The 437,220-nt window shown below is 71.7% G+C and carries 471 protein-coding genes, 9 tRNA genes and 1 pseudogene (2 of these 481 running past the window's edge); 246 read left to right on the forward strand and 235 right to left on the reverse strand.

The window, feature by feature from the left end; genetic code table 11:
* From DK419_RS11840 to DK419_RS11860, 5 genes are all read left to right on the forward strand, one after another.
* Positions 1–1,563, forward strand: the 3' portion of a protein-coding gene (locus tag DK419_RS11840) for a PAS domain-containing sensor histidine kinase (protein WP_162561196.1). 6 nt of this gene lie to the left of the window's left edge; only the last 1,563 of its 1,569 coding nucleotides appear in the window; the start codon falls outside the window, past its left edge; its stop codon occupies positions 1,561–1,563.
* Between the two features lie 45 nt (positions 1,564–1,608).
* Entirely contained in the window at positions 1,609–2,349 is a 741-nt protein-coding gene (gene recO, locus DK419_RS11845) for a DNA repair protein RecO (RefSeq protein ID WP_109959257.1), read from the forward strand.
* A 140-nt stretch (positions 2,350–2,489) separates the two neighbouring features.
* Positions 2,490–4,736, forward strand: a complete 2,247-nt coding sequence (gene parC, locus DK419_RS11850) for a DNA topoisomerase IV subunit A (RefSeq protein ID WP_109959258.1) — start codon at positions 2,490–2,492, stop codon at positions 4,734–4,736.
* A gap of 18 nt (positions 4,737–4,754) precedes the next feature.
* Positions 4,755–5,051: a hypothetical protein gene (locus tag DK419_RS11855; protein WP_109959259.1), complete on the forward strand. Its 297-nt coding sequence runs from the start codon at positions 4,755–4,757 to the stop codon at positions 5,049–5,051.
* Positions 5,048–5,242, forward strand: coding sequence for a hypothetical protein (locus DK419_RS11860; RefSeq protein ID WP_109959260.1), 195 nt, complete (start codon positions 5,048–5,050; stop codon positions 5,240–5,242). The genes DK419_RS11855 and DK419_RS11860 overlap by 4 nt, the downstream gene beginning before the upstream one ends.
* Positions 5,243–5,357: 115 nt before the next feature.
* On the opposite strand, the gene DK419_RS11865 is transcribed toward DK419_RS11860, so the two are convergent.
* Complete coding sequence (locus DK419_RS11865; RefSeq protein WP_162561197.1) at positions 5,358–6,053, reverse strand: DUF2268 domain-containing putative Zn-dependent protease; 696 nt, start codon at positions 6,051–6,053, stop codon at positions 5,358–5,360.
* Positions 6,054–6,377: 324 nt separating this feature from the next.
* Here DK419_RS11865 and DK419_RS11870 point away from each other — a divergent pair, with 324 nt between their 5' ends.
* A complete protein-coding gene (locus tag DK419_RS11870) occupies positions 6,378–7,649 on the forward strand; it encodes a methyl-accepting chemotaxis protein (protein ID WP_162561198.1) in 1,272 nt (423 codons plus the stop codon).
* A 420-nt stretch (positions 7,650–8,069) separates the two neighbouring features.
* Here the strand turns inward: DK419_RS11870 and rpe are convergent, their stop codons facing one another.
* From rpe to DK419_RS11910, 8 genes are all read right to left on the reverse strand, one after another.
* Positions 8,070–8,753: a ribulose-phosphate 3-epimerase gene (rpe, locus tag DK419_RS11875; protein WP_109959262.1), complete on the reverse strand. Its 684-nt coding sequence runs from the start codon at positions 8,751–8,753 to the stop codon at positions 8,070–8,072.
* Between the two features lie 100 nt (positions 8,754–8,853).
* On the reverse strand, positions 8,854–9,132 hold the full coding sequence (gene infA / locus DK419_RS11880) for a translation initiation factor IF-1 (protein WP_048429304.1): 279 nt from the start codon (positions 9,130–9,132) through the stop codon (positions 8,854–8,856).
* Positions 9,133–9,385: 253 nt separating this feature from the next.
* Complete coding sequence (locus DK419_RS11885; protein WP_109959263.1) at positions 9,386–10,513, reverse strand: branched-chain amino acid ABC transporter substrate-binding protein; 1,128 nt, start codon at positions 10,511–10,513, stop codon at positions 9,386–9,388.
* 162 nt (positions 10,514–10,675) lie between these two features.
* Positions 10,676–11,023 carry a DUF6867 family protein gene (locus DK419_RS11890; protein WP_109959264.1) on the reverse strand — a complete coding sequence of 116 codons (348 nt, stop codon included), beginning with the start codon at positions 11,021–11,023 and terminating at the stop codon, positions 10,676–10,678.
* On the reverse strand, positions 11,023–11,805 hold the full coding sequence (locus DK419_RS11895) for an ABC transporter ATP-binding protein (RefSeq protein ID WP_109959265.1): 783 nt from the start codon (positions 11,803–11,805) through the stop codon (positions 11,023–11,025). Before DK419_RS11895 ends, DK419_RS11890 begins: the two co-directional genes overlap by 1 nt.
* Positions 11,802–12,677, reverse strand: a complete 876-nt coding sequence (locus DK419_RS11900; protein WP_425352650.1) for an ABC transporter ATP-binding protein — start codon at positions 12,675–12,677, stop codon at positions 11,802–11,804. The genes DK419_RS11895 and DK419_RS11900 overlap by 4 nt, the downstream gene beginning before the upstream one ends.
* Complete coding sequence (gene livM, locus DK419_RS11905) at positions 12,677–14,095, reverse strand: high-affinity branched-chain amino acid ABC transporter permease LivM (protein ID WP_109959266.1); 1,419 nt, start codon at positions 14,093–14,095, stop codon at positions 12,677–12,679. The genes DK419_RS11900 and livM overlap by 1 nt, the downstream gene beginning before the upstream one ends.
* Entirely contained in the window at positions 14,095–15,015 is a 921-nt protein-coding gene (locus tag DK419_RS11910) for a branched-chain amino acid ABC transporter permease (RefSeq protein WP_109959267.1), read from the reverse strand. Before DK419_RS11910 ends, livM begins: the two co-directional genes overlap by 1 nt.
* A gap of 221 nt (positions 15,016–15,236) precedes the next feature.
* Here DK419_RS11910 and DK419_RS11915 point away from each other — a divergent pair, with 221 nt between their 5' ends.
* The 10 genes from DK419_RS11915 to DK419_RS11960 all read left to right on the forward strand — a co-directional run bounded on the left by DK419_RS11915 (position 15,237) and on the right by DK419_RS11960 (position 25,077).
* On the forward strand, positions 15,237–15,716 hold the full coding sequence (locus DK419_RS11915) for an SRPBCC family protein (RefSeq protein ID WP_109959268.1): 480 nt from the start codon (positions 15,237–15,239) through the stop codon (positions 15,714–15,716).
* A gap of 265 nt (positions 15,717–15,981) precedes the next feature.
* Positions 15,982–16,476 (forward strand): (2Fe-2S)-binding protein, encoded by a 495-nt coding sequence (locus tag DK419_RS11920; protein WP_109959269.1) that lies wholly within the window; start codon positions 15,982–15,984, stop codon positions 16,474–16,476.
* Positions 16,477–16,800: 324 nt separating this feature from the next.
* Positions 16,801–19,170 carry a xanthine dehydrogenase family protein molybdopterin-binding subunit gene (locus DK419_RS11925; protein WP_109959270.1) on the forward strand — a complete coding sequence of 790 codons (2,370 nt, stop codon included), beginning with the start codon at positions 16,801–16,803 and terminating at the stop codon, positions 19,168–19,170.
* Positions 19,171–19,185: 15 nt separating this feature from the next.
* Complete coding sequence (locus DK419_RS11930; protein ID WP_109959271.1) at positions 19,186–19,986, forward strand: FAD binding domain-containing protein; 801 nt, start codon at positions 19,186–19,188, stop codon at positions 19,984–19,986.
* Between the two features lie 290 nt (positions 19,987–20,276).
* A complete protein-coding gene (locus DK419_RS11935; protein ID WP_109959272.1) occupies positions 20,277–21,179 on the forward strand; it encodes an AAA family ATPase in 903 nt (300 codons plus the stop codon).
* Entirely contained in the window at positions 21,176–22,384 is a 1,209-nt protein-coding gene (locus DK419_RS11940) for a vWA domain-containing protein (protein WP_109959273.1), read from the forward strand. Before DK419_RS11935 ends, DK419_RS11940 begins: the two co-directional genes overlap by 4 nt.
* Positions 22,385–22,429: 45 nt before the next feature.
* Positions 22,430–22,753 (forward strand): XdhC family protein, encoded by a 324-nt coding sequence (locus DK419_RS11945; RefSeq protein ID WP_091888635.1) that lies wholly within the window; start codon positions 22,430–22,432, stop codon positions 22,751–22,753.
* On the forward strand, positions 22,750–23,448 hold the full coding sequence (locus tag DK419_RS11950; RefSeq protein WP_109959274.1) for an XdhC family protein: 699 nt from the start codon (positions 22,750–22,752) through the stop codon (positions 23,446–23,448). The genes DK419_RS11945 and DK419_RS11950 overlap by 4 nt, the downstream gene beginning before the upstream one ends.
* Positions 23,445–24,479, forward strand: coding sequence for a molybdopterin-binding protein (locus DK419_RS11955; RefSeq protein ID WP_109959275.1), 1,035 nt, complete (start codon positions 23,445–23,447; stop codon positions 24,477–24,479). The genes DK419_RS11950 and DK419_RS11955 overlap by 4 nt, the downstream gene beginning before the upstream one ends.
* On the forward strand, positions 24,472–25,077 hold the full coding sequence (locus tag DK419_RS11960) for a nucleotidyltransferase family protein (protein WP_109959276.1): 606 nt from the start codon (positions 24,472–24,474) through the stop codon (positions 25,075–25,077). The genes DK419_RS11955 and DK419_RS11960 overlap by 8 nt, the downstream gene beginning before the upstream one ends.
* Positions 25,078–25,167: 90 nt before the next feature.
* On the opposite strand, the gene DK419_RS11965 is transcribed toward DK419_RS11960, so the two are convergent.
* Together DK419_RS11965 and DK419_RS11970 are read right to left on the reverse strand one after the other, a co-directional pair.
* Entirely contained in the window at positions 25,168–25,791 is a 624-nt protein-coding gene (locus DK419_RS11965) for an exopolysaccharide biosynthesis protein (RefSeq protein WP_109959277.1), read from the reverse strand.
* A 361-nt stretch (positions 25,792–26,152) separates the two neighbouring features.
* Positions 26,153–26,422: an usg protein gene (locus tag DK419_RS11970; RefSeq protein WP_093569550.1), complete on the reverse strand. Its 270-nt coding sequence runs from the start codon at positions 26,420–26,422 to the stop codon at positions 26,153–26,155.
* Positions 26,423–26,820: 398 nt separating this feature from the next.
* On the opposite strand from DK419_RS11970, the gene bcsS reads away from it, so the two are divergent.
* A complete protein-coding gene (gene bcsS, locus DK419_RS11975; protein ID WP_109959278.1) occupies positions 26,821–27,603 on the forward strand; it encodes a cellulose biosynthesis protein BcsS in 783 nt (260 codons plus the stop codon).
* Here bcsS and DK419_RS11980 read toward each other — a convergent pair.
* On the reverse strand, positions 27,526–29,142 hold the full coding sequence (locus DK419_RS11980; RefSeq protein WP_109959279.1) for a cryptochrome/photolyase family protein: 1,617 nt from the start codon (positions 29,140–29,142) through the stop codon (positions 27,526–27,528). The two genes, bcsS and DK419_RS11980, sit on opposite strands and share 78 nt — an antisense overlap.
* 179 nt (positions 29,143–29,321) lie before the next feature.
* On the opposite strand from DK419_RS11980, the gene DK419_RS11985 reads away from it, so the two are divergent.
* Positions 29,322–30,188, forward strand: a complete 867-nt coding sequence (locus DK419_RS11985; protein WP_109959280.1) for a methionyl-tRNA formyltransferase — start codon at positions 29,322–29,324, stop codon at positions 30,186–30,188.
* A gap of 3 nt (positions 30,189–30,191) precedes the next feature.
* Positions 30,192–30,377 carry a DUF2256 domain-containing protein gene (locus DK419_RS11990; RefSeq protein ID WP_109959281.1) on the forward strand — a complete coding sequence of 62 codons (186 nt, stop codon included), beginning with the start codon at positions 30,192–30,194 and terminating at the stop codon, positions 30,375–30,377.
* On the opposite strand, the gene DK419_RS11995 is transcribed toward DK419_RS11990, so the two are convergent.
* Genes DK419_RS11995 through DK419_RS29425 form a run of 3 tightly spaced genes read right to left on the reverse strand, consistent with a single transcriptional unit; the run spans position 30,362 to position 32,306 of the window.
* A complete protein-coding gene (locus tag DK419_RS11995; RefSeq protein ID WP_109959282.1) occupies positions 30,362–31,228 on the reverse strand; it encodes a metal ABC transporter permease in 867 nt (288 codons plus the stop codon). The genes DK419_RS11990 and DK419_RS11995 overlap by 16 nt on opposite strands.
* Positions 31,225–32,148 carry a zinc ABC transporter ATP-binding protein AztA gene (gene aztA, locus DK419_RS12000; RefSeq protein ID WP_245442920.1) on the reverse strand — a complete coding sequence of 308 codons (924 nt, stop codon included), beginning with the start codon at positions 32,146–32,148 and terminating at the stop codon, positions 31,225–31,227. The genes DK419_RS11995 and aztA overlap by 4 nt, the downstream gene beginning before the upstream one ends.
* Positions 32,145–32,306, reverse strand: a complete 162-nt coding sequence (locus DK419_RS29425) for a hypothetical protein (protein WP_245442921.1) — start codon at positions 32,304–32,306, stop codon at positions 32,145–32,147. Before DK419_RS29425 ends, aztA begins: the two co-directional genes overlap by 4 nt.
* A 174-nt stretch (positions 32,307–32,480) precedes the next feature.
* Here DK419_RS29425 and DK419_RS12005 point away from each other — a divergent pair, with 174 nt between their 5' ends.
* Positions 32,481–32,993, forward strand: coding sequence for a Fur family transcriptional regulator (locus DK419_RS12005; protein WP_109959284.1), 513 nt, complete (start codon positions 32,481–32,483; stop codon positions 32,991–32,993).
* Between the two features lie 119 nt (positions 32,994–33,112).
* Complete coding sequence (locus DK419_RS12010; protein ID WP_109959285.1) at positions 33,113–33,565, forward strand: BLUF domain-containing protein; 453 nt, start codon at positions 33,113–33,115, stop codon at positions 33,563–33,565.
* A gap of 77 nt (positions 33,566–33,642) precedes the next feature.
* Here DK419_RS12010 and DK419_RS12015 read toward each other — a convergent pair whose 3' ends face one another.
* Positions 33,643–35,139 (reverse strand): undecaprenyl-phosphate glucose phosphotransferase, encoded by a 1,497-nt coding sequence (locus DK419_RS12015; RefSeq protein WP_109959286.1) that lies wholly within the window; start codon positions 35,137–35,139, stop codon positions 33,643–33,645.
* A gap of 277 nt (positions 35,140–35,416) precedes the next feature.
* On the opposite strand from DK419_RS12015, the gene DK419_RS12020 reads away from it, so the two are divergent.
* Complete coding sequence (locus DK419_RS12020; protein WP_109959287.1) at positions 35,417–36,688, forward strand: MFS transporter; 1,272 nt, start codon at positions 35,417–35,419, stop codon at positions 36,686–36,688.
* 57 nt (positions 36,689–36,745) lie between these two features.
* Here the strand turns inward: DK419_RS12020 and hmuQ are convergent, their stop codons facing one another.
* Positions 36,746–37,066 carry a heme-degrading protein HmuQ gene (hmuQ, locus tag DK419_RS12025; protein ID WP_109959288.1) on the reverse strand — a complete coding sequence of 107 codons (321 nt, stop codon included), beginning with the start codon at positions 37,064–37,066 and terminating at the stop codon, positions 36,746–36,748.
* 437 nt (positions 37,067–37,503) lie between these two features.
* Between hmuQ and DK419_RS12030 the strand changes: the two genes are divergently transcribed.
* Entirely contained in the window at positions 37,504–37,932 is a 429-nt protein-coding gene (locus DK419_RS12030) for a helix-turn-helix domain-containing protein (protein WP_109959289.1), read from the forward strand.
* Between the two features lie 28 nt (positions 37,933–37,960).
* On the opposite strand, the gene DK419_RS12035 is transcribed toward DK419_RS12030, so the two are convergent.
* On the reverse strand, positions 37,961–39,307 hold the full coding sequence (locus tag DK419_RS12035) for a cobyrinic acid a,c-diamide synthase CobB (RefSeq protein WP_109959290.1): 1,347 nt from the start codon (positions 39,305–39,307) through the stop codon (positions 37,961–37,963).
* A gap of 64 nt (positions 39,308–39,371) precedes the next feature.
* On the opposite strand from DK419_RS12035, the gene DK419_RS12040 reads away from it, so the two are divergent.
* Complete coding sequence (locus DK419_RS12040; RefSeq protein ID WP_109959291.1) at positions 39,372–40,475, forward strand: cobalt-precorrin-5B (C(1))-methyltransferase; 1,104 nt, start codon at positions 39,372–39,374, stop codon at positions 40,473–40,475.
* 63 nt (positions 40,476–40,538) lie between these two features.
* Entirely contained in the window at positions 40,539–40,937 is a 399-nt protein-coding gene (locus DK419_RS28560; protein WP_162561199.1) for a hypothetical protein, read from the forward strand.
* Between the two features lie 274 nt (positions 40,938–41,211).
* On the opposite strand, the gene DK419_RS12045 is transcribed toward DK419_RS28560, so the two are convergent.
* Both DK419_RS12045 and DK419_RS12050 read right to left on the reverse strand, forming a co-directional pair.
* Positions 41,212–42,096 (reverse strand): HpcH/HpaI aldolase/citrate lyase family protein, encoded by an 885-nt coding sequence (locus DK419_RS12045; RefSeq protein ID WP_109959292.1) that lies wholly within the window; start codon positions 42,094–42,096, stop codon positions 41,212–41,214.
* Positions 42,097–42,217: 121 nt separating this feature from the next.
* Positions 42,218–43,108, reverse strand: coding sequence for an N-formylglutamate amidohydrolase (locus tag DK419_RS12050; protein WP_109959293.1), 891 nt, complete (start codon positions 43,106–43,108; stop codon positions 42,218–42,220).
* A gap of 237 nt (positions 43,109–43,345) precedes the next feature.
* On the opposite strand from DK419_RS12050, the gene cpdR reads away from it, so the two are divergent.
* The 4 genes from cpdR to DK419_RS12070 all read left to right on the forward strand — a co-directional run bounded on the left by cpdR (position 43,346) and on the right by DK419_RS12070 (position 45,584).
* Complete coding sequence (gene cpdR / locus DK419_RS12055; RefSeq protein WP_048427828.1) at positions 43,346–43,702, forward strand: cell cycle two-component system response regulator CpdR; 357 nt, start codon at positions 43,346–43,348, stop codon at positions 43,700–43,702.
* Between the two features lie 71 nt (positions 43,703–43,773).
* Positions 43,774–44,031 (forward strand): glutaredoxin 3, encoded by a 258-nt coding sequence (gene grxC, locus DK419_RS12060; protein ID WP_109959294.1) that lies wholly within the window; start codon positions 43,774–43,776, stop codon positions 44,029–44,031.
* Positions 44,032–44,141: 110 nt separating this feature from the next.
* On the forward strand, positions 44,142–44,981 hold the full coding sequence (locus tag DK419_RS12065; RefSeq protein ID WP_109959295.1) for a carbon-nitrogen hydrolase family protein: 840 nt from the start codon (positions 44,142–44,144) through the stop codon (positions 44,979–44,981).
* A 96-nt stretch (positions 44,982–45,077) separates the two neighbouring features.
* Positions 45,078–45,584 (forward strand): DUF1178 family protein, encoded by a 507-nt coding sequence (locus tag DK419_RS12070; RefSeq protein WP_109959296.1) that lies wholly within the window; start codon positions 45,078–45,080, stop codon positions 45,582–45,584.
* A gap of 3 nt (positions 45,585–45,587) precedes the next feature.
* On the opposite strand, the gene DK419_RS12075 is transcribed toward DK419_RS12070, so the two are convergent.
* Positions 45,588–47,678, reverse strand: coding sequence for a cation:proton antiporter domain-containing protein (locus DK419_RS12075; protein WP_245442922.1), 2,091 nt, complete (start codon positions 47,676–47,678; stop codon positions 45,588–45,590).
* A gap of 204 nt (positions 47,679–47,882) precedes the next feature.
* On the reverse strand, positions 47,883–48,164 hold the full coding sequence (locus tag DK419_RS12080; RefSeq protein ID WP_109959298.1) for a hypothetical protein: 282 nt from the start codon (positions 48,162–48,164) through the stop codon (positions 47,883–47,885).
* A 170-nt stretch (positions 48,165–48,334) separates the two neighbouring features.
* Between DK419_RS12080 and DK419_RS12085 the strand changes: the two genes are divergently transcribed.
* A complete protein-coding gene (locus DK419_RS12085) occupies positions 48,335–48,667 on the forward strand; it encodes a hypothetical protein (protein WP_109959299.1) in 333 nt (110 codons plus the stop codon).
* Between the two features lie 4 nt (positions 48,668–48,671).
* Here DK419_RS12085 and DK419_RS12090 read toward each other — a convergent pair whose 3' ends face one another.
* Together DK419_RS12090 and DK419_RS12095 are read right to left on the reverse strand one after the other, a co-directional pair.
* A complete protein-coding gene (locus DK419_RS12090) occupies positions 48,672–49,196 on the reverse strand; it encodes a disulfide bond formation protein B (protein ID WP_109959300.1) in 525 nt (174 codons plus the stop codon).
* Between the two features lie 10 nt (positions 49,197–49,206).
* Positions 49,207–49,788 carry a YqaA family protein gene (locus DK419_RS12095; protein ID WP_109959301.1) on the reverse strand — a complete coding sequence of 194 codons (582 nt, stop codon included), beginning with the start codon at positions 49,786–49,788 and terminating at the stop codon, positions 49,207–49,209.
* A 344-nt stretch (positions 49,789–50,132) separates the two neighbouring features.
* Here DK419_RS12095 and DK419_RS12100 point away from each other — a divergent pair, with 344 nt between their 5' ends.
* Complete coding sequence (locus tag DK419_RS12100; protein WP_109959302.1) at positions 50,133–50,429, forward strand: hypothetical protein; 297 nt, start codon at positions 50,133–50,135, stop codon at positions 50,427–50,429.
* Between the two features lie 147 nt (positions 50,430–50,576).
* Here DK419_RS12100 and tyrS read toward each other — a convergent pair whose 3' ends face one another.
* Complete coding sequence (tyrS, locus tag DK419_RS12105) at positions 50,577–51,851, reverse strand: tyrosine--tRNA ligase (RefSeq protein ID WP_109959303.1); 1,275 nt, start codon at positions 51,849–51,851, stop codon at positions 50,577–50,579.
* Positions 51,852–51,992: 141 nt separating this feature from the next.
* On the opposite strand from tyrS, the gene DK419_RS12110 reads away from it, so the two are divergent.
* The 3 genes from DK419_RS12110 to trhA all read left to right on the forward strand — a co-directional run bounded on the left by DK419_RS12110 (position 51,993) and on the right by trhA (position 55,235).
* Positions 51,993–53,132 carry an anhydro-N-acetylmuramic acid kinase gene (locus DK419_RS12110; protein WP_208642307.1) on the forward strand — a complete coding sequence of 380 codons (1,140 nt, stop codon included), beginning with the start codon at positions 51,993–51,995 and terminating at the stop codon, positions 53,130–53,132.
* Positions 53,133–53,298: 166 nt separating this feature from the next.
* Positions 53,299–54,417: a COX15/CtaA family protein gene (locus DK419_RS12115; RefSeq protein ID WP_109959304.1), complete on the forward strand. Its 1,119-nt coding sequence runs from the start codon at positions 53,299–53,301 to the stop codon at positions 54,415–54,417.
* Positions 54,418–54,509: 92 nt separating this feature from the next.
* Positions 54,510–55,235, forward strand: a complete 726-nt coding sequence (trhA, locus tag DK419_RS12120; RefSeq protein ID WP_109959305.1) for a PAQR family membrane homeostasis protein TrhA — start codon at positions 54,510–54,512, stop codon at positions 55,233–55,235.
* A gap of 114 nt (positions 55,236–55,349) precedes the next feature.
* Here the strand turns inward: trhA and DK419_RS12125 are convergent, their stop codons facing one another.
* Both DK419_RS12125 and DK419_RS12130 read right to left on the reverse strand, forming a co-directional pair.
* On the reverse strand, positions 55,350–55,652 hold the full coding sequence (locus DK419_RS12125; RefSeq protein WP_280953935.1) for a hypothetical protein: 303 nt from the start codon (positions 55,650–55,652) through the stop codon (positions 55,350–55,352).
* Entirely contained in the window at positions 55,627–55,875 is a 249-nt protein-coding gene (locus DK419_RS12130; RefSeq protein WP_109959306.1) for a hypothetical protein, read from the reverse strand. Before DK419_RS12130 ends, DK419_RS12125 begins: the two co-directional genes overlap by 26 nt.
* Before the next feature lie 200 nt (positions 55,876–56,075).
* On the opposite strand from DK419_RS12130, the gene DK419_RS12135 reads away from it, so the two are divergent.
* A complete protein-coding gene (locus DK419_RS12135) occupies positions 56,076–56,291 on the forward strand; it encodes a hypothetical protein (RefSeq protein WP_109959307.1) in 216 nt (71 codons plus the stop codon).
* Between the two features lie 34 nt (positions 56,292–56,325).
* Here DK419_RS12135 and DK419_RS12140 read toward each other — a convergent pair whose 3' ends face one another.
* Positions 56,326–56,817 (reverse strand): DUF192 domain-containing protein, encoded by a 492-nt coding sequence (locus DK419_RS12140; RefSeq protein WP_109959308.1) that lies wholly within the window; start codon positions 56,815–56,817, stop codon positions 56,326–56,328.
* Between the two features lie 119 nt (positions 56,818–56,936).
* The gene (locus DK419_RS12145; protein ID WP_109959309.1) at positions 56,937–57,575 is read right to left on the reverse strand and encodes a cold-shock protein; all 639 of its coding nucleotides are present in this window, start codon (positions 57,573–57,575) and stop codon (positions 56,937–56,939) included.
* Positions 57,576–57,834: 259 nt separating this feature from the next.
* Here DK419_RS12145 and DK419_RS12150 point away from each other — a divergent pair, with 259 nt between their 5' ends.
* Positions 57,835–58,839 carry an acetyltransferase domain-containing protein gene (locus DK419_RS12150; protein ID WP_109959310.1) on the forward strand — a complete coding sequence of 335 codons (1,005 nt, stop codon included), beginning with the start codon at positions 57,835–57,837 and terminating at the stop codon, positions 58,837–58,839.
* Between the two features lie 12 nt (positions 58,840–58,851).
* Here DK419_RS12150 and efp read toward each other — a convergent pair whose 3' ends face one another.
* Positions 58,852–59,421 carry an elongation factor P gene (gene efp, locus DK419_RS12155; protein ID WP_109959311.1) on the reverse strand — a complete coding sequence of 190 codons (570 nt, stop codon included), beginning with the start codon at positions 59,419–59,421 and terminating at the stop codon, positions 58,852–58,854.
* Between the two features lie 157 nt (positions 59,422–59,578).
* Here efp and epmA point away from each other — a divergent pair, with 157 nt between their 5' ends.
* From epmA to DK419_RS12180, 5 genes are all read left to right on the forward strand, one after another.
* Complete coding sequence (gene epmA, locus DK419_RS12160; protein ID WP_109959312.1) at positions 59,579–60,646, forward strand: EF-P lysine aminoacylase EpmA; 1,068 nt, start codon at positions 59,579–59,581, stop codon at positions 60,644–60,646.
* Positions 60,643–61,716 (forward strand): lysine-2,3-aminomutase-like protein, encoded by a 1,074-nt coding sequence (locus tag DK419_RS12165; protein ID WP_109959313.1) that lies wholly within the window; start codon positions 60,643–60,645, stop codon positions 61,714–61,716. The genes epmA and DK419_RS12165 overlap by 4 nt, the downstream gene beginning before the upstream one ends.
* Entirely contained in the window at positions 61,692–62,309 is a 618-nt protein-coding gene (locus DK419_RS12170; protein ID WP_109959314.1) for a glutathione S-transferase family protein, read from the forward strand. Before DK419_RS12165 ends, DK419_RS12170 begins: the two co-directional genes overlap by 25 nt.
* A gap of 408 nt (positions 62,310–62,717) precedes the next feature.
* The gene (locus tag DK419_RS12175; RefSeq protein WP_109959315.1) at positions 62,718–63,422 is read left to right on the forward strand and encodes a ribonuclease activity regulator RraA; all 705 of its coding nucleotides are present in this window, start codon (positions 62,718–62,720) and stop codon (positions 63,420–63,422) included.
* Positions 63,423–63,448: 26 nt separating this feature from the next.
* On the forward strand, positions 63,449–64,237 hold the full coding sequence (locus tag DK419_RS12180; protein WP_109959316.1) for a YdcF family protein: 789 nt from the start codon (positions 63,449–63,451) through the stop codon (positions 64,235–64,237).
* 595 nt (positions 64,238–64,832) lie between these two features.
* Here the strand turns inward: DK419_RS12180 and DK419_RS12185 are convergent.
* From DK419_RS12185 to DK419_RS12200, 4 genes are all read right to left on the reverse strand, one after another.
* Positions 64,833–65,096, reverse strand: coding sequence for a DUF3253 domain-containing protein (locus DK419_RS12185; RefSeq protein WP_109959317.1), 264 nt, complete (start codon positions 65,094–65,096; stop codon positions 64,833–64,835).
* Complete coding sequence (locus DK419_RS12190) at positions 65,086–65,793, reverse strand: DUF599 domain-containing protein (RefSeq protein WP_109959318.1); 708 nt, start codon at positions 65,791–65,793, stop codon at positions 65,086–65,088. Before DK419_RS12190 ends, DK419_RS12185 begins: the two co-directional genes overlap by 11 nt.
* Positions 65,794–65,805: 12 nt before the next feature.
* On the reverse strand, positions 65,806–66,102 hold the full coding sequence (locus tag DK419_RS12195; protein ID WP_109959319.1) for an acylphosphatase: 297 nt from the start codon (positions 66,100–66,102) through the stop codon (positions 65,806–65,808).
* 76 nt (positions 66,103–66,178) lie between these two features.
* Positions 66,179–66,589 carry a hypothetical protein gene (locus DK419_RS12200; RefSeq protein ID WP_109959320.1) on the reverse strand — a complete coding sequence of 137 codons (411 nt, stop codon included), beginning with the start codon at positions 66,587–66,589 and terminating at the stop codon, positions 66,179–66,181.
* 192 nt (positions 66,590–66,781) lie between these two features.
* On the opposite strand from DK419_RS12200, the gene DK419_RS12205 reads away from it, so the two are divergent.
* Genes DK419_RS12205 through DK419_RS12215 form a run of 4 tightly spaced genes read left to right on the forward strand, consistent with a single transcriptional unit; the run spans position 66,782 to position 70,069 of the window.
* Complete coding sequence (locus tag DK419_RS12205; RefSeq protein WP_245442923.1) at positions 66,782–67,123, forward strand: hypothetical protein; 342 nt, start codon at positions 66,782–66,784, stop codon at positions 67,121–67,123.
* A gap of 8 nt (positions 67,124–67,131) precedes the next feature.
* On the forward strand, positions 67,132–68,757 hold the full coding sequence (locus DK419_RS12210) for an AAA family ATPase (protein WP_245442924.1): 1,626 nt from the start codon (positions 67,132–67,134) through the stop codon (positions 68,755–68,757).
* A gap of 47 nt (positions 68,758–68,804) precedes the next feature.
* Positions 68,805–69,071, forward strand: coding sequence for a hypothetical protein (locus DK419_RS29430; protein ID WP_245442925.1), 267 nt, complete (start codon positions 68,805–68,807; stop codon positions 69,069–69,071).
* A complete protein-coding gene (locus DK419_RS12215) occupies positions 69,068–70,069 on the forward strand; it encodes a hypothetical protein (RefSeq protein WP_109959321.1) in 1,002 nt (333 codons plus the stop codon). Before DK419_RS29430 ends, DK419_RS12215 begins: the two co-directional genes overlap by 4 nt.
* Before the next feature lie 144 nt (positions 70,070–70,213).
* Here the strand turns inward: DK419_RS12215 and DK419_RS12220 are convergent, their stop codons facing one another.
* Positions 70,214–70,894: a hypothetical protein gene (locus DK419_RS12220; RefSeq protein WP_109959322.1), complete on the reverse strand. Its 681-nt coding sequence runs from the start codon at positions 70,892–70,894 to the stop codon at positions 70,214–70,216.
* Positions 70,895–71,230: 336 nt separating this feature from the next.
* On the opposite strand from DK419_RS12220, the gene DK419_RS12225 reads away from it, so the two are divergent.
* The 3 genes from DK419_RS12225 (at position 71,231) to DK419_RS12235 (ending at position 73,630) form a co-directional block, all read left to right on the forward strand.
* Entirely contained in the window at positions 71,231–72,022 is a 792-nt protein-coding gene (locus DK419_RS12225) for a trna delta -isopentenylpyrophosphate transferase (protein WP_109959323.1), read from the forward strand.
* A 194-nt stretch (positions 72,023–72,216) separates the two neighbouring features.
* Positions 72,217–73,110 (forward strand): dienelactone hydrolase family protein, encoded by an 894-nt coding sequence (locus DK419_RS12230; RefSeq protein ID WP_162561458.1) that lies wholly within the window; start codon positions 72,217–72,219, stop codon positions 73,108–73,110.
* A 109-nt stretch (positions 73,111–73,219) separates the two neighbouring features.
* Positions 73,220–73,630, forward strand: coding sequence for a response regulator (locus DK419_RS12235; RefSeq protein ID WP_048432507.1), 411 nt, complete (start codon positions 73,220–73,222; stop codon positions 73,628–73,630).
* Between the two features lie 118 nt (positions 73,631–73,748).
* On the opposite strand, the gene DK419_RS12240 is transcribed toward DK419_RS12235, so the two are convergent.
* Genes DK419_RS12240 through DK419_RS12250 form a run of 3 tightly spaced genes read right to left on the reverse strand, consistent with a single transcriptional unit; the run spans position 73,749 to position 75,829 of the window.
* Positions 73,749–74,225, reverse strand: a complete 477-nt coding sequence (locus tag DK419_RS12240; protein ID WP_109959324.1) for a RidA family protein — start codon at positions 74,223–74,225, stop codon at positions 73,749–73,751.
* Positions 74,226–74,252: 27 nt separating this feature from the next.
* Positions 74,253–74,690, reverse strand: a complete 438-nt coding sequence (locus DK419_RS12245) for a hypothetical protein (RefSeq protein WP_109959325.1) — start codon at positions 74,688–74,690, stop codon at positions 74,253–74,255.
* A gap of 29 nt (positions 74,691–74,719) precedes the next feature.
* A complete protein-coding gene (locus tag DK419_RS12250) occupies positions 74,720–75,829 on the reverse strand; it encodes an AI-2E family transporter (RefSeq protein WP_109962267.1) in 1,110 nt (369 codons plus the stop codon).
* Between the two features lie 262 nt (positions 75,830–76,091).
* Between DK419_RS12250 and DK419_RS12255 the strand changes: the two genes are divergently transcribed.
* From DK419_RS12255 to DK419_RS12300, 10 genes are all read left to right on the forward strand, one after another.
* Entirely contained in the window at positions 76,092–76,379 is a 288-nt protein-coding gene (locus tag DK419_RS12255) for an acyl carrier protein (RefSeq protein ID WP_048462449.1), read from the forward strand.
* A gap of 23 nt (positions 76,380–76,402) precedes the next feature.
* The gene (locus tag DK419_RS12260; protein ID WP_109959326.1) at positions 76,403–76,867 is read left to right on the forward strand and encodes a 3-hydroxyacyl-ACP dehydratase FabZ family protein; all 465 of its coding nucleotides are present in this window, start codon (positions 76,403–76,405) and stop codon (positions 76,865–76,867) included.
* Entirely contained in the window at positions 76,864–78,003 is a 1,140-nt protein-coding gene (locus DK419_RS12265) for a beta-ketoacyl-ACP synthase (RefSeq protein ID WP_109959327.1), read from the forward strand. Before DK419_RS12260 ends, DK419_RS12265 begins: the two co-directional genes overlap by 4 nt.
* A complete protein-coding gene (locus DK419_RS12270) occupies positions 78,000–79,271 on the forward strand; it encodes a beta-ketoacyl-ACP synthase (protein WP_109959328.1) in 1,272 nt (423 codons plus the stop codon). The genes DK419_RS12265 and DK419_RS12270 overlap by 4 nt, the downstream gene beginning before the upstream one ends.
* Positions 79,268–80,035, forward strand: coding sequence for an SDR family oxidoreductase (locus DK419_RS12275; protein ID WP_109959329.1), 768 nt, complete (start codon positions 79,268–79,270; stop codon positions 80,033–80,035). The genes DK419_RS12270 and DK419_RS12275 overlap by 4 nt, the downstream gene beginning before the upstream one ends.
* A gap of 12 nt (positions 80,036–80,047) precedes the next feature.
* The gene (locus DK419_RS12280) at positions 80,048–80,365 is read left to right on the forward strand and encodes an SH3 domain-containing protein (protein ID WP_109959330.1); all 318 of its coding nucleotides are present in this window, start codon (positions 80,048–80,050) and stop codon (positions 80,363–80,365) included.
* 300 nt (positions 80,366–80,665) lie between these two features.
* Positions 80,666–81,688 carry a zinc-binding dehydrogenase gene (locus DK419_RS12285; protein ID WP_109959331.1) on the forward strand — a complete coding sequence of 341 codons (1,023 nt, stop codon included), beginning with the start codon at positions 80,666–80,668 and terminating at the stop codon, positions 81,686–81,688.
* 213 nt (positions 81,689–81,901) lie between these two features.
* Complete coding sequence (locus tag DK419_RS12290) at positions 81,902–82,813, forward strand: lipid A biosynthesis lauroyl acyltransferase (protein WP_245443004.1); 912 nt, start codon at positions 81,902–81,904, stop codon at positions 82,811–82,813.
* Positions 82,814–82,854: 41 nt separating this feature from the next.
* On the forward strand, positions 82,855–83,601 hold the full coding sequence (locus DK419_RS12295) for a DUF1223 domain-containing protein (RefSeq protein WP_109959333.1): 747 nt from the start codon (positions 82,855–82,857) through the stop codon (positions 83,599–83,601).
* A 110-nt stretch (positions 83,602–83,711) separates the two neighbouring features.
* Entirely contained in the window at positions 83,712–84,749 is a 1,038-nt protein-coding gene (locus DK419_RS12300; RefSeq protein ID WP_208642308.1) for an NADP-dependent oxidoreductase, read from the forward strand.
* A 19-nt stretch (positions 84,750–84,768) separates the two neighbouring features.
* Here DK419_RS12300 and DK419_RS12305 read toward each other — a convergent pair whose 3' ends face one another.
* The 3 genes from DK419_RS12305 to DK419_RS12315 all read right to left on the reverse strand — a co-directional run bounded on the left by DK419_RS12305 (position 84,769) and on the right by DK419_RS12315 (position 88,850).
* The gene (locus DK419_RS12305) at positions 84,769–86,013 is read right to left on the reverse strand and encodes an aminopeptidase (protein ID WP_109959334.1); all 1,245 of its coding nucleotides are present in this window, start codon (positions 86,011–86,013) and stop codon (positions 84,769–84,771) included.
* A 171-nt stretch (positions 86,014–86,184) separates the two neighbouring features.
* Entirely contained in the window at positions 86,185–86,496 is a 312-nt protein-coding gene (locus DK419_RS12310; RefSeq protein WP_109959335.1) for a DUF2218 domain-containing protein, read from the reverse strand.
* A complete protein-coding gene (locus DK419_RS12315) occupies positions 86,493–88,850 on the reverse strand; it encodes a xanthine dehydrogenase family protein molybdopterin-binding subunit (protein ID WP_109959336.1) in 2,358 nt (785 codons plus the stop codon). The genes DK419_RS12310 and DK419_RS12315 overlap by 4 nt, the downstream gene beginning before the upstream one ends.
* Before the next feature lie 244 nt (positions 88,851–89,094).
* On the opposite strand from DK419_RS12315, the gene DK419_RS12320 reads away from it, so the two are divergent.
* Genes DK419_RS12320 through DK419_RS12330 form a run of 3 tightly spaced genes read left to right on the forward strand, consistent with a single transcriptional unit; the run spans position 89,095 to position 91,863 of the window.
* Positions 89,095–89,748: a LysE family translocator gene (locus DK419_RS12320; protein WP_109959337.1), complete on the forward strand. Its 654-nt coding sequence runs from the start codon at positions 89,095–89,097 to the stop codon at positions 89,746–89,748.
* A gap of 14 nt (positions 89,749–89,762) precedes the next feature.
* Entirely contained in the window at positions 89,763–89,987 is a 225-nt protein-coding gene (locus DK419_RS12325; protein WP_109959338.1) for an acyl carrier protein, read from the forward strand.
* 10 nt (positions 89,988–89,997) lie between these two features.
* On the forward strand, positions 89,998–91,863 hold the full coding sequence (locus tag DK419_RS12330) for an HAD-IIIC family phosphatase (RefSeq protein ID WP_109959339.1): 1,866 nt from the start codon (positions 89,998–90,000) through the stop codon (positions 91,861–91,863).
* Positions 91,864–92,045: 182 nt separating this feature from the next.
* Here the strand turns inward: DK419_RS12330 and DK419_RS12335 are convergent, their stop codons facing one another.
* Together DK419_RS12335 and DK419_RS12340 are read right to left on the reverse strand one after the other, a co-directional pair.
* Entirely contained in the window at positions 92,046–93,116 is a 1,071-nt protein-coding gene (locus DK419_RS12335) for a hypothetical protein (RefSeq protein ID WP_109959340.1), read from the reverse strand.
* Positions 93,113–94,585, reverse strand: coding sequence for an FAD-binding oxidoreductase (locus DK419_RS12340; RefSeq protein WP_109962269.1), 1,473 nt, complete (start codon positions 94,583–94,585; stop codon positions 93,113–93,115). Before DK419_RS12340 ends, DK419_RS12335 begins: the two co-directional genes overlap by 4 nt.
* 165 nt (positions 94,586–94,750) lie before the next feature.
* On the opposite strand from DK419_RS12340, the gene DK419_RS12345 reads away from it, so the two are divergent.
* The 5 genes from DK419_RS12345 (at position 94,751) to DK419_RS12365 (ending at position 96,315) form a co-directional block, all read left to right on the forward strand.
* Positions 94,751–95,449 carry a fumarylacetoacetate hydrolase family protein gene (locus DK419_RS12345; RefSeq protein ID WP_109959341.1) on the forward strand — a complete coding sequence of 233 codons (699 nt, stop codon included), beginning with the start codon at positions 94,751–94,753 and terminating at the stop codon, positions 95,447–95,449.
* A gap of 13 nt (positions 95,450–95,462) precedes the next feature.
* On the forward strand, positions 95,463–95,933 hold the full coding sequence (locus tag DK419_RS12350) for an NUDIX domain-containing protein (protein WP_109959342.1): 471 nt from the start codon (positions 95,463–95,465) through the stop codon (positions 95,931–95,933).
* A 102-nt stretch (positions 95,934–96,035) separates the two neighbouring features.
* A tRNA-Gly gene (locus DK419_RS12355) sits at positions 96,036–96,110 on the forward strand.
* 30 nt (positions 96,111–96,140) lie between these two features.
* Positions 96,141–96,215, forward strand: a tRNA-Gly gene (locus DK419_RS12360).
* Positions 96,216–96,240: 25 nt separating this feature from the next.
* Positions 96,241–96,315 (forward strand) — tRNA-Gly (locus DK419_RS12365).
* 332 nt (positions 96,316–96,647) lie between these two features.
* Here the strand turns inward: DK419_RS12365 and DK419_RS12370 are convergent.
* The 7 genes from DK419_RS12370 to DK419_RS12400 all read right to left on the reverse strand — a co-directional run bounded on the left by DK419_RS12370 (position 96,648) and on the right by DK419_RS12400 (position 102,380).
* Positions 96,648–97,358, reverse strand: coding sequence for a Bax inhibitor-1/YccA family protein (locus DK419_RS12370; RefSeq protein WP_109959343.1), 711 nt, complete (start codon positions 97,356–97,358; stop codon positions 96,648–96,650).
* A gap of 38 nt (positions 97,359–97,396) precedes the next feature.
* On the reverse strand, positions 97,397–98,176 hold the full coding sequence (locus DK419_RS12375; RefSeq protein ID WP_208642309.1) for an anti-sigma factor family protein: 780 nt from the start codon (positions 98,174–98,176) through the stop codon (positions 97,397–97,399).
* A gap of 29 nt (positions 98,177–98,205) precedes the next feature.
* Positions 98,206–98,781: a sigma-70 family RNA polymerase sigma factor gene (locus DK419_RS12380; RefSeq protein WP_208642349.1), complete on the reverse strand. Its 576-nt coding sequence runs from the start codon at positions 98,779–98,781 to the stop codon at positions 98,206–98,208.
* A gap of 226 nt (positions 98,782–99,007) precedes the next feature.
* Positions 99,008–99,736 (reverse strand): amino acid ABC transporter ATP-binding protein, encoded by a 729-nt coding sequence (locus tag DK419_RS12385; protein ID WP_109962270.1) that lies wholly within the window; start codon positions 99,734–99,736, stop codon positions 99,008–99,010.
* Positions 99,737–99,879: 143 nt separating this feature from the next.
* Positions 99,880–100,572: an amino acid ABC transporter permease gene (locus DK419_RS12390; protein WP_109959346.1), complete on the reverse strand. Its 693-nt coding sequence runs from the start codon at positions 100,570–100,572 to the stop codon at positions 99,880–99,882.
* A 30-nt stretch (positions 100,573–100,602) separates the two neighbouring features.
* Complete coding sequence (locus DK419_RS12395; protein WP_109959347.1) at positions 100,603–101,322, reverse strand: amino acid ABC transporter permease; 720 nt, start codon at positions 101,320–101,322, stop codon at positions 100,603–100,605.
* Positions 101,323–101,468: 146 nt separating this feature from the next.
* Positions 101,469–102,380 carry an amino acid ABC transporter substrate-binding protein gene (locus tag DK419_RS12400; protein ID WP_109959348.1) on the reverse strand — a complete coding sequence of 304 codons (912 nt, stop codon included), beginning with the start codon at positions 102,378–102,380 and terminating at the stop codon, positions 101,469–101,471.
* A 315-nt stretch (positions 102,381–102,695) separates the two neighbouring features.
* Here DK419_RS12400 and dgcN point away from each other — a divergent pair, with 315 nt between their 5' ends.
* The 4 genes from dgcN to DK419_RS12420 all read left to right on the forward strand — a co-directional run bounded on the left by dgcN (position 102,696) and on the right by DK419_RS12420 (position 105,398).
* Positions 102,696–103,706, forward strand: coding sequence for an N-acetyltransferase DgcN (gene dgcN / locus DK419_RS12405; protein WP_109959349.1), 1,011 nt, complete (start codon positions 102,696–102,698; stop codon positions 103,704–103,706).
* Positions 103,703–104,683 (forward strand): N-acetyl-D-Glu racemase DgcA, encoded by a 981-nt coding sequence (dgcA, locus tag DK419_RS12410; protein ID WP_109959350.1) that lies wholly within the window; start codon positions 103,703–103,705, stop codon positions 104,681–104,683. The genes dgcN and dgcA overlap by 4 nt, the downstream gene beginning before the upstream one ends.
* A 104-nt stretch (positions 104,684–104,787) precedes the next feature.
* Entirely contained in the window at positions 104,788–105,105 is a 318-nt protein-coding gene (locus DK419_RS12415) for an EthD family reductase (protein ID WP_109959351.1), read from the forward strand.
* A gap of 11 nt (positions 105,106–105,116) precedes the next feature.
* Entirely contained in the window at positions 105,117–105,398 is a 282-nt protein-coding gene (locus DK419_RS12420) for a hypothetical protein (protein WP_109959352.1), read from the forward strand.
* A 4-nt stretch (positions 105,399–105,402) separates the two neighbouring features.
* Here DK419_RS12420 and DK419_RS12425 read toward each other — a convergent pair whose 3' ends face one another.
* The 3 genes from DK419_RS12425 to DK419_RS12435 form a co-directional block, all read right to left on the reverse strand.
* Complete coding sequence (locus tag DK419_RS12425; protein WP_109959353.1) at positions 105,403–105,981, reverse strand: hypothetical protein; 579 nt, start codon at positions 105,979–105,981, stop codon at positions 105,403–105,405.
* Between the two features lie 170 nt (positions 105,982–106,151).
* Entirely contained in the window at positions 106,152–106,376 is a 225-nt protein-coding gene (locus tag DK419_RS12430; protein WP_109959354.1) for a DUF6894 family protein, read from the reverse strand.
* 331 nt (positions 106,377–106,707) lie between these two features.
* Entirely contained in the window at positions 106,708–107,049 is a 342-nt protein-coding gene (locus tag DK419_RS12435) for a hypothetical protein (RefSeq protein WP_109959355.1), read from the reverse strand.
* Between the two features lie 274 nt (positions 107,050–107,323).
* Between DK419_RS12435 and DK419_RS12440 the strand changes: the two genes are divergently transcribed.
* A complete protein-coding gene (locus DK419_RS12440; RefSeq protein WP_109959356.1) occupies positions 107,324–109,000 on the forward strand; it encodes a formate--tetrahydrofolate ligase in 1,677 nt (558 codons plus the stop codon).
* 24 nt (positions 109,001–109,024) lie between these two features.
* Here DK419_RS12440 and DK419_RS12445 read toward each other — a convergent pair whose 3' ends face one another.
* From DK419_RS12445 to tsaD, 3 genes are read right to left on the reverse strand one after another with little or no spacing between them, the layout of a single operon-like run.
* Positions 109,025–110,020, reverse strand: coding sequence for an NAD(P)H-dependent glycerol-3-phosphate dehydrogenase (locus tag DK419_RS12445; protein WP_109959357.1), 996 nt, complete (start codon positions 110,018–110,020; stop codon positions 109,025–109,027).
* Positions 110,020–110,901, reverse strand: coding sequence for a GNAT family N-acetyltransferase (locus tag DK419_RS12450; RefSeq protein WP_109959358.1), 882 nt, complete (start codon positions 110,899–110,901; stop codon positions 110,020–110,022). Before DK419_RS12450 ends, DK419_RS12445 begins: the two co-directional genes overlap by 1 nt.
* Positions 110,898–111,977, reverse strand: a complete 1,080-nt coding sequence (tsaD, locus tag DK419_RS12455; protein WP_109959359.1) for a tRNA (adenosine(37)-N6)-threonylcarbamoyltransferase complex transferase subunit TsaD — start codon at positions 111,975–111,977, stop codon at positions 110,898–110,900. Before tsaD ends, DK419_RS12450 begins: the two co-directional genes overlap by 4 nt.
* A gap of 151 nt (positions 111,978–112,128) precedes the next feature.
* Between tsaD and DK419_RS12460 the strand changes: the two genes are divergently transcribed.
* The 3 genes from DK419_RS12460 (at position 112,129) to DK419_RS12470 (ending at position 116,991) form a co-directional block, all read left to right on the forward strand.
* On the forward strand, positions 112,129–112,884 hold the full coding sequence (locus DK419_RS12460) for a uroporphyrinogen-III synthase (protein ID WP_208642350.1): 756 nt from the start codon (positions 112,129–112,131) through the stop codon (positions 112,882–112,884).
* Between the two features lie 124 nt (positions 112,885–113,008).
* Positions 113,009–115,405, forward strand: coding sequence for a COG4223 family protein (locus DK419_RS12465; protein WP_109959361.1), 2,397 nt, complete (start codon positions 113,009–113,011; stop codon positions 115,403–115,405).
* Positions 115,406–115,518: 113 nt separating this feature from the next.
* Positions 115,519–116,991: a heme biosynthesis protein HemY gene (locus DK419_RS12470; protein WP_109959362.1), complete on the forward strand. Its 1,473-nt coding sequence runs from the start codon at positions 115,519–115,521 to the stop codon at positions 116,989–116,991.
* Between the two features lie 217 nt (positions 116,992–117,208).
* Here the strand turns inward: DK419_RS12470 and DK419_RS12475 are convergent, their stop codons facing one another.
* The 4 genes from DK419_RS12475 to DK419_RS12490 are packed head-to-tail and all read right to left on the reverse strand — an operon-like array spanning position 117,209 to position 122,743.
* Positions 117,209–119,074: an ABC transporter ATP-binding protein gene (locus DK419_RS12475; RefSeq protein WP_109959363.1), complete on the reverse strand. Its 1,866-nt coding sequence runs from the start codon at positions 119,072–119,074 to the stop codon at positions 117,209–117,211.
* Between the two features lie 10 nt (positions 119,075–119,084).
* The gene (locus DK419_RS12480) at positions 119,085–120,014 is read right to left on the reverse strand and encodes an ABC transporter permease (protein WP_109959364.1); all 930 of its coding nucleotides are present in this window, start codon (positions 120,012–120,014) and stop codon (positions 119,085–119,087) included.
* Positions 119,980–120,939, reverse strand: coding sequence for an ABC transporter permease (locus tag DK419_RS12485; RefSeq protein ID WP_109959365.1), 960 nt, complete (start codon positions 120,937–120,939; stop codon positions 119,980–119,982). The genes DK419_RS12480 and DK419_RS12485 overlap by 35 nt, the downstream gene beginning before the upstream one ends.
* Before the next feature lie 10 nt (positions 120,940–120,949).
* Entirely contained in the window at positions 120,950–122,743 is a 1,794-nt protein-coding gene (locus DK419_RS12490; protein WP_109962271.1) for a peptide ABC transporter substrate-binding protein, read from the reverse strand.
* Between the two features lie 308 nt (positions 122,744–123,051).
* On the opposite strand from DK419_RS12490, the gene DK419_RS12495 reads away from it, so the two are divergent.
* On the forward strand, positions 123,052–124,470 hold the full coding sequence (locus tag DK419_RS12495; RefSeq protein ID WP_109959366.1) for a M20 family metallopeptidase: 1,419 nt from the start codon (positions 123,052–123,054) through the stop codon (positions 124,468–124,470).
* Between the two features lie 46 nt (positions 124,471–124,516).
* Here DK419_RS12495 and DK419_RS12500 read toward each other — a convergent pair whose 3' ends face one another.
* Both DK419_RS12500 and DK419_RS12505 read right to left on the reverse strand, forming a co-directional pair.
* The gene (locus tag DK419_RS12500; RefSeq protein ID WP_109962272.1) at positions 124,517–125,371 is read right to left on the reverse strand and encodes a prephenate dehydratase; all 855 of its coding nucleotides are present in this window, start codon (positions 125,369–125,371) and stop codon (positions 124,517–124,519) included.
* A 20-nt stretch (positions 125,372–125,391) separates the two neighbouring features.
* Complete coding sequence (locus DK419_RS12505; protein ID WP_109959367.1) at positions 125,392–126,135, reverse strand: 3-deoxy-manno-octulosonate cytidylyltransferase; 744 nt, start codon at positions 126,133–126,135, stop codon at positions 125,392–125,394.
* 345 nt (positions 126,136–126,480) lie between these two features.
* Between DK419_RS12505 and DK419_RS12510 the strand changes: the two genes are divergently transcribed.
* The 4 genes from DK419_RS12510 (at position 126,481) to DK419_RS12525 (ending at position 132,254) form a co-directional block, all read left to right on the forward strand.
* Positions 126,481–127,020 (forward strand): c-type cytochrome, encoded by a 540-nt coding sequence (locus DK419_RS12510; RefSeq protein ID WP_109959368.1) that lies wholly within the window; start codon positions 126,481–126,483, stop codon positions 127,018–127,020.
* A 267-nt stretch (positions 127,021–127,287) separates the two neighbouring features.
* A complete protein-coding gene (locus DK419_RS12515; protein ID WP_208642310.1) occupies positions 127,288–129,204 on the forward strand; it encodes an extracellular solute-binding protein in 1,917 nt (638 codons plus the stop codon).
* Positions 129,204–131,045: an extracellular solute-binding protein gene (locus tag DK419_RS12520; protein WP_109959369.1), complete on the forward strand. Its 1,842-nt coding sequence runs from the start codon at positions 129,204–129,206 to the stop codon at positions 131,043–131,045. The genes DK419_RS12515 and DK419_RS12520 overlap by 1 nt, the downstream gene beginning before the upstream one ends.
* A gap of 102 nt (positions 131,046–131,147) precedes the next feature.
* Positions 131,148–132,254 carry a microcin C ABC transporter permease YejB gene (locus tag DK419_RS12525; RefSeq protein WP_109959370.1) on the forward strand — a complete coding sequence of 369 codons (1,107 nt, stop codon included), beginning with the start codon at positions 131,148–131,150 and terminating at the stop codon, positions 132,252–132,254.
* Positions 132,255–132,349: 95 nt separating this feature from the next.
* On the opposite strand, the gene DK419_RS12530 is transcribed toward DK419_RS12525, so the two are convergent.
* From DK419_RS12530 to DK419_RS12560, 8 genes are all read right to left on the reverse strand, one after another.
* Positions 132,350–133,276 (reverse strand): DMT family transporter, encoded by a 927-nt coding sequence (locus DK419_RS12530; RefSeq protein ID WP_245442927.1) that lies wholly within the window; start codon positions 133,274–133,276, stop codon positions 132,350–132,352.
* A gap of 33 nt (positions 133,277–133,309) precedes the next feature.
* Positions 133,310–134,581, reverse strand: a complete 1,272-nt coding sequence (locus DK419_RS12535; RefSeq protein ID WP_109959371.1) for an arsenic transporter — start codon at positions 134,579–134,581, stop codon at positions 133,310–133,312.
* Positions 134,582–134,828: 247 nt separating this feature from the next.
* Positions 134,829–135,920 carry a metallophosphoesterase family protein gene (locus tag DK419_RS12540; protein ID WP_245442928.1) on the reverse strand — a complete coding sequence of 364 codons (1,092 nt, stop codon included), beginning with the start codon at positions 135,918–135,920 and terminating at the stop codon, positions 134,829–134,831.
* A 10-nt stretch (positions 135,921–135,930) separates the two neighbouring features.
* The gene (locus DK419_RS12545; RefSeq protein ID WP_109959373.1) at positions 135,931–137,256 is read right to left on the reverse strand and encodes an MFS transporter; all 1,326 of its coding nucleotides are present in this window, start codon (positions 137,254–137,256) and stop codon (positions 135,931–135,933) included.
* A 112-nt stretch (positions 137,257–137,368) separates the two neighbouring features.
* Positions 137,369–138,139 carry a hypothetical protein gene (locus DK419_RS12550; protein ID WP_245442929.1) on the reverse strand — a complete coding sequence of 257 codons (771 nt, stop codon included), beginning with the start codon at positions 138,137–138,139 and terminating at the stop codon, positions 137,369–137,371.
* Between the two features lie 111 nt (positions 138,140–138,250).
* Positions 138,251–139,657, reverse strand: a complete 1,407-nt coding sequence (locus DK419_RS12555) for a sigma-54-dependent transcriptional regulator (RefSeq protein WP_109962276.1) — start codon at positions 139,655–139,657, stop codon at positions 138,251–138,253.
* Positions 139,642–139,974, reverse strand: a complete 333-nt coding sequence (locus tag DK419_RS29435; RefSeq protein ID WP_245443005.1) for a sensor histidine kinase — start codon at positions 139,972–139,974, stop codon at positions 139,642–139,644. The genes DK419_RS12555 and DK419_RS29435 overlap by 16 nt, the downstream gene beginning before the upstream one ends.
* Entirely contained in the window at positions 139,863–141,128 is a 1,266-nt protein-coding gene (locus tag DK419_RS12560) for a histidine kinase dimerization/phospho-acceptor domain-containing protein (protein WP_245442930.1), read from the reverse strand. The genes DK419_RS29435 and DK419_RS12560 overlap by 112 nt, the downstream gene beginning before the upstream one ends.
* A 231-nt stretch (positions 141,129–141,359) precedes the next feature.
* Between DK419_RS12560 and DK419_RS12565 the strand changes: the two genes are divergently transcribed.
* Together DK419_RS12565 and DK419_RS12570 are read left to right on the forward strand one after the other, a co-directional pair.
* Complete coding sequence (locus DK419_RS12565; RefSeq protein WP_109959374.1) at positions 141,360–141,590, forward strand: hypothetical protein; 231 nt, start codon at positions 141,360–141,362, stop codon at positions 141,588–141,590.
* 488 nt (positions 141,591–142,078) lie between these two features.
* Positions 142,079–143,779, forward strand: a complete 1,701-nt coding sequence (locus DK419_RS12570; protein ID WP_109959375.1) for a methyl-accepting chemotaxis protein — start codon at positions 142,079–142,081, stop codon at positions 143,777–143,779.
* Positions 143,780–143,797: 18 nt separating this feature from the next.
* Here the strand turns inward: DK419_RS12570 and DK419_RS12575 are convergent, their stop codons facing one another.
* From DK419_RS12575 to DK419_RS12585, 3 genes are read right to left on the reverse strand one after another with little or no spacing between them, the layout of a single operon-like run.
* Entirely contained in the window at positions 143,798–145,984 is a 2,187-nt protein-coding gene (locus tag DK419_RS12575; protein WP_109959376.1) for a xanthine dehydrogenase family protein molybdopterin-binding subunit, read from the reverse strand.
* A complete protein-coding gene (locus DK419_RS12580) occupies positions 145,981–146,484 on the reverse strand; it encodes a (2Fe-2S)-binding protein (RefSeq protein ID WP_109959377.1) in 504 nt (167 codons plus the stop codon). Before DK419_RS12580 ends, DK419_RS12575 begins: the two co-directional genes overlap by 4 nt.
* 13 nt (positions 146,485–146,497) lie before the next feature.
* Positions 146,498–147,823, reverse strand: coding sequence for a cytochrome c (locus DK419_RS12585; RefSeq protein WP_245442931.1), 1,326 nt, complete (start codon positions 147,821–147,823; stop codon positions 146,498–146,500).
* A 403-nt stretch (positions 147,824–148,226) separates the two neighbouring features.
* Between DK419_RS12585 and DK419_RS12590 the strand changes: the two genes are divergently transcribed.
* Together DK419_RS12590 and DK419_RS12595 are read left to right on the forward strand one after the other, a co-directional pair.
* Positions 148,227–148,475 (forward strand): hypothetical protein, encoded by a 249-nt coding sequence (locus tag DK419_RS12590; protein ID WP_245442932.1) that lies wholly within the window; start codon positions 148,227–148,229, stop codon positions 148,473–148,475.
* 57 nt (positions 148,476–148,532) lie between these two features.
* Positions 148,533–148,997, forward strand: coding sequence for a GNAT family N-acetyltransferase (locus DK419_RS12595; protein WP_109959378.1), 465 nt, complete (start codon positions 148,533–148,535; stop codon positions 148,995–148,997).
* A gap of 120 nt (positions 148,998–149,117) precedes the next feature.
* Here the strand turns inward: DK419_RS12595 and DK419_RS12600 are convergent, their stop codons facing one another.
* The 3 genes from DK419_RS12600 to DK419_RS12610 all read right to left on the reverse strand — a co-directional run bounded on the left by DK419_RS12600 (position 149,118) and on the right by DK419_RS12610 (position 152,432).
* Complete coding sequence (locus DK419_RS12600) at positions 149,118–150,440, reverse strand: MFS transporter (RefSeq protein WP_109962279.1); 1,323 nt, start codon at positions 150,438–150,440, stop codon at positions 149,118–149,120.
* Positions 150,441–150,805: 365 nt separating this feature from the next.
* The gene (locus DK419_RS12605; protein WP_109959379.1) at positions 150,806–151,555 is read right to left on the reverse strand and encodes an SDR family NAD(P)-dependent oxidoreductase; all 750 of its coding nucleotides are present in this window, start codon (positions 151,553–151,555) and stop codon (positions 150,806–150,808) included.
* A 4-nt stretch (positions 151,556–151,559) separates the two neighbouring features.
* Positions 151,560–152,432 carry a 2,4-didehydro-3-deoxy-L-rhamnonate hydrolase gene (locus tag DK419_RS12610; RefSeq protein ID WP_109959380.1) on the reverse strand — a complete coding sequence of 291 codons (873 nt, stop codon included), beginning with the start codon at positions 152,430–152,432 and terminating at the stop codon, positions 151,560–151,562.
* A gap of 170 nt (positions 152,433–152,602) precedes the next feature.
* Between DK419_RS12610 and DK419_RS12615 the strand changes: the two genes are divergently transcribed.
* The 10 genes from DK419_RS12615 (at position 152,603) to DK419_RS12660 (ending at position 164,690) form a co-directional block, all read left to right on the forward strand.
* A complete protein-coding gene (locus tag DK419_RS12615; protein WP_109959381.1) occupies positions 152,603–153,379 on the forward strand; it encodes an IclR family transcriptional regulator in 777 nt (258 codons plus the stop codon).
* A gap of 93 nt (positions 153,380–153,472) precedes the next feature.
* On the forward strand, positions 153,473–155,416 hold the full coding sequence (locus tag DK419_RS29810) for a methyl-accepting chemotaxis protein (protein ID WP_109959382.1): 1,944 nt from the start codon (positions 153,473–153,475) through the stop codon (positions 155,414–155,416).
* Positions 155,409–156,701, forward strand: coding sequence for a chemotaxis protein CheW (locus tag DK419_RS12625; RefSeq protein ID WP_109959383.1), 1,293 nt, complete (start codon positions 155,409–155,411; stop codon positions 156,699–156,701). The genes DK419_RS29810 and DK419_RS12625 overlap by 8 nt, the downstream gene beginning before the upstream one ends.
* Positions 156,698–157,819 (forward strand): chemotaxis-specific protein-glutamate methyltransferase CheB, encoded by a 1,122-nt coding sequence (cheB, locus tag DK419_RS12630; protein WP_109959384.1) that lies wholly within the window; start codon positions 156,698–156,700, stop codon positions 157,817–157,819. The genes DK419_RS12625 and cheB overlap by 4 nt, the downstream gene beginning before the upstream one ends.
* Entirely contained in the window at positions 157,816–158,706 is an 891-nt protein-coding gene (locus tag DK419_RS12635; protein ID WP_109959385.1) for a CheR family methyltransferase, read from the forward strand. Before cheB ends, DK419_RS12635 begins: the two co-directional genes overlap by 4 nt.
* Complete coding sequence (locus DK419_RS12640; protein ID WP_109959386.1) at positions 158,699–160,729, forward strand: chemotaxis protein CheA; 2,031 nt, start codon at positions 158,699–158,701, stop codon at positions 160,727–160,729. Before DK419_RS12635 ends, DK419_RS12640 begins: the two co-directional genes overlap by 8 nt.
* A complete protein-coding gene (locus DK419_RS12645; protein WP_109959387.1) occupies positions 160,726–160,974 on the forward strand; it encodes a hypothetical protein in 249 nt (82 codons plus the stop codon). The genes DK419_RS12640 and DK419_RS12645 overlap by 4 nt, the downstream gene beginning before the upstream one ends.
* A 143-nt stretch (positions 160,975–161,117) precedes the next feature.
* Positions 161,118–161,528 carry a response regulator transcription factor gene (locus tag DK419_RS12650; protein ID WP_245442934.1) on the forward strand — a complete coding sequence of 137 codons (411 nt, stop codon included), beginning with the start codon at positions 161,118–161,120 and terminating at the stop codon, positions 161,526–161,528.
* Positions 161,525–162,175: a chemotaxis protein CheX gene (locus DK419_RS12655; RefSeq protein ID WP_109959389.1), complete on the forward strand. Its 651-nt coding sequence runs from the start codon at positions 161,525–161,527 to the stop codon at positions 162,173–162,175. Before DK419_RS12650 ends, DK419_RS12655 begins: the two co-directional genes overlap by 4 nt.
* A 52-nt stretch (positions 162,176–162,227) precedes the next feature.
* Positions 162,228–164,690 (forward strand): PAS domain S-box protein, encoded by a 2,463-nt coding sequence (locus DK419_RS12660; protein ID WP_109959390.1) that lies wholly within the window; start codon positions 162,228–162,230, stop codon positions 164,688–164,690.
* 102 nt (positions 164,691–164,792) lie between these two features.
* Here the strand turns inward: DK419_RS12660 and DK419_RS12665 are convergent, their stop codons facing one another.
* The gene (locus DK419_RS12665; protein WP_425352651.1) at positions 164,793–166,331 is read right to left on the reverse strand and encodes a peptidoglycan L,D-endopeptidase MepK; all 1,539 of its coding nucleotides are present in this window, start codon (positions 166,329–166,331) and stop codon (positions 164,793–164,795) included.
* Between the two features lie 456 nt (positions 166,332–166,787).
* Between DK419_RS12665 and DK419_RS12670 the strand changes: the two genes are divergently transcribed.
* Positions 166,788–167,876, forward strand: coding sequence for an extracellular catalytic domain type 2 short-chain-length polyhydroxyalkanoate depolymerase (locus DK419_RS12670; RefSeq protein WP_245442935.1), 1,089 nt, complete (start codon positions 166,788–166,790; stop codon positions 167,874–167,876).
* 23 nt (positions 167,877–167,899) lie between these two features.
* Entirely contained in the window at positions 167,900–168,412 is a 513-nt protein-coding gene (locus DK419_RS12675; RefSeq protein WP_109959393.1) for a hypothetical protein, read from the forward strand.
* A 120-nt stretch (positions 168,413–168,532) separates the two neighbouring features.
* Here the strand turns inward: DK419_RS12675 and DK419_RS12680 are convergent, their stop codons facing one another.
* A complete protein-coding gene (locus DK419_RS12680) occupies positions 168,533–170,578 on the reverse strand; it encodes a L,D-transpeptidase family protein (RefSeq protein ID WP_109959394.1) in 2,046 nt (681 codons plus the stop codon).
* 290 nt (positions 170,579–170,868) lie between these two features.
* The gene (locus DK419_RS12685) at positions 170,869–172,356 is read right to left on the reverse strand and encodes a sigma-54-dependent transcriptional regulator (protein ID WP_109959395.1); all 1,488 of its coding nucleotides are present in this window, start codon (positions 172,354–172,356) and stop codon (positions 170,869–170,871) included.
* A 276-nt stretch (positions 172,357–172,632) separates the two neighbouring features.
* On the opposite strand from DK419_RS12685, the gene DK419_RS12690 reads away from it, so the two are divergent.
* Complete coding sequence (locus DK419_RS12690; RefSeq protein ID WP_109959396.1) at positions 172,633–174,501, forward strand: M3 family oligoendopeptidase; 1,869 nt, start codon at positions 172,633–172,635, stop codon at positions 174,499–174,501.
* Positions 174,502–174,604: 103 nt separating this feature from the next.
* Positions 174,605–175,624 carry a CorA family divalent cation transporter gene (locus DK419_RS12695; protein WP_245442936.1) on the forward strand — a complete coding sequence of 340 codons (1,020 nt, stop codon included), beginning with the start codon at positions 174,605–174,607 and terminating at the stop codon, positions 175,622–175,624.
* A gap of 4 nt (positions 175,625–175,628) precedes the next feature.
* Here DK419_RS12695 and DK419_RS12700 read toward each other — a convergent pair whose 3' ends face one another.
* Both DK419_RS12700 and DK419_RS12705 read right to left on the reverse strand, forming a co-directional pair.
* Positions 175,629–176,531 (reverse strand): DMT family transporter, encoded by a 903-nt coding sequence (locus DK419_RS12700; protein ID WP_109959397.1) that lies wholly within the window; start codon positions 176,529–176,531, stop codon positions 175,629–175,631.
* Positions 176,528–177,478 carry an alpha/beta hydrolase gene (locus DK419_RS12705; RefSeq protein ID WP_109959398.1) on the reverse strand — a complete coding sequence of 317 codons (951 nt, stop codon included), beginning with the start codon at positions 177,476–177,478 and terminating at the stop codon, positions 176,528–176,530. Before DK419_RS12705 ends, DK419_RS12700 begins: the two co-directional genes overlap by 4 nt.
* 267 nt (positions 177,479–177,745) lie before the next feature.
* Here DK419_RS12705 and DK419_RS12710 point away from each other — a divergent pair, with 267 nt between their 5' ends.
* Genes DK419_RS12710 through DK419_RS12725 form a run of 4 tightly spaced genes read left to right on the forward strand, consistent with a single transcriptional unit; the run spans position 177,746 to position 180,775 of the window.
* Positions 177,746–178,123 carry a DUF6460 domain-containing protein gene (locus DK419_RS12710; protein ID WP_109959399.1) on the forward strand — a complete coding sequence of 126 codons (378 nt, stop codon included), beginning with the start codon at positions 177,746–177,748 and terminating at the stop codon, positions 178,121–178,123.
* 14 nt (positions 178,124–178,137) lie between these two features.
* Positions 178,138–179,511, forward strand: a complete 1,374-nt coding sequence (locus DK419_RS12715; protein WP_109959400.1) for an MATE family efflux transporter — start codon at positions 178,138–178,140, stop codon at positions 179,509–179,511.
* On the forward strand, positions 179,508–179,906 hold the full coding sequence (locus DK419_RS12720; RefSeq protein WP_109959401.1) for a GFA family protein: 399 nt from the start codon (positions 179,508–179,510) through the stop codon (positions 179,904–179,906). Before DK419_RS12715 ends, DK419_RS12720 begins: the two co-directional genes overlap by 4 nt.
* Positions 179,907–179,956: 50 nt before the next feature.
* The gene (locus DK419_RS12725; protein ID WP_109959402.1) at positions 179,957–180,775 is read left to right on the forward strand and encodes a class I SAM-dependent methyltransferase; all 819 of its coding nucleotides are present in this window, start codon (positions 179,957–179,959) and stop codon (positions 180,773–180,775) included.
* A 34-nt stretch (positions 180,776–180,809) separates the two neighbouring features.
* Here the strand turns inward: DK419_RS12725 and DK419_RS12730 are convergent, their stop codons facing one another.
* Both DK419_RS12730 and DK419_RS12735 read right to left on the reverse strand, forming a co-directional pair.
* Complete coding sequence (locus tag DK419_RS12730) at positions 180,810–181,883, reverse strand: quinone-dependent dihydroorotate dehydrogenase (protein ID WP_109962281.1); 1,074 nt, start codon at positions 181,881–181,883, stop codon at positions 180,810–180,812.
* 2 nt (positions 181,884–181,885) lie between these two features.
* The gene (locus tag DK419_RS12735) at positions 181,886–182,233 is read right to left on the reverse strand and encodes a DUF952 domain-containing protein (protein ID WP_109959403.1); all 348 of its coding nucleotides are present in this window, start codon (positions 182,231–182,233) and stop codon (positions 181,886–181,888) included.
* 148 nt (positions 182,234–182,381) lie between these two features.
* Here DK419_RS12735 and DK419_RS12740 point away from each other — a divergent pair, with 148 nt between their 5' ends.
* Complete coding sequence (locus DK419_RS12740; protein ID WP_109959404.1) at positions 182,382–183,008, forward strand: LexA family transcriptional regulator; 627 nt, start codon at positions 182,382–182,384, stop codon at positions 183,006–183,008.
* 3 nt (positions 183,009–183,011) lie between these two features.
* Here DK419_RS12740 and DK419_RS12745 read toward each other — a convergent pair whose 3' ends face one another.
* The 7 genes from DK419_RS12745 to DK419_RS12775 all read right to left on the reverse strand — a co-directional run bounded on the left by DK419_RS12745 (position 183,012) and on the right by DK419_RS12775 (position 191,449).
* On the reverse strand, positions 183,012–186,548 hold the full coding sequence (locus DK419_RS12745; protein WP_109959405.1) for a hybrid sensor histidine kinase/response regulator: 3,537 nt from the start codon (positions 186,546–186,548) through the stop codon (positions 183,012–183,014).
* A gap of 98 nt (positions 186,549–186,646) precedes the next feature.
* Entirely contained in the window at positions 186,647–186,820 is a 174-nt protein-coding gene (locus DK419_RS12750; RefSeq protein ID WP_109959406.1) for a metallothionein, read from the reverse strand.
* Positions 186,817–187,155, reverse strand: coding sequence for an ArsR/SmtB family transcription factor (locus tag DK419_RS12755; protein ID WP_208642311.1), 339 nt, complete (start codon positions 187,153–187,155; stop codon positions 186,817–186,819). Before DK419_RS12755 ends, DK419_RS12750 begins: the two co-directional genes overlap by 4 nt.
* 98 nt (positions 187,156–187,253) lie before the next feature.
* Entirely contained in the window at positions 187,254–188,543 is a 1,290-nt protein-coding gene (locus DK419_RS12760) for an amidase (protein ID WP_109959407.1), read from the reverse strand.
* Positions 188,543–189,412, reverse strand: a complete 870-nt coding sequence (locus tag DK419_RS12765) for a hypothetical protein (protein ID WP_109959408.1) — start codon at positions 189,410–189,412, stop codon at positions 188,543–188,545. The genes DK419_RS12760 and DK419_RS12765 overlap by 1 nt, the downstream gene beginning before the upstream one ends.
* A gap of 7 nt (positions 189,413–189,419) precedes the next feature.
* The gene (locus DK419_RS12770) at positions 189,420–190,100 is read right to left on the reverse strand and encodes a DUF2848 domain-containing protein (protein WP_109959409.1); all 681 of its coding nucleotides are present in this window, start codon (positions 190,098–190,100) and stop codon (positions 189,420–189,422) included.
* Positions 190,101–190,117: 17 nt separating this feature from the next.
* On the reverse strand, positions 190,118–191,449 hold the full coding sequence (locus DK419_RS12775; RefSeq protein ID WP_109959410.1) for an MFS transporter: 1,332 nt from the start codon (positions 191,447–191,449) through the stop codon (positions 190,118–190,120).
* A 170-nt stretch (positions 191,450–191,619) separates the two neighbouring features.
* Here DK419_RS12775 and DK419_RS12780 point away from each other — a divergent pair, with 170 nt between their 5' ends.
* The 5 genes from DK419_RS12780 to DK419_RS12800 all read left to right on the forward strand — a co-directional run bounded on the left by DK419_RS12780 (position 191,620) and on the right by DK419_RS12800 (position 195,388).
* A complete protein-coding gene (locus tag DK419_RS12780) occupies positions 191,620–192,234 on the forward strand; it encodes a GntR family transcriptional regulator (RefSeq protein WP_245442937.1) in 615 nt (204 codons plus the stop codon).
* Positions 192,235–192,289: 55 nt separating this feature from the next.
* The gene (locus DK419_RS12785; RefSeq protein ID WP_109959411.1) at positions 192,290–193,159 is read left to right on the forward strand and encodes an aldolase/citrate lyase family protein; all 870 of its coding nucleotides are present in this window, start codon (positions 192,290–192,292) and stop codon (positions 193,157–193,159) included.
* Positions 193,156–193,650, forward strand: a complete 495-nt coding sequence (dut, locus tag DK419_RS12790) for a dUTP diphosphatase (protein ID WP_208642312.1) — start codon at positions 193,156–193,158, stop codon at positions 193,648–193,650. The genes DK419_RS12785 and dut overlap by 4 nt, the downstream gene beginning before the upstream one ends.
* An 8-nt stretch (positions 193,651–193,658) precedes the next feature.
* Positions 193,659–194,165 (forward strand): RrF2 family transcriptional regulator, encoded by a 507-nt coding sequence (locus tag DK419_RS12795; RefSeq protein WP_425352652.1) that lies wholly within the window; start codon positions 193,659–193,661, stop codon positions 194,163–194,165.
* Positions 194,166–194,338: 173 nt separating this feature from the next.
* Positions 194,339–195,388, forward strand: coding sequence for an HD-GYP domain-containing protein (locus DK419_RS12800; RefSeq protein ID WP_109959412.1), 1,050 nt, complete (start codon positions 194,339–194,341; stop codon positions 195,386–195,388).
* A gap of 12 nt (positions 195,389–195,400) precedes the next feature.
* On the opposite strand, the gene DK419_RS29450 is transcribed toward DK419_RS12800, so the two are convergent.
* The 6 genes from DK419_RS29450 to fabA all read right to left on the reverse strand — a co-directional run bounded on the left by DK419_RS29450 (position 195,401) and on the right by fabA (position 200,817).
* Positions 195,401–195,628, reverse strand: a complete 228-nt coding sequence (locus DK419_RS29450) for a hypothetical protein (protein ID WP_245442938.1) — start codon at positions 195,626–195,628, stop codon at positions 195,401–195,403.
* Positions 195,625–196,041: a DUF427 domain-containing protein gene (locus DK419_RS12805; protein WP_245442939.1), complete on the reverse strand. Its 417-nt coding sequence runs from the start codon at positions 196,039–196,041 to the stop codon at positions 195,625–195,627. Before DK419_RS12805 ends, DK419_RS29450 begins: the two co-directional genes overlap by 4 nt.
* Positions 196,042–196,089: 48 nt before the next feature.
* A complete protein-coding gene (locus DK419_RS12810) occupies positions 196,090–197,151 on the reverse strand; it encodes an FRG domain-containing protein (RefSeq protein ID WP_245442940.1) in 1,062 nt (353 codons plus the stop codon).
* 792 nt (positions 197,152–197,943) lie between these two features.
* Positions 197,944–198,771: an enoyl-ACP reductase FabI gene (gene fabI / locus DK419_RS12815; RefSeq protein ID WP_109959414.1), complete on the reverse strand. Its 828-nt coding sequence runs from the start codon at positions 198,769–198,771 to the stop codon at positions 197,944–197,946.
* 77 nt (positions 198,772–198,848) lie between these two features.
* The gene (gene fabB, locus DK419_RS12820) at positions 198,849–200,075 is read right to left on the reverse strand and encodes a beta-ketoacyl-ACP synthase I (protein ID WP_109959415.1); all 1,227 of its coding nucleotides are present in this window, start codon (positions 200,073–200,075) and stop codon (positions 198,849–198,851) included.
* 187 nt (positions 200,076–200,262) lie between these two features.
* Positions 200,263–200,817 carry a 3-hydroxyacyl-[acyl-carrier-protein] dehydratase FabA gene (gene fabA / locus DK419_RS12825; RefSeq protein ID WP_109959416.1) on the reverse strand — a complete coding sequence of 185 codons (555 nt, stop codon included), beginning with the start codon at positions 200,815–200,817 and terminating at the stop codon, positions 200,263–200,265.
* 234 nt (positions 200,818–201,051) lie between these two features.
* Between fabA and irrA the strand changes: the two genes are divergently transcribed.
* Positions 201,052–201,552: an iron response transcriptional regulator IrrA gene (irrA, locus tag DK419_RS12830; protein ID WP_048430708.1), complete on the forward strand. Its 501-nt coding sequence runs from the start codon at positions 201,052–201,054 to the stop codon at positions 201,550–201,552.
* Between the two features lie 123 nt (positions 201,553–201,675).
* Here the strand turns inward: irrA and DK419_RS12835 are convergent, their stop codons facing one another.
* A complete protein-coding gene (locus tag DK419_RS12835) occupies positions 201,676–202,302 on the reverse strand; it encodes an SH3 domain-containing protein (RefSeq protein ID WP_109959417.1) in 627 nt (208 codons plus the stop codon).
* A 286-nt stretch (positions 202,303–202,588) separates the two neighbouring features.
* On the opposite strand from DK419_RS12835, the gene DK419_RS12840 reads away from it, so the two are divergent.
* Entirely contained in the window at positions 202,589–203,590 is a 1,002-nt protein-coding gene (locus tag DK419_RS12840) for a 2-hydroxyacid dehydrogenase (RefSeq protein WP_109959418.1), read from the forward strand.
* Between the two features lie 42 nt (positions 203,591–203,632).
* Here DK419_RS12840 and DK419_RS12845 read toward each other — a convergent pair whose 3' ends face one another.
* Both DK419_RS12845 and DK419_RS12850 read right to left on the reverse strand, forming a co-directional pair.
* Complete coding sequence (locus tag DK419_RS12845; protein WP_109959419.1) at positions 203,633–204,058, reverse strand: OsmC family protein; 426 nt, start codon at positions 204,056–204,058, stop codon at positions 203,633–203,635.
* Between the two features lie 82 nt (positions 204,059–204,140).
* Positions 204,141–204,710: a regulatory protein RecX gene (locus DK419_RS12850; RefSeq protein ID WP_425352669.1), complete on the reverse strand. Its 570-nt coding sequence runs from the start codon at positions 204,708–204,710 to the stop codon at positions 204,141–204,143.
* A 48-nt stretch (positions 204,711–204,758) separates the two neighbouring features.
* Between DK419_RS12850 and DK419_RS12855 the strand changes: the two genes are divergently transcribed.
* The 5 genes from DK419_RS12855 (at position 204,759) to DK419_RS12875 (ending at position 208,177) form a co-directional block, all read left to right on the forward strand.
* A complete protein-coding gene (locus DK419_RS12855; RefSeq protein ID WP_109959420.1) occupies positions 204,759–206,180 on the forward strand; it encodes a TAXI family TRAP transporter solute-binding subunit in 1,422 nt (473 codons plus the stop codon).
* Positions 206,181–206,504: 324 nt separating this feature from the next.
* Entirely contained in the window at positions 206,505–206,819 is a 315-nt protein-coding gene (locus tag DK419_RS12860) for an ArsR/SmtB family transcription factor (protein ID WP_109959421.1), read from the forward strand.
* Positions 206,816–207,172, forward strand: a complete 357-nt coding sequence (locus tag DK419_RS12865) for an SRPBCC family protein (protein ID WP_109959422.1) — start codon at positions 206,816–206,818, stop codon at positions 207,170–207,172. The genes DK419_RS12860 and DK419_RS12865 overlap by 4 nt, the downstream gene beginning before the upstream one ends.
* A gap of 46 nt (positions 207,173–207,218) precedes the next feature.
* Positions 207,219–207,830, forward strand: coding sequence for an ATP-dependent Clp protease proteolytic subunit (locus DK419_RS12870; protein ID WP_109959423.1), 612 nt, complete (start codon positions 207,219–207,221; stop codon positions 207,828–207,830).
* A 107-nt stretch (positions 207,831–207,937) separates the two neighbouring features.
* The gene (locus DK419_RS12875; RefSeq protein ID WP_109959424.1) at positions 207,938–208,177 is read left to right on the forward strand and encodes a hypothetical protein; all 240 of its coding nucleotides are present in this window, start codon (positions 207,938–207,940) and stop codon (positions 208,175–208,177) included.
* Here the strand turns inward: DK419_RS12875 and DK419_RS12880 are convergent.
* The 4 genes from DK419_RS12880 to DK419_RS12895 all read right to left on the reverse strand — a co-directional run bounded on the left by DK419_RS12880 (position 208,170) and on the right by DK419_RS12895 (position 212,080).
* A complete protein-coding gene (locus DK419_RS12880) occupies positions 208,170–209,396 on the reverse strand; it encodes an MFS transporter (protein ID WP_109959425.1) in 1,227 nt (408 codons plus the stop codon). The two genes, DK419_RS12875 and DK419_RS12880, sit on opposite strands and share 8 nt — an antisense overlap.
* Before the next feature lie 66 nt (positions 209,397–209,462).
* Entirely contained in the window at positions 209,463–210,704 is a 1,242-nt protein-coding gene (locus DK419_RS12885; RefSeq protein WP_109959426.1) for a KpsE/RkpR family capsule polysaccharide export protein, read from the reverse strand.
* A 103-nt stretch (positions 210,705–210,807) separates the two neighbouring features.
* Positions 210,808–211,461 (reverse strand): ABC transporter ATP-binding protein, encoded by a 654-nt coding sequence (locus DK419_RS12890; RefSeq protein ID WP_109959427.1) that lies wholly within the window; start codon positions 211,459–211,461, stop codon positions 210,808–210,810.
* 439 nt (positions 211,462–211,900) lie between these two features.
* On the reverse strand, positions 211,901–212,080 hold the full coding sequence (locus DK419_RS12895) for a hypothetical protein (RefSeq protein ID WP_109959428.1): 180 nt from the start codon (positions 212,078–212,080) through the stop codon (positions 211,901–211,903).
* Positions 212,081–212,218: 138 nt separating this feature from the next.
* On the opposite strand from DK419_RS12895, the gene DK419_RS12900 reads away from it, so the two are divergent.
* The 4 genes from DK419_RS12900 to DK419_RS12915 all read left to right on the forward strand — a co-directional run bounded on the left by DK419_RS12900 (position 212,219) and on the right by DK419_RS12915 (position 217,749).
* Positions 212,219–212,887 carry a TetR/AcrR family transcriptional regulator gene (locus DK419_RS12900; RefSeq protein WP_245442941.1) on the forward strand — a complete coding sequence of 223 codons (669 nt, stop codon included), beginning with the start codon at positions 212,219–212,221 and terminating at the stop codon, positions 212,885–212,887.
* Entirely contained in the window at positions 212,884–214,098 is a 1,215-nt protein-coding gene (locus tag DK419_RS12905) for an efflux RND transporter periplasmic adaptor subunit (RefSeq protein WP_109959430.1), read from the forward strand. The genes DK419_RS12900 and DK419_RS12905 overlap by 4 nt, the downstream gene beginning before the upstream one ends.
* 105 nt (positions 214,099–214,203) lie before the next feature.
* A complete protein-coding gene (locus tag DK419_RS12910) occupies positions 214,204–217,305 on the forward strand; it encodes an efflux RND transporter permease subunit (protein ID WP_109959431.1) in 3,102 nt (1,033 codons plus the stop codon).
* 240 nt (positions 217,306–217,545) lie between these two features.
* Positions 217,546–217,749: a hypothetical protein gene (locus DK419_RS12915; RefSeq protein WP_109959432.1), complete on the forward strand. Its 204-nt coding sequence runs from the start codon at positions 217,546–217,548 to the stop codon at positions 217,747–217,749.
* Between the two features lie 204 nt (positions 217,750–217,953).
* On the opposite strand, the gene trpE is transcribed toward DK419_RS12915, so the two are convergent.
* Both trpE and DK419_RS12925 read right to left on the reverse strand, forming a co-directional pair.
* A complete protein-coding gene (trpE, locus tag DK419_RS12920; protein ID WP_109959433.1) occupies positions 217,954–219,468 on the reverse strand; it encodes an anthranilate synthase component I in 1,515 nt (504 codons plus the stop codon).
* Complete coding sequence (locus tag DK419_RS12925; protein ID WP_109959434.1) at positions 219,468–221,372, reverse strand: peptidylprolyl isomerase; 1,905 nt, start codon at positions 221,370–221,372, stop codon at positions 219,468–219,470. The genes trpE and DK419_RS12925 overlap by 1 nt, the downstream gene beginning before the upstream one ends.
* Positions 221,373–221,566: 194 nt before the next feature.
* On the opposite strand from DK419_RS12925, the gene tpiA reads away from it, so the two are divergent.
* The 7 genes from tpiA to DK419_RS29815 all read left to right on the forward strand — a co-directional run bounded on the left by tpiA (position 221,567) and on the right by DK419_RS29815 (position 226,505).
* The gene (tpiA, locus tag DK419_RS12930; RefSeq protein WP_109959435.1) at positions 221,567–222,328 is read left to right on the forward strand and encodes a triose-phosphate isomerase; all 762 of its coding nucleotides are present in this window, start codon (positions 221,567–221,569) and stop codon (positions 222,326–222,328) included.
* Between the two features lie 716 nt (positions 222,329–223,044).
* Entirely contained in the window at positions 223,045–223,635 is a 591-nt protein-coding gene (locus tag DK419_RS12935) for a hypothetical protein (protein WP_109959436.1), read from the forward strand.
* 7 nt (positions 223,636–223,642) lie between these two features.
* Complete coding sequence (locus DK419_RS12940) at positions 223,643–224,683, forward strand: hypothetical protein (protein ID WP_109959437.1); 1,041 nt, start codon at positions 223,643–223,645, stop codon at positions 224,681–224,683.
* A complete protein-coding gene (locus tag DK419_RS12945) occupies positions 224,680–225,447 on the forward strand; it encodes a hypothetical protein (protein WP_109959438.1) in 768 nt (255 codons plus the stop codon). Before DK419_RS12940 ends, DK419_RS12945 begins: the two co-directional genes overlap by 4 nt.
* Complete coding sequence (locus tag DK419_RS12950) at positions 225,444–225,689, forward strand: hypothetical protein (protein WP_109959439.1); 246 nt, start codon at positions 225,444–225,446, stop codon at positions 225,687–225,689. The genes DK419_RS12945 and DK419_RS12950 overlap by 4 nt, the downstream gene beginning before the upstream one ends.
* Positions 225,686–226,354: an SGNH/GDSL hydrolase family protein gene (locus DK419_RS12955; protein WP_245442942.1), complete on the forward strand. Its 669-nt coding sequence runs from the start codon at positions 225,686–225,688 to the stop codon at positions 226,352–226,354. Before DK419_RS12950 ends, DK419_RS12955 begins: the two co-directional genes overlap by 4 nt.
* A 22-nt stretch (positions 226,355–226,376) precedes the next feature.
* The gene (locus tag DK419_RS29815) at positions 226,377–226,505 is read left to right on the forward strand and encodes a hypothetical protein (RefSeq protein ID WP_280953936.1); all 129 of its coding nucleotides are present in this window, start codon (positions 226,377–226,379) and stop codon (positions 226,503–226,505) included.
* Between the two features lie 144 nt (positions 226,506–226,649).
* Here the strand turns inward: DK419_RS29815 and DK419_RS12960 are convergent, their stop codons facing one another.
* Positions 226,650–226,967, reverse strand: coding sequence for a DUF6894 family protein (locus tag DK419_RS12960; protein WP_208642313.1), 318 nt, complete (start codon positions 226,965–226,967; stop codon positions 226,650–226,652).
* 229 nt (positions 226,968–227,196) lie between these two features.
* Positions 227,197–227,727, reverse strand: a pseudogene (locus DK419_RS12965) (DUF4113 domain-containing protein); the annotation flags it as partial.
* Here DK419_RS12965 and DK419_RS29455 point away from each other — a divergent pair.
* Positions 227,683–227,883, forward strand: a complete 201-nt coding sequence (locus DK419_RS29455; RefSeq protein ID WP_245443008.1) for a hypothetical protein — start codon at positions 227,683–227,685, stop codon at positions 227,881–227,883. The pseudogene DK419_RS12965 and the gene DK419_RS29455 sit on opposite strands and share 45 nt — an antisense overlap.
* Before the next feature lie 806 nt (positions 227,884–228,689).
* Entirely contained in the window at positions 228,690–229,367 is a 678-nt protein-coding gene (locus DK419_RS29460; protein WP_245442943.1) for a Hint domain-containing protein, read from the forward strand.
* Between the two features lie 110 nt (positions 229,368–229,477).
* Here DK419_RS29460 and DK419_RS12975 read toward each other — a convergent pair whose 3' ends face one another.
* The 18 genes from DK419_RS12975 to DK419_RS13060 all read right to left on the reverse strand — a co-directional run bounded on the left by DK419_RS12975 (position 229,478) and on the right by DK419_RS13060 (position 246,314).
* The gene (locus tag DK419_RS12975) at positions 229,478–230,002 is read right to left on the reverse strand and encodes a hypothetical protein (protein WP_109959443.1); all 525 of its coding nucleotides are present in this window, start codon (positions 230,000–230,002) and stop codon (positions 229,478–229,480) included.
* Positions 229,999–230,226 carry a hypothetical protein gene (locus DK419_RS12980; protein WP_162561200.1) on the reverse strand — a complete coding sequence of 76 codons (228 nt, stop codon included), beginning with the start codon at positions 230,224–230,226 and terminating at the stop codon, positions 229,999–230,001. The genes DK419_RS12975 and DK419_RS12980 overlap by 4 nt, the downstream gene beginning before the upstream one ends.
* Positions 230,227–230,246: 20 nt before the next feature.
* Positions 230,247–230,585 (reverse strand): hypothetical protein, encoded by a 339-nt coding sequence (locus tag DK419_RS12985; protein ID WP_109959445.1) that lies wholly within the window; start codon positions 230,583–230,585, stop codon positions 230,247–230,249.
* A complete protein-coding gene (locus DK419_RS12990) occupies positions 230,586–230,780 on the reverse strand; it encodes a hypothetical protein (protein ID WP_109959446.1) in 195 nt (64 codons plus the stop codon).
* Positions 230,777–231,007 carry a peptidoglycan-binding protein gene (locus tag DK419_RS12995; RefSeq protein WP_109959447.1) on the reverse strand — a complete coding sequence of 77 codons (231 nt, stop codon included), beginning with the start codon at positions 231,005–231,007 and terminating at the stop codon, positions 230,777–230,779. The genes DK419_RS12990 and DK419_RS12995 overlap by 4 nt, the downstream gene beginning before the upstream one ends.
* On the reverse strand, positions 231,007–231,273 hold the full coding sequence (locus DK419_RS13000; RefSeq protein ID WP_245442944.1) for a Pam3-gp28 family putative phage holin: 267 nt from the start codon (positions 231,271–231,273) through the stop codon (positions 231,007–231,009). Before DK419_RS13000 ends, DK419_RS12995 begins: the two co-directional genes overlap by 1 nt.
* A gap of 167 nt (positions 231,274–231,440) precedes the next feature.
* Positions 231,441–231,662: a hypothetical protein gene (locus tag DK419_RS13005; protein ID WP_162561201.1), complete on the reverse strand. Its 222-nt coding sequence runs from the start codon at positions 231,660–231,662 to the stop codon at positions 231,441–231,443.
* Positions 231,663–231,700: 38 nt separating this feature from the next.
* Positions 231,701–232,273 carry a glycoside hydrolase family 108 protein gene (locus tag DK419_RS13010; protein ID WP_109959449.1) on the reverse strand — a complete coding sequence of 191 codons (573 nt, stop codon included), beginning with the start codon at positions 232,271–232,273 and terminating at the stop codon, positions 231,701–231,703.
* Positions 232,274–232,299: 26 nt separating this feature from the next.
* A complete protein-coding gene (locus DK419_RS13015; protein WP_109959450.1) occupies positions 232,300–232,608 on the reverse strand; it encodes a hypothetical protein in 309 nt (102 codons plus the stop codon).
* Entirely contained in the window at positions 232,605–232,898 is a 294-nt protein-coding gene (locus DK419_RS13020) for a hypothetical protein (protein WP_109959451.1), read from the reverse strand. Before DK419_RS13020 ends, DK419_RS13015 begins: the two co-directional genes overlap by 4 nt.
* Positions 232,899–232,929: 31 nt before the next feature.
* Entirely contained in the window at positions 232,930–233,535 is a 606-nt protein-coding gene (locus DK419_RS28565; protein WP_162561202.1) for a hypothetical protein, read from the reverse strand.
* A 7-nt stretch (positions 233,536–233,542) separates the two neighbouring features.
* Positions 233,543–234,991, reverse strand: coding sequence for a hypothetical protein (locus tag DK419_RS13030; protein WP_162561203.1), 1,449 nt, complete (start codon positions 234,989–234,991; stop codon positions 233,543–233,545).
* 37 nt (positions 234,992–235,028) lie between these two features.
* The gene (locus tag DK419_RS29195; RefSeq protein ID WP_208642314.1) at positions 235,029–241,271 is read right to left on the reverse strand and encodes a host specificity factor TipJ family phage tail protein; all 6,243 of its coding nucleotides are present in this window, start codon (positions 241,269–241,271) and stop codon (positions 235,029–235,031) included.
* Entirely contained in the window at positions 241,268–241,522 is a 255-nt protein-coding gene (locus DK419_RS13040) for a hypothetical protein (protein WP_109959453.1), read from the reverse strand. Before DK419_RS13040 ends, DK419_RS29195 begins: the two co-directional genes overlap by 4 nt.
* Complete coding sequence (locus tag DK419_RS13045) at positions 241,519–241,923, reverse strand: glycoside hydrolase (protein ID WP_109959454.1); 405 nt, start codon at positions 241,921–241,923, stop codon at positions 241,519–241,521. Before DK419_RS13045 ends, DK419_RS13040 begins: the two co-directional genes overlap by 4 nt.
* On the reverse strand, positions 241,920–242,471 hold the full coding sequence (locus tag DK419_RS13050; RefSeq protein ID WP_109959455.1) for a DUF1833 family protein: 552 nt from the start codon (positions 242,469–242,471) through the stop codon (positions 241,920–241,922). Before DK419_RS13050 ends, DK419_RS13045 begins: the two co-directional genes overlap by 4 nt.
* Positions 242,472–242,475: 4 nt before the next feature.
* A complete protein-coding gene (locus DK419_RS13055) occupies positions 242,476–242,853 on the reverse strand; it encodes a hypothetical protein (RefSeq protein ID WP_109959456.1) in 378 nt (125 codons plus the stop codon).
* Positions 242,853–246,314 (reverse strand): phage tail length tape measure family protein, encoded by a 3,462-nt coding sequence (locus tag DK419_RS13060; protein WP_162561204.1) that lies wholly within the window; start codon positions 246,312–246,314, stop codon positions 242,853–242,855. The genes DK419_RS13055 and DK419_RS13060 overlap by 1 nt, the downstream gene beginning before the upstream one ends.
* On the opposite strand from DK419_RS13060, the gene DK419_RS13065 reads away from it, so the two are divergent.
* Positions 246,313–246,783 (forward strand): lysozyme inhibitor LprI family protein, encoded by a 471-nt coding sequence (locus DK419_RS13065; RefSeq protein ID WP_162561205.1) that lies wholly within the window; start codon positions 246,313–246,315, stop codon positions 246,781–246,783. The genes DK419_RS13060 and DK419_RS13065 overlap by 2 nt on opposite strands.
* A gap of 48 nt (positions 246,784–246,831) precedes the next feature.
* Here DK419_RS13065 and DK419_RS13070 read toward each other — a convergent pair whose 3' ends face one another.
* The 20 genes from DK419_RS13070 to DK419_RS13165 form a co-directional block, all read right to left on the reverse strand.
* Positions 246,832–247,566: an antA/AntB antirepressor family protein gene (locus DK419_RS13070; RefSeq protein WP_109959458.1), complete on the reverse strand. Its 735-nt coding sequence runs from the start codon at positions 247,564–247,566 to the stop codon at positions 246,832–246,834.
* A 290-nt stretch (positions 247,567–247,856) separates the two neighbouring features.
* The gene (locus DK419_RS13075) at positions 247,857–248,192 is read right to left on the reverse strand and encodes a phage tail assembly chaperone (protein WP_162561206.1); all 336 of its coding nucleotides are present in this window, start codon (positions 248,190–248,192) and stop codon (positions 247,857–247,859) included.
* Between the two features lie 59 nt (positions 248,193–248,251).
* A complete protein-coding gene (locus DK419_RS13080) occupies positions 248,252–248,641 on the reverse strand; it encodes a hypothetical protein (protein ID WP_109959460.1) in 390 nt (129 codons plus the stop codon).
* A gap of 29 nt (positions 248,642–248,670) precedes the next feature.
* Positions 248,671–249,156 carry a hypothetical protein gene (locus tag DK419_RS13085; RefSeq protein ID WP_109959461.1) on the reverse strand — a complete coding sequence of 162 codons (486 nt, stop codon included), beginning with the start codon at positions 249,154–249,156 and terminating at the stop codon, positions 248,671–248,673.
* 75 nt (positions 249,157–249,231) lie between these two features.
* The gene (locus DK419_RS13090) at positions 249,232–249,642 is read right to left on the reverse strand and encodes a DUF4128 domain-containing protein (RefSeq protein WP_245442945.1); all 411 of its coding nucleotides are present in this window, start codon (positions 249,640–249,642) and stop codon (positions 249,232–249,234) included.
* Positions 249,643–249,668: 26 nt separating this feature from the next.
* On the reverse strand, positions 249,669–250,118 hold the full coding sequence (locus DK419_RS13095; RefSeq protein WP_109959463.1) for an HK97 gp10 family phage protein: 450 nt from the start codon (positions 250,116–250,118) through the stop codon (positions 249,669–249,671).
* Positions 250,119–250,124: 6 nt separating this feature from the next.
* Positions 250,125–250,340 carry a hypothetical protein gene (locus DK419_RS13100; protein ID WP_109959464.1) on the reverse strand — a complete coding sequence of 72 codons (216 nt, stop codon included), beginning with the start codon at positions 250,338–250,340 and terminating at the stop codon, positions 250,125–250,127.
* 25 nt (positions 250,341–250,365) lie between these two features.
* Entirely contained in the window at positions 250,366–251,379 is a 1,014-nt protein-coding gene (locus DK419_RS13105; RefSeq protein ID WP_109959465.1) for a phage minor head protein, read from the reverse strand.
* 12 nt (positions 251,380–251,391) lie between these two features.
* Entirely contained in the window at positions 251,392–251,616 is a 225-nt protein-coding gene (locus DK419_RS13110) for a hypothetical protein (protein WP_109959466.1), read from the reverse strand.
* Entirely contained in the window at positions 251,613–251,990 is a 378-nt protein-coding gene (locus DK419_RS13115; protein WP_109959467.1) for a hypothetical protein, read from the reverse strand. Before DK419_RS13115 ends, DK419_RS13110 begins: the two co-directional genes overlap by 4 nt.
* Positions 251,990–252,562 carry a DnaT-like ssDNA-binding protein gene (locus DK419_RS13120; protein WP_162561207.1) on the reverse strand — a complete coding sequence of 191 codons (573 nt, stop codon included), beginning with the start codon at positions 252,560–252,562 and terminating at the stop codon, positions 251,990–251,992. Before DK419_RS13120 ends, DK419_RS13115 begins: the two co-directional genes overlap by 1 nt.
* A 34-nt stretch (positions 252,563–252,596) precedes the next feature.
* Positions 252,597–253,268 carry a hypothetical protein gene (locus tag DK419_RS13125; protein WP_109959469.1) on the reverse strand — a complete coding sequence of 224 codons (672 nt, stop codon included), beginning with the start codon at positions 253,266–253,268 and terminating at the stop codon, positions 252,597–252,599.
* A gap of 69 nt (positions 253,269–253,337) precedes the next feature.
* A complete protein-coding gene (locus tag DK419_RS13130) occupies positions 253,338–253,793 on the reverse strand; it encodes a hypothetical protein (protein WP_109959470.1) in 456 nt (151 codons plus the stop codon).
* 79 nt (positions 253,794–253,872) lie between these two features.
* Positions 253,873–254,661, reverse strand: coding sequence for a major capsid protein (locus tag DK419_RS13135; RefSeq protein WP_162561208.1), 789 nt, complete (start codon positions 254,659–254,661; stop codon positions 253,873–253,875).
* Positions 254,662–254,779: 118 nt separating this feature from the next.
* The gene (locus DK419_RS13140) at positions 254,780–255,973 is read right to left on the reverse strand and encodes a tyrosine-type recombinase/integrase (protein ID WP_109959472.1); all 1,194 of its coding nucleotides are present in this window, start codon (positions 255,971–255,973) and stop codon (positions 254,780–254,782) included.
* Between the two features lie 48 nt (positions 255,974–256,021).
* The gene (locus DK419_RS13145; protein WP_109959473.1) at positions 256,022–256,579 is read right to left on the reverse strand and encodes a phage antirepressor N-terminal domain-containing protein; all 558 of its coding nucleotides are present in this window, start codon (positions 256,577–256,579) and stop codon (positions 256,022–256,024) included.
* A gap of 81 nt (positions 256,580–256,660) precedes the next feature.
* Positions 256,661–256,840 (reverse strand): hypothetical protein, encoded by a 180-nt coding sequence (locus DK419_RS13150; RefSeq protein WP_109959474.1) that lies wholly within the window; start codon positions 256,838–256,840, stop codon positions 256,661–256,663.
* Positions 256,837–257,313 carry a hypothetical protein gene (locus DK419_RS13155; RefSeq protein ID WP_109959475.1) on the reverse strand — a complete coding sequence of 159 codons (477 nt, stop codon included), beginning with the start codon at positions 257,311–257,313 and terminating at the stop codon, positions 256,837–256,839. Before DK419_RS13155 ends, DK419_RS13150 begins: the two co-directional genes overlap by 4 nt.
* A complete protein-coding gene (locus DK419_RS13160) occupies positions 257,310–257,675 on the reverse strand; it encodes a hypothetical protein (RefSeq protein WP_109959476.1) in 366 nt (121 codons plus the stop codon). Before DK419_RS13160 ends, DK419_RS13155 begins: the two co-directional genes overlap by 4 nt.
* Positions 257,672–258,130 carry a hypothetical protein gene (locus DK419_RS13165; RefSeq protein WP_162561209.1) on the reverse strand — a complete coding sequence of 153 codons (459 nt, stop codon included), beginning with the start codon at positions 258,128–258,130 and terminating at the stop codon, positions 257,672–257,674. Before DK419_RS13165 ends, DK419_RS13160 begins: the two co-directional genes overlap by 4 nt.
* A 586-nt stretch (positions 258,131–258,716) precedes the next feature.
* On the opposite strand from DK419_RS13165, the gene DK419_RS13170 reads away from it, so the two are divergent.
* The 3 genes from DK419_RS13170 to DK419_RS13180 are packed head-to-tail and all read left to right on the forward strand — an operon-like array spanning position 258,717 to position 259,672.
* A complete protein-coding gene (locus DK419_RS13170; protein ID WP_109959478.1) occupies positions 258,717–258,998 on the forward strand; it encodes a hypothetical protein in 282 nt (93 codons plus the stop codon).
* The gene (locus tag DK419_RS13175) at positions 258,991–259,470 is read left to right on the forward strand and encodes a hypothetical protein (RefSeq protein WP_109959479.1); all 480 of its coding nucleotides are present in this window, start codon (positions 258,991–258,993) and stop codon (positions 259,468–259,470) included. Before DK419_RS13170 ends, DK419_RS13175 begins: the two co-directional genes overlap by 8 nt.
* Positions 259,471–259,474: 4 nt before the next feature.
* A complete protein-coding gene (locus DK419_RS13180) occupies positions 259,475–259,672 on the forward strand; it encodes a hypothetical protein (protein WP_109959480.1) in 198 nt (65 codons plus the stop codon).
* Here the strand turns inward: DK419_RS13180 and DK419_RS13185 are convergent.
* The 9 genes from DK419_RS13185 to DK419_RS13225 all read right to left on the reverse strand — a co-directional run bounded on the left by DK419_RS13185 (position 259,669) and on the right by DK419_RS13225 (position 268,180).
* Positions 259,669–259,956, reverse strand: a complete 288-nt coding sequence (locus tag DK419_RS13185; RefSeq protein WP_109959481.1) for a hypothetical protein — start codon at positions 259,954–259,956, stop codon at positions 259,669–259,671. The two genes, DK419_RS13180 and DK419_RS13185, sit on opposite strands and share 4 nt — an antisense overlap.
* A complete protein-coding gene (locus tag DK419_RS13190; protein ID WP_109959482.1) occupies positions 259,956–262,694 on the reverse strand; it encodes a phage tail length tape measure family protein in 2,739 nt (912 codons plus the stop codon). The genes DK419_RS13185 and DK419_RS13190 overlap by 1 nt, the downstream gene beginning before the upstream one ends.
* Before the next feature lie 11 nt (positions 262,695–262,705).
* Positions 262,706–263,353, reverse strand: a complete 648-nt coding sequence (locus DK419_RS13195) for a hypothetical protein (protein ID WP_109959483.1) — start codon at positions 263,351–263,353, stop codon at positions 262,706–262,708.
* Positions 263,354–263,382: 29 nt separating this feature from the next.
* Entirely contained in the window at positions 263,383–264,924 is a 1,542-nt protein-coding gene (locus tag DK419_RS13200) for a DNA-packaging protein (RefSeq protein WP_109959484.1), read from the reverse strand.
* The gene (locus DK419_RS13205) at positions 264,911–265,525 is read right to left on the reverse strand and encodes a hypothetical protein (RefSeq protein WP_109959485.1); all 615 of its coding nucleotides are present in this window, start codon (positions 265,523–265,525) and stop codon (positions 264,911–264,913) included. The genes DK419_RS13200 and DK419_RS13205 overlap by 14 nt, the downstream gene beginning before the upstream one ends.
* A gap of 3 nt (positions 265,526–265,528) precedes the next feature.
* On the reverse strand, positions 265,529–265,744 hold the full coding sequence (locus tag DK419_RS13210) for a hypothetical protein (RefSeq protein ID WP_109959486.1): 216 nt from the start codon (positions 265,742–265,744) through the stop codon (positions 265,529–265,531).
* 109 nt (positions 265,745–265,853) lie between these two features.
* Positions 265,854–266,498, reverse strand: a complete 645-nt coding sequence (locus DK419_RS13215) for a recombinase family protein (protein ID WP_109959487.1) — start codon at positions 266,496–266,498, stop codon at positions 265,854–265,856.
* Between the two features lie 264 nt (positions 266,499–266,762).
* Positions 266,763–267,872 carry an AAA family ATPase gene (locus tag DK419_RS13220; protein ID WP_109959488.1) on the reverse strand — a complete coding sequence of 370 codons (1,110 nt, stop codon included), beginning with the start codon at positions 267,870–267,872 and terminating at the stop codon, positions 266,763–266,765.
* Entirely contained in the window at positions 267,869–268,180 is a 312-nt protein-coding gene (locus DK419_RS13225; protein WP_162561210.1) for a hypothetical protein, read from the reverse strand. Before DK419_RS13225 ends, DK419_RS13220 begins: the two co-directional genes overlap by 4 nt.
* A 142-nt stretch (positions 268,181–268,322) precedes the next feature.
* Here DK419_RS13225 and DK419_RS28570 point away from each other — a divergent pair, with 142 nt between their 5' ends.
* Positions 268,323–268,622, forward strand: a complete 300-nt coding sequence (locus tag DK419_RS28570; RefSeq protein WP_162561211.1) for a hypothetical protein — start codon at positions 268,323–268,325, stop codon at positions 268,620–268,622.
* Here DK419_RS28570 and DK419_RS13230 read toward each other — a convergent pair.
* From DK419_RS13230 to DK419_RS28580, 28 genes are all read right to left on the reverse strand, one after another.
* Positions 268,615–268,887 (reverse strand): hypothetical protein, encoded by a 273-nt coding sequence (locus DK419_RS13230; RefSeq protein ID WP_109959490.1) that lies wholly within the window; start codon positions 268,885–268,887, stop codon positions 268,615–268,617. The genes DK419_RS28570 and DK419_RS13230 overlap by 8 nt on opposite strands.
* Positions 268,862–269,131, reverse strand: a complete 270-nt coding sequence (locus tag DK419_RS13235; protein WP_109959491.1) for a PC4/YdbC family ssDNA-binding protein — start codon at positions 269,129–269,131, stop codon at positions 268,862–268,864. Before DK419_RS13235 ends, DK419_RS13230 begins: the two co-directional genes overlap by 26 nt.
* A 90-nt stretch (positions 269,132–269,221) precedes the next feature.
* A complete protein-coding gene (locus tag DK419_RS13240; RefSeq protein ID WP_109959492.1) occupies positions 269,222–269,437 on the reverse strand; it encodes a hypothetical protein in 216 nt (71 codons plus the stop codon).
* Positions 269,430–269,651, reverse strand: a complete 222-nt coding sequence (locus tag DK419_RS13245) for a DNA-binding protein (protein WP_109959493.1) — start codon at positions 269,649–269,651, stop codon at positions 269,430–269,432. Before DK419_RS13245 ends, DK419_RS13240 begins: the two co-directional genes overlap by 8 nt.
* Positions 269,652–269,759: 108 nt before the next feature.
* Positions 269,760–270,098 carry a hypothetical protein gene (locus DK419_RS13250; RefSeq protein WP_109959494.1) on the reverse strand — a complete coding sequence of 113 codons (339 nt, stop codon included), beginning with the start codon at positions 270,096–270,098 and terminating at the stop codon, positions 269,760–269,762.
* 154 nt (positions 270,099–270,252) lie between these two features.
* Positions 270,253–271,053, reverse strand: a complete 801-nt coding sequence (locus DK419_RS13255) for a DUF6651 domain-containing protein (RefSeq protein WP_109959495.1) — start codon at positions 271,051–271,053, stop codon at positions 270,253–270,255.
* 105 nt (positions 271,054–271,158) lie between these two features.
* The gene (locus DK419_RS29820; protein WP_280953937.1) at positions 271,159–271,293 is read right to left on the reverse strand and encodes a hypothetical protein; all 135 of its coding nucleotides are present in this window, start codon (positions 271,291–271,293) and stop codon (positions 271,159–271,161) included.
* Complete coding sequence (locus DK419_RS13260) at positions 271,290–271,691, reverse strand: hypothetical protein (protein WP_109959496.1); 402 nt, start codon at positions 271,689–271,691, stop codon at positions 271,290–271,292. The genes DK419_RS29820 and DK419_RS13260 overlap by 4 nt, the downstream gene beginning before the upstream one ends.
* Positions 271,691–271,912: a hypothetical protein gene (locus DK419_RS13265; RefSeq protein ID WP_109959497.1), complete on the reverse strand. Its 222-nt coding sequence runs from the start codon at positions 271,910–271,912 to the stop codon at positions 271,691–271,693. The genes DK419_RS13260 and DK419_RS13265 overlap by 1 nt, the downstream gene beginning before the upstream one ends.
* Before the next feature lie 117 nt (positions 271,913–272,029).
* Positions 272,030–273,046: a hypothetical protein gene (locus DK419_RS13270; RefSeq protein ID WP_109959498.1), complete on the reverse strand. Its 1,017-nt coding sequence runs from the start codon at positions 273,044–273,046 to the stop codon at positions 272,030–272,032.
* Positions 273,043–274,620, reverse strand: coding sequence for a DUF4055 domain-containing protein (locus tag DK419_RS13275; RefSeq protein ID WP_109959499.1), 1,578 nt, complete (start codon positions 274,618–274,620; stop codon positions 273,043–273,045). Before DK419_RS13275 ends, DK419_RS13270 begins: the two co-directional genes overlap by 4 nt.
* Before the next feature lie 2 nt (positions 274,621–274,622).
* Positions 274,623–276,104 (reverse strand): phage terminase large subunit, encoded by a 1,482-nt coding sequence (gene terL / locus DK419_RS13280; protein WP_208642353.1) that lies wholly within the window; start codon positions 276,102–276,104, stop codon positions 274,623–274,625.
* On the reverse strand, positions 276,061–276,450 hold the full coding sequence (locus DK419_RS13285) for a hypothetical protein (RefSeq protein WP_109959500.1): 390 nt from the start codon (positions 276,448–276,450) through the stop codon (positions 276,061–276,063). The genes terL and DK419_RS13285 overlap by 44 nt, the downstream gene beginning before the upstream one ends.
* A gap of 18 nt (positions 276,451–276,468) precedes the next feature.
* Entirely contained in the window at positions 276,469–276,789 is a 321-nt protein-coding gene (locus DK419_RS13290) for a hypothetical protein (RefSeq protein WP_162561212.1), read from the reverse strand.
* Positions 276,790–277,372: 583 nt separating this feature from the next.
* Complete coding sequence (gene nusG, locus DK419_RS13295) at positions 277,373–278,074, reverse strand: transcription termination/antitermination protein NusG (protein ID WP_109959502.1); 702 nt, start codon at positions 278,072–278,074, stop codon at positions 277,373–277,375.
* Complete coding sequence (locus DK419_RS13300) at positions 278,074–278,337, reverse strand: hypothetical protein (RefSeq protein WP_109959503.1); 264 nt, start codon at positions 278,335–278,337, stop codon at positions 278,074–278,076. The genes nusG and DK419_RS13300 overlap by 1 nt, the downstream gene beginning before the upstream one ends.
* Before the next feature lie 137 nt (positions 278,338–278,474).
* Positions 278,475–278,900 carry a Ros/MucR family transcriptional regulator gene (locus tag DK419_RS13305; protein WP_109959504.1) on the reverse strand — a complete coding sequence of 142 codons (426 nt, stop codon included), beginning with the start codon at positions 278,898–278,900 and terminating at the stop codon, positions 278,475–278,477.
* A 547-nt stretch (positions 278,901–279,447) separates the two neighbouring features.
* Positions 279,448–281,427 carry an AAA family ATPase gene (locus tag DK419_RS13310; RefSeq protein ID WP_162561213.1) on the reverse strand — a complete coding sequence of 660 codons (1,980 nt, stop codon included), beginning with the start codon at positions 281,425–281,427 and terminating at the stop codon, positions 279,448–279,450.
* A gap of 5 nt (positions 281,428–281,432) precedes the next feature.
* A complete protein-coding gene (locus DK419_RS13315; RefSeq protein ID WP_109962290.1) occupies positions 281,433–282,020 on the reverse strand; it encodes an MT-A70 family methyltransferase in 588 nt (195 codons plus the stop codon).
* Positions 282,017–282,217, reverse strand: a complete 201-nt coding sequence (locus tag DK419_RS13320; protein WP_109959506.1) for a hypothetical protein — start codon at positions 282,215–282,217, stop codon at positions 282,017–282,019. Before DK419_RS13320 ends, DK419_RS13315 begins: the two co-directional genes overlap by 4 nt.
* Entirely contained in the window at positions 282,214–282,771 is a 558-nt protein-coding gene (locus tag DK419_RS13325; protein WP_109959507.1) for a hypothetical protein, read from the reverse strand. The genes DK419_RS13320 and DK419_RS13325 overlap by 4 nt, the downstream gene beginning before the upstream one ends.
* Positions 282,772–282,781: 10 nt before the next feature.
* A complete protein-coding gene (locus DK419_RS13330; RefSeq protein ID WP_109959508.1) occupies positions 282,782–283,261 on the reverse strand; it encodes a hypothetical protein in 480 nt (159 codons plus the stop codon).
* A 13-nt stretch (positions 283,262–283,274) separates the two neighbouring features.
* Positions 283,275–283,520, reverse strand: a complete 246-nt coding sequence (locus DK419_RS13335) for a hypothetical protein (protein WP_109959509.1) — start codon at positions 283,518–283,520, stop codon at positions 283,275–283,277.
* A gap of 6 nt (positions 283,521–283,526) precedes the next feature.
* Entirely contained in the window at positions 283,527–283,763 is a 237-nt protein-coding gene (locus tag DK419_RS13340) for a hypothetical protein (protein ID WP_109959510.1), read from the reverse strand.
* Complete coding sequence (locus tag DK419_RS13345; protein WP_109959511.1) at positions 283,756–284,211, reverse strand: hypothetical protein; 456 nt, start codon at positions 284,209–284,211, stop codon at positions 283,756–283,758. Before DK419_RS13345 ends, DK419_RS13340 begins: the two co-directional genes overlap by 8 nt.
* A 262-nt stretch (positions 284,212–284,473) precedes the next feature.
* Entirely contained in the window at positions 284,474–284,947 is a 474-nt protein-coding gene (locus DK419_RS13350) for a hypothetical protein (RefSeq protein ID WP_109959512.1), read from the reverse strand.
* Entirely contained in the window at positions 284,944–285,081 is a 138-nt protein-coding gene (locus tag DK419_RS28575; RefSeq protein ID WP_162561214.1) for a hypothetical protein, read from the reverse strand. Before DK419_RS28575 ends, DK419_RS13350 begins: the two co-directional genes overlap by 4 nt.
* Before the next feature lies 1 nt (position 285,082).
* Positions 285,083–285,583: a hypothetical protein gene (locus DK419_RS28580; RefSeq protein WP_162561215.1), complete on the reverse strand. Its 501-nt coding sequence runs from the start codon at positions 285,581–285,583 to the stop codon at positions 285,083–285,085.
* A 66-nt stretch (positions 285,584–285,649) separates the two neighbouring features.
* On the opposite strand from DK419_RS28580, the gene DK419_RS13355 reads away from it, so the two are divergent.
* The gene (locus DK419_RS13355; RefSeq protein ID WP_109959513.1) at positions 285,650–285,973 is read left to right on the forward strand and encodes a hypothetical protein; all 324 of its coding nucleotides are present in this window, start codon (positions 285,650–285,652) and stop codon (positions 285,971–285,973) included.
* On the opposite strand, the gene DK419_RS29470 is transcribed toward DK419_RS13355, so the two are convergent.
* A complete protein-coding gene (locus DK419_RS29470) occupies positions 285,951–286,256 on the reverse strand; it encodes a helix-turn-helix domain-containing protein (protein ID WP_245442946.1) in 306 nt (101 codons plus the stop codon). The two genes, DK419_RS13355 and DK419_RS29470, sit on opposite strands and share 23 nt — an antisense overlap.
* Before the next feature lie 96 nt (positions 286,257–286,352).
* Here DK419_RS29470 and DK419_RS13365 point away from each other — a divergent pair, with 96 nt between their 5' ends.
* The 36 genes from DK419_RS13365 (at position 286,353) to DK419_RS13520 (ending at position 303,626) form a co-directional block, all read left to right on the forward strand.
* On the forward strand, positions 286,353–286,952 hold the full coding sequence (locus tag DK419_RS13365) for a LexA family transcriptional regulator (protein ID WP_162561216.1): 600 nt from the start codon (positions 286,353–286,355) through the stop codon (positions 286,950–286,952).
* A gap of 19 nt (positions 286,953–286,971) precedes the next feature.
* A complete protein-coding gene (locus DK419_RS28585) occupies positions 286,972–287,388 on the forward strand; it encodes a hypothetical protein (RefSeq protein ID WP_162561217.1) in 417 nt (138 codons plus the stop codon).
* Positions 287,389–287,632: 244 nt separating this feature from the next.
* The gene (locus tag DK419_RS13370) at positions 287,633–288,094 is read left to right on the forward strand and encodes a hypothetical protein (RefSeq protein ID WP_109959515.1); all 462 of its coding nucleotides are present in this window, start codon (positions 287,633–287,635) and stop codon (positions 288,092–288,094) included.
* Complete coding sequence (locus DK419_RS13375; protein ID WP_109959516.1) at positions 288,094–288,312, forward strand: hypothetical protein; 219 nt, start codon at positions 288,094–288,096, stop codon at positions 288,310–288,312. The genes DK419_RS13370 and DK419_RS13375 overlap by 1 nt, the downstream gene beginning before the upstream one ends.
* A complete protein-coding gene (locus tag DK419_RS13380; RefSeq protein WP_109959517.1) occupies positions 288,312–288,581 on the forward strand; it encodes a hypothetical protein in 270 nt (89 codons plus the stop codon). The genes DK419_RS13375 and DK419_RS13380 overlap by 1 nt, the downstream gene beginning before the upstream one ends.
* Positions 288,581–288,976: a hypothetical protein gene (locus tag DK419_RS13385; protein ID WP_109959518.1), complete on the forward strand. Its 396-nt coding sequence runs from the start codon at positions 288,581–288,583 to the stop codon at positions 288,974–288,976. Before DK419_RS13380 ends, DK419_RS13385 begins: the two co-directional genes overlap by 1 nt.
* Complete coding sequence (locus tag DK419_RS28590; protein WP_162561218.1) at positions 288,976–289,194, forward strand: hypothetical protein; 219 nt, start codon at positions 288,976–288,978, stop codon at positions 289,192–289,194. The genes DK419_RS13385 and DK419_RS28590 overlap by 1 nt, the downstream gene beginning before the upstream one ends.
* Positions 289,195–289,224: 30 nt before the next feature.
* Positions 289,225–289,410, forward strand: a complete 186-nt coding sequence (locus DK419_RS13390) for a hypothetical protein (RefSeq protein WP_109959519.1) — start codon at positions 289,225–289,227, stop codon at positions 289,408–289,410.
* A gap of 9 nt (positions 289,411–289,419) precedes the next feature.
* Positions 289,420–289,632, forward strand: coding sequence for a hypothetical protein (locus DK419_RS13395; protein ID WP_109959520.1), 213 nt, complete (start codon positions 289,420–289,422; stop codon positions 289,630–289,632).
* Positions 289,629–289,961 carry a hypothetical protein gene (locus DK419_RS13400; protein ID WP_109959521.1) on the forward strand — a complete coding sequence of 111 codons (333 nt, stop codon included), beginning with the start codon at positions 289,629–289,631 and terminating at the stop codon, positions 289,959–289,961. Before DK419_RS13395 ends, DK419_RS13400 begins: the two co-directional genes overlap by 4 nt.
* Complete coding sequence (locus tag DK419_RS13405; protein WP_109959522.1) at positions 289,958–290,275, forward strand: hypothetical protein; 318 nt, start codon at positions 289,958–289,960, stop codon at positions 290,273–290,275. Before DK419_RS13400 ends, DK419_RS13405 begins: the two co-directional genes overlap by 4 nt.
* Positions 290,272–290,688: a hypothetical protein gene (locus DK419_RS13410; RefSeq protein WP_162561219.1), complete on the forward strand. Its 417-nt coding sequence runs from the start codon at positions 290,272–290,274 to the stop codon at positions 290,686–290,688. The genes DK419_RS13405 and DK419_RS13410 overlap by 4 nt, the downstream gene beginning before the upstream one ends.
* Positions 290,685–291,620, forward strand: coding sequence for a YqaJ viral recombinase family protein (locus DK419_RS13415; RefSeq protein WP_109959524.1), 936 nt, complete (start codon positions 290,685–290,687; stop codon positions 291,618–291,620). The genes DK419_RS13410 and DK419_RS13415 overlap by 4 nt, the downstream gene beginning before the upstream one ends.
* The gene (locus tag DK419_RS13420) at positions 291,617–292,558 is read left to right on the forward strand and encodes a recombinase RecT (protein ID WP_245442947.1); all 942 of its coding nucleotides are present in this window, start codon (positions 291,617–291,619) and stop codon (positions 292,556–292,558) included. The genes DK419_RS13415 and DK419_RS13420 overlap by 4 nt, the downstream gene beginning before the upstream one ends.
* 6 nt (positions 292,559–292,564) lie before the next feature.
* Positions 292,565–293,026, forward strand: coding sequence for a hypothetical protein (locus DK419_RS13425; protein WP_109959525.1), 462 nt, complete (start codon positions 292,565–292,567; stop codon positions 293,024–293,026).
* The gene (locus DK419_RS13430; RefSeq protein WP_109959526.1) at positions 293,023–293,451 is read left to right on the forward strand and encodes a hypothetical protein; all 429 of its coding nucleotides are present in this window, start codon (positions 293,023–293,025) and stop codon (positions 293,449–293,451) included. The genes DK419_RS13425 and DK419_RS13430 overlap by 4 nt, the downstream gene beginning before the upstream one ends.
* Positions 293,448–293,663 carry a hypothetical protein gene (locus tag DK419_RS13435; RefSeq protein ID WP_109959527.1) on the forward strand — a complete coding sequence of 72 codons (216 nt, stop codon included), beginning with the start codon at positions 293,448–293,450 and terminating at the stop codon, positions 293,661–293,663. Before DK419_RS13430 ends, DK419_RS13435 begins: the two co-directional genes overlap by 4 nt.
* Positions 293,663–293,860, forward strand: a complete 198-nt coding sequence (locus DK419_RS13440) for a hypothetical protein (protein ID WP_109959528.1) — start codon at positions 293,663–293,665, stop codon at positions 293,858–293,860. The genes DK419_RS13435 and DK419_RS13440 overlap by 1 nt, the downstream gene beginning before the upstream one ends.
* Positions 293,857–294,276, forward strand: a complete 420-nt coding sequence (locus tag DK419_RS13445; RefSeq protein WP_109959529.1) for an HNH endonuclease signature motif containing protein — start codon at positions 293,857–293,859, stop codon at positions 294,274–294,276. Before DK419_RS13440 ends, DK419_RS13445 begins: the two co-directional genes overlap by 4 nt.
* On the forward strand, positions 294,273–294,503 hold the full coding sequence (locus DK419_RS28595; RefSeq protein ID WP_162561220.1) for a hypothetical protein: 231 nt from the start codon (positions 294,273–294,275) through the stop codon (positions 294,501–294,503). Before DK419_RS13445 ends, DK419_RS28595 begins: the two co-directional genes overlap by 4 nt.
* Positions 294,500–294,793: a hypothetical protein gene (locus DK419_RS13450; protein WP_162561221.1), complete on the forward strand. Its 294-nt coding sequence runs from the start codon at positions 294,500–294,502 to the stop codon at positions 294,791–294,793. Before DK419_RS28595 ends, DK419_RS13450 begins: the two co-directional genes overlap by 4 nt.
* A 53-nt stretch (positions 294,794–294,846) precedes the next feature.
* Positions 294,847–295,611: a DNA cytosine methyltransferase gene (locus DK419_RS13455; RefSeq protein ID WP_245442948.1), complete on the forward strand. Its 765-nt coding sequence runs from the start codon at positions 294,847–294,849 to the stop codon at positions 295,609–295,611.
* Positions 295,608–296,477: a phosphoadenosine phosphosulfate reductase domain-containing protein gene (locus DK419_RS13460; protein ID WP_208642315.1), complete on the forward strand. Its 870-nt coding sequence runs from the start codon at positions 295,608–295,610 to the stop codon at positions 296,475–296,477. Before DK419_RS13455 ends, DK419_RS13460 begins: the two co-directional genes overlap by 4 nt.
* Positions 296,455–296,670 carry a hypothetical protein gene (locus tag DK419_RS13465; RefSeq protein WP_109959532.1) on the forward strand — a complete coding sequence of 72 codons (216 nt, stop codon included), beginning with the start codon at positions 296,455–296,457 and terminating at the stop codon, positions 296,668–296,670. The genes DK419_RS13460 and DK419_RS13465 overlap by 23 nt, the downstream gene beginning before the upstream one ends.
* On the forward strand, positions 296,667–297,218 hold the full coding sequence (locus tag DK419_RS13470) for a hypothetical protein (RefSeq protein ID WP_109959533.1): 552 nt from the start codon (positions 296,667–296,669) through the stop codon (positions 297,216–297,218). The genes DK419_RS13465 and DK419_RS13470 overlap by 4 nt, the downstream gene beginning before the upstream one ends.
* On the forward strand, positions 297,215–297,658 hold the full coding sequence (locus DK419_RS13475) for a hypothetical protein (protein ID WP_109959534.1): 444 nt from the start codon (positions 297,215–297,217) through the stop codon (positions 297,656–297,658). Before DK419_RS13470 ends, DK419_RS13475 begins: the two co-directional genes overlap by 4 nt.
* 35 nt (positions 297,659–297,693) lie before the next feature.
* Entirely contained in the window at positions 297,694–298,446 is a 753-nt protein-coding gene (locus DK419_RS13480; protein ID WP_162561222.1) for a hypothetical protein, read from the forward strand.
* A gap of 2 nt (positions 298,447–298,448) precedes the next feature.
* The gene (locus DK419_RS13485; RefSeq protein WP_109959536.1) at positions 298,449–299,528 is read left to right on the forward strand and encodes a DUF3850 domain-containing protein; all 1,080 of its coding nucleotides are present in this window, start codon (positions 298,449–298,451) and stop codon (positions 299,526–299,528) included.
* On the forward strand, positions 299,528–299,716 hold the full coding sequence (locus tag DK419_RS13490) for a hypothetical protein (RefSeq protein ID WP_109959537.1): 189 nt from the start codon (positions 299,528–299,530) through the stop codon (positions 299,714–299,716). Before DK419_RS13485 ends, DK419_RS13490 begins: the two co-directional genes overlap by 1 nt.
* The gene (locus DK419_RS28600) at positions 299,713–300,003 is read left to right on the forward strand and encodes a hypothetical protein (RefSeq protein WP_162561223.1); all 291 of its coding nucleotides are present in this window, start codon (positions 299,713–299,715) and stop codon (positions 300,001–300,003) included. Before DK419_RS13490 ends, DK419_RS28600 begins: the two co-directional genes overlap by 4 nt.
* Positions 299,996–300,493, forward strand: coding sequence for a hypothetical protein (locus DK419_RS13495; RefSeq protein WP_109959538.1), 498 nt, complete (start codon positions 299,996–299,998; stop codon positions 300,491–300,493). The genes DK419_RS28600 and DK419_RS13495 overlap by 8 nt, the downstream gene beginning before the upstream one ends.
* Positions 300,480–300,884 carry a hypothetical protein gene (locus DK419_RS13500; protein WP_109959539.1) on the forward strand — a complete coding sequence of 135 codons (405 nt, stop codon included), beginning with the start codon at positions 300,480–300,482 and terminating at the stop codon, positions 300,882–300,884. Before DK419_RS13495 ends, DK419_RS13500 begins: the two co-directional genes overlap by 14 nt.
* Before the next feature lie 144 nt (positions 300,885–301,028).
* Positions 301,029–301,529 carry a DUF1643 domain-containing protein gene (locus DK419_RS13505; protein WP_109959540.1) on the forward strand — a complete coding sequence of 167 codons (501 nt, stop codon included), beginning with the start codon at positions 301,029–301,031 and terminating at the stop codon, positions 301,527–301,529.
* Entirely contained in the window at positions 301,519–301,914 is a 396-nt protein-coding gene (locus DK419_RS13510; protein WP_109959541.1) for an SLOG family protein, read from the forward strand. The genes DK419_RS13505 and DK419_RS13510 overlap by 11 nt, the downstream gene beginning before the upstream one ends.
* Positions 301,904–302,263, forward strand: coding sequence for a hypothetical protein (locus DK419_RS28605; RefSeq protein ID WP_162561224.1), 360 nt, complete (start codon positions 301,904–301,906; stop codon positions 302,261–302,263). The genes DK419_RS13510 and DK419_RS28605 overlap by 11 nt, the downstream gene beginning before the upstream one ends.
* Positions 302,264–302,471: 208 nt before the next feature.
* Positions 302,472–303,626 (forward strand): site-specific integrase, encoded by a 1,155-nt coding sequence (locus DK419_RS13520; protein ID WP_109959542.1) that lies wholly within the window; start codon positions 302,472–302,474, stop codon positions 303,624–303,626.
* 124 nt (positions 303,627–303,750) lie between these two features.
* On the opposite strand, the gene DK419_RS13525 is transcribed toward DK419_RS13520, so the two are convergent.
* A tRNA-Val gene (locus tag DK419_RS13525) sits at positions 303,751–303,826 on the reverse strand.
* A gap of 195 nt (positions 303,827–304,021) precedes the next feature.
* Here DK419_RS13525 and DK419_RS13530 point away from each other — a divergent pair.
* From DK419_RS13530 to greA, 32 genes are all read left to right on the forward strand, one after another.
* Positions 304,022–304,098: transfer RNA gene (locus DK419_RS13530), tRNA-Asp, on the forward strand.
* A 45-nt stretch (positions 304,099–304,143) separates the two neighbouring features.
* Positions 304,144–304,220, forward strand: a tRNA-Asp gene (locus DK419_RS13535).
* A gap of 60 nt (positions 304,221–304,280) precedes the next feature.
* Positions 304,281–304,357 (forward strand) — tRNA-Asp (locus tag DK419_RS13540).
* A 119-nt stretch (positions 304,358–304,476) separates the two neighbouring features.
* A complete protein-coding gene (locus tag DK419_RS13545; RefSeq protein WP_162561225.1) occupies positions 304,477–304,785 on the forward strand; it encodes a methyl-accepting chemotaxis protein in 309 nt (102 codons plus the stop codon).
* A gap of 105 nt (positions 304,786–304,890) precedes the next feature.
* Positions 304,891–305,454 (forward strand): CAP domain-containing protein, encoded by a 564-nt coding sequence (locus DK419_RS13550; protein ID WP_109959544.1) that lies wholly within the window; start codon positions 304,891–304,893, stop codon positions 305,452–305,454.
* 323 nt (positions 305,455–305,777) lie between these two features.
* Positions 305,778–306,143: an NADH-quinone oxidoreductase subunit A gene (locus tag DK419_RS13555; protein ID WP_048453080.1), complete on the forward strand. Its 366-nt coding sequence runs from the start codon at positions 305,778–305,780 to the stop codon at positions 306,141–306,143.
* A gap of 48 nt (positions 306,144–306,191) precedes the next feature.
* Positions 306,192–306,773, forward strand: coding sequence for a NuoB/complex I 20 kDa subunit family protein (locus DK419_RS13560; protein WP_109959545.1), 582 nt, complete (start codon positions 306,192–306,194; stop codon positions 306,771–306,773).
* A 9-nt stretch (positions 306,774–306,782) separates the two neighbouring features.
* Positions 306,783–307,445 (forward strand): NADH-quinone oxidoreductase subunit C, encoded by a 663-nt coding sequence (locus tag DK419_RS13565; RefSeq protein WP_109959546.1) that lies wholly within the window; start codon positions 306,783–306,785, stop codon positions 307,443–307,445.
* A 6-nt stretch (positions 307,446–307,451) separates the two neighbouring features.
* A complete protein-coding gene (locus DK419_RS13570; RefSeq protein ID WP_109959547.1) occupies positions 307,452–308,642 on the forward strand; it encodes an NADH-quinone oxidoreductase subunit D in 1,191 nt (396 codons plus the stop codon).
* A 60-nt stretch (positions 308,643–308,702) separates the two neighbouring features.
* Complete coding sequence (gene nuoE / locus DK419_RS13575) at positions 308,703–309,824, forward strand: NADH-quinone oxidoreductase subunit NuoE (protein WP_109959548.1); 1,122 nt, start codon at positions 308,703–308,705, stop codon at positions 309,822–309,824.
* A gap of 49 nt (positions 309,825–309,873) precedes the next feature.
* On the forward strand, positions 309,874–311,175 hold the full coding sequence (gene nuoF, locus DK419_RS13580; RefSeq protein WP_109959549.1) for an NADH-quinone oxidoreductase subunit NuoF: 1,302 nt from the start codon (positions 309,874–309,876) through the stop codon (positions 311,173–311,175).
* A gap of 99 nt (positions 311,176–311,274) precedes the next feature.
* Positions 311,275–313,356: an NADH-quinone oxidoreductase subunit NuoG gene (gene nuoG / locus DK419_RS13585; RefSeq protein ID WP_109959550.1), complete on the forward strand. Its 2,082-nt coding sequence runs from the start codon at positions 311,275–311,277 to the stop codon at positions 313,354–313,356.
* Between the two features lie 13 nt (positions 313,357–313,369).
* Positions 313,370–314,392, forward strand: a complete 1,023-nt coding sequence (gene nuoH / locus DK419_RS13590) for an NADH-quinone oxidoreductase subunit NuoH (RefSeq protein WP_109959551.1) — start codon at positions 313,370–313,372, stop codon at positions 314,390–314,392.
* Between the two features lie 22 nt (positions 314,393–314,414).
* Positions 314,415–314,903: an NADH-quinone oxidoreductase subunit NuoI gene (gene nuoI, locus DK419_RS13595; RefSeq protein ID WP_048431985.1), complete on the forward strand. Its 489-nt coding sequence runs from the start codon at positions 314,415–314,417 to the stop codon at positions 314,901–314,903.
* Positions 314,904–315,057: 154 nt separating this feature from the next.
* Positions 315,058–315,678, forward strand: coding sequence for an NADH-quinone oxidoreductase subunit J (locus DK419_RS13600; protein WP_109959552.1), 621 nt, complete (start codon positions 315,058–315,060; stop codon positions 315,676–315,678).
* Between the two features lie 142 nt (positions 315,679–315,820).
* Positions 315,821–316,126: an NADH-quinone oxidoreductase subunit NuoK gene (gene nuoK / locus DK419_RS13605; protein ID WP_048425446.1), complete on the forward strand. Its 306-nt coding sequence runs from the start codon at positions 315,821–315,823 to the stop codon at positions 316,124–316,126.
* Positions 316,127–316,207: 81 nt separating this feature from the next.
* The gene (gene nuoL / locus DK419_RS13610; RefSeq protein ID WP_109959553.1) at positions 316,208–318,331 is read left to right on the forward strand and encodes an NADH-quinone oxidoreductase subunit L; all 2,124 of its coding nucleotides are present in this window, start codon (positions 316,208–316,210) and stop codon (positions 318,329–318,331) included.
* Between the two features lie 22 nt (positions 318,332–318,353).
* Positions 318,354–319,874 (forward strand): NADH-quinone oxidoreductase subunit M, encoded by a 1,521-nt coding sequence (locus DK419_RS13615; RefSeq protein ID WP_109959554.1) that lies wholly within the window; start codon positions 318,354–318,356, stop codon positions 319,872–319,874.
* A gap of 10 nt (positions 319,875–319,884) precedes the next feature.
* The gene (nuoN, locus tag DK419_RS13620; RefSeq protein WP_109959555.1) at positions 319,885–321,330 is read left to right on the forward strand and encodes an NADH-quinone oxidoreductase subunit NuoN; all 1,446 of its coding nucleotides are present in this window, start codon (positions 319,885–319,887) and stop codon (positions 321,328–321,330) included.
* 4 nt (positions 321,331–321,334) lie between these two features.
* Positions 321,335–322,135: a biotin--[acetyl-CoA-carboxylase] ligase gene (locus DK419_RS13625; protein ID WP_109959556.1), complete on the forward strand. Its 801-nt coding sequence runs from the start codon at positions 321,335–321,337 to the stop codon at positions 322,133–322,135.
* A 203-nt stretch (positions 322,136–322,338) separates the two neighbouring features.
* The gene (locus tag DK419_RS13630) at positions 322,339–324,012 is read left to right on the forward strand and encodes a ribonuclease J (protein WP_109959557.1); all 1,674 of its coding nucleotides are present in this window, start codon (positions 322,339–322,341) and stop codon (positions 324,010–324,012) included.
* 193 nt (positions 324,013–324,205) lie between these two features.
* Positions 324,206–324,610, forward strand: coding sequence for a methylmalonyl-CoA epimerase (gene mce / locus DK419_RS13635; RefSeq protein WP_109959558.1), 405 nt, complete (start codon positions 324,206–324,208; stop codon positions 324,608–324,610).
* Entirely contained in the window at positions 324,607–324,945 is a 339-nt protein-coding gene (locus DK419_RS13640) for a DUF1467 family protein (RefSeq protein ID WP_245442949.1), read from the forward strand. The genes mce and DK419_RS13640 overlap by 4 nt, the downstream gene beginning before the upstream one ends.
* 457 nt (positions 324,946–325,402) lie before the next feature.
* A complete protein-coding gene (gene proS, locus DK419_RS13645; RefSeq protein ID WP_109959559.1) occupies positions 325,403–326,737 on the forward strand; it encodes a proline--tRNA ligase in 1,335 nt (444 codons plus the stop codon).
* A gap of 4 nt (positions 326,738–326,741) precedes the next feature.
* Entirely contained in the window at positions 326,742–328,046 is a 1,305-nt protein-coding gene (locus DK419_RS13650) for a lipoprotein-releasing ABC transporter permease subunit (protein ID WP_109959560.1), read from the forward strand.
* Positions 328,047–328,157: 111 nt separating this feature from the next.
* The gene (locus DK419_RS13655; RefSeq protein ID WP_109959561.1) at positions 328,158–328,859 is read left to right on the forward strand and encodes an ABC transporter ATP-binding protein; all 702 of its coding nucleotides are present in this window, start codon (positions 328,158–328,160) and stop codon (positions 328,857–328,859) included.
* Between the two features lie 201 nt (positions 328,860–329,060).
* Entirely contained in the window at positions 329,061–331,739 is a 2,679-nt protein-coding gene (ppdK, locus tag DK419_RS13660; RefSeq protein WP_109959562.1) for a pyruvate, phosphate dikinase, read from the forward strand.
* Between the two features lie 59 nt (positions 331,740–331,798).
* A complete protein-coding gene (locus tag DK419_RS13665; protein WP_109959563.1) occupies positions 331,799–333,535 on the forward strand; it encodes an adenylate/guanylate cyclase domain-containing protein in 1,737 nt (578 codons plus the stop codon).
* Positions 333,536–333,688: 153 nt separating this feature from the next.
* Positions 333,689–334,921 (forward strand): cell wall hydrolase, encoded by a 1,233-nt coding sequence (locus DK419_RS13670; RefSeq protein WP_109959564.1) that lies wholly within the window; start codon positions 333,689–333,691, stop codon positions 334,919–334,921.
* A gap of 586 nt (positions 334,922–335,507) precedes the next feature.
* The gene (locus DK419_RS13675) at positions 335,508–336,113 is read left to right on the forward strand and encodes a hypothetical protein (RefSeq protein WP_109959565.1); all 606 of its coding nucleotides are present in this window, start codon (positions 335,508–335,510) and stop codon (positions 336,111–336,113) included.
* 115 nt (positions 336,114–336,228) lie between these two features.
* Positions 336,229–337,218: an acrylyl-CoA reductase (NADPH) gene (gene acuI / locus DK419_RS13680; protein ID WP_109959566.1), complete on the forward strand. Its 990-nt coding sequence runs from the start codon at positions 336,229–336,231 to the stop codon at positions 337,216–337,218.
* Positions 337,219–337,265: 47 nt separating this feature from the next.
* Complete coding sequence (greA, locus tag DK419_RS13685) at positions 337,266–337,727, forward strand: transcription elongation factor GreA (RefSeq protein WP_109959567.1); 462 nt, start codon at positions 337,266–337,268, stop codon at positions 337,725–337,727.
* Here greA and DK419_RS13690 read toward each other — a convergent pair.
* A complete protein-coding gene (locus tag DK419_RS13690) occupies positions 337,697–338,614 on the reverse strand; it encodes a LysR family transcriptional regulator (RefSeq protein WP_109962293.1) in 918 nt (305 codons plus the stop codon). The two genes, greA and DK419_RS13690, sit on opposite strands and share 31 nt — an antisense overlap.
* A gap of 112 nt (positions 338,615–338,726) precedes the next feature.
* On the opposite strand from DK419_RS13690, the gene wrbA reads away from it, so the two are divergent.
* On the forward strand, positions 338,727–339,326 hold the full coding sequence (gene wrbA / locus DK419_RS13695; protein WP_109959568.1) for an NAD(P)H:quinone oxidoreductase: 600 nt from the start codon (positions 338,727–338,729) through the stop codon (positions 339,324–339,326).
* 265 nt (positions 339,327–339,591) lie between these two features.
* Here the strand turns inward: wrbA and DK419_RS13700 are convergent, their stop codons facing one another.
* The 7 genes from DK419_RS13700 to DK419_RS13730 all read right to left on the reverse strand — a co-directional run bounded on the left by DK419_RS13700 (position 339,592) and on the right by DK419_RS13730 (position 346,895).
* Positions 339,592–340,581, reverse strand: a complete 990-nt coding sequence (locus DK419_RS13700; RefSeq protein WP_109959569.1) for a branched-chain amino acid ABC transporter permease — start codon at positions 340,579–340,581, stop codon at positions 339,592–339,594.
* Between the two features lie 28 nt (positions 340,582–340,609).
* Positions 340,610–341,497 carry a branched-chain amino acid ABC transporter permease gene (locus DK419_RS13705; RefSeq protein WP_109959570.1) on the reverse strand — a complete coding sequence of 296 codons (888 nt, stop codon included), beginning with the start codon at positions 341,495–341,497 and terminating at the stop codon, positions 340,610–340,612.
* 85 nt (positions 341,498–341,582) lie between these two features.
* Positions 341,583–342,788 (reverse strand): ABC transporter substrate-binding protein, encoded by a 1,206-nt coding sequence (locus tag DK419_RS13710; RefSeq protein WP_109959571.1) that lies wholly within the window; start codon positions 342,786–342,788, stop codon positions 341,583–341,585.
* A 97-nt stretch (positions 342,789–342,885) separates the two neighbouring features.
* The gene (locus DK419_RS13715) at positions 342,886–344,097 is read right to left on the reverse strand and encodes an ABC transporter substrate-binding protein (protein ID WP_245443010.1); all 1,212 of its coding nucleotides are present in this window, start codon (positions 344,095–344,097) and stop codon (positions 342,886–342,888) included.
* A 50-nt stretch (positions 344,098–344,147) separates the two neighbouring features.
* Positions 344,148–344,897 carry an ABC transporter ATP-binding protein gene (locus DK419_RS13720; RefSeq protein ID WP_109959573.1) on the reverse strand — a complete coding sequence of 250 codons (750 nt, stop codon included), beginning with the start codon at positions 344,895–344,897 and terminating at the stop codon, positions 344,148–344,150.
* Positions 344,890–345,696: an ABC transporter ATP-binding protein gene (locus DK419_RS13725; protein WP_109959574.1), complete on the reverse strand. Its 807-nt coding sequence runs from the start codon at positions 345,694–345,696 to the stop codon at positions 344,890–344,892. Before DK419_RS13725 ends, DK419_RS13720 begins: the two co-directional genes overlap by 8 nt.
* Before the next feature lie 131 nt (positions 345,697–345,827).
* Positions 345,828–346,895 (reverse strand): acyltransferase family protein, encoded by a 1,068-nt coding sequence (locus tag DK419_RS13730; protein WP_245442950.1) that lies wholly within the window; start codon positions 346,893–346,895, stop codon positions 345,828–345,830.
* A 241-nt stretch (positions 346,896–347,136) separates the two neighbouring features.
* On the opposite strand from DK419_RS13730, the gene DK419_RS13735 reads away from it, so the two are divergent.
* Complete coding sequence (locus tag DK419_RS13735; protein WP_109959575.1) at positions 347,137–347,853, forward strand: DUF4142 domain-containing protein; 717 nt, start codon at positions 347,137–347,139, stop codon at positions 347,851–347,853.
* A gap of 206 nt (positions 347,854–348,059) precedes the next feature.
* Positions 348,060–348,215 carry a hypothetical protein gene (locus DK419_RS29200; protein WP_208642316.1) on the forward strand — a complete coding sequence of 52 codons (156 nt, stop codon included), beginning with the start codon at positions 348,060–348,062 and terminating at the stop codon, positions 348,213–348,215.
* A 115-nt stretch (positions 348,216–348,330) separates the two neighbouring features.
* On the opposite strand, the gene modC is transcribed toward DK419_RS29200, so the two are convergent.
* Positions 348,331–349,425 carry a molybdenum ABC transporter ATP-binding protein gene (gene modC, locus DK419_RS13740; RefSeq protein WP_109959576.1) on the reverse strand — a complete coding sequence of 365 codons (1,095 nt, stop codon included), beginning with the start codon at positions 349,423–349,425 and terminating at the stop codon, positions 348,331–348,333.
* 13 nt (positions 349,426–349,438) lie between these two features.
* Entirely contained in the window at positions 349,439–350,137 is a 699-nt protein-coding gene (modB, locus tag DK419_RS13745; RefSeq protein WP_109959577.1) for a molybdate ABC transporter permease subunit, read from the reverse strand.
* Positions 350,138–350,276: 139 nt separating this feature from the next.
* Here modB and DK419_RS13750 point away from each other — a divergent pair, with 139 nt between their 5' ends.
* The 4 genes from DK419_RS13750 to DK419_RS13765 all read left to right on the forward strand — a co-directional run bounded on the left by DK419_RS13750 (position 350,277) and on the right by DK419_RS13765 (position 353,558).
* Positions 350,277–350,954 (forward strand): glutathione S-transferase family protein, encoded by a 678-nt coding sequence (locus DK419_RS13750; protein WP_109959578.1) that lies wholly within the window; start codon positions 350,277–350,279, stop codon positions 350,952–350,954.
* 30 nt (positions 350,955–350,984) lie between these two features.
* On the forward strand, positions 350,985–351,749 hold the full coding sequence (locus tag DK419_RS13755; RefSeq protein WP_109959579.1) for an HpcH/HpaI aldolase family protein: 765 nt from the start codon (positions 350,985–350,987) through the stop codon (positions 351,747–351,749).
* 18 nt (positions 351,750–351,767) lie between these two features.
* Positions 351,768–352,382: an alpha/beta hydrolase gene (locus tag DK419_RS13760; protein ID WP_109959580.1), complete on the forward strand. Its 615-nt coding sequence runs from the start codon at positions 351,768–351,770 to the stop codon at positions 352,380–352,382.
* Between the two features lie 93 nt (positions 352,383–352,475).
* Positions 352,476–353,558 carry a catalase family protein gene (locus DK419_RS13765; RefSeq protein ID WP_109959581.1) on the forward strand — a complete coding sequence of 361 codons (1,083 nt, stop codon included), beginning with the start codon at positions 352,476–352,478 and terminating at the stop codon, positions 353,556–353,558.
* A gap of 248 nt (positions 353,559–353,806) precedes the next feature.
* On the opposite strand, the gene DK419_RS13770 is transcribed toward DK419_RS13765, so the two are convergent.
* The 12 genes from DK419_RS13770 to DK419_RS13825 form a co-directional block, all read right to left on the reverse strand.
* Complete coding sequence (locus DK419_RS13770; RefSeq protein WP_245442951.1) at positions 353,807–354,322, reverse strand: hypothetical protein; 516 nt, start codon at positions 354,320–354,322, stop codon at positions 353,807–353,809.
* Entirely contained in the window at positions 354,319–354,531 is a 213-nt protein-coding gene (locus DK419_RS13775; protein WP_109959583.1) for a hypothetical protein, read from the reverse strand. The genes DK419_RS13770 and DK419_RS13775 overlap by 4 nt, the downstream gene beginning before the upstream one ends.
* A gap of 17 nt (positions 354,532–354,548) precedes the next feature.
* A complete protein-coding gene (locus tag DK419_RS13780; RefSeq protein ID WP_109959584.1) occupies positions 354,549–355,547 on the reverse strand; it encodes a formate dehydrogenase subunit gamma in 999 nt (332 codons plus the stop codon).
* Between the two features lie 10 nt (positions 355,548–355,557).
* Complete coding sequence (gene fdh3B / locus DK419_RS13785) at positions 355,558–356,154, reverse strand: formate dehydrogenase FDH3 subunit beta (RefSeq protein ID WP_048442646.1); 597 nt, start codon at positions 356,152–356,154, stop codon at positions 355,558–355,560.
* A 13-nt stretch (positions 356,155–356,167) separates the two neighbouring features.
* Entirely contained in the window at positions 356,168–359,110 is a 2,943-nt protein-coding gene (locus DK419_RS13790) for a formate dehydrogenase subunit alpha (protein WP_109959585.1), read from the reverse strand.
* An 8-nt stretch (positions 359,111–359,118) separates the two neighbouring features.
* Entirely contained in the window at positions 359,119–359,358 is a 240-nt protein-coding gene (locus DK419_RS13795; RefSeq protein ID WP_109959586.1) for a formate dehydrogenase, read from the reverse strand.
* A 37-nt stretch (positions 359,359–359,395) separates the two neighbouring features.
* On the reverse strand, positions 359,396–360,034 hold the full coding sequence (locus DK419_RS13800; RefSeq protein ID WP_425352653.1) for a TorD/DmsD family molecular chaperone: 639 nt from the start codon (positions 360,032–360,034) through the stop codon (positions 359,396–359,398).
* Positions 360,035–360,122: 88 nt separating this feature from the next.
* Positions 360,123–360,959 (reverse strand): DUF3306 domain-containing protein, encoded by an 837-nt coding sequence (locus tag DK419_RS29475; RefSeq protein WP_109959587.1) that lies wholly within the window; start codon positions 360,957–360,959, stop codon positions 360,123–360,125.
* Complete coding sequence (locus tag DK419_RS13810; protein WP_109959588.1) at positions 360,956–361,465, reverse strand: DUF3305 domain-containing protein; 510 nt, start codon at positions 361,463–361,465, stop codon at positions 360,956–360,958. Before DK419_RS13810 ends, DK419_RS29475 begins: the two co-directional genes overlap by 4 nt.
* Positions 361,465–362,472 (reverse strand): DUF6352 family protein, encoded by a 1,008-nt coding sequence (locus tag DK419_RS13815; RefSeq protein WP_109959589.1) that lies wholly within the window; start codon positions 362,470–362,472, stop codon positions 361,465–361,467. Before DK419_RS13815 ends, DK419_RS13810 begins: the two co-directional genes overlap by 1 nt.
* Positions 362,473–362,481: 9 nt before the next feature.
* Positions 362,482–363,042 (reverse strand): DUF6505 family protein, encoded by a 561-nt coding sequence (locus tag DK419_RS13820; RefSeq protein ID WP_109959590.1) that lies wholly within the window; start codon positions 363,040–363,042, stop codon positions 362,482–362,484.
* Complete coding sequence (locus tag DK419_RS13825) at positions 363,039–363,743, reverse strand: biotin/lipoate--protein ligase family protein (protein WP_245442952.1); 705 nt, start codon at positions 363,741–363,743, stop codon at positions 363,039–363,041. The genes DK419_RS13820 and DK419_RS13825 overlap by 4 nt, the downstream gene beginning before the upstream one ends.
* 180 nt (positions 363,744–363,923) lie before the next feature.
* Between DK419_RS13825 and DK419_RS13830 the strand changes: the two genes are divergently transcribed.
* Genes DK419_RS13830 through DK419_RS13840 form a run of 3 tightly spaced genes read left to right on the forward strand, consistent with a single transcriptional unit; the run spans position 363,924 to position 367,180 of the window.
* Positions 363,924–365,903: a 4Fe-4S binding protein gene (locus DK419_RS13830; protein WP_109962296.1), complete on the forward strand. Its 1,980-nt coding sequence runs from the start codon at positions 363,924–363,926 to the stop codon at positions 365,901–365,903.
* 12 nt (positions 365,904–365,915) lie between these two features.
* Positions 365,916–366,719 (forward strand): hypothetical protein, encoded by an 804-nt coding sequence (locus tag DK419_RS13835; RefSeq protein WP_162561227.1) that lies wholly within the window; start codon positions 365,916–365,918, stop codon positions 366,717–366,719.
* Positions 366,716–367,180 carry a hypothetical protein gene (locus DK419_RS13840; protein ID WP_109959593.1) on the forward strand — a complete coding sequence of 155 codons (465 nt, stop codon included), beginning with the start codon at positions 366,716–366,718 and terminating at the stop codon, positions 367,178–367,180. Before DK419_RS13835 ends, DK419_RS13840 begins: the two co-directional genes overlap by 4 nt.
* A 30-nt stretch (positions 367,181–367,210) precedes the next feature.
* On the opposite strand, the gene DK419_RS13845 is transcribed toward DK419_RS13840, so the two are convergent.
* Positions 367,211–368,485, reverse strand: coding sequence for a c-type cytochrome (locus DK419_RS13845; protein ID WP_109959594.1), 1,275 nt, complete (start codon positions 368,483–368,485; stop codon positions 367,211–367,213).
* 134 nt (positions 368,486–368,619) lie between these two features.
* Between DK419_RS13845 and DK419_RS13850 the strand changes: the two genes are divergently transcribed.
* Both DK419_RS13850 and DK419_RS13855 read left to right on the forward strand, forming a co-directional pair.
* Positions 368,620–369,861 (forward strand): GTP-binding protein, encoded by a 1,242-nt coding sequence (locus DK419_RS13850; protein WP_109959595.1) that lies wholly within the window; start codon positions 368,620–368,622, stop codon positions 369,859–369,861.
* Between the two features lie 7 nt (positions 369,862–369,868).
* On the forward strand, positions 369,869–370,156 hold the full coding sequence (locus DK419_RS13855; RefSeq protein WP_245442953.1) for a hypothetical protein: 288 nt from the start codon (positions 369,869–369,871) through the stop codon (positions 370,154–370,156).
* 19 nt (positions 370,157–370,175) lie between these two features.
* Here DK419_RS13855 and DK419_RS13860 read toward each other — a convergent pair whose 3' ends face one another.
* Positions 370,176–370,643, reverse strand: coding sequence for a hypothetical protein (locus DK419_RS13860; RefSeq protein ID WP_245442954.1), 468 nt, complete (start codon positions 370,641–370,643; stop codon positions 370,176–370,178).
* Positions 370,644–370,900: 257 nt separating this feature from the next.
* Here DK419_RS13860 and DK419_RS13865 point away from each other — a divergent pair, with 257 nt between their 5' ends.
* From DK419_RS13865 to DK419_RS13885, 5 genes are all read left to right on the forward strand, one after another.
* Complete coding sequence (locus DK419_RS13865; protein ID WP_109959596.1) at positions 370,901–371,995, forward strand: molybdopterin-binding protein; 1,095 nt, start codon at positions 370,901–370,903, stop codon at positions 371,993–371,995.
* Complete coding sequence (locus tag DK419_RS13870; RefSeq protein ID WP_245442955.1) at positions 371,992–373,968, forward strand: molybdopterin biosynthesis protein; 1,977 nt, start codon at positions 371,992–371,994, stop codon at positions 373,966–373,968. The genes DK419_RS13865 and DK419_RS13870 overlap by 4 nt, the downstream gene beginning before the upstream one ends.
* Positions 373,968–374,516 (forward strand): molybdopterin-guanine dinucleotide biosynthesis protein B, encoded by a 549-nt coding sequence (mobB, locus tag DK419_RS13875; protein WP_109962300.1) that lies wholly within the window; start codon positions 373,968–373,970, stop codon positions 374,514–374,516. Before DK419_RS13870 ends, mobB begins: the two co-directional genes overlap by 1 nt.
* Positions 374,500–375,753, forward strand: a complete 1,254-nt coding sequence (locus DK419_RS13880) for a molybdopterin molybdotransferase MoeA (RefSeq protein ID WP_109959597.1) — start codon at positions 374,500–374,502, stop codon at positions 375,751–375,753. The genes mobB and DK419_RS13880 overlap by 17 nt, the downstream gene beginning before the upstream one ends.
* 118 nt (positions 375,754–375,871) lie before the next feature.
* Complete coding sequence (locus DK419_RS13885) at positions 375,872–376,657, forward strand: transporter substrate-binding domain-containing protein (RefSeq protein WP_245442956.1); 786 nt, start codon at positions 375,872–375,874, stop codon at positions 376,655–376,657.
* 226 nt (positions 376,658–376,883) lie between these two features.
* Here DK419_RS13885 and DK419_RS13890 read toward each other — a convergent pair whose 3' ends face one another.
* The 4 genes from DK419_RS13890 to DK419_RS13905 all read right to left on the reverse strand — a co-directional run bounded on the left by DK419_RS13890 (position 376,884) and on the right by DK419_RS13905 (position 382,981).
* Positions 376,884–377,690, reverse strand: a complete 807-nt coding sequence (locus tag DK419_RS13890) for a pentapeptide repeat-containing protein (RefSeq protein WP_109959599.1) — start codon at positions 377,688–377,690, stop codon at positions 376,884–376,886.
* Positions 377,691–377,909: 219 nt separating this feature from the next.
* Positions 377,910–381,083 carry an efflux RND transporter permease subunit gene (locus DK419_RS13895; protein WP_109959600.1) on the reverse strand — a complete coding sequence of 1,058 codons (3,174 nt, stop codon included), beginning with the start codon at positions 381,081–381,083 and terminating at the stop codon, positions 377,910–377,912.
* Positions 381,084–381,096: 13 nt separating this feature from the next.
* The gene (locus DK419_RS13900) at positions 381,097–382,299 is read right to left on the reverse strand and encodes an efflux RND transporter periplasmic adaptor subunit (protein ID WP_245442957.1); all 1,203 of its coding nucleotides are present in this window, start codon (positions 382,297–382,299) and stop codon (positions 381,097–381,099) included.
* A 307-nt stretch (positions 382,300–382,606) separates the two neighbouring features.
* Positions 382,607–382,981, reverse strand: a complete 375-nt coding sequence (locus DK419_RS13905) for a hypothetical protein (protein WP_109959601.1) — start codon at positions 382,979–382,981, stop codon at positions 382,607–382,609.
* 153 nt (positions 382,982–383,134) lie between these two features.
* Between DK419_RS13905 and pcaF the strand changes: the two genes are divergently transcribed.
* The 3 genes from pcaF to DK419_RS13920 all read left to right on the forward strand — a co-directional run bounded on the left by pcaF (position 383,135) and on the right by DK419_RS13920 (position 386,865).
* Positions 383,135–384,349, forward strand: a complete 1,215-nt coding sequence (pcaF, locus tag DK419_RS13910; protein WP_109959602.1) for a 3-oxoadipyl-CoA thiolase — start codon at positions 383,135–383,137, stop codon at positions 384,347–384,349.
* Between the two features lie 346 nt (positions 384,350–384,695).
* Positions 384,696–385,655 (forward strand): helix-turn-helix transcriptional regulator, encoded by a 960-nt coding sequence (locus DK419_RS13915; protein WP_109959603.1) that lies wholly within the window; start codon positions 384,696–384,698, stop codon positions 385,653–385,655.
* A gap of 172 nt (positions 385,656–385,827) precedes the next feature.
* Positions 385,828–386,865 (forward strand): KpsF/GutQ family sugar-phosphate isomerase, encoded by a 1,038-nt coding sequence (locus tag DK419_RS13920; protein WP_109959604.1) that lies wholly within the window; start codon positions 385,828–385,830, stop codon positions 386,863–386,865.
* 27 nt (positions 386,866–386,892) lie between these two features.
* Here DK419_RS13920 and DK419_RS13925 read toward each other — a convergent pair whose 3' ends face one another.
* The 7 genes from DK419_RS13925 to DK419_RS13955 all read right to left on the reverse strand — a co-directional run bounded on the left by DK419_RS13925 (position 386,893) and on the right by DK419_RS13955 (position 392,889).
* Entirely contained in the window at positions 386,893–387,309 is a 417-nt protein-coding gene (locus tag DK419_RS13925) for a YybH family protein (RefSeq protein WP_109959605.1), read from the reverse strand.
* A gap of 86 nt (positions 387,310–387,395) precedes the next feature.
* Positions 387,396–387,974 (reverse strand): NADPH-dependent FMN reductase, encoded by a 579-nt coding sequence (locus DK419_RS13930; RefSeq protein WP_109959606.1) that lies wholly within the window; start codon positions 387,972–387,974, stop codon positions 387,396–387,398.
* A gap of 83 nt (positions 387,975–388,057) precedes the next feature.
* Positions 388,058–389,518 (reverse strand): methyl-accepting chemotaxis protein, encoded by a 1,461-nt coding sequence (locus DK419_RS13935; RefSeq protein ID WP_109959607.1) that lies wholly within the window; start codon positions 389,516–389,518, stop codon positions 388,058–388,060.
* Positions 389,515–389,859: a hypothetical protein gene (locus DK419_RS13940; protein ID WP_109959608.1), complete on the reverse strand. Its 345-nt coding sequence runs from the start codon at positions 389,857–389,859 to the stop codon at positions 389,515–389,517. Before DK419_RS13940 ends, DK419_RS13935 begins: the two co-directional genes overlap by 4 nt.
* A gap of 240 nt (positions 389,860–390,099) precedes the next feature.
* Positions 390,100–391,425, reverse strand: coding sequence for a TRAP transporter large permease (locus tag DK419_RS13945; protein WP_109959609.1), 1,326 nt, complete (start codon positions 391,423–391,425; stop codon positions 390,100–390,102).
* Entirely contained in the window at positions 391,422–392,033 is a 612-nt protein-coding gene (locus DK419_RS13950; RefSeq protein ID WP_109959610.1) for a TRAP transporter small permease, read from the reverse strand. The genes DK419_RS13945 and DK419_RS13950 overlap by 4 nt, the downstream gene beginning before the upstream one ends.
* Before the next feature lie 46 nt (positions 392,034–392,079).
* Complete coding sequence (locus DK419_RS13955) at positions 392,080–392,889, reverse strand: glutathione S-transferase family protein (RefSeq protein ID WP_109959611.1); 810 nt, start codon at positions 392,887–392,889, stop codon at positions 392,080–392,082.
* A gap of 198 nt (positions 392,890–393,087) precedes the next feature.
* Between DK419_RS13955 and modA the strand changes: the two genes are divergently transcribed.
* Complete coding sequence (modA, locus tag DK419_RS13960; protein WP_109959612.1) at positions 393,088–393,867, forward strand: molybdate ABC transporter substrate-binding protein; 780 nt, start codon at positions 393,088–393,090, stop codon at positions 393,865–393,867.
* Positions 393,868–393,884: 17 nt separating this feature from the next.
* Here the strand turns inward: modA and DK419_RS13965 are convergent, their stop codons facing one another.
* A complete protein-coding gene (locus tag DK419_RS13965; protein ID WP_109959613.1) occupies positions 393,885–394,886 on the reverse strand; it encodes a 4-hydroxyproline epimerase in 1,002 nt (333 codons plus the stop codon).
* A 265-nt stretch (positions 394,887–395,151) separates the two neighbouring features.
* Between DK419_RS13965 and DK419_RS13970 the strand changes: the two genes are divergently transcribed.
* Together DK419_RS13970 and DK419_RS13975 are read left to right on the forward strand one after the other, a co-directional pair.
* Positions 395,152–395,862: a carbonic anhydrase gene (locus tag DK419_RS13970; protein ID WP_109962302.1), complete on the forward strand. Its 711-nt coding sequence runs from the start codon at positions 395,152–395,154 to the stop codon at positions 395,860–395,862.
* A gap of 41 nt (positions 395,863–395,903) precedes the next feature.
* A complete protein-coding gene (locus DK419_RS13975; RefSeq protein ID WP_109959614.1) occupies positions 395,904–396,182 on the forward strand; it encodes a hypothetical protein in 279 nt (92 codons plus the stop codon).
* A gap of 100 nt (positions 396,183–396,282) precedes the next feature.
* Here the strand turns inward: DK419_RS13975 and DK419_RS13980 are convergent, their stop codons facing one another.
* The gene (locus DK419_RS13980) at positions 396,283–397,518 is read right to left on the reverse strand and encodes a GGDEF domain-containing protein (protein ID WP_109959615.1); all 1,236 of its coding nucleotides are present in this window, start codon (positions 397,516–397,518) and stop codon (positions 396,283–396,285) included.
* 365 nt (positions 397,519–397,883) lie between these two features.
* Positions 397,884–399,086 (reverse strand): GGDEF domain-containing protein, encoded by a 1,203-nt coding sequence (locus tag DK419_RS13985; protein ID WP_109959616.1) that lies wholly within the window; start codon positions 399,084–399,086, stop codon positions 397,884–397,886.
* Between the two features lie 421 nt (positions 399,087–399,507).
* Between DK419_RS13985 and DK419_RS13990 the strand changes: the two genes are divergently transcribed.
* Complete coding sequence (locus tag DK419_RS13990) at positions 399,508–400,683, forward strand: multidrug effflux MFS transporter (RefSeq protein WP_245443012.1); 1,176 nt, start codon at positions 399,508–399,510, stop codon at positions 400,681–400,683.
* Between the two features lie 59 nt (positions 400,684–400,742).
* The gene (locus DK419_RS13995) at positions 400,743–401,279 is read left to right on the forward strand and encodes a DoxX family membrane protein (protein WP_109959618.1); all 537 of its coding nucleotides are present in this window, start codon (positions 400,743–400,745) and stop codon (positions 401,277–401,279) included.
* A gap of 44 nt (positions 401,280–401,323) precedes the next feature.
* Here the strand turns inward: DK419_RS13995 and DK419_RS14000 are convergent, their stop codons facing one another.
* Both DK419_RS14000 and DK419_RS14005 read right to left on the reverse strand, forming a co-directional pair.
* Positions 401,324–402,490, reverse strand: a complete 1,167-nt coding sequence (locus DK419_RS14000) for a PAS domain-containing protein (RefSeq protein ID WP_109959619.1) — start codon at positions 402,488–402,490, stop codon at positions 401,324–401,326.
* 370 nt (positions 402,491–402,860) lie between these two features.
* Positions 402,861–403,538 carry a response regulator gene (locus tag DK419_RS14005; protein WP_109959620.1) on the reverse strand — a complete coding sequence of 226 codons (678 nt, stop codon included), beginning with the start codon at positions 403,536–403,538 and terminating at the stop codon, positions 402,861–402,863.
* Between the two features lie 278 nt (positions 403,539–403,816).
* Here DK419_RS14005 and DK419_RS14010 point away from each other — a divergent pair, with 278 nt between their 5' ends.
* The 4 genes from DK419_RS14010 (at position 403,817) to DK419_RS14025 (ending at position 407,847) form a co-directional block, all read left to right on the forward strand.
* Positions 403,817–404,896 carry an extracellular solute-binding protein gene (locus DK419_RS14010; protein ID WP_109959621.1) on the forward strand — a complete coding sequence of 360 codons (1,080 nt, stop codon included), beginning with the start codon at positions 403,817–403,819 and terminating at the stop codon, positions 404,894–404,896.
* 82 nt (positions 404,897–404,978) lie between these two features.
* The gene (locus DK419_RS14015; protein ID WP_109959622.1) at positions 404,979–405,899 is read left to right on the forward strand and encodes an alginate O-acetyltransferase AlgX-related protein; all 921 of its coding nucleotides are present in this window, start codon (positions 404,979–404,981) and stop codon (positions 405,897–405,899) included.
* Between the two features lie 110 nt (positions 405,900–406,009).
* Entirely contained in the window at positions 406,010–407,401 is a 1,392-nt protein-coding gene (locus DK419_RS14020) for an MATE family efflux transporter (protein ID WP_109959623.1), read from the forward strand.
* Positions 407,398–407,847 (forward strand): MaoC family dehydratase, encoded by a 450-nt coding sequence (locus tag DK419_RS14025; RefSeq protein ID WP_109959624.1) that lies wholly within the window; start codon positions 407,398–407,400, stop codon positions 407,845–407,847. Before DK419_RS14020 ends, DK419_RS14025 begins: the two co-directional genes overlap by 4 nt.
* A 250-nt stretch (positions 407,848–408,097) precedes the next feature.
* On the opposite strand, the gene DK419_RS14030 is transcribed toward DK419_RS14025, so the two are convergent.
* Complete coding sequence (locus tag DK419_RS14030; RefSeq protein ID WP_109959625.1) at positions 408,098–408,652, reverse strand: sugar O-acetyltransferase; 555 nt, start codon at positions 408,650–408,652, stop codon at positions 408,098–408,100.
* A 125-nt stretch (positions 408,653–408,777) separates the two neighbouring features.
* On the opposite strand from DK419_RS14030, the gene DK419_RS14035 reads away from it, so the two are divergent.
* The 3 genes from DK419_RS14035 to DK419_RS14045 all read left to right on the forward strand — a co-directional run bounded on the left by DK419_RS14035 (position 408,778) and on the right by DK419_RS14045 (position 412,336).
* On the forward strand, positions 408,778–409,341 hold the full coding sequence (locus DK419_RS14035) for a TetR/AcrR family transcriptional regulator (RefSeq protein WP_109959626.1): 564 nt from the start codon (positions 408,778–408,780) through the stop codon (positions 409,339–409,341).
* Between the two features lie 62 nt (positions 409,342–409,403).
* Positions 409,404–411,272: a molecular chaperone HtpG gene (htpG, locus tag DK419_RS14040; protein ID WP_109959627.1), complete on the forward strand. Its 1,869-nt coding sequence runs from the start codon at positions 409,404–409,406 to the stop codon at positions 411,270–411,272.
* Between the two features lie 326 nt (positions 411,273–411,598).
* Positions 411,599–412,336 (forward strand): Crp/Fnr family transcriptional regulator, encoded by a 738-nt coding sequence (locus DK419_RS14045; protein WP_109959628.1) that lies wholly within the window; start codon positions 411,599–411,601, stop codon positions 412,334–412,336.
* A 740-nt stretch (positions 412,337–413,076) separates the two neighbouring features.
* Here DK419_RS14045 and DK419_RS14050 read toward each other — a convergent pair.
* Complete coding sequence (locus tag DK419_RS14050) at positions 413,077–414,459, reverse strand: class II 3-deoxy-7-phosphoheptulonate synthase (protein ID WP_109959629.1); 1,383 nt, start codon at positions 414,457–414,459, stop codon at positions 413,077–413,079.
* A 287-nt stretch (positions 414,460–414,746) separates the two neighbouring features.
* Here DK419_RS14050 and DK419_RS14055 point away from each other — a divergent pair, with 287 nt between their 5' ends.
* Genes DK419_RS14055 through DK419_RS14065 form a run of 3 tightly spaced genes read left to right on the forward strand, consistent with a single transcriptional unit; the run spans position 414,747 to position 418,629 of the window.
* Positions 414,747–416,567, forward strand: a complete 1,821-nt coding sequence (locus DK419_RS14055) for an adenylate/guanylate cyclase domain-containing protein (protein WP_109959630.1) — start codon at positions 414,747–414,749, stop codon at positions 416,565–416,567.
* A gap of 28 nt (positions 416,568–416,595) precedes the next feature.
* The gene (locus tag DK419_RS28610) at positions 416,596–417,624 is read left to right on the forward strand and encodes a phosphatase PAP2 family protein (RefSeq protein WP_162561228.1); all 1,029 of its coding nucleotides are present in this window, start codon (positions 416,596–416,598) and stop codon (positions 417,622–417,624) included.
* Positions 417,625–417,642: 18 nt separating this feature from the next.
* Positions 417,643–418,629 (forward strand): G1 family glutamic endopeptidase, encoded by a 987-nt coding sequence (locus tag DK419_RS14065; RefSeq protein ID WP_109959631.1) that lies wholly within the window; start codon positions 417,643–417,645, stop codon positions 418,627–418,629.
* A 3-nt stretch (positions 418,630–418,632) separates the two neighbouring features.
* Here DK419_RS14065 and gor read toward each other — a convergent pair whose 3' ends face one another.
* The 5 genes from gor to DK419_RS14090 form a co-directional block, all read right to left on the reverse strand.
* Positions 418,633–420,045, reverse strand: a complete 1,413-nt coding sequence (gene gor, locus DK419_RS14070; protein ID WP_109959632.1) for a glutathione-disulfide reductase — start codon at positions 420,043–420,045, stop codon at positions 418,633–418,635.
* A 19-nt stretch (positions 420,046–420,064) separates the two neighbouring features.
* Positions 420,065–421,324 carry an O-antigen ligase family protein gene (locus DK419_RS14075; protein ID WP_245442958.1) on the reverse strand — a complete coding sequence of 420 codons (1,260 nt, stop codon included), beginning with the start codon at positions 421,322–421,324 and terminating at the stop codon, positions 420,065–420,067.
* A complete protein-coding gene (locus tag DK419_RS14080) occupies positions 421,321–421,860 on the reverse strand; it encodes a DUF2059 domain-containing protein (protein ID WP_109959633.1) in 540 nt (179 codons plus the stop codon). The genes DK419_RS14075 and DK419_RS14080 overlap by 4 nt, the downstream gene beginning before the upstream one ends.
* A 98-nt stretch (positions 421,861–421,958) precedes the next feature.
* Positions 421,959–422,669 (reverse strand): ribose-5-phosphate isomerase RpiA, encoded by a 711-nt coding sequence (gene rpiA, locus DK419_RS14085; RefSeq protein WP_109959634.1) that lies wholly within the window; start codon positions 422,667–422,669, stop codon positions 421,959–421,961.
* A 258-nt stretch (positions 422,670–422,927) separates the two neighbouring features.
* Positions 422,928–423,335 (reverse strand): hypothetical protein, encoded by a 408-nt coding sequence (locus tag DK419_RS14090; protein ID WP_109959635.1) that lies wholly within the window; start codon positions 423,333–423,335, stop codon positions 422,928–422,930.
* Between the two features lie 214 nt (positions 423,336–423,549).
* On the opposite strand from DK419_RS14090, the gene gph reads away from it, so the two are divergent.
* A complete protein-coding gene (gph, locus tag DK419_RS14095; protein WP_245442959.1) occupies positions 423,550–424,254 on the forward strand; it encodes a phosphoglycolate phosphatase in 705 nt (234 codons plus the stop codon).
* A gap of 185 nt (positions 424,255–424,439) precedes the next feature.
* Here the strand turns inward: gph and DK419_RS14100 are convergent.
* From DK419_RS14100 to DK419_RS14110, 3 genes are all read right to left on the reverse strand, one after another.
* Positions 424,440–424,514: transfer RNA gene (locus DK419_RS14100), tRNA-Val, on the reverse strand.
* A gap of 129 nt (positions 424,515–424,643) precedes the next feature.
* Positions 424,644–424,718, reverse strand: a tRNA-Val gene (locus DK419_RS14105).
* A 98-nt stretch (positions 424,719–424,816) separates the two neighbouring features.
* Positions 424,817–426,607, reverse strand: coding sequence for an ABC transporter ATP-binding protein/permease (locus DK419_RS14110; RefSeq protein ID WP_109959636.1), 1,791 nt, complete (start codon positions 426,605–426,607; stop codon positions 424,817–424,819).
* Positions 426,608–426,996: 389 nt separating this feature from the next.
* Here DK419_RS14110 and DK419_RS14115 point away from each other — a divergent pair, with 389 nt between their 5' ends.
* The 7 genes from DK419_RS14115 to DK419_RS14145 all read left to right on the forward strand — a co-directional run bounded on the left by DK419_RS14115 (position 426,997) and on the right by DK419_RS14145 (position 434,456).
* Positions 426,997–427,644, forward strand: coding sequence for a 2OG-Fe(II) oxygenase (locus DK419_RS14115; protein ID WP_245442960.1), 648 nt, complete (start codon positions 426,997–426,999; stop codon positions 427,642–427,644).
* Positions 427,645–427,769: 125 nt separating this feature from the next.
* The gene (locus DK419_RS14120; protein ID WP_109959637.1) at positions 427,770–428,582 is read left to right on the forward strand and encodes a flagellar biosynthesis protein FlhF; all 813 of its coding nucleotides are present in this window, start codon (positions 427,770–427,772) and stop codon (positions 428,580–428,582) included.
* Between the two features lie 160 nt (positions 428,583–428,742).
* Complete coding sequence (locus DK419_RS14125; protein WP_109959638.1) at positions 428,743–429,687, forward strand: ParA family protein; 945 nt, start codon at positions 428,743–428,745, stop codon at positions 429,685–429,687.
* Positions 429,677–430,276, forward strand: a complete 600-nt coding sequence (locus DK419_RS14130) for a hypothetical protein (RefSeq protein WP_109959639.1) — start codon at positions 429,677–429,679, stop codon at positions 430,274–430,276. Before DK419_RS14125 ends, DK419_RS14130 begins: the two co-directional genes overlap by 11 nt.
* Positions 430,277–430,455: 179 nt before the next feature.
* Positions 430,456–432,111: an acetolactate synthase large subunit gene (locus DK419_RS14135; RefSeq protein WP_109959640.1), complete on the forward strand. Its 1,656-nt coding sequence runs from the start codon at positions 430,456–430,458 to the stop codon at positions 432,109–432,111.
* Between the two features lie 3 nt (positions 432,112–432,114).
* On the forward strand, positions 432,115–433,230 hold the full coding sequence (locus tag DK419_RS14140) for a hypothetical protein (protein ID WP_109959641.1): 1,116 nt from the start codon (positions 432,115–432,117) through the stop codon (positions 433,228–433,230).
* A 569-nt stretch (positions 433,231–433,799) separates the two neighbouring features.
* On the forward strand, positions 433,800–434,456 hold the full coding sequence (locus DK419_RS14145) for a helix-turn-helix transcriptional regulator (RefSeq protein WP_109959642.1): 657 nt from the start codon (positions 433,800–433,802) through the stop codon (positions 434,454–434,456).
* On the opposite strand, the gene DK419_RS14150 is transcribed toward DK419_RS14145, so the two are convergent.
* Complete coding sequence (locus tag DK419_RS14150) at positions 434,432–435,211, reverse strand: GntR family transcriptional regulator (protein ID WP_109959643.1); 780 nt, start codon at positions 435,209–435,211, stop codon at positions 434,432–434,434. The two genes, DK419_RS14145 and DK419_RS14150, sit on opposite strands and share 25 nt — an antisense overlap.
* 65 nt (positions 435,212–435,276) lie before the next feature.
* On the opposite strand from DK419_RS14150, the gene DK419_RS14155 reads away from it, so the two are divergent.
* Positions 435,277–436,248, forward strand: a complete 972-nt coding sequence (locus DK419_RS14155; protein ID WP_245442961.1) for a PfkB family carbohydrate kinase — start codon at positions 435,277–435,279, stop codon at positions 436,246–436,248.
* A 626-nt stretch (positions 436,249–436,874) separates the two neighbouring features.
* On the forward strand, positions 436,875–437,220 hold the 5' portion of the coding sequence (locus tag DK419_RS14160) for an alpha/beta fold hydrolase (protein ID WP_109959644.1). The gene runs 548 nt beyond the window's last position; only the first 346 of its 894 coding nucleotides appear in the window; the start codon lies at positions 436,875–436,877; its stop codon lies off the right edge, out of view.

A 437,220-nucleotide genomic window follows, 5' to 3' on the forward strand; every position in this document is an offset into this window, starting at 1 on the left:
GCGCGGATCGCGCACCTGTTCGATGGCATCCCGGTCGACGGACCGGGCCGTGCCGTCGACCGTGCGCCGCCGGTGGGCGAGCCCGGGATGAGCGGGCTGCCCTCCCGCGTGATCCTCGACGCGCTGCCGCAGAAGATCTGGATGCTCGACCGCGACGGCGCGGTGCACTTCGCCAACCGGGCGGCGCGGGAGATCGGTGCGGGCCAGGGCGAGCCCGACGGCTGGGACGGGGCGGTGCACCCGAAGGACCGCGCCCGGGCGGCGGCGGCGCGCGCCTCGGCGCGCGAAACGGGCCAGCCCTACGACCTGACGATCCGCCTGCGCGACGCCAGCGGGCGCTGGCACTGGCACCAGACCGACCTGGTGCCGATCCGCGACGGCGCCGCGATCACCGGCTGGATGATGACGGCCGCCGACGTCGACGACGTCGTGGCCGACAACCAGGCGCTCGAGGCCACGACCAACCTTCTGCTCCTCACCCACAAGGCCGCCGGCGTCGGACTGTGGGACTGGAACATGCGCAGCGGCGCCCTCTCCCTCTCGGCGGAGGGCGCACGCCTGCACGGCCTGTCGGCGCAGGCCTGCATCATCACCTCGTCGGCCTGGACCGGCCTCGTCCATGCCGACGACCGCTCCACGTTGTGGGACGCGGTGACCAAGGCCGTCACCACCCGCACGCCGTTCTCGGTCGATGTCCGGGTGACGGCCGAGACCGGCGGCATCCGCTGGATCCAGAGCCTCGGGCGCGTCCTCGACGACGCGCACGGCCTGAGCGGGCGCATCGTCGGCCTCACCCTCGACATCACCGCCCGCAAGCGGGCCGAGCAGGCGCTGGCCAACGCCAAGGACGGGGCCGAGCAGGCGAACCGGGCGAAGTCGGACTTCCTGGCGATGATGAGCCACGAGATCCGCAACCCCCTCAACGCGGTGCTCGGCTACACCGAGCACATGCTCAGCCGCTCGCGCGAGCCGGAGACCCTGCGCCACCTCGCCGCCGTGCAGGAGGCGGGCGAGATCCTGATCCGGGTCGTCGACGACGTCCTCGACGTGGCGCAGATCGAGGCCGGCCAGGTCGCCCTCGATCCCGAGGCGTTCCTGCTCGCCGATCTCCTCGAGGGCACCGCGGCCGTGGCACGGGGCGCGGCATCCCGCAAGGACGTGGCGGTCGAGGTCGTGCGCGATCCCGCGACCCCGACCCTGGTGCTCGGCGATGTCGGGCGCCTGCGCCAGGTGCTGCTCAACCTCCTCACCAACGCGGTGAAGTTCACGCCGTCGGGCCGGGTCGTGCTGGCGGTGAGCCCCGAGAGCGGCCGGGGCGGCGAGGGGAGGCTGCGCTTCTCGGTGAGCGACACCGGCATCGGCATGTCGGCGGCGCAGCAGGAGCGGCTGTTCGTGCCGTTCGGCCAGGGCGACGAATCGATCCGGCGCCGCTTCGGCGGCAGCGGCCTCGGCCTGGTGATCTGCCGCCACCTCGTCGAGCTGATGGGCGGGCAGATCGGCGTCTCGAGCGAGCCGGGGCGCGGCACGCGGATCTGGTTCTCCGTGCTGCTGCCGCCGGCCTGAGGCAGCCGGTTCGGTTTCCCGCCGCGAGACACTATCTAGCCTCCCATGCAGTGGACGGATGACGGGCTGGTCCTCGGGGCGCGGCGGCACGGCGAGGCCGGGGTCGTCCTCGAACTGATGACGGCCGAGCACGGCCGGCATCTCGGCCTCGTGCATGGCGGACGCTCGCGCCGGATGCAGCCGGTGCTCCAGCCCGGCAACCTGGTGCGGGCGGTGTGGCGGGCGCGGCTCGACGAGGGGCTCGGCGCCTACGCGGTCGAGCCGATCGAGAGCGCCAGCGCCCGGCTGATCGGCTCGCGCCTCGCCCTCTACGGCATCGGCTACGCCGCCGGGCTGATGCGGCTCCTGCCCGAGCGCGATCCCCATCCGGCGCTGTTCGCCGCCGCGAAGGTGCTGATCGCCCACCTGCACGAGCCCGAGGTGGCGCCGGCCCTGATGGTGCGATTCGAGCTCGCGATGCTGTCCGAGCTCGGCTTCGGCCTCGACCTCTCGGCCTGCGCCGCCACCGGCACCAACGAGTACCTCGCCTACGTCTCGCCGAAGAGCGGGCGGGCCGTCAGCGCCGCCGCCGGCGAGCCCTGGCGCGACCGGCTGCTCGCGCTGCCCGACTTCCTGGTCGACCGACCCGACCGGCGCGGCCTCAACGTGCCGACCGAGCGGGAGGTCAAGCAAGGCTTTACCTTAACGGGTTATTTCCTCGATCAGCACATCTGGGGCCCGCGCGACACGCCCGAGCCGGAGGAGCGGGTGCGGTTCGTCGCGCTCGGCACCGCCGGGGCCGGGTGAGCCCGGTCGGGGCCTGTGCGCGGTCCGGGGAGCCTCAGGCCGGTTGCGCGGACGGGTTGTCTCCCGTTCCTGGCAATCGGCGAATGTTCGTGTTATGTTCTGGTCTTGAGACCGCCGAAATCGTGAGTTGACGTCCGCCCATGGGAAAGCCCTTCGAGCCACCCTCCGACCGCGACGGGATCGAGAACGTCGACCTGAAGGCGGCGCTGGAGGAGCGCTACCTCGCCTACGCGCTCTCGACCATCATGCACCGGGCGCTGCCCGATGCCCGCGACGGCCTGAAGCCCGTGCACCGGCGCATCCTGCACGCGATGCGGCTCCTGCGCCTCGATCCCGGCAGCGCCTACAAGAAATGCGCCCGCGTCGTCGGCGACGTCATCGGCAAGTACCATCCCCACGGCGACGTCGCGGTCTACGACGCGCTGGTACGCCTCGCCCAGGACTTCGCCCAGCGCTATCCGCTCGTCGACGGCCAGGGCAATTTCGGCAACATCGACGGCGACAACCCGGCGGCGCAGCGGTACACTGAGTGCCGGATGACCGAGGTCGCCCGCCTGCTGCTCGCGGGGATGGACGAGGACGCGGTCGACTTCCGCCCGAACTACGACGGGCAGGAGGAGGAGCCGGTCGTGCTGCCGGCGGCCTTCCCGAACCTGCTCGCCAACGGCTCGCAGGGCATCGCGGTCGGCATGGCGACCTCGATCCCGCCGCACAACGCGGCGGAGCTGTGCGACGCGGCGCTCTACCTCATCACCCATCCGTCGGCGACCTCGGAGCAGCTCACCACCTTCGTCAAGGGACCCGATTTCCCGACCGGCGGCATCGTCATCGATTCGGCCGCCTCGATCGCCGAGGCCTACCGCACCGGGCGCGGCGGATTCCGGGTGCGGGCGCGCTGGCAGAAGGAGGATCTCGGCCGCGGCACCTGGGCGGTCGTCGTCACCGAGATCCCCTACGGCGTGCCGAAGGCGCGGCTGATCGAGAAGATGGCCGAGCTTCTCCAGGAGAAGAAGCTGCCGCTGCTCGCCGACGTGCGCGACGAATCGGCCGAGGACGTGCGGGTGGTGCTCGAGCCGCGCTCGCGCACCGTCGATCCCGTGGTGCTGATGGAATCGCTGTTCCGGCTCACCGAGCTCGAGAGCCGCATCTCCCTCAACATGAACGTGCTCGTCGGCGGGACGGTGCCGCGGGTGATCGGCCTCGCCGAGGCGTTGCGCGAGTGGCTCGACCATCGCCGGGTCGTGCTGCAGCGCCGCTCGCGCCACCGCCTCGCCCAGATTGAGCGCCGGCTCGAGATCCTCGGCGGCCTGCTCATCGTCTATCTCGACCTCGACCGGGTGATCCAGATCATCCGCGAGGAGGACGAGCCGAAGGCCGAGCTGATGCGGGTCTTCGAGCTGACCGAGCTGCAGGCCAACGCCATCCTCGACACGCGCCTGCGCTCCTTGCGCAAGCTCGAGGAGATGGAGCTGAAGCGCGAGCACGAGGCGCTGACGAAGGAGAAGGGCGAGCTCGACGGCCTGCTCGGCTCCGACGACCTGCAGTGGAAGGCGATCACCAAGCAGATCCGCGAGGTGCGCAAGACCTACGGCCCCGAGACCCCGCTCGGCCGCCGCCGCACGACGCTCGAGAACCCACCCGACACCACCGGTATCGACTTCTCGGAAGCGATGGTCGAGCGCGAGCCGATCACCGTGATCGTGTCGCAGAAGGGCTGGATCCGGGCGCTGAAGGGCCACGTCGCCGACCTCTCGACGGTACAGTTCAAGGGCGACGACGCCCTCAAGATCGGCTTCCCGACCGAGACCACCGCCAAGATCCTGGTGCTGGCCTCGAACGGCAAGGTCTTCACCCTCGACGCCGCCAAGCTCCCGGGCGGCCGCGGCTTCGGCGATCCGATCCGCCTGATGGTCGACATGGACGAGGGTTCGGAGATCGTCACCGTCTGGGCGCACAGGCCCGGCGTGAAGCTCCTGCTCGCCACCACCGACGGGCGCGGCTTCGTCACCCCGGCCGACGGGCTCGTCGCCAATACCCGCAAGGGCAAGCAGGTGATCGGCCTCGACGATCCGGCGACGGCGAGCCTCGTCGTCGAGGTGGGGGAGGGCGACCACGTCGCGGTCTGCGGCACCAACCGCCTCATGACCGTGTTCCCGCTCGCGGAAGTTCCCGAGATGGTCCGCGGCAAGGGCGTGCGGCTGCAGAAGTACCGCGACGGCGCCCTCGATTCCGTGACGCTCTTCCGCCTCGCCGACGGGCTGACCTGGCCCGACAGCGCCGGGCGCATCCGCACGGTCGCCGGCGAGGAGCTGGCGAAGTGGGTCGGCCACCGCGGTACCGCCGGCGCGATGGCGCCGCGGGGCTACCCCAAATCCGGCCGTGCCTGACCGGGGCCCGGATCGCGCATGGCGAGCGGGCTGCAACCTCGAGGGGACGGTGAGGAGGAGGGAGACGAGGAGCGCGAGCGGGTCCGGCTCGCCCGCGACATCCTCGTCCACAACGAGCAGGTGAAGCTGACCGCGAACCTGATGAATATCGGGGCGGCCGGCTTCACCATCACGGGCATCGTCGCTCCCCTGACGGCCGCCATGGCGACGACGGGCCGCGTCACTGCGCCCGCCCTCGTGCTGATGGTCGTTTGGTTCGTGCTCGGCGTTGGTCTACACTTCGGTGCGAGGCTGACGTTGACCAATCTGCGATGATGAGCCTGACGACCTACGCCCTGGTCCTTGTGCCCTGCCTCGTCGGCGCGGCTGCCCTCGTCGGGGTGACGGCCTCGCGTCGGTCGGCCGCCCGGCTCGACCGGCGAGCGGCGCGGATCGCCGCGGAGGCGTCCCCGCCGCGCAGGCCGCGGGCGCATCCGGGGGCGGTGCGGCGGGTCGCCGGGCGCTGAGCGGCTGCCTCGGTTCAGGCGGCTTGCACGCACCGGGTCGATCCGGCGGACAGATGGCCTGAGCCGATGTTCACCCGGTCGTGGAAGGGAAAAGCGGGCCAGCCCGTACCTGATTTTATTGCAAGTCCCGCTGCTCCAGCTCCAAAGCTTCCAGAATCGGCAGGATCGTCGGCCACGCACCCTCCGCCGACAGCGCCGCGTCGTCCGACGCGGTCGTGCCCCGCCGCACGAGGGCGCGCCGGACCAGCTCGTAGCCCAGAGAATAGCCGCCGCTCCACGGCCAGGCCGGATCGGCGCGGTCGCCGTAGAACCAGCGGCCGTGGTCGTACCGGGTCTCGGCCCACGCCTCCCGGGCGAGCCCGGCCAGCACCGCCAGCCGCATTCCGCGAACGGCGAGGGCGTAGTTCGGCGTCGGGCATCCGACCTGTTCCTGGAAGCACTGCGCCAATCCTTCGGCCAGCAGATTGGCGCCGAGCGTGTCGTGCGGGCCCGGCCCGCGGAACCGGCGCAGGTGATGCAGTTCGTGGGCGAGGGTCGTCCTCAGCTGCTCCGCATAGGACGGAGTCCAGGTCTCCAGTTCTGTCGTATCGACGCCGATCGTCAGGCGGGCGATCCCATGCGCGTAGGCGTTCAGGTTCCAGCCCGGGATGAGCCAGCGCGCCGGGGTCGGCGCCACCACGACGTCGACCCGGTCGAGGCCGAGATGCGGCACGATCTCGGCGGAGGCCGCTTCCAGGCAGGCGACGATCCGGTCGAGCTGGCCGGGCGGGCACTCCGCCATGGCGTCGAGCGCGATGAAGCGGATCGTCATGCGGGCCTCCGAGACCGGTGGATCGGGCGATCACTCTCGCCGGGCGGGCGCTCGACCGCAAGCCGGGCGTGGATCCGCCGTCCTACGATGCCTTCCGCCGCCGAACGGGTCGCCGCGATGGGGCTTCACGGAGCGCATGACCCGGATACGAGACAGGAATTGTCTCATGTACCGCCGATCTCGAGCCGCGAGGCCTGACGCAGAGGTATCTATTCCATTAAAACTTTATCAACCGTCCGGTGATGTAACAAATTAGATTTAGAGCGATCCATTTGCGTTTCGGCGCTCATGATCGCGTGCGGAGACTTGACCGTGCTACCATTCTTGCGCAAGCGGAAGCGTTCCGTCGCGAATGGGCTCGCGCCCTCGCTGAGTCTGCACGTCTTGCAGCATATGCCCTGTGCGGTGTTCGTCGTCGATCTGCGGACCGACCATTACGGCGTTGTCTTCACGAACGAGGCCTTCGCGAAGAGCATGGGCGTCGCTTCCCCTCGGGACCTGCTTGGCCGGTCCGTCGATTCCTTCTTTCATCGCCAGCAGCCGGACGGCAAGACCAACCACGACGTGTCGCCGGAATTCGTCGGCGGCATGCAGGAGCGGGGATGGCACAAGGCAACCGTCAACTTCACGCGCCACGACGGCTCCGCGTTCGAGGTCGACGTCCATGCCGTCGTGACGACGCATGACGGCGTGCCCTACGCGGTCGCGTTCGTGGACGATTCCGACCGTGTCGAGCAGGAGGCCGAGAAGAAGCGGGAGATGACCCGTCTCGCCGCGCAGTTCGAGGCGAGCGTCGGGCAAGTCGTGGAGGCGGTGAAGACCTCTTCCTCGCAGCTCGCAGGCTTGGCGTCGACATTGTCCTCGGCCTCGCAGCACGCGTCGCACCGCTCGGACGCGACCGCCGACGCGGCCGAGGAGGCGCGGCGAAACATCACCACGATGTCGTCCGCGACGGAGGAGCTCGGAAGCGCGATCCAGGAGATCCTGCGCCAGGTCGACGGGTCGTCCTCCTTCGCCCGGAACGCCGTGGACGAAGCGGCCCGGACGCTGACCCTCGTCGACCGCCTGAAGGCGGCGGCGACGCGGATCGGCGACATGGTCAGCATGATCGCCAAGATCGCGAGCCAGACCAACCTCCTGGCCTTGAACGCCACGATCGAGGCGGCGCGGGCCGGCGAGGCGGGACGCGGCTTCGCGGTGGTGGCCGCGGAGGTCAAGGCGCTCGCGAGCGAGACAGACAAGGCGACGGCGGAGATCACGGCGCAGATTGCCTTGATCCAGGACGTCACCCAATCGACCGCGGAGGCGATCGAGCAGACGACGAAGCAGATCCGCGAGATCGCCGGGATGAGCACGACGGCGACGGAAGCGGTGATGCAGCAGGACGCGGCGACGGGCGAGATCACGGCGAACATGAGCCAGGTCGCGTCACATGCCGGCAAGGTCAGCGCCGGGATCTCGGACGTTGCCGCCACGGTCCGGGAGGTCGATGCGGTGGCCTCCCGAGTTCTGGGCCTGGCCTCGGAGATGTCCTTCCACTCCGAATCCCTGTCCGCCGAGGCGACGAGCTTCATCGAAACCGTCAAGGCGGCATGAGGCGTTGCCGCCCGCGCGAGGCAACGCTGCGGGCGGCGCGACTCCGCTCTCTCGGGGGCACCCGCATCATCCTGGCAGCCGTCGTCATGCTGGCAGCGGCCCCGGCCCTGGCCGCGATCTCCGACAAGGTCGAGGAGGCGCGGGCGAACCACGGGATCGTCACCGGTGCCCTTCTCGTGCTCACGGTACTCGCGGCCGCGAGCGGATGGCGGCGGGCGTTGCTGCTGTGGCCGGTAACGCTGGTCTGGGGATCGGTCGCGTTCGGGACGGTCTGGGAGTGGCGTGAAGAACGGCAGCGGGAAGGGGCGTCGGCCCTGCTGTGGCAGGGCGGAGCGATGGCCGGAGCCATGCTGCTCGGTCCGCCCGGCTTGGCCTGGCTCGCCCGGCAATGGATGCGTCGGGCCTGGGATCGGAAGGGCGCTAGACCCACTGCCCCGTCGCGCCCTCCGCCGCCCGGCGGATCGCCGCGATGTTCGTCGCATAGGCCTCGCGCCCGCCCTTGAAGGTGGCGGAACCGGCAACCAGGGCGTTCGCTCCCGCCCGCACCACCGCCGGCGCCGTCTCCGGCGTCACGCCGCCGTCGACCTCGATGTCGATGTCGCGGCCGGCGGTCATGGCGCGCACCCGCGAGACCGTCTCGCAGACCGAGCCGATGAAGCTCTGGCCGCCGAAGCCCGGGTTAACGGTCATGCAGAGCACGAGGTCGACCATGTCGAGAACCGGCTCGACCAAGCTCGCCGGCGAGCCCGGGTTGATCGCCACGCCCGCCCGCTTGCCGAGCGCCCGGATGGTCTGGAGCGAACGGTGCAGGTGCGGGCCCGCCTCGGCATGGACCGTGATGATGTCGGCGCCCGCCTCGGCGAAGGCCTCGAGATAGGGATCGGCCGGCGCGATCATCAGGTGGACGTCGAACACGGCCGTCGTGTGCGGGCGCAACGCCTTCATTACGACCGGGCCGAAGGTGATGTTCGGCACGAAATGGCCGTCCATCACGTCGATATGGACCCAGTCGGCCCCGGCCGCGACCACGTCGCGGACCTCCTCGCCGAGCCGCGCGAAATCGGCCGACAGGATCGAGGGGGCGATCACCAGGGGACGGGTCATGGCAAGTCTCGCAGCAGGTCTCGCAAGGTCACGGATGCGCAAAAGGCCAGGGTTCTCACCCCAGCCCCGCGCAGACGATAGGTCTTTTCGAACGGACGGATCAGCGCCGGCGGAACTGGCTGCCGCCGCGGAACGGCGGGCGCGGGCCCGAGGACCGCTCGTCCTTGTGGCGGAACACCAGACGGCCCTTCTCCAGGTCGTAGGGCGACATCTCGACGGTGACCCGGTCTCCGGCCAGAGTCTTGATGCGGTTCTTCTTCATCTTGCCGGCCGTGTAGGCCACGATCTCGTGGCCCTGGTCGAGCTGCACGCGGTAACGCGCGTCCGGCAGGATCTCGAGCACGAGACCGTCGAACTGCATCAACTCTTCTTTCGCCATTCACACTCTCCACCCGGGTCGCCGTCGCGGTCGGCGCCTCCGGGAGCACATTGTCATCGATTGATCGCGACGCGGCCGGCCGTACGGGTGCTCGGCCGAGATGCCGGGCGCGCTGATGGCCTTCTAACGCTCGCTGTGCATGTAAGGTGAGGCGATGGGACGCGCAAGCCACGCGGGTGACGCACGCGCGGCTTCGTCAACGGAAAAAGGCCCGGCGCGCGAAGCACCGGGCCGATTCGGCGATGCCGGACCTTTACTGGGTCAGCTCGTTGCCGGTGTAGTCGATCCGGCCGTCGTTGCCCTTCTTCCACATGTACATCACGTAGTCGGGACGGGTGATGTCGCCCTTCTTGTCGTAGGAGATGTCGCCGATCACGGTCTTGAACGGCTTGCCCTCGTGCATGTAGGCCGCGACCTTCTTGCCGTCGGTCGACTTGGTGGCCTCCATCGAGTCCTTCAGGATCTGGACGGCGGCGTAGGAGTAGAGCGTGTAGGCCTCGGGGTCGATGTTCTTGGCCTTGAAGGCCGCGACGACGTCCTTGGCGTTGGGGTTCTTGCGGGCATCCGGCGAGAAGGTCATCAGCGTGCCGTCGGCGCCCGGGCCGGCGATCTGGGCGAATTCCTTGTCGGTGATGCCGTCGCCGCTCATCAGCGGGGCGTTGAGGCCCTGGTCGCGCATCTGGCGCACGATCAGGCCGGCCTCGGTGTGCAGGCCACCGAAATAGACCACGTCGGCCTTGGCCTGCTTCAGCTTCGAGACGAGGGCCGAGTAGTCCTTCTCGCCCGGGTTCACGCCCTCGAACAGCACGTCCTTGCCGCCCTTGGCCTTGAGCGCCTTCAGGGTCTCGTCGGCGAGGCCGCGGCCGTACGGGGTCTTGTCGTGTACGAAGGCGACGTTCTTGCCCTTGAACTTGTCGGCGAGCCAGGCGCCGGCGACCGCACCCTGCTGGTCGTCGCGGCCGCAGGTGCGGAAGGTGTTCCACAGCTTGCGGTCGGTGTATTTCGGGTTGGTCGAGGCCGGGGTGATCTCGACGATGCCGGACTCGGCATAGACGTCCGAGGCCGGGATCGAGACGCCGGAGTTGAAGTGGCCGACCACGGCCTTCACGCCCTCGGCGGCGAACTTGTTGGCGACCGAGACGCCCTGCTTCGGATCGGAGGCGTCGTCGCCGATCACGAGGACGATCTTCTGGCCGTTGATGCCGCCGGCCTTGTTGATGTCGGCGACCGCCTGCTCGGCGCCGTTCTTGAGCTGGGCGCCGAAGGCGGCGTTGGCGCCGGTGATCGGGCCGGCCACGCCGAGCTTGATCTGGGCCTGCGCCGATCCGGCCCAGGCGATGGTGGCCGCGAGGGCGAAGCCGGCCAGTAGCGTGCGCTTCATCTCTTTACTCCTCTGGATCGACGGGAATGTCGGGCTCGCGGGCCCATTTCGGCCGGGAGACCGGGGCGTGGGGACCCCGGATCGGGTGCCGGGGCGAGAGAGGCCCCGGATCGATTCGTCACCTTGCGCCGATCGCGGGGCGCAGGGCAGGGGGGCGGGCCCTCAGGCCTTGGCCCGCCAGGTCAGCGGCCCGCTGCGCTCGTAGAGCCAGCGGTACTGCGTCGTCATCTGCCGGGCGCGGGTGGCGCGGTAACCGGCCGAGCCGATGATCAGGAGCACGATCGTGTCGACGACGTAGTAGTGCGGCGACAGGAAGCTGCCCTCGAACAGCGCGTGGTGGATGAAGCGCACGGCGATGCCGAGCAGCAGCAGCGACAGCACCGCCTGCCAGTACGGCCGCCAGCCGAGCGCGATGCCGCGCCCGATCATCCAGGCCATCCAGCCGCCCATCACCACGGTGACGAGGAGGAAGAGCCAGATCGTGCTCTCCTCGTAGAGGATCCCCTGCATCAGTGCCGTCCTCCCTCGAGATAGGCGGCCTTGACCGACGGGTCGTCGAGGAGCTGCTTGCCGGTACCCGACATGGTGATGGTGCCGGTCACCATGACATAGCCGCGATGCGCGAGCTTGAGGGCGTGGTAGGCGTTCTGCTCGACGAGGAAGACCGTCATGCCGTCGCGCTCGTTGAGCTCCTTGATGGCCGAGAAGATCTGCTTGACGATGAGCGGAGCGAGGCCGAGCGACGGCTCGTCGAGCATCAGCAGGCGCGGCCGGCTCATCAGCGCCCGGGCGATGGCCAGCATCTGCTGCTCGCCGCCCGACATCGTGCCGCCGCGCTGGTAGAGCCGTTCCTTCAGGCGCGGGAACATCGCGCAGACCCGCTCCAGGTCCTGCTCGAAATGGGCGCCGCCGTTCACCGACGCCCCCATCTGCAGGTTCTCGTAGACGGTCATGCGCGGGAAGATCCGCCGACCCTCCGGCGATTGCGCCAGGTTGAGGCGGGCGATCTCGTGGGTCGGCATCTTGGTGATGTCCCGGCCCGCATAGGTGACGGTGCCCTCGCGCGCCCGGGGGGCACCGAAGATCGTCATCATCAGGGTCGACTTGCCGGCCCCGTTCGCGCCGATCAGCGTGACGATCTCGCCCTCGTTGACGTCGAGGTCGACCCCTTTGAGCGCGATGATGTTGCCGTAATAGGTCTTGACCCCGCGCACCGTGAGGAGCGGCGCCCGGTAGCCGGCGGCCCGGGCGCGGGTCTCGTCCTGGAGGACGTTGATGCCGGCGACGCTCATACTCCCACCTCCGCCTCGACCTGCTCCACCTCCTCGTCCTCGACGCCGAGATAGGCGGCGATGACGCTCTGGTCGCTCTGGATCTCCGCCGGCGTGCCGTCGGCGATCTTGGTGCCGTAATCGAGCACCACGACGTGGTCGGAGATCTCCATCACCACCGACATGTCGTGCTCGATGAGGAGGACCGAGGTGTCGTAGTCGTCCCGGATCGCCCGCAGCAGGTCGTTGAGGAGCAGCGATTCCCGCGGGTTGAGGCCGGCGGCCGGCTCGTCGAGGCAGAGCAGGACCGGATCGGTGCACATCGCGCGGGCGATCTCGAGCCGGCGCTGGTCGCCGTAGGGCAGGTCGCCCGCCGGATCGTCGGCGCGGTGCATCAGGTGGATGCGCTCGAGCCAGGCCTTGGCCTTCTCGACCGCCGCCGTCTCGGCCCGCCGGTAGACGGGCAGGCCGATGAGCCCCGCGATGGTGTAGCGGGAGGCGAGCATCAGGGGATTGTGCTGGGCGACCAGCAGGTTCTCCAGCACGGTCATGCCCGTGAACAGGCGGATGTTCTGGAACGTGCGCGCGACGTGGGCGCGCCGGTTCACCGCGTAGCCGGGCAGCTGCTCCAGCAGGAACTCGGCGCCGTCGCGGTGGCGCAGGGTCATCATGCCTTCCGTCGGCTTGTAGAAGCCGGTGATGCAGTTGAAGACCGTGGTCTTGCCGGCGCCGTTCGGGCCGATCAGCGCCGTGATGTCGCCGCGGCCGACCCGGAACGACAGGTCGTTGACGGCGACGAGGCCGCCGAAGCGCATGGTGACGTGGTCGACCGTCAGGACCGGATCGGCCATGCGGGGGGAGGCAAGAGGAGACGAGGACATCGAGGCCGACATCAGCCGTGGCCCTCCTTCACGAGGGATCCCGAGATGCGCTTGCGCTCCTTGAGCACGATCGAGGGCGAGCGCTCCGAGATCAGGCCGCGGGGGCGCCAGATCATCATGATCACCATGGCGAGGCCGAACAGCAGCAGGCGGTACTCGCTCGGATCGAAGCCCTCGCCGAACACCGCCTTGAGGAAGCCGAGGTTGCGCAGCAGCTCCGGCCCGCCGACCATCGCGACCGCCGCGACCGCGACGCCGATCTGCGAGCCCATGCCGCCGAGCACCACGATCGCCAGGATGATCGCGCTCTCGAGGAAGTTGAAGCTCTCCGGGCTGACGAAGCCCTGGCGCACGGCGAAGAACGAGCCGGCGAATCCTCCGAACATGGCGCCGAGCGCGAAGGCCGTGAGCTTGGTGTTGGTGGTGTTGATGCCGAGCGAGCGGCAGGCGATCTCGTCCTCGCGCAGCGCCTCCCAGGCCCGGCCGATCGGCAGGCGGCGCAGGCGCAGCGTCACGCCGTTGGTGACGAGCGCGAGCGCCAGGATCAGGTAGTAGAGGAAGATCACCCGGTGCATCGGGCTGAAGTCGAGCCCGAACTTCGCCGCGAACCCGTCCTCGTCCGCCGTGAACGGGACGCCGAAGAAGGTGGCGCGGGGAATCGACGAGATGCCGGCGGCGCCGCCCGAGAAATCGGTCCAGTTGATCAGCACCAGGCGGATGATCTCGCCGAAGGCGAGCGTCACGATGGCGAGGTAGTCGCCGCGCAGGCGGAGCACGGGGAAGCCCAGCACCATGCCCCACAGGCCCGCGAACAGGCCGGCGAGCGGCAGGCAGACCCAGAACGACAGGCCGAACACCGTGGAGAGGAGCGCGTAGGAATAGGCGCCGACGGCGTAGAACGCGACGTAGCCGAGATCGAGCAACCCTGCGAGCCCGACCACGATGTTGAGGCCCCAGCCCAGCATCACGTAGGTGAGGATCAGGATGCCGAGGTCGATCCAGTAGCGGGATTCCCCCAAGCCCCCGGTGCCGAGCACCGCGAGGAGCGGAAAGGCCAGGGTCACGCCGAGGAAGGCCGGCAGGGCGTAGCCGGAGATCTTCTGCGAGGCGTTCGGCGTCGCGTCGACCGCCTCCGTCGCCTGGGTCGGCGACGGCGTCAGCGCCCGGCGGGCATCGCGGTTGGCGAGGATCAGCCGCTGGGCCAGCCGCACCACGAACACGATGCCGCACAGGATCGCGACGAGGCCCCACCGCGGGACGAGATCGAGGGCGGCGGTCTGGCTCAGGTCGGTGCGGAAGGCGACGATCGGCACGCAGAGGCCGAACGTGACGAGCGCGAAGAGCGCCGCGTCCTTGACGATCGCCCCGGTGGCCCGGGCGTCGCGGTCGGCGGCGGGGGTCGCCGCCAGGGTGTTGGCCGGGTTCGCCATCAGACCTTCTCGACCTCGGGCCGGCCGAGGATCCCGGAGGGCATGAAGATGAGCACGATCGCCAGGATCGAGAACGCCGCCACGTCCTTGTACTCGATGGAGAAGTACGCCGACCAGAACGTCTCGACGAGGCCGATGAGGAGGCCGCCGAGCACCGCGCCGGGAAGGCTGCCGATGCCGCCGAGCACCGCCGCGGTGAACGCCTTGACGCCGGGGGTGAAGCCGTCGGCGAACGAGACGACGCCGTAATAAAGCAGGTACATCGTGCCGGCGACCGCGGCCAGCGCCGCGCCGAGCACGAAGGTCAGCGAGATGGTGCGGTCGACGTCGATGCCGAGAAGCGCCGCCATCTTGCGGTCCTGCTCGCAGGCGCGCTGCGCCCGGCCGAGGGGGGTCTTCTGCACTAGGTACCAGAAGCCGGCGAGCAGCACGACCGTGGTCAGCATGATGATGATCTGCTTGTAGGACAGCGCCACGGCGTAGCCGTTCTCGCCGGTCCAGAGCGTGATCACGTCGCGCATCATCGGGGGCGTGGGCTTGTTGCGGGCGCCCTGCACGACCTGGACGAAGTTCGACAGGAAGATCGAGACGCCGATCGCCGAGATCAGCGGCGCCAGGCGGAACGAGCCGCGCAAGGGGCGATAGGCGATGCGCTCGATCGCCCAGCCCCACAGGGCGGTGAGCACCATCGCGCAGATCAGGACGATCAGCAGCGCCAGCGCGATCGACGAGATGCCGAGCCAGGTCGTGACGATCAGGAACGTGATCAGGGCGATGAAGGCCGAGAGCATGAACACGTCGCCATGGGCGAAGTTGATCATGCCGATGATACCGAACACCATCGTGTAGCCGATGGCGATGAGGCCGTAGATCGACCCCAGCGTCAGCCCGTTGATGAGCTGCTGCGCGAAGACCTCCATGCGGTCACGTTCTCCGTTCGCGGGCTTGCCGCCCGGGCCTCCCTGGCCGCGCCCCGTCATCCGGGTGTCGCGGCCGTCCCTTGGGGTGAGGCTTAGCAAGCACCGCACCACTCGACAATCCGGGGGTGCCGGGCGGGTGTGCGAAAGACCCGCTGGCCGTGCGGCAACCGCTCCGCTACCGTCCCGGCGAAGCCGATTTCAACGATGGGGGGAGCGCCGCCATGGCGATGACGATGACCGGCGAGGTCGTGCTGCCGGCCGACCAGCAGACCGTGTGGGAGAAGCTCAACGACCCCGAGGTGCTCAAGCGCTGCATCCCGGGCTGCGACACCCTCGAGAAGGTTGGGGACAACGAGCTGCAGGCCTCGGCCAAGATCGCGGTCGGCCCGGTCAAGGCGACCTTCAAGGGCAAGGTGACGCTGACCGACATCGACCCGCCGAACGGCTACCGCATCACCGGCGAGGGCCAGGGCGGCGTCGCCGGCTTCGCCAAGGGCGGCGCGGTGGTGCGCCTGGAGCCGGCCGAGGGCGGCCAGACCAAGATGACCTACGACGTCGAGGCCAGCGTCGGCGGCAAGATCGCCCAGCTCGGCGGCCGCCTGATCAACGGCGTGGCGAAGAAGTACGCCGACACCTTCTTCGACACGTTCGCCAAGGAGGTCCAGGGGAACGGGGTCGCGGGCGAGACCACGGCGGCCTGACGGGACCGGCCCGCCCGATCGGTCGTCCGCGATCGACGTGTGGCGAGGCGAACGGGCGGAATGCCGGAAAACGGGCGAAATCGGCCGGTTTCCGCCCCAAAAGATCGAAGCGCCGCGCCTTGACCGGCGCTTCCGCCCGGTTGACACTCGAATTCGAGCGATTCCAGAGAGGCACGGCCGACCCGGCCACCACGAGCGACAGGGTCCGACGGAAGGGCCCGCGGGTCTTCGGCCAAGGTGTCCTGGGCCAGGAGGAGGACGTCACATGAGCGCTGTCAGCCTGACGGTGAACGGCAAGGCCGTGACCGCCGACATCGATCCGCGCACGCTGCTGGTGCAGTACCTGCGCGAGAACCTTCGCCTCACCGGCACCCATGTCGGCTGCGATACCAGCCAGTGCGGCGCCTGCGTGGTCCATCTCGACGGCGAGGCGATCAAGGCCTGCACCGTGCTCGCCGTGCAGTGCGACGGCCGGTCCGTCACCACGATCGAGGGCCTGGCCTCGGGCGGCGAGCTGCACCCGATGCAGGCGGCCTTCCGCGAGCATCACGGCCTGCAATGCGGCTACTGCACCCCCGGCATGATCATGACCGCCGTGGACCTCGTGCGCCGCAAGGGCAACGCGCTGGACGAGCACACCATCCGGGACGAGCTGGAGGGTAACATCTGCCGCTGCACCGGCTACCACAACATCGTGAAGGCGATCGCGGCGGGTGCCGAGAACATGGCGGCCGAGCCGCAGAGGGCCGCGGCGGAGTAGCACGACGCCCAACCCTCCTCCCCCTGCGGGGGGAGGGCGCCCCACGGCGAGTGCGAAGCACTCGTGCTGGGGCGGGAGAGGGGCAGCGCGACGCTGATCCAGGGAGCGCCCTTCGTGACGGTCGCGACTTCTCCGGAGACGGCGTCCCCTCTCCCGGCTCGCTTCGCTCGCCACCCTCCCCCGCGGAGGGGGGGTCACGACCCGCGCCACATAAAAAAATTCGTCCGCGCCATCCGGACCAACAACGAGACGCCACGAAAGAACGAGGCCGGCCTCGAACCCGACGCGCCGGCCCGCGAGGTCAGATCCGGGAGAGACACGCACATGACCGCCACCGGCATCGGCGCCTCGGTGCGCCGCAAGGAAGACCAGCGCTTCATCACCGGCAAGGGCCGCTACGTCGACGACTACAACCGTCCGGGCCAGGCCTACGCCTACTTCCTGCGCTCCCCGCACGCCCACGCCGAGATCCGCGGGATCGACACGGCGGCCGCGGCCGCGATGCCGGGCGTGGTCGGGATCCTCACCGGCGAGGACCTGGCGGCCGACAAGGTCGGCGGCCTGATCTGCGGCTGGATGATCCACTCCAAGGACGGCACGCCGATGAAGGCCGGCGCGCATCCGGCGCTCGCTCAGGGCAAGGTGCGCTACGTCGGCGACCACGTCGCGGTCGTCGTCGCCGAGACCCTGGCCCAGGCCAAGGACGCCGCCGAGGTCATCGCGGTCGATTACGACGTGCTGCCCGCGGTGGTCGAGACCGCGAAGGCCGCGGGCGCCGGCACGATCGTCCACGACGTCGCGCCCGACAACACCGTCTTCAACTGGCACCTCGGCAACCCCTCCGACGTCGAGGCGGCCTTCGCCCGCGCGGCGCACGTGACGAAGCTCGACATCGTCAACAACCGGCTGGTGCCGAACCCGATCGAGCCCCGCGCCGCGGTCGGCGAGTACGACGAGGCCGAGGAAGCCTTCACCCTCTATACCACGAGCCAGAATCCGCACGTTGCGCGACTCGTGCTGTCGGCCTTCATCGGCATCGCGCCGGAGAACAAGCTCAGGGTGGTGGCGCCGGATGTCGGCGGCGGGTTCGGCTCGAAGATCTTCATCTACGCCGAGGAGACGATCTGCGTCTGGGCGGCGAAGAAGGTCGGCCGGCCGGTGAAGTGGACCAGCGACCGCACCGAGGCCTTCCTGTGCGACGCGCACGGGCGCGACCACGTCACCCACGCCGAGCTGGCGATGGACGAGGGCGGCAGGATTCTGGCGCTCAAGGTCCACACCATCGCCAATCTCGGCGCCTACCTGTCGACCTTCTCGTCGTCGGTGCCGACCTATCTGTACGCGCCGCTGCTTTCGGGCCAGTACAACATCCCGGCGATCTACTGCGAGGTGGATGGCGTCTACACCAACACCGCGCCGGTCGACGCCTATCGCGGCGCCGGGCGGCCGGAGGCGACCTTCGTCATCGAGCGGCTGGTCGAGGTCGCGGCGCGCGAGCTGAACCAGGACCCGGCGAAGTTCCGGCGCAAGAACTACGTCAAGAGCTTCCCGCACCAGACGCCCGTCATCATGATGTACGACGGCGGCGACTACTCGGCCTCGCTCGACAAGGCGCTGGAGATCGCCGACCACAAGGGCTTTCCTCGCCGCCGGCGCGAGAGCGCCCGCAACGGCAAGCTTCGTGGGCTGGGCTTCTCGTCCTACATCGAGGCCTGCGGCATCGCTCCCTCGCAGGCGGTGGGCTCGCTCGGCGCCGGTGTGGGCCTGTGGGAATCGGCCGAGGTGCGGGTGAACCCGACCGGCTCGATCGAGGTGCTGACCGGCTCGCACAGCCACGGGCAGGGGCACGAGACCACCTTCGCCCAGCTCGTCTCCGACCGGCTCGGCGTGCCGATCGAGAGCGTGACCATCGTGCACGGCGACACCGACAAGGTGCAGTTCGGCATGGGCACCTACGGCTCGCGCTCCGGCGCGGTCGGCATGTCGGCCATCGCCAAGGCGATCGACAAGGTGGTGGCCAAGGGCCGCAAGGTCGCGGCCTACGCGATGGAGGCCGGCGAGGACGACATCGAGTTCAAGGACGGCCGCTTCTCGGTCGCCGGCACCGACAAATCCCTCGCTTTCGGGGAAGTGGCCCTGCAGGCCTACGTCGCCCACAAGTTCAGCGGCGCGCAGCTCGAGCCCGGGCTGAAGGAGGGGGCGTTCTACGATCCCACCAACTTCACCTTCCCGGCCGGGATGCACATCTGCGAGCTCGAGGTCGATCCCGATACCGGCGTCGTCACCATCGAGAAGTTCACGGCGGTCGACGATTTCGGCAACGTCATCAACCCGATGATCGTCGAGGGCCAGGTCCATGGCGGCATCGCGCAGGGCGTCGGACAGGCCTTGTTCGAGGGCGCGCTCTACGATGCCGACGGCCAGCTCGTCACCGCGAGCTTCATGGATTACCGCATGCCGCGGGCGGCCGACCTGCCCTCGTTCGAGGTCGGCATGACGGTGACGCCGTGCCCGTCGAACCCGCTCGGCATCAAGGGCTGCGGCGAGGCCGGCGCCATCGCGGCCCCGGCCGCGGTGATGAACGCGCTGACCGACGCGCTCGGCCACGAGAACATCGCGATGCCGGCGACGCCGCTCGCGGTGTGGCGGGCCGCTCAAGGCAGCCCCCACCTGCGCCCGGAAGCTGCTGAGTAAGTCTGGAGAGGTCCCATGTACGCTTTCGCCTATCACCAGCCGACCAGCCTCAAGGAAGCCGCGAGCCTGCTCGCCGGCGAGGACGCCAAGCTCGTCGCTGGCGGCCACACCCTGATCCCGACGATGAAGCAGCGGCTGGCCGCCCCCGGCACGCTAATTGACCTCGGCAAGGTGCCGGATCTCGTCGGCATCGAGCGCAGCCCGCGCTCGATCACCATCGGCGCGATGACCACCCACGGCGCCGTGGCCGAGTCGGCCGACGTCAAGGAGGCGATCCCCGCGCTGGCCGAGCTCGCGGCGCTGATCGGCGACCCGGCGGTGCGCCACCGCGGCACGATCGGCGGCTCGGTCGCCAACAACGACCCGGCGGCGGATTACCCGGCGGCGTGCCTCGCGCTCGGCGCCACGATCAGCACCAACAAGCGCAAGCTCAGCGCGGAGGAGTACTTCACCGGCCTCTTCGAGACCGCGCTTGAGGAGGGCGAGATCGTCACCGGCGTCTCGTTCCCGATCCCCCACAAGGCGGCCTACGAGAAGTTCCGCAACCCGGCCTCGCGCTACGCCCTCGTCGGCGTGTTCGTCGCCAAGCGTCCGAGCGACATCCGCGTCACCGTCACCGGCGCCGGCTCGAACGGCGTGTTCCGCTGGACCGAGGCCGAGGAGGCCCTGGGCAAGCGCTTCGCCGCGAAGTCGCTGGAGGGAATGTCGCCGTCGGCGAGCGGCCTCAACAGCGACATCCACGCCGATGCCGACTACCGGGCGCACCTGATCGGTGTGATGGCGCGCCGCGCGGTGCAGAAGGCGGCGGACCGGTAAGGCACCAACCCAACCCTCCCCCCTCCGCGGGGAGGGTGCCCCACGGCGAGTGCGAAGCACTCGTGCTGGGGCGGGAGAGGGGACCGAGACGGGGCCGGACGTGGCGCCCGTCATCATGGTCGCGACCTCTCAGGAAACGGCGTCCCCTCTCCCGACTCCTGCTGACGCAGGGGCCACCCTCCCCCGCAGAGGGGGGAGGGTTTGATCGGCGGCGTTCCGCCCCAAATAGCCATCGTCAAAGCAAGCCGGCGGACGCCCACCGCCTCCCAGCGAGAAGCCCCCTCCGCCGAATGAATCTCCCCGCCTCCATCGACGCCACCCAGGCGCTGCTCTCTTCCGCCGGCTACGTCGCCGACCGGGCGCTCTCCACCGTGGTGTTCCTGTCGCTCAAGCTGCAGCGGCCGCTCTTCCTCGAAGGCGAGGCCGGCGTCGGCAAGACCGAGATCGCCAAGGTGCTGGCAAGGTCCCTCGGGCGGCCGCTGATCCGGCTGCAATGCTACGAGGGGCTCGACGTCGCGGCGGCCGTCTACGAGTGGAACTATGCCGGCCAGATGATGGCGATCCGCCTCACCGAGGCGTCGGGCGCCGTCGACCGCGAGCGGCTCGAAGCCGAGCTGTTCTCCGAGCGCTACCTGATCCGCCGGCCCCTGCTCCGGGCGCTGGAGCCCGGCGAGGGCGGCGCGCCGGTGCTGCTGATCGACGAGCTCGACCGCACCGACGAGGCCTTCGAGGCCTTCCTGCTCGAGGTGCTGTCGGACTTCCAGGTCACGATCCCCGAACTCGGCACGATCCGCGCGCCCGAGCCGCCGCTGGTGATCCTGACCTCGAACCGCACCCGCGAGATCCACGACGCGCTCAAGCGCCGCTGCCTGTACCACTGGGTCGATTACCCGGACGCGGAACGCGAACTGCAGATCCTGCGCGCCCGCCTGCCGCACGCGCCCGAGGCCCTGTCGCGCCAGGTCGTCGCCTTCGTGCAGGCGATCCGCAAGGAGGACCTGTTCAAGGCGCCGGGCGTCGCCGAGACCCTGGACTGGGCCACGGCCCTCGTCGAGCTCGACGCCGTCGCCCTCGATCCGACGCTCGTCATCGACACGCTCGGCGTGCTGCTGAAGTACCAGGACGACATCCAGGCGATGCAGGGCGGGCGCGCCAAGGCGCTGCTCGACGAGGTCCGGTCCTCCGCCGGATGAGCGAGAGCCCCGCAGGCTCCGGCCGGCTCCCCGACAACATCGCCTACTTCGCCCGGGCGCTCCGCGCCGCCGGCGTGCCGGTCGGGCCCGGCGACGTGATCGACGCCGTCGAGGCGGTCGAGGCCGCCGCCATCGGTACACGCGAGGATTTCTACTGGACGCTGCACGCCGTGCTGGTGCGCCGGCGCGAGCACGCGGCCCTGTTCGCCGAGGCCTTCCGGCTGTTCTGGCGCCGGCGCGACCTCATCGAGAAGATGATCGCCCAGATGTCGCCGGTCGCCCCCGACAAGGCGCCGCCCAAACCCCCGAATGCCGGGGCCCTGCGGGTGCAGGAGGCCCTGTCGCCGAAGACGGAGCGGCCCAAGCCCAAGGTCACCGAGGAGGACCTGACCACCGTCACCCTGTCGGTGTCGCAGGCCGAGGTGCTGAAGGCCAAGGACTTCGCCCAGATGAGCGCGGAGGAAGTGGCGCAGGCCCGTCGCCTCATCGCCTCCTTGAGGCTCCCCGACGACGCGACCCGGACCCGGCGGTTCGAGGCGCGCCCGCGCGGGCGCATCGACCCGCGCCGCAGCTTCCAGTGCACGGTGCGGGCGGGCGGCGCCATCGACCTCGCCTTCCGGGCGCCCCGCGAGCGGCCGCCGCCGATCGTGGCGCTCTGCGACATCTCCGGCTCGATGGCGGAGTATTCCCGCCTGTTCCTGCACTTCCTGCACGCGCTCTCCGAGCAGCGCCGGGTGCACAGCTTCGTCTTCGCGACGCGGCTCACCAACATCACCCGGGAGCTGACCCGCCGCGACCCCGACGAGGCGTTGTCTCGCGCGAGCGCCCGGGCGCAGGACTGGGAGGGCGGCACCCGCATCGCCGAGGCGCTGCACCTGTTCAACCGGCACTGGTCGCGCCGGGTGCTCGGCGGCGGCGCCGTGGTGCTGCTGTTCACCGACGGGCTCGAGCGCGAGGTGACGCCGGAACTGACCCACGAGATGGATCGCCTGCGGCGCTCCTGCCGGCGCCTGGTCTGGCTCAACCCGCTCCTGCGCTTCGAAGGGTTCTCGGCGCGGGCCAGCGGCATCCGGGCGATGCTGCCCCACGTCGACGATTTCCGGCCGATCCACAGCTTGTCGGCGATGGCCGACCTCTGCCGCGCGCTCGGCGCGCACCAGCCGCGCGGCCGCGGGCCGAAGGCGTGGTTGCGCGAGGCCGGCTGACACCTACTTCTGTGAGGGGCTCACGCCCCTGGAGACGCTTGTCCGATGCTGTCGACAGATACCGACATCCTCGCCACCGCCGAGGCCTGGCGCGAGGCCGGCCGCGGCGTGGCCCTCGCCACCGTGATCGAGACCTGGGGCTCGGCCCCGCGCCCGGTCGGCAGCCACCTCATCATCGATCAGGAGGGCAACTTCCTCGGCTCGGTCTCGGGCGGCTGCGTCGAGGGCGCGGTCATCGCCGAGGCCGCCGACGTGATCGAGGACGGCCAACCCCGGGTGCTCGAATTCGGCGTCGCCGACGAGACGGCCTGGCGGGTCGGCCTGTCCTGCGGCGGGCGCATCCGCGTGCTGGTCGAGCCGGTCGCGTGAAGCTCGACATCCTGCGGGAGATGAACCGGGAGCGCGCCGCCCGCCGCGCCGTCATCCTGGTCACCGACACCGCCGACGGCACCCAGCGCCTGGTGCGCGAGGCCGAGGCCGGGGGGGACGTCCTCGCGCCCGAACTCGCGGCCCGGTTCCGCTCGGGCAAGAGCGGGATCGTCGAGGCCGAGGGGCGCTCGCTGTTCCTCACCGTGCAGGTGCCGCCGCCGCGCCTTGTCGTGATCGGCGCGGTCCATATCAGCCAGGCGTTGGCGCCCATGGCGCAGGCGACCGAGCTCGACGTCGCGATCATCGACCCGCGCACCGCCTTCGCGACGCCGGAGCGCTTCCCCAACGTCCCGTTGCTGGCGCTCTGGCCCGAGGACGCGCTGGCGCAGCTGCCGCCGCTCGACCGCTACACCGCGGTCGCCGCCCTGACCCACGATCCGAAGATCGACGATCCGGCGCTGATCGCGGCGCTGAAGGCCGAGTGCTTCTACGTCGGGGCGCTCGGCTCGCGGAAGACGCACGGCCGGCGCGTCGAGCGCCTGATGGCGGCCGGCCTGACCGGCGAGCAGATCGCCCGCATCGCCGCGCCGATCGGCCTCGACATCGGCGCCGTCAGCCCGGCCGAGATCGCCGTCTCGGTGCTGGCGCAGGTGATCGCGGCCCTGCGCCAGGATCGCCGCCGGGCCCCCGCATGAGGTTCGGGCCGGTTCCCGTCGCGGAGGCCGCCGGCCTCATCGCCGCCCACTCGGTCCGCGCCGGCGAGGCCGTGGTGAAGAAGGGCCGGGTGATCGGGCCTGAGGATGCCGCGCGCCTGGGCGAAGCCGGGGTTGCCGAGGTGGTGGCGGTCGCCCTCGAGCCCGGCGATGTCGGCGAGGATGCGGCGGCGGAGAGGCTCGCCGCCGCCGTGGCGGGGCCCGGCGTCGCCGTCGAGCCGCCCTTCACCGGCCGGGCCAACCTGCACGCGTCGCAGGGCGGGCTGCTCGTCCTCGACGAAGCGACGATCGCCGCCGTGAACCGCATCGATGAGGCGGTGACGCTGGCGACCCTGGTGCCGTTCAAGCCGGTGGTGCCCGGCGAGATGGTGGCGACCGTCAAGATCATTCCCTACGCGGTCCCGGGGGCTGTGCTCGACCGGGCGCTCGCCGCCGCCGCGCCGGCGATCCGGGTCGCGCCCTACCGGCTGACCCGGGTGGCGGCGATCTCGACCCTGCTGCCGGGCCTGAAGGCGAGCGTCGTCGACAAGACCCTGCGCACGCTCGACGCCCGCCTGAGCCCCGCCGGCGCGCGGATCGTCGGCGAGGCGCGGGTGCCGCACGAGGCCGGCGCGGTGGCGGAGGCCCTAGCCCGCGCCGTCGAGCGCGACGGGGCCGAACTCGCCGTGGTGTTCGGCGCCTCGGCCATCGCCGACCGGCGCGACGTGATCCCGGCCGGGATCGAGGCGGCCGGCGGCATCGTCGATCACCTCGGCATGCCGGTCGATCCCGGCAACCTTCTGCTGCTCGGCCGTCTCGGCCAGGGCTCCCCGGATCCCGTGCCGGTGATCGGGGCGCCCGGCTGCGCCCGCTCGCCCAAGGAGAACGGCTTCGACTGGGTGCTCCAGCGGCTTCTCGCCGGGCTCCCCGTCACCCGCGACGACATCGTCGGCTTCGGGGTCGGCGGCCTCCTGATGGAGATCGTGTCGCGGCCCCAGCCGCGGGCGGGCGGCGAGAGCGCCGACGATGCCTGAGCCGATCGGCACGGTGCTCCTCGCCGCCGGCCGCGGCACCCGCTTCGGCGCGAGCCCGAAGCTCCTGAGCCCGCTCGACGGCAAGCCGCTGGTGCGCCACGCGGCCGAGGCCGCCCTGGCGGGCGATCTCGGGCCGGTGGTGGCGGTGCTCGGCCACGCCGGCGAGGGAGTGCGCGCGGCGCTCGCCGGCCTGCCCCTGACTCTCGTCGAGAACCCCGACTACGCCGAGGGCCTGTCGACCTCGCTCCGCGCCGGCCTCGGCGCCCTGCCGGACACGGTCGCGGCGGCCCTGGTGCTGCTCGGCGACATGCCGCAGGTCGGACCCGACGTGCTGGTCCGGCTCGCCGAGGCGTTCCGCTCCGCCCCGGCCGCGCCCGCCGCCGTCGTGCCGGTGCGGGACGGGCAGCGCGGCAACCCGGTCCTGCTCAACCGCCGCCTCCTTGCCGAGGGTCTCGCGGGCATGACCGGCGATCGGGGTGCAGGCCCGTTGCTGGCGCGGCGCGACGACGTGCTCGAACTGGCGGTGGAGGATGCGGGCGTTCTCGTCGACGTGGACACGCCGGCGGCGTTGGCCGGGTTGTCCCGAACGCCTGTTTGAACGGACCAACCGAGAACGCATCCTGCTCGCCATCCCGGGGCCGCGCAGCGGAACCCGGGACGACGTGGAGGCGCGTCGGGCCGGTCGCCCTCAGGCCCCGGCCGCCGCCGCACCCAGGTTCAAGAGACCCATCACGGCGGTGAACACCGCGTAGACGAAGCCGAGGTTCAGGAGCACGCCCAGCACGCCGACGCCGAGGCCCGCCGCCACCACGACGCCGTCGCGCTCGACGAGGCCGAGGCCGACCAGGGTCACGGCGAGGCCGAGGGGAATCTGGCCGACGAGGGGAGCCGCGACGATCAGCACCAGGGAGAGCGCGAGCAGCAGCAGCCCCATGGTGCGCATGCCGATGTCGTTCTCGAACACCCGCAGCCGCGGCCGCGACCAGCGCTCGAGGCGGCGCAGCAGCGGCACCGCGCGCGACACCGCCCGCTGCAGGTCGGACCGGGCGATCGAGCGGCCGAGCAGCGCGCGCGGCAGCCAGGGCGCCGACATGCCGGCGGCGATCTGCGCCGCGACGAGCGCGAGGAGCAGGCCGCAGATCAGCGGGATGGGCGGCGGCATCGGCAGGCAGTTGGGCAGGCCGAGCAGCACGACGAGAAGGGCGAAGGCCCGGTCGCGCAGCACCGCCACGATGTCGCCGACGGTCAGCCGCTCGGTCTCCTGGGCGGCGAGGACGGTCAGGACCTCGGAGGTTCGGGCGAATTGCGTCACGGGGCTCTGGTCGTCCGGTGCCGGGGAGGCGCCCCCGGGCCGCAGCGTGGCGTCCTCGAACGAGGCCGCGGCACTCGCCGGCGGGATCGCGGCGCCCCGGGCCGGGGTCGCCCGGCCCCCTCTAGCCCACTCCGCCGCCCGGGCCAACCCGCGGGCATGGGTCGTCGCGCCTCGGTCGTGGCCGACCGGAAGGAGAGGGCCGAGCCGCCGCCGGAGCGGACCGGCCGCGGACAGGATGCGCCTGTGCATGGTTCACCGACGTGAGCGCCGCGCCGGAGAGCGCGGCCGTGAAGCGCCTCTCACACGGCCAACCGGGCAATCGTAGGGCAGGCGGCGAAAAAACTTCGCCGTGTCCCCCCGCTCAATGCAGCGTCAGAACCCCGTTCACGGCGCGGAACTCCGCCGGCTTGATCAGCTGGGAATGGGCCACCCGCACCGAGTGCAACGGTCCTTCGAGCTCGCGCTTCCAGAAATCCAGGAAGCCGGTGAGCACCGGGAAGCGCGGGGCGAGGTCGTAATCCTGCCAGACGTAGGTCTGCAGCACGCCCGGATGGTCGGGGATGCGGTAGAGGATGTGGGCCGTCGTCAGCCCGTATCCCTCGATCTGCTGGCGGAACTCCTTCGAGACCATGGAACCTCCTCAGCTTTCGACGATCCGTCTCGGGTGCCCTGCTGTGCGCGTCCTCGCCGCCGGGCCGCTCTCCGTTCTCGCTGGTCGTGCGCCGGCCCTTTGCCGACCAAGGGTCCGACGATGCGGTTAATCGATCGTTAAGCTCAAGCCGAAAGCATGGCTAATCCGTTGATTTTTCAAGTAATAGCAGCCTCCTCGGGTGAGTGCTGACACTTTTTGCGACGCGGACCTTCCGGGATCCATCGGGATGCAGGAGAGGTCTCGCGGCCGGGCTCCCGAACCGTCATCCCCCTGCGGCGAATCTTCCTACGACATCTGTGGCCTCGCCCAGGCCGCGGCTTGACCAGAGGTTAAATGGAAAAGATATTTCCATTGACGCAACGACGGGTCCGGCTGCCGTGCCTCTTCCTTCGGTCAGGCCGGCCCTTCTCTGCGTGGCGGCCAGCCTCGCCTGCCCGGGCGCACTGCGCGCCGACGAGCGCGAGGAGGTCCGGACCGTGCTGTTCGGGAGCCTGGATGCCGGCCGCTCGACCTTCGTCAGCGCCGGCGCGAAGGTCGCGCCCGGCGGGATCGACCGGGACGGTCTCGCGGCCATCGCCACCCTCGGCTACGGAATGCGGCCGGAGCGGGACTGGTGGGGCGACCTGCGCGGTCGGGCGGGCCTGCGCCCGCCCCGCACCCTGCGCCACACCGTGCAGGCCGGCGCGGTGGCGGGCTGGCAATGGGTGAGGGACTGGGGCGTGGCGGCGGTGTTCGTCGGGCCCGAGCTCGCCTTCGAGGTGCTGGACGGGCCCTGCACCCGGGGGCTGCCGGCACCGCGCGTCGGCGCGAGGGTGCAGGGCGAATTGTGGGCGCGGCCGAGCGAGGGAACGCTCCTGACCGCGACGCTGGTCGCCGGCACCGCCCGCTGGAGCGCCTGGGGCCGGGCGGCCTGGGGCATGCGGCTGCCGGAAGCAGGCCCGTTCGCCCTCGGTCGCACGTTTCTCGGTCAGGCCTATCTCGGACCGGAGGCCGCGCTCTACGCCGACCGTACCGGCTACCGGAAGTGGAGCCTCGGCCTTCACGCCACCGATTTCGCGCTCTCGACGGTGAGCCTTCGCGTCTCAGCCGGCTGGGTCTACGAGGAACAGGTCCGGCGTCCGGGCGTCTACGGCACGCTCACCGCCTGGATGCCCCTCTGACCCACTCGGGTCTGACGCGCTCAAGGCGTCGAGGAAGCGGGCGGCATCGGCCGCGATCTCGTCGCGCCGCGCCGCCGACATCCGGGCGAGCGTCCGGTACGGCATCGCCATCCGCGGGTTGCCGGCGAGGCGGTCCTCGTTCGCGATCAGGAAGTTCCAGTAGAGGTAGTTGAACGGACAGGCCTTCGGGCCGGCCTTCTTCCTGACGTCGTAGGCGCAGGTCCCGCAGTAATCCGACATCCGGTCGATATAGGCGCCCGACGCCGCGTAGGGCTTCGAGCCGAGGAGCCCGCCATCGGCCCACAAGGCCATGCCGTGGACGTTGGGCAGCTCGACCCACTCGTAGGCGTCGGCGTAGACGACCAGGAACCACTCCTCGACCTCCGCCGGGGCGAGGCCGGCGATGAGCGCGAAGTTGCCGAGCACCATCAGGCGCTGGATGTGGTGAGCATGCGCGTAGGTCTTCGTGTCGCGCACGCATTCGGCGAGGCAGGCCATCCGGGTCTCGCCCGACCAGTAGAACCACGGCAGGGGGCGGGTGGCGTCGAGGGCGTTGGTCTCGGAATAGTCCGGCATCCGGGCCCAGTAGAGCCCGCGCACGTATTCGCGCCAGCCGAGGATCTGGCGGATGAAGCCCTCGACCGCGTTGAGGGGTGCCGAACCCTCGCGCCAGCGGTCTTCCGCCGCGCGGCACACCTCCTCGGCGTCGAGGAGGCCGAGATTGAGCGCCGGTGCGATCAGCCCGTGATACAGGAACGGCGTGCCGGCCCGCATCGCGTCCTGGTAGTCGCCGAATTCGGGCAGGCAGGCGTCGAGGAAGTGCGAGAGCGCCGCGAGCGCATCGGCGCGGCTGACCGGCCAGGCGAAGGCGTCGAGGTCGCCGAAATGGTCGGGGAAGCGGCGGGCGACGAGGTCCATCACACCCTGCGTCACCGCGTCGGGCGGGAAGCGCAGCCGGTCGGGCACCGCGTGGCCCGCGGGCAGGCGGCGGCGGTTGTCGTGGTCGAAGTTCCAGCGCCCGCCCACCGGCTCGCGCCCCTCCATCAGGAACCCGGTGCGCCGGCGCATGGCGCGGTAGAAGGTCTCCATCCGCAAGGCCTCGCGCCCCTCGGCCCAGCGGGCGAAGACCGGGCGCGGGCACAGGAAGCGGGTGTCGTCGCGGATCTCGACCGGGATCCCGAACCGCTGCTCCCAGTCCCGCATCATCGCCTCGACCCGCCACTCGCCGGCCTCGGTGACGACGATCCGGCCGGGCCGGCGGCGGGCGACGGCCCGCTCGAGTTCCGTCGTGAAGGAGCCGGTGTTCCCGGGATCCTCCAGCGCCACGTAGTCGACCGCGACGCCCCGCGCGCGGAGGTCGGCCGCGAAGTGGCGCATGGCCGAGAAGACCAGTACCAGCTTCTGCTTGTGGTGGCGGACATAGGTCGCCTCCTCGGCGACCTCGACCATCAGCACCGTGTCGGCGGCGGGATCGAGGTCGGTGAGGCTGGCGAGCCGGGGATGGAGCTGGTCGCCGAGGACGAAGCGGAGGATGCCCAGGGGATCAGCCCTTCGCGCAAGGATGCGGGCATTCGTCGAGACCGCCGCGGAATGCCATTCGTGCCATCGCGGCTCCCCTTCGGCTGCCCGTCACCCTAACTAGGCCGAGCCGACGCCCCGGCGCCGGGGCGGGCCGAACTGACGCAGGGGCCGGGATCGGGCCGGCAAGGAGCCGTGACGTGAAATTCGCCTTCGCGGGAATCGATTTCCTCGGCGGTGTGTTCGAGGCCCTGGCGGCCTCGGGCTGGCAGCCGATCAAGCTGTTCACCCGCCCCTGCGACGGGATCTACGACCAGAACGACGCCGTGGTGGCCCTCGCCCGGCGTCACCGCGTGCCGATCCAGCTCTCGCGCATCCGCGTCGCCGACATCGAGGCGCTCTCGGCCGAGCACGGCCGCGACTGGGCGCTCGTGGTGGCGGGTTACCCCTGGCTCATCACCGGCTGGCCGGGCCGGGTGCGCTACGCCCTCAACATCCACCCCTCGCCGCTGCCGGACGGGCGCGGACCCTACCCGCTGTTTCGCGCCGTCCTCGATTCCTACGAGAGCTGGGGCGTCACCGCCCACGTGCTCGCCGAGGAGGGGTTCGACACCGGCGACATCCTGGCCCAGGAGCTCTTCGCGCTCTCGCCCGCCGAGACGCACGAGACCCTGCTCTCGCGCTGCCAGATGGCGGCGATGCGGCTCGCCCGGGGGCCGATCGCCCGGGAGCTGCCGGCCCGCTGGCGGTCGGCCGAGCCGCAGGGCGACGGCGCCTACTGGCCCCGGGTGAGCGACCTCGACCGCACCCTCGACTGGCGCCAGCCGGTCGAAGCCATCCTGCGCCGGGTCCGGGCCTTCGGGGCGATCGAGACCCTGGCGCGGGTCAACGACAACCGGATCTTCGTCCAGGAGGCCCACGGCTGGACGGAAGCCCACCGCCACGCCCCCGGCACGGTGGTGCACGCCTATCGCCGCCAGATCGTGGTCGCGGCCCGGGACGGCTACGTGCAGATCACCCGCTGGAGCAGCATCGCGCTCGCCGACGCGGGCAAGACCGGGCGCTAGAGCATGCCGAAAATGCGCCGCAAGGGCGACCTGCCGCAGAAGACCTGCCCGCAATGCGGCCGGCCCTTCGCCTGGCGCAAGAAGTGGGAGCGGGTCTGGGACGAGGTGCGCTACTGCTCCGACGCCTGCCGGCGGGCGGCCCACCGGGGCGAGCCGCCGGTGACCGACGCGCCTCACGCCTCGAGGTGACGGGCCGGGAACAGCCGCCAGACCAGGCCGCCGCGCGGCCCGAGCAGCATCGAGGCGAGGTAGAGCACCCCGGCCGAGAGCACGATCGCCGGCCCGGTCGGCAGGCCGGCATGGTAGGAGACGAGGAGCCCCGCGACGCTCGCGACGAGCGCCAGCACGACCGAGGCCGGGATCAGGCCCGTGAGGTCGAGGGCCCAGAACCGGGCCGCGATCGCCGGCAGCAGCATCAGGCCGACGGCCAAGAGCGTGCCGAGCGCCGCGAACCCGCCGACGAGGTTGAGCACCACCAGCGCCAGGAAGCCGTAATGCACCGGCCCGCTCGCCCGCCCGACCGAGCGCAGGAACAGGGGGTCGACGCATTCCATCACCAGCGGCCGGTAGGCGACCGCGAGGCCCGCGAGCGTCACGGTCGCGATGCCGCCGAGCAGCATCAGGGCGTCGTCGTCGAGCGCCAGCACCGTGCCGAACAGGATGTGGAGGAGGTCGATCGACGAGCCGCGGGCCGAGATCAGGAGCACGCCGGCGGCGAGCGAGATGAGGTAGAACGCAGCCAGGCTCGCATCCTCGCGCAGGACCGTCGAGCGGGCGACGAAGCCGGAGAGCAGGGCCACCGCGAGGCCGGCGACGAGGCCGCCGAGCGTCATCGCCGGCAGCGACAGCCCGGCCCACAGGAAGCCCACCGCGGCGCCCGGCAGGATGGCGTGGCTCATCGCCTCGCTCATCAGGCTCATCCGGCGCAGGGTCAGGAAGACGCCGACCGGGGCCGCACCGACCGACAGGGCGACGCAGCCGGCGAGCGCCCGGCGCATGAAGGCGAACTCGACGAAGGGCGCCGTGAGGAGGTCGATCACGCGGCGTGCCCGTGGGTGTGACGATCGTGCGGCCCGTGCGGACCGTGCTCGTGGGCTCCGTGCTCGTGGGCTCCGTGCTCGTGGGGTCCGTGCTCGTGGGCCCCGTGCTCGTGGGCCCCGTGCTCGTGGCCCCCGTGCGCATGGGCCCCGTGCTCATGGGGCCCGGCGGCGGGCGCGCGGCAGACCGGCGCCTCCTCGTCCCAGGCCTCGCAGAGGCGGCGGGCGCGCCGGAGGTTGTCGGCCGTCAGCACCTCGCGCGTCGCGCCCCAGGCCACCGCCTCGCGGGCGAGCAGCAGGGTCTCGGGGAAGTGGCGGGCGACCTGGTCGAGGTCGTGCAGCACCGCCACGACGGTGCGTCCCTCCGCGTGCCAGCCGTGGACCAGGGCGAGCAGCTCGTCGGTGGTGCGCGCGTCGATCGCCGCGAACGGTTCGTCGAGCAGGATGACGCGGGCATCCTGGAGCAGGACGCGGGCGAACAGGGCGCGCCGCAGCTGGCCGCCCGACAGGGTGCCGATCGGCCGCCGCTCGAAGCCGGTGAGCCCGACCGCGGCGAGCGCCGCCTCGACGGCGGCCCGGTGGCCCTTGAGCGAGCGCCAGGGCCCGACCCGGCGCCACAGGCCCATCGCCACGAGGTCGAACACGCCGATCGGGAAGGCGCGGTCGATCTCGGCGGCCTGGGGCAGGTAGGCGATGTCCTGCCGGGCGAGCCCCGCGCGGACCACCTCGCCCTCGAGCGGCCGGATCTCGCCCATGATGCCCTTGAGCAGGGTCGACTTGCCGGCGCCGTTCGGCCCGACCACCGCGGTGAGCGAACCGGACGGAATCGTGCCGTCGAGGTGATGGACCGCCGGGTGGCGCGCGTAGCCGAGGGTGAGGCCGCGGAAGACCAGCGCGCCGCCGGGTGCTGGAACTGCGCTCACGCCATCGCCCACCCGATCAGGGCCCAGACCGCCGCCGCGAGCCCCGCGGCGACCGCGAGGCGCGGCGCCAGCCCCTGCCGCAGCAGCGAGAACGGCGCCGGGAGCGGGCGCGGAACGGCGGCGTCGGCCCGCGGGGCGGGGCCATGGTGATGCGGCATCGGCGAATCGCGGCTCGGGTTCCGGCGCGCCCTCGGCGGGCGCCGTCGCGGACCCCATATGGTGGGCGGCCGGCGGCCGCGTGAAGCGCCGATCGTTACACTGTAACAGGCGGGGCCTGTCAACCGCCGCCGGGTTGGGGTAGGACACGCGGGGCGCCGGGAGGTTTGGAGCGCATGGACGAGCACGGCACCTGCGGGCACCACGGACACGCGCACGGCGACTCGCACGGGCCTGCCCGGACGGCCGACCTCGTCGCGCGGGCCGAGCGGCTGGCGCAGGATCTCGGCCTGCAATTCACGGCGCTCCGCCGCCGCACCCTGGAAGTAGTGGCGGAGGAGGGGCGCCCGCTCGGCGCCTACGACATCGCCGAGCGCCTGAGCGCCCCGGGCAAGCGCGTCGCCGCGGTCTCAGTCTACCGCGCCCTCGACTTCCTCACCGAGCACGGCCTCGTCCACCGCATCGCCAGCCGCAACGCCTTCGTGCCCTGCGAGCACGGCCACGGTGCCGGCGAGAGCGCGGTGTTCCTGATCTGCCGCAGCTGCGGCAGCGTCGACGAGACGATCTCCGCCGAGATCGAGCGCAGCCTCGACCGGACGCTGGCGCAGGCCGGCTTCAAACCGGCGAGCCGGATCGTCGAGATCGAGGGGGAGTGCGGGGCATGCCAGGGGCGGGGGGAGCCCGGCTGAGGAGCCGCCACCGGGTTCCTGTTAGAGCATCCTTAGGGTGGTACTCCTATGGTGTATCCGACGGCGATCGCGGGCGCCCTGTCGGGCGCGGATCCGCCGCCGGGAAGTCGGGGCTCCCCATGATCCACCAGCTCGTCTACTACAGCCGCAACACCGTTCCGGGCGGCGACCGCGCCATGTTGACGAACATGCGCGAGATTCTCACGGTCTCGCAGCGCAACAACAGCCGGGACGGCGTCACCGGCTTTCTCATCTTCGACAAGACCTGGTTCGTGCAGATCCTCGAGGGCGAACGCGTCAGGGTGACAGGAACCTACGACAGGATCGCGCGGGACCCGCGCCACATCGGTGCGGCCGTCATCGACGTGCGCGACGTGCCGGCGCGGTTGTTCCCGAACTGGACGATGGGCGGCGCCATGCGCACGCCGGAAGTGCAGGAGGTCTACCTCCAGCACGGCTTCGGCGGCCCGCTCGACCCCGTCCGTCTCAAGTCCGGTCAGATCGTCGACCTGGCCCTGGATCTTCAGGCCTTCGAGGCGAGCCGCCGGCAGGGACAGAGGCTCGCGGGCTGACACCGTCGCCGGATCCCGCCGCGCGGGCGGGGAGGAGGAGGGCGCGAAGACTTCCTCCGTCAAGAAGACTTCCTCCTTCAATACGCGTTCCGGAACGCGCTCCTGGCCACCACCGTCATCACCAGGATCCGGAGGTCGAACCATAAAGACCAGTTGTCGATGTAGAACAGGTCGTGCTCGACGCGCCGCTGCATGTCCGCATCCGTGAGGGTTTCCCCGCGCAGGCCGTTCACCTGCGCCCAGCCGGTGATGCCCGGCCGCACGTTGTGGCGCCGCGCGTAGAGGGCGATGCGGCGCTCGAAGCTGCGGTCGTGGGCCACCGCGTGGGGGCGGGGGCCGACGAGGGACATGTCGCCCCGGATCACGTTGAGGAGCTGGGGCAGCTCGTCGAGGTTGGTGCGGCGCAAGATGCGGCCGATGCGGGTGATGCGGTCGTCGTCCCGGGTCGCCTGGCGGAAGGCGCCGCCGGCATCCGAGCGCATGCTGCGGAACTTAAACACCCAGAACGCCTCCTGGTTGAAGCCGTAGCGCTTCTGGCGAAACAGGCTGGGCCCCCGGCTGTCGAGGCGGATCAGGATCGCGATCAGGGTGAGCAGCGGCGAGAGCGCTACCAGGGCGAGCGAGGCCACCACGACGTCGAAGCTGCGCTTGGCGGCGATCTCGAGCGCGGTGAGGGGCGCGCGGCCGACATTGATCCCGGTCAGGAGCCCGACCCGGCCGAGGCGCACGTCGCTGAAGCGGTCCATCACCCGGCCCGGGCGCAGGTGCAGGGCGACCGGCACCCGCAGGAAGGCGTCGACGCAGGCCTCCAGGTCCTCGACCTCGGCCCAGGGCACCAGCACGAACACGTCGTCGGGCCGCAGGAAGCGCACCACCGACACGCTGAGGTCGAGATCCTCGGCGAGCTGGGCCCGGCGCCCCTCCGGGTCGGTGCCCGGGGGGGCGCTGCGCAGGGTGCTGACGCCGATCACTCGCAGGCCGAGCGCCGCGCTGTCGTGGGTGGCGTAGAAGCTCGCGACGTCGTCCTCGTAGCCGATCAGGTGGATGCGGCGGGCGGAATCCGAGCGGGGGGTGATGAGCCGGCGCACCACCGCCACCGTGACGACGCGCACCGCGACGAGGGCCGGCAGGCCGGTCAGGAAGGTCGCCAGCGCCGCCGCGCGGGAATGCTCGCCGGTGGTCTTGCTGAGGAAGCCGAGCACCAGCACCACCGCCCAGGCGCCGAGCCAGAGGCTGACGGTGCGGCGCAGGTGGGGCGCGCGGGCGAGATAGTTCTCGATGCTGTACTCGCCGCGCGCGACGTTCGGCAGCACCACGAACAGGCCGAGGAACAGCCCGACCGCGAGCGAGGGTCCGAGATCGGGCTGCCGCTCGTAGGAGACGAGGTGGTAGGTCACCTCGCAGGCCAGCCCGGTCAGCGCCACGGCGGCGAGCTCGGCGACGGCCGCCCCGCCGGCGATCGCGACCCGCAGGGCGGCGCGGCCGCGGCGCGGCAGCAGCGCGTTCCAGACCGCGCGCGCCTCGGACGAGGCGAGGTCGGCGCCGTCGTCCCCCGAGAACCGTTCGTGTCGCATGGCGAGATGACCCGTGACCGCGTCTGTGCCGGGGTGGGACGGCCCGGGCCGGGACCGTGCCGTTTCCGCACGCTCCCCGGGCCGCCGCCGGCTGGTTGCCGGTCAGGCAGCAAGCCCGGGACCGGGGCATCCCGGCCCCGCGGCCCAGCCCTGCGGCCGCGGACGGGACGGGGCGCCGCGGCGGGTGTATGGGAGGCTGGCCGAGACCCCCGGTTCCCACGGGCGATCCGGCGGGTGCGGCCGGATCGCGGACCGCCAGGGGGGGAGCGCGAGAGCGATGGATGCGCGTGCGAGTGAGGGCGGCGTGGCCGTCGAGGCGCCGGTGAGCGGGCCGCCGCTGGTGGAGCCTGCGACCCGGGGCGTGCCGGCGGCGGCGGGACCGGCGGCCCTGGTGCTCGGGGGCTTGAGCCTGTCGCACCTCCTCAACGACATGATGCAGTCGCTGCTGCCGGCGATCTACCCGCTGCTGAAGCAGGCCTACGCCCTCGATTTCGGCCAGATCGGCTTCCTGACCCTGGCGTTCCAGCTCACCGCCTCGCTGCTGCAGCCGGTGGTCGGGCTGTTCACCGACAAGCGGCCGATGCCGTTCTCGCTCGCCACCGGCATGCTGCTCTCGCTCTGCGGCCTGCTGCTCCTGTCGAATGCCGGCTCCTACGGCCTCCTGATCCTGGCCGCCTGCCTCGTCGGGCTCGGCTCGGCGATCTTCCACCCGGAGGCCTCGCGGGTCGCCCGCCTCGCCTCGGGCGGGCGCTACGGCCTGGCGCAGTCGGTGTTCCAGGTCGGCGGCAATGCCGGCACCGCGCTCGGGCCGCTGCTGGCCGCCTTCATCGTGGTGCCGCTCGGGCAGCGCAGCGTCGCGCTGTTCGCGCTCGCGGCGCTCGCCGGATTCGTGGTGCTGAGCCTCGTCGGCCGCTGGTACCGCGAGCGCCTCAGGGCCGGGGCGGCCCGGGGCAAGAAGGGTGGCGCCGCCGGCCGCGACCTGCCGAGGGCCAAGATCGTCGTCACCATCGCGGTGCTGCTGGTGCTGATCTTCTCCAAGTACTTCTACATGGCGAGCCTGAGCTCGTACTTCACCTTCTACCTCATCCACCGCTTCGGCGTGTCGGTGCAGGAATCGCAGCTCTACCTGTTCGTGTTCCTGGGCGCGGTCGCGGCCGGCACGGTGGTGGGCGGGCCGATCGGCGACCGGTTCGGCCGCAAGGTCGTGATCTGGGGCTCGATCCTCGGCGTGCTGCCCTTCACCCTGGCGCTGCCGCACATGAACCTGTTCTGGACCGTGGTGCTGACCGTGCCGATCGGCCTGATCCTGGCCTCGGCGATGCCGGCGATCCTGGTCTACGCCCAGGAGCTGCTGCCCGGGCGGGTCGGCCTGGTCGGCGGCCTGTTCTTCGGCTTCGCCTTCGGGATGGGGGGCCTCGGCGCCGCGGTGCTGGGCGAGCTCGCCGACCGCACCAGCATCGAGTTCGTCTACGGAATCTGCGCCTTCCTGCCGGCGGTGGGCCTGCTCGCGGCCTTCTTGCCGCGCCTCGAGGCGCCCCAGCCGGCCTGAGGCGGCGGCCGTCGAAACACCGAAGGGGGCGGCGCCCGTCCGCCCCCGCGCCCGGGATCAGGCGTCCCGGGCGACGGTCTGGATCGCCTCGAACCCCTCGAATTGCGGGTGGCCGAGGTAGAGCGGGCGCGTGCCCGGGGCGCGGCTATGCGCCTTGCGGAACTGCTCGGAGCGTGTCCAAGCCTCGAAATCGGCCTTGGAGGACCAGACCGTGTGCGACGCGTAGAGAACGTGGTCCTCGGCCTCAGGCCCGCGCAGGAGATGAAACTCCACGAAGCCCGGCATCTCGCCGAGATGGCTGTCGCGGCCGAGCCAGACCTGCTCGAAGTCTTGCGCGGCGTCCTTGTAAACCTTGAACCGGTTCATGGCGATGAACATGCAGGGCGTCCTTGCCGAGGGTCGGGCCAGGCCGGGGAGATGGGAGCCGTTCCGCCATCGGCAAGGTGACTCATCCGGTCGGCCTAGGCCCGATCGGAACGCGACCTGCGTCGGCAGTGGAGCTCAGTATTTTTTCCATCTTTGTTCCCTTGGGGAATTCGCTCGGAGCGTGTAGACGTGAGCTTGGTTGCATGGCAGACCCGCATCCGCGCGGTCGGCTCGGCAACAAGGCGATGCGGACGGGCGGCGCGGGGGGCCCTCGTCTCGGGACGGCCGCCCGGATCGCGGCCGTCGGCATGGGGTATGGAGACCATCCGCGAGGGCGCCGGTGCGAGGCCGCATCGGCGGGTCGCGCGGGCACGAACGACGCGGAGCGGCGGTCCTCCGAGGTTGGGGAGGGGGCTGCCGGCAAGCCAGAACAAAGACGTTGAGGACCGATGCCCAAGCAAACCACTGAGGTCGACCGGCTCGTCGGAGTCCGCATCACGGCCCTGCGCAAGGCCAAGGGCCTGAGCCAGACGGCTCTCGGCAACGCCGTCGGCGTGACCTTTCAGCAGGTGCAGAAGTACGAGAAGGGTCAGAACCGCGTCGGCGCCGGGCGCCTGCGCGAGATCGCCCGTCTGCTCGAAGTGCCGGTGTCGGCCTTCTTCGAGGACCAGACCGGGGCTGAGAACGGCGACGACAACGTCTTCGGCTTCCTGAGCGCGCAGGGCGCCATCGAGCTGCTGCGCGCCTACGTGCAGATCGAGGACGAGCAGCTGCGCCGCGAGGTGCTGGCGATCGTGCGCTCGGCCGCCCGCCTCGGCCGCTCCGCGGCCGCCGCGAGCGCCGCCGACGCTTCCGATGGCAGCGCTGCCGCCGAGTAGTCCCCGGGACGCTGCCACCGGGCCGCGCTTACCGCAGCCCGACGAGGTGGAAGAAGCTGCCGCTGACCCGCCCGCGCCGGTGCCCCGCCGGCCCGAGCGGGCGCCCCTCCGCGTCGGTCACCTCCGCGAGTGCCTCGCCCGGGCCCGGCGCGGGCGTGACCTCGCTGGCATAATGGAACTCGTGGCCGACGAGGCCCTGCCCGGCGGGTCCGAGGGCCCCGGTCCCGAGGAGCGTCGCGATCCGGTAGCCGAGATGCAGCCGGCGCCGGGCGTAGGAGGTCGCGACCGGCAGGAGGCCGGCCATGCGGTGGGTCGCGCCCTCGGCATCCTCCAGGCTCTCGCCCAAGACCATGTAGCCGCCGCACTCGCCGTGGACGGCCTTCGTCTCGGCGAAGGCCCTCACGCCGTCGAGGAAGCGCGACGCGGCGGCGATCCGCCCGGCATGCAGCTCCGGGTAGCCGCCCGGCAGCCAGCAGGCGTCGCAATCCGACGGCGGCGCCTCGTCGGCGAGGGGTGAGAACGGCACGATCTCGGCCCCGGCCGCCCGCCAGCCGGCCTCGAGATGCGGGTAGACGAACGAGAACGCGGCGTCGCGCGCCACCGCGAGGCGCTGGCCGGGCGGCGGCGGCAGCTTCTCGAGGGCCTGCGGCAGCTTGCCGGGCGCGGGGTCCGGGACCCGGCCGCCGGCGGCCGCCACGACGGCGTCGAGGTCGATCGAGGCTTCCGCCAGATCGGCCAGCCGGTCGAGGCGCGCGTCGAGGTCGGCGGTCTCGCCGGCCTGGATCAGGCCGAGATGGCGCTCGGGCAGGACGAGCGCGGCCTCCCGCGGCACGGCGCCGAGCACCGTCACGCCGATCCGGTCGAGGCCGGCCTCGACGAGCCGCCGGTGGCGCGGGCTCGCGACCTTGTTGAGGATCACGCCGGCGAGATGCAGGCGCGGGTCGTAGGCCCGGACGCCGAGCGCCGTCGCGGCGGCCGATTGCGCCGCGCCCGAGACGTCGAGCACCAGCACCACCGGCCAGCCGTAGCGGGCGGCGATGTCGGCATTGGCGCCGCTGCGGCCTTCCTCCGCGACGACGCCGTCGAACAGGCCCATCGAGCCCTCGGCCAGGATCAGCTCGGCTGCCTCGCCGGCCCGGCCCGCCACCACGTCGAGGAGGGCGCCGTCCATGGCGAAACTGTCGAGGTTGTAGCTCGGCCGCCCGGTGGCGGCGGCGTGGAAGGCGGGGTCGATGTAGTCCGGCCCGCATTTCGCCCCGGCGACCGCCAAGCCCCGGCGGCGCAGCGCCCGCAGCAGCGCGAGGGTCACGGTGGTCTTGCCGGAGCCCGAGCGGGCGGCGGCGACGAGGAGGCCGCGGGCGGGATGGGCGGTCACGGGGGTTCCATCTGTTCACGGGAAGGCGCATTCACCGCGCCGGCCCGGGGTGATACCACGCCGCATGGATGAGACACGACCACGGGAGGCCTTGCGCCGCGGCTGGACCACCGGCGCCTGCGCGGCCGCCGCCGCCAAGGCGGCCTATGCGGGCCTCGTCACCGGCCTCTTTCCGGACCCGGTCGAGATCCCGCTGCCGAGCGGCGCCCGCCCGGCCTTCGCCCTGGCGCGGACCGGGACGGTGGCGGATGGCGCGCTCGCGGGCGTGGTCAAGGATGCCGGCGACGACCCGGACGTGACCCACGGGGTGCTGATCCTCGCCACCGTGCGGCGCGGGGCGCCGGGCTCCGGCGTCGCGTTCCGGGCCGGGCCCGGGGTCGGCACCGTAACCCGGGCCGGGCTGCCGCTCCCCGTGGGCGAGCCGGCGATCAACCCGATGCCCCGGCGGATGATCGCCGCGGCTCTGGCGGAGGCGGCCTCCGCCCTCGGGGGACCGCCCGACGTGGTCGTCGAAGTCGCGATTCCCGGCGGCGAGGTCCTGGCCCAGAAGACCCTCAACCCGCGGCTCGGCATCGTCGGGGGCCTGTCGGTGCTCGGCACGACCGGGGTGGTGGTGCCGTATTCCTGCGCCGCCTGGATCGACAGCATCCATCGCGGGATCGACGTCGCGCGCGCCGGCGCCCTCGACCACGTCGCGGGCGCCACCGGCTCGACCTCGGAGGAGGCGGTGGCGCGCCTCTACGGCCTGCCGCCCCAGGCCCTGATCGACATGGGCGACTTCGCCGGCGGCATGCTGAAGTACCTGCGCCGCCACCCGGTGCCGCGGGTGACGGTGGCGGGCGGCATCGCCAAGATGGCGAAGCTCGGCCACGGCCTCCTCGACCTGCATTCCCGCTCCGGTCCGGTCGACCTCGCCTGGCTGTCGGAGCGGGTGGTCGAGGCCGGCGGCGCGCCCGACCTCGCCCGGCAGGCGGCCGGCGCCAACACCGCCCTCGAGGTGCTGCGCCTGGCGCAAGCACGGGAGCTGCCACTCGCCGACCTCGTCGCCCGCTACGCCTGGGCGACGGCGGCGAAGGCCCTGTCGGGCTCGGGGAGTTCGCTCGAGGTCGTGGTGTTCGACCGCGAGGGCGGGCTGGTCGGGCGGGCGCCGTTTCATCCGGTGGGGTGAGGGGCAGACCTCGCAAAAAATTAGAGCGTACGATAGCGGCGTACGGCCGGTGACTTGGATAATATGCACCTTCTCCGCTCGACTTTCGCCAGCAATCCCTTCAAGCTCCGCCGGCCGAAAAGCTTAGAGATTGTTTATCAGATCGTTATTTTAATGTTTGTATCAGGTATGATATTAGAGTTATGGTCTGCTTATTATTCGTTCGATTGTCGTGATCTGCATCGCCCTCGAGCAGACAGTTGCTACCCGTGGGGAATGACCGAGGGGCCGCTCGAAGGCGGCAGCTGGAACCATTTGAACAAGGATATTTATCTGAAATCCCATGTAATTTTCATCGCCTCTCTGCTCGCTACAATCGTTGCTCCGTTTTTCATGCGGACCCCATGGCACACACTGGGCGTCGTGCTGCTGATTTACCTGTTTGGACTGTATGCATCGGAAAGCGTAGCAAGCCTGTTTTGAAAAGTCGCACACGAACCGCGTTTCGCCCACGCCGTCCAGGGCCGACGGCTTCTCATACGATTTCCGGCTGATCGCTTCGCGATGCGGAAATCGGCTTCGCTCAAGCGCCGCGCGGGCTGGTGATACGAGATCCGGAAGTAATCTTCCGGATCTCGTATCACGCCCTCGACCGGCCCGGCGCACAGGTCGTTCCCCCGGATCGCGCCCGAGGGATGGCGGACACCCTGGCGTCGAGGGTGTCGACGACAGGGCGCGACCGTGTCTCTACCGCTCCTCACTGCCCCTTGGCGGCGATCGCCTCGGCCCAGGCGACGGAGCGGCGGGCCATCGGGATATGCTGGCGCTCGAACATGCGGCCGTTGATCTGGATCGCGCCGCGCCTGGCGTTCTCGGGCCGCTCGAAGGCCTCGATCACGCTGCGGGCGACCGCGACCTCGGCCTCGGTCGGCGCGAAGGCGGTGTTGGCGAGCGCGACCTGGCTCGGGTGGATCAGCGTCTTGCCGTCGAAGCCGAGGATTCGGGCCTGCTCGCATTCCTCGCGGCAGCCGTCGAGGTCGGAAAAGTTGTTGTAGACGCCGTCCAGGATGGCCAGCCCCTCGGCGCGGGCGCCGGCGAGCGCGGTCATCAGCCACGGCATCATCGGGGCGCGGCCGGGCACGATCTGCGTCCAGGTGTCCTTGGCGAGGTCGTTGGTGCCGAGCACGAAGCAGGTGAGCCGGGTGCCCGGGTTGCGCCGCGCCGCCGCGATCGCCTGGATGTTGAGGATCGAGGCCGGGGTCTCGATCATCGCCCAGATCTTGATGCCGGAAGGCGCGTCGAGGGCCTCGAGCCGGTCGGCGATGTTCTCGAGCACCGCGGGCGAGGACACCTTCGGCATCAGGATCGCGTCGGGCCGCGCCTCGATCGCGGCGCGCAGGTCCGCCTCGCCCCACGGGGTCTGGGGGGCGTTGACCCGGATGATCAGCTCGCGGTCGCCGTAGCCGCCCTGGCGCACCGCGGCGCAGACCTGCTCGCGCGCCACGTCCTTGGCGTCGGGCGCCACCGCGTCCTCGAGGTCGAGGATCAGGGCGTCGGCCGCGAGCGTGCGCGCCTTCTCGAGGGCGCGCAGGTTCGAGCCCGGCATGTAGAGCACGCTGCGGCGGAGGCGGAGGTCGATCATCGCGGGGTTCCCTTGCGGTCGTCCCCCCTGCTTAGTGCAGCGCCCGATCGCGGTGCAATCGCGGCGATCGCACTGCAATCGCGGTGCCGCTGCGGTGCGGCGCGATCCCCGCCGCCCCCGCCTACTCGGCGGCGATGCGCCGGGGGCCGAGGTCGAGGGCGGCGTGGCCGAGGGTCTCGGCCACCGCCGTCAGGATGCGCGACAGGTCCTCGAAGCCCGGGCGGGGCAGGAGCTTGCGCTCGTCCATGTAGAGGGCGCGGTTGACCTCGATCTGCAGGGCGTGGCGCCCTTGCGCCGGCTCGCCGTAATGCTCGGTGATGAAGCCGCCGGCATAAGGCTTGTTGCGCACCACCCGGAGGCCGTGGCCGCGGAAGGCCGCTTCGGCGCAGTCGATCAGGTCCGGCGCGCAGGACGTGCCGAAGCGGTCGCCGAGCACCACGTCGACCGCCGGTCCCTCGTCGCGGGAAAGGCTCGTCGAGGGCATCGAGTGGCAGTCGATCAGGACCGCGTGGCCGAAGGTCCGGGCGGTGCGCGCCACCAGCTCCTTCAGGGTGCGGTGATAGGGCTTGTACAGCTCCTCGATGCGCGCCAGCGCCTCGTCCACCGGCAGGCGGCCGCGATAGATCTCCTGCCCGTCCGCCACCACCCGCGGCACCGTGCCGAGGCCGCCGGCCACCCGCATCGAGCGCGCGTTGACGAAGGGCGGCAGCCGCCCGTCGAACATCCGCGGGTCGAGCTCGTAGGGCTCGCGGTTGACGTCGAGATAGGCCCGCGGGAAGGCGGCCTGCATCAGCGGCGCGCCGAGCCCGACGACGGGGGCGTAGAGCCGGTCGACGAAGGCGTCCTCCGAGCGCCGCAGGGCCACCGCGTCGAGCCGCGAGGCCGCCACGAACGAGGCCGGGTAGACCGCCCCCGAATGGCCGGTGTTGTACACGAACGGCAGGGTCTGCCGCTCCGGCTCGTCCACCCGGAAGGGCGGCGTGAACAGGGTCGCGGGGGGAACTCGGCTCATCCGGCCGCCCGGGGGAGGGGGCCAGGACCGGGGGCGGGACGCGATCGCACCATCATCCGGCTAATCTGGCGCCCCGGCCGGGGCCTGTCCACTGCCGCGAGGGTGTGTCGCCCCCGGGAATCCCGCAGGGGGCAACCCGTCCGGAGGCCCGCTGCCGGGCGCGGCGTCAACACTCTGTTTACCAAGCGGCCGCTTTATGGAATGAACGCTCCGAATCGGTATCCGGGACTTTCGTTCATGAAGATCCTCCTCGCGGAAGACGACAACGACATGCGTCGCTTCCTCGCCAAGGCGCTCCAGAACGCGGGCTACGACGTGGCCTCGTTCGACAACGGGCTCTCGGCCTACAACCGTCTGCGCGAGGAGCCGTTCGAGCTCCTGCTCACCGACATCGTGATGCCCGAGATGGACGGCATCGAGCTGGCGCGCCGCGCCACCGAGCTCGACCCGGACATCAAGGTGATGTTCATCACCGGCTTCGCTGCGGTGGCGCTCAACCCGGATTCGAAGGCCCCGAAGGACGCCAAGGTCCTGTCGAAGCCGTTCCACCTGCGCGAGCTGGTGACGGAAGTCGAGAAGCTGATGGCGGCGTGAACGCCCCGCTGGCGGCGCGGGGCGGAGGCGCCTATATCGGGCGCTCCGAAAAGCCTTGCGCGAGCCGACGGATGCAGCCGGTCACGATCTACACCACCAGCTGGTGCCCCTACTGCTCGGCGGCGAAGTCGCTGCTGCAGGAGAAGGGCGCCGCCTTCACCGAGATCGACGTCGAGGCCAAGGCGGGCGCCCGCCGCGAGATGACCGAGAAGGCCGGCGGCCGCACCAGCGTGCCGCAGATCTTCGTCGGCGAGACGCATGTCGGCGGCTGCGACGACCTCTACGCCCTCGACCGCTCCGGCCGGCTCGATCCGCTTCTCGCCGGCTGAGCCCACCCGGCACTCGGCCAGGACCTCTGGCAGGCCCCCCTTGGCAGGCCCTCTGGCGGGGCGGTGGCGTTCGGGCCTATGATCCCCGGGCCTTCCCGGAGTTGCACCCCATGACCGCTCCCCGCTTCGTCGCCGCCTGCTTGCAGATGCGCTCCGGCCGCGATCCCGCGCGGAACCGCGACGCCGCGGTGGCGGGCATCCGCGAGGCGGCGGAACGCGGCGCCCACTACGTCCAGACGCCCGAGATGACCTCGCTTCTCGAGCGCGACCGGCCGAGCCTGTTCCAGAAGATCCGCGAGCCCGAACACGATTCGACCCTCGGCGCGCTGCGCGACGTCGCCCGCGAGCGCGGAATTGTGGTGCATGTCGGCTCGCTCGCCGTGAAGAACGGCGACAAGGTCGCCAACCGCGCCTTCGTGATCGACCGCGAGGGCGCGGTCGCGGCCTCGTACGACAAGCTCCACCTCTACGACGTCGACCTGCCGAACGGCGAGAGCTACCGCGAATCCGCCACCTATACCGGCGGCGCCCGGGCGGTCGTCGCCGACCTGCCCTGGGGCCGGCTCGGCGTGGCGATCTGCTACGACGTGCGCTTCCCGGCCCTCTACCGGGCGCTCGCCGAGGCCGGGGCCGAGATCCTGTCGGCGCCCGCCGCGTTCACCCGCCAGACCGGCGAGGCGCATTGGCACGTGCTGCAGCGCGCCCGGGCGATCGAGACCGGTTCGTTCATGGTCTCGGCGGCGCAAGGCGGCCGGCACGAGGACGGGCGCGAGACCTACGGCCACTCGCTCATCGTCGATCCCTGGGGCCGGATCCTGGCCGAGGCCGACGGCAACGCGCCGGGGGTGATCCTGGCCGAGATCGACATGGCCCTCGTCGCCGACGCCCGCGCCCGCATCCCGGCCCTGCGCCACGCCCGGCCGGTGGTGGTCGAGGCGGCCAAACCGTAAAGCCGCTTCCCGGCGGACCCGATTTCCGCCACACGGACGGTCCCAAGCGTCGCACGGATCTCGCAACCGCGGGCCCGCCCACCGATATTCCGAGCCATGATCCGCTACGCCCTGTCCTGCGATTCCGGCCACAGCTTCGAGAGCTGGTTCCCGTCGAGCGATTCCTACGACGAGCAGGTGCGGGCCGGCCTCGTGACCTGCCCGTTCTGCGACAGCCCGAGGGTCGCAAAGCAGATCATGGCGCCGTCCCTGGGCCGCGCGGCCGCCCTGCCGGCCCCGGTCGAGACCTCGAACGCGCCGGTGCCGAGCGCTCCGGCCGGCGCTCCCGCCTCTGGGGGCCCGGCTCCCGCGGACATCCCGGTCAACCTCGCCTCCGAGCCCGAGCGGCAGCTGCGCGCGATGATCCGCGCCCTTCACGAGCACGTCGCCCGCACCGCCGACCATGTCGGCCGGGACTTCGCGGCGGAAGCGCGGCGCATGCATTACGGCGAGACCGAGCAGCGGGCGATCTACGGCGAGGCGAGCCTCAACGACGCGCGCTCGCTCCTGGAGGAGGGCATCGCGGTGCAGCCGCTGCCCGCGCTGCCGGACGATCGGAACTGACCCTCAGCTTGCCAGAAGCAGAACCGACCGGTCCGCCGCCTCCAGAACGGCCTCGGCCGCCGGCCCGAACGCCGCCCCCTCGCCGGCGCGGCGGGTGACCCCCATCACGATCAGGTCGTGATCGCCGCGTCGTGCCTGGCGCAGGATCTCGCGCTCGGGCGTCCGCGTCGCGCGGATCTCGGTCCGCACCTGCAATCCGGCCTGCTCGGCGAGGTCGAGCACCTCGCGCAGGGCGACCGAATCGCCCTGGCGCAGGCCGGCGAGGCGTCCGGATCCCTCGGACAGGAACAGCACCGTCAACGGCGCGCCCGCGCCGCGGGCCAGGGTGACGGCGATCTCGGCGCCCCGGCGCGCGGCCTGCGTGCCGTCGACCACCGCGAGCACCGCGAGGGCGGCGCGCTCCGGATCGGCGCGGTGCGCGCCCCGCGCCGCCGCGACGGCGAGGGGCCCGTCGAACCGCTCGGCCGCGCCGGCCACGGCGTCGGCGAGGCCGCCCTCCGGCGCCACCGTCGGATCGATGCCGACGATCAGGAGGTCGTAGCCCTTGGCGGCTTCCTCGCCCACGACCTCGGCCGCGGGCTCGGGCCGTGCGAGCTCGGTGACCTCGACCGCGCCGGTCTCCTGGTCCCGGGCTCCCTGCCGCGCGCCCTCGGCCGCCTGCGCCACCGTGCCGGACAGGATCGCGTCGTCCGTCTCCGGTCCGAGCCGCACCACCGTCACCGGCATTCCGCGGGCGCCGGCGACGAGCCCGGCGAGCCGGGCGGCGAAACGCCCCTTCGGCCCGTCATCCGCGGCGACCAGCAGGCGCTCGAGCTGGGAGACGAAGCCGCGCTCCTCCGCCGCCTCGCGCTCCAAGCGCTCCTTCTCCTCACCCTTGAGCAGCAGCCGGTGGAGGGCCCAGCGCAGAGTCGGCGGCATCGCCAGGGTGGTGATCAGCGCCATCGCGACGATCATCGTGAACAGGTCCTGGCTCAGCGCCCCCATGCCGAGCCCGATCGAGGCGACGATCACCTCGGTCGAGCCGCGGGCGTTCATCCCGCAGGCGAGCGCCAGGGATTCAGGGGTCCGCAGGCCGCCGAGCCGCCCGCCCGCGAAGGCGCCGGCGAACTTGCCGAGGCTCGCGATGGCGATGAGCCCGAGGGTGAGGAGAAGGAGGCGCGGATCGCGCAGGATGGTGAGATCGGCGCTCAGGCCAGCGAGCCCGAAGAAGATCGGTGCGAACAGGGCGGTGACGATGCCGCGCAGCTGCTCGTCGATCCGTCGGGTCAGGATCGGCGACTGGCCGACCAGCAGGCCGGCGACGAAGGCGCCGAGCACCGTGTGGACGCCGATCCCCTGCGTGACCAGCGCCAGCACGCCCATCAGCACCAGGATCGCGGTGATCACCGCGGCCTCGCTGCGCAAGCGGTCGTTGGCCCAGCGGATCAGCCAGAAGACCAGGCGGCGCCCGACCGTCAGGCTGAGTCCGAGGAACACCAGGGTGCCGGCGAGGCTGCGGCCGACCGCCCACAGGTCGATGGTGCCTCCTTGCGCCAGGCTGAAGATGACCGCGATGATGACCCAGCCGATCGTGTCGTCGATGATCGCCGAGGCGACGATGACCTGCCCGACGTTGCGGCGCAGAAAATTCATCTCCCGCACCACCATCGCGACGATCTTGACCGATGAGATCGCGAGCGCGGTGCCGAGGAAGAGCGCGGTGACGAGGCGGAGCTCCGGATGCGGCAGCATCGCCTCGGGCAGGAACCAGCCGAGGGTGAAGCCGCAGGCGAACGGCACCGCGACGCCGGTGACCGAGACGCTCAGCGCCGCGCGCCGGACCTTGCGCACCAGCGCGAGGTCGGTCTCCATCCCGGTCATCAGCAGCAGGAGCAGGATGCCGAGCTGGGCGATGCCGTCGAGGAGCGCCTTCTGGTCGCGCCCGGGCGGAAACAGCCAGGCCTGCGCGTCCGGCCACACCGCCCCGAGGAACGATGGGCCGAGCAGGATGCCGGCCAGGAGCTGGCCCATCACCGCCGGCTGGCCGATCCGCAGCATCGCCTCGCCGAGCAGGCGCCCGACGGTCAGGAGCAGCACGATCTGGACGACGAGCACGACTTCCGAGGGGCCGCCCGCCGATCCGATCCCGGCCGCTTGCGCGGCGCCCGCGGTGGCGACGAGCGCCAGGATGGCAGCCTTCGCACCGCGAGCGAGGCGGGCTGACGGCGCCGCGATATCGGTCTTGAGCGCGCTGATCGTTTCGGGCCCCGCGTTCGTGCGAGCGTCAACCGGGAGAAGCCGGCCCGGTTCCTGGCGAAATCACAGGGCGGAGGCGAACCGCGCGGCCCCCGGCCGGGGATGGTGCGGCGGGTAGGACCCGGCGAGGCGCCGGCGCGTCAGGCGCGGGACGTCGTCCGTCGCCGGCTCCGGATCTTCCGCGCCCGCGCGGCGATCGATCCGCACGACGAGGGAGGCGGCGAAGGCGGCGCTCGCCAGGCCGGCCGTCAGGGCGGCGAGGCCGGCGGCCACGGGTCCGTCCTGGATCAGGAAGATCGCCGTCGTCAGGCCGGCACCGATCGCCGCCGTCATGGTGAAGAACATCTGTTGGCTCCCGCGTGCGGGGAGGAATGCACCAGGGCCTGGCCAGTTCGCGTCGCCCGGCCGCCATGGTGTGCAGATCCTGAACGGCACCGCGGAAAACCGCGGGAGACTCTTTTTAAGGTGTCGGCGCCTAGTCTCGCCGATGGTCAACCGTTCCTGAGTACCCGACCGTGTCCCTGCGTACCAACCTCACCCTGGCGGCGATCGCCGGCCTCGGCTTCGCCACGGTCTGCGCCGTCTGCTCGGCGCAGCTCGACCGCGAGCCGCCCCAGCCGCAACTCGTCGCCGTCGCGAAGCCCGCGATGCCCCTCGACGAGCCGGTCACCACGGGCTCGATCGTGCCGGCGCCGCCGGCCGCCAAGGTCGCCCGGCTGGCGAAGGTCGAGCCCAGGCCGGAACCGAAGAAGGAGGCCAGGCCCAAGCCGAAGGCCGAGCCGGCCCTCGATTCCGAGCGCCTGGCGGCGCTGCTGGCCGAGCCGACGGTGATGAAGCCGAAGCGCTGAACCGTCAGGCGCGGCGCAGGGCCCGCCACGCGCCGGTTCCCGCGAGGGCCGCCAGCCCCAGCGCGATCAGGGCGTTGTAGCCGGCGAGCGAGATCCCGAGGAAGCGCCAGGAAGCGGCCGTGCAATCGACCGGCCGGGTCGCCTCGAGGGATTTCAGGAAGTCGTCGACGCCGGCCGGCGCCGGACCGGTGCCGCCGCCGCAATCGCTCGGCCCGGGCCAGAAGCCCCACTCGGCCCCGGCATGGTAGGCGCCGAGCCCGGTCCCGACCAGGAAGATGAGTGCCACCAGGCCGAGCAGCCCGCCCGCGAGGCGTCGCGGCAGCAGCAGCGCGGCGGCGAGCAGCGGCAGGGCGAGGTAGTAGGGCTGGCGCTCGGTCAGGCAGAGCTTGCACGGCACGTAGCCGAGCCCGTGCTGGAAGATCAGCGCGCCGCCGACGGTGGCGGCGGCGCCGACGAGTACCAGAAGCGCCGCCGGCCGGGGCGCGGTGAGCCGCGTGACGAGGCCGCGCGCCGGAAGCGCTTGATCCATGGCCGAACCCTCAGAACAGGTAGCGGAAGCCGACGAAGCCGAGGATGCAGACCGCCCCGAACACCGCCGCCACCGCGTTCAGGTGCCGGTCGAGGACGGTGCGGATGCCGACGCCGTAGCGGCCGACGAGGCCCGCCAGGATGAAGAACCGCGCACCCCGGGTGATCAGCGACAGCACGATGAACCAGAACAGGTCGTAGCCGGCGAAGCCCGACGTGATGGTGACGAGCTTGTAGGGGATCGGGGTCAGGCCCTTGAGCAGGATCACCCAGTGCCCGTAATGCGCGTAGGCCTCCCGGAAGGCGTCCGCGCCCTTGTCGAGTCCGTAGAGGTGGAAGAGCCAGGCGCCGAGCGAATCGTAGAGCAGCGCCCCGATGGCGTAGCCGGCGATCCCGCCCGCCACCGAGGTCAGCGTCGCGATCAGCGCGTAGGTCCAGGCCTTCTCGGGCTGGGTCACCGCCATCGGCACCAGCATCACGTCCGGCGGGATCGGGAAGAACGAGCTCTCGGCGAAGGAGACCGCGCCGAGCGCGTAGGGAGCCGACGGGCGCGCGGCGAGCGCGAGGATCCACTCGTAGAGGCGGCGCAACATTGGTCTGGGAGAGCCCGTCTGGGATGAGTCGCGCCCTTTGAGCACAGGATTGCGGCGCTGGCGAGGGCAGCGGCGGCCACACCGCCGAAGGGATGACAATCCGGGAGACGAGATCGCACCGGAAGCGCAGGGCCCGTGCGCGGTTCTTGGCCGAAGGTCCGGACGAGCGGTTCGGAAGCGACAAGGTCTCGACCGACAGGACATCGGCCGAAGAGACATCGGCCGGAAGGATTAGTCCTGCCTGCGCGAGCCGGTTTCTGCTTGACGAAGCTTCGCGAATCCGCCCGATCCCCGCCACGATGGGCGATCGTCGATCGCACCGAACTCCACCGAGGCTCCGCGCGATGTCGCCCCTGCGTTCGTCCCTCATCCTGGCACTGCTCATCGCCGGCGCCGCCCCGGCCGCGGCGGACGACCTCGTCGCGCGCTGGCAGCGCTCCGATGCCGCCTGCGCCCTCCCGGCTTCGCCGCTCGCCAACCAAGCCTGCGAGGACCGCGATCGCAACGCCGCGGCCCTGCGCCGCCAGGGCTGGTGCGAATCACGCGCCACGACCGCCTACGACCATTGGGGCTGGCAGCGTTGCGCGCCCGCCAGGACGGCGCGCGCCGCGCCGCGGCGCCGGACCCGGCCGCAAGCCTGATCCCTCCCGCAAACGGAGGATGCGGGGACCGGGCGGACGGCGCTAGGATCCAGGCTCTGGACCTCGACTTCGAGCCCCGCCCGGCCCCCGCCGGCGGGGCTTCTCTCGTCGCGCGCCCGAACCCTCCCCCGCGATGGGGGAGGGTCCTCACACCACCCGCAGCAGCACGTGCTTCTTGCGGCCGAAGGACAGCTTCACCACGCCCTCCGGAGTCACGTCGCCCGCGCCGATCACCGCGCGCTCGTCGGTGACGGGGGCGTCGTTGACCTTGAGCCCGCCGCTCTTGACCTGCCGGCGCGCCTCGCTGGTCGATGGGACGAGGGCCGCGTGCTCCGGCCCGAAGGCCGAGAGCACGCCGAGGCCCGCCTCGATCGCGGCGCGGGAGACCTCGACGGTCGGCAGGCTCTGGGCGAGCGCGCCCTCCTCGAAGGTGCGCCGCGCGGTCTCGGCGGCGGCGTCCGCCGCCTCGCGGCCGTGCAGAAGGGCGGTGGCCTCGGTCGCCAGCACCTTCTTGGCCTCGTTGATCTCCTGGCCGCCGAGGCCTTCGAGCCGCGCCACCTCGTCGAGCGGCATCAGGGTGAACAGGCGCAGGAAGCGGCCGACATCCGCGTCCTCGGTGTTGCGCCAGAACTGCCAGTAATCGTACGGGCTCAGCATGTCCGGGTTGAGCCAGACCGCGCCCGAGGCCGTCTTGCCCATCTTGGCGCCCGAGGCCGTCGTCATCAGCGGGCAGGTCAGGGCGTGGAGCTGGGGCGTGCCGAGGCGCCGGCCGAGATCGATGCCGGTGACGATGTTGCCCCACTGGTCCGAGCCGCCCATCTGCAGCGTCACGCCGTAGCGGCGGTTCAGCTCGGCGAAGTCGTAGGCCTGCAGGATCATGTAGTTGAATTCCAGGAACGACAGCTCCTGGTCGCGCTCCAGCCTGAGCCGCACGCTGTCCATCGACAGCATCCGGTTGACCGAGAAATGCCGGCCGACGTCGCGCAGCATCTCGATGTAGTTGAGGGTGGTCAGCCACTCGGCGTTGTCGGCCATGAGCGCCGCGTTCGAACCGGCGCCGAAATCGAGGAAGCGCGAGAAGGTCTTGCCGATCTCGGCCTTGTTGGCCTCGATCTGGTCGAGCGTCAGGATCTTGCGGCTCTCGTCGCGGCCCGACGGATCGCCGACCCGGGTGGTGCCGCCGCCCATCAGCGCCACCGGCTTGCCGCCGGTCGCCTGGAGCCAGTGCAGCATCATGATCGAGAGCAGGTGGCCGATATGCAGCGACGGCGCCGTGCAATCGTAGCCGACATAGGCCGTCAGCCGGCCCTCGCGGGCGGCCTCGTCCACGCCCGCGAAATCGGAGCATTGGTGGACGTAGCCGCGCTCCAGGAGGACGCGGAGGAAGTCGGAACGCGGCGCGAAGTCGGTGGGCGCGGCCATGGAACTCTCGATCAGTCTCGTGAAGGCAATCTGCCGTGGGCTGCGGCGCGACAGCGCGGCGCCGCCATGCTAGCTCCGTCGGATTCGGAACGGGTCGGTCCATAGCAGTGCCGGCCCCGAAAGGCACGGGGGCGATTCGGCATGACGATGCGGCGGGCGATCGGGCTGATGAGCGGCACCTCCCTCGACGGCGTCGATGTCGCCCTGATCGAGACCGACGGCGAGACGATCCGGGTCGAGCGCAGCCACAACGGCTACCTCGAGCCGCTCGGGCCGACCGGCTACCGCGCCTATTCCGACGACGACCGGGCGCTGCTGCGCCAGGCCCTCGTCGATGCGGAAGCCGTGACCGAGCGCAGCGAGCGGCCGGGCTGCCTGCCCGAGGCCGAGGAGCTGGTGACGCGGCTCCACGCCGAGGCGGTCGAGAATTTCCTCTCCGAGAACGGGCTCTCGCCCGCCGAGATCGACGTGATCGGCTTCCACGGCCAGACCGTGGTGCACCGGCCCGACCAGAAGATGAGCGTGCAGATCGGCGACGGGGGCGCCTTGAGCCGTCGCCTCGGCATCAAGGTGGTGTCGGACCTGCGCCACGCCGACATCGAGGCGGGAGGGCAGGGGGCGCCGCTGGTGCCGGTCTTCCACCGGGCGCTCGCCCAGGCCTCGGGCTTCACCGAGAGCCTCGGCATCCTCAACATCGGGGGCGTGGCCAACGCCACCCTGATCGCCCGCGACGGGCGGATCCTCGCCTTCGACACCGGGCCGGGCAACGCGCTCATCGACGACTGGATGCGCGAGCGCACCGGCCACGCGCTCGACGATAACGGCCGCACCGCCGCCCGCGGCCGGCCCGACGAGCCGCTGCTGGCCTGGCTCCTGATCCACCCGTTCTTCTCGCGCCGGCCGCCGAAATCCCTCGATCGGAACTGGTTCTCGCACAAGCTCGCCGGCCAGCTCTCGACCGAGGACGGCGCCGCGACGCTCACCGCCTTCACGGCGCGCGCCGTCGCCCGGGCCCTCGACCACGCCTCCGACCCGCCGGTCCGCTGGATCGTCGCCGGCGGGGGAGCGCGCAACGGCGAGTTGCTGCGCCAGCTCAACTACCACCTGCGCGCCGAGATCACGACCGCCGACGCGATCGGCTGGTCCTCCGCGTTCCTGGAGGCCCAGGCCTTCGCCTACCTGGCGGTGCGCTCGGTCGAGGGCCTGCCGATCACCTTCCCGTCGACGACGGGGGTGAGCGAGGCGATCAGCGGTGGTGTGCTGGCGCGGCCGGAGGAGTGACCCCCCCTTTGCGCCGCGTGGCGCGGAGGCGAGCCCTGACGAGCGCCGGCGCGAGGGTGCCGGACATCCTGCCGGCGGCAGGGCCGCTGAGGAAGCCGGGCCGGTGGGCCGGTGCGGCACCGCAGGACGTTGCGCATCCGGTAGTCCCGCCGCTAAGCGGGCGCGCATGAGCAGTTCCTCCACCCTCAGCCTCGCCCCTCACGCGGCGCCCGCCGCCGCGGCGCCCCGGTCCCGCCGCGCCGTGCGGACCTGGCTCTTCGTCATGGCCGCCCTGGTGGTGGCGATGGTGGCGGTCGGCGGCGCGACCCGGCTCACCGGCTCGGGCCTGTCGATCACCGAGTGGAAGCCGGTGACGGGGGCTATCCCGCCGCTCTCAGGCACCGCCTGGGCCGAGGAATTCGCCAAGTACCAGGCGACCCCGCAGTACAGGTTGCTCAACCAGGGCATGACCCTGTCCGAGTTCCAGTTCATCTACGCCTGGGAATGGGGCCACCGTCTGCTCGGCCGCGTGCTCGGCCTCGCCTTCTTCCTGCCGCTGCTGTTCTTCTGGTGGCGCGGTCAGCTCGACCGGCGCCTGTCCCTCAGCCTGCTCGGCCTCGGCGCGCTCGGCGGCCTGCAGGGTGCGGTCGGCTGGATCATGGTCGCCTCCGGCCTGCAGCCCGGCATGACCGCGGTGGCGCCGATCAAGCTCGCCCTGCACCTGACGCTGGCGAGCGGGATCTATGCCGGCCTCGTCTGGGTCGCGTCCGGCCTCGACCGGCGACGCGACGAGGCGGTGCCGGCCGGAATCCCTGCCGGAATCCCCGCCAGGATCTCCGGCACGGCGCTCGCGCTGATGGTCCTGGTGCTGGTGCAGATCGCGCTCGGCGGCCTCGTCGCCGGCTCGAAGGCCGGGCTGACCTACAATACCTGGCCGCTGATGGACGGCGGGCTCGTCCCCGCGGGCCTGTTCTCCGGCACGCCCTGGATCGAGAACTTCGTCGACAACGTGACCCTGGTGCAGTTCAACCACCGGCTGACCGCCTACGCGCTGCTGGCGCTGGCGATCGTCCACGCCGTCGACGTCCGGCGCCGCGTACCGGGCACCGGCGCGGCGCGGCGGGCCACCGCGCTCGCCGGCCTCGTCGCCGGGCAGGCGATGCTCGGCATCGTCACGCTGCTCCTCGTCGTGCCGCTCTGGGCGGGCCTCGCCCACCAGGTCGCCGCGATGCTGGTCCTCGGCATGGCGACCGTCCATGCGCGGCTCTGCCGCAGCCCGGCGCCGATGCGAGCCCCGGCGGCCTGAAGCGCGGCCGGGACCGTTCGTCCGACGTTCATGCTTCCGCATTAACTTTCGTGAACCGGGAGGCTCCTCCCGGTCCCGACAGCGGAGGCCCGATGCCTGTGCAGGAGCAATCCCTGGACGCTTCCTCCCCCCTGAACGCGCGTTTCGCGCCGGACGGACGCCCCTTGAGCCTCGCCTGGACCTACACCCCGCGCGAGCTCGTCGCCGACGGCGTCGTGCACGTGGTCGGCGTCAGCCTCGGTGTGATCGGCGCCCTGGCGCTGACGATCAGCGCCGCGCTCTCGAACCTCGCCCCCTCCGAGAAGGTGGCGGTAGGCGTCTACGCCGCCGGCCTCGTGGCGATGCTGAGCACCTCGGCGGCCTACAACATGTGGCCGGTCGGCCGCCTGAAATGGCGCCTGCGCCGGGCCGACCACGCCACCATCTTCCTGATGATCGCCGGCACCTACACGCCGCTCGTCGCCCTGGTCGGGACCGACGGCTTCGCCTTCGGGCTGCTCGCCGGGATCTGGCTCGTGGCGGTGGCGGGCGCCGCCGTGAAGCTGACGCTGCCCGGGCGCTTCGACCGCCTGGCGATCGCCCTCTACCTGGCCTTGGGCTGGAGCGGCATCATGGCCTACGAATCGGTCATCGCCGCCCTGTCCCCGCCGGCCCTCTGGCTGCTCGCGGCCGGCGGCCTGCTCTACTCGCTGGGGGTCGTCTTCCACGTCTGGCGGCGCCTGCCGTTCCAGAACGCGATCTGGCACGGCTTCGTGCTGGCGGCCGCCGCCTGTCATTACGGCGCGGTGTTCCGCAGCGTGCTCGACGTGGGGGCGTGAGGGATCACGGCACCGGCTGAACCGGGATGTCGAAGTGGTGGACCTCCTCGCGCAGGCCGAGCTTGGTGTAGAGCGCGATCGCGGGCGCATCCCCCGGATCCGCCTGGACGAGGATCACGTCGGCGCCGCCTGCCGCCGCGCCCGCTCCGCCTTGTCGAGGGCGTAGGCGGTCAGGCCACCGACGACGGTTCCCTCCGCCAACGCCACCAGCACGGTGACGTGCTCGCGGCCGAGCAGGGCGGTCAGGTAAGCGTCGTCCGGCGGCGCGCCGCCATGGGTCTCGCGATCCTCGAAGATCTCGCCGAACAGGGCATTGAGCTCGCGCAGGAGCGCGACGTCGGCGGCAGCCAGGCGGCGGATCGTGACCGGCGCCTCGACCGGCCCGCCCACCTCAGAACGGCGTGTAGTCGCCACCATCCGTGATCGTGTCGAGCGCCCGCTCGATCGACGTCACCGCGTCCAGCACCATCTGCACCGTGCGCTCGGTCTCCCCCCGCGGCCGGCCGAGGAAGGCCGCGCGGGCGCCGATGTCGTGCAGCTGCTCGGCGATCGTCACCAGGTCGGAGACGACCGACGCGGTGGCGCGGGCGGCGGCATCGGGCGCCGGGCGCGGGCGCAGCAGGGGGACGACGTTGCTCATCGGCCCGGACTCTCGCGCAAAGCTCCCGACTCCGCCAGCCGAAGAATCGCACCCCTCCACACATTCCGCGATGCGCGGCGCGGGAGGCACAGGGGAGGGGTTTGCGGCCAAGGCGGGGCGGGTGCGCCTTGACGGGCGGGCGGGAGCGGGGCACCCCGGCGGCACTGTCAGCGCCAGAACCCTCGAATCAGGACCGATCCATGCGTTTCCTTCGTGTCGCCGCGGCGCTCACCCTCGCGGGCCTCGCCGCCGCCTGCACCAGCGCCGGCGACCCGCGCGGCAGCGGCCTCGCCGAGACCTTCGACACCAAGAACTACGTGCGCTCGAACGACACCAACGGGACGCAGCGCCGGCCCGACGTGAACCGCGCCTTCACCCAGCCGTCGATCCCGAGCATCTCGAACCGCGGCTTCTAAAGCTCGTTCCGGCGGCGCGAGCCGCCGGAGGCGGTCAGCGTCCGCGGAACAGCGGGTGCTCGACCTTGTCGCCCGCGTGCAGCCCGAGGCGCGCGGCGGTGCCGGCATTGAGCTCGAGCACGCCCAGCACCGGCTCGCCCGATTCGATGGTGCGGGTCGAGAGCGGCTCGGTATCCGTGGCGATCCGCGCCACCGTGCCGTTGGGGCGGATGAACAGCATGTCGAGCGGCAGGTAGGTGTTCTTCATCCACATCGCCACCGGGGCGTTGCGCTCGAAATCGAACAGCATGCCGCGGTCCGGCGCCATCGCGCGGCGGAACATCAGCCCCTGGGCCCGTCCGGCATCGTCGCGCATCACCTCGACCTGGAAGGTGTGACGGCCGGAGCGCGAGACGATCGTCAGCGGCTCGAACGGGCCGTCGGCGAAGGCGGCCGACGGGGAGAGCGCCGGCAGGAGCAGGAGGACGAGCGCGGCGAGGAGCCGGCGCGGCGAGGCGGCGCGAGGCCGTGCGAAGCGGAGCGACATGAGGCTGAGCTAGGGCATTGTCCTGCGAAAGGGATGGGGGCTCCGCCGCGGGAAACACGAGCGAATCGAAAATACCGCGGCGCGCCCGGTGCGCGATGGCGCGCTGCTCGCGGGCAGCCTCAGTGGGACGAGGGAGGCCCCGCTCCCACGCTCGCCTCGGTCAGCAGGCGCACCTCGGCCGCCATCAAGCCCTTCGAGCCGTCGCCGTAGCGCACCATGACGTGCTCGCCGGGCTTCAGCTCGGCGATGCCGTAGCGCCGCAGGGTCTCCATGTGGACGAAGATGTCCGCCGTGCCGTCGCCGCGGCTCAGGAAGCCGAAGCCGCGCAGGCGGTTGAACCACTTCACGACCGCCATCTCGAGCCCGCTCGTCGGCACCACGGTGACGTGGGTGCGCGGCATCGGCAGCTCGGCCGGGTGGGTCGCCGAGGACTGGTCGAGGGAGATCACCCGGAAGGCCTGCCAGCCGCGCGCGCGCTGCGCCGCCTCGACCACGATCCGGGCGCCCTCGCTGGCGCTCTGGTGGCCGTCGCGGCGCAGGCAGGTGACGTGGAGCAGCACGTCGGGCGCGCCACTGTCCGGCACGATGAAGCCGAAGCCCTTGGCGACGTCGAACCACTTGATGCGACCGCTGACCTCGACGAGTTCGGTCGGGCGTTCCACTGCCGCATCGAGCCCGGACCGGGTGTCGCGCGCGCCTTCTCCGAACGCGCCCACCAGCCGCTCCCCGGCCGGGGCTGAACCGAACTCGTCCGACATCGTAAGCAACCCACTCGAATCGCGTCGCGCGCTTCCCCGCCAGATTAACAAAGTCATGACTTCGGGGAAGCCCAAATCGGCCGAGTTGAGACACCTCACCGGTGATGTCCTCGCCCGATTCGCCTCCCCGCCGGGCATTCTGCGGGCCGCGGAGGCAGACGCAGGCGACATCGCCCGGCGGTCGCGGCGAGCGAGCCGCCGCGGGCCGCGCCGCTGCGCGTTTTCGCCGCAGGGGCGAGCGGAGGCCGCCGGCTCGGCTATGACGGCCCCCGTGACGCACTTCAGGAGAGCCGCGATTCAGCCTCCCACCCCACCCGTCCGGCGCCTCGCGGTCGTCGACCTCGCCCGCGGCATCGCGCTCGCGGCGATGGCCCTCTACCACCTGACCTGGGATCTCGGTTTCCTGCGGCTGACGCCCGAGAACGCCGCCCTGTCGCCCCCGGGCCGCGCGGCGGCGCACGGCATCGCGGGCAGCTTCCTGGTGCTCGTCGGGGTGAGCCTCGTCCTCGCCCGGGGCCGGGGAGGGTGGCGCTCCTACCTGGCGCGGCTCGGGCGCATCGCCCTGGCGGCGGGGGCGATCTCGCTCGCGACCCTCTGGCTGTTTCCCGGGTCGTGGATCTTCTTCGGCATCCTGCACTGCATCGCGGCGTCGAGCGTGCTGGCGCTGCCGGCCCTGTCGGCGCCGCTGCCCCTCGTCGGGCTCGCAGCCCTCGCCGTGCTCGCGGGTCCCACGCTCGCGTCGCTCGCGGGCGCGCCGGCCATCCTCGACGCGCCGGGGCTGCTCTTCCTCGGCCTCGGCGCGAGCGTGCCGACGACGAACGACTACGTGCCGCTGTTACCCTGGTTCGGGTTCGTGCTGATCGGGGTGGGGCTCGGCCGGCTCGGGCTGACCCGGCTCGCGGCCTCGCCGATCGGACCCTGGGCGCCGCGGAACCGGATCGGGCGGCTCGCGACGGCGGCCGGGCGGCACAGCCTCGCGGTCTACCTCGTGCACCAGCCGGTGCTGCTCGGGCTGCTCTACGGGATCGCGACGCTCACCGGACCGCATCCGCGGGCGGGGGAGGGACAGTTCCTGCGCGACTACCGGGCGAATTGCGCCGAGGCCGGCGGGGCCGAGGCGGCCTGCCGGGTGGCGGCGCGCTGCGCGCTCGTGCGGCTGCGCGACGAGGGCCTGTGGCGGGCCGCCGGCGGCTACACGGCGGAGGAGCAGGCCCGGGCGATCGCGGCGTCGCGGGCCTGCTTCAGGGAGGCGGGCGGGGGCTGACCCCGTCCGGGATCAGTCCTTGGCGCGCTCGACGTAGGACGCGTCGGCGGTCATGACGACGATGCGGGTGCCGGCGGCGATGTGCGGCGGCACCAGGGTGCGCACGCCGTTCGACAGCGTCGCGGGCTTGTAGGACGAGGACGCGGTCTGGCCCTTGGTCACCGGCTCGGTGTCCGTCACCTCGAGGGTGACGCGCTGCGGCAGCTCGAGCGCCAGCGGCACGCCGTTATGGGTCGAGAGCATCACCGCCATGCCCTCCTGCAGGTAGGGGGCCTGGTCGCCGATCACGTCCTCGGGCACCGCGAGCTGCTCGTAGGATTCCGGGTTCATGAAGTGGAACCCCTCGCCGTCGCTGTACAGGAAGGTGTGCTCCCGGTCCTCGACGTAGGCGCGCTCGACCTGCTCGGTCGTGCGGTAGCGCTCCGACACCTTCACGCCGTCGGTGATCCGGCGCATGTCGAGCTGGGTGACCGGGGTACCCTTGCCGGGGTGGATGTTCTCGGCGGAGAGGATCACGTAGAGCCGGCCGTCCTTGTCGACGACGTTGCCTTTGCGAAGTGAGCTGGCGATGACCTTCGGCACGGGGCGAATCCTGAACTGGAAGCGTTGACAGAGAGCGGCGGCGTCCGCCAAGCCGCGCAAGTTCGAGCGCCGCGCCGGCGGAGGATGCCTTCCGGCCCGCCCTATCGCATCTCAGGCGCGACCGCCAGTCGCCCGCCATCCGATCGATGTCCGCACCATGACCTCTGCCTCGCCCTGGTGGGCCCCTCACGTCCACGCCGACCGCCGGCCGCGCCTCCTCGCGCGCAACCGGATCGCCGCGGCCCTGCGCGGCTGGTTCGCCGAGCGGGACTTCGTCGAGGTCGAGGCGAGCGCCCTCCAGGTCTCGCCCGGCAACGAGACGCATCTCTCGGCCTTCGCCACCACGGCGATCGGGCCGGACGGGGCGGCGCACCCGCTCTACCTGCACACCTCGCCGGAATTCGCCTGCAAGAAGCTGCTCGCGGCGGGGGAGACGCGGCTGTTCAGCCTCGGGCCGGTCTACCGCAACAGGGAGCGCGGGGCCCTGCACCACCCGGAATTCACCATGCTCGAATGGTACCGGGCGGGGGAGACCTACGACGCCCTGATGCAGGACTGCGCCGACCTGATGCGCCTGGCCGCCGAGAGTACGGGCGCGACGACCTTCGCGTGGCGCGGGGTCGAGGCCGATCCGTTCGCCCCCCTCGAGCGCCTCACCGTCGCCGAGGCGTTCCGGCTCCATGCCGGCATCGACCTCCTGGCGAGCGTGGCGCCGGATGCGAGCACCGACCGGGCGGCGCTCGCCGCCGCGCTCCGGACGGCCGGCATCCGCACCGCCCCGGACGACAGCTGGGCCGACCTGTTCAGCCGCGTCATGGTCGAGCGGGTCGAGCCCGCGCTCGGCCGCGGCCGGGCGACGATCCTGTGCGAGTACCCGATTCCCGAGGCGGCGCTCGCCCGGCCGAGCCCCGCCGACCCGCGGGTGGCGGAGCGCTTCGAGCTCTATTGCTGCGGCGTCGAGCTCGCCAACGCCTTCGGGGAACTGACCGACGCGGCCGAGCAGCGCCGGCGGTTCGCCGCCGAGATGGACGAGAAGGAACGGATCTACGGCGAGCGCTATCCCCTCGACGAGGACTTTTTGAGCGCGCTCGCGCAGATGCCGGAGGCGAGCGGCATCGCGCTCGGCTTCGACCGGCTCGTCATGCTGGCGAGCGGTGCCCGCCGGATCGACGAGGTGATCTGGACGCCGGTCGCCGAGTATCCCCGCGTCGAGTTCTCCCGGTGAGCGGGTCGATCCGCGGCGCGGGCGGTCTCGCGGCGCGCGGCCTGGTGCCGGCGGAGCGTCTGCCGGCGCTCGAACGGGTGGCGGCGCGCTACGCCGTGTCGATCACCCCCGAGATGGCGGGGCTGATCGCCGATCCGGACGACGGCATCGGCCGCCAGTTCGTCCCGCGGGCCGAGGAGCTGGTCACCGCACCCGAGGAGCGGGCCGACCCGATCGGCGACGAGGCCCATGCGCCTCTGCCCGGCATCGTCCACCGCTATCCGGACCGGGTGCTCCTCAAGCCGCTCCACGTCTGCCCGGTCTATTGCCGGTTCTGCTTCCGCCGCGAGGTGGTGGGGCCGGACGGGGAGGGCAGCCTGACCGACGCGGAGCTGGATGCGGCCTTGGCCTACATCGCCGCCCGTCCGGAGATCTGGGAGGTGGTGGTCACCGGGGGCGATCCGCTGGTGCTCTCGCCCCGGCGCCTCGGGCGCATCGCCGCCGCCCTGCGCGACATCCCGCATGTGCGGGTTCTGCGGCTCCATACCCGCGTGCCGGTGGTCGATCCGTCCCGGGTCGATGCGGGCCTGATCGCGGCGCTGAAGGGATTCGAGGGCGCGGTGTTCGTGGCGCTCCACGCCAACCACCCGCGCGAGTTCACGCAGGACGCCCGGGCCGCCATCGCCCGCCTCGTCGATGCCGGGATCCCGATGGTGAGCCAGTCGGTGCTGCTCGCCGGAATCAACGACGATCCCGACACGCTGGCGGCCCTGATGCGCGCCTTCGTCGAGAACCGGATCAAGCCCTACTACCTGCATCACGGCGACCTCGCCCCGGGCACAGGCCACCTGCGCACCACGCTCGATCGCGGCCGGGCGCTGATGCGCTCGATGCGCGGCCGGGTCTCGGGGCTGGCGCAGCCGACCTACATCCTCGACATCCCGGGCGGATACGGCAAGGTGCCGGTGGGGCCGGGCTACCTGACGGGCGGCCCCGCGGGCTGGACCGTCACCGACCCGACCGGTCGGGCGCACGCCTACCCGCCTGAACCTGAGGGGGAGACGCCATGCGCAGGCTCTGGGGACGGCTGAGCTCCGTCAACGTGCAGAAGGCGGTGTGGGGCCTGGAGGAACTGGGCCTGGCCTACGAGCGGCTCGAGGCCGGCGGCGCCTTCGGGCGGGTGCGCGACCCGGACTACGTCGCGCTCAATCCCAACAGCCTCGTGCCGGTGATGGAGGAGGACGGCTTCGTCCTCTGGGAATCGAACGCGATCCTGCGCTACCTCGCCCGCGGGCACGGCGCGGGCAGCCTGTGGCCCGAGGATCCGCGCGAGGCGGCCCTCGTGGACCAGTGGCTCGACTGGCAGGCGACCCGCTTCACGCCCGCGACCCGGGACGCGTTCTGGCAGACCGTGCGCACACCGCCCGAGCGGCGCGACCAGGCGACCATCGACCGCTCGGTCGCCGCCTCGGAGGAATGCGCGGCGATCCTCGAAGCGCACCTGATGGGGCGCCCCTTCATGGTCGGCGACCGCTTCACCGCCGCCGACATCGCGGCCGGCGCCGCGGCGCATCGCTGGCTCCACCTCGACGTGCCCCGCACCGAGCGGCCGGCCCTGCGCGCCTGGTACGAGCGCCTGCGGGCGCGGCCGGCCGTCGCGGTCGCGCTGCCGCCGTTGAGCTGAGCCATACGGAAATCGGCCGTCCCTGGCTGTTGCCCAAGGCACTCGTCGCAGCATCCGATACCGGATTTTTCGGCGTGTTCTGCGATTTGAAAGTAGAACGCTCCTCCCCTCTCCCGTGTGGGAGAGGGGCCGGGGGTGAGGGTGACACGCTTCCGTGTACAACGATCACCGTCGTGCTGGCAGCGGAACGGTTTCAGTTCGATTCGGAGCCGTGTCACCCTCACCCCTACCCCTCTCCCACACGGGAGAGGGGGTCCCGCGACCTTCTCGTCTTTGATGCTTGTTCTTGCGACAGCAGGTGCTGCACGACCGCCGTTTCCACCCCGGCCATGCGCTGATGGCGTGGCCGCTGAGGCGCGGATCGGCTAGGTGTCTATGTGTCCCTTTCCCCACGCCCCCGAAGGCCCGATGCCGCTCGACAAGACGCTCCTCGACGCCCTGCAGGCCGTCACCACCGCCACCCTCACCACCGTGCTCCTGAAGAAGGGCATCCGCCGCTGCTGGATGCGCGGGCCGATGCCGCGCTTCGCGGCCGGCCAGCGGATCGTCGGCCCGGCCTTCACCCTGCGCTTCGTGCCGGCCCGCGAGGACCTGGCCACCCCCGAATCCTGGTCGAGCCCGACCTCGACCCGCGCGGCGATCGAGGCGATGCCCGAGGGCTGCATCGCGGTGGTCGACGCGATGGGGGTGCAGGATGCCGGCATCTTCGGCGACATCCTGTGCGCCCGGATGAAGAAGCGCGGCGTCGCGGCCCTGATCACCGACGGCGTCGTGCGCGACGGCGAGGGCGTCGAGGGCACCGGCCTGCCGGTCTGGTGCTCCGGCGTCGCGGCCCCGGCCTCGGTGGCGGGCCTGACCTTCGTCGGCTGGGGCGAGCCGGTCGGCTGCGGCGGCGTCGCGGTCTATCCCGACGACATCGTGGTGGCGGACGGCGACGGCGCGGTGTTGATCCCGGCGGCGCTCGCCGAGGAGGTGGCGCTCGCCGCCGTCGAGCAGGAGCGCCTCGAGCTCTGGATCATGCGCGAGGTCGACAAGGGCCTGCCCCTGCCGGGCCTCTATCCGCCGAACGCCGAGACCCGCGCCCGCTACGAGGCCGAGACGAACAAGGCCTGATCCGCTCCGCAGCCGGGACCCTCCCGGTGTTCTTCGTGCTCTCGAAGGTGCTGTGGTTCCTCGCGGCGCCTTCGAACCTGCTCCTGCTCCTGGTTCTCGCCGGGGCGGGGCTCTCCCTGCGCTGGCGCCGTCTCGGCCTCGGGCTCGTCGCGAGTGCCGGCCTCATCCTCCTCGTCGGCGGGGTCTCGCCGCTCGCCTCCCTGGTCTTCGGCCCGCTCGAGGACCGCTTTCCGGAGTTCCGCGACGACGGCGCGCCGGTCGCCGGCATCGTGGTGCTCGGCGGCGCGGTCGAGACCGGGCTGTCGGCGGCCCGCGGCCAGCTCGTCGTCAACGATGCCGGCGAGCGGATGATCGCGCTCGGCGACCTCGCGCGGCGCTATCCCGCCGCGACCGTGGTGTTCACCGGCGGCTCCGGCCGGCTCACCGGCGACGGCGCGGTGTCTGAGGCGCAGATCGTCCGGCGCCACGCCGCCTCCCTGGGCATCGCGCCGGAGCGGATCACCTACGAGGACCGCTCGCGCAACACCCGCGAGAACGCCGCCTTCAGCGCCGCGCTGGTGAAGCCCAAGCCCGGCGAACGATGGCTCCTCGTCACCTCGGCCTGGCACATGCCGCGGGCGATGGGATGCTTCCGGCGCGCCGGCTTCGCGGTGACCGCCTACCCGGTCGATTACCGGACCGGCCCCGGGGCGGTGGCGCTCCACTCGACGGCCGGCGACGGGCTGTTCGAACTGGACATCGCGGTGCGCGAATGGCTCGGCCTCGCGGCGTACCGGGCGTCGGGGTACACGGAGGCGGTGTTTCCGGAGCCGTGACCCGAGCGATGGTGTCGTGACGGCTCGGGGCTTTGCGCCCCTCGAGGATCCAATAATCCTCCGCGTCATTCCAGGGCCGCGAGAGCGGAGCCCGGAATCCAGAATTACAGGACGTTCAGGACAGGGCAAGACACGTTCCGCCCGATCTTGCACGACCGGAGTGTCTGTTTGATTGGCTCCTGCAGCCTATCTGACTTGGGCATCGCCATCTCACGTCATCGAGCCGTAGGATGACGTTGGTGGGGTCGAAATTGGTCCCGCCAATCAAGCAGGCTCTGAGTGTCTGGATTCCAGGCCCCGCTGCGCGGCCTCGGAATGACGAGCAGCGTGTGAAGGCCGTGTCGAATCAGACCTGTCGGCGAGGCCAAGCGAGAGCCGAGGAGATCCCATGCCTCAGGACGCCGCTCGGGGCGAGCACAGCGACCCGCGCCCCCACTCTGCCGCCGAGCCCGACGATCGTCGCGTCTTCACACGTGACGAGGCTGAGTGGACCCGGTTCGTCGCCGGCCTCGATGCGCCGCCGCGCGCTCCGGGACGGTCGGTCGACCCGTTCGACACGCCTCAGGCCTTCGTCCATCGCCGACGATACGCCGCGCTACCGCGGGAGCGACAACCGGTAGACCCCGCGAAAATCATCGGGATCGTCCACCACCTTGCCCTTGCGCAAGATGGCGATGCGGCCCTCCTTCATCAGGCGCACCGCCTGGCGGCGGACCGGCTGCATCAGCGGTCCCCAGCCGTCCGGATGGGGACCGCCGAGCGCCCGGGCGACCTCGGAGGGGCAGACGGTCTTGTCGGCCCCGCGGTCGGTCACGAGGCGCATCAGGGTGAGTTCGAGTTCGAAATCGTCAGGGTTCATCGTGGTCCTGCAGGGCCCGGCGGGCGTCGGAGGCGAACTGGCGCTGCCACATCACGGTGAGCACCATCGCGGTGGTGACGAACAGCACGTAGGCGCTGACGAACCACCCGAGATACGCCAGAGCGAAGAAGAACGCACGCTGCCCGCGGTTGAAGTGGCCGCCCGCCACCACGTTCATGGCCGCAGCCCGCCGCGCCGCGCGCGCGACGGCCACCGGGTCGCCGTCGCGCGGCGGCACCGCGCCGATCAGGATGGCGCCGTAGTTGAACAGCCGGTAGGCCCAGGCGAACTTGAAGAACGCGTAGACGAAGATCAGGGCGAGGCCCGCCACCTTGATCTCCCACACCACCCGGGTCATCGGCGCGCCGAAGGGCAGGGTGGAGAACAGCGTGAGCGCGTCGTCGGTGGAGCGCGACAGGGTCAGCGCGCTCCCGAGCGCGATCAGCGCCGTCGAGGCGAAGAAGGCGGTGCCGTTCTGGAGCGAGGCGTTGATGGTGGTGTCGACCACCCGGTTCTCGCGCAGGATCTGTTGGTCGGCCCAGGCATGCCGGTAGCGGTTCATCATGCCGTTGAGGCTGCGCTTGCCGCCCGACAGGTGCTCGACCGCGTAGGAATAGCCGAACCACGCCGCGAGGAAGCAGACGAGGGCGGTCAGATCGAGCAGCGAGAAGCTGCTCAGGCCCGGATCCGGGTGCATGCGAGGGTCCCGTCAGGCGGTCGGCAGGATCTGCACGCCGCGCGTGCCGGCGGCGGGGCTCGACGCCGCCCGGTCGCTGACCGTCAGGTCCTCCACCCTCGCCCCGGGCGGGCCCTGGCGGCAGGCCTCGATCACCGCCGCCACGGCCTCGGCCGGCCCGGCGAGATGGGCCTCGACGCTGCCGTCCTGCCGGTTGCGCACGGTGCCGGCAAGGCCCCGCGCCTCGGCGACGCCCTTGGTCCAGGCCCGGTAGCCGACGCCCTGGACCCGGCCCCGGACGATGATGGCCACGCTGCGGTGCTCGCTCACGATCCTCCGCTCCCCGAATGGTCCCCGATCGGGCGGGATCTAGGGCATTTCCCCGCGCGAAGGGAGGGTGGGAGCGTCAGGCGCTCGCGGCGACGAGCGGGCGGATCGCGGCGACGTGGCGCGGCGCGGGCGCGCGCAGGCGCACGAGGTCGGCGAGCGGCACGAAGGCGTCCGGCGCAGCGCCCCCAACCCGGGTGCCGAAGCCGAGCGCGAAGGAGAGGGTGAGCTTCCGGTCGGGGGCGAAGCCGAAGGCCTCGAGCGCGGCCGAGAACGCCTCGCGGAAGCTGCGCACCCCGCACCAGCTCTTCTCCGAGAGGTGCAGCGGCCATTCCCAGTAGCCGTCCGGCCGCCGGGCGGTCAGGGCGTCGCGCTCGATGAAGTAGCCGGTCTCGCGGTGCTCGAGACCGTCCGCGTGGAGGCGCCAGTCCCGATTCTCGAACAGCGGGGCGGCCCCGGCCGCGACGTCGTCCAGGCGGGTGGTCTCCATGCCGGTCTCCCGTGGTTCCGCCGCGACGCCGCGCCGCCTCCCGGACCGGCTCATCGCATGGAACATTACCGGAACACTGGTCTGATTTGCACAGGTCGTCAACAGGTTTCGACGGAACTTTCGCCAGCCCGGGATGCGGTTGCCAAAGCCGGGCCCGAATGCCACCTCAACCGGATGACGACGAGGAGCGAGATGGAGCGCAGCCGCAAGGGGCAGGAGCCGACTTCGCGAGAGCTCGGTCCGCGAGGTTCCGGCAGCGACGTCGAGGCGCTCAAGCGCCTCGAGGCGCTGCAGCCGGCCTACGAGCGCCTGCGCGCCGACCGCATCCGGGCCGAGAGCGACGTCGAGCGGCTGACCGCCGAGCTGGCCGCCGCCCGGGCCCAGGCCCGGGAGGAGCTCGGCACCGACGACGAGGCCGAGATCCGCCGGATGATCGAGGAGGCGCGGGCCGAGAATGCCCGCCGGGTGGAGGATTTCGCCCAAGCGCTGCGGGCGGTGCAGGACCGCCTCGACGCCCTCGACGGCGCCCGCTGAGAGATCCCGTGACCCCGACCGACCGCCAGGACGCGCTCGCCCGCGCCGGCCGCCTGCTCGCCCGCCTGGAGGCGACCCGCGACCGCGACCGCGACACCCTCGCGGAGCGCACGCGGGCGGTGGCCGCCGCCAAGGGCCGCCTCGCCCAGCGCGACGCGATCGACACCTACCTGCGCGAGTTGCAGCAGGACGCCAACCGGCGCAGCGTCGCGACCTTCGAGACGCTGCTCACCGCCCTCGTCCAGGAGGTGCTGCCCGGCGAGAAGCCGGTGCGCCTGGAACTGACCACCGAGCGCGGCCTGCCGGCCCTCGACATCGGGGTCGAGCGGCCCGACGGCGGCCGCGAGGACGTGCTGGAGGACAATGGCGGCGCGATGACCAACGTGGTCGGGATGGCGTTGCGCCTGATCGCCGTGGTCAAGGCCGGCGTCGGCCGCTTCCTCGCCCTCGACGAGGCCGATTGCTGGATCGCGCCCGACCGGGTGCCGGCCTTCTACCGGGTGCTCGACGACGGGGCCGCGCGGCTCGGCGTCCAGTGCCTGGCGATCTCCCACCACGACGTCGCCGGATTCGACGCCGGGCTGACGGTGAGCCGCATCGCCGGGCGCCCCGAGACCGGCGTCGCGATCGACGGACCGGCCGCGTCCTGCGCCGCCGCGTGGGATCCCGGGGTGCCCGGCTTCCGCTTCATCCGCCTGGTCGACGTGCAGGGATTCGCCGACGCGACGCTGCCGCTCGCGCCCGGCGTCAACGCCCTCGTCGGGCCGAACAACCACGGCAAGTCGACGGTGATCCGGGCGCTGCGGGCGGTGTTCTACGGCGAGGTGCGCGACAGCCTGGTGCGGGCGGGCGCGAGCGCGGCGCGGGTCGAGATCGGCGTCGCCGAGGGCCGGGTGCTCCGCTACGTCCGCCAGCCGAAGCGCACCCCCGTCAACCTGTGGTCGCTGCACGAGGCCGACGGCGCGCTGGTGCAGGAGAACGGCACCACCTTCGAGACCGGCGGGCGCGACGTGCCGCCCTGGGTCGAGCGGCTGTTCGGCATCACCCGGGTCGAGGATCTCGACGTGCACGTGGCGCACCAGAAGTTCCCGGTGTTCCTGCTCGGCGAGAAGCCGGCCCGGCGCTCGGCGGTGCTGTCGATCGGCCGCGAGGCCGGGCTGATCCGCGACATGCAGGCGCTCCAGCGCGAGCGCGTCACCGAGGACCAGCGCACGATCCGCGAGGGCGAGCGCGAGATCGCGCGCCTGCGCGACGCGCTCGCCGCCCTCGACGGGCTCGACGCCCTGGCGGAGGCCCTGAACGAGCTCAAGGCCCGAGCCGGCACCCTCGCCGAAGCGGCGGCGCACCTGCGCGACCGCGATGCCCTGGCCGATCGCCTCGCCCGGGCCCACCGTCTCGCCGGCGGGGCCGCCGCCCGGGCCCGGGTGCTGGCCGACCTGCCGGGGCCCGAGATCGGCGCCGAGTTGGGACGGGCTCTGGCCGAGGCGCGCCACCGCGAGGCCCTGGGCCGCCGGGTGCTCGCCGCCGCCGCCGACCTCGCGGGCGCGCGGGCAGGGCCGCCGCCCTCGCCGACCTGCCGGAGGTCCCGTCGCCGCGCGAGACCGCGCAGGCCGCCGCCCACGCCGCCCGCCTGACCCGGCTGGCGCGGGACCTCGCGGATGCGCAGCGGCGGGCCGCAGCGTTGCGCACCCTGCCCGAGGCGGCGCCCCGGCCGGTGCTCCGGCCGCAGACCGGCGTGACCGGGGACCGCCTCGCCGAGATCGGCCGCCGCCTCGCCGAGGCGAAGGAGCGCGTGGCGCTCGCCCGCGACGGGCTGGCGGCGGCGGAGGGCGAGATGGCGGCCCTGCTCGCCACGACCGGCGGGCGCTGCCCGGCCTGCGGCACCCCCGCCGCCCCAGCCTCGCTGCTCGCCGGCCACCGCCACGCCAGGCCGGAGGAAGCCGCGTGATCCTCGGCCGCGAGCGGCTCGACGCCGCGCCGGTGCCGTGCGCCGGCCTCCTCGTCATCGGCGATCCGCACGTCTCGTCGCGCCGCCCCGGCCGGCGCAAGGATCCCGACTGGCCGGCGCCGATCCTGGCAAAGCTCGAGCATTGCGTCGCGCTCGCCAACGCGCGGGACCTCGCGCCTCTGCTCCTCGGCGACCTGTTCGAGCGGCCGGTGGAGCCGGACGAGAGCCTGAAGTCGCGCCTGATCCGGATCCTCAAGGGCTTTCGCCACCGCCCGCTCGCCAATGTCGGCAACCACGACATCCGCCACACCCGCCTGTCGGACGGCGACAGCCTGGCGATGCTGGCGGTGAGCGACGTCCTCGACGCGGTGCCGGAATCGGGCCCGGCGGCGCATTACCGCGTCGGCGACCGCACGATCGGGCTCGGCGCGACGCCGTTCGGCCAGGCGATCCCGGCGGATGCCCGCGGGCTGTTTGCGGGCGCCGACGACGTCGTCTGGCTCACCCACCACGACCTCGCCTTCGGGGCGGGCTATCCCGGCGCGGTGCCGCCGGAGGGGATTGCCGGCTGCGCGCTCGCCCTCAACGGCCACGTCCACAAGCGCCACGCGCCCCTGCGGGTCGGCGGCACGCTGTGGTTCAATCCCGGCAACATCACCCGCGGCTCGGTCGACCTCATCGCCCACGTCCCGGCCGTCTTCGTGCTGTCGGGCGACCTCGCGCTCGCCGAGGAGCGCCTGCCCTTCGCGCCGGACGTGTTCGACCTCACCGGCCGCCAAGTCGCGGCCGATCCCTCGCCCGAGGCGATCGGCCGGATCGAGAGCGCCTTCGTGTCGCTGCTCCAGGCCGAGACCACCACCGACCTCGCCCGCAGCGACGACGGCGCGCTGATCCGCGAGGAGATCGAGGCGAAGTTTCTTCGCGATGAGACGCCGGAGCCGGTGCGGGCGGCGATCCGCTCGCTGGTCGAGGCGGCGGTGGCGAAGAAGGGCCTTTAGACGATCTTTCGCCTCCGCAGAGCGTCGCGGCAGGCGGTCCTGACACCCTCCTCGTCGTCCCGCGCTCGGCTGCGCGGACCCGGTGCGACCCGGAGGGTTTCGAGATCGCCTTCGCGATCGTCGGACCAGGATCCTCGGGACGAATCAGAACCCGAACGGATCCGGATACGGCAGGACCCGCCGCCGCACCGGCGTCTCGGGTAGGATCGGCCGGCTGATATCGACCGCCACCAGTCCCTCGACGGCGAGCGCCAGCACCGCCGCGACGCCGTCCTGGGCGTTGATCGCCATGGCGGCGCACTCGACCAGGCGGCCGGTGCCGCACTCGTCGAGGTGGTGCAGGATCCGCACCCGGTCGCCGGCCGAGACGTAGGTGCGGCGGCAGGCCATGATCAGGCGCACCGTCGAGACCCGGGGCTCGGCCCGCAGGGTCGCGGCGCTCTCGATGACGAAGCGGCGGCCGTCCTCGGCCACCACCGGCTCGCCCGCGACGTAGGCCGTGCGGAACGGGTGACGGCCGAGATCGCTCTCCGCCACCACGTCGATTAGGAGGCCCGGCTCGTCGGTGCGCACCTGCTCGAAATCGGCGGCGTGCTCCACCGTCGCGTCGCCGAGTTGCAGGCGGACCGGGGCGGGGGCGGCGCGCAGGCGCTCCACCGCCGGGTCGAGGGCCGCGATGGCGAGGAAATCCGCCACCAGGGCCGGGCGCGGCACCGCCGGAACCAGGGTGCTCCCGCGCCGGGGCGGTGCGCCCCGCACCGCGCTGCGGCGCTGGCCCGGGCGCTCGAGCAGGGTCGAGGGATCGAGGAGGGCGGGGGTGCTCATGCGGGGCTCCGGATGCGGCGGACGGCGCGTCTCGACCGGTCGGCCACAGTCTTGCGCCGAAGGCGTGATAGGAACATTTAGCGAACACAACGGCCGCGGGCAACGGCCCAGAAATCGTCCCACCGAAAGCGCGGCCGTTGCGGTCGGACATCGTCCTGCCGCGGCCGCCCCTCCGGCTGGGAGGCGCGACATCAATTCATCGCGGCGGTGCATTTCGTCTCGTCGGGATCTCGCGAAAACGCTCGCGCATCCCCATATCCCATGCTAGAGAACAAACGTGGAACCGGCCGCCCCGCCTCGTCCGGAATCCGCTGTCAGCAGGTGAGATCGATCGAGATGAGCGCAACCACGGACAAGCAGATCGCGGACATCCTCGCCACCTACGGCGAGCCGCTGGCCGGCAACGTCTGGCGCGTGCAGGGCACCGCCGTGATCTACCACAAGGCCCTGGAGCGGATCGCCGTCCAGGCCCGCATCCGCTTCGACGCGCCGGTGATCGTGCGGGCGGAGCGGGACGAGGCGGTGATCCTGGTGACCGGCCACATGCCGGGCCCGAACGGCGACCGCACCGAATGGTCGATCGGCGAGGCGCTGATCGGCGTGAACTACCGCGTGTCGGGCCGCCAGGCCGCCTACGTCTTCGCGATGGCGGAGAAGCGGGCCAAGGACCGGGTGATCCTCAAGCTCGCCGGCCTGCACGGCCTGCTCTACTCCGAGGACGAGGCCGACGAGTTCAAGGCGAGCCGGCCCGACCTGGTGGCGGCGAACCAGTCGCGCCGGGCCGAGCCGGTGCGCGAGGCGCAGATGTCCGGCGAGGCCGAGCGGGAGACCGCGCAGGATGCGAACGGGCGGGATACGAACGGGCATGACGCGGAAGCCGCGAACGACGCCGATGCACCGCGCACCGACGCCGCGTCGGCGGAGGCCGACCTGACCGCCCGTATCGACCAGGCGCAGTCGATCAACGCGGTCACCGACCTGATGCTCGCCCCCGAGACGCAAGGAGCGCTCGCCGCCATGCCGCCGGGCGTGCGCGACGAGGTGCGCGAGCACGCCAAGGCCCGGCTCGTGGCCCTCGGCTGGCCGGCCCGCAACCCGGCCAAGGGACGCAAGGCCGCGGTGGCGTGACCGCGTCCATCGGATTCGACGACGAGGCCGTCCGCTCGCGCGGGCGGCCTCTTTCCGTTGCTCCGGCGCCCCGGGCCTGACCGGATCGTGACCGTGGACGGGGCATGTTCGCCCTTGCTCCCCAGCCCCCGCCACGCATGATCGCGCCCGGCGCGGCAAACCGGCGCCGTGACAGCGGGAGGGCCAGGATGGCGATGAGCGACGACGCGCGGGGCAGCGATTCGACCGATCTCGAACAACTCGACGGCCTGGTGACCCCGCCCTTCTCGCGGCGCGGCTTCGTGATGACGAGCCTGATGACCGGCCTGACGCTGGCCACCACTCGGGTCGAGGCGCAGGCCATCCGCACCGACGAGACCGGCATCGTCGCCGGGGAGGTGCGGATTCCGGTCGGCGACGGGCCGATGCCGGCCTACCGGGCGATGCCGCAGGGAGCCGGGCCGTTCCCGATCGTGCTCGTTGTCGAGGAGATCTTCGGCGTCCACGACTACATCAAGGACATCTGCCGGCGGCTCGCCAAGGCCGGCTACACCGCGGTGGCGCCGGAGCTGTTCGCCCGCCAGGGCGACGTCTCAAAGATGACCGACGTGCAGGAGATCGTCCGCGAGGTCGTCTCGAAGACGCCGGACGCGCAGGTGATGGGCGACCTCGATGCCGCAGCCGCCTGGGCGGCGGCGGAGGCCAAGGGCGATTCGGGCAAGCTCGGCATCACCGGCTGGTGCCGCGGCGGGCGCACGGTGTGGCTCTATGCCGCCCACAGCGCCAGCCTGAAGGCCGGTGTCGCCTGGTACGGCAATTTCGGCGGCAACCGCACCGGCATCCAGCCGAAGACCGCCGCCGACGTGATCCCCGACATCCGCGCGCCGATCCTCGGCCTCTACGGCGCCGCCGATACCGGCATCCCGGTCGCCGACGTCGAGAAGGCGCGGGACGCCGCGAAGGCCGCGGGCAAGGACGTCGAGATCGTGATCTTCCCGGAGGCCCCGCACGGCTTCCACGCGGATTACCGCCCGAGCTACCGCAAGGGCCCGGCGGAGGAGGGCTGGACCCGGATGCTGGCGTGGTTCCGCCAGCACGGCGTGGCCTGATCGACCCCGGCGTTGCGGCAGCCCTTGCATTGCCGCAACCCCTCGGAAAGGATGAGCGCAGGGCTCCGGGAGCTATGCAACCAGTGGGCCGTCCGCTCGTTCCCTGCACATGACCGAGTCCAGCGCCGCCGCGAAGACCCAGCCCGTGATCCTGGTCGTCGAGGACGAACCGGAGGAGCGCTTCCTCGCGGCTACGCTGCTGGAGGAGACGGGCTTCCGCGTCATCGAGGCCGAGACCGCCGAGAAGGCGCTGGCGATCCTGCGCGAGCGGGGCGAGGAGGTGAACGTCGTCTTCTCGGACGTGCGGACTCCCGGCCAGATCGGCGGGTTCGAGCTGGCCCGGATCATCGGCGTCACCTGGCCGCGGGTCCACGTGCTGCTCACCTCCGGCGATGCCGGCGACCAGCCGAGCGACCTGCGGATGTCGGCGACCTTCATCCCCAAGCCGTGGCGGGCCCTCGACATCCTGACGCTGGTCGAGCAGGCGGCGGGGTACCGGGCGGCCGGCGACGCGCATTAGGGTTCGATCGACGCGGCGCGAAGCAGATTCTCGGCATCGGGGTCGGTTCGACTTGGGCAACGGACCTCGCACGGGGCAGCGCCGGCGCGACCGGCTCGCCCCAGAGCCCGCCCGAGCCTCACCGCACCTCGAAGATCGCATCCACCTCGACGCTGGCATTGGCCGGCAGGCTCGCGACGCCGATCGCCGTGCGGGCGTGGCGCCCGGCCTCGCCGAACAGCTCCGCCATCAGCCCGGAGGCGCCGTTCACCGCCTTCGGCACGTCGGGCCAGCCCTGGTGCACCTGCACGAACCCGCCGAGGCGGTGGCAGCGCACCACCCGGTCGAGATCGCCGTCGAGGGCGAGGCTCAACGACGCCAGGAGGTTGAGGGCGCAAAGTCGCGCCGCTTCCTGCCCGGCGGCGATGTCGGTCACCGGCCCGGTGAAGCGCACCTCGCCCTCCCACTCGCAGATCTGCCCGGCGAGCCACAGGGTCGGGCCGATGCGTGAGAACGGCAGGAAGGCGCCGCGGGGTTCGGGCACGCGCGGCAGGGTCAGGCCGAGGGCGGCGAGGCGCCGGGCCGGCTCGCCGCGGAGGGTGGGAGACTGGGTCATGGAGAAGCCTCTCGCCGCATCCGCGGATCAGTGGGAGCGGGCGCCGGGGATCGGCGGCGGTACGACGAAGACCCCGCCCGACGGGGGCGGCACCGGGGCGGGCCCGTAGGGTAACGGGCCGTAGCGGTCGTAGCGGTCCGCCCGCATTCCGTCGTCCCATCGGCGGTCGTTGCGGACGCGCCCTTCCGCGTCGCGGCTCTCGCGCCCGGCCCGGTCGCGGCGGCCGACGTCGCGATCCCGGTCGTCGCGGTCGCGGCGCCGGGGCAGGATCTCGTCCGGGTCGCGGCGCCCGGCGTCTTGCCGGTCGAAGTCCAGTCTCTCATCGCGCGAGCGCGGGCGGTCGGTCGCCCGCCGGTCGACATCGTCGCCGCGCCGGGCGGTGGGGCGATCGTCGTCGTCCCACTGCGCCGCGGCGGGACAGGCGATGACGCCGGCGAGCAGGGCGGCGGCGAGCAGAAGTCTCATCGGGAAACGCGATCCTCCGGTTGACCGGGTCAGGCGACGGGCTGGTCGTCGCCCGCCGTGTATTCCCGCCACAAGAGCACCAGGGCCGCCATCACGGCGGGCCCGAGGAACAGGCCGAGCAGCCCGAAGCTCTCGACGCCGCCGAGGATGCCGAGCAGCACCCACAGGAAGGGCAGGCGGGTGGCGCCGCCGATCAGCGCCGGGCGGACGAAGTGGTCGGCCACGAAGGTGACGACGAGGCCGGCCACCGCCACGACGACCGCGGCCGTGACGCCGCCCTGCGCGGCGGCGAGCAAAGCCGCGAGCCCGAAGGCGACCGGCGCGCCGAACGGGATCATCGCGGCGAGCGCCGTGAAGGCGCCGAGCAGGACCGGGTGCGGCACGCCGGCGAAGACGTAGACCACGCCGAGCAGGAAACCCTCGCCGAGGCCGACCAGCACCAGGCCGTCGACGGTGCCGTGGACCGAGGCGGCCATCTGGCCCGCCACCCGCTCGCCCCGCGGGCCGAACAGCCGGCGGGCCGCAGACAGCCCCTGGCTCGCCACCGACGGCCCGTCGCGGAAGAGGAAGAACAGGGTCAGCAGCGTGAAGCCGAACAGCATCAGGCGGTGGACGATCTGGCTGCCGAAGGTGCGCCCGAATCCGACCAGCGACGAGTGGTTGATCGACTGGTCGACGCGCTTCAGGACCTCGGACGAGCCCTGCGGGTGGCTGAGATTCTCCTGCCACCAGGCCGTCACCTGCGCGGCCCCGAACGGCAGGCGGGAGACGAAGTCCGGCACCGGCCAGCCCTGCTCCTCGATCTGGCGCCAGAACGCGACCGCGTCGTGCGCCTCCCGCGCCGCCTGCACGGCGACGACCACCAGCGGCACCAGGATCACCAGGGCGACGGCGAGGGTGAGGAGGGCCGGCCACAGAATGTTGTGACGGCCGGGCGGCGCGATCCGCACCAGCCGCTCGCGCAGGGGCCAAAGGGCGATGGCCAGGATCACCGCCCAGGCGAGCGCGGGCAGGAACGGGTGCAGCACCCACAACCCGAGGGCGGCGAGCGCGACGACGAGGGCGGCGCGCGCTAAGGCGGAGGTGCCGGCGGCGGGCGGCGGCGGAGCCACCGGGGCGGGTCCGGGCCCTTGGCCCATCGGGGGCTTCACGTGTTCCATGCCGGCTTCGTCCTCCCCGCATCCCCCGCGGGTGCCTCGTCCCGCTTGACCTAGGGCAGGGGGCCGCCCGCGGAAACGCCCGCGGTTGCCGGCCCGTCCCCCCTCGTGTATGCGGGCCCTTCGACCGGGCCGAGGCCCGGCGGACCCGTTTCGGGTAGGCGGTTTCGTGGCCGGGGCGCGGGCGGTGCCCGGAGGTCGCGCCGTTCGAGCCAGACCTCAGCAGGAAGACGGCTGCACGTCCATGTCCGACACCTTCGACCGCGTCGCCACCATCATCGCCGACGTCGCCGACATCCCGCGCGAGACGATCACGCCGGAGAGCCACGCCATCGACGATCTGGGCATCGACAGCCTGGCCTTCCTCGACATCGCCTTCGAGATCGACAAGACCTTCGGGATCAAGCTGCCCCTGGAGCAGTGGACCCAGGAGGTCAACGAAGGCAAGGTTCCGGCCGAGCAGTACTTCGTGCTGAAGAACCTCTGCGAGCGCATCGACGGCCTGGTGGCCGAGAAGGCCGCCAAGGTCTGAGCCGGGTTTAGGCGGCCGCGGGGATGCGCCTCGAATATTTCGACATGATCGACCGGGTCGTGAGCCTCGACCGCGCGAGCGGGCGAATCGAGGCGCTCGCCACGGTGCCGCAGGAGAGCCCGGTCTTCGAGGGGCACTTCCCCGGTCACCCGCTGGTGCCGGGCGTGCTCCTGACCGAGACCATGGCGCAGGCCTCCGGCTACCTGCTGCTCGCCCGTGCGTCGTTCAGCCACATGCCGTTCCTGATGGGCGTCGACAAGGCGCGCTTCCGCACCTTCGTCGGCCCCGGGGCCGAACTGCAGGTCGAGGCGAGCCTGGAGCACGACGGCTCCGGCTACGCCGTGACCAAGGCGGCGATCCGGGCCGAGGGCAAGCCGATCTGCAATGCCGAGTTGCGGTTCAGGACCATGCCGTTCCCGGACGGGCTCGGCGCGCTGATGCGCGAGCGCACCGCCCGGATCGGCCTGACCGACGGAGCGGATTCGTGACAAGGCCGGTTGTCGTCACGGGCCTCGGGCTCGTCTCCTGCGCCGGCGAGGGCGTCGAGGCGCATCTCGCGGCCTACCGGGCGGCCGGGGCGCCGCGCACCGACGCAGCGACCTTCGCGCCCTATCCCGTCCACCCGGTCGCGCCGCTCACCCTCGACGGGCAGATCCCGAAAAAATCCGACCAGCGGCAGATGGAGCCGTGGCAGCGGCTCGGCGTCTACGCCGCGGGCCTCGCCCTCGAAGCGGCCGGCGCCAAGGCCGATGCGGCCCTCAAGGCCGCCATGCACCTCGTCGTGGCGGCGGGCGGCGGCGAGCGCGACTACGCGGTCGACGGCCAGATCCTGACCGGCCTGCGGAACGCGGCCGATCCCGGCGCCTACCTCAACGAGCGGCTGCAGAACGACCTGCGCCCGACGCTGTTCCTCGCGCAGCTCTCGAACCTGCTCGCCGGCAACATCGCCATCGTGCACGGCGTCACGGGGGCCTCGCGCACCTTCATGGGCGAGGAATCGAGCGGGGTGGATGCCCTGCGGATCGCTCAAGGACGCATCGCGGCCGGCCAGCTCGACATCGTCCTCGTCGGCGGCTCGTACAATGCCGAGCGGGCCGACGTGCTGCTGATCCACGAGATGGGCGGCTATCTCGCCAAGCCCGCGTACCGGCCGGTCTTCGACCGGGCCGAGGCGCCCGGCTTCATCCTCGGCTCCGGCGCCGCCTTCCTGGTGCTGGAAGCCCAGGACCATGCCGAGACCCGCGGTGCCCGCGCGCTCGCCCGCCTCGAGGCTGTGGCGAGCGACCGCACGCGGCGCACGCCCGGGAGCGTCGGAGCGAGCCTGACGGATCTCTGGGGCAGGGCGGGTTCGGAGAAGCCCGACGCCGTGATCTCGGCCGCGACCGGCTGCGCCGGCATCACCGACGAGGAGCGCGACGCGCTGGCGAGCCTCGCGCCGAACGCGCCCGTCCGGGCGCTCGGCGACGTCACCGGCCACACGCTCGAGGCGGCCGCCCCCTTCGGGGCCGCCATCGCCGCCGCCCTGGTGGCGGCGGGCGAGGCGCGTGAGGTCGCCGTCACGGCGGTCGGCCATCGCCGGGGCGAGGGCGTGCTGCGCCTCACCACAGCAGGGGAGACCGCATGAGCCGCGACCGCGACGCGATGGGCCGTCCCCTGGTGGCGGTCACCGGCCTCGGCGTGGTGACCTCGCTCGGCCAGGGCGTCGCCGACAACTGGGCGGCGCTGACCTCCGGGCACTCGGGCATCCACGCCATCACCCGCTTCCCGACCGAAGGCCTGCGCACCCGCATCGCCGGCACGGTCGATTTCGTCGCCGCCGACCCGATGGTGGCGCCGCTGCTCTCCGAGCGCTTCGCCGAGGCCGCCGCCGAGGAGGCGATCGGGCAGGCCGGGCTCCCGGGCGACTTTCCGGGCGCGCTGTTCATGGCGGTGCCGCCGGTCGAGATCGAGTGGCCGCAGCGCCAGGCGCTCGCCGAGGCGGCCGTGTCCAGCGGCGACGTGACCTACGCCGACCTGCTGCGGGCCGCGGGCACCCGGCGCTTCGACGACTGGCACGACCTGTTCATCTTCGGCACCGTCGCCGACCGCATCGCCGACCGCTTCGGCACCAGGGGCTCGCCGATCTCGCTCTCGACCGCCTGCTCGTCGGGCGCGACCGCGATCCAGCTCGGCGTCGAGGCGATCCGGCGCGGCGAGGTCGAGGCGGCGCTCTGCATCGGCACCGACGGCTCGGTGAACCCGGAATCGCTGATCCGGTTCTCGCTGCTCTCCGCCCTCTCGACCCAGAACGACCCGCCGGAGGCCGCCTCCAAGCCCTTCGCCAAGAACCGCGACGGCTTCGTGATGGGCGAGGGCGCCGCCGCCCTGGTGCTGGAGGATGCCGCACGCGCCCGGGCCCGCGGCGCCCGCATCCTCGGCTACGTGCTCGGCTGCGGCGAGAAGGGCGACGGCTTCCACCGCACCCGCTCGAGCCCCGACGGCGCGCCGATCATCGCGGCGATCCGCGCGGCGATCGACGATGCCGGGCTGCACCCGGACCAGATCGACACCGTGAACGCCCACGGCACCGGCACGCCGGAGAACGACAAGATGGAGGCGATGGGCTGCCTCGCGGTGCTCGGCGAGCGCATGCGCAGCGTCCCGATCTCCTCCAACAAGTCGATGATCGGCCACACGCTCACCGCCGCCGGCGCGGTCGAGGCGGCGTTCTCGCTCCTCACCATCGCGCATGGCCGGGTGCCGCCGACCCTGAACTACGCCGTACCCGATCCGGCTATTCCCCTCGACGTGGTGACGAGCGCCCGCGACGTGCCGGTCAGGACGGTTTTGTCGAACTCCTTCGGCTTCGGCGGCCAGAATACCTGCCTGGTGTTCGGGGCGGAGCCGGCATGAGCGCGAACCCGCACAACCGGCGCGTCCTGGTCACCGGGGGCGGACGGGGTCTCGGGGCCGCGATCGTGCGGTCGCTGATGGCGTCGGGCCACGACGTCGACTTCACCTACCGAGGCTCGCGCGACGCCGCCGAGGCGCTCGCGCTCGAATTGACGGCGCTCCACCCCGAGCAGCGCGTGCGGCCCCACGGCCTCGACCTGTCGGACAAGGCGGCGCTCGACGATTTCTGCGGCGTGATGGAGGGCGAGGGCGTGTTCGGCCTCGTCCACAATGCCGGCCAGCCCTGCGACAGCCTCGCGGCGGTGCTCGACCAGGACCGGGCCGAAGCCGCGATGCAGGTCAACTTCTGGTCGCTCACCCGCCTCGCCAAGGCCCTGGTACGGCCGATGACCCGGGCCAAGGCCGGGCGCATCGTGGCGATCGGCTCAGTGGCGGCGCTCCAGGCCAATCCCGGCAACGCGGCCTACGCGGCGAGCAAGGGCGCGCTGATCGCCTATTGCCGGACGCTCGCCATCGAGTCGGCGCGGCGCGGCGTCACCGTCAACGTGGTGGCCCCGGGCTTCATCGACACCGACATGATGGCGCCCTATGCCGCCCACCGCGCCGGGATGGAGAAGCAGATCCCGACCGGGCGCTTCGCCGCGCCCGAGGAGGTCGCCGATCTCGTCGCATTCCTCGTGGGCCCCGCGGCGGGCTACATCACCGGGGCGGTGCTGCCGGTGGATGGCGGCCTCACCGCGATGATGGGCATCCACCGCAGCTGACGAAACGGACCCATGCGGCACCCCCTCTTGCGGGCCCCCTCGCGCGCCGCCGCCGCGGCGGCGCTCCTTCTCCTCGCACCGGCCTGGGCCTCGGCTCAGGATTTCGGCCGTCCGGACTTCTTCCGGGTCGAGGGGCTGCCCCCGGGCGACACGCTCAGCATCCGCGAGGCGCCGGACGCCGATTCCCCGGCCCTCGGGCAGGCCCCGGCCCGCGGACGGCTTCGCGGCTTCGGCTGCACCAACGAGACCCCGAGCGGCCTGACCTGGTGCCGGGTGAAGCTCGGGCCGATCGTGGGATGGGCGCGGCGGCGGTACCTGACGCCGGAGTGAGGCGGCGTTGATCGGCCGGTCTCCTCCGTCTAAGTCCCGTTCGAGAAGCGAGCGCGGGATCCCCTCTCCCGAGAGGGGCAGGGGCGATCGAAGATCGCGCGAGGGTGACATGCCTCGGCGTGAATCGCCGAGCGTCGTGCTGGGAGCGGTACGGTTCAGCCTTTTTTGCGGCACCGTCTCCACCCTCACCCCTGACCCCTCTCCCGCACGGGAGAGGGTGACCGCGCCAGCCTTGCGGCGATCGCGCCTGGTCCCGGGCCGAATCCACGAGGCTGCCCCGCGAGAGACGATAGGACCCTGATGAAAGCCCTCCAGCTCTTCGGCGACCGCGACCTGCGCCTGACCGAGGTCCCGGACCTCGATGCCCCCGGCCCCGGCGAGGTGCAGATCCGGGTCCGCGCCGTCGGTCTCAACTTCATCGACGTGTGGGGCTTTCGCGGCATGGCCTTCGCCAAGCGCAGGCTGCCGCTCACCGTCGGTGCCGAGGCCGCCGGCGAGATCGCGGCGCTCGGCGAGGGCGTCGAAGGCCTCGAGGTCGGCGACAAGGTCGCCCCCTACGGCGCGCTGACCTGCGGAAAATGCCGCGCCTGCCGCGAGGGCCGCGACAACCTGTGCGAGGATGTCGGCGGGGTGCTCGGCTTCCACGTCGACGGCTTCGCCCGCGAGTTCGTCAACCTGCCGGCTCGCCTCGTGGTGCGGGTGCCCGACAGCGTCAGCTTCACCGACGCCGCCTGCGCGCCGATCGCCTTCGGCACCGTCCAGCACATGCTGTTCGACAACGCCAAGCTCGAGCCCGGCGAGACCATCCTGGTCCATGCCGGGGGATCGGGCATCGGCACGACCGCGATCAAGATGGCCAAGGCCATCGGCTGCACGGTGTTCACCACCGTCGGCGACGACGCCAAGGGCGAGAAGGCGAAGGCTCTCGGGGCCGATCACGTCGTCAATTACCGCACCGAGCGCTTCGAGGGCGAGGTGCGCAAGGCCACGAAGCGCAAGGGCGTCGACGTGGTGTTCGAGCATGTCGGCCCCGAGACCTGGAACGGCTCGCTGCTCTGCCTCAAGCGCGGCGGACGGCTCGTCACCTGCGGCTCGACCTCGGGCGTCTCCACCACCATGAACCTGATGCAGCTGTTCCAGCAGCAATACCGCATCACCGGCTCGTTCGGCTGCCGCATCGCCAACATCCGCGACGCGCTCGCCAAGATGGCGGACGGGATGACCCCGGTGATCGACACCGTGCTGCCGCTCGGCGATTTCGCGCAGGGCCTGGAGCGGCTCGAATCGCGCAAGGTGTTCGGCAAGATCCTCGTGACGCTCTAACAGCCACAGGGGTGGCGTAAGTGCGCGAGGATCACCCTCGCGCCCTTGCGCAATCGCATCCGGCGCGAGAAGAGGCTTCGTGCAGGGCGCGACGATCCTGCACACCGCCCCGAGATTTCCCGCTCTCCCGCCCCGGACTACTTCGTGAAGATCGTCGTACTGCGTCTGAAGCTGAGGCTCTACCGCGCCCTGACCCGCCTCGCCGGCCTTCCGATGGTCTTCGTGGTGCGGGCGCTGTTCGCGCTCGCCCGCCTCCTCGGCCCGGCCCGCGCGGCGGCGGCGGGCGCCGCGATCGCGAAGGCCGTCGGCCCCCGTCTGCCCTCGCACCGCACGGCGCTCAAGAACCTGCGCCAGTCGTTCCCGGAGAAGGGCGAGGCCGAGATCGCCGCCATCGCGCGGGGCTCCTGGGACAATCTCGGCCGCACCGGCGCCGAGTACGCGCACCTCGCCGAGATCTTCGACTACGACCCGGATGCCGCGACGCCGGGGCGGATCGAGGTCGAGGGCATCGAGCATTTCTTCTCGCTCCGCGACGACGGCAAGCCGGGCCTGATCTTCTCGGCCCATCTCGCCAACTGGGAATTGCCGGCGATCTGCGCCGCCCGGTTCGGCTTGGAGGCGAGTGCGGTGTTCCGCCCGCCGAACAGCCCGGCGGCGGCACAGCTGGTGCAGGAGGTGCGCCGCGCCACCATGGGGGGACTGACCGCGGCCGGGCCCGGCGCCGCCTTCGCGATGCAGGGCGTGGTGGCGCGCGGCGGCCATCTCGGCATGCTGGTCGACCAGCACTTCACCCGCGGGGTGGTGGTAGATTTCCTCGGGCACCCGGCCCTGGTCAACCCGCTGCTCGGCAAGCTCGCCCGGCACTACGACTGCCCGGTCCACGGGGTGCGGGTGATCCGGCTGCCCGGGGACCGCTTCCGCCTGGAACTCACCCCGGCGCTGACCCTGCCGCGGGATGCGGGCGGCGCGATCGACGTGCAGGGCGCCATGCAGGCGATGACCGACGTGATCGCGACTTGGGTGCGCGAGCATCCCGAGCAGTGGCTGTGGATGCACCGGCGCTGGCGCCCGTCGATGCTGCCTCGGGCCGCGGCCCGGGCGCCGGCCGCCCAAGCCTCAAGCTAACGTGACTTCTCTCCGCCCGTCCGCCGGGTGTTGATGATCGCATGATGCGCGCGCCCCTCCACCGCCTGCTCGCCGGCCTGGTCCCGGTCGGCCTCGGCCTCCTCGGTCCGGCGCGCGCCGGGGACGCGCCCCCGCGGGCGGTGGTCGAGCTGTTCACGAGCCAGGGCTGCTCCGCCTGCCCGCCGGCGGACCGGCTGGTGACGGAGCTCGCCCGCGACCCCGGGGTGATCGCCCTGACCCTGCCGGTGACCTACTGGGACTATCTCGGCTGGAAGGACACGCTCGCCAGCACCTCGTTCACGGCGCGCCAGCGCGCCTATGCGAGCATGCGCGGCGACCGCCAGGTCTTCACCCCGCAGGCGGTGGTGAACGGCGCCGCGACGGTGGTCGGGTCGGACCGGGCGGCGCTCGAGCGCAGCATCCGCGACCCCGGCACCGCCGCGAGCCTGCCGGTGGCGATCCGCAGCGAGGGGATCCAGGACCGCATCGTGATCGATGTCGGCCCGGCGGCGGAGGCCGGCCGTACCGCCGAATTGTGGCTTCTGCCCGTCGCCCGCACCCGCGAGGTCGCGATCGGCCGTGGCGAGAACCGGGGCCGCACCGTGACCTACCGCAACGTGGTGCGCGGCATGCACCATGTCGGCAGCTGGCGCGGGGCGCCCGCCCATTACGAGGTGCCGCGCACGGCCCTCGCGGAGGCCGATGCCGATTCCTACGTCGTGGTGCTCCAGGCCGAGAATAACGGGCCGGGGCGGATCCTCGGGGCGGCCAAGGGCCCGGGACTCTGACGGACGTCCGACAGGTGATAACAGATCCGATCCGGTTCACGGCTTCCGGACGAGGTCGCGAACCGAATGACGGCGGCGCCGGACGAATGCGTCGCCAGGAGGAGACGCGCGTGACCGGTCCGACCGACATTCCCGCCTACAACCTGCCCGACCGCAACCGCCGGGTGCTGCTCGTGCGCCGCCCCGCCGGCATCCCGCAACCCGAGGATTTCGGCCTCGACGCCGTCGCGGTGCCGGAGCCCGGCCCGGGCGAGATCCTGGTGCGCAACCTCTACCTCTCGGTCGACCCGGCCCAGCGCGGCTGGGCGAGCGCCGAGGCCAACTATTCCCAGCCCGTGCCCCTCGGCGGCCCGATGCGGGCGCTCGCGGTCGGCATCGTGGTGCGCTCGAACAGCCCCGAGGTGGCCGAGGGCGGCTTCCTGTACGGCTGGTTCGGCTGGCAGGATTACGCCGTGGTGCCGGTCTCGGCGATCTTCCGGCGCTGCACCGAGGCGGTGCCGCTCTCGGCCCATGCCGGGCTCCTCGGCCTCAACGGGCTCACCGCCCATCTCGGGCTGACCGAGCTCGGCCGGCCGCGACCGGGGGAGACCGTGCTGGTCTCGACCGCCGCCGGGGCGGTCGGCAGCCTCGTCGGCCAGATCGCCCGCAACCTCGGCTGCCGCCCGCTCGGCCTCACCGGCGACGACGCCAAGGTCGCCCGCTGCCGCGAGGCCTACGGCTACGCCGCCGCCTGGAACTACCGCAGCGGGGACTGGGCGGAAGCCCTGCGGGAAGAGGCGCCGGATGGGGTGAACGTCTACTTCGACAATGTCGGCGGGCCGATCCTCGATACGGCGCTTCGCCGGATGGCGGTGGCTGGGCGCATCGTCCAGTGCGGCACCGCCTCGGTCGCGAGCTGGACCGAGGTACCGACGGGCCCCCGCGTCGAGCGCGAGATCCTGACCCGGCGCCTGATCTGGAGCGGCTTCGTGGTGCTCGACCACAAGGCCCGCTTCGAGGAGGCGGTGGCGCAGCTTTCCGGCTGGTACGCCGAAGGCCGCATCCTCCTCGACGAGGACGTCTCCGAGGGCATCGAGGCCGCTCCCGGCGCGATCGCGGGGCTGTACCGCGGCGAGAACCGCGGCAAGCGGCTCATCTACGTGGGGTAGGGGCTCTCGGGGTAGCGGGTCAGTCGACCCACTCGCCCCGGCGCATCAGCGGCTCGGATCTGCCCTCCGGCGTCACCCCGTCGACGTCGACCTCGGCCGAGCCGATCATCCAGTCGATGTGGATCAGGCTGCGGTTGGCGCCGCGAGCGGTCAGGTCCTGCTCGCTCATTCCGGCGCCGCCATCGCGAAAACACTTGCTGTAGGCCTGGCCGAGCGCGATGTGGCTCGCGGCGTTCTCGTCGTAGAGGGTGTTGCAGAACAGGAGGCCCGAGGCCGAGATCGGCGAGGAGGCCGGCACCAGCGCGACCTCGCCGAGGCGGCGCGCGCCCTCGTCGGTGTCGATGACCTTCGCCAGCACGTCGCCCCCGGTGCGGGCCCGCGCCTCGACGATGCGGCCCTCCTCGAAGCGCACCGCGATCCCGTCGATCAGGGTGCCCTGGTAGGAGAGGGGCTTCGTCGCGCTGACATGGCCCTGGACCCGCATCTTGTGCGGCGTCGTGAAGACCTCCTCGGTCGGGATGTTGGCGTTGCAGACGATCCCGTTCTTCGCCGTGGTGGCGCCGCCGCACCACTCGTGGTCGTCGGCGAGGCCGACGGTGAGGTCGGTGCCGGGCCCGCGGAAATGCAGGGCGGCGTAGCGGCGCCCGTTGAGCGCGGCGGTCCGGTCGCCGAGCGCCCGGTTATGCGCCGCCCAGGCGCCGACGGGATCGGGTCCGTCGACGCGCGAGGCGGAGAAGATCGCGTCCCACAGCCGGGCGACCGCCTGGTCCTCGGGCAGGTCCGGGAACACCGTGCGGGCCCAGGCCGGGCTCGCCGCCGAGACGATGGTCCAGTTGGTGGCGAAGTTGGCGATCTGCTCGAGCGCCGGCATGTAGGCTTTCGACCGGGCGCGGTTGGCGCGCGCCACCTTGTCCGGATCCTGGCCGGCGAGCAGCGAGGGGTCGTCGCCCGAGACGGCGAGGCGCGCCGCGCCGCCGCGGTAGGCGCTCGCCATGCCCTCGTAGAGCCAGCTCGCGGCACGATCGAAGGCGTCGTCGTGGCCGTGCTCGAAGCGGGCGAGCGTCGCCTGATCGTCGGCGAGCAGGGTCGTCACCACCGAGGCGCCGGCCCTGTAGGCCTGGACGGTGATGCGGCGGGCGAGCGGCAGCGCGTCGAGGGGCGCCGTCATCACCAGCTCCTGCCCGGGCCGCAGCCCGAGCCCGACCCGCACGGCGACCTCGGCGAGCCGGTCGAGGCGGGCGTCGAAGTCGGGGGTGTTCGTCATGGTGGGACTACCTTCGGTTCGGGCGTGGATGATGACGTGCCCCGGCCGCACGGCGCCGGTGGGACATGACACCCTCCTCGTCATGTCGGGGACCGCTCTCGCGGCCCCTTGAATGACGCGAAGGGTATCAGGTCCGTCGCGCGAATCGGAAGGAGGGAGGAAGGCCCCGGCTCACCCCACCCGCGTCCAGGCGATGCCGCCCAGATCCTCCCGGAAGGCGAAGCGGGCGAGGTGCTCGGCGACCACGCCCTGCATCCGGGTGAGGGTCTCGAGGTCCGCCGCCTCGACCCGCAGGGTCAGGCCGTCGGGGTCGGCCTCGGCGGTGAAGCGGCGGTCCTCCCCGAACGGCACCACGCCGCGCTCGGGCGTGAAGGTCGTGTCGGGGAACTTGTGGCTCCAGTGCTTGCACAGCTGGGTCAGGTAGCGGCTCGCATTCGCCGTCTCGACGCGTGCTTGGGCCGCCAGGGTCACGGGATCGCTCACGCGGCCTCTCCCGCCCGCTGGAGCGCCGACCAGATCGCCTGCGGCGTCGCCGGCATGTTGATGTGGCGGATGCCGCGGGGGCGAAGCGCATCGACGAGGGCGTTCATCACCGACGGCAGCGAGCCGGCGCAGCCCGCCTCGCCGCAGCCCTTCACCCCGAGCGGGTTGGTGGTGGCGGGCACGGCGTGGCTCTCGAAGCCCATGAACGGCGCGTCGGAGGCCCGCGGCAGGCAGTAATCCATGAACGAGCCGGTGACGAGCTGGCCCTGCTCGTCGTAGGCCGTGCGCTCCATGAGCGCCTGGCCGATGCCCTGGACCACGCCGCCGTGGAGCTGGCCTTCCACCAGCATCGGGTTCACCAGCGTGCCGAAATCGTTGACGGTGGTGTAGCGCACCACCGTGGCGACGCCGGTCTCGGGATCGACCTCGACCTCGGCGACGTGGCAGCCGTTCGGGAAGGCCGAGGGCGATTCCTTGTGGGTGTGGGCGACGTCGAGGCTCGTCGGCGCCGCCGGGTCGGGCAGGCCCGCGCGCACCTTGGCGGCCAGTTCCAGGAGGCCGATGCCCCGGTCGGTGCCCGCGATGGTGAAGCGGCCGTCGCGGAACTCGATGTCGGCGGGGCCCGCCTCCAGCACCGCGGCGGCCGCCTCGCGGCCCTTGGCGATGACGAGGTCGCCGGCCTCGACCAGAGCCGTGCCGCTCGCCATCAGCGACTTCGAGCCGCCGGTGCCGCCGCCGGCGATGAGCTGGTCGCTGTCGCCCTGGAGCAGGCGCACGCGGTCGACCGGGATGCCGAGGCGGTCGTGCAGCACCTGGGCGAAGGGCGTCAGGTGGCCCTGGCCGTAATCGAGGGTGCCGGTGACGATCGTCACCGTGCCGTCGGCCTCGAAGCGGATGCCGCCCATCTCGTTCGTCGGCGGCGCCGTGATCTCGAGGTAGTCGCCGATGCCGATGCCGCGCAACTTGCCCTTGGCCTCGCTCTCGGCGCGCCGGGCCGGAAAGCCGTCCCAGTCCGCGGCCGCGAGCGCCCGGTCGAGCACCGCCGGGAAGTCGCCGCCGTCGTAGGTGAGGCCGGACGGGGCCCGGTAGGGCATGTCGGCCGGGCGGATGTGGTTGCGGCGGCGCAAGCTCACCCGGTCGATGTTCATCTCGGCGGCGGCCGTGTCGATCAGGCGCTCGATGAAGTAGTTGCCCTCGGGCCGCCCGGCGCCCCGGTACGCGCCGATCGGCGTGGTGTTGGTGTACAGGCACTCCACCGCCACGTCGAAGACCGGGGTGCGGTACACGCCGACCATGTTGCGGGCGATGTTGACGGTCTGGAACAGGGGCGAGAGCGGGTTGAGGTAGCCGCCCATGTTGGCCCGCCCCTTGATCCGGAAGGCCAGGAAGGTGCCGTCCGCGGCGAGCGCGAGGTCCGCCGTCACCGCGACGTCGCGGCCGTGATGGTCGGACAGGAAGCTCTCGGAGCGCAGGTCGGTCCACTTCACCGGCCGGCCCAGCAGCTTCGCGGCGTGCAGGAGCGGCAGGTACTCGGGGTAGACCGGCGCCTTCATGCCGAACGAGCCGCCGACATTGCCGGTGAGCACCCGCACCTTGTCGCGTGGCAGCTTCAGCACGCCCTCGGCGAGGCCGTTGCGCAGGCCGAACACGCCCTGGGAGCCGACATGGAGGGTGAAGCGCCCGTCCTCCGGCTCGTACACGCCGATCGCGGCGCGCGGCTCCATCGGGTTGATGACGAGGCGGTTGTTGAGAAGGTCGAGGGAGGCGACGTGGGCCGCCTCGGCGAAAGCCGCCTCCGTCGCCGCCTGGTCGCCGGTGCGAAAATCGAGCGCCAGGTTGCCGGGCGCGTCGTCGTGGAGGAGCGGCGCGCCCTCGGCGGCGGCCTCGTCGGGGGTCGTGACGACGGGCAGGTCCTCGATGTCGAGCACCACGGCCTCCGCGGCGTCGCGGGCCTCGGCCAGGGTCTCGGCCACCACCAGCGCCACCGGCTCGCCGACGTAGCGCACCCGGTCGGTGCTGAGCGAGGCCTGGGGCGGCTTGCGCATCGGCGTGCCGTCCTGGCTCTTGAATGGCAGGGCGTTGCCGATCGCGCCGTAACCGCCGAGGTCGGCGGCGGTGACCACCCGCAGCACGCCCGGCATCCCGAGCGCCGCCTCGGCGTCGATGCCGCGCAGGATGCCGTGGGCGATCGGGCTTCTCACGAAGACGCCGTAGGCCTGGCCGTCGAGCGCGAGGTCGTCGGTGTAGCGGCCCTCGCCCCGCACCAGCACCGGGTCCTCGGCCCGCTTCACGGACTGGCCGATGCCGAATTTCTGCGGAGCTGCGAAGTCGCGGGCGTCGGGACGGGCGTTCATGCCGTGGCTCTCCGGGAGTCTTGTCAGCGTGAGCTAGCAACTCGGGCAGGCCATGCAAGACGCCAAGCAGGCAGGCCACCCCGGCGCGCAGGGCACGGCTCGCACGGAAGTCGCTCCAGGACCGGAAACCGGCCCTTGCGGAACGACCGTCGATCGCGGCAAGCCTTGTGTCGCCCGAGCTTTCTGCCGCCCGAGCCTCGTGCCACGGACGACGGCAAGGCGCATCACCGACGGGGCCCGCCCGATGACCCTCTCGATCAACCTCCCGCTGATCCTCTCGGCGGCCTTCGTCGCCAGCGCCAGCCCCGGCCCGGCGACGCTGGCGATCGCCGACACGGCGATGCAGGCCGGGCGCCGCGCCGGCCTGACGCTCGCGCTCGGCGTCGCGACCGGGTCGCTGACCTGGTCGATCGCCGCGGCGCTCGGGCTCGCGGCGGTGATGGCCTCGAGCGCCTGGGTCCTCGAGATCCTGCGCTACGCCGGCGGTGCCTACCTGATGCTCCTGGCGGTCAAGTCGGCCCGCAGCGCGATCAAGGGACCGCCTTCTGCCGCCCGGCCCGAGGCCGCGCCCTCGCGCATCGATTCCAGGAAGCCCGACCTCCGGCGAACCTACGTCAAGGGTCTCGCCCTCCACCTGACCAACCCGAAGGCGATCCTGTTCTTCGGCTCCCTCTACACCCTGGGACTCTCGGGCCGGACCTCGCCCGGGGAGCTGGCCCTGGTCATCGCCGCGGTCGGCCTGCAGAGCACGCTGATCTTCACCGGCTACGCCTGGCTGTTCTCGAACCGCCGCATGGCCGCCGGCTACCGCCGCCTGCGGCGCTGGTTCGACGGCGCCTTCGCGGCGCTCTTCGCGGGGCTCAGCCTGAAAATCCTCACCGCGCGGCTGACGCCGTGACCGAGGAGGGCGCGATGGCGGCCCTGGCGCCGCTGTTCGAGGAGGTGTTCGGCGAGGCGGTTCCGCTCACGCCGGACCTCTCCGCCGAGGATGTCGAGGGCTGGGACTCGACCCGGATGATCGAGCTCGTCATCGCGGTCGAGGCGCGGTTTGCCCTCAAGCTCACCACCCGGGAGGTCGACGGGCTCGCGACCGTCGGCGACCTCGCGGCGCTGGTCGCCCGCAAGGCGGCGCGGTGAAGGCGCCGCGGTGACGGCCGACCTCTCTTGGCTGCCCGCGCCGCCGCCGGACTTCGCCGCCCGGCTCGCCGCGCTCGACGGCCTGCCCGGGGCCTGGGACGCGCTCGTCGCGCTCGCCCGCACCCGGCTCGACCCGGCGCGGACCAACCGGCTCGACCGAACGCTGCGGCGGCGCGTCCCGGACCGTGAGCCCGTCCGCCTCGCGCTCCTCGGCTCCTCGACGCTCTCGCACCTCGCCGCCGGGATCCGGGTCGGGGCTTTGCGTCGCGATCTCCCGCTCACGGTGATCGAGGGGCCGTATGGCCAGTACCGCGAGACGATCGACGGCGAGGCCCTGCGCGCCGCCCGGCCCGACACCGTGCTCCTCGCCCTCGACGCCATCGATCTCCTGGGGCCGGGCGATCCCGCCGCCGGGCCGGAGGCCGCGGGCATCGCGGGCGCCCTCGACGGCCTGAAGCGCTTGTGGGCGCGGGCGCGGGCCGCCCATCGCTGCACGATCATCCAGCAGACGCTGCTGCCGACAGCGCTGCCGCTGCTGGGGGGCAACGAGCACCGGATGCCGGGCTCGCTCGCCGCCCGCACCCTGCACCTCAACGCCGCCCTGCGGGAGGCGGCTGCCGAGGAGGGGGTCGATCTCCTCGCCCTCGACGAGGCGGTCGCGCGCCACGGCCTCGACGCCTGGCACGATCCGGCCCTCTGGCTGCGGGCCCGCCAGGCGGTGACGCCGGCCGCCGGCCCGCTCTACGGCGACCTCGTCGCCCGCCTCGTCGGCGCGCGGCTCGGCCGCTCGGCCAAGGCGCTGGTGCTCGACCTCGACGACACGCTGTGGGGCGGGACGATCGGCGAGGACGGCCTTGCGGGCATCGTCGTCGGGCAGGGCAGCGCGCTCGGAGAATCCGTCCTGGCCCTGCAAGCCTACGCCCGCGACCTTGCCCGCCGCGGCATCGTGCTCGCCGCCTGCTCGAAGAACGATCCCGCCCTGGCACGGCTGCCCTTCGCCGCGCATCCCGACATGCTCCTGCGCCTGCCCGACTTCGCCGCCTTCGCGGCGAACTGGGACGACAAGGCGACGAACCTCCGGCGCATCGCGGCAGAGCTCCGGCTCGGGCTCGACGCCCTCGTCTTCGTCGACGACAACCCCTTCGAGCGCGCCCTGGTGCGCGAGCACCTGCCGATGGTGGCGGTGCCGGAGGTGCCCGACGAGCCGGCGCTGGTCGCTCGCTGCCTCGCGGATGCGGGCTACTTCGAGGCCGTGTCCCTCACCGACGAGGATCGCGGCCGGGCCGAGGCCTACGCGCGCCGGATCGTGACGACCGGGGAAGCCGCCGACGACACCGCCGGGACCGATCTGGCGGGCACCCTGGCGGGGCTCGGCATGCGGCTCACCTGGCGCCCGTTCGACGCGATCGGGCTCCCGCGCATCGTTCAGCTCGTCAGCAAGACGAACCAGTTCAACCTGACCGCCCGGCGCCTGCGCGAGCCCGAGGCCGCCGCGCTGATCGACGATCCCGGCACCCTGACGCTTCAGCTGCGCCTGACCGACCGCCTCGGCGACAGCGGCGTGATCGCGGTGGCGATCGGCCGGCTCGCGGAGGGCGACCTCGTGATCGAGACCTGGCTGATGAGCTGCCGGGTGCTCGGGCGGCGCGTCGAGGAGGGCACGCTCGCCGCGCTCGCCGCGGAAGCCGGGCGCCGCGGCGCCCGGCGCCTCGTCGGACACTATCGCCCGAGCGGGCGCAACGGGATGGTGGCGGACCTCTACCCGCGCCTCGGCTTCACCGCGGACGGGCAGGGCGAGGAGGGGGGACGCTGGGTGCTCGACCTCGCCGGATACGCGCCGCCGGGGGATCTGCCGATGGTCGTGGAAGCGGCATAAGCGTCCTGCGTCGACACCGACCCAGACGCGCACCCCTTTCCCGAATCTCCTTCCGCTTCGCTCCGGTCGTCAGGGAAAGGGCGAAGGCTCATGCCTGGGAATTCCGACGGTATCCGCATCGCGAAGCGATCAATCGGATTTCGCATGATGCCGCCTCCGGAAGTAGCCGTCCGGAGACGGCATCATCCCACCCCCGGCAGGCACCCCTCCGTCACCCGCCAGTTTCGTGTCTCGACCGCCGTCCCGGCCGGCCCCGCCAGCATCAGCCCGACCTCGGCCTCGCTCTGGCGCTTGCGCGTCCGGGTCGCCGTGTAGACGGTCTGCCAGGTGCCCCGGCAAGCGGGATCCGCCTCGCGGCGAGCATGGGGCGCGGCGTCGACGAAGGCGAGGGCGGCGCGGGTGCCCGAAAAACTCTCGGGCAGGCGGATCTCCGCCGCGACCGTGTGGAGGCGGTTCGGCCGCAGGCCGGCGACCGGGCGGGCACCGGTGAGCACCCCCGGCCCGGGTGCCGCGGCGGGGAGCGCGTGGCGGGTGGTCTCGGGCATCGCGAAGAGCGGCGGACCGGCCGGCGCCAGGGATGGGGGCTCGACGAGGCTGTTGCGGAGCGCGTAGGCCCGGCCGCAGACGGCGAGCCAGCCTTCGAGGTCGGCGTCGGTCGCCGCGGCGTAGGGGGCGAAATGCGGCATGGCGCCCTGCATCAGGCCCTCGCCGCGCCAGGCCACCCGTCCCGGAGCGAGGGCGCCGGCCTCGCAGACCCGCAGCAGCGTCACCGGGCCGATCGCCCGCAGGCCCGCGAGGAGGCGCCGCACCCCGGCTTCCGTCTCGCCCGGCGGTCCCTTGCGGACCAGGATCTTCTCGCCCTCCGCGAGGTCGGCGAGCAGCCGCTCCTTCAGGTAGCCGACCCGGCGGATCTCCCGGTCGAGGATGTCGGCCGGCCGCACGCGGGGCACCGTGTCCCCGGTATGGTAGGCGAAGGCGTAGCGGCGGCTGTGGCAGAACAGGTAGCCGCCTGCGCCGACCCGGACCTCGATGTCGTCGGGCCCGCCATACTGCGCGAACCGCGTCTCGACCGCGTGGGTGAGGTCGGCGAGCGGCGCCGAGGACAGGCGGAACAGTCCGAGGGGGTCGATGCCGGCGTAGCGCTGGGCGATGCCGAACTCGCAATTGTCGCCCAGGCTCTCGAAGCCGCCGAGCAGGTCCGCCGCGGTGAGGCCCGTCGGCGCGGCCGGAGCCCGGCCGAACAGCGAGATCATGCGGCCGTGCCGGACCGTGCCGCCGTCACGGAACCCGCGGCCTTGGCGGGGAACGCCTCCGGCCCGCCTTCCCCGGCCAGCACCTTGCCGGGATTGAGCAGCCCGTGCGGATCGAGCGCGCCCTTGAGGCGGCGCATCAGGTCGAGGGCGACCGGGTCCTTGTAGCGGGGCAGCTCGTCGCGCTTGATCAGGCCGACGCCGTGCTCGGCCGCGATCGACCCGTCCATCGCGTGGACGATGTCGTGGACGATGCGGTTGAAGCGCGGCCACTCGGCGAGGAAGGCCGCCTTCTCGGCCCCGACCGGCTGGGTCAGGTTGAAGTGGATGTTGCCGTCGCCGAAATGCCCGAAGGCGCAGACCCGCACCCCCGGCAGGGCCGCCTCGCAGGCGGCACCCGCCCGCTCCAGGAATTCCGCCACCCGGGAGACCGGCACCGAGACGTCGTGCTTGATCGAGCCGCCCTCGTACCCCTGCATCTCCGACAGGCTCTCGCGCAGGCGCCACAGGGCGGCTCCCTGCGCCTCGCTCTGGGCCAGGACCGCGTCCTCGGCGAGCCCGGCATCGATCAGCTCGGCGAGGCGCGCCTCCAGCTCCTCGTGGGCGTCGGAGGCCGGCGAGGAGAGCTCGACGAGTGCGTAGGAGTGATGGTCGCCTTCGAGCGGCCGCACGGCGCCGGGCAGGTGGCGCAGCACCACCTCGAGGGGGAAGCGCGGCACGTACTCGAAGGCGGTCAGCCGCGGCCCGAGCCGGTCGCGCAGGGCCCCGAAGGCGTCGAGCGCGGCCCGCGCGGAGGCGAGACCCAGGAACGCCGTCGCCTTCGAGACGGGCCGGGGGTGCAGCCGCAGCACGGCCGCCGTGATGATGCCGAGCGTGCCCTCCGAACCGACGAAGAGGTTCTTCAGGTCGTAGCCGGAATTGTCCTTGCGCAGGGCCCTGAGCCCGTTCCAGACCTGCCCGTCGGCCAGCACCACCTCGAGGCCGAGCGTCAGCTCGCGGGCATTGCCGTAGGCGAGCACCGCGGTGCCGCCGGCATTGGTGGCGAGGTTGCCGCCGATGCGGCACGAGCCCTCGGAGGCGAGCGAGAGCGGGAACAGCATGCCGGCTCCTTCCGCCGCCGCCTGGACGTTCGCCAGCACGCAGCCGGCCTCGACCGTGATGGTGGCGTCGAGGGGATCGACCGCCCGCACCCGGTCGAGGCGCGCGAGCGAGATCACCACGCCGCCGAACGGCACGCCGCCGCCGACGAGCCCGGTATTGCCGCCATGGGCCACCACCGGCACCCGCGCCTCGGCGCAGGCCCGCATCGCGAAGGCGACCTCGTCGGTGTCGCGCGGGCGAAGGACCGCGAGCGCCCTGCCGCGATAGAGGCCGCGGGTCTCGGCGAGGTGCGGGGCGAGATCCGTCTCGTCGGTGAGGACGTGCGCCGGCCCGAGGCGGGCCGCGATCGTGTCGAGGAGGCTGTGGGTCACGGGGAGCGCCGGGGGCTTGGTCGCGGACGGGGGGAGGGGGTTGCGGCGGGGCGGGATGGCGCGCCGCGTCACCGCCCTCTAGATAACGGTCGGCCGGCCCTTTTTCCAAGATGCGCGGCCCTTCGTGAACCATCGCCCGAGACAGCAGGCCCGAGACCGCAGCTCATGCTCTCCGTGATCCCGAACCCGCCGCGCACCGCGCTCCCGATCCAAGGCACCGACGACCTGTTCCCCGTGCGCCGGGTCTACTGCGTCGGGCGCAACTTCGCCGCCCATGCCCGCGAGATGGGCGCCGACCCGACCCGCGAGCCGCCGTTCTTCTTCATGAAACCCGCCGACGCGCTCCAGGTGGTGCCGGACGGGCAGGCGGTCGAGCATCCCTACCCGCCGAAGACCGAGAACTACCATCACGAGGTCGAGCTGGTGGTGGCGCTGGCCAAGGGCGGGCGCGACATCCCGGTCGCGGACGCCCTCGACCACGTCTACGGCTACGGCGTCGGCCTCGACATGACCCGGCGCGACCTGCAAGACGACGCCAAGGCGCTGCGCCGCTCCTGGGAGCTCGGCAAGGCCTCCGACCTGTCGGGCCCGGTCGGCACCCTCAAGCCCGCCTCGGTCATCGGCCACCCGGACAAGGGTGCGATCACGCTCTCGGTCGACGGCGCCTTACGCCAGAAGGGCGATCTCTCCGACATGATCTGGTCGGTCGCCGAGCAGATCGCGTATCTCTCGACCTACTTCGCGCTCGAGCCCGGCGACGTGATCTTCGCCGGCACGCCGGAGGGCGTCGGCGCGGTCACCCGCGGCCAGACCATGGTCGGGACGATCGAGGGCGTCGGCGAGATCCGCCTGACGGTGGTCTGAGGAAGGACGCGGGATGACGCGCCGACAGGCTCTGCTGATGCGGGGCGCCCACCTCGTCTGGCGCTTCACCCGCGGCATGACCCTCGGGGTGCGCGGGGCGGCGATCGACGGCGAGAACCGCGTCTGCCTCGTGCGCCACACCTACATGAACGGCTGGCACCTGCCGGGCGGCGGGGTCGAGCCGGGCGAGACGGCGCTCGACGCGGTCGCCCGGGAGCTCCGCGAGGAGACCGGGATCGTCCTCGATCCCGCCGCGACGCCGGTCCTGCACGGCTTCTACTTCAACGATCGCGCCTCGCGCCGGGACCACGTCGCGCTCTACGTCGCCCGCGCCTTCGCGGTGCCGGTGCCGAAACGCCCCGACCGCGAGATCGCCGAGGCCGCCTTCTTTCCCCTCGACGCCCTGCCGCCGGACACCACCCCGGCGACCCGGGCGCGACTCGTCGAAATCCGCGACGGCCGCCCGCCCGCCGCGACCTGGTAGCGGGCGCCCGAAGCCGGCTCCGCAACCCCTTGCGCTCCCCGGCGGAATGGTGTTTAAGCCGCTCATCGGCGCCGCCACGGTGACGCCGGCGGAAAACAGCGAGCGGGTGTAGCTCAGGGGTAGAGCACAACCTTGCCAAGGTTGGGGTCGAGGGTTCGAATCCCTTCGCCCGCTCCAGTTTTTCAACGTGAGGCCGAACGGGTTTGGGCGGGTGTAGCTCAGGGGTAGAGCACAACCTTGCCAAGGTTGGGGTCGAGGGTTCGAATCCCTTCGCCCGCTCCAAGTTCGGGACGGCCTCGCAGAGTGAGCGGGTGTAGCTCAGGGGTAGAGCACAACCTTGCCAAGGTTGGGGTCGAGGGTTCGAATCCCTTCGCCCGCTCCAAATCTCCTAACCACCATCACGAACGCAAGCGGATCGTCGCTTGGACCGACTCGGTCGGATCGAAGCCCGAGGACGATCGTCCGCTGCGGCGGACTTCCGCTCGAACCAGGCGCCAAGCCGTGCTCCGCCGATCCTCCCGCGTGTTCGAACGCCTCGACCCGCCATGCAATCGGATGCCCGGCAAACCGGTGATCGGCTAAGGGGCATGACCACGCCTCGAGCGAGGTCACGCACGGGCGCGGATCACCCGGGAGGCGTCGCGGACGAAAAAACCCGCCGGTCCCTCGCGGGACGGCGGGTGGAAGTCGAGGGTCCGTGGTGGAGGGAAGGGCCTATTCCCGCTCGCCGGTGAGGCTCAGCAGCATCTGGAACAGGTTGATGAAGTTCAGGTAGAGCGACAGGGCGCCGAACACCGCGAGCTTGGAGGTGGCTTCCTCGCCCCAGTTCTCGGCGTACTGCTCCTTGATCGACTGCGTGTCGTAGGCGGTGAGCCCGGTGAAGATCACGACGCCGATGAGCGAGATCGCGAATTGCAGCGCGCTCGAGGCCAGGAAGATGTTGACCAGGCTGGCGATGACGAGGCCGATCAGGCCCATCACCAGGAACGAGCCCATCCGCGAGAGGTCGCGCTTCGTGGTGTAGCCGTAGAGGCTGGTCGCCCCGAACATCGCCGCGGTGATGAAGAACGTGCGGGCGATGCTGGTGCCGGTGAAGACCAGGAAGATCGAGGCCAGGGACAGCCCCATCACCCCGCAGAAGGTCCAGAACAGGGTGTGGGCGGTGGCGACCGAGATGCGGTCGGCGCGGAACGACAGCACCATGATGAAGGCCAGCGGCGCCAGCATCACGACGTATTTGAGCGGCGTGCCGAAGAGCGGCTTGTAGAGCGCCGGGGTCGACGAGACGCCGAGCGCCACGAGGCCGGTCAGCGCCAGGCCGAGGCCCATCGTGTTGTAGACCCGCAGCATGTGCCGCCGCAGGCCCTCGTCGAAGACCGCACCGGCGGGGGCCGCGTGGGTCTGCCAGGCGAAGGGGGTGTTCATCGGGGAGATCGCTCCGGGATGGTGGCGGGTGGGGAGGGTCAGTGCTGCAGGGCCGCCAGGGTGGCGGCCGCGCGGCCGAGATCGGGCTCGTTGCCCGAGCCGCTCAGCGCGTAGGCGCCGCGTCCGGCGGTCCAGTAGACCGTCACGGCCTCCGGCGAGCGGACGATGGCCGGGGCGTGCGCCGCCGCATCGGCGCTGCGAGTGGCGAAGAGCGCGACCTTGCCGAGGCTGCCGGCATCGATCGCGACCTCGACGCCCGCGCCGCTGCGGGCGGGGAAGATCTGCATGTCGTCGACGCGCCAGTCCGACGGCAGGTCGGGCAGGGCGATGCCGGTCGCCGCCTCGACCTCGCGGCGGTCGTAGGCGGGGGTCGGGCGCTGCGAGGTCACGCGGGCCCGCACCAGGGCCGCCTGACGGGCCTGGAGCGCTTCCTCGACGAAGGCCGGGGAGTGGGTCTGCGCGACCGTGTTCTGCACGCCGAAATCGCCGGTCTCGTTGTGCAGGAGCCAGCCGGTGCCGACCAGCATCGCGATCACCGCGGCACGCTGGAGCCGCGCGCCGATGCGCCGCCAGGTGAGCGCCCGGTCGAGGCGGCGCGCCGCCGCGGCGAGACGCTCCGGCGTCGGGCCGACGCGCACGGCGCCGTCCCGCGCCGACCCGAAGGCGGCGCAGAGGGCGTCGCGGGTGTGCAGGTCGGCCATCACCTGCGCCGCCACCTCGGGCCGCGCCGCCAGGTGCTCCTCGACCTCGATCCGCCGGCCGAGATCGAGCTGGCCGTCGATGTAGGCGTTCAGGTCCGCCTCGGTGATCGGGTCCATCGCCGCCTCCGCTGAATGCTCGCGTCTCATCACGACGCCCTCGCGGGGCCGGCCCCGCCATCGACCACCCGCAGCCGCGGACCCGGTCGAGCCGGAGGCTCGTCCGGGGCGGCCTGGCGGGCGGTGCCGCCGCTCTCGATGTTGCGCAGGGCCGCCCGGGCGCGCCCGAGGCGCGACATCAGCGTGCCGATCGGGATGCCGAGCACGTCGGCGGCCTCCTGGTAGGCCAATCCCTCGATGGTCACGAGGTGCAGGGCCTCGCGCTGCTCCGCCGGCAGGCGCTGGAACGCCTCGCGCACCTGCGCCAGGCGCACGTGCCCTTCCTGGGCCGGCGGCGTCGCCTCGTCGCTCATCTGCCCGAGGGCGTCGGCGTAGCGCGCCTCGACCTTGCGGCGGCGCTGGTCGTCGATGAAGGCGTTGTGCAGCACCGTCATCAGCCAGGTGCGCAGGTTGGTCCCCGGCCGCAGGGTGCCCTGGCGCTCGAGGGCGCGCACGAGAGTGTCGTGCACGAGGTCGTCGGCCTGCGCGGCGTCGCGCGTGAGGGACCGGGCGTAGCGCCGGAGCGGCACCATCAGGTCGAGGACGTCGGGGCGCTTGCGAAGCATCATATGGGGTGAACGTCCGCCGGGGCCGGTCTAATCCCGCGCCGGTCGCCCCTCGCGCACGGGGAGTTCACGTCCGCGTGAGCCGATCTCGCGCGTGAGCCGATCTCGCGCGTGAGCCGATCTCGACCCTGCCCCGCGAAGGGGGGGAGGGTTGGGGCGGCGGCTCGAACGAGAAGGGGCCCGCATCGGGGCCCCTCGCTCGCCTCGTCTCGGACAGGAGATCGCGTCAGTGCGACAGGATTCGCGACAGGAAGGTCTGGGCGCGCTCGCTGCGGGGGGAGCCGAAGAACTCCTCCTTCTGCGCGTCCTCGACGATCTCGCCCTTGTCCATGAAGATCACCCGGTGGGCGACCTTGCGGGCGAAGCCCATCTCGTGGGTCACCACCATCATGGTCATGCCCTCGCGGGCGAGCTCGACCATGACATCGAGCACCTCGCCGACCATCTCGGGATCGAGGGCCGAGGTCGGCTCGTCGAACAGCATCACGATCGGGTTCATGGCGAGTGCCCGGGCGATGGCGACGCGCTGCTGCTGGCCGCCGGAGAGCTGGCCCGGGAACTTGTGGGCGTGGGCCTTGAGGCCGACCCGCTCCAGCAGCGCGAGGCCCTTGGCCTCCGCCTCGTCTCGGCCGCGGCCCAGCACCTTGCGCTGGGCGAGGCTCAGGTTGTCGGTGATCGACAGGTGCGGGAACAGCTCGAAGTGCTGGAACACCATGCCGACCCGCGAGCGGAGCTTGGGCAGGTTGGTCTTCCTGTCGGCGATCTTCGTGCCGTCGACGGTGATCTGGCCCTTCTGGAACGGCTCGAGGGCGTTGACGCACTTGATGAGCGTCGACTTGCCCGAGCCCGAGGGGCCGCAGACCACCACCACCTCGCCCTTGGTGACCGAGGTGGTGCAGTTCGTCAGCACCTGGAAGTCGCCGTACCACTTCGAGACGTCGTCGATGGCGATCATCGGACCCGTCGTCGCCGCCACGGGCGGCCGCTCGGTGAGCAGGGTGCCGACGGGGCCGGTGCCCGGCGCCGCGTCGACAGCGGCCTGCGGCTCCGGAACGGGGCTGACGGGCGGCATCGCGGAGGAGGTCATGGCGGCAAACCCTATCGGATGATGGCGACCCGGCGCTGCAGGCGGCGCACCAGGAGCGAGGCGATGAAGCAGACGGCGAAGTAGACGATCGCGGCGAACACGTACATCTCGACCAGGCGCCCGTCGCGCTGCGCGATCTTGGACGCGGCACCGAGGAAGTCGGTGATCGAGAGAACGTAGACCAGAGAGGTGTCCTGGAACAGCACGATGGTCTGGGTCAGCAGCACCGGCAGCATGTTGCGGAAGGCCTGGGGCAGGATGACGGTGCTCATCGACTGCCAGTAGGTGAGGCCGAGCGCCGAGGCCGCCGCCGCCTGCCCCTTCGGGATCGACTGGATGCCCGCCCGCATGATCTCGGAGAAGTACGCCGCCTCGAACAGCGTGAAGGTGATGAGCGAGGACGAGAAGGCGCCGACCTGGATCGGCCGCTCGGCCCCGATGACCCACTGCCCGATATACGGCACCAGGAAGTAGAACCAGAAGATCACCAGCACCAGCGGCAGCGAGCGCATGAAGTTGACGTATGCCTTGGCGACCTGCGGCAGCACCGGCAGGCCCGACAGGCGCATCATGGCGATCAGCGTGCCCAGCACCACGCCGCCCACCGCCGCGAGCGCGGTCAGCGTCAGCGTGAAGGCCATCCCGTCGAAGAACAGGTAGCGCCAGGAATTCAGGATGACGCTGAAGTCGAAGTTCGAGAACATCGCAGGCCCTTGCCCGGTAAGCCTAGAGGATCAGCGGCCCGGCACCGCGACGCGGCGTTCGATCACGCCGGCCACCGTCACCACGAGCAGGTTGATGATGATGTAGATCACGGTCGCGGCCGTGAAGGCCTCGAAGACCTGGAACGAGAATTCCTGCATCGCGCGGGCCCGGGCGGTGAGCTCCAGGAGGCCGATCGTCAGCGCCACCGACGTGTTCTTCAGGTTGTTGAGGAACTCGGAGGTCAGCGGCGGCAGGATGATGCGGTAGGCGTTGGGCAGCAGCACGTAGCGGTAGGTCTGGGCGGTGGTGAGCCCGAGCGCCGTGCCGGCCATGCGCTGGCCCCGCGGCAGGGCCTGGATGCCGGCCCGCACCTGCTCGGCGACGCGCGAGGCGGTGAAGAAGCCGAGGCACACCACGGCGGTGTAGAACGGCGCGTTCGGCAGCTGCTTGAGCCAGGTGCCCCAGGATTCCGGCAGCACCTCGGGCAGCACGAAGAACCACAGGAACATCTGCACGAGGAGCGGGATGTTGCGGAACAATTCGACGTAGGCGTTGCCCACCGCCTGGGCGCCGCGGCTCGGCAGGGTGCGGAGCACGCCGACCACCGAGCCGACCGCGAACGCGATGACCCAGGCGCAGAGCGCCGTGACGATGGTCCAGATCAGGCCCGACAGCAGCATGTCGGCGTAAGAGCCTGTCCCCTCGGGCGACGCCTCGAAGAAGATGCCCCAGTTCCAGTTGTAGTTCATGCCCTGTCTTCCGGGTGCGCCTGATGTCGGATGGTATACGGTTTTTCGGCCCGGGCGAGGCGGGGCGCGGTCGAGGGCACAGGGAAAAGTGCCCGAGGGAACGAAATCCGGCGCCGCCCCGGGGGAGGCGGCGCCGGGTCGTCGGCTCAGTAGGCGGCCGGGTCCGGGCTGTCGCTCGGCTTGGCGAAGGCGTGCTGCAGCGCCTCGCTCATCGGCAGGTTCAGGTTGATGTCCCGCGGCGGGATCGCTTTCATGAACCACTTGTCGTAGGTCGGCTTGCTCTCGGCGCTCTTGTAGAAGGCGGCCGTGGCGGCATCGACGACCTTCTTGAACGGGGCGTCGTCCTTGCGCAGCATGATGCCGTAGGGCTCGGGCTTCGACAGGGCGTCGGTCGAGATCGCGTAGGCGGTCGGCTCCTTGGAGGAGGCGGCCAGCGAGGCGAGCAGCACGTCGTCCATGACGAAGGCCGCGGCGCGGCCGGTCTCGACCATCAGGAACGCCTCGGCGTGGTCCTTGGCCGGCAGGATCGTGATGCCAAGCTTCTTCTCGGCGTTGTACTCGTTGATCATCTTGATGTTCGTGGTGCCCGAGGTCGACACGACGGTCTTGCCCTTCAGGTCCTCGAACTTCGTCAGGCCGCTCGACTTCTTGGCGACGAAGCGGTTGGCGGTCAGGAAGTGGGTGTTGGTGAAGGCGACCTGCTTCTGCCGGTCGACGTTGTTGGTGGTCGAGCCGCACTCGAGATCCACCGTGCCGTTGGCGATCAGCGGGATGCGCGTCGCCGAGGTCACCGGGTTGAGCTTCACCTCGAGCTTGTCGAGCTTAAGGTCGGCCTTCACCGCGTCGACGATCTTGTAGCAGATGTCCATCGCGAAGCCGACCGGCTTCTGGTTGTTGTCGAGATAGGAGAACGGCACCGAGGAATCGCGGTAGCCCAGCGTGATCTGCCCGGTCTCCTTGATCTTCTTCAGCGTCCCGGTGAGGTCCTGGGCCGAAGCGGCCCCGGCGGAGGCCGCCAGGCCGGCGAGCAGGACGGGAAGCAGGCTTCTCAAACGCATTCGTGCTCTCCTATTGGGCATCGACCTAGTCCGCCACCGCGATCATCACGTCAAGGGTTGGGCTGGGGATGGCGGCGGTCCCGGGCGGGGCGTTCTGCGTAAGACCGTCGGACCGTCGGGCGGCCGTGCCCGAGAGGTGGTCAGCAAGGCGCGGGCCAACCGGGGCGGCGGCCCGGCCGGGCAGCCCCTCGCGCCCGGCCTGTTGCGCCCCGGACCCACCCGCGCGACAGTGCCACGCCCGACGATCCGCGCCTACGCGGCGCGAATCCTGCCCGGCACCCGTGACGACCCCGCGACGACGGACCGACGAGACCGATGCAGATCGCCACGCCTTACCTGATGTTCCTCGGCGACGTGCCGGACAGGCTCGCCGCCAAGACCGCCTACGGCATCGTCGACTGGCGGCCCGAATGGTGCGTCGGGCAGCTGCGCCTGCCCGGATGCGCCGCCGATCTCGGCATCCCGGACCTGGCCATCGCGGAGGGTGCGGCCAAGGGCGCGCGCACGCTGATCGTCGGCGTGGTCAATGCCGGCGGCGTGCTGCCGCCGCACTGGATCGCCACCATCGTCGAGGCGCTCGAGGCCGGGCTCGACGTGGCGAGCGGCCTGCACACCCGCCTCGGCTCGGTGCCGGAGATCGCGCAAGCCGCCGCGCGCCACGGGCGCACCCTCCACGACGTGCGCCATTCCGACCAGCGCTTCGACACCGGCAAGGGCACGCGCCGGCCGGGGCGCCGGCTCCTCACCGTCGGCACCGACTGCTCGGTGGGCAAGAAGTACACCGTGCTGGCGCTCGAGAAGGGCATGCGCGAGCGCGGCCTCGACGCCGATTTCCGCGCCACCGGCCAGACCGGGGTGTTCATTTCCGGCCGCGGCGTCGCCATCGACGCGGTGGTGGCCGACTTCATCTCCGGCGCCGTCGAGTGGATCGCGCCCGCCGCCGATCCGGGCCACTGGGACCTGATCGAGGGCCAGGGTTCGCTGTTCCACCCGAGCTTCGCCGGCGTCAGCCTCGGCCTGCTGCACGGGGCGCAGGCCGACGCCTTCGTGGTCTGCCACGAGCCGACCCGCACGACCATGCGCGGCGTCAAGCACGCGCTCCCGACCATCCGCGAGGTGATCGATCTCACGGTGCAGCTCGGCCGGCTCACCAACCCGGACATCCGGCCGACCGGCATCGCGGTCAACACGCAGGCCCTCGAGGAAGCGGAGGCGCGGGCGCTGCTCGAAGCATTGGCCGCCGAGCACGGCCTGCCGGCGACCGACCCGGTGCGGTTCGGGGTCGAGGCGCTGGTCGACCGCCTGGTCGCGGAGTTCCCGGCGTGATCCGGCTCGCGACCGCGATCGAGCGCTGGCCGATCGCCGGCACCTTCACCATCTCGCGCGGCAGCCGGACGGAAGCCGTGGTGGTGACGGCCGAACTCACCGACGGGACCGTCACCGGTCGCGGCGAGTGCGTGCCCTACGCCCGCTACGGCGAGACGGTGGAGGGCGTGCGCGACCTGATCGCGGCGCAAGGGGACGCACTCGCCGCGGGGCTCACCCGGCAGGAGCTGGCCGCGCGCCTGCCCGCAGGCGCGGCCCGCAACGCCCTCGACTGCGCCCTGTGGGACCTCGAGGCCAAGCGCGCCGGTACGCGCGCCCACGGGCTGGCCGGCCTCCCGGCGCCCGCTCCGGTCACGACCTGCTACACGCTGAGCCTCGGCACCCCGGAGGCGATGGAGGCGGCGGCGCGCGCAGCGGCCTCCCGCCCGCTCCTCAAGGTGAAGCTCGGCGGGGCCGGCGACCCGGAGCGGATCGCGGCGGTGCGGCGGGGCGCGCCGGATTCGGCGCTCGTGGTCGATGCCAACGAGGCGTGGTCGCCCGAGACGCTGGAGGCCAACCTCGCGGCTTGCGTCGCGGCCGGGGTGCGGCTGATCGAGCAGCCGCTGCCGGCGGGCGACGACGCGGCGCTCGCCGGGATCCCCCGGCCGATCCCGATCTGCGCCGACGAGAGCCTGCACGACCGCGCCGGCCTCGACGGGCTGAGGGACCGCTACGACGCGATCAACATCAAGCTCGACAAGGCCGGGGGCCTCACCGAGGCCCTGCTGCTGGCCCAGGCCGCCCGGGCGCGGGGGCTGTCGATCATGGTCGGCTGCATGCTCGGCACCTCGCTCGCCATGGCGCCGGCGATGCTGCTCTCGGGCTACGCCGACTTCGTCGACCTCGACGGGCCGCTGCTGCTCGCCCGCGACCGCGCGCCCGGCCTCGTCTTCGAGGGCAGCCTCGTGCATCCGCCGGAGCCGGCTTTGTGGGGGTGACGACCTTCGGGCAGGCCCGGCGCGCTTGCGCTGGGTGACGAAACGATGCTCTCTGAAATCCAGGGACCGGGAACGGGTCCCGCATCCGGGAGAGAACCAACGCCATGATCCTGGTCAGCGTGATGTATCCGGGCGGCGCCGACGCCCAGGCCTTCGACCTCGGCTACTACCTCAAGCACCACATGCCGCTGGTGCGCGAGCGCTGGTCCTCGATGGGCCTGGACAAGGTCGAGGTGGTCAAGGCCAGCGGCACGCCGGACGGCAGCCCGGCCCCGTTCCAGGTGATGGCGTTCCTCACCTTCCGCTCGCTGGAGGATTTCCAGAAGGCGGGAGCCGCCCACGGCAAGGAGATCTTCGGCGACATCCCGAACTTCTTCAAGGGCCAGCCGGTGGTGCAGATCAACGAGCCGCAGAGCTTCTGATCGCCGAGATCATGATCGACATCGTCAAGGTCCTGCGCGAGCAGCATCCGGATCTCGGCCCCTACGTCCTGGCCCTGCGCGAGCGGTCCGGGCTGGTCGCGCCGGACGATTCCGACGCCCTCGCGCCCGAGGTGCGGGACTGGGCCGCGGCGGAGGCTCCGAGCGCGGCCTTCAGCCGGCGCGCGGTCACCTACGTGCCGTTCCCCGGCCTGCCGGAGGAGACCCGCAGCCTCGGCGTCGTCGCCTTCGCGAGCGCCGCGGACCTCGCCCGCTTCGCCACCCGCTGGACCTGACGGGTCACCGGCCCCGCACGGCGATGCCGCGCGGTGTCGGGGGAGCACCGTCCATGCGGGTGCTCAGGGTCAGGCCCAGATCGATGCAGAGCACCAGCAGGATGGCGGCGAGGAGCGCGATGATCGCCGTCTGTCCGCGGGGGCTGAAGGCCACCGGGGCCGCCCGCGCCTCCGCCGGGGGCGGGGGAGGGACGTCGGATGCCGGCGCCTGCGCCTCCTCGGCCGGAGCCGGCAGCCCCTCCAGGGAATCGAACCGGGGCCGGTAGCCGCCGACCGGCACGGTGACGCGGACCTCCAATCCTTCGGCGTGCTGGGCATAGACCTCGTCCAGGGCCCGCCGCAGCCGCCCGGCCTCCACGCGCACGCTCGGATCGAGGCTCGGGTCGAAATCGGGCCCGCGGCCGAGGGCCTGCGTGGCGATGGTGTAGGCCTTGATGGTCGCCCCGCGCCCGGCCAGCTCCTCCTCGACCACGAAGCGCAGGAAGCGCGCGAGCTTCGGCGAGCGCACGAAGGGCGGTGCCCGCAGCACGATCTCCAGGGTCGCGACCACGCGGCCGGCCTGATCCTCCTCGGTCACCGACATCAGACTGCCTTCCCCCCGAGGCCGGAGGGGAACTCCCACCCGTCGCCGGGGCACCGCCGCCGGACGCCGCGGATCCCACTGAACTCCCTGTGAGTATATAGAGGGCGCTGCAGGTTGTTAGTCCTTTTCACTCCGGCGATCCCGTCCGCCTGGGGATAGGCGTCGGGATCTCACGGCGAGGGGAACGGCACGGTGAAGAGCAGGCTGCGCGCCTCGTCACGCACCTCGACGCGCCACGCGCGCCAGTCGATCCGCGTCGCCTCCGGGCCGTTCATCGCGTCGGCGATCAAGGTCTGGGCCTGGCGGTGGGCCTCGCCGAGGTCGCGACAATCGAGTCCGGCCTCGTCGGGCACGCTCTGGGCCGAATCCATGACATCGAAGAAGTAGCGGGGCAAGGCGGCTCGGACTCGAAGGTCTGGATGGATGGGGGTAGGGTAACACCACCGTTTCGCCGGTAGCCGACCCGAGGCCGCGCAGCAATTCCGATGATCGAATGTTAGGTCCACGTTCTGGAAACGGAGGCGACACGCCAAGGTTCCGCTTCGTCCTCGCCCGGCCGGCATAGGTCGTTCGGCCTAGAGCGGCCGCCGATATCGTGCAATCGCAGGCAATCGCGGCCCCTGATCCGGCCGGTTTCTCCCCGGCGGCGGGCCTTCCACTTGGCCGGGAACGCCTCGAACGCGGCCGATGCCGTCGTATCCTTGCCTGATTATCCCGGGAACCGGCTCAGCGGGCCTCGCGCTCCGGGGCGCCGCGCCAGGCGGGCTGGCGGTCGTGGGCGGTGAGGGTGTCGCGCGAGGGCGGGCGGGCCGCCTCCGCCACGGCCGCCTGCAGCCCGGTCCCGAGCGCGCGCCCGGCCTCCACCGCGGCGAACTCGGCCGCCCGGGCGCGCAACGGGGCGGGCAGAGTCTCGAGGAGCGGCCCGGCGACCTCCGCGAGCGCCGACGCCCCCGTCGCGCCCGGGATTGCGTGAGCGGTCCGGCTGGGGGCGGGCGCGTCGCCGGAGCGCAGCGGCGACAGGTAGTAGATCGCGCCGATCACCAGCCCGGCCCGCAGCCAGAAGGCCATCCCGTACTCTCCCGTCCCGTCGCCCCGCGGGGGCCACCCTGGACCGGCAATCGTGAAGCCTTCCTGGCGCGGCAGGCGCCGATCTCCCGACATGCCTAACGGCCCGCATGCCCGGCCGCACTCGACCGATCCTGTTCGCAACCGGACGAGGGGGGTTCAATTTTTCTGAGCATCCTGCTCAAGCGATTTGATCTGTTCGAAGGTAGCGGCCTCGGCCTAAAATCCCTCCCACGCCAGCCGCTCCCTGACGGCCCCAGAACAACGATCGGGACCCATGCCGACCGACATCGAGATCGCCCGCGCGGCCACCCTCCAGCCGATCACCGCGATTGCGCAGAAGATCGGCATCCCCGACGAGGCCCTGCACCCCTACGGGCGCCACATCGCCAAGATCGACCATGCCCATATCCGGGGTCTCGAGGCGCGGCCCGAGGGCAAGCTGATCCTGGTGACGGCGATCAGCCCGACCCCGGCCGGCGAGGGCAAGACCACCACGACGGTCGGCCTGGGCGACGCCCTCAACCGCATCGGCCGCAAGACCGTGATCTGCCTGCGCGAGCCCTCGCTCGGGCCCTGCTTCGGCCAGAAGGGCGGGGCGGCCGGCGGCGGCCGGGCCCAGGTGGTGCCGATGGAGGCGATCAACCTCCACTTCACCGGCGACTTCCACGCCATCACCTCGGCCCACAGCCTCGCCGCCGCGCTGATCGACAATCACGTCTACTGGGGCAACCCGCTCGGCATCGACCTGCGCCGGGTGGCGTTCCGGCGCGTCCTCGACATGAACGACCGGGCCTTGCGCACCATCACCCAGAGCCTCGGCGGCGTCGCCAACGGCTTCCCGCGCGAGGACGGCTTCGACATCACGGTGGCCTCCGAGGTGATGGCGGTGTTCTGCCTCGCCCGCGACCTCGCCGACCTCGAGGTGCGGCTCGGCCGCATCGTGGTGGCCGAGACCCGCGACCGCAAGCCGGTGACGCTCGCCGACCTCAAGGCCACCGGCGCCATGACGGTGCTCCTCAAGGACGCGCTGCAGCCCAACCTCGTCCAGACCATCGAGGGCAGCCCGGCGCTGATCCATGGCGGGCCCTTCGCCAACATCGCGCATGGCTGCAACTCGGTGATCGCGACGCGGGCGGGGCTCAGGCTCGGCGACTACGCGGTGACCGAGGCCGGATTCGGCGCCGATCTCGGGGCCGAGAAGTTCTTCGACATCAAGTGCCGGCAGGCCGGCCTGAACCCCTCCGCCGTGGTGATCGTCGCGACCGTGCGCGCCCTCAAGATGCATGGCGGCGTCGCCAAGGCGGATCTCGGTGCCGAGAACGTCGCGGCGCTGGAGCGGGGATTTGCCAACCTCGCCCGCCACGTCGAGAACGTGCGCCGCTTCGGCGCGCCGGTCGTGGTCGCGGTCAACCACTTCCATGCCGACACGGAGGCCGAGCACGCGGCGCTGAAGGCGCTCTGCCGCGACCGCCTCGACGTCGAGGCGATCACCTGCCGGCACTGGGCCGAGGGCGGCGCCGGGGCCGAGGACCTGGCCCACGCCGTAGCGGCGCTCTCCGATGCGGGCCCGGCCGCGACGCCGCGCCTGGCCTATCCCGACGCGATGCCGCTCGAGGACAAGATCCGCACGGTCGCGCGGGACTTCTACGGCGCCGCCGACATCCAGGTCGAATCGAAGGCGGCGGCCAAGCTCGCGGCGTTCGAGCAGGCCGGCCACGGCCGGCTTCCGGTCTGCATGGCCAAGACCCAGTACTCGTTCTCGACCGACCCGACCCTGATGGGCGCGCCGAGCGGCCACGTCGTCGCGGTGCGCGACGTGCGCCTCTCGGCCGGCGCCGGCTTCGTGGTGGCGATCTGCGGGGAGATCATGACCATGCCGGGCCTGCCGAAGGTGCCGGCGGCCGAGGGCATCCACCTCGACGCCGAGGGGCGGATCGAGGGCCTGTTCTGAGGCCGCACGCGGGCGCCGGCCCGCTCAGGCCTCGGCCCTGAGCGGCCGGCCGAGCAGGTCGGCGATCGCCGCATCGAGGCTGACCGCGCCGGTCAGGAGCGCGGCCACCGCCTCGGCCACCGGCATCTCGACCCCGCGGCGGCGCGCGAGGGCCACCAGCCCCTGCGCGGTGAGCGCGCCCTCGGCGAGCTTGCCGCCGGAGGCCTCCTCGAGGCTCGCGCCTCTCCCCAGGCGCTCGCCGAAGGCGAAGTTGCGCGACTGCGCCGAGGCGGCGCTGAGCACGAGGTCGCCGAGGCCCGACAGCCCCATCAGGGTCTCGGGCCGGGCGTCCCAGGCGCGGGCGAAGCGCATCAGCTCGGCGAAGCTGCGGGCGACGAGCGCCGCCCGGGCGCTCTCGCCGAGGCCCCGGCCGATCGCCGCCCCGCAGGCGATGGCGAGCACGTTCTTGGCCGCCCCGCCGATCTCGACCCCGCGCGGATCGGTGCCGTGATAGACCCTGAAGGTCGGCCCCGACAGGGCCGCGGCGAGGCGCGCGGCCAGCGCGCCGTCGCGGCTCGCCAGCGTCACGGCGGTGGGCAGGCCCCGGGCGACGTCCGCCGCGAAACTCGGGCCCGACAGCACCGCGACGGCCGCGCCCGGCGCGGCCTCTCCCGCCACGTCGGTCAGGAAGGCGTCGGTGCCGCGCTCGATGCCCTTCGCGCACAGGATCAGTGCCGCCTCCGGCCGCAGGTGCGGGTGCAGGGCGCCGAGCACGCTCCGCAGCGTCTGGGCCGGCGTCACCACCAGCACCGCCTCGGCCTCGCCGAGATCGGTCGCCGCCGCGGTCGGGCGCACGCCCGCATGCAGCCTCACCCCGGGGAGATGGCGGGCATTCTCGCGCGTGCGGGCCATGGCGGCGGCGCCCTCCGCGTCGCGCATCCACAGTACCACCGGGCGCGGAGCCGCGGCGGCGGCGGCGTTGGCGAGCGCCGTGCCCCAGGCCCCGCCGCCCAGGACCGCGATCGGGCCGATGGTGGTCATCAGAAGCTCCTCATCGCGAAATCCGCCGCCGCCAGCCGGTACAACCGGTGCGGCCGCAAGCGATGCCCCTCGGGCAGGCCCGGATGGTCGAACCCGCCGACCTCGCTCATCCCGAGCCGCTCCATCACCCGGCGCGAGGGGGTGTTGCTCTCCGCCGTGCAGGCGACGACCTCGGCGAGCGCGCAGCGGGAGAAGGCGTCGGCCAGCGCCAGGCGGGCGCCGCGCACGGCAAAACCCCGGCCCCAGGCGGGCCGGGCGAGCCGCCAGCCGATCTCGACGAGGCCGGTCTCCCGCCCGAGCAGGTCGCCGAGCGGCAGCGGCCGGGCCGGACGCCAGCAGCCGACGAAGCCGCAGAACCCCTCCGGCGCCTCGACGGCCCAGGGGCCGAACCCGTCCTCCTCGAAGCGCCGGTCGAGCGCCCGGGCCTCGGCCTGGCTCTCGCGGGCGGTCTTCGGCGCGGGAAAGTAGCGCATCACCTCGGGGTCGGCGCAGAGCGCCGCGAACGGCGCGTCGTCGGAGAGCTGCCAGCGCCGCAAGGCGAAGTTCTCGCCGGTCAGGCGGGCCGGCGCCGGCGGCACCGGGCGCTTGCGCCGCCACAGGAGCGAGCGGTGGTTGAGCGCCGCGAGGTCCTGGCGGCCGGCCAGCACCGCCTCGCCGAGGCTCACCGCGAGCGCCAGGCGCTCGGGCGGCATGTTGGCCCAGGCCGGCGGGGCGACGCTCTCGCGCCAGGGCCCGCCGCAGGCATTGTCGAGCAGGATGCGGGCGAAGCAGTGGTTGCGCGAGACCGGCCAGTCCGGACGCGCCCGCGCCGCCTCCGGCAGGCGCTCGTCGACCAGGGCCCGCCAGCGGCGCTGCTGCGCCTCGGCCTCGGCGGGAGTCATCCGACGGTTGCGCCGTCGGCCGTGGCTGCATCCCGGGGAGCGTCCTTCGCCTGGGCGAAGGGCCAGCGCGGCCGGGCCGGCGCCGTGATGTCGTCGGTCAGGCCGAGCCGCAGGCGCTCGATGCCGGCCCAGGCGATCATCGCGCCGTTGTCGCCGCAGAGCGGCAGGGGCGGGGCGACGAGCGGCAGCCCGGCCTCGCCGGCCTGGTGGGCGAGCGCCCGGCGCAGGGCGCCGTTCGCCGCGACGCCGCCGGCCGCCACGAGCGCGGTCGGATGGCCGGCGACGGCGCCGAAATCGCGAAGCGCCACCCGCACCCGGTCGACCACCACGTCGACGACGGCGGCCTGGAAGCCCGCGCAGAGGTCGGCGACGTCCTGGTTGGTGAGGGGCGCGATGCGCTCGGCCTCGATCCGCAGGGCCGTCTTGAGGCCGGACAGGGAGAAGTTGGGCTCGCGCCGTCCGAGCATCGGCCGGGGCAGGGCGAAGCGCTCCGGGTTGCCGCTCTCGGCCGCGCGCTCGACCTCCGGCCCGCCCGGATAGGCGAGGCCCAGGAGCTTCGCCACCTTGTCGAAGGCCTCGCCGATGGCGTCGTCGATGGTGCCGCCGAGGCGCACGTACTCGCCGACGCCCTTCACGGCGACGAGCTGGGTGTGGCCGCCGGAGGCGAGCAGCAGCAGGTACGGGAAGGCGAGGCCGTCGGTGAGCCGCGCGGTGAGGGCGTGGGCCTCGAGGTGGTTGACCGCCACGAGGGGCTTTCGCGCGACCAGCGCCAGGGTCTTGCCGGTGACGAGGCCGACCAGCACGCCGCCGATCAGCCCGGGCCCGGCCGCGACCGCGATGCCGTCGAGGTCCGGGAGCCCGACATTCGCGTTCGACAGCGCCCGGGCGACCAGCCGGTCGAGCACCTCGACATGGGCGCGGGCCGCGATCTCCGGCACCACCCCGCCATAGGCGGCGTGCTCGGCGATCTGGCTCAGCACCTCGTTGGAGCGGATCTCGCCGCGCCCGTCCTCGCCCACCGCCACGATCGCGGCCGCGGTCTCGTCGCAGGTGGTCTCGATCCCGAGGACGTTCATGGAAGGGTGGTCTCGCGAGGGGGCTGGCACGCCGCGCGGCGGCCGGTATGGTGCCCCAGATAACCCGCCGACGCGAGGCGGGCCAGGGGGGCCGGAGCGGCCGCATGGCGGGGGAGGGCGCGTGACGCGGGCGACGGGATGCGGGACCGCCTTGCGCGTGTGGGTCGCCCGGCCGCTGCCGGCCGGCGCGCGCACGGCCGAGCGCGTCGCAGGCCTCGGCCACCGCCCGCTCCTCGCCCCCGTGCTCGACCTCGCCCCGAGCGGCGCGCCGCCGCCCGTCGGTCCCTTCGACGCCCTGGTGCTGACGAGCGCGAGCGCGGTGCCGGCGGTGGCGGGCTCGCCCCTCGCCGGCCTGCCGGCCTACTGCGTCGGAGGACGCACCGCCGCCGCCGCGAAGGCGGCGGGCTTAAGGCCCGTCCACGAGGCCGGGGGCGACGCCCGGGCCCTGGCCGCGCTGATCGGCGCCGCCCTGCCGCGGGGCGCGCGCCTCGTCCACGCCGCCGGGCGCGAGCGCAAGGACGAGCCCGCGGCGACGCTCGGGGCCCGGGGCTACCGGCTGACGGTCTGGGTCGCCTACGCGGCCCGCCCCCTGCCGGTCCTGCCGGAGCCCGTGGCCGCGGCCCTGGCGGAGGACGGAATCGACGCCGCCCTGCACTATTCCCGCCGCAGCGCCGCGACGGCGCTCGGGCTCGCCCGGGCGGCGGGACGGGAGGACGCCTTTCGACGCGTGGCGCATCATTGCCTGTCGGCGGATGTGGCCGCCCCCCTGGTCGCGGCCGGGGTCCCATCCCATGTGGTCGCGGCGCGGCCGGACGAGGAGACGCTCCTCGCCGGCCTCGGCCCCGTCCTTTCGAACAGTAACGCAGAGACCTCGCCGGGCCTTCGCCCTGGCCTGGAGCGATGCTAAGGGACGATGAAGCAGCGCGCGGCCCGGGCGGGATCCTGCCCCGCGGCCGCGCTCCCGCCGCGCCGATCGGGCCCGCCTTCCGGCGGGCTCACGGCCCGGCATCGAGAGGTGAGGATCTCCGGCCGTGACCCCATCCGACAAGGACCAGAAGGACTCGCGCAACCGCCCCGGCGGGCGCGGCGGCAACCCGGCGGATGGGCCGATCCTCGACCTGAAGGCCACCCGCGTCCCCGACGCGCCCAAGGCCGAGCCGGGCAAGGCCGAGCCGACGAAGGCCGAGCCGGGCAAGCCGGGTCAGGGTCCGGACGCGAAGCCGGAAGCCACCGGCGCGCAGGCCGGCAAGATCGAGCCCGGCAAGATCGAACCCGGCAAGCCCGCGTCGCCCGCCGCCGCGGCCGTGAAGCCCGGCGATCCGGTGAAGGCCGCCGAGGTGAAGCCGGGCGGTGTTCCGGCCGGCGCCGCGATTCCGGCCGGCGGTACGGCGGCGAAACCCGCCGAGTCCCCGCGGCCCGGGGCCACGGGCGCGACCGGCGCCGCCTCCACCCCGTCGCCGATGTCCGGCGCGACCGGCTCGGCGTCCCGGCCGCTCGGCGGCGCCCCGACGCCGGCCGTCGGCGCGACGGCGACGACCGCGGCCTCGAAGCCCGGGGAAGCCAAGCCCGGGGAAGCCAAGCCCGGTGAGGTCAAGCCCGGCGCGCCGTCCTCCGTGATCGCCTCCACCACCGGGCCGGTCGCCTCCGCGACGCCGTCCCCGACCGGTGCCGCGAAGCCGACGACCGGACCGGTGGCGACGGGACCGGGCAGCGGCCCGCTCAAGGTCGGCGACGCCAAACCCACCGACGTCAAGCCCGTCACCCCGGCGACCGCGGCGCCCGGCACCAAGCCGCCCGAGGCGGGCAAGGCTCCGGACGCGAAGTCGCCCGCGGCCGGCACCGGCGCGACGACGGGGGCCGCCTCGGCGGGCTCCGGCCCCAACCCGACGGCGACCGCCGCGGCGGCGGGTGCCGCTGCGGGCGCCAAGCTCTCGACCGTGCCGAAGACCGGACCGCAGGCCGGCCCGTCGACCGGTGCGACGTCGCCCAAGCCCGACGCGACCCGGACCGCGACACCGACCACGGTCGCGACGCCGCAGGCCCGCTCCGGCGCCGGTTTTGGCTCGCTGCTCGCCGCCTCGCTCCTCGGCGGCGTGGTCGGCGCGGGCCTCCTCTACGGCGCGACGACCTACGGCCCGGCCTACGGCATCAACCTGCCGAAGCCCGAGGCGCCGCAGGGCGAAGTGTCCGGCACCGTGCCGCTGGAGCAGCGCCTGGCCGACCTCGCTCCGCGCGACAGCGTCCAGGCCCTCGACCGGCGGATCGCGTCACTCGAGACGACCCTGCGCCCCCTGCCCGACGCGGTGCGCGCGGCCGACGCCGCCGCCAAGGCGGCGAGCCAGCGCGCCGACGAGGCCCTGCGCAAGGCGGACGCCGCGCCCGCTCAGGGTACCGGCCAGCCGGCGCCCGCCGCTCAGTCGCAGAATCAGGCCGCCAGCCCGGCCGCCGGCCTCGACCCGGCCCGCCTCCAGGGCATCGAGAAGCAGCTCGCCGACCTCCAGGGTCGCGCGGGCGGGGGCGATGCCGGCCTGCGCCAGCGGGTCGACGGCCTCGCCCAGGCGGTCACCGCGCTCCAGGGCCGCGGCGACGGCGCCGACCTGCGCGGCCGCCTCGACGGGCTCGACAAGGGGCTGAAGGCGCTGCAGGCCGATCTCGGCACCCGGGCGGCGGCGGACGAGCAGGCCGACAAGGCGCTCGGCCAGCGCCTCGACGAGCTGCGTCAGGCCCTCGACACCCGGGCGAAGGCCGCCGACCAGCGCTTCGACGGGCTGCAGCAGGCGCTCGACACCCGCAACAAGACCGTCGACCAGCGCCTCGCCGATCTGGCCAAGGCGGTCGAGGGCCGGGCCGAGGCCGGCAGCGTCCAGGCGGCCCTGCGGGTCGTGGCCTCCGACCGGATCGCGAGCGCACTCGCCTCCGGCGCGCCCTACGCCGACGCGCTCGCGACCTTGAAGCAGCTCGATCCCGGCCAGGCCGGGGCGCTCGCGCCGCTGGAGCCCTTCGCCCAGAACGGCGCGCCGACCGCCGCGGCGCTCGCCCAGAGCTTCCAGCCCGTCGCCGCCAAGCTGAACGCGGCGGCGCTCGCCGCCCGCCAGCGGGCGGTGGCGGAGCGCGGCAGCATCGCCGACCGGCTGACCAGCATGGCGGAGTCGATCGTCTCGGTGAAGAAGGTCGGAGCCGAGGGCGCCGCCCCGGCGGCCGGCAACGCCGCCGATCCGACCGAGGCCGGGGTGGCGAAGATCCAGGACGCGCTCGCCCGCGGCGCAGTGGCGGAGGCTGCCCAGGCCTTCGACGCCCTGCCGGAGCAGGCCCGCAAGGAGGCCGGCGATTTCGGCCAGCGCCTGAAGGCGCGCGCCGCCGCCGGCGAGGCCGCCAGGGCGCGCCTAGCCGCCTCCTTCGCGGCGATCCAGGGTCCGGCGACCCGCTGACGCTCAGGCCGCGGCCGCCCGTCCGGGCGGCCGCCCTTCGTTTTCCGGGGCTCGCTCGACGCCCCCTCGCGCGCCCGTGAGCGGCAGCGCGGCTTTCTGGAGTTGATGGACAGATGTGGCGCGCACTCGCCTTCCTGGCTCTCCTCGCCCTCGCCGCCTACGGGGCGGTGTGGCTCGCCGACCGGCCCGGCGTGGTCACCGTGACCTGGGGCGGCTACGAGCTGGCGACCAGCCTCGCGGCGGCACTGGTCGGCGTGATGGTGCTGGCCGTGGTGCTCGGCTTCGTCTGGGCCTTCGCCCGCGGCATCCTGAACCTGCCCGAGCGGCTCACCCTGTCGAGCCGGCGCCGGCGCCAGGAGCGGGGCTACAACGCGCTGTCGCGCGGCATGGTGGCGGTGGGCTCCGGCGACCCGATCGCGGCGCGCCGGCTGGCCGGCGAGGCCGAGCGCCTGCTCGGGCCCGAGCCGCTCGCCCTGCTGCTGACCGCCCAGGCCGCCCAGATCTCCGGCGACCGCGCCGGGGCCGAGCGCGCCTTCCGGCGCATGGTCGACGATCCCGAGACCCGGGTGCTCGGCCTGCGCGGCCTGTTCGTCGAGGCGCGGCGCCAGGACGACGAGAGCACCGCCCGGGCCTACGCCCTGGAGGCCTCCCGGCTCGCCCCGAGCGTGACCTGGGCCAACGAAGCGGTGATGGAGGGCCAGTGTGCCGACCGCGACTGGTCGGGGGCACTTGACACCGTCTCGCGCCGCGCGAGCCTCGGCCTCTCCGACAAGGCGGCGATGCGGCGCCAGCGCGCGGTGCTGCTGACGGCGAGCGCCCTCGACCTCGAGGCCGGCGACCCGGAGCGGGCGCTCGCCCAGGCCCGGGAGGCGGTGAAGCTCGCCCCCGACCTGGTGCCGGCGGCGGCGGTGGCCGGGCGCCTGTTCGCCCGCCGCGGCGACCTCAAGCGAGGCGCCAAGGTAGTGGAAGCGGCCTGGCGCGCCAACCCGCACCCGGACCTCGCCCGGGTCTACCTCGACCTGCGCACCGGTGACTCGAGCCGCGACCGGCTGGCCCGCGCCGAGACCCTGGCCCGGGTCTCGTCCTGGCACCTCGAATCCCGCTTCGCCATCGCCCGCGCGGCCCTCGACGCCCGCGAGTTCGGCCGCGCCCGCGACGTGCTGGCGCCGCTGCTGGCCGACCAGCCGACGGTGCGCGCCTACGACCTGATGGCCGAGATCGAGGAGGCTGAGCACGGCGCCCAATCCGGCAAGGCCCGCGAGTGGCAGGCCCGCGCCGCCCGCGCCCCGCGCGATCCGGCCTGGTGCGCCGACGGCCTCGTCACCGACCGCTGGGCACCGATCTCGCCCGTCAGCGGCCGCCTCGACGCCTTCGTCTGGCAGACCCCGCCGGACCTGCTCGGCCGCGCCCACGGCACGGCGCACGAGGGCGAGCCGGCCGCCGCGCCGGGCGCACTCAACGGCGCCGCGCCGGCCCCGAAGGCCGGCGGCGTGACAACCATCAACACGCTGCCTTCCGGAACCGTGAGCCCGGCGGTGGTGCCGGTGCCGGTGAAGGTGCCGGAAGTCGTCGGCCCCGGGCGGTGAGGGTGCGGCGGAGGTTTCTCCGCCGGAACCGACCGTCTTCGCATCATTCCGGGGCCGCGCAGCGGAGCCCGGAATCCCGGCGCGCAGGTCGCAGACGATAGAACGGAACGCTCACGACGTGTTCCGGCCCGCTCCGCGGTTCTGGATCCCGGGCTCCGCCGCGCGGGCCCGGGGACGACCCCGAGGGCATCAGGATCGTCGCACGGTCAAACGGCGCTCACGCCACCGCCGCGACGGCTGCCGACGCCTCCCATTCCGGCCCCCAGACCTGCACCACGTGACCGGGCGAGACCTCCCGGTACAGCCGCTCCGGCGGCACGTAGTCGACCGGGCGGATCGGGCTCTTGATCTCGTCGCTGCGCACGGCGTGGAGCTGGCGGCGGCGGCCCGGGTCGGGGACCGGCACGGCGGCGATCAGCTTCCTGGTGTAGGGGTGCTGGGGCGCACCGAAGATCGCCGCGCGGGGGCCGATCTCGACGATCTCGCCGAGATACATCACGGCGACCCGGTGGCTCACCCGCTCCACCACCGCCATGTCGTGCGAGATGAACAGGTAGGCGAGGCCCAGCGACGCCTGGAGGTCGAGCATCAGGTTCACCACCTGCGCCTTCACCGAGACGTCGAGGGCCGAGACCGATTCGTCGGCGACGATCAGCCGGGGCTCCAGCGCCAGCGTGCGGGCGATGCAGATGCGCTGGCGCTGGCCGCCGGAGAATTCGTGCGGGAAGCGGCTCGCCATCTCGGGCTTGAGGCCGACCCGGCGCAGCAGGTCGGCGGCGCGCTCGCGAGCCTCGCCCCGCGAGCACAGGCGGTTGATCAGGAGCGGCTCGGCGACGGCGCTGCCGACGCTCATGCGCGGATCGAGGCTGGCGAAGGGATCCTGGAAGATCATCTGCATGCGCCGGCGCCGCGCCCGCAGGTCGGCGGGCGCCAGGCCGAGCACGTCCTCGCCGTCGAGGAGCACCGCGCCCGCGACCGGCTCGATCAGGCGCAGCACCGAGCGGCCGGTGGTGGACTTGCCGCAGCCCGATTCGCCGACGAGGGCCAGAGTCTCGCCCTCGCGCACCGCGAAGGACACGTTCTCGACCGCGTGGACCCGGCCTCGCACCCGCGACAGCAGGCCGCCGCGGATGTCGAAGCGGGTGGTCAGCCCCTTCACCTCCAGCACCGGCCGCTCGCCCTCACGCACCGTGTCCGGCAGGGGCGGGGCGACTTCCGGCTCGCCGGTGGCGCGGTCGACGATCGGGAAGCGGGCCGGGTGCGGCTGCCCCGTCATCGCCCCGAGGGTCGGCACGGCGGCGAGCAGCGCGCGGCTGTAGGGATGGGCCGGGCGGCGGAAGATCTGCTCGGTCGCGCCGGTCTCGACGGCGCGCCCGTCGACCATCACCACGGTGCGGTCGGCGATCTCGGCCACCACCCCCATGTCGTGGGTGATGAACAGGACCGACATGCCCTCCTCCTCCTGGAGGAGCTTGATGAGGTCGAGGATCTGGGCCTGGATGGTGACGTCCAGCGCCGTGGTCGGCTCGTCGGCGATGAGGAGCTTCGGCCGGCAGGCCAGCGCCATCGCGATCATCACACGCTGGCGCATGCCGCCGGAGAAGCGGTGGGGGTAGTCGTGCACCCGCGAGGCGGCGGCCGGGATCCGGACCTTGTCGAACAGCCGCACGGTCTCGGCGTCGGCTTGGGCCTGCGACATGCCGCGGTGAAGCCGCAGCGCCTCGCCGATCTGGAAGCCGACGGTGAGCACGGGGTTCAGGCTCGTCATCGGCTCCTGGAAGATCATCGCGACGTCGTCGCCGCGGATCCGCCGCATCTCGGCGTCCGGCAGGCGCAGGAGGTCGCGGCCTTCGAGCAGCACGCGGCCGCCGGTCCGGGTCGCGTCGCGCGGGGTGAGCCGCATGATCGACATCGCGGTGACGCTCTTGCCGGAGCCCGATTCGCCGACGAGCGCGACGGTCTCCTTCGGGCCGATGTCGAACGAGACGCCGTGCACCACCGGGCGCCAGGCCTGCTCGGAGCGGAATGCGACGGTGAGGTCCTGGACCGAGAGGATCGGGGTGGTCGTGTTCGGGCTGGTCATACCGGCATCCTCACAGCACCCGCCGCGGATCGAGGGCGTCGCGCAGGCCGTCGCCGATGAAGTTGATCGACAGGACGGTCAGGAAGATCGCGGCGCCCGGGAACAAGGCCCAGTGCGGCGCCACGTCGAGGTGGTCCTTGGCGTCGTAGAGGAGCCGACCCCAGGTCGGGATGTCGGGCGGGAAGCCGAGGCCGAGGAACGACAGGGTCGATTCGGCGATGATCGCCGAGGAGACCTCGATCGTCGCCGCGACGATGACGGGCCCGATCGCGTTCGGCAGGATGTGGCGGGTGACGAGGTGCCAGGCGGTCGCTCCCTGGGAGCGCGCGGCTTCCACGAATTCCTTCTCGCGCAGGGACAGGAACTGGGCCCGCACGAGGCGTGCCACCGGCATCCAGCGCAGGCCTCCGATCACCGCGACGATCATCACGAACACGCCGCCCTCGACCCCGAAGACCTGCTTCAGCTGGTCGCGGAACAGGTAGATGATCAGGAGCAGGAGCGGCAGCTGCGGCAGCGACAGGAACAGGTCGGTCAGCCACATCAGGAAGGGGTCGAGGAAGCGGCGCGACATGCCGGCGAGCGCCCCCACCACCACGCCGACGAAGGTCGCTACCACCATGGCGGCGAAGCCGACAGCGAGCGAGATCCGCCCGCCGTAGATCATCCGGGCGAGCAGGTCCTGGCCGAGGTCGTCGGTGCCGAGGGGGTGGGCCCAGGACGGGCCCTGGAGCGTCGCCGCGAAGTCGATCTCGTCGATCGCCACCGGCCAGACCCAGCCGCCGACGAGGACCGCCAGCACCAGGAAGCCCAGCACCCCGACGCTGACGACGGCGAGGCGGTGGCGGCGGAAGCGCCGCCAGGTGTCCCGCCCCGAGCCCGCAGGCGCGGGCACCGGCGCCGCCTCAGCGGTAGGAGATGCGAGGGTCGAGCCAGCCATAGAGGAGGTCCGCGACGAGGTTGAACAGGACGACGAGGCAGGCGAACACGAAGGTGACGGCCATCACCACCGGGGTGTCGTTGGCGAGCATCGCGTTGATGAGGAGCGAGCCGATCCCCGGGATGCGGAAGATCTGCTCGGTGACGATGGCGCCGCCGAACACCGCCGGGATCTGGAGCGCCACCAGCGTCACGACCGGGATCAGGGCGTTGCGGGCGATGTGGCGGACCGTGACGGTGCCGTCCGACAGGCCCTTCGCCCGGGCGGTGGTGACGTAGTCGAGGCGGGCGACGTCGAGCACCGAGGCGCGCACGTAGCGGGTGTAGGAGGCGGCCTGGAAGAAGCCCAGCACGCAGACCGGCATGATCGCCTGCCGCACGTGCTCCCAGGCCCAGCGCCAGCCCGTCGCGGAGATATCGGCCTGGTAGACGAAGGGCAGCCAGTCCAGCGTCAGGCTGAACAGCAGGATGAACAGGAGGCCGGTGAAGAAGGTCGGCAGCGAGAAGCCGACGAAGGCGAGCGTGTTCGCCACCTGGTCGAAGACCGAGTAGGGCCGGATCGCCGCCAGGATGCCGACCGGCACGGCGACGAGGAGGGCCAGCACCTGCGACGAGCCGACCACGAACAGGGTGGTCGGCAGGCGCTGGAGGATCAGTTCGTCGACGTCGACGCGGCTCGCGAACGAGAAGCCCCAGTCGCCCTGGAGCATCGCGGTGAGCCAGTGCAGGTAGCGCACCAGGATCGGGTCATCGAGGCCGAACTTCAGCCGCAGGGCCTCGCGCACCTCCGGCGGCACGTTCGGGTTGGTGGCGAGTTCGCCGAACGGATCGCCCGGCGCCAGCGCCAGCACCGTGAACAGGATCAGGCTGATCCCGATGAGGCTCGGGATCGCGATGAGGAGGCGGCGGAGGAGATAGGCTCCCATCGGGGGTCCCTCACGCCTGCCGGTACCACTCGGCCAGGAAGGTCAGCGAGTTGTCCCAGCCGGTCGAGGGCGCCAGGAGCTTGCCGTTGACCGCCGAGACCTGGGCCCGGTGGAGGAGCGGCAGGACGTAGTCGGCCACCACGAGGTCGTTCATCTTGACGAACAGGGCGGCGCGCTTGACGAGGTCGAGCTCGCCCTGCGCCGCGCGGTAGGCGGCATCGACTTCCGGGTTCTGCATCCGGCAGATGTTGCGGCCCTGCCACTTGTTGGCCTTGGTGGCGGCCTCCCAGGAGACGTATTGCAGGGCGAACACCGCCGGGTCGGCCTGCGTCATGTTCCAGGTATACATCTCCATGTCGGCGTAGAAATGCGGATAGGTATCCGGGTTCGCCACGTCGGAGGAGAAGAACACCGAGCCGGGGATCGACTTCAGCTCCATGTCGATGCCGGCCTTCTGGGCGGCCTGCTTGATGATCGCCTGGGTCTTCTGGCGCGGTGCGTTGATCGAGGTCTGGAAGACGAATTTCAGCTTCTTGCCGTCCTTGGCGCGGATGCCGTCGCCGCCCTTCTTCCAGCCTGCGTCTTCGAGGATCTGCGCCGCCTTGTCGGGCTCGAAGGCGAAGGAGGTGGTCTTCGAGACGAAGGGGGCAGGGCCGTTGAAGACGTTGGCGGTGGCCCGCCCCGTGCGGCCGTAGATGTATTGCTGGATCGCCGCCCGGTTGACGAGCAGGTTCATCGCCTTGCGCACCGCCGGATCCGAGAAGGCCGGGTGCTTGGTCTTGAGCGAGGCGCGCTCGCCGTCGATCTCGACGTTCGGGTCGGTGGCGTTGAGGAGCAGGAACTCGAGGTTGCCGCCGTACTCCATCGTGACCCGGCCCTTGCCCTCGGCCTCGAGCCGCTTGAGGATCTCGTCCTCGACCTGCATGTTCCAGGCGTAGTCGTACTCGGCGGTCTGGAGCACGGCGCGGGCGGCCGAGACCGCGTCGCCGCCGCCCTTCATCTCGATCGAGTCGAAGAACGGCCGGTTCGGCACGTGGTAATCCGGGTTGCGCACGCCGCGCAGGATGTCGCCGGGGCGGAACTCGCTGAACTTGTAGGGACCGGTGCCGACGGGCGCCAGGTTCGCCGGCGCGTCGCGGGACTTGTCGCCGGTGTAATCCGCGAAAACGTGCTTGGGGATGACCATCCCGGCGCTCGACACGAAGGCGTCGGCCCAGAACGGCGTCGGCTCCTTGAAAGACAGCTTCACCGTGAGGTCGTCGACCTTCTCGACCTTGACGTTGACGTAGCTGCCGCCGGTGACCGCGGCGGTGGCCGGGTTGGCGGCGTACTCGGCGGTGAACACCACGTCGTCGGCGGTGAAGGGCTTGCCGTCGTGCCACTTCACGTTGGGCTTGAGCTTCCAGGTCACCGAGCGGCCGTCGGCGGCCACACCGCCATTATCCTTCGACGGGATCTCGGCGGCGAGGATCGGGAACAGGTTGCCCTCGGCGTCCCAGGCCGCCAGCGGCTCGTAGAAGATGCGCGAGCCTTCCTGGTCCTTGGTGCCGATGGCGAAGTGCGGGTTGATCAGGGTGGCGGCCTGCCAGAACAGCAGCTTCAGCGGCCCGCCACCGCCGGCCTTGCCCGGCTTGTAGGCGTCCCGCAGGGGGTTGGCCGCGAAGGCGACGCCGTTCTGGGCCAGCATCATCCCGGCCATCGGGGCGGAGAGGCCGAGCGCCAGCATCCGGCCGACGAAGCCGCGCCGCGACAGGCCCCCGTCCTTCACCTCGCCGATCAGGGTGCGCAGCTCATGCTCGGTCACGTCATGCTCGGTTACGCCGCGCTCGGTCATGGACAAACACCCTTCTGGCTGGCCTCTGGCGGCCGTCAGCATCGCGCCCGCCGCGAGTCCTTACAAGCGGCCAGACACCGTTCAGCACCACAGATTAGCGCTAACGGAGCGACGATAGGCAAAGCCCGGGCCATTCCCGCGGCACCGGCGGGCCGCGTTCGAGCCATTCCGGCGGCGCGCGCCACGTCCGCTCCCGCCGCGCTTGAGCCGGCCCACCGCCTGCATGAGGCTGCGGCGCAAGGCGGCCCGTCTTCGGGCCCGTACGGGAGGGGAACCCCATGGACAACCGCAACGCCGTGTGGCGCCAGGTCGACGCCCACAAGGACCGGCTGATCGCCCTCTCCGACGAGGTCTGGGGCACCCCGGAGGTCTGCTACACGGAGGAGCGCTCGGCCGCGTCCCACGCCGCCGAGCTGCGCCACCAGGGCTTTCGCGTGACGGAGGGCGCCGCCGGCATCCCGACGGCGGTCGTCGGCGAGGCCGGGGAGGGCGGTCCGGTGATCGCGTTCCTGGGCGAATACGACGCGCTGCCGGGCCTGAGCCAGGAGGCGGGCGTCGCCGCCCATACCCCCGTCGAGCAGGGCGGCCACGGCCATGGATGCGGGCACAACCTGCTCGGTTCGGCGGCACTGCTCGCCGCCACCGCCCTGAAGGACTGGCTCGCGGAAGCCGGATTGCCCGGCCGCGTGCGCTATTACGGCTGCCCGGCGGAGGAGGGCGGGGCGGCCAAGGCCTTCATGGTGCGCGAGGGCCTGTTCTCGGATGCCGACGCGGCGGTCACCTGGCACCCGTCGAGCTTCTGGGAGGTCTCGCCGCCGCTCTCGCTCGCCAACACCCGGGCCGATTTCGTGTTCACCGGCCGCGCCTCGCACGCGGCGGCAGCGCCCCATCTCGGCCGCTCGGCCCTCGACGCGGTCGAATTGATGAATGTCGGCGTGAACTACATGCGCGAGCACATGCCGAGCGACGCGCGGGTGCACTACGCCTATCTCGACACCGGCGGCATCGCCCCGAACGTCGTCCAGGCCCATGCCCGGGTGCGCTACTCGATCCGCGCCCGCGACCTGCCGGGCATGCGCGACCTCGTCGCCCGCGTGCGCAGGATCGCCGAGGGCGCGGCGCTGATGACCGAGACCACGGTGGAGATGCGCATCGTCAGCGCGGTCTCGAACCTCGTCGGCAACACGGCCCTGGAGGAGGCCCTGCACGGGGTGATGGAGGACCTGGGCGCGCCACACTTCGACGAGGCCGACCGCGCCTTCGCGAGGGAGATCCAGGGCACGCTGACCCCGCAGGACATCGCGGCGGTCTACCGCACCATCGGGCTGCCGGTGACGGACGCGCCGCTCGCCGACTTCCTGGTGCCGCGCGATGCCCGCCGCAACCCGGCGATCGGCTCGACCGATGTCGGCGACGTGAGCTGGGTGGTGCCGACGGTGCAGGCCCACGCCCCGACGGTGGCGGTCGGCACGCCGTTCCACACCTGGCAGGTGGTGGCGCAGGGCAAGACGCCGGCGGCCCACAAGGCGATGGTGCAGGTGGCGAAAGCCATGGCGGCGCTCGGCGCCCGGCTCGCCACCGACGAGGGCCTGCGCGAGGCCGCCAAGGCCGACCTCAGGGCCCGCACCGGGCCGGAGGGCTACGTCTCGCCCCTGCCGGCGGAGGTGCAGCCGCCGCTGACGATGTCGGTCGGGTGAGGAGCGCCGGACCGGGGGCCTCGCCGCGGCGGGGCCCCCGCGCCGGTCACTCCGCCGGCGGCCGGGCGCTCTCCCGGAACGGATGCGCCGGATAGGTCCCGATGATCCGCAGCGCACTCGAGAAGTAGCCGAGCTCGTCCAGCGCCCGGCGCAAGCCCGGCTCCTCCGGGTGGCCGTCGACCTCGGCGTAGAACTGGGTCGCGGTGAACTGGCCCTCGACCATGTAGCTCTCGAGCTTGGTCATGTTGACGCCGTTCGTCGCGAAGCCGCCGAGCGCCTTGTAGAGCGCCGCCGGGATGTTGCGGACCCGGAACATGAAGCTCGTCACCGTCGGGCCGCTCCCCATCGCCGGCACCGCCGGCTCGCGGGAGAGCACGACGAAGCGGGTGGTGTTGTGCTCCTCGTCCTCGACGTTCTCGGCCAGGATGGAGAGGCCGTAGATCTCGGCGGCGAGCCGCGGCGAGAGCGAGGCGCGGGTGCGGTCGCCGGCCTCGGCGACCTGGCGGGCGGCGCCGGCGGTGTCGGGCGCGACGACCGCCTTGAGCCCGAGGCGCCGGATGATCTTGCGGCACTGGCCGAGCGCGTGGACGTGGCTGTGGACGGTGCGGATCTCCTCCAGCGACACGCCCGGCAGGGCCATGAGCTGGAAGCGGATCGGCAGGAACTGCTCGCCGATGATGTGCAGCCCCGAGGCCGGCAGCATGTGGTGGATGTCGGCGACGCGGCCGGCGATCGAGTTCTCGATCGGGATCATGCCGAGCGCCGCCGAGCCGTCCTGCACCGCCGTCAGCGCGTCCTCGAAGGTGGCGCAGGGCAAGGGCGTCCAGTCCGGATAGGCATCGTTGATGATGATGTGCGAGTTGGCGCCGGGCTCGCCCTGGTAGGAGATCGTTCGGTTCATCGTCGGGGCCTTCGGGGACATCAGTTCAGGCGCCGGGCGGCCAGGATGGCGCGGGCGCGCTCGAGGTCGTGCGGCGTGTCGACGCCGAGGGGGACGTCGTCGACCACGACCGCGTCGATCCGCATCCCGGCCTCCAGCGCGCGCAGCTGCTCGAGCTTCTCGCGCAGCTCCAGCGGGCTCGGCGGCAGGGCGACGAAGCGTTCGAGCGCCCGGCGGCGATAGGCGTAGAGCCCGATATGGTGGAGGAGGGGCCCGTCGCCGTACGGCGCCGTGGCGCGGGTGAAGTAGAGCGCCCGCAGCCGGCCGGGCGCGACCTCGGAGCCGACGAGCTTGACGACGCTCGGCTCGGTGCGCTCCTCGGGCCGGGTGATGACCGCGCAGAGCGTCGCGATGTCGACCGCCCGGTCGGCGAGGGGCGCCACCGCGGCGGCGATCGCCGCGGGGTCGATGGTCGGCAGGTCGCCCTGGACGTTCACCACCACGTCGTGGCGCCCCTCGGGGTCGATCGCCTCCAGGGCCTCGGCGAGGCGGTCCGAGCCGGACGGGTGGTCGGGCCGGGTCATCACCGCGAGCCCGCCCGCCGCCTCCACCGCCTGCACGATGGCGGGCGTGTCGGTGCAGACCACCACCGGGCCGATGCCCGCTTCCATCGCCCGGCGCCAGACATGCACGATCATCGGCGCGCCGGCGATGTCGGCCAGCGGCTTCTCGGGCAGGCGGGTCGCCGCGAGGCGGGCGGGGATCAGGACGAGCGGATCGGACATGCGGCGGGATTCTGGCTGTGCGGGAATCTGGCTGTGCGGGAATCTGTCTGTGGATGATGGATCGTCCGGCAAGCCGCGGCTCTTAGCAGCGCGGGCCGGGCTTGTCATGACGGCTGACCGCCAGGACACCGGGGCAGGGCACCGAGGCAGGGCACCGGGCCAGTCCTCGGGGCCGGGCACCGTGGCACGGTCCACACGCCGGCGCTCTGCGACGAACCGACGATGTTTAGAGCCATTGTCAACGGTGTCGCAGAACGGCTAAGCACCGGCGGATTGTCAGAGCGGCGCGGCGCCGGGCCGCGCCTCGACCCGCCCCTGCTCACCGGAGCATCGGAGCTGCCGAGAATGGATTCCTTCGAGCTTAACAAGATCGCCGGCGCAGTGCTCGGCGCCCTGCTCCTCGCGATGGGGACGGGGTTCCTGGCCGAGTTGATCTACAAGCCGAAGCCGGCCGGAGATCGCGGCTACGCGCTGCCGGCCGCCGAGGAGAATGCCGGCGCCGCGGCGCCGGCGGCCGCCAAGGAGGAGCCGCTGCCCGTGCGGCTCGCGAGCGCCGACGCCGCCAAGGGCCAGGCCGCCGCCAAGAAGTGCATGGCCTGCCACAGCTTCGAGAAGGGCGGCCCGAACAAGGTCGGCCCCGACCTGTACGGCATCGTCGAGCGCCCGAAGGGCAGCCACGAAGGCTTCAACTACTCCGCGGCCATGAAGGCCAAGGGCGGCAACTGGACCTACGACGACCTCGACCACTTCCTCCACGCCCCGAAGCAGTACGTGCAGGGCACGATCATGGCCTTCGCGGGCGTGCCGTCGGGTGCCGAGCGGGCCGACATCCTGGCCTATCTCAAGACCTTGTCCGAGAAGCCGGTCGACTTCCCGAAGCCCTGACCGGCTTGCCGGAACCGCGAGAGACGGGAAAGGCCGGGCGTGAGCCCGGCCTTTCCCGTCTGGGGTGGGGCTCCGCGGCCAAGGCAAGAGGCATGGGAGATCTCCTCTCCCGGCGGGCGGCAGGGCTGTCCGGGGAAACCCGCGCCCGTCATTTTCATGAACCACCCCGCATCCGCCGCCTGCGCCGACGCGCCCGGGTTGGCGGAGCCGCACCCCGCGACCTAGAACGGTGGGCAGAGACCTGTTTCCACCGGAGGATCGCCCCGCGTGATCGCACGCCCCCTCACTCGCCGCGCCGCCCTCGCCCTCTTGAGCCTCGCCGCCCTGCCGGCAGAGTCCCACACGTCGCCGGCCCGCGCGCAAGGAGCGCCCTCAGGCGGCGGTGCCGCGCCCTCCGGCGACGGCTGGCGCCACGGCCTGTCGCTCCTCGGCGAGCCGAAATACCCGGCGGGCTTCACGCATTTCGACTACGCCGACCCGAACGCCCCGAAGGGGGGCCTGGTGCGCTTCGGCTCGCAGGGGTCGTACGACAACTTCAACATCGTGGTCGCCGGGCTGAAGGGCGACCTCGAGAGCCAGGTCTCGCTGATCTACGACACCCTGCTGGCCCAGGCCCAGGACGAGCCCTCGACCTATTACGGCCTCTTGGCCGAGGCGGTGCGGCCGGCCGAGGATCTCGGCAGCGTCGTCTACCGCCTGCGGCCGGAGGCACGCTGGCACGACGGCAAGCCGGTGACGGCCGACGACGTGGTGTTCTCCTTCGGCGTGCTGAAGGAGAACAGCCCGCAATACGCCGCCTACTACCACAACGTGACGAAGGCCGAGGTGGTGGGCCCGCACGAGGTCCGCTTCACCTTCTCGGAGACCGGCAACCGCGAGTTGCCCCAGATCGTCGGCCAGTTCCCGGTGCTGCCCAAGCACTGGTGGGAGGGCAAGGACGCCTCGGGCAAGACCCGCAACCCGACCGAGACGACGCTGGAGATCCCGCTCGGCTCGGGCCCCTACCGGCTCGCCCGGTTCGAGGCCGGCCGCACCGCCGCCTACGAGCGGGTGCCGGATTACTGGGGCCGCGACCTCGCCGTGAACCGCGGCACCAACAACTTCGACACCCAGCGCGCCGAGTATTTTCGCGATGCGACGGTGATGATCGAGGCGTTCAAGGCCGACCAGTTCGACTGGCGCACCGAGAACATCGCCCGCAACTGGGCCACCGCCTATGACGGCTTCCCGGCGGTGCGCGAGGGCCGGATCGTCAAGGAGGAGTTCCCGCAGGCCGGCATGGGCATCATGCAGGCCTTTACCCTCAACCTGCGGCGCAAGAAATTCGCCGACGAGCGGGTGCGCCGGGCCTTCAACCTCGCCTTCGACTTCGAGGAGATGAACCGCACCCTGTTCTACGGGCTCTACAAGCGGGTCGATTCGTACTTCTTCGGCACCGAGCTGGCCTCGTCCGGCCTGCCGGAGGGCCGCGAGCGGGCGATCCTCGAGAGCGTCAAGGACAAGGTGCCTCCTTCCGTCTTCACCACGCCCTACAGGAACCCGGTCAACGGCAGCCCCGAGGCGGTGCGCGCCAACCTGCGCGAGGCGGTGCGCCTGTTCCAGGAGGCAGGCTACGAGATCCGCGGCAACCAGATGGTCGAGAAGGCGAGCGGCCAGCCCTTCACGGTCGAGTTCCTCGGCTACGACAACTCGGCCGAGCGGGTGGTGCTGCCCTACCGCGCCGTCCTGGAGCGGATCGGCCTCAAGGTGTCGTTGCGGGTGGTCGATCCGGCCCAGTACCAGAACCTCGCCCGCAGCTTCGACTTCGACGCGCTCGCGCTGAGCTCGTGGCCCGAATCGCTCTCGCCCGGCAACGAGCAGCGCGACTTCTGGGGATCGGCCGCCGCCGACCGGCCGGGCTCGCGCAACCTCGCGGGCATCAAGGATCCGGGCGTCGACGCGCTGATCGACAAGGTGATCTATGCCGGCGACCGCGAGGAGCTGGTGGCGGCGACCCGGGCACTGGACCGGGTGCTGCTCGCCCGCAACTACGTCGTGCCGCAATGGTCCTCGAACGTGTCCCGGACCCTGCGCTGGAACCGCTTCGGCCACCCGGCGGTGCTGCCGAAATACGGCGCCTCGGGCTTCCCGACGACCTGGTGGTACGATCAGGCGCTGACCGCCAAGACCGGGGCGGCGCGGTGATGCGCCGGCGCAGCTTCCTTGCGGCAAGCGGGGCGGCCCTGCTGGCCGCCCGCGTCCCGGCCTTCGCGCAATCGGCCGAGCGCCACGGCCTGTCGAGCTTCGGCGACCTGAGATACCCGGCCGGCTTTCCGCGCTTCGATTACGTCGAGCCGCTGGCGCCGAAGGGCGGCACCTTCTCGGCGCAGCTCTCGACCACCACCGGCAACCAGGCCTTCGAGACCTTCAACACCCTCAACATCTACGTGCTGAAGGGCGACGGCGCCGCCGGCATGGACCTGACCTTCGACAGCCTGATGGTCCGGGCCCTCGACGAGCCGGACGCCCTCTACGGTCTCGTCGCCCGCGGGGTGACGATCAGCGAGGACGGCCTGTCCTACCGGTTCTCCTTGCGGCCCCAGGCACGGTTCCACGACGGCTCGCGGCTCACCGCCCGCGACGTCGCCTTCTCGATCGCGACGCTGAAGGAGAAGGGCCATCCGCGGATCGCCGCGGTCCTGCGCGACGTCGCCGGGGTCAGCCCGGAGGGCGACGACGCCGTGGTGGTGCGCTTCGCCCCCGGCCGCAGCCGCGACCTGCCGCTGATCGTCGCCGAACTGCCGATCTTCTCCGAGGCCTATTACCGCGGCCGCGACTTCGAGGCCTCGACGCTCGAGCCCCCCCTCGCCTCCGGGCCCTACCGGGTGGCCCGCTTCGAGGTCGGGCGCTTCATCGCCTTCGAGCGCGTGGCGGATTACTGGGGCGCCGACCTGCCGGTCACGATCGGCCAGAACAATTTCGGCGAGATCCGCTACGAGTATTTTCGCGATCGCGACGTCGCGTTCGAAGCGTTCAAGGCCGGCACCTTCACCTGGCGCGAGGAGTTCACCGCCCGGGTCTGGGCCACCGGCTACGACTTCCCGGCCGCGCAGGAAGGCCGCGTCAGGCGCGAGACGGTGCCGGATGCCACGCCGTCCGGCACGCAGGGCTGGTTCCTCAACGCCCGCCGTCCGGTCTTCCGCGACCCCCGCATCCGCGAGGCGATCGGGCTCGCCTTCGACTTCGAGTGGTCGAACCAGAACCTGATGTACGGCGCCTACAGGCGCACCGCCTCGTTCTTCGAGAATTCCGACCTGAAGGCGGAGGGGATGCCCGCGCAGGCGGAACTCGCGCTCCTCGAACCGTTCCGAGGAAAGGTCCCCGACGAGGTGTTCGGCGAGCCGTGGTCGCCGCCGCGCTCGGACGGGTCGGGCCAGGACCGGGCGCTGCTGCGCCGGGCCGACACGCTGCTGCGCCAGGCCGGCTGCACCCGCGACGGCGGGGTGATGAAGCTGCCGGACGGCCAGCCGCTCGCCTTCGAGTTCCTGGATTCCTCGCCGGTCTTCCAGCCGCTCCTGCAATCCTACATCAAGAACCTGAGCCTCCTCGGCATCCGGGCGAGCTCGCGCCTCGTCGACGCGGCGCAGTACCAGGCGCGGCTCAAGGACTTCGACTTCGACGTGGTGTCGTCGCGCTTCGGCGGCTCCGTGACCCCGGGCGCAGCCCTGCGCGAGGTCTATGGCAGCCGTGCCGCCAAGCTGCCGGGCTCGCAGAACCTCGCCGGGATTGAGAACCCGGCCGTCGACGCGATGCTCGACCGCATCGCCGACGCCGCGTCGCGGGCTGAGCTCACCACCGCCTGCCGGGCGCTCGACCGGGTCCTGCGCGCCGGGCGCTACTGGGTGCCGATGTGGTACGGCGCCACCCACCGCCTCGCCCTGTGGGACCTCTACGGCCGCCCGCGCGAGCTGCCGAGATACGGCCTCGGCGTCCCGACCCTGTGGTGGCACGACGCCGAGAAGGCGCGAAGGATCGGACGGACCTGAGCGAAGGGCCGGGAGCCCGCTCCCGGCCCTTCGCGACAAGCCCGCGCGGCGCTTGAGCGAAGCCGGGTTCCGCATCGCGAAGCAATCCACCGGAAACCGACCATGGCCGCCTACCTCGTCCGTCGCCTGCTCCTGATGATCCCGACGATTCTCGGGATCATGCTGATCTCGTTCGTGATCGTGCAGTTCGCCCCCGGCGGGCCGGTCGAGCGGGTGCTCGCCCAGCTCCAGGGCCAGAACACCGCGATGTCCCGGGTCACCGGCGGCGGCGGCGACCTCGCCGGCCGCGGCGGCACCGCGCAGGCCGGGGGAGGAGAGACGAACTCCCGCTACCGCGGCGCGCAGGGCCTCGACCCGGCGTTCATCAAGCGGCTGGAGCAGCAATTCGGCTTCGACAAGCCGGCGCCCGAGCGCTTCCTGAAGATGCTGTGGGACTATGCCCGCTTCGATTTTGGCAAGAGCTATTTTCGCGACGTCTCGGTGCTGCAGCTCATCCGCGAGAAGCTGCCGGTCTCGATCAGCTTAGGCCTTTGGATGACGCTGATCTCCTACGCGATCTCGATCCCGCTCGGGATCCGCAAGGCGGTGCGGGACGGCTCGCCCTTCGACGTCTGGACCTCCGGCGTCGTCATCGTCGGCTACGCCATCCCGGGCTTCCTGTTCGCGATCCTGCTGATCGTGCTGCTGGCCGGCGGCTCGTTCCTGCAGATCTTTCCGTTGCGCGGCCTGACCAGCGAGGGCTGGTCGCACTTCCCCATATGGCAGAAGGTGACCGACTACCTCTGGCACATCACCCTGCCGATCGTCGCCATGGCGATCGGCGCCTTCGCGACCTCGACGTTGCTCACCAAGAACTCGTTCCTCGACGAGATCCGCAAGCAATACGTGCTGACCGCGCGGATGAAGGGCCTGTCCGAGCGCCAGGTGCTCTACGGCCACGTTTTTCGCAATGCGATGCTGATCGTGGTGGCGGGCTTCCCGGGCGCGTTCATCTCGGCGTTCTTCGCCGGCTCGCTCCTGATCGAGACCATCTTCAGCCTCGACGGGCTCGGGCTGCTCTCGTTCGAATCGATCGTGAACCGCGACTACCCGGTGGTGTTCGCCAACCTCTACATCTTCTCGCTGCTGGGCCTCGTGGTGAACCTGATCTCCGACCTGACCTACAGCTGGATCGACCCCAGGATCGATTTCGAGGCGAGGGCGGCCTGAGCCCGATCCGGGCGGCAGGCGGCCCCGGCCGTGACGGAAAGGAGCGCCGCGCCAGGACCCGCCCGGGACGGGGCGGGCATCGGCGCGGCGCTCCGTCAGAACACCGAGATCAGCACGATCCCGCCGATCATCAGGGCGGCGCCGAGGAGTCGCGGCGGGCCGGCCTTGACCTGGCGCATGCCGAGCCAGCCGAAATGGTCGAGCGCGACCGAGGTCAGGAGGTTCGCGGTGATGAGCAGCCCGTTGAGGGCGCCGGCCCCGACCTTGTCGACGAAGAGGAGGCCGGCGAACACCGCGACGGCACCGGTGAGGCCGGCGAGGGGCATCCACCAGCGCACCCCCGCCAGATCCTGGCGGGTCGGCAGCGGGGTCGGCTTCAGCAGGACCATCAGCGCGAAGGCGAAGACGACCGGCACGAACGACACCGTGGCGGCGAGCCACGGATTGACCAGCGCCCCGCGCAGCTGCGCGTTCCAGACCACGCCGATCGCCATCAGCGCACCGGCGACGAGGATGAACGGATAGAGGAGCTTGCCGCTCATGCCATGGCTCTCGCCCTCGTCCTTCTTCCCCGCCGTACGGGCGATGAACACGACGCCGGCCGCCATCAGGAGCCCGCCGAGCCAGGGCAGCGGCTTGAAGCCGGCGGCCTGGAGACCGAACAGGCCGAACGCGTCGAGGGCGAGCGAGGTGATGATGTTGGCGGTGAGCGTCAGGCCGTTGAAGGGTCCTGCCCCGACCTTGTCGATGAAGGCGAGCCCGCCGAACACCGCGACCGCGCCGGCCAGGCCCCCGAGGGGCGCGTACCAGGGCATCTTCGACAGGGTCTCGAGGCTCGGCAGCGGCGTCGGCATCACCAGGAACAGGGTGACGAAGACGAACACGATCGGCAGGAACGACACCGTGGCGGCGAGCCACGGATTGACCATCCGGCCGCGCAGCTGCGCGTTCATCGCGTTGCCGAGTGCCTGCAGCGCACCGGCCACCAGGATGAAGGGATAGAGGAGCGCGGCGATCGACACGGGGGGACAGCCTTCCGTTCGTGGGGTTCGGGGTCAGACGAGGAGAAGTCCGGCCAAGGCCAGGATCAGGGCCGGCGGCATCACCAGCGCGCCGAGCTTGAGGAAGCTCCAGAAGCTCACGTCCTGGCCTTCGCGCCGGATCGCGGTGAGCCACAGGATGGTGGCGAGCGAGCCGGTGACCGAGAGGTTGGGCCCGAGATCGACGCCGATCAGCACCGCGCCCGCGACCTTCTCGGGCACGTGCGCGGCCTGCACCGCCGCGCCCGCGATCAGGCCAGCCGGCAGGTTGTTGACGAGGTTGCAGGCGACCGCGATCAGCGCTCCCGCGCCCCAGGCGGTCTCGGTAGGCGCAGTCGTCGCGGCCTGCTTCAGGGCGTCGGCGATCATCGCCAGCACGCCGGTCTTCTCCAGCGCCTCGACCAGCACGAACAGGCCGGCGACGAGCGGCAGCACGCTCCAGGACACATCCTTGACGACCTCGAGCGCGCCACGGCCCTTGCGGAGGACCAGCACGATCAGCGTGGTGGCCAGCCCCGCGACGAAGGTCGGCAGGCCGAGATCGCGCCCGAGGGCCGAGGCGCCGATCAGCACCGCGCCCGTCGCCACGATGCCGAGGCCGGCCACAATCCCGGTGCGGGAGAGCGAGGCGGTCTCGACCTCGGTGGCGACATTCTGCTCCCGCAGGGTCCCGTTCTGGGTCAGCCGCAGGACGAGGTAGGTCGCCCCGACGGCGAGAACCGACGGCAGCGCGAACAGGGCGAGCCACCGGGTCAGCGGCGGCATGTGTTCGGCGAAGACCACGAGGTTGGCCGGGTTCGAGATCGGCAGCACGAACGAGGCGGCGTTGGCGATGAAGGCGCAGATGAACAGGTACGGCAGGGGGTTCTCGACCTTGGCGGCGCGGGTCGCGGCGTAGACCGCCGGCGTCAGCACCACCGCGCAGGCGTCGTTCGACAGGAACACCGTGACGACCGTGCCGACGAGGTAGACGAGGGTGAAGAGCCGCGTCGCCGAGCCCTTGGCGGTGCGCACCGCGATGCCGGCGAGCCAGTCGAACAGGCCCTCCTTCCGGGCGACCTCCGACATCAGCATCATGCCGACGAGGAACAGGTAGACGTCGGTGCCCTTGAGCACGCCCTCCCAGGCGGTGCCGGCCGGGAGCAGGCCGAGAACGACCAGCGCGAGGGCGCCCGCCACCGCCCAGATCGCCTCCGGCCAGGAGAACGGGCGCACGATCACGCCGAGGGTGGCGAGGGCGGCGATCGCCCAGGTCGCGAGGTTGGGGCTGAGCATCAGCGCGGCCATGGGGGAAGAAGTCCTGTCGTCACGGTCGGGAGGGGATGGGGGAAAGGGTGTCGGGTCGGATGATCGGTGTTCGCTGCCATCCCGCCCACGACCTCACCCCGAGGTGCGAACGGAGCGAGCCTCGAAGGAGGAATCCAGGAATCGGCGAGACTTCTGGAGACCTCCGTCGAGGCTGCCTTGCAGCACCTCAGGATAAGGTCGTGGGTGGGACGAGTGTGAACATCGGCGGGCTGGGGAGTTCCCGCCCTCACCATTGCCGCCCGTTGCGGTTCGGCCCGAGCTGCGTCCCCAGGAGGCCTCGGCCGGGCCAGGCGCCGAGCGCGTCGGCGTCGCTGCCAATCCCGCGGGAGCCCGGCAGGCCGTCCGGGTCGGTCGCCGGCTCGATGACGTCCGTATCCTCGGCCCCCGCAGCCTTCGCCCGCACGGCGATCGTCCGGGCGCCGGCCGGCCACGTCACCCTGGCCTCGTGGCAACGCGCGCCCTCGGGCCGCGCCATCGGCTGCCACGGTCCGTCGTCGATCCGGAACGCGACGGCGTCGGCCGGCCCCAGCACCAAGGCGCGCAGGGTGAAGCGCTCGCCGACGACGTGACCGGCATCGTGGGCGAGGCGCCGGTCGGCCGGCGCCGTGACGAGGACGAACGGCCAGGGCCGGGCCAGCTCCTTGAAGCGCCAGCTCACCACCCCGCCGTCGAGGGCCGCCACCGCGTAGCCGACCGGGCCCTCCTCGATCTGGCCGGTGGAGCGCGTCGCCGCGTAGACGGTGCGGCCGTCATTGGCGAGCTCGTTGTAGTGGGTGTGGCCCATCTCGACGAGGCGCACCGGCCCGCGATGGACGAGGTCGGCGACGCGCGCCGCCTCGCCCTCGCCCCTCAGGTCGGCGGGGTAGCCGTGCATGAACAGGGCGCAGTCCGAGCCCCCGGCGCGCTCCAGCTCGGCGGCGAGCCAGGCGACCTGATCGGGCCCGAGACGGAAATCCGGCCCGCCCGAGCCCGGCCCGCACATGTCGAGGAACAGGCAGCGCACGCCCTGCACGTCCACGGCGTAGGGCAGGCGGGGCACGTCGAGCCCGGCGTAGAAGGCGTCGAGCCCCCCGCCCTCCACGTCGTGGTCGCCGGTGATGACGTGGACGGGGAGACGGAGCCGGTCGAGGCCCGCCCGCACCAGGGCGTATTGCTCGGGGCGACCGTGATCGGCGTTGTCCCCGGGCAAGAAGACGAAGTCGAGCCCGTCGACCTCGTTCAGCTGCGCAACGATCGCCGAGAAGTCGCGGGCGTTGTCGGTCTCCGCCCCGGTCAGGTGCAGGTCGCCGATATGCGCGAAGGCGAGGGGGGCGGTCACGGGCAGATTCTCAGGCGGTGGCCAGGGCCGGGCGGCCGGTGGGATCGGACGGCGTTCCGGCCTGGGCCGGCTCGAAGCCGCGGGTCTCGGGCATCACCAGGAGGTAGAGGGCGAAGCCGACGCCGGCGATGCCGGCGAGCGTCAGGAAGGCCGCCGAGTAGCCGGCCGAGACGATGATGAGGCCGGCGAGCGTCGCGCTCAACGAGGCGCCGAGCCCCTGCGCCGTCGCGACCGCGCCCTGGCTGACGTTGAACCGGCCGGTGCCGCGGGTGAGGTCCGCCACCACGATCGGGAACAGCGCGCCGTAGACGCCAGCGCCGATGCCGTCGAGGAGTTGCACCGCCACGAGGTAGAACGGGTTGTTCGAGACGGTGTAGAGCACGCCGCGCAGGGCCAGCACGCCGAAGGCGGCGAGGAAGATGGGTTTCCGGCCGATCGCGTCGGCCCTGTGGCCGACGAACATCGCCACCGGCACCATCACGCACTGCGCCGCCACGATGCAGATCGCGATGAGCGAGGTCGCGTTGTCCTTGCCCGACAGGTGGGTGAGGAGCTGGCCGACCGAGGTCAGCATCGCGGCGTTGGAGAGGTGGAAGATCGCGGCCAAGAGCGCGAACAGCATCAGGTACTTGTTCTGGACGAGCGCGGTCAGGCCGGAGGGCTGCTCGCACGCGTCGTCCTCGGCGCAGTCGAGGCCGCGGGCGAGGTCGTTGTCGATCGCCTCGTTCGGCACCATCAGCATCGCGCCGATCGAGAGCGCGGCGAGCACCCCCATCAGCCAGAACACCACGATCGGCCCGAACAGGTAGGCGAGCCCGCCGGCGAGCGCCGCCGAGACCGCGTTGCCGGCGTGGTTGAAGCCCTCGTTGCGGCCGATGCGCTTGGAGAACAGCTTCGGGCCGACGACCCCGAGGGTGATCGCGGCGAGGGCCGGCGGGAAGATCGCCCCGGCGATGCCGGCGAGCGACTGGGTCGCGGCCACCGCGTAGAAGTTCGAGATGAACGGCAAGGCGAGGCAGCTCAGGGTCACGGCGAGCGCCGCCGCGATGACGATGGCGCGCTTGTGCCGCGAGCGGTCGATGAGCGCGCCGGCCGGCGTCTGGGCGATCAGGCCGGCGATGCCGGCGATCGTCATGATCATGCCGGTGGTGGCCTCGTTCCAGCCCTGGTCGGGCCCGCGCACGGCGATGAGGTAGATCGCCAGGTACGGCCCCAGGCCGTCGCGCACGTCCGCCAGGGTGAAGTTGAGCGCATCGAGCCCCCGTAGCGCCCGGGTGGACGGCTGCCTGTCGAGCGAGGCGGACGCAGAGGCAGGGACGGAGGTTGCCGTGCTCACCGTGATGTCTCCCAGAGGAAGGACCGGCCGATCCGGAGCCGAGAACCGGTTGGGACGCGAAAAGTTGCGACACAACCGGATTAATTGTGCGCGAGAGGCGTTTCGCCCTCGATCAGGGCCGGCGCGGCGGGGCGCCCCCGGGCGGCGGCGGCGGCGGAGCGGCGCCCGGAGGCGGCGGGGGCGGCGCGTCGGGGCCGCCGGGCGGTCCGGCCTCGGCCCGGGAGCCGGGCGGACGGGCGGGGCGCCCGCCGACCTCGACCATGGTGTCGGGGCTCGTCCCGAGGGCGCGCACCTCCATCACCGTCCCGAGCGGGCTCCTCACGAGGGCGCCCCGCGCGCTGACGACCTGGCCCGTCCGGAGCGTCGCGCTCAGGCGCACCGCCTCGTGCGGCGGCAGCCGCAGGGTGGTGCCGTCGTCGAGGAGCGCGCCGTTCACCTCGCCCCGGCGCCCGTGCAGCAGGGCCGCGATGCGCCCGCTCGACGCCGCGTCGTCGGCGGCCGGCTCCGGCGGCCCGAGGGTGACGAGGGTGGCCCCCGTCGCCTCGTTGCGGACCGAGGCGCCGTCGACGAGGGGCAGCGCCCGGGCGCGCATGCCGCGCACCGCCACCGCGTCGCCCGGGCGGACCGTGAACACCACCGCCCCCGACATCCGCGGCGGCAGCTTCACCTCGGTGCCGTCGGTGAGGATCAGGCCGTCGACGTCGCCGCGGGGCGTGAGCGTGTACTGCTTCACCGTTCCCCTGGTCTCCGGCAGGGTGCCGGGATCCCAGACCGAATTGTCCTGCGCCGCGGCCGGGCCGGTCGCGAGGATCGCGGCCGCGAGGCCCGCCGCCCGGAGGCGGTGATTGCCCGTCGCCTTGCCTGTCGCCTTGCCTGTCATCATGGCTGTCGCTCGTCGGCGCCGGCGGGCGGCCGGCTCGGGCGTCGCCTGTCAAGACCCGTGCCAACGCCCAAACCCTTGCCGCAGCTCGAGAACCCTGCGGCAGGCGTCGGATCAGGCGTCGGGATTCAGGACATCGTCCGTCGGGTTTCCCGACAATTCCGCGTCGCGCAAGCCGTAGCGCTCGATCTTGGCGTAGAGGAGCTGGCGCTGGATCCCGAGCGCCTTGGCCGCCCGCGCGCGGTTGCCGCCGCTGGCGCGCAGGGCGCGGCGGATCATCAGTTCCTCGAGGCGCGCCACCGCGCCCGGCAGGTCGCCGTCGAGCCAGGCGGGCAGCGGCGCCTCCGTCTCCGGGCCCTCGCCCGAGGATCCTGGATCCGACCGCGCGCGATCCGGGAGGCCGAGATCCCCCGCGTCGATCACCGGGCCGCGGGCGAGCAGCGCCGCCCGCTCGATCACGTTGCGCAGCTCGCGCACGTTGCCGGGCCAGGGGTGGCGCATCAGCGCGGCGGCGGCCTCCGCGCCGAGGCGCTTCGGCCCCGCTCCGCCCGCGGACAGGAAGTGCTCGGCCAGCGAAAGGATGTCGGCCAGGCGCTCGCGCAAGGGCGGCAGGGTGATCGGCACGACGTTGAGCCGGTAGAACAGGTCCTGGCGAAAGCCGCCCTCGGCGACGAGGCGCGGCAGGTCGCGGTGGGTCGCGGCGACCACCCGGACCGTCACCGGAACCGGCCGGCCGCCGACCGGCGTCACCACCCGCTCCTGGAGCGCGCGCAGGATCTTGGCCTGCATCGCGGGCGGCATGTCGCCGATCTCGTCGAGGAACAGCGTGCCGCCCTCGGCCTCCCGGAACGCGCCGGGCCGGTCGTGGGTCGCCCCCGTGAAGGCGCCGCGCAGGTGGCCGAACAGCTCGCTCTCGAGGAGGTCGGGGGGAATCGCCGCACAGTTCACCGGGACGAACGGGCCGGCCCGCCGGCGGCCGTGGGCGTGCAGCGCGCGCGCCGCCACCTCCTTGCCGGTGCCGGTCTCGCCCTGGAGCAGCACCGTCGCGTCGCTGTCGGCGGCGAGACCGACGGCCTTCTGCACCCGGCGCATCGCCTCGCTGGTGCCGATCAGGCAGGAGGCGTCGGGCAAGGCGGGCGCCGCCGGGGGTGCGGCGGGACGGGCCAGCATGCCGGCGAGCAGCCCCGCGAGCTCGGCCCGGCCGACCGGCTTCGTCAGGTGGTCGTAGGCGCCGAGCCGCATCGCCTCGATGGTGTTCTCGGCGCTGGCATAGGCGGTGAGCACCGCCACCGGCGGCGGCTCCGCCCGGGCGCGCAGGCGCTGCAGCACCGCCATCCCGTCGAGCGCGCCCGGCATGCGCAGGTCGAGGATCACCGCGGCGATGGCCGGATCGTCCGCGACCCGCTCCAGCGCCTCGGCGCCCGAGGCCGCCAGCACCGGGAGGTGGCCGAGGTCGCTCACCGTCTCGGCCAGCCCCTCGCGCAGGGCCGGCTCGTCGTCGACGATCAGGATACGGGCGATGGGGGCCATGGCAGATCGAGCTCGAAGGTCGCGCCGGGACCCGTCGCCCCGGGAGGTGGGGCAGTGAAGCGCACCTGTCCACCATGGGCGCGTGCGATCTCGCGCACGAGGGCGAGGCCGAGGCCGGTCCCGTCCGGGCGGCCGGTGACGAAGGGCTCGAACAGGCGGCCGCGCAGGGCCTCCGGCACGCCCGGCCCCTGATCCGTCACCCGGACCCGCATCCTCTCGTCCTCGCGGGCGCCCGAGAGCCGCACCGTGCCGCCCGCCGGGCTGTGCTGGATCGCGTTGAGCAGCAGGTTGTCGAGGGCGCGGCGGATCTGCGCCTCGTCGAGGAGCGGCCGGCCGGCCGGCGCGGCGCCGACCTCGATCCGGATCCCCGGGTTCGGGCGAGGTCGTCGTGCAGGTGGGCGCAGTCCGCGAGCACGGTCGCGAGATCGGTCGGGGCGAGCGCCGGCGCCCGGGGCTGGGTCAGGCTGAGGAGGTCGCGCAGCAGCCGGTCCATCCGGGCGACCTGGGTCAGCACGAGGTCGAGGGCGGCGCGCGGCCGGGCCGGGTCGGGGCTCGCCAGCGCGTTCTCGGCCTTGAGCCGGATCGCCGCCAGGGGGTTGCGGATCTCGTGGGCGATGCCGGCCGCGAGCTGGCCCAGGGCCGCGAGGCGCTCGGCCTCCGCAGCGCGGCGGCGCGCGGCCGCGAGGCGGGTGCCCGCCGCGTTCAGCGCCTCGACAAGCCGGTCGAGCTCGCGCAGGCCGGTCGGGGCCAGGCGGAGCAGGTCGCTGTCCGGCGCGTCCCGCCCGAGCTGGCCCTCGAGCCGGGCGATCCGCCGGCCGAGCACCAGAAGCAGCCGCCCCAGGAACAGGGCCGAGCCGAGCACGGTGGCGGCCAGGAAGCCGAAGCCGGCCAGCAATTGGCCGTAGGCCCGGCCCTGGTCGGTGTAGACCCGCGCCATGGTCCAGGCCGTCGCCCCCTGGATCGGCCCGCGCAGGGGGCAGCCCTGCATCACCAGGGTCTGGGTGCGGGAGGCGCGCCGGGTCGCCGCCGGCCGCTCGGCCGCCAGGGTCTCGGCGTTGATGCGGCGGATCGTGTCGATCTCCGCCGCCGGCAGGTCGGTCTTCGGCCCGGTGCCCTCGTAGGTCGGGAAGGCGTAGGCCGCCGAGCCGCCGGACGCGGTCCAGATCCCGCCCTCGACTCCCGGATGGCGGGCGAGCGCCGTCACCACCACGTCGGTGAGCTGCCCCTCGAGGGGCGCATCGACCTCCGCCACGGTGCCGCTCCAGCCGGCGCTGAAGAAGGCGAACCGGTCGCCGATCTCGCGGCAGGCCCGGGCGACCTCCAGCTCGGCCTGGGCGACCTGCACGGCGGCGGACTGGGTGTAGAACTCGTAGAGCAGGTAGGCGGTGGCCGCGGCCGAGGCGAGGAGCAGGATCCAGACGGCGAGGAGGTGGGCGCGCAGGGAGCGGAGACGGGAGGCCATGGGCTGGCGGTTCGGGCGGCGTGGGCTTCGTGCGGCGTTCTCCCATGGGTGCGGCGGGAAGCGCAAATCGGCGGGCGACGCGATCGGGCGCGGCCCCGGCCCCGCATGACAAAGTGCCGCCGCGCCCTACATGAAGGGGTGGCACCGGGGGCGGGCCGCACTCGGCGGCCCGTTCGGCCCGGTGCCTCCCGAGGATGCGGCTCGCCCGCGCCTCGCAAGAGGAACGATGCCATGGCGACCCAAGACAGCACCGCGCGCGGACAGGCCGAGACCCGCGCGGCGCGGGCCCAGATGCAGGCCGAGATGGCGGCGCAGGCCTGGGCCGACCTCGCCACCGCGGAGCGCAGCCGCGACGACAACACCGCCCGCCTCAAGGCTCTCCGCCTCGCCCGCGAAGCCGAGGCCGAAGCGGTGGCCGCCGCCAAGCCGGCGCCGAAGACGCGGGCGAAGAAGAAGGCCTGAGATCCTCCGCGTCGTCGGCGCGGGCGACGAGGAAGCCTCGCCCGCGCCGACGACGCGGGACGGAACTCTCGAAGTCCGAAGGCGGGGCGGCCGCCCCGCTGGCCCAGTGCCTGCCCGCCACGTGCCAACCGGAAGGATGCGGGGTCGCCATCCGGTTCGAGACAGCTCGTGCGGCCTCGTTCGCTGGATCCCGGCCCAGCCGGATCGCGACGGCGGCGACCATCCGACCGCGACCGACGATCGTGGAACCGCCGGAGAGCCCGCGGCGCTGTCGTCTCCTTCGCGTCGCCAGCGGCAACATTTCGGAAAAATCTCTTTCGCCCCGCGGTCCCCTGCGGCAGGCCGCGCTCCGTCCATGCATCGGGACCTGGGGCGGATCAAAATATTACGATCATCTTCTTCTGATCTTGTTTAATATCCGATCGTAGCTCCGATACCGAATGTCAATACCTCTCGTGTAACCGTTGCCCGAAGCAGAGGAACGGGACATGAAGAAGCGCGTCGGGATGACGGCGAAGGTGGTCGTGATCGTCGCGTGTGCGATCGTGATGACGACGGCTGCGATGTGGATGGCGGCGTCGCGGCAGATCTGGCTCGATCTGCAGCGGCAGGACCTCGAGCGGGCGCAGCAGAACGGTCGTACCCTCGCCCTGGTCTTCGCCGGGCGCGTGCCCGGTTCCCGGGCGACGGTCGAGGACGGGCGGGTGACGGCGGTGACGACGCCGGGCCTGGCGGATTTCACCGATGCGTCGGTGGTCGACGATGCCGTCGCCTATGTCGGCGGCAGCGCCACCGTGTTCGCCTACGATCCGGCCCGGGACGCCTTCGTCCGCCGGGTGACGACGGTGCGCAAGGAGAACGGCGAGCGCGCGGTCGGGACCGCGCTCGCGCCGGACAGCCCGGCCCAAGCCGTCCTGCGCCGCGGCGAGGCGTTCCAGGGCGAGGTGACGCTGTTCGGGCGCCGCGTCCAGACCGTCTACCAGCCGACCCGCGACGCGGCCGGGGGCGTCAACGGCGTCCTCTACGTCGGCGTGCCGATCGAGGAATCCTACGCGACCCACGCGGCGACGATGCGCGCCGTCACCGTCGCGGCCGGGGTGATCGCGCTCCTCGCCTGCGTGGCGGCGGCCCTGGCGGCGCGGCGCCTCGTGCGGCCCCTCGTCGACATCGCGGCCCGGGTCTCCGGCCTCGCCGGCGGCGACCTCGACAGCCCGATCCGCCATGCCGGGCGGGGCGACGAGATCGGCGCCGTCGCCGAGGCCCTCGAGACCCTGCGGGAGACGAGCCGGCGCGCCCTCGCCCTCGAGGAGGCGGGCCGTCTCGGAAGCGAATCCGACGCGCGGCGGCGCGCCGCCCGCGACGCGGCGGTCGCGGCCTTCCGGGGCGAGGTCGCCTCCCTGGTCGCGGCGCTAGGCGGACGCGTCGCGGCGCTGAGCGAGCGGGCCGGCGCGATGACGGTGCAGGCCGGGGCGGCCGAGGGCGCGATCGCGGCGGCCTCCGCGCGCTCCGAGGCCGCCGCCGGCAACGTCGCCACCGTGGCGGGCGCCGCCGAGGAGCTGTCGGCCTCGGTCGGCGACATCACCGGCCAGGTCGCCCGGGCGCAGGACGGCACCGCCTCGGCGCTCGTCGAGGCGGAGGCGGCGGACGGGCGGGTCGGCGAGCTGGTCCGGGCCTCCGGCCAGATCGGCGAGGTCGTGGCGCTGATCGACGCCATCGCCGCGCAGACGAACCTGCTGGCGTTGAACGCCACGATCGAGGCGGCCCGGGCGGGAGCGGCGGGGCGCGGCTTCGCGGTGGTGGCCGCCGAGGTCAAGGCGCTCGCCGGCCAGACGGCCCGCGCGACCGAGGACATCACCCGGCAGGTCGGCGACCTGCGCGGCGCCACCCGGGAGACCGCCGCCACCCTGGCACGCATCCGCGCCCGGATGCTCCAGATCGACGAGACCACCGCCGGCATCGCCTCGGCGGTGACCCAGCAGGGCGCGGCGACGCAGGAGATCTCCCGCAGCGCCGGCGGGGCGGCGGCCGCCTCCCGCGCCATGGCGCAGGATTTCGACGCGGTGATCGCCGCGGCCCGCACCACCGCGGGCGCCGCCGGCACGGTCGATGCCGCGGCCCGCGAGGTCGACGAGCTCACCGCGCGGCTCGACGCGGAGGTGGAGCGCTTCCTGCGGCAGGTCGCGGCGTAGACGAGCCGCGGTCCGGCCTCAGACGCCGATCGCCGCCTTCACCACCTCCGGCCGCATCGGCAGTTCGCGCAGGCGCACGCCGGCGGCCGCCCGGATCGCGTTGGCGAGCGCCGCCGCGGTCGGGCCCTGCGCGACCTCGCCGGCGCCGAGGAAGGGAGAACCGGGGCGGTCGATCAGGTGGACGTCGAGGCGCTCCGGCACGTCGGGGAAGCGGGCAATCGGGTAGGTGCTCCAGTCGCGGCTCGTCGGGCCCTCGGCGTCGTGCGCCACCGCCTCGAACAGGCTCCAGCTCATCGCCTGGATGACCCCGCCCTCGATCTGGTCGCGGATGCCGTGCGGGTTGACGACCTCCCCGGCATCGACGGCGGCCTGCGCCCGCACCAGCCGCACCCGGCCGCTCTCGCGCTCGACCGCCACCTCGACCGCGAGCGCGCAATAGGCGGCGAGGTTCTTGTAGCGGGCGAACGCGAATCCGGCGCCGCGGCCCGGGGGCAGCGGCGCGCCCCAGCCGAAGCGGGCGGCGGCGGCCTCGATCGCGGCGCGCGCGCGCGGATCGTCGAGATGCGCGAGGCGGAACGCGACCGGGTCGGCGCCGGCCGCCTCGGCGAGCTCGTCGACGAAGCTCTCGATCGAGAACACGTTCATGTAGGCGCCGAGGCTGCGCAGGGCCGAGACCCGGAGCGGCATGTCGGCGACGAAGTCGTGCGCCACCCGCGCCCGGGGGAGCCGGTAGAGCGGGATGGCGTTGCGGTCGCCGCCGCCCTCGGGCTGCGGCAGCGCCTTCGGGGGCGGCGCCGGGAAGGGCGTCGCGAGCATCCGGGCCGAGAGAAGCTGGCCGGCGCCCGGCGGGCGGGTCAGGTGGGTCGGGCTGCGCACCGCGTAGTCCCAGTCGGCGATGCGGCCGTCGGGCCCGAGCACGGCCGCGGCCTCGGTCAGCATGGCGCCGCCATAGGGCTCCCACAGGTGCTCCTGCTCGCGGGTGTACTGCACCCGCACCGGCCGGCCGGGCAGGGCGCGGGCGAGGAGCGCCGCGTCGCCCGCCGCGTCGTCGGCGCCGTTATGGCCGTAGCAGCCCGAGCCCTCGACGTGGATGCAGCGAACCCGATCCTCGGGCAGGCCCAGCATCTCGGCCAGCGCCTTGCGCAGCGGGAACATGCCTTGCGCGTGCGACCACACGGTCAGGCGGGTGCCGTCGAACTCGGCGACGGCGCAGGACGGGCCGATCGAGCCGTGCATCTGATAGCGCCGCCGATACTGCGCGGTGAGCCGGCGCCCCGGCGGCGCCGGCGCATCGGTGCCGCGATCGAGGATCAGGGTACGCTCCGCGGCCCGGCCGGCGAGGTCCACAAAGAGCGCGTCGGGCTCCGGCACGCGGCTGCCGCCCTGCCAGACGGCGGCCTGCGCCAGCGCCCGCATCGCCGTGACGGCGGCGTATTCCCGCTCGGCCAGGACCGCCAGGACATCGCCGTCGCGGTGGACGCGGATCACCCCGGGCCGGGCCGCGACCGCGTCGGATTCCACGCTCACGAGGCGCGCGCCGGGCCGGGGCGGGCGCACGATCCGGGCATGCACCATCCCGGGCGCGCGGATGTCCTGGACGTAGGCCGCGCCGCCCGCGACCTTGGCGGGAATGTCGACCCGCGGCAGCGGCCGGCCGACGACCGCGTGGGCGGACGGATCGCGCAGGCGCGGCGCGGCCGGCACGTCGGCGTCGAGATCGACCTCGGCGGCGAGTTCGCCGAAGGCCAGGCGCCGGCCGTCGGGCGCGGCGACCGCGCCGTCCGCCACGGTCAGGTCCTCCGGCGGCAGGGAGAGCCGGCGCCCGGCGGCCTCGGCGAGGAGCGCGCGGGCCGCCGCCGCGGCGTGCCGGATCGCGGTGGCCGAATCCTGCATCGAGTGGCTGCCGGCGGTGTAGCCCTCGTTCGGCGTCAGATAGGTGTCGGCGGTGATCAGGCGCAGGGCGGCCGGAGCGAGCCCGAGTTCCTCCGCGGCGACCTGGATCAGCGCGGTCTTGATGCCCTGGCCGAGCTCCGCCTTGCCGGTCAGCACCGTGACGGCGCCGTCCTCGCCGATCCGGATCCAGGCGTCGATCCGGGGCGCCCCGGCGAGGCTGCCGCGGGGCGAGGCGGCGCGGACGGGCTCCAGGCCGATCCCGACCAGGAGCGCGCCGCCGACGAGCAGCGTACGGCGGGTGAGCGCGGTCACGGCGTCGCCCCCGCGGTGGCGGGCGCGAGACCGGCTTCTCGGCCGGCTTCTCGGCCGGCGGCGCGCCGCACGGCGGCGAGGATCCGCATATGCGTGCCGCAGCGGCACAGGTTGAGCCGCATCGCCGCCCGGATCTCGGCCTCGTCCGGGTGGGGGTTCGCCCGCAACAGGGCGTGGGCCCGCATCACCATGCCGGCGATGCAGTAGCCGCACTGCGCGGCGTTCTCGGCGATGAAGGCGGCCTGGAGCGGGCCGGGATTCTCCGGGCTGCCCAGCCCCTCGACCGTGGTGACGGGCCGGCCCTCCAGCACCCCGACCGGGGTGAGGCAGGACAGCACTGCCCGGCCCTCGACCTCCACCGTGCAGGCGCCGCACTGGCCGAGCCCGCAGCCGAACTTGGCGCCGTTGAGGCCGAGCTCGTCGCGCAGCACGTAGAGGAGCGGGGTCTCGGGCTCGGCCGCGACGGCCTGCGTGCGGCCGTTCACCGTCAGGGTCGGCATCGGCGTCTCCTCGTCACGGGATGCGCCCCGCCCGGGCTTCGGGCCCGGCCGCCCGCATCACCTCGCGCACCGTCGCGTCGAGGTTCGGCCACGGCCCGTCGGGGCTGAAGCGGGCGCGCAGGTAGGCGGCGAGATCGATGGTCTGGGCCGGGGTCAGCGCCGTCCCGAAGGCCGGCATGATCGGCCCCGGGGCGTGCTCCCGCGGCGCGATGCCGTCGCGCAGGACGAGGAGCAGGTTGCGCGGGTCCGGCGCCCGCAGGGTGGTGCGGTGGCCGAGCGACGAGGTGGTGTACGGCACTCCGCCGGCCGCGCCCCCGCCGCTCTCGTGGCAGACCGCGCAGGCGCCCGCATAGGTCTTCGCCCCCCGCGCCGAGGCGGGGTCGTCCGGCGGCACCGGCCAATCGACCGGGCCGGTGCGGCTGCCGGCGGGCGTTGGCCCGTAGAGCGTCGCCGTATAGGCCGCGAGCGCCCGGATCTCGCCCGCCGGCACCGCACGGTGCGCGTCGACCACCGGGCGCATCGGGCCCGCGGCGCCGCCGTGCCGGGGGTCCCAGTCGGCGAGGTAGCGGGCGAGGTCGTCCCGGCTCCACGGCAGCGGCGCCGGGGAGGAGCGGTCGAGGGGCGGGGCCCACCAGCCGTCGGCCTCTCCGCCCGCATAGGCCCTGGAGCGGATCTCGGCGCCGAGGAGGTTGCGCGGCGTGTGGCAGGCGCCGCAATGGCTCAGGGCCTCGGCGAGATAGGCGCCGCGGTGCCAGTCCGGATCGCGGCCCGGATCGGCCGGCGCCGTCGCGCCCGGGATCCGGGGTTCGCGGAAGAACAGGAGCTTCCAGCCGGCGATCAGCGGGCGCCAGGACAGCGGGAAGGGCAGGGCGTTGGCCCTCGCCTCCGCCCGCACCGGCTCCCGGGTCATCGTGAAGGCGTAGAGGGCGGCGACGTCGGCATCGCTCAGGCCGGCATAGTGGGTGTAGGGAAAGGCGGGGTAGAGGTGGCGGCCCTCGCGGTCGACGCCCTCGCGCATCGCCCGGGCGAAGGCGGCCAGCGTCCAGCGGCCGAGCCCGGTCTCCGGGTCCGGGGTGATGTTGGTGGCGTAGATCGTGCCGAACGGCGTCGCGATCCCGCGCCCTCCGGCATAGGGCCTGCCCCCTTCCGCCGTGTGGCAGGAGGCGCAGTAGCCGAGCGCGGCGAGGGTCGCGCCCCGCCTCACCCGCTCCGGCGCCGTCTCGCCCGGTCCGGGACCGCCGGGCGCGAGGGAGGAGCGCCAGGCCGCCAGCCCGAACCCGGCCGCCAGCGCGAGGGGAAGCGCCCCTGCGAGCCGGATGGCGATGCGGCGACGCCCCACGCGAACGGACCTCCGATACCTGCCGGCGAGGAACCCCGAGCGACCCGGGGCTGCGGCGGCGGGTCAACCGGTGCCTCCCGCCACGGTTCCGGGGCCGGAAACCGCTGCGCGGAGCGGCCGCAGCCGGCCGGGTCGTCCGGCACGTCGCCGGCGGCCTCGCCAGCCATGACGCGGGAGCCGCCCACCCGCGCGGCCGCGCAGTCTTGCCGCAATCCGCTGCAACGATGCTACCGTTGGGGCCGCCGGGGCGCCGCCGTCTAGGCTTGGCCTCGTCTGGGCGTGCGGCGGAGCTTCCGCACGGTCCCGTTCCTGCCGATCCCGCGGGACCGAGGGCTTGAGTCAGGGATCATCTCCGATGCGGTCCCCGCACCAGACGCGTCGCCGCCGAACGATTCAAGGTCCCATGGCGCAGCAGAGCTTCCAGGCCCGCCTCGGGCCGCCGCCGATGAGCGACGACGACGCGGCCTGCCGGGCCTGCCGCGGCCAGATGCGCGCGCACTGGGACGAGCGGCCCCATGCCCGCCTGATGGTGGTGGCCTCGACCCCGGTGGTCGAGGCGTTCGGCGGCGGCGTCGAGACCCGCTACCTCTGCCTCGAATGCGGCCACACCCTGATGCACTCGACCGGACGGTTCGGACAGGGCTGGCACTGAGGGCTTGAGCACGGCCCCGAACCGGGCGAGGGAGGGGACGGCTTCGGGAATCGGCGCATGTCCCTCACGATCGTCACCACGGCCGACCGGCCCGACCTCGCGCCCGTGACCGCGCGCTGGCGCTGGGAGGCCTTCCTGCAGGGGCGGGGCCGCTCCCTGGCGGAGGCGATGGCGGCGGAGGCCGCGCCCGCGACCGGCCCGATGCCCCGCACCTGCGTGCTCCTCTCCGACGACGAACCCGTCGGCATGGCGAGCCTTTCCGCCCACGACCTCGAGCCGCGCCCCGACCTCACCCCCTGGCTCGCCGGCGTCTTCGTCGCGCCTCGGGCGCGGGGGCGGGGCTACGCGGCACGGCTCGTCGCGGCGGTGGAGGGGCAGGCCGCGTCCCTCGCCGTCCCGACCCTGTGGCTCTACACGCGCAGCGCCGAGGGGCTCTATGCCCGGCTCGGGTGGCGGAATGTGGAGCGGTTCCGGTACCGGGAGAAGGCGTACGCGCTGATGCGGCGGGATCTCGGCGCCTAGCGCGCCTCGATCGCGGGAATCCGTCCGTCACGGGCGGTACGACGGATCTGCGCGCCGGTCCGGGTTCCGCTCTCGCGGGCCCGGAACGACGCGGAGGATGTCATGTCCCCCCGGGGGCGGTCAGCCCCTCGGCTCGCGCGGCACCCGCACGGCGAGGCACAGGAAGGCGGCGATCACCGGTCCGGCGGCGAGCGCCAGGAGGGCGGGGGTGAAGCTCTGGGTCGTGTCGCGGATCCAGCCGACCAGGTAGGGTCCGCCGAAGCCCGCGATCTGGGCGAGCCCGTTGATCATCGCGAGCCCCCCGGCCGCGGCCGCCCCGGTGAGGAACTGGGTCGGCAGGGCCCAGAACACGCCCAGCAGCGCCCAGACCCCGAAGGCGGCCGCGCAGAGCAGGAGCAGGCTGAGGAGCGGCGTCGGCGCGACCGCGCTCGCGGCCAGGAACAGGCCGCCGACGAGCGCCGAGAGCGCGGTGTGGAACTTGCGCTCGCCGGTGCGGTCGGAGGAGCGCGCCACCACCACGAGGCCGATCGCCGCGAACACGAACGGGATCGCGGTGACGAACCCGGTCTGCAGGTCGGAGAGGCCGCCGATGCTGCGCACGATCTGCGGCAGCCACAGCACCACGCCGTACACCGCCACCGCGTTGAACATGTAGACGAGGGTGAGGAGCCAGACCCGGTAGTCGCGGAAGATCGTGCGGAACTCGTGCGAGCCGACGCTCTCGACCTGGCGGTTCTCCTCGGCGAGCGTGCGGATCAGCCAGGCGCGCTCGTTCGCGTCGAGCCAGCGGCCGTCCTCGGGCCGGTCGACGAGGTAGAAGAACGTGACGATTCCGAGGATCACCGCGGGCGCCGCCTCGAGGATGAACAGCCACTGCCAGGCGGCGAGCCCGAACCAGGTCGGGTTGGCGGACAGGATCCAGCCCGAGAGCGGCGCGCCGATCACGCTCGAGAGCACCGTTGCGGTCATGAAGCCGGCGGTCGCCTTGGCGCGGTCGCGGGCCGGGTACCAGTAGGTGAGGTAGAGCAGGATCCCGGGCACGAAGCCGGCCTCGGCCAGCCCGAGCAGGAAGCGCATGGCGTAGAAGCTCCACTCCCCCTGCACGAAGGCCATGCCGCCGGAGACGAGGCCCCAGCTCACCATGATCCGGGCGATCCAGCGCCGGGGCCCGACCCGGTGCATGATCATGTTGCTCGGCACCTCGAAGGCGATGTAGCCGAGGAAGAAGATGCCGGCCCCGAGCCCGTAGGCGGTGGCCGAGAGCCCCAGATCCTTGTTCATGTGAAGCGCCGCGAAGCCGACGTTCACCCGGTCGAGGTAATTGATGATGAACAGGACGAAGCAGTAGAGCACGATGCGCGGCCGGAGCTTCGCCAGCACCTGCCGGCGCAGGGTCTCGTCCCGGTCCGGCGGCACGGCCGCCGCCGCGTAGGCTGTCGTCATGGGGGTGGTGGTCATGGGGGCGGTGGTCATGGGTGGTCCTCCCGATGGATCGCCCGCGGGCGCGCGACGGGGCGGGCCGTGGGGCGATGCGGGTTCTCTGGATTTTCGAACGATCGGCCCCTATCGGGGTCCGCAGCCGCGCAACGCGATGGGCGCAGTCGTTTCTCCCGGCGGGCGAAAGGGCCGTCCGGGAAACTCTCAAGACGAGAAGGGCGCGGGTGTTCCCCTCCCCGCTGAGGGGGAGGGGAACACCCGCACCATACCTTTCCCCGGACAGCCTTGCCGCTCGCGGGGGGAGACCCGCGGGGAGAGGAGCGAACCCGCGCCTTATCGGGACAGGGCTGCGTCGCGCGGGCCGCGGAGGCTCAATACGTCGCCCGTCCCCCCGACACGTCGAACACCGCACCGGTCGAGAACGAGGCCTCCTCGCTCGCCAGGAAGCAGATCAGCGACGACACCTCGTCGATGGCGCCGAAGCGGCCGATCGGGATCTTCGAGAGCATGAAGTCGATGTGCTCCTGCGTCATCTGGTCGAAGATCGCGGTGCGGACCGCCGCCGGGGTGACGCAGTTCACCCGGATCTCCGACATCGCCAGTTCCTTGCCGAGCGACTTCGTCAGCCCGATCACCCCGGCCTTGGAGGCCGAGTAGGCCGAGGCGTTGGGGTTGCCCTCCTTGCCGGCGATCGACGCGACGTTGACGATGCGGCCGTAGCCGCCCGCCTCCATCGCCGGCACCGCGGCGCGGTTGCAGTAGAACAGGCCGTTGAGGTTGACGTCGATCACCCGCTGCCAGGCATCGACGGGATAGTCGCGCAGGGTCGTGTTCGGCCCGGTGATGCCGGCGCTGCACACCAGCACGTCGAGCCGGCCGCCCAGCGCCGCCACGGTCTCGCGCATGGCGGCCTCGACCGCGGACGGGTCCGCGATGTCGAGCGCCCGGGTGTCGGCGGCGCCGGATTCGGCCTTGGCCTTCTCCAGCGCCTCCTCGTTCAGGTCCCAGAGCGCGACGGCCGCGCCCTCGGCCCGGAGGCGCGCGGCGACCGAGAGGCCGATGCCGGAGGCGCCGCCGGTGATCAGCGCCGTGCGGCCCGCGAAGCGATTCGGGTAGGCCATTGCCTCAGGCCTCCCGGCGCTGCCAGGCGGTGACGTCCTGGCGCTGCTCGCCGAGCTTCTCGATGCCGAGCGTCATCACGTCCCCGGGCTTCAGGAAGACCGGATCGGGCTTCATGCCCATGCCGACGCCCGGCGGGGTGCCGGTGGTGATGACGTCGCCGGGCATCAGGGTCATGAAGCGGCTGACGTAGGAGACGATCTGCGCGCAGGTGAAGATCATCGTGCGGGTGTTGCCGGTCTGCATGCGGCGGCCGTTGAGGTCGAGCCACATGTCGAGGTTCTGCGGGTCGCCGACCTCGTCGGAGGTCACGAGCCAGGGACCGACCGGCCCGAAGGTGTCGCAACCCTTGCCCTTGTCCCAGGTGCCGCCGCGCTCGATCTGGTACTCGCGCTCCGAGACGTCGTTGATGAGGCAGTAACCCGCCACGTAGTCGAGCGCCTCGGCCTCCTCGACGTAGGCCGCGCGCGAGCCGATGACGATGCCGAGCTCGACCTCCCAGTCGCTCTTCACCGAATCCTTCGGCAGCATCACCGGGTCGTTCGGACCCGACAGCGAGGTGATCGCCTTGGTGAAGACGATCGGCTCCTTGGGCACCGGCAGGTTCGACTCGGCGGCGTGGTCGGCGAAGTTAAGCCCGATGGCGATGAACTTGCCGACGTCGGCGACGGGCGTCCCGAGGCGCGGCGCGCCGTCCACCACCGGCAGGCTGCCGACGTCGATCGCCGCGAGGCGGGCCAGCGCCTGCGGGGCGAGGGCGGCCGGGCCGAGGTCGGGCAAGTGACCGGGCAGGTGGCCGGAGAGGTCGCGGATGCGGCCTTCCGCGTCGAGCAGGCCGGGCTTCTCCTGGCCCGCGGGGCCGTAGCGCAACAGCTTCATGGGGTCGAACCTCCGTCGGGCGCGCCGCCGCGGCGCGCGGGTTTCCGGGTGCGGGCAGGGCGGGACGGAGGATCGCGGGATTCGCTCGGTTTCCTCCGGCACGGCCCTGGCGCCGCACCACATGATCCCATATATTGGGATCTTGTTTTTCTATGTGGGACGATACGCCTATGGCAGCGAAGCCGTCAACCGGGAGCGAGGGCGCGGCGCCGGGAAGCCAGACGCTCCTACGCGGCCTCGCCATCCTGGAGGCGGTGGCGGGTGGCGCGCGCGACCTCGCCTCGCTGTCGGCGGCGCTCGGCACCACGCGCAGCACCACCCACCGGCTGGCCGCGGCGCTGGTCGAGCAGCGCTACCTCACCTTCGCGCCGCGGGACGGCTACGCCCTGGGCCCGAAGCTGGTCGAGCTCGGCTTTCGCGCCCAGCAGGCCGCGCCGGTGACGCGGGTGGCCCGGCCGCATCTCGAGCGCCTGTCGGAGGCCTGCGGCGACACCATCCATCTCGGCGTGCTCGAGGGCGACTGGGCGCTCTACCTCGACAAGCTGCCGGGGCGCCGGCGCATCGAGATCAGCTCGCGGGTCGGCGAGCGCCAGCCGGTCTGGTCGACGGGCCTCGGCAAGGCCCTGATCCTCGACCTCGACGAGGCGCGCTGGCGGGGCTTCCACCGCCTCGGCGACGCGCGCGGCGCCCACAGCCCGGACCTGGAGACCTGGCTGTCGCGGATGCGGACCTATGCCGGCCGGGGCATCGCCTACGACCGGGAGGAGAACGAGCCCGAGGTGCGCTGTGTGGCCGCCCCGATCCGCGACGCGAGCGGGGCGATCGTGGCGGCGTTCAGCGTCACCAGCACGGTGCAGTACATGGACGAGGCCCGGATGGAGGACCTCGCCGGGACGGCGCGGGAGGTCGCCCGCGCGATCAGCCGGGATCTCGGCTGGGCGGGGTAACGGTCATCCTCCCCAGCCCGTCGGTGCACCACGCTTGCCCCGGCTGCCGGCCTCCGGCACACCGGCATGACGGCGAGCGGGTTTCTGGCTGCGATGGCATTGGTGAAGAAGGCGAAGCTCGCGGATCGCGAAGCGTCGGACCGCCGGGACGGTACGCCCGAGGCGCCCGCTCCCACGCAGGCGCCCGCCCCGGCGGCCCGGCGGGGCCGGACCCGCGAGCGGGTGGGAACCCGCCGGCAGAAGGCGACCGAGCGTCTGGGCGCCGCCACCGAGGAGCTGGCCGCCGGCGTCACCGAGGCTTCCGCCGCGGCCGAGGAATTGCGCCGGGCGATGGAGCAGATCGCCGGCGGGGCCGAGGAGGCGGCGGGCGCGGCGCAGGAATCGCTCTCGGCGGTCGCGGCGATCGTCGGGCGCCTCGGCGAGGCGCGGGAGCGGGCCGACCTGTCGCGCCGGCGCACCGCCGCGTTCCAGTCGCTGCTCGCCGAGGCGAGCGCCCAGGCGACCCAGTCGATCGCCGCGATCGAGGCCGAGGCCGGGCGCCAGGACGCGACGGTCGCCCTCGTCGACGAGCTCGACCGGGGGGCGGCCAGCATCGGCGAGGTCACCGGAACGGTCGCGGGAATCGCCGACCAGACCGGGCTCGTCGCCCTCAACGCCGCCCTCGAGGCGGCGCGGGCCGGGGAGCACGGGCGGGGCTTCGCGGTGGTGGCCGACGAGGTCCGGGCGCTGGCCGAGACCGCGGAGGCGAGCGCCGGCGAGGTGCGCGAGCGGGTGGACGCGATCCGGGCCGAGATCCGGGCGCTCGGGCAGGCGATCCGAGACGCCGCCGCGCGGGCGGCGGCCGAGGCGGCGGCGGGCGGGCGCGTCGCCCGGCAGCTGGAGGAGGCGCGGACCGATCTCGGCGCGCTCGCCGAGGGCGCGCAGGAGATCCTGGCCGCCGCCCTGCAGGCGGAGGCGACCACCCGCGAGGCGCAGGCCGGCGCCGAGGAGGTCGCGGCCGCCGCCGAGCAGCAGGCCGCCGCCGCCGAGGAGGCGCAGGCCGCGGTGGCGCAGCAGACCGAGGCCCTCGAGCAGGGCCAGGCCACCGCCGAGGCCCTGGCCGCCCTGGCGGAGTCCCTGCGCGGATCGGCCGCCGGGCGCGCGAGCCCCGAGGCGATCGGGGGTGCTGCCGACGCGCTCTCGGCCTCGATCCAGGAATTGTCCGGGGCCGCCGCCGAGATCCTGGCCGCCGTGGACCAGATCAGCCGCGGCCTGACCCTGCAGAGCGCCGCCGCCCGGCAATCCGCCGCCGCGATGAGGGAGATCGAGCGCGCCGCCGGCGGGGCCCGGGCCGGCGCCGACCGGGCGCTCGCCCGGGTCGCCGCCGTCGCGGAGGCCGTGCGGCAGGCCCGCGGCGCGATCGAGGGCCTTGCCGACGGGGTCGAGCAGGCGCTCGGCGGGATGCGCGCCTCCCTCGATCGCCTCGGGACGATCGAGGACGACGTGCGGCGCATCGAGACGATCGGGGAGGGCATCGCCCTGGTGGCGGTGCAGATCGGCATGCTGGCGGTCAGCGGCGCGATCGAGGCGACCCGGGCCGGCGAGGCGGGCCAGGGCTTCGCGGTCGTCGCCGGCGACGTCCGGACCCTGGCACGCGACGCGGCCGGCGGGGCCGACCGGATCCGGGCGACGGTGCGGGCGATCCGGGACGGGACCGCCGCCCTGCTGCGCGCCCTCGAGCGCTCCGTCGGCGCCGGCGAGGCGGAGGTGGCGAAGAACCGGGCCCTGACGGCCGGCCTCGCGGCGGTCGCGTCCGACGTGGCGGATCTGGAGCGGGCCAACCGCGCGATCGCCGACGGGGCCGAGGCGATCCTGGGCGCGGCCGGCGAGATCGCGGCGGGCAGCCGCCAGATCGCCGCCGCCGCCGAGGAGGCCGACCGGGCCTCGAGCGAGGCCGCCACCGCCGCCCGCCAGCAGGCGCGCGGGGCCGAGGACCTGGCGGCGGCCGTGGAGGAGATCGCGCTGCTCGCCGACGAGCTGCAGGGCGCGGATGCCTGAGGCCTCGCCGGCGCGCGTCCTCGTCGTCTCGCTCGGATCGGGCGCCCGCGTCGCCCTGCCGGCGGAGCGGGTGCGCGCCGTGGCGCCGGTCCCGATCCTGACCCGGGTCCCCGGCGCCGCGGCGGCGCTCGCCGGACTCGCGACGATCCGCGGCGGCGCGCTTCCGGTCCTCGACCTCGCCCGGCTGCTCGACCCGGAAGCGCCGCCGGGTCCCGCCGGCCGGATGGTGCTGGCCGAGGCCGGCGAGCCGGTCGGGCTCCTCGTCGGCCGCGTCGTCGGCCTGACCCCGGATCCGGGCCCGGTCCCGATCCTCGACCTGCCGCCTCTCGTCGCCGGCTCCGCCCCCCGGCGCGCGGGCGGCGCCGCGACCGCCCCGCCGGCTCCGCGCGCCGGCGCCCCGCCGGCGCCGCCGGTCGCCCTCCTCATGCTCGCGGTCGCGGGCGCGCCCTACGCCCTGCCGCTCGACGAGGTCGAGGCGGTGGTGGGCCTGCCTGGGGCCCTCGCGCCGGCGCCGGAGGGCGGAGCCGCCGCACTCGGCATGACGACGTGGCGCGGCCGGACGCTGCCGCTCCTCTCCCTCCCGGCGCTGCTCGGCCGCGGGCCCGGCGCCGGTCGGCGAGCCGCCGTGTTGCGGGGCGTCGGGCTGGTGGCCGAGCGGGTGGGACCGGTACTGCGGGTGCCGCCGGAGGCGATCGACCCGGCGCCGCGGGCCCTGCGCCGGGGCGGGCTGGTCGCCGGCTTCGCCCGCCGCGATGCCGGGTCGATTCCGGTCTGCATTCTCTCGGCGCAAGCCCTCGTCGGGGAAGGGGAGCGGGATTTCGTCCGCGCGGCGCCCGTGCCGGCGACGACCGAGCCCGTCGTGGTGATCGACCTCGCCGGGGAGCGCTACGGCCTGCCCGCGGGGGCCGTGCGCGCGGTGATGCGGGCACCGGAGACGCTGGCACGCGTGCCGCGGGCGCCGGAGGGCGTCGCCGGGCTGCTCGCCGTCCGCGGCGGGGCGCTCCCGGTCCTCGACCCGCGCGGGTGCCTCGGCCTGCCGCCCGGCCCTCGCGACGGCCGCCTGGTGGTGATCGAGGCCGGGGGCGTGCGGGCCGGCCTCCTCGTCGATCGCGCGACCCGCCTCGCGCGGCCGGAGGCCGGGGCGATCCGGCCGGCGCCCGCATCGCGCGGGGCCGTGGCGACCCGCGTGGCGGACCTCGCCGACGGGCCCCTGCCGCTGATCGACCCCGCGCACCTCCTGGCGGGGCTGGAGCGCCCCTCCGGCCCGGCCGCGAGGCCGGCATGATCCGCCTCCTCGTCGTCGACGACTCGGCGCTGATGCGCAAGGTCCTGGGCGGCATCTTCGCCGCCGAGGGCGACTTCGAGCTCGCCTTCGCCCGCGACGGGCTCGAGGCCCTCGACCTGCTCCCCGGCTTCGCCCCGGACGTGGTGACCCTCGACGTCACGATGCCGGGCCTCGACGGGCTCGCCTGCCTCGACCGGATCATGCTGGAGCGGCCCTGCCCGGTGGTGATGCTGTCCTCGCTCACCTCGGCCGGCGCCGAGACCAGCCTGGAGGCGCTGGCGCGGGGCGCGGTCGACGTCCTGGAGAAGCCCGCCGGCGCGGTGTCGCTCGACGTCGACCGGTTCGCCCCCCGCCTCGTGGAGGCGGTGCGGGCGGCGGCGCGGGCGCGGCCGCGCACCGCCCACGGCCTCGCGGCGCGCCTGCGCGCCCGCCATGCCGGCCTCGGCGGCCCGAACCGCAGCCCGAGCCCCGCACCGGAGCCCGCTCAACGCCCCGCGCCCCCGGCCCGGCCCGCGCTCCGCCCGCAAGTCCCGCCGGCCGAGCCCGGCGGCGGCATCGTCCTCGTCGGCGCCTCGACCGGCGGTCCCCCGGCGCTCACCGCGCTTCTCGGCGAGCTGCCGGCCGATTTTCCCTGGCCGATCGTCGTCGCCCAGCACATGCCGGCGACCTTCACCGGGCCGCTCGCGCGCCGCCTCGACGGGCTCTCGGCGCTCGCGGTGCAGGAGGTGACCGGGCCGGTCCCCCTCGCGCCGGGCCGGGTCTTCATCGGGCGCGGCGACGCCGACGTGATCGTGGTGCGCCGCCCTGGCGGCCTGATGGCGGCTCCGGCCCCGGCCCGGGCCGACTACCCCTGGCATCCGAGCGTCGACCGGCTGGTGGAGAGCGCCCTCGACCTCGTCCCGCCCGCCCGCCTCATCGGCGTGCTGATGACCGGCATGGGCCGCGACGGCGCCCGGGCCATGGCGGAGCTGCGCCGCCGCGGCGGGCGCACCATCGCGGAGGCCGAGGCGACGGCCGTGGTCTGGGGGATGCCGGGCGAGCTGGTGCGGGCCGGCGGCGCCGAGGTGGTCGCGCCGCTCGACGCCATCGCGGCCGAGTTGCGGACGATGCTGCCGTGACCCCCGACGAGCCCGACATCCTCGGCGAGGCCGATCTCGCCCGGGTCTGCGACCTGCTCTACGGCCATACCGGCATCCTGGTGCCGGGGAACCGGCGCCCGTTCATCGAGCGCCGGGTGCTGGAGCGGATGCGGGCGACCGGTGCCGGCACCCTGCCGGCCTACCTCGCGCGGCTGCGGGCGGACACGGACGGCGAGGTCCAGCTCTTCGTCAACGCCTTCACGGTCAACGAGACCTACTTCCTCCGCGAGGAGCACCAGCTGCGCTGCCTCACAGCCTCGCTGATGGGCGTGCTCACCGCCGGGCGGACGCCCGACGACCCGATCCGGATCTGGTCGATGCCCTGCGCGACCGGGGAGGAGCCGTACTCGGTGGCGATCTGGCTCCTCGAGCACTGGCCCGAGGTCGACCGGTGGGAGATCGAGATCGTCGGCTCGGACATCGACACGAGGGCGCTCGCCACCGCGGAGGCCGGACGTTACGGCGCCCGGGCGCTCGGCCGCCTCTCCCCGGCCCTCGTCGCGCGCTACTTCACCCCGGGGGCGGCCGGCAGCGGGGGCAAGGGCGGGGGAAAGGGCGGGGGAAAGAGCTGGCGCATCCTGCCGGAGCTGCGCGGCTCGGTGCGGTTCACCCGCCGCAACCTCGTCGACGGGGCCGGGATGGCGCGGGAGGGGCGCTTCGACGTCGTGTTCTGCCGCAACGTCCTGATCTACTTCGACGACGCCTCGCGAAAAGTCGCCGCCGGCAACCTCTTCGCCGCCCTGAAGCCGGGCGGGTTCCTGTGCCTCGGCCACACCGAATCGATGGCCCGGATCCCGTCGCGGTTCGTCACCCGCCGCTTCCCGGATGCGATCGTCTACCAGCGTCCGGAGGATGCGCATGACTAGGGACGGGCCCGTCCTTTCCCCGGCGGACGACCTCGTGGCGGCCTTCGTGACCGAGGCGCGCGAGCTGATCCAGGCCGCGGCCGAGGATCTGCTGGCGCTCGACGGCCCCCCCGATCCGGACGCCGTGAACCGGGTGTTTCGCGCCGTCCACACCCTGAAGGGCTCGGCCGCCCTGTTCGACTGGCCGGCGATGCTGGCGCTCCTGCACGCCGCCGAGGACGGCCTCGCGGCCGCCCGGGCCGGGACGCTCGCCCTGGGCGCCGGCCTCGTCGACCTGTCGCTCGCCGCCCTCGACGCGACCTCCCGCTGGACCGAGGCGATCGCCGCGACCGGCGTACTGCCGGCCGGCGCAGAGGCGGAATCGGCGCGGCTCGTGCAGGGCTACCGCGCGCTCCTGGGGCCTGCCGGCGCGGTGGAGGGCGACGGAGCGCCGGCCGGGCCGGTGCCCGACTGGGCGACCGAGCTGATGGCGGAGACGGGCGAGCGGCCCGGCGGCGTCCTCACGGCCCTGCGCTACGTCCCGCGCGCCGACTGCTTCTTCTCCGGCGACGACCCCCTCGGACTGGTGCGCCGGCTCCCCGGCCTCGTGGCGCTGCGTCTCGTTCCCGCCGCGCCGTGGCCGCCGGCGGAGGCGCTCGACGTCTTCTCCTGCAACATCGCCGTGACCCTGCTGACCACCGATCCCTGCCCGGAGGTCGCCGCGGTGTTCCGCCTGGTGCGCGACCAGGTGGCGATGGCGAGCGTGACGTTGGCGAACCCGGCCCCGCCCGGGGCGTCGCCCGCGATCGCGCCGGTCGCCGACGCCTCCAGGACCCTGCGGGTCGATGCCGGCCGGATCGACGCCCTGGTGGGCCTGGCGGAGGATCTCGCCGCCGCCCGCGCCGCCCTCGGCGAGGTCGTCGCCCGGGCCGCGCTCGGGGCCGATCCCGCCGGCCTCGTCCCCGCCCTGAGGGCGAGCGACGAGCGGATCGGGCGTCTGTCGGCCGAGCTGCACCGGGAGGCGGTGGGCCTGCGGCTCCAGCCCCTGGCGCGGGTCTTCCGGCGCTTCCCGCGCGCCCTGCGCGACGTCGCCCGCCAGCTCGGCAAGGAGGTGACGCTGACGCTGGCGGGCGAGGAGACCGAGGTCGACCGGGACGTCGCCGAGGGGCTGTTCGAGCCGCTGCTGCACCTCCTGCGCAACGCCGTCGACCACGGCATCGAGGCACCGGCCGCGCGCGCCGAGGCCGGCAAGCCGGCGGCGGGACGCATCGCGCTGTCGGCGGAGAGCCGGGCCGACCGGGTCGTCGTCTCGGTCGACGACGACGGGCGCGGCCTCGACCCGGCCTTCCTCCGCCGCCGCGCCGCCGAGCGCGGGTTGATGGAGCCCGCCGCCCTCGCCGCCCTCGACGACGCCGGCGCGATCGACCTGATCTTCGCCCCGGGCTTCTCGACGGCCGCGGCGGTCGGCGCCGTCTCCGGCCGCGGCGTCGGCATGGACGCGGTGCGGGTCGCGGTGACGAGGCTCGGCGGCACCTGCACCGTCGAGAGCCGGATCGGCGCCGGCACCACGATCCGCCTGAGCCTGCCCCGCGCCCAGTCCCTCGTCCGGCTTCTCCTCGTCGAGGTCGGGCCGGAACGCTACGGCCTGCCGATGGAGGCCGTCGTCGAGCTCGCCCGGGTTCCGCGCGAGCGGATCCACGACCTCGCCCCCGGTGCCGCCGCGATCCTGCGCGACCGGACGGTGCCGGTGCTCCACCTCGCCGACCTCCTCGACCTGCCCCGCGGCGAGCCGCCGGCCGAGGCCCGGCTCGCGGTGTTGCGGGTCGGGCCCGAGCGCGTCGCGGTCGAGGTCGACCGGTTCGCCGGACGGTCCGACGGGCTGGTGCGGCCGCTGCCGGGACTGGCGGCCTGGCCGGGCCTCGCCGGCACCACGCTGTCCGGCGACGGCCGGGTGCTCCTGGTGCTCGATCCGGAGACCCTGGTCGGGGACCCGCAGGGGGAGAGGCGGGGAGAGGAGCGGGGGAAGCAGGAGGTGATGCCGTGACCGTCCGCCGCGAGGGAGACCTGATCCGGCTCGAGGGCGCCTGCCCGGTCGAGGAGGCCGAGACCCTGGCGGCCCTGCTCCTCGCCGGGCCGGACCTGGCGGTGGAGTGGAGCGGCTGCACCTTCCTCCACACCGCCGTCGTGCAGGTGCTGCTGCGGCTGCGCCCGCCCCTGCGGGGCACCTGCGGCGATGCGTTCGCGGCGCGCTGGCTCGCGCCGCGGCTGTCGGTCCCCGACCCGTCCTGATGCCGGCGACGGGCGGCGCCGAAAACTACGCGCGCATCTACCAGTTTTCGGCTATGCCGTAGCGGCAGGGCCTGCCGCGGCCCGCCGTCACGTCCCCGAGAGATCGCGCGGGGTCCATTTCCCTTTCGGCGAAAACCGCCTAGATGCCGTCCATGTCGCAGCCCTCGACCGCACCCGTCACCGTCCTCGTCGTGGACGACAGCAAGCTCGCCCGGGCGGTCGCCCTGCGGCTCGTGCGGCAGCTCAGGCCCGATTGGGCCCTGCGCGAGGCCTCGAACGCCGACGAGGCCCTGGCCATGGTGGCCGGCGAGCCGATCGACGTGGCGCTCCTCGACTTCAACATGCCGGGCAAGGACGGCCTCGCCCTCGCCGAGGAACTGCGCGCGGGCAGGCCCGCGATGCCGATCGCCGTGATCTCGGCCAACATCCAGGACGAGGTGATCGCCCGCGCGCGCCAGCTCGACGCCGCCTTCCTGGCCAAGCCCCTGACCGGGGAGGCCCTGGCGGGCTTCCTCTCGGGAGCGTCCTTGCGCCTGCGCCGGAGCGCCCCGTGAGCAACGACACCGTCGGCCTGACCGAGCTGCAGCAGGACGCGTTCACCGAACTCGTCAACATCGGCGTCAGCCGCGCCGCGGCGAGCCTGCGCACGATGATCGGCACCCAGGTGCTGCTCTCGGTGCCCTCGGTGGAGATCGTCTCGCGCAAGGCCGCCGCCCGACTGATCGGCGAGCGCGAGGCGGCGCCGCTCGTGGTGGTGCACCAGGATTTCGAGGGCGCGTTCGCGGGCCGCGCGCTCCTGATCTTCCCGCAGGAGAACGGCCGCGAGCTGGTCCGGGCCGTCGCCGGCGAGGAGCTCTCGCCCGAGGAGGTCGCGGCGCTGGAGGACGAGGCGCTGGCCGAGACCGGCAACATCATCCTCAACGGCTGCCTCGCCACCATGGCGAACATGCTCCAGCGCACGCTGACCATGTCGTTGCCCGGCATCGCGCGGGGCGACGGCCCGCAGATCTTCGGGACGCAGGCGGGCGGGGCGGCGGCCGGCGCCGATTCCCTGGTGCTGTTCCTCTACATCGACTTCTCGGTGAGCGAGCGCGACATCCGCGGCTACCTGGCGATGCTGATGGACCTGCCCTCACTCGAGAACCTGCGGGGGCTGGTGGACGAGTTCATCGCCCGCGCCCTCGGCGACCTGGACGCGTGATGACGGACCGCCCGAATCCCGGACCCGCGATCCCTAACCGGGCCGGGCGGGCATGAGCGGACCGGACCAGACCGGCACCGTCCGGCCCGAGATCCTCGCGGAGGCGGTCGCGGCGGTGCAGCGGCGGGTCGGGCCGTTCCTCGCCGGCCTCGAGCGCTCGCGCCAGCCGATGCTGATCAGCGATCCGACCCTGCCCGACAACCCGGTCGTCTTCGTGAACCAGGCCTTCCTGACGCTCACCGGCTACGACGGCGCGGAGGTGGTGGGCCGGAACTGCCGCTTCCTGCAGGGGGCGGACACCGATCCCGGCGCGATGGCGGCGATCCGCGAGGGTCTGCGCGACGAGCGCGAGGTCCGCGTCACGATCCTGAACTACCGCCGCGACGGCACCCGGTTCTGGAACCAGCTGCTGATCTGCCCGATCCGCGACGCGGACGGCCGGCTCGTCAACTACTTCGCCTCGCAGGTGGACATGTCGCATGTCCACGAGGCCGAGGCCGGCCGCACCCGGCTCGCCGACATCGAGCGGCGCCTGGCGGAGGCGCAGCGCCAGCTCTCGCTGACCCTGTCCTCGGCCGGCATCGCCGGCACCTGGGACTGGGACATCCCGGGGAAGCGGCTGCACGTCGACGGGCGCTTCGCCGCGCTCACCGGGCTCACGCCGGCGCCGCGGCCCGGCACCGTGCCGCTCAGCCCCGGCCCGCTGCCGGCGAGCGCCTTCTTCACCGGCATCCACCCCCTCGACCGGGTGCGGGTGCGGCTCGCGGTGAGCGGCATCCTCGGCGGGGCCGAGGTGTTCGACAAGGAGTACCGCCTGCTCGCGGCCGACGGCTCGGTGCGCTGGGTCCACGCCCGCGGCCGCTGCCATTTCGGCGCCGACGGGCGGCCCGCCCGCTTCACCGGCGTGCTCGTCGAGGTGACCGAGCAGAAGCGAGTCGAGGAGCGCCTGCGCATCGCCCAGTCGGCGGGCCGCGTCGGCGCCTTCGAGCACGTGCCGGGCTTCGCCACCGTGGCGGCCTCGCCGCAATTCTGCAGCCTGCTCGGCCTCGTGCCGGCCCGCACCGTGGCGGCGAGCGCGGTCAACGCCCTCGTGGTCGAGGGCGATCCCCCGCTGCTGGCGCCCGACCAGCGCCAGGAGGGCGAGCTGCCGCCGATCGAGACCCGGGTGCGGCTGGCCGATACCGGCGAGGTGCGCTGGCTCGTGCGCCGCGGCGAGGCGATCCGCGACACCGAGACCTCGGGCCTGCGCCATGTCGGGGTGATCTACGACGTCACCGAATCGAAGCGGGCCGAGGTGGAGCTGCGCGAGCTCAACGACACCCTGGAGGCGCGGGTGCGCGAGGCGGTGGCCGAGCGCGAGCGGGCCGAGGAGCAGCTGCGCCAGTCGCAGAAGATGGAGGCGGTGGGCCAGCTCACCGGCGGCATCGCCCACGACTTCAACAACCTGCTCACCGGCATCGTCGGCTCCCTCGACCTGATGCAGACCCGCATCAACGAGGGCCGCACCGAGAACCTCACCCGATACGCGGGCCTCGCCATGGCCTCGGCCCAGCGCGCCGCGGCGCTGACCCACCGGCTGCTCGCCTTCTCGCGCCGCCAGCCGCTGGAAGCCAAGCCCGTCGACGCCAACCGGCTGGTGAGCTCGATGGACGACCTGATGCGCCGGACGCTGGGCGAGCGGGTGCAGCTCGAGGTCGTGGTGGCGGGCGGCCTGTGGCTGACGCTCTGCGACCCCAACCAGCTCGAGAACGCGATCCTCAACCTCGCGATCAACGCCCGCGACGCGATGCCGGAGGGCGGTCGCCTCACCATCGAGACCGCCAACGCCCATCTCGACGATGCCTACGCGGCCCGCGACGTCGGCGTGCGGGCGGGCCAGTACGTCTGCGTCAGCGTGACCGATACCGGCACCGGCATGCCGCCGGACGTGATCGCCCGCGCCTTCGACCCGTTCTTCACCACCAAGCCGCTCGGCCAGGGCACCGGCCTCGGCCTGTCGATGATCTACGGCTTTGCCAAGCAGTCCGAGGGGAACGTCAAGATCTACTCGGAGGCCGGCCAGGGCACGACGGTCAAGCTCTACCTGCCGCGCTACCACGGCGAGATCGAGGTCGCGCCGGAAATGCGGGGCGAGGCGCCGCGGGCCGAGCGCGGCGAGACGGTGCTCGTGGTGGAGGACGACTCGACCGTGCGGGCCCTGGTGGTCGAGGTGCTGCACGAACTCGGCTACCGCACCCTCGAGGCGGCGGACGGGCCGGCGGGCCTGCGCCTGCTGCAATCGGCCTCGCACATCGACCTCCTGGTCACCGATGTCGGCCTGCCGGGCCTCAACGGCCGCCAGCTCGCCGACCAGGCCCGGCTGGTGCGGCCCACCCTGAAGGTGCTGTTCATGACCGGCTACGCCGAGAACGCGACCTTCGGCAACGGCCATCTCGGACCCGGCATGCAGATGATCACCAAGCCGTTCCCGGTCGAGGGACTGGCGACCAAGATCCGGTCGATCATCGAGGGGTGAGAGGGCATCCGCCCGATCCGCTCCCCCTCCGGCGAGCGGCGTGCCCCACCTTTCCTCGGCGAGATCAGACGGGACCGGCCCCGGACCGGTCGCGACGGCCCGTCAGCGCCGTCCGACCGCCGGCCCGCTGAAGCGGCCGGAGCCCGGCGCGTCCTCGCTCGCGCCGGCCTGGAAGCGGGTCACGACCGCGCCCGCCGGGGCGGCCACGACGCCCGGCGGCGGGGTGCCGGCCTTCGGCCGCTGGACGACGCGGACCATCGCGGCCTCGGCCGCCGGTGCGGCCGCCGCGGCGCTGAACAGGGCGCGCAGCTGCGCCTTCGAATCGGTCGGGGCGAGGGCGGGCGGGACGGGCGTCGCCCGGGGGCGGGGCTGGAGCATGGCGCCGAGGGCCGCCGGATCGGCATCCGCCGAGGCGACCTGGATCGAGGCCGGCCGGGCCGGGGGCAGCGGTACGGTGACCGGCAGCACGGAGGCCGGCGGGGGCGCGGCGACCAGCGCCTCCGCCAGGGCGGCGAATTCCGACGGGCGGCGGGGCGGCAGCGGGGCCGCCGGCAGCCCGGACGGAGCGGCGGTGCGGGCCTCGGGCTCGGGCGCGGCCTCCGGCGATGCGGCGACGGGCTCCGGCTGCGGGGGGACCGGCGGGGGAGCGGCCTGCGGCATGAGGGCGGCGGGCGCGGCCGGAGCGGCGTAAGCCATGGCGTCGCGAGCGAAGACCTCGCGGGTGCCGGCATCCTCCGGCTGGGCGCTGGCCAAGGCCACCGGGCGGACGCGGCCCGAGCGGCCGGCCAGCACGACGGGCGCGGGCGGCGGGGCGGCGGGCTTCGCGCCGCCGAACAGCATGGCGAAGAACTGGCCGACGACGTTCGGGCTGTCCTCCTCGTCCGCCGCCGCGATCGCCTGGCTCACGCCCATCACGCTGCCGCCGCGGGCCAGGATCTCGGCCTTGGCGACGTCGTAGCCCGGCATCGGCCGGCCGTCGGCCGGCAGGTGGACGGTGCGGCCGTCGGGAAACAGGCGCGCGAGCTGGTCGTGGCTCATCCGCGGCCAGGAGCGCACCGATCCGACGTCGAGATGGACGAAGGGGCTGTTCGCCTGCGGGTACCAGCCGACGCCGCCGCGCTGCATCCGCATGCCGATCGCCCGGATCTGGTCGATCGAGACGTCGGCGAGGTAGAAGTCCATCGCCTTGCCGAGCATGTGCTGGCTGTGCTCGGCCACCGCGCGGGAGCGCCGGCGGAGCGCCGCGTTGGTCTTCGGCGAGCGGTAGGCCGAGACGACGTGGATCGCGTCCTGCGAGCCGACGGCGCGGTGGGCCTCCCACACCACGTCGAACAGGCGCGGGTCCATCCTGGTCGGCTCGTCGAGGCGCCAGTCGCGCAGGAGCCAGTTCAGCTGCTCGAGGGCGGCGCGGTCGTAGCGCCCGTCACGCTTGAACGTGATCGAGGCGCTCTCCTTGGTGTGCTCGTGGAAGATCGAGATCGTGCGGGTGTCGCCGTTGGCGACCGCGTCCTGGGTGTCGCTGGTCGAGCCGAACACCGCGGCGAGGCAGGCGACCAGCGCCAGCGCGCCGCGCCGGCAGGAGCGGGATCCCCGGGTGGCCGGATCGGCCGCCCCGCTTCCGGCACGCTTGAGCGCTCGCACGATCCCTCATCCTCGCTCGGGCCGCGTGGCCGCCATGGTGAACGCAAGGTTGCCGAGAACCGTGAACAAACGGTTACCGGGTCCCGCGACAGGATGGGCGGCAGGGCTAAGGCTCAACCATGGCGAAAATCGGCCGGGCTTCACGATTTCGTGGGGAATACGGACGGACGATGCAGGATGGTCCAAGCGCAACGCCCGCTCCGTCATGCATGCTGCCTGTAAGATCCCGAGTGGCGAGAGCGAGCCGGCAGTAGAGGTCGCCGCCGGCGCACGGATATCCGGGGAGGCGGCAATTCCCGTCCGCCTCTCTTCGGCCGACGTGGGGCTCGCCGGCGATTCTTTCTGCGATGCAAAATATATTTCGATTTCTTCGCACTTGCGAGATCATCGGCGCCGTGTTCTGGTCCGGCGCCGTCGTGCGGGGGCAAGATGAGCGCCCGGGGATGACGGGTGCGCGTGCCGGGAGGGCTGGTCATGGGCTGCGAGCGCAGCGGCAAGGTCGAGCGATTGCAGCGTTACGACGTCCGGCGCGGCGAGAGTTCGATCTCCGGATTGTCGTCCGGCGCCTTCATGGCGGTGCAGGTCCACGTCGCCCACTCGGCGAGCTTCTCCGGCGCCGGGATCATCGCGGGCGGGCCGTACCGGTGCGCGGAGTCGTTTCGCGGCGCGGGGTTCCTGGCGGCGGATGCCTATACGCGCAGCGCCATGGCCATCGGCATGACCCCGCTCATCCCCCAGATGGCGCCGGACGCCGCCCGCCTCGCGGCGCTCGCCACCGAGACGGCGGGGCGGGGCGGGATCGACCCGCTCCACCACCTCGCCGGCCAGCGGCTCTACATCTTCACCGGCAGCGCCGACACGGTGGTCTATTCCGACGTGGTCGCGCGCACGCGCCGGTTCTACGAGCTGCTCGGCGTCCGGCCCGGGGACATCCTGTACCGCAGCGACCTCGCCGCCGGCCACGCGATCATCACCGACAACCCCGAGGATTCGCCGCTCGCGACGAACCGCCCGCCCTACATCAACGACGGCGGCTTCATGCAGTCGCACGACATCCTCCGGCACATCTACGGCGACCTGGCGCCCCCGACGGACGGGCTGGCCGGCCGGCTGGTCCGCTTCGACCAGACGGAGTTCTTCGACGGCGAGCCACGCGCCAGCATGAGCCGGTTCGGCTACGCCTACATCCCGTCCGCGGTGTGCGCGGGGCGGGCGCCGGCCCGGGTTCACGTCGTGCTGCACGGCTGCAAGCAGGGCTACAATTACGTCAACTACGTCAGGGGACGGCCCGACATCGCCAACCAGCCGCCCTACGGCAACCGCTACGTCACCACCACTGGCTACAACCACATCGCCGAGAGCAACGACATCATCGTCCTCTACCCCCAGGCGGAGGGGAGCGACGGCGGCGACATGCAGAACCCCGACGGGTGCTGGGACTGGTGGGGCTACACCTCGCCCGATCCGTACGAGCCCGACTACTATTCGAAGCGCGCGATCCAGATCGGCGCCATCCACCGCATGCTGGAGCGGCTCGGCGGCTGACGCACGAGCGGGAGAGAGTGACGATGCCCGAGACCATCCCCCCGCGGCCGGTCGCCCCCCTGCACCTGAGCGCCCTGGTGCGGCAGGCCCTGCTGGTGAGCGACCAGATCCCCGCGACGGTCGCCGCCGCGGCGCCGCCCGGCGCGAGCGCGCCGCTGCAGCGCACGGTGCTCGCCAACGACCTCGTGGCGAACTGCGCCGCCAACGCGGTCGGGACCGTGCAACTCCTGGCGGAGCGACCGGATTCGGACACGATCGGCGAGATCTACGCGATGCAGCTCGCCTTCATGCGCCAGCTCTGGACGATCGAGCGGGACTGGCGCGACGGCTGGTTGCAGATCTGCCAGGCCTCGCTCTCGCTGCGGAAGGCCAATACCCTGTCGAAGATCGTCGAGCAGGACTACAACCTGGTGGGCCAGGTCGGCGACCTGATGGTCAATACCGTGGCCAGCACGGCGAGTCTGATCGAGAGCGCGACCGTCGGCTACTCGTATTGGCTGACCAACAAGATCAACGAGGTGCAGGAGAGGCCGTGAGGTCCGGCCGATGGAGGGCGTCGGATCGGATTTCGCGCTGGATTGCCGCCCTCGACGCCGGACCGGGTTCCGCTGCGCGGCCCCGGGACGACGTTGCGGATGGCAGATGCCGCGGGGCCCTTACCACCACCCCCGCCGGATCGCCCCGGTCTCGCCGAAATAGTCCGGCGCCGGCTGCACCACCGCCGGCTCCTCGGACGGCGTCGCGGTCGCCACCGGGCGGCGGGAGGCCGGGCGGGGGGCGCCCCCCTGCTGCGCCACGTCGCGGTGGTGCGTGGCGACCGGCGGCTTCGGGGCCGGCTTCGGCTTCTGCCCGGCCTCGGCGGGCAGGGGCTCGTTCGAGAGGCCGAGCGCGACCTTCACCCGGGCGTTGACGCCGTAGAGGTCCGGCAGGCTGCGAAGAGTCCCGGTCGAATCCGCCTCCAGGGTGAAGTAGGCGAGGTGGACCGGCAGTTTCTCGGGCAGCATCACCGTGCGCTCGCCCTTGCCGATCAGCGTCTTCAGCCGCTCGGTCGGCCAGCGCGGCCCGAGCACGACCTGCGCGAAGCGGAACGGATCGTCGACGCGCACGCAGCCGTGGCTCAGCGCCCGCTCGGAGCGGGAGAACAGGCTGCGGTTCGGCGTGTCGTGCAGGTAGACCGCGTGGTCGTTGGGGAACATGAACTTGATGAAGCCGAGCGCGTTGCGCTCGCCCGGCGGCTGCCGGATGGCGATGCCGTTGCCGCGCTTCACCACCTGGTAGCCGAGGCGCGCCGCGTAGTTCGGGTCGCGGGCGAGGCCCGGCAGGAACTGGCTCTTGAGGATCGAAGGCGGCACCGTCCAGGACGGGTTGACCACCGCGTAGGTCATCTCGCCCGAGAAGATCGGCGTCGGCGATTCGGGCTTGCCGACGATCACCCGGGACTCGTCGAGGACGCGGCCGTCGCGGATCACCCGCACCTTGTATTCGGGGATGTTGACGAGGACGTGGGTGCGGCCGAGATCGGCCGGCAGCCAGCGCCAGCGCTCCATGTTGGCGAGGAGGTCGGCCTCCTGCTTGCCCGGAGACGGGCCGGCGAGGGCCGCCACCGTGGCGGGGTCGAGGACGCCGCTCGCCTTCATCCCGCGCTCGCGCTGGAAGCTCGCGACGGCGGTCGCCACGCCCTCGTCGTAGGCGGTGGCGTCGGAGGCGCCGCTGATCCCGAACCGGGCGCGGATCAGCGGCACGCGGGCGTCGCGCATGCCGGTCCGCAGCGCCGGGCCCTTCGGCAGGCGCACCATCGGCACGGCGCGGTTCGGCTGCTGGGCGCGGATGGCCGAGAGCTTCGCCTTGAGGGCGAGGTAGCCGGGCTGGCCGGGATTGAAGGCCTGGAGCAGGGCGCCGGCACTCGCGCCGGCCGGGGTCAGGCGGGTCAACACCGCGTCGGCGGAGGGCAAGTCGAGCTTCGGGGTGATGAAGCGCGACAGGCGCGAGGGCTCGAGGCGCCCGCCGCGGGCGTCGCGGGCGTACAGCACCGCCGCCGCCGAGAGCTTCAGGTCGGCTTCGGCCCGGTCGGCGGCGGTGGCGTGGGGCGGGTCGAGCAGCGGGATCGGGTAGGCGAGGGGATCGAGCCCGTCCTCGCCCGCCGCCTGCAGCCGGGCGATCACCGCCTTGGCGGCGTCGCTCCAGCCGCTCTCGGCGAGCCAGACCGACTTGAACGCGCCGAGCGCGTAGAAGGCCTGCATCGCCTCGCGCTGCTTCGTGCCGAGCCGGCGGATCAGGCTGAAGTTCGGGTCGGCGAGGCGCGCCGCCACGACCTCGGCCACCGGATCGCCGGGGGCGGGCGGGGGCAGGGCGGGGGCCGCGGTCTCGGCCGGTGCGGGCGGGGTCTCGGCGGAGGGAGCCGGCGCCGCCGTGCCCGGCAGGGTCGCGGGCTGGATCGGCGCGGCCTCGGGCGCGGCCTCGTGCGCGACCGGGGCGGTCGCGACTTTGGGCGGGCCGGCATCGGGCAGCGGCGGGGCGGGGTTGTCCGGGATCGTGGTGATCGCGGGGGCGGTCGCCGTCGCGGGGACGCTCGCCACGGCGCCGCCGGCCTCGGGCGCGGCGGCAGGGCCCTCGGCCCGCGCCAGGCCGGGCTGCGCGGCCAGCAGCACCGTGAGGGCCGCCGCCGCACCGGCACTCCGGCCGATCCTGCGCCTGGGAGCCATGGTCCTCTCCTCGAAGCCGCGGCCGGAGGAGCGGCCACGCTGGAAACCTAGGTTAGTCAACACGTCGGCACAGGACGTGCAATCGCACGGCAGCCACACCCCGCCGGCATGGCGGCTTGGGCGTTCGCGAGGTGTGGCCGCGCACCGCGACACTCGTCGCGGCGTGGGCCCCGCCCCGTCTGCTCCGCCGGGCGGTCCCGAAGGGCCACCCGAGAGACCCGCCCAAAGACCCGCCGAGAGACGGGCCATGACCGATCAAATGCGGTTTTCTTCTGACGCGGGACGCCGGATCAGGCGGCGTCCTCGGCCTTCTCGTCGTCGATCCCGAGTTCTTTCAACTTGCGATAGAGTGTCGAACGGCCGATGCCGAGGCGGCGCGAGACTTCCGACATCCGCCCGCGGTAGAATTGCAGGGCGTAGCGGATGATCTCGCCCTCGAGACCCTCCATGGTCTTCATCTCGCCGGTCTCCTCGGCGACCAGCGACACGGCGTGGGGGTCGCGCACCTCGACCCGGACGATCTCGCGCACCGGCGCGGGACCGGCGCCGGGCTCGGGATGGGCGGGCGCCGGGGGAATGCGCACGTCGAAGCCCTGGACCTGGGCGGCGATCTGCGGGAACTCCGCCACCGTCAGCTCGTCGCCGTCGGCCAGGACCACGGCGCGAAACAGCGCGTTCTCGAGCTGGCGCACGTTGCCGGGCCAGTCGTAGCGGGTGATCAGCGCCATCGCTTCCGCGGCGATGCCGCGGACCCGCTTGCCTTCCTCGGCCGCGAACCGGGCGCAGAACGAGCGGGCGAGGTCCGGGATGTCCTCGCGCCGGGCCCGCAAGGGGGGGAGGGTCATCGGGAAGACGTTGAGGCGGTAATACAGGTCCTCGCGGAAGCGGCCCTGCTTGACGAGGTCGAGGAGCGAGCGGTTCGTCGCCGAGATCAGCCGGATGTCGACCCGCACGCTCTTGCGGCCGCCGACCGGATCGACCTCGCCCTCCTGGAGCGCGCGCAGCAGCTTCACCTGCGCGTCGAGGGGCAGCTCGCCGATCTCGTCGAGGAACAGCGTGCCGCCCGACGCCTCGACGAACTTGCCCAGATGCCGCTCGGTCGCGCCCGTGAAGGCGCCCTTCTCGTGGCCGAACAGGGTCGATTCGACGAGGTTGTCGGGGATCGCCCCGCAATTGACCGTGACGAACGGCTTGCCGCGGCGCTCGCCCGAGCCCTGGATCGCGCGGGCCAGCACCTCCTTGCCGACGCCGGACTCGCCCTCGATCAGCACGGGAATGGTGGATTTCGCCGCCCGCTCGGCGAGGCGCATCACCCGGCCCATGTCCGGGCTCTTCGAGGTGAGGTCGCGGAAGGAGAGGGCGCCCGAGGCGCGCCGGCGCATCCGCCGGATCTCGTCCTGGAGCTGGTCGACCTGGAGCGCGTTGCGGATCGAGACCTGCAGCCGCTCCGGGCCGGCGGGCTTCACCACGAAATCGACCGCGCCGGCCCGCATGGCGTTGACGACGGCGTCGATCGAGCCGTTCGCCGTCTGGACGATGACGGGCGTGTCGATGCCGGCCTTGCGCAGCTCGCCGAGAACCCCGAGCCCGTCGAGCCCGCCCGGCATCGCGAGGTCGAGCAGCACCACGTCGATGCTGGAATCGGGCGCCCGGACGGCGTCGAGCCCGGCCGCGCCGCTCTCGGCCACCACGGCCTCGTACCCGAGGCGCCGCACCATGGCCTCCGCCAGCCGGCGCTGCACGGGATCGTCGTCGACGATGAGGACCGTGGTGGTCATCTGGACTCCTCGAGGGACCGGCGCCGCGGCGCCGCCCCCCTGTGCCGTCTCGCGATCGACGGCCCGCATCGCCCCGGCGAGCGGGCCTCGCGAATCGCGCGGCTGTTTCGTTTCGAGGCGTATGCTGCGTCACAAGCGTAAAGTGGCCCTTAACGCCAATGGAAGGTTACCGGCGCGCGAGACGCGGGCCCGCAATCGGAACGGCCTCGGTTGATCGCGGGCCGGTCGGGGCCGATATGTCCTCCCGCACCGTTTGCCCCGAGAGGAACATCGTCCATGCCGCTGAGTGCCGCCGCGCCGTCGGACAGCGCCCTGAGCACCGCCAAGGCCACGGCCCGCGCCGTCGATCTCGGGCCGCTGCCGGAATGGGACCTCACGGACCTCTATGCCGGCCTCGACGACCCGGCTTTCGCCGACGACATGGCCGCGGCCGAGGCCGAGTGCCGCGCCTTCGCCGAGAGCTACCGCGGCCGGATCGCCGCGCTCGCCGCGGGCGGGGACGCGACCGACCGCCTCGGCACCGCGGTCGCCGCCTACGAGGCGATCGAGGATCGGCTGGGCCGGCTGATGTCCTATGCCGGCCTCGTCTATTCGGGCGACACCACCGATCCGGCCCGGGCGAAGTTCTACGGCGACACCCAGGAGCGCCTGACCACGTCGGCGAGCGACCTCCTGTTCTTCACCCTGGAGCTCAACCGGGTCGAGGATGCGCTGATCGATCAGGCCGCCGCCCACCCGCCGCTCGCGCGCTACCGTCCCTGGCTCGAGGATATCCGCCGCGAGAAGCCGCACCAGCTCAGCGACGAGGCGGAGAAGCTCTTCCTCGAGAAGTCGGTGACCGGGCGCGCGGCCTGGAACCGGCTGTTCGACGAGACCATCGCCTCCCTGCGCTTCCCCCTGCGCGGCGAGGAACTGACGCTCGAGCCGACCCTCAACAAGCTCCAGGACGCCGACGAGACCGTGCGCCGCGACGCGGCGGGGGCGCTGAGCACCGTGTTCCGGGCGAACCTGCGGGTGTTCACGCTCATCACCAACACGCTCGCCAAGGACAAGGAGATCTCCGACCGCTGGCGCGGCTTCACCGACGTCTCGGATGCCCGCCACCTCGCCAACCGGGTCGAGCGCGACACCGTCGAGGCCCTCGTCGCCGCCGTGCAGGCGGCCTATCCGCGCCTGTCGCACCGCTACTACACGCTGAAGGCGCGGTGGTTCGGCCGGGACGACCTGGCCTACTGGGACCGCAACGCGCCGCTGCCGAAGGTCGAGCAGCGCACCATCCCCTGGGCGGAGGCGCGCGAGACCGTGCTGTCGGCCTACGGCGCCTTCTCGCCGAGAATGGCCGAGATCGCCCGGCGCTTCTTCGACGGGGGCTGGATCGACGCGCCGGTGCGGCCCGGCAAGGCGCCGGGCGCCTTCGCCCACCCGACCGTGCCCTCGGCCCATCCCTTCGTGCTCGTCAACTACCAGGGCAAGCCGCGGGACGTGATGACCCTCGCCCACGAGCTCGGCCACGGCGTGCACCAGGTGCTGGCGGGCCCGAACGGGGCGCTCATGGCCCCGACGCCGCTGACGCTCGCCGAGACCGCCAGCGTGTTCGGCGAGATGCTGACCTTCCGGCGCGTGCTGGAGGCGACCACCGACCCGGTGCAGCGCCGGGCGATGCTGGCCGCCAAGGTCGAGGACATGATCAACACGGTGGTGCGCCAGATCGCGTTCTACGCCTTCGAGCGCAAGGTCCACCTCGCCCGCCGCGAGGGCGAGCTGACGTCCGACAGGATCAACGCACTGTGGATGTCGGTGCAGGCCGAGAGCTTAGGGCCGGCGATCCGCCTCGACGAGGGCTACGAGCCGTACTGGGCCTACATCCCGCACTTCATCCACTCGCCGTTCTACGTCTACGCCTACGCCTTCGGCGACTGCCTGGTGAACTCGCTCTACGGCGTCTACCAGCGGGCGAGCGGCGACCCGGCGGCGGAAGGTGCCTTCGTCGAGCGCTACTTCGCGCTGCTCTCGGCGGGCGGCAGCAAGCCCTACGGCGAACTCCTGGCGCCGTTCGGACTGGATGCCCGCGATCCGGCCTTCTGGCAGATCGGCCTGTCGATGATCGAGGGGATGATCGCCGAGCTGGAGGCGATGGAGGCGTAGGCCGGCCGTCATCGAGGTGTCTTGCCCGGCCCCTAGCGGAGGCGGCCGGGCGCGGCATCCCCGGGTTGCGTCCTATCGGGTTGCGGGGACGAAGGACGCCCGGATGGCCCCTCTCCTCAGCGACGAGCCCGCCCTGCCGGGCCTGATCTGGGCGATGCGGTTCGACGCGTCGGGCCGCGGGCGCATGGTCGGGCCCGGCGAGGAGATCCCGGCGCTCGGCCGCTTCGGCGAGGGCTTCGTCTGGCTGCACGTCAACCTCAACGACGCCCGGATGCCGGGCCTCGTGGCGGAAGGGCGCCTCGGCCCGCCGGACCTCGCGGCCGCGGCGTTCTCCAGCGATCCGCACCAGCGGGTCACGATCGAGGACGGGCAGATCGGCGGCGTCATCGCCGACCTCGCCCGGGACTCCGAGGCGCCGGAGCGGCTGCCGGACGCGGCCGGCCGCCTGCACTTCGTGCTCGGGCCGAACGTCCTCGTCAGCGGGCGGCGTCACCCGATCGTCGGCCCCGACGCGGTGCGCGAGGCGGTGGCCGAGGGACGGGCCCTCGCCGGCCCGGTGGCGCTGCTGGAGACGCTGATCGGCCGGGTCGCGGCCGCGATCGGCGCGCGGGGCGCCGCCCTGTCGGAGCGCCTCGACGGGATCGAGGATCACATCCTCGACGAGCGCATCCGCGACGAGACCCGCCAGCTCGGCCCGATCCGCCGCGACGCGGTGCGGCTGCACCGCCAGCTCAACGGCCTGCGGGCGGTGTTCCACCGCCTGGAGGAGGACGGCGAGGACCTGGCCGAGGAGACGCGCGAGGCGGCCGCCCGCATCGCCCAGCGCCTCGACGCGCTCGACCGCGACATGGTGGTGCTGGCCGAGCGCAGCCGGCTGCTGCAGGAGGAATTGTCGGCGCTCCTCGCCCGCCAGTCCAACCGCCAGCTCCAGACCCTGTCGGTCCTGACCGCGCTCTTCCTGCCGCCGACCCTGGTCACCGGCCTGTTCGGCATGAACACCAAGGGCCTGCCCTTGGCCGAGTGGGACGACGGCTCGAGCGTCGCGATGCTGATCGCCGCGCTGTCGGCGGCGGCGGCCTTCCTGCTGATCCGCCGGCTCGGGCTCGGCGGGCAGAAGGGGTGACGGTTCACGCCCTCTTGCGGCGCCCGGAGGTCTCCGCCACCGCGATCCCGCCGACGACCAGGGCGAGGGCCGCCGCCTCGACGAGGCCGAAGGGCTCGCCCACCAGCCCCACCGCCATGACCGCCCCGAAGACTGGCACCAGGTTGTTGAACAGGCCGGCGCGGTTCGGGCCGATCGTCTCGACCCCGCGCATGTAGGCGAGCTGGGCGACCAGCGACGGCCCGAGCGCCGTGAAGGCGATTAGTGCCCAGCCGGGGAGGCCCGGCCAGAGAACCCGGCCGCTCGCCCATTCGCCGAGGAGGAGCGGCATCGAGGTCGCCCAGGCCGCGACCGCCATGGCGGCGAAGAAGGCGAGCGCCGGCACCGCCGGCCGCGAGGGGAGGGCGACCGTGTAGCCGGCGTAGAACAGGCAGGCGAGCCCCACCAGGAGGTCGCCGCGGTTGAGGTCGAGGGCGGCGAGCCGGGCGAGGTCGCCGTGGCTGGCCACCAGCACCACCCCGGCGAGCGTGACGGCCGATCCGAGGACCTGGCCCGGCCGCACCGCGACGCCGCGCACGAGGAAGTTGAGGACGAGCACCAGGACCGGGATCGTCCCCTCGATCAGCGACAGGTTGACCGCGCTCGTCAGCGCCCCCGCCTCGTAGGTCAGCGCGTTGAACCCGGTATAGCCGACGCCGCCCATCAGCAGGATCATCGGCCAGTGCGCCAGGAGCGCGCGCCGGTGCGCCCAGGTCTCGCGCCCGGCGAGCGCCGCGATCGCCGTGAGCGCGATCGACCAGCGCAGGGCGACCAGCGCCTGCGGCGAGACGAGGCCGACCGCGACCTTGCTCGCCACCGCGTTGCCGGCCCAGAGCAGGGTCGCGAAGGTCAGGAGCGCGTAGGCCGTCGCGGCCGACCTCTCCCTCACGCCAGCGCCATCAGGAACCGTTCGATCAGCTCCAGGGCCCGCTGGGTCATGGCGAGGTTGTAGCGGATGAAGACGTGGCAACCGCCGGTATAGACGGCCGTGTAGCCGCCATTGTTGGCCGCGGCCCAGCGCATCGACATGAACAGGGTGTCGTCGAGGAGCGGATCGCGGGTGCCGACGGAGAACAGGGCCGGAGGCAGGCCGGCGAGATCGGCGTAGAGCGGCGACACGTCCGGCGAGCGCCGGGCGACGCCCTCGGGCACGAAGCCGTCGGCGAAGCGGCGGATGTCGGTGGAGTTGAGGACGAGGCGCTCGTCGCCCCAGTTGCGGGCGCTCGCGGTGACGCCGAGGTCGTAGAGGCCCGAGAACAGGTTGGCGCCCCGGAAGGCCTTGGGCAGCCGGTGCCGGTCGCGCAGGCGCAGGAGCGTCATCACGCTCAGATGCGCACCGACCGATTCGCCGCCGATCGTCAGCGCCTCGACCCCGAACAGCTTGCGGCCCTCGTGGTAGAGCCAGAGCGCCGCCGCCTCGCAATCGTCGATCGGGGCCGGGTAGGGGTGCTCGGGCGCCAGCCGGTACTCGACCGAGATGCAGACGAAGCCGCAGCGCTCCGCGATGCGCTCGAGCCAGGGATCCTGCTCGTCGGACCCGCCCCAGACCCAACCGCCGGAATGAACGTGCAGGTAGGCGCCCCGGGCCTTCCGCTGCGGCCGGATCACCCGGAGCGCGAGCGGCCCGGCGGGGCCGGGGATCGTCATCGTCTCGGCCCGGGCGCTGCGGGGCATCGCCGGGTAGGCGGTGCTGCCGCGCCGGCGGCGCTCGCGCACCTCGGCCACCGGCATGGACCAGGGGTCCGGGGCCCGGGCCTGGGCGGCGATGATCTCCCGGTTCAGCCGCTCGGCGTCGGGATCTGCTTTCGCCGGGTCGAAGAGCGCGTGGTCGATCATGCTCGGGGTATCAATCTCGCGGCGCGGCGCCGCCGGTGCGGGCGGCGGAGCGTCTCGGGGTTGCGGGCGGGCCGCCGTCCGGCCCGGCATCGGCTGTCTGGCATCTTGGGATAATCCGCGAAGGTTGCCATCTCAGGTCCGGATTGCCAAACGGTGCAATGCGCCGGGCCGCGCCGGGTTTCGTCCGATATGTGACAAATCGGCAACGGTCGGGTGGCGTATCGCAGCGGTCGGGCCGGATCCGCAGCGTCAGGGTCGCGAGGAAGCATGAGCGAGCAGAGATTCCGCCGTCCCTTCGGGCAAAACTCCTCCGGCCAGGATCCCTACGGCCAGGGACCCGCGGGCTTCGATCCCGGTCCCGGCGGGTACCGGGAGGGCCGGTCCTCGGGGCTGCACCGCTTCCTCGGCGGCTCGCCCGGGGCGGTGCTGGTGCGGCTGGTGTTCCTGTCGCTCCTCGTCGGGGCCGGCATGGCGATGCTCGGGGTCACGCCCGGGCTCCTGTTCGCCCAGGCCTACGACACGATCCAGTCGCTGATGGCGCTGGGCTTCGAGACCTTCCACGATGCCGGCCGCTGGTTCGTCGCGGGCGCCGTCGTGGTGGTGCCGCTCTGGCTCCTGTCGCGCCTGTTCGCCCGCGGCCGCTGAACGGGAACGCCGCGATGACGCCCGCCGCCGCGAGCCCGAGAGGCGCGAGCCCGGAGATCACGCATCGGCGCATCCTCGCGCTCGCCGTGCCGATGACGCTCGCCAACGTGACGACGCCGCTCCTCGGCCTCGTCGGCACGGCGGCGGTCGGGCGGCTCGGCGACGCGGCGCTCCTCGGCGCGCTGGCGCTCGGGGCGGTGATCTTCGACTACCTGTTCTGGACCTTCGGCGCGCTGCGGATGGCGACCGCCGGGCTCACCGCGCAAGCCGCCGGGGCGGGCGATCCGAGCGAGATCGACCGGACCCTGGCCCGGGCGCTGGCGGTGGCGCTGGCGGTCGGCCTCGTCATGGTGGCGTTGCAGGGCCCGCTCGCGGCGGCGGCCTTCCGGCTGTTCGGGGCGAGCCCGGCGGTGAACGCGGCGCTCGCCGGCTACTTCTCGGTGCGGATCTGGTGCGCGCCGTTCACGCTGGCGAACTACGCCATCCTCGGCTCGACCCTCGGGCGCGGCCGCACCGATCTCGGCCTCGGCCTGCAGGTGGCGATCAACGCCGTCAACGTGGCGCTCACCCTCGTCCTCGTCCTCGGGCTCGGCACCGGCGTCGCCGGGGCGGCGCTCGCCACGGTGCTGGCGGAGGTCGCCGGGACCGTCCTCGGCCTCCTGGTGCTGCGCCGCCTCGGCGCCCGGCCCTGGCGCGTGCCGTTCCCCGAGATCGTCGAGCGCGCCGGCCTCACCCGGATGCTCGCGGTCAACGGCGACGTGATGGTGCGGACCCTGGCGCTGATCACCGCGCTCGCCCTGTTCTCGGGCCTCGGCGCGCGGGAGGGCGACGTGACGCTGGCGGCCAACGCCGTGCTGCAGAACCTCTTCCTCGTCGGCAGCTTCTTCCTCGACGGCTTCGCCACCGCGGCGGAGGTCCTGTGCGGCCAGGCGCTCGGCGCCCGCGACGAGGGCGCCTTCCGGGGCGCGGTGCGGCTGTCCCTAGGGTGGTGCCTCGGCTTCGCGCTCGCGGTCTCGGGCCTGTTCCTGGCTGTCGGCGGTCCCTTCGTCGACGCGGTCACCACCGCGCCGGAGGTGCGGGCCTTCGCGCGCGACTACCTCGTCTACGCAGCCCTGACGCCCCTCGCGGCGGCCGCCGCCTTCGCGTTCGACGGCGTCTATGTCGGGGCGACCTGGACCCGGGCGATGCGCAACCTGATGCTGGCGGCGCTCGCCGTCGACGCCGCGGTGCTGGCGCTGACGCGGGAGCTGGGCAATACCGGCCTGTGGCTCGCGATGCTGGCCTTCCTGGCGGCGCGCGGCCTCGGCCAGGCCCTGCTCTACCCGCGGCTCGCGGCCGGTGCCTTCCCGCATCCGCGGGCCGGGCTCGCGGGGGAGGGGGCGCGATGATCACCGGCGGATGCCGCTGCGGCGCGGTGCGCTACGAGGCGCACGGGGAGCCCTGGAACCGCACGGTGTGCCACTGTGCCGATTGCCGCGGCAGCACGGGCGCGCCGATGGTCGGCTGGATCACCGTGCGGCGGGAGCATTGCCGCTTCGCCGCCGGCGCCCCGGCCTGGTCCCGCTCGAGCCCGCGGGCGGAGCGCGCCTTCTGCCCCGCTTGCGGCACGCACCTCGCCTACCGGGCCGACGACCTGCTGGACGAGATCGACCTGACCATGGCGAGCCTCGACGACCCGGAACGCTACCCGCCCGACGACCACGTCTGGGTCTCGCGCCGCCTGTCCTGGGTCGCCCTGCCGGTCGGGCTTCCGGCCCATCCGACGGCGCGGGACGAGGCCTGAACCCCCGCCGCCGCTCCACGAGACGAGTCCCGCGAGATGAACCCCGCAGCATGACGACGGCGGACGCGACCGTGCTCCCCGAGAGCCCGTACCTGGTGCCCCGCCCGGTCGAGGACCTGGCGGAGTGCACCTTCAACCACACCATCGACCTGCCCGGGCACGGCACCGTGCCGGGCGCCTGGGACCTGCGGGCGGGGCTCGACGACTACCTCGGCGGCGTCGCGGTGGCGGGCAAGCGCGTGCTCGATTTCGGCGCCACCAGCGGCTTCCTCGGCTTTGCCATGGAGGCGCGGGGCGCCGAGGTGGTGGCCTACGACTTCGCCGGCGAGGCGTGCTGGGAGATGGTGCCGTATCCCGATTTCGAGCGCGCGGTGATCGCCCCGGAGATCCGCAACCACCTGCGCCGGTTCGAGAGCGCCTGGTGGTACGCCCACGCGGCGCTGAACTCGCGGGCGCGGCGGGCGGGGGGCTCGCTCTACGACGTGCCGGAGGCGATCGGCCCGGTCGACGTCGCGGTGTTCGGGACCGCGCTGACGCGCCTGCGCGACCCGTTCAGGGCCCTCCACGGCGCCCTGCGGCTGACCCGCGAGACCGTGGTGGTGACCGAGATGCTGCCGAAGTCGCTGCAGTTCCTGCGCTTCGTGCCGCGGAGCTTCGGCCTGCCGATGTTCCTGCTGCCCCGCAGCGACCAGCGCATCCGCTTCGACGCCTGGTGGACCATCGCGCCGACGACGATGCAGGAACTGCTCGCGATCCTGGGCTTCGGCGAGTCGGCGGTGACGTATCACCGCCAGTCGCTGCTCGGGCAGAAGCGGCTCTGCTACACGGTGGTGGCCCGGCGCACCGAGCCGACCAATCCGGAATTGTGAAGCGGCGGCACGGGTATTTCGGACAGTCGGCGCCTCACGCCGTCCGCGCCAGCTCCTCGGCGTCGCGCCCGACGACCGCATCGAGGCTCCGGATCCCCTCCCGCTCCATCCGCCGCAGCAGCCCGGCCTTGATCTCGCCGACGAGGCCCGGGCCGGCATAGACCAGGGCGGAGTAGAGCTGGATCAGGCTGGCGCCGGCCCGGATCTTGGTCCAGGCGGCCTCCGCCGAATCGACCCCGCCGACGCCGATCAGCGGCAGCTCGCGCCCGACGCGCAGGGAGGCCTCGGCGAGGAGCCGGGTCGCGGGCGAGAACAGCGGCCGGCCCGACAGGCCCCCGGTCTCGGCCCGGGAGGCCCCCTTGAGGCTCGACGGCCGCGCCACGGTGGTGTTGGACACGACGAGGGCGTCGATGCCCCTGCGCCGCGCGGTGGCGGTCATCGCGTCGAGGCCGTCGAGGCCGATATCGGGGGCGATCTTGAGCAGGATCGCGGTGCCGGCGCCCGCTTCGTCCCGGGCCGCGACCACGCGGGCGAGCAGGTCGTCGAGGAAGGCCTCGCCCTGGAGGTCGCGCAGGCCCGGCGTGTTGGGCGAGGAGACGTTGACGGTGATGAAGTCGACGAGGCCCGTCAGGCCGCGGGTGCAGGCGACGTAGTCGGCCAGCCGATCGGTCGCGTCCTTGTTGGCGCCGATGTTGACCCCGACGATCCCCGGCCGGTTGCGCCTCGCGACGAGCCGCGCCCGCACGACGTCGAGCCCCTCGCTGTTGAGGCCGAAGCGGTTGATCACCGCGCCGTCCTCCGGCAGCCGGAACACCCGCGGACGCGGATTGCCGGGCTGCGGCCGGGGCACCACGCCGCCGACCTCGACGAAGCCGAAGCCGAGCCCGAGCAGCGCGTCGGGCGCCTGCGCGCCCTTGTCGAACCCCGCGGCCAGGCCGACCGGGTTGGGGAAGGTCCGCGATATAACGGTTAGGCAGAGACGGGGATCGTCGGCGGGCGGATCCCGCAAGGGGAGCCGGGCGAGGGCCCCCACGGTCAGGCCGTGGGCGGTCTCCGCGTCGAGGGCGTGCAGCAGGGGGCGGACGAGCGGGAAGAGGGCCGGAATCACGATCAACCCTTGATGGAATCTGGGAAAACATGGCCGCCGCCGGGTCCGGTCGCGAGCGGCGCGACGCTCCGGACGGCCGAGAGCGGCAGCGGGCCGTAGAGGTGCGGGAACAGCGCGCCGCCCCGGGACGGCTCGTAGCGCAGGGCATCCCCGAGCGCCGTCTCGTCGACCGCGATCAGGAGCAGATTATCCTGTCCCGAGAAGTGCTTGGCAGCCGTCTCGGCGAGCTGCGACGCGGTCGAGAAGTGGATGAACCCGTCCGCCAGATCGACGGGTGCGCCGTCGAGGCGGCCGGCGGCCTCGGCCTCGCGCCACAGGGGAAGGGGGCAGATCTTGTAGATGAGGGGCATGGTCGCCGCGGACCTCCTCGGCGGGGGGACGGGCGAGCGATAGCGGCGCCGGGAGGAACCGGCAACGCCGTTGCCTTTCGGTGAGGGTTCGGTAGTTTACATTTGTTAGTTCGGCGGTGGACACCGCCACGCGTCAGGCCAGGTCCCCATGCTGTCCCACGAGCGAATCTGGTCCGCGATCGATCACCTCGCCCAGCGTCACAACCTGACGGCGTCCGGGCTCGCCAAGCGCGCCGGCCTCGACGCGACGAGCTTCAACCGCTCGAAGCGGATCAGCCCCGACGGCCGCAAGCGCTGGCCCTCGACCGAATCGGTCGCCAAGATCCTGGCCGCCACCGGCGCCTCGCTCGAGGACTTCCTGCGCCTGGTCGAGCCGAAGGCCTCCGAGACCCGCAGCGTGGTGCCGCTGATCCCGAGCGAGAGCGCGACGGGCCAGATCGGCGCCAACGGCCTGCCGGGCAACGGCGCCGCGGTTCACGAGATGGAGCTGCCGGGCCTCGGACAGGAACGCTGCTTTGCCATCGAGGCCCGGGGCGGCGCCCTGACCCCGCTCTACCGGGACGGCGACGTGCTGGTGGTCTCGCCCACCGCCGCGATGCGCAAGGGCGACCGGGTGGTGACGTGCCTGGGCGGCGGCGGCATCCTGGCGGCGGAGCTGAAGCGGCGCACCGCGCGGGCGGCCGAGCTGAGCGGTCCCCTGCCCGGCGAGCCCGACCTGGTGATCCCGGCCGACGAGATCGCCTGGATGGCCCGGGTGATGTGGGTGCGCCAGTAGCCCCTATTCCGCCGCCTGGCGGCCGCGCCACTGGGTCAGCAGGGCGCGCAGGGCTGCCGGCTTGAGCGGCTTGCCGAGCACCTGAACCCGCTGCGCCGCGGCGGCATCGCGCATGTCGGGCGAGCGGTCGGCAGTCAGGAGCACCGCCGGGATGTCGGCGGCGAGCGCCGCCCGCAGGGACGCGATCAGGTCGAGGCCGGTCCCCCGGTCGAGGTGGTAATCGGCCACGATCACGTCGGGGCGCAGGCGTCCGCCGAGAACCAGGGCGAGCGCCTCGCTGAGCGAGCCGGCGGTGTGCAGCGCGCAGCCCCAGCTGCCGACGAGCACCCGCATCCCGTCGACGATCGCCGGCTCGTTGTCGACCGCGAGCACGGTGAGGCCGGCGAGCGGCACGAGGGCCGGGCGCGGCGCCTCGCCCTGGGTCTCGAGGGCCGGCCGCAACGGCGCGCCCGGCACCGCCACCGAGAAGGCCGAGCCGCGGCCGGGGGTCGAGGCGAGGGTCACCGGATGGTCGAGGAGCCGCGCCGTCCGCTCGACGATCGACAGGCCGAGGCCGAGCCCGCGGGCGACCCGCGCCCCCTGGTCGAGGCGCTGGAACTCGCGGAAGACGAGCTTCTGCTGGGCGGCCGGGATGCCGAGGCCGGTGTCGCACACCTTCAGCACCACCCGGTCGCCCTGCCTCCGGGCGCCCACCAGCACGCGTCCCTTCGGGGTGTACTTGATCGCGTTCGAGACGAGGTTGTGCAGGAGCCGGCGCAGCAATTGCCGGTCCGAGCGCAGGGCGAGGGACGAGGGCAGGACGGTGAGGTCCAGGCCCTTCTCCTGCGCCATCGGGCCGAACTCGCGCTGCACCTGGCGGAAGAGGTCCGACACCCGCACGATCGAGAGCTGGGGCTTCAGCGCCCCGGTATCGAGGCGCGAGATCTCGAGAAGCGCGGTCAGGATCTCCTCGACGGCGTCGAGGGAGGCGTCGACGTTCTCGGCGAGCGTCGGGTCGGTGCCCCGGTCGCGCTCGACGAGGGCGCTGGCATAGAGCCGCGCCGCGTTGAGCGGCTGGAGGATGTCGTGGCTGGCGGCAGCCAGGAAGCGTGTCTTCGAGGCGTTGGCCTCGTCGGCCTCGGCCTTGGCGCGGGTCAGCGCCGCGTTGAGGCGGGTCAGTTCCTCGGTGCGCTCGCGCACCCGGGTCTCGAGCTCCTCGTTGAGGCGGGTGCGGGCCTCCTCGGCGGCGACCGAATCGGTCACGTCGGTGTAGGTCGCCACCACGCCGCCGTTCGGCAGCAGGTTGGCGCGGATCTCGATCACCCGGCCGCTCGGATGCAGCCGCAGGCGCTGCGGGCCGGATTCGAGCCGGAAGGCGGCGATGCGCTCGCGCACCAGGGTGTCGGCGTCCCGCGCCCCGTAGGCGCCGCGGCCGGCGTTGAAGCGCACGATCGCCTCCAGTCCGATCCCGGTCTGGATCATCTCCGGCGGCAGATCGTAGAGGTCGGCGAAGGCGCGGTTCCAGACGATCAGCTTCATGTCGCGGTCGAAGACCGTGATGCCCTGCTTGGCGTGGTCGAGGCCGTGCTGGAGGACGTCGCGGCTGTACTGGAACGCCGCCGAGGCGTCGTCGAGGAGCTTGAGCGCGGCCTTCGGCGAGACGTTGCGCCGGCGCAGCAGCAGCGACAGCGCGAGCCGGGCCGACGAGGCCCCGATCGCCGAGGCGAGCAGGTGCTCGGCGTGGCGCAGTTCCGGCAGCCCCGCCACCGCGTCGTCCCGGAGGGGCAAGCGCCCCTGTCCCTGCGCGAACTCCTCGAAGGCCCGCACCGCCCGCTCCTCGCCGAGGAAGCGCGCCACGGTGGCGCGGAGCTCGGCCAGCGTCACGGCGCTGCGAAACAGCCGGAAGCTCGGCGCGACGGGGCCGGCCTCGTCGAAGCCCGAGACCTGCCCGAACGCCTCGGCCTGCAGGCGCTCGATCGCGGTCGGCGGGCGCAGGAGCGAGAAGCCGACATAGGCGAGCGTGTTGAGGCCGAGGCTCCACAGCGTGCCGTGGACGAGGCGGGGGAAGTCGTCGACCCCCATCAGGGCCGTCGGGCTCAAGGAGCCGATGCCGAACGGCCCGTCGGCGATCAGCGCGGCCGCCCAGCCGTCGCCGGTGACGAGGCTCGGCAGGAGCAGGGTGTAGAGCCAGACCGCGAACCCGACCGTCAGCCCCGCGGCGGCGCCGGTGCCGGTGCCGCGGCCCCAGTAGAGCGCGCCGACGAAGGCCGGGCCGATCTGCGCCACCGCCGCGAAGGACAGGAGCCCGATCGAGGCCAGCGCCACCTCGCCGGCGACCCGCGAATAGGCGTAGGCCACCAGCACCACCGCGACGATCGCGACGCGGCGCACCGCCAGCACGTAGCCGCCGAGGTCCGGAGCCCCGGTCTCGGGGGCGGCGCCCGCCACCAGGTTGCGCCGGCGCAGGGAGACCGGGATGACGAGGTGGTTCGAGATCATGATCGCCACGGCGACCGATTCGACGATCACCATCGCGGTCGCCGCCGAGAGGCCGCCGATGAAGGCGATGAGGGCGATGCCGTCGGCCCGCTCGTGCAGCGGCAGGGCCAGCACGGTCATGTCGCGCTGCACCGTGCCCTCCGGGAACAGCGCGAGGCCGGCGAGCGCCAGGGGCACCACGAACAGGTTGATGAGCACGAGGTAGAGCGGGAAGGTCCAGGCCGCCCGGCCGACATCGGCGACCGACCGGTTCTCCACCACCGCCATGTGGAACTGGCGCGGCAGCAGCAGCACCGCCGCCGCCGAGAGCAGGGTCTGCACGATCAGCGTCGAGGGGCCGGAGGTCTGGCCGGCGAGGGTACCGAGGCCGTGCACCGCGCTCGAGGCCGCCGGCAGGTCGCGCAGCATCCAGCCGACGACGAAGCCGCCGACCGTGAGGAAGGCGAGGAGCTTGACGAGGGATTCGAGCGCCACCGCCAGGGTCAGCCCGTCCTGGTGCTCGGTGGCGTCGGCGTGGCGGGTGCCGAAGGCGACCGCGAAGCCCGCGAGCACGAGCGCCACGAACAGCCCGAGATCGCCCAGCATGCCGGCCGGCGCGCCGATGCCGTCGGTGGCGCGCAGGAAGACCTGGAGCGAGGCCGCCACCGCCCGCAATTGGAGGGCGATGTAGGGCACGGCGCCCACCACCGAGATCAGGCAGACGAGCGCCGCGATGCGCTCGCTCTTGCCGTAGCGGGCGGCGATGAAGTCGGCGATCGAGGTCGAGTTCTGGGCCTTGGCGATCCGCACCACCCGGACGACCAGGCGGTAGCCGAGGCCGACCACCAGGATCGGGCCGACATAGATGGTGAGGAAGTCGAGGCCGGCATGGCTCGCGAGGCCGACCGAGCCGAAGAAGGTCCAGGAGGTGCAGTAGACCGCGAGCGACAGGGCGTAGATCGTCGGCCGCACCCGTGCGTCGCGCATCAGGGTCCGCCCGGCCACGTCGCCCCAATGGGCCACCGCGAACAGGGCGCAGATGTAGACGAGGGCCGCCAGCACCACCGTCCAGCCCGCGATCATCGGCGTCGTCCATCCCGGGCCCGGGCGGGGGCCCGGGCATCGCTCGTCTCCGGGGCTTTAGAGCATGTCGGGGCCGGTGCGCGACCCCGGTCTCGTTCTCAGCCGTGGCAGGCGCAGCCGGCGTGGTCGCAGCCGGCATGGTGGGGATGGCCCTCGGCGCATTCCTCGCAGCAGAAGGCCTTGCCGTCGCGCGACACCGCCTTGGCCACCGGGACCATGCAGACGCAATCCTCGCAGGCGCACTTCACCGTCTCGACGTTCGTGCCGGTCATCGTTCTCGCTCCTCGTCCGGTTGGCGGGCATGCTCGTGCGGTTCGGTGAAGTGGGCGACCATGGCGCCCACCACGTCGCGCACGTGATCGTCGTCGATCGCGTAGGCGACGTTCCGGCCGGCGCGCACCGCCCGCAGGATGCGGGCGGTGCGCAGCAGGCGCAGGTGGTGCGAGGTCAGCGACTGCGACAGGCCGAGGGCCTCGCCGATCTCGCCGACCGTCCGGTCCGCCTCCAGGCAGGCCAGCACGATGCGCAGGCGGTTCGGCTCGCCGAGGAGCCGGAAGACCTCCGCCACGTCACCGACCTGCTCGGACGACAGGACCCGCACGCCCATCCTCACATCAACACATGAACATGTCTTCATGTATTTCCGCCGCCGGGACAGATGTCAAGGAGCCGGGGAGCGTGACGGGGGAGCGACCGGGCCGTGCGTCACCCCCGCAGGGCTGCCTCGACGCCCGCGGCGATCTCCAGGAGCCGCCGGTCCTGGCCGTGGCGGGCGAGCAGCATCAGGCCGACGGGCTTGCCCCGGCCCGGGATCGGCAGCGAGATTCCGGTGAGGTCGAACAGGTTCCCCACCATCGTGTTGCGCAGCATCAGGAGGTTGAGGCGGGCGAAGGCGGCGTCGTCCCGTTCCACCGCGGCGATGGCGGGCGCGGGAATCGCGGTCGCCGGCAGGGCCAGCACGTCGAGGGGGGCGAGGCGCTCGTCGCCGGCCTCGATCAGCGCGGCGCGGGTGCGCATCATCCGGATATAGGCCGCCGCCGTCACGGTGCGGCCGCGGCTGATGCGGGCGTGGACCCGCGGGTCGAAGGCGGCCTCCTCGGCGTCGAGCCAGTCGGCGTGGATCTCCGCCGCCTCGACCGCGGCGATCGGGCCGGCCGCCGTCGCCTCGGCCATGCGGCCGAGAAGGTCGTCGAACGGCGTGTCGCCGATCCGCGCGCCGGCGGCGCTCAACGACGACAGGGCCGCCTCGAAGGCTTGCGCCACCGCCGGGTCGGTTTCGGTGAACAGGAGGCCGCGGGGCACGCCGATCCGCAGGTCGCGCAACGGCGCGGCCGCGAGCGGGCGAACGTCCTCGCCGGCCATGACGGCGTCGGCCGCCGCGCAGGCTTCGACCGAGCGCGCGAGCGGCCCGATCGAATCGAGCGAGGGCGAGAGCGGGAAGGCGCCGGCGAGCGGCACCCGGCGGGCGGTGGGCTTGAAGCCGACGACGCCGTTGAGGGCCGCCGGGATGCGGACCGAGCCGCCGGTATCGGTGCCGATGGCGATGTCGGAGGTGCCGAGCGCCGCCGAGACGCCCGCCCCCGAGGACGAGCCGCCCGGCACCAGGCTCGGATCGGCGGCATTGCCCGGATGGCCCCAGTGCGGGTTGAGGCCGAGCCCCGAGAAGGCGAACTCGGACATGTTGGTCTTGCCCACGATCACCGCGCCGGCCCGGCGCAGGCGGGCGACCACGGGGGCGTCCCGGAGCGCGGCGTCGGCCTTGCGGCGGAGCGAGGAGCCGGCGGTGGTCGCCTCGCCCTGGACGTCGAACAGGTCCTTGATCGACACGATGGTGCCGTCGAGCGCGCCCAGCGACAGGCCGGCCTCGCGCCGCGCATCGGCCGCGTCGGCGGCGGCGCGGGCCGCCTCCGGATAGAGCTTGGTGAAGACGTGGCGGCTCGCCGGCTCCTCGATCAGCGCGAGGCGGCGCTCCAGATCGTCGCGAACGGTGCTCATCATTCGGTCTCCAGGGATGGCGCAGGGTGGCGCGCCCGCGCGCGGCTGAACAGCAGGATCCCGCCGTTCCAGCCGACATTGATCAGAAGGGCGAGCGACAGGGCCGGGGCCGGCCCGAGCCGTTCGACCGTGAGGGCGAGGGCGACGAGGGCCGCCACGAAGCCGAGGAGCCCCGGCAGGCTCAGGACCAGCACCGTCGCGGTCGCCGCCCCGCCGATGCGCGGATGCAGGATCACCGCCAGGCTCACCATCACGACCGGCGCGAAGGCGAGGAGGCCGGCCGCCCCCGGGCCCGCGAGCCGCCCGGCGAGGATCACCGCGACGACGAGCGTCATGACGATGCCGGCCCGGACCAGGACGTCGCCCGCCCGCCGCGGACGGGCCGGCAGCGGGCCCTCGACGCGCAGCGACCGGCAGGCGAGGATGCAGGCGAGGACCACCAGGATCGCGAGCGCGACCGCGCCTCCCAAGCCGCCGCCCGAGCCGCCGCCCGAGCCGCCTCCGATCCGGGCGAGCCCGAGCGCGGCGGCGATCCAGACCGCGAGCGCCGCGGCGAGCGAGGCCGCGACCCCGCGCCGGCGGGCCATGGCGGCATAGGCCGCGATGAACAGGGCGGTGGCGGCGATGGCCGGCAGGCTCGCCACCGCGCTGTCGCGCAGGAAGCCTGCATCGTGGTCGAGGGCGAGGAAGACGTAGGCGGGACCGGCCGAGACCGGCAGGGTCGCGATCATGGCGCCGACGAGCGGCCCGGCGCGCTCGACCGCGAGCGAGGCGACGACCACGATCGCGGCGCTCGTCAGCATCTTGGCGAGGAGCGCCGCCCAGAAGGCGGCGTCCCCGATCCCCGCGAGGGCGGTCGCGGCTCCCATCGCGGCGTCAGGCCACCACGGGCAGGACGGCGATGTCGTAGGCGTGGGCGAGCCTGCGCTTCAACACCGGATCCTCCAGTTCCATCTCGAAGCGGTCGGCCGGGCGGATGCCGCCGATCGCTCCCAGGGTCCCGCCGAACATCACCGTGCCGGGGGGCAGGTCCGGACCGCCGGGCCGGCGTGCGAGCAGATCGCCCGGGGTGCGGAGCGCGGTCAGGCGTCCCTCCTGGTACAGCACCCGCTCGCCCGCGATGGTGGCGTAGGCCCGCAGCACCAGCTCGTCCCAGTGCGGCTCGACCTCGTCGAGGCGCCACAGGCCGGTGCCGACCGGCTTGCCGCACATCTGCTTGGAGAGCGCGATGCCGACCGTCTCGGCCTTGCGGTCGGTGTGGTCGGAGCCGAGCCCGAGCCACAGGCCGTCGGCGAGCGACACGATCACCGGCTCGGCCTCGCCGGAGGAATCGGGTCCCAGCACCTCGAGGCGGTCCGCTTGCGTCAGCGTCGCGGCGGCGGCCCGGTAGTAGACCGGGACGGAGGAGGGCGGCGGCACGCCGATCGCTGCCAGCTCGTCGATGTGGTGGCGGATCGCCGCCTCGTCCCGCCCGGCCCAGCCGGCGATCACCAGGGCCTCGGGCGAGAGCGCGATCGTGTCCCGGCGCCCGGCAGCGTCGCGATGGAAGGTCAGCATGGTTCCTTGTCTCCCGTTCATTCGGCCGGCGCCAGATCGGCGGCGCCCTCGCGCCAGCGGGCGAAGCCGATCACCAGGATGCCGGCCAGGAGCTCCAGGCCGGCGACGAAGTACAGGCCGTTGCTCGACGTGCCGGTCAGCGTGTTCGACAGGCCGACCACGTAGGGCGCGACGAAGCCCGCGAGGTTGCCGATCGAGTTGATCGCCGCGATGGCGCCCGCCGCGGCGGTGCCCGCCAGGAAGGTCTGCGGCAGCGACCAGAAGACCGGGAAGGCGGCGAGGATGCCGACCGCCGCGACCGTGAGGGCGAGGAAGGCCATGACCGCGTGGCCGATCAGCGCCCCGGTGGCGGCGAGACCCGCCGCGGCGATCAGGCTGGCGATCGCGCAGTGCAGCCGGCGCTCGCCGGTGCGGTCGGAATGCGCGCCGGTCCACACCATCGCGATCGTGCCGGCGATGAACGGCACCGCGGCGAGTAAGCCGATCGCGATCGCGCCCGTCACGCCGATCTCCTTGATGATCGAGGGCGTCCAGAACGCGATCGTGGCGTTGCCGCTGACGATGCAGAAGTAGATCAGCGCGCAGAGCCAGACCCGGCCGTCGCGGAGCGCGGCCTTGAAGCTCGCCTCCTTGCCGGCGGCGCGCCCTTCCGCCTCGACGATCGCCGTCATCGCGGCGGCGACCTCCGGCTTGAGCCAGGCCGCGTCCTTCGGCCGGTCGGGCAGGAAGGCCAGCACCGCGGCGCCGGCGATCAGCGAGGGGATACCCTCGAGGATGAACAGCCACTGCCAGTTGGCCAGCCCCGAGACGCCCCCCATCGTGCCCATGATCAGCCCGGCGAGCGGGCCGCCGACCACGCCCGCGATGGCGAAGGAGGTCATGAACAGGCCGTTGATGCGCGAGCGCTTCGCGCTCGGGAACCAGTAGGTCAGGTAGAGCACGACGCCGGGGAAGAACCCGGCCTCGAACACCCCGAGCAGGAAGCGGATGGCGTAGAACGCCCATTCCGACTGCACGAAGGCGAGGCTCATCGACGCGAGCCCCCACAGGATGGTGATCCGTGCCAGCGTCTTGCGGGCGCCGATGCGCTCCAGCAGCAGGTTGCTCGGCACCTCGAACAGGAAGTAGCCGATGAAGAAGATGCCGGCGCCGAAGCCGTAGACCGCCTCGCTGAACTTGAGGTCGGACAGCATCTGCAGCTTGGCGAAGCCGACGTTCACCCGGTCGATCCAGGCCAGGATGAACAGGAAGACCAGGAACGGGATCAGCCGGAGCGTCGCCCGGCGATAGCCCTCGTCCAACTCTCCGACGCCCAATCCTTGCGCGCTCACCGTATCCACCCTCGACATCGCTCTTCTCCCGCGGTCCGCGAACCGGCCGCCCGGCGTGTGGTTCAGCAAGTACCATGCCTGTGATATTTCACAAGCCGTTCCAAGCGGGGCGTGCCCCGTGGTAAGGGGCTGGGCAGTCGAGCGGAGCTTTGTCGGTGGCGCAAACGCGTGCAGGAACGTGCCCAATCGTGTCGCAGAACGAGCGCGCCTACCGGCGGCTCAAGGACGACATCGTCGCGTTGCGGCTGAAGCCCGGCGACGCCCTGAACGAGGCGGGCCTGTGCGCGGAGCTGGGTCTCGGCCGCACGCCGGTGAACCAGGCCCTGCACCGGCTGATGCACGAGGGGCTGGTGCGGATCCTGCCGCGCAAGGGCGTGCTGGTGCAGCCGCTCTCGATGGACGAATTCGCCCACCTGATCGAGGTGCGCCGGCTGACCGAGCCTCCTTGCGCGGCGCTCGCCGCGACGCGGATCGGGCCCGACGTCCTGGAACAGCTCGACGCCGTGCTGGCCGCCAGGACCGACGACCTCGACGCGATCCTCGACTCGGACCGACGCTTCCACGCGCTGATCGCCGAGGCCTCGGGCAACCGGGTCCTCGCCGAGGTGCTGGCCGGGCTGCACGGGCGCTCGGTGCGGTTCTGGGCGCTCTCGCTCGCCACCGGCCAGCACCTCGTCGAGGTGGCCGAGGAGCACGCCGTCATCCTGGACGCGCTGCGGCGGCGCGACGCGCCGGCGGCGGCGGCGGCGATGACCGCCCACATCGATTCCTTCGCCCGGACCCTGGCGTCGCGGCTGGGGTGACGGGAGGCTCGCCCCGGGGCATAGATGCGCCGCCATCCGGGGAGTCACGCGACCGATGACCGACATCCGCCCCCGCCGCAGCGCCCTCATGGTGCCGGCCACCGCGACCGCCCTCGCGGCGGCAAGGGCCGAGCCCGCCGATGCCCTGATCCTCGACCTCGCCGATTCGCTCTCTCCCGCCGACAAGGAGGCGGGGCGGGGTCTCCTCGCGGCCGCCCTGCGCGAGGGCGGCTTCTCCGCCGCCGAGGTGGTGGTGCGGGTCAACGGCCTCGACACGCCCTGGGGCGAGGCCGACCTCGCGGCGGTGGCCGAGGGAGGGCCCGACGCCGTGCTGGTGCCGCGGGTCGAGGAGCCGGAGGACCTCGCCGGCATCGGCAGCCGCCTGCGCCGCCTCCACGCGCCCGAGCGGGTCCGGCTCTGGGCCTGCCTCGACACGCCGCTCGGCATCCTCTGCGCCGAGGCGGTGGCGAGCGCGGTGCGCGACGTCGATGCGCGGCTCGCCTGCCTCGTCGTCGATGCCGGGGCGCTCGCCCGCGAGGGGCAGCTGCCGTCGGGCGCACCCGAGGCGGGCCCGCTCCTGGCCTGGCTCGCCACGGCGCTCGCCGCCGCCCGCGCCCACGACCTCGACGTGCTGCTCGACCCCGCCGACCGCCTCGATATCGGCCGCGTTCGCGGCCTCGGCTTCGACGGGGCGGTGGTGGCCTCGCCCGCCGGCGCCCGCCGCGCCGAGGCGGCTTTCGCGCCGGACGCCGACTCGCTCGCGGCGGCCCGGGCCCTGGTGGCGGCCTTCGACGCGCCGGAGCACCGCGGTCAGGCGGGGATCGCCCATCTCGGCCGCACGATCCTGCGGCGCGAGGCCGACGAGGCGCGCCGGCTCGTGGCCCTCGCCGAGGCGGTGGCGCTCCGCCCGGGCCGCTCCGCATGAGCGGCCCCGATTTGAGTGAGCTCGACGTCGCGGTGCGGATCCTCGATTCCCGCCTGCCGGGCTGGGGCTTTCCCCGTTGGGGCTCCTCGCTCGCGGCCGGGCTCGACCTCCACGCCTGTCTCGACGCGCCCGCGATCCTGGCGCCGCAGGGCCCGCCGCTGCTGATCCCGGCGGGCTTCGCCCTGGCGATCCGCGATTCCCGCTGGTGCGCGATGGTCTATCCGCGCTCCGGCCTCGGCCACCGCGAGGGGCTGGTGCTCGGCAACACCGTCGGGGTGATCGACGCCGATTACGAGGGCCCGCTGATGATCTCGGCCTGGAACCGCAACCCGCCGGGACACGCGCCGGTCACCGTGCAGCCGGGGGAGCGCATCGCGCAGCTCGTCTTCACCCGGGTGGCGCGCCCGTCCCTGCGGGTCGTCGACGCATTCCCGGAGGCCGAGGACGGGGCCCGCGGCGTCGGCGGCTTCGGCTCCACCGGCCGCGGCTGAGGACCCGGGTGGACGCGCTCGCGCCCCATCCGGCCGGCCCGCACCGGCTCGCGGGTTCGGTGCTGGCGCCGCCGCGCCTCGTCCTCGCGGTGGCCGCGATGGTCGACATCGCGCTGCACGCCAGGCCCCAGCCGGTGAGCGCCAAGGCGCTGGCCGTCCGCCACGCCCTGCCGCCGCGCCACCTCGAGGCGGTGCTCCAGGCGCTGGTGCATCACGGCCTGCTCAAGGGCCTGCGGGGGCCGCACGGGGGCTACGAGCTCGCCCGCGAGCGGCGCCGCATCAGCGCCGGCGACATCGCCCGGGCGGTGCTCGGAACGGGCGCCCCGGGGAGCACCGCAGCGAGCCCCGGCGCCGCGCCCGACTCCCTCGCCGACCTCGTCGTCGCGCCCCTGGTGGCGGAAGCCGCCGGGGCCTACCTTGCGGCACTCGATTCGGTGACGGTCGAGGATCTCTGCGGCCGGGCGGAGGCGGCCCAGGTCGCGGGTCCGCGGGCCGGCCCCGATTTCACGATCTAAGCATTCTGGCCACGACCCCGGCGATAGAGAGGAGAACTCATTCGCGATCAAGGTGTTGCGTCGAACGACAGGTTAGTGTCGAACGGCTCCGGTCGTGTCGAAACTTAAAGAACGCTTTATCAAATTGCGGCAGTTTGAGCCATCATCCGGTGCGGAAAGGAACTCCGGGGACCATGACCAACGCAGCCGATCCCGCCGTCGTGGTCGTCACGGCCCGGCCCGACCCCGGCGGGCTGACGCGGCTGTTCGCGGCGGGCGTCCCGGTCCTCGCCGTGCCGGAAGCGCAGGCCGCCCTCGGCGCCCTCGCGCAGCGCGCGGCGGACCTCGTGCTGATCGAGGCCGGCCCCGGCCTCGACGCGACCGCGCTGATCCGCTCCTTGCGCCTGCGGCCCCACCTCGCCCACACCTCGATCCTGCTGATCGCCGACGGCGACCCGGCGGAGACCCGCCGCCGGGCGCTCGAGGCCGGTGCCACCGACGTGGTGCTGCCGCCCCTCGACGCCTCGGACCTGTCCCTGCGCGGCCGCAACCTGATCGCGCTGTCCCGCGCGCAGGACGCGGTGGAGAGCCAGGCCCGGACGCTCGCCCGCGAGGTGGAGCGCGCCGCGGCCGAGAGCCAGGAGCGCGAGCGCGAGATCATCCGCCGCCTGATGCTGGCCGCCGAGTTCCGCGACGACCAGGCCGGCGACCACCTGACGCGCGTCGCCGGCTGCGTGCTCGCCATCGCGGACGGGCTCGGCCTGTCGGAGGAGGAGGGGAACGACATCGCACTCGCCTCCACCATGCACGACATCGGCAAGATCGGCGTCGCCGACTCGATCCTGCACAAGCCCGGGCCGCTGACCGAGCCCGAGCGCTGCGAGATGATGCAGCACGCGCTGCGCGGCTACCGCATGCTGCACGACAGCCCGTCGCGCCTGCTGCGCCTCGCCGCCGAGATCGCGCTCACCCACCACGAGCGCTGGGACGGCGCCGGCTACCCGCAAGGCCTCAAGGGCGCCGAGATCCCGCTGCCCGGCCGCATCACCGCCGTCGCCGACGTGTTCGACGCCCTGATCTCGGCCCGGGTCTACAAGCCCGGCTGGCCGTTGGAGCGGGCGCGGCGGTTCCTCGAGGAGCAGTCGGGGGCGCATTTCGACCCGGATTGCGTCGCCGCCTTCCTGTCGCGGTGGGAGGACGTGGTGGCGCTGGTGGAGGAGCGGCCGGCGGATCGGGCGGCGTGAGGCGAGGGGCGCTCACCGCCCCATCGTGCCGGGCTCGCCCTCGAACGGTCCAACGAATCTCCTCGCGATCCAGCCGCCGTAGAAGCCGCCCAGCTGCGGCGCGACCCGCTCCTCGCCGACGAAGCCGCCGTCCATCGGCCCGGCATGGAACGCGACGTGACCGGCGAGCGCCGCGAAGGCTGCGGTCGGCGCCGGGCAAGCCCGGGCCGCCCGCTCCGCCCAGCCCCGCGTTCCGATCACGTCCAATGCCGCCGCACCGTCGAACGGATCCGTTCGAGGGCGCTGGCTAAGCCCGAACGGACGTCGGCGCTGATGCGCCGGACGCCTTGGTATCCCGGCCGCCTTGGTATCGACGTGTCGATGCCAAGGCGCGAGGGTATAAGTCGGCGGCCCGCCCCTTCCATTCGCAGACCGAATCGCTGCCGGCCGCAAACCAGCGCTCCCGGCACGATGTCCGCGGGATGCAGGCAGTAGGTCGGCGAGCGGGACGTCTCCAGCACGCGCCAGCCCCGCACCGCGTCGGCGATGATGATCCCGCCAAGCACGACGCGCAGCCGTTCCGGCACCGGTTCTAGGCGGGGTGGACGGGGATGGTCCCAGACGCTTTCCTGGCCGGTGCCGGCTGGATCGGGATCGGAGCGGCCTCGCTGCATCTTGGACCCTCGTCGCGTGGTGCATCGCATGCCGGCACGCGACGGGGTTCACTGCTCCCGAAACCGCTTGGGAGCGCCTTCGAGCTCGGCCAGATCAAGTTCCAAGGTCGTTCCATCTTGTTCTATCATGGCCCCTACGGTGAACGCTCCATAAGACCAAGTTTTCAGCTCGGCTTTTCCATCTTTTGGCGATATTTTTCTGATAGGATTCTTGAAACTGTCATGAAGATAAAAGACCACTTTGCCAGTCAGCTTCTTCTCCGTTTCCGATGTGAGCAGCAGATTGGTTTGGTACCAATCTTGCTCGATTTCTCTGACCTTTGCAGTCAGCGCCCATCCATTGCGGCGCGGCAGCAAGCCCCACTGACCCTTCTGGGGATCACGCGGATTTATCTTCGTCTTGGGTATTTCGGTTTCAGTCGACACGCGCTGTACCCTGGAAGGCGTGCCATCCCCGCCGGGCGGACCCTGAAACGGCGGGCGCGGCATCAGCCGAAAGCCCTGCAGGGCGACCAAGCGACGGGACAATCCATCGAGATCGGGAAATATGGATGCGTGATGAAATCCCAAAGTATCGAGCTTTCGACGAAAATCCATCTTAGTTGCTTTATCGATGATGATTTGCGTGATGCCTGGAGGACGATATGTGGCCTCTGGATCGGGATGAATGGTGAACAGTCCACGTTGCGAAACGAGTCGGGGTGTCACGTATCCTGGATAAAAGAACGCGACCTCCTTCACCGCAAATGGATCGGCGCCGAGATCACGAGCCTCGAGGGGTCTTGGTGCGATGTAAATTCCGGCATCTTCATCATCATTGCCCCAAATTGCAAAAAATAGTGAGACATACGGGGACTCTGACCAGTCCAATAGTCTCGTGGGTATCCCATAATGTTGCGCCAAAGCCAGCCACTCCCACATATCGACGGGCCGGCTCGACAGCATTGGGATCGACTCGCGTCTGAACTGCGCAAAGATCTCTTGCTCCTGGGGCAAGAAGCTGGTGCCACCGCGGGCACGACCGATTGTTGGCACGAGACCGTAGCGCGCCGACGTTACGCCCCGAAATAACCAGGTGCCATCAAGATGTATTTCGATCTCCTTCTGCAAATCAGACCAATTTTCGACTCGGACTCTCGGCCAAATTGGAATGGCATCCTCAGCTTTTATTGACATAGATTGCTCCTTATTATCTTGCGTGACGCGACGAAGATGCAGACGGGGCAATAATGCGTATCGACAACGCTGCGACATGGGCCGTTCTGGTGGAGGCCGAATCGGCTCTGCTGCCGACATCGATAATCTGATTCGAGCGATCATCGCCGATGGGTGCAGCGATTTCTAGTAAATTAATGCGGAATAGCCGTACCGCTTGTTTGACGAGGTTGGGGCGAGCAACTCGCGTTGACCAGGCGTTGGATGAGACCGGGCGCAGGCCTGACATGCCGCCGTCCATGGATCTTTGACCGAAGCCCCGTAACGCCACTGCGCTTCAAGCTGGTCGAAGGCCTCAGGCGCCCTCGCATTCGAGTTGATTCATCAAGCTCAAAGCAGGCTTCAGGATGAAGCTGAGGATTTGGTTTGTGCTATTTACAATATTGCGGATGATTCTGGGAAATTTATAATTCATAATTTATAGTTGAGTTTTTATCTGTAATTTTAATTCATTATATAATCATACATTTTTATGATTACGGCAACGCACTCAATTCACAGATAAAACGTCAGCACGCACTCTGACTGTATACCAACCATTATGCCAGATGGTCTGCGAGACTATGCCTGAGAGTAGAGGCGGCAACCCTCTCGCACTGGTAAAGGCCGACGGTCGTTCACGCCATAGCCCTTTCAAGTCCGCAATCATGAGGCCGGGGCGCTGGCGCCCCGGCCCCGCATCACCCCTCAGGCGTCAGTCACCCCCGCCGCATCCTGCGCCTTCAGCACGTCCGGGCGCGGCATCGAGATGATGTTGTAGCCCGAATCGACGAAGTGGACCTCGCCGGTGACGCTGCCCGACAGCGGCGACAGCAGGTAGAGGGCCGAGCCGCCGATATCGTCGAGGTTGGCGGTGCGGCGAAGCGGGGCGTGGGCGGCCTGGTGGTTGTACATCAGGCGGGCATCGGCGATGCCGGCGCCGGCGAGCGTGCGGACCGGGCCGGCCGAGAGGGCGTTGACCCGGATCCCTTGCGGGCCGAGATCGGCCGCGAGGTAGCGCACCGAGGCCTCGAGCGCCGCTTTCGCGAGGCCCATGACGTTGTAGTTCGGCATGACGCGGGTCGCGCCGCCATAGGTGAGCGTCAGCAGGGCGCCGCCGGGGCGCATCCGCCTGGCCGCCCGCTGCGCCACCTCGGTGAACGAGAAGCACGAGATCACCATCGTGCGGGAAAAGTTCTCCCGGGTGGTGACGTCGACGTAGCGGCCCTTGAGCTGCGACTTGTCGGAGAAGCCGATGGCGTGGACGACGAAGTCCAGCCCCTCGGGCCAGGCCTCGTCGAGGGCCGCGAAGGTCGCGTCGACGGTGCCCAGGTCCTCGACGTCGCAGGGGAAGACCAGCGAGGAGCCGAGGGTCCCGGCCAGCGGCCCGACCCGGCGGCCCAGCGCCTCGCCCTGGTAGGTGAAGGCCAGTTCGGCGCCCTGGCCTGCCAGGGCCCGGGCGATGCCCCAGGCGATGGAGTGGTCGTTCGCGACGCCCATCACGAGCCCGCGCTTGCCTGCCATCAAACCCGTCACGCCCGATCCTCCGCTGTCATGGATGGACCGGGCGTTTACGCGGCGGGCGGGCTCCTGTCCACGCCGCGGCGGGGGTATCAGGCGTCGACGTGCTTGAGCACCAGCGTGGCGTTGGTGCCGCCGAAGCCGAACGAGTTGCTGAGCACGTGGCCGAGCGTCGCGTCGTCCTTGCGGGCGCGCAGGATCGGCATGTCGGCGAAGGCCGGGTCGAGCTCGTCGATGTGGGCGCTCTCGCAGATGAAGCCGTTGTTCATCATCAGCAGCGAGTAGATCGCCTCCTGCACGCCGGTGGCGCCGAGCGAGTGGCCGGTCAGCGACTTGGTGGCGGCGATCGGCGGGCAGGACTCGCCGGTCCCGAACACCTCGCGGATCGCCTCGATCTCCTTGTCGTCGCCGACGGGGGTCGAGGTCGCGTGGGGATTGATGTAGTCGATCTTCGCGCCCTTCAGGCCCTCGATCGCCTGGCGCATGCAGCGCACCGCGCCCTCGCCGGACGGCGCCACCATGTCGTGGCCGTCCGAGGTGGCACCGTAGCCCGCGACCTCGCCGTAGATGCGCGCGCCGCGGGCGCGGGCATGCTCCAGCTCCTCCAGCACCAGCACGCCGGCGCCGCCCGCGATGACGAAGCCGTCCCGCGCCTTGTCGTAGGCGCGCGAGGCCCGCGAGGGGGTGTCGTTGTACTTCGAGGACATCGCCCCCATGGCGTCGAACAGGACCGACAGGGTCCAGTCCAGCTCCTCGCAGCCGCCGGCGAAGATGATGTCCTGGCGCCCGCCCTGGATGATCTCGGCGGCGTTGCCGATGCAGTGGTTCGAGGTCGCGCAGGCCGACGAGATCGAGTAGTTCACGCCCCGGATCTTGAACCAGGTCGCCAGCGTCGCCGACGCCGTCGAGGACATCGCCTTCGGCACCGCGAAGGGTCCGACGCGCTTCGGCCCCTTGGCGCGGGCGATGTCGGCCGCCTCGACGAGCGCCCGGGTCGAGGGACCGCCCGAGCCCATGATGATGCCGGTGCGCTCGTGAGAGACCTCGGCCTGCTCGAGGCCGGCATCGCGGATCGCCTGCTCCATCGCGACGTGGTTCCAGGCGGTGCCGCCGCCGTGGAAGCGCATCGCGCGCCGGTCCACGACCTCCTCCGCGTCGAGGGTGGGCGCGCCCTGGACCTGGCTGCGGAAGCCGTGGGCCGCGAAGTCCTCGGCGCGCGAGATGCCGGACCGCGCCTCGCGCAGGGACGCCAGCACCTCCTGGGTGGAATTGCCGATGGACGAGACGATGCCCATCCCGGTGATCGCCACACGCCTCATGATCGTCGGAACCCTCCGGAGCGGCGCCGTGGGAACGTGCGCCCGCGGGCGTTCTCGCCACGCGGGTGTCACCTAGGCGCTCGATGCCGCAATCTCAACCGCCCACCGGGGGAAAGGGTCCCGGCGGGCCTTCGCCCGCACCCGGCGGGCCTCAGAGCCCGCACAGGGCGGGACCGGTGCCGGGGCTTCAGCCGCCCGCGGGGGCCGCAGCCTGGAACAGGCCGACGCGCAGGTCCTTGGCCTCGTAGACGCGCTCGCCGTCGGCCTCGAGCCAGCCGTCGGCGATGCCCAGCACCAGGCGGCCCTGGCGCACCCGCTTCAGGTCGACGCCGTAGACCACTTTCTTGACGCTCGGCAGCACCTGGCCGGCGAGCTTCACCTCGCCGACGCCGAGCGCCCGGCCGCGGCCCGCGGAGCCGAGCCAGCCGAGGTGGAAGCCCACCATCTGCCACAGGGCGTCGAGGCCGAGGCAGCCCGGCATCACGGGGTCGCCCTGGAAGTGGCAGGGGAAGAACCAGAGATCGGGCCGCACGTCGAGCTCGGCCACGACGTGGCCCTTGCCGTAGGCGCCGCCGTCGCGGCCGATCGAGGTGATGCGGTCGAACATCAGCATCGGCGGCAGCGGCAGCTGGGCGTTGCCGACGCCGAACATCTCGCCGCGGCCGCAGGCCAGCAGGTCCTCGTAGGAGAAGTGCGAGGGCCGGCTCGGGGCGTCGGGGGCGGAGGTCTGGTCGGCGGACATGTGCGGGGCGAATTCCTCGTGTGCGATGCCGCCGACGTACCGCAGGGTACCGGAAGCGGCGGGGTGGCGCCTCGTTAACACAGGCCCCGGGACTGTTCAAAGCCGACCGAAGGCCCTAGTCTGTAACGCTTCTGATCTGCGCCTCGACGGCCGCGGTCGGGTTGCGGGGCGGGGGCGGGACGCCTATAACGGCGCTTATCATTGTCGCCGTCTAACGAGTCGATAGTTCCGCTGATGAACGATCTGTCGCCCCTGCGCGCCGTGCTCGGCGCCCGCGTCCCGGCCCTCGAGACCGGCGCCGCCGGTCAGCGGCGCGGCTGCCCGCTCTCGGAGCTGCGCGACCGTCTGCGCCGCGCCGGCCTGCGGCCGACCCGGCAGCGCCTGTCCCTCGGCTGGCTGCTGTTCGGCAAGGGCGACCGTCACCTCACCGCCGAGATGCTGTACGACGAGGCGATGCGGGCGAAGGTCCCGGTCTCGCTCGCGACCGTCTACAACACGCTGCACCAGTTCACCGAGGCCGGCCTGCTGCGCCAGCTCGCGCTCGACGGCTCCAAGGCCTATTTCGACACCAACCCGAGCGAGCACCACCACTTCTTCCTGGAGGAGGAGGGACAGGTGCTCGACATGCCGGATTGCGGCATCACCGTCGATTCGCTGCCCCAGGCCCCCGAGGGCATGGAGATCGCCGGCGTCGAGGTGATCGTGCGCCTGCGCCGCCGGACCGGCCGGGCCTGACACCGAGCCGTTCCCAAGTCTTCTCGCACGCTTTCGAGAAGGCCCGCGCTCCTGCCCGGAGCGCGGGCCTTCTCGTTTCGCGTGGACCGGAGACAGGGCGGTGCGACCCGCCCGGCTCCCGCGTCACTCCACCTTCTCGTCCGGGTAGACGCCCCAGAGCCGGTCCTGGCGCATGTAGCCGTCGACGTCGCCGCGCTTCTGCGGCAGCGCCACGATGAGGCGGCACCAGGTCTTGTCGCAGGTCTTCACGCTGGCGATCACCCCGGCCTGGAGCTGGGCCACGACGCCGCTGCCTGCATCGGCCCGGTCGTAAAGCGGCACCGGCGCGCCCTTGTCGGCACCGCGGTTGAGCACCACGGCGGTGCGCCGGCCCGACAGCAGGGAGTGCAGCACCCAGCCCTCGGTGCCCTCGGAATCGCGAATGCGGCGCCAGGTCTCGTACTCGGCGATGATCTCGACCGGCAGGCCGGCGCGCTGGAACACCCACAGGGTGCGGTGGTCCTTGGACGGCCCCTCGCGCAGGTTCACCCGGTCGGTCTTCAGGCTGACGTAGCGCGGCAGCGGCAGCTTCGTCGCCGGACCGATCGTGACGCCGATCTCGCCGGGGGCGGGATTGGCGGCCGGGGCGGGCGGCGCGGCGGCCGCCGGCCCGGCGAGGACCAGGGTGGCCGAGAGCAGGGCGGCCGAGAGCAGGGCGGGCAGGAGCGTGGCCGAACGGAGAGTGGCGGGGATCTGGCGCGGGTGGAGCATCACGATCGGTCTCCCATCCGGTGGCGCGCGGGCCGCGGCGCGGATTGTCTTCCGGTCGGCCTCTGCTAGAGAAGCCGCCGGACGTCGGGCCCCGGCCGGATCGAGGGGTGCGTAACCGCCCCTATCGCCGACGCATGGTTAACGGGGCGTAACGACGCCTGTGGCCTGCACGAAGGCGGGGCTTTTCGTCGGGTCGCCGCGTCGCCTATCGTGCGGCGCTAAGCGTCGCGTCGCGTGTCGCGCGGGCCGGCCGGAATCGGGGCCGTCCGCGGGCGAGGGAGGGGTCATGTCGTTGAAGCGCAAGCCGCTCGTGGTGGTCACCCGGCGCCTGCCGGACGTCGTGGAGACGCGGATGCGCGAATTGTTCGACGCGCGCCTCAACCACGAGGATACGCCCCTGACGGGCGGCGCCCTGGCGCAGGCCCTGCAGGAGGCCGACGTGCTGGTGCCGACGGTCACGGACGAGATCGACGCCTCGCTCCTCGCCCAGGCCGGGCCGAACCTGCGCCTGATCGCCAATTTCGGCAACGGCGTCGACCACATCGACGTCGGGGTGGCGCTCCAGCGCGGCATCACGGTCACCAACACGCCGGGCGTGCTGACCGAGGACACTGCCGACATGACCATGGCGCTGATCCTCTCGGTGGCGCGCCGGGTCACCGAGGGCGCCCGGATCATCCCGGACGACGCCTGGACCGGCGGCTGGTCGCCGACCTGGATGCTCGGCCGCCGCATCACCGGCAAGCGCCTCGGCATCGTCGGCATGGGCCGCATCGGCCAGGCGCTGGCGCGGCGCGCCAAGGCCTTCGGCCTCTCGATCCACTACCACAACCGCCGCCGCGTCGGCGCCCGGATCGAGAGCGACCTCGAGGCGACCTACTGGGAGTCCCTCGACCAGATGCTGGCGCGGGTCGACATCGTGTCGGTCAACTGCCCGCACACCCCGGCCACCTACCACCTGCTCTCGGCCCGGCGCCTGAAGCTGCTCAAGCCCGAGGCGGTGGTGGTCAACACCGCCCGCGGCGAGGTGATCGACGAGACCGCGCTCGCCCGCCTGATCGAGGTCGGCGACATCGCGGGCGCCGGCCTCGACGTGTTCGAGCAGGAGCCGGCGGTGAGCCCGCGCCTCGTCAAGCTGGCCAAGGCCGGCAAGGTCGTGCTGCTGCCCCACATGGGCTCGGCCACCCACGAGAGCCGCGTCGACATGGGCGAGAAGGTCATCATCAACATCAAGACCTTCCTCGACGGCCACCGGCCGCCGGACCGGATCCTGCCCAGCATGCTGTGAGGCGGGCGCGCCCGGCCGCGAGGCCGGGCGCCTCCGCGCGTCTCAGCCCTGAAGCGTCGCCTTCAGGCTGATCTTGGCGTTGAGCACCTTCGAGACCGGGCAGTTTTTCTCGGCGACCCCGGCGAGCTCGTCGAACTTCGCCTGGTCGATGCCCGGGATCCTGGCCGTCAGGGTCAGGGCCGAGGCCGTGATGGTGAAGCCGTCGCCGTCCTTCTCCAGGCTCACCACGGCCTCCGTGCGCAGCTCGTCGGCGGTGAAGCCGGCGCCCTGGAGCTGGAAGGCCAGCGCCATGGTGAAGCAGCCGGCATGGGCCGCTGCGATCAGCTCCTCGGGGTTGGTGCCCGGCTCGTTCTCGAAGCGGGTGTTGAAGCCGTAGGGGTTGCTCGACAGCACGCCCGACTGGGTCGTCAGCTGGCCCTTGCCGTCCTTGCCGCTGCCCTGCCAAACGGCGTTCGCCTTGCGGTTCATGCTCGTCTCCCGTGATTTGGAGGCCGACCCGGCCCCGAACGCGGCGGCGCCGTCCCGGCGCCCGCTCCGGGCCACAGGTAGGTCACGGTCCGAGAAGATCATCCTCGGTCTCGGCATCGATCACCCGTCGGGCGAGGGTGAACGAGAACCCGGCCCGCGCCATCACGGCGAGGTCGCGCTCGCGGGCGGCGGCCCGGGCGGCGGGCTGCCGGTACGGCCCGAGGCGGCGGCGCCTGGCATAGGCGCGGGCGGCCTCGTCCTCGCCCCCCTCTTCCTCCCCGGCGAGCGCGGCGCCCACGGTGTCGCGGTCGACGCCCTTGGCGGCGAGCTTTGCGCCGATCGCCCGCGCCGAGCCGCCGCGGCGGCGCAAGGAGCGCACCTTGGCGGATGCGAAGGCGGCGTCGTCGACGAGGCCGGCGCCGAGCGCCCGGGCGACCGTCGCCTCGACCATTTCCGAGAAATCGTCCGGCGCCTCGCCGCGCAGGCGGCAGCGGGTCTCGACCCGGCGCTTCAGCACCCGGCGCAGCATCTCCGCCGAGGCGCCGTAGCGCTCCAGGTAGTACAGGGCCGCCCGCTCGAGATAGGCCGGGGTGATCGGCCGCGCCGCCCTCAAACCGCCATCGCGGCCGGGTTGATCGGCGACGTCCCGGATCGCCTCCGTCCCGGCGGGGGCGTCCGCCCCGGGCCCGTGCGAGGGGTGATGCCGGCGTTTCTGCACAAGCGTGAATCCTTCTTCCTCCTGGTGGCCCTCGCCCTCGGGGCGGTGGCCGGCGCGGTGCTCTACCTGTCGCGGCCGACGACCTTGCGGGTCGCGGTGGGCCCGCGCGACCGGGTCGAATCCCACCTGATCCAGGCCTATGCCGACGCGCTCGCCCGCGCCCGCGAGGATATACGCCTGAAGGTCGTGCACTACGACGACGTGCGCGACAGCGCCGCGGCCCTCCAGAGCGGCCGGGCCGACCTCGCGGTGGTGCGGCCCGACGTGCGCCTGCCCGAGAACGGGTTGACCCTCGCGGTGCTGCACGACGAGGCCCTGGTGGTGGCCGCTCCCCCGGATTCCGGCATCCAGGCCTTCCCGGACCTCGCCGGCAAGCGGCTCGGCCTCGTCGCCCATCACGGCGCCGACCAGCCGCTCGTCGCGAGCCTCCTCGCCTACTACGCCCTGACGCCGGCGCCCGCAGGCAGCGCGCCGGCCGCGGCCGATCCCGGCGGCGCGGGGCCGGCCGCCGCCGGCAGCGTCGCCCTGGTGCCGCTCAGGGCCGCCGAGGTCGCGGCGGCGCTCGCCGAGCACCGGATCGACGCCGCCGCGGTGATCGCCGCGCCCTCGACGAAGGCCGCCGCCCAGGTGGTGCAGGCGGTGGAGGCCGCCACGCCCGGCCGCGGCGCGACGATCGTGGCGATTCCCGACGGCGAGGCGATCGTGCAGCGCCTGCCGGAACTGCAGGCCGTAACCATCGCGGCCGGCACCTTCGGGGGGCGGCCGAAGCGGCCGGACGAGGACGTCAAGACCGTCGGCGCCTCCTACCGGCTGATGGCCCGCGCCTCGTTGAGCCGCGACACCGCCGCGAGCGTGACCCAGCACCTGTTCGAGCTGCGCTCGCGCCTCGCCGCGATGGTGCCGACCGCCAACCTGATGAAGGCGCCCGACTTCGACAGCGCCGCAGAGGCGACGAGCGCCCGCCTGCCGATCCATCCGGGCGCCGTCGACTATTACGAGCGCGAGCAGCAGACCTTCCTCCAGCGCTACGAGGACTGGGTCTACCTGGTGGCGTTCTTCGGCGGCGGCCTCGGCTCGGCGGTGGCCTGGCTCGGCCAGCGCCTCGCCCGCGAGCAGCGCGCCCGCGTCGACGCCGTCCTCGATCGCCTGCTGGCGATCCTGATGGAGGCGCGGGCGACGCAGGACCCGGCCGCCCTCGAGGCCCTGGCGGTCGAGATCGACGGCCTCGTCATCGACGTGGTGCGCCACGCGCGCGCCCATTCCACCGACATCCGCACGATGAGCGCCCTGATCCTGGCGGTCGACGCCGCACGCGCCGCGGTGGCCGATTGCCGGCGCGACGGGACGCCGATGCGGGAGCGGACGGGGCGGGTCCTGTCGCTGCATCCGGCGGGCGGGGTTTGACGCCCAAGGGTTCGTAAGGTCGGTCATCATCGCGAGGGCGCGTTGGGCGAGGGTGCCTCGGGCGAGAGCACCCCGGCCGGATGCTTGAGGAAGGCCGAAATCGGCCGGTCTCCGATCTCGATCTCGTTCGCCGGTACCCTGACGGACGCGTCGGCCCGTCGGGGGCGTCCACGATCGGCTGGCGGCGGCCGGCGGGCGGTCGCCTGACCGGCGAGCTTCCAGCATCCGCTGCACCCGGACATTGCGGACGGGACGCGCGCGTCCCGCGCCTCGCGGCATGATTCCGGGCTTGCGCTTCACATAAGTGTCTGCTTATCTATTGCCATGGTCGAGGACGACATCTTCCGGGCCCTGGCGGACCCCACCCGACGCGCGATCTTCGAGAAGCTCGCGCACGGGCGCATGAACGCCAGCGCACTCCGCCAGGGCATGGCGATCAGCCAGCCGGCGATGTCCCAGCACCTCGCCGTGCTGCGGGGCGCCGGGCTCGTGCGCGAGGAGCGGCAGGGTCGGTTCGTGAACTACGACGTCGATCCGGAAGGGGTGGCGCTCATCGCGCAGTGGCTGGCGAAGTACCGCGCCTACTGGCCCGCCCGCATCGACGCGCTCAAGGCCGTGCTGAAGGAGATGGACCAGTGAGCGACGCGGCGTGCGACGAGCCCGGCCCCGGAATCGATCAGACCTACGAGCTAGGCGAGCCGCCCGAGAAGGTCTGGCGCGCGGTCAGCATCCCGGCGCTTCGGGAGCACTGGCTGCCCGGGGCGGCGCTGGCCGCGCCCGAACCGGTCGCCGTCACGCCCGGGGAAGAGGTCAGCTACCGGATGCGCGAGGCCGCCCCGCCGCATCTCGAGAGCACGGTGACGTTCCGCATCGCCCCGAACGGCACGGGCGGCACCTGCCTGCGCGTCGTTCATGAACTGACGGATGCCCGGTTCGCGCACCCGACGAAAGCCGCCGCGAACGGCAACGCACCCTTGCTGCGCGCCGCCTGACGCGGCTCGTCTCAACGCTCAATCCCCGAAAGATCGGAGGTCGCCGATGCGCGACACGATGCAACTCGTCCCCATGGTCGTCGAGCAGTCCAGCCGCGGGGAGCGGTCCTTCGACATCTATTCCCGCCTCCTGCGCGAGCGCATCGTCTTCCTCAACGGAGAGGTGAACGACGCGGTCTCGACGCTGGTCTGCGCCCAGCTCCTGTTCCTGGAGGCGGAGAACCCGACGAGGCCGATCCACCTCTACATCAACTCGCCGGGCGGCGTCGTCACGAGCGGCTTTGCCATGTACGACACCATGCGCCACATCCGCGCGCCGGTGCACACGCTGTGCATGGGGATGGCCTACTCGATGGGCTCGTTCCTGCTGATGGCCGGCGAGCCCGGGGAGCGGGCCGTGCTGCCCAACGCCAGCATCCTCGTCCACCAGCCGCTCGGGGGATACAAGGGACAGGCATCCGACATCCTCATCCACGCCCAGGAGACGCTGCGAACCAAGCAGCGCATGACGCGGCTCTACGCCGAGCATTGCGGGCGGTCCTACGAGGAGTTCGAGCGCGCCATGGACCGCGACCGCTTCATGACGGCGGAGGAGGCGCTCGACTGGGGCCTCGTCGACCGCATCCTTCCCCCGGCGCGGACGGGCGGCCTCGCGTAGGCGGCATGACCTAACAGGGCCGAGCCTGCGGCGGCCGCATTGCCGCGGAAAACCAGGCCCGGACAGCGCGTCGGCGCGCGTGCCCGATCACGTCGAGGATCGTCACGATGCCCGTCTCCGTGAGCGGCGTGCGGCTCTTCGTGGATGTCGCGAACTTCGGCCTCGTGCCGGACGGCGACGCCATGCGCGAGAAGCCGACGCTCCTCATGCCGCACGGTGGACCGGGCCGGGACCACGCCGGCGTCACGGAGGCGCTCCCGGTCTTTGACTTCGCAGCACGGTCTCTCGACGAACCGGGCTCCACTTCGTCGAAGACTGCTCCGGTCCCGCGCGCAGGCCTCAGGTGATGAGGTGGTCCCGCCGCCGCAGGGCCGGAAACAGCCGGCCCCACAGGGCCGCCACCGCCAGCGTCGCCACGCCGCCGACCACCACCGCCGGCACCGCCCCGATGAAGGCCGCGAGCGCGCCGGATTCGAACTCGCCGAGCTCGTTCGAGGCGCCGATGAACACGGTGTTGACCGCCGCGACCCGGCCGCGCATCGCGTCCGGCGTCTCGCCCTGGACGAGGCTCTGGCGCACGTAGACGCTGACCATGTCGGCCGCGCCGGTGACGAACAGGCAGGCCATGGAGAGGGGCAGCGAGGTCGAGAGGCCGAAGCCCACCGTGGCGAGGCCGAACACCCCGACGGCGATCAGGAGGCGCGGCCCGACCCGGCGGGTGAGGGGACGCTGAGCGAGGACGATCGCGGTCGCGACCGAGCCGAGCGCCGGCATGCTGCGCAGGAGCCCGAGGCCGAGGGGACCGACGAACAGCACCTCCTGGGCGAAGATCGGCAGCAGGGCGGTGGCGCCGCCGAGCAGCACCGCCACGAGGTCGAGGGTGATGGCGCCGAGCACCACCGGCTGCGAGCGGATGTAGGTGAGGCCGGCGAGCAGGGTGGACCAGGTCACGGCCGGCCGGGTGGTGCTCGCGGCGGGCCGCGGCCGGATGCCGATGACGCTCGCCGCGGCGAGGCCGAAACAGGCCGCCGCGAGGCCGAACACCACCGCGGGCCCGAGGGCGTAGAGCAGGCCGCCCAGCGCCGGGCCGGTGACGGACGCGCTCTGCCAGAGCGAGGAGTTGAGGGCGATGGCGCTGCCGAACTGCTCGCGCGGCACCAGCGTCGGCAGCAGCGCCTGGCTCGCCGGGTTGGCGAAGGCGCGGGCGGTGCCGACGATCACCATGAGGGCGTAGACCGGCCAGACCGGCGCCGCTCCGTGGGCGGCGAGCGCCATCAGGGCGAGGCCGGACATCGCCAGCAGCCCGTAGGCGATCGCCGCGACCCGTCGCCGGTCGTAGGTGTCGGCGACGTGGCCGGTGATCAGCGCCCCGAGCATCGCCGGCGCGAAGCTCGCGAGCCCGACGAAGCCGAGCGCCAGCGCGCTGCGGGTGAGATCGTAGACGAACCACCCCACAGCCACCGCCTGCATCTGGTAGGCGAGGCCGGTGAGGAAGCGGGCGCCGCCGAAGAGCCGGAAGTCGCGATTGCGGAAGAGCGTCCAGCCGGACGGGGCGGGGGAGAGCATGGTCGTTCCGTGCCCGCCGGACCTGAGCGGCGGGAAGCTGGGGGAGGGGCCGCCCCGGGGCCGGGGTCAGGCGAGGAGCTTGCGGGTCAGGACCGCGAGGCCGAAGGCGAGGGCCGAGACCGCGACCGAAATGGCGATGAAGAGCGTGCGCCGCGGCTGCTGGGACGATTCCGCCCGGACCGGCTCGACGATCATGCTGAAGAACTCGATCTGCCGGTCGGCGATCATCCGCGAGCGCTCCCGCGCGGCGATCGTCGCGGCGTAGTACTTCTCGGCGGTCTTGCGCTCGGCGTCCAGCTCCTCGAACTTGGTGAGCGTGGCCGAGAGCACCCGGCGCTGCGCCGGGTCCTGGTTGGCGGCCTCGCGCTCGATGCGGGCGATGGTGTCGTCGAGCTGCGCGATCTGCGCCTTGATATCCTGGACGCCGCGGCTGTCGTCGCGCAGGTCGCGCTGGAGCAGGCTGAGCTTGACCGCCAGGTTGATCCGCTGGGTGCGGATCTCCGCGATCACCTTCAGGTTGGCTTCGTTGGTCTTCTGGGCGTCGAGCACCCCGTCGCGGTTGCGCAGGTCGCGCACCGCGAGGTGCAGCTTGGTCAGCCGCTCCTCGGCGCGCTTCATCTCGCGCTCGCTCTCCGCCAGGGCGTCGTTGCGGGCCCGTTCCGTGAGCTGGTTGACCAGCCGCTCGCTCTCGCCGAGCACCGCCCGGGTCAGCTTGAGCGAATCGTCGGGATCGAAGGCGTTGACCGTGACCTCGATCAGGCCGGACGACTCGACGCCGACCTTGACCCGCTCGCTCCAGTAGCGGGCGAGCTTCTCGACCGGCTTCTCCGGATCGAAGCGGGAATAGCGGTCGATGTCGTCGCGCGAGAACATCTGCCGCAGCGGCAGGGTGCGCTCGAGCACCTCGACCATCGTCCGGCTCTTGATGTACTCGCCGACGATCATCGAATCCTGGGCGATCATCTGGGCTGGGACGCTCGAGGTGGTGCCGACCGCGTCGGGCGTCGCCTTCTCGGCTCCGCCGATCGCCGGCCGCAGGGCGAAGCGCGCCTCGGTCACGTAGCGGTCCGACAGGTAGAAGCCGAAGAACGCGGTGCTGCCCACGGACGGGAGCACGAACAGGAACAGGCATAGGAGCGGGGTGACGATGTCCCGGCGCCGCTGCGCCCGGATCGTCCGGATCGTGCTCTTGTTCGGGTTCGAGAAGCGCGACACCCGCGCCGCCTGCCGCAGGGCCTCGCCGATCAACCGGGAACGGTCGGCGGGGCTGAGCGCCTTGCCTTCCGGATTGCGGGCGTCGATCGTCATGGCGGAGAGTTCCGGCTGAGGGCGGAGCCGGGGCGCGGGGCGCGCCGTCCGGCAGGGAACACGGGGAGATCGGGAGCGGATGGGAAAGGGGACGGCGCCGCGCTCACTGGTTGAGGCGCTGGTAGACCTCGATCGCGTCGTTGACGTCCGGATAGATCACGGCGCGGCCGTTCGCCAGCACGATCCCCTGCTGGGCGTAGTCCCGGATCGTGTCCATCGAGTGCGAGCACATGATGATGTCGGCATTCGCCCGCCGCTGGCCCCACACCTCCTCGCAGCGCTTGGCAAAGCGCGCGTCGCCGACGCCGGTGATCTCGTCGACGATGTAGCAATCGAAGGGGATCGCCATGCTCATGCCGAAGGCGAGGCGGGCGCCCATGCCCGAGGAGTAGTTGCGGATCGGCACGTTGATGTAGTCGCCGAGCTCGGCGAAATCCTCCACGAAGGCCAGCACCCGGCGCGGATCCTCGCCGTGGATGCGCGCGACGAAGATCACGTTCTCTCGGCCCGTCATCAACGGGTGGAAGCCGCCCGCGAAGCCGAGCGGCCAGGAGATGCGGGTGGTGCGGATCACGCGGCCCTTGGTGGGCAGCTCGCAGCCGGCCAGCAACCGCAAGGTGGTCGACTTGCCGGCGCCGTTGATGCCCAGGATGCCGTAGCTCACCCCGGGCTTCAGGGTCAGCGACGCCTGATCGAGGATGGTGCGACGGTATCCGTCCGTCTTGTAGATCTTGGTGACGTTGTCGAGGCGGATCATCGGCGGGAAGGCACGCTCGAAAGGGCTGCGGCCGCCGTCCGGGCGGGCGACGGGCGGGCCGGGTGGCCTGTCCGATCATGCGCCGAGCCGGCATCCGCACGGTTAACGAGGCCGGCCGCAACGGCCGGCGGGCTCGGACCTAGGCGGAAAAAGCGGCGAATCTGAGAAGGAGCGCCTCGGCCGGGCCTACCGGCACCGTCCTCAGGCGCAACGCTGCCTTCTGCTCGGCCGAGCGGCAGTGCCGGGATGATCGCCTGCCGTTCCCCTCCGGGGCGTCCCGGGGGCCCGGCGGGGCGAAAGCCGGAACGACCGGGAGGGCGTCGCCTCCGTCGCGAGGGCGGCAACGGTCTCTTAACCATTCCATGCCCACCGTCCCGGGCACGAAAAAGCCGGGGCGAACCCCGGCTCTGCGTCATGCCGAACGGGCGAGCGTTGCCGCTCAGCCCAGGTTCAGCCGATCGACCTTGGTCCCCGAGCTGCGCAGCGATTCCGGGATGGCCGAGAAGTCGGAGTAGCCCGCCTCGCGCGCCATCGCGTCGAGGGCCTGCTGCTCGTTCTCGGCGCCGCCGGTCCAGAGAATGGCCCCGGTCGCAGCTTGTCTCACCTGGAAGATGGCCATGAAACACGTCCTCCCACTGAAGCCTTAATCCGGACATCTAACGTGCGCCGGTCGGTGGAGGTTGCGACGGATCGGACGTTGCGGGAAGGCGTCCCTTGGGTGTAGAGAATGAACGTTCATTCTCAAGCCGAGCGCCGCGTGCCGTCCCAATCCAGCCCCGCCCGCCTCGATTCGACCGAGGAGCGCCGCACCCGCATCCTCGATGCGGCGGAGGCCTGCTTCGTCCGTGACGGCTTCCACCGTGCCACGATGCACGACGTGGCGGCGGAGGCCGGCATGAGCCCGGGCAACCTCTACCGCTACTTCCCGTCGAAGGACGCGATCGTGGCCGGCCTCGCCGAGCGCGACCGCGCCGCCGTGGCCGAGGATTTTTCCGGCATCGAGGCGCATCCGGACATGATGCAGGCCTTCGCGGTCCTGGCGCGGCGCCACCTCGCCGAGGCGCCGGCCGAGAAGGCCGTGCTCTGCCTCGAGATGTGGGCCGAGGCGACCCGCAACCCCGCCATGGCGGCGATCTGCCGGGATTTCGAGCGCGAGATCGCGGCGCGGCTGTCCAGCCTCTACCGCCGGGCTCAAGAGCGGGCCGAGGCGCCGGCGCCCGGCGCCGACCCGGAGGCGCTCGCCCGCCTCGCCATGGTGATGGCCGACGGCATCATGGTCCGCCGCGCGCTCTCGCCAGATTTCACCCCCGGCCCGATCATCGACGCCATGCTGACCCTGATCGGCGCGGCGCTCGACGGCCGCTTCGACCCGACGGGGACGGCCTCGGCCGAATCCTCGCTTGCCAACCCGGAACCCGCCCGATGACCCGCCCCCGTCGCCTCGCCGGTTTCCTGGCCGCCCTCGCCCTCGCCGCCGGCCCGGCTCGCGCCGCCGAGACCCTGCCCTCGGCCGGTCCCGTGGTCGCGACCGCCCCGGCGCCCGCCGTCACCGTCGCGGTCGCCGCCGAGCGCGAGATCGTCGAGCGCGCCGTCGTCACCGGCAGCCTGGTGCCGCGGGACGAGATCCTGGTCTCGCCGGAGATCGAGGGAAGCCGCATCACCGAATTGCTGGTGGAGGAGGGCGACCGGGTCGCCAAGGGCGCGGTGCTGGCCCGGCTCTCGCGCGAGATGATCGACACCCAGCTCGCCCAGAACGCCGCCGCCATCGCCCGCGCCGAGGGCGCGGTCGCGCAGGCCCGCAGCACCATCGTGCAGGCCGAGGCCGCGCAGGTCGAGGCCTCGCTGTCGCTGGAGCGCGCGCAGTCGCTGGCCAAGACCGGCAACGCCACCGCGGCGGTGCTGGAGCAGCGAGAATCGGCGGCCAAGGGCGCGGACGGCAAGCTGTCGGCCGCCCGCAACGGGCTCGCCATCGCGCAGGCCGACCTCGCCCAGGCCCGGGCGCAGCGGGCCGAGCTCGACCTGAAGCTCGCCCGCACCGAGATCCGGGCGCCGGAGGGCGGCATCGTCAGCCGCCGCACCGCCCGGGTCGGCGCGACGGCGACCGCCGCCGCCGAGCCGCTGTTCCGGCTGATCGCCCGCGGCGAGATCGAGCTCGAGGGCGAGGTGCCGGAGACCGGCCTCGCGCGGCTGCGCCCCGGCGCTCCCGCGAACCTCGACCTCGACACGCCGGACGGGCCGGTCTCGGTCTCGGGCCGCGTGCGCGTCGTCTATCCGGAGATCGACCGGGCGACGCGGCTCGGCAAGGTCCGCATCAGGCTCGAGGCCGATCCGCGCCTGCGCATCGGCGCCTTCGCCCGCGGCGCGGTCGAGGCGGCGCGCCGCACCGGCGTGGCCGTGCCGCTGGCTTCCGTGGTCTACGGTCCGTCGGGCCCGACCGTGCTGGTGGTCTCCGGCGAGCGGGTCGAGGCCCGCACGATCCGCACCGGCCTCTCGGCCGGCGGCTTCATCGAGGCCCGCGACGGGGTCAAGGCCGGGGAGGCCGTGGTGGCGCGGGCCGGCAGCTTCCTGCGCGACGGCGACCGGGTCCGCCCGATCTACCCGGCGATGCCCGCCACCGCCGAGGCCGGGCGTCCTTGACGCCCCCTTCTTGATTCTCGGGCGTCCTTGACGCCCCCCTTCCCGATTCCCAGGCGTCCCTGACGCCCTCGCCCTTCGCTCTCCTCTCCTGACCGGGTCCGCTCGATGCGCCTGAACGTCTCCGCCTGGGCGATCCGCAAGCCGATCCCCTCGATCGTGCTCTTCCTGGTGCTCGGGCTGCTCGGGATCGTGAGCTTCCGCAGCCTGCCGATCACCCGATTCCCCAACATCGACATCCCGATCGTCTCGGTGACGGTGACGCAGGCCGGCGCCGCGCCAAGCGAGCTCCAGACCCAGGTCACCAAGTGGGTCGAGGACGCGGTGGCGGGGGTGAAGGGCGTCAAGCACATCATCTCGTCGATCACCGAGGGGACCTCGACGACGACGATCGAGTTCCGCCTCGAGGTGAACACCGACCGCGCCGTCAACGACGTCAAGGACGCGATCGCCAAGGTCCGGATGAACCTGCCCCGGACGATCGACGAGCCGATCATCGCCCGGGTCGAGATCGCCGGCCTGCCGATCATGGTCTACGGCGCCTCCGCGCCCGCGATGACGCCCGAGGACCTGTCGTGGTTCGTCGACGACGTGGTGGCGCGCCAGATCCAGGGCCTGCGCGGCGTCGGCGGCGTCGAGCGCCTCGGCGGCGTCGCCCGCGAGGTCCGGGTGACCCTGAAGCCCGACCGGCTGCTCGCACTCGGCATCACCGCGGCGGACGTGAACCGGCAATTGCGCCTGACCTCCGCCGACATGGCCGGCGGCCGGGCCGAGATCGGCGGCCAGGAACAGTCGATCCGCACGCTCGCCGCCTCCTCGACCCTCGACACCCTCGCGGCGACCTCGATCGCGCTGCCGGGCGGGCGCAAGGTTCGGCTCGACGACCTCGCCACCCTGAGCGACGGCGCCGAGGAGCCCCGCACCTTCGCCCGCCTCAACGGCCAGCCCGTCGTCGCCTTCGCGATCTCGCGGGCGAACGGCGCCAGCGACGCCTCGGTGAGCGAGGTGGTGGTCAAGAAGATCGAGGAGTTGGGGAAGGACTATCCGGGCGTCCACTTCGACCGGATCGATTCCTCGGTCACCAACACCATCGGCAACTACGAATCCGCCATGCACAGCCTGGTGGAGGGCGCAGCGCTGGCGGTGCTGGTGGTGTTCCTGTTCCTGCGCGACTGGCGCGCGACGCTGATCGCCGCGGTGGCGCTGCCGCTCTCGGTCTTCCCGACCTTCTGGGCGATGAGCGCGATGGGCTTCTCGCTCAACGCGGTGAGCCTGCTCGCCATCACCCTCGTCACCGGCATCCTGGTCGACGACGCGATCGTCGAGATCGAGAACATCGTCCGCCACATGCGGCTCGGCAAGTCGCCCTACCGCGCGGCGATCGAGGGCGCCGACGAGATCGGGCTCGCCGTCATCGCCATCACCGCGACGCTGATCGCGATCTTCGCGCCCGTGTCGTTCATGGGCGGCATCGCCGGCCAGTACTTCAAGCAGTTCGGCCTCACCATCGCGGCGGCCGTCTTCATGTCGCTGCTCGTCGCCCGCCTCATCACCCCGATGATGGCCGCCTACTTCCTGCGCGACCACGGCCACCACGAGGAGCGCGACGGCCCGGTGATGCGGCTCTACAACCGCGTCGTGCTGTGGTCGGTGCGGCACAAATACGTGACGCTGGTCGTCGGCCTCGCCCTCTTCGCCGCCTCGATCATGTCCACCGGCCTCCTGCCCGCCGGCTTCCTGCCGAAGGAGGACGCCGCCCGCACCCTGATGGTGGTCGAACTGCCCCCGGGGGCGCGGCTCGACGACACGATCGCGGTCACCGACCGGATCGCCCAGCGCCTGCGCACCCTGCCGGAGGTGCGCTCGGTCTTCGTCGACGGCGGCCGCCAGCTGCCGGGCAAGAAGGAAGTGCGGCTCGCCACCTTCACCGTCAACCTGACGCCGAAGAACGCCCGCGCCCGCAAGCAGGCCGACGTGGAGGCGGCGATCATGGACCTGATGCGCGACGAGGCCGACGTGCGGTACTGGTCCCTGCGCGAGGGCGGCCAGCGCGACTTCACGCTCATCGTCGCCGGCAGCGATACCGCCCAGGTGACCGAGGTGGCGGACAGGATGCAGCGCGAGGTCGCGGCCCTGCCGAACCTCGTCAACGTGATGTCGACCGCGCCCCTCGACCGGACCGAGGTCCGGATCCGGCCGAAGGCCGGGGTCGCCGCCGATCTCGGCGTCTCGACCGACACCATCGCCGAGACGGTGCGGGTCGGGACGATCGGCGACATCGGCCAGAACCTCGCCAAGTTCAACGCCACCGACCGGCAGATCCCGATCCGGGTGCAGCTGCCGATGAGCTTGCGCGGCGACCTCCCGGCGCTCGAGAGCCTGAAGGTGCCGGCGAAGAACGGGGCGTCCGTGCCGCTCTCGGCGGTGGCCGATATCAGCCTCGGCCGCGGGCCGACCGCGATCGACCGCTACGACCGCGCCGTGCGGGTGGCGCTGGAGGCCAACATGCAGGGCTCGGACGCGCTCGGCGAGCAGATCAAGCTCGCGATGAACGTGCCGACGGCCCGCAACCTGCCGCCCGGCGTCAGCTTGCGCCAGACCGGCGACGCCGAGGTGATGGGCGAGGTGTTCGAGGGCTTCGCGCTGGCGATGGGCGCCGGCCTGATGATGGTGCTCGGCGTCCTGATCCTGCTCTTCGCCTCGTTCTTCCAGCCGCTGACCATCCTGTTCTCGCTGCCGCTCTCGATCGGCGGCGCGATCCTCGGCCTCCTGATCTTCAACCGGCCGATCTCGATGCCGGTGGTGATCGGCATCCTGATGCTGATGGGCGTGGTGACCAAGAACGCGATCATGCTGGTCGATTTCGCCGTCGAGGAGATGGCCCGCGGCGTCGACCGCGTCACCGCCATCACCCAGGCCGGCGCCAAGCGTGCCCGCCCGATCGTGATGACGACGATCGCCATGGCGGCCGGCATGGTGCCGAGCGCGATGGCCTTCGGCATCGGGGGCGAGTTCCGCTCGCCCATGGCGATCGCGGTCATCTCGGGCCTGATCGTCTCGACGCTTCTGTCGCTGCTGTTCGTGCCGGCGATCTTCCTCCTGATGGACGACCTGTCGCGCCTGATGGGCCGGCTGTTCGGGCGCTTCGTCGGCGCGGTGGACGAGCCGCCGGGGCACGAGGGGACGCATCGGCCGGCGGCGGCGGAGTAGGGGCCGCCCCGCGCCGCCCCCACGGGTGGGAAGGTTCCCGTGAGCCTCCCGCCTGCCGGCGAAGCGTCCGGCACTGTCCGTGCCCCGAAGATCCGGCTTCCGGGAGGCGTTCAACCCTGCGGCGCAGCAAGCCTATCTGCAAGCAACGGGTTCAGCGACAACCCTCACCATGGACGAATTGTAACGGAACCGCGCAGAATTCGCGCGTGTTGATCGATCTCTGACCAAGAGGAAGAGGCCATGATCAAGCCGCTGATATCCACCGCTTTGTGCGCCGCCTGCCTGCTCTCCGTGACCCCGGTCTTCGCCGCCGAGAACACGATCCCGCAGGGCAAGCGGGATGAGATGTCGCAGAAATATACCGAGCAGCAGGTCAGGCAGCAGAACAAAGAGAACAGAGAGGCCAATCGCAACGTCGACAGCCTGATCACGAACCGAAAGTAGCGCAGCAGGGCCGGACCCGCACTCCGACCTCATCCCGAGGTGTCGGTCGATGGCAGATCGGCCGACCTCGCAGGAGGCCTCCAGGAGTCTCGACCGTTCCTGGAGCCCTCCTTCGAGGCCCACCTGTATGGGCGCCTCAGGATGAGGCCGCGGGCAGGACGGGTCCGGAGGCGTACGATCCGGGTTCTCGGTACGAGGACAGTGCTACTGCCCCCGCCGCGCCTGTGCGGCGAAGCGCACCGCTTCCTCGGCCGCGCGGAACAGCGCCTTGGCCTTGTTGACGCATTCCTGCTGCTCGGAGGCCGGATCGGAATCGTGCACGATGCCGGCCCCCGCCTGGACGTGCATCCGGCCGTCCTTGACGATCGCGGTGCGCAGAACGATGCAGGTGTCCATCTGGCCGTCGGCGCCGAAATAGCCGATGCAGCCGCCGTAGGGCCCGCGCTTCTCGCGCTCCAGTTCGTCGATGATCTGCATCGCCCGGACCTTCGGGGCGCCCGAGACCGTGCCGGCGGGAAAGCCCGCGGCCAGCGCCGAAATGGCGTCGTGCCGGGGGTCGAGGCGGCCCTCGACGTTCGACACGATGTGCATGACCTGGCTGTAGAATTCGAGGAAGAACGAATCCGTCACCCGCACGCTGCCGATCTCGGCGACGCGGCCGACGTCGTTGCGGCCGAGGTCGAGCAGCATCAGGTGCTCGGAGCGCTCCTTCGGATCGGCCAGCAGCTCGTCGGCGAGCGCCCGGTCCTCCTCCGGCGTCGCGCCGCGGCGGCGCGTGCCGGCGATCGGCCGGATCGTCACCGCGCCGTCGCGCACCCGCACCAGGATCTCGGGCGACGAGCAGACGATCTGGAAGTCGCCGAAATCGAGGTAGCACAGGAACGGCGCCGGATTGACCCGGCGGAGCGCCCGGTAGAGCGCCAGCGGCTGCAAGGTGAAGGGCGATTCGAAGCGCTGCGACAGCACCACCTGGAAGATGTCGCCGGCCGCGATGTATTCCTTGGCGCGGGCGACCATGCCGAGGAAGTCGTCGGGGGCGATGTTCGAGACCTGGGCGGGCGCCGGGACCTCGGTCGGGTTCTGCCGCGCCTCGACCGGCAGCGGGCCCTCCAGCGCGTCGGCGGCGCACTCGAGCCGCGCCACCGCCGCCTCGTAGGCGGCCCTCGCCGAGAGGCCGGCGACGGGGCGGATCGGCGCCACGAGCGCGATCTCGTCGCGCACCGCGTCGAACACCACCATCACGGTCGGGCGGACCAGGATCGCGTCCGGCACCCCGATCGGGTCGGGATGGGGGGCGTCGAGGCGCTCCATCTCCCGCACCATGTCGTAGCCGAGATAGCCGAACAGGCCCGCCGCCATCGGGGGCAGCCCGGCTTCCGCCGGGATCGCGCTCTCGGCGATCAGCGCCCGCAGGCTGTCGAGCGGGCCCGCGTCCTCGCCCGTAAAGGCGGCGAGGTCGGGAGCCGACGCGCGCTCGGCCCGGCCGTTGGCGCAGCGCCAGATCAGGTCGGGGTCGAGGCCGATCATCGAGTAGCGGCCGCGCACCGCGCCGCCCTCGACCGATTCGAGCAGGAAGGCGGCGCCCTCGCGGCCCGCCTTCAGCTTCAGGAAGGCGGCGACCGGCGTCTCGAGATCGGCCACCAGGGTCGCGCGCAGCAGGACCGGGCGGCCCGCCGCGTAGGCTGCCGCCGCGATCTCGGGGGAGGGGGCGACGAGCATCAGTACTCGCCGCCGATGGCGCGCCGGAACGCGGCGTCGTTGACCGAGACTCCGGCCTGCTTCTGGACGTCGGCGATGTACTGGGCCAGGATGTCGTCGGCGAGCGCCGTCCGGTACTGCTGCTCGACCGCGACCGCGCTCGCCGCACTCGGCACGAAGGCCGGCACGGTGGCGCTCGTCACCCGGAACACCACCCGGGCGACGCCCTCGCCGGAGGCGGCGCCGGACTTGCCCACCGGGGTGGCGAAGACGCGCGCGACGCCCTCGGCGCTCAACCCGTCGCGGCCCCGACCGCGGGAGAGGTCGGAGACGGTCCTGGCCTCCTGGCCGAGGGACTTCGCCACCTCCTCGATCGCCTCGCCCTTGTCGAGCCGCTCGGTCGCCTCGCGCGCCTTGGCAGCGAGCCGGCGGGAGACCTCGTCGGTCTTCCACTGCGCCTCGACGGCGTCGCGGACCTCGGCCAGCGGCTTGTCGTGGGCCGGGTCGATCTTGGTGACGTCGTACCAGACGTAGCCGCCCGAGCGGGTGCGCAAGGCCTCGTTGTCGGCGCCCATGTCGCTGCGGAAGATCGCCGCCAGCGTCGCGTCCTTGTCGGGAATCGCCTCGACGGCCTTGCCCTGCGGGTCGCGCCCCTGCGCGTCCACCGCCGGAACCGTGACGAGGGCCAGGCCCTGCTCGCGGGCGATGTCGGCGAGCGGCTTGGCGCCGGCGCGCTGGTCCTCGATCGTGTCGTGGACCTTTTCCAGCCCGTCGCGGGCCTTCTCGAGGGCGATCTCCCGGCGGACCTCGCCTGCGACGTCCTCGAACGGCTTGCGCGCCGCCGGCTGCACCGCGGTCACGCGCAGGAGCACGGTCCCGAACCGGCCCTTGACCGGCTCGCCGACGGCGTTCGCCTCGGCCGCGAAGGCGGCATCCGCCACCGCGGGGTCGAACAGCTCGGACTTGGTGAAGGTGCCGAGGTCGAGCGCCTTGGCGTCGAGGCCGCGCTCGGTCGCGACCTGGTCGAAGGTGACCTCGCCGCTGCGGATGCGGGCGAGGGCCGCCGCGGCGTCGGCGTCGTTCGGGAATACGATCTGCTGGATCGAGCGCTTCTCAGGCGTCCCGAACTTCGTCTGCTCGCTCTCGTAGCGGGCGCGCGCCTCCGCGTCGGTCACGGCGTCGGGCTTCGCCAGGGTCGCCGGATCGAGGACGAGCAGGTTCACGCTGCGGTACTCGGGCGCCCGGAACGCGCTCTTGCGGTCGTTGTAGAAGGTCGTGACCTGCTCGTCGGTCGGGGCCGGGATCTCCCCGGCGGCCGCCTCCGGCAGGGTGAAGGTCGCGGCGGCGCGCCGCTCGGCGGTGTAGCGGTGGATCGCCTCGCGGGCGGCGAGCGAGACCGGCAGCTCGGCGGTGATCGCCTCGGCGAGCTGGAGGCGGGCGGCCACCGCGCGCTGCTCCTGCACGAAGCCCTGCTCGGTCAGGCCGGCCTGGCGCAGGGTGTCGCGGAAGGTGTTGACGTCGAAGGCGCCGTTCGGGCCCTTGAAGGCCGGCTCGTCCTGGATCAGCCGCACCACCGCGGAATCGGGGATGCGAAGCCCCAGATCCTTGGTCTTCTGGTCGAGGGAGGCCTCGGTGATGAGCTGGGCCAGGACCTGCCGGTCGAGGCCGAGCGCCTTGGCCTGGTCCGGCGTGATCGGCCGGCGGCTCTGGCGCGACAGGCGCTGGAGCTGGTTCTGGTAGGCGGTGCGCAGGGCCTCGGCCGGGATCTGCGTGCTGCCGACGGTGGCGACCGCGTTGCTGCCGCCGCCGCGGAAGATGTCGCCGATGCCGAAGATGGCGAGGCCCGCGATCAGGAGGCCGAACACCACCGTCACCACGATCTTGCCGAGCCAGCTCTGGCTGGCGGCGCGGAACCCCTGGAGCATCGCGATCCTCGAAAACCGTGGGGCACCTCCCCGCGAGGGGATGCCCGGATCCGGCCGCGATACCGCATATGCGCCGCAAGGCAAAGAGCGGCGCTCCCCGGCGGGTTTGCCGCCCGGCGGCGGACCTGTTACCGGCGACGCCTGTCCATGAGATTCCTGTCCATGAGACGCCTGTCAAAGATCGGGGGAGACCCATGACGACCGAACGGCCGCGCCCGCTGGTGGCGGGAAACTGGAAGATGAACGGCCTCCGGGCCTCGCTGACGGTGGCCGAGGCGGTCCGCGACGGCCTCGATGCCGGGCTGGCGCAGCGCATCGACGTGCTGGTCTGCCCGCCCGCGACGCTGGTCGGCGCGACCGCCGCGGCGCTCGAGGGTTCGGCCGTCAAGGTCGGCGGCCAGGACGTCCATGCCGAGGCGAGCGGCGCCTATACGGGCAACGTCTCGGCCGAGATGCTGGCCGATGCCGGCGCGACCTACACGATCGTCGGCCATTCCGAGCGCCGCGCCTACCACCGCGAGAGCGATGCCGACATCCGCGCCAAGGCGCTGGCCGCCCGTCGCGCCGGCCTCGTGGCGATCATCTGCGTCGGCGAGACCCGCGAGGAGCGCGAGGCCGGCCGGACCCTCGAGGTCGTGCGCGGCCAGCTCGCCGGCTCCCTGCCCGAGGGCGCCACGGCCGCCGACACGGTGATCGCCTACGAGCCGGTCTGGGCGATCGGCACCGGGCTGACCCCGACGGTGGAGGACGTCGCCGAGGTCCACGCGCTGATCCGCCGGGAACTCGAGGCGCGGCTCGGCGCCGAGGGCGCCAAGGTGCGGATCCTCTACGGCGGCTCGGTGAAGCCCTCGAACGCGGCCGAGCTGATGGGCGTCGCCAATGTCGACGGGGCGCTCGTCGGCGGCGCGAGCCTGAAGGCGGAGGACTTCTTGGGGATCGCGGCGGCGTATCGCTGAGGCGCGCCGCCGACGACTCTCGCCCGCGCTCCCACCTCACAGGATGATCCCGGGGCTCGCCGTAGGCGTGAACCCGGGGTCCATAGCCCGCCAAGGCCGAAGAACGAGGCGGATCGCGTCCAATCTCCTGCATCGTCGGCGGTTCTGGATCCCGGTTTCCGCTTCGCGGCTCCGGGATGACGCGGAGAATGCGAGAGATCTCAGGAGGCGCACCGGCGAACGACAGTATTGGGCGCCGTCCACGGCCGATGTCCGGCGCCGTCACCGGCGGCCGCGATCCGCCGGGCGCACGGATAGAGCGCCAAATCCCCGCGGGCCCTGGTGGGCGGTGACGGGCTCGAACCGCCGACCCTCTCGGTGTAAACGGGTGGTGCGTCCAGAGCTTCCCTGTGCAGCCCTCGGCGTGCGATAGCCCTCCCCCGCTTTTGTTCTCGTTTGGTCCCCTGGTTTCTGGGGGATATCTGGGGGCTCCCCGGTTTGCGGGCGCCCGATCCGCTTAGGTCTAACGCATGCCCGCGCCCGACGCCGCCATACCACCCACCGTCCTCACCTGGTCCCGCGGCCTCGCCAGCCTGTCGCCGGGCGTCGTCCCGTGCCGCGGGCTGCGCCCCGACGAAAATCGCGGCGATCGCCCACGAAGGGGAGTGGACACGTACATATAAAAAACGTACAAGGATCGCACGGGGCAGCGCCCCACTTGCCCGGGAGACGATCCGGTGACCCAGACCCAAGCCGCCATCACCGCTCTTGATGTCCTCGGCACCGCTGAGGCTGGCGGCGCCAAAGCCAAAATCCAGACCGGATCGACGGTCGCCAGCGTGGCCGCGCTCTACGCCAGCCAGGCCGAGAAGCATCGCGGCTTCAAGGGCGCCTCCGCCGCCCGGCGCGCGGCCTCCTGCCAGAGCGTCGCCGACTTGCTTGCCCGCCTGTCGAAGGACGGACCGGAGGCGACCGACGGCCCGGTCATCACCTCCGCCGTCTCGGACAAGCAGCTCGAGCACGCCGAGCGCGTCGGTCTCCCGTCCTTCGTGCGCGGCTTCAAGGGCTGGCTCGCCCAGGCCGAGGGCCTGCGCGGCGAGAGCGGGATCGACGGCGCCGCTCTCGCCGCCGGCATCGCGGCGGTCCGTGCCAAGGCCGAGGCCGGCTTCCCGGCTGGTGTCTACCTCGACCTTCAGGGCACCAGCGGCTTCGGGACCGCGCCGATCTGGCAGGACGTGCTCCTGGCTGCGCTCGCGGTCCGCATCGGCATGGCCGACGATGCGGAGCCGAGGCACCTGGCGACCGCCCGCCGCATCGGCCTCGCGTGAGGCCGCCGTGTCGCTCCTCGTCCGCCTCGACGACCAGTGGCCGCACGCGATGCAGCATCCGCGCTGGTGGAGCAGCCTGACCGAGGATAGCTGGATGGTCGGCTCGCCCGACGAGCTCGCGGCCACGGCCGGCCCGGGCGTGATGCTGGTCTGGGCGGGCGGGCGCTGGTGCCCGATCGGACCGGGCGACTCCTTCGCCCACGTCTACCGCATCGCCCCGCCGCTCACGTCCGAGCAGGTCGCGATCCTGTGGCGGGACGCGCACGAGCGCGTCGCCATGTGCCTTCGGGCGGGGCATCCGGAGGGCATCCCGGGCGGACCGCTCGCGCAGATCGGCGGCTGGTCGGTCGGCAGCCGGGCGCCCTATGGCGATCCCGACCAAAGCGTGGCCCCGCCTCAGGACGCGGAATACGATCGCTTAGCCATCGGGCACGTCCAGCGGGATCGGCAGGGCTGGGCCTGGATGGGCGATTTCGCGATGCACCACTATTGGTGGCGCATCATGGGCCGGGTCGTCATCAAGGTCTGGGTGAAGGACGACGGCCAGGCCCGCCGGCGGCTGAAGCAGCGCTTCCGCAAGGTGCGTCCGGACGGGCGCGGTGCCTGGGATCTGCGCCAGACCGTGACGCACGCCATGATGGCCGAGTGGGTCGCCCGCGAGGCTGCCGAAGCGGCGGCGCTGGCGCGGCGGACAGCGATCGAGCGGCAGCGCTTCGAGGACGCGGCGGCCTTCTCGGGGCTGCCCGACATGGTCTCGGCCTCATCTCGAGATCCCGACATCTGGGTCATCGTGGGTGGGCCGCCGGTGACCGAGACGCACAAGGCGGCCGTCCGGCGCATCGGCACCCTGCTTCGCCCCCTCGGCGCATGCTGGACCGGATCGCACTTCTCTCTGCCGCGCACCGTGCGTGTGCTCGACGGTCTGCTCCGGATCGACCGGGAGCTTCAGGCCGTGGCCGGACGCGGGCGATACGTCCCGCCCCGCCGCCCCGGCGAGCCGGCGCGCACCGACAGCGATTACCTACGCTCCTGGGGAGGGCAGCCATGACCGTCTACGCCGATACCGCGCGGCTGCATGCCGACCTGCTGGCCGCCCTCCCGGATCAGCCGGACCTTGATGCGCTATTTGCCCAAGGCCGCGCGAGCGGCCTGCGGATCACGCGGGAGGCCGGCGCGGCGCGGGGCGAGCTCGAGACCATACGTCTGCGGATGCGCGAGATCACCGCCGACTGGCTGATGGCGGCGCGTGAGGCCGATGCGGTGGTGGTGGTGCCGAAGGCCGAGCCTGACATGCCGCGGCGCATCGGCCTTGCCGGCTACGTGGACGGCATCCCGGCGCACTACGGCCTGCCGCGGTCCACGGACGACGAGATCCGGGCGATCCTGCGCGCTCACCACGTCCTGCCGATCCTCGACGGTGTCGGGCTGCCCCTGCCGCCCGCCGCCCGCCGCTTGGCCGAGCTGGATGATGCGATCGTGGAGACGCCCGCGGAGGTGACCTCACCCTCTCGGCAGATCTCGCAGAGGCGCCGCCCGATGTCCGGCGACGAGCTTCGAGACGCCAGGCGCATCCTCGGCGAGCGCCTGGGCCTCTCTCGTCCGCTCTACTGCAGCGAGATCGGCGCGGCGCTCGACCTGACGGGCCGCGATCTCGGCCAGGCGGTGACCAAGTGGGAGAAGACGGACGGCCCCTCCGGGCCGGCTGCGACCGCGATCCGGGGGTGGCTGAGGGAGACCGAGCGCGGCTCCGCCCCGCCGGAGCTTGCCGAGGCGGTAGGGCTTGATGTGGCAGAGGAGCGGGTCGCATCATGACCGGCGGCGAGGCCTACAAGCAGAAGCTCCTCACAGACGACGGGCTGGACGCGGCGATCTCGGCCTATCTCGCCGACCCGTCGAAGCCGACCGTGCTCGAGATCGGGAAGGGGAGCCTCGACGTCGCCGCGGCCGTCCTGGCGCATCCGTGGTCGGCTGGTGAGCTGGCGGTGGAGGATGCAACGCCGGCCCGGCGGCGGAATGCGGTGAGGACCGCGATCCTGCTTGGGAGGTTGGCGTGACATGGCTCATCTTCGGCGACAGCCACATAGGTGCATTTCGGCATGCCGCAGAAAGCGGCTGGATCACGCGTCCATGCGAATTTTTTGAGGTTGGTGGGGCTACTGCTATAGGATTGCGCAACCCGAACAGTCAGACCCATGCTCTTGAGATATTCTCCTCACACTTAATGCCGGCCCGGCCCGACGCTATACCTGTCCTGCAGCTCGGCGAGGTCGATTGCGGTTTCGTAATATGGTGGCGTGCTGATAAGCTGGGAGAAGGGGTCGAAGCGCAACTTTATGCTTCTATCAACGCCCACTTGGGCTATGTGGACCAACTTATCGCTAGTGGTTATTCGCAGGTAGTCTTGACTGGCGCGGTGCCGCCGACCATTCAGGATGGGCAGGACTGGGGTGAAATTGCCAATATGCGCCGTGAGGTGACCACATCGATAGCGGAGCGGACTGAGTTGACCCATCGCTATAATGCCCTCCTGAAAAATGGCGCTCAAAATAGAAACTGCCCTTTCGTTGATATTACCCCAGCGCTACTTGATCCGGCGACTGGCGTATTAGCGGACCACTATAGATCAGATGACCCAAACGACCACCATTTGCATAGCGCACGGGCTGGCAAGCTTTGGGCTGAAGCTTTGAACCGGATTGAGGCTTCGGCCGCTACTTAGGCGGCGAGCAGGAGTTTGAGCGATGGCGTCCGCCTACTCCGCCGTCCTGGCCCACGCCTACGCCGTCGAGGTGCTGGCGCGGGAGGGCGTGACGGGGCCGCAGCGGCGGCACGCGGTGAAGACGGCGGTCCTGTTGGCGCCGGTCGGATGAGCGTCCCGGCCTATCTCGCCCTCACCTCCACCCTGGTCCTATCCTGCGCCCGGGGTGCGGTGGCGTGATCGAGGCGGGCGGCGCGGCGCCTCGACGATAGGAAGCGCTGGTGACCCACCCTCCTGCCGATCCCGAGCCCCTGCGTCATTTGTCTGAGGGCTCGCCGTGCCTTGAGGCCACGGCCGACATGGGGGAAGCATCGCTCGAAATCAGTCCTGAAGTATAATTCAGCGCAACGGATCTTACTATGCTGAAATCTAATCTAAACAGCAACAGTCCTGTCTTATCTGTTACATCCATATGAAAATCGTCATGCCAGTCAATTAATTTCGCATTCGATTGTAATATTTCACCCATGTAACGTATCGCATGCGACTGTGCATCTTGCCAATTAGGTAATTCTGCACCCTCAGGATCGAGAACAGCGGCGCTATCAAAAACATGAAAGTAGAAGCGAGGCATTTTTGCTCCAGCCGATAAATGGCGGGAGCCAACGCTCTCACTCATAGACGTGCCAATTAATCGTTGTCTACGATTGCCGTCGATCTAACACACCGGCCGATGCCGCGCTCACCCTTTTGTTACGCAGATTGATTTCTGTCCTTTATGTCGCACCCTGCGAGAAGTTGATCGGTTTGGGGGCGTCCGCATTCCGCGCTGAGGCCCGCTGGGCCACAACGATGCGAAGGCTTCATTGGATGATCGCGCTGACCCTCGGCACCTCGCTCAGCCGTGTCGTGAAACGCGGCGAGCGCATCTCGAACTTCGTCGACCAGGTGCGCTTCTCGACGAGCCCCGCCCGCGCCGGCACCACGGCGCCGCGGCCGAACCGGCTGTTGCAGGCATCCATCGCTGCCATCAACGCGCCAGACTTCTCCCGGTCGAAGTTGTCGAACAGCGGGCGGGGCGCCTCGTCGAGCGGCACGAGGTCGGTTGTCACCAGCCCGGCCTTGCTGTAGCGCCAAGGCGTCGGCCCCTGCTCACGCCAGGTCATTGCCACGCCGCGGATCGCCGCATCGATCAGATGGCGACTGTCGTTCGTCGCTTCCGGCAGATGCACCACCTTCGAGGCCGAGCGCATCGGCTCGCCGCGGTCGTGCTCGCTGGTGTGATAGAAGACCGTGACAGCCGAGACCGCCAGCCCGTCGCGCCGCAACTTCTCGCCGAGGCGCGTCGCGTGGGCCGCCACCGCCTGCTCAAGCACCGTCCGCTCGGCGATGCGCTCAAGCGCGCCGAGGCGATCGCCAGTCGGATGCCGGGCGCGGCGGCCCTGCGGATCGTCGCGGACGACGAGACAGGCGAGCTGGAGAGCGCGACGATCCTCGGCCAGTTCGGCGAGGTGCCGGAGGACTTCGCGGAGCAGGTCAGTGGCGGGTGACGGCGCGCGCACGAAAAACCCGCCGCGGCGGGGAGCCGGGCGGGCCAGTCGGATCGAACATGCCCCAATGAGGGCTCCACAACCTTGCGGTGTCATGGCTCGATCCACCACCTCCGAAAATGCATGGTGCTGGCGCGTTACGCTCAAGGCGATGTGCAAGGGATCGGAGGCGTCCTGACTGGCGGCAGAGGATGCCGCTGGTCCTCGTCATCGGCCGGGACGTGTCGTGGCCGGATGGGTGGGAGGAGCGAGGAGCCGCCGTCGCCACCCTTGGGTGTATCATGAGCGCTACAGATTGAAGTTTTCCGATCTTATCTCGGAAACGCTCATCCTCCTACGGCCTAAGACAATTGACCTATCCGCGGAGTCAAGCCAGGAGGATTGTGCACGACGCTTACGTTTTGCGTGGGCGATGAACTCCGGGGGGAAAATCAATGGCGGCCGGTATCGGGAGCAATCCATTTTTCCAGTATCAATATTTCAACGCCGCCAATGTGGCATCGGTTCAGGCACTAGCTTATTCAAACAGTGGCTCAGGGTCTGCAACTTTCAGCGCCCTAAATTCTAAATACGGGACATATAAACAGTACGCTCTGAACAATCAGGGGGAGGACACGAGATATCTCTACGGAGTAAACGCAGACGGCACCAATACCTATATCGGCCTTCTATCTACACCCTCGACGGTGATCGGCGTTCAGCGCATTGGAATTACGCAGCTGGATACGCGCGATCTGTTCCTGCTTCAGAGCACAAGCGGTGATACGGTCGCTTTTTCGAATAACCCGATCACTCCCGGCAGTTCGGTGACGTTCACTCCGCAGCAGGGCGATTACATCGCGCCGGTGTGCTTCACGACCGGCACCCTGATCCGCACCGCCCGCGGCGAGGTCGCCGTCGAGGACCTGCGGGTCGGCGACCGCGCCGTCACCGCCTCCGGCGCCCTTCGTCCGATCGTCTGGATCGGGCATCGCGCCATCGCGGCCGCCGGTCCGCTCCTGCCGCACGACCAGCAGCCGGTCCGCATCCGCGCCGGCGCCTTCGGGGCCGGGCTCCCGGCCCGTGACCTGCGCCTCTCGCCCGGCCACCCGGTCCTCGTCGGCGCCGAGGCCGGGAACGAGGGCGGCCACCTCGTGCCGGTGATGTGCCTGATCAACGGCACCACCATCGCCCGCGAGCCGGTGGCGGCCGTCACCTACTGGCACGTCGAGCTCGACAGCCACGACATCCTGCTCGCCGAGGGGCTTCCCGCCGAGAGCTATCTCGACTGGGGCGACCGGCCGTTCTTCACCGAAGGCTCCGATCACGCGCTCCACAACCCCGACTTCGTCGTGCCGGGTCTCGCCGCCCGCTGCCGGCCGGTGGCGGTCGACGGGCCGGTGGTCGAGGCCGAGCGGGCGCGCCTGTCGGGCGTGTTCGCGGCGGCTCTGGGAGCCGACTGCGCCTGGGACGAGGCCGAGCGCTTTACCTGGGTCGCTGCGTAGGCCCAGAGACAAGAAAGCCCCGCTCGGCGACTGCCGGCGGGGCTGAAGGTCGTCTCGGGGTCTCGATGAAGTCGCTGGTCAACGGTCCGGCGACGCAGAGGGTTCCCAGGTCAGCCCAGGCCCTGGCCGAAGATCGCACCCGCTTCGGTCCATCGATCGATCGCGTAGCTCGCCAGCACCATCATGAAGATGGCGACCGCAACCACAGCGCCCCACCGGATCCAACGCTGCGGCGGCACCCGCTCCTCGCCGATCGCCTCATCGGCGATCAGGTGGAAGTAGGCACCACAGGCAACCAGGAAGAGGCCATAGGCCACGATCGTGGAGTTCGCGAGCCACATCGGCTGATCAAGCCAGCGCCACACGATCGACCACCAGCGCCCGAGCTGCGTTCCCGCCCAGGACAGGAAGATGCCGAGCGCCAGCCAGTGGACCTTGTTGAGCGGCAGGCGACCGAACACGATGTCCCGGGTGGTCGTGAAGTAGGCCACGCACACCCCGGCCGCGAGCGCGACGATGGCGGCATTCAGGATCCCGATCAGGGTCTCGGCGTCGAAGACCAGAGCCGCGCCCAGGAACAACGCGTTGGGCAGCACGAACAGCAGGGACAGGCGTGACGTGAGGATGTGCTTCATCGATCCCGTTCCAGGAGAGCGTTGAGAGTGGCGATCTGCCGGTTGCGGTGCTCCACTCGCCGCTCGGCGGCATCGACCGTGACGCGCATGTCCTCGACCCGACGCTCCTGCTTACGTGCCGCGTTCTCCAGTTCGAGCGCCGACAGCGCGTGGAGTTCTGCGGCACGGCGCAGGTTGGCCCCCGCGTCGGAGCAGCGAGCCGGGAAGAGGCGGTCGAGAAGCATCTGGATCCTCCGTCGGATCATCACGCGCCTCCACGGCAGATCGTGTCGATCCGACGCTGGATCTCGCTCATCCTGTCTCGGATCCGCTCGTCGCTGCCCTCCATCTCCTTCTGGAGCAGGGCGAGCATGCGCAGGATCTCGGTCTGCCCGGCACGGATCGCGTTGAGACCAGCGGCTGTCTCGATGTTGGTGCTGGCTTGGCGCTCCAGCGCAGCCGTGTTGATCTTGGCATCGGAGACCCGGGCCTCCTGGCAGCCCTGCACGAGCTTGTGCAGGTAGACGACCACCGCGCACAGCAGGCCTATCGCGCCGTAGGGCCCATAGTCCCTGAGGAGCGCGGCGATCTCGATGCCGGTCACCTACCGCTTGCCCCATCCGCACACGGCAACGCCCCGGGCGTTGTGCGCCCGGACCTGCCGGCGGGTCTCCGGCGTGTCACGGACGCTGTAGGTGATCGGTCGAGCGGTCTGGCAGAACCGTGCCGCGTCGACCTGGATCTCGGGACTGGTGCAGGCGAACACGAAGAAGCCCGCGGCGGCGCAGGTGAAGGTCATGTTCCGTCCTTTCGCAGGAAGGGGTCATCGGGATCCTCGGGCGCGGCCGTGGCGGCTTCGGCCGCTGCCTGCGCTTCGGCTTCCTGGTGCTCGGCTTCGCGCCGGCTGTCCTCGGCCTGTGTCTTGGCACCGAGATCCCGGAAGGCCTTTTCCGCCTCCCGGTTCGCCAGCCACTGCGTGACGATCTTGGCGACGAGGCTGAGCGCCAAGGACAGCCAGCCGGGCATCAGCCGGTCACCACCTTCGGGCCGGCCGCCTCGGCGATGTGCTGCGAGGTCGTGACGATCTGGGCCACCTGCGGCACGGCCGCGGCGCTCTGCACCAGGGCGGTGTTGCGGCGGGCGTAGAGGCCCCAGGCGGTCACGGTGATCGTCACGATGGCGCCGGTGACCGCGGTGGCGGTGTCGGCATCAATCCAGCCGCGGCCGACGGCAATGCCGCCTCCGAACTGCAGGATGGTGCGCAGCAGAGAGGCGATCTGTTCACTGTTCATGACGATGTCCTAATTGTGGGGTGCTCGGCTGGCCCGGCCGGCGCGGGTATTTGATCGACCTCTGACCCGGACACATTTTAGCGCAGGGCATCAAGGGCTTAGGTCTTGACCGGGTTTTGATCGCCCGGCCGGCGCGGGTGAACTGCCGCGAAATCTGCGGCGGTTGGTCAGCGGGTGCGCCGCCCGCCGAGCGCCTGGCACCGGTCCAGCGCCTCGTTGATCGCCCGCTCGATCACGATCTGCATCTTCGTGATCCGCTGCGTCGGGCGCTCGCTGGTCGGCTCGTCGATCAGGGCGTCGATGTGGCGCGCTGCAGCCAGCGCGATCCGGTCGACGGGCGGATCCTGCGCGTCGCCGAGGGGCATCGGGCCGGCGATCGGGGCCGGCATGACCGGTTCGTTCGGCGGGATGAGCCGGCGGGCGGGCATCACGCAGCCATCGCCTTCCCGCAGGTCGGGCACTTCGCGGGCGCCGCGGACGCGGGCTCGGCCGCCATAGCGAGCGCCGCCTTACGCACCTCCTCGACCCGGCGCGACCAGCCCTTCCCGAACCGCGGCCAGGTCGACAGCTGCCGCAGGAACGCCAGCCGGCCGTCGCACAGGGCGTCGATCAGGTCGGCGGGCTTGTGCCGCGCCACGGCCGCCAGGGTGAGCGGCCCGAGCGCGCCGTCGTCGGCGATCTGGAGCGCACGCTGCAGCCCGATCACCGCGCGCTTCGGGCCGCTGTTCACCGCGAAGTCGAACAGGGCGTAGCCCAGGCCGGGCGGAAGGGCGTCGCCCTGGATCGCGTCCCAGAACCGGCGCCGGTAGATCGGCGCGACGGTCGCGACCGTGAGCGCCTTGACCTCCGCCTTGGTCGCCGGACGGCCGAGCCACAGGCTCAACGTGCCGATCGTCACCCCGAGGTTGGTGGCGCCACCCGGGTCGGCCGGGTCGTCCACGTAGCCGCCCTCGTGCTTCAGGACGAGCGGAAGCGCCCGCTCGAATGTGCTCGCGGTCATCGGGATCTCCAGATTGTCGAGGGGGCTTACGCCTTGGCGAGCGCCCGGCTTGCCGAGGCCCGGGGAGCGCGCGACGGCGAAGGGGCGGGAGCAGGCTCGGCGGCGCCCGGTTCGGAGAGCGGCAGCCGGACGATCGCCGCGATTTCCGACAGGGCGATCCCGGGGATCTGCAGCACGGTCTGGCCCGGCTTGTTCTGCTGGCGCAGTTCTAGCGAAGCGATGCTGTTGCCGTCGCTGCCGATCTTCCACTCTTCGACGCCGTCGATGACGAACGAGCCGCCGGAGCGCAGGAAAAATTGCAGCTTGGCGACCGGCTTGGGGGCGCCGGCGCTCACGGCAGTACCTCGAGGTTGGCCGTCGCGACCGGGAACTGGATCGTCATGCCCGACGCGTTGACGCCCATCAGGGTCGTCAGCGGCGAGAACTCGGGGTCGCAGAGCATCACGATACCCACATCGCCCGTCAGGAAATCGCCGGGGATGCCGTCGCGCCGGTCGATCTTGACCCGGTCGCCGGGCTTGAAGGGCGCCTCGCGGGTGCGCCGCTCGTACTCGGCCTGCACGTGGTCGGCGATCGCCTCCGGGGTGTCGAGCGTGCGCTTCGTGGTCTCGGTCACGGTGATCATGGGGTGGCTCCGTCAGGGGCAGAGGTGGAAGTCAGAGGGCGGCGGCGGCGCGCCACAGCGCGTCGAGCGCCGCGGCGTCGTAGCCGAGGGCGGCGCCGAGCTGCGCGACCATGGGGTGGGCACGCTCGAACGAGGTGGCGCCCGACAGCAGCATCCGGGCGGCGAAGCGCTCCGCCTCCGGCAGGCTCGCCACCGCCGCCTCGATGCGCTCCGGCAGCGTGCCGGTCATGACCGCGGCCAGCGCCTCGTCGGGCGTGATCGCCCCGGCCTGCGCGAGTGCCTGGAAGAACTGCCGATCCGATACCGCCGGCAGGCCCGCGGCCGGCGCCGGCGCGGCTTGTAGCGCCGCGAGCTGCGCCGCCAGGGCATCGCGCTCCCGCCGCGCGGCCTCCGCCTCGGCCAGCGCCGCGTCCCGCCCCGCCAGCGCCGCCGCGTCGATCCCCGCCAGCACCGCCGAGAGCGGGAACCCCGCGGCCTCCGCCTGCACCGGGGTCAGCGTGCCAGACTGGACGAACTGCGCCTCCCTCGCCCCGGGCGGCGTCACGTACTGGCCCAGCACCACGTGCCAGGCCGGCGGCTCGGCCGAGCCCGCCGGCCGGCCGCGAAACAGGAACTCGTAGAGGAAGGGCTCGCTCATGATGACCTCACGCTGCGACAGCGGCTTCGTCGGACAAGCGCCTCCAGGCGCCGTTGGAGTAGCAGGCCAGCACGCCGGTGCCGGCCCCGGCCGCCTCACCCGGCTTGCGCGCGTTCGAGGCGAAGACCACCACCCCGACCGTGCCGGCCGGCAGCGTCGCGACCGTGTAGAAGGCGAGCTGCAAGGTGCCGCCGAGCGTCGTCCCGCCCGTGACGGCCAGGGACATAAGAACCGTTTGGCTGGTCGCCCGGTTAATGACGATAGGACCGCTAAGGAACCCGCCGCCGTCGCCGTAGGAGAACAGCTTCAGGTTGGCGCCCGAATTGCCGCCTCCGAGCGCATCGCCGAGGCCCCAGCCCCAGTATTGGAGGCCAGTGTCGTTCGCGAAGCCGACGCCCACGTAGCCCCCGGCCGTGATCGCGCCCCGGGTCTGAATAGCCCCGTTCAGGATCGCGCCCATGAAGGTGGGGATGTTCCCGACGCCGAGACCGAGCGCCGTCGCCCCCTGGCCTGCCGTGCCGGTGAGGACGATACGACCTGACGCGCTGGCGTCGGCGATGTCGGCCGAACCCGACCTGATGACAGGTTTGCCGGACGCGCGGGCGTAGCTCCGCACGCGCCAATTGCCCGACCCATCGGACGTGGCGTGAAAGCAGTCGCCGGCCGCGGTGGTGATATTCGCCCCGCCCGGCAGCACCAGGCTCGTGGCGTTGTAGGTCAGCACCGCGCCGCCATCCATGATGTGCACCAGGCGCTCGAGGTGCTTGCCGACGCCGAAGGACAGAATGGTGGCTGAGCCCGTCACCGCCACCTTGCCGGTCGGCGCCGAGCCGAGGTCGACGGTCGGCGCCGAGGCCATCGTGGCGCTGGCCTTGCGCAGGTCGGCCCCGCCGGTGGCGAGGTCGATCAGCAGGGCATCGATCGGGGTGGTGCCGTCCGGGTAGGCCCTGAGGGAGACGGTCTCGGTGGTGGTCTGCGCCGCGCCGGTCGGCGTGTAGGTGAGGGTGCGCTGCTCGACGGCGCCCCAGGTGCGGCCGGAGATAGCGAAGAGCAGGCGCGAGATCGCGCTCGCGTTATCCTTGTCGAGGGCGACCTGACGCGAGCCGGTGAACAGGTTGGTGAGTGGACTGGTGAGGCGCAGAAGCGCGTTGAGCGTCTGCGTGTAGCTCGCGATCAAGTAGTTCGGCGCGGTGCCGTTGAAATCGCGCGTGTCGATCACGAACGCGACTGAGTTGTAGGCTCCCGCCACCGGATCGACCACCGTCAGGGTGCCGCCCGATGTGCCGCTCGGCGTGACGGTCGCGATAATGTACGCGTCGCCGGTGAGCCGCCCGCGGGCGCCGAGGCTGATCGTCATGCCCGGCAAGACGGTGCCGAGGTCGAGGCCGGAGATCGCGACGCTGGTCGTGTTCGCTGCGACCGTCGCAGTTGCAGCGCTAGAGAAGAGCAGAGACATGAAGTGGTGCCTTCCGATGCTCGTGGAGCGCTAGTTTTTAGGCAGCAAGTTCGAGAACAACGAGACGAACGCCCGGCAAGCCATTATCCACGTAACATGAGTAAGTGTGCGTTCCGGCCCCAACGTTTTCGTCGACCCAGAACGATATTCCCGACAGAGGGAAATGGGACAGATTTTGATTGTTGCCAGCAGCGTAGAAATCGACAAACGTCTGATCAAAGGGGGTGCCGTCTCGCGCGATGGTGAGCACTCCCGAGGTGCCTGGTGTCCGACCAGCGCCGGGAGCGCCGTCGAAGCGGGCGAGCACCAGAACTTTGGAATTCTGGCGCGTCGTGATCTGGATGTCCGTCCTGGGGCTATTCGGATCGTACCTGTATTTGCCGGTGCTCACCGCGCCAGGCAGGAATACATTTGACGTGACCCGCAGATTAGGGATTGTCAGCGTGCTTCCGTCGAACTGTAGCGGGTAGCTCACGCCGCCGTTCGCGGTGATTGCAAAGAAATTAGCGTCGACGATAAACCGGGAATTGCCGTCCGGGAGCAAATCTAGATACCAACCCGCATTACGCCTCTGCCCGTAACTCTCCGTCGATGCCGTAGCGGCTAAGCGCACAGACACGCCAGACGGCGCGGACTGCACCTGCATGGCGAAGCGCCCGAGGGCGCTGCCATCCGCGGATCTGCCATAGAGGTCGGTGATCTGGCTCGCGAAGGTGCCGTCCGCGGTGGCCCGGGCCTGAGCCTCGCTCGCCACGCCGGCGATCGCGTTCTCGGCGCGCGCGCTCACCTGGTCGATGCGGGAGGAGAGCGCGCCGTCTGCGCCCGCCCGGGCCTGCGCCTCGCTGGCTACCGACCCCTCGATGTTGCCCGCTCGGGCGTTGACGAGATCGATGCGCGAGGACAGTGCCCCATCCGCGGTCGCCCGGGTCGTGGCCTCGCTGGCGATGTTGGCCTCGTTGCCCTTGCCGAGGCTGAAAACGAGGTCGACCCGAGAGGAGAGGGCGCCATCCGCATCGGCGCGGGTCTGCGCTTCGCTGGCGATGCCGGCCTCAGCGCCGCCGAGTCGGGAGACCGCCGCATCGACGCGAGAGGTAGTGGCGGCGTCGGCGTCCGACCTCGTCTTGGCCTCCGCCACGATCGCGGCCTCGGCGCTCCCGATGCGCGACAGCGCGGCGGTGATGCTGGAGGTCTGAGCTGCATCGGCATCAGCACGAGTTTTGGCCTCCGTGACAATGCTGCCCTCGGTAGCGCCGATGCGGCCCTCGGCCGCGCCGATGCGCGAGACGGCCGCGGTGATGCTGGACGTCTGGGCGGCATCCGCGTCGGCTCGGGTTTTCTGCTCCGCCGTGAGGCTCGCTTCGGCGGATCCAATGCGCCCCTCTGTCGCCGCGATCCGGGACACGGCTCCGTCGATGCGGCTGGTCTGGGCTGCGTCAGCGTCCGCCCGGGTCTGAGCCTCGGTGACGAGGCTGGCCTCGGTGCCTTTGCCGAGACTGAAGACGAGGTCGATCCGCGACGACAGCGCTCCGTCGGCATCAGCCCGGGTCTTTGCCTCCGACGTGATGCCGGCTTCGGTGACCCCGATCCGGCCCTCGGCTGCCGTGATCCTGGAGACGGCCGTGTCGATGCGCGACGTGGAGGCCACGTCAGCGTCCGCGCGGGTCCTGGCTTCAGTGGCAAGGCTCGCTTCCGCGGTCCCGATCCGGCCCTCGGTCGCGGTGATGCGCGAGATCGCGCCGTCCACCCTCGATGTCGTGGCGGCATCGGCATCCGCCCGAGTCTTCTGCTCGGTCAGGAGGGCCGCTTCGGCCGAGCCGATCCGGCCCTCCGTGGCCGCGATCCTCGACACAGCCCCGTCGACCCGCAGCGTGGTCGCGGCGTCGGCCGCGGCCCGGGTCTGCTGCTCGGTCGCGATGCTCGACTCGGCACTGCCAAGGCGCGAGAGGGCTCCATCGATGCGGAGGGTGGAGGCAGCATCGGCGGCTGCGCGGGTCTGCTGCTCCGTCGTGATACTCGCCTCGGCGCCAGCGATGCGTGAGATCGCTCCATCGATGCGGGTCGTCTGGGCAGCATCGGCGGTCGCCCGGGTGGTGGCCTCGGTCGTGATCGCCGCCTCGTTGCCCTTCGTGAGGGAGTAAACGAGGTCGACCCGAGAGGAGAGGGCGCCATCCGCGTCAGCGCGCGTGCGCCGCTCGTCGACGATCGCCGCCTCGGTCGAGCCAATCCGGCCTTCCGCGCTCCCGAGGCGCGAGACGGCGGTATCGATGCGCAGCGTGCTCGCGGCGTCCGCCGACGCTCGGGTCTGCTGCTCCGTCGTGAGCCCGGCTTCCGTGGCGCCGATGCGAGAGAACGCCGAGACGATCTGCGACGTGGTCGCGGCATCGGCTGCGGCCCGCACGCTGCGCTCGTCGGTCAGCGCGGCGTCGACATCGCGGATCTGGGCGGTGAGAGACGTGGACGTCGTCACCAGGGCGGCATTCGTGTCGGCGACGGCCCGGGTGATCGACAGGAACTGCGCCGCGGCGTCGCCCTGGTAGACCAGAAGCTCTGTCCGCACCTCGGCCGTCGCGCGGCCCGCCGCATCCACGTTGGCCGACATGGCCTCGGAGGCGAGCGCCAGGCTCTGCGCCAGCGCGCCCTGCTGCCGCTGCATGAAATCCTGGAACCCGGCCAGGGTCCGCGGCAGCATGTCGGCATCGATGCTCGAGGACTGCGTCGCGAGGATCTGCTGGCTGATCCGGCCCTCGGATGCCGAGATCCGCTGCTCGGCGGCCGAGATCCGCACGCCCTGGACATCCACGCTCGTCTGCGTCGCCCGGGCGGTGATCGCGGCGTCCTGGGCGCTCAGCGTCTGCTCGGCGGTTGCGAGCCGGGCGCCGAGAGAGGTGAACTGGGCCGAGGTGGCAAGAGAGCTGATTGTCTTCTGCTGCGCGTCCAGCGTGAGCTGGACCGAGGCGATAGAACTGATCAGGCCCTGCAAATCGTTGCCCTGAACACTGCCGTACAGGTCGATCTTCTTCGACAGGGCGTCGACCGTGATGCTGAAATTGCTGATCGTCTCCCCGACCGAGGTCTGCAGCGCCTCGATGGCGTAGAAGCGCACCCGCCCCTCGGCCGGAATGACCTCCAGCCCCGCGGTCGTCAGGGCATCCCGCAAGCCCGCGATGTCCTGCATGTTGCGGGTGGCGTTGCGCATCAGGATATCGAGATCCGCGCGCACGTCGGTGACGATCGGGTCGACGTAGCCCTGGCGCACCAGCGGATCGGCGGCGAGGGCGCGCCGGAAGCTGTCGAGACGTACCAGGGCACTCGCCAGCGCGGCGGCCGAGCGATCGACCGCGGCCTGATACGCGGTCTGGGCATCCGCCAGGGCCTTAGTGGCATCGGTCTGGGCGCTGGCCGCCCGCGAGATGGCGGTAAGGGCGTTCGCCTGCGCGCCGTCGGCCGCGGTGCGGGCGTCGGTCGCCCGGCCGAGCGCCCCGAGCGCCCCGGTGTAGGCCTCTTCCGCGCGCGCCTTGATGCCGTCGAGGCTGTCGATGCGGCCCTGGATCACCGTGTCCAGATTGGCGTAGGTGATCGGCGGCAGGGTGGTGATGTCGACCAACGCACCCTGGACGATCGGCGCCACCGTCGTGAACGTCGTGACGACCCAGTCGCCGTGCAGCCCGGTCCGCCCGTAGGCCCGGGCGCGCACCGTCGCCGGCCGATCGGTCTGCCGCATCTGGGCGCGGCCGCTTGAGGCGGGGCCGAGCGCCGATAGCACCTCCCAGGTCGCGCCGCCGTCGTAGCTGATCTCGACCTCGTAGGCGCGGGCGCCGTAGGTGACCGAGACGCCCCACACGACCTCGATGCCGGTCTCCACCCGCTGGCAGCGGGCGTGCAGGACCGAGATCTGAGGCATCAGGGGCTCGGCCAGCGGATCGGCGAGGACCGGCTGCGGTGCGATCGTCTGCTCGTCGAGCAGCTGCCAGACCCGGGCGTCGTCCTTCACCATCTCGATCTGGACGTGGTCCGGGTCACTCGGGATCGCCGAGCGCGCGACGTAGGTCTCCTGGAGCTCGACCAGGTCGCCGAGCACCACCGTCGTCGGGTCCTGGGTGTCGCGGGCGAGCACGTCGGCGAGGCTCAAGCCCGTCTGCGCCGAGAGCGCCGCGACGTCGTCGGGATGAAGCTCGAGCCCGCGCGCGCCGACGCCGCGCATGCGCAGGATGCCCCATTCCCGGCCCTGGCGCGTGCGGATCGACCCGTAGCCGTAGGCGCCCGGCACGTTGGCGGTAACGTCGAGGGTGAGCACGCGGCCCGCGGCCGAGGCCACGCCGTAGGCCTGCTTCCCGCGCAGGAACCACAGGTCGCTCAGGATGTGGTCGCCCGGGTAGACCAAGCGCCCGTCCCACTCCGTCTGGATCTTGCGCTCGGCACCGCGGAACACCGCGACGGCCGCGAGCCACGTCGCGTGCTTCAGCGCGTGCAGACCGTCCGTGATGCCGGCGACCTTGTAGCGCTTCGGGGTCCGGGTCGGCGCGCCGTAGGAGTAGCGCACCTCGTCCGGGCGCTTCGGGTCGCCGTCGCGGTCGAACTCCACGACCACGTCCCCGCCTTCCACCTTGGTCTTGTAGGTGGCACCCGACGAGTCCCGCACGATCTGCCGGCGGGTGAGGACGTGGCGCGGCTCGGCCCGGCTCTCGTCGCGCACGAAGGAGTGCACCGCGCCCACCTTCACCGGGTCGGCGCGCAGCGGCAGCAGCAGCTGACCGGCCGCCTCCCAGAACGAGGATACCTCCGGCAGCGGGCCGTCGTAGGTGTCCTGCGCCGACAGCAAATTGGCGTAATAGAGCGCCTTGGCGGCATCGACCCTGTCGGGCTGGGCGAGGCCGTAGGTGGACCGGACGAGGTCACAGTAGGCCCAGACCGCCTTGCGGCTCGCCTTCTCGGTCCAGGTGTTGCCGTCCCACACCGGCACGATGCGGGTCGCGTCCACCATGACGTCCGAGTAGGCCGTGACGGTCAGGCCCTTCCCGGCCCGGATCCGCAGCACGATTTCGGTGGTCTCGGGGCGGATGCGGTAGTCGTCCTTGTAGGCCGACATGCCGTCCCACGTCGCCCTGTTCTGCTGCTCGAAGCCGACCGGGTCCGGGTACGCGTTCTGCGCCGAGATCTCGTAGGTGCTGTTCGCCTCGGGCAGGCGGAAATAGGCGCTCCTCCGCAGCGGGGTCGGCGAGAAGGTGTCGGACAGCTCCGTGCTGCGCTGGATCTCGAACTCGGGGCCGAGCACCTGGCCCGTGGTCGGATTGATCTTCCGGGCGAAGAACACGACGCCCGCGACCGTGCCGACCTGGCGGCCCTGCGACGACACCCGGTAGATCGCCGGGTAGGTCCAGGACAGCAACGCCGCATCGGCCGTCACTCCCTGCGGGGTCAGTCGGAACCACGGTGTACGGGCGGGATTGCCACCCGGCCGGGGCATCTCCTGGCCCGAGACGCTGTTCGAGGTGATGACGTCGCCCGAGGCGATCTGCGACATCTGCTCGTAGATGATCTCGATCGCGGTCCCGAGCGCGCCGCCGGCGGTGCTGCTGAACGGCGCCTGGATGCCGGTAGCCTCGTCCCAGAGCAGCGCGTCGCCGACCCGGATGCGGTGGACCTGGAATTTCCCGATGCCCGGCGTCATCCGCTTGACGAGCACCATCGTGTCGCCGTCGTAGGTGAAGTAGTCCCCCTGGCTGAGCGGCGGCGCGGACCAGCATCGGCCGTAGAGCAACGGCCGCCGGCTGCCCGGCTTCGGGACGTTGCCGCCGCCCGAGAGGCTGTAGAGCTCGGCCTGCTTCGCGTTCTTGCCGGCCCCCTTCGCCGCCTGGGCGGCGTAGCCGAGGGCGATGCCGCCGACCACGATGCCGGCCTGGATCGCTACGGTGGCCGCGGTGCTCGTGATCGCCAGGGCACCGGCGATGGCCGGCGCGGCATACGGCGCGATGGCGATGAGCGCGATCGACGCGATGGCGAGACCGATCGACAGGAAGCTCTTGCCGAGCGGCACCACCGTGATCAGCACGACGTCATCGGGACCGACGAGGGTGCTCTTCCAGGCCGCGCGCAGGCGCACGCTGCGGTCGGTCGGCTTGAACGCCTCGGCCCCGCGCCGGTGGACCGACACGATGAACTGCCGGCCCGCCGCCGGGCGATGCCGGGCGACGATCGTGGAGAGCCGACGGCGCCGATTCGGCAGCCGGACGGGCTCGCCAGCGATCTTGCCGACGACGTTGGCGGTGACGACGAGGGTCATAGAGGGCCGTTCGTGAAGCCGGCCGGACCCCAGCCATCGACGGTCACGATGTAGGTGTCCCAGCCGATGCGCTCGTCGAAGCCGTGGTAGGGCTCGACCTTCACCATACTGTCGGTGACCTCGACGCCGCACCTACCGAGTGTCGCGGCAAGATGTGCGACGAGGTCGGCGCGATCCGCGATGGTGCGGACCTCGGCCATGGCCTCGGCAAGGCCGCCGCGCTGAGGGCGGAAGAGGATGGGATTGGTCATGATGCCATCGGGATCAGGTAGGTGAGCCGCCACCGCTGCGCCTGCGCCAGTTCGAGCGGCGGATCGAGAGCCACGCCGTGCGGCTCGTCGGTGTGCAGGATCAGCCCGCCGTCCTCGGCGAGCCACGTGCCGGCATGAGTCTCGGCGCCGGCCACCTTGCCCATCAGGACGAGGGCGCCGTCGACCGGCGCGGCGACCGGCTGCCAAGCGGCCCGGGCGGGATGGCCTGCCAGCACCCGCGCTCGCTCGCGCGTATCCGCCACTAGCCCCGGATCCGCGACCGGCAGCAGGCGGCCGAACAGCGTCGCCTGGACGAGGCTGGCGAGGTGCCAGCAGTTGAAGGCGTCGCGGTCGTAGGCCCGGCCGCGGAGGCTCCGAAGGAAGGCGGCGCGCTCGCTCACGTCGTGAACAGCCCCGGGTACTCGTCCCTGTTGAAGAAGGCGTGCGGCCCGGTCGGGACGTTCTGCTGCCGCCCGTCCGGCCACGCGATCGCGCCCTCCGCCCGGTCCGCCGTGATGTCGAAGGCGACCATCTCCATGCCCGACAGGGTGTCGTCGTCGGGGCCGGTCACTGCGGCGAGCCGCCCGGGCAGGACGCGGTACTGGCGGAAGGTGATCTTGATGGGCTCGTTGTAGCCGATCACGCCCTGCATCAGGTCGTGCAGCAGGTCCGAGACGTTGTCGATCTGGAGCCGCCCATCGGTCGGGCCGTCCTGGTCGGCGCCGGGCGGGATCAGCGCGAAGGCGCAGAGCAGGTGGGGCACCTTCGGCCCGCCCTCGACCAGCGGCAGCAGGATCGTGTCGCCCGGCTCGCCCAACTCGCTGTCGATGTTCTGGGCCAGCAGGATCGCGGCATCGAGCGAGGCGTGGTCGACCTCGACGGTGGTGATGATGATGCCTTCGGTGTCGCCCGAGGCGTAGGCCTCGCGCAGGGCTGCGGTCACGGTCACGGAGTCACCAGTCCTGGACGGTCAGGGTGAAGGAGACGAGCGGCTTGGTGGGGGTGTAGGCCGACCACGCGACCGCGCCGGTGATGCGGCAGACCCGGGTGTCCATCGTCGCGAAGTCGGGCAGCAGCACCGGCGCCGAGAAGCGCCGGGCGCCGCGGTTGAGGGCGGTCAGGTAGAAGTCCTTGAACGCCACGAACTGCGCGCCGGTCATCGGGAGCGCCATCTGCAGCGGCGTTTCGTTGAAGAGGGAGCGACGGCGGGCCCGGGACGGCCCGTCGTCGAATTGCGTCTCCTGCGGGGGCGCGTAGAGCTCGCGGGATCCCCCGTTCTGCGACAGCCCCCGCAGCTTCGGGAGGGACGTGGGCCAAGTCGGGAGCGCCATCAGCCTGTCCTTGCCCACGCGCCGCCGGCGGCCTGCTGGAGCGGTCCGCGGCCGTTCCGAGCCCGGTTCGCAAGCCCGCTCTCGACAGCCCGCAGCGCCTGGTCATAGGAGCCGTCGGCGCGGCGCTGCGGCGGGCCGTCCGCCTCGAGCGCCATGCCCGGGGGCGTGACGAAGTTGATGGTCGGCATCGCCGGGCCATTCGAGTTGACGGCGGGCCGGGCCGGCATCGGGTAGGCGCCAGGTCCTACGTAGCCGCCGTCGGCGTAGCCGCGCCGGCCGAGCCGCATGGCGTCCACAACGGACGGGCCGCCAGCGCGGGCGACGTCGTCCTGCGACCACACCACCTCGCCGCGGTGGACGATGCCGGCGGGCTGGTAGCGTCCGCCCGGTCCGGTGTAGCCGCCGCCGTCGAACCCAAACGCCTTGGCCGCGCCTGAGAAGAGGCTGCCGATCCCGCCGCCGACGCCGCTCTTGCTGTCGAACAGGCCGCTCACGAGGCTGTCGATCGCCTTGTTCGTCAGCCGGTCGATGACCCGCGCCAGCTGGTTCTGAAGCGCGTTGGCCGCCGAGGCGCCGCGCAGCAGGTCGGAGGCGAACCCGCCGAAGGCGTCCTTGGTCAGATCCTTGGTCTGCTTCAGGTTGTCGTTGAGGTCAGCCGTCGCGAGAGCTGCCTGCGCCGCCGGGCTCGATACGTCCCCGTAGGCACCCCGGACTCGGCTGTAGAGCGCCTGGTCGCTGTCGTTGCGTCCCAGCTGCTCGCGCTCGAACCGCAGGTCGGCGCCGAAGCGGGAATTCGCGAGCGCCCGATTGGCCTCCGCGGTCTCCCGGGCGTTCTTCTGGATCGCCGCCCGATAGTCGTCGGTGATCGGGATGCCCTGGAGGGTCGCGCGCTGTAGCTGCTCGTCGGCGACGCGGCGGGCCTCGAGAGCAACCGCGTCCCGGCCCAGCAGTTCGGTATTGTCCTGGACCGCCCGCTTCTGCGTGTCGAGGGCTGCCGTGCGCTCGCGGTCGGCCTTGATCTGCTCATCCGTGTTCGGCGCCTTGGTCAAGATCGTGTTGACGTAATCCTTGGTCTCTGGGTTGAGGCGGGAGACGTCGCCGCCACGCCGCAACCAGCTTCGGGTATTGCCCTCACCCATGTTGTAGCCGGCGAGCATGTTCGTGACGTTGCCATTGAACTCCTTGTCGAGCGCCTGGAGATACTTCGCCATCCCCGTGATGCTGGACTGCGGATCGCGAACGTCGACGCCGAAGCGATCGGCAGTAGCCGGCATAAACTGGGCGATACCCTGGGCGCCGGCCCCCGACCTGGCGTTCGGGTTGAACCGGCTCTCCTTCCAGAGCATCGACGCCATCAGGTCCGGGTCCTGCCCATACTGAGTGGCGGCGCGGAACACCATGTCCCGGTACTGCTCGGGAACGTTGGCGAGCGACTTCACGTAGCGGCCCGAGCCTTGAGCGCCGCGCTGGGTCGTCTCCTGCTGGATCGTGTCGGTGTTGAGCCGAAGGGCCTCGGCGAGCCCTTCCCGGGTGGCCGCGTTGCGCAGAGCCTCGTCGCGCGCCGCGGTGAGCCCAGCGATGTCGCGGGAATCCGCGTTGCCGATACGCCCGTCATAGTCCGTGCGGATCTGACCCGAGGACGGGCCGTTCGGGTCAATGCCCCGCGAGCGCAGCTCGTCATCGTAACGCTGCCGGCCCTGGGCGACCTCGCGCGCAACAGGCGAGTACCCAGCGGTCCGATTATTGAATTGCGCCTGCCGGACGCTCGCCGCCACGGTCGCATCGCCGAAGCGGGCGATGTCGTCGGCCATGGTCCGCGCAAGCCGGCTGATTCGCTCGAAGGTCTGCTCGGTGGCGACGAGTTGGCCCTGGTCGAGGCCCCACTTTAACGGATCGCTGATCGCCTTGCGCAGCTGCTCGGCGGCGTCCTGGGTCTTCTTCAACTCTTGCTGGCCCGGGTTGAACGAGCGCACGAGGTCGCCGATGACCCGGCTGTTCTGGTTGGCCGCCGTCTGCTGATTGGCCTTGTCCCGAGCCGCGATCATCTGCTGGATGGCCGCAACCACATCTTGAAGCCGCTGCACCTCGGCCGACGAGTTGCCGAACATCCGGTCAACGATGCCGCCCTGGGACGACTGCGCGCCGGACAGCAGGTCGCGGGCGGTCGCCAGCTGCTCCTCGAGCGAGTTGCCGCCGGTGAAGCTGCGGTTCACCGCGGCCCCGACCCGGTCCCAGATGTCGGAGACGAAGTTGCCGACGGCGGTCGTGGTCTGCCCCCACGCGGACGTGGCGTCCCGCGCCTTGAGCAGGCTGGTGTTGTAGCTGTCCATCAACGCACGCTGGGCGCCGAGCCGGTCGCCCTGCGCCTGGAGCCGCTGGATGGTCTCCAGCGTCGTGTCGTTCAGGAAGCCGAGCCGCTCGTTCAGCGACTGCGCGCCCTTCGCCGGGTCGGCGAACGCGCTCGCGAGATCCTTGATCGCGCCGGGCACGTCCTGCCCGGTGGTGTACGCGAAGTCCTTGGCGCTTCGGATGAGGCCCGCGTACATCTCCTGGCCGATCCGGCCCGTCGCTGCGAAGGCGCCGGAGGCCTCCCTGTACTCGCGTTGCGACAGGCCGGCGGCCCCGGCGTTCAGGGCTGCGTCCGCGTTGATGCCGGCGACCGTCGCGCCAGAGGCGCGGCCCGTGCCGGCCAGCTGGAGCTTCAGGGCGTCCTGGGCCGAGCGATAGGACACCGCCGCGGCCGCGGCGGTGCCGACCGCGACGGTGAGCAACCCGAGCGCCCCACCGGCAACCCCGATGCGGACTGCGAGGCCGATCAGTGCTTCGCCCGCCTGCGAGGCGATGCCGCCAATGCTCGCACCGTTCGGCCCCATGAAGGTCGGCGCGATCTGGCCGCCCTGCTGGAGTGCGATGGTGAGCGGGGACATGCCGCTGGCCGCCGACGCGATGACGTCGGTGCCCTGGTAGAAGAGGTTCTGGAGGCCATTGGCGTTGAGGCGCCCGCCGGTCGCGGCGGCGCCCTGCGGCGCCACCTGCGGCACGGCGCCGGTGCTCGACAGGCCGCCGAGCCGCCGGGCGGCCTCGGCGTTCCGGTCGTACATCTGGACCGCGGAGCGCCCGGCCTCGCCGAGCGCACGCCAGCCGGCCGCCTGCCGCGCGAGCGCTGAGGTGGTGTCGTTGACGGCGCGCGTGGCGTCGCCCTGGCGGGTGACATAGTTCCCGAGGTTGGTCGCCGTGACCCCGATCTGCGCAGCAAGGTCGCGGTGCGCGCTGGTCGCTTCACGCGCTCCCGCCGTCGCCTGCGCCAACGATCCGCCGGCACGACCCATGGTCGCTTGCAGCGCGCCCGCGGCCGTCTGCGCCCCACCCGCAGCCTCCCGGAAGTTGCCGAGAGCCGTCGCAGCGTCTACCGCGGGCCGCGAGTCGATCGCGATTCCAAGAGTGGCGAGGTCTGTGGTCATGCGGAGCGCTCTGTTTTTTATATTAATCCTAGCGGGCACCATGCCCGCAATTTGCGCAGAGGGACTACCAACCGACGATCCAACGCTCAGATCATACCAAAAAACAACAAAAGAATACTTGGCGCGATGTTCGAATCAAAGTTTATCTCACGTCGAAGAGAGCGGTTGCCTGCAGGATCAAATTACAGCGCTGGAACGAGACGTAGACTATGCATTCAAGAAAAAGCTGAAAGACGCCAATCCCGCCAAGGGAGACACGACGATTGGCGACAAGAGTCCCAGGCAACAAAGCGCGGAAAAAAAATCTATATATACAAAATCTCAGACGGCATGGAAGGCTTACACTTCTGCCCAATGCGGAGGGCAGGCCAAGCTAACTGAATTAAGCGGCGGCAATGGCGGTGATATAGATTATGCTCATTGCGCAATCAGGCATTATGTGGCCCGTTTGAACGAGCTGCAGAACTAATTAAATCTACCGCCCAGCAGGGCTGAGGCGCCCTGCTGGGCGGTGCTGTCAGACGAGCCGCAGCACCCCCTGGCCGCGCCGCTCGGCGACCTTCTGCTCGATCTCGGCCTTGCCACCCTCCATCAGCCACTCACGGCTGACCATCGGGTCGAACACGTAGGCCTGCCGGCTGCCGAGGCTGGCGAGCCGGACGACGACGCCCTTGGTGGCGTGGAAACGGTACAGCCGGCTCGACACCCACCGGGGCAGGCCGCGCAGCCCCTTGCGCGCCGTGACGCCGGCCATCTCGATCACCTGCCCGGCGCTGACACCCTGGATGACCGCGTTGTGGCCGGTCGCGACCTGCTCGCGAACGAGGGCTGGCACGACCTCAGAGATCTGCCGCGCGACAATGCGCTTCACCATTCCGCCGAGTGCGTTCATGTCGATCGCCGCGGCCTCGTGGGCCCGCTTCTCGACCTCGATGAAGTAGCGCCGGGTGGCGCGGCCGCGCTCGTTGTTCTCGACCATGGCGAGCTCCTTCGCCGTGTCGAGGGTCAGATGGTACTCGGTCCGTGCGCCGCGGTTTCCCGCTCCCCCGTTCGGGGGAGCGGCCTCGACGATCACGTAGTCGACGTTCTCGACGAACCCGTACTGCGCGATGCGCTTCTTGATCCAGGTGGTGAAGTCCCGCCCGACGCCCAGGCACGCGTGCAGATCGCGCGCATCGGCGGTCTGGACGAGGCCGGCGCCGATCAAGCCTTCTCGCACTGCAGGGAACGGGGTATTCGTGCTGTCGCTCATCGATGTTCACTCCATCGATCGGGAAGTTGCCCTGGCTGGTAACCGAGGCGGCGAACGGGCGGCGGGGCTTGCTTTTCCAGGGCTGCGCCCCGCCGCCACCCTCCTTGCGGAGGAACTGAGAGCCGAAGGGTATCACCACGAGGTCTTGCGAGTCCCGACGTGGCGCCTGAAGAGGAAAAGGCGTGGCATTTTTGCTGCACGCCAGCGGTATCTACCGGCAAATCGTTAAAATTGCTTAGGAGATCGGGCTGCGTGTCAGGCGCTTCAGATCCCCGTCCACGCCGCCGGCGCTACCCCTCCACCTCCACATCGACCACCTCAGCGAACGTCCCGAGCATCCGGTCGATCGCGTCGTAGTCGCCCATCGAGACACGGCGGGTGATCTTCGGCCCGTCGTCATCCTCCGACGGCGGCGTCAGCACGCCCCGCCGGGCACGGTCCATCGCCAGAATGATCCGCACCTCCCAGGGACGCAGCACAGCATCCATGAGCCGGCAGTAGGCGTCGATCTCCCGGTAGGTGAACGGCAGCAGCACCCACGCCGACTGCCGCGTTTCCTCGATCTCCCAGAACGTCTCCCAGAGGTAGGCGCCGCCGGGCGGCACCCGCTCCAGGGATCGATGCACCGGGGCCTGCGCGGTCTGCCCGAGGCTGATGCGCCGGACCTCGGCGCACAGCCGATCGGTCAGCCGCGCCCGAAGTTTCCCCGGACAGCGGTGAAGGCGAGCACCTGGTCGGCGAACCACGGGCGGCGCACGCCGAGATCGACCGCCGCCTCGGTGCTGAACTCGAGCGCGGCTCCCCCGAAGCCGATGCCGCTCCAGTGGGTGATCGCTGCGGCGGCGCTGCGCGCCCGGGCGAGGATCGCCTGCGCATCTTCGTCGGCCGGCTCGCGCTCCGGGGCCGCGGCGACCGCGTCCCGGATGCGCCGCAGGCTGGCGCGGTACTGCGCCGAGTCCTGGCCGATCACGCCCACCTTGGCGTCGGTCGGCTTGCCCGTCTTGGGGTCGTGGATCGTCATCTCGGCGCCGCGGCTGGCCTCGGCGTCGAGGTCGTAATCGGCAAGGTCGAGCATGTGGGGAGTTCTCCTCGGCCGGTGCCTGATCAGGTCGCGGCCACGCGGTAGACGGTGGTGTTGATGCCGACGTTGACCGTCAGGGTGATGGGATTGTTCGCCGACAGGCCGCCCTCGCGCGCGGACATGACCTGCCCGGCGAAGTACAACTTGGCGGTGGTACCGCCCGGCGTCTTCTTCACCGGCTTTTCGATGTAGAAGGAATAGTCGAAGTTGTTGCCCGGATCGGCCGCGCTGCGGGCGGCTTCCTGGCCCGGGTCGCCTTCCTTGTAATCGAATACGAAGGCCGGGGTGCCGGCGTCGCTGGTGCCCTTGCCCTTCAAGGTCCGGTTCACGCCGAGCTGGTTGGAAGTGACGGCCGACGCCTCGTCGCCGATCGCGCCGAGATCCTTCGCGCCCTTGATCTCGACCCAGCCAGTGAGGCTGGTCAGGGACGTGGCGCCGGTAATGGTGTCGATGTCGATCGCGGGGCCGATAAAGACCTTGGTGCCGTTGGCGGGGGTGAAGCCGGGCATGGCGGTGTGCTCCTGCTGGAGGTGGGAGGCCGCGGGCGGCGGCGGGTGGCGGGCCGGGGCCCGATCGGGGCGGCGTCAGGCGCCGGCGGAGGTGCCGACGCGCCAGCGGATTGTCACGGGGACGCCGATCCAGGGCGCGTCGTCGAGGACCGCGCCCGTCTGCGGCTCCTCGTCAATCGCGACGGTGAGACCGTCGCCGGCGATGCGTGTGCCGGCGTCGAAAGCGAGGCGAACCTGGGCGGCGACCTGATAGGGCCGGACGAATCCCTGCCCGGCGGGCCAGACCACGGTGACCACCAGCAGGCCGATGTGCGTGCGGTCGCTATCGAAGGCCAGTCCGTCGGCCCGGGAGCCGTTCGGCAGGAAGGCGGCCCGCAGGTAGGGCGTGTTGAGCCTCGGCGAGAAGGCGACGCCGGGCTGGGCCACCTTCATCTCGGGGTCGAACGCGCGGCCCGCGAGGTAGCGCATCAGCGTGTCGAGGATCACACCCTCGGTACCGACAACGGCCATGGTCAGCGCGACCCGGTGACGTGGGATTGCAGGTCGCGGCAGACCTCATCCACGATCTGAGGCCAGCGCTGCAGTGCGAGTTCGATGAAGTGCCGGCCCTGCTGGTTGTAGGTACGGCCGAGGGCGTCGGTGCCGACGAAGCCGTAGTTCACGCGGGCGGCGTAGACCGCGGTGTACGAGGCGTAGAGGGTGCTGCCGATCTTGGCGCCCGCAATCACCAGGGCGGCGGCATTCGGGTTGTAGGTGTAGGCGGTGCCCTCGTTCGCGCTGCGATCGGCAGGGACCGGTACCGTGTTCGAGACCTGCAGCGATGCGCGCAGGAACCCGGTATCCACCGGGACACGCCGCTGCATGTCCTCGATGACGCGTTGGGCCGACTCCTGAAAGGCCGCCTTGATCCGGCCCTCGGTCTCCCGAACCCAATCTGTGACCTGGCTCAGAAAGTCGGCCATGCGGCGCTACTCGCGGGCCCAGCCCTCGCCCCGGAAGGCGTCCACCTGATCGCCGCGGACGAAGATGCGGACGGAGCCATCACTGCCCTCGGCCTTCTTCGTCATTGCGATGTCCGGGAAGGCCGAGGGGCTGGCGGCCGGTGCGGGCGCGGGTTTCGTCGCACCGGGCTGCATGACCGTGATTGCGGGGGCCGTGGCGGCATCGGGCTTCGGATCGTCCATGTGGTGCTCCTCTTGTGTGATGGGGCTACCGAACCCCCCGGAACGCGTTGAACCGGATCTGCATCCAGCACCGGCACTGGATGATCTCGGCGGCCGGCGCTTCCGGATCGCCGGGAAAGCGCAGGCGGGCGCCGCTCGGGCTGACGAACTCGGCGCGGAACGGCACCCGCTGCCCGTCCATGGCCCGGTGGGTGTCCCGCACGCGCGCGTCCTTGGCGCTGTGCCAGATCTTCTCCAGGGCAGCCTCGTCGACCTGCCCGGCAGCGATCGCCTGGGCCGAGGCCTCGATCTGGGCCTGGTGCATCGACGCCATGGCCTCGGTGCGCCCGATGCCGTCCGCCCGGGCCTTGAGCGCCCGATTGCGGTAGGCCTCGATCATCTTCGCGACCCGCTCGGGCGCCAGGGCCTTGCCGCTCTCGATCGCCTTGTTCAGCGCCGCGTCGTACCGCTTGTCCCGCAGCTTCCGGTTCAGGGCCGCGGGGTCGAGCCGGGCGAGCTCGTCGGCGTAGTTCCGGGCCCAGGCCTCATGCATCGAGGTGAGACCGATGACGCCGCCCGAGCGCTTGCCGGTCGAGGGATTGATCCGGCCGACGAGGTCGAGCGCCACGTCGGTCGGGTTGGCGCCGCGCTGCATCCCCGCCTCGAGGTGCGCGCGGATGGCGGTGCGCTGATCCTCGACGATCTCGCGCACCAGCCCGGAGGAGTGATTCCGCAGCCAGCTCTCGGCAGCCGGGTTGCAAGCGTTGAACCTGATCTCCAGCCGGTGGCCGCCGGCCTCGCGACGGGCTGGGATCTCGGCCGCCGCGGTGTTGCCGGCCGTCTCGAAGGCCTGCGCCACGGCGATGTCGAGTGGGCGAAACGCGGTCTGGTCAACGCCGACCGCGCGGAGCGCGCCGGCAACGTCCCCGGCGCCCACCATGCGGGCGATGATAGCGATCTGTGCCTCGTCACGGATGGTGGCGATGGCTGCCAGGAAGGCGCGAGCTATCCGCGGCTCCCAGGCGCTGATCAGCTGCTCGAGGCTTGGAGGGACGGTCACTCGGCTTCTCGGTCAGCTTGCGGCGGCGCGTTGCAGAACTTCATCTGCGGTCAGCCCCGGCGCCCACCTGACCCGCGCGCAGAACTCGCAGGCCTCCATCCGACCACTCGCACAAGTCGACCAGTTCCCGCGGCAGACCACGATGTTGTCGCCGTCCTCGCATGCGTCGATCGCGGCCTGAACGGCCTCCTGCTTCGTCGCATAGAGGTCGACGTCGATATTCTCCGGGGCGCTCACAGGTGGCACCTCAGGATCCAGCACGCCGTCGCCGGGTCGGCCTGATACCCGGGCTGACCCTCGCCGTTCCCGTAGACGATCAGCTGCGGGGTGTTCGGCAGCTGGATCAGGTCGCCCTCGCGCGGTTCGGTCTTCAGGGTCTCGGCGAGCACCAAGATCTTCCAGTCCGCCGCCGCCACGAGGCCGTTGCTGCGGTGGTAGGTGCCCCACTCGTCGCGCAGCGCGCGGCAGCGGAAGTCGATCGGCGCCCCCGGTGTCGGGTTCCAGGCGTCACCCGTGGTCTCGCCGGCCCGGGCCAGAGTGGCCGGCAGGAACACCGGGCCGAGGGCCTTCGAGATGGTCTTCGCCAGTCCGCCGAGGAGGAGGTGCGCCATCAGTCCCTCACCGCCCGCCCAACACCCGCCGTTGCCGGGATCAGCAGCGGCGCGATCGCCATCCCGACCGCCTGGAAGGTCGTCCCAGCCGTCGCACCGGCGCCGTAGGTGACCGACACCGAGCCGGCGGTGATCGACTGGATGCCGCCGCCCCGCTCGAGGTCGGGGGCGAGGGAGCCGGGCTCGGCGAGCTCCCGCAGCGCGGCCTCGCACACGGCGTCCTTCAGTTCGCGCGGGATCTCGGTCTCGGGGATCGCCTCGTACCCACGGTCCCACCCGTAGGCGGTGCCCGTGTAGGCCGTGCGCCCATCCTCCGGCACGTAGGTGTAGGCGCCGACCCGGGGCCATTCAAGCGCTTGGCCGCGGCCGCGGCGGCGGTATCCGGGGAAGCGGGCACGGTACCGGGCGTCAATGAAGCGGGTAGCGCGCACGAGGGCGGCTTCGCGGAAGTCCACCTCGATGTCGGGCGCGAGCCAGGCATCGTTGCGGCTGGCGAGGTGGTAGGCGTCGGCGTCGGCGAGGGCGATGTAGCTCGCCGCGTCGTGCAGGCCGGTGCCGTCTTCGATAATCATCCCCATCTGCGCCCCCTCACGATCGCGCAGATGGTCACCGGGCACCCCCCTGGATCCGCGCCGCCAACTCGGTCATCGCTTCGCCCTCGGTGGCGAATCCCTTGCTGACGCGCTCCTCGCCGCGCAACACGAACCACCGCCCGCCCGGGCCCTTCGCCACGGTCAGGTCGGTGCCGGGCTCGTCCACGGGCTTCTCGGAGGCGGCGATCTCCTCCGCGGCGGCCTGCGCCTCGTCGAGGCTCATCAGGCCGGTCTGGAGCACGGAACCGTCGCGGCGCAGGGTGAAGGCGCCCGAGGGACCGCGGGTTGCGTCGATCGGGCCGCCCGGCGCATCGTAGCGGGCCACGAACACGTCCTCGTCGGTCTCCCCGGCCACGCCATCATCGTCGGCGGGCGGCTCCGGCATGTTGGCGATCTCGACCTCGGCCGCGCGCAGCAGAGCCATGCGGTCCTCGAGCGGCTGGGCCCGCCAGTCGGAGACCTCGAACCCGTGCCGGCGGGCGATGACCATCTCGAACAGGCGGGCCATCAGGTCCCGTTCGGCCGGGTCCATGCGCGCCGCGGCGGTCGCTGCCAGGAAGGCCGGATCCTGGTCGCGCTGGACGGCCCACGGCTCGTGATGCGGCTGCAGGTCGGACCGGTTGATGGTCATGAAGGTGTCGGGCGCGTTCGGGTTGCGGACGCGGACGGTCTCGATCGGCAGCATGAGGGCCTCGGGCTGGCAGGGGTGACCCCCTCTCTGGATACAGAGAGGGGGCGGTTCAGGATCCGGGCGTCAGCCGCGGCCCCAGCCGGCGCGGAGGTAGTCGCCCACCATGTTGGGGTGGACGAAGATCTCCACCGGGCCGCCGGGCACGTCCGGGGTCGTGCGGGTGAGGTGGACGCGCGAGGCGTCGGGCACCTCGGGCAGGTCCGGCAGCGGGTTCGGGTTGGCCGGGTCGTTGCCGAGCTTCAGCGCCCGCGGGCTGGCCGCGTCGGTGTCGCCCGGCAGCGGGGCGAGCACGCCGGCGGTGGCGACGGTGGCCGAGCCGGTCTCGGTTTTGCCCTCGGTCTCGGCGGCCTCCGCGGCGCGGGCGCGGGCGTCGTCGGCCTCCTGCGCGGCTCGCTCGGCCGCCAGCTGCTCGCGCGACTTCTCGGCCTGCGCCGCCTTGGCGGCCTTCTCGTCGGCCTTGACCTGGGCGGCGTTCGCCTCCGCGGCGGCCTTCTCGGCGTCGGTGGTGGTTTCGGCCATGCTGGCCTCCTGATCTGGATGTGAGGGGCCCGGGTACCGCCCGGGACGGAGGCAGCCGGCAGGCGCCGGCCTGCCCGGGTCAGCCCATCAGGAGGGCGATGTGCTCGGGGTTCGGCGCGGCCGTGCCCCACACCAGGCCGATCTCGTAGCGGACCTGGCGGTACCCGACGTAGCGGGCGACATCGAAGGCGATGCCGGAGAACGGGTCCACCACGGTCTGGTGCTCGCCCATGTCGCCGCCCTTCGGCAGGGCCGGCGCCCGGGTGGCGAGCAGCAGCGCGTCCTGGGTGAATGCGACGTTCGGGGTGAACGAGTTGGCGATCGTCACCGAGTCGCCCGAGCCGTGGTCGAGGCGCAGGCCGGGGGACTGGAGCGTGATGGTGCCCGGGCCGGCGGTGCCGGTCGCCACGACGTAGCGGTTGGCGTCGCCGGCGAGCGTGATGACGTCGCCCGCCTTCACGGTGCCGGTGCCGGTGCCGAGCGTCAGGGTCTTGGTGCCGGCGGTGGCGGCGGCCGACAGCACGTAGCCGGTGCCGGTGCCCTTCACCACGGGCTTGATCGGCGGCGAGTAGCCGATGCCGAACCCGGTCACCTCGCCGACCTTACCGCGGCGCAGGGTCTCGTCGGTGCCCGCCTCGTTGACCTTGTAGAGGACGGACTGCCGGCCGCGCAGGTTCGCCATGGCGCCGCCGTTGACGACCATGGTGCGCGGGAGCGCCGGGGCGCCGTTCTCGTCGAGGATCTGCGCGGGGATCGCGAAGTCCGACAGGTCGCCGGCGGTGCCGAAGGGAGCGACGCCCGGGGTGCCGGCGGCGCGGGAGGCGTTGGCGGCGGCGATCACCGCCAGGTCCTGCTCGACCGCGTTCACGATCGTGCGGAACCCCTGCTGGAACTGCTGGGCGAGGATCGGGTCGACACCGAAGCCGCCGTTCTCGAGGGCCAGCGTCTCCTCGCCGTTCCACTTGGTGTGCTGATACCCTTATTTTTCAGTCACTTGCGGGGTCTTGCGCAACTGGCGCGCATTTGGCGGGCGGCGGGAGTAGCGGGACCGTCAGCCGGGCGGCCATGCGCTCGATCGCGACGCTTCGGTGGTTCGCGGCCATCACCGGGTGCGCGTAGGTCTGCAAGGTGAGGTCGAACTTCCGGTGGCCCAGGATGCCGGCCACGTCCGGCAGCGACAGGCCGTTCTCGATCATCCAGCTGGCCGCGAAGTGCCGGCAGGCGTGGAAGCGGTGGCGGTCCTTGGCCTGGAACAGGCCCGCGCGCTTCAGCAGGCAGTGCCAGTTCCCGGTGTAGAACGCGGTCCGGCTGATATGATTCCCTTCGCGCCCCCGGAAGACCAGCTTGCGCGGGTTCTCGATGTAGTATTGAGCAATCCACTCGCGGAGCAGGTCGAGGATGAAGCCCGGGACTGGCACGTCCCGCTTGCCGCTCTCCGTCTTCGGCGACTTGAGTTCATCGAAGTTCGTCAGGCTGTGCTGCACCCGGATCATGCTCTTGTCGAAATCGACGCACGGCAGCGTCAAGCCGTTGATCTCCCCGAGCCGGAGGCCGCAGTAGGCGGCGAGGCAGACCCAGATCCGCGTCATCAGGTTGGGCCGGCGCTGGCCGCCCTTGCGGGGGTTGGCAGCTGTGTCTAGTAGCCTACGCATCTCCTCCAGGGTGAACGTGCGGATCGGGGTGTGCATGATCCCGCGCAGCTCGGTCATCGCATCCTGGTAGATCGACACCTTTACTGCGCCACGGCGGCGGCCGAAATCGTACAGCGTGCCGAAATCCTTCACTCGCAACTTCGCGGTGAAAGGGGAAAGCCTGCCCCCACGCATCATTGAGCTGTAGAAATCAACGATTTCGTGCGCCTTGATCTCAGCTATTGGCCGGGGCCCAAAGTGCGGGATGATGTATAGGTCGCACGCGGATTTTAGGGCGATGAAACGGGCGCGGCCGATGCGGCCATCCTTCAACCGGTCTTCCTGGTAGCGGATGAATAGCTCGGCAATCTCTTTAACGGTCCGAGCGTCTTTCTTCTCAACGTGGGTTCCCTCCGCTAATTCGTTCTCGACTTGCCTCGCGAAGTTGTCGGCATCCTTTTTCTTGTCAAAAGCCTTGCTGCGATACTTGTCTCCGACCTTCCACCGGACTTGGTAGCCGTAGCCCGGTCGCTTCGTGACGCTCGCCATCTCGTCTGCCTCCTGTCGTGAGAGGCCCGGCCGTAGCCGGGCGGGAAATCAGCGCGCGCCGCCGAGCGGCAGGACACCCTGCGCGGGCGGCTCGCCCATGCCGTCGACCCACGGCAGGCCGAGATGCCGCCACAGGCGCCCGGACGCTCGGGTGCCGAAGGTGCGACGCGCCTCGGTGACCATGGCGACGGCGAGGGCCTGCGGGACGGGCTCCCGAGCCTCCGCCGGGGAGGCGAGCGGGACGGGCCGGGCGCCGCCAGTGAAGGCGCTATGGAGCACGTCGTAGGCCTCGCGCTGGTAGGCCTGAACGCTCTCGCGCGTGGCGTCGTCGGGGATGCGGCTGGTGTCGATCGTGAAGAACCAGCCGTGGAGCAGGTCGAGGCGGAGGCACGTCGCCTCCTGTGTCCCGCCCGGTCCGAAGGGTGTTGCCATGACGGCAATCCCTTCCGACAGGATCGGGTCGCGCTTCAGCCGGCGGAACTGTGCGGACCAGTCGAGGCCCATCGCCTGGACGATCGGCTTGAGTGCGACGAACACGGCATCGTCGCGCCGAAATCCGTAGAGCTCGGCGCCGCGGAATGTGACGGTGATGATCTGTCCCATCATGGGGTCTCCTCAGATATGAGGAGGCCCGGCCGAGCCGGGGTATGCTCGGATCTGAGCACACCCCGCGGCCGGGCCGGGCTATCAGGCCTTGAGGCCGAGGGCGGCGCGCTCAGCCGCCACAATGGACCGCGCCAGGGCGAGCCGGGCGTCAGCGAGGTCGCGGTAGGCGTCCGCCACAGCGTCGAGGCGCCGGGCGCGGGTCAGGCCCCGCCCTGCGAGCCACACCAGCAGCCGGGCGCGGAGGATGCGGGCGAGGGTCATCGCCGGCTCCGGCGCGGCAGCGCCAGCCGCGGACCCTCGACGGCCGAAGCGAGTAGGCCCACAACGCGGCCTACCAGCTTCTCCTCGAGCATTCCGGGGCAGTACGGGCCGTCGCTCAGGCCCACCATGCGGCCTTCGTTGAGCCATTGATGCAGCTCGTCGAGGGACCGCGGGCGCTGGTACGGGCAGGCCCACCATCGCACGTCCTCACCGGCAGGGGAGCGGTAGACCCGAAGGTTCGTCTGAACGATCCGATCCCGATAGCCCAAGTCGTAGACCGGGCTGCGGTAGCGGATCACGAACAGCTCGCCGTGGATGGGATCGCGGTCGACCGTGTCGATCACCGCGAACTCGCCGAGCCGGAGGTGCGGAGCGGCCTCGTTGTCAGCGACCGGATGCGCGATGCACCCGGCCGGCAGGCTGTCGAACAGCGGCAGGGCTCGCAGTTCCGTGAGGGTTGCTGGCAGCGTCATGCGATCAGCCCTCCCCAAGCCTTGTCGGCCTCGGGGTCCGTCAGCGGCACGCCGGCCGTGGACAGGATCACCGGTGCGCGCCACTGCGCCTCGGCCTGAGTGCGCTTCCAGTCCCGGAAATCATGGAAGTCGGACCCCGGGTTAATGCAGGGGACGAACGATCCGCGGTCGTTCTCCCACCCCATGCTGTAACGGACGGCGCGGGCCTCCATGTGCAGCCACGCGACATAGCTCGCCATCATGCCGCCGGTGAGCGGCACCGCGGCAGCCGTAGGGCTGCCGATGAGGGTGACCCCACCCCCGATCAGGGGAAGGGCCGTGAGGCCGCGCAGGAAGCCGCGACGGGACGCGGGACCGCTCATCGCGCACCCCCGAAGTCCCGACCCGTCAGGTCAAGAAAGCGCATCCGCTGCTCGAAGTCGCCCATGGCATCGGCGATTCCGTTGTCGTCACCGGCCTCGCGGTCGTCGGTGCTGCCGGCCGCCCAACCGCGCTGGTCGGCGCCGTCCATCATACGGCGACCCCCGAAGCCCTCGAACCCGATGAGGTTCGGGTGGGGCAGCAGGGCGCCAAGGCTCGGCTCGTCGTCACCGCCGTCCTCCAGGTCCGCAGTGCCGTCGATCGCGTCGAGGATGGCGAGGTCCGCTTCGATGCGGTTGGCGATGCCCTCGCGGATCTCGCGGATGCGGTGCAGCTCGACGCACATCGCGTCGGACAAATCCACGGCCATGCCGGTGGCGGAGAAGTAGTGCTCCAGGCCCTCACGCAGCGCGGCGAGGGCGGGGTGCTCCGGCTCCGCGGCCTCAACGGCGCGCATGGTGCGGATAGCAGCAGTCACAGGCCCGCAACCCGCAGTATTGCGGCGCGGCTTCGAAGTATGGAAACCCATGGTAGGTACTCTCTGGAAGTACCGGCTTGTCACGGCCGGGACGCGCATTCTTGTCACGGAACTTGCGTCTATTGTGCCAGCGAACGACACTGGCGCCGGGAGGGTGACAACACGCCCAGAGAACGTGCACCGCAGCCTTTACCCGAAGGCTGTTGTATCGCCGCCCAGCTTTCGCTTGACGGTGCTGCGGTACTCCCGGCATAGTGAGCCGGTCGCGCTCACCGGGAGGTGGGCACGTCATTTACGGGGCTCTTTACCCGGCAAGGTGAAGGGCTTCCGCTCTGGACTGAGACGCCAACCCCGGCAAGGGTCCGTCTCGGGAGTTGTCACGCTCCACGAACTAGAATGCACGAAACCCCGCATCCGGCAAGATGGCGGGGTTTTCTGCTGCGTGCGGCATCGCGGAACAGCCCGATTGCCTCGACGTTCAGGCTTCGTGTACCCATAACGGGTAGCCGAGTCGTGTTCTAAGAATTGGATGCCCCTTGCCTGAAACCGTCCGGACCTCGACAGTATGAGCCTCTTCCTTGTCGCCGCTACAATTTCATCGGCGCCGCTTATCGAACAAGCGGTGAACGAGAAATATGCGAACGAGAACTATAGGCTTGAGCGCGGTCAGTGGATCGTTTCTGCGCATGGCATGACGGTGATGCAGGTCGCCAAGTCCTTGGGTATCGGCGAAGAAAATGCGCCCAATATGCTCGCTATCGTTGTCTTGATCGCGAACTATTGGGGTCGGCACGATCGCGACCTGTGGGAGTGGATGAAGATCAAACTCGAGGATCAGCATGGCTGACCGTGACAGGCGGGACGCCACAACGCCTGAGAACTCGCGCCCATCCTCCACTCCTGAGGCGTTCGCGGCGCAGCGCCCGCTTGAGAATTTCATCGCAACAACGCTCAGCGAAATTCAGCAGGAGCAGGGGCGCCAAGCCGAGCGCTCGCTTGAGACAAACCGTAAGTTCGACGAGCTATACCGTCGTTTGGACAGGCTCTCCGACAAGCTCGACCAAATGCATTCGTCATCCACGTTGACCTCTGCCACTGTCAACCGTATCGAGCCCAAGGTCGAGTCACACGCAGATTCTTACAGCAAGCTCAGCGGAATGGTGAGCAGCACGCGGATTTTGCTGGGCATGGCCGCAACGATGCTTAGCGCGATCCTCATTGTGTTCTGGTGGACCAACTCCAGCAGGCTTGAGCGACTGCTGAGAATTGTCGACAGCCCGGCAATCGCCAAAATTATCCAGCGCGAGAGCGGCAAGTAGCGGAATGCGCTACGCTCTCGCGGCCCTCGGCCTCCTGGCCCTCGCCATCTTCGCCATCGGCACGCAAGGGCCGTCCTCGCACTTCGGCGACACGCTGGTGACCGGCTGCCTGATCCTGGCCGCGGTCCTGCTGTCCGCCGCCGCGATCGTCAGCCGGCTCGACCGGGTGATTCGGCTGCTGAAGGATCACCGGCGGGACTAACGGGCGTCGTTTGCCGCGCGCAGCTGCGCCATGATCTCCCGCAGCCGCCCGACGAACCCCACGAGCACACCGGCGCTCCAGGTCGTGATTTCGGCCGGAGGAATGCCGCCGGCTGCCAGCTCGGCGCGAGCCCGGGCGTTCATCTCGCCGAGCTCACGCACCAAGGCATCTTCCTCGGCCTCGGTGGGCACCTGGCCGCCGTATACCCGGGCGGCGCAGGTGTCGGCGTAGGCCCGGCCGCAGGCGATGCCCTCTCGCTGGGCAAGGGCGTGGCGCCCGTCCATCAGCCTGACCTCGCCCAGGCGCCGCCGGCCGTTCCGGCGAAGGGCCCACGGCCGTTCCTGGCGCGGCCGGCGAGCCCCGACTCCACCGTCCGCAGGACTTGCTCATACGAGCCGTTTGCCCGGCGCTGCGGCGGGCCGTCCGCCTCGAGGTTCGTGCCCGGCGGGGTGACGAAGGTGATGTTGGGCGGGCCGGCGGCGCCGGAGGGCGCCGGAGCCGATCGCGCTGGCATCGGGTAGCTCGCGGGCCCGACGTAGCCGCCGTCCGCGTAGCCCTTCAAGTGACCATGCAGGCCGGCGAGAGCATCGACACCCACCCGCGAGACGGTCGGGGCATCGAACACGTACTCGCCCCGGTGAACCACGCCAGCCGGCTCGTACCGGCCGCCGTGCCCCGTGTAGCCGCCATCGGCGAAGCCGGGCCCGTAGGCGCCCGGCGCAGCGGCCGATGCTGCCTTGAAGTAATCCGCCGAGCCGTAGGCGCTGGCCCCGCCGCCCTTGATGGCCCCCACCAGACTCGAGAACAGGCCGCCGGGGCCCGCGCCCTGGCCTTGCGTGCCCATGAAGGCGGCGAACGGGCCTTGGCCGAAAAGGGCGGCCTGCAACGCGGCCCGCGAGATGCTTTTCGACAGGTCGAGGAAGGCGTCCGACCAAGACCGGGTATGGTCCACGAGCGGGTCGATGAGGCTGTTCCCCATGGAGGCGAGCCCGCTCAGCGCCATCTGCGTGTCGCGGATGCTCGCGTTGAACCGAAGCTCATCCGCCGCCGATCGTGCGCGAGGATCGCTGAGGTTGTCGCCGTAGACCTGCCGGACCTGCGCGGCGACAAGTTGTTCGGTCGGCGTGCGCGAGAGTTGGTCTCGCTGGAACAGAATATCCCGTTTCAGCGCCGCGTCCGCGTAGGCCTGCGTCTGCCGGCCGATCGCGTCCGATACCTCGTCGATCCGCCGCCGGTTGGCCTCGCTCAGCGGGATGCCGTCGCTCGTCGCCCGGTTCAGGAGCCCGGCCCGGGTCGTCAGGCGCTCCGCCTCGCCTGCCGTCTTGCCGAGGGCCTGCGCCTGCGCCGCCTGCGTCCGCGTCGCCTGCTGCAGCGTGTCCGTAAGGCTGCGCGCCTGGGCGATGTTGTTGGTGTCCTCCGTCACGCGGCGGACCTGATTGCGGGACTCCTCCGGCGTCGGGATCATGGCGTCCCGCATCCGCTTCTCGTACTGGCCGTAGGTCGACGGGAAGCCGCCGAACGACCCGGTTGGCGCCATCGAGGCGGCGCCGAAGGCGTTGCTGAATCGCTCGTCGATCGTCGGAGTGACGACCTTCACCCCAGCCCGCTCCTGGCTCGTGAGAACGTCGCGCTCGACGGGGTTGACGTTGAGCAGCTGATTCTGCCGCGACCGCTCGATGATGACCGCGCTCGCGCGCTCGGCATCGGCCCGCCGCCGCGCAAGCTCGCCCTGTTCGGCCGCCGCTGAGATCTGCTGCGGCGTCGTCGTCAGCCGCGAATCGTTCATCACCACCGCAGCGCCGCGGTTCACATTGGACCACAGGTTGCCCCATGCGTCGCTAAGGAACGTCGTCGCCTTGGTGCTGTAGCTCGCAAGATCGTTGTACCGCGCGAGCGCCGGGTTGATCTGCTCGAAGGCGACCCGGACCGCATCCGTGCCCTTGCCCTGCTTCTGCAAATCGCTGATGAGGCGGCTGGTGGTGGCGTTGTAGGCGCCAAGACGGGCGGCGTATTTGTCGTATGCCGTCGAAGTGTCGCTGAAGAACTCCGTCTGTATCTTCGCGGCCTCGTCGAAGCTTGTGCCGAACGTCGTCGAGAAGTCGCGCGTGAACTTGAGCGCGTCCGCGAGCGTGTCGCGACTGGCGTTGCCGGTCGAGGCGAAGGCGGTCGCATACCGGGCAGCGCTGTCGGTCGCCAGGGTGCTTGACCGGGCAATCTGCTCGATCTCGCCGGCCGCGATGCCGCTCTGCCGGCCGAGGCCGGTGATTCCCACCGCCACCTGCTTCTGAGCGGCGTCCCACGCCAGGTAGCCGCGCGCGACCGCGCCGACGCCGCCGAGGATGCCGCCGGCGATGCCGACCGACAGCGGCACCAGCGCCTGCGCCTCCGTCACGATGCCGCCGATGATCCCGCGCAGCCCTGTCCCGGGACCGAAAACCTGCGCGATCTGGGGGCCCTGTTGGAGCAGTACAGTCAACGGGTTCATCCCGCCCTGCAAAGACACGCCGACATCAACGAACTGCGAACGGAGGTTTTGCACCTGATAGGCAGCGAGCCGGGTCGTGTTTGCTGTTTCCGTGACCGTCTTGTTCCACTTGCCCGCCGCCGCCTCCGCCCTGACATGCGCCGCAAGCGACTGCTCCAGGGCGCCAGTAACGCCACCGAGAGAGCGCTGTTGCAAGACCTCGGCGGCCGAGCCCTCCGCCGCCGCGCGCGTCGCGCCGGAGCGGGCTGAAACGAACCGGCCGAGCGCGTCGCGCTGCCGGTCGAGCGACTTGCCCGTATCGTCAGCGGCGCGGCTGACCTGCTGGAGGCTGGCGGCGAGCGAGTTGGCTGACGCGCCCGCCGCTATCGCGGTGTTGCTCTTGGTCGCCGCCGCGCCCACGTCGGCGAGCGACTTGGATAGTTGCTCGGCGGCGGTCTCCGCTTTCGCCGAAGATTGGGTGAAGCGCGAAAGCTCGGTGATAGCCTGAGCGACTGGCCGACTATCGATCGCAATACCAAGTGTTGCCAAGTCAGCCATAGTCTATACTCCTACTTGTCCGCGTCGGCTTCGATGACCTGCATGAAGTCTTCGAAGGCGTCACGGGTCATCCCGCTCGCCTCCTGCATCTCGTTCCGCACCACCGTCGCGAGGGCGGAGGCCCACTCGTAGTCCTCCTCCTGCGCCTCCAGGGCGGCGAGCGCCGGGCCGTGCTTGCGCTCGATCTCCGCCGCCTCGTGGCGCTCGCGGATCTCGTTCTGCTGATGCGGCAGGATGCCGGAGAGCAGGGCCGGCGCATCGATGATGGCGGAAGCGCCCTCCGGGTCCTCGGCGAGGGCGTAGGCCGCCGCGGTGCGCTCGCCGGGCGGCAGGCTGCGGAGGTAGGAGCGCATCTCCTGGCGCCGCATCTCGCCGATCGGGTCCGTGCGGTCGATCGGGGGCGGCTTGAACCCGGCGCGCTGCGCCTTGGCGTAGCCCTGCGCCTTCCGGAGCGGCCGGGTGACCGCGGCGAACCGCGGGGCGAAGTCGCCCTTCAGGTACTTCGACAGCTCGGCCCGCTGCCCCACCGGCGTCAGGTCCGGATTGCGACCGAGCTTCGTCGCCATCGCATGGAACTGCGCGGACATGTCGCCCGTCGTCTCGATCAGCCGTTTCAGGCTGTCGGTATAGGGTTGGTCCTGGCGAATACGGTTGAGCATCTGGTCTTTCAAATGTTCGTGCATGTCCCTCACCACGTAATCCAGCCGTTGCGTCGAGCCTCGTCCTCTGTGTAGAGGCCTTGAAGAATGTCGATCCGATACCGGGTGTCGTTGCGCGGATACTTGAAGCCGTCGCGGAACCATCCGGGGTCCGTCTCGGGGGCGCCGATCCAGCCGGCGGAGCGGGCGCGCACCTCGTCGACGAGGCCGAGCCGGATGTCGCGGAACCACCGCTCGTCGCGGTGCGGATAGGTCCAGCCGTCCCGGATCCAGTCCGGCGCCGGGCCGCGGTCCAGCTCGCTGCTGGTCCCGTAGCTGCCGAACGCCGCTGAGCCTCCGCCCTGGTTCACCACCGCGAGTTCGGTGATGGCCCACACCAGGGCGTCGACCCGGTCGGGCGAGTAGCCGGCCGTCGAGCGATTGAAGTCCGCCGTGAAGGCGCACATCTGGTCTTCGAGCGCTGTGAAGCTGCCGACGTGGTGCACCTTGTGCTGTTCGTAGAGGGCGGAGACCGGCTCGGCGCGCACCGCCTTGCCGCGGCTCGCCCGGACCTCACGGAACGGCACGGCGGCATCCACCATCCGCACCGTCGCGCTCACCAGCTCGCCGCCGTTGTTGACCTCCGCCACGATCCGGTCGGCCTGGTGCCGCCGATAGGCCGCCACCGCCAGCCGGGCCCAATCCAGGGGGCCGAGCCGCGCCGTCAGGTCGTCGAGGACGTAGACGTGGCCCGCCGCATCGAGGCCGGCGACGATGATGCCCGTCTCGTCCGAGTTCTCCGTGTTCGTCACCGCCGGGTCGATCGCGACCACGATGCGGCGCAGGTCCTCCGGCGCGGCCGTCACCCGGTCCTGGTCGATCCATTCACGCTGCCACAGGGCGCCGGGCACGTCCTGCAGCAACTCGCCGTCGATCTCCTGCCGGCCGAGCCGGGTGCCGCCGTACCGCTTCTGGATCGCGTCGATGAAGCTCGGGGCGAGGTTCGCCGCGTTGTCCATCGTCCGGCCGCGGGTGATCCGCACATCCGACCGGGCGAGCAGATCGCGGATGAGCCGCACCGGCTTCGGGGTGGTGGTGACGACGCACCGGGGCCGGCCGAGCCGCAGGCCGAACATCAGCATGTCCCAGGCCTCCGGGTAGCGCCACGCGCCGAGCTCGTCACACCACGCGCTGTCGTGCTCCGGGCCGCGCAGGCGCTCCGGCTCGTCGGCCGAGTAGGTCGAGGCTACCGCGCCGTTCGGCCAGGTCAGCCGGCGCTTCGACGGCTCGTATTCCGGCCGCATGTGCTTCGGGGCGATCGCCAGGAGCCCGGAGGGTCCCTCCACGATCACGTCGCGGGCGTCGGCCGCGGTCGCGGCCACCAGGGCGATGCGGCCGGCGCGGCGCTGCTGCACCTGCTCCTGCACCCACTCGGCGCCGGTGCGGGTCTTGCCCCAGCCGCGGCCAGCGAGGATGAGCCACCCAAACCAGTCGCCGTCCGGCGCCAGCTGTTCGGGGCGGGCCTTCAGCCGCCAGGAGCCGCCGAGCGTCTCGCTCAGCCGGGCGAAGAGGGCGGCGTCACGCGCGGGCATCGATGAGCCTCGGCGGGGCTACCGGGGGCGGTGAATCGGGGCCGTCCGGCGTGTCGCCCTGAAGCTCGGCCAGCCCCTCCATCACGTCGCGCAGGGCTGCCGGGTGGGGCGCGAGCCGGCGGATGAGCATCGCTTCGAGGTTCGCCATGAAGGGCGAGCCCATGAAGATGACCGCCTGGTTCGTGATGTTGGTGACCGTGGGCGTGTTCAGGATGTCACCGGTGAGCCGGCCGATCTCCCGGGACACGTCCGTGGCGGCCCGGGCGAGGTTGGCGGTGGCGTGCCGGTCGTTGCAGGCGGCGGCGGCCAGTAGCTGCTGCATCACCGTCATGCGGATGATGCCGAAGTGGTCGAGGAGCGAGCCGCCCTCCTTCGCCGCGCGGGCGGCCAGTTCCTCGAGCGGCACGTCGGCGGCGAGCGCGGCTTTGTAGTCGTCCGGCAGGCTCGCCATGTGCCGGGCGATGGCGTCCCGGTGCACGCCGTACTTCGCCGCGATCCGGTCGAGGCTGACGCCGGCGATCCGGGATAGCTCGATGGCGAGCCGGTCCGGGTGCCGGGCGATCTGGCTGCGGCGCTCGCGCGGGGTCTTGGCGTCCGGCATGGGTCAGATCTGCCGGGTGTGCGGGGGGTTGGTGCCGCGGTCGATGCCGACGCGGTGCTCGCGGGTGATCCGGTCGAACTCGGCGATGGGGAGGCCGATCCGCAGGCACCACTCGGCGCGCTCGGCCGGCTGGCCGGCGAAGATGGTGCCCGTCACCTCGACGAGGCGTTGGGTGGCGGCCGGGTCGGCAGCGCGAAGGGTGTCGTAGGTCGACGGCATGCGGAGGACTCCAGCGGCAGTCGTTGCCAGCTTGTGAGCCATCCAGCCCGTGCACCTGTCCCCATCCAGGGCTCAGGCACGTCAAAGGTGGTGCGAAAACCTATCGCGGTCAAGAAGCGACGCGGTCGAGGATGCGGGCCACCGTCTTCATGTCCTTGCCCACGGCCCGGCCGATGGCGCCGTAAGACTGGTTCTCGGCCCGCATCCGCTGCATCTCGCGGATCACCGCCTGCTCTTCCTCGTTCGCCACGAGCCGGCCGTCGACCACGTTCCACCCGAAGGGCCGCTTGCCGCCGTTGTAGACGCCCTGCGCCGCCAGATGCCGCTTCACGTCCCGGATGCGCTCCCGGATCCGGTCGCGCTCGCTCTCGGCGACGGCCGACAGGATGGTGAAGACCAGCTTCGAGATGCCGTTGCCGCACACGTCGCCGCCCAGGTCGATCATGTGCAGCGCCACGCCCAGCGCCTTCATCTCTTCGAGGGTGCCGAGGGCGTCAGCGGCCGAGCGGAACATCCGGTCCAGCTTCGGGGTGATCACCACGTCGCCGCGGGCGAGCCTGCCGACGAGGCGGGCGCCCTCCGGCCGCTCGGCGAGGGGGACGGAGCCCGACACGCCGGCCTCGACGTGAATGGCCGCCACCGTCCAGCCCTTCAGCGTCGCCCACGCCTCCACCTGGCGTCGCTGCGTCTCCAGGCTCTCGCCGTTCGAGGCCTGCTCCGAGGTGCTGACGCGGATGTAGCCGAAGACTTTCATGGGGGCGACCGTATGGCGTTGCTACAGCACGGCCATAAGAACACGGCGCCATGAGGTATGCAAGGGGCGTAAGACCATGATGGGGCAGCCGAATTCGTCCGGGGTCCGTCGCGCGGGCTTTGGGACAGGGCGATGACCATGGCCGGGATCTGGTACACCCCCGTAGCGTAGCAAAACCGTAGCAACTCCGTAGCGACCGCTACGCGTAGCACTGTAGCGTAGCGTAGCCCCCTCTCTTAAAGAGGGGCTACTTGCTACGCCCTGCTACGGGGTGCCTGCGGACCAGACGAGACCGTCTCTCTCGGCGATGAGGGAGCGGGCTGTCAGCGCCTCGCGCAGGCGCTTGAAGGTGGCTCGGGGGTTCGTGTCCTCCGCCTCGATGACGCCCCGGGCGTGAAGCTCCTCCCGCCACCGCTCGACCGGCGCGGCCTTTAGGCCGCTGGGCAAGCCGAGTGCCGGCGGCGGCTCGCGCCCGTGGTTGAGCAGGCATTCGGCGAGGGCTGCCAACGCCAGCCGGTTGCGATCGGACAGCCGCCGGGCCGGGGCTTGCCGCGAGGGCGCCGCCCCCTCGATCTCGTCGACCACGCAGGAGGTGATAGCATCGCCCTCGTCGTCCCGCCCGACCTCGACCACACGCAGACGGCTCGCGACCGCCTCGCCCTCGGCGCCGTCCTTCATCCACTCCGTCGTGACCGTGACCACACCTTCGGCCGACTTCTTCACCGAGAGCAGGGCATCAACCGCGCCGCCGAGCGAGCTATGCCCACGCGGCCGATCGCCGGCGACGCCGCTGTGGTGCACGACGAGCACCGTGCACCGTAGCGCGGCCTGCACCTGGGCGGCGGCGCGGATGAAGCGATTCATGTCCTCGTCGTCGTTCTCGCTGCCGGTGTAGGCCCGATTCAGCGTGTCGATGACGACGACGGCGGGGCCGCCTCCGTCCGGCAACTGCGCCTGCACCGAGGCGATGAAGTCGGCCACGTCGTTCACGAGCACGAGCGGTGTCGTCATCAGGTAGAACGGCACCGGGCCGTGGTCCTCGGCGATGCGCTCCTGCCGGAAGGCCTCCACCCGGGCCGAGAAGCCGGCGACGCCCTCAAGCGCGCAGTAGACGACCGCGCCCTGCCGCACCCGCCGGCCCCGGTAGGCCCAGCCAAGGGCGACATGCATCGTCAGATCGAAGGTGAAGAACGACTTCCCCGACTTGGGCGCCCCGTAGATGGTCACCAGCGCCTCGCTCGGGATCATTCCGCGGACGATGTGCCTCTGGCCCTGCGTCATGGCCGTTCTCCCGAACTCGACGATCTGGAAGCGGATCTTCCGGGCGGCGCGCGGCTGGCGGCTCGCCAGGTACAGGATGTCCCGGCCCGTCATCGGCGATCCTCCTGTGACCGCTCGGCGGGCGGCCCGATCGCCTCGGCGGTCCGGTGGAGCATGAGCGCCGCGCGCGTGCGCTCCAGCTCCTCGATGCCGGCGACCGTGGCGCGCAGGTAGGCGGCCATGCACCTCGAGGCGTAGAGCAAGCCCACGTCGTCCCCGATCTCGGCATAGGTCTCGACGAGCGAGGCTTGCACCCGAGCCGCGGCGGCGGTCCTTGCAAGAAATTCGCGCGCCGGTCCGGGCGAGCCGTGAGCGACCTCGCCGTCATGGTCAATCATGACAAGTCCTTGATGCTGCTGCACAAGTCGGCTTCTTATTTGCTGCTATTTCGCGTCAAGAATGACTTCGGATGGCACCCGATATTCAGTGCTTGCACTTTGAAGCGCGGCCACCATCTATGGTGCTGCAATCGTGCCTTACTCCCGCGACCGAGGAATTTGTCGCATGACCCGTTTCATTCTCAGTTACGATCTCGAAAAAACCAAACCTGATCCACACCCTGAGTTTTTGCGGCAAGCTGAAGCACTTGGTTGGAGTAAGTGGATCAAGTTGGCAGACGGAAAATTTAATAAACTTCCGAACACAACACTTCACAAGTCATTTGAAAATATCGAAGATGCTAATAAATCATACAGCGATATTGTATCAAAAACTAAAGCGGCCCTTAATGCTACCGTCAATGTAGAAAAGGTCATTATAATCGAAGACAGTCGCTCGCGCTCTTTTAGTAACGAAGTCAAATAGATTTTGAGATATGGAGCCGGGCGTAGGTAGCGAGCACCCGCCGCCTATCGACCGGCTCCAACCTCGCGAGCGCGTCGACCGATTCGCGCAGCGCCCCGCCGTCGAACTCGGCCCGGTCCAGCAGCTCGGCGAGGTCCTGGCCGCGCGGCCCGCAGAGCACATGCACCAGGCCGCGCAGGCACCGCAGCCGGGCCCGCCGCTCGGCCGGCGACAGGTTGTCGGCCCACGGCCCGTAGCGGTCAGCCGGCGCGATCGGGGCCGTCATCGGCACCTCCCTCGATCAACCCCCGCTCGACCGCGAGCGCCTGGGCCTGCTGGAGCGCCACGATGACGGCCGGCAGCAGGTCCGGGCGGATCGCGACGCCCTTCGCGGTCGGCACCACGTCGCCGTCGCGGTTAGTCGCGAACACGCGCACGTCGGCCATCACCCGGCCGTGCATGTCGGCCAGCCGGACGGCGATCTGCTCGCGCTGGTTCTTCGGGATCGTCGCGATGCGGGTTTCTTCCATGGGGCTCCTCCGGGCATGGGGCCGCGGCCGGGCGCGGCGGCCCGCTGGCGGCGGTTCGAGGGTTGGGCGTGACGAGGGCGTGCGCGCCGGTTATCGGCCGTCCCTGGCCGTTCTGGCGGCCCGGGTGAGTGCGTCGGCAGCCTCGGCGTGAGCGCGACCGGCGAGCATCCCGGCCTGCACCATCTCGCCGTCCGTTGCGCCGGGCCACCGGCGGCGGATAGCGGCGTCGAGGTCGTGGCCGCTGAAGGCCTGCAGCGTCGGATCGTGGAGCATCGCGTCGGCGATGGCGGCGGGGCGGTCAGGCACGGGCGGCCCCAGCCTCTCGGCCTGCCGCTGCTTGCGCCGTGATCCAGCGGCGCACCTCCGTCCGCCGAGCGCAGACGGTTCGTCCGATCTTGAACGTGGGGAGGCCGTGCGCGTCCTTCAGGTGGTGCACCTGACGCACCTTCCACCCGAAGGCGCCGGCGATGGCCGGCACCCCGTACAGCAGGTCATCATCGGGCTCGGCAGTAGTGGTCATGGCTCCCCTCCATGCGCAACTCGTGCGCAACGGACGCGCCGCGAGGCGGTGTAAGTCAGTCGTAAGTCTTTGAATTCCTTGATACCCATCGTTGACGGCATCCAGGCACTAAAAAAGCCCCCAAGCGGGGGCTAAGTTATTCTCAGAACTCGCGAAAATCGGAACTTCCTCGCCGTTCCACTTGATCGGGTACATCTTGGCCTTCGTCATCGTGATGTCGAAGGAGCCGAGCACCTGGTCGCCGTCGTTGGGCGGGATGTTGCTGGGGACGATGTCCACGAGGCCGTTCTGCGGCACCGTGAACGCGGTGACGGTCTGGCCGAGCGCCGCGCGGCCGAACCCGCCGTTGTCGCGGGTCACGCCCGGGATGAAGCCGACGAATCCGCGGCTGACCACCGAGAGGTTCTGGTAGATCGGGGCAATCAGCTTGCCGAGGGTGTTGGCCATGACTTCCTTCCTTGGGGAGGTTCGACGTTTGGGGTTGGGCTATCCAGCCCGAAGCGCCGCGCCTCATCCAAGGCATCGGCCGATAGACTAGAGAGTGATCCGCCCGGGCGGCCGCATCCACGGCCGGCAGGCGGGGTGAGCGCGGCGAGCGCGCTCAGTCGACCAGGACGGGCGGGTTCGCGCCGGTCATCAGCTGGGCCTGGGCCATCGGGCTGAGGGCCTGGAACGCCGCCTGCGTCATGGTCTTGCCGCCGCCGGGCTGGCCCTGGGGGGAGCGCGCGCCGGAGCCGGAATGGTTGGTGCCCTTCAGGATCATGTCCTTGTGGGCATAGCCGTCGACGAGGATCGACAGTGCCTCGTCGAAGTCTGCGACCTCGCCCGGGCGGGCGACGCTGTGGATGGTCCCGCCGGCCGCGTTCACGCCGATGACCTTGCCGTCCTCGACCTTGAAGTGCCGGCCGAAGTGGCTCATCAGCAGGTCCATTGGTGCAGCGACCTTCTCCTGCACGAACTTGGACCGGCCGAACGCGCCGCCGATCTTCTCGCCGTGATAGGTCTGGGTCAGGCCGTCGAGCTCCTTCGTGAGGTGCTGGATCTTCTCGCCCGAGGCCCGGGCGGCGTCGGCGACCTGCTGCTCGGCGGCGCGCTTGGCCTCGCGGCGGATCTCGTCGACCTGCTCGGCGGTCTTCAGCTGCCCCGCGTTCAGGTTCGAGACGGTCTGGATCGCCTCGAGCGCCTTGGCCGGGTCCTGGATACCCTCGAAGGCCTTCAGCCGACCCTCGGCCGCCTCGCGCGCCTCGCGGTGGCCCTTGGCCTCGCCGTTCAGCCGCGTGATCGTGCCGACAGTGTGGACGGCGTCGAAGGGGACGTCCTTGCCGTCCTGCTCGTAGACGGGCTTGCCGTCCTGGACGACGGCATAGGTGGCGCCGTTGATCTCGGTGGTCTTGAGCTTCATGGGGTCCTCGGGGCATCCGCCCGCGTGTGGGGCCATCCGGCCCGGGCGCCGCGGCCCATCCAGGCACACGGCCGTATGCGGCGGCTGGTGAGCCGCCGGGATTGTTCAGAGCGCCAGGTAACGGCGCCGGATCAGAAGCTGAGCGCCCCAGGCGGCGGGCACCGCCTGCCACCAAGGCATGCCGACGAAGGATAGGCGCACGCAGAGCCAGACGAAGTGCCAGAACTCGCGCTCGCTCACGCCAGACGGCCCTCTTGACGAAGCTGCTCGCGGCAGGCCGCCGCGATGTCATCGAACGGGGCGTACTGCCACCACTGCTCCAGCGGCTCACCGCCGGTCAGGTAATCGTGCTTCTGGATGCGCCGCCGGTCGACCCTGCGCAGCCACATCCACGCACCGTCGAAGGACTGCACCGGGCGCCACGCGAACCACAGTCGCCAGGGGCCGATGGGACTGCCGAACATCGGCAGCGGCGGGCCGCTCCGCGATGATGCGACGGTAGTTGATCCTTCCTCCCGGGGTCCGCTGCGTCGAACGATCTCGACGTGCTCGACCCCGACGGCCAGGAGCGCATCCTTGGCCCGCGCGGCCATGATCTTGCCCGCCTGGCCGGGGCCGGCCTCGATAAGGACACGCATCACCGCATGCCCTTCGTCAGGTCGAAGGCCGACACGGCGTCCGGATGCTGGTCGCCCCGGGTCACCTCGGCGTGCCGGCGGATGATGACCCACATGCGGACGCGCTGCGGCAGGAGATGCCAGGCCACGAACTGGGCCATCTTCTCCTTCGCGCGCTCCCAGCGCTCGGCGAGCGTGAACGTGCGCTCGTAGCGGATGCGATCCGCGACGGTCATCTTCATGACGAGGTCTCCGTGCGGCATCCGCCGCGATCGCCTCCGCGCATCCGCGCTCGGGCCTATGCCGATGGGGCCGCCGGCCCGGGCCGGGCGGCATTCGGGCGTCGGCGCGCCGCGAAATCACATGTACGGCAGCTCTTCGCCGGTCTCGGTCTGGTACCGCTTCAGCAGCTTGGACCGGGCGATGAACAGCTCCCGGTTCTGCAGGTGCTCCATCGCCGCGAACTCGGCGGGAAAGCGCGCCTTGAGGGCGTCGTTGGTGCCGCCGTAGGTCTTGTTGCGCGCCGCCGCCGCGGCCTCCGCGCGGACCTTGTCGCGAGCCTCCTCGGCCGAGCCGTCCATCTCGCGCTCGATGTCGCGCTCGGACAGGCCCTGGCGGCGGAAGGCGGTCTCGGCGCTGGCCCGAGCCTTCCAGTACGGCGCATCATCGGGCCGCTGCAGGCTGATGAGGTAGGTCGCGCCCTGATCCGCCTTGTCGAAGTACCGGGCATTGGCTTCGACGTGAGCGGTGATGGCGTCCCGCACCGCGGTCTGCTCGATCTCCCCGAGCTCGCCCCGCATGAACACCGGCTGATTGCGGTGGCCGTGCATCGAGAGGGAGAGATCGTCGATCAAGGAGTCGACGTCGAGCTTGCCCGAGCGGGTAAAGTGTAGCTGCGCCTGCATCACGATCTGCGAGGAGCCAATCTTGCCAGATTGGCGCTCCAGCAGGTCCTCGAAGGCGTCGTCGTCCATGTCGCCCTGATGGAAGATCTCCTCCGTGCCCGGCTGGTAGGGCTTGCCCAGGTACCCCGGCAGGTCGACCGCCTCGCCCTTGCCACCGCCCTCCCTGAACTGGATCTCGCCGCGCTTATGCCGGGCGACGAGATTGCGCAGCACCGCCTCTTCGTCGTCGGCCGCGTCCAGGATGTCGCCGAGCCTGCGGCCATGCAGCTTGTCGGAGGTCTCGGACAGGCTGTCGATGACGTCGTTCCGGTTGATGCCAGCGACCTTCACCTCGCCGTCGAGGTCGGGCTTCTCGCCGAAGCGACCGTGGAAGCCGCGACGAACCTTGGTCTCGTCAAACGGTCGCCGGCTCAGGGCCGACCGGGGCGCGTCCTCGTGCTGGCGCGCCGCGGCGCTGTGATGCCGGCTCATAGCGGCGCTCCCATCACGGACGGGTCGAACAGCGAGGCCATGTCGGCGGGCGTCACGCCCTCATCACCGCCGCCAATGGGCCGGCCGGTGCGCGGGTCGATCGCGTCGTCATCCTCACCACCGCCGTTGGGATCGGCCCCCTCGTCGGCCAGCTGCTCCTGCTCGCGCTCGGGGTGCCAGTTCGCCGAGAGCACGCCGCGGCGCTGCATCTCCTCGCCGGCGGTGCGCTTCGAGATGATCCGCTGCTTCTCGGCGTTTAGCACCGATGCGAGCTCGGCGCCCGCTTCGAGGTCCACGCTGAAGTCGTCGTGGATGTCGACCTCGACCGCCTTGCTCTCGTCGCCGAGCCACATCGCGGTGAACACGAAGGCCTGCTCGAGCGCGTCTTTTAGCTGGATCGTCCAGGCCTGGAGCGCGCTGTTGGCCTTCTTCGAGACGTTGGCGCTGGTGATGATCGTGATGTTCGACTTGGTGAGCGGCTGCATCCCCAGGTCGCGCATGTTGGTCCAGTGATCGTCGAGGCCCTGCATCAAGGTCTTGATCGACTCGGCGCCGGGCTCCAGGAATTCCCAAGTTCCGTGGTTGCCGCTCGCGTCGGGCTCACTGAACAGCACCGAGCGAGGGCCGACCGGCACCCGCATCGGCTTATCGTCCTCGCCCATCGGCTGCCGGACGCCCTGACCCGCCAGCATCGGGAAGCAGGTCATCTCCTTCGTGTGCTTGAGGTTGGCTTCCTGCTGGAAGCCCTCGACCTGCATCCATGCGAGATCGCGCAGCGGGGGCTTGCGCTTGTCGGGCTGGAAACGGACAAGCGGGATGACCCCGATGGTGAGCGGCGCCGGGCCCTCGACGACCTCCCAGACCTGCCGGCCGTCGGAGAGCGTCTTCTTCTCCTCGACCCGATAGGTGGCCGGACCGAAGGTGACCTGCCCGCCCAGGCCCTTGAGCGCCGGACGGTCGAGGATGCGGATCCGCTCAACCGTGCGCTCGCCGTAACCGTCCTGCTCGATGCAGGTCTCGTCGATGCGGGCGTGCACCCACACGTCGCGCACGCCGTCGCGCACCTTGTAGGCCGCTTTCATCCGGTCGGCGGGGATGTGGACCCAGAGCGGTCGGGCCCCGGCCTCGCGCTCCTCGGCGACCGTGCGAGCCCGGCCGTTCTCCGCCGGCGGCACCTTGGTGTGGTCGACGAAGATCCAGGACCAGGCCTTGTCGATGCCGAGCGCGAAGACGTTCTCGGCGAAGACGTGGAGGTTGTTGCCCTCGCCGTCGATGTCCTCGCACAGCTGCTCGACGTCGTCCGGGGGCGCGCCTCCCAGCTTCACCTCGCGGGCGAAGGGCTTGGCGGCGAGGCTGCGGCTGATGTCGCTGTAGAGGTTCGTGAAGGGGGCTGCCGCGACCCGGTGCTTGTAGTCCTGCTCGCCCTCGTCGGCGAACTTCGGCAGGTACTCGGTGCCGGCGGCCCGCATGGCGGGGGCGCCGCCGTTGATCGCGTCGACCATCCGCCACAACGGGCGCATGGCCTCGTATTCGGACGACGTGGCGTCCGGCCCGAGCTTCTGGTTTTCGGCCATCGTCACCTGCCGTAGGAGCCGAAGGCCGCGCCCCCGCCCGATCGCTGCAACAGCCGCCCGAACGCTCCGCTCGAGGCGTCGACCTGGTCCTTGAACTTGCCGGTCGGGAAGGCGGCGAGCTCGTCGACGTAGGCTTCGTTCCAAGGCCCGGCGATCAGCGAGACGTTGCCGGCCTCGCACTGCGCGGCGAACGGCCTGGCCCGGTCCACCTTGTCGCCCGTCTCGGGCTCAGCTCGCGCCGTGAACCCGGCGAGCAGCGCGATCAGGTCCGACTTCTGCACCTTGCCGGCTTGGCCGGGATCCTGCGGCAGGCTGATCTCGACCTGCCGACCGTCCGTCTCAGCGATCGCCTTGATCAGCCGGCGCACCGCGTCGCCTTCCTGCTGCTCGGTGACGACGTGGCCGACGACGTAGCGCCCATCCGGGGTCCGCCCGAGCTTCACGCCGGCCGTGCGGGCGGCGGTCGTCTTCTTGGTCGCCGCAAGGTCCCAGTGTCGAACCCACCGGGTGCCGGCCGGCGCGGCCGCGATGATGCGGCCCTCGAACCAGTGTCGCTGGAAGATGTTGCCGTGCCGCGGGCCGGGACGCTGCTGGAACTGGCCCGCCACTGCGTAGGAGCCCATCGGGCGCTTGTCGCGCTCGACGGTGGATCGCGGGAACCGCTCGGGGAACAGCAGGTCACCTTCGGCTTGGCGTGGGTCGGCGAACCCGATGCTGGTCCGGCAGGCCCGCTCCGGCTCGAACTCCATCGGTAGCATCAGGTGCTCGTAGCCGAGGGCGAGCGACAGGATCTGGCCGGAGATGTCCTTCTCGTGCAGGCGCTGCATGATGACGACGATCGCCGAGGAGACCGGATCATTGAGGCGGGTCGGCACAGATTCACGGAAGATGCGCGTGGTGCGCTCGCGCTCGGCATCCGACTCTGCGGTCTCGGTCGAATGCGGATCATCGATGATGACCCGATCGCCGCGGCCGCCGGTGAGGCTCTGGAATGGCATGCCCTCGCGGGCGCCGCGGCGGGTGTTCTCGAACGAAATCTCGCCGGCCCGACTCAGCACCACCTCGGGCCACAGGGCTCGGTACCAATCCGAGGTGACGAGGTCGCGCATGCGGCGACTGTCGCGCTTGGCGTAGTTCTCGGAATAGGAGGTGGTCAGGTAGCGCAGAGACGGCCGGCCGACCGGTCCCCACTCCCAAGCCGGCCAGAACACCGACGCGATGAGCGACTTCATCGTGCCGGGCGGGATGTTGATCAGCAGTCGGGTCAGGCGCCCGCCGGTGATCGCCTCAAGGTGGGCGCAGACGGCGTCGATGTGCCAGCCGTGCAGGTAGGGCTGGCCGGGCTCGAGCACATGCCACGCCTCCCGCACGAACCCCGCCAGGGTCTGGCACCGACCCCGGATCCGCTCGGCATCTTGCGCCAGCGCCTGCCGCTCGCGCTCAGCCGCTCGCCTCGCCCTCTCCGCCCGGATCGCCGCCATCATCACCGCCGGCGGCGGCAAGCGGGCCGAAGATGGCCTCGATCGCGTCGAGCTGGTCATCCGTGGCTCTGGTCAAGTCGACGATGGGGATGGGGCCGCCGTTGGGGCCGGCGTGGCGATGGGCCTGGGTGGCCTTGCCGTACCCGCGGTCGAGGATGTGGTTGGCGGCGGCGACCCGGGCCGAGTCGTTCTCGCTCTTCGCAGCCACCTCGGCGAGGGTCCTGATCGCGAGGTCAGTGTAGTCGCGGGCGATCTCCTGGATGGTCCCTCGCTGCTCCAGCGTTGCGGCATTTTTCCGGCCTGCGGGCCTGCCCGCACCGGAACGCTTACCGCCGTGGCGGCCCTTCATCTTGAATCCTGCTTGATTTTAGCCAGGCTCGAAAACCGAGCCGTCCTCGAACTCGATACGCTTGACGCGCTTGAAGAGGCCGCGCGGGTCGTTGGGGTCGGCGCAGACGAAGTGGGCGTCGCAGGTGGCCTGCATGTGAGGCATCGCCAGTTGCAGCGCCGCCTGCGCGACCTCCGTCTCCGCGGTGTGAGACCAGGAGACCGCTGTAGCGCCGCGGATCTCGCGTCCGGTCTCCACGTCGTAGATGCGTGTTCGAACGCCGTCGCTCTCGATGCGGGTTCGCATAGTGGCCTCGCTGAAGTGTTGCAGCCTTGCCGATGACGACCGCGCCAGATACATCAGGAGCACTGCTGCTCTTCGCGAACTCGGCTGGCAGTGTCGAGCACTCGCGGGGAGAGTCACGGCAGGCCGTGGCCTCATCGCAGACGGTGTCTGAGAAGGTCGAGCGCTAGGAGTCCCCAGAACCTGAGGACCAACCGACGCGACCGATCGAGGATTGCCCCACGGGTCCGCTTGGGGTGTTTCTAGAGCACAACGACGGCGCCGATGCTCTCATGAACAGGGCGAGTTCTGTATCGATGAGGCGCTAGTCCGCAACCTTTGGGTCTGCGGCCGGTCGCGACCCGAGGTTCTCTCCCATGAGGAATTCTCGAGTCAAAGCCAACATCACGATTAAGATTGACCTGGCAGCTTGCCTCCTGGCGGTCGCCGCGATCATCAAGGTCTTGATGTAGGCCGGCGGGGTGTCGTCGAAGGGCGACACCCCGTTTGCTTTCGGCCACAAGCCTCCATCACCACCCCCTGATGTACTCGGGAGCCGGGTCCACGGGCGCAACACACATCCCCGCAGGGCAGGTCACACGGTGGGCATCCTTGGTCGCGAACGACCCGAGGCATGCATATACTCCCGCATCCCCCAGAGTCAAGCCGCATGACTCATTCTTTCCACCTGTCCGACTTCTAGCGCGACCGGCGTCCCACGCCCGAAGATGTTGACGCTGACTTTCAGGTGCTGTGACTCAGAGTCAATTTCTTCGATCACAGCACTGAACGAGGCGAACGGCCCGTCGACCACCCGCACGGTCTCGCCCACCTCGTAGTCCTCGGCGCGGCAGCCGCCAGTTTTCTGCCTCTCATCCCGCGGTATGGAGCCCCCGAGCGTGCCGGTGAACGTGTTCAACTCTTCCGCCGTGACCTGCTCGAACTTCTCGTTTCTGTAGCGGATGCCCTGCATCTCGATATCGAACTTTTCCCGTAGCTTGTGCGCGTCATCCTCCGGTGCCAGCCCGACGAACAGCAGGCCCTTGAACAGCGGCATCCGCGTCCGGACAGCCCTACCCGACCGAATCTGCACCACGTCCTCGGATAGGCGCAGGGACGGGATTTCGCTGGCCGCCAGGCGCTCGCCCAGCACCTTCGCCTTGCCCACCCGAGCATCGACGAGATGCCACCGCCGTCCGGCCATGTACGCCGCCTCGTCGGCCTCCGCCCGCTGCCTGCGCTCCGCCCGCTCCTGGGCGGTCTGGTCGCGCTGACCCTGCGCGGCGTGCTCGGCCGAGCGCCGGCGCTTGTCGCGGCGGCGGCGCTTGGCGTTGAGCCGGGTCTTGGTGGTCGGACTCGACATCACTCGACCTCCAGGCGCACGGGGGTGTTGTTGTCGCGGATGGTGGCGGTGCCTGCGACGGAAACGAACAGGCGCTCGGTGCGGGTGATGTAGGCGTAGCCGTCGTCCCGTGACTCGAGCCACAGGCGGTCGACCATGACGCCGCCCTCGCGGGCCAGCCGCTCGCCGAACGCGTCGAGGTCGTCGTCGGGCACGCCGATCGGGAAAGCCAGGAGCCGCCCGTTGCCGACGGGGATTGTGCTCGTCCAGAACAGCACGACCATGACGCGCCTCATACGCTGCAGGATGAGACCGGCGCCGGGGCGCCGGCCCGGGTGTCATCGGCGGAAGAGCAGGATCCAGAACGGTCCCACGATGCCCACGAGCATGACCACGAGGACGAACGCCGCGGGCCAGCCCATCACGCCACCAGCCGCGGCCTGCGCCGGCTCTGCCCCAGCCCGCTCGACTTCGCGAGATCGCTCCGCTGCGCCGCGTAGTTCGCCGCGACCATCGGGTAGTCAGCCGGCAGGCCCCACTTCTCGCGGTACTGCTCCGGGGTCAGTCCGCGGCCGGCGAGGTGCCGCTTCAGCGTCTTGTACGGCCGGCCGTCCTCGAGGCTGATGATGTGCTCCGGGGTGACCGTCTTGCGGATCGGGATGGGCGGGGTGGGGCGCTCCTCGACCGGCGCGGCCGGCGCGCCGAGCCCTGCCAGCGCCCCGTGCACCGAGGCGATCAGCCCGGGCAGCTCGGCCGCCGGGACCGAGTTGTGCCGGACGTAGGAGGCGACGAGGCCGGCCGAGAGGGCGACGAGGTCGGAAGCGTCGAGGGTGTCGTGGTCGGACATGGGTTGCTCCTGGTGGGGCGGCTCGGGCCGCCCGGGGTTTGCCCGCGGTGGCGGGATTCGGGGGTCAGGCGGCGTTCGACCCGCTGCCCGGCTCAGTGACGCGAAGGGTGGTCGCCTGGACAGCCGTCCGGACATCGAGCGGACAGGCTGCCGGAGGGACGGCGCCTTCCGGGCGCTGTCCCGTCGAGCCGCGAAGTCTCGCCTCGTCTCGGATGATCTTCTCCAGTTCTACCACCCTGAACCTCCTAACTACATCTAGAACCTTACGAGGGTAGTAAACACAGGGCCGGAGGCCCTGTTTACTACCCGAGGAGTATTACTCCCCGCATGCGCGCGAGGCCGGACAAGTCCGGACAGACTTCGGACAAACGGCTTGTCCGGCGGCTCTCGTTTCATGGCTAAGTCGTTGATTTTGCTCTGGACATTTCCGGACAGGGTTTGGACAAGATCCGGATTGAGGGCACGGGGAGGGTCGGTGCGATGCACGTCCTCTTGTCCGATCCTGTCCGGGTTTTGTCCGGGCCTTGTCCGGCGTTCGGCGGGGCTCCTAGCTGCTGTCGGCCCTCCTCAGGATCGGCCACACGAAGTCCCCTTCGACGCCGATGCGGCGCTCGGCCCGCAGCGTGTCCATGGCGCGCTGGAAGGCCTTGCGGAGGGCGTCGTCGGTGGATCCGGGGGCGACGAGGTTCTGCCGGCCGCATTCCTGCTGCCAGGCCTCAAGCGTCGTGCAGGCCCGTTGGTGGCCCGCGATGAACCGGCGCTCGCCGCGCTCGTCGCAGTGGTTGAAGAGGATGTTGTAGGCGTTGAGCGCCTGGGGCGGCAGCTTGCGCTGAGGCCGCGCCGCACTCGAAAACTTCTGTTCGACCGGCTCGACGAGGCAGCTGGTGATCGCGTCGCCGTCGCCGTCGAGGCCGATGACCTGGCTCTTGAGCGAGAACCCGAAGGTCTGGCCGTCCTCCTCGTCCTTCTGCTTGGCGACCTTCCAGCGGTTGCCGGCGCCGTCCTCGCTGCGCTCGACCTCGATCATGAAGTCCAGGGCGCCGCGGAGCGAGGAGTGCCCGCGCTCGCGCGTGCCGCTCGCGTTCATGTGGTGAACCGGGACGATGGTGGCGCCGCTCACGGAAGCCTGAAGCCGGGAGCAGTTCCGGATCAGGGCGCCCATGTCCTCGGGCGCGTTCTCATCGCCGCCGGCGAGCACGCGGTTGAGGGTATCGACAAAGACGAGGCCCAGGCCCACGCCGCTGCGCTCGCGCATCAGGCGGTCGATGTTCTGGAGCTCGGCGCAGAGCGGGCCGGTGTCGCCGTCATCGGTGCGCAGGTCCACGGCGCTCGGGATGAGCACGAAGGGGTGCTCCGCGAGATTGTCGACGCGGTAGCGCTTCAGCAGGGCCTCGACCCGCTTCACGAACCCGGTCTGGCCCTCGGCCGCGATGTAGGCGACGCCGATCGGGTGCACCCGCCGGCCGAACCACCGCGAATCGTCGCCCTCGATGCGGGCGAGCACTGACACGGTGAAGGCGAGGTCGAGCGCGAGGAAGCTCTTGCCGCAGCCGGGCTGCCCGACGAAGGCGCCGAAGCCCCGGGCGGGGATCAGGCCCTTCACGATCCAGGGCGCCGACGAGACGCGGCCCGGGATCTCGTTTAGCCACAGCGCGCCGTAGCGCGACTGCCAGGGCGCCTCGCCGGGCCGGAGAGCGGTGGTCTCAACGAGGTGATACAGCTCCTCGGCCGAGCCGCCCCGATCGAGCCAGACCGTGACGTCGTCCTTGGGCCCGAGGCCCGGCAGGTCGAGAGTACGGATCCTGGAGGCGATGCCGGCGAGCTTGCCCGCGACGAGGTCGCGGTGCTTCAGGCCCGCCTCGTCGTTGTCCGGCACGATCACGACGTCGGCGCCGGCGAAGTGCTCGCACAGCTCGTCGGCCCACTTGCCGGCGCCCATCGGGTTGCAGGTCGCCGGGATGCCGCGCAGCGCGAGCGAATCGACGTCCTTCTCGCCCTCGACGATGAACACGACGCGCTCGAGCGCGATGGCCTCGGCGAGCTCCGGCAGGCGGTACGGCAGCAGGCGGACGCCCTTGACCGACCAGACCCAGCCGTCGCGGATGCTGCCGGGCTCGTCGCCCGGCCCGGGCCGGCGCCGCTGGCGGAAGGTCTTCGGCTCCATCCGGACGACCTGGAAGCCCAGAGTGCCGGCCTCGTCCTGGTAGTCGTAGGTCGCGACGATGCGCGAGCGCTGGCTGGCGGAAGACGGCGCGGGCGACCGGTCCGGCATGTCGATGCCGTGGTCGCGCATCCACTCGACGGCGCCGCCGTTCTTCAGGCCCAGCCGGGCCTCGATCAGCTTCAGGACGCCGCCGCCCTGGGTCGCCTCGTGGTCGTAGAAAGTGCCCTTGGCGAGGTCGACCGAGACCGACCCGTGCGAGCCGAAGCGCAGCTCGGTCGCCGAGGACAGCCGGGCGTTGGGCTCGCCGAGGATCAGGCGGGCCACCGCCTTCATGTGCACGGCGAAGTCGTCGCGGTCGGCCATGGCGATCATTCCGCTGCCATGGGGGCGGGAGGGGCGACATCGAAGCGGCCAGCCTCGCGACCCCAGGCCTCCCAGCCAGGCCGGGTCTGGCGCGAGAAGAGATCTGCACGGCGAGCGGGCCCGAACAGCGTCTCGGCCATCGCGTAGGCCTCGTCGGGCTTGCGCGAGTGCTCGCGGCGCGGCGCCTCGAGCACGTTGCGGATGCTGCGAGAGCAGGTACGTGGCCTCCCGTGCTTGCCGAGCAGGAACGCCTCCGCGTTCCCGCGCAGCACGTAGCCCGGGCCCATGGCGAGCTTGCCCGAGGCCCCCCGCTTCACCCAGGGACCGCCCGTGACGTAGGCGAATCCCCAGCACTTCATGACGTGCAGGGCATCAGGAAGCATCGGATAGGTGGCCCAGAGCCACAGCCACGCGTCGCCGCGCGCAAGATGGCTGACCGGGAGGGCCCCGATCTCCGCCGTCGGCATGCAGGCGTACTGCGCCTTGGCGTTCTTCGTGTTCCCGCCCTCGGACCAGTTATCGAAGGACCACGGCGGATCCGCCATGATGACGTCGAATGAAAGAGGCGGCAGAGCGCCGAACGGCCACGTCATGCCGCCGCCCTCCGCCGCCGCGCCCACATCGCCTCGGGCAGGAGCATGATGGAGCGGTCGAGTATTCGCGTGCCGGTCTCTGTCCCGTCGACGTGCCAGGACCGAGCGATGAACTGGTGGCGCTCGCCGTAGTCGAGGGCGTCGGCGTAGGTGCCGCAGAACAGAGGGCGGCCTTCCTGAAGGAGGATCCAGGTCATGCCGCACCTCGCTTCAACAGATAGGGATGAACCGGTGGTGTGAGATCAGGCGCCCATTGCTGGCTCGCCCACCACCACCCGGCGCCGGCATCAGCGGCATCAAGGCTCGGTGGATTCCATCCGAGCGCCCGGCAGGTGTCGCGCGCCAGCGGTTTCGCGACCTTGCCCGGCAAATTGCCGTTGCCGAGGAAGGCCGCCCGCACGGTCGAGACGGCGACACGGCGCACCATGACGCGACGCGCCCGCGCGAAGCCGGTGATGCAGGCCCACAGGCATTTCGTGACGAGCTCTGATTCCGCGTTCTTCTCGCCGGTCTTGCCGGTGAAGATCGGTGCCTCGACCACCAGGCGTAGGTCTCCGGCCTCGACCGCCTCGCGCTCGACATAGAGGCGATCGGCGATCCAGCCGACCGCCCGTCCCCAGGTGTCCTCCCAGTCGTCGTCCTCGCGGCGGAGGCGCGCGTCGTAGAGCCGGGGCGTCTGCCCGGGGCGGCCCTCGGCGACGCCGGTGTTGCCGGCGACGTCGAGGAACAGGATGATGCCGGTGTAGGCCACGCGCGCAGCCTCAGTTCAGCTTCGAGATGCCGGCGGTGATCCGGTTCGCGTTCTCGGTCGACACGGCGTCGAGGGCCGAGCCGCGATCCTTGCGCTCCTTCTCCCGGCGCTTCTGCGCGGGCGAACGCACGTCCTCCTCGCCGTCGGCCGGCAGGGCGGCCTGACCGAGCGGCGTGTCGGCGAGGTCGCCGAGCGCGTGCCGGATCTGGTCGTAGGAATCCTGCTCCTCGCCCTCCAGGGACTCGCGCAGGTCCTCGAGCTTGCGCGTGAGGGTGCGGGTCTTGATGACCGCCTTCAGCGCACGCCTCGGCAGGCCCCAGGCCTTCTTGGCCTCGTCGTAGACCGCCTTCGTCTCCTCGGCCAAGCCGGAGCACACGCGCATGTACTCCATGTGCGCGGCGTCCTTCTTCGCCGCGATGGCCTCAATGCGGGCGACCGCCTCCTTCGTCCGCTCCGGGTTCGGGCCGTTGCCCTGCTGTGCCGCTGCCATCGTCGAACTCCTGCTACTCGGGTTGCGAAGGGTGGACATCGCTCGACAGCAGCGGCTCGGCCGCGGCGTCGGCGTGACGGGTGAGCATGCTGAAGGCCGCTTCAGGCCCGACGTTGTCCCGAACGAAGGCGGCACAGCTTGCGACCACGGCCTCTGCGACGACGCCGGCCTCGGTCATGCCGTGCCGGCGGCTGAACTCGCCGAGCTCGGCCAGCATCTGCTGCCGGGTGACGTCGAAGAGGGCGACCGGGTCGGACATGGTCGGTCAGGTCTCCGCCTTGGCTGCGGGCCGGTCCTCGCCGGCAGCGTCCAGCAGCAGCCGGCCGAGCCACCGAGCGACATCGCGCTCGACGATCTCGTCGACGGCGCCGGCAGGCCCGGACATGGCGAGCATGACCCTGTCGCCCCACGGGACGATCGTGATGCGGGCCGCGCCGACGGCCGACAGGATGGTGATGCCGGCAGCGTCCGGGCGAACGCCGAAGATCACATCGTCAGCCACGGCTCACCGCCTCCGCCGATCGGCGGCTTCCGGACGCCGCTCGCGGGTCCAGAGCCGCGGCAGCCACTCGCGCGCCGGCCTGTCGCCGATCATGCGCTCCTCGGCGAGCCGGCGGCGCCTGGCGCTCCACCAGCGCATCACCGCCCTCGCCAGCCTCATGACGCATCTCCTGCAGCGCTGCGGTCAGCGCCTCTTCGTGGTCGGCGGCGGCCTCGACCTTGGCGCAGAGCCGGTCGTAGGCGGCCGAGATGTTGAGCCAGTCGCGCATCTCGACGACGGCATCGGCGCGCCGCCCGATGAGCTTGCGCACCCAGTTCGGCGACCGGTCGATCTGGCCGGCCACGGTGTCGTAGGCCGCCATGCGCGAGCCGGAGCGCCAGTGCGCCTCGCGGAAGAGGGCGTGCACGAGGGGCAGCGCCTGGGATTGGGCGTCAGCGTTCGTGAACATTGTCCGTCGCGTGGAGATCTTTGCCCGCACGGTGGGAGTCCTTTCCTGCAAGTTCCCTTGCGACAGAAGGAGCCCAGACATGAAGGAGGTTGATCGGAAGACGCACGAGTACGCAGGCGTGATCGGCAGCTTGCAGGCGACGACGATCACGCGAGAGGGGAGACCGCCGACGCCGGCCCGAGTGGGTGCGATGAGCGTCGGCGGCCCTCGCCCGCGGCCTGAGGGGGGCTGCCGCGGTGAGGGGGAGAGAGAGGGTCATGGCTCAGCGCCCCGCATGCGCGGCGATCGCGCGAGCGGCCTCGGCCGGCGAGACAGCGAAGAGCTCGGCGATGTCGTCCAGCGTCAGGCCGGCCGAGTGCACGGCGGCCACGGTCGGGCTGTCGACGCAGAGCGGGCCGACCGAGCGAACCCGGTCACGCATCCGGCGGATGGCGGTCGAGATGCCAGCGGCAGCGGCGGACGGCGTGAAAGTCGGAGCCGGCCGCAGAAGCTCAAGCTCCCGGCGCGCACGCGCTGCGATGCGGTCCATCGTCTCCCGGTGGGGCAGGCGGCACGCCTCCGAGATGTCGCGCTGCACGAAGCCGGGCCGGCGCCGGAGGGTGCGGGCAACGCGCTGGTGGTCGAGGCCGTAACGGGCCGCGATGCGGCCGAAGCTGTCCCCGGCTTCGTACTCCGCCGCGAACTGGTCCGACAGCGGGTCGGGCTGGCCCGGCTTGAGGGGGGCGGGGCGTCTCATCGCGCCGCCTCCGACAGGATCCGCACCGGCCCGTTGACCGGGCTCGGCTGCGAGGCGCGGCGGAAGGTGTTGCCGGCGACCATCAGCACCAGGACCACCCAGGAGCCGAGAACCAGGAGCGAGCAGCTGCGCATCTCAGGCCTCCTGCGGCGAGAGGCGGATGCGGTCGCCGTCGGCGGTCAGGCGCTCACCGGGGGCGAGGGGGCGGTCGAGGCGTGCGTCCGGGCGGCGATCTTCTCGCGCGCGCCGCCCGGTGCCGCTACCATCGGAGGGGCCAACCAAACCGATGGAAGACGAATCATGGCTGGACTCGCCGACGAATTCAGCGTCGACATTCCCTGTCCGCAGTGCGGGGCAGAGATCAAGCAAAGCCTCCGAGAATTGCAAGGTGAGCCGCAACTCACCTGTCCGTCCTGCGGGGTCGCGATCAAGGTCAAATTTGATCCCCAATCGGACAGCCCGGTCGACGGCCTCGACGAACTCGATCGGATTTTCCGAGACTTCGGCAAGTCGTGAGATCTCGGCGGCGAGCGTCGTCAGTTTGGCGCGCTCGCCTGCGGGAAGGCCGTGGATCGCGAGATTGCAGGTGCCGCGGTCAACAGCCCGATTTTCGGGAGATGATGCCTCGCGTGTCATGCGATCACCTCAAGTATAACCGCATATACCCCAAAGGATAAAGCAAAGCAGGCGAGCCGATGTCTGATGTTATGGCCGATAATTGCTGCGCAGTTCACTATCTTCCGCGTGACGATGGCGGGGGTGAACGCGATGCGCCCGAGCGACTTCGACGACATCATTGCGGAGCAGGCCGCGCAGCAGCAGGTTTTGCTGATGGCGCTGAGGCGGATCGCTGCGCTGTCGAGAGCGGCAGGGCACGACCCGGCGAAGATAGCCGTGTGGTGGAAGCAGGACGGCCACGACGCGATGGACGAGGCGACCTTCCTCGTAGCGCCCGGGCACGAAGGCGTTGTGCGCACGAAGGCGAAGGCGCGGCTCGACGAGATCATCGAGATTGGCCTTCGGTAACGAACTCGGGCGAGCCGTGCGGGCTGTGGCAGCGCAAAGGCTTGGCGCGCTCATGCGCCTCAGTGTCCGGATGCTCGGCGACAGCAGGCATCGGCGCGTCAGACAAAAAATCGTTGGGCGTCACTTGACCGCCCGTTTCGCGCGAAATGCGCTCAAGCACGTCCCACTCAGGCCGGCGCTCGCCGGACTTGTAGCGCCACAAGGTCTGTCTCGTGACGCCGATCCTCCCGGCGAAGGTGCTGTCGCCAATCTGGGCGTCGGAGAGATAGTCGGCGAGCTTCATGGCCTGCATCATGTCACCAAAACGGTGACGGAGCAAGCCGTCTGTCACCGTTTTGGATGCTGGCGCGGTCGCCATCGTGGCGACATACCTTTTGGTGTGACAGAGAAGTTTCCAAACGGGCTCGCGGAAGCCATGGCGCAATCCAACCTCGGCCCGACCGAGCTAGGACGTAGGATAGGCGTCACCAAACAGGATATCTCGCGATGGGCTAAGGGTGAGCGGAAACTGCCACCTGCGGCAGCAGCTGATCTTGCTCCACATTTAAATACCACTGCAGCGGCTCTTCTCTTGCTACCCGAAGAGCCCGCGGTAGCCCGGACCGTCCCGGTAGTCTCATGGGTGAGCGCAGGTAGACTGCGCGCCAGCCACCCAGTCTTCGAAAGCGACATACTACGGTATATCGACGTCACCGACTTGCCTGCCGGGGATTGGCTTGCGTTAGAAGTTGATGGCGACAGCATGGATCGAATTGCCCCACCAGGATCGACCATTGTACTAAATAGACGTGAGAGCGACCTTGTTGACGGTCGCTACTACGTCTTTGGCAATGAGCAGGGAGAGGCGACGTTTAAGAGATACAGAAGCAATCCTGATAGATTGCAACCGTTCTCCACCAACCCGGATCACGAAACCCATTATCTTCAGGGGGAGATGATGACAGTGGGAAGAGTGAGAAGGGTAATAACAAACATATAATCTAATTCGGGGGTTCGAAGTGCGCATAACGAAGATCGTCATCCTAGGCGGCATGCTCGCTCTAGGAGCTTGTAACTCTGCTCGACAGCCGGAAGAGCCTAAAGTTTACGGTCGGGTGGACTGCAAAAGAGCGGCCGACCATCCCGAACTTGATATCGAGATGGAGCAGGCAAAGGCCGTATGCCTTCCCCGCGCTGAAGCTGCTGCTGTGGCCGGCACTACAGCTATTCCGGTTGGGCGCGGCATTGGCGGTGCTATCGCTTCAGGCATCGAGCGCGGCATGGCGCAGCGCCAGATAGGCGAGGCGACCACAATTTCATGCATGGCCGAGCGAGGCTATCTCTTCAAAACCCGGTCCGAACATCTACAGATGTGCGAGATTATGCAGCAGGATAAGGCTGCCAAGGCGCGCGCTGTAAGGCGTCGGTCCGCTTGAGCGAATTTCGATAGTCCGATCCGTTCTTCGACTGGGTGCTACAACGCTTCAAGCCCCGCCGGTTAGCGGGGCTTTTTATTTTGTCGTGCGTCAGAGTGTTGCCAAAACACCACCGCAAGGCGCGTCCGCATAACGGAAGGTTGCGCCTAGCCAGCGTCCGTCACCTTTTCGGTGACCTTCACTTGACGCGTCACCATAACGGTGACAGGTTGTCCCCATCGCCACCCCGCGATGGACCCCGCCGATGCTCACCGAAGCTCAAGACCGCGACCTCGCCCGCTACCTCGACCTGCACGCCGGCCTGAACCGCCCGCTGCCGCACCTCGAGATCGCCGACCGCCGCGCCCAGCGTGACCGCCACGAGCAGATCGCTACCGCCTATGCCGCGCAGGTGCGGGAGGCCATTCCCACGGTCAGCGACGAGCTTCTCGACGACTGGCGCCGCGCCGCTGAGAGCTACGGCGCACGGGTCATCGTCGGCGACCTACCGGGCGACGAACTCGCCCGGCTCTGCGACGAGGAACTGGCGGGGCGGCGAGTAAGCATCCCTCACATCGACGCTGACGCCGTCAGCCGCGCCATCCTGACCGACCGGGCTGATCGGATCGCCGCGAACGCCGCCGCCGCGGTCGGCGCCGTCGCGGGCATCGTCGCCCTCGGCGCCGCGGCGCAGGTCGTCGCTCTCTTCGTCGGGAGCATCCTCTGATGCGCCCCAGCCTGCTCCCCACCGGCCACAGCTCGCACGTCTCCCGCCGCATCATCGGCGGCGACCACGCCATGCCGCCCCTGCGCGCCGAGGATGTGCTGCCGCGGCCGGCGAATGACCGGACCGGCGTCGTCTACGGGCTGATCGCCATCGCCGGCTTGATCGCCGGGTTCATCCTGCTCGGAGTCGGGGCGTTCATGATCGGGCGGGGGCTGTGATGGACCGCTTCACCCCCAAGCCCGACGAGGCCAAGCGCCCGCGCCCCAAGGCGGCCGTCGGCGGCGGATTCGTCGTCATGCGCCGCGGCGACAGCAGCAACCGGCTGTTCGGCCACCCGCGCCCCTACGAGCACCCCTCGCTCGAGGTGGCCCAGGCCGAGGCCGCGCGCCTCGCTGCCAAGCACAACCGCGACTTCTGCGTCTTCCAGCAGGTCGCAGTCGCTCCCGCGCCGGCCGTGCCGGCTTCCAGCACCGATGAGGTCGCGTGATGGGCGCCCCCTCCACTAAGAACGAGGCTCGCGCCTGCCGCGTCGAGGACATCTTCGACATCACGGACAGCCCGCCGGCCGACGTGCTCGACAGCCTGAACGCCTACTTCGGCGCGTTTGCCGCACCGATCCGGCGCGATGGTGCCCAGTACTGCCTCTCCTGCGACGCGCGCCTAGGCGGCGTGGCTGCGGCGCTCGGCTTCGGCGCCGCCTACCAGTGGGGCCTCGCGCATGGTGAGGCGACCTGCACCGGCTGCGGCTGGCCCGCTCGCGGCATGCACAGCGTCAAGGGCGCCGACGGGACCGAGATCCTGTCGCTCCGCAACTTCTTCCTCGCCTACCATCCCGATCAAGTCGTTCGGCGCGACGACGCCTCTGCTGAGGAGGTCGCGTGATGGGCGCCCCCTTCCGCTCTGGCGCTGTCGAGGCACACACGCCTCGCGCCCAGCAGATGATGGCCCGCAACCGGGTCGCCGCCGCCGAGCGTCGCTTCGGCGAGACGGTCCTCAAGCTCAACGCCGGGCACGTGAAGCTCGCGTCTGATCGGCCGACCGTCTTCGCGCTTCGCGACGCGCTGGCCGAGCGCCGCGCTGCACTCGAAGCCCTCGACTAGCTCTACTTTGATCAGCTCGGCGCCGCCGACATGTGGGAGGCCTCGCGCCGCCCTGGCCTGCCGACGCCGCTCGACGAAGACGACCTGGCGACCGCCGCGCACGAGCGCCTGGAGCTGAACTACGCCGCGGCGATCGAGGCGGCCGAGCCGCCCGGCGAGCCGACCTTCCGCGATGACGTCCGCGCGACCTACGTCGCCGGCGCCGGCTACCGCTGAGGGGCGCCCGTGCTGGTCACCCGCACCTCCAGGCTCTCCGGCATCAAGCGCACGCTCGACCTGCCGATCACCGACGAGCAGGTCGCCGCCTTCAAGCGCGGCGCCCTCATCCAGCACGCCTTCCCCGACCTTCCCGCCGACAAGCGCGAGTTCATCCTGACCGGCATCACGCCGGAGGAGTGGAGCGCGACCTTTTCGGACCAGCCCGAGGACGCCGCATGACGCTCCACATCCTCGCCCCGCGCCCGTCGGCCCAGGTCTTCGACTTTCGCACCGGCCGCCCGATCCACCCCGATTCCGCCGCGGCCTTCGCCCGATTCGACCGGCAGCGCAGCGCGCACGCCGATCGGCTGGCCGCCATGGTCGTCGAGGCCGACAACGTCCTGCTCGCGGTCGCCGCCGACCTGCTAAAGGCCGAGCAGATGGCCGACGCCACTGACGCTGAGTCCTGCGGGATCCGGCGGGCGATCATCCGGCGAGCCGGCGAGGCGATCGTGCGGTTCCGGCAGCCGCAGCTGCTGGCGGCGGCTCAGGTCGGGAGCGCGTCATGAGCCGCACCGACCGCCAGGCTGCGACCGCGGCCGTCCTGATGGCCCTCGGCGCTCCGGCGCCGTTCTGGCCGCTCACCACCTCCGGCCGCCAGATCTGCGACGCGCAGGGCCGGCCATTCCTGTTCGCGATTCCGTCCGACGACCGCGACGCGGTGGAGCTGGCTCGGGTCGTGTCGCGCCTCCTGAATGAGGCCTGCGGCGTGCCCGAGGCCGGCGTTGCTGCCCCGCTCGACCCGGATCACCTCGACGCGGTGCGCGAGGAGACGGAGCGGGCAGGCCGGCAGATGGGGCGGCGGGTTGGGGGTGGGCGGTGATCGCGCTCGACGACACCGGCACCGCACCGGCCACCCCCGAAAAGCCAGCCTACGGCTCCCCCTGTAACAACTGCGGCCAGTGTTGCCGCAGCGAGCTATGCCCCCTCGGGAACGAGTTGTTCGGCACCTGGGCCGGCCCGTGCCCGGCGCACGAGCGCACCGCGGACGGATTCGGCTGTGGCCTTGTCCTGAACCCGCAGCGGTACAGGCCGGCCCGGGCCATGGCGCGCGGCCGCACGGCGCTGTCGCAGGCGGCAGTCCTGCTGATCGGCTCGGGCGCCGGTTGCGACGCGCTCGGTGAGGGCGAGCGGCCCGACCCGGCCGAGACCGCACGGTTCAAGACGGTAATGGCCGCGATGGGGCCGCGGGAGATCCGGCGGGCGAAGATCGCTTGGGGAGTGGGTGGGCGATGAGCGTCGAGCGCATCCCCTTCACCACCCGCGAGGCGTGGCTGGCGGCCCGCCGCCAGGACGTAACGGCCAGCGCTGCCGCGGCGCTCCTCGGCGCGCACCCCTTCCAGAGCGCCTACGCTCTCTGGGCCGAGAAGACCGGCCACGTCAGCGATGAGGCCGACGACACCGGACCGCTGCGCCGCGGGCGGTTGCTCGAGCCGGTCGCCGTGCAGCTGCTCCTCGAGGAACGGCCGGCCTGGGGGGTGCAGCCGAACCGCGACTACTTCCGCGACCCGGCTGCCCGGCTCGGCGCCACGCCCGACACGATCGTGCTGTGCCCGGAGCGGGGAATCGGGACCGTCCAGATCAAGAGCGTCGAGCGGTCGATCTTCGCCACCAAGTGGCGCGACCCGGACACTCGCGAGGTCGAGGTCCCGCTGGGCTACGCGATCCAGGCCATCGTCGAGGCGCACCTGCTCGGCGCGTCCTGGGCCGCGGTCGGCGCGCTTGTCGTCAGCCACGACATCGAGCTCGCGATCGTGGACGTGCCCGTGCATGCCGGCGTCGTCGCCCGCATCCGCGACGCGGTGGCCGATTTCTGGGCCATGGTCGAGAGCGGCGGCCGGCCCGATCCGGACTGGCGCCGCGACGCTGCGTTGGCCGCCCGGCTCCACGGTGACGACGGCTCGGCGCTCGACCTCTCCGCCGACAACGCCCTGCCGGCGCTCCTCGACGAGCGGGCCGACCTCAAGGCGCGCATCAAGGACGACGAGGGGCGCGTCGCCGAGATCGATTCCGAGATCCGCGCGAAGGTCGGCCTGGCCGCCCTCGCCACCGTTCCCGGCTGGAAGATCAGCCTGCGCGCCGTCGAGACCAAGGCCTACCAGGTCGCCGCGCGCGTCACCCGCCCCATCCGCATCACCCGCCTGAAGCAGAAGGATGCCGCCGCATGAGCACGGCCGTCGCGGAGCGTTCCGCCAACCCGCTCGTCGTCATGAACGAGCAGATCCAGAGTCGCGAGGAGCAGTTCAAGGCCGCGCTGCCGGCCCACATCCCCGTCGAGAGGTTCAAACGCATCCTACTCACTGCGGTGCAGAACAACCCCGACCTCATGAAGCTGGAGCGGCGCTCCTTCTTCAACGCGGCGATGCGGGCGGCCCAGGACGGTCTCCTGCCCGACGGGCGCGAATCCGCGATCGTCGAGTTCAAGGGCCGCGCGCAGTTCATGCCGATGATCGCCGGCATCCGGAAGAAGGTCCGGAACTCGGGCGAGATCGCGACCTGGGAAGCGCACGTCGTCTTCGAGAACGACGAGTTCGTCTACGAGCTCGGCGATGCGCCAGTGCTGCGCCATAAGCCGGCGCTCCGCGGCCGCGGCAAGCCGATCGCTGCCTACTCCATCGCGGTCCTCAAGACGGGTGAGATCACCCGCGAGGTCATGAGCATCGAGGAGATCGAGAAGGTGCGAGGCGCCAGCCGGGCGCGCAACGCCGGCCCATGGATGCAGTGGTGGGAGGAGATGGCGCGCAAGACGGTCGCGCGCCGGCACTCAAAGGTGCTGCCGATGTCGACCGATCTCGACGACCTGATGCGCCGGGACGACGACCTGTACGACTTCAAGGGCGCGCAGGAGAGCGGCGCGGCGGAGCAGCAGCGACCCCGGCTCGCCTCGATGCTCGACCAGATTGCGCAGCGATCGGCCGAGCCCGAAGCGCCCGCCGCTGAGACCGCCGAGGAGCCCGTCGACGGCGATGTGGTCGAGGAGGCTGTCGCCGAGGAGCAGGACACCGACCCGGCCGACGAAGAGGCGCTGCCCGAGGACGACTTCCCCGGCAACAACTCTATCGAGCCGACGCGCCGCGGTCGCGGGCGCTCGGGCGGGGAGGGCTGACCTCCCATGCTCAGCTCCACCACCCCGATCGAAGCCTTCCGCGCCTCCCGCGCCCGGCACCTCGCCACCAGGGCCTCTGCCCGTGCCGTCGTCAGCACGCCGCGCGGCCCGATGCCGGACGTACTGGTGGTCGAGGCCGCCGGCTACGAGACGGCGCGCGAACACCCGACCGCGGTGGTGGTGGATCGCGAGCGCCGGTGCCTGCGCCGGAATCGCCTGCGGCTCGACATGCGGAGTGAGCAGGGCTTCCGACTCGTCGAGTTCATCCTGATCCACCGCGACCAGGACACGGTGAGCCGGGCCAAGGCGATCAAGGTGGCCCGCGCAGGCCTGCCGAAGGCATCGCAGCGACACACCAGCCACCTCGTCGCGCAGGCCAACCGGGCGTTCGCCCCGCTCGGCCTGCGCGTCGAGAGCATCTGGGGCGGGAGCCTCCGCCTCGTCGTCGTCGAGAGGAGCGAGGCATGACCCCCGGCATGAACGCGCGCGCGTTCGACTATCCCAGCCTGGCGCTCGCCGCCCGGGCCGCGGCGCGCGACGCCGAGGATCGGCGCCAGCAGGCGGCCGAGATCCTGGACCTCGTCGGCGGCGAGCACGTCGGTACCCGGCGCGAGGCCTCTCGGCTGCTCGCCCACGCCGCGGCCCAGCACCTCGACCTGCGCCGCCTGGAGCACCTGGCCGCGCTGCACGAGCAGCATCCGGTCCTCGCCGACGCCATCGCCGCACTCGAGGCAGGCGGGCGGGTGATCGTCGCCCCGCCGATGCGGGTGCGGCCGGTGTCGGGCCCGCCCGGGCCGACGCGGTCGAAGCTCCTGAATCGGTGGCTGGTGGTGGTCGGCTGGCTGCGGCCGGAGGCTGTCGAAGTGCCGGTGTTCGCGCGGAGGTCGGCATGACCCTCCATGCCCCCAAGGCTACCGGCTGGGCCCTGATCCGCTGCTCCTGCGGTTGCGGCACGGCGCATCTGCTCCTGATGGATCGGACCGGCGCCGGCCTGGCGCTGATGCAGGTCACCGCGGAATCGCTGCGCCGGATCGCCGACGCGGTGGAGGAGAGCACGCCGGAGCGGCCTGCGCTGGCGGCGATGCAGCCGGTGGGGAGGGCGTGATGACCACGATCCGCCTCTACCCCGACACGAGCGACGAGGTGCCGCCCGGTCGGGAATGGCTCGCGCGCATCGAGCGCGGCACCACCGCCACCGTTGTGTGGGGGTTGAGCAAGGCCGAGGCGCGGGAGAGGGCCGAGCGGGCGGTAACTGAGGAGGCTCGGCTGGCGAAGGCGCGCGGGGCGCGGGTGTCGGCATGATCTTCAGCGCCCGCACCCAAGCCCTCGCCGAGGCCCAGAACTGGCGCTGCGCCTACTGCAGTTTCGTCATGCTCGCCCCGTGGGCGGGCAACGGCGAGCTCCGGGCCGTGATCGGCCGCGGGCAGTCCGGCACACATCGCCGGAAAGCGCGCATCATGCGAACCATCTCCTGCGACCACGTCGAGCCGCGATCGGCACACGGCACGGACGCGCTCGACAACCTCGTGGCCGCCTGCTGCTGGTGCAACCAGTTCCGCGGTGACCGGCCGGCCGCCGAGGCGTTCAACCGCATCCAGCGCCTGATCCGGCGTGGCACCCACCCGCATCAAGTCTGGGAGAGGACCGGTCGTTTCCCCAGCTACGTCGCGATGCGGCAGGTGGGCCAGCTGCGCCAGGCGCCGCGGGAGGTCGCATGACCCTCCGCACCCAGATCCTCCACGACCCGTATCTCGTCGGCAACGGCGAGTGGTGCCCGTCCTGCTGCCCGGACGGCGCGCCGGCCAAGGTCTTCGTCACCCGCAAGCCGAAGTTTCGGCGGGGCTGCAACCGCTGCCAGGGCCATGGGCGCATCGCCTGGTCCGCCGAGGAAATCGTCGCCCGGACCGTCGCTGAGGCGCGGGCCCATCGCAGGAGGAATCCATGATTCTCGGATGGCTCAAGCGCCGCCGCGAGGAGCGGGCGCGCCGGGAGGCGATCGAAGCCCGGCGCCGCGAGTACGAGCGGCGGGCATACGGGGCGCGGGACGCGACCGCGTCGCTGCCCGGGTATTCCTTCGACACCCTGAGCCCGCTGCACCCGGCATCGCCGCTCTACGGCGGCCACGCGGCGCCCGACACGTCGGTAGGCCACGGCCACGACGGCGGGTCCTGCTCCTCGGGCGGCAGCTCGTCCTCGTCCAGCGATGGCGGGTCGTCGGGAGGTGGCTGTGATTGAGGGGATGAAGAGCTTCCCGGCCCCGACCCGGCTTGATGCGGAGGGTTCGCGCCGTGGGTGACCTCGTGCTCTCCCTCTTCCCCGGCATCGGCCTGCTCGACATGGCGTTCGAAGAGGCTGGCTTTTGCGTCGTGCGCGGCCCGGACCTGCTCTGGGGCGGCGATGTGCGGACCTTCGCGCCGCCGGCGGGCCGGTTCGACGGCGTGATCGGCGGGCCGCCGTGCCAAGCCTTCTCGGCGATGAAGCGCCTTAACCCGCGCGCCGGCGAGAAGCACGGCAACATGATCCCGGAGTTCGAGCGGGTCGTGGCCGCGGCGGGCCCGACCTGGTTTCTGATGGAGAACGTGGAGGGCGCGCCGCTGCCGGACGTCCTGGGCTATCGGGTTCATGCTCAGATGCTGCGCCACCACTGGGTGGGCGGCGAGACGAGCCGCCTCAGGCGCTTCAGCTTCGGCACGCGAGACGGCCGCGCGCTGCGCGTCGAGACGCTGGCGCTTTGTCGGCCCGATCCGCTGCCCGCCGTCCTCGCTGGCGGCAACGGTCGCGCGGTGCCGGTCGCGATCGGTGGCAGTGGCAAGCGCAAGAAGACGCTCACCAGCGGCGCCGTCGTCCGCGGCGGCCCGAACCCGGGCGCTCGTGCGTCGTTCGCCGACATGCTGGCCGGGCAAGACCTGCCCGTCGGCTTCCTGAGCGAAGCGCCGTTCAGCGAGTCCGGCAAGAAGCGGATGATCGGCAACGGCGTCCCGCTCGCCATGGGCCGGGCCGTTGCAGCGGCGGTGCGGCGCGCGATCGGCCAGTCGGCGGAGGTGGCGGCGTGAACCCCTACCTCATCCAGGGCCCCGCCCTCATCAGCTTCAGCGGTGGCCGGACCTCCGGCTACATGCTCAAGCATATCATCGACGCCCACGGCGGCCAGCTGCCGGCGGATGTCCACGTCGCGTTCTGCAACACCGGCCTCGAGCTGCCGGAGACTTTGGACTTCGTGCAGGAGTGCGCGTCGCGCTGGGGCGTCCGGATCGTCTGGCTCGAGTTCGACCCGGAGGCAGAGCACAGCACCCGGATCGTCAGCCACAACAGCGCCAGCCGCAACGGCGAGCCGTTCGACGCCTCCATCCGCACCCGCAACATGCTGCCCAACCCGGTGATGCGGACCTGCACCATCGACATGAAGGTGAAGCGGCTGCAGGCCTACATGCGGAAGATACTGGGTTACCCCCAGTACAACAGCGTCGTCGGGCTACGGCATGACGAGCAGAAGCGCGTCAAGCGCATGCACGCCCGCGCCAAATCCAACAAGGATGGCAAAGGGATCATCCCCGTGATGCCGCTCGACGAGGCGAAGGTCTCGCGTTGGGACGTCGTTGCGTGGTGGAAGCGGCAGAACTTCGACCTGCGACTGCCGTCCATCAACGGCAAGACCCCACACGGCAACTGCAGCCTGTGCTTCCTCAAGGCCAAGCGCACTGTCCAGGGGATCATGCGCGAGGCGCCCGCCCTGGCGGACTGGTGGATCGGCAAGGAGCGCACCGCCCTGCTGGTCGGCGCGACGCAGGATCCGCGGCTCTGCCTCTTCCGGGCGGACCGGCCCTCCTACGAGCGGATGCTGCAGCAGGTCCGCGATCAGGGCGACATCGAGGACATCGGCGAAGGGGAGGTCGACGATGACTGCGCCTGCACCGACTGACCTCCTGCCGCTCGAGCCCGAGGCTCCGGCCGCGCGCCTGATCCGGGCCGCGGTGCCCTGGGCCAACGACAAGACGTGCTCGCTCGCCCTCGCCGAGCTGGACGACGCGGTGGAGGCCTACCAGGGCCACCCGCTCGGGTCGGAGGAGGACGCCCCCGACCTCCCCCCTCTTCGCCGCGGAGTAGCGCCATGACCGAGATCGAGATACCCGCCCTGACCCGTCGCGCCTGGTGGCCCGAGGCCTACGCCGACGAGAGCATGCCGGCCGGGCGTGAGACGCCATCGGCTTGGCTCTACCAACTGGACGACGGCGCCCGCCGCTATGGCGAGCGAGATGGCCAGGACTATCCGACGTGGCCGATCGCCGAGGGCCAGACGGTCAAGTTCCTCGCCAGCGACGATCTCGGCTCTTGCCTGCTGATCGTCGAGGACGACGGCACTACCCAGTGGGAGCCGCGGCCTCCGGAGGGCGCCTACCTCTACGATCGGGACGACCGCGAGTTCGGCGGCGATGGGCCGGACGACTTCGTGAAGAACCTGCGGGACTTCGGCATCTTGGAACCCGGGATGCGCATGGTCGTGCGCGTCGAGCGCCTTCAGCCGGATGTCGAGTGCCGGTTCACGACCGCTGGCGGACCGCCGCGGTTTGTCGCCCTGACGCCGCTGCCGCCGATCGAAGAGGCAACCGAGGCGCCGACCGATCCGGAAATCACCGCGCAACTCGGCCTGATGATGGAATGAGCGCCATGACCGAGATCGTAGACCGGGAGGCCATCCGAGCCCGTGCCCGTGCCGTCCGGCTCGCCACCTGCAAGCACTGGCGCGGCGCCCTCGCGCAGCCGCCCTGTGCGGCCGGCGTCGATCTGGTCGAGCGCGCTGGTCCGCGCCGGATGGTGGGATGGGGGCTCCGGATCCCATGCTGCGATGCGCCGGAGCCCGCCTTCGTGTGTGAGCGGAAGGACACGCCAACGCTCGAGCAGGTCGAGGCCCGCGAGCGCGACATGCACGAGAGCTTCGGTCGCGCGCTCGCGGTTATGGCCGCGATCCCGGCCGACAAGGCGGTCAGCCGCGGCGAGGTGCCGTGCCCGCAGTGCGGCGGCCCGGTCCACTGGGAGCGCTCGCCCGTCAACGGCCACGTGCGCGCCGCCTGCGTCGCCGGCTGCGTCTCGTTCATCCAGTAGTCCCCTCCGCCTGACCCGCATCACGAGGCAAGATCATGACCGAGAACAAAGATAACGCGATGCCTGAGGGCTGGCGCCGCGATACTTGGTATGCCGGCGACAAGGTCGCTTGGTATGCACAGTCTCTGGACGGCAAATCCTCGGCCAATGGCGCGTCCGACACGCACGCTGAAGCTCTCTGCGACGCGGCCGAAGCCGCGCGCTACGTCCGAGATATCCGGGAGAACCGTAATCAGCCCGCTGCCCCGCCCGCCTGGATGGTCGAGGTGGCCAGGGAGGGCGTCGCTCAGGCGCGCGAGTGGCGGGGCGGGCTTGCCGATCACGGATTTGCTCGCAGTGTCCGGGCCGGATCGAAGGATGACCACCCCGAGGTCAAGGCCGCTTCTACCGCCCTCCGCCTCGCCCTTGAGCGCGGGCATGTAGTCGAGGTGCAGAAAATCACGACCGACAGCTTCGTCTCCGAGGACGACCCGCTGTTCAACCCGATTTGGGATGTCATCAAAGGGTGGGACATCGGAGATCTGGCAAAATACGGCGGGTACTGCGGCGCAACCGGCGGTCATGTGCGGGCCATCATCCGTGCTGTTCGGGGGGCTGTAGCAGTCCAGACGAAGGCACCGGAGGTGGATCTGGAGGCGGCCTTGGCGAAAGCCTTCGACGCCGGTCATACGCGCGCTGACGCCAAGATCCGAGGCATCGCAAGGGACGCTTTCGCCGACGGCTTCGATGCCGATCGAGCCAAGGCCGTGTCCGATCTTCTCTCCACCCTACCGACCCGGGAGGCCTGATCATGGCCGAGATCAAAATCGACCACGAGTTCAAGTCGCACCCGAACGTGTTCTGGCCGGCAGCGCGCGGCGAGAAGACCTTCGAGTTCCGGAAAGACGACCGGGGCGGTTATCACGTCGGGCAGACGGTGCGCCTGCGCTGCTACGACCGCGGCGAGTACGTCGAGACGCCGCCGCTTGATCGCCGGATCACCAACATCCTCCGTCCAGGCGAGTTCGGACTTCAGGATGGGTACTGCATCCTATCGCTCGCGCCCCAGCCTGGATCCTCCGTAGGGGGTGATGTGCAGGGTCCTGCCCCATTCCAGCAGCGCGTCGATCCCTGGCTGATCGCCTGCTTCGGCGAGGAGGTCGCCCGCGACAAGCAGGAGCGGGCGCATCGCTTCCTGGAGGAGGCGCTGGAGTTGGTGCAAGCCGCCGGCTGCACCGCGCATGAGGCGCATCAACTCGTCGCCTACGTCTACGGCCGCCCGGCCGGCGAAATGGCGCAGGAGGTCGGCGGCGTGATGACGACGTTGGCCGCGTTCTGCCTCGCGCACGGCCTCGACATGCACGAGGCCGGCGAAACCGAACTCGCCCGCATCTGGACGAAGGTCGAGAAGATCCGGGCGAAGCAGGCGGCCAAGCCGAAGCATTCGCCGCTGCCGGAGCATGTCGCTCCCACCCCGTCTGGAGACCTGATCCAGGTGGCGAGGGAGGCTCACGTCGCCGAACTTATCGCCTCTGTTACCGACTTGCTCAACAACAGCCTTGAGCACCCGATCGGCGACGAGTACGCGACCCACCCCGACGACAACGACAAGCGGCCGGGCGACAGCCTCGGGAAGAGGCTCTACCGGTCCCGGTGGATGCTGCGGTATCGCGTGCGCAATGCCTTCCGCGCCCTCCAGTCCACCAGACAGGAGGAAGGGCGCCGTGCTGCGGCTCCTGAAGGGTGGGTTCTCGTGCCTCAAGACCCTACAGGGGAAATGCTTGATGCTGCCGTAAAGGGTAGCCGAGCTGATGTCAGCTATGCCGACGTCGAAGAGCTTTGGCCCGCCATGCTCTCAGCCTCCCCGCGTCACTCCCAGGAGAAGGCGTGATGCAGGGCCTCCTCTACATCCTGTTGGCTGTCCTCGCCTTCGCAATTGTCGCCCTCTGCGGAGGCCTCTGGCTCCTGCATAGCGCCATCAACGACGGAAATATTTGGAAGGGCATCGTCGCATCTGGGCTCACCGGCGGTGCCAGCTTCTTCGTGGTCATGATAGGCGGAGGCTTGGCGGCGCGATGAGCAACAAGGATCCAAGCCTCAAAGGCAAGTTCGGCGGCAACTGCAACCGTACCGCCTGCCAAACGCCGATCCGCAGCGACAACTGGTTCAACACATCCACTCGGGCCTACTATTGCACGCCGTGCGCCCGAGCCATCAATCAATCATCACTCCATTTCGATGGTGTCGAGATCTGCAAGCGCGTCACAGATCCGAGCGACCAGCCTCGGTTCCCGTGGAATGAAATTCAGGCTTTCGCCGCCTCCCGCACCGCCCTCGCCAGCACGAAAGACCCCTCTCATGAGTGAGCACCGTCCCATCATGCCTCGGGGGAGTGAGGCGCTTACCTACCGGGAGCTACAGGCAGAGGTCGATCGTCTCCGAGCCGCCCTGGCGGACAGCGAGCGCAAGCGGGCGGAGGCTGAGGCCGAGATTGCAGCGACCCGCGACCGGCTGCCGGAAAGTTTGCAGAAGGGCAAACTTGAGTTCGGCGTCGCTAATCTCGCAGTTGGTTACCGCGGCGCCAACGATGCTCGGTGGCGCTATGGCTACGCGATGCGGATGTTGCTGGATTTCGTGGATCGGGCGGCTGGCGAAGGCTACTGCTTTGCGGAAGAGGAAAGTGGACGCCCGGCAATCGATGCGGCAGATTTGTGCGGCACAGTCGCTAAACTACTTGGCTGCGAGCTGGGAGACAACACATATTTCTTACTAATCAAATCGCCAACTGAGCGAGAGCTTGCGCCTTATCTCGTCTCCACCCCCTCACCCCAGGAGATCGCCCGTGACACGGACTGACGAGCTGCACGCGCTGCTGGTGAGGGTGAAAGCTGCCACTCGTGGCGACCGCGATCTTGAGGCGGAACTATTCGCCACACTCGGATGCACGACCATCTACCGCACCAACTATGCGGACTGGTACTGCCGGTGGCCCAACGACCAAGGCGAATATCGCCTGATGCCGGCGCCGATGTCCTGCGTCGATCATGCCCTCGCGCTCATCGCCCGCCTGCTGCCGGATTGGGGTGGGCGCGTGTCCTTCGGCAGCACCAGCACCGCACGGCTCTGGCACGGTGAGCGCGCCGACAAAATCCAGGCGCAAGATGGCGCTTCGCCGGCCCTCGCCCTGATCGCCGCCCTCCTGTCCGCCCTCATCTCGAAGGAGGGCACCCATGCCGAGCATCTTTGAGGTCGCCGACCGAGCCGACCGGATGGCACGGGCCCGGCTCGTGCGGCGCTTGGGCGCCTTGCTGGCGAAAGTCTGTGGATGGGGCGTTCGGCCGTCGGCAGCCTCCACCCCCGCCCCGACCCCGCCGAGAGGGGAGGAGCAGCGGTGAGCGCAATCATCTCTCCCTGTGGGCTCTATCGCTACCGGCTCGAGCGCAACATTAGCCTCCTGCCCGCACCGTCCGTCGCCTGGATCATGGTCAACCCCTCGACGGCTGACGCTACCGAGGACGACCATACGATCCGGAAGGTGCGTGGCTTCAGCGAGCGCTTCGGCTTCGGCCGGATCATCGTCGGCAACCTGTTCGCTTTTCGGGCGACGGATATTCGGGCGCTGCGCACAGCAGCCGACCCGATCGGCCTGGATGCCGGCACGCATCTCCGGCTCATCATGCGCGATGCCGAGAAGGTCATCGTCGCCTGGGGGCCGCTCGCGAAGCTGCCGCGCCATCTGCGGTCGCGCTGGCACGAAGTCCGCGGCATCGCCGAGGCACTTTGCGTGCCGCTCTACTGCCTCGGCACGGCGCAGGACGGCCATCCGCTTCATCCGCTGATGCAGCCCTACGACCGGGCTCTGACCGTCTGGGAGGCCCCTCATGACCGATAGCACCAAGGCAGGGCTGCGCGTCCTCGTCTGCGGGGGACGGGATTACGCCACCAAAGACCGCCGGCAGATGCTGGATGTTGCTTTCAGGCTCGGTGCCTTGAGCGACGAGCGCGGCCCGCTGACGATCATCGAAGGCGGGGCGTCTGGCGCTGATGCGGCAGCCTACTTCTGGGCGACCATCTGGGGTGTCGACGTCGAAACGTTCCCAGCCGACTGGGCTCAAGACGGACGGGCTGCCGGGCCAATGCGGAACGCCAGGATGCTCCGCGAAGCGCGGCCCGATCTCGTGCTCGCGTTCCCCGGCGGACGGGGAACCGCCGACATGGTTCGCCGCGCCCGCGCCGCAGGGGTGCCGGTCGAGGTGGGAGGTGAGCATGTCGGGTGAGAAGATCCTGCGCGGCCTACGTGAAGCCGTCACCGTTGCGCGCGGTGAAGCCGAGCCAGCGAGAGTGCGCATCATCAAGACCACGACGTTCCCATGGCTCTGCGAGGTCAACGGTCGTCCGGTAGTGCCCGGAGCATGGGCTTGCCTGTGCCGCGGCTGCCAAGGAGCTTTGCTTGAATTCGAGAACGCCCGGCTGCGCCGTGGGCTTGAAGCCGCAGATTATCTGATCAACCGCCTGTCGGCCTGCCATGCCGGCAAAGTCGTTCGCGACCTGGGCGAGGCCACTGCCGCATATGAGGTCTTTCGACCTCGTCCCGCCCCGGTCCCTACTGCTGGAGAGGAGGGCTGACGATGCCGCGCGCCACGTCCGCGGAGCCCGAGATTACAGATGACACGCCCCTGCGCCTCGACATCGCGGCAGCCCAGTGCTTCCCGGCGAGCTCAGGGATCACCGCCGCCAGCTTGCGCCGGGAGAGCGCCCGTGGTCGGCTCAACGTGTTCAAGATCGCCGGCAAGCAGTTCACCACGCGAGCCGACATCAGGCGGATGATCGAATTATGCCTCGTCCCAGCAAGGGAGCCCGCCTCTACTACCGCAAGCGAGAGGACCGCTGGTGCATCCGTGACGGCTCAGACGAGCACAGCACGGGCTGCAGCTATGGAGAGCGTGAAGCGGCTGAAAGAGCGCTGCAAGAATACCTCGCCCGGAAGCACAAGCCCGACTTCGGGACAGGTGATCCCGCTCGCGTCCTCATCACGGACATCCTGAGCCTCTACGCCGACGAGCGCGCGGCCGACACGAAGCGGCCTGACGTGGTCTGGAGCGCGCTGCCCCACCTCATCAACTTCTTCGACGGGAAGATGGTCGCGCACGCGACGCCGAACGTCTGCTCGGCGTATGTCCGCTGGCGGATCGCCATGCCCCAGGCCCGCTACAAGGACCCGGAGACGGCACCGCGAGTCGGGACGCAGACCGCCCGGCGCGAACTCGAGGTGATGAGCGCGGCGTTCGGCTACGCGCACAAGGAGCACAAGCTCCTCTATCCGGTGGTGGTGAAGCTGCCGGACAAGGCGCCGCCGCGCGACCGCTGGCTGACCCGATCCGAGGCCGCGCGCCTGCTATGGGCTGCGCTCGGCTTCCGCCTGGTCGAGCGCCACCCGGTCACCGGGCGCGAGATCTGGAAGCGGACCGGCGAGGCGCAAGGCAAGACCCGTCACGTCGCGCGGTTCGTCCTGGTGGGCCTCTACACCGGCACCCGGCACGACGCGATCCTGCAGCTGAAGTGGATGCCGAGCCCGACGGCGGGTTGGGTCGACCTGCGCGCCGGCATCCTCTACCGGCGCGGCACCGGGGAGGGGGAGAGCTCGAAACGGAGGACGCCGATCCCGCTGTCGCGGCGGCTACAGGCCCACCTGAGGCGGTGGCAGCGCGAGAGCGTCGCGAACGTCGTCGAGTTCGAGGGGCTGCCGATCGACCGCATGCGGCGGTCCTGGCACACGGCTCGGGAGGCGGCCGGGCTCGGCCCAGAGGTCACGCCGCACATCCTGCGCCACACCTTCGCGACCTGGGCGGTGCAGTCCGGGGCGCGGTTCAGCCTGATCGCGGGCGCGCTGGGGACCACCGAGAAGATCGTCGAGGGGGTCTACGGCCACCATGCGCCAGAGCACCTTCGCGGCGTGGTCGAGGGCGTATCCGGCCGGCGGCGCGGCTGACATTTCCCATTGTGCGGCGCACAAAATAGGGGTTTCCGGGGGCTCCCCCAGAAACTCAATCCATCCCGCCCCGCAAGGCGCCGCACCAGTAATGCTTAAGCCCATGTAAGATGAGCGAAAATCCTGGTGGGCGGTGACGGGCTCGAACCGCCGACCCTCTCGGTGTAAACGAGATGCTCTACCAACTGAGCTAACCGCCCGGGTGCCGGCATCGTTAAGGGCCTCGGGCCGCGAGTGCAAGGCTTCGCGTGCACGAGGCTTCGCGCGCACCGGAGCCCCAGCGCGAGGGGCCGGCCGCCGCCCCGCCCGCCCCGTCCGCCTTTCTTGGGCCGGCGGCTTGACAGGGCAGGGGGCTCCCCATACACCGCGGCCATCGCAGCACTGCGAGACGCCGGGCGGACGTAGCTCAGTCGGTTAGAGTGCCGGCCTGTCACGCCGGAGGTCGCGGGTTCGAGCCCCGTCGTCCGCGCCACTTCCCTCACAGGAAAAGGCGTTTCTGTAGTGCATAGCGCCCTGTGCGGACGTAGCTCAGTCGGTTAGAGTGCCGGCCTGTCACGCCGGAGGTCGCGGGTTCGAGCCCCGTCGTCCGCGCCACTTCCTCGCATGAGGAACGCCAGCCTCCGGGCTGTCAGGGTTGTCGAGCGAGCACGCCGCGCGGGCGTAGCTCAGTTGGTTAGAGTGCCGGCCTGTCACGCCGGAGGTCGCGGGTTCGAGCCCCGTCGCCCGCGCCACTCGCCGCAAAGCCCCTCCGAGACCGGACAAAGCGGCCTTACGCAAAGGCAATGTCGAGCACCTCTGCCGTAGATCCTCTCCGAACGGGCGTCGGGGTGTACGGATGTCGTGGTCGAACATGAGCGTGATCCCCGGCGTCGCCTCCCAGACCAACCTGCTGGCGCTGAACGCCACGATCGAGGCGGCGCAGGCCAGGGAGGCCGGGCGCAGACTCGCGGTGGTCGCGGCGGAAGTCACGCAGCTCGCCGGCCAGACCGACCGGGCGATGCAGGAGATCGCCGCCCAGGTCGATGCGACGCAGGCGATCGTGCGCAGCGTCGCCGAGGCCGCCCGCCCCGTGCTCGCCGCCGCCGGCCCCGTCGCGCGGCGATCGGCCAGCATCGGCGCCGCGGTGAACCGCTTCCTCGCCACCCTGCGGGCCGCCTGAGGCCCGGGCGGCGTCCGGCAGGGCGCGGCGCCCCGAAAATCTCCACAATCGCCCGACAGGTGGCGCCCGCGCGCAGAGGCGCCGCGTGTCCAGGGCTCGAAGACAATGTCGCATCCGTTCCGTTCGACGGTTCCCGCCTCCGGCACGGGAGGGAGCGTCCTTCGCGGCGGGCACGGCGTCGCGAAAACCGCTCTCGCCGGCGCCCTGGTCGCCGGGGCGCTGGCGCTCGCCGGCTGCAGCGGCTCGGCCATCCTGCCCGCGCCCGACCTGCCGACCACGCCGGTCATCCTCGACGAGGCCTCGGCGGCCGCCGCGATCTCGCGCTACCGGGCGAGCCACGGCCTCGGGCCGGTGGCGATCGATTCCTCGCTGATCCGCGCCGCCTCGTACCAGGCCGAGGCCAACGCCAGGGCCGGCCAGCTCTCGCACGAGGTCGGCGGCACCTTCGACGCGCGCTTGAAGCGCGCCGGCTTCGGCGGCCGCTACGCCGCCGAGAACCTCAGCGCCGGCTCGACCACCTTCGACGAGGTGCTCAAGCGCTGGCAGGTCTCCCCCGAGCACAACCGCAACATGCTCATGCCGCAGGTCAGGCGGATCGGCATCGCCCGGGTCGACGCGCCCGGCAGCCGCTACAAGCGCTTCTGGGCGCTGATCCTCTCCGACGGCTGAGGAACACCTTTCCCGCAGCGCAATACCGCCTCCAAGCCCCTGAAAGTGCCCGGGAAGGGCAGGGGCCTGCGACGATCCTCCCCGGTCGGGCTGGCCTTCCGGGCGTTGTGTGCGGGGCCCGAGCCCCTATCTTGCGTGCAGACGTTCGCGGTTTGTGCGATGCGAACGCCCCTTGTTTCGCAATACCCGCTCGTTTAAGCCTCGCGCCACCTTCCGGGCTTTGGAACCGTTCCGAGAACGGCCCCGGCGGCCGGGTTGCGGCCCGGGCACGCGCCAAGGCTTGCGCTCACCAAAGGCCTCGTGCCAACCCTTGAGGATGCTCGATGAACGGCCTCCTGTCGGATTACCTGCCGCTGGTGATCTTCATCGGCGTCTCCCTCTTCATCGCCGCGGCGCTCCTCGTGGCCCCCTTCCTGGTGGCCTACAACAGCCCGGACCCGGAGAAGCTCTCGGCCTACGAGTGCGGGTTCAACGCCTTCGACGACGCGCGCATGAAGTTCGACGTGCGCTTCTACCTCGTCGCCATCCTGTTCATCATCTTCGACCTCGAAGTGGCCTTCCTGTTCCCGTGGGCGATCACGTTCGGGGACCTCGGCTGGTTCGGCTTCTGGTCGATGATGCTCTTCCTCGGCGTGCTGACCGTCGGCTTCGTCTACGAGTGGCGCAAGGGCGCCCTCGAGTGGGACTAGAAGCGAACGCGTAGAGCCGCCCCCGAGACGTAGGAACCGGACCCCACCATGTCCCTCACATCCGTCCGCGCCCCCGCGATCGCGCCGCAGCCGAAGGGTATCCTCGACCCGGCCACCGGCAAGCCGATCGGCGCCAACGACCCGACCTTCCTGACGATCAGCGACGAGCTCGCCGATCGCGGCTTCCTCTTGACCACCGCCGACGACCTCATCACCTGGGCCCGGACCGGCTCGCTGATGTGGATGACCTTCGGCCTGGCCTGCTGCGCCGTCGAGATGATGCAGATGTCGATGCCGCGCTACGATTGCGAGCGCTTCGGCTTCGCGCCCCGCGGCTCGCCGCGCCAGTCCGACGTGATGATCGTCGCCGGCACGCTGACCAACAAGATGGCCCCGGCTCTGCGCAAGGTCTACGACCAGATGCCGGAGCCGCGCTACGTCATCTCGATGGGCTCCTGCGCCAATGGCGGCGGCTACTACCACTATTCCTACTCGGTGGTGCGCGGCTGCGACCGGGTGGTGCCCGTCGACATCTACGTCCCCGGCTGCCCGCCGACGGCCGAGGCGCTGCTCTACGGCGTGCTGCTGCTGCAGAAGAAGATCCGCCGCACCGGCACGATCGAGCGCTGAGGCGGACCCATGAGCAACGGCATCACCATCCGGGCCCATACCCAGAGCGAGCAGGGCGACGCTGTCCTCCAGGCGCTCTCCGACACCCTCGCCGCGACGCTGGGCAGCGCCATCGCCGACCGGGCGATCGCCTTCGGCGAGCTGACACTGATCGTCGAGGGCTCCGAGATCGTGCGGGTGCTGACCCACCTGCGCGACGACCCGGCCTGCGCCTTCTCGACCTTCATCGACATCTGCGGCGCCGACTACCCGGCGCGGGCGAAGCGCTTCGACGTCGTCTATCACCTGCTGTCGATGCGCCATAACCGGCGCATCCGCGTGAAGGTGCAGACCGACGAGCGCACGCCCGTCCCGACCGCGATCCCGGTCTTCCCGGCCGCGAACTGGTTCGAGCGCGAGACCTACGACCTCTACGGCATCCTGTTCTCGGGCCATCCGGACCTGCGCCGGCTGCTCACCGATTACGGCTTCGAGGGGCACCCCCTCCGCAAGGACTTCCCGCTCACCGGCTTCGTCGAGGTCCGCTACGACCAGGACGAGGCCCGAGTGGTCTACGAGCCCGTGCGACTGACGCAGGAATTCCGCAACTTCGACTTCCTGTCGCCCTGGGAAGGCACCGACTACGTGCTGCCGGGCGACGAGAAGGCCGACAAGGCACCGGCGAAAGGCTGAGCCGACATGGGCGAGCACAGCATCCGCAACTTCTCGATCAATTTCGGCCCGCAGCACCCGGCGGCGCACGGCGTGCTGCGCCTCGTGCTGGAGCTCGACGGCGAGGTGGTCGAGCGGGTCGACCCGCATATCGGCCTGCTCCACCGCGGCACCGAGAAGCTCATCGAGGTCAAGACCTACCTCCAGGCGACGCCCTATTTCGACCGGCTCGACTACGTCGCGCCGATGAACCAGGAGCACGCCTTCTGCCTCGGCATCGAGCGCCTGCTCGGCATCGCGGTGCCGCGCCGCGCCCAGCTGATCCGCACGCTGTACTGCGAGATCGGCCGGCTCCTGTCGCACCTCCTGAACGTCACCACGCAGGCGATGGACGTCGGCGCCCTCACGCCCCCGCTCTGGGGCTTCGAGGAGCGCGAGAAGCTGATGATCTTCTACGAGCGCGCGTCGGGCGCTCGTCTCCACGCCAACTACTTCCGCCCCGGCGGCGTCCACCAGGACCTGCCGCCGAGCCTGATCGACGACATCGAGGCGTTCTGCGAGACCTTCCCGCAGGTGGTCGACGACCTCGACAGCCTCGTGATGGGCAACCGCATCTTCAAGCAGCGCAACGTCGACATCGGCATCGTCACCGTCGAGGAAGCGCTCGCCTGGGGCTTCTCGGGCGTGATGGTGCGCGGCTCCGGCATCCCGTGGGACCTGCGCAAGTCGCAGCCCTACGAGGCCTATGCCGAGATGGAGTTCGACATCCCCGTCGGGAAGAACGGCGACACCTACGATCGCCAGGTCATCCGCATGGAGGAGATGCGCCAGTCCGTGCGCATCATGAAGCAGTGCATCGCCAAGCTGCGCGAGCCGGCCGGCCAGGGGCCGATCGCGACGCAGGACGGCAAGGTCGCGCCGCCGCCGCGGCGCGAGATGAAGCGCTCGATGGAGGCGCTCATCCACCACTTCAAGCTCTACACGGAGGGCTTCCACGTCCCGGCCGGCGAGGTCTACGCCGCGGTCGAGGCGCCGAAGGGCGAGTTCGGCGTCTACCTGGTCGCCGACGGCACCAACAAGCCGTATCGCTGCAAGATCCGCGCTCCGGGCTTCGCCCACCTCCAGGCGATGGACTGGATGTGCCGCGGCCACATGCTGGCGGACGTGTCGTGCATCCTCGGCACGCTCGACATCGTGTTCGGTGAGGTGGACCGGTGAGGGCGCTTCGCGCCTGAGGCCGCACCCGCCGGAGACGTATGAGACATGGACGTTTGAGACATGGCCAACCGCAGACTTGCCCCGGTATCCGAGCAGCCCGAGAGCTTCGCTTTCACGGCTGAGAACGCCGAATGGGCCCAGGGGCAGATCGCCAAGTACCCGGAGGGGCGCCAGGCCTCGGCCGTGATCCCGCTCCTGTGGAAGGCGCAGGAGCAGAACGGCGGCTGGCTGCCGCAGAAGGCCATTGAAGCGGTGGCCGACCAGCTCGGCATGCCGCATATCCGGGTGCTGGAGGTCGCGACCTTCTACACGATGTTCGCCCTCGAGCCGGTCGGCCGCTACTGGATCCAGGTCTGCGGGACGGCTCCCTGCGACGTCTGCGGCGCCCGCGAGCTGAAGCAGTACCTGCACGACCGGCTCGGGCCGTCGGGCCATGTCAGCCCGGACGGCACCTTCTCCTGGCTCGAGGTCGAGTGCCTGGGTGCGTGCTGCAACGCCCCGATGGCGCAGATCAACCACGACTACTTCGAGGATCTCACGCCTGAATCCCTCGGCAAGCTGATGGACGACCTCGCGGCCGGCCGCCCGGTGAAGACCGGCTCGCAGATCGGCCGCGTCTCCTCCGAGCCCAAGGACGCGGTCACGACCCTCCAGGACGAGACGCTGTTCGACGGTTCGCGCGTCGGCGCCTGGCGCAAGCGCTTCGAGGAGGAGGGCCTGAAGGAGCAGGGCGCCGACACGACCGGCGAGAAGGCCCGCACCGACGCTTCCGCCGCGACGAACCCGAAGGCCGCCCGCCCGGATGCCGGCCGGCCGGCCGAGAGCCCTGCCGCCGCCACCCCGGCGCAGCGCGCGGCGGACGGCAAGCCCGCGGTCGACACGGCAGCCGAGAAGGGCCAGGTGGCCCCGGAGCGCACCACCGTCGCCGAGACGCGCACCGGCCCGGAGACGGTCGGCACGCCGCAGAGCGGCCGCTCCTACACCGAGACCCCCTCGAAGCCCGAGGAAGGCCGCCCGGTGGCGGGTTCCAAGGGCACCACGCCGGAGGCCGGCGCCGAGCCGGCGAATGCCCCGGGGAAGACCGACGGTTCGCAGGCCAAGCCCGTCGGCATCACCCCCGCGGACAAGGCGGCCGACAAGGGCCCGCCCGGCCCCAAAGCCGACCCGACGCCGAAGCCGTAAGACTCGACTATGATGTCCCCTTTCACAGCAGGCCTGTAGGACGATCGCCATGCTCGCCGATCAGGATCGGATCTTCACCAACCTCTATGGTCTCCACTCCCCCGGTCTCGAGGCCGCGAAGAAACGCGGCGCGTGGGACGGCACGAAGTTCCTGCTCCAGCAGGGCCGGGACTGGATCATCGAGGAGATGAAGAAATCGGGCCTGCGCGGCCGCGGCGGCGCCGGCTTCCCCACCGGGCTGAAGTGGTCCTTCATGCCGAAGAAGTCGGACGGCCGGCCCCACTACCTGGTGGTCAACGCCGACGAATCCGAGCCGGGCACCTGCAAGGACCGGGAGATCATGCGGCACGACCCGCATCTCCTGATCGAGGGCTGCATGCTGGCCTGCTTCGCCATGGGCGCGCATGCCTGCTACATCTACATCCGCGGCGAGTACGTCGCCGAGAAGCACGCGCTCCAGCGCGCGGTGGACGAGGCCTACGCCGCCCGCCTCGTCGGCGAGAGCAACGTCCACGACTACCCCTTCGACATCTACGTCCACCACGGCGCCGGCGCCTACATCTGCGGCGAGGAGACGGCCCTCATCGAGAGCCTGGAGGGCAAGAAGGGGATGCCGCGGCTGAAGCCGCCGTTCCCGGCCAATATGGGCCTCTACGGCTGCCCGACGACGGTGAACAACGTCGAGTCGATCGCGGTCGCCGGCACCATCCTGCGCCGCGGCGGCGCCTGGTTCGCGGGACTCGGCCGGCCGGGCAACACCGGCACCAAGCTGTTCTGCGTCTCGGGCCACGTCAACAAGCCCTGCAACGTCGAGGAAGAGCTCGGCATCACCTTCCGCGAGCTGATCGACCGGCATTGCGGCGGCATGCGCGGCGGCTGGGACAACCTGCTCTGCTCGATCCCCGGCGGCTCCTCGGTGCCGCTGGTGCCGGCGGCCGAGATCATCGACGCCCCGATGGATTTCGACACGCTGAAGAACCTGAAGTCGGGTCTCGGCACCGCCGCCGTGATGGTGTTCGACAAGTCGACCGACATGGTCGCGACGATCGCCCGCATCGCGTACTTCTACAAGCACGAGTCCTGCGGCCAGTGCACCCCATGCCGCGAGGGCACCGGCTGGATGTGGCGCGTGATGCTGCGCATGGCGGAAGGCCGGGCGCAGAAGCGCGAGATCGACATGCTGCTCGACGTGACGAAGCAGATCGAGGGCCACACGATCTGCGCGCTCGGCGACGCCGCGGCCTGGCCGATCCAGGGCCTGATCCGGCACTTCCGCCCCGAGATCGAGAAGCGCATCGACCGCTACTCCGCCAACCCGCACCCGACCCCGGTGCCGATGGCGGCGGAGTGAGGCGGTGCCGTTTCTCACCCGTCCCGATCCGCATTCACGGTTCGCCGGCCCGGCGCGCGGAGACGCGCGCCCCGCGGACCTCGCCCGAGAGTTGACCGCATGACCAAGATTCTCGTCGACGGCATCGAGGTCGATGTCCCGCCGGACTACACCCTGCTCCAGGCCTGCGAGGTCGCGGGCGCGGAGATCCCGCGCTTCTGCTTCCACGAGCGCCTGTCGATCGCCGGCAATTGCCGCATGTGCCTCGTCGAGCTGAAAGGCGCGCCGAAGCCCGTCGCCTCCTGCGCCTGGGCCGTGCGCGACTGCCGCCCGGGCCCGAACGGCGAACCGCCGGCGGTGTCGACCAAGTCGGCCCTGACCAAGAAGGCCCGCGAGGGGGTGATGGAGTTCCTCCTCATCAACCACCCGCTCGATTGCCCGATCTGCGACCAGGGCGGCCACTGCGACCTGCAGGACCAGGCCATGGCCTACGGCGTCGATTCGACCCGCTACGGCGAGAACAAGCGCGCCGTCGAGGAGAAGTATATCGGCCCGCTGGTGCGGACCGCCATGAACCGCTGCATCCACTGCACCCGCTGCGTCCGCTTCCTGGCGGAGGTGGCCGGCGTGCCGGATCTCGGCGCCATCGGCCGCGGCGAGGACATGGAGATCACCTCCTACCTCGAGCGCGCGATGGAATCGGAGTTGCAGGGCAACGTCGCCGACCTGTGCCCGGTCGGCGCGCTCGTCCACAAGCCGCAATCCTACAACGTCCGCCCCTGGGAGCTGAACAAGACCGAGTCCGTCGACGTGATGGACGCGGTCGGCTCGGCGATCCGCGTCGACACCCGCGGCCGCGAGGTGATGCAGATCGAGCCGCGGGTGAACGAGGCGATCAACGAGGAGTGGATCTCCGACAAAACCCGCCACGTCGTCGACGGCCTGCGCCTGCAGCGCCTCGACCGGCCGTACCTGCGCGAGAACGGCCGCCTGCGCCCGGCCACCTGGGCCGAGGCCTTCGGGGCGATCGCGGCCAAGCTCAAGGGTGCGGATCCGAAGCGCGTCGGTGCGATCGTCGGCGACCTCGCGGGCGTCGAGGAGATCTTCGCCCTCAAGACCCTGATGGGCGCGCTGAAGGTCCAGAACCTCGATTGCCGCCAGGACGGCGCGGCGATCGATCCGGCCTGGGGCCGGGCCGCCTACACCTTCGGCCCCGGCATCGCCGGCATCGAGCAGGCGGACGCGATCCTGATCGTCGGCGCCAATCCGCGGACGGAAGCCTCGCTCCTCAACGCCCGCATCCGCAAGCGCTGGCGGCTCTCGCCGATCCAGATCGGCGTGATCGGCGAGGACGCGGACCTCACCTATCCCCACACCTATCTCGGGGCCGGTCCGGAGACCCTGGCCGAGGTGGCCGCGGGCCGCCACAGCTTCGCCGAGGCGCTGAAGGGCGCCGAGCGGCCGCTCGTCATCGTCGGCCAGGCGGCGCTCGCCCGGCCGGACGGCGCGGCGCTCCTCGCGGCGGTCGCCAAGCTGGTCCAGGGCCTCGGGACCAAGGCCGAGGGCTGGAACGGGCTGGGCGTGCTGCACAACGCGGCCGCCCGCGTCGGCGCCCTCGATCTCGGCTTCGTGCCGGGGGAGGGCGGCCTGGGCTTCGCCGAGATGGTGCAGGCCGGCGCGCTCGACGTGCTGTTCAACCTCGGCGCCGACGAGGTCGAGGTCGGCCCGGGCGCCTTCGTGGTCTACCAGGGCACGCACGGCGACAAGGGCGCCCACCGCGCCGACGTGATCCTGCCGGGCGCGGCCTACACCGAGAAGTCGGCGACCTACGTCAACACGGAAGGCCGGGTGCAGCTCGCCAACCGATCGGCCTTCCCGCCGGGCGACGCCCGCGAGGACTGGGCAATCCTGCGCGCCCTGTCGGACGTGCTGGGGAGCCGCCTGCCGTTCGACTCGCTCACCGCGCTCCGCAAGGCGCTCTACGCGGCGCACCCGCACTTCGCCGGCATCGACCAGGTGGCGGCGAGCGACGGCGTCGCCGCGCTGACGACCCTCGCGGGTCTCCCGGGCGAGCCCGGCCGCGAGCCGTTCCGTCCGGGGATCGCGGATTTCTATCTCACCAACCCGATCGCCCGCGCCTCGCGGGTGCTCGCCGAATGCTCGGGTCTCGCCCGCGGGCGGGCCCTCGAAGCGGCGGAATGAGGAGCACCGACCGATGACCGTCTGGGAGGTGCTGGGCACCGTCCTCCTCGTGGCGCTGAAGAGCGTCGTGCTCCTCGTGGCACTGCTCGTCTTCATCGCCTACGCGCTGCTCGCCGACCGCAAGATCTGGGCGGCGGTGCAGCTGCGCCGCGGGCCGAACGTGGTCGGGCCGTGGGGCCTGTTCCAATCCTTCGCCGACCTGCTGAAGTTCGTGCTGAAGGAGCCGGTGATCCCGGCGGGCGCCAACAAGAGCCTGTTCCTCCTGGCGCCGCTGATCTTCGCCACCCTGGCGCTCGCCGCCTGGGCGGTGATCCCGCTCGCCGACGGCTGGGCCATCGCCGACATCAACGTCGGCATGACCTACATCTTCGCGATCTCGTCGCTCGGCGTCTACGGCGTCATCATGGGCGGCTGGGCCTCGAACTCGAAATACGCCTTCCTCGGCGCGCTGCGCTCGGCCGCCCAGATGGTGTCCTACGAGGTCTCGCTCGGCTTCGTGATCATCACGGTGCTGATGTGCGCCGGCTCGCTCAACCTGTCGCAGATCGTGCGGGCGCAGGACACCTCGCTCGGCATCCTCGGCTGGTACTGGCTGTGGCTGTTCCCGATGTTCGTGGTGTTCTTCATCTCGGCGCTCGCCGAGACGAACCGCCCGCCCTTCGACCTGCCCGAGGCCGAGTCGGAGCTCGTCGCCGGCTACATGGTGGAGTACTCCTCCACCCCGTACCTGCTGTTCATGCTCGGCGAGTACGTCGCCATCGTCACGATGTGCGCGCTCGGCACGATCCTGTTCCTGGGCGGCTGGCTCTCGCCGATCCCGTTCGCGCCCTTCACCTGGGTGCCGGGCCTGATCTGGTTCGCGCTGAAGGCCAGCTTCCTGTTCTTCATGATCGCCATGGTGAAGGCCATGGTGCCGCGCTACCGCTACGACCAGCTCATGCGGCTGGGCTGGAAGGTGTTCCTTCCGCTCTCGCTGGTCATGGTCTTCGTCGTCGCCTTCGTCCTGAAGCTGACCGGCCTCGCGCCGGTCTCGTGACCCAACCGTCGGAGAACGAGCCATGAAGCTCGACCAGGTCGCCCGCGGCCTGCTGTTGAAGGAGTTCGTCACCGGGTTCGCCCTGGCGATGCGCTACTTCTTCAAGCCCAAGGCGACGATCAACTATCCCTTCGAGATGGGCCATCGCGGCCCGCGCTTCCGCGGCGAGCACGCCCTGCGGCGCTACCCCAACGGGGAAGAGCGCTGCATCGCCTGCAAGCTGTGCGAGGCGGTGTGCCCGGCCCAGGCCATCACCATCGAGGCCGGCCCGCGCCGCAACGACGGCACGCGGCGCACCACGCGCTACGACATCGACATGGTGAAGTGCATCTATTGCGGCATGTGCCAGGAGGCCTGCCCGGTGGACGCCATCGTCGAGGGGCCGAACTTCGAGTTCTCGGTGGAGACCCGCGAGGAGCTCCTCTACGACAAGGCCAAGCTGCTCGAGAACGGCGACCGCTGGGAGCGCGAGATCGCCCGCAACATCGCGGCCGACGCTCCCTACCGCTGAGCGGATCCGGGGGAGGGCGGTGATCCTCCCCCCATCGACGACACATTCGCCGCTCCCCCGGTTGTGCGCCGCGGGGGCGGGTTCTATAGACGGGCCGCCGGCACGCTCCGGGGGTCGGGCAGGAGGCCGCCGCCAGGCGGCATGAATTCAGCGCATGACCGCAGCCGCCGCCTTCTTCTATCTGTTCGCCGCGATCACCGTCGCCTCGGGCTTCATGGTGATCGCCTCGCGCAACCCCGTCACCTCGGTGCTCTTCCTCATCCTTGCCTTCGTGAACGCCGCCGGGCTGTTCGTGCTGATGGGGGCGGAGTTCCTGGCCATGATCCTGGTCGTGGTCTATGTCGGTGCCGTCGCGGTGCTGTTCCTGTTCGTCGTGATGATGCTCGACGTCGACTTCGCGGCGATGCGCCAGGGCTTCCAGGACTACCTGCCGGTCGGCGGCCTGATCGGCGCGGTGTTCCTGGTCGAGCTGCTCCTCGTCGTCGGCTCCTGGGCGATCGATCCCGGCCTGGTCCACGGCCCGCTGGCGGTGGCGCCGGGCGGCGACACGGTGACCAACACGCAGGCGCTCGGCCTCGTTCTCTACACCAACTACTTTTTCTTCTTCCAGGTCGCCGGGCTGATCCTGCTCGTCGCGATGATCGGCGCGATCGTGCTGACCCTGCGCGACCGGCCCGGCGTCAAGCGCCAGGACATCGCGATCCAGAACGCCCGCACCCAGGCCGACGCCGTCGAGGTGCGCCAGGTGCCCACGGGCCAGGGCGTCGAGGTCTGATGGGCGTCGAAGTCTGACGGGCGTCGCGGTCCGAGACGAGTTCGTGCGGGGCCGGTCGAGGCCTCGCGATGCTGACGACACGAGCGGCGGGGCGCCGGACGCCTCGCGACACGAAGGCGGCCGCCCGCGGCCGAGAGGCACGATGATCGGTTTGAGCCATTACCTAACGGTCGCCGCGATCCTGTTCACCCTCGGGGTGCTCGGCATCTTCATCAACCGCAAGAACATCATCGTCATCCTGATGTCGGTCGAGCTGATCCTGCTCGCGGTGAACATCAACCTGGTGGCGTTCTCGACCCATCTCGGCGACATCGTCGGCCAGGTCTTCGCCCTGTTCGTCCTGACGGTCGCCGCCGCGGAGGCCGCGATCGGCCTCGCCATCCTGGTGGTGTTCTTCCGCAACCGCGGGTCGATCGCCGTCGAGGACGTCAACATGATGAAGGGCTGACGCGGCTTCGACGGAGCCCTCGACCCTTTTCCCCGAACCAGTGCCGCAGCGGCAAGAGCCACGCGAGGCCGGACCCCGAGCATGTACCACGCGATCGTCTTCCTGCCCCTGATCGGCGCCCTCGTCGCCGGCCTGTTCGGGCGCCGCATCGGCCCGCGGGCCAGCGAGGTGGTGACCACCGGCATCCTCGTCTTCGTGGCGCTGCTGTCCTGGGTCGCCTTCTTCGAGGTGACCGGCGGCCACGGCCACGGCGCCGTCAAGCACCACGTCGCGACCTGGTTCACCGCCGGCGGCCTCACGGTCGACTGGGCCTTCCGGGCCGACACGCTCACCGCGGTGATGCTGGTCGTGGTCAACAGCGTCTCGGCGCTCGTCCACCTCTACTCGATGGGCTACATGCACGAGGACCCGCACCGGCCGCGGTTCTTCGCCTATCTGTCGCTGTTCACCTTCGCCATGCTGATGCTGGTGACGTCGGACAACCTCGTCCAGATGTTCTTCGGCTGGGAGGGCGTCGGCCTCGCCTCGTACCTGCTGATCGGCTTCTGGTACGAGAAGCCCTCGGCCAACGCCGCGGCGATGAAGGCGTTCATCGTCAACCGCGTCGGCGATTTCGGCTTCTCGCTGGGCATCTTCCTCTGCTTCGTGCTGTTCGGCGCGGTCTCCTTCGACGGCATCTTCCCGAGGGTGGCCGAGCTCAAGGACGCGACGTACCACTTCCTCGGCTACGACTGGAACGCGCTGACCATCTGCTGCCTGCTGCTGTTCATGGGCGCGATGGGCAAGTCGGCCCAGTTCCTGCTGCACACCTGGCTGCCGGACGCGATGGAGGGCCCGACCCCGGTCTCGGCGCTCATCCACGCCGCCACCATGGTGACCGCCGGCGTGTTCATGGTCGCCCGCCTGTCGCCGCTCTTCGACGCGGCGCCGAACGCGCTGATCGTCGTCACGGTGATCGGCGGGATCACGGCCTTCTTCGCCGCCACCGTCGGCCTCGTCCAGAACGACATCAAGCGCGTCATCGCCTACTCGACCTGCTCGCAGCTCGGCTACATGTTCGTGGCGCTCGGCGTCGGCGCCTACGCGGCGGGCGTGTTCCACCTCTTCACCCACGCCTTCTTCAAGGCGCTGCTGTTCCTCGGCGCCGGCTCGGTCATCCACGCGATGCACCACGAGCAGGACATGCGGAACATGGGGGCCCTGCGCCGCTACATCCCCTTCACCACCGCCATGATGGCGATCGGGACGCTCGCGCTCATCGGCTTCCCGTTCACCGCCGGCTTCTACTCGAAGGACGCGATCATCGAGGCGGCCTACATGTCGACCCGGCCGGGCCACGTGCTGGCCTTCCTGGCGACCGTCATCGCGGCCTTCTTCACCTCGTTCTACTCCTGGCGCCTGTTCTTCCTGACCTTCGAGGGCCGCGCCCGCTGGCAGGCCGCGCATGGCCACGGCCATGACGACCATCACGCCGACGCGCATGCGCATCACGCGGTGGCTCACGCCTCCTCGGCGCAGGCCGACGGTGCGCCGGGCCACCACGAGGGCGTCGCCCACGACGTCAAGGGCCACGACGTCGAGCCGGCCTCGCACTCGGCGATCGAGCACCACGACCACCACGCCCACACCCCGCACGAGAGCCCGCGGGTGATGACGATCCCGCTCGCGATCCTGGCGGTCGGCGCGCTCTTCGCCGGCATGGTGTTCAAGAACCGCTTCATCGGCGAGGGCATGGACGAGTTCTGGAAGGGCGCGCTGGCGCACGGTCCGGACAACCACATCATGCACGACATCCACAACGCGCCGGCCTGGGTGCAGCACTCGCCCTTCGTAATGCTGATGCTGGGCTTCCTGCTCGCCTTCTGGATGTACATCCGCAGGCCGGAACTGCCGCATCAGCTCGCCGAGAGCCAGCCGCTGCTGTATCGCTTCCTGCTCAACAAGTGGTACTTCGACGAGATCTACGACCGGATCTTCGTCCGCCCGGCCAAGGGCTTCGGCGAGTTCCTGTGGAAGGTCGGCGACGGCCGCGTCATCGACGGCATGGGCCCGAACGGCATCGCCGCCCGCGTCGTCGACGTCACCCGCGGCGTGGTCCGCCTCCAGACCGGCTACGTCTACCACTACGCCTTCGTGATGCTGGTCGGCGTCGCCGCCCTCGTGAGCTGGTACCTGATTACCGGCGTCTCCGCGGCCACCCACTGACCTGACCGGAGAACAGAGAATCATGCTCGGCCTCGGGATCCTCTCCGGCCTCCTCATCGTGCCGCTCGTCGGCGCCGCGTTCATCCTGACGCTCCGCGGCGACGACGAATCGGTCCGGCGCAACGCCCGCTGGGCGGCGCTCATCGCCACCCTGGTCACCTTCCTGCTGTCGCTCGTCGCCTGGGGTCGCTACGACGCCACCACGGCGCAGTTCCAGCTCGTCGAAACCCATGCCTGGCTGACCGACACCATCCGGTTCAAGCTCGGCGTCGACGGCTTCTCGATGCCGCTTGTGCTGCTCACCACCTTCCTGATGCCGTTCTGCATCGGCGCTTCGTGGCTCTCGATCGAGCATCGGGTGAAGGAGTACTTCGTCGCGTTCCTGGTCCTCGAGACCACGATGATCGGCGTGTTCTGCGCTCTCGACCTGGTGCTGTTCTACCTGTTCTTCGAAGCCGGCCTGATCCCGATGTTCCTGATCATCGGCATCTGGGGCGGTAAGCGCCGGATCTACGCGTCGTTCAAGTTCTTCCTCTACACCCTGCTCGGCTCGGTGCTGATGCTGCTCGCCATCATGGCGATGTACTGGCAGGCCGGCACGACCGACATCCCGACCCTGCTGCAGACCCGCTTCCCGGCGAACATGCAGATCTGGCTCTGGCTCGCCTTCTTCGCCTCGTTCGCGGTGAAGATGCCGATGTGGCCGGTCCATACCTGGCTCCCCGACGCCCACGTCGAGGCGCCGACCGCCGGCTCGGTCATCCTGGCGGGCATCCTCCTGAAGATGGGCGGCTACGGCTTCATCCGGGTCTCGCTGCCGATGTTCCCGGACGCCTCCCACTATTTCGCCCCGATGGTCTACACGCTGTCGGTGGTGGCGATCATCTACACCTCGCTGGTCGCGCTGGTGCAGACCGACATCAAGAAGCTGATCGCCTACTCGTCCGTGGCGCATATGGGCTTCGTGACGCTCGGCCTGTTCACGATGAACGAGCAGGGCATCCAGGGCGCCCTGTTCCTGATGATCTCGCACGGCATCGTCTCGGGCGCGCTCTTCCTCTGCGTCGGCGTGATCTACGACCGGATGCACACCCGCGAGATCTCGGCCTATGGCGGCCTCGTCAAGCGGATGCCGCTCTACGCGGTCGCCATGATGGTGTTCACCATGGCCAATGTCGGCCTGCCGGGCACCTCGGGCTTCGTCGGCGAGTTCCTGGCGATGCTGGGCGCCTTCCGGGCCAACCCGATGGTGTCGTTCTTCTCGGTCTTCGGCATCATCCTGTCGGCGGCCTACGCCCTGTGGCTGTTCGCCCGCGTGGTCTACGGCAAGCTCGAGAAGCCGAGCCTGCAGGGGATCACCGACCTCGACCGCCGCGAGATGCTGATCCTCGCGCCGCTCGTGGCGCTGACGATCTACTACGGCGTCCATCCCGGCCCGATCCTCGACGTCTTCGCGCCCTCGACCGACGCGCTGATGCAAGGCATGCGCGCCGCCCTCTCCACGACCCAGACCGCCGCCGCGGCCCTGCCGGTCCCGCACTGAGTTTTTCGCGATGAACGCCGCTCAGATCGTCCTGCCCGCCATCGGGCCCGCCCTGCCGGAGCTGATCCTGTCGGTCGGCGTCCTGGTGCTGATCCTCTACGGTGCCTTCAAGGGCGAGCGCTCCACCGACGGCGTCAGCGTCGGTGCCCTGATCCTGCTGATCCTCGCGCTGTTCGCGGTGGTCAGCCAGCCCTTCGCCACGAAGGTCACCACCTTCAACGGCTCCTTCATCGTCGACGGGTTCGCCCGGATCATGAAGGCGCTGACCCTGATCGGGTCGGCCGCCGCCATCCTGCTCGCCAAGGAGCATTTCGAGCGCGAGCGCATCGCCCGGTTCGAGTACCCGATCCTGATCGTCCTCTCGACGATCGGCATGATGATCATGGCCTCGGCCAACGATCTGATCGCGCTCTACATGGGCCTCGAGCTGCAGAGCCTGGCGGCCTACGTCATCGCCTCGTTCCACCGCGACGATGTCCGCTCGACCGAGGCCGGCCTGAAGTACTTCGTGCTCGGCGCGCTGTCCTCCGGCATGCTGCTCTACGGCGCCTCGCTGGTCTACGGCTTCACCGGCACCGTCTCGTTCCCGCACATCGTCACCGCGCTCCGCGAGGGCTCGGGCTTCGGCGTGGTGCTGGGCGTCGTGTTCGTCGCCGCCGGCGTGTCGTTCAAGCTCGCCGCCGTCCCGTTCCACATGTGGACGCCGGACGTCTACGAGGGCGCGCCGACCCCGGTCACCGCCTTCTTCGCCTCCGCGCCGAAGATGGCCGCCATGGCGATGGCCGTGCGCGTGTTCATCGGCGCCTTCCCGGTGATCACGCCCGAGTGGCAGCAGATCATCGTGTTCGTGTCGATCGCCTCGATGGCGCTCGGCTCCTTCGCGGCGATCGGCCAGCGCAGCCTCAAGCGCCTGATGGCCTACTCCTCCATCGCCAATGTCGGCTACGCGCTCATCGGGCTCGCCGCCGGCACGCAGGAAGGGGTGCGCGGCGTCGTGATCTACATGGCGATCTACCTCGCCATGACGCTCGGAGCCTTCGCGGTGATCCTGTCGCTGCGCCGCGGCCGCCGGATGTACGAGACCATCGACGACCTGTCGGGCCTGTCGCGCACCCACCCGCTGGTCGCGTTCCTGCTCGCCATGATGATGTTCTCGCTCGCCGGCATCCCGCCGCTCGCCGGGTTCTTCGCCAAGTTCTACGTCTTCGCCGCCGCCATCAAGGCGAACCTCGTCACCCTGGCGGTGATCGGCGTGGTGACGAGCGTGGTCGGCGCCTACTACTACCTGCGCCTCGTCAAGGTGATGTACTTCGACGAGCCGGCGGAATCCTACGAGCCGATGGGCCCGGGGCTTCGCATCGTGCTCGGCCTGTCGAGCGTGGTGGTGCTCCTGTTCTGGCTCGTGCCGGCGCCGCTGGTCGGGCTGGCCGGAACCGCCGCCAAGTCGCTGTTCTAGCCGCATGACCTTCGTGCTCGACCCCGCGGCCACGGCCGCGGGCTACCGCCTCGAGGTCCATGACAGCCTCGGCTCGACGAGCACGCAGGCCCTCGAGCGCGCGCGGGCCGGCGAGCCCGGGCCGCTCTGGGTCGTCACCCGCGAGCAGACCGGCGGCCGCGGCCGGCGCGGCAAGGGATGGGGCTGGATCCCCGGCAACCACGCCGCGAGCCTGCTCTGGCCGGTGCCGGCCGGCCTCGCGCCGGACCGGGTGGCGACCCTCGGCTTCGTCGCCGGCGTCGCGGTCGAGCGGGCTCTGCGCCGCGCCTGCGGCCCGGGCGTCGAGGGTCGCGGTCCCGATTTCCGGCTGAAATGGCCGAACGACGTCCTACTCGACGGCGCCAAGCTCGTCGGCATCCTGCTCGAGATGGAGACGCTGCCGGGGCGCGGCGCCTTCGTCACCGTGGGGATCGGCATCAACGTCGCCGGGGCGCCCGACGGGCTCCCCTACGCGGCGACCTCGCTGGCCCAGGCCGGCTGCGCGGTCGACGCGCCGGGCCTGTTTCGCCTGCTGAGTGCCGCCTGGGTCGAGGCCGAGCGGCTGTGGGACGAGGGCCGCGGCTTCCCGTGCATCCGCCAGTCCTGGCTCTCCGCCGCGGCGGGGTTGGGGGGGACGGTGAACGTCCAGAGCGGCGGGCGGACCGCGTCGGGAACCTTCGAGACGATCGACGAGGGCGGGCGGCTGGTCGTTCGCCTGCACGACGGCACACCTCTGGCGGTCTCCGCCGGCGAGGTGCATTTCGGCACGGCCGCGACAGCGGCCTGACGGGGAGGCGGGACGGCGCCCGGAGCGGCGACGACGCCCCCTCGGACCTTTTGGATTCGAGCGGCGGGGCGCCCCCCGGGCGTCGCCGCCGCGCGGCCGTTTCCGGCCGCAGACGGAACATGACGGCGCCGTGACCGTGACGGCAGACGAGGCCGTTCCTCGAGTGGGACCGCGACGGCGGTCCGGGTTGGTGATGGAAGACGATGGCGAACAAGGGAGATGAGCTGATCTTCGTGCCCCTCGGCGGGGTGGGCGAGATCGGCATGAATGCGGGCCTCTACGGCTTCGGACCGCCGAAAGCGCGCAAGTGGATCATGGTCGATCTCGGCATGGGCTTCGCCAGCGAGGAGCACATGCCGGGCGTCGACCTGATGTACCCGGACATCAGCTTCGCCGAGGAGCACCGCGAGAACCTGCTCGGGATCCTGATCACCCACGGCCACGAGGACCATATCGGGGCCATCGGCGAGCTGTGGCCCAAGCTCAAGGTGCCGATCTACGCCACCCGCTTCACCAAGAACTTGATCGAGGCCCGCCGCCTCGGCGAGCCGGGCGCCCCGAAGGTCGACATGCGCGAGGTGCCGGCCGACGGGCGCCTCAACCTCGGCCCGTTCTCGATCGAGTACGTGCCGGTGGCGCACTCCATCCCCGAGGCCAACGCCCTGGCGATCCGCACCCCGCTCGGCATGGTGCTCCACACCGGCGACTGGAAGCTCGACGACACGCCCGTCGCCGGCAACTCGACGTCGGAGGAGACCTTCACGCGGCTGGGCGAGGAGGGCGTGCTGGCGCTGGTCTGCGATTCGACCAACGTCACCCGCGAGGGCCGCTCGCCGAGCGAGTCCGAGGTCGCCGACCACCTCGCCGAGCTGATCCGCACCTCGCCGCACCGGGTCGCGGTCACGACCTTCGCGTCGAACGTCGCGCGCATGCGCGCCGTCTGCCTCGCCGCCCAGGCCTGCGGCCGCGACGTCGTCGCGGTCGGCCGCGCCATGGACCGGGTCATCGACGTCGCCCGCGAATGCGGCTACCTCGACGGGCTGCCCGAGATCCGCGGCGCCGAGGCCTACGGCTACCTACCGCGCGAGAAGGTGGTGGCGCTCCTCACCGGCTCGCAGGGCGAGCCGCGGGCGGCCCTCGCCCGGGTCTCGCGCGAGGAGCACCCGGAGATCGCGCTCTCGCCCGGCGACCGGGTGATCTTCTCCTCGCGCGCCATTCCGGGCAACGAGCGGGCGGTCGGCGCGATCATCAACGACCTGATCGAGGCCGGCATCCAGGTCATCACCGATCGCACCGAACTCGTCCACGTCTCGGGCCACCCGCGGCGCGACGAGATGGCGGCGATGTATCGCTGGACGAAGCCCCGCATCGCGGTGCCGGTGCACGGCGAGGCGCTGCACCTCGCCGAGCACGCCACCTTCGCCCGCAAGCAGGGCGTCGAGCAGGTGGTCAAGGCCCGCAACGGCACGCTGATCCGCCTCGCGCCGGGCGAGCCGGAGATCGTCACCCACGTCAAGAGCGGCCGGATCTACAAGGACGGCAACGTCCTGGTCGACTCGAACGACCGCGCGATCCCCGAGCGGCGCAAGCTCGCCTTCACGGGCATCGTCTCGGTGGCGATCGCCCTCGACAAGAACGGCGAGCTCAAGGGCGAACCCTCGATCGACCTGATGGGCCTGCCGAGCTACGGCCGGAAGGGCGAGGTGGTCATCGACGTGATCGGCGACGCGGTCGAGCGGACGCTCAGCAACCTGTCGCGGGTCAAGCGGCGCGACTCGGAGGCGGTCGAGAACGCCGTCGACCGGTCGATCCGCTCCGCCGTCAACGAGGTGTGGGGCAAGAAGCCCGCCTGCCACGTGATGGTCGTGGAGGTGTGAGGGCAGGGGGCGTCGGCTGAAAGCCGACGTTCTTCCAGGATGGTGCGGGTAATCCTCCCCCCCTCGGCGGGGGAGGGTCACCCGCGCTTCAAGCGGTATGCGTTGGAGCACGAGGACCGGTCCTTGCCGTGGCGCCACCCCGCCCCGCAACCTAAAACCAACAGCACCCCCAGGGACCCCGGAGGAACACCCCATGATCGGCAGGCTCAACCACGTCGCCATCGCGGTCAAGGATCTCGAATCCGCCGCCAAGGTGTATCGCGATACCCTGGGCGCGACCCTGTCGGCGCCGCTGCCGCAGCCGGAGCACGGCGTCACGGTGATCTTCGTCGAGCTTCCCAACAGCAAGATCGAGCTGCTCGAGCCGCTGGGCGCGGATTCTCCGATCAACGCCTTCCTGGAGCGCAACCCGGGCGGCGGCATCCATCACGTCTGCTACGAGGTCGACGACATCCTGGCGGCCCGGGACCGGATGAAGGCGCAAGGCGCGCGCATCCTCGGCTCGGGCGAGCCGAAGATCGGCGCCCACGGCAAGCCGGTGCTGTTCATGCACCCGAAGGACTTCCTCGGCACCCTCGTCGAGCTGGAGCAGGCGTGAGCGTGGACGCCCTCCTCGACCGCGCCACCGCCTCGATCCCCCGCACCATCGGGGTCTGCATCCTGCTGATGCTGCCGGTGATGGCGCTGGCGGTCTGGGGCTTCCGCCTCAGCGGCTTCGGGGCCGGGGCGCTGTACTTCGTGGTGTGGTGGATCGCGCTGTTCGGGGTGCTGCCGTTCCGGGCCGCGCCCGACGGCACCGAGGTGGTGGTGCCGGGGCAGGATCTCGGCGCGCCGCACAAGCCGCAGATGCGCCGCAAGGCCGTGTGGACCACGCTCGTGTCGGACGTGGTGTTCGTCGTCGCCGTGGCGGCGTTCCCGCTCGCCGGATTGTAGCCGGTCGCGGCCGCCCGCGGTCGCGATCCCGCAACGACAGCATCGTTCGCCGACACAGAAGTCCAAAATAAAAAAGCAAGGCTCGGAAGCCTTGCTTGGTAGCTTTCTGAATGTTTTGACCAGCCTTTGATCTGTTGTTCACCCGTCGGGGCGTTGAGGCTGGCTTTCCTCCCAAGACTCGGACCTTGCGCGGCGCCGTTCGGCCTGCCTGCGCATCATCGCGACGCCGCTTATAGGAACAAGAATTCGCATTGTCACCTGGCTTTGAGCAGGTTGATGCGTTTTTTTGCATGGCAACGGCATTTTTCTGCTCCGACCCGCGCCGCGCGCGCGGCCGGCGGCCCGGCCGGGGCGACCGCCGCGTATCATGTTTTGCGAACGGGGCCGGAAGCGTGCAAAAGGGCGTTCCGCCGGGGGCGCCCCCGCGAAGCCACCGCCTGCCACGCCAAGGTCCGACATGCGTCTCAGCCGCTACTTCCTGCCCATCCTGCGCGAGACGCCCAAGGAAGCCGAGATCGTCTCGCACCGGCTGATGCTGCGCGCGGGCATGATCCGCCAGGAGGCCGCCGGCATCTACGCCTGGCTGCCGCTGGGCCTGAGGGTGCTGAACCGCGTCGCCGACATCATCCGGGCCGAGCAGGACCGCTCCGGCGCAATCGAGCTCCTGATGCCGACGATACAGTCGGCGGATCTCTGGCGCGAATCCGGCCGCTACGACGCGTACGGCAAGGAGATGCTGCGCATCAAGGACCGGCACGAGCGCGACATGCTGTTCGGGCCGACCAACGAGGAGATGATCACGGCGATCTTCCGCTCGGCGGTGCGCTCCTACAAGGACCTGCCGAAGAACCTCTACCACATCCAGTGGAAGTTCCGCGACGAGGTGCGGCCGCGCTTCGGCACGATGCGCTCGCGCGAGTTCCTGATGAAGGACGCCTACTCGTTCGACCTCGACCAGGCGAGCGCGCGGCACTCCTACAACAAGATGTTCGTGGCCTACCTCCGCACCTTCGCGCGGCTCGGCCTCAAGGCGATCCCGATGCGGGCCGAGACCGGGCCGATCGGCGGCGACCTCTCCCACGAATTCATCATCCTGGCCCAGACCGGCGAGAGCGAGGTCTTCTGCGACCGCGCCTATCTCGACTTCCCGACCCCCGAGGCCGGCATCGACTTCGACGACGTCGCGGGCCTCCAGGCGACCGTCGACCACTGGACCTCGCGCTACGCCGCCACCTCCGAGATGCACGACGCGGCCGCCTTCGCGGAGGTGCCGGCCCCTGAGCAGATGGCCGCCCGCGGCATCGAGGTCGGTCACATCTTCTATTTCGGCACCAAGTACTCGGAGCCGATGGGCGCGAAGGTCACCGGTCCGGACGGGCAGGAGCGCCCGGTCCATATGGGTTCCTACGGCATCGGCCCGAGCCGGCTGGTGGCGGCGATCATCGAGGCGGGCCACGACGAGGCCGGCATCGTGTGGCCGGACGCGGTGGCGCCGTTCGACGTCGCGCTCCTCAACCTCAAGGTCGGGGACGCCGCGACCGACGCGGCCTGCGCCAAGCTCCAGGGCGAGCTCGAGGCCGCCGGCCTCACCGTACTCTACGACGACCGCGACGAGCGGCCCGGCGGAAAGTTCGCCACCGCCGACCTGATCGGCCTGCCCTGGCAGGTCATCGTCGGGCCGAAGGGCCTGGCCGACGGCAAGGTCGAGGTGAAGCGCCGCGCCACCGGCGCCCGCGAGACCGTGGCGCCCGACGCCGTGCCGGCGTATCTCCGCCAGAACCGGACGGCCTGAACCGATGCCGCTTGCCGCGATCCGCGAGCGCCTGCCGAAATTCGGCGGGCGTCGCCACGGCGGGGGCGGCACCCTGCCGTTCGCGCCCTTCGAGTGGACGATCGCCGGGCGCTACCTGCGCACCCGGCGCAAGGAGGGCTTCGTCTCGGTCATCGCCCTGTTCTCGTTCCTCGGCATCATGCTGGGCGTCGCCACCCTCATCATCGTGCTCTCGGTGATGAACGGCTTCCGCAAGGAGCTCTTGAGCAAGATCGTCGGCATCAACGGCCACATCTTCGTCGCGCCGATCGACCGGCCGCTCACCGACTTCGCCGACCTGTCGGACCGGCTCGGCAAGGTCGCGGGCGTCCACCTCGCCCTGCCGATGGTCGAGGGCCAGGCCTTCGCCTCGTCGCAGTTCGGCGGCTCGGGCGTGCTGGTGCGCGGCGTGCGCGCCGACGACCTGAAGAAGATCCCGTCGGTGGCCAACACCATCCGGGGCGGCACGCTGGAGAATTTCGACGCCGGCGGCGGCGTCGCCATCGGCAAGCGGCTCGCCGAATCCCTCGGGCTCCAGGCCGGCGACACGATCACGCTGGCGACGCCGAAGGGCGCCACGACGCCGTTCGGCACCGCGCCGCGGATCAAGAGCTACAACGTCGCGGCGGTGTTCGAGGTCGGCATGTCCGAGTTCGACGGCACCTTCGTGTACATGCCGCTCTCCGAGGCGCAGGCCTTCTTCAACCGCGACGGCGACGTCTCGGTGATCGAGATCTTCCTCGACAACGCCGATTCGGTCGGGGAGGCGCGGGGAGAACTGGAGCTGGCCGCCGAGCGCCCGGTGCTGATCACCGACTGGCGCCAGCGCAACCGCACCTTCTTCTCCGCCCTGGAGGTGGAGCGCAACGTGATGTTCATCATCCTCACGCTGATCGTGCTGGTGGCGGCGCTCAACATCGTCTCCGGCCTGATCATGCTGGTGAAGGACAAGTCGAGCGACATCGCGATCCTGCGCACCATGGGGGCGACGCGGGGCGCGATCATGCGGGTGTTCCTGATCACCGGCGCCTCGATCGGCATCCTCGGGACGCTCGCGGGCTTCGTCCTCGGGCTGGTGTTCTCGGCCAACCTCACGGTGATCCAGCGCACGCTGTTCCCCGGCGCCTGGGACCCGACGGTGCGCTTCCTGTCGGAAATCCCGTCCGAGACCAACGCGAGCGAGGTCGTGGCCGTCGTCCTGATGTCGATGGTGCTGTCGCTCCTCGCGACGCTCTACCCCTCGTGGCGCGCCGCCCGGCTCGACCCGGTGCAGGCCCTGCGCTACGGCTGATCCCTCGGGCGTTGCCCGCCCGACCCCGTACCCGAGTACCGATCGGATGAAGTTGCCCGTCTCTCCCGCACAGCCCGCCCCGCGCATCCCCGCGACGGGCGCCTGACACCGATGGACGCCACCCCGCAGCAGCCGGTCCCGGCGCTCTTCCTCGCCCAGGTCGAGCGCCGCTACGCCCAAGGGACCGGCTCCCTCGAGATCCTCCGCGGCGCCGACCTCGCGATCTGGCCCGGCGAGATCGTCGCCCTCGTGGCGCCCTCCGGCACCGGCAAGTCGACCCTGCTCCACGTCGCCGGCCTGCTCGAGCGGCCCGATGCCGGCGAGGTCTATATCGGCGGCCAGCCGAGCGCCCGCATGGACGACGCCGCCCGCACCCGGATGCGGCGCGAGGAGATGGGCTTCGTCTACCAGTCGCACCACCTTCTGCCCGAGTTCTCGGCGCTGGAGAACGTGGTGCTGCCCCAGCTCATCCGCGGTCTCTCCGCGAAGGAGGCGCGCTCGCGCGCCGGCGAGCTCCTGACCTTCCTCGGCCTCAAGGAGCGGCTCTCGCACCGGCCGGCGGAGCTGTCGGGCGGCGAGCAGCAGCGCGTCGCCATCGCCCGGGCGCTCGCCAACGGCCCGCGGCTGCTGCTCGCCGACGAGCCGACCGGCAACCTCGACCCGCAGACCGCCGGCCACGTCTTCGCGATCCTGGTCTCGCTGGTGCGCGCCTCGGGCGTGGCGGCCCTGATCGCCACCCACAACCTGGACTTGGCCGCCCGGATGGACCGGCGCGTGACGATCCAGAACGGGCTCATCGTCCAGCTCGCCTGACCCGGTCGCCGCCGGCGCGCCGGGCGCTACATGTGGTGCCGCGGCCGGGCTCGGGGATCCGAGGCACCCAAAATACCCCGCACATAAGACTTTTGGACGGCACCCCCGTTCAGCTTGCGTTGGGCCGGGGAATGGTCCAACCCGGCGGGAACGTCAGGCGGCAGCCGCTACGAACGGACGAGTGACATGGCCGGAAGTGACATGGCGAAGTGGGTCTACACCTTCGGCGACGGCAAGGCCGAGGGCAAGTCGGCGATGCGCGACCTGCTCGGCGGCAAGGGCGCGAACCTCGCCGAGATGTCGAATCTCGGCCTCCCCGTGCCGCCGGGCTTCACCATCACCACCGAGGTCTGCACCTACTACTACGATCACGGCCGGCAATACCCGCCGGAGCTTCAGGACCAGGTCGCGGCCGCGCTCGAGGCCGTCGGGTCTTTGACCGGTCGCCGCTTCGGCGATGCCGAGTCGCCGCTCCTCGTGTCGGTGCGCTCGGGCGCCCGGGCCTCGATGCCCGGCATGATGGACACGGTGCTGAATCTCGGCCTCAACGACACCACCGTCGAGGCGCTCGCCCGCGGCGCCGGCGACGCGCGCTTCGCCTATGACAGCTACCGCCGCTTCATCACCATGTACTCGAACGTGGTGCTCGGCGTGGAGCACCACTCGTTCGAGGAGGTGCTGGAGCGCTACAAGGACGACAAGGGCCTCACCCTCGACACCGAGCTGGGTGCGGCCGACTGGAAGCACCTGATCGGCGAGTACAAGGCGCTGGTGAAGCGCGAGCTCGGGGAGAACTTCCCGCAGGATCCGCAGGCCCAGCTCTGGGGGGCGATCGGCGCGGTGTTCGGCTCGTGGATGAACCCGCGCGCCAACAAGTACCGCGAGCTGCACAGCATTCCGGCGAGCTGGGGCACCGCGGTCAACGTCCAGGCCATGGTCTTCGGCAACATGGGCGAGACCTCGGCCACCGGCGTCGCCTTCACCCGCAACCCCTCGACCGGCGAGAAGGCGCTCTACGGCGAGTTCCTGATCAACGCCCAGGGCGAGGACGTGGTGGCGGGCATCCGCACGCCGCAGGACATCACCGAGGCCGCCCGCATCGAATCCGGCTCCGACAAGCCGTCGATGGAGCGGGCGATGCCGGAGGCCTATGCCGAGCTGGTGCGCATCTACGAGATGCTCGAGCACCATTACCGCGACATGCAGGACCTGGAATTCACGGTCGAGACCGGGAAGCTCTGGATGCTGCAGACCCGCAACGGCAAGCGCACCGCCAAGGCCGCGCTCCGCATCGCGGTCGAGCTCGCGGCCGAAGGCCTCATCACCCACCAGGAGGCGGTCGGCCGCGTCGAGCCCGCCTCCCTCGACCAGCTGCTCCACCCGACCATCGACCCGAAGGCCGAGCGCAAGGTCATCGCCACCGGCCTGCCGGCCTCGCCGGGCGCGGCCTCGGGCGAGATCGTATTCAACTCCGAGGAAGCCGAAGCCGCCAAGAAGGCCGAGCGCAAGGTCATCCTGGTCCGCATCGAGACCTCGCCGGAGGACATCCACGGCATGCACGCCGCGGAAGGAATCCTGACGACGCGCGGCGGCATGACCTCGCACGCGGCGGTGGTCGCCCGCGGCATGGGCAAGCCCTGCGTCTCCGGCGCCGGGCAGATCCGGGTCGACTACGCCGCCCGCACCCTGTCGGTCGGCGGCGTGACGCTGAAGGCCGGCGACCGCATCACCATCGACGGCTCGAACGGCCAGGTGATGCAGGGTTCGGTCGAGATGATCGAACCCGAGCTGTCGGGCGACTTCGCGGCCCTGATGGAATGGGCCGACGAGGTCCGCACCATGAAGGTCCGCACCAACGCCGAGACCCCGCTCGACGCCCGCACCGCCCGCAAGTACGGCGCGGAAGGGATCGGCCTGTGCCGCACCGAGCACATGTTCTTCCAGGAGGAGCGCATCGTCGCGATGCGCGAGATGATCCTGGCGGACGACGCGGAAGGGCGCCGCGCGGCGCTGGCCAAGCTCCTGCCGTACCAGCGCCAGGACTTCGTCGAGCTGTTCACCATCATGTCGGGCCTGCCGGTGACGATCCGGCTCCTCGACCCGCCGCTGCACGAGTTCCTGCCGCACTCCGACAAGGAGATCGGCGAGGTCGCCGCCGCGACCGGCGTCCAGGAGGACAAGGTGCGGCGCCGGATGAACGAGCTGCACGAGTTCAACCCGATGCTCGGCTTCCGCGGCTGCCGGCTCGCGATCCTCTATCCCGAGATCGCCGAGATGCAGGCGCGGGCGATCTTCGAGGCCGCCGTCGAGGCCGGAAAGCAGACCGGCACGCCGATCATCGCCGAGGTGATGGTGCCGCTGGTCTTCACCCGCACCGAGTTCGACCTGGTGAAGGCCCGCATCGACGCCATGGCGAAGGCCGTGGCCTCGGAGACCGGCAGCCAGGTCGAGTACCAGGTCGGCACGATGATCGAGCTGCCGCGCGCGGCCCTGCGCGCCGGCGACATCGCCCAGACGGCGGAGTTCTTCTCCTTCGGCACCAACGACCTGACCCAGACCACGCTCGGCATCAGCCGCGACGATGCCGGCCGGTTCCTCGGCCCGTATACGCAGCGCGGCATCCTGGCCTCCGACCCCTTCGTGTCGATCGACCAGGAGGGCGTCGGCGAACTGGTGCGGCTCGCCGCCGAGCGCGGCCGGGCGGTGCGCGACAAGCTGAAGCTCGGCATCTGCGGCGAGCACGGCGGCGACCCGGCCTCGATCGCCTTCTGCCAGGAGACCGGCCTCGACTACGTCTCCTGCTCGCCCTTCCGCGTGCCGATCGCCCGGCTCGCGGCGGCCCAGGCGGCGCTGAAGGTCAAGGGCCGCGGCGAGGCGTGAGCATTCACCTCTCCCCGCCCGCGGGGAGAGGTGAAACCCGCGCCTTGAAGAGAGACCCCATGCGCGAGCCGCCCACCGCCGTCGGCCCGGCCCCGGAGGCCGGCGCCCGCCTGTGGCGCGGCTCGCTGGCGCAGCGGCTGCGGCTGGTCTCCGGTCTCGTCCTGTTCGCCTTCGCGGCCACGCACTTCGCCAACCACGCGCTCGGCCTCGTCGGCCTCGACACGATGATGGACGTCGCCCGTTGGCGCACCGCCGTCACGCGCTCCGTCCCCGGCAGCCTGATCCTCGGCCTCGCGCTCCTCGCGCACGTCGCCTTCTCGCTCGTCAAGCTCGCCGAGCGCCGGACCCTGCGGATGCCGCCCTGGGAGGCGGCGCAGACGGTGCTGGGCTTCGCGATCCCGTTCCTCCTCGTGCCGCACGTGCTCGGCACCCGGGTCGCCAGCCTGGTGGACGGCACGCGGACCACCTACGCCTACGTGATCACCCGGATCTGGCCCGACGGCATGGGATTCCAGACCGCCCTGCTGCTGGTCGTCTGGCTGCACGGCTGCCTCGGGCTGCATGCCTGGCTGCGCCTGTCGCCGCTCTACCGGCGGATGGCGCCGCTCTTCGCCGTGCCGGCCGTCGGCCTGCCGGCCGCGGCGCTCGCCGGCATCGTCGCGCAGGGGCGGATCATGGAGCGCGACCGGCTGCTGGCGCGCCGCTTCGACGCGCCCGACCTCGACGCCCGCTGGCCCGTGCCGCAGGTCGACGCAGGCATCGCCGCCTGGGGCGACACCGTCACGGGGGCGATCTACGCCGCGGTGGCGCTGGCCCTCGGGGTGGTGCTGGTGCGGGTGGCCGCGTCCCTGCGGGCCCGGCGCTTCGGCGTGTCGTATGTCGGCGGCCCGACGGTGAAGAGCCTGGAGGGGCCGACGCTGCTCGAGATCAGCCGGGCGAACCGCGTGCCGCACGTCTCGGTCTGCGGCGGGCGCGGGCGCTGCTCGACCTGCCGGGTGCTGGTGGTGAGCGGCGAGGAGAACCTGTCGGCGCCGGGCGCCCAGGAGGCGGCGGCGCTGCGGGCGATCGGGGCGCCCGCCAACGTGCGCCTCGCCTGCCAGGCGAAGCCCGCCGGGGACGTGGCGCTGATCCGCATCCTCGACCCGCGCCGCTCGGAATCGACGGACAAGCACCTCACCAACACCGACGTCGCCGGGATCGAGCGCGAGGTGGCGATCCTGTTCATCGACATCCGCGGCTTCACGCCGCTCTCCGAGCGCAAGCTGCCCTTCGACGTCGTGTTCATCCTCAACCGCTTCTTCGAGGCGGCGGGCCGGGAGATCGAGGCGGCGGGGGGCTGGATCGGCGGCTACGCGGGTGACGGGCTGCTGGCTCTCTTCACCCATCCGGACGGGATCGGCCCGGCCTGCCGCGCCGCCTTCACGGCGGCGGGAGCGGTCGACCGGGCGGTGGGCGAGCTCAACCGCCAGCTCGCCGCCGAGCTGCCGGCGGCGCTCCGGATGGCGATGGGCCTGCATGCCGGTCCCCTGGTGCTCGGGCGCCTCGGCTACGGTGCGAGCCGGGGCATGTCGGTGATCGGCCCGGCGGTGAACCTCGCGAGCCGGCTCGAATCCCTCGCCAAGGGCGCCGACGTGCAGCTCGTCGCCTCGGAGGAAGCAGCACGGCGGGCGGGAATCGCCCTCGATGGCTTGCGGATCGAGACCGTCGCAGTGCGGGGCGTCGCCGCTCCCCTGCCGGTCGTCTACGCCGCGCGGGCCGGCGACCTCGCCGGGCGGTTGCAGGCGGCACCGGCTTAACCAACGCTCAACCATACCCCGCGACACTCACCGTCACGGTTCCCGGCCCCGGATGGGCCGGGCGGGCGCGTGCGGAGCGGGGACGGGACCTTGGGCAGGCGGTATTTGCGCAGACGGGACCTGCGCAGACGGCAGGTACGGCGGACGAAGGGGATGCGCTGGCTCGCCGCGGCGGTCGCGCCCTGGGCCGTCGGTCTCGGCGTCCTGGTCTCGTTCACGGCCTCGGCCGGCTACGAAACCTCGCTCGGATCGAACGCCGTCGCCCGCCTCGTCCCGCGCGGAATGCCGCCGCTGCCCGAGCGCGGCCTGATCTCGCAGGTGAGCCTCTCCGGCCCCATGACCGGCCTCATGACCGGCGCCGTGGCCGGCCTTTCGCGCCTCGCCCTCGACGCCGAGCCCTTGCGCCCGGACCTCAAGGCGGATGCCCGCACCCGGCCGCTGGCACAGCGCACCCACAAGGGGGATGCCCTCGTGCCGGCCCGGGTCGGCGGCCTGGCCCGTCCAGCCTCCCTGTCGACCGGCTGGCTCGGCAGCAGCGGGCCGAGCGTCGCCTCGACCTTCACCCCCGGACCGGCGACCTGGAACCCGGATCTCGAGCCGCAAGGCGGCTTCGTGCCCTTCGCGGACGATCCCGGCGAGGCCGGCACCAGCTCGCCGGCGGCCGGCGCCACCGCGCCGACCCGCGGGGCGGCGACCGGCGGGCAGACCGCCGCCAAGGCTTCCGACACACGGGTGCCCGATGCCCGGGCGGGTCGCGAGGGCAGCACCCCGGCGGTGCCCCGCGCCGTCGCCCTGTCCTCGACGACCCCGGCCCCCTCCGATGCGACGCCGGTCGAGATCGCCGCCGGCGGCCAGATCTCGCCGCGCCTCGACCGCGATGCCCGCGCGGCCGTCACGACCGCGGCGCGGATCGCCCCCGAGGCCCTGCCGAGCGAGGATGCGAGGCGCCGCTACGCCGACCTCATCACCCCGGAAAACGCCGAGAAGGAGCAGCGCTGCCTCGCGGAAGCCGTGTACTTCGAGGCCCGCGGCGAGCCCGAGCAGGGTCAGGCCGCGGTCGCCCAGGTGGTGCTCAACCGCGCCAAGAGCGGCCTCTACCCGGCCAACATCTGCGGCGTGGTCTACCAGAACCGCCACCGCTACATGGGCTGCCAGTTCTCCTTCGCCTGCGAGGGCAAGTCCCTGCGCATCACCGACGACGCCTCGTGGCAGACGGCCACCCGCGTCGCCCACGCGGTGGTGGAAGGGCGCACCTACCTCGCCGATGTCGGCGGGGCGACGCATTACCACGCCGACTACGTCAAGCCGCGCTGGTCGCGCCGCCTGCGCAAGATGGACGTGATCGGCCGCCACATCTTCTACCAGCTGCGGCCGGGGCAGACCTGAGCGGGAAGCCGGTGCGACCGGAGGTTCGTCGCGAGGTTTGAGCGAGCGACGGCATCGTCACGGTCTGGAACCCGTCACGCGTTCGACGGGCCCGTCGGAGTCGCGACCTCCTCCTGAGGCGTCGGCCCCGCTCGTCATATCGGTGCCGTCCGCTTCGAGCCTGAACCGCAACGACACCGCCTCTCGACGTCACCCCGGAACTCGCCGGAGGCGAGAACGCGGGATGAAGGAGGAGGGTCGAGCCCTGATCGTCCAAGGCGAACAGGCCGATCCCGGGTGGTTCGCAACGTCCGGCCTCCGTGCCCCGGCATACCCGTCGCGGCCCCACCACGGCACACGGTTTACCGCAACACTATCGATCCGGAACAATCTGACGGTTCCCGTGTCCAGGCGTGCGATCGACTCTCAGGCTTGCGAGAATCCCTCCGCAATTTGCCGAAATACGTAGTAAATCCCGAGGGCAATTTTACCCTCTTCCGGGTTTCGGCTTGCCTGATGGCCCCCTCAGCGGCTTCTCTCTCGGGCAAGCGTGGCGCTGACGATCGTCGCGCGGCCCCATCCCCGCCATTCCTGAGGAAGCCCGATCATGACCGCCCGGGTCACCCGTGCCATTGCCGCGACCGCTCTCGCGGCGGGCCTCATCTCCACCGCTCCGGCCTTCGCCGGCGGCTACGGCTGCACCACCGACTGCTACCGCCGCGTCTCGACCCCGCCGGTCTTCGATACGGTGTCCGAGCAGGTGATGGTGCGCCCGCCCCGCACGGTGAACCACGTCGTGCCGCCGGTCTACGACACCGTATCCGAGCAGGTGCTGGTCTCGCCGCCGCGCCGTGTGTGGCAGACCTCGGTCGACGCCTACGGCCAGACCGTCGGCTGCTGGGTCACGATCCCGGCCCGCTACGCCACGCAGACCCGCCGGGTGCTGGTGCGCCCGGCCCAGGTGGTGCCGCAGGTGATCCCGCCGGCCTACGCCTCCTACCAGCGCCGCGTCCTCGTCGAGCCGGCCCGCTCGGGCTGGGTGCCGGCGAATGGCGGCGGCTACGGTGGCGGCTACGGTGCCGGCCCGGCTCCGGGCGGGATCGTCGGCGCGGGCCTCGGCCTCGCGGGGGCGGGCATCGGACTTGCCGGCGCGGCGGTCGGCGCAGGCACCGGCCTCGTCTTCGGCGGCGGCAGCGTCTACGACGGCTACTGAGCCTTAACGCGGCCCGGGTCAGGCCCGGGCCGCCTTGCCGCGAGGGGACTCGCGCTCCACAACCCTCGGCGAAGCGAACGCGGCCCGAAGGTCGCGCGGTCAGGGAGGCGAGAGCGTGGGCACCTTCAAGGCAGTGGTGATCGAGAAGGGCGAGGGCGGGCAGCGCGTCGCGCTCAGGGATTTCGACGAATCCGAGCTGATGGACGGCGACGTCACCGTCCGGGTCACCCACTCCACCCTCAACTACAAGGACGGGCTGGCGCTCACCGGCAAGGCGCCGGTGGTGCGGCGCTGGCCGATGATCCCGGGCATCGACTTTTCCGGCGTGGTCGAGTCGTCCTCGCACCCGGACTGGAAGCCCGGCGACGCCGTGGTGCTCAACGGCTGGGGCACAGGCGAGACCCATCTCGGCGCCTACGCGGAGAAGTCCCGCGTGAAGGGGGACTGGTTGGTGGCCCTGCCGGCGGCCCTCACGCCCGAGCAGGCGATGGCGATCGGCACCGCCGGCTACACCGCGATGCTGGCCCTGCTGGCGATCGAGCGCCACGGGCTGACCCCGGATTCCGGACCGGCCCTGGTGACGGGCGCGGCCGGCGGCGTCGGCTCGGTGGCGGTCTCGCTGCTGGCAAAGGCCGGCTGGCGCGTCATCGCCTCGACCGGGCGCGCCGCGGAGGAAGCCGAGTACCTGCGCGGCCTCGGCGCGGCCGAGATCATCGACCGGAGCGAGCTGAGCGCCCCGGGCAAGCCGCTCGCGAAGGAGCGCTGGGCCGCCACGATCGACGCGGTCGGCTCCGCGACGCTGGCCAACGCGCTGGCCATGACCCGCTACGGCGGGGCGGTCGCGGCCTGCGGCCTCGCCGGCGGCATGGACCTGCCGACCTCGGTGGCGCCGTTCATCCTGCGCGGGGTCGCGCTCTACGGCATCGAGAGCGTGATGGCGCCGCTGCCCCTTCGCCGCGAGGCCTGGGCCCGGCTCGCCCGCGACCTCGATCCCGCCGCGCTCTCGGCGATGACCACCACCGTGCCCCTCGCCGAGGTGATCGAGCGCGGTCCGGAGATCCTGGCCGGCCGCACCCGCGGACGCACCGTGGTGACGATCGCGTAGACGCGCCAACGCGGAACCTTGACGGCGTCCCGCGCATTGCCCGATTCATGAGCATCGCTTTCGTTCGCGAGAAGGAGGGCGGGGAGGCCTTCGAGGATCTCCCCGACCGTCCCGTCTCCCCGCACCCGAACTTCGTCACGCCGGAGGGCCTCGCCCTCATCGACGCGGAGCTGGACCGGCTGCACGCCGAGCATGCCGGCCTGTCGCCCGACGACAAGGCGAACATGGCGCGGGTGAACCGCGACCTGCGCTACTGGACCGCCCGCCGGAACTCGGCGCAGGTCGTGACGCAGCCCGCGAGCGACACCGTGCATTTCGGCTCGACCGTCGTCATCGCGCGCGAGGACGGCACCGAGCAGACCTTCCGGATCGTCGGCGAGGACGAGGCCGACCCGGCGAAGGGCACGATCGCCTACGTCGCCCCGCTCGCCCGGGCGCTCACGGGCAAGCAGGCGGGCGACGCCGTCACGGTCGCGGATCACGAGGTGGAGATCGTCTCTGTCCGCTGAGACGGGGCTCGACCTTCGATCAGGTCGCGCTCGCGGGTGATCGCCGCGCCGACGAAGTCGAGGAAGGCGCGCACCCGGGCGGCCCGGCGCAGGTCGGGATGGGTCAGGAGCCAGAGCCCGGCATCGAGTTCGGGCACCGGCCCGGAGAGCCGCACGAGGCCGGCGCGACGGTCGCCGATGACGCAGGGCAGGGGGCCGATGCCGATCCCGGCCTCGACCGCGTCCGCCAGTCCCTGCACCGTGTCGAGCCGCAGGACCACGCGCTCCGGCTCCGTCCGCTCCTGCACATAGCGCGCGACCGCGGCGGCGCCGAGGCGCGGCGCCGGCGACACCCAGCGCCGTCGGCCGGGCGGCACGGTCCGGTCGAGGTCGGCCCGGCCGTAGAGCGCCCAGGCGATGGTGGCGAGGCGTCGCCCGACCAGGGTGTCGGGCGGGTCGTTGGTGGCGCGCAGGGCCACGTCGGCATCGCCCTTGGCGAGATTGAGCGCCTGCTCCGGCACGACCACGTCGAGGCGGACTTCCGGGCAGCGGGCGCAGAACGCGGCCAGGATCGGGGTCAGCAGGCCGGTGAGCAGCGAGGCCGCGGTGGTGACGCGCAACTCGCCGGCCGGGCTCAGGCCCTCGCTCTCGATCCGCCGGGTGAAGGCGAGCACGTCCTCCTCCATCCGGGCGGCGATGCGGGCCATCTCCTCGGCCGCCGGCGTCGGCACGTAGCCGGTGCGGTGGCGCTCGAACAGCGGCGTGCGCAGGGCCGCCTCGATCTGGCCGAGGCGCCGGAAGGCGGTGGAATGGTTGATGCCGAGCCGCTCGGCGGCGAGCGTCAGGCCGCGCTGGTCGGAGATGGCCTTCACCAGCCGGAAATCGTCCCAGGCGAGGGGGGCGGTCACGCGGATTTCCTCGAGCTTGCGCGCCTGCAAGCGCGGATTTGCAGCGTAGGCCATTTCCCGCGGACCTGCGATCCACGATGGTCCGGCTCCGACAGCGACAGGAGATCACGCGATGGCGAAGGTTCTGGTCCTCTACTACTCGACCTACGGGCATATCGAGCAGATGGCCTACGCGGTGGCCGAGGGCGTCCGCGAGGCGGGGGCCGAGGTCGTGGTCAAGCGGGTGCCCGAATTGGTGCCGGAGGAGGTCGCCCGAAAGTCGCACTACAAGCTCGACCAGAAGGCGCCGGTCGCCACCGTGGACGAGCTGCCGTCCTACGACGCCATCATCTTCGGCACGCCGACCCGCTACGGCAACATGGCCTCGCAGATGAAGAACTTCATCGACCAGACCGGCGGCCTGTGGGCGAAGGGCGAGCTGATCGGCAAGGTCGGCTCGGTCTTCACCTCGACGGCCTCGCAGCATGGCGGCCAGGAATCGACGATCCTGAGCTTCCACACCGTGCTGCTGCATCAGGGCATGGTGGTGGTCGGCCTGCCCTACAGCTTCCAGGGCCAGCTCGGCACGACCGAGGTGATGGGCAACTCGCCCTACGGCGCCTCGACCATCGCGGGCGGCGACGGCAGCCGCCAGCCGAGCGCCGTCGAGCTCGAGGGCGCCCGGTTCCAGGGCCGCCACGTCGCCGGCATCGCCGCGAAGCTCGCCGGCTGATTCCCGGGAAGAGACCGCCAAAGAAAAAAGCCCGGCATGCGCCGGGCCTCTGAGGCGGAAGGTCGATGGGGGCTTAGGTGACCTTCTAGGACCCATCAACGCGGGCGCCCCGTGATCGGTTCCGCAGGTTTGACGAAAAAAATTCGGGGCGGCTTCGCGAGGACCGCCCAACCGCTGCGCGGCGGCCTATTCGGGCCGTCCGGAACGAGAACGGCGCCGATCCCCGCGGGACCGGCGCCGTTCTCGTGTCGAACCGGGTCCGGCGTCAGAGCGGCCGCTTCAGCAGCCGGGCGACGAGGCCGAGGATGCCCTCGCGGAACACCAGCACGCAGATCACGAACACGAAGCCCTGGATGATCGTCACCCAGGCGCCGAACTGCGCCAGGTAGTTCTCCATCGCGATGATGACGAAGGAGCCGAGGATCGGGCCGAACACCGTGCCCATGCCGCCGACCAGCGTCATCAGCACCACCTCGCCCGACATCGACCAGTGCACGTCGGTGAGCGAGGCGAGCTGGAACACGATCGCCTTGGTCGAGCCGGCAAGGCCCGCGAGCGTGGTCGAGAGCACGAACACCGCGAGCTTGTACTGGTTGGCGCGGTAGCCGAGCGAGATGGCGCGGGGCTCGTTGTCGCGGATCGCCTTCAGCACCTGGCCGAACGGCGAGTGGATGATGCGGTAGATCAGCAGGAGCCCTAGGAAGAAGATCACCGCGACGAGGGCGTAGAGCACCCGGTCGTCGGCGAGGCTGATGACGCCGAACAGGTTGCCGCGCGGCACCGCCTGGATGCCGTCCTCGCCGCCGGTGAACTTCGCCTGGAGCGAGAAGAAGAACACCATCTGGGCGAGCGCCAGGGTGATCATCGAGAAGTAGATGCCCTGGCGCCGGATGGCGAGCGCCCCGAAGACGAGGCCGAGGAGCGCCGCCACCAGGGTGCCGCCGATGATGGCGAGTTCGGGGGTCAGGCCCCAGTACTTGGCGGTGTAGGCGGTGACGTAGCTCGCCATGCCGAAATAGGCGGCGTGGCCGAAGGAGAGCAGGCCGCCGTAGCCGAGCAGCAGGTTGAAGGCCAGCGCGAACAGCGCGAAGCACAAAACCTTCATCAGGAAGACGGGGTAGAGGATGAAGGGCAGCACCGCGAGCAGGACCGCGATGATGACGAAGACGAGGCGGTGGAACGCCTTGGCGTCCTTGCCCTCGGGCAGGGCGGTGGCGATCGGGGTGGCGTCGGTGGACGCCGCGGCGGAGGACATCGTCGTGTGTTCCTTCAGGCGAGGCGGGTCAGGCGGTGCGGCCGAACAGGCCGGCGGGCTTCACCAGCAGCACCAGCACCATGATGACGAAGATCACGGTCGAGGAGGCTTCCGGGTAGAACACCTTGGTCAGGCCCTCGATCAGCCCGAGGGTGAAGCCGGTGACGATCGAGCCGAGGATCGAGCCCATGCCGCCGATCACCACGACCGCGAACACCACGATGATGATGTCGGCGCCCATGTTCGGGTTCACCGAGTAGACCGGCGCGGCGAGCACGCCCGCGAAGGCGGCGAGCGCGACGCCGAAGCCGTAGGTGAGGGTCAGGAGCAGGGGCACGTTGACGCCGAAGGCCTGGACCAGCGTCGGGTTCTCGGTGGCGGCCCGCAGGTACGCGCCGAGCTTCGTCTTCTCGATGACGAGCCAGGTCGCGATGCAGACGATCAGCGAGGCGACGACGACCCAGCCGCGATAGTTCGGCAGGAACATGAAGGGCAGGCGCTGGCCGCCCGACAGCTCGGAGGGGATCGCGTAGGGCAGGCCCGACACGCCGTACTCGTTGCGGAACAGGCCCTGGATGATCAGCGCCAGGCCGAAGGTCAGGAGCAGGCCGTAGAGGTGATCGAGCTTGTAGAGCCGCGAAATCAGCAACCGCTCCAGGATCACCCCGAAGATGCCGACCACGATCGGCGCCAGGAGGAGCGCCCACCAGTAGCCGAGCCCGGCGTAGTTCAGCAGCATCCAGGCGACGAAGGCGCCCATCATGTACTGCGCGCCGTGGGTGAAGTTGATGATGTTCAACAGCCCGAAGATGATCGCCAGCCCGAGCGACAGGATGGCGTAGAACGAGCCGTTGATGAGGCCTAGCAGGAGCTGGCCGAAGAGCGCCTGCATGGGGACGCCGAGGATCGTGGGCATGGGGTCTGGCGACTCGCGTGGGGACCGGGCCGGGGTTCGGGGGCCGGCGGCGCCTGAGCGCGCCGCCGGCCGTCGCGTCGAGCGATCAGCTCTTGTTCACGAGCGGGCAGTTGCCCTGGTTGAGGGGCCGAAAGGCCTCCGCGCCGGGAATGGTCGCCAGCGTCTTGTAGAGGTCCCAGGGACCCTTCGACTCGGCCGGCTTCTTGACCTCGAACAGGTACATGTCGTGGATCTTGCGCCCGTCGGGGCGGATGTTGCCCTTGCCGAACAGCGGATCGTCGGTCGGGATCTCCTTCATCTTCGCCACCACCTTGGCCCCGTCGGAGGCCGTCTTCAGCGCCTCGACCGCCTTGAGGTAGTGGATCACGCCGGCATAGACGCCGGCCTGCACGGCGGTCGGCTTCTTGCCGCCGGCCTGCTTGGCGAAGCGGTCGGAGAAGGTGCGGGTGGCGTCGTTGAGGTCCCAGTAGAACGGCTCGGTGAGCACCAGCCCCTGCGCCACCTTCGGGGTCAGCGCGTGGATGTCGGAGGAGAAGATCAGGAGGCCGGCGATGGCCTGGCCGCCCTCGGTGATGCCGAACTCCGCCGCCTGCTTGATGGCGTTGATGGTGTCGCCGCCGGCATTGGCGAGCCCGATCACCTTGGCGCCCGAGCCCTGCGCCTGGAGCAGGAACGACGAGAAGTCCGCGGTCGGGAACGGGGTCTTGACCGCGCCGATCACCTTGCCGCCGTTCTTGGTGACGACCTCGGTGGTGTCGCGCTGGAGGGCCTGGCCGAAGGCGTAATCGGCGGTGAGGAAGAACCAGGTCGAGCCGCCGCGCTTCACCATCGCGCCGCCGGTGCCGTTGCCGAGCGCCACGGTGTCGTAGGTCCAGTGCACGGTGTTCGGCGAGCATTGCGGGCCGGTGAGGTCGGCGGTGCCGGCGCCCGAGTTGATGAAAGCCTTGTTCTTCTCGCGGGTGACCTGGTTGATGGCGAGCGCCACCGAGGAGGTCGGCACGTCGACGATCGCGTCGACGCCGTCGCGGTCGTACCATTGCCGGGCGATCGAGGCGCCGACATCGGGCTTGTTCTGGTGGTCGGCGGCGACGATCTCGACCTTCAGGCCCTTCTCGGCGGCCTTGAAGTCCTCGACCGCCATGCGGGCGGCGGCGACCGAGCCCTCGCCCGAGATGTCGGCGTAGACGCCCGAGCGGTCGTTCAGCACGCCGATCTTGACCGGCGTCTGCGCCGACGCCTGGGTCGTGGCGACGGCGCAGAGGGCGCTGGCGAGCAACAACCGTTTCAGCATCTACATTCCTCCCTGTGGCGCCGCGCGGCGGCGATGCGTGTCTTCATGGTTCCGGCGGGCTTCGCGGCGGCCAGGCCTCGCGCCCGCTTCTTCAGAGTCAGGGCCTGGCGCCCTCCGCCTGCGCCGCCCGCATGGCGAGCGGGCAGCCGCCCTGGTCGAGGGGCCGGAAGGCCTCCGTGCCGGGAATGGTCGCCAGCGTCCGGTAGAGGTCCCACTCGCCCCTGGATTCGGACGGCTTCTTGACCTCGAACAGGTACATGTCGTGGATCTTGCGACCGTCGACGCGGATCGTGCCCCTGCCGAAGAGCGGGTCGTCCGTCGGAAGTTCCTTCATCTTCGCCACCACGCGGCCGCCGTCGGTCGCGGCGCGCAGCGCCGCGACGGCCTTGAGGTAGTGCAGCACGCCGGCATAGACGCCGGCCTGGGCGGCGGTGGGCTTGCGGCCGGAGAAGCGGCGGGCGAACCGGTCGGAGAAGGCGCGGGTGGCGTCGTTGAGGTCCCAGTAGAACGGCTCGGTCAGCACCAGCCCCTGCGCCACCTTCGTGGTGAGCGAATGGATGTCGGAGGAGAAGATCAGGAGGCCGGCGAGCGCCTGGCCGCCCTCCGTCAGCCTCAGCCGCGCCGCCTCCCGCACCGCGCCGATCGTGTCGCCGCCGGCATTGGCGAGCCCGATCACCTTCGCCCCGGAGCTCTGCGCCTGTCTCAGGAAAGGCGCGAAATCCGAGGCCGGGAACGGCGTCTTGACGCTGCCGAGCACCTTGCCGCCGTTGCGCAGGATCAGCGCCGTGGTGTCGCGCTGCACCGCCTCGCCGAAGGCGTAGTCGGCGGTGACGAAGAACCAGGTGTCGCCGCCGCGCTTGACCATGGCGCCGCCGGTGCCGTTCGCCAGCGCCACGGTGTCGAAGGTCCAGTGCACGGTGTTGGGCGAGCAATCCGGCCCGGTGAGGTCGGCGGTGCCGGCACCCGAATCGACGAAGACCTTGTTGCGCTCGCGGGTGACCTGATGGACGGCGAGCGCGACCGACGAGGTCGGCACGTCGAAGATCGCGTCGACCCCCTCCCGGTCGTACCAGGCGCGGGCGAGCGCCGCGCCGACGGCCGGCTTGTTCTGGTGGTCGCCGGCCACGATCTCGACCGAGAGGTCGGGACCGAGCGGGCGGAAATCCTCCACGGCCATGCGGGCCGCCACGACCGAGCCCTCGCCCGAGATGTCGGCATAGACGCCCGAACGATCGTTCAGCACACCGATCTTCACCGGCGCTGCCTTCACCGGGGTCTCCGCAAGCGCTGCCAAGACCGACCCTGCCATGGTCGGTGCAAGGCCCACGAGCAGGGCCGTGAGGAGGATCCGGGGCCGCATCACACCCCGAGATAGGTGTGCAGCTTGTCGATGTTGGCGTCGAGCTCGGCGTTCGGGATCATGTCGATCACCCGGCCCTGCTCGACGACGAAGTGCCGGTCGGCCACGGTCTGGGCGAAGCGGAAGTTCTGCTCCACCAGCACGATCGTGTAGCCCTCGGTCTTCAGCCGGGCGATCGTCCGGCCGATCTGCTGCACGATGACGGGGGCGAGGCCCTCGGTCGGCTCGTCGAGCAGGATCAGCTTGGCGCCGGTGCGCAGGATGCGGCCGATGGCGAGCATCTGCTGCTCGCCGCCCGAGAGCTTGGTGCCCTGGCTGCCCGAGCGCTCCTTGAGGTTCGGGAACAGGGTGTAGATCTGCTCCACCGTCATCCCGCCGGGCTTCACCCGCGGCGGCAGCATCAGGTTCTCGTAGACCGACAGGCTCGAGAAGATGCCGCGCTCCTCCGGCACGTAGCCGAGGCCGAGCTTGGCGATGTTGCGCGAGGCCATGGCGATGGTCTCGGTGCCGTCGTAGCGGATCGAGCCCTTGCGCTTGCCCAGGATGCCGATGATGGCGCGGAGCGTCGTGGTCTTGCCGGCGCCGTTGCGGCCGAGCAGGGTCACCACCTCGCCGGGCTTCACGTCGAAGGTGATGCCGTGCAGCACGTGGCTCTCGCCGTACCAGCCCTCGAGACCCTCGATCGCGAGGAGCGGGGCGGCGCCCGCCGCCGCGCCCGGGATCGGCTTCGTCATCACCGCCTCAGCCATGACCGGCTCCGATATAGGCCTCAATCACGCGGGGATCCTTCGACACGGTGGCGTAGTCGCCCTCCGCCAGCACCTGCCCGCGCGCCAGCACGGTGATGCGGTCGGAGAGCGAGGCGACGACCGACAGGTTGTGCTCGACCATCAGGATGGTGCGGTTCGCCGAGACCCGGCGGATCAGGGCCGCGGTGCGGTCGACGTCCTCGTGGCCCATGCCGGCCATCGGCTCGTCGAGGAGCAGCATCTCGGGCTCGAGCGCCAGCGTCGTGGCGATCTCGAGCGCCCGCTTGCGGCCGTAGGACAGCTCGACCGCCGGCACGTCGGTGAACTCGCTGAGGCCGACCGCCTCGACGAGGGCGAGCGCCTCCTGGTTGAGGGCGCGCAGGACGGTCTCCGAGCGCCAGAAGTCGAACGAGTCGCCGCGCTTGCGCCGCTGCAGCGCGATGCGGACGTTCTCCTTGACGGTCAGGTGCGGGAACACCGCCGAGATCTGGAACGACCGCACCAGGCCGAGCCGGGCCACGTCCGCCGGCTTCATGCCGGTGATGTCGCGGCCGTTGTAGCGGATCGAGCCCGCCGACGGCGTCAGGAACTTCGTCAGCAGGTTGAAGCAGGTGGTCTTGCCGGCGCCGTTCGGGCCGATCAGCGCGTGGATCGTGCCGCGCTTGACCTCGAGCGTCACGCCGTTCACGGCGCGAAACCCCTTGAATTCCTTGGTCAGCCCCTCGGTGGACAGGACGATGTCCTGGCCTTCAGCGCCCACTCGGGCGCGTCCCTCGGCGTGGGTGGTCGGTTGGGCCATGTCGGCGCGTCACCCCTGCGTTTCCTCACTCGCGCTTATGCGCGTATCGCATGGCGAAACAGCATGCCGCCGAGGGAGTGTCAACGGGTCCGACGGGACCTTGCCGCCGGGCGACCGGGACTTGTCAGACCTTATTCGGCCGGCCGCCGCGAGGGTTCGAGCCTGGACCGCGCGATCCGGGTCAGCGGCCGCTCGATGATGCGGTGCAGCAGGATCGCCGCGAGGCACGCGAGGACGAGCATCAGCAGCACCATCGGCCCGGGCCCGATCCGTGCCGCGACGCCGGTCGCCTCGGCGACCACGCGCACCCCGCGTACGACGAAGGGATGAGCCAGATAGAGTGCGTAGGACGCGTCTCCCAGGACGACCGCCGGGCGCCAGACCGCGCTCGCGTCGCCCGCCGGCCCGAGGGACGCGGCGGCGACGAGGAGGGTGGCGGGCCCGCCCCAGGCGATGCAGCGGGGGAGGGCGGGGTCGTCGCCGGCGAGCGACAGGAGGACGAGGCCCAGCCCCGCGAGGGCGAGGCGTACCGGTCCGGCCAGGCGCAGGCCCTCCCGGCGCGCCAGGGCGAGCAGGGCCCCGCAGGCGAATTCGAGCACGATCGGGTCGCTCCAGAACGCCAGCGGCACCGGCAGCGGCCGGACGAGCGCCCCGGCGAGGACGAGGCCGGCGAGGAGCGCGCTCACGCCGAGGACCGTCCGCCGCGGGCCCCAGGGCAGCGCCAGGGCGAAGAGGACGTAGAACGCCATCTCGTAGTTCAGCGTCCAGCCGAGCGAGTAGAGCGGCAGCACCGTCCCGTCGGCCCGGGCCATCGGCCAGAACAGGTAGGAGGCGACGACGGCGAGCGCGCCGTCCGCTCCGGTGCCGACGAGGCCGGGCCTGAGCCAGGCGAGGGCGAGGGCGAGCGTGGTGGCGAGCCAGTAGAGCGGCACCACCCGGGCGATCCGGTGGGCGAGGAAGATCTGTCGCGCATCGGCCTTCCCGTGCAGGGACGCGGAGGCGTGCACGATGATGAAGCCCGAGATCACGAAGAACACGTCGACCCCCGCCGGCCAGGGCAGCCAGGTCGCGGAGGCGAAGGGCAGGCCCGCCCGGGCGGCGAGGCCCGCGACCTCGAACTGCGCGTGGCCGGCGGCGACCATCGCGGCGGCGAGCGCCCGCAGGACCTGGATCAGCGGCAGGGGGGTGGGGCGTGTCACGGCTGGCCGGTCGCGTCTCCGCCCGGACCGTCCGGGGCGTCGAGGGGGCCGTCATACGGAGCCGGCGGCGATCCGGCCAGTGGCGGCACGGCACAGTTGATGACGCAAAGACGGGAACAATGCTCGCGAAAGCTCGTTGTCCGCACCGAAAGCGTCCTGCCAAGCCGCTCCGAACGAACGGCTCGATATTCGGTCGATGACCGACGCCGACGCTCAAGAACAGATTTTCAGGAGATCACCGATGAAGAAGCTCGTTGCCCTGACCGGCCTCGCCGTTGCGCTCGCGACCCCCGCCTTCGCGCAGCAGATCGGCGACTTCAACGAGTTCCGCTCGATGGCGCTGATGTCGAACGCGTTCGAGGTCAAGTCGAGCCAGATCGCCCTCGACAAGTCGCGCAACCCGCGCATCCGCGACTACGCCCGCGAGATGATCCGCGACCACCGCGCCGCGAACGTCGCCCTGCTCGGCGGCCGTGAGAACGTGGCCCGCGGCACCGGCGCCGGCATCGGCGGCCTGATCGAGGCGCCCTTCGCCATCGCGGGCGGCGCGGTCGGCGCGGCCACGGGCGCCGCGGCGGGCGTGGTCGGCGGCACCCTGCAGGGCGGCCCGGTCGGCGGCCTCGAGGGCCTCGGCGCCGGCGCGGCCCGCGGCGCCCGGGTCGGCGCGAACGCGGTCGATTTCGACGGCGACGTGACCACCACGGCGGCCACCCAGTCGGTCCCGCTGAGCCCGCAGCAGCAGGCGATGCTCGCCGAGCTCGCCGACACCCCGGCCGGCCCGGCCTTCGACCGCACCTACGCCCGCATGCAGGTGCAGGCCCACGGCATGACGGTGGCCAACTACCAGGCCTACGCCCAGTCCGGCCCGAACCCGGCCCTGCGCTCCTACGTCCAGCAGGCCCTGCCGGTGATGCAGCACCACCTGGCGCAGGCCCAGCGGCTGCCGGGCGCCCGCTGAGCGCAACGATCCTTTGACGGGGCGGCGGGCCGGGAGGCCCGCCGTTCCCGTTCGGAGCCCCTCGACGCCCCGGTGTCGATGAACGGGAGCGGTGTGAAAACCGGCTCTCGCCGATTGATTGACGTAGCGGCCGCGCCTATCTTCAGGAGCGAGGACCGGCGGGAGGCACCCCGCGAGCCCTCTTGTCAGACGAACTTTGTCGCTACATGAGCCCGATCGTGATGGTCACAGACCATCCGGTCGGGCTTTTCGCGACGGTGATGGTGAGCATCGGAAAGCCGATCACATCCTTCACCCCCTTCCCGGCCATGCCTGCTCAGCCCTCTTCGGGTTTCGACGGCGGCCGGCGAGCGCCGCCGTAGGCCCACGTGCCGTGAGCTCTCGCGGCCTGGAAGGTGTTTACCTGACGTAGAGATCATAGCCTCATCGGGGTAAATGGCTTCTCCTTCGTCTTGTCCGACCGGCGACGCTCGCCCCTCAGATCTCCACCACCCCGATCGTCTCCTCGTCGAACGCGACGCTCTTCACGATCGCCAGCACCGGCAGCCCCGGCGCCAGGGCGAGCTCGTGGGCGGCGAGCCGCGTGACCTCGGCGACCAGCACCGCCTCGCCGCAGGCGATCTCGACCCGGGCGTGGGCTCCGTCCCCCGGTGTCACGGTGGTCACGGTGCCGGGGAGGACGTTGCGGGCGCTCAAGCCCCGCGGGACGTCCCGCGCCACCAGCACGTCGCGGGCGCGCACCCGGACCCGCACGCCGGCGCCCTCCGGGAGAGAAAGCCGCGGCACGGTGAGGCGACCGGGGGCGCCCTCCAGGCGGGTGAGGCCGAAGGCGTCGTCGTGGGCGGCGACCCGCAGGTGCAGGAGCGCGCCGGTCTCGGCCGTCTCGCGGCCCGGAAAGAGGGCGCCGCGGCGAAGCACCTCGGCGGCGGGGCCGCAGGCCGCGACCCGGCCCTGGTCCAGCACCACCACGGTGTCGGCGAGCCGGGCCACCTCGGCGACCGCGTGGCTGACATAGACGATCGGTACCCGCGCCTCGTCGCGCAGGCGGGCGACGTAGGGCAGGATCTCGGCCTTGCGCGCCTCGTCGAGGGCCGAGAGCGGCTCGTCCATCAGGAAGAGCCGGGGGCGGGCGAGCAGCGCCCGGCCGATCGCCACCCGCTGGCGCTCGCCACCCGAGAGCCCCGCGGGGCGCCGCTCGAGCAGGGCCGCGATGCCGAGGAGATCGGCCACCGCCGCGAGGCTCGGCCCGCCGTCCCGGTCGCGGGAAAACCAGCGCCCGAACAGGAGGTTCTGGCGCACGCTCAGGTGCGGCATCAGCCGCGCCTCCTGGAAGACGTAGCCGATCCGGCGCCGGTGCACCGGCACCCGGACGCGCGCCTGCGTGTCGAGGAGGGTCACGCCGTCGACCACGACCCGTCCGTGATCCGGCCGCACCAGCCCGGCGATCACGTCGACGAGGGTCGACTTGCCGGAGCCCGAGCGGCCGAACAGGGCGGTGACCCGGCCCTCCGCCGCGAAGGCGGCGTCGAGCGCGAAGGCGCCGCGGGCGTGGCGGACCGCGACCTCGATCATGCCGGGAAGCCCCTCATGCCCCGAGCCTGCGCCGCGCCCGGCGCGCGAGCCACTCCGAGGCGACGAGCGCCGCCATCGACAGCGCGACCGAGACCAGGGTGAGGCGCAACGCTCCCGCCTCGCCGCCGGGCACCTGGGTCAGGGTGTAGATCGCCGCCGGCAGGGTCTGGGTCTCGCCCGGGATGTTCGACACGAAGGTGATGGTGGCGCCGAACTCGCCCATCGCCTTGGCGAAGGCCAGCACCGCGCCGGCGAGGATGCCGGGCAGGGCCAGCGGCAGCGTGACGACGACGAAGACCGCGGCGGGCGAGGCCCCCAGCGTGCCGGCGGCCTGCTCCAGCTTGCGGTCGACCGCCTCGAAGGACAGGCGCATCGCCCGCACCATCAGCGGGAAGCCCATCACCGCGCAGGCGAGCGCCGCCCCGGTCCAGCGGAACGAGAACACGACGCCGACCTCCGCCAGGGCCGGCCCGAACCACCCCCGGCGCCCGAAGGCGAGGAGCAGCAGGTAGCCGGTCACCACCGGCGGCAGGATCAGGGGCAGGTGCACCAGCCCGTCGAGCAGCGCCCGGCCGCGGAACTCGCGGCGGGCCAGCAGGTAGGCGACGGCGAGGCCCGGCAGCAGGCTCGCCAGCGTCGCCACGCTCGCCACCAGCAGGCTGAGCCTGAGCGCGCTCCACTCGTCGGGGGTGAGGAACAGGGGAGGGGTCATCCGGCGGCGGGGTCGGCCAGGATGGCGAATCGGCGCCCGGAGTCCAGGCCCCGCGCGGCAACGCAGGGTTCCGACCCCGTGGGATTGATCCGCCGGCGCGTTTGGGGCCTCTGTGAAGGTCTCACTCCCGGAGGCCCGGATGATCACCTTCTACTTCAACGGCTCGCCCAATCCGACCAAGGTCGCGCTCTTCCTGGAGGAGGCGGGTCTGCCCTACGAGCCCGTGGCGGTGGACACCCGCAAGGGCGAGCAGTTCGCGCCCGACTTCCTCAAGCTCAACCCGAACGGCAAGGTGCCGGTGATCGTCGACGACGGCACCGTGGTGTTCGATTCGAACGCGATCCTGCTCTATCTCGCCGAGAAGACCGGCCGCTTCTTGCCCCCGGCCGCGGAGCGCGGTGCGCTCCTGTCCTGGCTGATGTTCGTCGCGACCGGCATCGGCCCGTTCTCGGGCCAGGCGGTGCATTTCCGCCACTTCGCCCCCGAGAAAGTGGCTTACGCCGACGAGCGCTACCAGTTCGAGGTGAAGCGCCACTACGAGGTCGTCGAGCGGCACCTCGCCGAGCGGGAATGGATGGTGGGCGAGGCCTACGGCATCGTCGACATGGCCCTGTGGGGCTGGGCCCGGATGCTGCCCTTCGTGCTGGGCGAGGGCGCCTTCGACGCGTTTCCGAACCTGAAGCGCCACCACGACGCCGTCGCCGCTCGCCCGGCCGCCGCGAAGGCCGTCGCCCTGAAGGACCGGTTCACCTTCAAGGCCGAGCTGGATGCCGAGGCGCGCGGGCACATGTTCAAGCACCTGAAGCCGGCCGTCTGAGCCGGCACCGGGGACAGGGAGGACAACGCCATGAGATCGTTCGACAATCCGTTCAAGCGCGCGCTCGCCGAGAGCCGGCGGCAGGCCGGCCTGTGGATGACCACCGGCTCGCCCGGCATCACCGAGCTCGCCGCCGGTGCCGGCTTCGCCTGGATGCTCATCGACATGGAGCATTCGCCCAACGACCTGATCCAGGTCGTCGACCACCTGCGGGCGGCCGAGGGCGGCACCGCCGAGCCGGTGGTGCGGGTGCCGTGGAACGAGCCGGTGATGGTCAAGCGCCTGCTCGACCAGGGCGCCCGCTCGCTGATGTTCCCGTTCGTGCAGAGCGCCGAGGAAGCGCGGCGGGCCGTCGCCGCGACGCGCTACCCGCCGCACGGCATCCGGGGCTTCGCCGGCACGTCGCGCGCCACCGGCTACGGCCTGCGGCCGGACTACCACGCCCGCTCAGGGGACGAGGTCTGCGTGATCGTGCAGGTCGAGACCCGGGAGGCGCTGGAGGCGGCCGGCGAGATCGCGGCGGTCGAGGGCGTCGACGGCGTCTTCATCGGACCGAACGATCTGGCCGCCAGCATGGGCCATCTCGGGGAGCCCGGTGCCGCCCCGGTGCGCGAGGCGATCGCGGCGGCGCTGCCGCGGATCCGGCAGGCCGGCAAGGCGGCGGGCCTGCTCAATTTCAGCGAGGCGGGCGCCAAGGCCGACTTCGAGGCCGGGTTCGGCTTCGTGGCGGTGGCCGGCGACGCCTTCCTGCTCGCCCGCGAGACCCAGCGGGTCGCCAAGCTGTTCGGCGCCTGACGCTCCGGAGGATCCTCGATGACCGCCCTGTCGTTCCAGCACCGCTTCGAGCCCGCCGCCGATCCGAAGGCGGTGCCGCTCCTGCTCCTGCACGGCACCGGGGGCGACGAGGACGACCTCCTGCCCCTCGGCCGGGCCCTGTCGCCCGGGGCGGCCCTGCTCTCGCCTCGCGGCCAGGTGCTGGAGGGCGGTGCGCCGCGCTTCTTCCGCCGCCTCGCCGAGGGCGTGTTCGACGAGGCCGACGTGGTGCGCCGGGCCGGCGACCTCGCCGGTTTCGTGACCGCGGCGCGGGCGGAGTACGGCCTCGCCGCGCCGCTCGCCGTCGGCTTCTCGAACGGCGCCAACGTCGCCGCCGCCCTGATGCTGCTGCATCCGGGCGTGCTCGCCGGCGCCGTGCTGCTGCGGGCGATGGTGCCGCTCTCGGACCCGCCGGCGGCGCGGCTTCAGGGTGAGCCGGTGCTGATCCTGTCGGGCCGGATGGACCCGATCGTGCCCGCCGACAACGCCGCGCGCCTCGCCGCGCTGCTGAAGGAGGCGGGCGCCGCCGTCACGCACGAGATCCTGCCCGCCGGCCACGGCCTGTCGCAGGCGGATCTGGTGCGGGCGACGACGTGGCTGACCGGAAGGCCCTGAGGCGTCGCCGAGAGTTCACCGAGCGTTTCGAACAAACACCGGCAGCCGACGTTGGGGGCATTCGCGAGACGCCCTCGACCGAAGGATACCGGCATGGTCCCCTTGCGCTACGCTCCCGACGTCGAGAAGCCCGCCCCCGGCGAGCAGGAGACGATCGACGGCATCATCCGGGGGATGACGCAGCAATCCGAGACCGTGGAGACGCGCGAGCGCCACGCCGTGCGGGCGAGCCACGCCAAGTCTTCGGCCTGCGTCGTCGGCGAGCTCACGGTCGCCGAGGGGCTGCCGGCGGAGCTCGCGCAGGGACTGTTCGCGGCGGCCGGAACCTATCCGGTGGCGGTACGCTTCGCGCAGGGGCCGGGCGAGACCCTGGGCGACCGGGTCTCGACCCATCGCGGCATGGCGATCAAGGTGTTCGGCGTCGCCGGCGAGAAGCTACCGGGCCACGCCGCGGACACCCAGGACTTCGTCCTGGCCACCGGCACCACCTTCCCGTCCGGCACCGCGGCGGGGTTCCTGCGCGACGGCGCGGTCATCGGCAAGAGCGCCGGCCTGCCGGAGGGCGCGAAGAGCGCGGTCGCCTCCGCGGCGCGCACCCTCAACAAGGTGCTGCACGCCTTCGGCACCGAGAGCGCGATGGCGGACTTCTTCGGCCACCCGTTCAGCCATCCCCTCGCCAACAGCTACTTCAGCCAGGCGCCGATCCGCTTCGGCGATCACGTGGCGAAGCTCGGCGCGGTGCCGGATTCGGCGGGCCAGCGGGCGCTCGCCGAATGGCGCCTCGACCCGCACGCGGACGAGGACGGCTTCCGGCACGCCGCGGTCGCGTATTTCCGCGAGAGCGAGGCGGTGTTCACCCTGAAGGCGCAGCTCTGGGCCGATGCCGAGAGGCAGCCGATCGAGGATGCCTCGGTCGATTGGCCGGTGGCGATCAGCCCCTACCGCACGGTCGCGACGATCCGCCTGCCGCGCCAGGACGCCTACTCGCCCGAGCGGGTGCGCTACTTCGACGAGGTGATGACCTTCCGCCCGGCCCACAGCCTCGCGGTTCACCGCCCGCTCGGCTCGGTGATGCGGGCGCGGCTCCAGGTCTACCGGGCGCTCAGCGCGTTCCGGCACCGCGAGAACGGGGTGGCGGAGAAGGAGCCGGCGGGGGTGGAGCAGATTCCGGCGTGACGGCGGCGGGGTCGATCCTCGCTCGAGCCCCGATCCTGCCACCCTCCGCGTCATCCCGGTGCCGCGCTGCGGAACCCGGGATCGATGAACGCTGACGCTTCAGGATGAAGCGGACCGCGTGCCGCCGGATTCTGCGCCGTCAGCGCTGATGAATCCCGGGCTCTCGCTTGCGGCGAGCCCCGGGAGAACGTCGGGTGTTGCGGGCGGACGGGCTCGTCGGACAACGAGGCTTCTCGACTCGCAGAACTTTACTGCGCCGCGAAGAACTTCGGATCGAGCGCCGAGAGCGCGAGCAGCGGCGCCGGCATCACCACGCCGGCGCGGCGGATCGACTGGGCCGCCGCCCGGCAGGCCTGAACGTCGTTGGACGCGGCCGCCGCATCGACCTGCGCGACCTGCTCGGGGCTCGGCTTCTTCTGCGCCGGCGCCCCGGCCGGGGCGGGCGCGGCCTGGGATTGGGCCTGCGCCTGCCCCTGCGGCCCGGAGGCACCGGGGCCGGTCTGCGCCACCGGGCCGCTCAGGCCCGATTTCTGCTGAACTTCTCCGGCGGCGCTGCTCGGCTGCTGCGACGCGCCGCGGTCGGGCGCCTGCACGGCGGCGGTCGCGGGCTGCGGGGCGCTCGCGGCAGGAGTGTCCGGCGCCTTCGGGTGCACGAAGGCGACGAGTTCCTGGCACAGGTTCGCCGGCGGGCCGGCGGCCTGCGCTGCGCTCAAGGAAGCGGCGAGGCCGATGGCGGCGAGGGTGACGATGCCGGTCCGGTTCACGATCCCGCCTCCGCCTTGTGACCGGCCTTGCCCGGCTCCTTGATGTCGCCGGTCCAGCGCGGGCCGACGAGGTTGGTGCCCGGATCCGAGACCCGGGCGCCCGAGGTGGCGAAGGCCTGGTAGGCGAAGCGCTGGTTCTCGGCGAGCAGGAAGCTCGCCGCCGCGGCGAGCACCAGGGCCGCCGCCACGGCGACCAGGAAGGCTTTCATCGCTCTCTCCGCCTCAATCATTCCGCCGGGACTTGGCCGCGGCCGAGCTGCGGCCCGCTCGCGGTCTTCGCCTGCTGTTCCTTGACCCAGAGGTCGTGGTGCACCTTGGCCCAGGCGAGATCCACCTCGCCGCTGCCCATCGCGTCGTAGGCGCCCTCCATGCCTAAGGACCCGATATAGATGTGGGCCAGGATGCCGGCGATGAACACCACGCCGATCAGCGAGTGGATCACCTGCATGATCTGCATCCCGTTGATGTCGGTCACGGCGAACGGGAAGATCATCATGATGCCGGTGGCGCCCATGGCGAGGCCGAAGCCGACCACCATCCAGAACACCATCTTCTGGCCGGCATTGAAGCGCCCGGCGCTCGGATGCGCGTCGCCGAGCAGGCCGCCGCCCTGCTTGAGCCAGATCCAGTCGATCCTGCCCGGGATGTTGTCCTTGATCCACAGGACTAGCATGAACAGCACGCCGAGCATGAACGGCCAGGCGAGGTAGATATGCGCGTACTTGCCATACTGGGCCAGCGTGGCGAACGCCTCCGGGCCGATCAGCGGCATCAGCAGGCGCTTGCCGAAGATGTAGTTCAGGCCCGACAGCGACAGCACGATGAAGCAGGTCGCGGTCATCCAGTGCGAGAAGCGCTCGAAGCCGTTGAAGCGCAGGATCTTGCGCCCCGATTCCTCGCTGTGCTCGAGGCGGATGCGCCCCCGGGTGAAGTAGAACAGGCCGAGCGCGGCCAGCATGCCGAGCACCACCAGCCCGCCGATCCAGGGAAGCCAGGATTCGCGGAACTCGCGCCATTCACGGCCCTGCGGCTGGATCAGGTTGGCGGCGGTGGCGTTCGGGATCGAGATCCGGCCGTGGATCTTCGGGTCCTGCTTGAACAGCATCTCCTCGTTGACCGAGGAGGCGGTGGGGTTGGGGGCGCCGTCGGGCGCGCGCACCTGCGCGACGGCGGGCGCCGCCAGCGCCAGGGTCGCCGCCAGGAGGAGGGGGGTCAGCCTGCGCATCGGAAGTCCCTCAGATCGCGATCGTCTCGCGGTAGGCCGTCTTCCAGCCCCACGCGCCCGAGCCGTAGCCGCGCTTGATCACCCGCTCCTTGTAGATCTGGGCGATCATCTCGCCGTCGCCGGCGAGCAGCGACTTCGTCGAGCACATCTCTGCGCAGAGCGGCAGCTTGCCTTCCGCCAGGCGGTTCGAGCCGTACTTCTCGTACTCGGCGACCGAGAGGTCGACCTCGGGGCCGCCCGAGCAGTAGGTGCACTTGTCCATCTTGCCGCGGGACCCGAAATTCCCGACCCGCGGATATTGCGGTGCCCCGAACGGGCAGGCGTAGAAGCAATAGCCGCAGCCGATGCACAGGTCCTTGGAATGCAGCACCACGGCATCGGCCGTGGTGTAGAAGCAGTTCACCGGGCACACCGCCGCGCAGGGAGCGTCGGTGCAGTGCATGCAGGCCATCGAGACCGAACGCTCGCCGGGCTTGCCGTCGTTGAGGGTGATGACCCGGCGACGGTTGATGCCCCACGGCACCTCGTGCTCGTTCTTGCAGGCGGTGACGCAGGCGTTGCACTCGATGCAGCGGTCCGCGTCGCAGAGGAACTTCATTCTGGCCATGAGGATCCCTCCCTTACGCCGCGCTGATCTGACAGAGGGTCACCTTGGTCTCCTGCATGCCCGTCACGGGATCGAAGCCGTAGGTGGTCACGGTGTTCACGCTCTCGCCGAGCACCACCGGGTCGGCGCCCTTCGGGTAGAAGTCGCGCATGTCCTTGCCCTGGTACCAGCCCGAGAAGTGGAACGGCATCCAGGCCACGCCCTTGGCGACGCGATCCGTCACCAGCGCCTTCACCTTGGCCTTCGACGAATTCTCCGGCCCGTAGACCCAGACGAACTGCCCGTCCTTGATGCCGCGCTCGGCGGCATCCTGGGTGTTCACCTCGACGAACATGTCCTGCTGCAACTCGGCGAGCCACGGGTTCGAGCGGGTCTCCTCGCCGCCGCCCTCGTACTCGACGAGGCGGCCGGACGAGAGGATGATCGGGAACTGCTTGGCGATCCCGCGATCGACCGCCGCCTTCTGCACCGAGAAGCCGACGTTGGGCATCCGGAACTGCCGCTCGTCGGGCCGGGTCGGGTACTTGGCGACGAGGTCGGGGCGCGGCGAGTAGACCGGCTCGCGGTGGACCGGCACCGGGTCGGGCAGGTTCCAGGCATTGGCCCGGGCCTTGCCGTTGCCGAACGGGATCACGCCGTGATCGAGGCAGACCCGCTGGATGCCGCCCGACAGGTCGGTGGCCCAGCTGACCGCGTCCGGGTTGTTGCCGCCGATCCGCTGGATCGTCGCCAGTTCGTCCGCCGTCAGGTCCTTGTCCCAGCCGAGCTTGCGGAACACCCCGTAGGTGAATTCCGGGTAGCCGTCGGTGAGGTCGGAGCCCTGCGAGAAGGAATCCTCGGCGAGCAGCGTCTGCCCGTTGCGCTCGGTGCCGAACCGGGCCCGGAAGGTGCCGCCGCCCTCCTTCACGTGGAGCGCGGTGTTGTACAGGATGTGCGTGCCCGGGTGACGAATCTCGGGCTTGCCCCAGCACGGCCACGGCAGGCCGTAATAGTCGCCGCCGACTTCCGGGTCGTCCTTCGGCGCCCGCAAGGTGACGAGATCGAACTTGTGCTGGTTCTTCATGTGCGCCTTCAGGCGCTCGGGGCTCTGGCCGCAATAGCCGGTCGACCAGCCGCCGCGGTTGATCTCCCGCAGCAGGTCCTCGGCATCCGGGATGCCGTCGACGACCTTGATGTTCTTGAACAGCGCGTCGGCGAAACCGAGCCTCTCGGCCATCCGGTAGATGACCTCGTAGTCGTTCTTCGACTCGAAGGCCGGCTTCACGATCTGCTCGCCCCACTGGATCGAGCGGTTCGAGGCGGTGCGCGACCCGTCCATCTCGAGGGACGTGCAGATCGGCAGGAGGTAGGTGTTGTCCCGGCGCGCGTCCATCGCCGCGAAGGTGGTCGGGTGCGGGTCGGCGACGACGAGCAGTTCCAGCTCCGCCATGCCCTTCACCGCCTCGGGCATCCGGGTCACGGTGTTGCCGCCGTGGCCGAACACCATCATGGCCTTGAGCGGCGTGCGCTGGTCGACCTGGTCGGCCGGCAGGCTCACCGCGTCGAACCACCGGGTCGAGGTGAGACCGGGGGTCTCCATGTTCTCCTTGCGCGAGCGGGCCTTGCGGCCGGCGCTGGCGGGGACCTCGTCGAAGCGCGACTGCAGCCAGTCGTACTCGACCTCCCAGACCCGGGCCCAGTGCTTCCAGCCGCCCTCGACGAGGCCGTAATAGAGCGGCAGCGTCGTGACATCGAGGCCGAGATCGGTGGCGCCCTGGACGTTGGTGTGACCGCGGAAGATGTTGGCGCCGGTGCCCGGCTTGCCGACGTTGCCGGTGGCGAGGCACAGGATGCAGAGCGCCCGCACGTTGGCGGTGCCGACGGTGTGCTGGGTCGCGCCCATGCACCAGATCAGGGTCGCGGGCTTCTCCTTGGCGAAGAGCTCGGCGACGCGCTTCAGCTGCTCGCCCGGCACGCCCGAGACCCGCTCGACCTCGTCGGGCGTCCACTTGGCGACTTCCTTGCGGACGTCGTCCATCGCGTAGACGCGTTGCTCGATGAAGGCACGATCCTCCCAGCCGTTCTGGAAGATGTGCCAGAGGATGCCCCAGATCACCGGGATGTCGGTGCCCGAGCGGATCCGGACGTACTCCGTCGCGTGCGCGGCCGTCCGGGTGAAGCGCGGATCGATGACGATCATGTTGGCGCGGTTGATCTCCTTGCCCGACAGCACGTGCTGCATGGAGATCGGGTGCGCCTCGGCGGGGTTGCCGCCGAGGATGATCATCGTCTTGGCGTTGCGGATGTCGTTGTAGGAATTGGTCTGGGCGCCGTAGCCCCAGGTGTTGGCGACGCCCGCCACCGTGGTCGAGTGGCAGATGCGGGCCTGGTGGTCGACGTTGTTGGTGCCCCAGAACGCCCCGAGCTTGCGGAACAGGTACGAGGCCTCGTTGGTGAACTTGGCCGAGCCGAGCCAGTAGACCGAGTCCGCGCCGTTCTTGTTGCGGATCGCCTGGAGCTTGTCGGTGATCTCGGTGATCGCCTGGTCCCAGGAGACCCGCTGCCACTCGCCGTTGACGATCTTCATCGGGTAGCGCAGGCGGCGGTCGCTGTGGACGAGCTCGCGGATCGCCGCGCCCTTGGCGCAATGCGCCCCGCGGTTGATCGGGCTCGCCCAGGACGGCTCCTGGCCGACCCAGACGCCGTTCACGACCTCGGCCGTGACGGTGCAGCCGACCGAGCAGTGGGTGCAGATGTTCTTAGCGATCACGGCCTTTGCCGGATCGGCCGAGGAGCCGGCGGCCTGGGCCTGCCGCACCGCGCCGAGCCGCACCGTGCCGAGGGCCGCGAGGCCGCCGGCGGCGAGCCCCGATTTCCGCAGGAAGCCGCGGCGGTCGAGGGTGTGGGCGGTCAGGCCCGCGGCGAGGGCCTGGTGGCTGCCGCGGCCCGCAACGCCGCTCCTGCGCTTGGTCAGCATCGCCGGTCTCACTTCTTCAGCGTCTCGTAGCCGTTGGTGCGGTAGAAGGCCTTGACGTGGTCGGTCTCGCGGTAGCGCGACCGGGTCTCGGCGTTGCCGGGGTCGTAGGCCTTCGCCTCGGTGGTGCCGAGCGGCACGGAGGCGACCGCGGCCGCCGCCGCGGCGGTGCCGCCGCCCAGCGCGCGAAAGAACTGCCGCCGTCCGAGCCCGGTGTCGTCGTCCTTCCGGGTATCGTCGTCTTGCCGCATGGCGGCTCTCCTCTTCGTGTCCGCGTCCCGGTTCAACTCATGCATCCATGGCAAAGGCTTCGGCCTCGATCGTCGTGAACACCTCGCCGAGCTCGCCGACCGCACGGTAGAACGGCGTCCCCGCTTGCGCCGCAACGTCGGTGAAGAAACGCCCGACCCACGGCTTCAGGTGCCGCTCGAAGAAGCGATGGTCGCTTCCCGGCTCGGCCGGCAGGCGGCCCGAGGACAAGTTCGCCATGACCTCGAGCAGGGTGGCGGCATGGTCCTCCGGCTCGCTCGACGACGGATCGCGCTCGAGCCCGAGCTCGGCGAAGTCCTGGCGGACCCGTGCCAGCGGACGCTCGTTGAGGAAGCCGGTGAGGTAGTACGAGGCGTAGGGCATGATCAGCCCGCGCCCGACGCCGACGAACAGGGCGAAGTAGTCGCGCCCGACCGCGCGCGGGTCGGCCTCGCGGGCGGCCCGCCCGAGGGCGGCGTGGGCCTGCCCGAGCGGGGAGCCGTCACCGTCGAGCCCCTGCAGGACGGCCAGCAGGTCCGGCGCCGGGGCGCGGCCGAGCACGGCCGCCAGGAGGTCGTATTCCTGCGCGCGCAGAGCGTCGATCTCGTCGACCGGACCGGGCCCCTGGTTCACCGTCACCTCGCGCTGCGCGCTTCCGCCGTCGGGGCCTGCCGGCACTCACGCGCCCTCCTTCATTTGGAGGAGGCGCCCCGTTGGCGGCACCATAGCGGGGAATCCGTGGCGCACAATTCTACTTTCTAACGCTTCAAATCGGTAGCGCCCCGCCATGGCGTTGCAGGCGGGGAGGGGCCGGGGATGAGGGGCGATCCGATGCGAGGCGGGGCGTCGCCTCTGCCGCGGAGAATCCCGGGGCCTGGTCTGCCCCACCGACTTCCGCGAGCGGAGGACTGTTCGGCGAGACGGAAGGGTGCGGGATCCCTCCTCTCCCGGCGGGCGGGGAGAGGCTTTCGCCCCCCTCGTCGGGGGCGACAGGCGCGCGGGCGGAGCCGGAGCGAGGGCGAGGGCGAGGGGGTTCCGCCGGAGGAGCCTCATCCGGAGATACCGCCTCACCCTCGCCCTGCGGGCTCGCCGCGCCCCCGACGTGAGGGACGCGGCCCTCTTCCCGCCCGCGGGGAGAGGGGGGACGCGCGCCATCTCCGGCCTCGTCGCTCCCGTCGGAGACGGCGGCCGGGTTCTCCTCCCCGCCCCCGAACACCTTCTCGACCATCGCCCGCACGTCCTCGGCGGAGATCGCGCCGCCGGTGCCGGGCACGCCGCCGGGCGTGTTCCAGTCGTAGGCGTATTCGCGCGCCTCGCTGACGAAGTCGCGGATCGCCGGGTCGATCGACCACATCCGGCGCAAGGCGGCGTTGCGCAGGGCCCGCGGCACGCCGACTCGCAGGAACGGGGTCAGGTCGGTCGCGGCGGTCAGAGCGTCGAGGGAGGGGAGCTGCGCCAGCTCCTCGGGACCCAGGGAGAGTTCGTCTTCCGCAGGCGCCGTCCCGGGCACGATCGGTGCCGCGGCCTCCGGCGCCGATTCCGGGGGCCGGCGCGCCTCGTCGCGCTTGCGCCGCGACCAGCGGGCGAGGAAGCCGTCGCTCACGGCTCCTCCGGCCGACGCCGCGCGCCGGCTCCCTGGCGTGCGAGAGCCTCCGGGTCGGCCCGGTCGCGCTTGCGCTTGTGGAAGACCCGCTCGACGTGGAACGCCCGGTAGAACGCCCCGACCTCGGCCTGGATCTCCGGCGGCATCGGCACCGCCTCGACGATCTCGCCGATGCCCTCGGCGAGCGATTCGCCCTCGTAGGGATCCGCCGTCACGGTGGCGACCGCGTAGGTGTCCGGGCCGGTCTCGCGGAGCGCCACCCAGAGCGAGGGCCGGGCCGCCGCGAGGTTGTCGCCGTAATGGGCCGTCTCGGCCGGGTGAAGCTCGACCTCGTAGGCGCCGGCATAGAAGGTCTCCTCGTCCTCCGTGGCCGAGAGGCGGGTCCAGGGCGCGGTTCCGGGAAGGCCCGGCAGCACCGCGACGGGAAGCCAGGCGTGGCTCGCCCACGGGCCCTTCAAGCGGCGCTTGGCGACTACGACGCCGACGGAGATCAGCTGCGTGCTCATCAGGCCTCTCCCGTGACGACAACCGGCAGGCCCGCGATCAGGTTCTGCGGCTTCATCGTCACGAGCCGGTCCGGATTCATGGCGAGCAGCAGGTAGACCGGCTTGCCGCCGAGGCGCGGATCGGCCCGTGACGCATCCGCGATCGTGAGGCGGAAAAGGGCCAGGACCCGCTCGCGGGTGGCCGCGTCCACCGCCTCGCCGCGCCACAGGGCGTTGCCGATCCGCGTTCCCTCGGCGTCGAGCCCGACGAACCAGCGCCAATCCTCGTCCTCGATCGCGGGAATCGGCGCGACGCTCGCCTCGACCGCCAGCAGGTGACGGACGAACGCCTCGATCGCCCGGGCCAGCCCCTCGCGGGATTTCGGGTCCGAGCCGAGGTTGAGCGCCATGCTGAAGGCGTCCGACCGGCTCCAGTAGGTCCAGGCATTGTCGGCCGTCAGCACGTCGAGCTCGGAGACCGGCTCGCGCCCGAGCATCGCGACGAGGGGCGATGGCCGCCCGGCGCCCTCCGCCTCGTCGATCAGCTCGGCATCCGCCAGGAGCAGCGTCCCGTCGCCGAGCGAGGCGCGCTGCGGGCGGAAGAACAGCTCGGCGGCGCGCAAGGTGTAGGGATCGTCGCAACCGTCGAGCGCGTTGCGCAGGATCAGGTGGACGAGCTGGTTGAGGAAGAGCGGCGGCGTCCCCGACGCCCCCCGGCGGACGAGGTCGAGATAGGCCGCCTCGACGGAGCGCGCGGCGAGCAGCCGGTCGCGGAAGGCGAGGATCATCTCCCAGTTCTCGCGGGCATCCGCGTCGGCCAGGGCCGCGATCTCCGCCGGCGTCACCGGGCGGCGGGGATCGGCGAGGAGCGCGGCGTGCAAGCCCCGCTCGGCGTCGCAGGCCTCGTCCGGCGGCAGCAGCTCGGGGCGGGCGAGATAGGCCAGCAGCAACTCGTCGGTGACGACGAGCCCGCCGCCCGCGTCGCGCCGGGTGAGGTGGTGGCCGCTCGAGACCCAGAATTCAGGCATGGTGGGCTCTCAGGACGGGTTCCGGTTGAGCAGGCCGGCGAGGTCGACCCGCTCCTCGGGCTCCTCGTCGGTCTCGTAGAAGTCGAAGGCGCGGGCATAGGCGTGGCGCCGGTCGGTACCGGGCACGGCGCCCTCCCGCGGGCGCAAAGCCCGGAAGCGCTCGCGGATCTCGCCGTCCTCGACCGTCCGGTGCAGGGCCAGCACGGTGCCGACCGGCGGGCCGCACAGCGATTCGGCCACCGCGATCTCCTCGCGGGCGGCGGCGAGCGCGCTGTCGCGGTCCGGCGCGCCGAGGCGGGCCCGGACCTGCGCGGCCAGCCTCTCGATCGCGGCCTCGCGCTCGGGCTCGCTCGCCTCGCTCACCACCACCAGGGTCGAGAAGCCGAAGGACTCGATGCCGACGAAGCCGGCCCGGAACGCCGCCCGCTCCTTGCCCGCGAGGCTGGCCGGATCCGCGTCGAGGAACAGGAAGCTGCCGGTCACCGCCCATTCGCCGGGCGGCGCGGCACGGGGAAAGACCAGGGTGTCGGAGGGGTCGAGCCGCAGGGTGCGGGGGAGCTTGAGGCTCACAGGCGCGGCCCTCCCCGGGCGGGGTCGAACCAGCCGGTCCCGTCGAGGCGCAAGGCGTCGGGATCGGCGTCGAGGTAGCCCCGCGCCCGGGCGATGGCGGCCGCCGGCCCGTCCTCGGCCCAGAGCGACAGGCCGCGCAGGAGGTGACGGGCGAAGCTCTCGATCAGCGCATCGGCGCCGGCCTCGAAGCCCTCCTCCTCGAGCGAGGTCGAGCCGGGGGTGTGGCCGGGATCGCCGGCCTCGCGCTTCGAGGCGATCAGCATCGCGGAGAAGACGAGCCAGTCCGGCACCGCGTCCTCGGCGCAAGGCCCGGGCCAGGCCAGGCGTCCGCCGCCGAGGCGGGCGCGGTCGAAGACCAGCGTGCCGCCAGCGTCGAGGGTCACCGGCTTGTCGGGAGGGCCATGGCTGCCGACCGCCTCGGCGAGCGCCGTGAGGCCGACGATCCCGACCCGGCGGGCGACCGCCAGCGGCTCCTCGGGCGCCAGCACCACCGCGACGTCGACCACCCCCGGGCGCGCGCCGACCACCAGGGTTCCGGCGGCCTCGGCCTCGGCGCGAGCGAGCGCGCAGGCCCGGTCATGCGCCGTCCCGGCCGAGGCGGAGAGGCGCAGCGGCCGGAAGGCCGGGGGCAGCATCAGGCTCTGTCGGTCGGCGGGAGTCATGGCCATGTCGGGGGCGATGTCGGGGGTGCCTGCGCGCACGTGTCGGGTCGTTCTTTTTAACGGCTCGTATATAGCGCTGGAGTGGTGAACAAGGGGCATGACGCCCCAGTGGGCGGTATGGGCGCGCGAGCGACGCTCAAGACCTCAAGGGGCACGAGGCCCTCGGAGACGCGCGTGGTGTCGGATCGGATCGTGATCGCCTGTTCCTGCGAGGGCAGCATGCCCCTCGACGCGGCGGCGATCGGCAAGGCCTGCGGGGGAACGCTGGAGACGGGCGACCAGCTCTGCGGCCGCGAGCTGGAGCGGGTGCGGGCGGCGATGGCCTCAGGGAGCCCGGTCACCGTGTCCTGCACCCTGAAGGCGCCCTTGTTCCGCGAGGTGGCGGAGGAATCCGGCGCCGAGGAGCGCGTCGCCTTCGCCAATATCCGCGAGACCGCCGGCTGGTCGACGCAGGCGGCAGGGGCAGGCCCCAAGATGGCGGCGCTCCTCGCCGCGGCGGCCGAGCCGATGCCGACCCCGGCGAGCGTGAGCTTCGAGAGCCAGGGCGTGGCCCTCGTCTACGGCCGCGACGAGGTCGCGATCGAGGCCGGCCGTCGCCTGTCCGACCACCTCGACGTCACGGTGCTGCTCTCCCGCCCCGGCGAGGTGGCGCCGCCGCGCTCGGGCGAGGTGCCGGTGCTGAAGGGCACCGTGCGGAGCGCGACCGGCCATCTCGGCGCCTTCTCGTTGCGGGTCGACGATACCGCCCTGCCGCTGCCCTCGTCGCGCCGGATCCTGGAATTCGGGCCGTCCCGGGACGGGGCGACCTCGACCTGCGACATCGTCGTCGATCTCACCGGGGGCATGCCGCTCTTTCCGGGCCACGCGCTGCGCAGCGGTTATCTCCGCGCCGATCCCCGCGACCCGGCGGCGGTGGAGCGAGTCCTGTTCGAGGCGTCCCACCTCGTCGGTACCTTCGACAAGACCCGCTTCGTCGACTTCCACGCCGAACTCTGCGCCCATTCGCGCTCGCGCATCACCGGCTGCACCCGCTGCCTCGAGGTCTGCCCGACCGGGGCGATCACGCCCGCCGGCGACCACGTCGCGATCGATCCCCATGTCTGCGCCGGCTGCGGCTCCTGCGCCTCCGTCTGCCCGACGGGTGCTGCGGCCTACGCCCTGCCGCCGGCCGACACGCTGCTGCGCCGCCTGCGCACCCTGCTCACCGCCTATCACAAAGCGGGCGGCCGGGCGCCGGTGCTGCTGGTCCACGACGAGGCGCACGGCGCGCCCCTGATCGACGCGCTCGCCCGCTACGGCGACGGCCTGCCGGCGGACGTGCTGCCGTTCCCCGTCAACGAGGTGACCCAGGTCGGCCCCGAGGCCATCGCCGCCGCCTTCGCCTACGGGGCGGCCGGAATGCGGTTCCTCGTCCGGGCGCGGCCGACGCACGACGCCGCGCCGCTCGCCCGCAACGCCGCCCGGTTCGACGGGGTGGCGCAGGCCCTCGGCTACGGGCCGGCCTCGGGCGGAGCCGTGGTCGCGCTGATCGAGACCGACGACCCTGACGCGCTCGGCCGGGCCCTCGGCGCGGGAGCCCGCGGCACGCCGGCCCCGGTCCCGTCGGGCTTCATGCCGGACGGCGACGTGCGCGGCGTCCTGCGCTTCGCGGTCTCGGAGTTGCACCACGCCGCACCGCGGCCGGTCGACCGCGTGCCGCTCGATGCCGGCGCGCCCTTCGGCGGGCTCGCGTTCAAGACCGAGGCCTGCACCCTCTGCCACGCCTGCGTCGGCGCCTGCCCGACGGGAGCGCTCGCCGACGATCCCGACCGACCGCGCCTGACCTTCGCCGAGAGCGCCTGCGTGCAATGCGGCCTATGCGCCGCGACCTGCCCGGAGGACGTGATCGGGCTCGAGCCCCGGCTCGACTTCGCCGCCTGGGCCGCGCCGCGCCGGGTGCTCAAGGAGGAGGAGCCGTTCGACTGCATCGCCTGTGCCAAGCCCTTCGGCACCCGCAGCACGATCGAGCGGATCGTCGGCCGCCTGCGCGACCGCCACTGGATGTTCGCCGGCGAGGCGGGCGAGCGGCGGATCAAGGCCCTGATGATGTGCGACACCTGCCGGGTCTCGCACGTCCTCGCCGAGGGCTTCGACCCGCACGCCGCGGCGGACAACCGGCCGCGGACCTCGGAGGACTACATCCGGGCGCGTGAAGCATGAGCCGGGCGCGGGGTGCCCTTGGGGCATGTTCCGTGGACGCGCGGCGGCAATACCGCTAAACTCGGCTCGCCGTGGGTCCATCACCGACCCGCGGTCATAACGGGCTCCGCCGTCATGGATCGACTGACCGACGACATCCTCGATGCCATGGCATCGGATCTCAACCAGGACGGCATCGTCGCGTGCGCGGATCTCGTCGCGAGGAATGAAGGCACCGGACTCTCGATGCCCGCTCTCTCGGCGGCCTTGCGCCATCGCGGGTATCGCGGGGCAGACCTCCACGGCCACACGATCGAGACGGAAACCGACGTCACCACGATCGCCTACGACGCGGACCGCTACCGGAGCGAGCGGTCGGCCGAGGCGGCCTGGACGACGCTCCGGCGCCGGTCGGAGCGGGACCGGGTCGAGCGACGCGTGGCGGATTGGCTCCAGCGCCTGAACGACCTCAAGGCGCAGGTGGGCCGATGGGTCGCCGAGGCTCCGCCAGCCGAGATCGTCGATCGTCCGTCGGTCACCATGAACGAAGATCTCATGCGCGAGTACGGCGTCGATGCGCGCGCCATGCCGTCCTTCGACGTGATCGTGGGCGAGCGGCGCGCCGTCCGGTTTCAGCCCAAGGGCCTGTGGACCCTCGGCGGCAACGGCCGGGTCGATCTCGTCACGCCGGCTTCCGCGCTCATCCTCGTCGATCGATCGGAGCCCTTGAGCCATCCGTCCCGATGGATGGTCTACAGGCCCCGGGACAGGGCGCGGGGCACTCCCCTCGACGGGCGGGTCTTGCGCCACGTGGTCGCCACGGGCGATCTCGCGTGAGCATCTTCCGCGAGTTGGCGGATCAGTACGCGATCGCCGACGGTGCTTTCGCCGCTCTGGAGAGCCGGGCCTTCGCGCGGGACGACGACGGTGCCTACGACGTCGCCGTACGGCAGCGCGAGCATAACGACCGCTCCTACTTCCTCTACGTCTTCACACGGTTCGAGACCACCGTGAACGAGGCGGTGGAGCGGCTTCTGTCCATCCGCTGTGCAACGGTCACACCTTGGCCGGAGCGTCGCGTCTGGGAGACGCTGCGACGAAGCAAGCTCGCGGACGTCGCGTTCCTGATCCGCGTTCAACTCCTGCTCGACAAATCGCAGGTGGACTACGCGTACATCCGTCGCCTCTATGAGAGCCGCAACGGCATCGGGCATGGTGGAGATTGGACCCGGCCCTACGACGTCGCGGATGTCGCGGCCCGCCTTGAGACGATCGCCGGCACCGTCCACGTCACGTAGGACGCGCGCTCGCGCGGGCCGGCGCGCGCCTCACCGCGTCGCCTTCTCCAGGAACCGCACCAGCGCCGCCCGGTCCTCCGACGCGGAAATCGTCTGCTCGGGCATCTTGGTGCCGGGGGTGAAGCGGGCGGGGCCGATCTCGAACAGCCGGGCGATCGTGTCGGCGGTCCACGTGATGTCGAGCTGCCGGAAGGCCGGGGAGTATGGGTAGCCCGGCACCGTCGCGATGCGGCGGCCGAACACGCCGTGGAGGGTCGGCCCGGCCCGGTTGCCGCCGTCGGGCGTCAGGGTGTGGCAGGCCTCGCAGGCGCGGAACACCTCCGCCCCGCGGTCGCCCGCAAAGGCAGCGAGCGCATCCGCCGGGCGGGCCATGGCGAGCGGGCCGATCGGCTCGCCGGTGGCGAGGTCCCAGCGCCGCAGCAGCCGGTCGCCGCCGCCGGTGACGAGCTCGCCCGACCCGCGGAAGGCCAGCGACCAGACCGGCAGGCCCGGCCCGACCAGGGTGAGCCGCACCCGCGCCTCGGCCCGGTCGACGATCGCGACCGCGCCGCCGACCGTCGCGGTCGCGATCCGGCGCCCGTCGGGGGAGAGCGCCAGCGCCACCACGGGCCGCGGGCCGATCTCCAGGCTCGCCCGGACGGTCCCGTCCGGCCGCAGCAGGCGCAACGCTCCGTCGGCCCCGGCGGCCGCGATCTCGCCGTCGGGCGCGGCCGCCACGGCGCTGACCGGCGCCTCGAGCGGCACGCTCAGCGGGGATCCCGCCTCGGGCCAGATCCGGACCGTCGCGTCGTAGCCCGCGGTGACGAGGCGCCCGTCGGGCAGGAAGGCGACGGCGTTGACCGGGCCGCGATGGCCCTCCCGGACGAGGGCCGGCGCCCCGTCGAGCGGCGTGATCCGGGCGGTGCCGTCCCAGGACGACGAGGCGACGGAGGCCCCGTCCGGCGCCACCGCGAGGCCGGAGACCGGGCCGGCATGGCGCGTCAGGATCCGCTCCGGCTCGGGGCCCTCGCGCCAGAGGGCGACGCGCCCGTCCTCGGCCCCGGTGAGGAGCCCGCCATCGGGCAGCAGCGCCACCGCGTTCACCGCGCCATCGTGGAAGCGCAGGATCCGGAGCGCCGTCCCGTCCTCGACCGACCACAGGATCGCCGAGGCGTCGAAACTGCCCGAGAGCGCCTGGCTCCCGTCCGGCGTCACCGCGAGCGCCCGCACCGGCCCGCCATGGCCGCGCATCGGCACCTCGGCGCGGGCGGTCGGGGAAAGCACGGCGGCGAGGACGAGGAGGACGGAGCGGAGGCGAGAACGCATGGCGCGCGGGGTCCCGGACGTGGCTCCCGCCTGTACCGCCGCGCGGCGGCGGACGGGAAGGTGAAGCGGTGACACGGGGCCGGGCGCCTTGACAGTGTAAGCAATGTTATATTGTTACAAGCGTGGAGGTGCCCATGCCCGACGCTCGCCCGCACGATCCCCGCGCTCACGATCACCGCCTGCCCGTCACGGTCCTCTCCGGCTTCCTCGGCGCCGGCAAGACGACCCTGCTCAACCACGTCCTCGCCAACCGCGATCGCCGGCGGGTCGCCGTCATCGTCAACGACATGAGCGAGGTGAACATCGACGCCGACCTCGTGCGGGCCGGCAGCGCCGACCTGTCGCGGACCGACGAGCGCCTGATCGAGCTGACCAACGGCTGCATCTGCTGCACCCTGCGCGACGACCTGATGCAGGAGGTGCGGCGCCTCGCCGAGGAGGGGCGGTTCGACGCGCTCCTGATCGAGGGCACCGGCATCGCCGAGCCGCTGCCCGTCGCCTCCACCTTCTCGTTCCGCGACGAGGACGGCCGCTCGCTGTCCGACATCGCCCGCCTCGACACGATGGTGACGGTGGTCGATGCCGTGAACCTCCTGCGCGACTACGGCTCGCACGACTTCCTGCGCGACCGCGGCGAGACGGCGGGGGAGGAGGATGCCCGCACCCTGGTCGATCTCCTGGTCGAGCAGATCGAGTTCGCCGACGTCGTGGTGATCAACAAGGCCGGCGACGTGACGCCTGAACAGCGCGGCCTCGTGCGCCAGGTGGTGCGCGGCCTCAACGGCGACGCCCGGATCGTCGAGGCCGCGTTCGGGCAGGTGGCCCTCGACCATGTGCTGGAGACCGGCTTGTTCAGCGAGGAGCGGGCGCAGGCCCACCCGCTCTGGTACCGGGAACTCTACGGCGCCGCCGAGCACGTGCCGGAGACCGAGGAATACGGCATCGGCTCCTTCGTCTACCGCGCCCGGCGCCCGTTCGACCCGATGCGCTTCGATGCCTTCACCAAGGCGACCTGGCCGGGGCTGATCCGGGCCAAGGGCCATTTCTGGCTCGCGACCCGGCCGGACTGGGTCGGCGAGTTCTCGCTCGCCGGCGCGACCGCGCGGGTCACGCCGCTCGGCCGCTGGTGGGCCGCGGTGCCGCGGACGCGCTGGCCCGATCACCCCGAATGGCGCGCCGTGCTCGAGCGGCACTGGAGCGACGCGTGGGGCGACCGGCGCCAGGAACTGGTCTTCATCGGTGCCGGGCTCGACGAGGCGGCGATCCGGCGCGCCCTCGATGCCTGCCTCGTCGGCGGCGAGGACGGCCCGGCGGCGGCGAACCGGGCGCGGCCCGACCCGTTCCCCGCCTGGGGGGCGCCTCCTGGCGCGGCTTGAACCGGCGGTGTTCCGGAGCCTTGCGACCCTGCGCGCCCGGGTCCCGCAGCAGGCATCGGCGCGCCGGGCCCTCGCGGCCCGGGCCCGCCGGGTCCTGGCGCTCGGCGAGGCGGACGTCCTGTCGGTCAACGAGATCGCCTGCGCCGATCCGGGCTGCCCGGATGCCGGGACGGTGATCCTCCTGATGCCGGCCGGGCGGCCGACCCGGGCGCTCCGGATCGCCAAGCCGATCGCCGCGGTGACCGACGCCGACATCGCCGCGGCGGAGCGGGAGGGACCGGCCGAAGGCCCGTGAGGCCGTGCCGGCGTCCTCGTCACCCTCGCGCCGGCCCGCGGGCGCTCCGGATACGGGGCACCGGGCCGGTCGGGTTCGCGAGCCAGGCCCGCCGCTCCGCGATCAGCGCCCGCAGCCGCGCGCGGCGGGCGTTGGGGTTGAAGCAGTCGCAGCCGTCGAGGCCGAACGGTTCGCACTCGAGGAGCGCCGCCAGGGCCGCCACGACGGCGACCGCGCCGAGGGCGGCGAGGGGCCAGGCGAAGCCGAGCCCGATCAGCGCGGCGAGCGCGAGCTTGCCCGCCAGCGAGCCGACGATCTTGGCCTTCACCAGCACCAGGAACGCGGCGCCGCCGCCCGCGCCGCCCCGGACCAAACGGACGACCCGCCGGCGAAACCGGTGCCGGGCGGCGAGCGCCTCCAGGCGCCGCAGCTGGCGGGCGACGCGCGCGACGGCCTGCCCGGTCGGACCGGGGTCGAGCGCGGCGGAGGTGAGGGGCGTCGCCGGCATTCCCGATCTCCATCGTCGCCCCGCGGTCGTTCGAGCGTAGCGGCGGCGGGGCGCCGGGTCGATCGCGCTCGGCGCCCCGTGCGCCCGCACCCGATCCGTGGCGCCGATGCACCGGGGATCCGTGCGCTCGCGACCGCCGCGACATATTCTCTGTCCGGCGGCGCCCCCTTGATCCCGGCCGGCGCTTGCCGCATCGGCTCACCTCCTCAGGAACGGGAAGGCCGCATGGCTTCGCCACCATCCCCGGAGCGCCGCCGGTGACGCCGCGGGCCTCCACCTCCGCGCTGATGCCGGTCGCCGAGGCGGCGACGGCGCTCGCCGCCCTGGCGCGCCCGGTCGCGGCCGCGGAGATGCGCCCGGCCGAGGCGTTGGGCGCGGTGGCGGCCCGGGACGTCGCCGTCGCGGCCGGCCTGCCGGCGGAGCGCACTGCGCTGCGCGACGGCTGGGCGGTGCGCGCGGCGGAGATCGCCGGGGCCTCGCCCTACGCGCCGGTGCGGGCCGCCCGCGCGCCCGTCTGGGTCGAGGCCGGCGAGGGATTGCCCCCCGGCACCGACGCGCTGCTGGCGCCCGAGGCGATCGGGGCCGACCCGCGCGAGATCGAGGCCGAGGCCGCGCCGGGGGAGGGCACCCGCGCGGCGGGCGCCGAGCTGCCGCCGGGCACCCGCCTCGTCGGGCGGGGCGAGCGGGTGAACCCGCTCCACGCCCTCGCCCTGACCGCCGCCGGGATCGCGCGGCTGTCGGTGCGCCGGCCGCGCCTGCGTCTCCTCGCCGCCGAGCCCGACGCCCTGTCGCCGCTCCTCGGCGCCTGGATCGCCGGGAGCGGCGGCACGGCCGAGGCGGCGCCGCGCCCGGCGGAGCGGGATGCCCTCGCCGAGGCCCTCGCCGCGCCGGGGGCCGACGCCGTGGTGGTGATCGGCGGCACCGGGCCCGGGCGGCGCGACGCGAGCGCGGCGGCGGTGGCGCAGGCCGGGCGGCTTCACGCCCACGGCATCGCCCTGCGGCCCGGCGAGAGCGCCGGCTTCGGCGAGGCGGCCGGGCGCCCGGTGCTGCTGCTGCCGGGCCGGCCGGACGCGGCGCTCGCCGCCTGGCTCGCCCTCGGCCGGCCGCTCCTGGCGGCGCTCGCCGGCGCCGCGCCGGACATTCCCCAGACCCTGCCGCTCACCCGCAAGGTCACCTCCACGATCGGCCTCACCGAGGCGGTGTTCCTGCGCCGACGGGCAGCGGGGGCCGAACCGATCGGCGGGTCCGAGATCCCGCTCCACCGTCTGGCCGGGGCCGAGGCCGCCCTGCTGGTGCCGCCGGCCCTCGAGGGTTATCCCGCCGGCACTTCCGTCGAGGTGATTTTCCTGTGACCGCTCCCTCCGCCGACGCCTTCCTCACCCGCCTCGCCGCGGCCGCGCGCCAGGAGCAGTTCCTGGCGGTGGTGAGCCGGGACGAGGCGATGGCGCGCTGGCGCGAGGCCGTGCCGCACGCCGCCCTGCCGCCCGAGACCGTGCCCCTCGCCGAGGCGCTCGGCCGGGTGCTGGCCGCCGACATCGCCTCGCCGATCGACGTGCCGCCCTTCGACCGCGCCCTCGTCGACGGCTTCGCGGTGAGGAGCCCCGACACCGAGGGGGCGAGCGAGGCGGACCCGCGCCGCCTCGTCCTCAACCGCGAGATCCTGGCCTGCGGCGTCGCTCCCTCGCTCGACGTCCGCCCCGGCACCGCCACCCCGATCGCCACCGGCGGCGTGCTGCCCCGCGGCGCCGACGCGGTGGTGATGGTCGAGGCGACGGAGTTCGAGGACGGGCCGGAACCGGCGATCGCCCTGAGCCAGCCCGCCGGGCCGGGCCGGTTCGTCGGCTATGCCGGCGCCGACATGGCGCGGGGCGAGACGGTTCTGCGCCGCTCCACCCTCGTCACCGCCCGCGAGATCGGCATCCTGGCGGCCTGCGGCCTCGCCGAGGTTCCGGTGGTGCGCCGCCCCCGCGTCGCGGTGCTGTCGACCGGCGACGAGCTGGTGGCGCCGGGCACGCCCCTCGGCCCGGGCCGGCTCTACGATTCGAACGGCGCCATCGTGGCGGCGAGCGTGGCCGAGAACGGCGGCGTCGCGGTGCCGGGCGGCATCGTGCCGGACGACGAGGCGGCGCTGGAAGCCGCGCTCGCCTCCGCCCTCGCCGCATCCGACCTCGTGGTCCTGTCGGGCGGCACCTCGAAGGGGGCGGGCGACGTCTCGCACCGCATCCTGTCGCGCCTCGGCGAACCCGGCATCCTGGTCCACGGCGTGGCCTTGAAGCCCGGCAAGCCGCTCTGCCTGGCGCGGGCCGGCGACGTGCCGGTGGTGGTGCTGCCGGGCTTCCCGACCTCGGCGATGTTCACCTTCCACGAATTCGTGGTGCCGCTGATCCGGGCGCTCGCCGGCTTGAGCCCCCGGGAGGAGGAGAGCGTGGAGGCGCGGCTGCCGCAGCGCCTGCCCTCCGAGCTCGGCCGTACCGAGTACGTGATGGCGGCGCTCGCCCGGGGGATCGACGGGTTGGTGGCGCTCCCGCTCGCCAAGGGCTCGGGCGCCGTCACGGCATTCTCGCAGGCCGACGGGTTCTTCGCGGTGCCGGCGACGCAAGGCGGGATCGAGGCCGGCGAGACCGTGCGGGTGTCCCGCATCGGCCGGGCGGCGCGGCCGCCGGACCTGATGATCGTCGGCAGCCACTGCCTCGGCCTCGACCGGCTGGTCGGCCACCTCGCCGGCCGCGGCGTCTCGGCCCGTACCCTCTGGGTCGGCTCGGCCGGCGGGCTGGCCTCCTTGCGCCGGGGCGAGTGCGACCTCGCCGCCATGCATCTCCTCGATCCCGAGACCGGGATCTACAACGCCCCCTACCTCACCGCGGGCCTCGCGCTCGCCCCGGGCTGGCGCCGGCTGCAGGGCGTGGTCTTCCGCCCGGGCGACCCCCGCTTCGAGGGAGCCTCCGCCGAGGGCGCGGTGTCCGGCCTCCTTGCCGACGACGCGGCCGTGATGGTCAACCGCAACACCGGCGCCGGCACGAGGGCGCTCGTCGAGAGCCTCCTGAACGGTGCCCGGCCCGCGGGCTACTGGAACCAGCCGCGCTCGCACAACGCGGTCGCGGCGGCGGTGGCGCAGGGGCGCGCCGACTGGGGCGTGGCGATTCGAACGGTGGCTGAGGCCTACGGCCTCGGCTTCCTGCCGCTGACCGAGGAACACTACGACTTCGCCTACCGGGAGAGCCGCCGCGACGAGCCGGCGCTCGCCGCGTACCTCGCCCTCCTGGACGATCCGGCGCTCGGTGCCGACCTCGCCGGCCTCGGCTTCACCCGGGCGGGGGCTAAGTGATGCGGGTCATCGGGCTCGCCGGCTGGTCGGGCGCCGGCAAGACGACGCTCCTCGTCCGGCTGATTCCGGTCTTGCGCGCCCGGGACCTGCGGGTCGCGACGCTCAAGCACGCCCACCACGCCTTCGACGTCGACCAGCCCGGCAAGGATTCGTTTCGCCACCGCGAGGCCGGCGCTTGCGAGGTGATCGTCTCGTCGAGCCGGCGGACCGTCCAGATCCGCGAGGTCGAGGAGGAGGCGCGCCTGCCCGACCTGCTGCGCCGGCTCGGGCCGTGCGACCTCGCGGTGATCGAGGGCTTCAAGCGCGAGGCGCATCCGAAGCTCGAGGTCTACCGCCACGCCAATGGCCGCCCGGCCCTCCACCCGGACGATCCCCGCATCGTCGCGGTGGCGAGCGACCATCCCTTTCCGGAGGCCGGCCGGCCGGTGGTGCCCCTCGACGCGCTCGAGGCGGTCGCCGATATCGTGCTGGCGCGGTCGGAGCCCCTGGCGGCCGTGCTGGAGAGGCTGGAATCCCGGAAGGTGCAATTTCATGGCGCAGCTGACTGACGACTGCTTCGCCTTCGGCGGTCCGTTGCTCTCGGTCGAGGACGCGGCCGCCCTGATCGGCGCGCGGCTGCCGGTGCTGGCCGGGATCGAGACCGTGCCCCTGGCGGAGGCCGACGGGCGCATCGCCGCCGCGGCCGTGACGGCGGGCCTCGATCTGCCGCCCTTCGACAATTCCGCCGTCGACGGCTACGCGGTGCGCTTCGCCGACCTCGCGCCCGGCGCGGAGACCCTGCTTCCCGTGCGCGGGCGCCTGGCCGCCGGCGCCGCGCCGGAGGGCGCGATCTCCGCCGGCGTCGCGATGCGGATCTTCACCGGCGCAGCCATGCCGGAAGGCGCCGATACGGTGTTCATGCAGGAGGACGTGCGGCGCGAGGGCGACGCCGTGGCACTGCCCGCGGGCCTGAAGCGCGGCGCCAACCGGCGGCTCGCCGGGGAGGACGTCCGCCGCAGCAGCGTCGTGATCCCGGCCGGCCGCCGGCTGACCCCGCCCGACCTCGCGCTCGCCGCCGCGACCGGCCATGCGAGCCTCGCCGTGCGCCGCCGCCTGCGGGTCGCGGTGTTCTCGACCGGCGACGAGCTGGCCGAGCCGGGCGCCCCCTTGCGGCCGGGCGCGATCCACGATTCGAACCGGGTGCTCCTCGTCGCGCTGCTGCGCCGCCTCGGCGCCGAGGTGAGCGACCTCGGGATCCTGCGCGACGACCCCGCCGGCCTGCCGGAGCGGCTGCGGGCGGCCGCCGCCGGCCACGACCTGATCGTCACCTCGGGCGGCGTCTCGACCGGGGAGGAGGACCACGTCAAGGCGGCGGTGGAGGCGGCGGGGCGGCTGGTGTTCTGGCGCCTCGCGATCAAGCCGGGCCGCCCGGTGGCGATGGGGCTCATCGGCGACACCGCCTTCGTGGGCCTGCCGGGGAACCCGGTCGCGGTCTACGTCACGCTGCTGTTCGTGGTGCGCCCGCTGCTGGCCCGCCTCGGCGGCGCGGTGCCCGACGCAGCCCCGAGCCAGCCCGCCCGCGCCGCCTTCCGCTACCGAAAGAAGGCCGGGCGGCGCGAATACGTCCGCGTCTCGCTGCGGCGGGGCGCCGACGGGGCGGTGGAGGCGGTGAAGTTCCCCCGCGACGGCGCCGGCGTGCTCTCGTCCCTCACCGGCAGCGACGGGCTCGCCGAGCTGCCGGAGGCGATGACCGCGGTGGAGGAGGGGGAGTGGATCGAGGTGTTCCGGCACCCGCTGCTGTGGTGAGCCGAAAGGACCCGCGGATCGTTTCGGATCCATGGCACGATGTCCTGGACGACCCCGCTCCGTATCCTTACGCTTCCGGCGTCGAAGACGCGTAGGACGCGGAGTCAGGTTTATGGGTGTGGGTTCGTTGACGTACCGGCTGGTGACCGGTGCGATGGTGGCTCTCGTCACGGCGACGCAAGTCGTTGCGGCCGACGAGCCCTCGCGCCTCGACCAGGTCATCGCGCGCAAGACCCTGACCATCTGCACCACCGGCGACTACCGCCCGTTCTCGTACCGCCCCGACGGCGCCAACGACTTCGTCGGCATCGACATCGATCTCGGCCGCTCGCTCGCCAAGTCGCTCGATGCCGAGGCGGTCTTCATCCAGACCAAGTGGTCGAACCTGCTCGCCGACTTCAAGGCGAAGTGCGACATCGCGATGAGCGGCATCTCGGTCACGCTGCCGCGGCAGCGCGAGGCCTTCTTCAGCGAGATGTACCTCGTGAACGGCAAGGCGCCGATCGTCCGCTGCGGCGACGTCGCGAAGTACCAGACGACGGAGGCGATCAACCAGCCGGCGACCCGCGTCGTCGTCAATCCCGGCGGCACCAACGAGCGCTTCGCCCGCGCCAACCTCGGCAAGGCGCAGATCCAGCTCTTCCCGGACAACCGCATCATCTGGCAGGAGATCGCGGAGAACCGCGCCGACGTGATGGTCGCCGAGTCGGTCGAGGTGAAGCTCCAGGAGAAGCTGCATCCGGGCCTCTGCGCGGTGAACCCCGACAAGCCCCTGCAATACGGCGAGATGGGCTTCCTGCTGCCGCGCGGGGACGCGGTGTTCAAGGCTTACGTGGATCAGTGGCTGCACCTGGCGAAGGCGTCGGGCGAGTTCGATCGGGTCTTCGACGCCAACATGAAGTGACCGCAGCGGGGAGGGCGGAGCCGGTCTCGAGTTCGGGCCTCCCCGTGTCCTGCGTCGGTCTCGCCGCACCGGATCTGGTTGCGGTTCGACCCGGAACGCGGAGCGGATCATACCCTCCCGCTCACGCATCGACACGTCGATGCATGAGCGTTCGGCGCATTGGCGCCGGCGCCCGTTCGGGCTTGCCCGGCACCGTCGAACGTGTCCGCTCGGCGGTGATGCGGTATTATTCGCGTCTCCGCGTGATCGCCCGCTCCGCGTTCACCCGGGCCGCCCAGTCCCTGGCCCGGTCCTCGCCCTTCAGGTCGACGAGCCGCGCCCCGGCGACGTCGGCATTCTTGAAATCCGCCCCCGCCACATTCGCCCCGGTCAGGTTCGCCCCCGACAAATCCGCGCCCATCAGCACCGCGTCGGTGAGGTCGGCGCCGCGCAGGTCGGCGTAGTCGAGCCGGGCGCGGCCGAGATCGGCGCCGCGCAGGTTCGCGCCGGAAAGGTTCACCGACACGAACACCGTCCGCATCAGGCCCATCGACTGGTTCCTGATATCGGCCCCGCCCTTCAGGCCGGCGAGGTTCGCCCCGCTGAAGGAGGCACCCCGGAAATCGCCGATCGGGACCGCGCGGCCGAGGTCGGCGCCGCTGAAGTTGGCGTCCCGCGCCGTGATGCCGAACATCCGGGCAGCCACGAGCCTGGCGCCGGAGAGGTCCGCCTTGATGAACCAGGATTGCTCGAGGTTGGCGCCGCTGAGGTCGGTGCCGCGCAAGGCAGCCCGGTTGAGGCGCGCGGTGCGCAGGTTGGCGCCCCGCAGGTCGAGCCCGGAGAGGTCGAGGCCGGACAGGGCCTTGCCCGAGAGGTCGACCGGCCCGCCCCTGGCCTTGGCCTGGGCGATCAGTGCCTCGACGTCGGCCCGGCTCATCTCGGCCTGCGTCATCGCCGGCGAGGTCATGTCGGCCCCGAGCAGCATGTCCTGCTCGGCGACGGCCGGACCTGCCGCCAGGATCGCGAGCGCGGCGCAGAACGCGAGGGCGCGCATGGTTCACTCCCGGGATGCGGCGCCGATCGGTCGGGCGCCTGCGTGTTGCCCGCAATAGAGCATCACGCCGCCCCGGAGGCGAGGTCCACCAAGGGACGAGAGGCTGCCTTGTCGGCAGAATCAGTGCCGCCCGCTTCAGTCTCGTCCCATCCGTGATCTCATCCCGAGTGGCCCGAAGCGGCGCGGGCCGGCCCGCAAGGCCGGCCCGCGCCAGCAGCCTCAATGCCCGTGCGCGGGCTCCCGCGCCGGCTCCGGCGCGTGCACCGTGCCGGGCGCCGCATCGAGGTTCTCCTCGCGCACGCGCCGCCGCTGGAAGAACCGCATCGCGACGACGAAGAAGACCGGCACCAGGATCACCGCCAACACGGTGGCCGAGATCATCCCGCCCATCACGCCGGTGCCGATCGCCTGCTGGCTCTTCGAGGCCGCGCCGGTCGCGATGGCGAGCGGCACGACGCCGAAGATGAAGGCGAGCGAGGTCATCACGATCGGGCGGAAGCGCAGGCGCGAGGCCTCGACCGTGGCCGGCACCAGCTTGGTGCCGGGCCGCCACAATTCGCGCGCGAACTCGATGATCAGGATCGCGTTCTTGGCCGAGAGGCCGATGATCGTGATGAGGCCGATCTTGAAGTACACGTCGTTCGGCATCTCCCGGATCAGCACGCCGGCGACCGAGCCGATCACGCCGAGCGGGATGACCAGCATCACCGCGAGCGGGATCGACCAGCTCTCGTAGAGCGCGGCGAGGCACAGGAACACGATCAGCACCGAGAGGGCCAGCAGCAGGGTCGCCTGCGAACCCGCCTGCTTCTCCTGCAGCGACTGCCCGGTCCAAGTGTAGCCGAAGCCCTTCGGCAGCTGCGTCATCAGCCGCTCCATCTCGGCGATGGCCTCGCCCGAGGTGAAGCCCGCCGCCGGCTCGCCGGTGAAGCGGACCGACTGGTAGCCGTTGAAGCCGATGATCTGGGACGGGCCGACGCTCCACTTGAGGTCGGCGAAGGACGACATCGGCACCATCGTGCCGAGGTGGTTCTTGACGCTGTAGTTCAGGAGGTCGGTGGCGTTGAGGCGCTGGCCGTCCTCGGCCTGGACGATCACCCGCTGCATCTTGCCCCGGTTGGGGAAGTCGTTGGTGTAGACCGAGCCGAGATTGACCTGGATGGTGTCGTTGATGTCGGCGAAGCTGACGCCGAGCGCCGCCGCCTTCTCGCGGTCGATCACCAGCTCCGCCTGCGGCGCGGGCGGCAGGCCCTCGACGTAGACGTTCTTGAGGATCGGGCTCTTGCGGGCGAGCGCCAGCAACTGCTCCTGCGCCGCCATCAGGGCCGCGTAGCCCTTCTGGGCCCGGTCCTGGAGGCGGAAGCTGAAGCCCGAGGCGTTGCCGAGGTTGTCGATCGGCGGCGGCTCGAGCGCTTGGATCACCGCATCGCGGTAGCTCGCCATCGCCTTGTTGGTGGCGGCGACGAGAGCGGCCGCCGACTGGTCCTTGCCGCGCTCCGACCAGGGCTTCAGCGTCACGAAGGCCTGCGAGGTCATCTGGCCCTGCCCTGAGAACGAGAAGCCGTTGACGATCGTGACGGTCGCCACGCCCGGCTGGGCCATCAGGTGCTCCTCGGTCTTCTTCACCGCGGCGAGCGTGCGGTTGAACGAGGAGCCCGGCGGCGTCTGGATGTCGACCGTGAAGAAGCCCTGGTCCTCGACCGGCAGGAAGCCCTCGGGCAGGCGCACGAAGGCGTAGGCGACGCCCGCGACCAGGATCAGGTAGACCACCATCATCCGGCCGGACTTCGCCACCGCCCAGGACACGCCGCGCCCGTAGCGGGCGGTCTCACGGTCGACGATCCGGTTGAACCAGCCGAAGAAGCCCCGCTTGGCGTGGCCGTGCCCGGCCTCGACGGGCTTCAGCAGCGTGGCGCAGAGCGCCGGCGTCAGCGACAGCGCCAGGAAGGCCGAGAAGGCGATCGAGGTCACCATCGCGATCGAGAACTGGCGGTAGATGATGCCGACCGAGCCGGGGAAGAACGCCATCGGGATGAACACCGCGACGAGCACCAGCGTGATGCCGATGATCGCCCCGGTGATCTGGCCCATCGCCTTGCGGGTCGCCTCCTTGGGCGACAGGCCCTCCTCGGACATGATCCGCTCGACGTTCTCGACGACGACGATCGCGTCGTCGACCAGGATGCCGATGGCCAGCACCATGCCGAACATGGTGAGCACGTTGATCGAGAACCCGGCGAGCAGCATGATCGTGCAGGTGCCGAGGAGCGCGATCGGCACCACGATCGTCGGGATCAGGGTGTAGCGGATGTTCTGCAGGAACAGGAACATCACGATGAACACCAGCACCACCGCCTCGACGAGGGTGTGGAGCACCTTCTCGATCGAGGCCTCGACGGCGGGGGTGATGTCGTAGGGAATGTCCCACTTCACCGTGTCGGGGAAGAACTGCGACAGCTCCACCATCTTGGCGCGGATCGCCTTGGCGGTGTCGAGGGCGTTGCCGTCCGGCGCCAGCGTCACCGAGATGCCGGCGGCCGGCCCGCCGTTGAGGCGGGTGGTGAACTTGTAGTCCTCGCCGCCGAGCTCGATGCGGGCGACGTCGCGCAGGCGCACGGTCGAGCCGTCGGGGTTGGCCCGCAGCACGATCGCGCCGAATTCCTCCGGCGCCCGCATCTGGCCCTTCACGACGATCGGGAAGTTGACCTTGTGGGCCTCCGGGCTCGGCTGGGCGCCGACGGCGCCCGACGCGATCTGGACGTTCTGGCGCGTGATCGCCTGCGTCACGTCCGAGGCGTTGAGCGACAGGCCGCGCAGCTTGTCGGGGTCGATCCAGACGCGCAACGAGCGCTCGGTCGAGTACAGGGTGGCGCGCCCGACGCCCGGGATGCGGCGGATCTCGTTGATGACGTTGCGGATCAGGAAGTCGCCGAGCGCGACCTCGTCCATCGACCCGTCCTTGGAGACGAGGGTGATGATGTTGAGGGTCGCGGCCGACGCCTCCTCGACGAGGATGCCCTGCTGGCGCACTTCCGCCGGAAGGCGCGCCTCGACGCGCTTCAGGCGGTTCTGCACCTCGACGCCGGCATAGCCCGGATCGGTGCCCGGCTCGAAGTTCGCCGTGATCTCGATGACGCCGAACGAATCGCTCGCCGATTCGAAGCTCTGGATGTTGGCAGCACCATTCAGCTCATCCTCGATGAGGCGCGTCGTGCCGGTATAGAGGTCCTCCACCGAGGCGCCCGGGAAGGCGGTGGAGAGGGCGATCGAGGGCGGCGCGATGATCGGGTACTGCGCCACCGGCAGCATCGGGATCGTGAGAACGCCCCCTAAGCAGATGAACAGCGCGACGACCCAGGCGAAGATCGGCCGGTCGATGAAGAAGCTCGCCAAGGCTCGGTCCTCCTCAGCGCTGCTCGGTGGAAGCGGGGGCGGGGTGGGAGCCCGCGCCGGCCGCCGCCATCGTGGTGGTCTCGAACGGCACCGTCGCGACCTTGGTGCCGGCGACGATCTTCTGGAAGCCCTCGGCGACGACCCGGTCGCCGGCCTTCAGCCCCTCGCGGATCACCCACTGGCCCTCGACCACCGGGCCGACCTCGACCGGCTGCAGCACCACCTTCTCGCCCTCGCCGACGAGCCAGACCTGGGCCCGGCCGTCGTTGGAGCGGTGCACCGCCTGCTGCGGCACCGCGATCGCGTCGGAATCGATGCCCTGCTTGATCCGGGCCCGCACGTACATGCCGGGGAAGAGCTCGCCGTGCGGGTTCGGGACGACGGCGCGCAAGGTCACCTGGCCGGTGCTCGGATCGGCGGTGACGTCGGAGAACAGCAGCCGGCCGGGCTCGGGGTAGAGCGAGCCGTCGTCCATGATGACGCGCACGCTCGCCACGTCGGCGGCGAGGCGGTCGAGCTCGCCGCTGGCGAGATCCCGGCGCAGCTTGTTCAGCTCGCCGACCGACTGGGTGATGTCGACGTAGATCGGGTCGAGCTGCTGGATCGTCGCCAGGTTGCTCGCCGCCCCCTGCTCGACGAGCGCGCCTTCCGTCACCAGCGCCCGGCCGATGCGGCCCGAGATCGGCGCCCGCACGTCCGTGTAGCCGAGGTTGAGCTGGGCGCGGTCGCGGGCGGCCTTGGCGCCGGCGACCTCGGCCTCGGCCTGCTTCTGGCCCGCGAAGGCGGCGTCGTACTGGGCCTGGCTCGCGGTCTGGCGGGTGAGCAGGGTCTCCAGGCGCTCGGCCTGCTGGCGGGCCAGGACCTGCGCGGCCTCGGCCTTGGCGAGCGTCGCCTCGGCGCTGGCGAGGTCGGCGCGGAACGGCATCGGGTCGATCTTGTAGAGGACGTCGCCCTCCTTGACCTGGCTGCCCTGCTCGAAGGTGCGCTTGATGACGAGGCCGGCGACCCGGGCCCGCACCTCGGCGATGCGGGTCGGCGCCGCGCGGCCCGGCAGGTCGCGCTCGTAGGGAATCGGCTGGTGCTTCACCGTCACGATCGAGACTTCCGGCGGCGCGGTCGGGGCCGCGGGGGCGGCGGCCTGCTCGGCCGGCTTGCAGGCGGCGAGCCCGAGGAGGAGGGCGGTCGCTCCGAGGAGGATGCGGCGGCGTTGGGTCACGGGTCGGTCTTTCCTGCGCAGGTGGGAAGCCGCGGCGCATCGCGCCGCCGGGCTTCCGGCGATGGGTCCGGTGGACGTCGGGCCCACGAAAATATCGGGCCTTGGCTCGCGGGCGGGAGGCGTCGCGAGCGGAACTGTCGGGTCTACGGGATCACGCGTCGGTTGCGCTGCCGGGCCATACCCGAGGGCACGGGGCGTCGCTGGCTGCGAGGCTCGCAGGGTTCCGAGGCGGAGATGTGACGGAGCGTCCGCTCCCGGCAAGGGCAGTCCCGGCAAGGGTGCTCCCGGCAAGGGGCGGCGTCGGCCGTCAGGCGCAGGCTTTCGGCGGGCGCTCGGGCAGGGCGGCGCCCTCGCGGATCCGCGCGCCGAGGCGGCGCGGCGGCATCAGCGTGGCGGCGGCCGCGGCCGGACCGTCGCCCGGGCAGGCGAGGTTCATGCTGGCCGCCCCACCGTCGTCGGGCCGGGGATTGTCGACGCCGCCGGCCGTGAGGGTGCAGGCCGGGGCCTTAACCCAGTGCGCGTGCAGGCTCGCCATCGGCGAGGCGCCCTGGGCCGCGCGCAGCACCGGCTCGGGACGGCCGGACGCGGCATCCGCCGCCGACACCGCCAGGAGGGCGAGGCCGAGGCCGAGGAAGGCGGTCGCGCAGAGACGCGCGAGAGATGTCCAGAAACGACCGGTCACGGAGCGGGACAGTGGGGGTTCCGGCCGCACCGCACAAGGCGCCGCGACATTCTGTCTGACCTTGGGTGCGGCGCGACCGGGACGGCGCGGGGGCTTGATCGCTCCCGCGCTCCGCCGTACCGATTTTTCGAAATCGAGACCGGGAGGACCGTCATGAGCGCGGCACGGGACGTCTACATCTGCGATTACGTGCGCACCCCGATCGGCCGCTACGGCGGCGCGCTCGCCCGTGTGCGGGCCGACGACCTCGCCGCCGTGCCGCTGGCGGAACTCGCGCGGCGCAACCCGGCGCTCAAGGAGGCGGTCGAGGAGGTGTTCCTCGGCTGCGCCAACCAGGCCGGCGAGGACAACCGCAACGTCGCCCGCATGGCGCTCCTGCTCGCCGACTACCCCGAGCGGGTGCCCGGCCTGACCCTCAACCGCCTCTGCGCGTCGGGCCTCGACGCGGTCGGCGCCGCGGCCCGCGCGATCCGTTCCGGAGACCTCGACCTCGCGGTGGCGGGCGGCGTCGAATCGATGACCCGGGCGCCGTTCGTGATGGGCAAGAGCGAGGGCGCGTTCCAGCGCCAGGCCGAGATCCACGACACCACGATCGGCTGGCGCTTCATCAACCCGGTGCTCAAAGCTCAGTACGGCGTCGATTCGATGCCCGAGACCGCCGAGAACGTCGCCGAGGATTACCAGGTCGGCCGCGCCGACCAGGACGCCTTCGCGCTGCGCTCGCAGCAGCGGGCGACGCGGGCGCAAGCCGACGGCACCTTCGCCCGGGAAATCGTCGCGGTCGAGATTCCCGACCGCAAGGGCGGCCACGTCAAGGTCGAGCGCGACGAGCATCCGCGGGCCGACACCACCGCGGAGGGTCTCGCCAAGCTCAAGCCCTTCGTGAGGAAGGACGGGACGGTGACGGCCGGCAACGCGTCCGGCGTCAACGACGGCGCCGCCGCCCTGGTGCTGGCGACGCGCGAGGCGGCCGAGCGCCACGGCCTCACCCCGATCGCCCGGGTGCTCGGTCTCGCCTCGGCCGGCGTGCCGGCCCGCGTCATGGGCATCGGGCCGATTCCCGCCGTCGAGAAGCTCTGCGCCCGGCTCGGCTTCAAGCCGTCCGACTTCGACGCGGTCGAGCTCAACGAGGCCTTCGCCTCGCAGGCGCTCGCCTGCCTGCGCGGCCTCGGCCTGCCCGACGACGCCGAGCACGTGAACCCGAACGGCGGCGCCATCGCGCTCGGCCATCCGCTCGGCATGTCGGGCGCCCGCATCGCCGGTGCCGTCGCGCTCCAGCTCGCCCGGACCGGCGGCCGGCTCGGCCTCGCGACGATGTGCGTCGGGGTCGGCCAGGGGGTGGCGCTCGCGGTCGAGCGCGTCGGCTGACGCCCGACCTCCGCGGCGGGACGACGCAGGCGCGCCCGGTCCCGCCGTGGAAAAGCCGGGGCCGACGCCGGAAACCCGGCATTCGCCGCGATCGTCCCGCACTGCACCATGGCGAGGCCTCACAGCATGGGCTAAGCATGGGGCGGTCTCGCCCGTCCCCGAAGAACCCGCCCCGAAGAACCCGCTCCGAAGGAACGAACCCGCTCGGTAGGACCCGCCCGCCCCCGCAGGACGGCCGCCGCGGCGCACACGATCCCATGACCTGCCACAGCCTCCCCACCGGCCCCGCCCTCCCGCTGCCCGGACGAAGCCGCCGCTTCGCCCGCCGGCCCCGGTGAGGTCCGCCATGCCCAACAGAACCGGTTCGCGCCCCGGCGCGGACGAGCCCGCCGGCGCCGAGGGGTCCCGGGCCGACGAGGCCGGCGACGCGGAGGCGGAGTTCCTGACCGTCCTCGGCCAGCGCGTCCGCACCATGCGGGCGGTGCGGGCGATGTCGCGCAAGATGCTGTCGCAGACCTCGGGGCTCTCGGAGCGCTACATCGCCCAGCTCGAGGGCGGGCAGGGCAACGTCTCGATCATCCTGCTGCGCCGGGTGGCGCTCGCCATGGGGGTGCGGCTCGAGGACCTGATCGCCGCGGTCGAGAGCCCGCCGGACTGGCCGGTGGTGCGCGACCTCCTGGAGAAGGCGGGGGCCGACCAGATCGCCGAGGCCAAGCGGGTCCTGTCGGGCGCCGCCGCGCCCGGCGACGCCCCGGCGCAGCGCGTGGCGCTCATCGGCCTGCGCGGCGCCGGCAAGTCGACGCTGGGACGCATCCTCGCCGAGCGGATGGGCTGGACCTTCGTCGAGCTCAACCGCGAGATCGAGCGCGAGAACGGCCTGTCGGTCGCCGAGATCTTCGCGATCTACGGCCAGGAGACCTATCGCCGCCTGGAGCAGGGGGCGCTGCGCCGCCTCGCCGAGCGGCCGGGTCCGATGGTGCTGGCGACCGGCGGCGGCATCGTCGCCGAGCCGGTCACCTTCGACCTCTTGCTCTCGGCCTTCTTCACCGTCTGGCTCAAGGCGCGGCCGGAGGAGCACATCCATCGCGTGCGCGAGCAGGCGGCCAAGGGCATCGCCCCGACGCGGATCCCCGACAGCGACAACGCCCTGCGGGAGATCCGCGGTATCCTGGTCAGCCGCGAGCCGCTCTATGCCCGCGCCCGCGCGGTGATCGACACCGCCGACCACACCGTCGCCGAGACCGCCGCCGAGCTGACCGGCCTGGTCGAGGGCTATCTCGGAAACGGGGCGCGGCACGGGGCCTGAGGCCGAGCACCGGGCCAAGTGCCGGGCCAAGTGCCGGGCCGGGCCTGAGGCTCCCGGGCCACGCCCGGGCCGCCGGCGACGAAAATCGCCGACGGCCCGGGCGCCGCACGTATTCTGGCCGCAAATGAGTCGGCAGGCTCCGCCAGCGATGATGTCGGGGTCGAGGAGCACGATGGAGAGTTCGAACCGGGCCGGGAGCTACGCGGCCGAGGCCGAGAGCGGGCAGGTGGTCGAGGCGGCGCATTTCTCCGCCATCCGCAGCGTCCGCACCGAGGCCGAGGCGCTCCTCACCCTCGCCCGCGCCCTCGACCACGAGCTGAAGTCCGGGTTCGGCGCCGCCGTCGCGGCGATCCACGACACGCCCGGCCGGGTGATCGTGTCGGGCATCGGCAAGAGCGGGCATATCGGGCGCAAGATCGCCTCGACGCTCGCCTCGACCGGCACGCCGTCCTCGTTCATCCACCCGAGCGAGGCCAGCCACGGCGACCTCGGGATGATCACCCAGCAGGACATCGTCATCGCCCTGTCCTGGTCGGGCGAGACGACCGAGCTCGGCGACCTCATCAGCTTCTCCCGGCGCTTCGCCGTCAGGCTGATCGGCATGACCTCGAACCCGGGCAGCACCCTCGGCCAGGCCGCCGACATCCTGCTGCCGCTGCCGCTGGTGAAGGAGGCCTGCCCACACAACCTCGCGCCGACATCCTCGAGCGTGATCCAGCTCGCGCTCGGCGACGCGCTCGCGGTGGCGCTGCTCGAGCGCCGCGGCTTCTCGGCCAGCGACTTCAAGGTCTTCCACCCCGGCGGCAAGCTCGCGGCGCGGCTCAAGACCGTGGCCCAGCTGATGCACGCGGGCGAGGAGATGCCGCTGGTGCCCCGGGGCCTGCGGGTCTCGGAGGCCCTGATCGCCGTGATGGGCAAGCGCTTCGGCTGCGCCGGCATCGTCGACGAGGACGGCCGGCTCGTCGGCATGATCACCGACGGCGACGTGCGCCGCCACATGAGCCGGGGCGCCGGCCACAGCGACCTCCTCGCTCGCCGGGTCGAGGAGATCATGACGCCGACGCCGATCACCACCACCCCCGGCACCTTCGCCAGCGCCGCCGTGGAGCTGATGAACCGCACCCAGATCACCGCCCTGTTCGCGGTGGAGCGCGGGCGCCCGGTGGGCATCCTGCACATCCACGACATCCTGCGGGCCGGGGTGGTGTGAGGACACGGCCGGCCCGTCTGCCCGGGACTACCGCCCGGGCAGGCGCGAGAGCGTCCGCACGCCCACCCAGCCCCAGTAAACCCGGTGACGGGCGATGAGCGCGCCCGACACGTCGATCATCTCCATCAGGTCGATCTGATCGCCGTCGGGCGTCTCGCGCGGGTATTCCCAGGCCAGCTGCTGCCCTTCCGAGAAGAAGACACCGCTGCGGTGCCAGCGGCCGAGGCCGTTCTGCGGCGACCGGAACCCGAGCGCAAAGAAGTCCCGGATCGCGGCCTTGCCCGTGAGGATGCCGGTTCCGCCCTCCGGCAGGGACGCCCAGACCAGCGGGCTCTCGAGGACGGCGTCGTCGGCGTAGAGCGCCATCAGCCCGTCGATGTCTCGGCGCACGACGGCATCGTGCCATCGCTCGTGGATGTGGCGGAAGGCGGCCTCTGCGTTCATGGTCGATCCTCGCCGGCGCGATCGATGGCCGGCGCCGGACGCTACTCCTGCACGTCCCACGGATGGTTCGGTGCGCGCCGAAGCGTTCAGTACGGCACGCCACCCCTTCGCTTCTCCCGCAAAGCCTCGGCGTACCACGTCAGTTCGTCGAGGAACCGGCCGGTCGGGCGTTCGAGCCAGGGCTGGAGCGGGCGGCCGTCCTCGTCCAGCGCCTTGTGCACCTCGGGGATCGGCAGCAGCGACGGGATGCTCGGGGTGCCGAGTTCGCCCAGCATGGCGCGCAGCTGCATCGCCGCCCGCACGCCGCCGTAGCGGCCGGCCGAGTAGCAGACGATCGCCGAGGGTTTCCAGAAATACTCCTCCAGGAAATGGTCGAGGGTGTTCGACAGGGCCGGCGGGATGCTGTGGTTGTACTCCGCCGAGACCACCACGACGCCGTCCGACCGGCGGTAGAGGGCGGCGAGGCGCTCCAGGGCCTCGGGCGCCTCGCCCTTCGGGTACTCCTTGTACATCCGCGTGAGCAACGGCAGGGCGAGTTCCGCCGGATCGACCAGCGGCGCCTCGTGGCCGCGGGCTTCGAGGGCCTGGACCAGGTAACGGGCGGCGCGCAGGCCGTTGCGCCCCTGGCGCACCGAGCCGAGGATGACCGGGATCACGAGCGACATGGCAGGCTCCTTCGGGACGGGACCGCCCGGCGATCCTACCGCATCCCGCCGGGGCGCGAAGCCCGGGATCCCACCCCCGCCCGTCACCCGGTCCGCACCGAGGCGACGTAGTCGCGGACCTCGCCGTCGAGGTGCCCGGCCTGGCGCGACAGCGCCGAGGCGGAGGCCAGCATCCGCTCGGCGGCGAGCCCGGTCTCGCCCGCGAGGCCGGCGACCGCCTCGATCGTCTCGCGCACCGCGCCGGTCCCGGTCGCCGCCGCGCCGACGGTCCGGATGATCTCCTGCGTCGCCGCATCCTGCTCCTCGACCGCCGCCGCGATCGCCCCGGTCACGGCGCTGATCTCGCGGATGCGGCCGCCGATCGCCCCGATGGCACCGACCGCCTGCTCGGTCGAGGCCTGGATCCGGCCGATCTGGCCGGTGATCTCGTCGGTCGCTCGCGCCGTCTGGCCGGCGAGTTCCTTGACCTCGGCGGCGACCACCGCGAAGCCGCGGCCGGCGGCCCCGGCCCGAGCCGCCTCGATCGTGGCGTTGAGCGCGAGCAGGTTGGTCTGGTCGGCGATCGAGGAGATCAGCCCGACCACGTCGCCGATCCGCGTCGCGGCCTCGCTCAGGTCGCGCACCAGTTCCGCGGTGCGGGCGGCCTCGCCCACCGCCGCCTCGGCGCGATCGGCCGATGCCTCGACCTGGCGGCCGATCTCGGCGACCGAGGCGCCGAGATCCTTCATCGCCCCGGCGATGGCGTCGACCGCCTCGGCCGTGTCGGCGGCGGCGCCCGCCACGGTGCGCGCCTGGGCGGCGTTGCGGTCGGCCGCCGTCGAGAGGGTGTGGGCAGTGGCCTGGAGATCGCCGGCGGCCTGCGAGACCTCCCCGACGATGCCGCCGACCGCGACCTCGAACCCGTCGGCGAGATGCCGCGTCGCGGCCCGGCGCGCCCGCTCGGCCTCGCCCTCGGCGAGGCTCCGCTCGGCCTCGAGCCGGCGCAAGGCATCGATCTGGACCGCGGCCGCCTCGGCGGTGTCGAGGGCCGAGCAGGCGAGCGCGACCCGGTGCGCGACCCACATCAGGACCCCGGTCTCGATCAGCACGATCACCGCGTGGAGCACCACCCGGGCGATGTCGCCGGTGCCACTGCCGGGGAAGACCAGGGCCGGCACGGTGAGGCTGAGGACGAGGTGATGCAGCGCCGTCGCGCCCGCCGCCGCCAGCAGCACCCGCCAGTCGCACCAGCCGACCAGCACGGCGAGGCAGGCGAAGAAGTACATGTGGGTGTCGGCCTGCCAGGGATGGCCGTCGAGGGCGGCGATCAGGAGGGCCGGCATGCCGATGAGGGCGACGGCGCTGGTGAGCCGGGTCGGCAGGCCGATCGGGTCGCGCCACCACAGCAGCGTGGTGACCAGGGCGAGCAGGCCGGCGCCGGCCAGCGGAACGGGATCGATCCCGCCGACCAGGATCTGCGTGGCGGCGAGCACCGGCAGGTGCAGCCACAGGAGCGTCACCAGGACGCGCGCGAAGGCGCGCCGGAGCGAGTCGATGGTCATCATCGCGGGAGCGGGTCCGTCGGGGGAAGCGAAGAGGGGGGCGCGCAGGGACCGGCCAGCGCCGGATGCACGACGAGCCAGGCCCCGGCCGCGTAGAGGCGGCGGGTGAAGCCCGGTTCGTTCGAGGAGGCGATCAGAAGGCCGTCGAGGCGGCCGGCCCGCAGGAGGACGCCGCCCGCCGCCGCGACGATGCGGGCGGCTCCCGCCGCCCCGGCCGCGGGAGGCCCGAGCACCGCGACGGTGCCGGAGCGGGGCGCGAGCGCGACGAGGACCGGGACCAGCAGCGCCAGGGCGAGCCAGCAGGCGGCAGGGAGGGCCGGGAGGTATCGTCCAGGAAGGCGCACGTCGGATCGATCTGCCGATGAAAGCAGATAACCGTTACGTTCCATTACCTGACGAAGGGTAAAGTCGGTTTTGGAAAAGTCGCGGACGCCCCTTCATTCGCGCGGCCCCGGGCCGCACCCCGGTACCGGGATCATGAGCGCCGGGATCATGAGCGCCGGGATCATCGGCATCCGGATCATGGGCACCCGGCCGGGCCGGCTCCCTCGCGCGCTGCCGGAGCGAGGGAGCCGGCCCGGGTCTCACATCATGCCGAGCATCCGCGGCAGCCACAGCGAGATCGCCGGCACGTAGGTCACGACCACCAGGAAGCCCAGCATCGTGAGCAGCCACGGCCAGACCGCGATGGTCAGCTCGGTGATCCCCATGCGGGTGATGCCGGACGCCACGTAGAGGTTGAGGCCGACCGGGGGATGGCACATGCCGACCTCCATGTTGACCACGATCAGGATGCCGAAATGCACCGGGTCGATGCCGAGCTTGGCGGCGATCGGGAACAGGATCGGCGCCATGATCAGCACGATGGAGGAGGGCTCCATCACGTTGCCGGCGACGAGCAGCAGGAGGTTGACGATCAGCAGGAACACCACCCAGTTCAGGCCGGCCCCGGTGATCCAGCTCGCCATCGCCTGCGGGATCTGCTCGCTCGTCATCAGGAACGAGAACAGGACCGCGTTGGTGATGATGTAGAGCAGCATCGCGCTCATGTTGGCCGAGTCGAGCAGCACCCGCGGCACGTCGCGCCAGGTGAGGTCCCGGTAGACGAACAGCGCGATGACGAAGGCGTAGACCGCGCTGACGGCGGCCGCCTCGGTCGGCGTGAAGGCGCCGCTGTAGATGCCGCCCAAGACCAGCACGATCAGCAGCAGGCCCCAGACCGACTTGCGGAACGCGACCCAGCGCTCGCGCCAGCTGGCCTTGGGCATGCGCGGGTAGCCGAACTTGCGCGCCCGGTACCAGGTGGTGAGGCCGAGCAACGCCGCCAGCATCAGGCCCGGGATCACGCCGGCGACGAACAGGGTCGAGATCGAGGCCGAGGAGACGCGCGCGCCGTCGGGCCCGGTCACCACCGCGCCGCTCGTCGCCACCGAGTACATCACCATGACGATCGAGGGCGGGATCAGGATGCCGAGCGCGCCGGAGGTGGTGATGACGCCGGCGCCGAAGCGCTTCGGGAACCCCTGCGCCACCATGGCGGGCAGGATGATCGAGCCGATCGCCACGACGGTGGCCGGGCTCGAGCCCGAGATGGCGGCGAACAGAGCGCAGGCCATGACGCCGGCAAGGCCCAAGCCCCCGTGCCAATGACCGATCATCGCCGTGGCGAAGTTGATCATCCGCCGGGCGACGCCGCCATGGGTGAGGAAGTTGCCCGACAGGATGAAGAACGGGATCGCCATGATCTCGAAGTTCTCGATCCCGGTGAACAGCTTCAGCGCCACCGCCTCGATCGGCACGGTGGTCATGGTGAACAGGAAGGTGAGCACCGACAGGCCAAGCGCGATCGAGATCGGCATGCCGGTGAGCATCAGGGCGATGAGCAGCCCGAAGATGATGGCGGCGTTCATCGGGCGGTGCCTCCGGTGCGGGTCTCGTTCGCCAGATCCCTGGCCAGGTCTTCGGCAGCGTGCGGGCTCTCGACCACGCCCTCGACGTGGCCCGGATCGTGGTGGGGCAGCTCCCCGGTGCGCCAGAAGCTCCAGGCGACCTGCAGGAAGCGGAAGCACATCAGGTAGGAGCCGAGCGGGATCGCCAGGTAGACGATCCAGCTCGGGATCTCGAGGTCGGGGGTGGTCTGGTCGGTATCGACGAGGCCGTAGACGAAGCGCGCGCCCATCGTGCCGACGACGGCCGTGAACAGGGCGCCGCAGAAGAGGCCGAACAGGACGATCCGGTTGCGCCAGGCCGGCGGCAGCTGGTTCACCGCCACGTCGACGCCGACATGGATGCCGGTGCGCACGCCGTAGGCCGCGCCGAACTTCGCCATCCAGACGAACATGTAGATGCACAGCTCCTGGGCCCAGGAGAGGTGGATCGCGGCGGTGATGGGATAGAGGGCGTCGATGCTCGACGCGTAGCGGTGCACGACGGCGACGAAGATCAGCAGCGTCGCGCCGGCCATCAGGCTCGCGATCAGGATCTCCTCGAGGCGGTCGAGGATGCGCAGGGGGTGCATGGGGTCTCCCGGGAGCGGCGGGTGTCGGGATGTGGGGAAGAGCGCGTCAGGATGCGTCGGCGGCGGGCCGGGCGCTGCCCTCGGGCCAGGGGAAGCGGATGTTGAGGTCGCGCAGGCCCGCCAGCACCACCTCGACGCCGCCGGACTTCACCATCCATTCGAGGCGGTGGTCGCGGTACTCGCGCCGGCGCCCGCCGGTGGTGTAGAGGTCGGCGGCCTCGGCCATCCGGGCCGCCGCCGCGTCGAACTCCCGGAAGGTCCGCGCCACGGACGGGCGCTCGCGCACCCGGGCATGCCAGCGCGCGAGCCGGCTGCCCTCGCGGGGCCCGAGCCCGTAATGCACCGAGCGGTTGACCAACGGGGCCGCCGCCGCGTCGGCCCAGCCGAAGGACGCCCCCCCGAACCACTCCGCCTCGCCGAGGCGGCCGGCGAGCCAGTCCTGCAAGGTCTTCGTCTGCGCCGCGGCCTGCGCCCGCAGGTGGTCGGCGAGCGCTCCGTCGGCGCGGCGGAACCACAGGATCTCGCCGAAGCCCCAGTTCACCGCCTCGTACTGGGTGTCGCAGACCTCCTCGGTCATGCGGGCCTGGGCGCGGGCCGCGGGGTCGCGCGGCAGCAGCGGCGGCTCGGGCCAGCGCTCCTCGACGTATTCGAGGATCACGGTCGATTCGAAGATCCGGACCTCGCCGTCGACCAGCACCGGCACCTCGGCGCGGGGATTGGCCGCCGCGAAGGGACCGTCGGTCCGGCCGGTGCCGAAGGTCTCGGGCAGCTCGGCGGTGAAGGTCACGCCCTTCTCGCGCAGGGCGATCTTCACCTTCTGCGCATAGGACGAGAGCGGGTGCTCGTAGAGCAGCATGGCGATGGTTCCCCCCGGACGCCGTCTTGTTCGTTTGGGCCAGTGTCGCACGCGGCAGTACGGCGCGGGAACCCGACGATGGTTGGTGGCCGCGGGAAAAGCGGGCGCCCGGACGGAGCGGGACTGGTCGGCGCTATGTGCAGCTGCATATAACGCGACGATCGAACGTCCCGTCGCGACGAGCCGAGGACCCCTGCCATGCGCCGCACCCGCGCCCTCTGGGCCGCCTGCCTGATGCTGCTCGCGGCCCCAGCCGCCGCGGCGGAGCCGACGACGGTGTTCGCGGCCGCGAGCCTGAAGAACGCCCTCGACGAGGCCGGCAAAGCCTTCACGGCCGAGAGCGGGGTTCCGGTGCGGGCGAGCTACGCCGCCTCCTCGGCGCTCGCCCGCCAGATCGAGCAGGGGGCGCCCGCCGACCTGTTCGCCTCGGCCGACCTCGAATGGATGGACTACCTCGCCGCCCGCAAGCTGATCCGGCCCGGGACCCGGGTGAACCTGCTCGGCAACCGCCTCGTCGTGGTGGCGCCGAAGGACGCGACGGTCGCCGAGGCGGCGTTCACGCCGGAGTGGTTCGCCCGGGCGCTCGGCCCCGACGGCCGGCTCGCCACCGGCGAGGTGAATTCGGTGCCGATCGGCAAGTACGCCAAGGCGGCGTTCGAGACGCTGGGTCTGTGGGCGCAGGTGCAGCCGCGGCTCGCACAGGCCGACAACGTGCGGGCGGCGCTGGCCCTCGTGTCACGCGGCGAGGCGCCGCTCGGCGTCGTCTACGAGAGCGACGCGAAGTCGGATCCGGGCGTCAGGGTGGTGGGGGTCTTTCCCGCCGACAGCCACCCGCCGGTGATCTATCCGTTCGCGGTCACCGCGGAGGCCAAGGGCGAGGGCGGTCAGCGCTTCCTCGCCTACCTGCGGAGCAAGGCCGCCCGGCGCTTCTTCGAGGCGCAAGGCTTCACGGTGATCGGGGAGGGGGCGTCGCAATAGGCACGCCCCGCTCCGATTCACGCGATCTGGAAGCCGAAGGCGAGGGGGTCGCGCTCGTCGACGAGGATCGTGTTGTGCCCGATCACCCGGGCCCATCCGCCGATGCTCGGGCGGATGGCGGCCCGCCCGCCCACCTCGGCGGCGCTCTCGACCCGGCCGTGGAACAGCGTGCCGATGATGCTCTCGTGCACGAAGTCGTCGCCGACCTTGAGCAGGCCCTTCGCGACCCGCTGTGCCATCCGGGCCGAGGTGCCGGTGCCGCAGGGCGAGCGGTCAATGCCCTTGTCGCCGTAGAACACCGCGTTGCGGGCATGGGCCTCGGGATGCTTCGGCCGGTCGGCCCATAGCACGTGGCTCAAGCCGTGGATCCGCGGATCCTCCGGGTGGACCGGAGCCACCGCCCGCTGCACCGCCTCGCGCACCCGGGGGGAGAGGGTCAGGATGTCGGCCGACGTCATGGCGTCGAGGCCGGCCCAGCCGGGTTGCGGCTCGACGATGGCGTAGAAGTTGCCCCCGTAGGCGACGTCGACGGTGAGCTCCCCGAGGCCCGGCACCTCGACCCGGACGTCGGCCGCGTGCAGGTAGCTCGGGATGTTGTAGAGCCGGACCTCCTCGATGAAGCGGCCGTCGCGGCGGTACTCGACCTCGACCTTGCCGGCCGGGACCTCGAGGGCGAGGCGGCCCTCGACGCGGGGCACCACGAAGCCCTGCTCCAGGGCCACCGTGACGGTGCCGATCGTGCCGTGGCCGCACATCGGCAGGCAGCCCGAGACCTCGATGAACAGGATGCCGAGCTCGCAATCCTCCCGCGACGGCGGGTAGAGGATCGAGCCCGACATCGCGTCGTGGCCGCGCGGCTCGAACATCAGGGCGCGGCGCACCCAGTCGTGCCGGCTGAGGAAGATCTGCCGCTTCTCGCCCATGGACACGTCGGGCAGGACCGGCCCCCCGCCGGCGACCACCCGCACCGGGTTGCCGCAGGTATGGGCATCGACGCAGAGGAAGGTGTGCGGGTGCATGGCGGGGCTCCGAACAGGGGAGGCGGCTTCTCGGGCGGGACCTTCGTCGCAGAAATCGCCGCGCCGTCATAGCGCGTCGCACCTCCGCATCGTCCGGCCACGGTCGCGGCCGGCTTCTCATCCCGCCCCGGTGCCGGGCCAGATGACGCACAGGCAGAGGCACGACGCAGGGCAACCCGGGCGCGCCTGCCACGTTCTCCGGATCATGGCGCGGCTCCCCCGGGGCCCGCACGGTCGCGGCCGGCGAGAGGAGGTCTTTCCGATGATGGACAATATCGTTCAGGGGTTCACCCAGTTCCGCGAGCAGGTCTTCCCGAGCCAGCGCTCGGTCTATCAGCGCCTCGTCCATGACGGCCAGAAGCCGAAGGCGCTGGTGATCTCCTGCGCCGATTCCCGGGTCGTGCCCGAGCTGATCACCCAGGCCGGTCCGGGCGAATTGTTCGTCACCCGCAACGTCGGCAACATCGTTCCGCCCTTCGCCACCATGATGGGCGGCGTGACCGCGGCGGTCGAGTACGCCGTGATGGCGCTCAACGTGCGCGACATCGTCGTCTGCGGCCACTCGGATTGCGGCGCGATGAAGGGCCTGCTGACCCCGGGGCTGGCCGAGAAGATGCCGAGCGTCGCCGCCTGGCTGCGCCACGGCGAGGCCGCCCGCAAGATCGTCTGCGACGCCTATCCGGACGACATCGACGACAAGCGCCGCCTGCACGCCCTGGCGATGGAGAACGTGCTGGCGCAGCTCAACCACCTGCGCACCCATCCGGCGGTGGCGAGCGCGCTCGCCTCGGGCCAGCTCACCCTGCACGGCTGGCTGTTCGAGATCGAGACCGGCCACCTCCTGGTCTATGACGGCGAGGCCGGCCGCTTCGTGGTCCTGGCCGAGGAGGACGAGCTGCCGGTCGCCGAGGCCTCGGCGGCGCCGCGCCTCGCCGCCGCCGGCGTGGGGACGCCCGCGGCCCGGGCGGCCGAGTAGGCGGATTGACAGGCGAGGAGCGGCGGGTGAGGACCCTCGGCATGGCCGAGACCCGACCCGACCGCTCCCGCGACGCCGCCTTCGCCTGGATCGCCGCCGGCGCCACCCTGGCGACGATCCTCGTCGCCAACTTCGCACCGGCCGGCGGGCCGGTGCCCCATGCCGCCCCTCACACGGCGATCGTATCGCCCGCCGACGATCCGGGCTGCCGCGAATGGACCGATTCCTGCCGCGTCTGCACCCGCGGCACCGACGGGGTCCATTGCTCGACCCCGGGCTTCGCCTGCCAGCGCGAGGCCCTGCGCTGCACCGGCCGCTGACCGGACGTCCCGCGCTCCCCGCGGCACGGCCGCCTCGTCACCCCTCGCCGTCGGCGGCAGGCCCGGGCGACGCGGGAGGGGTCCGGCGCCGCCGATCGGATCAGGCGGATCGCGCGATCCCGCCCATCGACGGGATCGCCGCGATGGCCCCGTCGCCCTCCGCCCGGGCGTGTCCGTTCCGCCCCCTGCGCTTGGCCCGGTAGAGCGCCTGGTCGGCCTCGGCGAACAGCGCGTCCCGGTCACGGGCGGCGCCCGCCGTCTTGAGCGCGATGCCGACGCTGACCGTGACCACGCCGAGGCCGTCCGGACGCCCGGGATGCGCGATCCCGAGCGCCGCCACGGCGCGCACCAGGCCGGCGGCGAACCGGACCGCCTCCGGCGCACCGGCATCGCGCACGACGACCGTGAATTCCTCCCCGCCGAAGCGGGCGGCCAGGATGTCGGGACCGGTCGCGACGCCCGAGAACACGGCGGCCACCCGGCGCAGGCAGGCATCGCCCTCCGGGTGGCCGAGGGTGTCGTTGAACGGCTTGAAGTGGTCGACGTCGATCATCATCAGGGCGAGGGCGCGGTCCGCCGAGACCCAGTCCTCGACCCGCTCGTCGAGGAGGCGGCGGTTGGGCAGGCCGGTGAGGGGATCGGTGCCCGACAGGTCCTGGTAGCGCCGGCGCGCCGCCTCGGCCGCCTCGGAGGCGGATTGCGCGGCCTGCACCCGGAGGTACTCGCGGCAGCGCTGCCGCTCCATCCGGTAGTTGGCGTAGAGGCTGAAGGTGCAGCCGGTGCCGTACTGCACGAGCAGGGCGGAGCGCAGTTCCGGGTCGAGGCCGGCTTTGGTGGCGGCGGCCAGGACGGCGAGCAGGAAGACCACGCCCGTGAAGACGAGGGCGTGCCGGAAGCGCAGCGCCAGAAGCAGGTTGCCGTAGACGATCGCCAGGACCGACTCGTGGAACGTGTAGGCGCCGAGCGGGGCAGCCGTCAGCCAGAACAGGAATAGCGGCGCCGCGACGACGGCGATCATCGCGGACAGGATCAGCATCTCGCGAAGGTTCGACCCGAGATGCACGACCAGCCAGGCCAGCAGCGCGGAGGCCGGCGTGACGACCAGGAGGTGCGCGACGACGCTCAGTTCGGCGATGTCCGGCATCAGCATCATGCCGGTGAAGTTGTAGGCGTTGTAGAAGATCAGGCCGATCAGGATGATCTGGCGCAACGCGGCGCCGCGCTCCCGGCCATGCTCCGCCTCGTACTCCGCCTCGGTGCGGGAATCGAAGCGCAGCAGCCAATCCAGGCGTCCGGTCCGGTCGGGCTCTGCGGGAAGGCCGGCAGGCAAGATCACGCCCCTTTTTGTGCCGCCAACGTGACGAGTTCGATCTTCCTTACGTCATAAGGCCTACCCTCTTCTTAAGAGCCGAGCGGGTTACGACGGACCATCTTCCTATCCTGCTTGACTTGCACCCTGTTCTGCAAGGGCAGGCGGGACGTCGGAGGATATGCGCGGCCCGGCGCCGCCTTCCTGCCGGGGCGCCGGCCGGACGACGCTCCGCACCTCCGCGGCCTCGGCCATCCGCGACCTGGATGACGGCGTCCTCGCCGCCTCGGCCGCCGCGCAGGATCCGGGACCGGGCCGGCTGCACCACCCGGGAGCGACGCCGAGGCATGAACCCGTCGCGCGAGCGGGCAATCTCCCGCGGGACCGTCGGACTACCCGGCCGCCGCCACGGGGACGACGCCGTCCGCGAGGGCGTAGCGGTTCCGCCCCCGGCGCTTGGCCTGGTAGAGCGCCTGGTCGGCCTGCTCGACCAGGGCGTTGCGGGTGCGGATCACGTCGGCGGCTTTGTGCGCGACGCCCACGCTGACGGTGACCACGCCGATGCCGTCCCGACGGCCCGGATGGGGGATGCCGAGGTTCTCGACGGCGCGCACCAGGGCGGCGGCGAGCCGGGCCGCCTCCAGGGCCCCGACATCGCGCACGACGACCGTGAATTCCTCCCCGCCGAAGCGGGCGGCCAGGATGTCGGGACCGGTCGCGACGCCCGAGAACACGGCGGCCACCCGGCGCAGGCAGGCATCGCCCTCCGGGTGGCCGAGGGTGTCGTTGAACGGCTTGAAGTGGTCGACGTCGATCATCATCAGGGCGAGGGCGCGGTCCTCCGACAGCCAGTCCTCGACCCGCTCGTCGAGGAGGCGGCGGTTGGGCAGGCCGGTGAGGGCGTCGGTGCCCGAGAGGTCCTGGTAGCGCCGGCGCGCCGCCTCGGCCGCCTCGGAGGCGGATTGCGCGGCCCGCACCCGGAGGTACTCGCGGCAGCGCTGCCGCTCCATCCGGTAGTTGGCGTAGAGGCTGAACGTACTGCCCGTGGCGAACTGCACCGGCAGGGCGAAGCGCAGGCCCGGGTCGAGGCCGGCCTTGGTGGCGGCGGCCAGGACGGCGAACAGGAAGACCACGCCCGTGAAGACGAGGGCGTACCGGAAGCGCAGCGCCAGCAGCATGTTGCCGTAGACGATCGTCAGGATCGCCCCGTGGAACATGTAGGCTCCGCGCGGCGACGTCGTCAGCCAGAACAGCAGGACGGGAATGGCGGCGGCCCCGATCATCCCCAGGAGGGCGAGCACCTCGCGGCAGGTCGGCCCGACACGCGTGATCAGCCAGACCAGCACCAGGGAGACCGGCGTGACGATCAGCAGGTGGCAGACGATGCTCGGCGCGACGATGTCCGGCGTCAGCCACAGGCTGGTGACGATGTCGACGTTGTAGATGGGCAAGCCGAACAGAACGATGTGGCGCAACGCGGCGACGCGCTCCCGGCCGTGCTCCGCCTCGTAGCGCAGGTCGGTGCGGGAATCGAAGCGCAGCAGCCAATCCAGGCGGAATGTCTCGTCTTGCTGCGGGGAAGGGCCGGCACTCACGGTCGCCCTCCTTCGAGGCCTCGGACCGGAATTTCTTAGGTCGCAACACCTACTCGTCTCTTAATCGACGAAACGTCGTCTTCTTGAATGTTTTCCCAGATCGGACGGCTCTTGATCTTACAGCCGTGTTCCGGCGTTCCGGCGGCGTGCGTACCCGCCGCGCGGCGGAGCCGCGAGCGGGCGGCGACGGCGGGCGGGACCGCCGCATCGCTGCCATGCCCCTGCACGCCTTGCGGGCGTCGCCGCGCTCCGGCACTGCTCGGGCCGCGCCGGCATCCCGACAGGCCGGCCGCCCGGGAGCACCATGGCGAGCAGCGCGAGCGGCGGGACGGCACGGGTCCCCACCGAGGTTCCGGAGGAGACCGGGGCTGCGGAGATTGCGGCCTGGGCGGGCCCTCGCTTCGTCGAGTTCGTGGCCCTGATGGCCCTGATGATGGGCCTGACCGCCGTCACCATCGACAGCTTCCTGCCGGCCTTCCCGGCGATCCAGCGCGACTTCGCGGTCCAGGACCCGAACCGGCTGCAGCTCCTGGTCTACGTCTACATGCTGGGCTTCGGCACCGCCCAGCTCCTCTACGGCCCGGTCTCGGACGGGACCGGGCGGCGCCCGGCCCTGATCGTCGGCATCGCGATCTACCTCGCCGGCAGCGTGCTGGCGATGCTGGCGCCGAGCTTCGAGGTGCTGCTGCTCGCCCGGGCGATCCAGGGCATCGGGGGGGCCGCCGGCCGGGTGCTCGCGGTCGCGATCGTGCGCGACCGCTACGAGGGGCGCGACATGGCCCGGGTGATGTCGTTCTGCATGATGGTCTTCCTCATCGTGCCGATCCTCGCGCCGTCGCTCGGCGGCGCCGTCCTGCTCGCCGGCAGCTGGCGCCTGATCTTCGGCATGATGCTGGCGCTCGCCCTCGTCACCCTGGCCTGGTTCGGCTGGCGCCTGCCCGAGACCCTGCACCCGGCCTTCCGCCGGCCGGTCTCGGCCCGGGCGATCGGATCGGGCATCGCCGTCACGGTCCGGACGCGGGCGTCGATCGGCTACGCCACGGCGCTGGGGCTCACCACCGGCTGCATCATGGGCTATGTCGGCTCGGCCCAGGCCATCTTCGATACCGGCCTCTACCATCTCGGGCCGCTCTTCCCGGTCGCCTTCGCGCTGATCGCCGGGGCGATGGGACTGGCGACGCTGATCAACGCGCGCCTGGTGCGCCGGCTCGGCATGCGCCGGCTCGCCCATGCGGGCATGCTCGGGCTGTTCGTCGCCGCCTGCCTGCAGCTCGGGCTGATCCTGGCCTTCTCCGGGAGGCCGCCCCTGTGGCTGCTGATCGCCACCCTGGCGGCGTGCCAGTTCCTGATGAGCTTCGCGATGCCGAACTTCAACGCCCTGGCGATGGAGCCGCTGGCGGCGATCGCCGGCACCGCCTCCTCGTTCATCGGGTTCTACACCACCCTGCTGGCCGCCTTCTGCGGCCTGCTCGTCGGGCAGTCCTTCGACGGGACCGTCCTGCCGCTCGCGATCGGCTACGGCGCGCTCAGCGGGCTCGGCCTCGCCACGGTGCTGTGGACGGAGCGCGGCCGCCTCTTTGGAGGCGGGACCCGCTAGAGCCCCCTTAACCGCCCGCGGTCCACCGTCCCGGCCTCACACGACGGGGATGTCTCGGGATGGCTGCGCGCAACGACGGAATCCTGCTCGCCGGGCGCTTGCTCCTGGCCGCATCCCTGCTGCCGGCGGCGATCGGGCGGGCGCTCAACCCCTCGGGCTTCGCCCTCACCCTGGCGGGGACGGGGATGCCGTACCCGAACGCCGTCGCGACCGCCTCGGTGGTGATCGGGCTGTTCGGGCCGCTGCTCCTGGCGCTCGGGCTGCTGCCGCGCCTCGTCGGCCTGGGCCTCGGCCTCCACGCGGTCGTGGCGGGGCTCCTGCTGCACCGGTTCTGGGAGTTTTCCGGAGCCGTCGCGCGGGTCGAGCAGGAGCTGTTCCTGGCCCAGATCGGCCTCGCCGCCGGCTTCGTGCTCTACGCCGTCACCGGCCCGGGCGCCTGGAGCTGGCAGGGCTGGTGGCGCCGGGGCGAGTGGGAGGCGGGCGAGCGCCAGGGCAGCGAGCGCGTGCGCGGCGCCGCACCGGCCGCCCCCGCCACGAAGCCGCCCCGCAAGCGCGCCGCGCCGCGCACGCCGCGCCCCGCCAAGGCCGCGGCCTGACGCGACCGTCGCTCAGGATCGAGGACGCGCGGGACGCCCGCGGCTCAGGCGGAGATCCGCCGGTCCTGGGCGGCGGCGGGCGGGTCGGCGTAGCGGCGGGTGATGTCGCAGGCGACCCCGATCAGCCGGCCGCCGCTGCCGGGCGTCCGAACCAGGCTGCCGCGGGCCGAGAGCCAGCGCAGCCGCCCCTCGTGATCGGTGATGCGGTACTGGGCATCGTAGGACGCCTCGCCCCGCAGGGCCGGTTCGAGGCTGGCCAGCACGCGGGGCAAGTCCTCCGGCAGGATCATCGCCAGGAAATCGTCGAGCGGCCCGGTCGTCACCCCCATCAGGCGATACCCGATCTCCGAGCAGGTGACCTGCCGGGTGACCGGATCGACGTCCCAGGCCATCATCTCCGCCGCCTCCATGGCGAGGCGCAGCCGCTCCTCGCTGGTGCGCAGGGCCTCGGCGGCGCGGACCTGCTCGTCGATGTCGGCCATCGTGCCGACCCACTCGCGGATCGTCCCGTCGGCGTTCTCGAGCGGCACCGCGCGGCCGAGCATCCAGCGGTACTGGCCGCCGCGATGGCGGACCCGGTAGGTGGCGTCGAGGGGCGTGCCGCTCTGGCAGCAGGCCCGCCACAGCGTCTCGATGCCGGCGCGGTCGTGCGGGTGCAGGGCGTCGAGCCAGCCGAAGCCCTGCAGGTCGGAATCGCACAGGCCGGTCCGGGCGCTGAGGCCGAAGGTCTGGATCAGGCTGCCGTCCGGGCCGGAGCGCCACTCCACCGCCGCGCTCGCCTCGACCAGGGCGCGGTAGCGCTGCTCGCTCTCGCGAATGCCGTCCGCCGGCTCGTCCGGGCTCGCCGGGGGCGTTCCGGCCGTCACGGGCGCGATCTGCCGGAAGCTCGGCTCGTAGCGGCCCAGCGGCAGGTCGATGCGCACGGCGAGCGCGCAGGCGGGATCGGCGTAGACCTGCTGCAGCACCTGGCGCAGGCGCCGGGCCTCGACCCGCACGATGGCGTCGGTCGCCGGATCGAAGTTGGAGGAGCGCCCGAGGGCGTCGGTCGCGATGGTGTAGGACTTGAGCAGGCTGCCGCGGCCGGCCAGGCTCTCGCGCACCACGTAGGCCAGGAAGGCGGAGAGTTGCGGCGACTTCTTCAGCGGCGGCAGGTTCAGCAGGGCGTCGAGGGCAGCGAGGATGTTCCCGGTTCCGATCGCTTCCCGATCCATCGCTCGATCCCGCCACGTTCCGTCACGCACCCGATCGGAGCGTGCCGGCGATAGGCCCGCCCACCGTCACGTTGCGACCGGGCGCTCGATCGCTGATGCGAGCGCCTGCCGTCCTCCGACCTGCCACATCGCAAGCTGATACGGCAGCCGGCCCCTGTGTCAAGTGACGAACTCTGACCGCCGCATGACCCAAGGTCAGTGCCGGCAAATCGAATTGCGCCGCTTGCCCGTCGACGATTACCGCCCGACGCGGCGGCGTCTGGCGCGTTGCGGCGCGGACGGGAGAACAGCGCTCGGCATGGCCCCCGAGACGTCATCCTCAATTTGGATGAGGCGTCCCGTTCGATGTCCGGATCGCGTCCCGGCCGCCTCAATCCGCCAGCAGCCGCGCGCCGACCACCGCGGCCGCGGCCCGGTTCTGGACCCCGAGGCTGCGCAGGAGCGCCGCCATGTGCACCTTGACGGTGCCCTCGCCGAGCTGGAGCCGCCGGGCGATCTCCTTGTTCGAGCGCCCCTCGACCAGGAGCGCCAGCACGTCGCGCTGGCGCGGGGTCAGGTCGGGGAGGCGGGGCTGGCGCCCGTCGAGGGCAGCCGGGCGCGCCTCGACCGCCGGGCGGGGGCCCGCGCCGTCGAGCACCGCCAGGGAGGCCGGCACGAAGATCTGGCCGTCGAGGATCATCCCGACCGCCCGGGTCAGCTCGGCCGAGCCGATCCCCTTCGGTACGTAGCCGTGGACCCCGACCTCGAGGGCGGTGAGGATCTTGTTGCGCTCGGTCGAGGCCGAGACCACCGCCACCTTCACGGACGGGAAGCACTCGCGCACCGCGCTCAGGCTCCCAGGCCCCTCCATGCCGGGCATCGCGAGATCGAACAGCGCTAGGGTCACGGCGCCCCGCCGGGTCGAGAGCTGGTCGAGGGCGGCGTCGAGCGAGCCGGTCTCGACGACCTCCGCGAACCCGAAGCTGCGGGTCAGGATCGCCACCACGGCGAGGCGGAAGAAGTCGTCGTCATCCGCGATCAGGGCGACTGGCGGAGTCGGTTGGGTCATACCGTGGCGTCTCTGGAAGCGATCCGTACGGCAATCTAGAGCAGTTCGGGGGTGCGTGGGTACCCTCCCGCCGTGGAACAACCGGCAATATCAACGACCTATCTCTCCGTGCGGCAGCCCCGCGCGCGACCTTGCCCGGCTTCCGGCATCGGGCGCGCCGTGGCACGATCCCGGCGGCCGGTCACCGTGCCGTCATCGAAGACCTCCATCCCGGGGGCTCCGCTCGACGCGGCGACCGCGATGCCCGCGAGGGCGGGACTGGACGGAAGGGAGGCGCGATGCACGGGCCGGCATCCGGGAGCGTGAGGGCGGGCGGGATCCGCGCCCTGCGTCGGTGCGCCGGTCTCGCCCTGGCGACCGCGCTGTCGGTCGCCGGCCTCGCCGCCCCCGTGCCGGCGGCGGAGCGCACCCGGCTCGTCGCCTACACCGCCCTCGAGGTCGAGCAGCTCGACCCGATCCGCCGCGCCGTCGAGGCGGCGGTGCCCGAGGTCGAGATCGCGTGGCTGCGGGCCTCGACCGGGATCGTCACCGACCGCATGCTGGCCGAGCGCGACGCGCCCCAGGCCGACCTCCTGCTCGGGATCGCGGCCACGAGCCTTCTGCAATTCGAGGCCGCCGGCCTCCTCGATCCCTACCGCCCCGCCGGCGTCGAGGCGCTGCGGCCGTTCTTCCGCGATCCGACGCCGCCCTACAGCTGGACCGGGATGGACGCCTATCTGGGGGTGATCTGCTTCAACGTCGAGGTCGCGGGCCGGCACCGGATCACCCGCCCGAACTTCTGGCGCGACCTCATCGGCCCGGGGTTCAAGGGGCGGGTCGTGATGCCGAACCCTGCCTCCTCCGGCACCGGCTACCTCCTCGTCGCGGCCTGGCTGCAGACCCTCGGGGAGGAGGCGGGCTGGGCCTTCATGGACGCCCTGCACGAGAACGTCGCCGCCTACCTGCCGAGCGGCTCGGGGCCCTGCCGGGAGGCCGCCGCGGGCCGCCAGGCCGCGGGCCTCTCCCTCGACATGCGGGCCGCGGCCGAGAAGGCGGCGGGCGCGCCCATCGACATCGTGGTGCCGGTCGACGGCACCGGCTGGGAGGCCGAGGCCTTCGCGGTGGTGGCCGGCCGGCCGCACCTGGCGCTCGCCCGGCGGGTGGCGGACTGGGCGGCGAGCCGCGAGGCCAACGCGCTCTACGCCCGCAGCTACGCCATCGTGGCCTATCCGGGCGTCGCGACCCCGGGGCCCGTCTACCCGCCCCACGCCGAGGCGCGGATGATCCGCAACGATCTCGACTGGATGGCCCGCAACCGGGCCCGCATCCTGGCCGAGTGGACCCGCCGCTACGGGGCCAAGGTGCTGCGCGAGCCCTGACGCTCACCTTTATTTTTCCATCCTGCGGTAGCAGACCGCCCGGGCGGCAGGGCGCCGGGGCGGGCCGCGGGCAGGGAAGCGGATGTATCACGCGGGCAAGGACGGCTGGCTCTTCCTCACCGGCGGCACCAACGAGGTCGCGGGCCAGTACCGGCGCGGGCGCGCGGCCGGCCGGGTCGCCCGCCGCTGGCGCCGGCTGATCGTGCAGCGCCTGCGCCGCTGCGAGGGCCTCGGCGCGCGCTACCTCCACCTCGTGGTGCCCGAGAAGCTCAGCCTCTACGAGGACCGCTTCGACGGCCTCGCCCTCGACCCGCGCCTCGGCCCGGCCCATCGCCTCGGCGCCCTGATGCGCTGGTCGTGGTCCGGGCGCCGGGCCTGGATCGACCTGCTCGGGCCGATGCGGGCGCGGCGGGCCGGCCCGGACCTGCATTACCGCACCGACACGCACTGGAACGTCCACGGCTGCCTGCTGGCCTACCGGCTGATCTGCCGGGCCTGCCGCGCGGCGCCGCGCACCGACTTCCTGGAGCGGCCGTTCGAGGAATTCGAGGCCGTGCTCGACATCGGCGACAAGCTCGACGCGCCGCCCCTCGAGACCGTGCGCCGCTACGACTTCCTGCGCGACGCCGAGCGGGTCGGCGGCGGCAGGCTGATTGACGCCTACGCGGCCGCCGGCCGCCTCGGCGAGCTGCATGGCGGCGCCCACGCGGTCTACCGCAACCGCTCGGCCCTCGCCGACCCCCGCACCCTGGTGCTGTTCGGGGATTCCTGCGCCAACTTCTCGCCCGGCGGCCTGACGGCGATGCTGGCCGAGACGTTTCGCGAGGTCCACTTCATCTGGTCGTCGAACCTCGACTGGGGCTACGTCGAGCGGGTCCGCCCCGACCTCGTCCTGTGCGAGCAGGTCGAGCGCTTCCTGCCCCGCCTGCCGGAGGACGATCTCGACCTCGCGGCCTTCGAGGCCGAGCGGCTGGCGGCCCTGGGGGTACCGGTCGGGGCCTAGGCGCCGGTCCCGGCCTCCGCCTTCCCGCTTGACGAAAAACCGGCATATGCCACTAATTCGCTGGCGCCGGGATCGCCGGACGCACCGACCGAGATGAGGAGTGCCGCCCGATGGACGCGCGCACCCACCGCCTGCTCCACGCCCCGATCGGGCCGACGCTCCTGCGCCTCGCCGCGCCGAACGTCGTCGTCATGCTGGTCCAGGCCCTGGTCGGGCTGATCGAGACCGCCTTCGTCGCAGGCCTCGGCACCGACGCGCTCGCCGGCATGGCCCTGGTCTTCCCCGTGCTGATGCTGGTGCAGATGATCTCCGCGGGCGCCATGGGCGGCGGCATCCTGTCGGCGGTGGCGCGCAGCCTGGGCGCCGGGCGGCGTGCCGACGCCGACGCCCTGCCGTGGTACGCCGCCGCCATCGCCCTCGTCCTCGGCCTCCTCACCACGGGGCTCGACCTCGCCTTCGGGCCGGCGCTCTACCGGGCGATGGGGGGCGAGGGCGCCTCGCTCGCGGCGGCCACCACCTACGGCGGCGTGGTCTTCTGCGGCGCGGTGCTGGTCTGGCTGTTCAACGCGCTCGCGGCGGTGATCCGCGGCACCGGCAACATGGCGCTGCCGGCGATCGTCATCAGCGTCGGCGCCGCCGTGCTGGTGCCGCTCTCCCCGGCGCTCATCTACGGGTTCGGGCCGGTCCCGGGCCTCGGCATCGTCGGGGGCGGCGTCGCGGTGCTGGCCTACTACGCCGCCGGCAGCCTCGTCTTCGCCCACCACCTCTGGGCGGGACGCGGCCTCCTGCGGCCGAGCCGCCGCCCGCCGCGCCTCGCCTGGGCGCCCCTGCGCGACATCCTGCGGATCGGCGTCGTCTCGTCGATCGTCAGCGTCACCACCAACGTGACGATCGCGGCCGCCACCGCCTTCGCGGGCGCCGCCGGGCCGGCGGCGGTCGCGGGCTACGGCACCGGCGCGCGGCTCGAATACCTGCTCGTGCCCCTCGTCTTCGGCCTCGGCGCGCCGATCGGCGCGATGGTCGGGACCTGCATCGGCGCCGGCGACCGGACCCGCGCCCTGAAGGTGGCCTGGACCGGGGCCGCGATCGCCGGCGGGATGACCGAGGCCATCGGCCTTGCCGCCGCCCTGTGGCCGCTGCCGTTCCTCGGCCTGTTCGGGCACGATTCCCAGATGCTCGCGGTCGGCGCCCGCTACCTGCACCTCGTCGGGCCGTTCTACGGCTTTTCCGGGGTCGGGCTCGCGCTCTACTTCGCCTCGCAGGGCGCCGGCCGGGTCGGCTGGCCGCTGGTAGCGGGGCTCGCCCGCATGGCGGTGTCGGTCGGCGGCGGGCTCCTGGCGCTTCGCCTCGGCCTCGGGCTCGACGGGGTCTTCCTGGCCCTCGGCCTCGGCCTCGCGGCGCTGGGGCTCATCAATGCCGGCGCAGTCGCGGCCGGCGCGTGGTTCCGCGGCGAGCGGGCAGGACCGCCCGCCCTCGTCGCGGCGGGAGGGGAACGGCGATGACGCGCGACCTGTACCTCGACGACCTGGCCCCGGGCCAGGTCTACGGCTCCGGCGAGACGACGGTGACCGAGGCCGACATCGTCGGCTTCGCGGAACGATTCGATCCGCAGCCCTTCCACCTCGACGTCGAGGCGGCCAAGGCGACGTTCTTCGGCGGCCTCGCGGCGAGCGGCTGGCACACCGCGGCACTGACCATGCGGCTCCTCGTCGGCAGCGAGCTGCGGCTCCACGGCGGCATCATCGGGGCCGGCATGGACGAGCTGCGCTGGCCCAAGCCCCTGCGCCCCGGCGACACGATCCGGCTCGAGAGCGAGGTGATCGAGGTGCGCCCGTCGCGCTCGCGGCCGAGCCAGGGCCTCGCCAAGGTGCGCACCACGACGCTCAACCAGCACGGCGAGCCGGTGCAGGTGCTGGTGGCCAACCTCCTGGTGGTGAGGCGGCCTTGAAGGTCGAGGGGCGTCGAAGCGGCCGCCTTCCTCGACGGGACCGACATCCCGAGGGCCGTTCCGGGGCCGCGTGAGCGGAGCCCGGAATCCGGACGCTCGGAGGCTTCCGAACAAGGCGGCCGGCGCCCCGCTTCCTCTTGCGCCGTCCGTTGTTCCGGATCCATGACCCCGGGACGACCCCGTGCGGTGCGGTGGGGACGTCGACGTCAGTCCTTAAGGGCAGCTTCGCCGGATCCGTCCTCGCGCCGGGTCATCCCACCGCCCTCAACCGCGCCGGGTTCCCCACCGCGATCCCGCCCGCCGGCACGTCGCGCGTCACCACGCTGCCGGCCCCGACGATCGCGTCGTCGCCGATCGTCACCCCCGGCAGGATGGTCGCCCCGCCGCCGATCCAGACGTTCGACCCGATGACGATCGGCCGGCCGAATTCGAGCAGCTGCCGGCGCTGGCCGGGATCGCGCGGATGGTCGGCGGTGAGGATCTGCACGCCCGGCCCGATCTGGGTCATGTCGCCGATCGTCACCTGCACCACATCGAGGATGCAGCAGTTGAAGTTGAGGAACACGCCGCGGCCAAGGCTGATGTTGTAGCCGTAGTCGCAGAAGAAGGGCGGGCGGATGTTGCAGCCCTCGCCGACCCGCGCGAACGCCTCGGCGAGCAGCGCCTGCCGCTCCGGCTGGCTCAGGGTGCCGGTCCTGTTGTAGCGGTCCATCCACGCGGAGATGCGGCGGTTGTCGGCCGCGAGCTCCGGGTCGTCGGCGATGTAGAGCTCGCCCGCGAGCATCTTCTGCTTCTGGCTCGTCATGGATCCTCGCTCTCGGTTGGCGCGCGGCCGGGATGCGTACATATGTACATATCGCGCCCAAAAGCCAACCCGGCGGGCCGCCCCGCCGAACTCCCGCCCGAAGACCCGCTCGCCCGGAGACCCGCTTGCCCGCCGCCCCGCGCCGCTACGATCCCGACCGCCGCGCCCGCATCGTCCGGGCCGCCCTCGACGTGATCGCCGGGCACGGCGTCGCCGGCACCACGCACCGCCGGATCGCGGCGGCCGCCGACGTGCCGCTCGGCTCGACGACCTACCATTTCGCGAATCTCGACGACCTCCTGACCGAGGCGTTCACGCTGCTCGCCGACACCGTGGCGGCCCGCTTCGCCGAGCGGCTCGCCGCGGCCGGGACCCGCGCCGAGGCCTGCGAGGCCGTGGTCGACCTCGTCGTCGACGAGAGCTGGGCGACGCCCCGCACGATGCTGCTGAGCTACGAGCTCTACGCCTACGCCGCCCGCGTGCCGGCCCTGCGCCGCGTGATGCAGGACTGGATGGGCAAGAGCCGGGCGGCCCTGGAGCGGCACTTCGCGCCCGAGACCGCGCGGGCGCTCGATGCGATGATCGAGGGCCTGACGATCCACCGCTCGGTCGACCGGCAGCCGGCCGGCCGCGACGAGGTGCGGGCGATCGTCGCCCGGCTCGCAGGCACCCCGCCCACGCTTCCTTGAAAAGCCGGGACCGGCCCCGCATATCCGCCCGCGACGAATTGTTCCCACCGGAGAACCGACACGTGAGCGAGACCCAAGCGACCGAGACCGGACCGACCGAGGCTGTGGAGCGGCACAGCTTCGGCGCCGAGGTCGGGCGCCTCCTGGACCTCGTGGTCCACGCCCTCTACTCCGAGCGCGAGATCTTCCTGCGCGAGCTCGTCGCCAACGCCGCCGACGCGGTCGACCGGCGCCGGTTCGGGGCGCTGACCGACGCCGCGCTGGCGCTGCCGGCGGATGCCAAGGTGCGAATCATCCCCGACAAGGCAGCCCGGACCCTGACCCTGTCCGATCCCGGCATCGGCATGGGCAAGGACGAGCTGGCGCAGAACCTCGGCACCATCGCGCGCTCCGGCACCCGGGCCTTCAGCCAGTCGCTCGCCGACGCCAAGCCCGAGGAGCGCCCGAGCCTGATCGGCCAGTTCGGCGTCGGCTTCTACTCCGCCTTCATGGTCGCCGACCGGGTCGAGGTCACCTCGCGCAAGGCCGGCACCGACGAGGCCTGGACCTGGGCCTCGGAAGGGCAGGGCGAGTACACGCTGGCGCCCTCGACGCGCGCGGAGACCGGCACCGACATCGTCCTCCACATGAAGGCCGATGCCGAGGAATACCTCGAGCCGCTCCGCCTCGAGACCATCGTGCGCAAGTGGGCCGACCACATCACCGTGCCGGTGACCCTGGTGCGCGACGGCGAGGAGGTGCCCTCCACCAAGGGCACGGCGCTCTGGCGCAAGCCCAAGTCCGAGGTGAGCGAGGAGGAGTACACCGAGTTCTACCGCCAGGTCGCGCACGCCTTCGACAAGCCGTGGGCGACCCTGCACTGGCGCGCGGAAGGCCAGCTCGAATTCACCGCGCTCCTGTTCGTGCCCGGCATGAAGCCGTTCATGGCGGTCGAGGAGCAGCGCGAGAGCAAGGTGCGCCTGCACGTGCGCCGGATGTTCATCACCGACGAGGCCGGGCTGCTGCCGTCCTGGCTGCGCTTCGTCCAGGGCGTCGTCGATACCGAGGACCTGCCGCTCAACGTCTCGCGCGAGATGCTGCAGGCGACCCCCGTCCTTGCCCGCATCCGCCGCGCGGTGATGGCGAAGGTCCTGTCCGAGCTGAAGACCCGCGCGAAGGACGCCGAATCCTACGCCACCTTCTGGCAGGCCTTCGGGCCGGTGCTGAAGGAGGGGCTGTGGGAGGATGCCGAGCACCGCCAGGACATCGCGAACCTCCTGCGCTTCCGCTCCTCGACCCAGGAGGGCTGGACCTCGCTCGCCGACTACGTCGCGCGGATGAAGCCGAACCAGGAGGCGATCTACATCCTCGTCGGCGACGACACCGAGGCGCTCAAGCGTTCGGCCCAGATCGAGGGCTTCTCCGCCCGCGGCCTCGAGGTGCTGCTGCTCTCCGACCACGTCGACGCGTTCTGGCCCGAGCGGTTCGACGCCTACGAGGGCAAGCCGATCCGCAGCATCACGCAAGGGGGCGACGATCTATCGGCCTTCGAGCCGGAGGTGACGGAGGCCGATGCCCCGGCCGACCTCGCCGACCTCCTGCCGAAGCTGAAGGAGGTGCTGAAGGACGACGTCTCCGACGTGAAGGCGAGCCAGCGCCTCGTCGACAGCGCGGTGCTGCTCTCGGCCCCGGCCTTCGGGCCGGACCTGCAGATGCAGCGCCTCCTGCGCCGCGCCGGCCGCGATGGCGGCGGCATGGGGGGCCAGCCGGTGCTGGAGCTGAACCCGCGCCACCCGCTGATCCGCCGCATCGCCGAGCGCGCGGCCGCCGGCGAGGATGTCGGGGAGGCGGCCCAGACGCTCGTCGACCTCGCCCACGTCCAGGGCGGCGACCCGCCGCGCGATCCCGTCGCCTTCGCCCGCCGGGTCGCGGCGGCCCTGGCGCAAGGGTAGGTGGATCCATGCCGCCCTCGGCTCCGCGACGGGGCCGGGGGCGGGCAGGGCGGATATCACGGGGGGCGCTGCCGTAGAGGCCTGCCGCGGCCGGCCCAATCGACCTCCCGGCCGGCAAAGCAGCCGATGCGGCTCCCGCCGGCCGGCAAGGGGGAAGCCGGCGCAGGAGAGGCGGGGGCGGGGCGACGCGACGTGGCGCGACACGTCGCGCCCAACGGATGTGAGCCCCCGCCCACCCGCTTTACTGTTGCGCGGCCGACGCTAACTTTCCGGCCGGAACGACGCAGGCCCGTGCCGCCGAGCCGCGGGCCGGAGGGGTTTGCACGATGAATCCGCTGATCCGAAAGCTCGAACGGTTCACCCGCCTGAGCGACGCGGACAAGCGCCTCCTCCAGCACGCCGCTACCGCCCGGATCGTCAACTACGACACGCACCAGGACATCATCGCCGAGGGCGAGGAGCCGTGCGACGTCAACCTCATCCTGGCCGGCTGGGTCTGCCGCTACAAGCAGCTCGCCGATGGCGGCCGGCAGATCATGTCGTTCCTGCTGCCGGGCGACCTGTGCGACCTCAACATCTTCCTCCTGCGCCGGATGGACCACGCGCTAGGCACGCTCACCCCGGTCGTGGTCGCCAAGATTTCCCGCGATCTGCTCCAGGAGATGCTGAACGCCGACCCGCGCCTCACCCGCGCCCTGTGGTGGGAGGTTCTGGTCACGGCGGCGATCCACCGCGAATGGCTGGTCAATCTCGGCCGGCGCACGGCGCTCGAGCGCGTCGCCCACCTGCTCTGCGAGATCTACTTCCGCCAGCAGGCCGTCGGCCGGGCCAAGGACGGCCGCTGCGAGCTTCCCGTCACCCAGGCCGAACTCGCCGACGCGCTTGGCCTCTCGGCGGTGCACGTCAACCGCACCTTGCGCGAATTGCGCCTCTCCGGCCTGATCGACTGGCGCGACAAGACCCTCGGCCTCCCGGACCTGGAAGGGCTGACGCGGGCCGCCCGGTTCGATCCGGACTACCTGCACCTCGACTACGAGGGAGAGCGGTTCGACGCCGCGTGTTAGCGTCGAGCGGCGATCGGCCTGCGTTCAGGCGGGGTCGATGAGGAGAGGGCGCCGCCGTGCGGCGGTCGCCTCGCGTCTCTAGAGTTCGGCCATCGCGTCCCTCTTCCACCGACGCGTTCGCGTCAGGGAGGCGTATGGAACCAGGCCCCTCGGAGCGTGCCGAAGCGCTGCGACCGACTTGCCGGGTCACCGCTACCGCGGCTGCCGGACAGGTCGTGTCCCTTGGAGTGGTGTCGCTGAACGGAAGCGGGAGATGCCGCCTGCGCCTCCTCCATAGCGCTGGAGCAGGCGGGATCTCTCGCGGGGGTGGCCATCGGCGGTGACGGGTGAGGATCGGGCAACGGGTCCCGTGACCGGGACTGGCAGACGCTGGCCGGCACGGTCAGCCGATCAAGGATCGGCCGACACCTCAGGATGAGGTCGCGGGTGGGAGGAGTTGCCGCCGCGACCAGAAAGCCGTGTCGTGGACCGTGATGCAAAACGATCGGGCGCCTCTCTGGATGGGTCGGAACACCCTCTACCGAGCGGCAAGAAACGCACCGTCCGAGGGTCCGCAGCGGGTCGAAGGCAGCCCCCGCAGCGTCTCCAGCCGCGGCATCCGGGACACGATCCCGCCGGGCCTCCCGCGCGCCTCGAGCAAGGACCCGAAACCGGCCCTCACCGACGAGAAAGCCCGGGACGGGCACCGCATGGCGCGGCTCCTCTCCCGGGCTTCGTCCCATGCGGACCTGGCGGCAAGCCTACTCCGCCGCCTCGATCCGCGGGTGCTCGTGCTGCTTGCGCTCGCGCTTGACGAGGTCGGCGGTAAGGAAAGCCACCTCGAGCGCCTGCTCGGCGTTGAGGCGCGGATCGCAGTAGGTGTGGTAGCGGTCGCGCAGGTCGTCCGCCGTCAGGGCACGGGCGCCGCCGGTGCACTCGGTGACGTTCTTGCCCGTCATCTCGAGGTGGATGCCGCCGGCATGGGTGCCCTCCGCCTGGTGGATGTCGAAGAAGCCCTGGATCTCCTTCATCACCCGCTCGAACGGCCGGGTCTTGTAGCCGCTCGCCGTCACGGTGTTGCCATGCATCGGGTCGCAGGACCACACGACCTTGCGGCCCTCGCGCTCCACCGCCCGGATCAGGGCGGGGAGGTGGTCAGCCACCTTGTCGGCGCCGAAGCGGCAGATCAGGGTCAGGCGGCCGGCTTCGTTCGTCGGGTTCAGCAGGTCGACGAGCCGGATCAGGTCGTCGGCCTTGAGCGACGGGCCGCATTTGAGGCCGATCGGGTTCTTGATGCCCCGGGCGAACTCGATGTGGGCGTGGTCGGCCTGGCGGGTGCGGTCGCCGATCCACAGCATGTGGCCGGACGTGGCGTACCAGTCGCCGCTCGTCGAATCGACCCGGGTCAGGGCCTCCTCGTAACCGAGCAGCAGCGCCTCGTGGCTGGTGAAGAAATCGGTCTGGCGCACCTCCTGATGCGTCTCCGGGTTGATGCCGATCGCCCGCATGAAGTCGAGGGTCTCGGTCATGCGCTGCGCCAGGTCGGCATAGGCCGAGGACTGCGGCGAGTCCTTGACGAAGCCGAGCATCCAGCGATGCGCGTTCTCGAGGTTGGCGTAGCCGCCGGTCGCGAAGGCGCGCAGGAGGTTCAGCGTCGCGGCCGACTGGCGGTAGGCCTCGGTCTGGCGGTTCGGGTTCGGCACCCGCTCCCCTTCCGTGAAGCCGATGCCGTTGACGATGTCGCCGCGGTAGCTCGGCAGCGCGACGCCGTCGACCGTCTCGACCGGCGAGGAGCGCGGCTTGGCGAACTGCCCGGCGATGCGCCCGACCTTCACCACCGGCGAGCCGCCCGCGAAGGTCAGCACCAGCGCCATCTGCAGGAAGACGCGGAAGAAATCGCGGATGTTGTCGGCCGAGTGCTCGTCGAAGCTCTCGGCGCAGTCGCCGCCCTGGAGCAGGAAGGCCTCGCCGGCCGCGACCTTGGCGAGGTTCTGCTTCAGCTTGCGCGCCTCTCCGGCGAACACCAGCGGGGGAAAGCTCGCGAGCTGCCGCTCCACCGCCGCGAGGGCCGCGGAATCCGGGTAGTCCGGAACCTGCTGGATCGGCAGCCGCCGCCAGCTCGTGGGGGTCCAACGCTCGCTCATCGTCCTCTCCTCGCGCACCTCTTCGATAACCGGTCAGGTCGGTCGCGGAAGCCGGGCTTATAGGGGGGTTTGGCGCGCCGCGCGAGGGGGCTTTGCGCGGCGATCCGGGGCCGCGGGGCGGGGCGGCATTGGGGCTCCGCCTGTTCGCACTTGGCTCTGGACGCCTCAACCAGTACATGACAGTATTCGAACCGGATTAGTGCTGCCATGATTGATATTTCATCAAGCATAAGCCCGGCCGCATCGGCGCGGATCGTTCGCCCTTCGATCGTGCGAGGCGGGCTGCGATGAGCGGGATCGTGCGAGTCGCCGCGCCGGGCGGCTCCGCGCCCCGAATCGAGGCCGCGCCGGGCGATGCCGCGGCGATGGAGCGCCATATCGCCGCCATCCTGGTCGCCGACGTCGTCGGCTACACCCGGCTCAGCGAGATGGCCGAGGAGGCGACCCATCGCCGCCTCAAGGCCCTGCGCTGCGGCATCATCGACCCGCTGGTCGCCCGCTGCGGCGGCCGGGTCGTCAAGAATACCGGTGACGGCTTCATCGCCACCTTCCCGGCCGCCGCAGCGGCAACGGATTGCGCGCTCGCCCTGCAACGCCGCCTCGCCGAGGCGGCGCAGGGGGAGCCGGAGGCCTCGCGCCTGACCTTCCGGATGGGCGTCAACCTCGCCGAGGTCATCGTCGAGGACGGCGACGTGTTCGGCGACGGCGTCAACGTCGCGGCCCGCCTGCAGGCTTATGCCGAGGCCGGCGACGTGATCGTGTCCGAGGCGGTCTTCTCGCGAGCGAGCGCCGAGGCGCGGATGCGGGCGACCGACCTCGGCTCGCTCCCCCTGCGCAACCACGCCCGGCCGGTCCGGGTCTTCGCCCTGCGCGGCGGCGAGGCGGCGCGCCCGCGCACCGGCGAGTGCGCGCCCGGCGCCGAGGCCCGGGCCTCGATCGCGGTGCTGCCGTTCCGGGCCGGCGGGGCGGACCGGCTCAGCCTCGCGGACGGCTTCACCGACTGGATCGTGCGGGCCCTGTCGTCCTTGCGCGACCTGTTCGTGATCTCCCGCGGCTCGACGCAGGCCTATCGCCGCCGGCGCATCGACCCGGCGGCGATAGGGCGGCGCCTCGGCGTGCGCTACGTCATGGACGGGGCGATCCAGCATCACGGCGGGGCCTTGCGGGTCTGCACCGAGCTGATCGAGTGCGGCACCGGCGCGGTCGTCAGCGCCGACCATTACGAGGGCCTCGTCGACCAGGTCTTCGCCCTCCAGGACGCCATCGCCCTCAAGCTGATCCGGACCATCGCGCCGCACGTGCGCGAGCGCGAGCTGCAGCGGGCGCTGCGCAAGCACCCGGCGAGCCTGACGAGCTACGACCTGCTGCTCCAGGCCCTCGACCAGCTCCACAAGATGGACCCCGACAGCTTCGCCCGGGCCGGGGGCCTGCTGCAGCAGGCGATCGCCCTCGACCCGTCCTACGCGCCGCCCTTCGCCTACGCGGCCTGGTGGCACGTCCTGCGGGTCGGCGAGATGGGCTCGCCCGATCCGGACGGCGACGGGCGGGCGGCGGCGGAGCGGGCCCGCGCGGCGATCGAACGGGACGGCAACGACCCCCTGGCGCTGGCGATCCACGGCCACGTCCAGGCCTTCATGCTGCGCGATGCTCGTACCGCGCGGCGCTTCCTCGACCGGGCGATCGAGGCCGGCCCGAGCGTCGCCATCGCCTGGACGATGAGCAGTGCCGCCCACGGCTTTTCCGGCGACGGACGGCTGGCGGTCGCCCACGGCGAGGCCGGCCAGCGCCTGGCGCCGAACGACCCCTACACCTTCTGGCACGAGGGCCTGCTCGCCCAGGCCCACTACGTCGCGGGCGACTACGACGAGGCGGTGGCCTGGGCCTCGAGCGCGGTCGCCCGCAACCGCGCCATCCGCTTCACCCTGCGCATCCTCGCCGCGAGCCTGGCGGCGGCCGGCCGGCTGCCGGAGGCGCGAGCGGCGGCGGGCGAGCTGATGCGGCTGCAGCCGGGCTTCCGGCTCGACGCTTACGCGCCGCGCTGCCCCTTCGCCGCCCCGCTCCTGGCGCGCTGGATCGGGCACCTGCGGGCGGCGGGTCTGCCGGAGTGAGGCGGGGAGGCGTCGGGGGAGGGCGGCGATGACGGGCAATACCGGGAACACGGGCAATACCGGCAATACGGGAAACACCGGCAATGCCGGCGTCAACGGCGATGCCGGCGGAGGCTGGTTCGTGCCCGACCGGGCCGACTTCCCGTTCTCCCTCGAGACGACGATCGACGGGACCGAGATCGGCGCCTTGCGCCGCCCGGTCTTCATTCGCGACGAGACCCCTCCGGGTGCCACGCGCCGGACGATCGCGTTCCGCAGCGCCGATATGGCCGCCGGCCGGTCGCTCGCCTTCGCGAACCGGTTCTGGGCCGGGCGCTGGTACGCCTACCGGGTGCTGCGGGACTTCGCCGCGACGGACTGGGACACGGACGGCCTCCACGATGCCCTGGCGCAGATCCTGCTCGATCTTCGCGCGACGACGGGCGGCAGGACCGGGCAGGAGATCGAGCTCGACACGCTCCTGGTGCTGGCGCGGGACGAGCGCGCCTCGGCCCTGGCCGAGATCCTGGCCCAGGACGTCGAGTTCATCACGGCCTTCATGGAGGCCCTGTCGATGACGCCGGCCTCCCATCCGCGCACCTACCGGGTGCTGCACGCCGCGAGCCTCGTCGGGTCGTTCGCGGCTTTGCGCTTCAAGGAGGCGTTCGACCGGCCGCGGCCCTCCTTCCTCTGCCCGGCCCTGCTGCCGCCGCTGCCGGTGCCGGGGCACTCGGCCTTCCCGAGCGGCCACGCCACCCAGTCGCGCCTGATGGCGCGCTGCCTCGCCTACGCGTTACGCCTCTCGGGCCTGGCCTACGCGGAGCGCCGGCCCGTCAACGAGACCCTGAAGGCGCTCGCCCGGCGCGTCGCCCGCAACCGCGAGATCGCCGGGCTGCACTATCCGAGCGATTCGCGCGCCGGCCGGCGGCTCGCCGACGCGGCCTTCGCCATCCTGTCGGCCCATGCCGGCGACGGCCTGAGCGCCGAGGCCTACGCCCTCCCGACCTTCGGCGACGCGGCGATCGAGGCCGCCCGGGAGTTCAACCCGGACCTGGTCCTGCCGCCGGATCCGAGGTGAGCGGGGAGACGCAGCGCGATGAACCGCGATCCCGACGACGACCGGGGGCACCCCGGAGACCGCCTCGTCCTGCGGCCGCTCCCGCTGCCGCCGGCCGATCTCGACCCGTCCCGGGCCGAGCCCCGCCTCCTCGCCCGCCACGGTCTGCCGGCCCCACGCCCCGGGGACGGCCCGGCGGCGGCGGCCTTCCGCCGCGCCTTCCTGGCGCCGCCCGAGGACCGCGCGCTACGATTCGTCGAGGCGGTGCGGCGCGATCTGGCTCCGCCGACGGCGAGCGCCCGCACCCACGGCGCCGTGCCGGCGCGCCGCAGCGTCAACTGGTCGGGCGGATCGCTCGCGGCGCTCCAGGGGCGCAGCCTCGTCGGCGTGATGGCGCGCTGGCGCGTGCCGGCGGTGACGGGCGATGCCGGCAGACCCGCCCACGCCTCGGCCTGGATCGGCCTCGACGGGCAGGGCTTCTTCCGCAATGCCAGCCTGCCGCAGATCGGCACGCTCCAGGCGTGGGACGGCGCGAGCGCCCGCTACGAGACCTGGGTGCAATGGTGGGCGCGGGGCGAGGAGAACGCGCCGCAAACCCTCGGGCTCGCCGTCGCGCCGGGCGACGAGGTATCGGCGATGCTCACGCTCCTCGACCCCGCGACCGTGCGCTTCAACCCGAAGAACGAGAGCGCCGGCACGATGCTCCAGGCCTTCGACCTCACGGCGCCGGGGGGACGGCACGTCCCGGGCGCCACCGCCGAATGGATCCTGGAGCGCCCGAGCCCGCTCGGCTCCGACGGCTGGCACCCGTACCCGCTCGCCGCCTACGCGGCCTTCCCGTTCACCGCCTGCCTGGCGCAATCCCGCGCCTCCGGCGAGACGGCGCTCGCCGAGCACGACCTGGCCCGGGCGAGCCTGATTCGCATGATCGGCCTCGAGGGGGGCCACGCCCGCACGATCTCGTACCCGGCGCGCGTGCCGGGGGACGGGCGGTCGCTGACGATGACCGTCGGGGCGCCGTTCTGAGCGTCACCCCACCGCCACCGGCTGCTTGACCACCGACGGGGTGCGCATCGTCACCAGTTCCTCGCCGGCGGTGGGATGGACCGCGATGGTGCGGTCGAAATCGGCCTTCCTCGCCCCCATCGTCACCGCGATGCCGACGGCCTGGATGATCTCGCCGGCATCGTGGCCGAGCACGTGGACGCCGACCACCCGGTCGCTCGCCCGCTCGACGATGACCTTCATCAGGATCCGCTCGTCGCGGCCCGACAGGGTCGCCTTCATCGGCCGGAATCGGGCCTCGTAGACGTCGATCTCGCCGCAGAGGCGGCGCGCCACCTCCTCGCCGTGGCCGACGACGCCGATCTCGGGCGTCGAGAACACCGCGGTCGGGATCAGGTCGTGGTCGACCGCCCAGGGCTTGCCCCCGAACACCGTGTCGGCGAAGGCGTGGCCCTCGCGGATCGCGATCGGGGTCAGCGCCGCGCGGTTGGTGACGTCGCCGACGGCGTGGATCGAGGGCGCGGTGGTCTGCGAGAAGCGGTCGACGGGAATCGCGCCGGCGGCATCGAGGGCGATGCCGGCCGTCTCGAGCCCGAGCCCGGCGACGTTCGGGCGCCGGCCGGTCGCCACCAGCACCTGGTCGACCAGGATCTCGCTGCCGTCGTTCAGGGTCGCGCAGATTCCGCCGTCGCGCCGGTCGAGGCGGTGGACGGTGGTGTTCAGGCGCAGGTCCATGCGCTTGGCGTAGGCCTCGCCGAGGGCCTGGCGGATCTCGCCGTCGAAGCCGCGCAGCAGCCGGTCGCCGCGGTGGAGCAGGGTGGTGCGGGTGCCGAGCGCGGCGAAGACGCCGGCGAACTCGACCGCGATGTAGCCGCCGCCGACGACGAGGATCCGCTCGGGCTGGGTCTCCAGCTCGAACACCTCGTTCGACGTGATGGCGAGCTCGGCGCCGGGGATCAGCGGCTCCTTGACCGGGTGGGCGCCGACCGCGACCAGGATGTGGCGGGCGCGCACCCGCGTGCCCGAGCGCACGAGGCGGACGGTGTTCGGTCCCTCGATCACCGCCCGGTCGGCGACCACGTCGACCCCGGCCCGCATCAGGTTGGTGGCGTAGATGCCCTCGAGCCGGGTCACCTCGGCGTCGCGCCGGGCCTTCAGGGTCGCCCAGTCGAAGCGCGGGGTGCCGACCTCCCAGCCGAAGCCGGCGGCGTCCTCGAACTCGTCCGCGAAGCGGCCGGCATAGACCATCAGCTTCTTGGGCACGCAGCCGCGGATCACGCAGGTCCCGCCGACCCGGTACTCCTCGGCGAGCTGCACCCGGGCGCCGTAGCCGGCGGCGATGCGGGCCGCCCGCACCCCGCCGGAGCCGCCGCCGATCACGAACAGGTCGACGTCGAAGGCCCGGTCATCGTGGGCGTCTCGCTGGGTCTCGGTCATGGCGCGCACCGTCCGTTTGTCAGGGCTTCTCTGCGACAGGCGAGGCCGAGGGCGCAAGGTCGCCCGCCAAGGCGAGGGCGCGCAGCCAGGCGATCGCCGCACCGACGCCGGCGGTCCACCAGGCCTGCCAGGCGCCGTGCTCGACGAAGGCGACGATGCCGGCCGCGGCGAGCAGCGCCAGGGCAGTGCTGCGGGCGAGCGCCGGCCAGCGGCCCAGCGACCGCAGGGCCAGGACCAGGACGAGCGCCGCGAGCGCCGCCCCGACGAATCCGAGCTCGGCCCAGACCTGCAGGAAGCTGTTGTGCGGGTGCCCGACCGCCAGCATGACGCGCAGGTCGGGCTCGAGCCGCTCGGCCACCGGCGCGTCCTGGAAGCGCCCGCTGGTGCCGTAGCCGGCCCCGCGCCAGGGATCCTCCGCCACGGCCGCGCCGAAGCTGCGGGCGATGGCGACGCGCGCCCGGGTGCTGCTGGCGGCGAGCCGCTGGTGGAGCGCGTCCGGCATCGCGCGGGCGAGGAGGTCGCCCTCGACGGGAGAGAGGACGAGGGCGCCGAGCAGTGCCGCCCCGGCGAGGCCGATGCCCGCCCGGGCCGGCAGCCAGCGAAGGGCACAGAACGTGAGGGCGCCGGTGGCGAGCCCCAGCACCGTCGCGCCGCTGACCGAGCGCCAGGCCGCCACCGCGAAGGCCGCGAGGCAGAGCGCCGCCAGCCCGCGCCGCCCGCGCGCCGCCAGGAGGGCGGCGAGGGGGAGGACCAGCAGCATCATGGTCAGGAGCGGCCGGTTGAACGCGAAGGCGGCGACGCGCTGGCCGAGCGCCTCGCGGATCACGAGGCCGGAGGCGAGGTCCGCCACCACGTAGAGGCAGGTCGCGACCAGGATCCAGGCCGACGGCCCGGCGACGGCGGCGAGGTGCGGCGGCGCGAGGCGCGCCACCAGGTACGCGCCGAGGAGCGCCGGCAGGAACTCGGAGAGGGTGCGCAGCGAGAGGCCCGGCAGCGGGCTCCAGGCGAGGCTGATGCCGCACCAGGCCAGGAAGGCGAGGGCGGACAGCCCCAGGGGCGTGGCGAGCGGCGCGACGAGGAGCGCCCGCACGGGGCGCCCGGCGGCGGCGGCACCGGCGAGCAGCAGGAGCCCGGCGAGGCCGACCACGACGGGGCTCGAGCGGTTCGCCGCCGCCATGCAGGCCGGCAGCGCCGCGATCACGACGGCGCCGAGGCGATCGAGCGTCGCGGCCCGGTCCGTGCGGCCCTGCCCGGCTCCCCGGACCGTCGGGGCGGTCACTGAAGCTGGTGGCCGCGCTTGCCCATCTCGGCCCGCACCCGGACCATCATGTATTCCGAGACCTCCTGGGTCCAGGTCTGCATCGCCTGCACCATGTCGTCGAGCACCTGGGGCTGGGTCTCGACGTAGCGCTTGCCCGAGGGTGAGCGGAAGAAGGTGGCGATGTCGCGCAGCTCCGCCTCGGTCAGCTTGTTGGCGTAGATGCGCGAGGCGATGTCGATGATGCGCTGCTTCTGCAGCTCCAGCTCGGGCTGCATCTTCTCGATGACGTCGGCGAGGTCCTTCGTCAGCTCCGGCCGGGTGACCGCCGCCTGCTTGATCTGCTCGCCGAAGGCCGGGAGGATCGAGTCGAACGAGCGCGCGATGCCGGAGGACAGCATCACCTCCTTGGCGAGCGCGAGGTGGCTCGGGGTGATCGCGGCCTGCTGCGGCGCGGCCGGGGCGGCGGGCGCGGGCTTCGTCTGGGCGAGAGCCGGGCCGGACAGGGTCGCGGCGAGAAGGCCCGCCAGCAGGGCTCGGGAACGGCGCGGGGACATCGGTGTGCTCCGGGAAATCGGCGCCCGCGGGGGCTTGCCGTGATGAGGAAGACTTGCCGTGATGATTAAGACTTGCCGTGACGAGGAAGACGGGAGGGTCAGGCCGCCCCGAGGGTGACGATGCGGGGCTGGCCGTCGGCGGCCTCCGCGACGATCGCGCCGGTGGCGAGCCCGAGGAACAGGCCGTGCTCGACCACGCCCGGCACCGCCACGAGGGCGCGGCCCAGCGCCTCCGGATCGGGGATGCGGGAGAGGCCGGCGTCCAGGATCAGGTGGCCGCCATCGGTCAGGAAGGGCGTCCCGTCGGCGCCCTTGCGGACGGCGAGCGGCCCGGCGCAGCCGGCGGAGCGGATCGCCGCCGCGACCGCCAGGGTGGTGGCGACGAGGCCGAAGGGCACCACCTCGATCGGCAGGGGGAAGCGCCCCAGGGTCTCGACGCGCTTGGCGGCGTCGACGATCACCACCATGCGGCGGCTGGCCGCCGCCACGATCTTCTCGCGCAGGAGCGCGCCGCCGCCGCCCTTGATCAGGCGGAGCTGCGGGTCGATCTCGTCGGCGCCGTCGATCGTGAGGTCGAGGTCGGGCGTGTCGTCGAGGGTAGTGAGCGGGATGCCCGCGGCCTCGGCGGCCCGGCGGGTCGCCTCGGAGGTCGGCACGCCGACGACGGAGAGCCCGGCCCGCACCCGCTCGCCGAGGAGCTCGACGAACAGGGTCGCGGTCGAGCCGGTGCCGAGGCCGAGGCGCATCCCGTCCTCGACCAGCCCGACCGCCCGGGCGGCGGCGGCGCGCTTCAGCGCGGCGGGGCTCAACGCCGGTCTCCGCGGCAGGAAAGGATGAGGGAAATCGGCATGGCGTCCCGGCGCGGTTCGTGGCTCTCGACTGCCCCGAGGTCGTGCCGATCCGTTGGCAGGACTCCGGACAGGCGGGGCGTCCTGACGGCGGGCCCCGCTGATCGAGAGGCCCCTAGCACGCGAGACGGGGGCGGCGGAAGCGGCCATCCGGCCTCGTCCGAAGCAGCGCCGCGTCACGTCGCCGTCAGCCCGGCGGCGGACGAGCGCCGTCCCGCCTCAGGGCTTGGCCGCCCCCGGCGCCGCGCTGCCGGCATTGCCCTGGGGCGTGCAGACCACGGCATCGTCGAGCACGTAGCAGATGCTCATCGCGCCGGTGCGCTGGTTGACCCGGAACACCCCGGCCTCGCGCAGGTGGCGCGAGGCCACCAGGCTGTACTCGGAGGGGGCCTGCGGCCCGGCGCCCTCGCCGGGGCCGAAGCACAGGGTCGTGCCGATGGTGTTCTCCTGCAGGCCGTACTGGCAGGAGATGACCTCGCCCGTCGCCTTGTCGACCCGGTAGACCCGGTTGAGGTCGGCCTGGGGCGCCGGCACGAACTCGTAGGACGCGCCTTGCGCCGCGCCCGCGACCAGGAGCCCGGCCGCCAGCCCGGCGGCCCTGACCCGATAACCCGTCATCCCGCGCATGGCGCGCCGCTCCTCGACACGAACCGCGGCGACGGGCCGGCCGCGCTCGCGGGGCGCGGCGGCCGAATCGTCCGCATCAGCGCGTTATAGCTCACCCCGGCTTGCCCCGGGCTTGGCGCGAGGCCCGGCGCGAGGCTTGGCCCACCGCGCCGCCCGCCTGTATGGGAGGCCGGTCCCGTCTCCCCGCCAGCAGCGAAAGCCCATGCCGACGTCCATGCCGACCCCCATGCCCGCCTCGGACACCCTGCCGCCGATCGTCGTGTTCGACCTCGACGGGACCCTGGCGGAGACCGCGGGCGACCTCATCGGCACCCTCAACGTCATCCTGGAGCGGGAAGGCCTGCCGCCGGTGGCGCTGTCGCAGGCGCGGGAGCTGATCGGGGCCGGCGCCCGGGCGCTGATCCAGCGCGGCTTCGCGGCCGGCGGGCGCGAGCTGACGCCGGGCCGGCTCGACGAACTCTTCCTGGTGTTCCTGGCCCATTACGGACAGCACCTCTGCGACGTCTCGCACCTCTTCCCCGGCGTCGTGGAGTCCCTCGACCGGCTGGAGGCGGCGGGCTACCGGCTCGCGGTCTGCACCAACAAGCCGGAGGACCATTCGGTCCGTCTGCTGGAGCTGCTCGGGGTCAAGGACCGCTTCGCGGCGATCTGCGGCCGCGACACCTTCCCGTACTTCAAGCCCGACCCACGCCACCTCACCGAGACCATCGCGCGCGCTGGCGGCGACCCGGGCCGGGCCGTGATGATCGGCGATTCGCGCACCGACGTCGCCACCGCCAAGGCCGCCGGCATCCCGGTGGTGGCGGTGCCGTTCGGCTACACCGACGTGCCGGTGGAGGAGCTGGAGCCGGACGTGGTGATCCCGCACTTCGACGGGCTGTACGACGCGGTGCGGCGGCTCGATCGCGGGGCGGCCTGATATTCTCCAGGTCGTCCCGGGGCGAGCAGCCCCCGGGACGACCTGGAGCATCTCATATCAGCGCGCGGTGCCATCGACGCGTCGATGGCACCGCGTCCGGCGCATCAGCGCCGGTGCCCGTTCGGGCTTGCCGCGCGCCGAGGGGACCAGACGGGTCGGTGGACCGATTTCACGATGGGAAGGAGTGGTGGGCGCGACAGGGATTGAACCTGTGACCCTTCGCGTGTGAAGCGAATGCTCTCCCGCTGAGCTACGCGCCCGACGATCGGCCCCGTGCGGGGTTGATGCGGGGCACGAGAGCCGCCGCATCGCGGGCCGAACCGTTGTGACGGCTGAGATCGCGCGGCGACGGGACGCCGGGCGCTCGAGCAGCCGATCGATGGTAAGGGTGGTGGGCGCGACAGGGATTGAACCTGTGACCCTTCGCGTGTGAAGCGAATGCTCTCCCGCTGAGCTACGCGCCCTGTGAGCCGGCTTCTAGGCGGGGCGACGCGGCGCGTCAAGGCGCTTCGTCGCCCCGCGAGGGCTCCCGAGGGCGCTTCGCGCCCGCGAGATGCACCGGCTACTGGGCCGGCACCGCCGCCGCCAGCTCGGTCGGCACGAAGCGGCCGTCCTCGCGGCGGGTCATGTCGATCCGCCGGTCGTGGAAGGCGGTGAGCGTCGAGCGGTGGCCGATCGAGACGATCGTGGTGTCGGGCAGCTCCTGCCTCAGCATGCGGTAGAGCGCGGCCTCGGTCGGCTCGTCGAGGGCGGCGGTGGCCTCGTCGAGGAACAGCCAGTCGGGACGCGCCAGCAGCGCCCGGGCGACGGCGAGGCGCTGCTGCTCGCCGAGCGACAGGGCCTGGGCCCAGGGCGCCTCCTCGTCGAGGCGATCCGCCAGATGCGGCAGGCGCGCCGCCTCGAGCGCCGTGCGGATCGCCGCGTCGTCGTAGTGGCCCGCCGGCTCCGGGTAGGTGACGGCGGCGCGAAGGGAGCCCATCGGCAGGTAGGGCCGCTGCGGCAACAGCAGCAGGCGGGCGCCCTCCGGCGTCGAAACGGCGCCCTCGCCGAACGGCCAGATGCCCGCGATGGCGCGAAACAGCGTCGACTTGCCCGAGCCCGAGGGACCGGTGAGCAGCGTCGTCTCGCCGGGACGGAAGGAGAGGGCGGGGGCCTCGGCGATGCGGCGGCCGTCCGGCAGGTCGAGGGCGAGGCCCTTGAGGTGCAGGGAGGTGCCGCTTTCCGGCCGCACCGAGAGCGGGCTTGCCGCCGCCATCGCGTCGGCCCGGCCCATGGCGGCGTCGAAGGTGGTGAGCCGGTCGACCTGCGCCTTGTAGTCGGCCAGCGTCACGTAGAACGTGATGAAGAACGACATCGTGCTCTCGACCCGCGAGAACGCGCCCGCGGTCTGCGTCATCACCCCGAGCGGGATCTGGCCGGCGAAGTAGTAGGGCGCGACCAGGATGTAGGGGATCACCACGTTGACCTGCTGGTAGCTGACCGTGAAGGCGGCGAGCTTCTTGCGGCGATCGACGATGGCGTAGAAGTTCTGGATCAGCGCGCCGAAGCGCTCGCGCAGCGAGGCCCGCTCGGCCCGGGCGCCGCCGAGGAGCGCCACCTGCTCGCCGTACTCGCGCAGGCGCGCGAGCGAGAAGCGGAAATCCGCCTCGCGGCGCTGCTGCTCGAAATTGAGCCCGACCAGCGCCCGGCCGATGCGGTGGGTGATCCAGGTGACGAGCGCCGAGTAGATCAGCGCGCCCCAGACCAGGAAGCCCGGCACGTGCCAGTCGGTCCCCGGCACCGTGAAGGCCGACGAGATGTTCCACAGGATGACCGAGAACGAGACCAGGTTCGAGACCGCCGACAGGAAGCTGATGGTCAGCGACTGGGTGGTCTGGGTGAACTGGTCGATGTCGTCGGCGATGCGCTGGTCGGGGTTGTCGGCCTGGGCGCCCGAGAAGCCCATGCGGTAATGGGTATCGTTGCCGAGCCAGCGGTCGACGTAGTGCCGGGTCATCCAGGCCCGCCAGCGGATCCGCAGGAACGACTGGATCACGTACTGGATGATCGCGCTCGCCACGTAGACCGCGGCCCAGAGGCAGAACACCGAGAACAGCAGAGACCAGAACGCCGTCGCGTCCTTGCCCTGGATGGCGTTGAACCAGTCGCGGTTGAAGTACGACAGACGCACGTTGATCGCCACCTGGGCGAACTCGATGCCGATCACCAGGGCCGCCATGGTGAGCGCGACCCAGCGCTCCTGCATCTGGACCGCCGGCAGCGGCCACAGCCGCACCGTCGTGACCTCGCGGGTGGTGTAGTAGGGGTAGGCCAGGCGCCAGATCTGCAGGAGGGCCTGCTTCAAGCCGTGCATCGCGGTCTCCGGGCCGCCCGGCGGGCCGGCCTCAAGCGGGCCCGCCGGGCGTGGCGGGCCGATGATGGGTTGGGCGCGACGGGCGCGGACCGCGGACCGTCTCGCCCCGGGGTCGGCCCCGTCATGGGACGCTCCCCCATGGGACAATCCCTTGGCAGGACCATGGCGCCGTTGCCGTTGCAAGTTAAACCGCGGTCACCTTTACGCCATCGCGCCCGGGCCCGACATCCGGCGCGCACCGGCTCAAGGGCCCCCTGGAGGAGCTGCGCCCTCGCCCAGGCGTGACCGCGCAGCCCCGCCGGCGCCGCAATCCGTGCCGATGCTCGGCGGGTCTCGCGGTCCGGATGACGGCCGCGGGACCTGCAAGACCTGACGAGTGCGATCAGCCCATGACGTCCCTCGCGATGACGTCCCTCTCGATCCTCGACGTCGGCGCGGTGCGCGCCGCCCCCGTCGCGCACGACCCATACCACGACGTCCTCTGCCGCCAGATGCTCCGGCCCGAGGCGGTCCCCGAGCTGAAGCGCGACTTCCCGGCCATCGCCAAGCCCGGCTGCCTCACGGTGGACGAGATCCGGCTCGCCGGCCGCTTCAGGGACCTGATCGACGAGCTCGAGAGCGACGAATTCTCGCGGGTCCTCTCCGAGAAGTTCGGGACCGACCTCGTCTCCTGCCCGCGGCTGACCACGATCATGCGCCGCTCGCAGCCGAAATACGGCGCGATCCACACCGACGGTCCCTCGAAGGTGATGACGCTCCTCGTCTCCATGAACGACGCGTGGGACACGCCCGAGGCCGGGCGCCTGCGGGTGCTCTACGACGGCGAGCGGTTCGAGCCCTACGCGGTCGAGGTGCCGCCGACCATGGGGACGATGTTCGCCGTCCTGCGCGCCGACAATTCCTGGCACGGCCACCGTCCGTTCGAGAGCGAGCGCCGGGTGGTGCAGGTCGCCTGGGTCAAGGATGCCGCCGCGCTCGCGCGCAAGCGCGAGCGCAACCGCACGGCGCAATTCCTGAAGGGCATCTTCGGCCGCTAGGACAGTGCCCGCAGGGTGACACCGACGCGGCGACGCGCTCCCGGGACAAGAACCCATGTCCACAACGGGCGGGGCGCGCTCTAAGACTTGACCACCGGCATCGGCCGGGGGACGCTGGGGGCATCATGAAGGCGTTTCACCGCGCGGGCCTGTGCGTGGCCGGCCTCGTCGTGCTGGCCGGTGCGGCCTGCATGATCGGGCCCGGCCGCGCGGTCGCGCAGTCGGATCTCGAGATGCCCGCCGACCCGCCGGTGCTGTCGAAGCCCTATCGCTCCACGGTCCCGATCTTCCGCCGCCGTCCGCCGCCGGACGCCGTGCCGCCGGAGGCCGGCCAGCCGACGAGCTCCTGGCGCGAGCCCCCGGGCCGGATCGGCGCCCGCGACGCCGCGGCCCCGGACGCCCCAGCCGCCTCGCGGGACGCGCCGCAGGAATCCGGCTTCGGCCCGGTGAAGGCCGCTCCCGCCCGCGACCTCGCCCCCCACGACCTCGCCCCCGAGGAGGAGCCGGACGAGCGGCCGGCGGCCCCGGCCCGGCCCGGCCGCGCGGTCCCGCCGCCGAAGCCGGAGACCCGGGCCGAGCGCGAACCGACCCCGCGGGAGACCGAGCGCGCGGCCCGCGAGGCCGAGGCCGACGAGGCGGAGACCGCGCCGGCCTATGCGGGCGTGTGGGGTCCGAGCACGGCGGCCTGCTCCAGCCGCCGCTCCGCCCGCCGCGGCTTCCTGCCGGCGGTGATCCGGCCGGGCAGCGCCCGGGCCGGCAAGACCCTGTGCCAGTTCCGGGACGTGCGACGCGAGGGCCGAAGCTGGGCGATGACCGCCTCCTGCCACTCCGCCGGGCGGCGCTGGACCTCGCGGGTGCGCCTGACGGTGGCGGGGAGCCGGCTCACCTGGGCGAGCGAGCGCGGTTCCGCCACCTACACCCGCTGCTCGGGCGGCTGAGACACCGGGCGCCGGGGCGCGGTCCTGCAACCGGTCTTGACTTGCCGCAAACACCGGTGGTGGAAAGGGAGCCCGCCGTGAAGAGTGCCCCGATGGCCCCGTTCCGCCCGCCCGCCGCGCCGCTGCTGCGGACCCGCGCTCCCGCCCCGCGGCCGCGCGCATGACCGGCAGGCCCACCTCCGGCAAGCTCGTCTCCGGCAAGCCCACCTCCGGCAAGCTCGTGGCGGTCGCCAACATGAAGGGCGGCGTCGGCAAGACCACCAGCGTGGTCATGCTGGCCGACGCGCTCGCCGCCGGCGGCGCCTCGGTGCTGGTGATCGACCTCGATCCCCAGGCCAGCGCCTCGGTGTGCTTCGCCGGCGACGCCGTCCTGGCCGAGATGATCACCGGGGGCCGCACCCTCGATTACTATCTCGGCCTGCGCATCGTCGACCGCGACAAGGCCGCCCTGCCGGACTTCATCCGCGACGACGTCAGCAGCACCACGCATCTGGGCGAGCCGCTGCCGATCTCGCTCCTCGCCTCCGGCCCGTCGCTGCGCATCGTCGAGCGCGAGATCATCTACGCGCTCACCAAGCGCCAGTACTCGATGCACGCGATCGAGGGCCACCTGTGGAAGCTGTTCCAGGAGGACTTCGCGCCCTTGCGCGAGCGGTACGACTACGTGCTGTTCGACTGCGCCCCCGGCATCTCGCCGATGACCGAGGTGGCGATCCGCGCGAGCGACCTCGTGGTCGTCGCCTGCATCTCGGACTTCCTGTCCACCTACGGCCTCAAGGCGTTCTACGAGACGATCTGGGGCGTCGGCAGCGCCTCCGAGAGCATGCTGGCGCCCCAGCGGCCCCCGCACGTGCTGATCACCCGCTGGCAGAACACCAAGCAGCAGGCGACCACCTACGCGACGCTGCAGGGGAGCGCCGCTGCGGAAGGCGCGCGCTTTCGACTGTTCAAGACCCGGGTGCCGCAATCGGCGGCCCTGGCGAACGCGCTGACCCTCGAGTATCAAACCTTCGCCAACAAGTATCGTGACGCCAGCCGCGACCTGATCGGCGAGGTGATCACGCCGGTGGTGGCCGAGCTGAAGGAGGCCCTGGATGGCGCTTGAGATCGATGGCCTCGCGGTCCTGTGCGCGATCGCGGAGGCGCCGGAGGCCTTCCCGGCGATCCGCAGCGACGTCACCAAGGCCGCCCACGCCCTGGTGACGAAGCAGCTGAAGGCCAAGACCCTCGACCTCGCCGGCCTGCGGGCGGTGCGCGAAGCGCTCGGGCCCCAGCCCCTGGCGCTGATCGTCGACGGGCTCAAGGACGCCGAGGTGAAGGCCCTGGTCACCCGCCTCGACAAGCACCACCCGGACCTGAAGGACGGCCCTGCGGTCATCCATCGCCGCCACCTGATGGCGCTCGCCGCCGACCTCGATGCGGTCGGGCCCCCGGCGGCGAAGCCGAAGGCGGCCAAGGCGCCGGCCACGTCTTCGGCAAAGGCATCGGCAAAGGCGAAGCCCGCCGCCAAATCCGCCCCCACGCCTGCTCCCGAGGCGGCGCCCGTCACGGCCGCGCCGGAGCCGGTCCCGCCCGCGCGCACCGCTTCCGCGAAGGCCCGGCCGCCGGCCGCCGGCAAGGCGGCGCCCGCGGACGCGCTCGCCTCCGCCGCGATGGCGGCGCGCCCGCCCCGGCGCCCGCGCCAGCAGGAGTGAGCGGCGGGCCGACCCGTGCGGCCGCCCCGATCAGGCCCATCGACGGAACCGACGCCCTTCGCGTCGTTCCGATGCCGCGCAGCGGAGCCTGGAATGACGCGGAGGGCTTACCGCCTGCCCCGCGACCCCGTTTGCTCTATGGTGCGATCGACGATCAGAAACCTCCGGAGGAGCGCCCGATGGCCAAAGGATCAGACCTGCTGGTGGCCGCCCTCGAGAACGAGGGCGTGGACCGGATCTTCGGCATTCCGGGCGAGGAGAACCTCGACGTCGTCGAGTCCCTGCGCCAGTCGACGATCGAGCTGGTGCTGACCCGCCACGAGCAGGCGGCGGCCTTCATGGCGGCGACGCACGGCCGGCTGACCGGACGGCCGGGCGTGTGCATCTCGACGCTCGGGCCCGGCGCCCTCAACTTCACGACGGGCGCGGCCTACGCCCATCTCGGCGCGATGCCGATGCTGATGATCACGGGCCAGAAGCCGATCATGAGCGCCCGCCAGGCCCGGTTCCAGATCGTCGACGTGATCGCGGCGATGCGCCCGCTCACCAAGATGACGCGCCAGATCGTGTCGGCCGCCTCGATCCCGACCATCGTGCGCGACGCCTTCCGGGTCGCCACCGAGGAGCGGCCGGGCCCGGTCCACCTCGAACTGCCCGAGGACATCGCCGCCGAGGAGGCCGACGTCGCCCTGGTGCCGTCGCACCCGATCGACCGGCCGGTGGCGAACCCCGCCGCCATCGAGCGCGCCGCCGCGATGATCCTCAAGGCGAAGCGCCCGCTGATCATGATCGGGGCGGCGGGCAACCGGCCGCGCTTGGTCGAGCCGCTCTCCGACTTCGTGCGCCGCACCCGGATCCCGTTCTTCAACACCCAGATGGGCAAGGGCGCGGTCACCGGCGGCTCGAACCTCTATATCGGCACCGCGGCGCTCTCCGAGCGCGACTACGTCCACGAGGCGATCGACAGCGCCGACCTGATCGTCTCGATCGGCCACGACACGGTCGAGAAGCCGCCCTTCCTGATGGGCCGGGTCGCGGGCGGGCCGCGGGTGATCCATGTCGGCTACGTCTCGGCCAGCGTCGAGCAGGTCTTCCACCCGGATGCCGAGGTGGTGGGCGATATCGGCACCACCGTCACGGCGCTGGCCGACCGGCTGGGCGGCCGGCTCGACCCCGACTCCGCCCTGCTCGACATGCGCCAGCACATCCTCGCGCGCATCAACGACCGGGCCGAGGAGGACCGCTTCCCGGTGACGCCGCAGCGCCTCGTCCACGACGTGCGGGCGGTGATGCCGGAGGACGGGATCGCGTGCCTCGACAACGGCATGTACAAGATCTGGTTCGCCCGCAACTACCGCACCCACGTCGCCAACACGCTGCTCCTCGACAACGCGCTCGCCACGATGGGCGCGGGCCTGCCCTCGGCGATGATGGCCAAGCTCGTGCATCCCGAGCGCCGGGTCCTGGCGGTCTGCGGCGACGGCGGCTTCATGATGAACAACCAGGAGCTCGAGACGGCGGTGCGCCTGAACCTCGACCTCGTGGTGCTGGTCCTCGACGACCGGGCCTACGGCATGATCCGCTGGAAGCAGGCGGTCGACCGCTTCCCCGATTACGGCATGACCTTCGGCAATCCGGATTTCGTGGCGTACGCCGAATCCTACGGCGCCAAGGGCCACCGGGTGACGTCCGCCGACGCGCTCGCGCCGACCCTGGAGGCCGCCTTCGCGGCGGGCGGCGTGCACCTCGTCGCGGTGCCGGTCGACTATTCCGAGAACACCCGGGTGCTGGTCGAGGAACTCGGCGGCCACGTCCCACAGGTCGAGCCGGGCTAGGCCGTGGACGCCGCCGCGCCGGACCCCGATCGGACCCGGAACGCCGGCAGGCGCCGGCGCGCGGCGGCCGCCCTGCTGCTCGTCGGCGCCGCCGGGATCGCCGGGACGGCGCCCGTCCTGCTGCCGGCGGCGGGACGGGCCTTCCACCTGCGCGAGGCCGCCGACGACCCGGCCGCCCTCGCGTCCCTGCGCCTGCCGGCCGTCGCCGATGCCGGGCGGATCGGCGCCGGGCTCGACGCCGCGATCGAGGCCGGCGACGACGACCTCGCGCGGAGCTACCTCGACCTCGCGGCGGCGCAGGGCGTGCCGGTCTCGCCCGAGCGCCGGGCGCGGGTGGAGGCGCTGGCGGCGAGCGCGCCGCGCCGGGTGCTCGGGGAGGCCGCCACCGGCTTCGTGAGCGGAGAGGGGGCCGGCATGGCCGGGCTCGCCGGGGCGGTGGCGGGCGACCTCGTCGGCTACGGCGACCTGCGCGACCTCTGGCGCGAGGGCGGGCGGCTGTCGCGCGGCGAGACCTACGACCCGCTCCTCCTCGGGCTCGCGGCCGCCGGGCTGGCGCTCACCGGCGCCACCATCGTGTCCCTCGGCACGAGCGTGCCGGTCCATGCCGGCACGACGACCCTCAAGCTCGCCGCCCGCACCGGCAAGCTGTCGCGCCCGCTCGCGGCGCGGCTGACCCGCAGCGCCGGGGCGGCGTTCGACCGCGAGGCGCTGGCCCTCGTCACGGCGGCGGCCGGCCGGCTCGACCTCGCGGCCCTGCGCCAGGGGGCGAAGGGGGTGCTGCGGCCGGGGGCCTTCCGGGAGATCCGCAGCGTCGGCGAGCAATCGGCCCGGATCCAGGCCCGGCTCGGTGCCCGCGGCACCCTGCAGGCCCTGTCGGTGGCGGAGAATGCCGACGACCTGCGCCGGGTCGCGCGCCTGTCCGAGGGCATGGGCGGGCGCACCCGCGCGGTCCTGGCGCTCCTCGGCCGCGGCGCCCTGGTGCTGGGCTCCGGGCTCGTCGCGATCCTCCAGGGGCTCTGGCTCGGCCTCGCGTGGTTCCTGGCCGCCGCCTTCTTCTGCCGCCGCGCCGGCACCGTCCTCGGCCGGCTGATCTGGCGCCGTCGCGCCGGCCGCGCCTGATCGTCGTTTCGCTGCAGCGCAGCGACGCACCGCGTGCGAGACCGCCCGGCGCGACGATGAACCCGACCGCCTGCCGCAGCGTCTCCGGGCGATGGACTTGCTGGACCCGCGCGCCTCGTCTCGGGGTAGCGCCGGGACGACCGGCGATCGTCCCGCTCGCGCCGCGCGCGTCCGCCGCCGTCACGGGGTCCTCGCAGCGGATCCTCGCCGCGAGCCGGGGATCGACCTGCGCCGGACCCCGGACATCCTCCGAAAGGATGAGACCAATCCCGACCGGACGCCCCGATCGCTACTGCCGGCAAGCATCCGGCGGCGTCGGAAACAATCTTCGCTGATCTAAATCGCGCCGGATCGGGACAACAAACAGTCTTGTGCGACAGAGATTTTGGTACTTATATGGATCCCGGCGGATGGCGACCTGCTCTCGTTGAGGAGCCCCGGAGGGCGACGATGCACACGTGCGCGTGGGACGGATGCATTCGAGGCCGATTCGCCCGGGGCGGACCCACCCTGGGGACTCCTGCATCGGCGGAGCCCGGGCAGGGCCGCCCGGACGGAGCCGCCGCGCCGTGACCGCCTGGCAGCCGGCGGCGGCGGCCGCCCTCGACGCGCTCGCCCTCGCGGTGCTGGTGGTCGACCGGCACGCGCGCATCCTCCATGCCAACCGCGAGGCGGCGGAGCTGCTCGAACGGCCCGACGGGGCCCTGTCGGGACAGCACGCCATCGGCGGCTGCCTCGGCGCCCGGACGGGCGAGGGCCGGTCGCGGCTCCACGCCCTGATCCAGGCCGCCTGCGACGGCCGCCCCGAGGCCGGCGGCTTCCTCCAGCTCGAGGGCGGGGCGGACGAGCCGGGGGCGTCGGTCTGCGTCTCGCCCCTCGCCGAGGCCGAGGCCGGGCTCGGGGTGCCCGGCAGGGCCCTGGTGGTGGCGCGCCTGCTGCGGGCGCAGGGACGGATCGAGGTGCAGCTGCGCACCCTGTTCGGCCTCACCCGCGCCGAGGCGCAGGTCGGGGCGGCGATCGCCCGCGGCGGCTGCCTCGCCGAGATCGCGGCCGAGCTCGGCATCACCGTCACGACGGCGCGCACCCACGTCGCCCGGATCTTCCTGAAGACCGGGACCCGCCAGCAGAGCCAGCTCGTCGCCCTGGTGGCGGCGGTGCAGCTGCCGGTGGCCCACGCCGCGGAGGCGGCCGCCCTCCCGGCTCAGGCCCTGAGGTCGAGCCGGTAGGCGTAGGCGTCGCCGCGAAACAGGCCCTCGACGTACTCGATCATCCGGTCGTCCCGGGCGTAGGAGTGCCGCTTGATCAGGAGGCAGGGCAGCGGTTGGGTGAAGCCGAACACCGCGCATTCGGCCTCGTCCGGCGTCGCCGCCTCGATGGTCTGGCGGCAGCGCACCAGGGCGGCGCCGTGAGCGCCGAGGAACGCGTAGACCGAGCCGCCGAGGTCGCCCTCGGCCAGCGCCGGCACCGCCGTGAGGTCGTACCATGCCACCTCCCGCGACAGCGGCATGCCGTCGCCGCAGCGGATGCGGACCAGCTTCAGGAACGGCGCGGTCGAGGGCAGGCCGAACAGCGAGGCGATCGAGCGGTCCTGGACCACCCGCCGCTCGACGACCCGCGTCGAGGGCACGCGGCCGAGCTCGTGCATCTCCTCGGTGAAGCCCTTGAGCCGGTCCATGCCCGGGCTGAGCCGGGTGCGCCCGGCCGCGACGATGAAGCCGTGCCGGCCATGCGCCGTGAGGTAGCGCTGCCGGCGCAGGGAATCGTAGCAGCGCTGCACCGTGGTGCGGCTGACGCCGAGCGCCTCGGCGAAGGGCCGCTCGGCCGGCAGCGTCGTGCCGCCCGCCACCGTGCCGTCCTCGATCAGCGCCCGCAGCTGCTCTTCCAGCTGCTGATAGAGCGGCTTCGCGGTATCGTGGCGCAGCCGCACGAGGCTCACGAGGGCAGGGGAGCCCGGGCCGGGCCCGGGCGGACGTTCGGGCATCGGCGGATCAGCCGGTGCGGCGGCCGCGCCTCGACGCGGCGCGGGCGACGGGACGGAGATGCGGCGTGAACATCGGCATGAACACTGGCATGGCGGCCAATCCGGGCCTCTTCGTCCTCGGCAGTTTCGTGGTCGCCTGTTCTGCCACGGTTGCACGCCTGCCGCGAGCCGGCGAATCCCTGCAGGCACAGGCTTTCCTGGTCGAACCGGGCGGCAAGGGGCTCAATCTCGCGGTCGGCGCGCGGCGCCTCGGCGCCACCGTGGACGGGCTCTTCGCCATCGGGGACGACGCGCTGGCCGCCCTCGCCGCGCCGGCGCTGGCCCGGGCCGGCCTGCCGGCGGCGATGCTGCGCCGGTTTCCCGGCCCGACCGGGGCCGGCATCGGCTTCACCGACGCCGCGGGCGAGAACTGCCTCGCGGTGCATCCGGGCGCCAATGCCCGGCTCGGCGCCCCCGAGATGCGGGAGGCGGCGGACCGGATCGCCGGCGCCGCCCTCGTCCTGGCGCAGTTCGAGGTCGGCGACGACGCGGTGGCGGAGGCTTTCCGGATCGCGCGGGCGGCCGGGGCGCGTACCCTGCTCAACCCGTCGCCGTTCCGCGCGCCGGCGCGGGAGATCCTGGAGCGGACCGACATCCTCGTCGTCAACGCGGTCGAGGCCGCCGCCCTGGCGGGCCTCCTCGGCGCATCCGCCCCGGACGGCGAGGCGCAGCCGGCGGAATGGGAGGGCCTGGCGCGGGCACTCCACGCGAGCGGGCCCGGCCTCGTCGTGGTGACCCTCGGGGGACGCGGCGCGGTCGCGGTCCCGGCGGGCGGCGCGGCCCTGGTGCGGCCGGCCTTCCGCGTCGCGGCGGTCGATACGCTGGGGGCCGGCGACGCCTTCGCGGCCGGTCTCGCGGTCGGCCTCGCCGAGGGGCGCCCGCTGCCCGAGAGCCTGCGGATGGCCGCGGCCTGCGGCGCCTGCGTGGTCAGGGTCAAGGGCGTGTTCGACGCCCTGCCGGATCGCGCCGCCCTGGCGGCGATGCTCGGCGGAGCTTGAGGCTCACCCGAACAGGGTCGTGAGCAGGGAGCCCGCCACCGCGACGGCCGCGAGGGTGAGAATGAACCGGATGTCGTCGAAACGTTGTCTGAGCATGGCCCTCCCCCGCGGCGTGGTGGACCGGTGTCTACGGTGACGCCCGGACCGGATCTGTGCGCCTCCGCACCGGAGCGCCGCGCATCAAGACCATCGGACGATTGCACGATGATTGCGTCGATCGGCGAGAATCGTTGCGACGCCGCGGTGCGGAAACAAGATCCTGCTCCGGCGCCGCGGCGGCGCAGGACGATCGCCTTCGGGCAGGGCCGGGAGGAGGGGATTCCCACCGCTCCAGATGGGCTTGGCCGTTGACAGATGCGCTCGCACCTAAGAAAAAGGCCACACGCGAGGTGTGGCCCAAGTCTAGGGAGGAAACGCCCAAAGAGGGCAGCAACGCCGCGACGCCATCGCCGCGTTGCCTGACCAGAGCTAAGCCCTGCCGGCCGTGCTGGCAAGGGCCCGCTCGCGTTTCGTGGCATTCGCGACGCAGGTGATGCGCCGATGCAACTCCCACGGGTCTCGGGACCCCGCTCGGGGCCTGACGCGTTCCGCTCTCGCCGGCCGAGAGCCGACAGGAGGCCGCCGCGATGACGCCGACCGAACCCGCCACACGGCGCGTCCCCGTCCACGGCCTGACCCTGACCGTCGCCGAAGCCGGCCCGGAGGACGGTCCGCTCACCGTGCTGCTGCACGGCTTTCCCGAGACCTGGTGGAGCTGGCGGCACCAGATCGGCCCGCTGGCGGAGGCGGGCTTGCGGGTGGTGGCGCCGGACCAGCGCGGCTACGGCCAGTCGAGCCGGCCGGAGGGCATCGCCGCCTACCACCTCGACCGCCTCGCCGGGGACGTGATCGGCCTCGCCGACGCCCTCGGGCGCGACCGCGTCCGCCTCGTCGGGCACGATTGGGGCGGGCTCGTCGCCTGGTGGGTGGCCG

Origin of the sequence: Methylobacterium terrae (genome assembly GCF_003173755.1) — a bacterium.
GTDB lineage: Bacteria > Pseudomonadota > Alphaproteobacteria > Rhizobiales > Beijerinckiaceae > Methylobacterium > Methylobacterium terrae.

Excerpts from the sequence above, each read along its gene's own strand:
- recO (WP_109959257.1), top strand. The coding sequence starts at position 1,609 with ATGCAGTGGACGGATGACGGGCTGGTCCTCGGGGCGCGGCGGCACGGC.
- parC (WP_109959258.1), top strand. The coding sequence starts at position 2,490 with ATGGGAAAGCCCTTCGAGCCACCCTCCGACCGCGACGGGATCGAGAAC.
- DK419_RS11855 (WP_109959259.1), top strand. The coding sequence starts at position 4,755 with ATGGCGAGCGGGCTGCAACCTCGAGGGGACGGTGAGGAGGAGGGAGAC.
- DK419_RS11860 (WP_109959260.1), top strand. The coding sequence starts at position 5,048 with ATGATGAGCCTGACGACCTACGCCCTGGTCCTTGTGCCCTGCCTCGTC.
- DK419_RS11865 (WP_162561197.1), bottom strand. The coding sequence starts at position 6,053 with ATGACGATCCGCTTCATCGCGCTCGACGCCATGGCGGAGTGCCCGCCC.
- rpe (WP_109959262.1), bottom strand. The coding sequence starts at position 8,753 with ATGACCCGTCCCCTGGTGATCGCCCCCTCGATCCTGTCGGCCGATTTC.
- infA (WP_048429304.1), bottom strand. The coding sequence starts at position 9,132 with ATGGCGAAAGAAGAGTTGATGCAGTTCGACGGTCTCGTGCTCGAGATC.
- DK419_RS11885 (WP_109959263.1), bottom strand. The coding sequence starts at position 10,513 with ATGAAGCGCACGCTACTGGCCGGCTTCGCCCTCGCGGCCACCATCGCC.
- DK419_RS11890 (WP_109959264.1), bottom strand. The coding sequence starts at position 11,023 with ATGCAGGGGATCCTCTACGAGGAGAGCACGATCTGGCTCTTCCTCCTC.
- DK419_RS11895 (WP_109959265.1), bottom strand. The coding sequence starts at position 11,805 with ATGAGCGTCGCCGGCATCAACGTCCTCCAGGACGAGACCCGCGCCCGG.
- DK419_RS11900 (WP_425352650.1), bottom strand. The coding sequence starts at position 12,677 with ATGTCGGCCTCGATGTCCTCGTCTCCTCTTGCCTCCCCCCGCATGGCC.
- livM (WP_109959266.1), bottom strand. The coding sequence starts at position 14,095 with ATGGCGAACCCGGCCAACACCCTGGCGGCGACCCCCGCCGCCGACCGC.
- DK419_RS11910 (WP_109959267.1), bottom strand. The coding sequence starts at position 15,015 with ATGGAGGTCTTCGCGCAGCAGCTCATCAACGGGCTGACGCTGGGGTCG.
- DK419_RS11915 (WP_109959268.1), top strand. The coding sequence starts at position 15,237 with ATGGCGATGACGATGACCGGCGAGGTCGTGCTGCCGGCCGACCAGCAG.
- DK419_RS11920 (WP_109959269.1), top strand. The coding sequence starts at position 15,982 with ATGAGCGCTGTCAGCCTGACGGTGAACGGCAAGGCCGTGACCGCCGAC.
- DK419_RS11925 (WP_109959270.1), top strand. The coding sequence starts at position 16,801 with ATGACCGCCACCGGCATCGGCGCCTCGGTGCGCCGCAAGGAAGACCAG.
- DK419_RS11930 (WP_109959271.1), top strand. The coding sequence starts at position 19,186 with ATGTACGCTTTCGCCTATCACCAGCCGACCAGCCTCAAGGAAGCCGCG.
- DK419_RS11935 (WP_109959272.1), top strand. The coding sequence starts at position 20,277 with ATGAATCTCCCCGCCTCCATCGACGCCACCCAGGCGCTGCTCTCTTCC.
- DK419_RS11940 (WP_109959273.1), top strand. The coding sequence starts at position 21,176 with ATGAGCGAGAGCCCCGCAGGCTCCGGCCGGCTCCCCGACAACATCGCC.
- DK419_RS11945 (WP_091888635.1), top strand. The coding sequence starts at position 22,430 with ATGCTGTCGACAGATACCGACATCCTCGCCACCGCCGAGGCCTGGCGC.
- DK419_RS11955 (WP_109959275.1), top strand. The coding sequence starts at position 23,445 with ATGAGGTTCGGGCCGGTTCCCGTCGCGGAGGCCGCCGGCCTCATCGCC.
- DK419_RS11960 (WP_109959276.1), top strand. The coding sequence starts at position 24,472 with ATGCCTGAGCCGATCGGCACGGTGCTCCTCGCCGCCGGCCGCGGCACC.
- DK419_RS11970 (WP_093569550.1), bottom strand. The coding sequence starts at position 26,422 with ATGGTCTCGAAGGAGTTCCGCCAGCAGATCGAGGGATACGGGCTGACG.
- DK419_RS11990 (WP_109959281.1), top strand. The coding sequence starts at position 30,192 with ATGCCGAAAATGCGCCGCAAGGGCGACCTGCCGCAGAAGACCTGCCCG.
- DK419_RS29425 (WP_245442921.1), bottom strand. The coding sequence starts at position 32,306 with ATGCCGCATCACCATGGCCCCGCCCCGCGGGCCGACGCCGCCGTTCCG.
- DK419_RS12005 (WP_109959284.1), top strand. The coding sequence starts at position 32,481 with ATGGACGAGCACGGCACCTGCGGGCACCACGGACACGCGCACGGCGAC.
- DK419_RS12010 (WP_109959285.1), top strand. The coding sequence starts at position 33,113 with ATGATCCACCAGCTCGTCTACTACAGCCGCAACACCGTTCCGGGCGGC.
- DK419_RS12015 (WP_109959286.1), bottom strand. The coding sequence starts at position 35,139 with ATGCGACACGAACGGTTCTCGGGGGACGACGGCGCCGACCTCGCCTCG.
- DK419_RS12020 (WP_109959287.1), top strand. The coding sequence starts at position 35,417 with ATGGATGCGCGTGCGAGTGAGGGCGGCGTGGCCGTCGAGGCGCCGGTG.
- hmuQ (WP_109959288.1), bottom strand. The coding sequence starts at position 37,066 with ATGTTCATCGCCATGAACCGGTTCAAGGTTTACAAGGACGCCGCGCAA.
- DK419_RS12030 (WP_109959289.1), top strand. The coding sequence starts at position 37,504 with ATGCCCAAGCAAACCACTGAGGTCGACCGGCTCGTCGGAGTCCGCATC.
- DK419_RS12040 (WP_109959291.1), top strand. The coding sequence starts at position 39,372 with ATGGATGAGACACGACCACGGGAGGCCTTGCGCCGCGGCTGGACCACC.
- DK419_RS28560 (WP_162561199.1), top strand. The coding sequence starts at position 40,539 with ATGCACCTTCTCCGCTCGACTTTCGCCAGCAATCCCTTCAAGCTCCGC.
- DK419_RS12045 (WP_109959292.1), bottom strand. The coding sequence starts at position 42,096 with ATGATCGACCTCCGCCTCCGCCGCAGCGTGCTCTACATGCCGGGCTCG.
- DK419_RS12050 (WP_109959293.1), bottom strand. The coding sequence starts at position 43,108 with ATGAGCCGAGTTCCCCCCGCGACCCTGTTCACGCCGCCCTTCCGGGTG.
- cpdR (WP_048427828.1), top strand. The coding sequence starts at position 43,346 with ATGAAGATCCTCCTCGCGGAAGACGACAACGACATGCGTCGCTTCCTC.
- grxC (WP_109959294.1), top strand. The coding sequence starts at position 43,774 with ATGCAGCCGGTCACGATCTACACCACCAGCTGGTGCCCCTACTGCTCG.
- DK419_RS12065 (WP_109959295.1), top strand. The coding sequence starts at position 44,142 with ATGACCGCTCCCCGCTTCGTCGCCGCCTGCTTGCAGATGCGCTCCGGC.
- DK419_RS12070 (WP_109959296.1), top strand. The coding sequence starts at position 45,078 with ATGATCCGCTACGCCCTGTCCTGCGATTCCGGCCACAGCTTCGAGAGC.
- DK419_RS12080 (WP_109959298.1), bottom strand. The coding sequence starts at position 48,164 with ATGTTCTTCACCATGACGGCGGCGATCGGTGCCGGCCTGACGACGGCG.
- DK419_RS12090 (WP_109959300.1), bottom strand. The coding sequence starts at position 49,196 with ATGGATCAAGCGCTTCCGGCGCGCGGCCTCGTCACGCGGCTCACCGCG.
- DK419_RS12095 (WP_109959301.1), bottom strand. The coding sequence starts at position 49,788 with ATGTTGCGCCGCCTCTACGAGTGGATCCTCGCGCTCGCCGCGCGCCCG.
- DK419_RS12100 (WP_109959302.1), top strand. The coding sequence starts at position 50,133 with ATGTCGCCCCTGCGTTCGTCCCTCATCCTGGCACTGCTCATCGCCGGC.
- tyrS (WP_109959303.1), bottom strand. The coding sequence starts at position 51,851 with ATGGCCGCGCCCACCGACTTCGCGCCGCGTTCCGACTTCCTCCGCGTC.
- DK419_RS12110 (WP_208642307.1), top strand. The coding sequence starts at position 51,993 with ATGACGATGCGGCGGGCGATCGGGCTGATGAGCGGCACCTCCCTCGAC.
- DK419_RS12115 (WP_109959304.1), top strand. The coding sequence starts at position 53,299 with ATGAGCAGTTCCTCCACCCTCAGCCTCGCCCCTCACGCGGCGCCCGCC.
- trhA (WP_109959305.1), top strand. The coding sequence starts at position 54,510 with ATGCCTGTGCAGGAGCAATCCCTGGACGCTTCCTCCCCCCTGAACGCG.
- DK419_RS12125 (WP_280953935.1), bottom strand. The coding sequence starts at position 55,652 with ATGGTGGCGACTACACGCCGTTCTGAGGTGGGCGGGCCGGTCGAGGCG.
- DK419_RS12130 (WP_109959306.1), bottom strand. The coding sequence starts at position 55,875 with ATGAGCAACGTCGTCCCCCTGCTGCGCCCGCGCCCGGCGCCCGATGCC.
- DK419_RS12135 (WP_109959307.1), top strand. The coding sequence starts at position 56,076 with ATGCGTTTCCTTCGTGTCGCCGCGGCGCTCACCCTCGCGGGCCTCGCC.
- DK419_RS12140 (WP_109959308.1), bottom strand. The coding sequence starts at position 56,817 with ATGTCGCTCCGCTTCGCACGGCCTCGCGCCGCCTCGCCGCGCCGGCTC.
- DK419_RS12145 (WP_109959309.1), bottom strand. The coding sequence starts at position 57,575 with ATGTCGGACGAGTTCGGTTCAGCCCCGGCCGGGGAGCGGCTGGTGGGC.
- DK419_RS12150 (WP_109959310.1), top strand. The coding sequence starts at position 57,835 with ATGACGGCCCCCGTGACGCACTTCAGGAGAGCCGCGATTCAGCCTCCC.
- epmA (WP_109959312.1), top strand. The coding sequence starts at position 59,579 with ATGACCTCTGCCTCGCCCTGGTGGGCCCCTCACGTCCACGCCGACCGC.
- DK419_RS12170 (WP_109959314.1), top strand. The coding sequence starts at position 61,692 with ATGCGCAGGCTCTGGGGACGGCTGAGCTCCGTCAACGTGCAGAAGGCG.
- DK419_RS12175 (WP_109959315.1), top strand. The coding sequence starts at position 62,718 with ATGCCGCTCGACAAGACGCTCCTCGACGCCCTGCAGGCCGTCACCACC.
- DK419_RS12185 (WP_109959317.1), bottom strand. The coding sequence starts at position 65,096 with ATGAACCCTGACGATTTCGAACTCGAACTCACCCTGATGCGCCTCGTG.
- DK419_RS12190 (WP_109959318.1), bottom strand. The coding sequence starts at position 65,793 with ATGCACCCGGATCCGGGCCTGAGCAGCTTCTCGCTGCTCGATCTGACC.
- DK419_RS12200 (WP_109959320.1), bottom strand. The coding sequence starts at position 66,589 with ATGGAGACCACCCGCCTGGACGACGTCGCGGCCGGGGCCGCCCCGCTG.
- DK419_RS12205 (WP_245442923.1), top strand. The coding sequence starts at position 66,782 with ATGGAGCGCAGCCGCAAGGGGCAGGAGCCGACTTCGCGAGAGCTCGGT.
- DK419_RS12220 (WP_109959322.1), bottom strand. The coding sequence starts at position 70,894 with ATGAGCACCCCCGCCCTCCTCGATCCCTCGACCCTGCTCGAGCGCCCG.
- DK419_RS12225 (WP_109959323.1), top strand. The coding sequence starts at position 71,231 with ATGAGCGCAACCACGGACAAGCAGATCGCGGACATCCTCGCCACCTAC.
- DK419_RS12230 (WP_162561458.1), top strand. The coding sequence starts at position 72,217 with ATGAGCGACGACGCGCGGGGCAGCGATTCGACCGATCTCGAACAACTC.
- DK419_RS12235 (WP_048432507.1), top strand. The coding sequence starts at position 73,220 with ATGACCGAGTCCAGCGCCGCCGCGAAGACCCAGCCCGTGATCCTGGTC.
- DK419_RS12240 (WP_109959324.1), bottom strand. The coding sequence starts at position 74,225 with ATGACCCAGTCTCCCACCCTCCGCGGCGAGCCGGCCCGGCGCCTCGCC.
- DK419_RS12245 (WP_109959325.1), bottom strand. The coding sequence starts at position 74,690 with ATGAGACTTCTGCTCGCCGCCGCCCTGCTCGCCGGCGTCATCGCCTGT.
- DK419_RS12250 (WP_109962267.1), bottom strand. The coding sequence starts at position 75,829 with ATGGGCCAAGGGCCCGGACCCGCCCCGGTGGCTCCGCCGCCGCCCGCC.
- DK419_RS12255 (WP_048462449.1), top strand. The coding sequence starts at position 76,092 with ATGTCCGACACCTTCGACCGCGTCGCCACCATCATCGCCGACGTCGCC.
- DK419_RS12260 (WP_109959326.1), top strand. The coding sequence starts at position 76,403 with ATGCGCCTCGAATATTTCGACATGATCGACCGGGTCGTGAGCCTCGAC.
- DK419_RS12270 (WP_109959328.1), top strand. The coding sequence starts at position 78,000 with ATGAGCCGCGACCGCGACGCGATGGGCCGTCCCCTGGTGGCGGTCACC.
- DK419_RS12275 (WP_109959329.1), top strand. The coding sequence starts at position 79,268 with ATGAGCGCGAACCCGCACAACCGGCGCGTCCTGGTCACCGGGGGCGGA.
- DK419_RS12280 (WP_109959330.1), top strand. The coding sequence starts at position 80,048 with ATGCGGCACCCCCTCTTGCGGGCCCCCTCGCGCGCCGCCGCCGCGGCG.
- DK419_RS12285 (WP_109959331.1), top strand. The coding sequence starts at position 80,666 with ATGAAAGCCCTCCAGCTCTTCGGCGACCGCGACCTGCGCCTGACCGAG.
- DK419_RS12290 (WP_245443004.1), top strand. The coding sequence starts at position 81,902 with ATGGTCTTCGTGGTGCGGGCGCTGTTCGCGCTCGCCCGCCTCCTCGGC.
- DK419_RS12295 (WP_109959333.1), top strand. The coding sequence starts at position 82,855 with ATGATGCGCGCGCCCCTCCACCGCCTGCTCGCCGGCCTGGTCCCGGTC.
- DK419_RS12305 (WP_109959334.1), bottom strand. The coding sequence starts at position 86,013 with ATGACGAACACCCCCGACTTCGACGCCCGCCTCGACCGGCTCGCCGAG.
- DK419_RS12315 (WP_109959336.1), bottom strand. The coding sequence starts at position 88,850 with ATGAACGCCCGTCCCGACGCCCGCGACTTCGCAGCTCCGCAGAAATTC.
- DK419_RS12320 (WP_109959337.1), top strand. The coding sequence starts at position 89,095 with ATGACCCTCTCGATCAACCTCCCGCTGATCCTCTCGGCGGCCTTCGTC.
- DK419_RS12325 (WP_109959338.1), top strand. The coding sequence starts at position 89,763 with ATGGCGGCCCTGGCGCCGCTGTTCGAGGAGGTGTTCGGCGAGGCGGTT.
- DK419_RS12335 (WP_109959340.1), bottom strand. The coding sequence starts at position 93,116 with ATGATCTCGCTGTTCGGCCGGGCTCCGGCCGCGCCGACGGGCCTCACC.
- DK419_RS12345 (WP_109959341.1), top strand. The coding sequence starts at position 94,751 with ATGCTCTCCGTGATCCCGAACCCGCCGCGCACCGCGCTCCCGATCCAA.
- DK419_RS12350 (WP_109959342.1), top strand. The coding sequence starts at position 95,463 with ATGACGCGCCGACAGGCTCTGCTGATGCGGGGCGCCCACCTCGTCTGG.
- DK419_RS12370 (WP_109959343.1), bottom strand. The coding sequence starts at position 97,358 with ATGAACACCCCCTTCGCCTGGCAGACCCACGCGGCCCCCGCCGGTGCG.
- DK419_RS12375 (WP_208642309.1), bottom strand. The coding sequence starts at position 98,176 with ATGGACCCGATCACCGAGGCGGACCTGAACGCCTACATCGACGGCCAG.
- DK419_RS12380 (WP_208642349.1), bottom strand. The coding sequence starts at position 98,781 with ATGCTTCGCAAGCGCCCCGACGTCCTCGACCTGATGGTGCCGCTCCGG.
- DK419_RS12385 (WP_109962270.1), bottom strand. The coding sequence starts at position 99,736 with ATGATCGCCATCGACGACGTCTCGAAGTGGTACGGCGACTTCCAGGTG.
- DK419_RS12390 (WP_109959346.1), bottom strand. The coding sequence starts at position 100,572 with ATGTTCTCGAACTTCGACTTCAGCGTCATCCTGAATTCCTGGCGCTAC.
- DK419_RS12395 (WP_109959347.1), bottom strand. The coding sequence starts at position 101,322 with ATGAACTACAACTGGAACTGGGGCATCTTCTTCGAGGCGTCGCCCGAG.
- DK419_RS12400 (WP_109959348.1), bottom strand. The coding sequence starts at position 102,380 with ATGCGTTTGAGAAGCCTGCTTCCCGTCCTGCTCGCCGGCCTGGCGGCC.
- dgcN (WP_109959349.1), top strand. The coding sequence starts at position 102,696 with ATGCAGATCGCCACGCCTTACCTGATGTTCCTCGGCGACGTGCCGGAC.
- DK419_RS12415 (WP_109959351.1), top strand. The coding sequence starts at position 104,788 with ATGATCCTGGTCAGCGTGATGTATCCGGGCGGCGCCGACGCCCAGGCC.
- DK419_RS12420 (WP_109959352.1), top strand. The coding sequence starts at position 105,117 with ATGATCGACATCGTCAAGGTCCTGCGCGAGCAGCATCCGGATCTCGGC.
- DK419_RS12425 (WP_109959353.1), bottom strand. The coding sequence starts at position 105,981 with ATGTCGGTGACCGAGGAGGATCAGGCCGGCCGCGTGGTCGCGACCCTG.
- DK419_RS12435 (WP_109959355.1), bottom strand. The coding sequence starts at position 107,049 with ATGGCCTTCTGGCTGCGGGCCGGGCTGGTGATCGGCGCGATCTACTAC.
- DK419_RS12440 (WP_109959356.1), top strand. The coding sequence starts at position 107,324 with ATGCCGACCGACATCGAGATCGCCCGCGCGGCCACCCTCCAGCCGATC.
- DK419_RS12445 (WP_109959357.1), bottom strand. The coding sequence starts at position 110,020 with ATGACCACCATCGGCCCGATCGCGGTCCTGGGCGGCGGGGCCTGGGGC.
- DK419_RS12450 (WP_109959358.1), bottom strand. The coding sequence starts at position 110,901 with ATGACTCCCGCCGAGGCCGAGGCGCAGCAGCGCCGCTGGCGGGCCCTG.
- tsaD (WP_109959359.1), bottom strand. The coding sequence starts at position 111,977 with ATGAACGTCCTCGGGATCGAGACCACCTGCGACGAGACCGCGGCCGCG.
- DK419_RS12470 (WP_109959362.1), top strand. The coding sequence starts at position 115,519 with ATGTGGCGCGCACTCGCCTTCCTGGCTCTCCTCGCCCTCGCCGCCTAC.
- DK419_RS12475 (WP_109959363.1), bottom strand. The coding sequence starts at position 119,074 with ATGACCAGCCCGAACACGACCACCCCGATCCTCTCGGTCCAGGACCTC.
- DK419_RS12480 (WP_109959364.1), bottom strand. The coding sequence starts at position 120,014 with ATGGCTGGCTCGACCCTCGCATCTCCTACCGCTGAGGCGGCGCCGGTG.
- DK419_RS12485 (WP_109959365.1), bottom strand. The coding sequence starts at position 120,939 with ATGGGAGCCTATCTCCTCCGCCGCCTCCTCATCGCGATCCCGAGCCTC.
- DK419_RS12495 (WP_109959366.1), top strand. The coding sequence starts at position 123,052 with ATGGACAACCGCAACGCCGTGTGGCGCCAGGTCGACGCCCACAAGGAC.
- DK419_RS12500 (WP_109962272.1), bottom strand. The coding sequence starts at position 125,371 with ATGAACCGAACGATCTCCTACCAGGGCGAGCCCGGCGCCAACTCGCAC.
- DK419_RS12505 (WP_109959367.1), bottom strand. The coding sequence starts at position 126,135 with ATGTCCGATCCGCTCGTCCTGATCCCCGCCCGCCTCGCGGCGACCCGC.
- DK419_RS12510 (WP_109959368.1), top strand. The coding sequence starts at position 126,481 with ATGGATTCCTTCGAGCTTAACAAGATCGCCGGCGCAGTGCTCGGCGCC.
- DK419_RS12520 (WP_109959369.1), top strand. The coding sequence starts at position 129,204 with ATGCGCCGGCGCAGCTTCCTTGCGGCAAGCGGGGCGGCCCTGCTGGCC.
- DK419_RS12525 (WP_109959370.1), top strand. The coding sequence starts at position 131,148 with ATGGCCGCCTACCTCGTCCGTCGCCTGCTCCTGATGATCCCGACGATT.
- DK419_RS12535 (WP_109959371.1), bottom strand. The coding sequence starts at position 134,581 with ATGGCCGCGCTGATGCTCAGCCCCAACCTCGCGACCTGGGCGATCGCC.
- DK419_RS12550 (WP_245442929.1), bottom strand. The coding sequence starts at position 138,139 with ATGATGACAGGCAAGGCGACAGGCAAGGCGACGGGCAATCACCGCCTC.
- DK419_RS12560 (WP_245442930.1), bottom strand. The coding sequence starts at position 141,128 with ATGGCCTCCCGTCTCCGCTCCCTGCGCGCCCACCTCCTCGCCGTCTGG.
- DK419_RS12565 (WP_109959374.1), top strand. The coding sequence starts at position 141,360 with ATGGCGACCCAAGACAGCACCGCGCGCGGACAGGCCGAGACCCGCGCG.
- DK419_RS12570 (WP_109959375.1), top strand. The coding sequence starts at position 142,079 with ATGAAGAAGCGCGTCGGGATGACGGCGAAGGTGGTCGTGATCGTCGCG.
- DK419_RS12580 (WP_109959377.1), bottom strand. The coding sequence starts at position 146,484 with ATGCCGACCCTGACGGTGAACGGCCGCACGCAGGCCGTCGCGGCCGAG.
- DK419_RS12590 (WP_245442932.1), top strand. The coding sequence starts at position 148,227 with ATGGCGCAGCAGAGCTTCCAGGCCCGCCTCGGGCCGCCGCCGATGAGC.
- DK419_RS12595 (WP_109959378.1), top strand. The coding sequence starts at position 148,533 with ATGTCCCTCACGATCGTCACCACGGCCGACCGGCCCGACCTCGCGCCC.
- DK419_RS12600 (WP_109962279.1), bottom strand. The coding sequence starts at position 150,440 with ATGACGACAGCCTACGCGGCGGCGGCCGTGCCGCCGGACCGGGACGAG.
- DK419_RS12605 (WP_109959379.1), bottom strand. The coding sequence starts at position 151,555 with ATGGCCTACCCGAATCGCTTCGCGGGCCGCACGGCGCTGATCACCGGC.
- DK419_RS12610 (WP_109959380.1), bottom strand. The coding sequence starts at position 152,432 with ATGAAGCTGTTGCGCTACGGCCCCGCGGGCCAGGAGAAGCCCGGCCTG.
- DK419_RS12615 (WP_109959381.1), top strand. The coding sequence starts at position 152,603 with ATGGCAGCGAAGCCGTCAACCGGGAGCGAGGGCGCGGCGCCGGGAAGC.
- DK419_RS29810 (WP_109959382.1), top strand. The coding sequence starts at position 153,473 with ATGGCATTGGTGAAGAAGGCGAAGCTCGCGGATCGCGAAGCGTCGGAC.
- DK419_RS12625 (WP_109959383.1), top strand. The coding sequence starts at position 155,409 with ATGCCTGAGGCCTCGCCGGCGCGCGTCCTCGTCGTCTCGCTCGGATCG.
- cheB (WP_109959384.1), top strand. The coding sequence starts at position 156,698 with ATGATCCGCCTCCTCGTCGTCGACGACTCGGCGCTGATGCGCAAGGTC.
- DK419_RS12640 (WP_109959386.1), top strand. The coding sequence starts at position 158,699 with ATGACTAGGGACGGGCCCGTCCTTTCCCCGGCGGACGACCTCGTGGCG.
- DK419_RS12650 (WP_245442934.1), top strand. The coding sequence starts at position 161,118 with ATGCCGTCCATGTCGCAGCCCTCGACCGCACCCGTCACCGTCCTCGTC.
- DK419_RS12660 (WP_109959390.1), top strand. The coding sequence starts at position 162,228 with ATGAGCGGACCGGACCAGACCGGCACCGTCCGGCCCGAGATCCTCGCG.
- DK419_RS12675 (WP_109959393.1), top strand. The coding sequence starts at position 167,900 with ATGCCCGAGACCATCCCCCCGCGGCCGGTCGCCCCCCTGCACCTGAGC.
- DK419_RS12680 (WP_109959394.1), bottom strand. The coding sequence starts at position 170,578 with ATGGCTCCCAGGCGCAGGATCGGCCGGAGTGCCGGTGCGGCGGCGGCC.
- DK419_RS12685 (WP_109959395.1), bottom strand. The coding sequence starts at position 172,356 with ATGACCACCACGGTCCTCATCGTCGACGACGATCCCGTGCAGCGCCGG.
- DK419_RS12690 (WP_109959396.1), top strand. The coding sequence starts at position 172,633 with ATGCCGCTGAGTGCCGCCGCGCCGTCGGACAGCGCCCTGAGCACCGCC.
- DK419_RS12695 (WP_245442936.1), top strand. The coding sequence starts at position 174,605 with ATGGCCCCTCTCCTCAGCGACGAGCCCGCCCTGCCGGGCCTGATCTGG.
- DK419_RS12705 (WP_109959398.1), bottom strand. The coding sequence starts at position 177,478 with ATGATCGACCACGCGCTCTTCGACCCGGCGAAAGCAGATCCCGACGCC.
- DK419_RS12710 (WP_109959399.1), top strand. The coding sequence starts at position 177,746 with ATGAGCGAGCAGAGATTCCGCCGTCCCTTCGGGCAAAACTCCTCCGGC.
- DK419_RS12715 (WP_109959400.1), top strand. The coding sequence starts at position 178,138 with ATGACGCCCGCCGCCGCGAGCCCGAGAGGCGCGAGCCCGGAGATCACG.
- DK419_RS12720 (WP_109959401.1), top strand. The coding sequence starts at position 179,508 with ATGATCACCGGCGGATGCCGCTGCGGCGCGGTGCGCTACGAGGCGCAC.
- DK419_RS12725 (WP_109959402.1), top strand. The coding sequence starts at position 179,957 with ATGACGACGGCGGACGCGACCGTGCTCCCCGAGAGCCCGTACCTGGTG.
- DK419_RS12735 (WP_109959403.1), bottom strand. The coding sequence starts at position 182,233 with ATGCCCCTCATCTACAAGATCTGCCCCCTTCCCCTGTGGCGCGAGGCC.
- DK419_RS12740 (WP_109959404.1), top strand. The coding sequence starts at position 182,382 with ATGCTGTCCCACGAGCGAATCTGGTCCGCGATCGATCACCTCGCCCAG.
- DK419_RS12745 (WP_109959405.1), bottom strand. The coding sequence starts at position 186,548 with ATGATCGCGGGCTGGACGGTGGTGCTGGCGGCCCTCGTCTACATCTGC.
- DK419_RS12750 (WP_109959406.1), bottom strand. The coding sequence starts at position 186,820 with ATGACCGGCACGAACGTCGAGACGGTGAAGTGCGCCTGCGAGGATTGC.
- DK419_RS12755 (WP_208642311.1), bottom strand. The coding sequence starts at position 187,155 with ATGGGCGTGCGGGTCCTGTCGTCCGAGCAGGTCGGTGACGTGGCGGAG.
- DK419_RS12760 (WP_109959407.1), bottom strand. The coding sequence starts at position 188,543 with ATGAGCACCGTTCGCGACGATCTGGAGCGCCGCCTCGCGCTGATCGAG.
- DK419_RS12765 (WP_109959408.1), bottom strand. The coding sequence starts at position 189,412 with ATGGGAGCCGCGACCGCCCTCGCGGGGATCGGGGACGCCGCCTTCTGG.
- DK419_RS12770 (WP_109959409.1), bottom strand. The coding sequence starts at position 190,100 with ATGCTGACCTTCCATCGCGACGCTGCCGGGCGCCGGGACACGATCGCG.
- DK419_RS12775 (WP_109959410.1), bottom strand. The coding sequence starts at position 191,449 with ATGTCGAGGGTGGATACGGTGAGCGCGCAAGGATTGGGCGTCGGAGAG.
- DK419_RS12785 (WP_109959411.1), top strand. The coding sequence starts at position 192,290 with ATGACCGACATCCGCCCCCGCCGCAGCGCCCTCATGGTGCCGGCCACC.
- dut (WP_208642312.1), top strand. The coding sequence starts at position 193,156 with ATGAGCGGCCCCGATTTGAGTGAGCTCGACGTCGCGGTGCGGATCCTC.
- DK419_RS12800 (WP_109959412.1), top strand. The coding sequence starts at position 194,339 with ATGACCAACGCAGCCGATCCCGCCGTCGTGGTCGTCACGGCCCGGCCC.
- DK419_RS12805 (WP_245442939.1), bottom strand. The coding sequence starts at position 196,041 with ATGCAGCGAGGCCGCTCCGATCCCGATCCAGCCGGCACCGGCCAGGAA.
- fabB (WP_109959415.1), bottom strand. The coding sequence starts at position 200,075 with ATGAGGCGTGTGGCGATCACCGGGATGGGCATCGTCTCGTCCATCGGC.
- fabA (WP_109959416.1), bottom strand. The coding sequence starts at position 200,817 with ATGTCCGCCGACCAGACCTCCGCCCCCGACGCCCCGAGCCGGCCCTCG.
- irrA (WP_048430708.1), top strand. The coding sequence starts at position 201,052 with ATGAACGATCTGTCGCCCCTGCGCGCCGTGCTCGGCGCCCGCGTCCCG.
- DK419_RS12835 (WP_109959417.1), bottom strand. The coding sequence starts at position 202,302 with ATGCTCCACCCGCGCCAGATCCCCGCCACTCTCCGTTCGGCCACGCTC.
- DK419_RS12840 (WP_109959418.1), top strand. The coding sequence starts at position 202,589 with ATGTCGTTGAAGCGCAAGCCGCTCGTGGTGGTCACCCGGCGCCTGCCG.
- DK419_RS12845 (WP_109959419.1), bottom strand. The coding sequence starts at position 204,058 with ATGAACCGCAAGGCGAACGCCGTTTGGCAGGGCAGCGGCAAGGACGGC.
- DK419_RS12855 (WP_109959420.1), top strand. The coding sequence starts at position 204,759 with ATGCCGGCGTTTCTGCACAAGCGTGAATCCTTCTTCCTCCTGGTGGCC.
- DK419_RS12860 (WP_109959421.1), top strand. The coding sequence starts at position 206,505 with ATGGTCGAGGACGACATCTTCCGGGCCCTGGCGGACCCCACCCGACGC.
- DK419_RS12870 (WP_109959423.1), top strand. The coding sequence starts at position 207,219 with ATGCGCGACACGATGCAACTCGTCCCCATGGTCGTCGAGCAGTCCAGC.
- DK419_RS12875 (WP_109959424.1), top strand. The coding sequence starts at position 207,938 with ATGCCCGTCTCCGTGAGCGGCGTGCGGCTCTTCGTGGATGTCGCGAAC.
- DK419_RS12880 (WP_109959425.1), bottom strand. The coding sequence starts at position 209,396 with ATGCTCTCCCCCGCCCCGTCCGGCTGGACGCTCTTCCGCAATCGCGAC.
- DK419_RS12885 (WP_109959426.1), bottom strand. The coding sequence starts at position 210,704 with ATGACGATCGACGCCCGCAATCCGGAAGGCAAGGCGCTCAGCCCCGCC.
- DK419_RS12890 (WP_109959427.1), bottom strand. The coding sequence starts at position 211,461 with ATGATCCGCCTCGACAACGTCACCAAGATCTACAAGACGGACGGATAC.
- DK419_RS12895 (WP_109959428.1), bottom strand. The coding sequence starts at position 212,080 with ATGGCCATCTTCCAGGTGAGACAAGCTGCGACCGGGGCCATTCTCTGG.
- DK419_RS12905 (WP_109959430.1), top strand. The coding sequence starts at position 212,884 with ATGACCCGCCCCCGTCGCCTCGCCGGTTTCCTGGCCGCCCTCGCCCTC.
- DK419_RS12910 (WP_109959431.1), top strand. The coding sequence starts at position 214,204 with ATGCGCCTGAACGTCTCCGCCTGGGCGATCCGCAAGCCGATCCCCTCG.
- DK419_RS12915 (WP_109959432.1), top strand. The coding sequence starts at position 217,546 with ATGATCAAGCCGCTGATATCCACCGCTTTGTGCGCCGCCTGCCTGCTC.
- trpE (WP_109959433.1), bottom strand. The coding sequence starts at position 219,468 with ATGCTCGTCGCCCCCTCCCCCGAGATCGCGGCGGCAGCCTACGCGGCG.
- DK419_RS12925 (WP_109959434.1), bottom strand. The coding sequence starts at position 221,372 with ATGCTCCAGGGGTTCCGCGCCGCCAGCCAGAGCTGGCTCGGCAAGATC.
- tpiA (WP_109959435.1), top strand. The coding sequence starts at position 221,567 with ATGACGACCGAACGGCCGCGCCCGCTGGTGGCGGGAAACTGGAAGATG.
- DK419_RS12945 (WP_109959438.1), top strand. The coding sequence starts at position 224,680 with ATGACCGTCTACGCCGATACCGCGCGGCTGCATGCCGACCTGCTGGCC.
- DK419_RS12950 (WP_109959439.1), top strand. The coding sequence starts at position 225,444 with ATGACCGGCGGCGAGGCCTACAAGCAGAAGCTCCTCACAGACGACGGG.
- DK419_RS29815 (WP_280953936.1), top strand. The coding sequence starts at position 226,377 with ATGGCGTCCGCCTACTCCGCCGTCCTGGCCCACGCCTACGCCGTCGAG.
- DK419_RS12960 (WP_208642313.1), bottom strand. The coding sequence starts at position 226,967 with ATGCCTCGCTTCTACTTTCATGTTTTTGATAGCGCCGCTGTTCTCGAT.
- DK419_RS12975 (WP_109959443.1), bottom strand. The coding sequence starts at position 230,002 with ATGAAGCACATCCTCACGTCACGCCTGTCCCTGCTGTTCGTGCTGCCC.
- DK419_RS12980 (WP_162561200.1), bottom strand. The coding sequence starts at position 230,226 with ATGCTTCTCGACCGCCTCTTCCCGGCTCGCTGCTCCGACGCGGGGGCC.
- DK419_RS12990 (WP_109959446.1), bottom strand. The coding sequence starts at position 230,780 with ATGACCTTCACCTGCGCCGCCGCGGGCTTCTTCGTGTTCGCCTGCACC.
- DK419_RS12995 (WP_109959447.1), bottom strand. The coding sequence starts at position 231,007 with ATGCCCGGCTGGCTGTCCTTGGCGCTCAGCCTCGTCGCCAAGATCGTC.
- DK419_RS13000 (WP_245442944.1), bottom strand. The coding sequence starts at position 231,273 with ATGAACAGTGAACAGATCGCCTCTCTGCTGCGCACCATCCTGCAGTTC.
- DK419_RS13005 (WP_162561201.1), bottom strand. The coding sequence starts at position 231,662 with ATGCCGGCCCCGATCGCCGGCCCGATGCCCCTCGGCGACGCGCAGGAT.
- DK419_RS13010 (WP_109959449.1), bottom strand. The coding sequence starts at position 232,273 with ATGACCGCGAGCACATTCGAGCGGGCGCTTCCGCTCGTCCTGAAGCAC.
- DK419_RS13020 (WP_109959451.1), bottom strand. The coding sequence starts at position 232,898 with ATGATCACCGTGACCGAGACCACGAAGCGCACGCTCGACACCCCGGAG.
- DK419_RS28565 (WP_162561202.1), bottom strand. The coding sequence starts at position 233,535 with ATGAGCGAGCCCTTCCTCTACGAGTTCCTGTTTCGCGGCCGGCCGGCG.
- DK419_RS13030 (WP_162561203.1), bottom strand. The coding sequence starts at position 234,991 with ATGTCTCTGCTCTTCTCTAGCGCTGCAACTGCGACGGTCGCAGCGAAC.
- DK419_RS29195 (WP_208642314.1), bottom strand. The coding sequence starts at position 241,271 with ATGACCCTCGTCGTCACCGCCAACGTCGTCGGCAAGATCGCTGGCGAG.
- DK419_RS13040 (WP_109959453.1), bottom strand. The coding sequence starts at position 241,522 with ATGACCAATCCCATCCTCTTCCGCCCTCAGCGCGGCGGCCTTGCCGAG.
- DK419_RS13055 (WP_109959456.1), bottom strand. The coding sequence starts at position 242,853 with ATGGCGCTCCCGACTTGGCCCACGTCCCTCCCGAAGCTGCGGGGGCTG.
- DK419_RS13065 (WP_162561205.1), top strand. The coding sequence starts at position 246,313 with ATGCGGAGCGCTCTGTTTTTTATATTAATCCTAGCGGGCACCATGCCC.
- DK419_RS13060 (WP_162561204.1), bottom strand. The coding sequence starts at position 246,314 with ATGACCACAGACCTCGCCACTCTTGGAATCGCGATCGACTCGCGGCCC.
- DK419_RS13070 (WP_109959458.1), bottom strand. The coding sequence starts at position 247,566 with ATGAGCGACAGCACGAATACCCCGTTCCCTGCAGTGCGAGAAGGCTTG.
- DK419_RS13080 (WP_109959460.1), bottom strand. The coding sequence starts at position 248,641 with ATGCTCGACCTTGCCGATTACGACCTCGACGCCGAGGCCAGCCGCGGC.
- DK419_RS13085 (WP_109959461.1), bottom strand. The coding sequence starts at position 249,156 with ATGCCCGGCTTCACCCCCGCCAACGGCACCAAGGTCTTTATCGGCCCC.
- DK419_RS13095 (WP_109959463.1), bottom strand. The coding sequence starts at position 250,118 with ATGGCCGACTTTCTGAGCCAGGTCACAGATTGGGTTCGGGAGACCGAG.
- DK419_RS13100 (WP_109959464.1), bottom strand. The coding sequence starts at position 250,340 with ATGGACGATCCGAAGCCCGATGCCGCCACGGCCCCCGCAATCACGGTC.
- DK419_RS13115 (WP_109959467.1), bottom strand. The coding sequence starts at position 251,990 with ATGGCGCACCTCCTCCTCGGCGGACTGGCGAAGACCATCTCGAAGGCC.
- DK419_RS13120 (WP_162561207.1), bottom strand. The coding sequence starts at position 252,562 with ATGATTATCGAAGACGGCACCGGCCTGCACGACGCGGCGAGCTACATC.
- DK419_RS13125 (WP_109959469.1), bottom strand. The coding sequence starts at position 253,268 with ATGCTGCCGATCGAGACCGTCCGCGTCCGCAACCCGAACGCGCCCGAC.
- DK419_RS13130 (WP_109959470.1), bottom strand. The coding sequence starts at position 253,793 with ATGGCCGAAACCACCACCGACGCCGAGAAGGCCGCCGCGGAGGCGAAC.
- DK419_RS13140 (WP_109959472.1), bottom strand. The coding sequence starts at position 255,973 with ATGGCGAGCGTCACGAAGCGACCGGGCTACGGCTACCAAGTCCGGTGG.
- DK419_RS13145 (WP_109959473.1), bottom strand. The coding sequence starts at position 256,579 with ATGATGGGACAGATCATCACCGTCACATTCCGCGGCGCCGAGCTCTAC.
- DK419_RS13150 (WP_109959474.1), bottom strand. The coding sequence starts at position 256,840 with ATGACCCTCGCCCGCATCCTCCGCGCCCGGCTGCTGGTGTGGCTCGCA.
- DK419_RS13155 (WP_109959475.1), bottom strand. The coding sequence starts at position 257,313 with ATGACGCTGCCAGCAACCCTCACGGAACTGCGAGCCCTGCCGCTGTTC.
- DK419_RS13160 (WP_109959476.1), bottom strand. The coding sequence starts at position 257,675 with ATGAGCGGTCCCGCGTCCCGTCGCGGCTTCCTGCGCGGCCTCACGGCC.
- DK419_RS13165 (WP_162561209.1), bottom strand. The coding sequence starts at position 258,130 with ATGCGCGCCGTTGAGGCCGCGGAGCCGGAGCACCCCGCCCTCGCCGCG.
- DK419_RS13170 (WP_109959478.1), top strand. The coding sequence starts at position 258,717 with ATGAGCCTCTTCCTTGTCGCCGCTACAATTTCATCGGCGCCGCTTATC.
- DK419_RS13175 (WP_109959479.1), top strand. The coding sequence starts at position 258,991 with ATGGCTGACCGTGACAGGCGGGACGCCACAACGCCTGAGAACTCGCGC.
- DK419_RS13180 (WP_109959480.1), top strand. The coding sequence starts at position 259,475 with ATGCGCTACGCTCTCGCGGCCCTCGGCCTCCTGGCCCTCGCCATCTTC.
- DK419_RS13185 (WP_109959481.1), bottom strand. The coding sequence starts at position 259,956 with ATGGACGGGCGCCACGCCCTTGCCCAGCGAGAGGGCATCGCCTGCGGC.
- DK419_RS13190 (WP_109959482.1), bottom strand. The coding sequence starts at position 262,694 with ATGGCTGACTTGGCAACACTTGGTATTGCGATCGATAGTCGGCCAGTC.
- DK419_RS13195 (WP_109959483.1), bottom strand. The coding sequence starts at position 263,353 with ATGCTCAACCGTATTCGCCAGGACCAACCCTATACCGACAGCCTGAAA.
- DK419_RS13200 (WP_109959484.1), bottom strand. The coding sequence starts at position 264,924 with ATGCCCGCGCGTGACGCCGCCCTCTTCGCCCGGCTGAGCGAGACGCTC.
- DK419_RS13205 (WP_109959485.1), bottom strand. The coding sequence starts at position 265,525 with ATGCCGGACGCCAAGACCCCGCGCGAGCGCCGCAGCCAGATCGCCCGG.
- DK419_RS13210 (WP_109959486.1), bottom strand. The coding sequence starts at position 265,744 with ATGCCGTCGACCTACGACACCCTTCGCGCTGCCGACCCGGCCGCCACC.
- DK419_RS13215 (WP_109959487.1), bottom strand. The coding sequence starts at position 266,498 with ATGAAAGTCTTCGGCTACATCCGCGTCAGCACCTCGGAGCAGGCCTCG.
- DK419_RS13220 (WP_109959488.1), bottom strand. The coding sequence starts at position 267,872 with ATGACGGGCCGGGACATCCTGTACCTGGCGAGCCGCCAGCCGCGCGCC.
- DK419_RS28570 (WP_162561211.1), top strand. The coding sequence starts at position 268,323 with ATGACCCGTTTCATTCTCAGTTACGATCTCGAAAAAACCAAACCTGAT.
- DK419_RS13230 (WP_109959490.1), bottom strand. The coding sequence starts at position 268,887 with ATGACGGCCCCGATCGCGCCGGCTGACCGCTACGGGCCGTGGGCCGAC.
- DK419_RS13235 (WP_109959491.1), bottom strand. The coding sequence starts at position 269,131 with ATGGAAGAAACCCGCATCGCGACGATCCCGAAGAACCAGCGCGAGCAG.
- DK419_RS13245 (WP_109959493.1), bottom strand. The coding sequence starts at position 269,651 with ATGACCACTACTGCCGAGCCCGATGATGACCTGCTGTACGGGGTGCCG.
- DK419_RS13250 (WP_109959494.1), bottom strand. The coding sequence starts at position 270,098 with ATGGCCAACACCCTCGGCAAGCTGATTGCCCCGATCTACCAGAACCTC.
- DK419_RS13255 (WP_109959495.1), bottom strand. The coding sequence starts at position 271,053 with ATGAAGCTCAAGACCACCGAGATCAACGGCGCCACCTATGCCGTCGTC.
- DK419_RS13260 (WP_109959496.1), bottom strand. The coding sequence starts at position 271,691 with ATGCGTGTCCTTATCGAGGCCGGCCCCGGCCAGGCGGGCAAGATCATG.
- DK419_RS13265 (WP_109959497.1), bottom strand. The coding sequence starts at position 271,912 with ATGAAGATGACCGTCGCGGATCGCATCCGCTACGAGCGCACGTTCACG.
- DK419_RS13270 (WP_109959498.1), bottom strand. The coding sequence starts at position 273,046 with ATGAGCCGGCATCACAGCGCCGCGGCGCGCCAGCACGAGGACGCGCCC.
- DK419_RS13275 (WP_109959499.1), bottom strand. The coding sequence starts at position 274,620 with ATGGCCGAAAACCAGAAGCTCGGGCCGGACGCCACGTCGTCCGAATAC.
- terL (WP_208642353.1), bottom strand. The coding sequence starts at position 276,104 with ATGATGGCGGCGATCCGGGCGGAGAGGGCGAGGCGAGCGGCTGAGCGC.
- DK419_RS13285 (WP_109959500.1), bottom strand. The coding sequence starts at position 276,450 with ATGAAGGGCCGCCACGGCGGTAAGCGTTCCGGTGCGGGCAGGCCCGCA.
- DK419_RS13290 (WP_162561212.1), bottom strand. The coding sequence starts at position 276,789 with ATGTATCTGGCGCGGTCGTCATCGGCAAGGCTGCAACACTTCAGCGAG.
- nusG (WP_109959502.1), bottom strand. The coding sequence starts at position 278,074 with ATGTCGAGTCCGACCACCAAGACCCGGCTCAACGCCAAGCGCCGCCGC.
- DK419_RS13300 (WP_109959503.1), bottom strand. The coding sequence starts at position 278,337 with ATGGTCGTGCTGTTCTGGACGAGCACAATCCCCGTCGGCAACGGGCGG.
- DK419_RS13305 (WP_109959504.1), bottom strand. The coding sequence starts at position 278,900 with ATGTCCGACCACGACACCCTCGACGCTTCCGACCTCGTCGCCCTCTCG.
- DK419_RS13310 (WP_162561213.1), bottom strand. The coding sequence starts at position 281,427 with ATGGCCGACCGCGACGACTTCGCCGTGCACATGAAGGCGGTGGCCCGC.
- DK419_RS13315 (WP_109962290.1), bottom strand. The coding sequence starts at position 282,020 with ATGACGTGGCCGTTCGGCGCTCTGCCGCCTCTTTCATTCGACGTCATC.
- DK419_RS13320 (WP_109959506.1), bottom strand. The coding sequence starts at position 282,217 with ATGACCTGGATCCTCCTTCAGGAAGGCCGCCCTCTGTTCTGCGGCACC.
- DK419_RS13330 (WP_109959508.1), bottom strand. The coding sequence starts at position 283,261 with ATGGCAGCGGCACAGCAGGGCAACGGCCCGAACCCGGAGCGGACGAAG.
- DK419_RS13335 (WP_109959509.1), bottom strand. The coding sequence starts at position 283,520 with ATGTCCGACCCGGTCGCCCTCTTCGACGTCACCCGGCAGCAGATGCTG.
- DK419_RS13345 (WP_109959511.1), bottom strand. The coding sequence starts at position 284,211 with ATGTTCACGAACGCTGACGCCCAATCCCAGGCGCTGCCCCTCGTGCAC.
- DK419_RS13350 (WP_109959512.1), bottom strand. The coding sequence starts at position 284,947 with ATGAGACGCCCCGCCCCCCTCAAGCCGGGCCAGCCCGACCCGCTGTCG.
- DK419_RS28575 (WP_162561214.1), bottom strand. The coding sequence starts at position 285,081 with ATGCGCAGCTGCTCGCTCCTGGTTCTCGGCTCCTGGGTGGTCCTGGTG.
- DK419_RS28580 (WP_162561215.1), bottom strand. The coding sequence starts at position 285,583 with ATGACACGCGAGGCATCATCTCCCGAAAATCGGGCTGTTGACCGCGGC.
- DK419_RS13355 (WP_109959513.1), top strand. The coding sequence starts at position 285,650 with ATGTTATGGCCGATAATTGCTGCGCAGTTCACTATCTTCCGCGTGACG.
- DK419_RS29470 (WP_245442946.1), bottom strand. The coding sequence starts at position 286,256 with ATGAAGCTCGCCGACTATCTCTCCGACGCCCAGATTGGCGACAGCACC.
- DK419_RS13370 (WP_109959515.1), top strand. The coding sequence starts at position 287,633 with ATGCTCACCGAAGCTCAAGACCGCGACCTCGCCCGCTACCTCGACCTG.
- DK419_RS13375 (WP_109959516.1), top strand. The coding sequence starts at position 288,094 with ATGCGCCCCAGCCTGCTCCCCACCGGCCACAGCTCGCACGTCTCCCGC.
- DK419_RS13380 (WP_109959517.1), top strand. The coding sequence starts at position 288,312 with ATGGACCGCTTCACCCCCAAGCCCGACGAGGCCAAGCGCCCGCGCCCC.
- DK419_RS13385 (WP_109959518.1), top strand. The coding sequence starts at position 288,581 with ATGGGCGCCCCCTCCACTAAGAACGAGGCTCGCGCCTGCCGCGTCGAG.
- DK419_RS28590 (WP_162561218.1), top strand. The coding sequence starts at position 288,976 with ATGGGCGCCCCCTTCCGCTCTGGCGCTGTCGAGGCACACACGCCTCGC.
- DK419_RS13390 (WP_109959519.1), top strand. The coding sequence starts at position 289,225 with ATGTGGGAGGCCTCGCGCCGCCCTGGCCTGCCGACGCCGCTCGACGAA.
- DK419_RS13400 (WP_109959521.1), top strand. The coding sequence starts at position 289,629 with ATGACGCTCCACATCCTCGCCCCGCGCCCGTCGGCCCAGGTCTTCGAC.
- DK419_RS13405 (WP_109959522.1), top strand. The coding sequence starts at position 289,958 with ATGAGCCGCACCGACCGCCAGGCTGCGACCGCGGCCGTCCTGATGGCC.
- DK419_RS13415 (WP_109959524.1), top strand. The coding sequence starts at position 290,685 with ATGAGCGTCGAGCGCATCCCCTTCACCACCCGCGAGGCGTGGCTGGCG.
- DK419_RS13420 (WP_245442947.1), top strand. The coding sequence starts at position 291,617 with ATGAGCACGGCCGTCGCGGAGCGTTCCGCCAACCCGCTCGTCGTCATG.
- DK419_RS13425 (WP_109959525.1), top strand. The coding sequence starts at position 292,565 with ATGCTCAGCTCCACCACCCCGATCGAAGCCTTCCGCGCCTCCCGCGCC.
- DK419_RS13430 (WP_109959526.1), top strand. The coding sequence starts at position 293,023 with ATGACCCCCGGCATGAACGCGCGCGCGTTCGACTATCCCAGCCTGGCG.
- DK419_RS13435 (WP_109959527.1), top strand. The coding sequence starts at position 293,448 with ATGACCCTCCATGCCCCCAAGGCTACCGGCTGGGCCCTGATCCGCTGC.
- DK419_RS13440 (WP_109959528.1), top strand. The coding sequence starts at position 293,663 with ATGACCACGATCCGCCTCTACCCCGACACGAGCGACGAGGTGCCGCCC.
- DK419_RS13445 (WP_109959529.1), top strand. The coding sequence starts at position 293,857 with ATGATCTTCAGCGCCCGCACCCAAGCCCTCGCCGAGGCCCAGAACTGG.
- DK419_RS28595 (WP_162561220.1), top strand. The coding sequence starts at position 294,273 with ATGACCCTCCGCACCCAGATCCTCCACGACCCGTATCTCGTCGGCAAC.
- DK419_RS13450 (WP_162561221.1), top strand. The coding sequence starts at position 294,500 with ATGATTCTCGGATGGCTCAAGCGCCGCCGCGAGGAGCGGGCGCGCCGG.
- DK419_RS13465 (WP_109959532.1), top strand. The coding sequence starts at position 296,455 with ATGACTGCGCCTGCACCGACTGACCTCCTGCCGCTCGAGCCCGAGGCT.
- DK419_RS13470 (WP_109959533.1), top strand. The coding sequence starts at position 296,667 with ATGACCGAGATCGAGATACCCGCCCTGACCCGTCGCGCCTGGTGGCCC.
- DK419_RS13475 (WP_109959534.1), top strand. The coding sequence starts at position 297,215 with ATGAGCGCCATGACCGAGATCGTAGACCGGGAGGCCATCCGAGCCCGT.
- DK419_RS13480 (WP_162561222.1), top strand. The coding sequence starts at position 297,694 with ATGACCGAGAACAAAGATAACGCGATGCCTGAGGGCTGGCGCCGCGAT.
- DK419_RS13485 (WP_109959536.1), top strand. The coding sequence starts at position 298,449 with ATGGCCGAGATCAAAATCGACCACGAGTTCAAGTCGCACCCGAACGTG.
- DK419_RS13490 (WP_109959537.1), top strand. The coding sequence starts at position 299,528 with ATGCAGGGCCTCCTCTACATCCTGTTGGCTGTCCTCGCCTTCGCAATT.
- DK419_RS28600 (WP_162561223.1), top strand. The coding sequence starts at position 299,713 with ATGAGCAACAAGGATCCAAGCCTCAAAGGCAAGTTCGGCGGCAACTGC.
- DK419_RS13495 (WP_109959538.1), top strand. The coding sequence starts at position 299,996 with ATGAGTGAGCACCGTCCCATCATGCCTCGGGGGAGTGAGGCGCTTACC.
- DK419_RS13510 (WP_109959541.1), top strand. The coding sequence starts at position 301,519 with ATGACCGATAGCACCAAGGCAGGGCTGCGCGTCCTCGTCTGCGGGGGA.
- DK419_RS28605 (WP_162561224.1), top strand. The coding sequence starts at position 301,904 with ATGTCGGGTGAGAAGATCCTGCGCGGCCTACGTGAAGCCGTCACCGTT.
- DK419_RS13520 (WP_109959542.1), top strand. The coding sequence starts at position 302,472 with ATGCCTCGTCCCAGCAAGGGAGCCCGCCTCTACTACCGCAAGCGAGAG.
- DK419_RS13545 (WP_162561225.1), top strand. The coding sequence starts at position 304,477 with ATGAGCGTGATCCCCGGCGTCGCCTCCCAGACCAACCTGCTGGCGCTG.
- DK419_RS13550 (WP_109959544.1), top strand. The coding sequence starts at position 304,891 with ATGTCGCATCCGTTCCGTTCGACGGTTCCCGCCTCCGGCACGGGAGGG.
- DK419_RS13555 (WP_048453080.1), top strand. The coding sequence starts at position 305,778 with ATGAACGGCCTCCTGTCGGATTACCTGCCGCTGGTGATCTTCATCGGC.
- DK419_RS13560 (WP_109959545.1), top strand. The coding sequence starts at position 306,192 with ATGTCCCTCACATCCGTCCGCGCCCCCGCGATCGCGCCGCAGCCGAAG.
- DK419_RS13565 (WP_109959546.1), top strand. The coding sequence starts at position 306,783 with ATGAGCAACGGCATCACCATCCGGGCCCATACCCAGAGCGAGCAGGGC.
- DK419_RS13570 (WP_109959547.1), top strand. The coding sequence starts at position 307,452 with ATGGGCGAGCACAGCATCCGCAACTTCTCGATCAATTTCGGCCCGCAG.
- nuoE (WP_109959548.1), top strand. The coding sequence starts at position 308,703 with ATGGCCAACCGCAGACTTGCCCCGGTATCCGAGCAGCCCGAGAGCTTC.
- nuoF (WP_109959549.1), top strand. The coding sequence starts at position 309,874 with ATGCTCGCCGATCAGGATCGGATCTTCACCAACCTCTATGGTCTCCAC.
- nuoG (WP_109959550.1), top strand. The coding sequence starts at position 311,275 with ATGACCAAGATTCTCGTCGACGGCATCGAGGTCGATGTCCCGCCGGAC.
- nuoH (WP_109959551.1), top strand. The coding sequence starts at position 313,370 with ATGACCGTCTGGGAGGTGCTGGGCACCGTCCTCCTCGTGGCGCTGAAG.
- nuoI (WP_048431985.1), top strand. The coding sequence starts at position 314,415 with ATGAAGCTCGACCAGGTCGCCCGCGGCCTGCTGTTGAAGGAGTTCGTC.
- DK419_RS13600 (WP_109959552.1), top strand. The coding sequence starts at position 315,058 with ATGACCGCAGCCGCCGCCTTCTTCTATCTGTTCGCCGCGATCACCGTC.
- nuoK (WP_048425446.1), top strand. The coding sequence starts at position 315,821 with ATGATCGGTTTGAGCCATTACCTAACGGTCGCCGCGATCCTGTTCACC.
- nuoL (WP_109959553.1), top strand. The coding sequence starts at position 316,208 with ATGTACCACGCGATCGTCTTCCTGCCCCTGATCGGCGCCCTCGTCGCC.
- DK419_RS13615 (WP_109959554.1), top strand. The coding sequence starts at position 318,354 with ATGCTCGGCCTCGGGATCCTCTCCGGCCTCCTCATCGTGCCGCTCGTC.
- nuoN (WP_109959555.1), top strand. The coding sequence starts at position 319,885 with ATGAACGCCGCTCAGATCGTCCTGCCCGCCATCGGGCCCGCCCTGCCG.
- DK419_RS13625 (WP_109959556.1), top strand. The coding sequence starts at position 321,335 with ATGACCTTCGTGCTCGACCCCGCGGCCACGGCCGCGGGCTACCGCCTC.
- DK419_RS13630 (WP_109959557.1), top strand. The coding sequence starts at position 322,339 with ATGGCGAACAAGGGAGATGAGCTGATCTTCGTGCCCCTCGGCGGGGTG.
- mce (WP_109959558.1), top strand. The coding sequence starts at position 324,206 with ATGATCGGCAGGCTCAACCACGTCGCCATCGCGGTCAAGGATCTCGAA.
- proS (WP_109959559.1), top strand. The coding sequence starts at position 325,403 with ATGCGTCTCAGCCGCTACTTCCTGCCCATCCTGCGCGAGACGCCCAAG.
- DK419_RS13650 (WP_109959560.1), top strand. The coding sequence starts at position 326,742 with ATGCCGCTTGCCGCGATCCGCGAGCGCCTGCCGAAATTCGGCGGGCGT.
- DK419_RS13655 (WP_109959561.1), top strand. The coding sequence starts at position 328,158 with ATGGACGCCACCCCGCAGCAGCCGGTCCCGGCGCTCTTCCTCGCCCAG.
- ppdK (WP_109959562.1), top strand. The coding sequence starts at position 329,061 with ATGGCGAAGTGGGTCTACACCTTCGGCGACGGCAAGGCCGAGGGCAAG.
- DK419_RS13665 (WP_109959563.1), top strand. The coding sequence starts at position 331,799 with ATGCGCGAGCCGCCCACCGCCGTCGGCCCGGCCCCGGAGGCCGGCGCC.
- DK419_RS13670 (WP_109959564.1), top strand. The coding sequence starts at position 333,689 with ATGCGCTGGCTCGCCGCGGCGGTCGCGCCCTGGGCCGTCGGTCTCGGC.
- DK419_RS13675 (WP_109959565.1), top strand. The coding sequence starts at position 335,508 with ATGACCGCCCGGGTCACCCGTGCCATTGCCGCGACCGCTCTCGCGGCG.
- greA (WP_109959567.1), top strand. The coding sequence starts at position 337,266 with ATGAGCATCGCTTTCGTTCGCGAGAAGGAGGGCGGGGAGGCCTTCGAG.
- wrbA (WP_109959568.1), top strand. The coding sequence starts at position 338,727 with ATGGCGAAGGTTCTGGTCCTCTACTACTCGACCTACGGGCATATCGAG.
- DK419_RS13700 (WP_109959569.1), bottom strand. The coding sequence starts at position 340,581 with ATGTCCTCCGCCGCGGCGTCCACCGACGCCACCCCGATCGCCACCGCC.
- DK419_RS13705 (WP_109959570.1), bottom strand. The coding sequence starts at position 341,497 with ATGCCCACGATCCTCGGCGTCCCCATGCAGGCGCTCTTCGGCCAGCTC.
- DK419_RS13710 (WP_109959571.1), bottom strand. The coding sequence starts at position 342,788 with ATGCTGAAACGGTTGTTGCTCGCCAGCGCCCTCTGCGCCGTCGCCACG.
- DK419_RS13715 (WP_245443010.1), bottom strand. The coding sequence starts at position 344,097 with ATGGCAGGGTCGGTCTTGGCAGCGCTTGCGGAGACCCCGGTGAAGGCA.
- DK419_RS13720 (WP_109959573.1), bottom strand. The coding sequence starts at position 344,897 with ATGGCTGAGGCGGTGATGACGAAGCCGATCCCGGGCGCGGCGGCGGGC.
- DK419_RS13725 (WP_109959574.1), bottom strand. The coding sequence starts at position 345,696 with ATGGCCCAACCGACCACCCACGCCGAGGGACGCGCCCGAGTGGGCGCT.
- DK419_RS13735 (WP_109959575.1), top strand. The coding sequence starts at position 347,137 with ATGAAGAAGCTCGTTGCCCTGACCGGCCTCGCCGTTGCGCTCGCGACC.
- DK419_RS29200 (WP_208642316.1), top strand. The coding sequence starts at position 348,060 with ATGAGCCCGATCGTGATGGTCACAGACCATCCGGTCGGGCTTTTCGCG.
- modC (WP_109959576.1), bottom strand. The coding sequence starts at position 349,425 with ATGATCGAGGTCGCGGTCCGCCACGCCCGCGGCGCCTTCGCGCTCGAC.
- modB (WP_109959577.1), bottom strand. The coding sequence starts at position 350,137 with ATGACCCCTCCCCTGTTCCTCACCCCCGACGAGTGGAGCGCGCTCAGG.
- DK419_RS13750 (WP_109959578.1), top strand. The coding sequence starts at position 350,277 with ATGATCACCTTCTACTTCAACGGCTCGCCCAATCCGACCAAGGTCGCG.
- DK419_RS13755 (WP_109959579.1), top strand. The coding sequence starts at position 350,985 with ATGAGATCGTTCGACAATCCGTTCAAGCGCGCGCTCGCCGAGAGCCGG.
- DK419_RS13760 (WP_109959580.1), top strand. The coding sequence starts at position 351,768 with ATGACCGCCCTGTCGTTCCAGCACCGCTTCGAGCCCGCCGCCGATCCG.
- DK419_RS13765 (WP_109959581.1), top strand. The coding sequence starts at position 352,476 with ATGGTCCCCTTGCGCTACGCTCCCGACGTCGAGAAGCCCGCCCCCGGC.
- DK419_RS13775 (WP_109959583.1), bottom strand. The coding sequence starts at position 354,531 with ATGAAAGCCTTCCTGGTCGCCGTGGCGGCGGCCCTGGTGCTCGCCGCG.
- DK419_RS13780 (WP_109959584.1), bottom strand. The coding sequence starts at position 355,547 with ATGCGCAGGCTGACCCCCCTCCTCCTGGCGGCGACCCTGGCGCTGGCG.
- fdh3B (WP_048442646.1), bottom strand. The coding sequence starts at position 356,154 with ATGGCCAGAATGAAGTTCCTCTGCGACGCGGACCGCTGCATCGAGTGC.
- DK419_RS13790 (WP_109959585.1), bottom strand. The coding sequence starts at position 359,110 with ATGCTGACCAAGCGCAGGAGCGGCGTTGCGGGCCGCGGCAGCCACCAG.
- DK419_RS13795 (WP_109959586.1), bottom strand. The coding sequence starts at position 359,358 with ATGCGGCAAGACGACGATACCCGGAAGGACGACGACACCGGGCTCGGA.
- DK419_RS13810 (WP_109959588.1), bottom strand. The coding sequence starts at position 361,465 with ATGAGCACGCAGCTGATCTCCGTCGGCGTCGTAGTCGCCAAGCGCCGC.
- DK419_RS13815 (WP_109959589.1), bottom strand. The coding sequence starts at position 362,472 with ATGCCTGAATTCTGGGTCTCGAGCGGCCACCACCTCACCCGGCGCGAC.
- DK419_RS13830 (WP_109962296.1), top strand. The coding sequence starts at position 363,924 with ATGCCCCTCGACGCGGCGGCGATCGGCAAGGCCTGCGGGGGAACGCTG.
- DK419_RS13845 (WP_109959594.1), bottom strand. The coding sequence starts at position 368,485 with ATGCGTTCTCGCCTCCGCTCCGTCCTCCTCGTCCTCGCCGCCGTGCTT.
- DK419_RS13850 (WP_109959595.1), top strand. The coding sequence starts at position 368,620 with ATGCCCGACGCTCGCCCGCACGATCCCCGCGCTCACGATCACCGCCTG.
- DK419_RS13860 (WP_245442954.1), bottom strand. The coding sequence starts at position 370,643 with ATGCCGGCGACGCCCCTCACCTCCGCCGCGCTCGACCCCGGTCCGACC.
- mobB (WP_109962300.1), top strand. The coding sequence starts at position 373,968 with ATGCGGGTCATCGGGCTCGCCGGCTGGTCGGGCGCCGGCAAGACGACG.
- DK419_RS13880 (WP_109959597.1), top strand. The coding sequence starts at position 374,500 with ATGGCGCAGCTGACTGACGACTGCTTCGCCTTCGGCGGTCCGTTGCTC.
- DK419_RS13890 (WP_109959599.1), bottom strand. The coding sequence starts at position 377,690 with ATGCGCGCCCTCGCGTTCTGCGCCGCGCTCGCGATCCTGGCGGCAGGT.
- pcaF (WP_109959602.1), top strand. The coding sequence starts at position 383,135 with ATGAGCGCGGCACGGGACGTCTACATCTGCGATTACGTGCGCACCCCG.
- DK419_RS13915 (WP_109959603.1), top strand. The coding sequence starts at position 384,696 with ATGCCCAACAGAACCGGTTCGCGCCCCGGCGCGGACGAGCCCGCCGGC.
- DK419_RS13920 (WP_109959604.1), top strand. The coding sequence starts at position 385,828 with ATGGAGAGTTCGAACCGGGCCGGGAGCTACGCGGCCGAGGCCGAGAGC.
- DK419_RS13925 (WP_109959605.1), bottom strand. The coding sequence starts at position 387,309 with ATGAACGCAGAGGCCGCCTTCCGCCACATCCACGAGCGATGGCACGAT.
- DK419_RS13930 (WP_109959606.1), bottom strand. The coding sequence starts at position 387,974 with ATGTCGCTCGTGATCCCGGTCATCCTCGGCTCGGTGCGCCAGGGGCGC.
- DK419_RS13935 (WP_109959607.1), bottom strand. The coding sequence starts at position 389,518 with ATGATGACCATCGACTCGCTCCGGCGCGCCTTCGCGCGCGTCCTGGTG.
- DK419_RS13945 (WP_109959609.1), bottom strand. The coding sequence starts at position 391,425 with ATGAACGCCGCCATCATCTTCGGGCTGCTCATCGCCCTGATGCTCACC.
- DK419_RS13950 (WP_109959610.1), bottom strand. The coding sequence starts at position 392,033 with ATGCACCCCCTGCGCATCCTCGACCGCCTCGAGGAGATCCTGATCGCG.
- DK419_RS13955 (WP_109959611.1), bottom strand. The coding sequence starts at position 392,889 with ATGCTGCTCTACGAGCACCCGCTCTCGTCCTATGCGCAGAAGGTGAAG.
- modA (WP_109959612.1), top strand. The coding sequence starts at position 393,088 with ATGCGCCGCACCCGCGCCCTCTGGGCCGCCTGCCTGATGCTGCTCGCG.
- DK419_RS13965 (WP_109959613.1), bottom strand. The coding sequence starts at position 394,886 with ATGCACCCGCACACCTTCCTCTGCGTCGATGCCCATACCTGCGGCAAC.
- DK419_RS13970 (WP_109962302.1), top strand. The coding sequence starts at position 395,152 with ATGGACAATATCGTTCAGGGGTTCACCCAGTTCCGCGAGCAGGTCTTC.
- DK419_RS13975 (WP_109959614.1), top strand. The coding sequence starts at position 395,904 with ATGGCCGAGACCCGACCCGACCGCTCCCGCGACGCCGCCTTCGCCTGG.
- DK419_RS13990 (WP_245443012.1), top strand. The coding sequence starts at position 399,508 with ATGGCCCTGATGATGGGCCTGACCGCCGTCACCATCGACAGCTTCCTG.
- DK419_RS13995 (WP_109959618.1), top strand. The coding sequence starts at position 400,743 with ATGGCTGCGCGCAACGACGGAATCCTGCTCGCCGGGCGCTTGCTCCTG.
- DK419_RS14000 (WP_109959619.1), bottom strand. The coding sequence starts at position 402,490 with ATGGATCGGGAAGCGATCGGAACCGGGAACATCCTCGCTGCCCTCGAC.
- DK419_RS14005 (WP_109959620.1), bottom strand. The coding sequence starts at position 403,538 with ATGACCCAACCGACTCCGCCAGTCGCCCTGATCGCGGATGACGACGAC.
- DK419_RS14010 (WP_109959621.1), top strand. The coding sequence starts at position 403,817 with ATGCACGGGCCGGCATCCGGGAGCGTGAGGGCGGGCGGGATCCGCGCC.
- DK419_RS14015 (WP_109959622.1), top strand. The coding sequence starts at position 404,979 with ATGTATCACGCGGGCAAGGACGGCTGGCTCTTCCTCACCGGCGGCACC.
- DK419_RS14020 (WP_109959623.1), top strand. The coding sequence starts at position 406,010 with ATGGACGCGCGCACCCACCGCCTGCTCCACGCCCCGATCGGGCCGACG.
- DK419_RS14025 (WP_109959624.1), top strand. The coding sequence starts at position 407,398 with ATGACGCGCGACCTGTACCTCGACGACCTGGCCCCGGGCCAGGTCTAC.
- DK419_RS14030 (WP_109959625.1), bottom strand. The coding sequence starts at position 408,652 with ATGACGAGCCAGAAGCAGAAGATGCTCGCGGGCGAGCTCTACATCGCC.
- DK419_RS14045 (WP_109959628.1), top strand. The coding sequence starts at position 411,599 with ATGAATCCGCTGATCCGAAAGCTCGAACGGTTCACCCGCCTGAGCGAC.
- DK419_RS14050 (WP_109959629.1), bottom strand. The coding sequence starts at position 414,459 with ATGAGCGAGCGTTGGACCCCCACGAGCTGGCGGCGGCTGCCGATCCAG.
- DK419_RS14055 (WP_109959630.1), top strand. The coding sequence starts at position 414,747 with ATGAGCGGGATCGTGCGAGTCGCCGCGCCGGGCGGCTCCGCGCCCCGA.
- DK419_RS28610 (WP_162561228.1), top strand. The coding sequence starts at position 416,596 with ATGACGGGCAATACCGGGAACACGGGCAATACCGGCAATACGGGAAAC.
- DK419_RS14065 (WP_109959631.1), top strand. The coding sequence starts at position 417,643 with ATGAACCGCGATCCCGACGACGACCGGGGGCACCCCGGAGACCGCCTC.
- gor (WP_109959632.1), bottom strand. The coding sequence starts at position 420,045 with ATGACCGAGACCCAGCGAGACGCCCACGATGACCGGGCCTTCGACGTC.
- DK419_RS14080 (WP_109959633.1), bottom strand. The coding sequence starts at position 421,860 with ATGTCCCCGCGCCGTTCCCGAGCCCTGCTGGCGGGCCTTCTCGCCGCG.
- DK419_RS14090 (WP_109959635.1), bottom strand. The coding sequence starts at position 423,335 with ATGCGCGGGATGACGGGTTATCGGGTCAGGGCCGCCGGGCTGGCGGCC.
- gph (WP_245442959.1), top strand. The coding sequence starts at position 423,550 with ATGCCGACCCCCATGCCCGCCTCGGACACCCTGCCGCCGATCGTCGTG.
- DK419_RS14110 (WP_109959636.1), bottom strand. The coding sequence starts at position 426,607 with ATGCACGGCTTGAAGCAGGCCCTCCTGCAGATCTGGCGCCTGGCCTAC.
- DK419_RS14115 (WP_245442960.1), top strand. The coding sequence starts at position 426,997 with ATGACGTCCCTCGCGATGACGTCCCTCTCGATCCTCGACGTCGGCGCG.
- DK419_RS14120 (WP_109959637.1), top strand. The coding sequence starts at position 427,770 with ATGAAGGCGTTTCACCGCGCGGGCCTGTGCGTGGCCGGCCTCGTCGTG.
- DK419_RS14125 (WP_109959638.1), top strand. The coding sequence starts at position 428,743 with ATGACCGGCAGGCCCACCTCCGGCAAGCTCGTCTCCGGCAAGCCCACC.
- DK419_RS14130 (WP_109959639.1), top strand. The coding sequence starts at position 429,677 with ATGGCGCTTGAGATCGATGGCCTCGCGGTCCTGTGCGCGATCGCGGAG.
- DK419_RS14135 (WP_109959640.1), top strand. The coding sequence starts at position 430,456 with ATGGCCAAAGGATCAGACCTGCTGGTGGCCGCCCTCGAGAACGAGGGC.
- DK419_RS14150 (WP_109959643.1), bottom strand. The coding sequence starts at position 435,211 with ATGCCCGAACGTCCGCCCGGGCCCGGCCCGGGCTCCCCTGCCCTCGTG.